Below are 461,373 nucleotides of genomic sequence, written 5' to 3'. Positions count from 1 at the left end.
CGCCCATACGGGATATAGCCGTATGTACGTATACTCCGCGCTGATCATGGCCGGCTTTCTTGGGCTGTACATCGTCATGCGGTTCGTCGGGTCCGCAAGGACGCCGAAGGCCGGCACCGGGGCGTCCGACTGAACGGTCACCCGAACAGCGAAACGATCGGAGCCGCGGCGCAAAGCGTCACGAATGCGGTGCATACCATCGCGATGCCCGCGCAGGCGCCGGCATCGGCGTCGTATTCGAACGCTTTGGCGATCCCTGCCGAATGCGCGGCGGTGCCGAGCAGAATGCCCCGTCCGACGGAGCTGCGGATGCGCATCAGGCGCACGAGCAGAGGACCGACGAGCATGCCCGTCAGGCCCGTCGCCAGCGTGGCGACTGCGGTGATCGTCGGCACCCCTCCGAGCGCGTCGGAGACGGACAGGGCGACCGGCGTCGTCGCCGACTTGGGCGCCAGGCTGTCCGCGATCGGCGCCGCCAAGCCGAACAGGCGGGCGAGCCCGGCGGAGACGGCGACGGCCGCGAGTCCGCCTGCGGTCACGCCCGCGAGGATGGCGCGCGCATGCTTTTTCAGGATGTGCATCTGCTTGCGCAGCGTGACGGCGAGCGAGATCGTCGCCGGACCGATCATCTCTCCGATCCAGTGCGCGCCGCTGTCGAAGGCGTCGCAAGAGGCGCCGCTCAGCAGCAGCGCGCAGATGACGACGGCTGGCGTGACGACGAGCGGCGTCAAATACAGCTTTCGCGCGCGCGCGTACAATCGTTTCGAACAATAGTAGACGAGGACGGTGAACGCCGGCCATACGAGCGCCATCACGATGACGCCTCTTGGCGGCTTGCCTTGCCCGAACGCTCGCCGGTCCAGCCCGCGATCGCCATGACGACGGCCGTGCTCAGCAGAATCGTGGCGAGCATCGCGGGGCCGCTGCGCTCGATCAACGCCTTGTAGCGAACGATCCCGACCGTGGCGGGGACGAAAAAAGAGCAGCATCTGCGCGACGAGCCATTCCGCGCCAAGCTCGATCCAGGCGAGCTTCACGACGTTGAGCTCGAGCAGCGCGAACAGCGCGAGCAGCCCCAGGATGCTGCCTGGAATCGGCAGCCGGAGCGCTTCGGCCGTCAGATCCGATGCGCGGGACAATGCGACGAGAAGGCCGACTTGAAGCGCCGTTTTAACGATCTTATTAACTCTCATCTTTCAATGCTCCTTGTCCTGTGCGTAAAATCAGTATACGTTTGGGGAAATCATAGGTAAAATGAATATTTAGAATAGCAATGATTCCAAATGGCTATGAGAGAGGTGTCATTATGGATATCCGGCATCTGGAGGCCGTCGCGGAAATCGCGAAGCGGGGAAGCTTCACGCTGGCGGCGGACGCGCTTCATATCGCGCAGCCGACGCTCAGCAAGACGGTCATTCAACTGGAGGAGGAGCTCGGCGTGCTGCTGTTCAGCCGGGAAGGCAAGCGGCCGAAGCTGACCGAAGCGGGAGAGGCGGTCCTTCGCTACGGGGGACCGATCCTCTCGCAAATGGACGCGCTGCATCGGGAGCTGGCGGACCTGTCCGAGCTGCGCCAGGGCACGCTTCGGCTCGGTCTGCCCCCGATGGCAGGGTCTCATTTTTTTCCGGCCGTCGTCGGCGAATACAAAAGACAGTATCCGGGCGTCGCGATCCGTCTGTCCGAATCGGGCGCCAATCGATTGGACGGAGATTTGCGCGCCGGCTTGCTGGACGTCGGCGTCCTGCTGACGCCGACCGACGACCGATTTTACGATTCGTTCACCGTCATCGACGATCGCATGCAGGTCGTGCTTCCCGCGGGGCACCGGTTGGCCGACAGGCCGTCGCTCGCGCTGGCCGAGCTGGCTGACGAGCCGTTTGTCCTCTTCCGCGCGGACTTCGCGCTGCACGGACGGATCATGGACGCTTGCCGGACCGCGGGCTACAAGCCGAATATCGTCGCGGAGAGCTCACAGTGGGACTTCATCGGGCAGATGGTTGGGGAAGGGCTCGGCATCGCCCTGCTGCCCGCGACGATCTGCGCCCAGCTCCGTCCGGAGCGCGTGCGGGCCGTCGAGCTGGCGCCGCCCGGACTGCCTTGGCGGCTGGTCATGGCATGGCGGCGGGAAGGCTACCTGCCGCTCGCAGCGAAGGCGTGGATCGCGCTCGCTCGCGAGCTGTTCGCGCGTTCAACGGCATGATTCGCGCCTGTCTGTTCGGTTTATTATTGGAGAAGACGCGATTCCGGCGGCGATGGACGACGTTGCGTATTCGTCGTCGGCGCATGGTATAATCTTAACGAAATTTCGCCCTCCGGCACGCATAGGCAGGCGATTCACTCAGAATGTGGAGGCTCGCGGATGACATCTCCTTTGGACTATGGCATCATCTTCCAGCAGGCCAGCAATTTTTCGATCAACGGCTTTGCCGTCATCTCGGCATCCGACGATAAGCTACTGAAGCTCAATCCGGCATTATGCGATTTGCTGGGCTACCGGGAAGAAGAGCTGATCGAGGTGCCTTTTCCCGATATTACCGATCGCGATCCGAACCGTCCGTCCTTTTACCGGGCGGCTGCCGACAGGTGCAAGGCGCGCGGCGGCCATATGGAGGAGATCGAAAAGCGGCTTCTTCATAAGCAAGGCCGCACCGTTTGGGTGCGCATGCGCCTGTCGTCCGTCAGAGATCCGGACACAGGCGAGGCGATGTATTTGTGCGCGGAGATGCTGGACATCACGAGCTTGAAGACCGAGCGCATTCCCGTCCTGGACAGCCGCCACTTATACATGCTCCTCACCCGCAATTCGCACGATCTCGTATCGGTTAGCTCGCTGGAAGGCGAGCTGCTCTATGTTTCCCCTTCCTGCGTGAACGTGCTCGGCTACACGGCTGAGGAAATGACCAGCAGACAGCGCAAAGAATACTATCATCAGGACGATGCGCGCGAGATGAGCCAGCCCGGCGGGCTTTTCTCGAACGATCGGTTTTTTCTTCGGCGTGTTCGCCGCAAAGACGGCCGTTATCTCTGGTTCGAGGTATGGTCCCAAGTCATCTGGGACGAGACGGAGCAGGCGGACAGGGTGTTGTCCGTCGCGCGCGACGTGAGCGACCGCAAGCAGTACGAGGACAAGCTGGACGAAGCGCAGCGGATCGCCAAGATGGGCACGTACGAGATCGATCTCGCGCGCGACGTCATCACGCTGTCCAAGGGCGCGAAGCGCGTGCTCGGCTTGCCTGAGAGCTTTGAATCGGGCAGCATCGATTCCGCCATGGCGAACGTTCCGGCGGAGGATCGTCGGCGCATCCACAGCCACCTGGACCAAGTGTCCGCCGATACGCTTAAGGATTCGGTCACTTATCGCCTCGTCCTCCCCGACGGTTCGACGCGTTTTCTCGAAGGCACCTGGGAGGTTCTCGACGCCGATGCGGCGCAGCCGACGCGTCTGCTCGGCACGGTGCAGGACATTACCGAGCGCAGGCAATTCGAGCAGCGGCTGCAGGAGAGCGAGCAGCGCTACAAATCGCTTTTCGAGTACAATCAGTCCGCCGTCTATTCGATGAATCTCAAGGGCGAGTATTTGACGGCCAATTCGAACCTTGAAAAGCTGACCGGGTACACGCTTGAGGAATTGATCGGGATGTACTACGGGCCGCTCGTCCCGCCAAGAAACGAGGCGAAAATCGCGCGTCACTTCGCACTGGCCGCGCGCGGCGAAGCGCAGAACTACGAGGTGGCGATTACCCGCAAGGACGGTCGCGAGATCGAGACGAACGTGTCGAATATCCCCATCGTCGTGGACGGCGAGGTCGTCGGCGTATACGGCATCTCGATCGATATCACGGCACGCAAGCGGGCCGAAGAGAAACTTACGGAAAGCGAGAGCCGGTATCGTTGCCTGTTCGACCTCAACAGCACGCCGATTTGCTCCTTCGATACGACGGGCCAATTTACGAAGATCAATCCCGCGATGGAGCAGCTGACCGGGTACGACCAGGATGAGCTTCGCCAGCTGACGTTCGCGCCGCTCACCTATCCGGAAGACCTGGACAAGCTGACCGATCACTTCAAACGGGCGCTGCAAGGCACGCCGCAGACTTACGAAGCGCGCCTGATCCGCAAAGACGGGGACGTCCGCACGCTCAGCATCACGAACGTGCCGATCGTCGTGAACGGCGAGACGGTCGGCTTATACGGCATCGCGACCGACATTACGGAGGCGAAACGGCACACCGAGCGTATTCACAAGCTGAACGAGGAGCATGCCCGCATTTTGAATTCGGTCTCCGAGGGCATCTTCGGCTTGGACGAGGCAGGGAACTTTACATTTATCAATCAGTCCGGCGCGCGTATGCTCGGATTGCGCGAGGACCGGCTGCCCGACGCGTCCGCGCTGCGTTATCTGCTGCAGACCGGCATGGACGGACAAAGCTACTGGGACGACGAGTCCCCTTTGATCGCGGCGCTTCGGGAAGGGCGGGCCTACCATGACAAGGACGCGGTGTTCTGGAAAAGCGACGGCACGAGCTTCTTGGCGGATTATCAAATTTCTCCGGCCTTCGAGGACGGCGTACCCCAAGGCGCCGTCGTCGTTTTCCGGGACGTGACCGGCGAGAAGGAGATCATCGAGGCGAAGGAAAGAGCGGAGAGCGCGGATCGCGCCAAGTCGGAATTCCTGTCGGTCATGAGCCACGAGCTGCGGACGCCGATGAACGGCGTCATCGGCATGACGGGCCTGCTCCTCGATACCGAGCTGACGGACGAACAGCGAAGCTATGCCGAGGTCATCGGCCGAAGCGGCGAGTCGTTGATGCATATCCTGAACGAGATCCTGGACTTTAGCAAGATCGAAGCGGGCAAGCTCGTGCTGAACTACGAGCCGATCTCGGTGCGGGATACGGCGGGCGAAGCGATCGAGCTGTTCAAGGCCCAGGCAGCGGACAAAAAGCTCGAGCTGGGGCTCCGGTTCGAAGGGGACGTGCCCGAACTGATGTACGGCGATCCCGTTCGTCTGCGACAGGTGCTCATCAACTTGATGAGCAATGCGGTCAAGTTTACGGAGACGGGTTCGGTGCGCCTGTACGTTCGGGCGATGCCGACGAGGAACAAGGAAGCGATGCTGGTCGAATTCGCGGTGCAGGACACCGGGATCGGCATTCCGAAAGACAAGCAGAACATGCTGTTCCAGGCGTTCTCCCAGCTGCATTCGGGCACCAATCGCAAATATGGCGGAACCGGTCTCGGGCTGTCCATCTGCAAAAAGCTGGTCGAGCTCATGGGCGGCACGATCGGGTTCGATACGATCGAGGGCCAGGGCTCGACCTTCCGGTTCACGCTGTCCTCGCATGCGCAGCCCGAGCATGCGGCCGCTGTCGAATCGGTGGACGGCACGCATGCGCCGGACCGGCCGGACGCGGCGAAAGGGCAAGACGAGCCGCGCTTCGGGCCGATGCGGATTCTGGTGGCGGAGGATCATGCGGTAAACCAGCAGATCATCCGGGCCATGCTGAACAAGCTCGGCTACGAGCCGACGATCGCTTCGGACGGTCAAGCCGCGGTCAACGCGGCGATCGCGCAGCCGTTCGATCTGGTGCTGATGGACGTGCAGATGCCGGCGTTGAACGGTCTGCAGGCGGCGACGAAGCTGAAGGAACTGCTGCCGGAGCGACGGCGCCCGATCATCGTCGCGCTGACGGCGTTCGCGCGCCAGGAGGACCGGGCGGCTTGCCTGGCCGCGGGCATGAACGACTTCCTGAGCAAGCCGACCCGCCCGGCCGAGGTTCAGGAGCTGCTGTCCAAATGGTCGGCGCACATTCGGGCGAAACGCTCGCTTCGCGGATAATAGAAGGAGGAAGAAAGCATGGCGTTCGGGGTCAAGCGCGAGGAGCTCGAAGCGTGGAAGCGGCGCGTGGCCCAAGGCGAGATCGCCTTTTTTAACGCATTATTGGTTCGAGCCCCGGTTTCCCGGCATCAAGACGATTACGAAGGTGGGCTGCGCGGATCTGCGCAAGCTGGCGCTCTGGTGCGAACGGCACGGCCTGAACCCGGCATACATTCACGCGCGCCGGCCCTTCCCGCATTTCGACCTGATCGGCGACAAGCAGCCCGAGATTTTGCGTCTGGAGGGGCAGTGGGAGCAGCTCGCGCGATTCGGCATGACCTGAATGCGGAAAAATTTGCCCAATGCAAGCTTTTGGCGGAGGCTCGTGATCGATCGGAACTGCGGATAGCCGCGGCTTGCAAGTCAGCCAGGGGGGGGAATCGGACACGGGAGCTGTTATTTCTTAAAAACCGGTCCCAATCGCCATCGTTTCGGACTGGGGGGACGTTATTCATCCGAATCGAGGCCAAAAAAAGGCCAACAATCCCGCAATAGCGGCGCCTGGGTCCGCGAGTAGGCGGCTAATCGCGAGAAGAACGAGCATAACGGCTCCTCGGTCCGCCAGTTGCGCGGTTTCCGCCTATACGCTTCCGATTCGTCTCCGATAAAAAAAGTCTCGCAATCCCTAAAGGACGGCGAGACTTTTTTTATTTGAGATTCGTTCTAGTGCGAGGATTCCTTTTCGTTCGACCAGCCAAGCTTCTCGAAAAGCTTGAACAACAGGCTCATCGCGATCGCGACGACGGTGGCGAGCGCCATGCCCGAAAGCGAAAAGTCGCCGGCCGTAATCTTGACGCCGGAAAGTCCGGTGACGAGCACGATCGTCGTAAGGAACAGGTTGACCGGCTTGCTGTAGTCGATCTTCGATTCGACGAGCATCCGCAGCCCCGAGGCGGCGATGACGCCGAACAGCAGCAGCGACACGCCGCCCATGACCGCTTCGGGAATGGCCGCGATCAACGCGGACAGCTTGCCGAAAAAGGAGAGAACGATCGCGATGACGGCCGCGCCGCCGATGACGAACGTCGAGTATACGCGCGTGATGGCGAGTACGCCGATATTTTCCCCATACGTCGTATTGGTCGTCGAGCCGGCGAAGGCGGACAGGATCGTCGAGATGCCGTTGCTCAGCATCGAGCGGTGCAGGCCCGGATCCTTGGACAGGTCCTTGCCGACGATATTGCCGGTGACGATCAAGTGGCCGATATGCTCGACGACGACGACGAGCGCGGCCGGCACGATCGCGAGCATGGCCGACCACTCGAAGGAAGGCGCCGTAAAAGCAGGCGATGCCAGCCAGCCGGCGCTCTTCACGCCGGAGAAGTTCGTCAGTCCGAGCGTCCAGGAGAGGACGTAGCCCGCGACGATGCCGAACAGGATCGGGATGATCTTCATGAAGCCGCGGAACAGCACGGAGCCGAGGACGGTGACGAGCAGCGTGAACGCGCTGACGCCGATGACGGTGCCGTCCGGCGACCAGTCCGCGCTGCCCGGCTTCGGGATCCAGCCGGCCATGCCGGCCGCGACCGGGATCAGCTCCAGGCCGATGACCGCGACGATCGCGCCCATGGCGGCCGGCGGGAAGACGACGTCGATCCAGCGCGTGCCGGCGAACTGGACGATCAGGGCGACGGCGACGAAGACGACGCCTGCCGCGAGGAATCCGCCTAGCGCAGCCGCATAGCCGTCGCCGTGATCGGCATAGGTGCCGATGACCGCGCCGGCCGGCGCGATAAAGGCAAAGCTGGAACCGAGGTAGGCGGGTATCTTGCCCTGGCAGATGAAAATGTACAGCAGCGTGCCGATCCCGTTCATCAATAAGCAGATGGCGGGGTCGACGCCGAGCAAGTTCGGCACGAGCACCGTGGAGCCGAACATGGCGAACAGATGCTGCAGGCTGAGCATGAGGCTCTGGCCCAGCGGAGGCCGTTCGTGAATGCCGATTTCTTGCCTCGTCACTTGTTGCTAACCTCCAATAGGATGCGAGATAGGTATAATTCCTTTGTCGATTCTATACAGTTCATTCCGTTTTGACAAGCGCGGTTTCGACATTTTCGTCAATCGTCGTCGGCCATTCGCTTCCGCGTTCGCCGCATGCTTCATATCCTGTTTCGAGAAGGGCGATAAGCATTCGGAAGAGAGGAGCTTTTGCGATGGTCATTTCGGGGAAAAACGGGGATATAAGCGCGTGCCGTGAAGCAGGGTCCGGGGCCCGAAGACATGAACGAAGCCGCCCGCTTTTGCTGCGACAAGCGCGCTGCGGCCGGCGGCGCGCCGCTTCGTGCCGTTCCGGACATCGAACGCAGGCGATTCGCAGCGCGGCAGGCGCGCTTCGGCTGTCCGCGCGCGCCATGCTGCCTTTTTACCGGCAGATTGCGGCAAGCGGCCGATTCGCGAAACGATGGTCGCAAAGCGTCGTCGCGCTGCGGCTGGACGACATGAAGCGGCAGTTGGGGCAGGCGTCGCCGCTGGCCGGTCGCCTTGAGCAAGGACTCGGCACCAACGGTATCGGCTATTTCATCGATTACCCTTCGCCGGGAACGCAGGATGTGTATGCGACAGGCATTACGATTCCGCCGGGCAGCGTTCAATTTTACTTCGCGCCCGGCGCGCACCGCGCGGTCGCGGCAGCGCTGCTGCCGTTCTGCGGCGCGCTGTCGAGGAGCCGCGGCTATGCCTTCGCGCTCGCCTCGGCGATGGCACGGGGCGACCGGCGCGCAGTCTCGGCCCTCGTCCGCAGCCGCGTGCGCGCAGGGGAGCTCCGGGCGGTCGACGGCGCGCCGGGATATCTGGCCCTCGATTTCAAGCCGGACGGCTCGAAGTACGTCTACCGAAACTTGTTTTTCCGCGAGGGCTTGTGATCTAATTAGGACGTAAACTTTATCCCATACCCATTGCGCAAGGAGCCATACACTCATGACGGTAAGATTCGGATTGGTCGGCACGAATTGGATCACGGACAGGCTGCTCGCGGCGGCCAAGGAAGCCGATGGCTTCGAAGCGACCGCGGTATGCTCGCGCTCGCTGGAGCGGGCGCGGGCCTATGCCGGGCAGCACGGCATCGCGCACGCCTTCGACGATATGGACGCGATGGCGTCAAGCGGCCTGATCGACGCCGTGTATATCGCGACGCCCAACGTTTATCACGCGGAACAGGCGATCTCGTTCATGCGCCGCGGCATACACGTGCTCTGCGAAAAGCCGGTCGCTTCGAACGGCGCCGAAGCGCGCCATATGGTGGAGGAGGCGCAAAGACGCGGCGTGCTGCTCATGGAAGCGATGAAGCCGACGTTCATGCCGAGCTTCGAGGCGATCGGGCGGGCGCTGCCCTCGATCGGCAAAGTAAGGCGTTATGTCGGCAACTACGGGCAATATTCCTCGCGCTACGACGCTTACCGCGCGGGCACGGTGCTGAATGCGTTTAACCCGTCGTTGTCGAACGGGGCTTTAATGGATCTGGGCGTCTACTGCCTCTATCCGGCGATCTATTGGTTCGGCAAACCGCTTGAGGTAAAGGCGAGCGGCGTCATGCTCGAATCCGGCGCTGACGGCGAAGGCAGCGTGGTGCTCCGGTATGCGGACATGGAAGCGGTGGCGATGTACTCCAAGATCACCAATTCGTATGCGCCGAGCGAGATCCAGGGAGAAGAGGGCTGCATCCTAATCGATCAGATCAGCCAGCCGGAGCGCGTGCGCGTCAGATACCGGGACGGGCGGGAGGAGGCGCTGTCCGCGCCGCAATCCGAGCATACGATGGTATACGAGCTGCAGGAATTCGTGAACCTCGTTCGGGAGGGCAGGACGGAATCCGAGATCAATACGCACGAGCGGATGATCGCGGTGCTCGACGTCATGGACGAGGCGAGACGGCAGATCGGCATCGTTTATCCGGCGGATTCGTTCGCATAAGACGCCGCTTCTCGTTGCGACATCAAAAGCATCCGGCAATGGACGGACGAAGCAAAAAAGACCGCGCAGTGGCGGTCTTTTTGCGTTTGAAAGCGATCGAGAGCGGAAAAGATGCCGGCGCTAGCTTGCCCGCGTAGCTTCAGCGAGTCCGGAGCGCTCCAGCAGCCGGCGGCTGTCCTCGTTTAAACCGACGATATGCACCGATTTGCCGTACTGCTCATACTTGTCGACGGTCTTGGCGATCGCGGTGACGGCCGAATGGTCCCAGACGTGAGAGGCCGAGAAGTCGATCGTTACCTTCGCGGGATCTTCCTTGTAATCGAACAGGTTGACGAAATGGTTCATCGTGCCGAAAAAGAGCTGACCGGAAATCCGATACACTTTGCGATCGTCTTTTGTCGTATCCGCGAGCGCCTTGATCCGGGCGGAGCGCCAGCCGAAGTAAACGGCGCTAAGCACGACGCCCGCGAGCACGCCGAGCGCGAGATTGGACGTTGCGACGACGATGCCGACGGTGACGACCATGATCAGCGCGTCGCTGCGCGGAATCCGGGCAAGCGTCGCGAGCGAGCGCCAGTCGAACGTGCCGATCGACACCATGATCATGACGCCGACGAGCGCGGCCATCGGGATCACGCGAACGACGTCGCCCAGTACGAGGATCAGGAACAGCAGGAAGACGCCGGCCACGAACGTCGAGAGCCGCGAGCGCCCGCCGGATTTGACGTTGATGACCGTCTGCCCGATCATGGCGCAGCCGGCCATGCCGCCGAACAAGCCCGACACGACGTTGGCGATGCCTTGACCGCGAACCTCCCGGTTTTTGTCGCTCTTCGTCTCGGTCATCTCGTCCACGATCGTCGCGGTCATAAGGGACTCCGTCAAGCCGACGACGGCGAGCGCGAGCGAGATGGGCACGATGCGCCAGATCGCAGCGAAGGTGAATTCGATGTCCGGAAAGTGGAAAAACGGCAGCTTCTGCGTAATCGGACCCATATCGCCGACCGTCCGCAGGTCGAGACCGAGGCCGACCGACACGGCCGTCATGACGACGATGGCCACGAGGGCGGACGGAACGGCTTTGGTCAGCAGCGGGAACAAGTAGATGATGGCGAGCGTGCCCGCCACCATCGCGTACATCTGCCAGTTAGCGCCTTCGAAGTTCGGGAGCTGCGCCATGAAGATTATGATGGCGAGCGCGTTCACGAAGCCTGTCACGACGGAATGGGGGATGAAGGTAATGAACCTTCCGAACCGCAGCAGTCCCATGACGAATTGAATGACGCCGGTCAGCAGCGCGGCCGCATAAATATATTCGATGCCGTATTTGGCGACGATCGGTCCCATCAGGGAGGCCATCGCGCCTGTCGCGGCGGAGATCATGCCGGGACGGCCGCCTGCGATCGAGATCGTCACGGCGATGCAGAACGACGCGTACAAGCCGACCATCGGGTCGACGCCGGCCAGGATGGAGAAGGCGATCGCTTCCGGAATAAGCGCAAATGCGACCGTCAACCCGGACAGCATGTCTCTGCGCGCGTTGAAGAACCAGTGGCTTTTCAATTTTTGCAACAACAAAAAAAACTCCTTTCGATGATAAACGAAAGCGCCGGGATCGTGAGAAAAGGCCGTACCGATCAAGGTGCGTTCCGCTCTGCAGGGATGATTCGCGTTAGAGGCTTTCCACGCTCGGAAAAGCCGGGGCCGATTGTCGTCCGGTCCATTATACCTGCTGCCGGCCTTTTTTGAACACCCTGGGGCGATGTCTTCGGCGAGGGATTGCGGTTATAATACGAGAAGCGAAAGTGAGGGAGGGAAGGGCATGAAAATCGTTTTCGTGCGGCATGGGCAGAGCGAATACAATCTGGAAAACCGGTTTACGGGCTGGACCGATTCGGATCTGTCGGAGCAGGGATTGAAGGAAGCGCGGCAGGCGGGGCGCGTCCTGCGGGCGAACGGCTACGCCTTCGACGCCGCCTTCTCGTCGGTGCTGACGCGGGCGATCCGGACGATGGGCCTCATTCTGGACGAGCTGGACCAGCTCTGGATTCCGGTCTCGAAGAGCTGGCGGCTCAACGAACGGCACTACGGCGCGCTGCAGGGGCTTAACAAAGCGGAGACGGCGGATCGCTACGGGGCCGACCAGGTGCTGCTCTGGCGCAGGTCCGTGAGCGAGCGGCCGCCGGCGCTCGAGCGGGACGACGAACGGTACGCGGGCGACGATCCCAGGTACGGGAACATCGACGGCGAAGTGCCGTTGACGGAAAATCTGGACGACACGGCGGATCGCGTGCTCGTCTACTGGAACAAACGCATATTGCCCGAGCTGTCGGCGGGACGCAAGCTGCTGCTCTGCGCGCACGGCAATACGCTGCGGGCGCTGATCCGGTACCTCGACGACCTGCCCGAGGACGGCGTCGTCAATCTGAACATTCCGACGGCGATCCCGCTCGTCTACGAGTTCGGCGACGACATGAAACCCGTCAAGCACTACTATCTTGGCGAAGACGGGCCGCTGCCGCCCGGCGAGATCCCGCGCAAAATCTCGCCCGACCCGGCGCAGGATATGCCGGCGAAGGGCGAGGGTCATCACGAGCGGTTCTAAGGCAGCCGATAGACGGCAAACGGGTTGCCGTGCCGGAAATCGTCGCTGATCCGGTCGAGCCGCTCCAGCGTCTCCTCCGACAGCTGCAGCGCGCCCGCGGCCAGATTGGCCCGAAGCTGCTCCGGCCTAGTCGCGCCGGCGATGACCGTGGCGACGGCGGGACGAGCGAGCAGCCAGGCGATCGCCAGCACGGCAGGCTGAACGCCGAGCGTCTCGGCCAGCGCGGCGACCTGCCGGCCGAGCTCGTCCGCACGGCCGCCCAGGAACCGGCGGAACGACGGATCGGTGTCGGCCCGCGAGCCTTCCGGCGCCGCGCCTACCGGGGCGGAGGCGTACTTCCCCGTCAAAATGCCGCCGGCGAGCGGGAAGTACGGGATGAGCCCGACCCCTTGATCGAGGCACATCGGGATGAGCTCGGCCTCGGGCGTGCGATCGGCGAGCGAATAGCTCGCCTGCGTGCAGACGAAGCGCTCGAACCCGCGCCGCTCGCTGATGCCGAGCGCCTTCATGAGCTCCCAGGCCGCGTAGTTGGACGCGCCGATATAGCGCACCTTGCCCGACGAGACGAAGTCGTCCAGCGCGCGCAGCGTCTCCTCCAGCGGCGTCGCCGGATCGAACGTATGGATCTGGTACAGGTCCACGTAGTCCGTGTTGAGCCGCCTCAGGCTGCCTTCAAGTTCCCGCTGAAGATGGAAGCGGGAAGAGCCTTTGTCGTTCGGACCTTGTCCCGTCGGCAGTCCGGCCTTGGTCGCCAGCACCGCTTCGTGCCGCCTGCCCGCCAGCGCCTCCCCCGATGATCGCCTCCGACTGCGTGCCCGCGTAAATGTTGGCCGTGTCCAGCATATTGACGCCGCTGTCCAGCGCCTCGTGAACGATGCGGATCGACGTCTCCCGATCGGAACGCTTGCCGAACGCGTTGGTGCCGAGTCCGATCGACGATACGCGAAGTCCGCTCCGGCCCAGTGGACGATAGTGCATAGAAATTACCTCCCCGATTTTCGATCAAACGCTCAGCGATACCTGATTGTCTCATGGCGAAGCCGGATGATCAACCGCACGGCCATCCGGTCGTCAAGCGCTCCGTCACAGTCCGCCAGCCAATGCGGGTTCCCGAATGGGTCGCGAGGCACGGATTTTTTTGCGTCTTTATTATGTTACAATCAATGCTTGAACGCGGGGCCGCGCATGGCGCGCAGGCTGCATGGAGGATATGGGACATGGCAGGGAAATATTACGTCGTCTGGGAAGGCGGGGCGCCGGGCATTTACGATTCGTGGCCGGCCTGCCAGGCGCAAGTATCCGGACGCAAGGACGCGAAGTATAAATCTTACGGCAGCAAGCCGGAAGCGGAGCGGGCTTATCGCGAAGGCTGGAAAAAACATTGGGGCCAAGGCGGCGGTAAAAGCGCCTCGGGCGTATCGTCCGGTTCGTCCGCCGGAACGCAAGAAAAGCTGCCGTTATCGCCGGATCAGGCCGCCGGCGAGATCGACTTCGACAGCGTCTCTGTCGACGTCGGCACGCGCGGCAACCCCGGTCCGGTCGAATACAGGGGCGTCGATACGCGGACGGGCGACGTGCTGTTTTCGGTCGGACCGATCGAAAAAAGGAACGAACAACCTGGGCGAATTTCTGGCCATCGTCCACGCGCTCGCCTATTTGAAGCAGCGGGGAAGCGCAAAGACGGTCTACAGCGACTCGCGCACGGCGCTTAAATGGCTGAAGCAAAAGGAAGTCGTGACGACGCTGCCCCGGGACGATTCGACCTTCGAGATCTGGGCGCTCGTCGACCGCGCGCTTAGCTGGCTGCGCGTCAATTCGTATCCGAACAAGGTGCTCAAATGGGAGACGGAGCGATGGGGAGAGGTCAGGGCGGATTACGGACGAAAAGGCTGAGGAGCCGGCCGGCAACTTCGGCTTCGGAACCGGTCGATTTGCGGCAAGCCGCACGATCGGGACGGCGCTTGACGGTCGATCCATTCGGGCGCGTGGATACAAAAAAAGGCCTTCCGCTGCAGAATCGCTCTGCGGATGGCCTTTTGTCTTGTTTCAGACGCTGATGCGAAGTCCCTGAAGCTGGGAGATGCCCTGACGGATGAGATGCTGCTTGCGCTTGGGGACGGGGAGCATATGGTTCAAAGCCGGGCCGTCGCCGAAGTATACGGCATTGTCCGTTACATAAGTGATCTTGGCTACGTTGACGTAGCAGTCGGAGGAGATTCGGACGAATAGCGCGTCTCTCGTCAAAGCTTCCGCCTGCTCGGCCGTCATTCGTTTTTTTTATCGTATAGTTGCGGCCGTGACAGCAAATTTGCCCTTGGGCGCCGATGCGGAAGAAATAGCAATCGTTCCGCGGTTCGAACTGATCGTACAAATTCATCGCTGCATCCATCTTTTCGTTTCCCCCTGTCGTCGAAAGTTTGGGTGGTAGCGCTTTCATTATAACGCATGGTACTTTGTCTTGGCTAGCGTTATTTTGTGAAATCGCACATGTTTTTTTTGGATTAATTCACGTCGGCTCGGCAGGAATCTTAAGTTCGACGGCGATGAAACGCATAAATGTCGAAGGCTGCCGCATGATGGCGAAGCGTTGCGACGGCGGCAGTCAACGCTTTAAGGCGGGACTTGGCCGGAAGGAAAGGCGAGCCGCATGTGTTATACTGGAAAACGATCGACGCCGGACAGGAGCGAACGAAAAATGGACGATTTGCGTTACCCGATCGGCAAGTTTACTTATGAAGGCGATATCTCTCCCGACGTGCGCAGGCAGTGGATGCAGGAGATCGCGGCGTTGCCTGAGCTGCTGTCCGAAGCGGTGCGCGGACTTGACGACGCGCAGCTGGACACGCCGTATCGCCAAGGTGGATGGAAGGTTCGCCAGGTCGTGCATCATATCGGAGACAGCCACATGAACAGCCTCACACGGTTTAAGCTGGCGCTTACCGAGGACACGCCGACGATCAAGCCCTACGAGGAGCAGCTGTGGGCGGAGCTATCCGACTCCCGCGACCTGCCGGTCGCGCCTTCGCTTGCGCTGATCTCGGCCGTGCACGTGCGTTGGGCCGCGCTGCTCGGTTCGCTCACGGACGAGCAGTTCGCCCGCGCGTTCTACCACCCGGGAAGCGGAGAGACGACGCGCCTCGATCGCTGTCTTGGCATGTACGCATGGCACGGCAAGCATCATACGGCGCATATTGAACGCCTAAGAGAGCGCATGGGCTGGTAATCCCTAAGCGAGCTCAGGTCCGACGACGGACCGCAAGAAGACGGACAAGCCCGGTCCCTCAAGGGAGCGGGTTTGTTCGCGTGCCCCTGATTCGGGTAAAATGATAACTTGAGGCGCAAATACGACCGGCTGCGGATCGCCCACGGCGGCTGCGGCACGCTCGAATCGGACAAGGAGCGCGCAACATGGGAAGCGACTGGCTGTTTGCATTGCTGGATATGATCCTCATCAACATCGTCCTGAGCGGCGACAACGCGGTCGTCATCGCGATGGCTAGCAAAAATTTGGACCCTGCGCACCAGCGAAAAGCGATCTTTTGGGGGACGTTCGGCGCGGTAGGACTTCGAATCGTGCTGACGTTCGCCGCCGTGACGCTGCTTCGGATTCCGCTGGTACAGGCTTGCGGCGGCCTGCTGCTGCTGTTTATCGCGTGGAAGCTGCTGAACGAAGATTCGCACGAAGAACAGATCGAGGCGAAGACGACGCTCGGCGGCGCGATCCGGACGATCGTCATCGCGGATCTCGTCATGAGCCTCGACAACGTCGTCGCCGTCGCAGGCGCGGCGCACGGCAATTTCACGCTAATCGTCATCGGTCTAGCGATCAGCGTACCGCTGATCATCTGGTGCAGCCAGTTCCTGACCAAGCTGATGACGCGGTTTCCGCCGCTCGTCTGGATCGGAGCCGGCTTGCTCGGTTACTCCGCGGGCGAGATGCTGGCGGGCGATCCGTGGATCGGCGACTATCTGGACGAGGCTGCGCCCGCGCTGCCTGAAATTTTGCCGATCGCGCTGGGCGTCCTTTTTCTGGCTTACGGCGCCATGTCGTTTTGGCGCGCGCGAAGGGTCTGGCGGCACAAACATTGATTACGAGCTTGGCGAACACGTTTAAGGGAGACAGATGAAGATGGCCATCGATCAAAGCAGCATGCGGGAATGGGGCAAGATGCTGCTCACATACAAGTTCGCGCTTGACGAAGTCAGCACGAAGCTGAACATTTTGAACGAGGAATTGCACTTCATTCAGAACTACAATCCGATCGAGCATATGAAAACGCGCATCAAGTCTCCCGAGAGCATTCGGGACAAGCTGATCCGCAAGGGACTGGCGGTGACGATCGACAACGCGGTGAACCATATCCGCGATATATCGGGCATTCGCGTCATCTGCTCTTTTTCCACCGACATTTATCGAATGTACGAAATGATCAGCAAGCAGCAGGACGTCACCGTGCTCGAAGTCAAAGATTACGTGGCCCATCCGAAGCCGAACGGCTATCAGAGCCTGCACCTGATCATCCTCGTGCCGGTGTTCCTGACCGACCGGATGGAGCAGGTGCCCGTCGAGATCCAGATCCGCACGATCGCCATGGATTTCTGGGCAAGCCTCGAGCACAAGATTTATTACAAGTTCAACGCGCAGGTGCCGCACGAGATCGGCCTGCAGCTGAAGGATACGGCGGACTTGATCAATTCGCTGGACAAGCGCATGTTCGCGCTGAACGAAGAAGTAAAACAATACCGTACGGACGAATAGCCAGAAGCCAGTACGAGCAAGCCGCGCAAAACTGCGTAGCTGTAAAGCGTCGCCGTCAAGGTCGCCATGAATGAAGCGAACGCCAACAGTCCGGTCCCCTGCCGCAGGGACCGGACTGTTGGCGTTCGGGGCGTTAATCCGCGCGGGAGACGTCGGTCATGAGGCGTCCGGCGATCTCGTCGAACCGCGCCAGCAGCCGCTGCTTGACGGGCGGCTCCGCGAACGACGCCAGCAGCGCGGCGCGCATCAGCCCTGCCAGCTCGGCGGGCGTGAATCCGAAGCGCGACGCGATCGTCTCGCATTCTCGCGTCATATCGGTTCCCGAGACGGTCGGATTGTCCGTGTTGACGGTGACGTACAGACCGGCATCGTAATAGGCGCGGATCGGGTAATCGTCCCAGTCCGCTACCGCTCGCGTCTGAATGTTGCTCGTCGGGCACATTTCCAGCGGAATGCGTCTCTCCCGAATCCAGTCGAGCAGTCCGGGGTCTTCCCGCAGCCGGATGCCATGGCCGATGCGCATCGCGCCCAGCCCTTCCACGGCCTCGCGAATATTGAAAGGGCCGGCCGCTTCGCCCGCATGAATCGTGATCGGGATGCCGGCCTCGCGCGCCGCGGCGAAGGTGCCCCGGAACTTTTCCGCGGGATGCGAGGCCTCGTCGCCGGCCAAATCGACGGCCGCGACGCCCTGGCCGCGCAGGGCGACGGCGGCCTGTATAACCGGGAGATTGATCCGGTCGTCGTGGTGCCGCATGCAGATGACGATGAGACGGGCGACGATGCCGCAGGCCATTTCACCGCGCTTCAGTCCGTCGAGCACGGCGGCGATGGCATCTTCCGGCGTCAAGCCTTCGCTCGTATGCAGCGCGGGCGCGAAGCGGACTTCGATGTAAAGGCAATTGCGAGTGGCCGCCTGCTCGACCGTCTCTTTCGCAACGCGCTTAAGCGCGGGGGCGTCTTGCAGCAGCGGAAGCACGAAACTGAATTTTTCCAAATAAGTAGTCAGACTGTCGCAGCCCGCGTCGACCTGCATGTAGGGCAGCAGATCCTCCGCGTTGTCCGCGGGCAGCGGGTAGGCGCGATCCGCCGCCAGCGCGAGCAGCGTGGAGGGCTTCACGCATCCGTCCAGATGCAGGTGCAAATCCGCTTTGGGCAGCGCTTCGAGCCAGTTGTCCATCCCGATCCCCTCCTCGTTGAATTCGCAAATCTCTTTTCGGCTTTAAGGCGTTTTGTCGTTTGCGCGCGTCAGCTTGGCGTAAACCGCGTCCGCATACTGCTCGTATGCGTCCTGTTGCGTCCAGCCCCGCTCGTTCATCATAAGCCGATAGCGAAGACGCTTTTCGGTCAGCTCGCCTTTCAGTTTTTCCGACCGCTCCGGATCCCGGCACGCTTCGAGCAAATCGGATAGCGATACGAGATCTTTGCGGATCTGCAGCTCTTCGGGAAGGGCGCCGGCGTTTTTGAGCAGCTTGTAAGACAGTCGCAGTTCCTCGGGCACGCCAGCGAGATCGTCATCGGGGAGGGGCTTGCCGTGCCCGGGCAGCCCCTCGAGCTGTCCCGATTTTTCGGCATCGCGTATTTTTTGCTCGGCAATGGAGACAATCCAATTCATCTGCTCACCGGCCTTCGCTTGTGATATTATACATTGTATCACGGGTTAAACGTTTGATTGAAGAACGGCTCGCCGGAATTTTCGAGACTTTGTTAATTTAGTTGACATTCGCATGCGTTTAAAAACGTAAATGCCAAGCGGATTAAAGTGTTTTATCCAACATTTGCGGCTTTTCAGCAAAAAATTCAACCGGGTTCACAAATCCGACGTACGGGTAAAAGGTATTTTCAATTGGGTCTGGCGTTTGTGTGACTAATGAGTTATAAAAGATAACAGGACATTCGTTCAAATCGAATTGCAAAAAGGTTCAAAAAGGGTGGTCGGACGTTGAACGTATATATGAACCATGACGGCGGCGGCGACGACTTCGTCGCGCTGCTCCTGCTGCTCCGCATGCCGGACATTCAATTGACGGGCGTCTCGGTCATCGGCGCAGACGGCTATCTTGAGCCTTCCGTACAAGCGAGCCGCAAGATTATCGACCGGTTCGGCGGGGCGCCGCGGGCGGGTCTCGACGTATCCCGATCGAATTCGCGCGGCAAAAATCCGTTCCCCGCGGCATGGCGGATCATGTCTTATTATGTTGACGCCTTCCCGATTCTAAACGAAGCGGAGGCCGTTCTGACGCCGATCTCGGACAAGCCGGCGCATGTTCACCTGATCGACGCCGTGCGTCGGGCCGAAGGCAAGACGACGCTCGTATTCACGGGACCGCTCACGGATCTTGCCCGCGCGCTGGGCGATGCCCCGGATATCGAAGCGCGAATCGACCGCGTCGTCTGGATGGGCGGTACGTTCTTGCCGAAGGGCAACGTCGAAGAGCCCGAGCACGACGGCACGGCCGAGTGGAACGCGTTCTGGGATCCCGAAGGGACCGCGCGCGTATGGGAGAGCGGACTACGGATCGACATGGTCGCGCTGGAGAGCACGAACCAGGTGCCGCTCACGCTCGCCGCAAGAGACGCCTGGGCCAAGCTTCGCAAGCACGAGGCGATCGACTTCGTCGGCCAGTGCTACGCGCTCGTTCCGCCGCTCATTTTCCATGCGACCAATTCGACTTATTATTTATGGGACGTGCTGACCGCCGCTTATGTGGGCAAGCCGGATCTGGTCAAAGTCAAGACGGTGAACAGCATCGTCAGAACCGACGGCGCGGCGCAGGGAAGGACGGAGCTGTCGGACGGAGGCAGGCCGGTCAACCTGATCTACGACGTCGACCGCGACGGATTTTTCGCTTACATGACCGAGTTGCTGAAGCAACGCTAATTTATGGCTACCGCGGTTCGCGGCCTCCATTCGCCGGCTCGTACAGCGGTCCCTGGGGTCCCGCGCCGTAGATGCAAATACAAGTTCAAGAGACGGGGAGAGAATCAAGCATGAAGAAAAGCACGATGAAGCCGCTTAGCCTGATGCTCGTCGCCATGATGGCGATGCTGCTGGTGCTGTCCGGCTGCGGAAGCAAGAACAACAATAGCGGAGCGGGGTCGAGCGCCAGCGCATCGGCTTCCGAATCCGCCAGCCCGAGCGCTTCGGCCAGCGCGTCCGCGTCGCCTTCGGCTTCCCCTTCGGCTTCCCCTTCGGCGTCCGCCAGCGAATCCGCGGCTCCGGCCGACGGCAAGGGCAAGAAGATCGGCATGGTTACCGACCTCGGCGGCGTCAACGACAAGTCGTTTAACCAGCAAGCCTGGGAAGCCCTGCAGAAAATCGCTACGGATACGGGCGCCGAGACGAAGTATCAAGAGAGCAAAAAAGGACAGCGACTACATTCCGCTTCTGACGAAGTTCGTCAAAGACGGCTACGACCTGACCTGGGGCATCGGCTTCCTGTTCGCGGACGCGGCTACGACCGTCGCCAAAGCGAACCCCGAGTCCAAGCTCGCCCTGATCGACACAACGCCGACAGAAGCGTTGAACAACGTCGAATCCGTCCTGTTCAAGGAAAACGAAGGCTCCTACCTCGTCGGCGTCGTCGCAGGCTTGACGACCAAGACGAACAAGATCGGATTCGTCGGCGGCATGGAGCTGCCGGTCATCAAGAAGTTCGAAGCGGGCTTCAAAGCGGGCGTTGCGGCCGTCAATCCGGACGCGAAGATCGATGTGAACTATGTCGGCGACTTCAGCAAGCCGGACCAAGGCAAGCTGGCTGCGGCCACGATGTACGACGGCGGCGCGGACATCATCTTCCACGCTGCGGGCGGCTCCGGCAACGGCGTCTTCAACGAAGCGAAGGATCGCTTCAAGGCCGGCAAAAAGGTATGGGTCATCGGCGTCGACAAAGACCAATCGATCGAGTTCGGCAACGACGTGACGCTGACTTCGATGGTCAAGAAGGTCGACGAAGCCGTTTACCGCGTCTCCAACGACCTGCTCGCCGGCAACTTCCACGGCGGCCAGACGGTCGAGCTCGGACTTAAAGAAGGCGGCGTAGGCCTGCCTGTCGAAAATCCGAACGTCTCCAAGGAAATTCTCGACAAGGTCGAGGATTACAAGAACAAGATCATCAGCGGAGAAATCACGGTTCCGACGGAATAATTCCGGCGCTGCACGGAATCTCCGCAAGGGCAAGGCCGCTTTCGCGAGCCTTGTCCTTTCTTCCGTTTTAACGCTTTTGATATGGGGACAGGAGCTGATATCAGATGGGGCAAGCGGTACCGGTGGTCGAGCTTAGAGGCATCACGAAGCGTTTTCCCGGCATCGTCGCGAACGACGCGATCAGCCTGGAGCTTCGCAAGGGCGAGATTCACGCGCTGCTCGGGGAGAACGGCGCCGGCAAGTCGACGCTGATGAGCATATTATTCGGCCTGTATCAGCCTGACGAGGGCGAGATCCGCGTGAACGGCAAGCCGCAGGCGATCGACGGTCCCGGCAAAGCGATCGAGCTCGGCATCGGCATGGTCCATCAGCACTTCAAGCTGGTCCAGCCGTTCACGGTCGCCGAGAACATCGTGCTCGGCATCGAGCCTTCCAAGGGCCTGTCCATCAACTACAGGCAGGCGAACGCCAAGGTCAAGGAGCTGTCCGAACGCTACGGACTGATGGTCGACCCGACGGTGAAGGTCGAGAATATAACGGTCGGCATGCAGCAGCGCGTCGAGATCTTGAAGACGCTCTACCGCGGCGCGGAAATCCTCATTTTCGACGAACCGACGGCCGTATTGACCGTTCAGGAGATACACGAGCTGATGCAAATTTTGAAGCGGCTCGCAAGCGAAGGCAAGTCCATTATTTTGATCACGCACAAACTCAAAGAGATCATGGAAGTATCCGACCGCGTCACGATCATCCGCAGAGGCAAGGTCGTCGGCACGGTGAATACGTCCGAGACGAACGAGAGCGAGCTTGCCGAGAAGATGGTCGGGCGGCGCGTGTCGCTCGACAAACCGAAGGAAGCCGCCAAGACGGGCGAGATCGTGCTCGAGCTGTCGGGCGTTACGGTCGCGGGCGCAGACAAAGGAAAGCCGGTCGTCGACGGCGTATCCTTCAACATCCGGGCGGGCGAGATCGTCGGCATCGCGGGTGTCGACGGCAACGGGCAGCATGAGCTCGTGGAAGCGCTAACGGGTTTGCGGAGCTTGCAGAGCGGCGGCATCCGGCTGAACGGCAGAGATATCGCGCGCGATTCGATCAAGGACCGCATCAAGGCCGGGATGGCGAACATTCCCGAGGACCGCCAGAAGCACGGGCTCGTGCTCGACTTCAGCGTCAGCGAAAACTTAATCCTGGGATCGCCCGAGCAAGACCGGTTTTTCAAAGGCGGCTTCCTGAACAAATCCGAAATCGACCGGCACGCCTCGAAGCTGATCGAAGCTTACGACGTGCGGACGCCGGATATTCATAACAAGACGCGTTCGCTCTCCGGCGGCAATCAGCAGAAGGCGATCATCGCGCGCGAGATGGAGCGCGATCCGCAGCTGCTCATCGCCGTTCAGCCGACGCGGGGGCTCGATATCGGGGCGATCTCGTTCGTCCATGACCGGCTCCTGCAGGCGAGGGCCGAAGGCAAGGCCGTTCTGCTGATCTCCTACGAGCTGGACGAGCTTCACCGGCTGTCGGACCGCATTCAGGTCATTTTCGACGGCCGGATCATGGGCGAGGTCGATCCGCTGAAAGCCGGAGACGACGAGATCGGGCTGATGATGGCGGGCAAAATGCAGGCTGGCAAAGGAGCGTCGGCATGAACAAAGCGGCTGAAATTTTCAATAAACCTTCCACCTATATTCCGTTTATCGCGATCGTGCTCGGGCTGCTTTGCGGCGGGATCGTCATGTGGATCGGCGGCTACAATCCGTTCGAAGCCTACGGCGCGCTCTGGAAGACGGTATTCGGCACCAAATACGACTTCGGCGAGACGATCGTCGCCATCACGCCGATCTTGTTCACGGGCCTTGCGGTCGGCTTCGCCTTCCGTGCCGGCATCTTCAACATCGGCGCGGACGGCCAGTACATCATCGGCATGACGGCCGCGACGTTTATCGGTCTCAAGGTGCACTTGCCCGCGTTCATTCACGCGCCGCTCGCGTTGCTCGTCGGCATGCTGTGCGGCGCGCTGTGGGGCGCGCTCGTCGGCTGGCTGAAGGCGTATCGCGGCGTAAACGAGGTCATCTCGGCCATTATGTTGAACTGGATCGCGCTGTACCTGTCCAACTACATTCTCCGCGATTTTCTGGTCAAAAAAGGGCGAGCAGAAGACGCCGAACATCGACGAGACCGCCTCTTTGTCCATCGGCTGGCTCCAGAAATTCATGGAGGGCGCGCGTATGGACTGGGGCATCTGGGTCGGCCTGCTCTGCGTCGTCATTTTTTTACGTGCTGCTGTGGCGCACGAAGCAGGGCTTCGAGCTGCGCGCCGTCGGTCACAATGCCGATGCGGCGAAGTCCGCAGGCATCAACATCAAGGCGAGCTTCATCAAGACGATGATGATCTCGGGCGCGTTCGCCGGACTCGGCGGCGTCTTCTCGGTGCTCGGCGTATTCCACTATCAGGTCGTGCAGGCTGCGTCCGCGGGATACGGCTTCGACGGCATCGCCGTCGCGCTGCTCGGCGGCAACCATCCGATCGGCATTCTGCTCGGCGCGATCCTGTTCGGCGGACTGACCTACGGTTCGGCGGGCATGAACTTCGAAGCCGACGTGCCGTCCGAGATCGTTCGAATCGTCATCGGCAGCATTATCTTCTTCGTCGCCTCCCACGGCTTGATCCGCACCGTGATCCAGCCGATGTTCAAAAAAGCGCAAAGCGCGCGAACGGAAAGGGGCTGACATGAATGGGAACGTTGGCTGATCTCATCAATTCCACGCTTGTCTTTTCCGTCGCGCTCATCTTCGCAGCGCTTGGGGGCGTGTTCAGCGAGCGCTCTGGCGTGTTCAACATCGGTCTCGAAGGCATGATGACCGCCGGCGCGTTCGGCGCCGCGATCGCGAGCTACTATATGGAGACGGACGGCGGCGCGACGACTTCCTCGCCATGGGTCGGACTGATCGCGGGCGTCTTTTGCGGGTTCGTATTCGCCCTGCTGCACGCCTATGCGACCGTATCGCTCAAAGCCGATCAGACGATCGTGGGCGTCGTCATCAATATTTTGGCCGTCGCCGTTACGTTATATCTCGTCAAGATCATTTTCGACGGCGCAGGCGACACCTCGCAGCTGCAGAACGTATTCGCCAAGTGGCCGATCCCGCTGCTGTCCGACATTCCGTTTGTTGGTAGAGCTTTTTTCAACAGCTATCCGACCACGTATATCGCCTACATCCTGGTGCCGCTCAGCTCGTACATGCTGTTCAGGACGCCGTTCGGGCTGCGGCTGCGGTCGGTCGGCGAGCATCCGGGCGCGGCGGATACGGTGGGAATCAACGTTACCAAGTACCGCTATATCGGCGTGCTGATCAGCGGCGCGCTGGCGGGTCTGGGCGGCGCGACGATCACGCTCACGACGACGAGCAACTTTTCGCACAGCACGATCTCGGGCCAGGGCTTCATCGCCATCGCTGCGCTCATCTTCGGACGCTGGAACCCTTATGGCGTTTTCGGCGCCGCCTTTTTCTTCGGGATGGCGCAGGCGCTGCGGAACTTCCTGACCCGCTTCGAATTTTCGCAGTCGATCCCGACCGAGTTCCTGTATATGCTGCCGTACATTCTGACCTTGATCGTGCTGGCGGGCGCGGTCGGCAAGTCGGTTCGCGGACCGGCGGCGGCCGGAGAGGCGTACGACCCGTCGAAGCGTTAGCTGTCTCAGACGGCTTCAAGCCGCTCGTATCCTTTCGGATCGGGCGGCTTTTTTTTGTCGGCCGAAGCCAATATCAGTTATAATCGGCAATAGCGTCTTCAACCATTTTCGAATCGAAGCTAGGAGCGTTTACGCCAATGATCAATCGCAAAGTTACGCCTTCGGAGAGCGGCAAGCGTCTGCACCGTTTTCTCCGCAATCTGTTGCCGAACATCCCGCTAGGCCAGATCTACAAAATGATCGATTCCGGCAAGGTTCGGGTGAACGGCAAACGCAAAAAGCAGGACTACGAACTGGCTGCCGGCGACGAGTTGGCGATCTATATGGAAGACGAACAATACAAGGAAGCTTCCATCGGGCAGCAAAAGACGAAATACGTGGGCGTCAACGCCGATATTCACGTCGTCTACGAGGACGATCAGCTGCTCGTCGCGCTGAAGCCCGCCGGTATGCTCACGCATCCGGATCAAACGGATCAACGGGATACGCTGATCAATCGGGTGCATGCCTACTTGTACCGCAATGGGGAGCTGGACAGCCCGATGTTCATGCCTGCGACGGCCAACCGGCTCGATCGCAACACGAGCGGGCTCGTGCTCGTCGGCAAGACGGCCGGGATGCTGCACCAGCTCAATCAATGGATTCAGAAGCACGAGCTTCAGAAATATTACGTGACGATCGTCGAAGGCAGGCTTGAGGGCGAAGGCGAGCTCACGGACGAGCTCGTGCGCGACGAGAAGCGCAACCGCACGCGGGTCGCTGCCGGCGGTGCGGACGAAAAGCGGCTGTCCGCGACGACGAGATACCGGGCGATATCCCAAGGGGACGGATACAGTCTGGTCGAAATCGAACTCGTCAGCGGGCGGACGCATCAAATCCGCACGCACCTCCAGAGCATCGGGCATCCGCTGCTCGGCGACGTGAAGTACGGCGGTAAAATTTACGCAGGCATCAATCATCAGCTGCTGCACGCCTGGCGCGTCATACTGCCGGACGGTCGCGAATTCCGCGCGCCGGCGCCGCCTATCTTGAAGCGAACGGCGGACAAGCTGCGGCTCGAGGGGATCTGATCCGATGGACGAGCGAGAGCTGCTGACGCTCGTTAAGGCGGACGAGACGATGATGTCGGCGCTGCAAGCGGCGCGTGAGCTGAACCTGCCAGACTGGTGGATCGCCGCGGGCTTCGTTCGAAGCAAGGTATGGGACGTTCTGTCCGGCATGTCCGCGCGTACGCGGCTGCCGGACATAGACGTGATTTACTTCGACGCCGGCGACCCGGACGAGGCGACCGAAAAACGGTACGAGACCGAGCTTCGCTTGCGAATGCCGGACATGCCCTGGTCGGTCAAAAATCAGGCGCGTATGCATGCGGTTAGCGGCCGAGCGCCTTACCGGTCATCGCTGGACGCCGTCGCGAACTACCCGGAGACCGCTACTGCGCTCGCCTTGTCGCTCGACGCGGACGGCCAGCCCGTCCTTGGCGCGCCGCACGGGCTGGCCGATGTCGTCGCCATGTTGGTCGCGCCAACGCCCGCGTTCGCTGCGAATCCGGCACTCTACGACATTTTCGAGCGTAGAATCGAGGCCAAGCGTTGGGATCGGATTTGGCCAAGCGTCAGTTATGCGAGGTGACACGGTCGGTGCTGCTCCTCATCAATCGATTATAGCGACAACGGCAGACATGGATGTGGCTATCGCGCAAAAGTGCTCGATCGACAGCCGTCGCTGTTCGTCGTTCCGTCTATCGCGCAAAAGTGCACCATTTTTACTCGATTAGTCCTGGTTCTTGCATGAAGCGGCGATCTATCGTGCACTTTTGCGCGATATACCGCCAAAAGCCCACAAACCAGTCTTGAATGATGCACTTTTGCACGATAGCAGCAGGCAGGAGCGGGGTTGTTCCTGATGAGGAACAACCGGGTGCCTTCCGCGCGCGAGAGGGCGACAAATTTCCCGGTCAGGAACGCCCCGAGGACATTTGCTCAGGAGAAGGCAGTATTGTTCCTGATGAGGAACAAACGGCGCCGTTTGCGCGGGAGCGCCCGGTATTGTTCCTGATGAGGAAGACCGTCGCCGTTTGTATGTGAGAGTCAAGCTTTGTTCCTAAACAGGAACAACCAGGCGTCCTGTGTTATCGAGAGATCGGCATGGTTCTGACAACCCGCGCTTAATCTCATGGGGCGCGCGAGCTTTGCGAGATAACCGGGTCGGCGCGCGCCAATCGAAAAAGAAGCCGTCTCCCCAGTCCCAACGGACATGCGGCGACGGCTTCTTTGCGGGTTAAAACAGAAACTTGTCCGGATCGGCGCCGAAGCGATGATCGCGGTTCAGGTCGTCGATGAGCGCCATCTCGTCCGCGCTCAGCTCGAAGTCGAACACGTTCGCGTTCTCCGCGATCCGCGCCGGCGTCACCGACTTCGGAATCGTGACGACGCCATGCTGGATATCCCAGCGGAGCACGACCTGCGCCGGCGTTTTGCCGTGCTTCGCGCCGATCGAACGCAGCGACTCGTGATCGAGGTTGCCCTGCATAAGCGGGCTCCAAGCTTCCAGCTGGATCCGGTTCTCCCGGCAATAGCCGAGCAGTTCGCGCTGGGCGAGCAGCGGGTGGTATTCGACCTGGTTGACCATCGGGACGAGATCGCTGTGCTTCCTGAGCTCCTCCAGATGACGGATGTTGAAGTTGCTGACGCCGACGGCTTTTACCCGTCCGTCCGCATACAGCTTCTCGAACGCGCGCCAGGTGTCGACGAATTTGTCGGTGCCCGGCCAATGGATGAGCAGCAGGTCGACGTCGTCGAGACCGAGCCGGCCAAGCGAAGCGTCGTAGGCGGCCAGCGCCTTGTCGTAGCCCTGGTCGTCGTTCCAAACCTTCGTCGTGACGAACAATTCAGAACGCGGCACGCCGCTTTCGCGGATCGCCTGCCCGACGCCCGTCTCGTTTTTGTAAATCGCGGCCGTATCGACGCTGCGATAGCCCGCGTCGAGCGCGGCCCGCACGGCGGAGACGACCTGCGCGTCGTTGTCCATTTTCCAGACGCCGAGTCCCAGCCAGGGCATGCGGACGCCATTATGCAGCACGGTGCAGGATTGAAGAGAGTTGGTCATCGTAGATAGCCTCCTGTCAAGTAGGGATCGTTCGTATATTCCGGCTTGAAGCTCGTTCGGCTTCAGATCAGCAGGTCCAGCCATTCTTCCAGCGTGACCGCGCCGAAGTAGAAGGTCAGGTCCACGCCTTCGAACGCGGCCGCGAGCGACTCCCGATCGTAGCGCAGCCCTTGAAGCATCTCGGTCACGTCGGCGATCTCGCCCCGGCCGAAGAAGTCGCCGTACACGGCCGCTTCCGCGATGCGGCCTTCCTGCACGTTCATGCGGATGTCGAACGTGCCGGCTGTCAGCCGCTTGCGCTGTTGGACGTTGAACGCCGGCGATAGCCCGTAATTCCAGTCCCAGCTGCGATAGCGCTCGTCGGCAAGCATGCGGACGGCTTCCCAATCCGCTTCGGTAAGCCGAAGCTGCGGAATCTCGGACGCGCCTTCGAAAATCGACGAAAGGATGCGGCTCCTGAACTGCCCGATCGTCATCGGTTCCGTCAAAAACTCCGAAATATTGGCGACGCGCGCGCGGATGGACTTGGTTGCCTTGGACTCGAACTTGAGCGGATTCGGCTTCAGCGCGGCGGTCACATCCTCCATGCGGGAATCGAACAGCAGCGTGCCGTGGGAGAACATCCTTCCCCCCGTAGCGAACATCGCGTTGCCGGATATTTTGCGCTCGCCGACTTGTATGTCGTTGCGGCCGGACAGCTCCGCTTCGACGCCCATGCGGCGCAGCGCCTTGACGACCGGCTCCGTGAACTTCCGGAAGTTGTGAAACGAGTTGCCGTCGTCCCGGGTAATGAAGCTGAAGTTCAAGTTGCCGAGATCGTGATAGACGGCGCCTCCGCCCGACAGCCTGCGGACGACGTCGATGCCGTGCGCTTCGGTGTAAGCCGAATTCACCTCTTCTGCGGTATTCTGGTTTTTGCCGATGATGATGGAAGGCCTGTTAATGTAAAAAAAGCAGGATCGGCTCGTCGCCCGACAGCTTGCGAAGGGCGTACTCCTCGAGAGCCAGATTAAGGGCGGGATCGTTGCCTCCGCCGTTGTCGATAAAAAGCAATGCCGTCTGCCTCCCGTCGAATGAGCGTCTTCTCTATTTTATGCCATTTGAGACTTGCGGACAAACCCGCTTTGGTTCATATTGAATTCATAATTGAAGGATACGGTAGGGGTATCCGTTTGTTCAGAAGCACCAAACCTTGGAACCGGGAGAGGATGACGTCCATGTTAAAGCTGTTCAGACTGCTCGCGCCGTACAGGGCTCTCGTCGTCCTTGTCATGGCGCTGATCCTGCTGCAGTCGCTGTCCGAGCTGTATCTGCCGACCTTGATGGCGGATATCGTCGACGAGGGCATCGTCAAGCGCGGCGGAGACACCGCTTATATCCTGCGCATCGGCGGCTTCATGCTCGCCGTGGCGCTCGCAGGCACAGGCGTATCGATACTGGCGAGCTACTATTCTTCGCGTATCTCGGCGGGCTTCGGGCGGCTCGTCCGCGGCCGCGTATTCACGCGCGTCGAACAGTATTCGCTGCAGGAGTTCGACAAGATCGGCACCGCATCGCTGATCACCCGCACGACCAACGACATCAACCAGGTGCAGCAGGTGCTCATGATGATGCTGCGGATGATGGTCATGGCGCCGATGATGAGCATCGGCGGCATCATCATGGCCGTATCCAAGGATGCCCGGCTGTCGCTCGTGCTCGTCGTAGCCGTGCCCGTGCTCGTGCTGACGATCGTCCTGGTCGCGCGCAAGGGCATTCCGTTGTTCAGAGTCATCCAGAAAAAGCTCGACAAGCTGAACCTCGTGCTGCGCGAAGGGCTGACGGGCATCCGCGTCATCCGTTCATTCGGACGGATCGGCCACGAGCAGGCGCGATTCGTCGAAGCGAACCGCGACCTGACCGAGACTTCGGTCAAGGTCAACCAGATCATGGCCGTGCTTTGGCCGCTCATGATGCTGATCATGAACTTCTCGAGCGTCGCGATCATCTGGTTCGGCGGTCTCCGGGTCAGCCACGGCCACATGGAGGTCGGGGACCTGATGGCGTTCCTCCAATACGCGATGCAAATCATGTTTTCGATGCTCATGCTGTCGATGATGTTCGTGATGGTGCCGCGCGCTTCGGCTTCGGCCGTCCGCATCAACGAGGTGCTGGAGATGTCGCCCGTCGTCAACGACGCGCCGCATGTGCGCGCCGGCCGCGCGGAGCTGCGCGGCGTCGTCGAGTTCGACGATGTCACGTTCAGCTATCCCGGCGCGGAGCAGCCGGCGCTGAAAAACGTCAGCTTCCGGGCGGAGCCGGGCGAAGTGACCGCGATCATCGGCGGCACGGGCTCCGGCAAGTCGACGCTCGTCAATCTGATCCCCCGGTTCTACGATGTGGATTCGGGCAGCATCCGGATCGGCGGGACCGACGTTCGGGAGCGTCCGCAAGCGGAGCTTCGATCCCTGATCGGACTCGTGCCCCAGAAGGCGGTACTCTTCACCGGGTCGATCGCGGACAACATCCGCTACGGCAAAGAAGACGCGACCGACGAGGAGCTTAGACACGCCGCTGAGGTCGCCCAGGCGGCCGAATTCATATCGGGCATGGAAGGCGGGTTCGCCGCGCACATCGCGCAGGGCGGCACCAACGTCTCCGGCGGTCAGAAGCAGCGCCTCTCCATCGCCCGCGCGCTCGTGCGGCGGCCGGACATTTATATTTTCGACGACAGCTTCTCGGCGCTCGACTTCAAGACGGACGCGAAGCTCCGGGCCGCGCTGAAGGGCGAGACGACCGAGGCGACCGTTCTGATCGTCGCGCAGCGCGTCAGCACGGTCATGGATGCGGACCGGATCATCGTGCTGGACGATGGCAAGATCGCCGCCGCAGGCACGCACAGGGAGCTGCTGCAATCGAGCGAGATTTACAAGGAAATCGTTTCTTCGCAGCTGTCGGAGGAGGAGATCGCATGAGTCAGCAACAAGGAGCGGGAAGAGCGGCGCCTCCGCGACAAGGCGGCGGGCCGGGCGGACCGGGCCCTTTCGGCGGACATCCGGGCGGAAGACCGGGCATGCCGGTGCAGAAGGCGAAGGATTTCAAAGGCACGTTTCGCAGACTCGTCGGCTATTTGATGCCTTTTCGATTCACGTTGATTACGGTGTTCGCGGCGGCGATCGTCAGTACGATTTTTTCCATTCTGAGTCCGAAGATCCTCGGTCATGCGACGACCAAGCTTTTTGCGGGCATCATGGGAAAAATGAACGGCGATCCGAACGCGAAGATCGACTGGCACGGCATCGAGATGATCATCTTTTGGCTGATCGGGCTGTATATTTTAAGCGCCGTCTTCAGCTATATTCAACAGTATCTCATGGCCGGCGTCGCCCAGCGCACCGTCTACAAGCTTCGCAACGACGTTAACGAGAAACTCGCGCGGCTGCCGCTCAAGTTTTTCGACTCGCGCACGCACGGCGAGATCTTGAGCCGCGTCGTCAACGACGTGGACAATATCAGCAATACGCTGCAGCAGAGCTTGACCCAGCTTATCACGTCTGTCGTCACGATCGTCGGCGTCATCGTCATGATGCTGACGATCAGCCCGCTGCTGACGCTCATCGTGCTTCTGACGCTGCCGCTCAGCTTTCTGGTCATCAAGGCCATCGCCGGCAAGTCGCAGGGCTACTTCATAAGCCAGCAAAAAAATCTTGGCGAGCTGAACGGCCACGTCGAAGAGATGTACACCGGCCATCAGGTCGTCAAGGCATATGGCCACGAAAAGAAGGCGGTCGAAAAGTTCGACGCGATCAACGACCGGCTGTACGACGCCGGCTGGCGCGCGCAGTTCGTCTCCGGCATCATGATGCCGCTCATGAGCTTCATCGGGAACATCGGGTACGTCGCGATCAGCGTCGTGGGCGGCGTGCTCGTCACGCGGCAGTCGATCAATATCGGCGACATTCAGGCTTTTATTCAATACGCGCGCCAATTCACCATGCCGATCACCCAGACCGCGAACATCGCCAACATCATCCAGTCGACGATCGCGTCGGCGGAGCGGGTGTTCGAGCTGCTTGACGAGAGCGAGGAGAAGCCCGAAGAGAGCAAGGAGCTCGATCCCGCTCACGTCGTGGGACACGTCTCCTTCAAGCATGTGGATTTCAGCTACAAGGACGACGCGCCGCTTATCGCGGACATGAACATCGACGTGAAGGCCGGACAAACCGTGGCGATCGTCGGTCCGACCGGCGCGGGCAAGACGACGCTCGTCAACCTGCTCATGCGTTTCTACGAGGTGAACGGCGGCACGATCACGGTCGACGGAACCGACATCGCCAAGCTGAAGCGCGGCAACCTTCGCAGCCTGTTCGGCATGGTGCTGCAGGATACTTGGCTGTTCGGCGGCACGATCCGCGACAACATCGCGTACGGCCGGGCCGGCGCGACCGAAGCCGAGGTGGTGGATGCCGCGAAGGCGGCGTTCGCTGACCATTTCATCCGCACGCTGCCTGAAGGCTACGATACCGTTCTGAACGAGGAAGCCTCGAACCTGTCGCAAGGGCAAAAGCAGCTGCTCACGATCGCCCGCGCCATTTTGGCCGATCCCGCGATTCTGATCCTCGACGAAGCGACGAGCAGCGTCGACACGCGTACCGAAGCCAACATCCAGACGGCGATGAACCGGCTCATGCAAGGACGCACGAGCTTCGTCATCGCGCACCGGCTGTCGACGATCCGGGAAGCCGATTTGATTCTCGTCATGAACAAGGGCACCGTGATCGAACAGGGAACGCACGAGGCGTTGCTTGCCAGCGGCGGTTTTTACGCCGACCTATACAATAGCCAATTTTCAGGCGGCAAATTTGCGGAAGACGCGAGCTGACGGGAAGTTTTATCCAAATTTCAGATTTTGTTCATGATCCATTCATTTGCCCGTGATACCTTGCTCATAGGACATGGGAGGAGTTGTTGGGCGAATGAACAATAAATGGACGATGCTCGCGGGGGTGGCGTTAACGGTTGCATTGCTGGCAGGGTGCGGCTCCAAAGCCGACGATAGCGGGGCTGCTGCGCCTGCGCAGGCGGCTGCCGGCGATCAGTCCGGCGGCGCAACCGCTGGCGATCAGGCTGCGGCCGGTCAAGGCGGCGGCTTCGGCGGCATGCAGGCGATGGGGACGCTCGGCAAGATCAAGCGCGTAAGCGGCAATACGATCACGATCTACAAGTCCTCGTTCCAGTCAGGCCAAGGCGGGGGACGTATGGGCGGCAATCGCCAAGGCGGCGGACAAAACGAGGGCGACGGTGCTGCGCCGAACGGAGACGCGCAGCAGCCGAGCGGCGATCCGCCGCAGCAGGGCGCTGACGGTCAAGCCGGCGGTCAGGCGGGACAAGGCAGGCAAGGCGGACAGGGAGGACAGCGTCCGGATATGGCGAACATGTTCACGGAAGAAACCGAGGATATTACCGTCACGGACGCGACGAAAATTTTCAAAACCGAGATGGCGGACGGCCAGCGAACCGAGACCGAGATCGCGATCGGAGATCTGAAGGCGGACGACGTCATCACCGTGACGCTGAAGGAGGGGACGCAAGAGGCCGAATCGATCCGCCTCGGCGGATTCGGAGGCGGCTTTGGCGGCGGCATGCGAGGCGGCCAGGGGCAGAGCCAAGGCCAAGGACAAGCGCAAACGAACGGACAGCAGGCTCCGGCCGGCGGCTGATCGAGGTTTTGTATTCGATATTTACGGACCGCATCTCTGTGCGCTGCGACAGAGATGCGGTTTATTTGCGTTTATTTAAGTTTATTTATGTCGCATTCCTAACTTTAACTTGTCCGATGATGGTGATAAACTGAGAACATTGACGTTTTGAATTGTATGGGGAGAGTGGTTATTCATGAAAAAATTGCTTGAGGAGCTGTCCCGCGAAAAAATCGTGGCGATCATTCGGGGCATCGATGAAGCGAACGGCGACCGGACGGCGAAGGCGCTCGCGGACGGCGGAATCGTATTTCTGGAGGTCACGCTTAATACGGACGGCGCGCTTGGGATGATCTCCCGTTTTCGCGAAGGGTACGCGGGCAAGCTCCGGATCGGCGCGGGGACGGTGCTGGACATCGGACAGGCGAAGGAAGCGGTGGCGGCGGGAGCCGAGTACCTGATCTCTCCTAACCTGGACGAAGAGATCGTCTATTACGGCGCCGAGAACGGAATCGAAGTTTGGCCGGGCACGATGACGCCGACCGAGATCGTCAAGGCGTACAAGGCCGGCGCGTCGGCCGTCAAAGTTTTTCCGTTCGCATCGCTCGGAGCCGCCTATTTGAAGGAGATTCGGGCGCCGCTGAACCATATTCCGATGATCGCTACCGGCGGCGTCAATCTGGGCAACATACAATCGGTGTTCGATGCCGGCGCCGTGGCCGTCGGGCTGGGCGGCAACCTCGTCGACAAGCAGCTGATCGCCGAAGGCCGGTTCGAGGAGCTGACGGCGCGCGCCCGCGCGTTCGCCGAAGCCGTACGCGAAGGAGCGGGAGCTTGAGCGCGAATTGGGCGGACGTCGTCACGATCGGCGAGAGCATGGTGCTTATGCAGCCGATCCACGACGGGCCGCTGGCTTACGCGCCTCTCTTCACGCGTTCCGTCGCCGGCGCGGAATCGAACGTGGCGATCGGCTTGGCGCGCATGGGGCTTAAGGTGCGCTGGATCAGCCGCCTTGGCAAAGATCCGTTCGGCGATCTGATCTTGTCGACGCTGGCGGGCGAAGGCGTGGATACGAGTCTGGCCGAACGTGACGACAGCCATCCGACGGCGATTTATTTCAAAGAATTCAAAGGCTACGGCGACCCTAACGTCTATTACTACCGCAAAGGCTCGGCGGCCAGCATGCTGACGCAGGAGCATATCCGTCCGGAATGGTTCGCGAACGCCGGCCATTTGCACGTGACGGGTATCACGCCGGCGCTCAGCCACGGCGCCGAAAACGCCATTCGCGCGGCGATGATCGCCGCCCGCGGCGAAGGATTGTCCGTGTCGTTCGATCCGAATCTGCGGCGCAAGCTGTGGTCCGAAGAAAAGGCGCGCCAGACGCTCCTGTCGCTCATCCCGCTTTGCGACGTGTTCATGCCGGGACTCGAAGAGGCCGAGTTTCTGCTCGGGTCCAAGAGCGAAGCCGAATACGGCGCCGACTTCATGGGCATGGGGCCGAAGATCGTCGTGCTGAAGCTGGGCGAGCAGGGCTCCGTCGCCTTCTCCGCCCAGGCCGCCGTCATGGCGGAGCCGCACGTCGTGAAGCGCGTCGTCGATACGGTCGGCGCAGGGGACGCCTTCGCCTCGGGCTTCCTGTCCGCATGGCTGGAGAACGAGCGGCAAAGCGACAGCTCCGATCTCAAGTCGGCACTCGAGCGCGCCAATCTGTCCGGCGCGCTGGCGACGCAGTTCAAAGGCGACTGGGAGGGCTTGCCGCGTCGCGAGGAGATGCTGCGTTTGCTTAGCGGCGGCAGCGAAGTGACGCGTTAAAAGCGCGTTTCCCTCACTGGCGATGCGCGCGAATTAAAATGCACGACATCGACATCGACATCGACATCGACATCGGCATCGGCATCGGCATCGTTATCTGTCCGCAAAGCGCATCGCGGCATGCCTTACGATGCGCGACATCGCCAATCTTTTCAAATCGCAGAACCGGCTTCATCTCCATTTACGCGGTATCCCCAAGCTCCAGGCTATGCAGCCTGATCGGCGGGATACCGCGTTTTATTTGTACAGCTGCCTGAACTTGTCCGGCGGCAGCCCGGTTTTGCGCCTGAACGTGGCGACGAAGTGGCTCGTATCGCGGAAGCCCGCGAGCGTCGCGACCCGCGCGACCTTCTCCTGGGGCCGGCCGATCAGCATCTCCTTCGCCTTGCGGATCCTCAGATCGATGAAGTACTCGTAGGGAGACTGGCCGAACGCTCGCCGGAACAGTTCGTTCATCGTGCTCGGGGGCATGCCGAGCACGGCTCGCATGTCGGCCAGGCCGGCATCGGGATCGGCATAGCGCAGATCCATCCATTCGATGAGCGGCCGCAGCCGCTCCGAGGCGCGTTCGACGGAATCCTGTCTGCCCGATCGGCCGTGACGCCGCATGGTGAGCAGGAAACGATAGGCGTCCGCGGACGCCTCCAGGCCGAAGGGATCGTCGTCGGCCTCGATGCGATCCAGCATTCGCTCCAGGTAACCTTCCAGAGGAGATTCCTTTTCCCAACGAACCGGCACGGGCTCGATAAGGCCGAGCGCGATGAGCATCGCGGCTGCCGCTGTTCCGCCGAACGTCAAGTAAGCCGTCTCCCAAGCCTCCGCTGCAGGCTCGTACATATGCGCCGTTTCCGGCGGCACCAGGATGCCCGATCCGGCCGGCAGGCTGTATTTGCGTCCATCGACGACAAAAATGCCTTCGCCGCTCAACGTTTGCAGCCAGTGGTAATAGGGATAACCGGTCGCGCGGGCGATTTTCCCTTCCTCGCGCACCGTTCCGATCGTCTCGACGAACAAAGGGAGGTGGCCCGTCTGCCCGGGCGGTATCGCGAATCTTCTGTAAGTTTGCATATGATCGCACATCCTGTTGATTTCTTATATCGAATCGGGAGATGATTATATTTTGCCGGACCCCGGAGTGGGATAAGATGAAGATATAATTATATGATAAAAGGAGTGCGCGCGCATGATCAACGATAAACTGCCGAAAATCTGGTATGGCGGAGACTACAATCCGGAACAATGGGACGCGCAGACGTGGGCCGAAGACGATCGGATGTTCAAGCTTGCCGGCATCGACGTCGCGACCGTCAACGTATTTTCCTGGGCATTGATTCAGCCGGACGAAGACACCTACGACTTCGCGTGGCTGGACGAGACGATAGACCGTCTCTATCGCAACGGCGTGTACGTCTGTCTGGCGACGGGCACGGGCGCGCATCCCGCCTGGATGGCCCGCAAGTATCCGGAGGTGACCCGGGTCGACTATCATGGCCGCAAGCGGAAGTTCGGCGGACGGCACAACTCCAATCCGAACAGTCCGGTCTACCGCCGTTTCGCCAAAGCGCTTGCGGGCAAGCTCGCGGAGCGCTACAAAGATCATCCTGCCGTACTGATCTGGCATATTTCCAACGAATACGGCGGCTACGATTACAGCGAGCAGTCCGAAGCGGCTTTCCGGACGTGGCTGCAGGCGCGCTACGGCACCCTTGACGCCCTTAACAAAGCCTGGAACACCCGGTTTTGGGGGCATACGTTTTACGATTGGGAAGAGATCGTGCTGCCGAATGCGCTGAGCGAGGAGTGGGACGGCAACCGGACGAATTTCCAGGGCATTTCCCTCGATTTCCGCCGCTTCATGTCCGACAGCTTGCTCGAATGCTATCGCATCGAATACGACGAGATCAAGAAGCATACGCCGCATCTGCCGATCACGACCAACTTGATGGGCTTGTATCCGGAGCTGGATTATTTTAAATGGGCGCCGTACCTCGATGTCATTTCCTGGGACAACTATCCTTCGCTCGATACGCCGGTCAGCCTGACCGCCATGACGCACGACCTGATGCGCGGATTGCGGCAAGGGCAGCCGTTCATGCTGATGGAGCAAACGCCGAGCCAGCAGAACTGGCAGCCGGTCAACTCGCTGAAGCGTCCCGGCGTCATGCGGCTATGGAGCTATCAGGCTGTCGCGCGCGGCGCGGATACCGTCATGTTTTTCCAGCTTCGCCGTTCGGTCGGGGCCTGCGAGAAGTATCACGGCGCCGTCATCGAGCACGTCGGGCACGAGCATACCCGCGTCTTCCGCGAATGCGCAGAGCTGGGCGCGGAGCTCGGCCGTCTCGGCGACAAGCTGCTCGATGCCAGAAGCGGCGCGCGCGTGGCGATCTTGTTCGACTGGGAAAACCGTTGGGCGCTCGATCTGTCTAGCGGACCGACCGTGCATCTGAAATACGTCGACGAAGTGCACAAATATTACGATGCCTTGTTCAAGCAGCACATCCCTGTCGATATGATCGGGGTAGAGGACGATCTTGGCGCGTACGACATCGTCATCGCTCCGGTGCTTTATATGGTCAAGCCGGGCTTCGCGCAGCGGGCCGAAGCGTTTACGGCGGCCGGCGGCACGTTCGTGACGACGTTTTTCAGCGGCATCGTGAATGAAAACGACATCGTCACGGTCGGCGGCTATCCGGGGGGAGCTTCGCAAGCTGCTCGGCATCTGGGCGGAAGAGATCGACGCGCTGTTCCCGGACACGAAAAACGCGATCGTCGTCAAGGACGCCGGGCAAGGCCGCTTGTCGGGCAGTTACGAATGCGGAATATTGTGCGACTTGATCCATGCCGAGAGCGCGCAGGTCGTCGCCGAATACGGCCGCGACTTTTATGCGGGCATGCCTTCCGTAACGGTGAATCGCTTCGGAGAGGGGGGAGGCCTGGTACGTTGCGACGAGTCCCGAAGCCTCCTTCCTCGAGGATTTGCTCGGGCAGCTGTGCGAGGATAAAGGGATTCTGCCGCTCGTCAGCGCGCCGGCGGGCGTAGAGTCGGCCGTGCGCGTCAAGGGCGACGATCGCTTCCTGTTCCTGTTGAACCACAATCCGGAGCCTGCCGTCGTCAAGTTCGACGTGAACGGCACCGAACTGCTGACCGGCGCCGACGCGCCAGGGCGTGTAGAAGTGCCCGGTCGCGGCGTCATGATCGTAGCCGGGAAAAGCTGAGCGGAGATTGGGCGCATAAACGGCGAGGCGAATAAATAGATTCGCTCGGCGGCATGCTAACCTCGACAGGAGGTGGAAGACATGACGGATCGTGAACAGGTCGTGGGCGTTCGCAAAAACGGCGATGGCGACATCGTGGAGCTGAAGCTGTCTTCGGGCCAAGTGGTAGGCTACAAGGAAGCGCAGCAGATGGCCAAAAACGATCAGATCGAAAACGTCAACGTTTTCCGCGGCCGCGACGGCGACGAGCATCTGCGCTCGAACCCGGACGGACGGGAAGACAACAATCTGGATAACCTGCCCGAATTCTAAGGAATGCCGGGTCGATCCGGAGCGCCGCCATGCCGCTGATTCAGCGGCTCGGGCGGCGTTTTCGTGTTCGGCTAGGAGTTTGTACATGTACATACAAGTGTTGAAAAAGAGCCTGGAATTCGGTAAGATGGAAAAGTAAAGGTACGTACAAGTAGGGTTGTTCTCGAATTCATTCGTTTTTATCCAAGGAGGTTGCGTCATGCTTCAAGTGAAGCCTTATGCGTTTTGGTTTATTACCGGCAGCCAGCATCTGTACGGTCCGGAGACGCTGGAAGAAGTAGCCGCGCACTCCCGCGAGATCGCGGAAGCGCTGTCGGCCCGCGTTTCGTATCCGATCCTGTTCAAGCCCGTCGTGACGACGCCGGAGGAGATTCGCCGCGTGCTGAACGAAGCGAACGCGGACGAGGATTGCGCGGGCGTCATCACGTGGATGCATACGTTCTCTCCGGCGAAAATGTGGATCGCGGGTTTGACGGAACTGCGCAAGCCGCTGCTGCATCTGCATACGCAGTATAACCGCGACATTCCCTGGGATTCGATCGACATGGACTTCATGAATACGAATCAAGCCGCGCATGGGGACCGCGAATACGGCTTTATCGGCGCGCGGCTCGGCATCGCCCGCAAGGTCGTCGTCGGCCATTGGACGAGCGGAGACGTTCATGCCCGCGTCGGCGCCTGGCAGCGCACGTCCGTCGCCTGGAACGAGAGCAAGCGGCTTAAGGTCGTCCGCTTCGGCGACAATATGCGGCAGGTCGCGGTGACCGAAGGCGATAAGGTCGAAGCGCAGATCAAGTTCGGCTGGTCGGTCAATACGCATGGCGTGGGCGACCTCGTTCAATACGTCAACAAGGTGACCGACGCCGAAGTCGAAGCGCTTCTCGGCGTCTACGCCGAGCGCTACGAGATCGTCGAGGCGGGCCGCTCCGCCGGACCCGTGCGCGATGCGATCGCTTATCAGGCGCGCCTGGAGATCGCGATGAAGCGATTTTTGGATGAAGGCGGCTTCACGGCGTTTACGACGACGTTCGAGGATCTGCACGGTCTCGAGCAACTGCCGGGTTTGGCCGTGCAGCGCTTGATGGAGCAAGGCTACGGCTTCGCCGGCGAAGGAGACTGGAAAACGGCGGCGCTTACGCGTCTGATGAAAATCATCGCGGACGGCAAAGACACTTCCTTCATGGAGGATTACACGTACCATTTCGAGCCGGGCAACGAGCTCGTGCTGGGCGCCCATATGCTGGAGGTATGCCCGACGCTCGCTGCTTCGAAGCCCCGCATCGAAGTTCATCCGCTCGGCATCGGCGGCAAAGCCGACCCGGCGCGCATCGTCTTCGACGGCAAGGGCGGCAAGGCGCTGAACGCTTCGATCGTGGATCTGGGAACGCGTTTCCGCCTGATCGTCAACGAAGTTAACGGGGTTCCTGTCGAACGCGAGATGCCGAAGCTTCCCGTCGCCCGCGTCCTGTGGAAGCCGGAACCGTCGTTGTCGGCTGGCGCGGAGGCGTGGATTTTGGCCGGCGGCGCGCATCATACCGTATATTCGTTCGCGGTGACGACGGAGCAACTGCTGGACTTCGCGGAGCTGGCGGGCATAGAGACGATCGTCATCGACGCGTCGACGAACGCAAGGCAGCTCAAGAACGAGCTTCGGTTCGGGCAGGCGGCCTGGGGCCGCTAATCCCGATCATCCAACTGCGCGATCAGAACCGTCGGGCCCTTTGAAGGCCGGCGGTTTTTTCGATGTGCGAGAAAGCTATAAAATCGACAGGTAACATTGTACAGCGCCTTACGCCCCCTCTCGTATCGTTGCGCGAGGCGAAAAAAGAGGATAGCGCTGGATGACGCAAACTTTTTAACCGATTGGACGAGCCGAGGCGGAGATGCCTGCCCTTCCTTGCAGGCATTCGCAGGTCATCCCTCGCGCAGGCAGATTGCGAAAAGGAGCGGCGGCGTCCCATTGCCCCCGCTGGCTTCACTTTCTCACCTTACGATAAGGTTAGGCGGCAATCTAAAAAAGGAGATACAATGAGAACTGCGGAATTAACCGAAGACAAGCCGAGCGAAGATGCCGGACTTAGATGGACTCAGATGACGCTATTTCGTAAATAACGGTACAATTGCGATCATTTCGGACTGGAGAGTCGTTATTTACCCGAGTTCAGGCTAAAAAAAGGTCGCCAACCCCGCAATAGAAGCTACTGGGTCCGCGAACGCGCCGCCAAGCGCGATAGAAAAAAATAAGGGCTCCTCAGTCCGTCCGCTGCGCACCATTGCGCTAACAAAGGTTGGTGGTTCTTGTTCACGAATCGGACAAATATCAGACACGAATTCGACACGGTTCGGCGCATGAATGTCACCGAATGGACAAGAGGATGCGGATGGTCGAAGTCGAATTTTGTCTTATAGTCTTTTTTAGACAGAATGACGGAGGCTTCGACATGAACAAACGGATGGGGATCGTCGCGAAAATGGTCGTCGGGATCACTTTGGTGTCCGGCATTACTTATGCGACCAGCGCGTTCGTGCTGCTGGAAATGAAGGGGACTTTTGATTTTTTTGCCGTTTTGGGTATTCGTTCTTCTGACGCTTGCGCTCGGCGTTTTTTTGGACCGGGTTGTTCGGCTTCTTCGCGGCGAAGTGGCTGCTGCGTCCGCTGCTGTCGCTGACGGCGGGCGCGCAGGAGGCGGAGCGGGGAAATCTCGGCGTCCGCGTGCATGCAGGCGGATCCGGCGACGAACTGGCGCAGCTCGGGGCGGCTTTCCAGGGCATGCTCGACAGGCTGAAGACGATCACGGGCGGCATCCTGGACAATTCGGCGCAGACGGACCAGCATGCCGCGGAGCTGCAGGACGCCATCTCCCAAGCCGCGTTTCAGATCGAAGAGATGTCCCGCCATGCCGAGCGGATCACCGAAGGCACGGAGCGGCAATTCGCCTCCGCCGAGGCGATGCAGGCGTCGGCCGAACGGCTGTCCGAAGCCGCCAGGATCGCCGACGAGAGCGCCGCGGCGGCGAAAGAAAAGACCGAGCGCATGAACGCCACGGTCGTGCGGAGCGAAGCGGTATTCAGCTCGATGGTGTCCGGCATGGATCACCTCGCCGAGCAGAATCGCGCCGCGCTCGCGATCGTACACCGTCTGCGCGACAACGCCGACAAGATCGGCGCGATATCGAACGTCGTCGGCGACTTCGCCGAGCAGACGAACCTGCTCGCGCTTAACGCATCGATCGAGGCGGCGAGAGCGGGCGAGGAAGGCAGAGGCTTCGTCGTCGTCGCCCAGGCCGTCAAGACGCTGGCGGGGCAGAGCGCGAGCGCGGTTAAGGACATACGGCAGCTGATCGCGCAGATCCAGGCCGAGGTCGGCGCTTGCGTCGAACATATCCGGCTTCAAGCCCGGGTGGCGGAGCGCGAATCCGAGCAAGGCAAGGCTTCCGCCGAAGCGTTCGGCGCCGTGGCCAGGGAAGCCGCCGAGGTCGGCGCCATCGTCGAGCGGATCGCGAGCCGGATGTCGGAGCAAGCCGAGCAGGCGTGCCGGACGCTCGGCGAAGCCCGCCGGGTGGCCGAGGCGGCGGGCGAGATTCGCGGCGGCGCCGAGCGGGTGTCTTCCGCGTCGCAGGAGCAGACGGCGGTGATGGAGGAGATCGCCGCCTCGTCCGAGTCGCTGCGGGCGAAGTCGCTGACGCTCAAGGAAAAGGCCTCCTTCTTTAATCGATAGGCGAAAAGCGATATGCGATGGTCGAAACAAGCTTCTTCCTTGGCCTCCCCCCTGCCGATCCTTTGGATGGGACTGACGCGGGAGGTTATTTTATTGCCCGTTTCGGAAAAATTTTTGGAAAAGACGGATGAAAAGGCAGGGATATTCCTCTATAATAAACGTAATAACGTTTAATTATGTGAGGAATATTGACAAAAAAATGACGCGATTGGCGATTCCGCCGCCTCGTCCGCCAAGGAGGTTCCGATATGACGACCGGTACGCCATCGGTATCGCAGCATGATCTGTATTTGTACAACAACGGAGAATTGTTTCGCGCTTATCGCGCTTTCGGCGCGCATCCTTGCGAACGGGAAGGCGCACGCGGCACGAGATTCGCCGTATGGGCCCCGCACGCCCGCGAAGTCAGGCTGGCCGGCGATTTTAACGGCTGGCGAGGCGAAGCGCACCCGCTCGCGCCTTCCGGCACGACCGGGGTCTGGCAGGCTTTTTTTCCGGACATCGCCGAAGGGGCGGCATACAAGTACGAGATCGTGGACGCCGCCGGACGAAGCTTCCTCAAGTCCGATCCCTTCGCGTTTTTTTCGGAGCTTCGCCCGGGGACCGCTTCCATCGTGGCGAATTTGGATAATTATTCGTGGGAAGATCATTTTTGGCAGGAGAGGAGGGGCCGAAGCAAGCCTTACGAAAGGCCGATGCTCATCTACGAGGTCCATCTGGGCTCCTGGCGAATCGACGGCCCCGAGCAATTCTGGACGTACGAGCGGCTCGCGGGCGAACTCGTCGATTATGTCGCGGACAACGGATATACGCATATCGAGATTTTGCCGCTCACCGAGCACCCGTTCGACCGATCCTGGGGCTACCAGACGACCGGCTACTATTCGGCGACCAGCAGATACGGACATCCCGACGGACTCAAAAAGCTCGTGGACCGGTGTCACCAACGCGGGATCGGGGTGCTTCTGGATTGGGTGCCCGGCCATTTCTGCAAGGACGATCACGGACTTCGCCGCTTCGACGGGGAGCCGCTCTACGAGCCGGGCGATTGGCGGGTCGCCGAGAAGCCGCTTTGGGGCACGCTGGCGTTCGACTTCGGACGGCCGGAGGTTCAGAGCTTCCTGATCTCGAACGCGCTCTTCTGGATGGACGTGTATCATATCGACGGTATCCGCGTGGATGCCGTAGCCAGCATGATCGACCTTAATTTCGACAAGCCGCCCGAGATGCACACGAAAAACAAGCGCGGCGGCGCCGAAAACCTCGACGCGCTCGCCTGGATCCGCAAGCTGAACGAGGTCGTGTTCCGTTATTATCCGAACGCGCTCGTCATCGCCGAGGATTCCTCGGCCTGGCCGGGCGTGACGGCTCCCGTATACCTGGGCGGGCTGGGGTTTAATTACAAATGGAACATGGGCTGGATGAACGATATGCTGAAGTATATGGAAACCGAGCCGGCGCATCGGCCCCATGTGCACAATCTTGCGACCTTCTCGATGATGTACGCTTACGCCGAAAACTACGTTCTGCCGCTGTCCCACGACGAAGTCGTGCACGGCAAGCGGTCGCTGCTGAACAAAATGCCTGGCGCTTACGAGGAGAAATTTGCGAACTTAAGGCTTTTCTACGGCTACTGGATGACCCATCCGGGCAAAAAGCTGCTGTTCATGGGCGGCGAGTTCGGGCAGTACGACGAGTGGAAGGACCTGGGCGAGCTCGATTGGCCTGTGCTCCGATACCCGCTGCACGATTCGATGCGGCGATTCACGCGCGATCTCGGGTCCGTGTACCGGAACGAGGCCGCGCTGTGGGAGCAGGATCACTCGCCCGACGGTTTTAATTGGATCGATGCGGATAATGCCGCTCAAAGCGTGCTTTCCTATATCCGGTACGGAAAAAAAGAAAAACGCATCTCGTGGCCGTCTGCAACTTTTCGGCTGCCGCGCATCCGGTTTTTCGCCTGGGCGTGCCGTCGGGCGCGTCATACCGTCTGGCGCTGAACAGCGACGCCGCCGACTACGGCGGCTCCGGCGCGGCGATGCCCCGCAGGTTCAAGGCGGAGCGAAGTCCGCTGCACGGCCAGCCCTTCAGCATGGAGGTCGTACTGCCTCCGCTGACGTTCCTGCTCTTCGAGCCGGATGCGTCCGTGGAGGACTAGCAAGTCTGGCACATTCTCAAGGAGAGCGGGGAGAGCAGGATGCATAAAAGCGAATGCATTGCCATGCTGTTGGCGGGCGGCGAAGGCCGCCGGCTCGGCGTATTGACCAAGGACCTTGCGAAGCCCGCCGTGCACTTCGGCGGCAAGTACAGAATCATCGATTTTACGCTCAGCAACTGCGTGAACTCAGGGATCGATACGGTGGGCGTCCTGACCCAATACCAGCCGCTCGTGCTTAATCGATATCTCGGCATCGGCAGCCCGTGGGGGCTCGACCGCAGAGGCGGCGGGATGCACGTCCTGCCGCCGTACGTCCGCTCCAAAGGCGGCACGTGGTACAAAGGAACGGCGAACGCGATCTACCAGAACATGGGCTTCATCGAAGGCTACGATCCCGAGTACGTGCTGATCATTTCCGGCGATCACATCTACAAAATGGACTACGACGAATTGCTCGAGTCTCACAAGCGCAATCGCGCCGACGCGACGATCGCGGTCATCACCGTGCCGTGGGCCGAGGCGAGCCGATTCGGCATTCTGAGCGTGGACGAGGACGACAGGGTGGTCGAATTCGCGGAAAAACCGAAGCAGCCGAATAGCAACCTCGCGTCGATGGGCGTCTATATTTTCTCTTGGAAGGTACTGAAGGAGGCGCTGATTCGCGACGAGGCGACGCAAGGCTCTTCGAACGACTTCGGCAAGGATATCATTCCGACGCTGCTCGAGGACGGCGCGCGCCTGTTCACCCATCGCTTCGACGGCTACTGGAAGGACGTCGGGACGATCGATTCGCTCTGGGAGGCCAATATGGATCTGCTGGAAGACGAACCTGCGCTTAACCTGAACGACCGTTCCTGGCGCATCTATTCCGTCAATCCGAACATGCCGGCGCACTACCTGTCGCCGACGTCGAGCGTCCAGAGCTCGCTCATCAACGAGGGCTGCGTCGTCGAAGGCACCGTCAACCGATCGGTGCTGTTCCAGTGCGTCACCGTCGGCGAAGGCAGCTTCATCGAGGATTCGGTCATCATGCCGAACGCGAAGATCGGCAAAAACGCGCGGATCGTGCGCGCGATCGTCGGCGACGGCGCCTTCGTCGGCGACGGCTGCGTCATCGGGAGCGCGGACGCCGCCGAGATCGCGGTCGTCGGCAGCGGCGACCGCATCGAAGCCGAAGCCAAACTCGAGGAGGCGAAGTCCTGATGAAACTGCCGCTTATGGGCGTCATCAATTTGATTCACGAGACCGAGGATATGGGCCCGCTTACGAGCGCCCGCTGCCTCGCCACGGTGCCTTTCGGCGCCCGCTACCGTTTGATCGACTTCGTTCTGTCCTCCATGGTCAATTCGGGCATGAACAAAGTCGCCGTGTTCGCCCATACCAAGTACCGCTCGCTGATGGATCATTTGGGCTCGGGCAGCAACTGGGATCTGCACAGCAAGCAGAGCGGCCTGTTCGTCCTGCCGCCGTCCATTGAGGACCAGTCCGATTTCGGCAAGGGCGACCTGTATCAATTTTACCGGCACCGGGATTACTTCGCGCGCAGCCCGCTCGAATACGTCGTCGTCGCGCGCAGCCATATGGTATGCAACATCGACTTCGCCAAGGTTCTCGACCAGCACCGCGCCCGCGGCTCGGACATCACGGTCGTATGCAAGGAATGGCCCGAAGCGGCTACGGGTCTGACGCGCAAGGCGAAGCTGGACGCCGACGGCCGGATCGTCGACATGCAGGATCACTTTGGCAGGCTCGCGAGCGACGTCGTCTCGATGGAAATGTACGTCCTGCGCAAGGAGCTGCTGCTCGACCTCGTCGACACGTCGCTCGCGCAGGGCAAAGACCACTTCGTCCGGCACGCCGTCATGCCGCGGCTCGGCGAGCTGAAGGTCGACGCTTACATGCACGAAGGTTTCCTGGGCGTCGTGAACAACATCCCCTCCTATTACAAGCACAGCCTCGAGCTGCTCGATCCGAACGTGTGGAACGAGCTGTTCTTCGAGCCCGGTCCGATCTTCACCAAGGTGAAGGACGAGCCGCCGACGCGCTATCGCGCCGGCTCCTCGGTGACCGGCTCGCTTATCGCCAACGGCTGCGATATCGAAGGTCGCGTGGAAGGCAGCATTCTGTTCCGCGGCGTCAAGGTGCACAAGGATGCGGTCGTGCGCAATTCGATCGTCATGCAGAACGGCGTTATCGGCGAGCATGGGCTGCTGTCGAACTGCATTCTGGACAAGGAAGTGGAGATCCGCAGCGACCAGCAGCTGATGGGCGCTTCCGATCTGCCATATATCGCGCTGAAGCGCAAAATCATCTAAATCGGAGGTGTTCCATGAACGTTTGGTTCGTGGCGTCCGAGGGCGTCCCTCTCGTCAAGACGGGGGGGGCTCGCGGACGTCATCGGGGCGCTGCCCAAGGCGCTCGGCGGTCGCGGCATCGACGTGACCGTCGTCCTCCCCAAATACGGGAGCATACCCGAAGCTTATCTGGAAAACGCGACGTTCAAGGGCTATTACTATATCACGATGGGATGGCGCAGAGAATATTGCGGCTTGTTCGAGGTTAAGGCCGACGGCGTGCGTTTCCTTTTTGATCGACAACGAGTTCTACTTCAGGCGCGAATCGCCGTACGGGTACGGCGACGACGCGGAGCGTTTCGTTTTTTTCAGCTTTGCGGCCGTTGAAGCGATGCTGCGGGAGCCGTCGCTGCCCGACGTCGTGCATTGCCACGACTGGCAGACCGGACTCGTGCCGTTTCTGCTCCGCACCAGGTACGCCTACGAGCCGGCCGTGCAGCGCGTGCGGACGGTGTTTACGATTCACAATTTGCAGTATCAGGGCGTCTTTTCGCGCGAGCTGCTGCAGGATCTGCTCTCCGTCGGCGACGACGCCTTTACGGGCGACGGACTTGAATTTTACGGCGCGGCGAGCTGCATGAAGGCGGGGCTTCGCTTCGCGGACAAGCTGACGACCGTCAGCCCGTCCTATGCGCTGGAGATTCAGACGGCCGAATACGGTGAAAAGCTCGACGGCGTCCTCCGCCAGCGGGCGGGCGATCTGGTCGGCATTCTGAACGGCATCGACACGCAATCGTACGATTCGATGACCGATCCTGCGCTGCACGTACGGTACAGGGATTCGCTGGCCAAAAAAAGGCAGAACAAACCGGCGCTGCAGCGGGAGCTCGGGCTCGCCGAGGACCCCGACGCGCCTTTGATCGGCGTCGTCTCGCGGATGGTCGGGCAAAAAGGCTTCGACCTGATACTGGACAGCCTTCCCGCCTTGATGGACGAAGGCGCCCAGCTCGCCGTGCTCGGGTCGGGCGATCCGCACTTCGAGCATATGCTCGGCGAGGCGATTAACCGGTATCCGGGGCGGCTCGCGGTCTGGTTCGGCTTCAACGAAGGGCTTGCGAGACGAATCTACGCTTCGTCCGACCTGTTCCTGATGCCCTCCCGCTTTGAACCTTGCGGCCTGAGCCAGCTCATCTCGCTGCGCTACCGGACCGTGCCGATCGTGCGGGAGACGGGCGGGCTCAAGGATACGGTAGAGCCGTTCAACGAATTCGCCGGCACAGGCACGGGCTTCACCTTCGGTCCTGCCAGCGCGCACGATCTGATCTATACCGTGCGGCGCGCGCTCCGGTTTTACCGGGAAGAGCCCGAAGCGTGGAAGCGGATCGTCACGAACGGCGCGAAGCGGGACTATGGGTGGGGTAGCTCGGCCAAGCAATACGAACTATTATATAGAGAACTCGTTAAATAGAGGGCGGTCCGCAGCGAAGGCGGCCCAATAGGAGAGGGGAATGCTGGCATGGCCCGACATCTCGTAATCGGCAACGGCAAGATGCTCATGAACCTGGACGATCATTGCTTCATCCGCGATCTTTATTTCCCGTTCGTGGGTCAGCTCAACCATATCGGCGGTCAGCAATGCCGGTTCGGCATCTGGTGCAACGGCGCTTTCGTCTGGCTGGACGATCCTTCCTGGCGCATCGAGCTCGGCTACATCGAAAATTCGCTCGTCACGAACGTGATCGCAAGACACGACGGACTCGGCCTCGAGCTGTACGTCAACGACGGGATTCACCAGCGGGAGAGCATCTACATGAAGCGCGTCGTCGTTCGCAATTTGACGGGGGAACCGAAGGACGTGCGCGTGTTCTTCCATCAGGATCTGATGATCGACGGCAACGAGGTCGGCGACACGGCGGCTTACTATCCGATGAATCGTACCGTGTTCCATTACAAGCGTTCCTCCTACTTCATGTTCAACGGCCGCTCCCAAACCGGGGGCATCTACCAGTTCACGACCGGCATCAAGCGATTCCACTCGGCCGAAGGAACCTGGCGCGACGCCGAGGACGGCGAACTGATGGGCAACGCGATCGCCCAAGGCTCCGTGGACAGCACGATCAGCTTCAGGGTGGAGCTGCAGGGCGGCGCCGAGAGTTCCCTGTATTACTGGATGTCCGTCGGCAGCGATCTGGAGGAAGTCAAACGCCTCGACCAGTATGTGCTGGAGAGCGATCCGGAGAAGCTGCTGAGCCGCATCGTCATCTATTGGAACCATTGGCTGACGAAGGTCGGCACGCAGTACCAGTTCGGCGATCTGCCGCCCGAAGTCGTGCGCCTGTTCAAGCACAGCCTGCTCATCGTGCGCACGCAGATCGACGAACGCGGCGCCATCATGGCCGCCAACGATACCGATATTCTGCAATACAACCGCGACCACTACAGCTACATGTGGCCGCGCGACGGCGCATTGATCGCTGACGCGATGTCGCTGGCCGGTTATCACGGCACGGTCGCGCCGTTTTTCCACTTCTGCAATGACGCGCTTGCGCCCGAAGGCTACTTATATCATAAGTACAACCCGGACGGCACGGTCGGCTCCAGCTGGCATCCGTACGTCGTGCACGGCATTCCCCGGCTGCCGATCCAGGAGGACGAGACGGCCCTCGTTCTATTCGCGCTCTGGAAGGATTACGAACGGCACGGCGAGATCGAGCTGCCCCAGTCGCTCTATCCGAGCCTCGTGCGCAAGGCTGCATCTTTCTTGTGCGACTACATCGAGCCTTCGCTCGGCCTGCCGCTGCCGAGCTACGATCTGTGGGAGGAGCGCTACGGCATCTGGACGTACACCGCGTCCTCCGTCTACGGCGGCTTGATGGGAGCCGCGTACTTCGCCGATCTGTTCGGAGATTACGAGCGCAGCGACCGTTACCGCAACGTGGCGGAGCGAATCAAGCTCGGCATGCTGACGCATCTGTGGGACGAAGCGTCGGGCAGATTCGCGCGGGGGCTCGCGCTTCGGGACGGCAAATGGGAAAAGGATATGACGCTCGAGAGCAGCGTGTTCGGTCTGTTCGAGTTCGGCGTTCTGCCCGCGGACGACGACCGCGTCGTCCGCACGATGCATGCGATCCAGCAAGGTCTGTCGATCAAGACGGACATCGGCGGCATCGCCAGGTACACGAACGATTACTATTTTCAGCAATCCGACGATCTGGAGCGCGTGCCCGGCAACCCTTGGATCATTTGCACGCTGTGGGTCGCATATTTCCAGATCGAGACCGCGACCAGCCTGGCGGATCTCGAGGCGCCGCGCGTCACTTTAGAGAAAATCGTCCGTTCGACGCTCGAGGGCGGCAACATGCCGGAGCAGATCCATCCGACGCAAGGGACGCCGCTTTCGGTGGCGCCGCTCACTTGGTCGCATGCGACCTACATCAAGACCGTGTGCCTTTACGTTCGCAAGCACGAGGAGCTCGCGTCGAGCGCTGCGAAGGGGAGCGCCGTGTAAGGCGCTTCGGCGAGTTCGCTAGAAAGATCGACTGCCATCCTCCGACGCCGGGGGATGGCTTTTTCGTTTTTGACCGAAAACGAAACTTTTTCCGGCCGTTCGGTGTAAATAGGTAAGTGACGAAGCGCGAAAGGAGTGCCATATTCATGATTCGAACCCAACCTCGTCCTTCTGCCGAGCCATTGATTACGCCTGCCTTCTTGATTCTTTGCGGGACTTCGCTGCTTTGTCTATTCATGCTTGTCGTCAGGGAAGCGCAGGTCGGCGACGCGCGCTATCGGTTCCTGCTCTGGAATCTTTTCCTGGCCTGGCTTCCGCTGCTTGTGTCGATGGCCGCGGCTGGCGCCGATCGCGCGCTGACGAAGATGCCGGCCGCGCGCGGCGGACTGCTGCTCGTTTTGGGCGTCGGCTGGCTGCTGCTTTACCCGAACGCGCCGTACTTGACGACCGATTTGATCCATCTGATCATGAATCCGGCCTATAGCTGGCGTCAGTCCACCGAATCTCTGATACTCTGGTACGATCTGATCGTCTTTTTTCTTTTCGCCTGGTGCGGATTGCTGCTCGGTTACCTGTCGATGCGGCAGTTCCATCGTCTCGTCTCCGGGCATCTCGGCAATTCGGCGGGATGGCTGTTCATCGTAGCCGTCTCGTTTCTCGGCGGCTTCGGCGTCTACTTGGGGAGAGTCATCCGGCTCAACAGCTGGGACGTCGTCTTCAGTCCGTTCAGACTGGCCAACAGCGTCATCGGCGGCATCAATTCGAACGGCGCGATCTTGACGATCTTGTTCGGCATGCTTATCCTGATCGTTTACTTGTCGCTTTACGGACTCGGCATGCATCGCGGGTACGGGCGAGACGGCGTTGCCGGGGACGGGGCCGGCAGGTTATCATAGTACATAGTTACAGTTGCTCGAGTCTAGGAGGCGGAATTCATGAGTTTCTTCAAAAAGTTAACGGAGACAGTCAGCAAAGGGGTCAGCACCGCCACGGAGAAGGCCCAGCAGACCGTTGAGATCACCAAGCTTCACTCGCAAATCGCGGGCAAGCGCAAGGAGATCGAACGTCAATATAACGATATCGGCGAAGCTGTATATAAGGCTTATCTTGCCGGCGATCTGTCCAGGGCGGAGACCGAGGTGATCCCGGCCTGCCAGTCGATTGCGGACAAGGACCGCGAGATCGGCGCTTTGGAGGATCGGATTCGCGAGCTGCGCAATGAAAAGGAATGCGAGTGCGGTCAGCGCGTCCCGTTCCAGACTCGATTTTGTCCGGCTTGCGGCAAGCCGTTCCCGGAGCCGGCGCCCGTTCCGGCGGCGGAAGCGCCCGACGGCGGCGAGCTGTCCGTATTGTCCGAGGATGCGGAGCCGGTTCGCGCGTCGGCGATCGATATTTATCCGGAGGCCGAATCCGGCGAAGAAGCTTGGGCCGCAAGCCGCTCCGTGCCCGAAGACGAGCCTGCGGCGAACGAGCCCGAGCCGGCGCCGGTCCTGCCGGTCGTTCACGTTTGTACGGCTTGCGGGGCCGAAATGCCGGAGGAAGCGAGATTTTGCCAGGATTGCGGCAATCCGATGTATCCTTGACAGGAATGAAATGGCGATCTGGGGTCGAGAGGCTGTCTTAGCGGCGCGTGCCGTTAAGACGGCTTTTTTTTTTATGAATATCGCCATGCACGTACTGCCTTCGACGCGCATGCAAAAATAGAACTGCCGATTTGGAAGTTCTTAGGGGGTTGTAGAGTCAGCATTCATTAAGCCAATTTGGTGACGGAAAAGCCGCTTTCTTCAAGCTGTTTAATCATTTGAGACTGCTTGCGAAGCTGACGTTCAGCGCGATGCCGATCCAGGTAATCGGGTCCCAACTCTTGATACGGACGGCGATGAAGCAGGAGGTGATAGACGATTCGAAGCAAAGTATGGCCCAGCGCAACCAACGCTTTCTTCTTGCCCAGTCGTTTTACCCACGACCAATAACGGGCAGAAAGCCTTGTATTTCGTGTCATCGAGGCCGCCCAAGCACATTCGCAAAGGATCGCTTTTAGTTGACTGTTTCCGGACCTTGCCCGCTGCCGTTTTTTTTACCCGCACTCTCGTGATTGCCCGGACTCATACCTGCCCAAGCTGCCAGACTGTGGTCGCTTTTGAATTGACTCATGTCCGTTCCGATTTCGGCCAAGATCACGGCCGCCGCGTTTTCGTTGATTCCCGGTACGGTCAGCAGCAGGTTGAAGCTCTCCTCTTTGTCTTTGGTGTAGTTGCGAATATGCGTTTCCATCTGAGCGATGGAGGACTCGATGTATTGCAAATGCTCCCAGGACATACGGATCATGCTGCGATGGTGAGCGCGAAGGCGGCTGTTAAGCGATTGAAGCAGCTTGGGAGATTTATGCCTTAGCGCACCCTTCATGTGCGTCTCCAGAAAATCCATCGTGATGACCTCGTGATCCACAATCTTCTGGAGCAACAGGCGGCCGGAAACGCCGAAGATGTCGGACATGTGCGAGGTCAGCTTCACATTGGCATCCTGCAGCAGCTTGTGAATGCGGTTTTTCTCCGCTGTCGCTTCCTGGACCAACTTCTTGCGGTATCGTGTCAGATCACGCAATTCGCGAATATCGACCGGGGGGGACGAAGCTGTTCTCGATCAAACCGCAGCGAAGCAGCTTGGCAATCCATTCAGCATCCTTGATGTCGGTCTTACGGCCGGGTAGATTCTTGATATGATGTGCATTGGCAAGCAGCAGATCGAAATCGAAGGATTCCAGCACGTTCCAAACGGGCTTCCAGTACACGCCGGTACTTTCCATGGCGACCTGACTACAACCTTGTTCCGACAGCCACTCGCCAAGGGCCAGCAGTTCGTCGGTCATCGTGCCAAACGTGCGAATTTCGCACTTGGGCTTTTGGTCAAGCGGACCGGACAGCACACAAGCGACGACGGATTCCTGGTGCACGTCCAGTCCAGCACAACGCTCTAGAATGGCTTCAAGCATACCCATGCGCTCCTTTCCATCATGAAAACCAGGAAGACAACCTGAAACGTGAAAATTTTTTATCCGGACTCGCAGTCCAATAGCCTGTGCTTCGAAGGTTGTCCATTCAGTTTTGTGTTCGGGGTAAGATCCACCGCAAAAAAACCACGAACTTGACCTGGTCAACTTCAGTATCTTAGAAATCACTAAAAAAAGGCTACGATGAGATATTCATCATAGCCTGTGACCCGGCAGGATCATGAATGTTTTGTGTGGCGCGCCTAGCCAAGCTAGGCACAACTAGCCGGTGCAAGTCCGGTCGAGGTAAGAGCCAAGTCGCCTCGTAGCTGACGGGCAACTGGTGGAGAGATCCTAAGGTTGAAGCCCCGTGACAAAGTAACTCCTTGGAGTGCGAGCAAATCGACAGGCCGTAACATGAAGTGAATCCTGCCGCACCGTCAAAAAAGACCCGAAAGGGACAAGAGAGAGCCGAGCCCCGGACACATGGGCGAAGGCCATGGAACGCGTGAAGCCCTTGGAAGCGCAGCGCGGAAGAACTCTCCGGTGTACGGGGAACGGCATGCCGAGAAAGTTGTGTCTGGAACTAGGGAGACCCTCCCCCCCGCACGAAATTTTTTTTTCGTAAGGAGCAGACCTATAAGCCCGAAAGGCGAAGTGGCGAGCTGCGGGAAGGGAGTCGGAGGGGGCCATAGTACCGATGAAGTGAGGACAACAAAACCTCATGGAGGGAAGGGCCCCTGCTTTGTTCATGTACTTGGAGGAGGTAAGAGTCAGTGAATGCAGCTCAACCTGCTAACGACACCAAAGTAAAAGCTCGACAACTCCAACAAGCACTAAGCCTTGCAGCCAAGGAAAATCCGCGGCGGCGATTTCATGCGTTATACGACAAGGTGCACCGCAGCGACATCCTATGGGAAGCATGGAAGAGGGTCAAAGGAAACGGCGGAAGCGGTGGGGTAGATGGAATGACCATCGACCACATCGTGAAAGTCATCGGCGAAGAACGATTTGTGGACGAAATCCAGACGACGCTCAGGAAAGGGGAATATCGCCCACTACCGGCAAGACGCAAGGAGATTCCGAAAGCGGACGGCAAGATGCGGCCGCTGGGCATTCCGGCGATCCGGGACAGAGTCGTGCAAATGGCGACGAAAATCGTGGTGGAGCCCATCTTCGAAGCCGACTTCAAAGACTGCTCGTACGGATTCAGACCCAAGCGCAGCCAGCATGGGGCGATTCGGCATATCCGCCGAGCGGTGAAGAAAGGCGTCTACTGGGTGGTCGACATCGATATTCGCGGCTACTTTGACAACATTGCCCATGACAAACTGATGCAACTGGTGGAGCAGCGGATCAGTGACCGAAGGGTGCTGAAGCTGATTCGGCAGTGGCTGAAAGCAGGTTTCGTGAAGGATGATCAGTTTCACGAAACCGACTTGGGAAGTCCGCAGGGGGGGCGTCATCTCCCCGTTACTTTCAAATCTGTATCTGAACTACCTGGATACCATCTGGGAGAAGAAGTTCGCAGAGACGGGAACGATGGTGAGATACGCCGATGATCTGGTGATCCTGTGCAGAACCAAGGAACAAGCGCTAAGAGCGATTGACGTGCTCAAGGCGGTATTCGGAAAGCTGGAAGTCGAGATGAACAGGGAAAAGTCGAAGCTCATCAACCTGTGGGACGACAAACAGGGATTCGATTTTCTGGGGATGCATCACCGGAAAATACCGAAGAAGCTGAAAGGGAACAAAACGGTGTCTATCCTCCGCAGTTACCCGTCCAAGAAGGCCATGAAGAGCATGAGACAGAAGGTGAAAGAAGCGACCGAGCCGAGAAACCGCCTGTACTGGACGATGAACCAGATGGTGGCGGAACTGAACCCCAAGATTCAGGGGTGGAAGAACTACTACGGGCTTGATTCCTTTGCCGCCCCGTTCCTAAACAAAATCGACTGGTACATCCGAAAACGCCTCACGCTGTTCTGGAACAAGAAGCGCAACCGTCGTAAGAAACACGCGAAGTCCAAGCAAGCCGCCATGGCGGCACAGTTAGCAGGACTAAAGAAACTCGCCAGCTAAAGAAAGTACCGTAACGCTGAAGGACGAAGAACATCGGAAAGCCGGATGAGGGAAAACCTCACGTCCGGTTTGATGCAGGGGGGAGCTGGAAAAGTAAAAGGAGGGCTTGCGCCCTCCGATGAAATTTCAGTTCTCTACTCTACGAATTAAAAATTAAGGAAATTATTTAGGGTATTTTGTGTTAATAAAAATAACATATTATTAAGATATTCATAAAATAGTAATCAAAATAATGAAAACAAGCAGACAATTCATATTATATGTTATAAAATATAACACAAAGAAGCAGGTGTATGAATTCGAAGAAAAACCGTTCTGGCAAAGGAGGGGAGCGATATGGCGGCAATGTCTCATAAAGACGCCAATCCCGATAACAGGCCGACCCGCGTCAGCTTTCCGATCACCGAACCCAAGGAAGAGCTGTCGTCGGCAATGGCAGAAGAACGCGCGGCTCCGAACCGACTGCAGGCCGACGATTATAATCAGTTGGCCGATCTGCGGTCGACGATCGGCAGGGTTTCGCGTTTGCTGTTGGAGGGCGGCAGTCTCCAGCAGGCGCTGGACGCGATCGAAGAAACGCTGGGCAATCCGATCGCCGTGCTCAGAAGCCGTGATGGCGAGTGGCGGTCGCGCGGGCTCGGCGCGCCTGACGCTGCGCCGCTCGTTGCTGAGGCCGCGGCTTACGTGAGGCGCGAAGGGGAGCGATCGTCGGCCTCCGGCTTTGTCGGCACTGACGACGGAAGAAGCGTATACATCCATTGGATCGCGAATCGCCTGACGAATCCGACCGCTATCGCGCTCTTCGAGCTCAACCGTTCGGTCACGGCTTTGGACATGCTGATGCTGACGCGTCTGTCGGCGTTTTTGGATTTGGAGATGGCCAATATCGATGCGGTGAGAGAGGTTGAAGGAAAATACCTCGAGCTTTTTTTGCAAGACTGGCTGGCGGGTAAAATCGTCTCCGAAAGGGATTGGACGGCGCGAGCGGAGGTGTGCGGATGCGAGTTGAACCGGGCCGGCCCGCTGTCCGTCGCGGTGGTCGGCCTGGCGGAAGCCGGGAGCGATGAAGCGGACGGCAAGGCTGCGGATCTGGCCCGCCGGCTCCGGACAGGGGGGCGGCGGCCGGGAAGCGAGCTGCTCGCGGCGGCTTATGGCGGCGAGCTCGTCCTGATTTTGTCCGACGGCGGCGAAAGAGACCGGGACGAAACGAGCGCGGAAGCGCAGCTTCGGGGGCTGCTCGGCGAGCTTCGCGGGGGAGCTCGCATTGCCGGCGCTCAGGCTGTTCGTCGGCCGCCCGGTCGAAACGCCGGAGCTGCTGCCGACCAGTCTGTCGCAAGCGAAAAGGGCGAAGCAGGTCGCAGAAGTTTGCGGTCTGGCGGGCGAAGTCGTTTCCTACGATAACCTTGGCGTATACGCGCTGCTCTACTTGATCCCGGGCGGCGAAGAGCGCGAGCAATTTTTGCGCCGTTATATGGCACCGCTGCAGCAGGCGGACCGCAAGGGCGGCGGCCGGCTGGCGGAGACGCTGGAAATGTTTTTCAAATGCAACGGCAATATCAAGCTGACGTCCGAGAAGCTGTATGCGCATTACAATACGATCGTCTATCGGCTCGACAAAATCCAGAATATTCTGGGCGTGTCGCTCGACGATCCCGAAGACAGGCTCCAGCTCCAGCTGTCGCTGAAGCTCGGACAGATATCGCCAGGCAGCTAATGAACGTCGCGGTGCCGCAGCCTATAACGGCGCTTATGAACGTTCAAAAGCCTCCGGCCGCAGCGAATGCGGACCGGAGGCTTTTTTACGCTATCTAATCTGGCGCGGCTTCGCCGCAAGTCGATTAGAAAATGCCGGCTTTAAGAATGATGACGAGCAGTACGTAGAGTACCAGCGCGAACGCTGCACCTGCCATGGCGCCGCCGCCGTGTCCGCAACCTGCGCCTGCTACTGCGTATCCCATAGTAACAACCTCCCGATATGGTTTATGTGATGAGCGATCACACAGTCATCATATGCGGAGGACGGCGGGCGGCTTGTGCGTTCGCCCGTTTACGAAGGCAACGCATTATTTATTATCGGCTTCGGCTTGGGCCTGTGGCTGGATACCCGGGATCCGATTGCGGATATTGACGATCCGCGTCTCGGCGGTCTCGGGACCGCCGCAGCCGATGCGGACGTGGGATGCGGCAGAGACGCCGGTAACGTCCACGATGCCGATCTCGATCGGCGCGCAGGCGGAAAAAAAGAATGCGGACGTTCCCGAAGGGGGAGGCGCCGCCGGAAGCGGCCTGGCGAACAGCGCGTAAAATTCAAAGCGAAATTCGTCGCTGCCGAATGTCGCGAGGGACCGCTGAACCGCCAATACGCGGGAATTCAGCTTCGCGCCGTCCCGATTGTCCCCGATCTCGAGGACGCCGGCATTGGAGATGGTGTTGACGTCAACGAATCCGACGGCGGATACGCGGCTTCTCATCGGTTATTCTCCTTCCTCGGGCAGCGCCGGCAGCGGCGCCAGCGGACCGACGATCACGGACTCCGGCGGCGTATCGAAATAGGAGTAGAGCGTCATGCTCTGCGTATCGCCGATCAGGAGCGACGAAGAGCTCGACACGCCAAGAATGCGAATGGATCCGATCCGAACGGGTTCGTTGTATACGTTCATTTGGTCGAACGTCGCCATGTCAGCTTCTCCTTTGTCCGGCGGCTTCGGCGGCTCGTCTGCGCACATAGCTGTCGAATGCGGTCAGGATATCCTTTTTCACCTTATCCATCACGCTTTGCCGCCACGCCGCGAGCTCCCGATCTCCGGCTTTCTCGGGCAGGGGCATCGTCCGCGCATAATACTGGATTCTCGCCCCTAGCTGCGCCTTCACGTCCTCCGTCACGGCGCGCAGCTCCGAAGGCTGGAAGTCGAGACCGTTCTGGGCCGCGAGCGCGGACAGATTCGCCGGCGCTTCTCCGTTCATAAATTCGGCCCCTTCGCTGAGCAGACCCGGGATTTGCGGCTCGGGCCCTTCCTGGCCGACTGCGGGCGTCTGCCACATTCCGGGCGTAGGCACGTCGAACGCGTCGACGCCCGATTGGCCGTTCGGGCTGAGACCGATATTCAGCGTGCCGTCGAGTCTGCTGACCTTGAGCTGGTCGAAATGATATTCGACGTGTACGGGCGGCTTGCGCTGCAGGTCCTCGACACGGGTTTGCAGCTCCGCGATTTGGGCTTGCATCTGCGTCTGCTGTTGCGTCAGCGTCGCGATCTGCTGCTCATAGCTTCCGATCCGGTCGGTTGCCGCTTGCATTTGAGCTTCGAGCGTCTGCAGCCGTTTGGCGATCTCGTCGCACACCTGTCCTTGAGAGGGATAGTACCACACGGCGTTCATGATCGATTCCTCCTTTGGGGTGCAGGATACGAGAGCGGAGCCGAGGCGATTCGGCGGCCGATCAGGTCGGATTCGGCAAAGGAACGAGCGCCAGCGGCGAATCGGCGTTCGCGACGGTCTCTTCCGTCAGCTGGGCGGCAGGCTCGGTGAATCCGCCGGTATTGTAAAGCTGGGATAGCGATTGTATATTTCCGGCGCTGCCGATTTGCAAGACGGATGAATTGGAAACGGCGTCGACGCGCAGTTGCCCGATCGCGATGTGCTGATAAATGGTCAAGGACATTTAGACGACCCCCGAGTTGCCGCCGACTTGCGCTTCCGAAGAGTCGGCAAGATCTTGATCGTTCGTATTGGTCGAGCTGATGCTATTCGTTCTTGGAAAGTCTCCGGTAACGAAGGAGCCTGCGCCTGCGAACGTTTTTGTCGTGCTCGTAGGCGTGATCTGCAAACAGTCGCCGAATTGAACGACGCCGCTGGAGCCGATGCTGACGATTTTGACAGCTCCTACGATGCTGGGCATGCGGCAACGACTCCCTTTTGAATGGTCATGTCGTATTGTATGAAGGCAGGAGCCCAGATGTTCCCGTTCGCAGGGTTTCCGCACGCCCTCGCCCAGGCCCGCATAAGCTGATGTTGATTGACAAACGTCGGTGCGCCGCGCCGCGCGCGATGGCCGCAGCAACGTTTTACCTGGGAGGGAGGGCGCAATCCATGTCATTTTTCGATGAAGGGCCGCTTCCCGATTGGCGCGCGATCCGCCAACTGCTCGGCAAGGATCTGCCGTGGGACTTGGTCAAGCAATGGGAACATCAAGATCATTCGTGGCTTAACGATTATATACGAAAGCTCGGATTCGGCAATTCGGGGGAAAAGACGGCCGCTTCCGCGGGCGTCGGGCCTGAAGCCTACGTCACAGCCAGTCCGCAAATGGAGGCGCGAAAGGAGCAAAAGCGCGTCGTTGCGACGATCAAGCCGCCGCCGGGCACGGACCGCGGCGCCATCCGCATGTACGCGACGGCCGACAGGCTGCGCGTATCCGGCCTGCCCGGCGAGGCGACCGCTTCGCTGAAGCTGCCCTGCCTCGTCTTGCCTAAGACGGGAAGGGTGGTCTGGAAAAACGGGAAATGGGTCGTCGTATTCAGTCGCAAGCCGCCCAGGCAAGGCGAAGTCGAGCTGTTTATCGGAGAATGAGCGCGGCAAGCGTGTTCAATCGTACCTGAATTCGCTATAATGCTAGCATCGGCACTTTTGCGAATACCGCGAGGGTGCGTTAAGAAACAGGGAGGACACGCGCTTGGAACTGGTCGACGTATCTGAAGTTTCCGCTGGATTGTTTATCGTTGGCGTCATTTTCATTTTGTTGGTCGGGGGGGTTGCTCAGCATGGGCATACTCCGTTTTTTTCAGTTGAAAAGGGGACAAGGCTGGACCTATATGATCGGCTCGATCGTTTCGCTCGCTGCGTTCATTTTTGTCGTCAACGAGTGGTTCGCCTAGGAAGTTCCCGATTTGACTCGGGCTGCGGGCTTTCTGCATGATGGGGATACGCTTTATTTGTGAAAGGGGACGGGACCGATGAGGAAAGCCGCCGTGGCGGCGATGCGGCTGCCGATCGTGTTTTACCGCCGGTTTATCTCGCCGCTCAAGCCGCCCACCTGCCGGTTCGCGCCGACCTGCTCGGCATACGCGCTCGAAGCGATCGAGGTGCACGGACCGCTCAAGGGCGCGGGCTTGGCCGCGGTGCGCATCTGCAAATGCCATCCTTTCCATCCCGGCGGCTTCGACCCGGTCCCGTCGCCTAAAGGCAAGCGGGCGGGCGGGCATCCGTCCGCTTGACACGGCCCCCCGCTCTGCGTTATATTTTGGCCAACACAACCGTATACCGATCCGATGAAGCGATGAGTACAAAGTTCGCGATCTATCTCAGAGAGCCGGGGACGCTGCGAGCCGGCATAGATCGACTTTGGAAGATGGTCCTGGAGGATTCGTGCTCGAGCGCCGCTGCCGCCGCAGGCCGTCGACGAGAGCATGACGCGCGTTCCGGCGTTAACGGAGCTGCCGGTCCGAAGACGACCGGCGCGAATGAGCCTTCGCGGCGCGCAAGCGGCGGAGGGAATTTGGGTGGTACCACGTGAGCGCAGACTCTCGTCCCATGACGGACGGGAGTCTTTTTTGCGTTTTCCGGCCGAGATCTGCGCCACAATCCCTACAGGAGCTGAAGAAGATGAACGAAGCGGGCAAAACCTTTTATATTACGACGCCGATCTACTACCCGAGCGACAAGCTGCATATCGGGCATGCCTACACGACCGTCGCCGGCGACGCTATTTCCCGATACAAGCGCCTCCGCGGCTTCGAGGTGCGGTATTTGACCGGCACGGACGAGCACGGCCAGAAAATCGAACGCAAGGCGCAGGACGCGGGCAAGACGCCGCAGCAATTCGTCGACGACATCGTCGTGGGCATCAAGGAGCTGTGGAAAAAGCTCGAGATATCGAACGACGACTTCATCCGGACGACCGAGCCGCGCCATACGCGGGTCGTGGAGGACATTTTCGAGAAGCTGCTGGCTAAGGGCGACATTTATAAAGGGGAGTACGAAGGCTGGTACAGCATCCCCGACGAGACGTTTTACACCGAGACGCAGTTGGTCGACGTCGTCAAGGACGAACAGGGCAACGTTATCGGCGGCAAAAGCCCCGACAGCGGACACCCCGTGGAGCTGGTCAAGGAAGAATCCTACTTTTTCAAAATGAGCAACTACGTGGATCGGCTGCTCGCGCATTACGAGGCGCATCCCGACTTCATCCAGCCCGAGTCGCGCAAGACCGAGATGATCAACAACTTCATCAAGCCGGGTCTCGAGGATCTGGCGGTGTCCCGGACGACCTACAATTGGGGCATTCCGGTCCGCTCCGATCCGAAGCATGTCATCTACGTCTGGATCGACGCGCTCTGCAACTATATTACGGCGCTCGGCTACGGCACGCCTGACGACGCGCTCATGGGCAAGTTCTGGCCGGCGGACGTGCATCTGATGAGCAAGGAGATCGTTCGCTTCCATACGATCTACTGGCCGATCATGCTGATGGCGCTCGAACTGCCGCTGCCGAAAAAGGTGTTCGCGCACGGCTGGCTGCTCATGAAGGACGGCAAAATGTCCAAGTCCAAGGGCAACGTGGTGGACCCGGTCAAGCTGATCGACCGCTACGGTCTCGATCCCGTCCGCTACTACCTGCTGCGCGAGGTGCCGTTTGGCTCCGACGGCACGTTCACGCCCGAGAACTTCGCGGAGCGACTGAACTACGACCTGGCCAACGATCTGGGCAATCTGCTCAGCCGCACCGTCGCCATGATCGGCAAGTACTTCGACGGCGTCGTGCCGGAGGCTGCCGGCTCGACGGCGTTCGACGCGGACCTGGAATCCGCGGCGGCGGCGGCGGTGCGCAAGACCGAGGAAGCGGTCGAAGCGATGGAATTTTCCGTGGCGCTTACGGCGATTTGGACGCTCGTCAGCCGGACGAACAAGTATATCGACGAGACGCAGCCGTGGGTGCTCGCCAAGGACGAGGCCGACCGCGGCGCATTGGCTTCGGTCATGGCCCATTTGGCGGAGAGCCTGCGCATCGTATCAATCATGCTGCAGCCGTTCATGACGCATGCGCCGGCCCGCATATGGGCCCAGCTCGGCATCGCCGAGGGCCGGGCGACCGCTTGGGACAGCATCGGCGCTTGGAGCTCGCTCGCGACCGGCGCGAAGGTGGAAAAGGGCGATGCGTTGTTCCCGCGGCTCGACCTCGAAAGCGAGGTCGCCTGGATCGTGGACATGATGGGCGGCGGCGCCAAAACGGAAGCGACGCAGGAAAAGCAGACGTCAAGCGCGCCTGCCGATGGCGGGCGAGAGGAGCCGAAGCGCGACGCCAAGGAAGAAATATCCATCGACGACTTCGCCAAGATCGAGCTGCGCGTCGCGCAAGTCACCGCTTGCGAGCCGATCCCCAAGGCCGACAAGCTGCTGAAGCTTCAGCTCGACCTCGGCGGCGAATCGCGTCAGGTCGTATCCGGCATCGCCCAGCACTACAAGCCCGACGAGCTTGTCGGCGCAAAGGTCATCTGCGTCGCCAACCTGAAGCCGGTCAAGCTGCGCGGCGAGTGGTCCCACGGCATGATTCTGGCGGCGTCGGAGGGCGGACGATTAACGCTCGCGTCCGTGCCGGAAGACATGCCTAACGGCGCGCTGGTCAAATAATATCGGATAAAAAAACCTGCGAATTCCCGCATTTCGCAGGTTTTTTTGTTTTAAATGGACGTTAGTTTCAGGTATAGTAGTACTAATAGATTAGCGGCATCGAGGAGGAGCAATTCGTGTACAGCGTCCCGGAGCGAAGGAGAAAAATATCCATTCGGACCAAGATTCTGTTCGGCAACGTTATCGTGATGGTCTTTTTGGGCATCGCGATCGTCGCCCTGACCGTACGGATCGCGTCCTTGCAAAATGAAGTGGAATTCATCAGCACGCATGACATCCAGGTGCACGAGACGGTCGACCAGATTCAAAAAGACGTGCTGGACATGGAGACCGGGATGAGAGGGTATGTCATCAGCGGCGACGAAGCCTACCTGGAGCCTTACAACACGGGCAAGGCCAGGTGGGAAGCGGATCTGAACGCCTTGTCGGCGCTCGTCATCGACAATCCCGCGCAGCTGCGCAACCTGGACAGCATCAAATCGAACATTCAGTCCTGGACGGATACGGCGAGCGAGAACGCGATCGGGTTCAAACGAAGCGGAGATACGGAGAGCCTCGACCGTTTTTTTCGGGAGAAAACAGGCAAGACGAAGACGGACGCGCTCCGGCAGCAACTGCAAAGCTTTAAGGATACGGAAATGAGCCTGACGAACCAGCGGGTGACGGATCTTAAACAAAGAAACGCCTCTTTGATCTTTTTCCTCTATCTTCTCTGGCTGTTCGTGGCCATCATCGCGATCGCCATCGCTTGGTTCATCTCCGGCTCCGTCATCAAGACGATCCGCAAGGTCAGTACGACGATCCGGCAGATCGCCTCGCAGGACGGGAATCTGGACAAACGGATCGAGATCAACACCCGGGACGAGATGATGGAACTTGGGGACTCGACCAATGCCCTGCTGGATTCGATCGAGCGCCAGAATCTCCGCAAGGACCAGATCGCGGAGATCGCCACGCTGCTTCAGGAGCAAAACGATATCAATGCCGTCGGCCGGCTGTTCATGAATCAGATGGTCCGCGTTTTCGATATTCCGTTCGGCGTCTTGTACGTTCGCGATCAGGCGAACCATCTCGTCAAAAACGCCGCATATGCGGAAGCATCCGAAAACTTCGGCCGCAAGGAGTTCCAGTTGGGCGAAGGGTTGGTCGGTCAATGCGCGGCAGGATCGCGTACGATGATCGTCAATCAGATTCCGGACGGGTACGTGAACATTCAATCCGGCATCGGCCAATCCGCGCCCAAACAGATCGTCCTGCTGCCGGTATCGTTCGAAAAATCCGTCGTCGGCGTGCTGGAGGTCGGCGCGTTCAAGCCTTTCAAAAAGGCGGATATCGAACTGCTCGAACAGCTCGCGGGCATGTTGGGCGTGACGATCCAGTCCGTGAAGAGCCGCATGGAGATGGAGCAGCTGTATACGGAGGCCCAAGCGGCGAACGAAGAGCTTCAGGTCCAATCCGAAGAGCTCAACGCCCAGTCGCTCGAGCTGCTTACGATGAACGACGAGCTTAAGCGCAGCTCCAACTTTAAAAGCGAATTTCTCGCGAACATGTCGCACGAGCTGCGTACGCCGCTCAACAGCATGCTGATCTTGTCCCAGATGCTGGCCGAGAACCGGCACGGCCATCTGAACGAGGACGATATCAGCTACGTCAATACCATCTACAGCGCCGGCAACGATCTGCTGAATCTGATCAACGATATCCTCGACCTGTCCAAGGTAGAGGCAGGCAAGCTCGACATCGAGATGGGCAACATCGTTCTGGCGGATCTGCAGCTCACGATCCAGAACAACTTCCAGGAAGTCGCCGCCAAGAAAAAACTGGACTTCGCCGTCCGGATCGCGCCGGAAACGCCGGCATGGCTCGAAACCGACGGATTCCGGCTTCAGCAGATCTTGAAAAACTTGCTGTCCAACGCATTTAAGTTTACCGAAGCCGGCAAAGTCGATCTGACGATCGGCGTCCAAGCGAACAATTCCTGGGGACAGCAGGAGGTCGCGTTCACCGTCACGGACACGGGCAGAGGCATCGCCAGAGACAAGCTGAGCCTGATCTTCGAGGCGTTCACCCAGGCGGACAGCGGGACGGCCCGCAAGTACGGGGGGACCGGTCTTGGACTAACCATCTCGTCTTCGCTCGCGAATATGCTCGGCGGACGAATCGAGGTCCAGAGCGAAGAAGGCAAGGGGAGCGAATTCACCTTGTATTTGCCGGCGCAGCGTTCGCTCGGCGAATTGGACGATGCGGTCGCATCGAGGCAGTTGGCGACTTCCGGCTCGTCGCTGTCCGCCGCCGATCCGGTGTCCATCGCCGTATCCGAGATGCCGCTGAGCACCGCGGAGCTGAAGGGACGCAACGTCCTGCTGGTCGACGACGACGCACGCAACCTGTTCGCGCTGTCCCATGTGCTCGAATCGCTCGAGATGACGTTCACGATCGCCCACGACGGCATCGAGTGTATGGAGCGGCTGCGCGTCGGCGACACTTACGATTGTATTCTGATGGACATTATGATGCCGGATATGGACGGCTTCCAGGCGATTCGCGAGATCCGCCATACGCTTCGGCTTCACACGCCGATCATCGCGGTAACGGCCAAGGCGATGAAGGAAGACCGGGACAAATGCCTGGAGGCCGGAGCGAACGCTTATATCAGCAAGCCGGTTCAGGTGCAGCAGCTCATATCCATCATGGTCGCTCAGATGAAGGTAGAAGCTTGAGGAGGTGGGGCCGGTTTTCCGGCCCCACCTTCATATCCGTAAGGAGGTACCTATGAGTCAGCTGAACATCGGAATCGCATTTGCGGGGGGACTCGCTTCGTTCATTTCTCCTTGCTGCCTTCCGTTATATCCGTCGTACTTGTCCTACATAACCGGTATATCGGTCACGCGCTTGAAGACCGAGTCCAGCAAAGAAATACGCGCCAAGACGATGGCGCACACGTTCTTTTTCATTTTGGGTTTTTCTGCCGTATTCTTTACCCTTAGCTACACGGCCAACACCTTTGCCTACACGTTTCGGGAATACCAAGACTTGATCCGTCAGATCTCGGCGATTTTGATCGTGCTGATGGGCTTGTTTTTGCTGGGCGTCTTTCAGCCGCAGTTGCTGCTCAAGGAGCGCAAGATGAACGTTGGCTGGCGTCCGGCCGGCTATATCGGCTCCTTTATTTTCGGAATCGGCTTTTCCGCCGGCTGGTCTCCGTGCGTAGGTCCGATTCTCACGGCGATATTGGCTTTGGCTGCCAGCGAGCCGGGGACTTGGGCAAGCATGACCGCGGCCTATTCGTTAGGATTCGGCGTACCTTTTTTCGTACTCGCTTTTTTTCATCGGATCGGCCAGATGGATCTTGAAATATTCCGACAAGCTGATGAAAATCGGCGGCGCGCTCATGATATTGATGGGCATTCTCCTGTTTACCGATCGCATGACCGAGATTACGATTTGGCTGAACCGGATTACGCCGGATTGGCTATTGTTCTAAGGTGCTTCTTGAAGTGCTTTTACGTGAAGTATTCGATTTTGGCGCTTGGAAAAGCTTCGAAGATGCGTTCGGTAATGAAAACGCGCAGCGCATCGGCCTGTTCGTCGGGATAAACGTATTTATGTTGACCCCAGCGTCCCCATTTCTTTTTCCGCTTCGCTTCGTCCATTTCAAGCTTTGTTTTGGGATAACGCTTTTCGATCGTCGTCTTGGCCGTTTTCGTAAAGCGGTGCTGGATCAGCTCGAAGGTCAAGTCCCGACCGGCATCGGACGGCAGCGCGGCCGCCAGGCGGTCCAGCAATTCGGCGTAGCCCTTTTCCCAGCCGTCGAACCATATGATCGGAGCGATAATGAAGCCCAGCGGGTAACCTGCGCTTGCGATTTTTCCGGCTGCCTCGATGCGTTCGGCGAACCGCGATGTGGCGGGCTCGAAGCTTCGGATGACATAATCGGCGTTAATGCTGAACCGAACGCGCGTATGGCCGCCATGCGCGATGCCGAGCAGGGAGTCGACGTGGTGGAATTTGGATACGAATCTCAATCGGCCGAGCGGCTGCTTGGCCATAAAGGCGATCGTCTCGGCGAGGGAGCCGGTAATATGCTCGAGACCGAGCGGATCCGAGGTACAAGCCGCTTCGAAGCGCGTGATTTCGGGATTGCGTGCGTCGATATAAGCCTTGGCGGCAGCCAGGATCTCCTCGATATTGACATATACGCGAATGTACGGCTTCGCGCCGAGCGTCGTTTGCAGGTAGCAATAATGGCAGTGTCCCATGCAGCCCGTCGCAAGCGGTATGGCATACTCGGCCGAAGGCTTCGACGTATCGAATTTAAGCGTTTTGCGCAGGCCGACGACAAGCGTTCTTTTCGCGATTTTGTATTGCTCCGTCTCGGTCTCTCCGGGAAGATTCGTGATCCGGTTGTGCGAAGTGGTCATCCTGTGGGGAATGCCTTCCCGCAGCGCCCAATCGCGAATTCGAATGCCCATCGGATAGTTGAGCGCCTCGGGCTCGAAGAAGACGAGCTCGGGTACGAACGGCTTGGTCGATACGGATTTGCGCGTAAGTTCGGTGACGCCTACGCTCATCGTTCACTCGCCCCCTTTGTTTCTGTAGTATGCTTCGGCCGAAGACGGCGGACACGGCTTAACTTTTGGATATCGATCCGTTCAGGTTAAAGCGGTAGCTTGCCCTCGTCGAACGCGCGTTGTATGATACAAAGAGTTATTAACCGTCGGGAAAGGGGACAGTTCGGTGCCGACGCCAAGCATGGAAGATTATCTCGAACGCATTTACAGGCTGATCGACGAGAAGGGATACGCCCGCGTATCCGATATCGCCGAAGGACTTGAAGTGCACCCCTCGTCCGTGACCAAGATGATTCAGAAGCTGGACAAGGATCAATATTTGATTTACGAAAAGTACAGAGGGTTGATCCTCACGAGCAAAGGGAAAAAAATCGGAAAGCGGCTCGTCGACCGGCATCATTTGCTCGAATCCTTCCTGAGCGTGATCGGCGTGCAGCATGAAAATATTTACCGCGACGTGGAAGGAATCGAGCATCATTTGAGTTGGGATTCCATTACCTGCATCGAAACGCTGGTCGAATATTTTAATCGTGACGATGCGCGCCGCTCGGAATTGATGCGCATCCGCGCCGAATTGGATACGGAATAAGGGGGAGAGGACGCGTACGCGTCCTCTTTTGCTTGCCGGTCGAAAACAGGAGGGATCACATCGAGGAATCGTACGCAGCTTCGGGTCTGCGCTTCAGTAAGGCCGCATAAGCTTGCAGTAATCGGCTTATATGCGGACGGAGGCAGCCTCATGAACCTGAAGATGATCAATGCGGTTTTCGAAGGCGGCGGGGTCAAGGGGATCTCGCTCGCGGGCGCCGTGCGGGCTGCGGAGCTGAACGGTTACGGCTTCCATCAAGTGGCCGGCACTTCCGCCGGAAGCATCGTGGCTGCGCTGATCGCAGCCGGGTACAATGCGTCGGAAATGAAAGCGATCATCGATGGCACGCCGTTCTCGGATTTTTTGAAGCGGGCGCCTGTTTTTAACGTCAAACTGATCGGCCCGGCCGCTCGCCTGCTGATTTTTAAAGGTCTGTACAGCGGCGACGCGCTCGAAGCTTGGGCCGAGAAGCTGCTGGCGGCACGCGGGATAAGGACGTTCGGAGACCTGCCTCCGGGCCGTCTGCGCATCGTCGCTTCGGATATTACGAACGGCAAACTGCTCGTTTTGCCGGACGACATCGCCGATTACGGGATGAATCCACGGGAACTGGGCGTGGCTCAGGCGATTCGCATGAGCGTGAGCATTCCTTATTTTTTCGATCCGGTCATCGTGCGCGGCCCATCCGCTTACCGGCCTTTCAAACGCGCCAAGCGACATGAAAAAAAGCCTGATCGCGCACGGTTCCTATGTCGTTGACGGCGGGCTGCTCAGCAATTTTCCGTTATGGTTGTTCGAAGAGCCCGAGGCAAAGGGACCGCTGCTGCCCGTGGTCGGATTTCAAATGGTCGGCAGGCCGAATCCGAAAGGACACCGGATCACCGGTCCGTTCACGATGTTCTATGCCATGTTCGAAACGATGCTGAGCGCCCACGACGAGCGTTATATCGAAAAAAACAATCGCGTGCGGACGATTAAAATTCCGACGCTCGGCGTACGTACGACGGATTTTCATTTGTCCGAAGCGCAAAGCGAGAGCTTGTATACGTCGGGTTTAAGCGCGGGTACCGCGTTTTTTTAATCTGTACGATTACAGAACCGGAATGTGCCCCCCCGACCTGCCGGGCATACGTCCGAATCCGAACCCTGCGCCAAGTCCGGCCAAAGTTCGATTCGGGTATGCCAAGCCCATCGAGCATCCAAATAAAAAAGGATTGAGGCGGTAGCCTCAATCCTTTTGCGCGTCGGACGCCGGAGCGTTTCTTTAATGATAGGTCGGCGGCTCGTCGTCGCGTCCTTTGCTGCCTTCGATGACCCGGAAAGGCGAGGGACCGCGTCGCGGTTTGGCTCCGGCATCCTTGGCCTGCTGACGCTTTTTGCTTTGCGCGGCCGCGCGCTGGTAATCGGACCGGGCCGTACCGCCGCGAGCCCAGCGATTCGGCGGGAATTTGTACAAGATCCAGACGATCGCGACGAGAACGACGGGGATGATAAGCGCCTGGCCGCCGTTCAGGATAGAGGACGCGATCCCGATGGCGATGAGCGCCAGAAATACGGCGAACCAAGTTGGCATTCGGTTGCGTTTGCGCATGGAGCGTCCCTCCCGTTGCATTTGATTTATACGGGCCGTATCTCCCGGTCGAGCTCCCGCATGCGATTAAACGATGCGATCGATACCGCGACCTGGTCGTCGTTCGGTTCCTTGGTGGTCAGCAGTTGAAGCCACAGCCCGGGATAACCGAGGATGCGCAGCCCCGGAATGTCGCGAGCCGCGTTCGTCCAGCGAAGCACCTCGTAAGAGATGCCGATGACGACCGGAAGCAGGGCGATCCGGATCCATACGCGCTCCCATATCGTATCCCAATGGAAGATCGGGAACGAGTACAGGATAACGCCGACGATGACCGTAAACACGAGAAAGCTGCTGCCGCAGCGATAGTGCAGGCGAGTGAAGCGTTGAACGTTTTCGACCGTCAGTTCGACGCCGGCTTCGTAAGCGCTGATCACCTTGTGCTCGGCGCCGTGATACTGGAACAGTCGCTTGATCAACGGCGTCTTGGAAATAAACCAGAGATAAAAGAGCAAAAGCGCGATCTTGATGACGCCTTCCAACAGGTTATGCAGGATCATGCTGTTAAATACGTTTTCGAACAGAAAGCCTTCGAGCAGCGCAGGCACGGTCGTAAAGACGAGCTTGCCGAAAACGAACGACAAAACGCCTACGACGGCCACGCCGAGCACCATGGACAGGCTCCATTTTTCTTTTTCCTTCGGCTTCTCCGCCGCGTCCGGCTGCGTCTCGTCTTCCGCGTACGCCTCGGCCGAGAAGTTCAAGTGCTGCGAGCCTTTGGCCGAAGACTCGACGATGCCGACGATGCCACGGATAAAAGGAATCCGCTTCAGCACCGCGAGCGCCCGGCTCTGCTGCTGTTTGCGGGGGGACTTCGAAAAATGCGATCTCCTGATTCTTGCGCCGCACCGCGGTCACGTGGACGTTCCGTCCGGCGAACATGACGCCTTCGATCACGGCTTGTCCTCCGTATATGGAGGTCGGTTGTTCTGCCAAACCATTCACCATCTCTCGACGAATCTCTTGAAGCTGGAAGCTTCGGGTACCCTCTTATTTTACAGGATAAGGGCGAGCAAAGCTACAGCCTCCGGCCGCGCGGCGATTAGCGCACGCGCACGCGGCCCATACTATGCCGATCGGGGGGATATTCGGAAAGGGTGAATCGAAAAGATGGAACAAACGGAAAACAAAAGCGCTTCGACGGGAAAAACGAAGTACCCTGCGGTCTATTGCTTGACGCTCGGCCTGTTCGCCGGTCTCATCTGGGGCTCGCTACGGTGGCTGTCGGTCGCGTTGAACCTCACCAAAGTGCCGCAAGCCTTTTTTGATCGATCCCTTCATGAAGCGGGAGCGCCTGGATACGGTCGGCTGGCACTGCGTCGGGCTGGCGCTGTTTGTCGTCATGTCGATCGTCGCCGCATATTTATACTGGCTCATATTGGGCAAGCTTCGCGGTCCTTGGCCGGGTTTGTTTTACGGCGCAGTTTGGTGGGTGCTGCTCTTTTTCTGGATCGGGCCTGCGACCGGCGCCATTCCCGCTTACAAAGAGATCGGTCTTGGCAGCATGTTTACGGAATGCGCAGTCTACGTGCTATGGGGGCTCTTTATCGGATATTCGTTCGCCTTCGAATTTCACAACGAATCCGCGCGCGAGCCGAAGCAGGCGAACGGGCAGGAAAACGGCCGCGCCGGCGATCCGGAGCCTGCGTGAACGAGTGCTTATCGCTGGGCGAGGCGTATAGCACCGCCGTGGATCGTTATGTTACAATGACTGATGAATTTATAGCGGAAATCAAGGAAGGAGTGCCGGAATTGCCCAGTATCCTGGTTCTGAACGGACCGAACCTGAACATGCTCGGCGTCAGAGAGCCGGGCGTGTACGGGACCGCCACGCTGCCCGAGATCGAGCGGAACCTGACGGAGACCGCCGAGCGCGAAGGCGCTTCTCTTTTCTTTTATCAATCGAATCACGAGGGCGGGCTGCTGGACGAGATGCATGCCGCGTTCGGCCGGCACGACGGCATTTTGATCAATCCCGGCGCCTATACGCATACGAGCATCGCGCTTCGCGACGGCATCGCAGCCGTCGGACTGCCTACCGTCGAAGTTCACTTGTCGAACATCCATAAGCGCGAGTCTTTCCGGCATACGTCGATGCTCGCGCCGGTGTGCGTCGGCCAGATCGCCGGTTTCGGCGCATACGGCTACGAGCTTGGCCTGCTTGCGCTGCTGCGTCACTTGCGGCAGCCGGCTCGCTCGTAAATGGCAAGCAGAGAAAGGAGACGCGATCGATGACCGAAGCTAGAATCGCAAGATTGAGAGGCGAGATGGCGGGACTCGGCGGCGACGCCATGCTGGTGACCAGCGGACACAACCGGCGATATTTGACGGGGTTCACGGGCACGGCGGGCGTCGTGCTGGTGACGGCCAAGGCCGCCGTGCTGTTCACCGATTTCCGCTATACGGAGCAAGCGAACGTCCAAGCCTCCGGCGTCGAAGTCGCGGAGCATCCGCCGGCGGGCTATTATGATCGCGTCGCGGAGCGGTTGCGCGAAGCGGGCGTCCGGCGTCTGCTATTCGAGGACGCTACGGTGAGCTATGCCGCCTATGCGCTTCTTAAGGAGCGGCTGGCGCCGGTTGAACTCGTGCCTGCCGGCAAGGCGCTCGAGAAGCTTCGGGCCGTCAAGGATGAGGCGGAGCTTGCCGTCCTCCAAGAGGCCGCGGATATCGCCGACCGGACCTTTTCGCATATTCTCGGTTTTCTGAAGCCCGGCGCGAAAGAGTCGGACATCGCGCTGGAGATGGAGTTTTATATGAGGAAGCTCGGCGCCTCGGGCACGTCGTTCGATACGATCGTCGCTTCGGGCGAGCGCTCCGCGATGCCGCACGGGGTGGCGAGCGACCGGGTGATCGGGCCAGGCGAATTCGTCACGCTGGATTTTGGCGCATCCTACAAAGGCTACTGCTCGGACTTGACCCGCACGGTCGTCGTCGGTCCGGCGACGGACCGTCACAAGGAGATCTACGGCATCGTGCTCGAAGCCCAACTGCACGCGCTCGCGCATCTGAAGCCGGGATTGACCGGACGGGAAGGCGACGCCTTGACGAGAGATATCATCACGCGGTATGGTTATGGAGATCAATACGGCCATAGCACCGGTCACGGGATCGGTCTCGATATTCACGAGGAGCCGCGGCTCAGCTATTCGGCGCCGGATACGATTTTACTCCCGGGTCATGTCGTCACGGTCGAGCCGGGTATTTACGTACCGGGCTTCGGCGGCGTACGGATCGAAGACGACGTCGTTCTGACGGATGACGGGATTAAAATACTTACGCGTTCCCCGAAGGAACTGATCGTTCTGGAATAGGGAGCCACGTTCCTACAGGAGGGAATTTAGCAGTGATTTCCGTTAACGATTTTAAGACAGGCCTTACCATTGAAGTGGACAACGATCTGTGCACCGTTATCGACTTCCAGCACGTCAAGCCGGGCAAAGGCGCCGCGTTCGTACGCTCCAAGCTGAAGAATCTGCGCAACGGCAACGTCATCGAAAAAACGTTCCGTGCCGGCGAGAACGTCGTTCGCGCCCATATCGAGAACCGCGCCGTGCAGTACCTGTACAACTCCGGCAGCGAGTACACGTTCATGGACAACGAGACCTACGACCAGTTCAACCTGGACAAGAAGCAGCTCGAGTGGGAAGTCAACTTCCTGAAGGAAAACATGACGGTTAACATCACGAGCTACCAGGGCGAGATTCTCGGCATCAACCTGCCGAACAACGTCGACCTGAAGGTCGTGGAGACCGAGCCGGGCATCAAGGGCAATACGGCGACCGGCGCCACGAAGAACGCGAAGCTCGAGACCGGGCTCAACGTTCAAGTGCCGCTTTTCATTAACGAGGGCGACGTGCTCCTCATCAATACGACCGAAGGCAAATATATTTCCCGCGCCTAAGCTTCGTCGAATCCTCCGCGTCCTTCCAGGGCCCGGAGGATTTTTTTTTCGTTTCTGGGCCGTCGGCCTTATGCTATAATATATTGCTGTATGCAATGTGAAGATGAGGAGTGGAACCGCGTTGTCCTTAATCGTGATGAAATTCGGCGGCAGCTCCGTCGGGACCACGGAGCGGATGCAGCGCGTGGCCCGGCGGATTATCGACAAAAAGCTGCAGGGCCATCGCGTCGTCGTCGTCGTGTCCGCCATGGGCGATACGACCGACGATCTGATCGACAAGTCCAAGGAATTAACCGACAATCCCCCCGGCACGGGAGATGGATATGCTGCTGACGACCGGCGAGCAGATCTCCGTCGCGCTGCTCGCGATGACGATTCATAAACTCGGCCACGATGCCAAGTCGTTCACGGGCTGGCAAGCCGGCATCGTGACGGAAGCGATGCACGGAAAGGCAAGAATATCCGACATTACGCCGACCCGACTGCTGGCGGCGCTGGACGGCGGCGCGATTGCGATCGTCGCCGGCTTCCAGGGCATGACCGAAGACGGCGAGATTACGACGCTCGGCCGCGGCGGCTCCGATACGACGGCTGTCGCGCTCGCGGCCGCGATCAAAGCGGACGTGTGCGAAATATACACCGACGTGGACGGCATCTATTCGACCGATCCCCGCGTCGTGAAAAACGCGCGCAAGCTGGACGTCATTTCGTACGACGAGATGCTCGAGCTTGCCCATCTTGGCGCAGCGGTGCTGCACCCCCGCGCGGTCGAATATGCGAAGCACTACAACGTTCGTCTCGTGGTGCGTTCGAGCTTTACCCAGAATGAAGGAACGCTCGTGAGGGAGGAAGCGGCAATGGAACAAGGCGTCGTCGTAAGCGGCATCGCTTTTGATAAAAATGTAGCCCGCATCAGTATCGTCGGGGTGGCGGATATTCCGGGGGTATTGGCGAAAATTTTCGGCGCGCTCGCCGAAGAGTCGATCGACGTCGACATCATCGTACAAAGCGGCATTTCGAACGGCAAGGCGGACTTTTCCTTTACCGTATCATTGGCCGACCGGGCGCGCGCGCTCGGCGTGATCGAGCGCGTTCGCGGCGAAGTTCCTTACGACGAGGCGACCTTCGAAGAAAACCTCGTCAAAGTGTCCATCGTCGGCGCCGGCATGGTATCGAATCCAGGCGTCGCCGCCAAAATGTTCGACGTGATCTCGCGAGCCGGCGTAAGCATCAAGATGGTCAGCACGTCCGAGATCAAATGCTCCTGCGTCATCGCGGCCGAGCCGCTGCAAGAAGTCGTTCGCGCGCTTCATACCGCATACGGACTGGATACGGCGGACGCGGCGTTCGTCGGCGGGCCTCAAGATCGGCGCTAATACGGTTGTCAAGCATCTTTTAACGTTTTAAGTTTATATTGGATATTTCTAGCGCTTTTGCTAAGTTTATTTTAGCAAAGGTCCCTGCCTCCTTCCGACCCTATGGAGGTCATACCTGTCGAATTACAAGTATTTTTGTCGTCGGCGGTATATCGATCCTAAGGAGGAAGAACAAATGAACGAGCAGGTATTGGACGCCATTTTGGTAGAGTTGAAGGGAATGTCCCAGCGGTTTGACGGCATCGACAGTCGGCTGGATGGAATGGATCGACGATTCGATGCCATCGACCAGCGATTGGACGGCATCGATCAACGGCTGGAGGGCATGGATCGGCGATTCGATGTCATCGAAACGACGCTGAACCAAGTGGCGACCGCCGTCATAGACACGAACGAGCGCTTGACGAAGGTCATGGACGTTCAGGAGGAGCAAGCCATCGCCATCGATTCGCTTCAGACCGAGCAGTCAAGGCAAGGAAAGGCGATCGAAGCGCTCGCGTTCCGCGTGCTGGAGCACGATACAGAGATCAGAGCGTTAAAAAGAGCAAAGTAACCGAACGTTTAGCAGGCTCGTCCGATACCGGACGGGTCTTTTTTTTTGCGAATCTCTTATATTTCCATCATCTTGGCAAGTTGTCCGACTTCGTCGCATAGCGTATACCACGGCCATGATTCGAGTTGGCGAAAGGAGGTGAGAGCGGCTTGGATAAATCCGTATTCAGCATGGCGCTGCTCCGGATTTTGTCCGGAAGCATCGAATTGACGGCCGCATTGGTCATGCTGAAGCTCAACGACGTCACCAAGGCGCTAAGCGTGAACGCCATGCTGGCGCTGGTCGGTCCGCTGATTTTGATCTCCACGACGACGATCGGTCTGGTCGGCATGTCGGACAAGCTTTCTCCCGTCAAACTCGTCTGGATCGGCGCAGGCGTCGCATGCTTGCTGATCGGCATTCTCAAGAAATAAGCGGCTTGAACGTTCCAATCTATCAACGGAAAAAAGAGACTTCCCACGCATAAAAGAGAAGCGTCCAAGCATATGCATGAAGAGAGAAGGACAACTTGTGCAAGACGGAAAGGGGGGAGGAAGCTTGTCGCTGCCGTTGCTGGAATTGTTCCCGGCCGGTCTGCGCGGACGGCTCGAAAAGCTGCCGCAGACGCTGCTGCTGTCGCTCGAGGAGATTCGCGTCAGGGAAGGCCGGCCGCTCGAGATCGGCTTCGGGGGCGGCTCGGCATTCGTTTGTCCGCAAGGGAAAGCCGTGACGGACAGCGCGGACGCCTACCGCCCGACCCGCGAAGATTGCAGGGCATTGCTGGAACGCGTAACGAATCACTCGCTGTACGCGGTTGAGGAGGAGCTGAGGCGCGGCTACGTAACCGTCGCCGGCGGCCACCGGATCGGCCTGGCGGGCCGCACGGTGCTCGAGGGCGGACATGTTCGCCATCTGCGGGACGTCGCGAGCTTCAATATTCGGATCGCGAGGGCGCGAACCGGCTGCGCGGCGAGCCTGCTGCCCGAGCTGCTGGACCCGGTCGCGCGCACCGTCAAGCATACATTGATCGTATCCGCGCCGCAGCAGGGCAAGACGACGCTGCTTCGAGATCTGGCCCGCGCGATCAGCGCCGGGCAGTGGTATCACCCACAGGCGCAGCGCTGGGGCGGTCGCAAGGTCGGCGTCGTGGACGAGCGCTCGGAGATCGCGGCCTGCGACCGCGGCGTGCCCGCGTTCGACCTCGGTCCGCGCACCGACGTGCTCGACGCCTGTCCGAAGGCCGAAGGGCTCATGATGCTCGTTCGCTCGATGTCGCCCGAGGTCGTCGTGGCCGACGAGATCGGCCGGCCGGAGGACGCTTACGCGCTCAAGGAGGCGCTTCATGCCGGCGTACGTGTCGTAGCGACCGCGCACGCCCTTGATTTGCGCGACGTCTTCGCCAGGCCCGTGCTGGCGGAGCTCGCCTCCGAAGGCATGTTCGGCGCCTACGTCCTGCTGTCCCGCTCGGGCGGCGTCGTGAGGCATCGCGTCGTAGGCGCCGACGAGGCGGAGGCGGAGGCGCGCAAGTCGTCGGGCTGCCGGTCCGTGCCGGTCATCCGGTCGCCGAACGCGGACGGGGTGCGCCATGCTTAAGCTGGCTGGCGCTGCGCTCGTCCTGTTCGCGGGCACGATGATCGGCTTCATGCAGGCCGCGAAGTTCGCGCAGCGGCCGCGGCAGATCAGGCAGCTGATCCATGCGCTTCAGCGGCTGGACACCGAGATCGGCTACGGCCAAACGCCGCTGCCGGAGGCGCTGGCCCGGATTGCGGCCGCGCTGACGGCGCCCGTGTCGACCTTGTTCGCCGAGGCGTCGGCGAAGCTTGCTTCAGGCAACGGAGAGACGGTGTCGGTCTGCTGGGAGCAAGCGTTCAAGGCTGGCTGGCAAGCTACCTCGATGCGCCCGCCGGAGCGGGATACGATGCTGCGGCTCGGCGAGACGCTCGGCGGAAGCGGGGCGGAAGATCAGTTGAAGCACCTGAAACTGGCGATGCATCAGCTTCAGGCGGAAGAACAGGCGGCGCGCGACGACCAGCAGAAATACGAGAAGCTGTGCCGAAGTTTGGGAGTGCTCACGGCCGCCCTGGTCGTCATTCTCATGATGTAGTAGGGGGCCGTAATCATGAATATCGACGTGAGCACGATTTTCCAGATCGCGGGCATCGGGATCATCGTCGCGATGATTCATACCGTGCTGAAGCAGATGAACAAGGAAGACATGGCGCACTGGGTCACGGTCATCGGATTCGTCGTCGTACTGTTCATGGTCGTCCGGCTGCTGAACGATCTGTTCCAGGAGATCAAGACGATCTTCCTGTTCCAATAGGCGGTCGCTTATGGATATTTTGCAGATCGTCGGGATCGGGTTGTTGACGGCCGTTCTGATCCTCGTCATTCGCGAACAGAAGCCGATGTTCGCCTTTCTGCTGGCAACCTTTTTCGGCATCGCGGTGTTTCTCGCGCTGATCGGCAAGATCGGCGGCGTCGTCTCGATGATCGAGGAGCTTGCCGACCGTTCGGGCATCCAGTCCGTGTACCTCAAGACGATGCTCAAGATCATCGGCATTGCTTACATCGCCGAGTTCGGCGCCCAGATCGTCCGCGACGCGGGCCTCGACAGCATCGCTTCGAAGATCGAATTCGCGGGGAAAATGCTGATCCTCGTCATGGCGGTGCCGATCATCAGCATCATCATCGAGACGGTGCTCGGACTGCTGCCGGCGGGGGGAGGAGCCTAGAGATGAGTCGACCCGGACTGCTCGAGCGACGGACGGGGTGGCTCCCGTTCGCGCTGCTCATGTGCGCGCTGCTGCTCTCGTTCTGGCCGCGCCCGGCCGCAGCGGCGGGAGACGCCGATCGCCGCGGTGCGGAAGGCGCGCCCCGGACGGAGGCCGTCATCGCGCCGGATCCGGACGGTACGTACGGCACTTACGGCACCGAACCGGGAAGGCTTTCCGGCGAGCTGGCCGAATCGCAGGCAGAGGATCTCAGCTTGGGGCAGATCGAGCAGTTTTGGAACAAGCTCAAAAACGACTACGGCGGCTTTTTTCCGGAAGGCGAAGCGCCTTCGCTGAAGGCGCTCATGTTCCCGAAGGAAGGCGAAGGCTGGAGCGTCAAAGACGTGCTGCTCGCGCTGGCGCGTTTTTTCCTCCACGAGGTGTTGTACAGCGGCAAGCTGATCGTCACGATCGTCCTGCTGGCCATCTTCACGATGCTTCTGGAGACGATGCAGAGCGCTTTCGAGCGTCAGGCCGTCAGCCAGGTCGCCTATGCCGTCGCGTATATGGTCCTGCTGATCATCGCAGTGAACAGCTTTCGCACGGGAGCCGGCTACGCGGCGGACGCGATCGCCGGAATGGTTCAGTTCATGCTGGCGATGGTGCCGCTGCTGCTAACGCTGCTCGCCAGTACAGGCGGCGTGACGACGGTCGCCGTCCTGCATCCGGTCATCGTGTTCATGGTTCATTCGATCGGCACCGTTATCCATCTGGTCGTGTTTCCGCTCTTGTTTTTCTCGGCGGTCCTGCATCTGGCCAGCACGGTATCGGAGCGTTTCAAGGTAACGCAGTTGGCCAATCTGCTTCGCACGGCAGCCGTCGGCCTTCTCGGCGCGATGCTCACCTTGTTTCTCGGCGTGCTGTCCATTCAGGGCGCCACCGGGGCGATCGCGGACGGCGTCGCGCTCCGGACGGCGAAGTTCGTCACGGGGAACTTCGTACCGGTCGTCGGACGCATGTTTTCCGACGCAAGCCGATACCGTGCTATCGGCAAGCTTGTTGGTCAAAAACGCGGTGGGCCTCGCGGGCGTCGTCATCCTGATCTTCTTGTGCGCCTTCCCGGCGGTCAAAATATTGACGCTGGCATTGATTTACCGGTTGTCCGCGGCGGTGCTCCAGCCGCTCGGCGACACGCCGATCGTGCAGTGCCTCCAGGTTATCGGTAAAACGCTCGTATACGTTTTCGCCGCGCTCGCTTCGGTCGGCCTGATGTTTTTCCTGGCGGTGACGATCGTGCTCACGGCGGGCAATGCGTCCATTCTGATGAGATGAGCCGGACGGCGGTTCGGAAGGGAGGGCGAGCGTCTTGATGGAAGCGCTCGGCGGCTGGCTCCGCCAGGTCGTGGCCGCTGTGCTGTTGGCCGCGCTGATCGATCTGCTGCTTCCGAACCGGACGATGCAGCGCTACGTGCGGCTCGTGGCCGGACTGTTCATTTTGCTGACGCTGGCAGGACCGCTGCTCTCCTGGATCAAGGGAGACATGGAAGCCAAGCTCACAGCCGGCATCGAATGGGCGGAGCGGGAGCCGGCAGGCGGCGATGACGGCAGCCAGCTCGAAGCCATCTTGGCTGAAGCGAAGCGGATCGGAGCGGGCAGGGACGAACAAGCGGCCAAGCTTGCCGTCGCGGGTCTCGAGGCCGGGATCAAGACGGTCGTTGAACAAGAGGAAGGCGTCGTAGTCGAGGCGGTCGAAGTAACGGCGACTCCGGCTGCGGACGGCGCCTTGACGGTGGAGCGCGTTAAGGTTCGGCTCGCCGATTCCAACACCGTCATTGCGGCGGAAAGCGACGAGCCGATCGCCGAAGTGGATCCCGTCTCCCCGGTCGTCGTCGACATCGATATCGGTGCGGATACCGACAAGGGCGAAGGCGGCGACCGGGCGGTACCCGCGGCAGCGCAGAACGCTGCGGGTCAAGCGGACGACGGTCGCGAAGGGCGAATCGCCGCGCTTGTGGCCGGACGGTTCGGAATCGGCACATCCAAAGTCGACGTATACGGCGCTTCGGGCGGATGACGGGAGGGAGCGGAAAATATGGCCAAGTGGCTTCACAAGCTGGAAACCTATATCGGAGGCGGGCCGGGCGGACCGAAGCGGGTGAAAACGTTTCGCTGGCTCATCTTGATCGGGCTTGTCGGCGCCGCGCTTATTCTGGCTTCCTCGTTCATCAAAATGAAGCCCGTGACGCCGCCGGACGGAGACGGCGCCGTACCGCCGGGTGACGGAGAGAAGCAGGCGCAGCAGGAGACGTTTCTCGGCGCGGGGGAAGGCAAGGACGACCCCTTCGCGGAGATCGAGACCCAGCTCGATCTCCGGCTCAAGGAAATGCTGGAGAAAATCGCCGGCGTCGGCACGGCCGACGTCATGGTGACGGTCGATTCGACGGAGGAGACGGTCGTACAGCTTAATGAAAAGAAAACCCAGCAAATTACCGACGAAACGGACAAAAACGGCGCAAAGCGACATATCACCGAAGTCACGCAGGACGGACAGGTCGTACTGTACGAGGTGTCGGGCGGCAAATCGCCCATCGTCGTCAAAAAGATCAAGCCGCGGCTGAGGGGCGTGCTGATCGTCGCCAAAGGGGCGGGGAACGCGACCGTCCGCCGAATGATCTCGGAGGCGGTCGCCTCGGGCCTGGACGTGCCGATCCATCGCGTATCGGTCATGCCGCGCACGGCCGAGTAAAAGAGAATGCCGGGCAATTCCATTTCCCAATTCGCAGGAGGTTAAATCCAAATGAACAACAAACGGCAAACGATCTGGCTCGTCTCGATGCTCTCGCTCATGGTCATCCTATCCGCCTATTATCTGTTCACGGAAGACGTCACGCAGCCCGACCGCACGGCGCAGGAGCAGCAGATCGGCACGGACGCGACCGGCGTGACCGGCGAGGCGGCGGACGACGGCATCGAGATCACTTCCGTCGACGGCGCCGGGGGGGCTGAGCGACGAAGGCGCCGCAGCCGCGGGCGGCAGCGACAAGTCGGCTTCGACGGACGGCGGTTCGGCGCCGAGCAAGGATGCGGCCGCCTCGACGGGAGCGCCGGCAGTGGCGGACAAGGGAGCCGCCGCTTCTCCGGAGGCGGGCAAAGACGGCCAATCCGGGGTGTCGCCCGCGGATCAGGAAGTATTGAAGGGCATGAACAATCTTTCCGCACGCGAACAGTTCGACCAGATTCAGCTCGAGCGCGAACGGGCGGCCTCCAAGGCGTACGAAGATCTGGACAAGATCGTCGCCGACAGCTCCAAGACGCAGGAGGAAGCGGCCGCCGCGGTCGAAGAGCAAGGCCGCATCACCGCGACCGAAGAGCGCATCGCCAGCCTGCAGGACAAACTGGTGTCCGACTACGAGAACGCCGTCGTCAAGCAAGACGGCGACAAGTTCGAGATTATCGTGCAGGCGGACGCGCTCGACTCGAAGCAGGCGGTCAAGATCGTCAAGCTCGCGACCAAAGAGCTTAGCGTCAAGCCGGACGCCGTATCCGTGCAGTTTATCCAGTAATCCGAACGAAGCGCGCCGGGCAACCGGCCTGGAGCCGGCCGGCGGGCCGGCTCTTTCCATTTCTTTCGATTATGTTATAATGAGTCCGTTATGGGTACGTACAGGCTTTGCTATTCATACGAAGATCGAACCGGGCCGTACCGCGGCCGAGTATGGACGGCGGCTTGCCTTAATTGCCCTTTGAACGAGGGCGGCGAGGCCGCTTGGATTTCATACGGCAAATGAGACAGCCAAGGAGCGTAGGGCGAATATGTTCAAACTTAGCGAAATCAAAGAATTAATCAAACTCGTGGATCAAACCACCGTGCACGAGCTCGAGATCGAAAACGAAGGCGCAAGACTGTCCATCCGCAAGCCGGGACGGACGGAGGTCGTGAACGTGCAGACCGCCGCGCCGGCCCACCATACATACGCACAGGCGGCGCCGGTTCCCGCAGCCGCCGCGCCGGCGCCGGCCGAAGCGCCGCAATCTGCCGGACGCGACTTGTCCGGTCTGCATCAGATCGTGTCGCCGATGGTCGGCACGTTCTACCGGGCGCCGTCGCCGGACGCGCCGTCGTTCGTGAACGAGGGCGACAAGGTCCACGACAAGACGGTCGTGTGCATCCTCGAAGCGATGAAGCTGATGAACCCTCTCGAAGCCGAAGTGAAGGGCGAGATCGTCGAAGTGCTGGCGCAGAACGGCCAGCTCGTCGAGTTCGGGCAGCCGCTGTTCCTCGTCAAACCGGAATAACGCGCGCTTTTTCCGGCCTCCTCCTCGGCGGCCGGAACTACGAAGGGGGGACCTGTGCTTTGAATATCCATAAGATTCTGGTGGCCAACCGGGGCGAGATCGCCGTGCGCATCATCCGCGCTTGCCGCGAGCTCGGCATCTCCACGGTGGCCGTATACTCCGAAGGAGACCGCGAGTCCCTTCACCTGAAGCTCGCGGACGAAGCCTACTGCATCGGTCCGATCGCTTCCAAGGACAGCTATCTGAATCTGACGAACATTATGAGCGTCGCCACGCTTACCGAATGCGACGCGATTCACCCGGGCTACGGGTTCCTTTCCGAAAACGCCGATTTCGCGGACATTTGCGAGACGTGCAATATTGTATTTATCGGACCTTCCGCCGAGGCGATTAGCCGGATGGGCGACAAGTCCGTCGCCAAGCAGACGATGAAGGACGCCGACGTGCCGGTCATTCCGGGCTCCGACGGGCTGGTCGAGGATATCGACGAAGCCGTTCGCGTCGCGAGGGAGATCGGGTATCCGGTCATCATCAAGGCGACGGCGGGGGGCGGCGGCCGCGGCATTCGCCTTGCCGACGACGAGGAGATGCTCGTTCGCGAGATCTCGACCGCTCAGCAGGAAGCGCAAAAAGCGTTCGGCAACTCCGGCGTCTATCTCGAGAAGTATTTGACGGGCATGAAGCATGTCGAGATCCAGATCATCGCCGACAAGCACGGCAACGTTTGCCATCTCGGCGAGCGCGATTGCTCCGTGCAGCGCCGGCGCCAGAAGCTGGTCGAAGAAGCGCCTTGCCCGGTCATGACCCCCCGAACTGCGCGAGCGCATGGGCCAAGCGGCCGTCCGCGCGGCGCGCGCCGTCAACTATTCGGGCGCGGGGACGATCGAGTTCCTGCTCGGCCCGGACGGCAACTTTTACTTCATGGAGATGAACACCCGGATCCAGGTCGAGCATCCCGTCACGGAGCTCATCACGGGCATCGACCTGATCAAGGAAATGATCTCGATTGCCGAAGGCCGCCCGCTCAGCTTCGCGCAAGAAGAGGTTCGCTTCGACGGCTGGAGCATCGAATGCCGCATCAACGCCGAAGATCCGGACCGCAACTTCATGCCTTCTCCGGGCAGGATCGGCTTCTACCTGCCGCCCGGCGGTCCCGGCGTGCGCGTCGATAGCGGCGCTTATCCCGGTTACATGATCTCTCCTCACTACGATTCGATGATCGCGAAGCTTATCGTATGGGGGCCGACGCGGGAAGAAGCGATCGCGAGAGCGCGCAGGGCGCTGGGCGAATTCATGATCGAAGGCGTCAAGACGACGATACCGTTCCATTTGAAGCTTTTGAATCATCCGGTTTTCAACAAAGGCACGTTCGATATCAAGTTCCTCGAGGAGTATGACGTCGACGCGCCTTACCGCGAAGAGGCATAGCGCCTTTGGCCGCCCGCGAGGCGGGGGGGAGTCAGGCTCCCTCTCGGCGCGGGTACGGAGGTTTGTCATAATTCTTGGCCTTTGCTATAGTATTAATAATGAAGGCCTGGCCGACGACAAGACGCGAGGAGGTGGACCAGCGAATGGAAGCATTGGTGTCTGATTACGAGAAAACCGACATGGGGACCATCCAGATCGCGCCCGAAGTCATCGAGATCATCGCGGGACTGGCAACGGTCGAAGTGGAAGGCGTCGCGGGAATGAGCGGCGGCATCTCCTCGGGCATCGCCGAGCTGCTGGGGCGCAAGAATTTGTCCAAAGGCGTCAAGGTGGAAGTGGGTCAAAGAGAAGCGGCGATCGACGTATCGATCATCGTCGAGTACGGCAAGCGGATTACGGATATCGCTTCGGAGGTTCAGCACGGCGTCAAGCGCTCGATCGAGACGATGACCGGATTGAACGTCGTCGAAGTGAACGTCCATGTCCACGACGTGCTGTTCAAGCCTGCTGAAAAGATCGAAGAAGAAGATGCGCAACTGCGCGTGAGATGACGCCGGCGCTGCCGGACATGGCAGTCGTCTCTCTTGGGTTTGCGGGTGACGGCGCCTTGATGGCCTGACCTTACGAGGGAAGGCGCATCGGGCGCTTTTTCGACCATATAGGCGGTTCGGCGTTCAGGATAGGTCCATGACAGGAGGAGTCGGTACGTGTTCAAAGTATGGGACAGGCTGCTGCTATTCATTTATTCCTTGGCGATCGTCGTCGCCGCTGCTTTTGCCGTCGCGGTAGCGCTCGGCGCTTTTTCGATGGAATGGCTGACCGAGGTCGTCCGTCAGACGACCGGCGACTATCGGCCTTTGCAGGTCGGCGTCATCGTGGCGGCGGCCGTTCTGATCCTGATCAGTCTCCGTTTTCTCGTGCTGTCCGTCGGACGTTTGAACACGACGGCTCCGACGATCAACCAGCGAACGGAGCACGGGGATATCCAGATTTCCATCGAGACGGTCGAGAATCTGGCGCTGAAGGCGGCATCCCGCTCGAAGGGCGTGAAGGATCTTCGTGCGCGCGTGCGCATCGCTGAAGCCGGATTGCACATTACGATTCGCGCTTTCGTGGACGGAGAAGGCTCGATTCCGACGTTGTCCGAAGACATGCAGCGCACGGTGTCCCAGCAGATCGAAGAGACGACCGGCATTCCCGTGTCGGATGTGACCGTGTATATCGCCAACGTGACGCAGGCGCCGACGACGTTCAAAAGCCGCGTGGAATAGGGGGCCTTGCCATCCATGTGGAGAATATGGTGGGACAATTACGGCGGCCGTACGCTCGGGGTCGCCGCGGGGATGCTTTGCGGCCTCATCTATTTAATCGCGGGGTTTTGGGATATGCTGTTTTGCGCATTGCTCGTCGCCATCGGTTTTGCCGTCGGCAAGCAGCGGGACGAGCGGCGAGGCCCGCTTTTTCACTGGGGCAGACTGACGGAATGGCTGTCGGACAGGTGGCCCGGCGGACGTAGTTAAGACTTAATTCGGGAGGATTCATGAAGCGCAGATTGGCGAGAGAGATTGCGGTACAAAGCCTGTACCAGATGGAGATGAACGGCGTGTCGGCGCAGGAAGCCGTCGATGCCGTCATGGAGGAAGCGAAGGGCGACAACGAAATGGAGACGGAGGTCGGGGAGCTTGCGGCCGTCGACGGCTTCACGCGCGAGCTCGTGCTTGGCGTGAAGTCGAACCAGGATGCGTTGGACGCCCAGTTGGCGGGATATTTGACCGGCTGGCAGGTCGACAGGCTGTCCAGAGTGGACAGGCAAATTTTAAGATTGGCCGCCTACGAGATGAATCACCGCGAGGATGTCCCCGCCAAAGTCGCGGTCAACGAAGCGATCGAGCTGGCCAAGCACTTCGGCACGGACGAATCCGGCAAATTCGTCAACGGCGTGCTCGGACGGTTGATTCGCGAGCGCGGCCAGACGAATAGCAAAGACGCCGCAGGCGTAGCATCGGAAACAGAAACTGCGGTCGAAGGAGAGGAACAAGCATGAGCGCGCAGATTATAGACGGCAAGCGCATCGCGGCCGAGATTCGCGAGGAGATCAAGCGCGAGACCGAATCCTTTGCGGCCAAAGGCGTACGCCCTGGCCTTGCCGTCGTGCTGGTCGGGGAAGACCCGGCTTCCCAGGTGTACGTACGTAACAAGGCTAAGGCTTGCGAGGAGCTCGGGTTTTACTCCGAGGTGCATCGCCTGTCCGCCGAAACGACGCAGGAGGAGCTGCTGTCGCTGATCGCGCGCCTCAATGCACAGGCGGACATTAACGGTATATTGGTGCAGCTGCCGCTGCCGAAGCATATCGAGGAAAAGGCCGTCATCGACGCGATTGCGGTGGAGAAGGACGTAGACGGCTTCCATCCCGTCAGCGTGGGCAATCTGCTGATTGGCGACGACGCGCTCCAGCCGTGCACGCCTTCCGGCGTCATCGAGCTGCTGAAGCGCACGGGCAACGCGCCCGCGGGCAAGCATGCCGTGGTCATCGGCCGCAGCAATATCGTAGGCAAGCCGGTGTCGATTCTGCTTCTTCGGGAGCACGCGACGGTGACGATCTGTCATTCTCGCACGCCTGACCTGCCTGCGGTCGTTCGCGGCGCGGATATCGTCGTGGCTGCGGTAGGCGTGCCGAAGCTCGTCAAGGGCGACTGGGTGAAGCCGGGCGCAGTCGTCATAGACGTAGGCGTCAATCGCCTGCCCGACGGCAAGCTGTGCGGGGACGTCGATTACGAAGACGTAGCTCCGGTCGCCGGCTGGATTACGCCCGTGCCGGGCGGCGTCGGACCGATGACGATCACGATGCTCATGCTGAACACGCTAAACTCGGCGAAAGCCGCGCACGGCATCGCATAGGACGGGGGCCGAGGCCATGAACGATCAACCGGCCCGCGTCCTCAGCATCCGGGACGTCAACCGCTACATCAAGATGAAGCTCGAGGGAGATCCCAAGCTTCAGGATATTTGGCTGCGCGGCGAGATTTCGAATTTTACTCATCATTCCAGCGGTCATATGTATTTTACGCTGAAGGACGAGAGCGGGCGCCTCAAGAGCATTATGTTCGCGTCTCACAATCAGCGCTTGCCCTTTCGGCCGAAGGACGGCATGAAGGTCATCGCGCGGGGCGGCGTGTCCGTTTACGAACGGGATGGACAGTACCAATTTTACGTGACGGCCATGCAGCCCGACGGCATCGGCAGCCTGTTTCTCGCCTACGAGCAGCTGAAAAAGAAGCTTCACGGGGGAAGGGCTGTTCGACGAGGCGGCCAAGCGGCCGATTCCTAAATATCCGAAGGCCATCGGCATCATTACGTCCCCGACGGGAGCGGCCGTGCGGGATATTATTATTACGCTGCAGCGCAGACATCCTTCCGTGGCGATCATTCTGTATCCGGTATCGGTCCAAGGGACCGGCGCGGCACCCTCGATCGTTAAAGCGATACAGGCGATGAACCGGCTGGCGGAAACGGACGTGCTCATCGTCGGTCGCGGCGGCGGCTCGCTCGAGGAGTTGTGGGCGTTCAACGAGGAAGCGGTCGCGCGCGCCATTCGCGCGTCGGAGATCCCCGTCATCTCGGCCGTCGGTCACGAGACGGATTTTACGATCGCCGACTTCGCGGCGGATCTCAGAGCCGCTACGCCGACGGCCGCCGCGGAGCTGGCCGTGCCTCACATCGCCGAGCTGCAAGAGCGGCTGGGTCACCTGGAACAGCGAATGGCGCGCTCGCTCGGCAACCAGCTCGGCCGCGCGCGCGAACGATATCGTCACGCCGCCAGGTCGCCTTATTTACGCAGCCCAGGCGATCGCTGCTCGCTTCGGCCGAGCGGCTCGATCGGCTGCGGGACAGGCTCGGCTACAAGGCCGGCGCGCTCGCGGATCGCAGCAGGGAGCGTCTGGCCCGATTGACCGGCCGGCTGGCCGCAGCGAGCCCGACCGAGCAGGCGGTATACGCGCGCAAGCGCAAAGAGGTTGCGGAGAAGGCATTGACCGCGGCGATGCGCGGCATTTCGCGGGACGGCCGGAGCGCCTTCGGCTCCGCGCTCCGTCAGCTCGATGCGCTCAGTCCGCTTAAGGTCATGGCCCGCGGGTATAGTCTGGCCTACGATGAAGATGAAAAAAAACTGTTGAGATCCGTTCGCGAAACGAAGGCCGGCGACAGACTCGTCGTGCGGCTGGCGGACGGCAAGCTGTCTTGCAGCGTAGCGGCTGTGCATGGGGAGGCGAACAGGGATGACGAATGAATCGGAAACGGCGCTGTCCTTCGAACAGGCGATGGAGCGGCTTGAGGGCATCGTATCGAAGCTGGAGAGCGGAGACGTGCCGCTTGAGGCGGCGATCGAGCTTTATCAGGAAGGCATGGCGCTGTCGAGGCTGTGCGGCCAGAAGCTGGAGCAGGTGGAGCGCCGGATCGAGATGCTGATGGAAGACGGAGACGGCTTGCAGCGCAGGCCGTTCGCGCCGCAGCAAGGCGAGGCAGGCGGCAAAGGAGAGTAGTCGAAAAGGTGCAGAAGGAAGCTATATCGGACTATCTGGCATCCCGGAAAGCGATGGTCGAGCGAGCGCTCGAGCAGGCGATACCCGGAGATTGGCGGGTCAACGGCAGGCTGAAGGAAGCCGCCATGTATTCGCTGGCCGCAGGCGGCAAGCGCCTTCGGCCGATCTTCGTGCTGGCTGCGGCGGAGGCCGTTCGGGGCGATGAGCAGGCCGCGAGCGTCGCGATGCCGTTCGCCGTCGCCGTGGAAATGGTGCACACGTACTCGCTGATTCACGACGATCTTCCCGCGATGGATAACGACGACTACAGGCGAGGCATTCCGACCAACCACAAGGTTTTCGGCGAGGCGACCGCGATCTTGGCGGGCGACGGACTGCTGACGCACGCCTTTTATGTCGCCTCCGAGGCCGCCGCGCTCGGCGTCTCCGCCGAACGGACGTTGGCCGTCGTCCGCGATCTGGCCCGTCTGGCGGGCTTCCCCGGCATGGTAGGCGGACAGGCCGACGATATGGAAGGCGAGCAAGGGATTACGTCTATCGATCAGCTCGAGCATATCCACTTGCACAAGACGAGCGATCTTATCGCGTTCTCGTTGCGGGCTGGCGGACACGCGGCTGGCGCCAGCGTGCGGCAATTGGACGCGCTCGGTCGCTTCGGCACGAACGTAGGCTTGGCTTTTCAGATCCAGGACGACATCCTCGATATTACGGGCGATCAGGACAAGCTGGGCAAGCCTGTCGGCAGCGACGAGCGCCAAGGCAAGGTCACTTATCCTTTTTTGATCGGACTCGAGGAGAGCCGCAGGCGCGTCGCGGACTTGACGGAGCAAGCGATCTCGGCCGTCCGGTCGGCAGAGCTTGCCGACTGCGGCCGGCTGGAGCAGATCGCGATGCGATTGATTTCCAGAGAACATTAACCTGCGGTTCGGGCTTCGGATCAGCACAAAGAAGCATTTTCGATCGGCTTCCGTCAAACCGGGAACCGAGGCGAGGATGCTTTTTTCGATTGTTTCGCCAATCGGACGAATGGGTAATTGAGCATGGGCAGTGTACGCTGTATTTTGGCGCGCCGTCTTTTTTGTACATACTTGATTTGAAAAGTGCGATGATGGCTTTGACACCGGACGGGTTGCAGACTCGTATGCAATGGGAGGGATTAGGGGAACCGGGTGAGTTTTTAAACGGCCATTATGCTATAATACGTTTAGACTAAAATCGACGAATCGTGATGCGTTGACTCAATTCAACATAGCAATCGTTTGTGGAAAGCGGGGAATTCCTATTGCTGCTCGACAGCATCCATAGTCCAACCGACCTGAAGCGGCTGTCCATGTCAGAGCTTCCTCAGTTGGCCCAAGAGATCAGACAATTTCTAATTGAAAAGCTGTCCGCGACCGGCGGACACCTGGCGCCCAACCTCGGCGTCGTCGAGTTGACGCTGGCGATGCATTACCTGTACGACAGCCCGTCCGACAAGTTTTTATTCGACGTGGGTCATCAGGCATATGTCCACAAGATGCTGACCGGACGCATGGACCGGTTCGACACGCTTCGCCAGAAGGACGGACTGTGCGGCTTCGTCAAGCGCACGGAAAGCGAGCACGACGTCTGGGAGGCCGGCCATAGCAGCACATCCTTGTCCGGCGCGATGGGCATGGCGCTCGCACGCGATATGCAAGGGCGCGCCAACAAGGTGATCGCGGTCATCGGCGACGGCGCGCTTACCGGGGGGATGGCGCTCGAGGCGCTCAACCATATCGGCCATGAAAAGCGGAAGCTTACCGTCGTTCTGAACGACAACGAGATGTCGATCGCGCCCAACGTTGGCGCCCTGCACAATTACCTGGGCAAGGTTCGCAGCGACAAGACCTACCGCAAAGCGAAGGACGAGTTCGAGTGGCTGCTGCGAAAGGTGCCGGCGATCGGCGGCAAGCTCGCGAAGACGGCCGAGCGGCTCAAGGACAGCCTGAAGTATCTGGTCGTGCCGGGCATGCTCTTCGAGGAGTTCGGCCTCAAGTATCTCGGACCGGTCGACGGCCACGATACCGAAAAGCTGATCGAGGCTTTCCGCCAGGCGGACAAATGCGAAGGCCCCGTCCTTATCCACATCCTGACGGTCAAGGGCAAGGGATATTCTCCGGCGGAAGCGGACTCCCACAAGTGGCACGGAATCACCGGCTCCTACAAGATCGAGTCCGGCCAGGTGCTTAAGCCCGTCGGCCCGCCGATGTATACCGAGGTGTTCGGCAATACGCTGATCGAGCTGGCCGAAAAGGACGAACGGATCGTCGCGATCACGCCCGCGATGCCTGGGGGCTCCGGCTTGCTCGGCTTCGCGCAGCGATTCCCGGGGCGCATGTTCGACGTCGGTATCGCGGAGCAGCACGCGGCCACGATGTCCGCTGCGCTCGCGATGGAGGGCATGAAGCCGGTTTACGCGGTTTATTCGACCTTCTTGCAGCGCGCGTACGATCAGGTGGTTCACGATATTTGCCGGCACAACGCCAACGTGATCTTCGCCATCGACCGCGCCGGCTTCGTCGGCGGCGACGGCGAGACGCACCAAGGGGTATACGATATCGCTTATCTTCGTCACATTCCGAACCTTGTCCTGATGATGCCGAAGGACGAAAACGAGCTTCGCCGCATGATGGCGACGGCGGTCGCTTACGACGAAGGCCCGATCGCGATCCGCTACCCGCGGGAGCAAGGAAGAGGCGTGGCGATGGACGAGCAACTCGCGCCGATCCCGATCGGATCTTGGGAGGTCGTTAGGGAAGGCGACTACGCGGCGATCCTCGCGATCGGCCCGATGGTTCAAGTGGCCGAAGAAGCGGCGGAGTTGCTGAAGCGCGAAGGCTTAAGCGTTCGCGTCGTCAATGCGCGCTTCGTCAAGCCGCTCGACGAGGCCATGCTCGCGCAGCTCGCCAAGGACCGCCTGCCGATGCTCGTGCTCGAAGAGACCGCGGTGTCGGGGGGGCTCGGCAGCGCGATTCTCGAACACTACGCCCAGCATGGTCTGCAGCCGACCGTACAGCTCGCGGGCATTCCGGACCGCTTCATCGAGCATGCGACGATCAAGGAGCAGCGCGCCGAAGTCGGCTTGACCGCGGAAGAGGTCGTCAAGCACCTTCGCTCGTTCGCGCTGCTCAAGCGTCAGCGGCAGACGGCGAATTAAGGCGATGTCGACGATCCCCAAGGAGCGAATCGACACGCTGCTCGTCGAACAAGGCTTTTTCGAGAGCCGTTCGAAGGCACAGTCTGCCATTATGGCCGGACTTGTCCTCGTCGGCACCGAGCAAGTGGATAAGCCGGGAACCAAGATTCCGCGCGAGTCGGCATTGACCGTCAAAGGCGCCGTCCACCCTTACGTGAGCCGCGGCGGCCTCAAGCTGGAAAAGGCCATTCGCGAATTCGGCATCGATTTGAAGGATACGGTCATGATCGATATCGGCGCTTCGACCGGCGGGTTCACGGACTGCGCCCTGCAGCATGGCGCTTCGTTCGTTTACGCGATCGACGTCGGCTACAACCAGCTCGACTGGAGCCTGCGGCAAAATCCGCGGGTTTGCGTGATGGAGCGCTGCAATTTCAGACACATGACGTCCGATCAATTGACGGGGCCGTCGCCGGCTTTCGCTTCGATCGACGTGTCCTTTATTTCCCTAAAGCTCATATTGCCCGCGTTGCGCCCGCTGCTTGAACCCGGAGCCGGCATCGTGGCGCTCGTCAAGCCTCAATTCGAGGCCGGACGCGACCAGGTTGGCAAGTCCGGCGTCGTTCGCGATCCGGTTGTCCATCTCGGCGTGCTGCGCGAAGTGTTGTCGGCGGCCGGGACGCTGGGCTTCGCGCTGCGCGGCCTGACGTATTCCCCGATTACCGGCGGCGAGGGGGAATATCGAATTTCTCGCGTATTGGCAGGTGCAAGATCCTTCGTTCGGTCCGACCGGCGAACAGCCGCCGGACGGCGACTACGACGACAGCCTGCTTGTGAGCGTCGTCGAAGAAGCGTCGGCCAGGTTCAAGAGTCGTTCATAACGGCATTGATGACGTTCCGTCGATTCAGAAGAGATATCCGGCATCGGCAATCGGTCCGGGCCGTCAGGCCGTCAGGCCGCGAGACGACCGAGCGATTCCGCGTCCGCCGAAGCACGGCCGGCCGGTTGGCGCGCAAGCGCCGACCGCACCGGTTTTTTTGCTTGCTCCAAAAGAGGAAACCCTGCAAGCCGCCGCGAATGAAACAGGAAGCGGAGGAGGCGGGACGATGGCTCGGTTCGGAGACGGTCTCATATTTGCAGCCGCGGTAGCGGCGATTATATGGTGGGTCTGGCGCAGGTTCAGGCATTGGCTGCACGAGCCGCCCAGCTCCCGTCTGCGCAGGCTGGCGCGGGACGGCGCGCCCGACGACGAAGACGAAGCGGCGGCACTGTTGCGCGAACATGGTTACGAGGCGCTCTCCGGCAAGCATCGGATTCCTTTAGGCGTTTCGGTCGACGACGGGCCGTACGAAGCGACACGCTTGTATTTCGACTACATTGCTTCCAAGGAAGAGCGTTACTATCTCGTTAAGCTCGAACGGCCCAGACAGCCGATGGATTGGACGGCGAGCGGGATTCGGGAGCGGCTGCTCGTGTATGCGCTATTGTTTCCCGAATGCGAAGGCGTGATCGTCGCGGATATGCGCGACAGGACGCTCCGAACGGTAAGATTCAAAATAGAGGAGGGCAAAGAATGAAAGGTCAGCGACAAAGGAAAATTCGCGAACTGATCGGCGCGAGCGATATCGAGACGCAGGAAGACCTGGTTGAAGCCCTCCGCGCCCAGAGCTTTAACGTGACGCAAGCGACCGTCTCCCGGGATATCAAGGAGCTGCAGCTCATCAAGGTACCGCTCGGGGACGGCAGATATAAATACGCGATCGCGCAGGATCAACGTTTCAATCCTACGATGAAGCTGAAGCGGGCGATGATGGACCACTTTATTCATGCGGAAGCCGCCGAAAATCTGGTCGTCTTAAAGTGTCTGCCCGGTACGGCCGGCACGATCGCCTCGCTGCTGGACGGCATGGATTGGCCCGAGATCGTCGGGACGATCGGGGGAGACGATACGACCTTGCTCATTTGCCGCACGAAGCCGCAGGGAGAAGAGATCGTCAACCGCATATTGGACATTATTCGTTAAAAGCCTGACGATCTGCGCAGGCTGGGGAGGATGAGCGGCATATGCTGCAAGAGCTGTCTATTCGCCACTTGGCGGTCATCGAAAACATTCGGGTATCGTTCAGGCGAGGGTTCGAGGTGCTGACAGGCGAGACCGGGGCGGGCAAATCGATCATTATCGATGCGCTGGGTCTCATCGCGGGCGGACGCGGGTCCGCCGAGATGATCCGCCACGGCTGCGACAAAGCGGAGATCGAAGCGGTATTCGATCTTGATCCTGCGCATCCTGTATGGGGCGTGCTCGACCGCCACGGGGTGAACGCAGATCCGCACGAAGCGCTGCTCGTGCGGCGCGAGCTGCAGGCGCAAGGCAAATCGTCCGCGCGCGTAAACGGGCAGCATGTGACGCTGACGATGCTGCGCGAGATCGGCGAAAATCTTGTGAATATCCACGGACAGCACGAGCATCAATCGCTGCTCCGAACCGATCGCCACCTGGAATGGCTCGACTCCTTTGCCGGAGATGCCGTCGCCGAACTCAAATCCGAATACCAGAACCGGTACAGGGAGTACGCGACGGTCAGCCGCGAACGACGAGAGCTTGACGAGCTCACCCGCCAGCAGATGCAGATGCTCGATTTGTATCGCTATCAGCTCGAGGAAATCGCCGAGGCTCGCCTGAAGCCGGGCGAAGACGAGTCGCTCGCCGACGAAAGGCGCAAGCTCGCGCACGCCGAGAAGCTGGCGGAGTCCGCGACCGAAGCTTACGACTTGCTTTACGGCAACAAGGGGCTAAGCATTATGTCCAAAGCCATCGCGAAGCTCGAGGACATCGTCAAGGTCGATCCGGCCAAACTGGGACCTTTAGTCGAACAGCTGCAGTCGGCTTATTATGCCGCCGAAGACGTCGCTTATCAGCTGCGCGATTACAAGGAAAGCATCGAATTCAATCCGGAACGGCTTTCCGAAATCGAGACGCGGATGGATCTTCTGTTCGGACTTCGCCGCAAGTACGGCGAGAGCGTGGAGGACATCCTGCACTATTATGCCCGAATTCAGGAAGATACGCAGCGGCTCGAAAATCGCGACGAACTCCTCAAGGAGCTCAACGAACGAGAAGTGCGGCTCGAAGCCGAGCTCAGAGCCTTAGCCGGGCGTCTCGGCGCGATCCGCAGGGAAACCGCCGCGCTGCTCGCTTCGGAGATCGAGCAGGAGCTTAAGGGGCTGCAGATGGAGCGTGCGGCTTTCGAGGTAAGGTTGTTGAGCACCGAGCATTTGACGCCTACCGGAACGGATGCGGCGGAATTCTTGCTCTCCACCAATCCGGGCGAGCCCCCGAAGCCGCTCGCGCGGATCGCTTCGGGAGGCGAAATGTCCCGGGTCATGCTTGCTTTAAAGGCGATTTTTGCCCGAATCGATCAGATCCCGGTCCTCGTTTTCGACGAAGTGGATACGGGCGTCAGCGGCCGCGCGGCCCAATCCGTCGCCGACAAGCTGTCCAGGCTGGCGGCGCACTGCCAGGTGTTCTGCATTACCCATCTGCCGCAGGTGGCCTGCATGGCGGACGACCAATTCGAGATTGCCAAGCGCGTCACCGACGACGGCCGGACGTCGACCCGCGTGCGGATGCTGAACGCCGACGAACGCGTTGAGGAGCTCGCCCGCATGCTGGGCGGCGTGGAAGTCACAGATCGGACCCGCCATCACGCGCAAGAAATGTTAACGCTGGCGGAAGCTCAAAAATCGCGTCAGGACGCGTAAATTCGTGATCCAAGGAAGGTTTTCGGCAACATAAAAGGGGGAGGCCGCGGTTACCTTATAGTTACGTCGCCGGGCAGTGTCACGGTTCGCCGGTGTAGTCTGTAGGGAAGTGGTGAGAACTTGAACGGGAAGTCCTCCTGGCGTCGCGTTTTTGGTCTATTCCTAGCGCTTATTCTAGGATTTGCCGTCTGTTCCGCACCGATGCGTCATTATGCCGCATTCCCGAATGAGCTTCGGTTGTTCGAGGGACAAGACAAGCATCTTCATTACGCGATGCCCGTGCATGCGCAGGGATCGCTGGATTCGAACGTAGCTGAAGTCAACGGCTCGGCAAGCGCGAACGTGCGGATCGATCTCAATCATCCGGTGTCCATTCATTCCAAGCGCAGCGGTCAGACAGAACTGAAGCTGAAGCTATTCGGCCGAATTCCGTTCAAAACCGTCAAGCTGCAGGTCGTTCCGGATCTCAAAGTCATTCCCGGCGGCCAAACTATCGGCGTGAAGGTCAAATCGGCGGGCATCATGGTGGTCGGCCACCATCTCGTTCAAACGGGCGAACAGTCGCGGGTTTCGCCGGGCGAAGAAGCCAAACTGCGCATGGGCGACCTGATCGTTTCGATTAACGGAGAACCGGTTAACGACGTCAAGCGCGTCGCTCCGTTCGCGAAGCAGGCAGGAACGTCGGGGCAGCCGCTCCAACTGGTCGTTCAGCGCGGCAAATCCCAATTTCGAACGACGCTTAAGCCGGTTTACGACCACGAGGACAAAGCATGGCGCATCGGCCTCTATATCCGCGATTCCGCGGCCGGTGTCGGCACGTTGACCTTCTACGCGCCGGATCAGGGCGTATATGGCGCTCTGGGCCATGTCATTACCGATATGGATACGCAAACGCCGATCACGGTAGGCAGCGGGCAAATTTTGCAGTCGAACGTCACGTCGATCGCCAAAAGCGAAAACGGAGATCCGGGCGAGAAGCGGGCGGAGTTCGTACCCGGCAGCAAAACCCTAGGCAACGTGGAACGCAACACGCCGTTCGGCATATTCGGCCAAATGGGAGAAATGCCGGGGCATGCGTATCAGGCCGAGCCCGTGCCGGTCGCCTTTGCCGAAGAAGTGAAGGAAGGTCCGGCGGAGATCTGGACGGTCGTCGGCGGACAGAAGGTCGAGCGCTTCAAGATCGAGATCGTGCACGTGTCTAGACAGTCTTCCCCGGCGACGAAGGGGATGGTCATTCGCGTTACCGATCCGGACCTGATCAAGCGGACCGGCGGGATCGTTCAAGGCATGAGCGGCAGCCCCATTTTGCAAGACGGTAAGCTGGTCGGCGCAGTCACGCATGTATTCGTGAACGATCCGGCATCGGGGTACGGCTGCTATATCGAGTGGATGCTTCAGGATGCGGGCATTATGCTGAAGCCCGGCCAAACGAAATCCAAGGCGGTTTGACGCCTTGGATTTTTGGCTTTACCTTGGCTTTCCTTTACGACAACGCTTTGTCGAAAAAAAACGAAATAGATCGTCAAATGACGTAAATTCTTTATTATATGTTATGCGGATAAAAAAAATAAAGAAAAAAATTACGACAAGAAGGAATTGCAATCGCTTTGTCGAATTCGGATAAGCAGGGAACGGTGAGCGTTTCTAACATTATCTTAAGCTTGTGAGGGAGGATACAACATTGCCGCGGATTGAAGTATTTCTTGCAGACGATAACCGAGAATTCACCAACCTGCTGTCCGAGTACATCGAAGAGCAGGAGGACATGACCGTCATCGGCGTGGCGTACAACGGAGAAGAGGTCATCCGTCAGCTGGAAGAAACCCGGAATATTCCGGATGTGATGATTCTGGATATTATTATGCCTCACCTGGACGGGCTCGGCGTGTTGGAGAAGCTGCGGGACATGAACCTGTCCCCGATGCCGAAGATCATTATGCTCACCGCGTTCGGACAGGAGAACATCACACAACGCGCGGTACAGCTGGGCGCCTCCTATTATATTTTGAAGCCCTTCGACATGGATGTGCTCGCAAACCGGATTCGCCAACTGGCGGGCACGCCTTCGCAGATCCCGGTATCCGTTTCTTCGTCGGCAAGCTCTTCCTTCAGCGGGGGCTCGCGGTCGAATATCGTGCCGATCGGCAAGCCGAAAAACCTGGACGCCAACATCACCAGCATCATTCACGAGATCGGCGTGCCTGCGCACATCAAAGGCTACCAGTATCTGCGCGAAGCCATTACGATGGTGTACAACAACATCGAAATTCTCGGCGCGATCACGAAAACGCTGTATCCGGCCATCGCCGAAAAGTTCAAGACCACGCCTAGCCGCGTCGAACGCGCCATCCGACACGCCATCGAAGTCGCCTGGACGCGCGGCAACATCGACAGCATCAGCCATCTGTTCGGCTACACGATCAATATCGCCAAGTCGAAGCCGACCAACTCCGAGTTCATCGCGATGGTCGCGGACAAGCTGCGGATCGAGCACAAGGTCAGCTAGCAAAGGCAGCGCAATAGAGCGAATCGAATGGTTCGCGTTGTTCGGGAAACGCCGCTTCATCGTCGGATGCTTGCTGCCGACGTTGATGCGGCGTTTTTTTTATGATCGACAGTGTTGGTATACGATGGTAAGATAGGCCTGTTGTGTCCATTTAGTGAACGCGAGCCTTGAGCAGAACTGGGGGAAACAAGTTGAACAATGCGATACAAAGACGAATCGCCGATCTGGAGCAGTATCTGCCGGCGTTGACCGCGGAGCCCGATCTCGACGCATTTTGGAACGAAACGCTGGCTTTCGCGAAAGACAAGCCGCTTAACGGCACGCGGCAGCTGACGGAAACGCCGCTCGGCGGCATGGAAGCCTATCGGGTGGAATACGAAGGATTTGACAGCACGCGCATTCACGGCTGGTTCATTTTGCCGAAAAACCGTTCCGCCGATGCCAAGCTTCCTTGCGTCGTGCTTTACCACGGCTATACCGGCAGCAAAGGATATCCCGAAGACTTCGCGCAATATGCGATGATGGGGATCGCCGCCTTTGCCGTAGACGTACGCGGACAGGGCGGAGATACGGGCAATCTGCTCGCGCAGCGGCACGGGATGACGCGCGGATGGCTGACGCAAAACATTTTGAATAAAAACGAATGTTACTACAAGGCGATCTCGCTTGACGCGTTGAAGGCGCTCGAGTGGGCGGCAGCCCAGCCGGAAGTCGATGCCGGCCGCATATGCGCGATGGGCGGCAGCCAGGGCGGCGGTCTCGCGCTGCTGGCGGCGGCAATGTCCGAAGTGCCGTCGATCGCCGTCGCCCACATTCCGAACATGTGTCACATGGATTTCGGCATTTTAAACTCCTCAAGCTCGCTGACGGAAGCCGCCGATTTTCTGAACCGCTTTCCGGACAAGCTTGACGACGTGCTGCGTACGCTCAGCTACTTCGACATGATCAATCTGGCGCATCGCATCCGCATTCCGGTGCTCGTCTCCGTCGGATTGAAGGATCCCGTCACGATGCCGGAGACGATATACGCAGCCTACAACCGGATCGAATCGGACAAGCGGATCGAGGTTTACCCGTTCCAGGGACATGCGGTCGGCGGCGATCAGAACCGGAAGGCGCTCGAGTTTATGCGTACGCGCTTCAATTTTTAGCTGGCTTTAAGGTAACTTGTCCATAATTTGATATAGTGGATGAATGATCCGTTCAAACTTAAGGAGGATAAATAGAAATGAGCGATTTGGAAAAGGACCCGAACAACCCGGTTCGAGAGAACGGCGCGTCGGACGAAAATAACGAAAGAACGTTCGCGGATGCGAACGATCCGGCGACCGGACCGGTCGGACCTGTCGCGTTCGACAAAGAAGACATTGCGCCGGAAGCCGAAGTTCCGTCGGAACCGGCGTCTAACACGACTGCGGCATCGGGTGCTAAAGCTTCGGTCATCGTTCCCTGGGTCGTCGCCGTCATCGCCGTCATCGCGCTTGCGGTCGTCCTGATTCGCCAGAACGACGGCGGAGGGGGCAATCTGAAGGGCGCGGTCGGCACGCTGAACGGGAAAGACATTACGAAGTCCGAATTTTATACGGTCATGTACGATCAAGTCGGCAAGGACCAGGCAGGCTCCATGCTCGACAACTACATGACGCTGAAACTGATCGACAGCGAAGCCGAAAAAGCCGGATTGACCGAAGCGGACGCCGAGGCTGCGGTGGCGCAGGAAGTCGTCAAGATCAAGCAGCAGTATAACTTCGCGACGGACGCCGACTTCGAGAACGCGCTGTCGTCGAGCGGCACGACGCTCGAAGCTTACAAGAAAAACCAGATTTTGCCGCAGGTCGAGCTTCGCGCGATTTTCGAGAAGAAGCTTGCGCCGAAGGAAGAGGATCTCAAAGCGTATTACGACGCCAACAAAGCGACCTTCGACACGGCCGAACAGGTTCGTGCATCGCACATCCTGCTGGCGACCAAAGCCGAAGCCGAAGCCGTACTCAAGCAGTTGAAGGGCGGCGCCGACTTCGCGACGGTCGCCAAGGAAAAGTCGACCGACACCGGCTCCCAGGCAAACGGCGGCGATCTTGGCTTCTTCGGCAAAGGCGTCATGAACGAACAGTTCGAGACGGCCGCCTTCAAGCTGAAGAAAAACGAAATGAGCGGCGTCGTCGAGTCGCCGAACGGCTTCCACATCATCCTCGTCACGGATCGCAAGGAAGCGGTGACGTCTACCTACGATTCGGCCAAGGAAAAGGTCAAGTCCGCGTATCTGGACGAAAAGGTGAACGAAGGCGCATCCGAATGGATCAAAACTGCCAAAAAAGATGCAGGCTACGAAAATCTGTTGACGAAGGCGGAAGAGCCGGCCGCATCTGCGGGGGCTTCCCCTGCAGCGTCTGCAGCCGCGTCGCCTTCCGCCAGCGCCGGCGAATAAACGCTTCAAACAGGAACGGCCTGCCGCCGCTTTCTCTTCGGAGAAGGCGGCGGTTTTTCATTTCGTCGTACAATCGTTAAAACCGTTGAAATTAATAATGATATTCATTATCATTAAGAAACGAGCATTCCCCTTGTCTCATCCGAAGCTGGCGGGGTATGCTGGTCACATCGCGTTTCGTCAATCGACAACGCAGACGCACAGAAGCGGGTCCGACGTACGCGACCGCTTCCGCATGGGAGGAGCCTGGACTTGATTCGCCGTTTTATGTCTTTTTTACAAGCCGTACAAAGGTCTGTTTTATCTCGACTTCTGCTGTGCCATTTTTGCCGCGCTGCTGGAGCTCGGATTCCCGCTGGCGCTGAACCAGGTCGTCGACAAGCTGCTGCCGGGCAAGGATTGGGAGCTGATCCTTTGGGCTTGCGGAGGCCTGCTCGCCGTCTACGTGCTGAACGCCTTCATGCAGTTCGTCGTAACGTACTGGGGGCATATGCTCGGCATCAACATTGAGACCGACATGCGCCGCAACCTGTTCGCGCATCTCCAGAAGCTTTCGTTCAAGTTTTACGACAATACGAAAACCGGGCATCTCATGTCCCGCATGTCCACCGATTTGATGGACATCGGCGAAGTCGCCCACCACGGACCGGAGGATGTGTTCATCGCCGTCATGACGCTGGCCGGCGCGTTCGGTCTCATGCTGTACATCCATCCGGGGATGGCGATTATCACCTTTGTCACCGTACCCGTGTTGATCGTGCTGTCGATCTACTTTAACGGCAAAATGACGGGCGCCATGAACAAAATGTTCGGCAGCATGGGCGAGTACAATGCCAGGGTCGAGGACAATATCGGCGGCATTCGCGTGGTACAGGCGTTCGCCAACGAGGCCCACGAGATGTCGTTGTTCAGCGTCAACAATCAAATGTTCCGCAAGGCGAAGCTGCTCGGCTACAAGATTCTTGCGCGCAGCTCGACGGCAAGCTATATGCTGATGCGGCTCGTATCGCTGATCGTATTGGTCGCGGGCGCCTGGTACGTGATTCGGGGCGAGCTTAAGTACGGCGAATTTCTGGCGTTTATTTTGCTGACCAACGTCCTGTTCAGGCCGATCGAGAAAATCAACGCGGTCATCGAGCTTTATCCGAAGGGAATCGCCGGCTTCAAACGTTATGTCGAGCTCATGGATACCGAGCCCGACGTGTCGGACGCGGAAGATGCGATCGAAGTCGACAAACTGACCGGCGACATTCGTTATCGGGACGTATCGTTCGGCTACGAGTCGCATACGAAGGCGCTGAACGGCATCGATCTGTCCATCCGGGCGGGCGAGACCGTCGCGTTCGTCGGGCCTTCGGGCGCGGGGAAAACGACGCTGTGCAGTTTGCTGCCGCGCTTTTACGAGGTGTCGGGCGGCGCCATCACGATCGACGGCATCGACATTCGCCGGATGAAGCTCGCTTCGCTGCGGCGTCAGATCGGCGTCGTGCAACAGGATGTCTTTCTGTTCGCCGGAACGATGAGAGAAAATATCGCCTACGGCAAGCTGGGAGCGTCTGAAGAGGAGCTATGGACGGCCGCGCGCAGAGCGAAGCTGGAAGATTTCATTCGCGCGCAGCCGCTCGGCCTGGATACGGTCATCGGCGAGCGAGGCGTGAAGCTGTCAGGCGGACAGAAGCAGAGACTCGCGATCGCGCGCATGTTTTTGAAAAATCCGCCGATTCTCATTTTGGACGAAGCGACCTCGGCGCTCGATACGGAGACCGAAGCCGCGATCCAGCAATCGCTTGCGGAGCTGTCCGCGGGCCGTACGACGCTTATCATCGCGCACCGGCTCGCGACGATCAAGGATGCCGACCGCATCGTCGTCGTTACCGAGGACGGCATCGCGGAGCAAGGCAGGCACGAGGAGCTCGTACGGACAGGCGGCATCTACAGTCGTCTGCACCAGGCGCAGTTCAGCGCGGCGCGCTAGCCGCTTAACGTTACAGTCGAGGCAGGTATTGCATTTATGGCTACGCATTCGAACGGGGAGGCGACGCAGGCTTCGGCGAAGAAGCCGCGAACAAGACCCCTGGCAGCGTCCGTTATCTTGATCGGCGGCTTGGCGCTGCTCGCATTCAGCATGGCATTATCGATCTCGATCGGGGCCAAGGCCATCGGCTTGTCCGCCGTTTGGGACGCCATTTGGCATTTTAACCGCGATCTGACGGATCATCAGATCATTCGCTCGCTTCGGATGCCCCGAACGCTCGCTTGCGCGCTCACCGGAGCAGCGTTCGCGGTCGCGGGCGCCGTCATGCAGGGCATGACGCGCAATCCGCTGGCCGATCCCGGGCTGCTCGGAATCAACGCGGGCGCCGGCTTCATGCTGGCGATCTGCTTTGCTTTTATTCCCCACCTGCTGTTCGGCCAGCTCATCTGGATGTCGTTCGCCGGCGCTGCCGGCGCCACGGCGCTGATCTACGGGCTCGGCAGCCTGTCCAGGGGCGGGCTCACGCCGGTCCGGCTGGCGCTCGCAGGCTCGGCCGTATCGGCGCTGCTGCTCGCGATCAGCGAAGGCATCGCTTTGAAGTACCGGATTGGCCAAAGCCTGGACTTCTGGTTGTTCGGCGGCGCCGCCGGCGTGCGCTGGGCGCAGGTGGACGTCATCCTGTGGTGGATCGGCGGCGGGCTGCTCGCGGCCATGTTGCTGGCGCGTTATATCACGCTGTTAAGCCTGGGCGACGAGACGGCCGCGGGCATCGGGGTGCGGGTCGGGTGGATCAAGCTGATCGGGGCCGTCGTCGTCCTGATTCTGGCCGGCGCATCGGTGTCGGTCGTCGGCTTCGTCAGCTTTATCGGCCTGATGGTGCCGCATATTACCCGCTATCTCGTCGGCGTCAGCTACCGGTGGATCGTGCCGTGCTCGGCGATATTAGGCGCGCTGTTGTTCGTCCTCGCCGATCTCGGCGCGAGAATGGTGCGTCCCGGCTCGGAGACGCCGGTGGGCGCGCTTATCGCCATCCTTGGCGTTCCGTTCCTTCTGTATCTGGCCAGGCGCGAAGGGAGGGAGCTGTAATGGCAGCGAAGTCGATATACGCGGCCTCGGACACGAAGCGCAGGGCGAAGGCCTGGTCTGCGGTCGTCGGCCTGGCGCTGCTCGTCGTCGTCGTGTTCGTCGTCAGCATGAATACCGGCTTTATTCGGCTCAGTCCGCTGGATGTCGGCAGGACGCTGCTCGGCTACGGGACGGACAAGCAGTCGCTCATTTTGTTCCAGTTCCGGCTGCCCCGCATCGTCATCTCGGTGCTCGTCGGCGCCGGCTTCGCGCTGGCCGGCTGTATCTTGCAGGGCATTACGCGCAATCCGCTGGCCGATCCCGGTCTTATCGGCGTCAACGCGGGCGCGAGCTTGATGGTCATCCTGTTCGTCGCCCTGCGCCCTTCCATCGGCGCCTCTCCGCCCTATACGCTGCCGTTTCTGGCGTTTTTCGGCGCGGCGGCGGCGGGCGCGGCGGTCTACTTCCTCGCTTACAAAAAAGTCGGACGGCATCTCCGTGCTCCGCCTCGTGCTCGTGGGCATCGCGGTGCAGGCGGGCATCAGCGCGGCGATCATCGTCCTGACGCAGCGTCTCAACCCGGAGCAATATCAGTTCGCCGCGACCTGGCTCGCAGGCAGCCTGTGGGGCGCCAACTGGAAGTTCGTCCTGACGCTGCTGCCGTGGATGGCGGTGCTGATCCCGTTCGTCATGTCCAAGGCCCGGACGCTGAACGTGCTCAGCCTGGGCGACCAGCTGTCCGTGGGACTGGGGGCCAGACTGCAGCGCGAGCGGCTGCTATTGCTCCTCGCGGCGGTCGCGCTGGCGGGCAGCTTGCGTCGCGGTCGGCGGCGCGATCAGCTTCATCGGGCTGATCGGTCCGCATCTCGCCAGGCGCCTCGTCGGCTCGAAGCACGAGATTTTGCTGGCCGCATCGGCGTTGTCCGGCAGCGTGCTGCTGATCGCGGCCGATACGATCAGCCGCGTCTCCGACACCCCGACGGGCATCATCGTCGCGATCATCGGCGCGCCGTATTTTATTTATTTGCTGGCGAGGGCCAGGTAATAGCACGACGTACGTCCATGCTATCGCTTAGGTCCGTCAACAATAGAAAGGAGCCGCCCCAATCGTCAATTTCATGACGATCGGGGCGGCTCCTTTCTGCTTACTAAGACAATTTTAAAGCGCGATGACGATGCGGTTGTCGCCTGCCAAGCGGCGAACCTTCAGTCCGAGCCCGTCCGCCTTGGACGCCTCGCCGCCGGAGACGGCGCGGACCGCTTCGATCCCGCGCAGCTGGATCGACCAGTCGGCGGTATCGGCGGCTGCGCCGGAAGCCGTCGCCGAGATCGTGCCGCCGCTGCGCTCGACCGTGACGGTAAGCCGAACGGCACCGTCTTCGCCGACGATATCGGCCGAGGCCGACGTGCCGTCGCCGAGCTCGAACAGGTGAAGCGTCACGCCGTCCGTATAGTCGTAGTCGGGACGATCTTCGGTTGCGCCGACCGCGATCAGCGATCCTTCGCGGGCGTACAGCGGCAGACTCATGTAATCGTATGTCTCGCGATGCCACGACCCGCCCTCGACGACTTCGCCGGACAGGAAGTGTGTCCATCTGCCTTTCGGCAGGTAATAGGCCGATTCGCCTTCGCTGTTGAAGATCGGCGAGACGAGCAGGGCGTCGCCGAGCATGAACTGGCGATCCAGGTAGTCGCATGCCGGGTCCTCGCCGAACTCGAGCAGCATCGCCCGCATCATCGGAAGACCGAAGCGGCTGGACGCGGCCGCCTGGGCGAACAGGTAAGGCATGAGGCTCGCCTTCAGCTTGGTGAAGCGGCGGAGCACGTCGACCGCTTCTTCGTCGAACAGCCATGGCACCCGGTAGGAGGTGCTGCCGTGCAGCCGGCTGTGGCTGGACAGCAGTCCGAAGGCGACCCAGCGCTTGTACAGGTCGGGCGTCGCGCTCTGCTCGAAGCCGCCGATGTCGTGGCTCCAGAAGCCGAAACCCGAGAGACCGAGCGACAGGCCGCCGCGCAGGCTTTCCGCCATCGATTCGAACGTCGCCTCGCAATCCCCGCCCCAGTGCACCGGGAACTGCTGGCCGCCCGCCGTCGCCGAGCGGGCGAACAGCGCCGCTTCCCCGCGGCCCTTTTTCTCCTCGAGCACGTCGAATACGACTTTGTTGTACAGCTGCGTGTAATAGTTGTGCATCTGCTCGGGATCGGAACCGTCGAAATAGACGACGTCCTCGGTCGGGATTCGCTCGCCGAAGTCGGTCTTGAAGCAATCGACGCCCATATCGACGAGCGCGCGCAGCTTGTCGCCGAACCAGCGGCAGGCGTCCGGATTCGTGAAGTCCACGATGCCCATGCCGTACTGCCACAGGTCCGTCTGCCAGACGCTGCCGTCCTTCCGCTTGAGCAGATAGCCGTTCGCCATGCCTTCGTCGAACAGCTTGGAGCGCTGCGCGATATAAGAGTTGATCCAGACGCAAATCTTGAGCCCCTTTGCCTTCAGGCGATCGAGCATGCCCTTCGGATCAGGGAATACGCGCTCGTCCCATTCGAAGTCGCACCACTGGTACTCCTTCATCCAGAAGCAGTCGAAGTGAAAAACGGACAGCGGGAGATCGCGCTGCGCCATGCCGTCAACGAAGCTGTTCACGGTCTCTTCGTCGTAATTCGTGGTGAACGACGTCGTCAGCCACAAGCCGAACGTCCAGGAAGGAGGGAGCGCGGGCTTGCCGGTGAGCGACGTATAGTTGGCCAGCACGTCCTTCAACGATTCGCCGCCGACGATCATGTACTCGAGTTGTTCGCCTTGCACGCTGAACTGCGTTTTGGATACTTTCTCCGATGCAACCTCGAACGAGACGAGTTCGGGATGATTGACGAACACGCCGTAGCCGCGGTTCGTTACGTAGAACGGCACGTTTTTGTAAGCTTGCTCGGAAGCCGTACCGCCGTCCTGGTTCCAGATATCGACGCTTTGGCCGTTTTTGACGAAAGCGGAGAAGCGTTCGCCGAGTCCGTATACCGTCTCGCCGACGGCCAGATCGAGCTGCTCGCGAAAATAGTGGACGCCGTCCGCGCCTTTGACGAAGCCGGTCTGACGGAATCCGCTCCCGGTCAGCTTGCGGTCCTTGTACGTATACGTAATGCGGAGCGGATGCGCCTTCGAGACCATGACGCTCGTATCGCCGCTGGTCAACGTAACGCGGTCATCGCCGTCCTCGATCGACACGTCGGCGCCCGCTTCGCCGCCGACGAGCGGGAACGAGCCCGGCGTCAATCTTCGGCGCCCTTTATGATGATACAGCTTCACGCGTATGACGTCGGGAATCGGAGAATCGAATTCGAGCGTCGTGAGCGCCTCGTTCAGCGTATTGCCGCGATGCTCCAGATGTCGGTGCGGCGCGAATACGGTCAGTTTGTTCGGCGCGATGTCGATGCTGTGAACCTCGTAAGGCGTCAATACTTCGAAGCCTTCGCGGGTCATCCAATAGCCGTTGCTGAATTTCATACAATCGAACCTCCTGTTGGGGTGCCAAGTAAACGCTCTCTATAATTAACATAATACCGATTGATTTATCGATTTTCTTGCAATATTATGCTTATAAATAACACGATTATGAGACGAGAGGTTTTATGTGGACAATAAATTGTTAAAAGAGGACCGCCGCCACGGCACGCCGGGCTTCCCGGTCGGCTTCTATCAGCAGGCGCGCACGCCTCAAGAAGGCATTCTCGATTTTCATTGGCATGAGGAGATCGAGTTTCTAAGGGTGACGTCCGGCCGCGCCATTTTCCAGATCGGATTGTCCGCTTACGAAGTGTCCGCAGGAGAGGCTTTGTTCATACCCGGCGGCTTGCTGCACGGCGGATATCCGCTCGACGCTTCGGACTGTGCGTACGAAGCGCTCGTGTGCGATCTCGGCTGGCTGGACGGAGGCCCCGACGACGCGATTTCCGCGCGCTACCTGCGTCCGCTGCAGCGCGGGCGTTCGGGACCGCCGCATCATTGGACGCGGGATACGCCCTGGGGCAAGTCGGCGGTCGCGAGGATCGCCGAGCTGCAAGCGCTCGAGCATGCCGCCGAACCGGCCAGAGAGCTGAGGGTTAAAGCCGGCTTGCTGAATCTGATCGCGGACCTGATCGACGCGGGCCAATGGCAACCGCGATCGCAAGCGGACGAAGGCGAGAGCCATGCGGCGGAACGGTTGAAAGAGGCGTTGGTTTACATGGAGACGAATTTCGCGCGCAAGCTGAGCCTGCGGGAGCTGGCCGGCGTGGCGGGCATGAGCGAGGGGCACTTCAGCCGCATGTTCAAGGCGTATATGCGCAGGACGCCGGTCGAATATCTCAACCGGTACCGAATCCGATATGCGGCCGGAAGGCTGTCCGCGTCCGATTCGACGATCTCCGAGGTGGCGCTGGAGGCGGGGTTCGATAACTTCAGCTATTTTATCAAGCTGTTCCGCGGCATATACGGCTGTACGCCGAGCGCTTACCGGACGGCCGGCGTGCCGGACAGGGGACTGTCCGCGTCGTCGCGGGAGTCGCGGGATATGAAAAAAGGAATAGCGCCGCGAAGACGCCATTCCTTTTTTAAAGCCTTTTATTGGCCGCCAGACTTGCTGCCGTCGCGCGGAGGCCGCGGCGGACGCTTGGCGCGAAAGCGCGGCGACACGTAATTGTGCTTGCGATCGCGGAAAAAAATCCAGCCGCCGATGAAGCCGACGCCGGCGAGAAAGAGGACGAATCCAAGCAAAAATCGCCATAGGTCAAAATGGGGATCGGGCAGGCTCACGTTCCCGAACTGCGCGAAATAATCGAACAAGGCGTCCTTCATCAGCAGGAAGCCGTATGCGGCGGCGATGCCGGGCACGACGAGCATGAGAATGGCGATCAAGCGCGAGATGACGAGCTTCAACGGTCATGTCCACCTTCCTGTTCTATGCTCTAATGATAGCGATTTATCGAGAATATGTCTATTGTAAATGAGAACGTAAAACGCAAGCGTCTCGGGTATCGTTCGGCTTTAACAAAAATGGTTGTAACTGGGCCGATCGGAATGCGCTGCCGCCGCGAACTTTTTTGTTGCGTCTCGAGACGTTATAATGGTAGGGTCGGCAGAATTCAGGAATGCCTCGTATTTTTCGACGACGCCAGGCTCTATATACATATTTCATGCGTCTCCAAAGCCTAATAGCCTAATTTTCCGGAGGAACACTCATGCCAATCGAAGTCGATGTCGCTATTCTTGGCGGCGGTCCCGGCGGGTATACCGCCGCCGTGCGCGCCGCCCAGGCCGGACGAAGCGTGGCCATAATCGAAAAGGACAAGCTAGGCGGCACCTGCCTGCATCGCGGCTGCATCCCGAGCAAGGCGCTGCTTCGCAGCGCCGAAGTGTACGCTACCGTCCGGGACGCGGAAGCTTACGGCATCCGGCTGGCCGGCGCGCAGGACGCAAGCGTGGACTGGAGCGCCGTCATGAACCGCAAGGATGGCGTCGTGGCCCAGCTTCACAAAGGCGTAGAAGCGCTCATGAAGCAAAATCGCATTCAGGTCATTAAAGGCGCTGGCCGTCTGACCGGCCCGTCGATCTTCTCGCCGCGCGGCGGCGCCATCGCCGTCGAGCTCGAGGACGGCGAGTCCGAGACCGTCGTGCCCCGCCACCTCATCCTGGCGACGGGTTCGCGACCGCGCAGAATCGAAGGACTGCCGTACGACGGAACGAACGTCGTGACGAGCGACGAAGCGCTCTCCTGGGCGTCGCTCCCGGCCAGCGCGATCATCGTAGGGGGCGGCGTCATCGGGATCGAATGGGCTTCGATGCTCGGAGACTTCGGCACGGCGGTCACGCTCGTCGAGACGGCGGATCGCCTGCTGCCCGGCGAAGACAAGGATATCTCGACGGAGCTGGCGCGCCAGCTTGAGAAGCGAGGCGTAAAGCTGCTTCTGGGCGCGAAGCTGGACGCTTCGTCCTGCACGGTGTCGGAGGGACGCGTATCGGCAACGATCGGAACGGCCGCCGGCGGCGCCGAGACGCTAGCGGCGGCGCGCATGCTCGTATCCGTCGGCCGCGTCGGCAACGTCGACAACCTCGGCTTCGAAAATACGGACGTCAAGGCGAGCGGGGGCTTCGTGTCGGTCAATCCGGCGACGCTGCAGACCGGAGAGCCGCACATCTACGCCGTCGGCGACGTCATCGGCGGCGTCCAGCTGGCGCACGCGGCGATGCACGAGGCGGAAGTCGCGGTCGCCCATATCCTCGGGCAGCCGATCGCCCGCACGCCCGACCGGGACGTGCCCCGGGCCATCTACAGCCGGCCGGAGGCGGCCGCCATCGGCTGGACCGAAGCGGCGGCCAAGGCCGCGGGCTTCGAGACGCGCGCGGTGAAGCTGCCGATGCGCATCTTCGGCAAGGCGCTCGTGCACGGCGAGCCCGAAGGCTTCGCGAAGGCGATCGCGGACCGCAAGACCGGCGACCTGCTCGGCGTCCATATCGTCGGTCCCCGCGCGACCGATCTGATCGCCGAAGCCTCGCTCGCGAAGCTGCTCGACGCGGTGCCGTGGGAGATCGGCCGCGCCATTCATCCGCATCCGACGTTGTCCGAAGCGATGCAGGAAGTGATGCAGGCCGTCTCCGGCTCCGCGGCGCACGGTTCATAAGGGAAGCAGCGCCCGGCTTTTGCCGCCGGCGCTTCGCGCATGCGGTTTCGCCAGCGACTCAGGCGAGACCGTTTTGCGTTAGACGGCCGAAGTCGATGCGCACGCTTGAGCGGATCGCGACCGAGGCGAGGCGATTAGCCCGACACCTCCGCCCGCGGTTTCTTTTTCGAACGTACCGCTGTATAATAGGTTCTAGGTTCAAGTATTAAGACCAGGTTATAGCACTAACGACAACTTCTAAAAACGAATCCGAAAACGAAAAGCCGGGAGGGACGCTTCATGACCCAGAAAGGCAGCGTAGAACGACAAGCGCGGCATATCGCGCTGGGCTTGACGGACGAGCGGGCCGTCGCCATGTACGAGACGATGATGCTCGCGCGCAAATTCGACGAGCGCGGCCAGGTGCTGCAGCGCGCCGGGAAGGTGAACTTCCACATATCGGGCATTACGCAGGAGCCGTCGCAGGTGGCGATGGGCTTTGCCATGGACCGCGACAAAGACTGGTTTCTCCCTTATTACCGCGACTACGGCCTGGTGCTGTCGGTCGGCATGACCGTCAAAGAGCTGATGCTGGCGCTTTACGGCAAGGGCGAAGACCCGAACAGCGCCGGACGCCAGATGTCCGCGCACTTCGGCTGCCGCAGGCTGCGCATCGCGACGGGCTCGAGTCCGGTTACGACGCAGGTGCCGCACGCGGTCGGCTTCGCGCTCGCCTCGAAAATTCGCGGCGAATCGTCCGTCGCGATCGTGTCGTTCGGCGAGGGCTCGAGCAACCAGGGCGATTTTCACGAAGGCTGCAACTTCGCGGGCGTGCAGAAGCTGCCCGTCATCTTCGTCTGCGAGAACAACGGGTACGCGATCTCGGTGCCGCTGTCCAAGCAGACGGCCGGCCGCATCAGCGACCGCGCGCTCGGCTACGGCTTCCCCGGCATCCGGGTCGACGGCCACGATCCGCTTGAGGTGTACCGCGTCTTCCGCGAGGCGCACGAGCGCGCGCTGGCCGGCGAAGGACCGACGCTGGTGGAGATTATGACGTACCGCGTGACGCCGCACTCGACGTCGGACAACGACATGGCCTACCGCACGAAGGAAGAGGTCGACGCGAACCGGGCGAAGGACGCGCTGCCGGCATTCCGCGCGTATCTGGAGCAGCTCGGGCTATGGTCGGAAGATCGGGAGCAGGCGCTTCAGCAGCGCATCCGCAAGGAACTCGACGAGGCGACGGCCTATGCCGAGCAAGCGCCGTACCAGTCGGCGGAGGACGCCTTCCGCTACGTGTACGCCGAAGACGACGGGGAGGTGCGCTAACGCATGCCGGTAATCGAATATATCGACGCCATCCGATTGGCGATGAAGGAAGAGATGGAACGGGACGACAGCGTGTTCGTGCTGGGCGAGGACGTCGGTCTAAAAGGCGGCGTTTTCGGTACGACCCGGGGACTGCAGCAGCAGTTCGGCGAGGATCGGGCCATCGACACGCCGCTGGCGGAATCCGCGATCGCCGGCGTCGCGATCGGCGCCGCGATGGCGGGCATGAGGCCGATCGCCGAGATGCAGTACTCCGACTTCATGTTTCCGGCGGCCAACCAGATCATCAGCGAGGCGGCGAAGATCCGCTATCGTTCGAACAACGACTGGAGCTGCCCCGTCGTCATCCGCGCGCCGATCGGCGGCGGCGTGTTCGGCGGCCTGTACCATTCGCAGTGCACCGAATCGGTGTTTTTCGGCACGCCGGGCCTCAAGATCGTCGCGCCCGCGACCGCCTATGACGCCAAGGGCCTGCTCATCGCCGCGATTCGCGACCCGGATCCCGTCCTTTTTTTCGAAAATAAAAAATGCTACCGTCTCGTTAGCGACGAGGTGCCCGAGGGCGAATACACGGTACCGATCGGCAAGGCGAACGTGCTGCGCGAGGGCAGCGACATCACGGTGATCAGCTACAGCATGCCGCTCCATTTTGCGATGCAAGCCGCCGAGGAGCTGTCGCGCGAGGAAGGCATCGAGGCGCACATTCTCGACCTGCGCACGATCCAGCCGCTCGATCGCGAGGGCATCCTCGAAGCGGCCGCGCGTACCGGCAAGGTGCTGATCGTTCACGAGGACAACAAGACCGGCGGCGTCGGCGGCGAAGTCGCCGCGATCATCGCCGAGGAGATGCTCTACGACCTCGACGCTCCCATCCGCCGTCTTTGCGGTCCCGACGCGCCTGCCATGCCTTACAATCCGGTTGGCGAAAAGCAATTCATGCTGAACAAGGAAAAGCTGAAGGCGGCCATGCTGGAGCTGGCGCGATACTAGAACCGTCACGGGAAGGAGCTGATCGGACTTGAGCAAAAAGATTACCGAAATCATCATGCCGAAGCTGGCGGAATCGCTGGAGACGGCGACCGTCGACCGTTGGTTGAAAAAGCCGGGCGACTACGTCGAAATGTACGAGCCCCTCTGCGAGCTGATCACGGAAAAGGTGAGCGCAGAGCTGCCGTCGACGGCCCGGGGCGTGCTGGTCAAGGTGCTGGCAGGCGACGGGGAGACGGTTAACGTCGGCAGCGCGATCTGCCTGATCGAGGAAGAGGAAGCCGACGCCTATGCGGAAATTCCGGGCGGCGCGCTTGCGGCCGGCCTCCAGCCGACCGACGAGGCGGTGCGCGCGGCGGAACGCGAGGCGAACGCCGTTCCGACGGCGCCGGGACCGGCTTCGGCGCCTGCCGCTGCGGCCGCGGGTCAGGAGATGCGCCAGCGCTATTCCCCGGCCGTGCTGAAGCTGGCCGCCGAGCACGGCATCGATCTTGCCCGCTTGGCCGGCTCCGGCATGGGCGGTCGCATTACGCGCGCCGACGTGCTGGCGGCCGCCGCTGCCGGCGGCTCGGCCGGCGCGCAGCCGAAGGCGGCTGCGGCCGCGCCCGCCGCAGCCGTGCAGCAGGCCGCTCCGCAGGCTGCGCCGGCGCCGTCGGCCGCGACGGCATCCGCGAGCGCGGCGTCTTCGTCCTCGAAGCCGATCGAACCGATGGATCCCCGCGTGCAGGTGCGATCGGGCGGACTCCACTTGTCCGAATCGCCGCGCATTCCGACGATCGAGATCGAGGGCCACGAAGTGCCCGGCCGCGGCGAATATTTCATCGACGTCACCCCGATCCGCAATACGATCGCGACGCGCATGCGCCAAAGCGTGACCGAGATTCCGCACGCCTGGACGATGATCGAGGTGGACGTGACCAATCTCGTCGTGCTTCGCAGCAAGCTGAAGGACGAATTCAAACGGACGGAAGGCATCAACCTGACGTACATGCCGTTCCTCGTCAAGGCCGCCGTCGGCGCGATCAAGGATTATCCGATCATGAATTCGGTGTGGGCGACGGACAAGATCATCGTCAAGCGCGACATCAACATGGCGCTGGCGGTCGGAACCGAGGATTCGGTCGTGACCCCGGTCATCAAGAACGCCGACCAGAAAAACATCGCCGGCATCGCGCACGAGATCGACGATCTGGCGAACCGCGCGCGTCACGGCAAGCTGAAGCTCGAGCATATGCAGGGCGGCACGTTCACGGTCAACAACACGGGCTCGTTCGGTTCGATCCTGTCGCAGCCGATCATCAACTATCCGCAGGCCGCGATCCTGACGTTCGAATCGATCGTCAAGCGCCCCGTCGTCATCAACGACATGATCGGCGTGCGTTCGATGGTTAATTTGTGCCTGTCGCTCGACCACCGCATCCTGGACGGCGTCATTTGCGGACGGTTCCTGCAGCGGGTGAAGGAGAATCTGGAGAGCTACAGCCTGGACACCAAGCTATATTGATAAGTGGCTTCTTCCGAACGGCGAGAGGTCGCCCGCAGGCGCGCAAGGCGCGGCCGCGGGCGGCCTTTTGCCGCAGCCGTGACCCGCTTCCCCGCGGTTTGCGGGCGCTTCGGGCTTGCGCTACAATAGGGAGGTTAACGGGAGGCGAGATGGACATGGGCATGCTGGACACGGCCAAGCTGGGCCGTATCGAGTACGGAGAAGCGTGGGACTTGCAAAAGGCGCTGATTCGGGACATCGGCGCGGGGGAGCGCGAGGATACGCTGCTGCTGCTGGAGCATCCGCCGACCTATACGATCGGCACGGACCGTCATCCCGAGCATCTGCTGATGTCGCCGGACGAGCTTAAGCGACGGGGCATCTCGGTATTCGAGATCGACCGCGGCGGAGATATTACGTATCACGGCCCGGGGCAGCTCGTCGGATATCCGCTGCTTTACTTGGACGCCGAGGGGCTTGATCTGCACAAGTACTTGCGCGATCTCGAAGAATCGCTGATTCGGCTGCTCGCGGAGTTCGGACTCGTCGGCGGCAGGAAGCCCGAATATACGGGCGTCTGGATCGGCGACCGCAAGGTGGCCGCGATCGGCGTCAAATTCAACCGCGCGCGCGCAAGACGCGGCTTCGTGACGAGCCACGGCTTCGCCTTCAACGTGAAGCGGGGCGTAGAGCAAGAGGGGTTCGGCGGCATCGTGCCGTGCGGCATCCAGGAATACGGGGTCACCTCGCTCGAAGCCGAGACGGGCCTTACGCTTGAGGTTGAAGAGATCGCGGAGCGGGTGCTCCCGCATTTCCGGGACGTATTCGGTTACGGGAGCTTGCGGACCGTCACTGAAGCAGCGATCCGATCGACAGCAGCACGGTAGAAGCGATCATGGCGATCAGCATGACGTATACGACGATTTTAAACCAGCGCGTGTTGTTCATCGGAACCATCCTTTGCGGCAAAATAAGAATTGAAAAAGCATCATTGTTATTTTAACCGATTTGACGCACGCTTACGAGGAGGATCCGCATGGTCAAAAAAGAACGGCTGATCGAAGAATTCATGGAATTAGTGCAGATCGACAGCGAAACGAAGCATGAACAAGCGATTCGCAAGGCGCTTATCGCGAAGTTCGAGGCGCTCGGCCTTACGGTGGAGGAGGACGACGTCGCGGAAAAAATCGGCCACGGCTCTGGCAACCTGTTCGCCTGGCTGCCGGCGTCGCCGGGGTCCGAGTCCGCGCCCGTGCTGCTGTTCACCTCGCATATGGATACGGTCGCGCCGGGACTTGGCATCCAGCCCAGGCTGGACGCCGACGGCTACATCCGCAGCGACGGCACGACGATCCTCGGCGCCGACGACAAAGCCGGACTCGCCGCGATCTTCGAAGCGCTCCGCGTGCTGAAGGAGACCGGCGCTTCGCACGGGGCCGTTCAGTTCGTCATCACCGTCGGCGAAGAGTCCGGCCTGCTCGGCTCCCGCGCGATGGACGGTTCGCGTCTTAAGGCGAAGTTCGGCTTCGCGCTCGACTCCAACGGCAAGGTCGGGGAGATCGCGGCGGCGGCGATCACGAATTCGCGTCAGTACATCACGATTCAGGGCAAGGCCGCGCATGCCGGCGTCAATCCGGAGGACGGCATCAGCGCCATCCAGGTCGCCTCCAAAGCGGTCTCGAAAATGAAGCTTGGACGAATCGACAAAGAGACGACCGCGAACATCGGACGTTTCGAGGGCGGCGGGGAAGTGAACGTCGTCGTCGACAAAATCAAGATTTATGCCGAAGTGCGCAGCCGTTCGAACGAGAAGCTCGAAGCGCAGGCCGAGTTGATGCGCCAGGCGGTGGCGAGCGCTTGCGAAGAGACGGGCGCCTCGTTCGAATTCGTCAGCGAAGTCATCTACCCGGCCTACAGCTATACCGAAGCGGACGAAGTCATCCAGATCGCGAGCGCCGCGATCCGCGGCATCGGCCTCGCGCCCAGCCTGTTCGCCTCCGGCGGCGGCTCCGATGCCAACATGTTTAACGGCAACGGCGTGCCGACCGTCAACCTGGCCGTCGGCTACGAGGACATTCATACGACGAAGGAACGGATCAAGGCCGACGACATCGTGAAGGTGACGGAACTCGTCCTTGCGATCGTCGAAGAAGCGAAGCGTCATTGATTCAAGCGCAAACGATACAAGAAGCCGGATCTCCCGGCGGCTCGCGCCGCCGGGAGATCCGGCTTTTTTAAACTTTGTCCGTCATAGCGCACATCATTCATCGAGTGAAAAGCATTCATGGGGCTATCGCGATAAGTACGCGATCGATAGCCGCCCCTCCGCCCATGGTGCGAAGCAGATCGGTCACCGGGACGGGAGGAGGGGCGCAATCGCCTCGGCGAACCAATCCGGCTGTTTTCGTTTGCGGCTGTCCTGCGTCAATACCGCGACGAGCTCGGCCCGGGGAACGACAAAGATATACTGACCGCCGAATCCGCGCGCGTAATAGTAAGGGACCGATCCCGGCGGCATATGCGGAAGGGAAGCCGACAAACCGCCGGTGTCGCCGATGGCGAAGGGGGACGCGGGGCTGTCAGCGACCGCACGGCCGGGGTCATCCGAGCTAACATCCCAGGGCTCAACGTTCGTCTCGCGCTTGTCGGGGGGAATCGCCCGGCTCGTAGGACCCGCACCACCAGTGCCAGGCGTAAGCGCCGTCATAGGGCGGACTGGCTCTTACGACGGGCGCTACGGCGACTTCGGCGAGCGCGGAGGAATAGAGCCGATGTCCTTCCCAGCTGCCGCGCCGCAACTGAAGCTGACCCAGCTTGAGCAGGTCCGCGGGACGCAGACGAAGTCCGAAGCCGCCCGTATGGAAGCCCTGCGGATCTGTCTCCCAATCGTAGGCCTCGATGCCGAGCGGGCCGAACAGCGAGCGTTCAGCGAACGCCGCGACGGTCATGCCCGTCGCCTGGGACAGAATCGCGGACAAAAGCTGCGAGACGCCCGAATTGTACGTCATTTTTCGCCCAGGCGGTTCGGAGAGCGGCTGTGCCAGGACATGACTAACCCAATCGGGCGTGCGCGTCATGCGCGGAAAGCTGTTCAGGCCTCCGAACTCCTGCCATCGGATGCCGGACGTCATCGTCAGCAGGTGCAGCAGCGTCATTTCCCTTTTTCGCGTATCCGGATCCCGGGCCAACTGCGGAAAAAACATGGAGACGGGCGCGTCGCCGGGGGCAGGCAGCAGTCCGCGATCGATCGCGATGCAGAGCAGCATGGACAGGACGCTTTTCGTGCAGGAATTGATCTTGGCCGGCGCAAGCGCCCTGTCGGGCTCGCGGTAGTGCTCGAAAACAAGCCGGTCCTGCCGGCTGACCAGACAGCTGTTGAGCGAATACGGCGCGATCGCCGCACGTAATATGTCCAAATCCAAAGGCGACCACCTCGCGCGTCTTGCTTTCGCTCTATTCTACCCGATTTCGCCTCATTAGATATGGCTTTAACGTCAGACATGCCTTTAACGTCAAATTCAAACTCGCTCCGAATGAGGGGCGTCGAAGCTGAGAAAATAATCCTTTTACCCGACAATCGAAGCGCCTGGGGAAGCTTCCGGATCATAGGCTTCCTTCGCTTCGGCCTGTCTCCGGTACCGCGCATTGCCTACCGAAAGCGCCACGATCGCGCCCGCGATCATGACGAACAGGGACAGAATAAAGCCATGCGAGATCGCATCTCCGATCGCCCCGCGCATGAAAGCGAGCAGATCCGCGGGCAAGCGGGAAGCGCCTTTGATGACGGTCTCGGGATTGGCGAGCGTGCCGGCTTGGTCGGAAGGGATGCTGAACTTGGCGATCGCTTCGCGCGAGCTGTCCTTCAGGCTCGCATTGACGAGCACGGCCATGACGGATGCGCCGATGACGCCGCCGATATTGCGCCAGAAGCCGACGACCGAAGAAGAAATGCCGATATATCGCGGGTGAACGGACATCGCGACCGCGCTCTGGCCCAGGCTCATGAGCGGGCCGATCACCCCGAGGCCGAGCAGGATCATAATGGCGATGACCTGCCAATAGGCCATGTCGGGAGAAAGGTTCATGAGGAGGACGGCCGCCACGACGCCGAGCGCCATGTTGACGAACAGCACCGTTCGAAAACGAAGCCGGGCGACGAAAAATCCGGAGACGATCGCGCCGGCGATCAGGGAAGCCATCATCGGCGTCAGAATGCCGTTGGAGTTGGCTTTGCCGAGGACGGCCGTCGCGTACAGCGGAAGATAGGCGATGGCGGAAAACATGATGACGCCTTGGCAGAAGCAGAGCAGGCTGACGCCGAGCACGAGCCGGTTTTTGAAAATGGTTAAAGGGAGCACGGGCTCCTCCGCCTTAAGCTCCACGGCGACGAACGACGCGCCCGCGATCGCGCCGAGCGCGAACAAGCCGAGGATCTGCCAGGATCCCCAGGCATAATCTTTGCCTCCGAGCTCGAGCGCCATAAGCGCGGAGACCGTGGCGCAGACGAGCAAGAGCGCGCCCCAGTAGTCGATGCGCGGCTTTTTTTCCGCTCTCGATTCGCGCAGCGAGAAGACCAAGATAAGCATCGAGGCGATGCCGATCGGCACGTTCACGTAAAAACACCAGCGCCAGCTCATCTGCTCGGAGATCAACGTGCCGAGCTGCGGGCCCGCCACGGAGGACAGGCCGAATACGGCGCCCATCACGCCGGACAGCTTCGCGGCCTGCTTCGGATCGGCGAACAGGGTGAAGATGATCGAAAAGGAAATCGGGAACACCGAGCCGGAGCCGACGCCCTGGACGACGCGAAACCAGATCAGCTGGTCGATCGTCTGCGCCATGCCGCAAAGCGCGGAGCCGAGAAGAAACAAGCCGATGCCGATCAAATAAAATCGTTTGCGTCCGAACATGTCGGACAACTTGCCGAAAATGAGCATCGTACTTGTGGAAGCGAGCATGTAGGCGGTAAATACCCAGGACACTTTTTCGAAACCGCCGATATTTTCGATCACCTTGTTCATGCTGGCGGATACGATCGTATTGTCCAGCGAGGCCATCAACAAGCCGAGCGCCATCGATAAAACGATCAGTCCCGTTTTTTTGGATACGGTTGACATGGCCGGCCATTCTCCTCTCTTCAGTCGGGATTAAGCTTCGGGCGTCCGGCCTCAGGCGTCAGAGCCCGTCAATCGCTTGAGCGTCTCGCGCAGCGTTTGCGATTTGGAAGCATTCAACTCGATGCCGATATCCAGGCACAACGTTTTCGATGCCGGCATGCCTTCGGCCCAGTCCGCCTTCATCTGCTGCAATTGACCTGCGGCCGCCGCCGCCTTGCGGATCTCGTCGCGAATCCAGTCGGCGAGCGTCTCTTCGTCCGAATACTCCCCCGAAGAACATCCGAACGAGGAAGTCGGAGCGATAGCTGTCCTTCTCGACGGGGGAATGCAAATAATGCTCGAATTGCGTCTTGCCCTCCGCGGTCAGCGAGTACACGTTTTTGTTCGGACGCGCTTCCTGCACGACGCTCTCCTTGGCGATATAGCCCATCGCCTCCATCTTCGCGAGCGTCGGATAGATCGTCCCGAAGCTGGCGTCGAAAAAAACGAGAGCGGCATCTCAAGCTTTTGCTTGATCTCGTAGCCGGATAGCGGACCTCGGTGCAGCAGGCCTAAGATGACGTCTTGGCTGTTCATGCGGCGAATCTTCCTTTCCCGAATCTTATGTTGGCATGGTCATTATATCGATCCGATATATATCGTGTCAATATAATAAAAAACAGGAACAAGTCGCTTGGCAGCGATTTGTCCCTGTTTTCTTGCGCCGGGGAGGGCTTATCCCTTTCGCTCAATGAAGCAGGTCCGTTGATCGAAGGGGATGAGACCCGTCCGGCACCCGGAGATGCCTATTGACCCGCGCCGCCTCCGCTTAGGAGCGCGACCTGATTTCCTGGCGCATAAACGCGACGTACGCGGCGGCGAACGAGACGGTCGTCTCCGCGACGATCGCCACGACCTGCGGCCATACGAGCAGCAAACTCTGGCCGAACGAGAGCGGCGCGTTGATGGCCAGATAGGCTTGATCCTGGGTGATGAACGGATTGAGCGTCCGCGTGTCAGGCAGCATCAGCGTGGAGGCCGCTTCCTGGAACAAATAGGCCGGCGACAGCCGCGAGAGCATCATCATCCAATCCTGATGGCGGATGACGGTGCCGGCGGCGGCCGTGTCGGCAGGCGACGTCGCGTTGCCTACGAGGCTGACGATCATGCCGTAGAAGACAAGGAAAAAAAATCCACAGCGCGATGCCGCACAGCGCCGAGGTCGCCGCCTGGCGGAACCGGACGGAAAACAGCAGCGACAGATTCAGCCACAAGCCGACGTACACGACCGTGATCAGCAGCATGACGACGACGCGCCAGAATTCCTCCGGCGTCGGCGGATAGCCGATCGTGAACAGCCCCATGCCCATGACGAGGAAGCCCAGGGAAAAGACGACGACCGCGATAAGCAGCAGCCCGGAGACGAACTTGGCGTTCAGAAAGTCGTCTCTGTACAAGGGTTGGGACAGCAGTCTGCTGAGCGTCCCCTTGTTGCGCTCGGTGTTGACGGAATCGAAGCCGAGCGCGATGCCGATCAGCGGCGCCAGGAAGGACAAGAAGGTCAGGAAGCCCGGCAGCGAGCCGTCCGTTTCGGTGAACATTTTCAGAAATAGAAAGCTGGAGCTCCCTTCGCCCGACGCGGCGCTCGCCGATTGCCCGTCCTTCAAGGCGGAGACGGACGCATACAGCGAGCCGGCGCAGGCCAGAACGACGATGGCGAGCAGGATGACGAACCGCCAGCTGCGAATATGATCGCCGAATTCCTTACGGACCATGACCCAGAAAGGGGGAGGGACCGCGGCTCGCGGCGACCGTCGTCCGCCTTTCCCTTGAACCGGCAAACGCGGGCTTCAGCCTGTCAATGAAGTTGGCCAACGGAGTTCCCTCCTTCGAAATAACGATGATAGATTTCGTCGAGCCCGTAACGGAGCGGGCGCAGGCCGAGGAGCGAGGCTCCGCTGCTCACGACCGCGGCGGCAAGCTCTGCGGCGATGTCGTCCGTGCCGGTGACGCGAACGGTCGCGAAGCCGCCCGACCGGTCCGACGCCCTCAGCGCATCCGTCTCTTGCAGGTCGACGGCGGTTACGCGCGCAAGGCCGCGCAGCGCGGATGCCAGCGCATCGGACCAGCCGCCGACGTCCAGCTCGACGGCATAGGACGAGCTGCCGTCCAGCAGCTGCGACAACGCGGCAAGGTCGCCGGACGCGATGAGCCGGCCGCCGACGAAGAGGCCGACGCGGTCGCAAATTTGCTGCACCTGGTGGAGGTGATGCGAGGACAGCAGCACGGTCAGCCCTTCGTCGCGGCTGAGCTCCCGAATGAGCGCGAGCAGCTCCCGTACCCCTTCGGGGTCGATGCCGAGCGTCGGCTCGTCGAGGATGACGACTTCGGGCCGCTTGATCAGCACGTCCGCGAGACCGAGCCGCTGCCGCATGCCCCTTGAATAGGCGCCCGTTTTTTTGCCGGATGCGTCGCCGAGTCCCACTTTGTCCAGCAGCTCGATCGCCCGTCGCCGCGCTTCGGCTTCCGGCACCCGGTTCAGCATGGCCGTATACATCAAGTTGTCTAGACCGGTCCGATCCTCGTAGAAGCCGATATCGTCTGGCATGTAGCCGACTCTGCGCTTCACCTCGATCGGATTGCGCGTGGCGTCGATGCCGCATACGCTCGCTTGACCGCTCGTGGGCTCGGCGAGCCCGAGCATCATGAGGATCGTCGTCGTTTTTCCCGCGCCGTTCGGACCGAGCAGGCCGAAGATTTCCCCCCCGGCGGATGGTCAGATCCAGCCCGGACACGGCGGTGAATTCGCCGTAGCGCTTGGTCAATCGGCTAAGCGCGATTACCGTATCCTCCATGGCTCAGCGCCTCCCGTACTTGCGGAACAGCCAGTAGACGCCGCCCAGCACGGCCACGATGATGAGCACGCCGATCCAGCCCCATAGCACCGAGGTTTTCACCGTTACGCGGATCGCGGCGTCGGCCGACTTTTCGGCGGCCTGCGCGGTCAGGCCGACGACATAGTCGCCCGACAGCGATTTGTCCGAGCTGCGGATCGTGGCCGTGACGGGCACCGACTCGCCCGCCTTGATGGACGGTATCGTCTTCGGTTCGAACGTGACCTCCCAATCGGTCGGCGCGGTGTTCGTAAGGCTGACGTTAGTCAGCTCGGCGGTTCCCGTGTTTTTCACGGACAGCTCGAGCGTCCGTTTGCCGCCGGCCGTGACGTTCGCGCTGAGCACCTGGTTGCTCGTCGAAAGGTCGATGCCGTAGGTGCCCGTGATGACCGCTTCCATCGTGACGTCCGCGGCGGTGCTGCTGTTGGAGGCATGAACGGGAATTTTGTACGTTTGCGCTTCGGCTTTTTCGGAAGGCGTCAGCGTCAGCGTGATCGAGGAGGTTGCGTTCGGCTCGATGTCGACGGCCGTCACGTTGTTGCCGCCCGAGCTGAACCGCGCGTCCCAGCCGGCCGGCGGCTCGGCGGTCAGCGCGTACTGCTGCTTGCTGGCGGTCCGGTTGGCTAGCGTCAAATTATACGTGAAGGTGGAATCGCTGTGGCCTTCCATGTTCGGCTGCTCGGCGCTGAGCTCGGTCTTGTAGGTGCCCTGCTCGGTTACGTTGATCTTGAGCGTCAGGCTGCCGAAGGCGCCCGCGTTCAGTTGAAGCGCGTAGGTGCCTTTGGCGACCTCGAACGGCACGAGCACGCTAAGCGACGCCGTCTGCGTCTCGCGCGGCTTGACCGCGACTTCGGAGATCGGATGGCCGCCCGCCGTCAGATCGGTTTTCCAATCCTTGGAGGGGGGCCGTAAAGCTGAGCGCAGCCGTCTGAATGGCGTCGCCGTCGTTGATCAGGTCGATATCGTACGTGATCGATTCGCCCGGGGCGGCCGACAGGCTGACATAAGGCGTGTACAGCTTGGCGGTTCCCGCGGCGGAAGCGGGCGCGGACAGTCCTAGTACGCCCAGCGCCATCAACAGTGTCATCGCGATGCTTGCCCATTTTCCCAATCTTGGCTTGAACATGACTTTCAAGACCTCCCGGCGATATGTTTTTTTCACCTGGTGTACGCGGGAGAGGTCGCTGCGGATTTAGCGTTCGGCCGGTTTTTTTACATAAAAAAAACGCTTAAAACAAGCTTAAAATCAGATAAAAAACGCATTTGCACCGTACGCGAACGGGCCTTGATCTGCTATGAATATAGTAAATCGGTTTGTCGACGGAGGGGAGCAAGGGACATGAACGGGACTTCGGCGGAGACCGTCCTGGAGATGGCCGAATGGCTGAAAAAATGGAGGAAGGGGATCCGCGGGCCTTCGAAAAGCTGTACGAACAGGCCGTACCCTGCCTCTTGCCGCTGGCCTGCCATATGCTCGGGGACCGGATGGAGGCGGAGGACGTCGTTCACGACGTGCTGCTCGGCGTGATTCGTAGCCCGGGCCGCTACGACCCCTCGCGCGGCTCCGCGCAAGCATGGCTCGCCGTGCAGGTGAAGAGCAGATGCCTCGACCGGCTGCGCAAGCGCAATCGGACGGTGCTGCGCGGCGAGAGCGAAGAGGCGCCCGCCGTCTACGCGCCAGCCGCGCAGCCGGAGACGGAGGTGCTGGCGCGCATGGAGCGCGAAGCGGTTCGCAGCGCGCTGCGCCAGCTTCCGGGCGTGCAGCGCGAGGCGCTGGCGGCCGCGTACTTCACGCCGCGCAGCCATAAAGAACTGGCAGATGCGTGGCAGGTGCCGCTCGGCACGGTCAAATCCCGCGTTCGCTACGGCTTGGGACACCTGCGCAAAGCGCTCGACCGCATGGGCTGGGGCGCCGGGGAAGGGGGCGACGGCCATGCGTGAGCGATCTTGCGGCGTTCCCGAGGAGCGCTGGATCGACCTGCTGGGCGGCCGGCTATACGAACGGGAAGTTAAGGCGCTTATCGCGCATAAGGCCGAATGCCGCGAATGCCGCGATACGCACGCGCAGTGGGCAAAGCTGCTGGGCGGCGGGCTTAGCGCCGCGGGGCTGCCAGTCAGGCAGGCCGGACCGTGTCAGGTGGCTACGCAAGCGGATGCCGCAGCGCAATCCGGCGCTGCGCAGGTGCTGTCCGCAAGGCGGCGACGCAGCTTGCTGCTGCACGCGGGCGTCTACGCTTTTGCCAGGCGCGCGGGGCGCGCGTTGGTTGCGACTGCGAAGCGGCCGGCGCGTGCCGCGGCTTGCGGACTTGGCGTTGCCGTCGCCGCCTTGCTTCTGCTGCTGCACCCGCTGGCAAGCAAGAGCGGAAGGCATGCGGGGAGCGAACTGAGCCCCGCGGGATATGCGCGCCTGCATGAGCCGGAAGGCGCGACGGTCATCGGCGAACCGGACACGGTCGTCTACAAATACGGAGAGAATGGTCGCTCGGGGACGGCGATCGGATTGCCCGGAGGGGCCAAAGAAACGCTCTGGCTGAACGCCCGCACGCATGAGCTTTTTTTTGCTGATGGAAGGGTTGCTCCCTTCGGCCCGCACCGACGTTCAAGCATGGGCGAGGTCAGGCGAGACGAACGCCAGTCTGGGCCTGCTGCGCTTTCACGACAGCCGCGCGCATCTGTATGCCTCGAACGTCCGCCCCGAGGCGTGGGAATGCGTGCTGCTCACCATCGAGCCCAAAGGCGGCAGTCCGATGCCGACCAGGCCCGAGACCGTATCGATTCCGCTTCGCGAGGCGACGCAATGAGACATGGGAATCGGACGAACGATCAGATGCCGTAATCAGATTCTGCTCGCCAATACCCGTCGAAGGGCCTCATCGACGCTCGGCGTCAAGCTTGCTCGCGGCCGCGCGCCGGACGGCGAACGAAGACGCCGCTTGCCGCAAAGGCGGCGAGCGAGAGCGCGAGACTGACCGATGCGAAAACGCCGATCGGCACATAACCGCCGAGCTGGACGTACAGCAGGCCGGCAACCCAAGCGCCGAGCGTATTCGCGCCGTTCATGGTGGCGTTGGCGAGACTTGATATCGTGCCGCGCAGCGCGGCGTCGAGCGACGTGAGCGCGCCCATGACGATCGGGAAAAGAATGCCGAGCAGGACGAATATGATCACGTAGCAAACGGTCGCCAGGGATAGATGCGGGAGCCGGGGCAAGAGCATGTACAGCGCGACCAGCAGCGTCATGCCCGCGTACACCGTGCCCGCCGCGCCGAAGCGGCGGGAAGCAGACGCGCTCACCGTGCTCCCGAGCATATTGCCCAGCCCTAGGAACAGCATGGCGATGCCGATTTGGCCGACCGACAGGCCGAAGCGGTCGGACAACCATTTGCCGGCGAAGGCGAACGCAGTGCCTCCGCCGAGGTGCAAGAGCAGGTAGGCGGCAAATCCGCCGCGGGCCTTGGCGCTGCGAATCAACGGCCGATAGCGGGTTGATATGGCGATGCGCCTGACCGACTCCACAGGCTTGATGTCCGGCAGCTGCCAGAAAACGAAGCCGGCCAGCGCAAGCGAAGCAATGCCGATCGTCCAGAAAGGAACCGGCCATCCGCCGGACGCGAGCCAGCTGCCGATCGGCACGCCGAACGCCTGGGAAGCGGCGAGTCCGGCATAGGCGACGCCCATCGTCTTGGCGATCTTGGACGGGGGCATGACGGAGGGAATGGAGGCCCAGATTTGCGGTGCCGTGAAAGCGGCGCTGATGCCGGCCGCCAGCCGGAACAAGCACATTGTCCAGAAGCTGTCGGCGTATCCGCAGAGGAACGTTGACGCGGAGAAGGCGATCAGGCCGCATAGCAGGACGGTCCGCCGATTCCAGCCGTCGGACAGGGGACCGGCGATCAGGGCGAAGAAGGCGGAGCCCAGCGTATAGGCGCCGAGCATCCAGCCCGCCCATTCGGTCCGGACCCCGAATGCGGCCTGCAGCTCGGGCAGCAGGGGCGAGATGAGGAACGTATCCGTTCCGATCATGAACATGACGAGAAAAAAGAGCAGGGCATACTTGAACATCGGTCGATCACTCCCGGGAATAGGTTGCTTGCGGTTCCCATCATAAGTCATAATGGTGACAGCATTTGTCATGAACCCGGCAAGCTTTTCATAGGCGAGGAGGATCGTCCGATGCCCAAATCCAAGCGGCTGATGGAGCTGATGATGACCGTCAACCGCAAGCGGCGGTTCAAGGTACAGGAGCTGGCGGACGAATTCGGCGTGTCGAAGCGAACGATTTTAAGGGATCTGCAGGAACTAGGCGAGCTCGGCGTGCCGCTTTATTCGGAGGTCGGTCCGCATGGCGGCTACCAGGTCGTCCGGGAGCGCGTGCTGCCGCCGATCGCCTTTACCGAAGAAGAGGCCGTGGCGATGTTTTTCGCGGTGCATGCGCTGCGTCATTACGGTTCGCTGCCATTCCAAGCCGAGTCGGCTTCTGCATTGAACAAATTTTATCTCCATATGCCGGGCGACGTCAGAGACCGGATCGACGGCATGAAGCATCGGGTCGACTTCGTGACGCCCGCGCGCAGCGGCGATGCGCCCTGCCTCTCCGCGCTGCTCGATGCGGCCGTTCGTCAGCAGGTGCTGTCGATCGTCTATATGTCCGGGGGCAAAGAAAAGCGCGACAGGCGTATACAACCTGTCGGCATTTATGCGAACAACGGGCTTTGGTACTGCAAGGCTTACTGTTTTCTCCGCGAGGGCTTCCGCGTCTTCCGCTGCGATCGGATTCGGGAGGCCGTGCCCGACCCGGCGGGGACGCAGCCGCGCGACCTGGGAAATGCGGCGCTTGGCCGGCCGCAGGTTGCCGAGCCGATCGCGCCTGTCAGGCTGCGCGCCGTGCTGACCCGGGCCGGCGTAAGGCGCTGCGAAGCCGAACTTTGGCTCGCGCCGATGCTCGATGCAAGGGAGGACGGCAGCGGCGCCATCGACCGGGACATCCCCTCGAGCGACCTTCCTTTTTATGCCGACTTTTTTGCCGGCTTGGGCCGGGAGGCGGCCGTCGAAGCGCCCGAGGCGCTGCGGGAAGCGATCCGCGGCAAGCTTGCGGACTTGCTAGAACGGTACAAGTAACGTATCTGTCACGTTACGCCGCGCGCCGTTATCGTTTTCCGCTCGTCCCAGCGAGACGCGGCGCGGGAGGCGCCATCTCCGTCAGCAAATCCTTCAGGCGGGCGTCCCCGCCTTTTTTGGCGTTCGAGAACGCGAAGCGCGCGTTTGATCTCCCAAGCTTTTCCCGTCCACCGGATACGGTCCGGCTCCGCGTATCGTTTTAGCATCATATTTCCCCCCTTCGGCATGCGGGCCGCAGGCACTCGCCGCGATCTTGCATTTGGCCGGACAAGCCTATATGGTTGATCTATGCGCCGGAGATCCGGCAGATGACATTTATTTGATTGAGGAGCAGGGGGCCGAAAAAGATGAGCGTCGAACATCAAGGCGGGGGCGGCGGCAAGCACCCGTTTTACGAAGAAACCCTATCGACGGACAAACGGTTCGAAGGGAAGATCATTTCGTTGCAGCTGGACACCGTCCGCCTGCCGGGAGGCGGCACGGCGACGCGCGAGATCGTGAGGCATCCGGGCGCCGTCGCCGTCATCGCGGTGCACGAGGGCAAGCTGCTGGTCGTCGACCAGTTCCGCAAGCCGCTCGAGCGCATGCAGGTGGAGATCCCGGCCGGCAAGCTGGATGCGGGCGAAGCGCCGGAAGCCGCGGCGATCCGCGAGCTCGAGGAGGAGACGGGCTATCGCGCGAGAAGCATCCGGTTCGTACGGTCGTTCGCGACGTCGCCCGGCTTCGCCGACGAGCTGATCCATCTGTATTTTACCGACGACCTCGAAGCGGGAGAGATGAAGCCGGACGAGGACGAGTTTTTGAACGGCGAGGCGCTGACGCCCGAGCAGGCGGACGAATATATCGCGAGCGGCCGCATCTGCGACGCCAAGACGCTGATCGGCGTGCTCGTCTGGCGCCACTGGCGGCAAACGGGAGAATTCGGAGCGTGAGCGGACTGCGTCCGTGCTTTGCGGACATGCACGTGCATATCGGCAGCAGCGGGGACGGGCGCCCGGTAAAAATAAGCGCGAGCCGCGGACTTACGTTCCAGGCGATCGCGGAGGAAGCGTCCGAGCGGAAAGGGATCTCCCTGCTCGGCGTCATCGACTGCCATTCGCCGGCGGTGCAGGCCGACATCGACGGCCTGCTGGCGTCAGGCGAGATGGCGGAGGCGACGGGCGGCGGCATTCGTTATCGGGATACGGTCATCGTGCCGGGGGCGGAGATCGAAGTCCGCGAGCCGGGCTGGGGCGGCGGCCCCTATCACTTGCTGGCGTATTTGCCTACGCTTGCCGCCATGAAGGAATGGACGGATTGGATGTCGCCGCGCATGAAAAACGTGGCGCTCAGCTCGCAGCGCATCCGCGCGACGGGACGCGAGCTGCAGCGGGAGCTGCTCGACCGGGGCGGCTTGCTCGTGCCCGCCCACGTGTTCACGCCTCACCGCGGCCTGCTCGGCTGTTCGGCGGATCGCCTGTCCGACAGGCTCGATCCGGACGGCATCGCGGCGGTCGAGCTCGGCCTCAGCGCGGACAGCGCGATGGCCGGCCGGCTGTCGCTGCTGGATCGTTATCCGGTGCTGACGAACTCCGACGCCCATTCGACGGGCATGATCGGCCGCGAATGCAACGAGCTGCTCATCGGCGAGCCCTCTTTCGACGAGTTCGCCATGGCGCTGCGCGGACAAGACGGCAGACGGGTGACCGCGAACCTCGGTCTGCATCCGAAGCTGGGCAAGTATCATGCCAGCTATTGCCCCTCCTGCCGTTCCCCCGCTGCCTGACGGCGAGGCAGGCGACATCTGCCCGTCCTGCGGCAGCGCGCGCCTCATAACCGGCGTCGACGCGCGCATTTCGCGTCTCGCGGACCGGGAGGCGCCGCTTTGGCCGCCCGGCCGGCCGCCTTACCGGCATCAGGTGCCGCTCAGCTTTTTCCCGGGCGTCGGACCCAAGATGAGAGAGCGGTTGCTCCGCGAAGTTGGCACGGAGATGGATGTCCTGCACCGGATCGGCCGGGACCGGATCGCGGACGCGGCCGGCGATCGGATCGCGGCGGCGATCCTTGACGCGCGCGCCGGACTTCTTGCGCTGACCGCCGGGAGCGGAGGGACTTACGGCCGCATCGGCGGTCGCGAGGAGACCGGGATGGACGATCGCGCATAACGGCCTCGATTGCGGCATACGTATAGGCGTTGGAACAAGCCTGTGCGGCGGGAGGCGATCGACCGATGAGTCGCGGCAAGATGGGGAAGCCGCTTGGCGGCAAGTTGAACCTGTATTTGTTCGTCGGCGTGCTGATCGCCGTCGGGGCGGTTTTCGGGGCGCTCGTCGTGAACGCGCTGTCGCTCGAGCAGCAGCAGAGCCTGTCGGACGAGCTCGGCGCGTATCTCGGCGGGACGGCAGCCGGCGCCGAGGCGCCGATCGACGTGTTTCGCGATCGTCTCTTTTTTTCATTTAAAATGGCTGGGGCTGATCTGGTTTCTGGGCATTTCCGTCGTCGGCAGCCCATTCGTGCTGGCGCTCGATTTTTTAAAAGGCGTGCTGATCGGCTTCGCGGTCGGTTTGACCGTTCGGCACCTGGCTTGGAAGGGCGTGGTCGTTTCCTTAGCCGTCGTAGCCCCTCAAAATTTGGTCATCCTGCCCGCGCTTGCGATCGCGAGCGTTTCCGCGATCCGTTTTGCCTATTATGTCGGACGCGAGCGGCTCTTCCTCGGCAGAGGCAATCTGCTGCCGCCTTTGGCATCGCATACGGGCACGTCCGCAGCGCTTTTTTATTGTGCTCGGCATTGCGTCGATGTGGGAAGCGTTCGTCGTGCCGCACCTCGTAGCCGGTCTGTCGGGATGGCTGTGACGCGATCCGCGAAGCGGAATTTGCCGGATCCAGGCATACGCCGCAGGCGCGGGTTTGACTTCCTGAAGAAGCTCCCCCCTATAATGAAATCAAGTGTGTTTTGGGGCGGAGGGGGAAGGACATGGAAGCCCGTATTGACAAAGTGAAGCAGCAGCTGCAATCGCAGGGCTACAAGCTGACCCCCGCAGCGGGAGGCTACGGTCCGGGTACTTTTGGAAAACGAAGAGGACCACCTGAGCGCCGAAGACGTTTTTATGCTCGTGAAGGACAAAGCGCCGGAGATCGGCCTTGCCACGGTGTACCGTACGCTCGAATTGCTCAGCGAGATGCATATCGTCGAGAAGATGAACTTCGGAGACGGCGTCGCGCGCTACGATCTTCGCACCGATTCGAACAAGCACCATCATCATCATTTGATCTGCGTGCAGTGCGGCACGATGACCGAGATCCTGGAGGACTGGCTCACGCCCCTCGAAGAGCGGCTGGAGCGGGAATACGGCTTCAACGTGCTGGATCACCGTCTCGATTTCCAGGGCATTTGCGCCAAGTGCCAGGCGAAGAACGAAGCTGCGTCGAAGAGCGCCGAAGAAGCGGCGGCATCCGGCATTTGACGAATAGACGAACAGAGATTTCATGCGAAATAGCAAACGCGAAGCCCCGGCAGACTGCTGCCGGGGCTTCGCGCCATGACTTTGGAATTCAGAGCAGGTCGCGGATTCTGCCTTCGATTTTCTCGGGCGTATCCGTCGGCGCGTAGCGCTTGACGACCTTGCCGTCGCGCCCGATGAGGAACTTGGTGAAGTTCCATTTGATTTTTCTCGTGCCCAGCAATCCCGGCGCTTCGCGCGTCAGGTGCTTGAACAGTGGGTGCGCGTCCTTGCCCTTGACGTCGACCTTGGCGTAAAGCGGAAAGTTCACGCCGTGATTCAGCTCGCACGCCTCCGCGATCGCCTCGCCGTCCAGCGGCTCCTGGTTCGCGAATTGATTGCTCGGGAATCCGAGCACGGCGAAGCCCTCGTCCTTGTATTTGTCGTACAGCTTCTGCAAGCCCTTGAACTGAGGGGCAAAGCCGCACTTGGTCGCCGTATTCACGATCAGCAATACCTGGCCCTTGTATTCGGACAGCGGATGCGCGGCGCCGCGGGCGTCGGACACTTCAATATCGTAGATCGACATTTGAATTCCTCCTCTGTTTTTTTTCGCTCTGATTTGGGTTCTTTCTTTAATCTCGTCAAATTAAATTGTATGCAATTAAAATAAAAAGTCAAGCGTTTGACATCGGACCTCGCGAAATATAGAATTGGGTTTGATTCGATTGCAGGCAATTTAATTGTGCGATCTGAAATTGTTCGGCAACAGTCAACGAACAGAGAGGAGAGGAGGTTCCATGTCTTACGAAGAAGCGTTAAAGCTGGAGAATCAAACGTGCTTTGCCGTCTACGCCTGCGCCAAGGAGATCACGAGGCTGTATCAGCCCGTGCTCAGGGAGCTGGGCTTGACCTATACGCAGTATATCGCGATGCTCGCGCTGTGGGAGCGGGACGCCGTCAGCGTGAAGGAGCTTGGCGAGCGGCTGTACCTCGATTCGGGCACGCTGACGCCGCTTCTTAAGAAGCTCGAGGCGCAGGGCCTGCTCACCCGAGCGCGGGACGCGGGGGATGAACGGCAACTGCTGATCCGTTTATCGGAGGCGGGCAGGGCGCTGCGGGAAAAGGCGCTTGAGGTGCCGGAAAAAGTGTTTTGCCAGTCGGGCGTGAATATCGAGATGCTGCTCAAAATCCGCAGTCAAATGGGCGAGCTGATGACCGCGCTGCAGCCGGTCGCGGCCGCCGATCAGAGAGGGGATTAAACCATGTCCGTATACGAATTCAAGGCGCCATCCATCCGCGGAGATCAAGTCGATCTGTCGGAATATCGGGGCAAAGTGCTCGTCATCGCCAACACGGCCAGCAAGTGCGGCCTGACGCCGCAATACGAAGGTCTGCAGGCGCTTTACGAAAAATATAAAGATCAAGGCCTGGTCGTTCTGGGCTTTCCGTGCAACCAGTTCGCGGAGCAGGAGCCCGGTACGGAGGCCGAGGTAGAGAGCTTTTGCAAGCTGAACTACGGCGTGACGTTCCCGCTGTTCGCCAAGGCCGACGTGAACGGCGACGAGGCTTTGCCGCTGTTCAAATATTTGAAGGGCGAGACGGGCGGAGCCGATATCGCTTGGAACTTCACGAAGTTCGTCATCGACCGCGATGGCCGCGTCGCGAAGCGTTTCGAGCCGAAGGAAACGCCGGAGACGATGGCTGCGGACATCGAGTCGCTGCTTTAAGCCGATCGGCGCAATAAATCCCAAAAATCCCCACGCCGCAATTGAAGGCGTGGGGATTTTTTGGAAATAATAGAAAGCATAAAATCGACAGGTAGCGCCCTTCGGCGCCTCTTGGCCAGGAATGCGCCGCAGCGCGGTTGCGATCAGGTAACATTGAATAGCGCCTTGAGCCCCCTCTCGTATCGTCGCGCGAGGCGAGAAAGGGGAGCACGCTGGATCACGCAGGCTTTTAGCCGATTGGACGAGCCGAGAAGGAAATGCCTGCCATCCTCTGCCGGCATTCGTGGGTCAACCCTCGCGCGGGCAGATGCCGAACAGGAGCGGCGGCGTCCCATCGCCCCTGCTGGCTTCGCAAGCTAACCTTGCTGTGACAATGGGCGACATGGTACGCGTGAGATGCGAATGAGATTTGGGCGGGAGCAACGGAAGGCAAGCCGAACGAAGATACCGGACTCAGATGACGCTATTGTCTACAAAACGGCGCAATTGCGATCCTTTCGGACTGAAGGGGCGTTATTCGCTCAGATCAAGGCTACAATAGCTCTCCAAACCCGAGATAAAGGCTCCTGGGTCCGCGAGCGGACCGCAAGTCGCGATAGGAACAAAAATAAGGGCTCCTCAGTCCGTCCGCTGAGCGACACCGCGCAAACAAAGGCCGCAAGCGGCTTTTCTAACGCCTGAGGGCTGTCTCGCCGCGTTGCTTTGCGGTGCGCTTATGCGCGACTTTCAGCTCAGCGTCAAGGCCGGCTGCGCTTGTTGCGCGCGCCGCTTCCGCCGCCGGCGCGACCTGCGTGCTTCGCGCCGAGCGCGGCAGCGGCGGGCGCCACCTGGAGCAGGCCGGCGCCGACCGCCCTGCGGCCGCCGGGCAGCGGTTTGGCGGCCGCGACGAGCTTGCGCGAGATGCATGCGGCGGTCGCGCGAGGCGCCAGCGAGCGCAGCAGCGCCGCGCCGCCGGCGGCATGCGGCGAGGACATCGACGTGCCGCTCATGCGAACGTAGCCGCCGCCTGGCGCGGTCGACAGAATGTTGACGCCGGGCGCGGCCAGCGCGATCCCTTTTCCGCGGCTCGAGAACGTCGCGACGCGGTTGCCTCTGGTCGTGGCCGCGATGCCGAGCACGCCGGGATATCTCGCCGGCGCGTCGATACGCGCATTGCGGGGACCGTCGTTGCCGACGGACGCGGTCATGACGATGCCTTTGCGTCTTGCGCGGGCGACGGCTTCGCGCAGCACGCGGCTTTCTCCCGACAAGCCGAAGCTCATGTTAATGACGTCCATGCGGTTTTTGACGCACCAGTCGATGCCTTCGGCAATGTCGGAGACGAAGCCGACGCCGAATCGGTCGAGCGCTTTGACCGCAAATAGCCTAACCTTCGGCGCCGCGCCGTAAATCCGTCTGCGCCCGGTCGCCGCGGCGATGCCCGCGACATGGGTGCCGTGTCCGTTGTCGTCCTTGAACGATCCGCCGTCGATCGTATTGACCCCTCCGGCGACCGTGAGGTCTGCATTCGGTCCAATGCCGGTATCGACGACGGCGAGCTTCGCGCATCCGCCCTTCGTCCGCTTCCAAACCGGAGGCGCCTCGATGCGTGCGATGTTCCAGGGGATCTTGGCGGGATCGATGCGGCATTCGTCTTTTAATCGCGCTGCTCGGCCTCGGCCGGAACGAACCGACCGGACATGTGCCTTGACGTGCCGGTCCCTCTCGATATAAGCAACGCTCGGGTGGCGCTTTAAAGCCGTCCAGTCGACGCCCCGCGGCGCCACGCAGCTGATCATGCGGCAGCGCCGCACGGTTTTAACGGGACGGATGCCCGCCGCTTTCAATTGCTTTATGCAGTCGTCGTAGCCCTGCTTGCTCTTGAGCACGATGATATTTCTCGCCGTCCGATTCGACTTGCGGCCCGCTTTTAACTGCCGGGCAATCTTGCGGATCGTCTCCTTCATGACCATCGCTCCCCGGATCGGCATTGCCGCCTTTATCGTACGCGAGCAGTTTACGGCCGGCGGGGGCGATTGGTGCAGCGGCCGGGTCGTTGGCCCGGTCATGATCTGACCCGTACGCACATACGGTGATTGTAGATAGGGACGAGCGAATCGGGGAGGTAGCCGTATGGAGCGATCGATCGGAAAATGGTGGGACCGTCTGCAATTTACGCTGCTCTTTTTGACGCTGACCGTGGTCGCCCACTACGCGTACGGCTGGCTGCAAACCGCGTTGTCGCCGCTGGATCCGTACCGCGTGCCGGAGGGACGCGCCGAAAAGGTATTCGGCGCGGACGGCACGAACGCGGGTCCGGCGTCCCAGGCGGACCGGCTTCGGCTCTTTTACTGGCTGGGCGAATAGCGGTACGGGGAGGAATCGCGGCTGCCGGCGTGGAATTAACCGTTAAAGGCAAATGAGGAAGGAATATACGACCCCATGAACCAAGACATCCATCCGTTTCTGTCTTACCTGAAGTCGACGAGACATCTGGCCGCCAACTCGCTGGACGGTTACCGGCGCGATCTTGAGGATCTCGCGCGCGAGCTGCAGGCGCATCACGATATCGTTCGCACGGCGGATATCAAGCCCTTTCACCTATCGTCTTATATGAACCGGCTGAAGGAGCAGGGGAGAACGAACGCCACGATTTCGCGCAGAATCGTTTCCTTCAAAGCCTTTTTTCAGTTTGCGCTCGAGACCGGCCTGACGGCAGCCAATCCCGCGCTGCGGCTCTCCGCGCCAAAGGCCGAACGACGCTCCCCCGCGCGCGCTGTCCTTATCCGACGTCGAACGGCTGCTGGAGGCGCCGGATCTCGCCGACGAGGCGGGCGTACGGGACCGCGCGATGCTGGAGACGCTGTACGCGACGGGAATGCGCGTCACCGAGCTGACGAACCTCAACGTGTCGGACGTGCGGACGGATCTGCGGCTGTTGGCCTGCCGCGGAACGGGCGGACGGGAACGAATGATCCCGATCAGTTCCATGTGCCGCGATTGGATGCTAAAATACTTGCAGGAAGCCAGGCCGAGGCTGCTGCGCGACGGAGCCGTTGAAAATGCTTTGTTCATCAACCATCTGGGCGGCCGAATGACCAGGCAAGGCTTCTGGAAGCTTATCAAGAAACACGCGGCTTCGGCCGGCGTCAGCACCGAGGTGACGCCGCATACGCTCCGGCATTCCTTCGCGTACCATCTCGTCGACAACGGCGCCGATCTTCGTTCGGTCCAGGAGATGCTCGGGCACGCGGATTTGACGGCGACGCAGGTGTACCAGCCTTCCAGCAAGGCTAAGCTTAGAGACGTGTACGACAGCTTTCATCCCCGCGATCGCGGCGGGCGGGACGAAGCGGAAAAATGAGCGGTTCACGGATACGAGGGAGGACGACAGCATGCCGTTTAAAAGAATAGCCGTCATCGTGCTCGACAGCGTCGGCATCGGCGAGCTTCCCGACGCGGCCGAATACGGGGACGCGGGCGCCCATACATTGGGCCATATCGCGTCCGGGCCAACAGGTCTTTCGCTGCCGAATTTGAGGCGGCTCGGCCTCGGCAATATCGCTCCGTTGGGCGAATGGCAGCCGGTTGAAGCCCCGGCGGCGTACTTCGGCAAAATGGCGGAGGTATCGGCCGGCAAAGACACGATGACCGGTCATTGGGAGCTCATGGGCCTTAAGGTAGAAAAGCCGTTTCGGACGTTTCCGAACGGGTTTCCGAGAGGGCTGATCGAGGCGTTCGAGAAGGAGACGGGACGCAGCGTCATCGGCAACAAGCCCGCATCGGGCACGGAAATTTTGGACGAGCTCGGCGCGGAGCAAATGCGCAGCGGATCGTGGATCGTATACACGTCGGCGGACAGCGTGTTCCAGATCGCCGCGCACGAGGACGTCATCCCGCTCGAAGAGCTGTACGAAGCCTGCCGGATCGCCCGGCGGCTGACCAACAAAGACGAATATTCCGTCGGACGGGTCATCGCCAGGCCTTTCGTCGGCAAGCCGGGCAGCTTCCAGCGCACGCCGAACCGGCACGATTATGCCGTCAAGCCGCCGGAGCCCACCGTGCTGAGCGCCCTCAAAAAGGCGGGCAAGCAGGTGATCGCCGTAGGCAAGATCAACGATATTTTTTGCGGGGAAGGCATCGTCAAGGCGATTCCGACCAAAAGCAATCGGGAAGGCGTCGATTCGACGATTCGCCAGCTTGAGGGCGACTTTGAAGGATTGCTGTTCACGAATCTGGTCGACTTCGATTCCTTGTACGGGCACCGGCGCGACGTAGACGGTTACGCCCGCGCGCTCGAAGCGTTCGACGAAGCCCTGCCCGGGTTGCTCGAGCGGCTAGGCCCCGACGACCTGCTCGTTATTACCGCCGACCATGGCAACGATCCCGTTCATGCGGGTACCGACCACACGCGAGAATACGTGCCGCTCCTTGCGTACGGTCCTTCGCTCCGGCAGCCCGGCGATTTGGGCACGCTTTCGACCTACGCCGATCTTGCGGCCACGATCGCCGACAATTTCGGCGTGCCGAAGACGGCGCACGGGACCAGCTTTCTCGACAAGCTGATTTAGCTTACACTCAACCGGAAAAGGAGCGAAATCCATTGAACTATCCTACCATTCAAATTATCGAAGAAGCTGCGGCCTACATCGCGGAGCGCACGAACTTGCGGCCGGAGGTCGGTCTTATTCTCGGATCCGGCCTTGGCGTCATCGGCGACGATATGGAGCAGGCTGTGACGATTCCCTACGCGGATATTCCGCACTTCCCGGTATCGACGGTCGAAGGACACGCGGGAGAGCTCGTCGTAGGCAGGCTCCAAGGGCGCCCCGTCGCGCTGATGCGCGGCCGTTTCCATATGTACGAAGGTTATGAGCCCGAGCGCACGGCGCTTCCCGTTCGCGTCATGAAGCTGCTCGGCATCAAGACGCTGTTCGTGACGAACGCGGCCGGCGGCGTTAATTTATCGTACGAGCCGGGCAATCTGATGATCATTTCCGATCATCTTAACTTGACGGGGCGCAATCCCCTCGTCGGTCCGAACGACAACGCCCTCGGCGTCCGTTTCCCGGATATGTCCGACGCGTATACTCGCAGATTGCGCCAGATCGCCAAGGAGACGGCTGCCGAACTCGGCATTCCTGTGCGAGAAGGAGTTTACGCAGGACTGCTCGGCCCGAACTACGAGACGCCGGCGGAGATCCGCATGCTGCGGGCCGTCGGCGCCGACGCCGTCGGCATGTCCACCGTATCGGAGGTGCTCGTCGCCCGGCACTCCGGTCTCGAAGTGATCGGCATTTCCTGCATCAGCAACATGGCGGCCGGCATTCTCGATCAGCCGCTGTCCCACGAAGAAGTGATGGAGACGACGGAACGCGTCAAGCAGCAATTTATTCGATTGGTTCTGGCGCTTTTACCCAAACTTTAACTTGTGCCACGAGCTTTAATTCGAAGGCAAACATGCGAAGGAGGTCGCTGCGACGATGAGAGCCGTAGACATCATACGCAAAAAACGGTTCGGCGGCGAACTGACCGAGAGCGAGATCGGCTTTTTGATCGCGGGCCTCGTAAACGGAACGATACCCGATTACCAAATCTCCGCGTGGGCCATGGCCGTCTGCTACATGGGCATGACGGATAAGGAAACGGCCGCTTTGACGATGGCCATGGCCAACTCGGGCGATACCGTGGACCTGTCGCCGATCGCTGGGATCAAGGTGGACAAGCACAGCACGGGCGGCGTGGGCGACAAAACGACGCTGATCGTCGCGCCGCTCGTCGCGGCCTGCGGCGTGCCGGTGGCCAAAATGAGCGGCAGAGGGCTCGGCCATACGGGCGGCACGATCGACAAGCTCGAATCGATACCGGGCTTTCGAACGGAGCTCGTTCGCGACGATTTTTTCGCGCAGGTCGACGGCATCGGCGTCGCGGTCATCGGACAAAGCGGCAATATCGCGCCTGCCGACAAGAAGCTGTACGCCCTGCGGGACGTGACAGCCACGGTCGAATCCATCCCGCTCATCGCGAGCTCGGTCATGAGCAAAAAAATCGCGGCCGGCGCGGACGCGATTTTGCTGGACGTCAAAACCGGGGACGGCGCGTTCATGAAGACGCCGGAGGACGCCGCCAAGCTGGCTTCGGCCATGGTTGCGATCGGCAGCCAGGTCGGCCGTCGTACCGTGGCTGTCATTAGCGACATGGATCAGCCGCTCGGCCGCACGATCGGCAATGCCCTCGAAGTCCGCGAGGCGGTCGAAGTGCTGCGCGGCGAAGGTCCCGAGGACCTGCGAGAAGTGTCGCTCGTGCTCGCCAGTCACATGCTTGTGCTCGGCGGCGTCGCCGAAGATACGGAATCCGCAAGAAAACGCCTTGAAACAGCCATCTCCTCCGGAGAGGCGCTGCGGAAGTTCGCCGCCTTCGTGGCGGCGCAGGGAGGCGATCCCGGCATCGTCGACGATTTGTCGCGACTCCCCCCAAGCCCCCCTTCGTTTGCCCGTAACTTCCGTGAAGGAGGGGGGTCGTGCTGGGAATCGAGGCCGAAGCCGTCGGCTTGGCCGCCATGACGCTAGGCGCCGGCCGCGCGGCCAAGGACGACGCGATCGACTACGCGGTCGGCATCGAGCTAGCGGCCAAGCCGGGCGATTTCGTGCGCGAAGGCGACTTGCTCGCCCTGCTCTACGTTCGCGCCGACGACGAGCGGGCGGTTAGCTCCGCCGAAGCCGTACGCACCGCCTATCGGCTTGGCGCGGAGCGAGGCCCGGATAGACCGCTGCTTCACGGGATCGTGCAATAAAAAACAAAGCGTATCACGAAACACGTTTTCGACCCTTTCGTCTCGAAAGGGTTTTTTGTGTTGAATAATTTATGGTATAAAATGGAATTCGGATATGGAACAACAACCTCCGACGCGTTTCCGGGCTTATACCGTTCGCTCAGCAGAAGTTTTAAAAGGTCTTGACAACCCATTTATATCCATAATAAAATAGGAACATAAGTTCGTATTTGTTTGAGGGGCGAAAACCAAATGTCGATTTCTTTTCCGGCAGGACCCTGGGAATCATGGACGGAAGAGCAATGCATAGAGGCGCTTCGTCAGGCCCGCTGGCCCGACGGCTTTCGCTGTCCTGTTTGTCAATATCCGCATTGCTCCGTTATTCGGACTCGCAGACATCCGCTCTATGTTTGTTCGTCCTGCCGCCACCAGACTTCGGTTACGGCAGGCACGGCGATGCACGGTACGCGTACGCCGTTGCGCCATTGGTTCAGGGCCATGCAGTGGCTCGGGGACGAATCGACGTCGGTGGAGCTTGCCAGGATTTTAGGCGTGACGTACAAAACCGCCTGGTTGATCGGACAGAAGCTGAGAGACGCATTGACTTTGGAGGCCGATGCCAAGAAACTTTCCGGCGACGTTGCAGTGACGGGAGGCGTATACGGATGGCGTTGTTATTCGAGTCTGATACCGGAGCCGACGGATCAACCGATCGTGATCGGCGCAGAGATGAATGGCGAGTCCGTTCTGTTCGTCAAGCTTGTTCAAATGGATCTTCGTTTAGCGGGCAATTCGCGTTTGTTGACCCGATACGTATACGATGTTTATTCCGAGCTGCATGTCCAAACGGCGTTTAAAATGGTGAAAACCTTCCCCCTATCGCGGGATGCGCAGCCTGAAGCCTCTATCGGCCGTCTTAATGCACGCCATGAATTGGTTCGACCATACGCTTCAAGGTCTTGGACCGAAGCATTTGCAGGCTTATTTGAATCATCAATCGTTCGTTCATAATTTCTCCCACAGCCGAATGCGAATGCAGAGCCATATCTTGCGTTTGTCGAGTTCTGTTCGATCGATTACCTATAAAGAATTGACGCGGAAGAAGTTTGGTTATGCGTATGACCGCCGCGCGGCTTAAAGTCTGATACCGTACGTGTATTGACGGACTTATCGTGCATGATTTTGAGCAAACGATCATTTCAAGCGGAACGGCCTTCGTTCTCTCGCACAGTTATACTGCCCGGCAAAAAAAGTCGATACTTTTTGTGAATTTTCTTCGCGTATCCCCTAACAATCAAGCGCAAACGCGTGCCAACATTGAGCGAAGGGGATAAGCCTTGAAACGTATCGCAGAGTCGTCTTCCAAATGCATCTTGTTCCGCGTCTTTAGAATTCGCCCCACAACTTGGAATATGATGCAGATGCTGCGGGCACACTAGGTCTCAAGACGAATCCAGGACGGCGACTTGGCCGACCCGGCAGGAGGGACATCATTCTTGAGCCACCAGCAACTTAAACTTCACAGACGTCCTTGGGCAAAGGCACTGACGCTTAGTCTCGCGGCTTCGCTGCTGATCCCCGCATCGGCTTGGGCGAAGGAAAGCGCCGCACCGCCATCCGGCGGTCCTCAGACGGACCTGGCCGCCAACGCCCGATCGGCCGTGTTGATGGATGCCGACAGCGGCACCGTCGTCTACGAGAAGAACAGCCACTCGGCATTGCCGCCGGCGAGCATCACCAAGATTATGACGATGCTGCTCGTGATGGAGGCGATCGACGACGATCGGCTCAAGCTGACGGATCAGGTGTCGACCAGCGAATACGCCGCTTCGATGGGCGGGTCGCAAATTTTTCTGGAGCCCGGAGAGCAAATGACGGTCAACGACATGCTGAAGGGCGTGGCGATGGCTTCCGGCAATGATGCTTCGGTGGCGCTTGCCGAAAAGCTGGCGGGCAGCGAGGAAGAGTTCGTCAAGATGATGAACAAACGCGCGGAAGAGCTTGGCATGAAGGACACGAGATTCGCGAACTGCAACGGGCTTCCGGCTGCGGGGCACGTATCGTCCGCGCACGATATCGCGGTCATGTCGAGAGAGCTCCTGAAGCATCCGGAGATCACCAAGTACACCGGAGCCTATCAGGACTATCTTCGCAAAGACAAGGAAAAACCGTTTTGGCTCGTCAACACGAATAAGCTGGTGCGCTTTTATCCAGGCGCGGACGGGCTGAAAACCGGGTTTACAAGCGAAGCGAAATTTTGCTTGTCGGCGACCGCAAAGCGGGACAATCTCCGCATGATCGTCGTGGTGATGGGAGAGCCCAACACGAAAACGCGCAATGCGGAAGTCTCGAAGCTGCTGGATTATGCGTTTTCGCAATATTCGAACGTGCAGATCTATAAAGCCGGGGATGCGATTGGCAAGCTAAAAATCGAAAAAGGCGAATCCGCTGAGCTGCCCTTGACGGCGAAGCATTCGTACAGCGTGCTTGTGCGCAAAGGCGAGGGCGGCAAGGAGATCCGTCACGAGCTGGCGCTGCAGGATAAAGTTACGGCGCCGATAAAGGCGGGTCAGCAGGTCGGGAAGCTGATCGTGTATCGGGGCAACGAGGTGCTCGCGGAGTTCCCGATCGAAGCGCCCGAGCATGTAGACAAGGCGGGCTATTGGACACTGCTCAAACGTTCCGCCGGCAAACTGTTTTTAGGCGGGAAATGAACGGACGCAAGGCGGCGGGACGAAAAATCGTCTCCGCTGCTTTGCGTATTTTGTCGCCTTTTCGAAGGCTTCTTCTAGTTTTGTCGGAGGGCAGGAATGAGGAAGCGATTCGTAGAAAGGTATGCATCTACCATAAACTTGAAGGCGCATGAGAGGAGAATCGTAAAATGAGCTTGCAGGTGGAACTGGAGCAGCAGCGCAACGTGCTCATCGTTCGCTTGAGAGGGGAATTGGACCATCATACGGCGGATATCGTTCGCTTCAAGATGGAGGATGCGATACTGCGCGGCAGGTGCGACCACGTCGTGCTTAGCCTGAGGGACCTGCAATTCATGGACAGCTCGGGACTCGGCGTCGTACTGGGGCGCTACAAGCTCGTGAAAGGGCGCGGCGGCCGCATGGTCGTCTGCGATGCGCACGACAACGTCAAACGGCTGTTCGAGCTGTCCGGCTTGTTCAAGATTCTATCTTTCTATGACAATGAACGTTCGGCGCTGGCCGGTCTGGAGGTCGTATCATGAGCATCGACAACCATATGAAACTCTCCTTTGCCGCAAGGTCGGAAAACGAAGCCTTCGCGCGAGTCGCTGTCGCGGCTTTTGTGTCGCAGCTCGATCCGACGCTGGAACAGATCAACGATATCAAAACGGTCGTATCCGAGGCGGTCACCAATTCCATTATTCACGGCTACGACAACGATCCTTCCGGAATCGTTCATCTCGAGGTCGAGATCGCGGGAGATACGATCTCGATCCTGATTCGCGACGAAGGGCGGGGCATCGAAGATCTCGATATCGCGCGTCAACCGTTGTTCACGTCGAGACCCGAGCTCGAGCGCTCGGGCATGGGCTTCACGATCATGGAAAACTTCATGGACGAATTCGAAGCGACGAGCGCGCCTCGGCAAGGGACGAGCCTCAGGATGAAGAAGCGCATCGAGTCCAAAAAAAGCATTGTTCAACTAATACCGCGGCAGGGGTTGGGGGCATGGATATCGAATGGAAGCGATCTTCGCCGCCGGGTTATCTTGAAGATGCGGAGGTCAAAAGGCTCATCGCGCTAAGTCAATCGGGCGACAGTTCGGCCCGCGACACGTTGGTGTCGAGCAACATCAGGCTCGTCTGGTCCGTCGTGCAGCGTTTTGCCGGTCGCGGCTACGATCCTGACGATTTGTTCCAGATCGGTTGCATCGGGCTGCTGAAGTCGGTGGACAAGTTCGATCTCTCTTACGAGGTCAAATTTTCTACTTATGCGGTGCCGATGATCATCGGCGAGATTCAAAGATTTTTGAGAGACGACGGAACGCTCAAGGTCAGTCGGTCTCTCAAGGAAATGGCGGGCAAGGTGCGAAAGACGAAGGACGAGCTGTCCAAGGTGCTCGGCAGGCAGCCGACGATCGGCGAGGTCGCCGAACGTCTCGGCGTCACGCCCGAAGAAATCGTGTTCGCCCAGGAAGCCAATAAGCCGCCGACTTCGATTCACGAGACGGTTTTCGAAAATGACGGCGACCCCATCACGCTGATGGACCAAATCTCCGACGACGCGCAGGAAAAGTGGTTCGACAAGCTCGCGCTGACGCAAGCCATCCAAGCGCTGTCGGAAAGAGAGCGGTTGATCGTTTACCTGCGGTATTTCCGAGATCAGACGCAGTCGGAGGTCGCCGGACGGCTCGGCATCTCGCAAGTGCAGGTGAGCAGGCTGGAGAAAAAATATTGCAAAGCATCAAGGAGCAAATCGCCCAATAAACGCGCGATTCCATACGCGCGAGGAGTGCAAGAGACAAGACCGTACGCCCTTTTTAGCGGGGGGCGCGGTCTTTTTTTTGCTTTGGGAGCGGATGGGATGACAGGCCTTGCTTCATACTACATGGAAACGATCGCTGGAGGTGCGGCGGTTGAAAGCCGGTATCGTATATTTACGTTTGCGAAGACGCGTCGACGTGCTGCCCGGCGCCGTCATCAAGCTTGGCGATATTGCGTCGATCGAGACCGATCGCCGTTATGCCGATCGCATTCGCGATTTGACCGTCTGGAAGATGCGTCCGGATGACGGGAACCTGCTGATGATCGACATGCTCCAAATCGTACGGCTGATCCGTCGCTTCGACCCCGAACTCACGGTCGAAACGTTCGGAGAGCCGCATGTGCTGCTTGAAATGACGCAAAGCGGAAAGGTAAAACCGAGATACGCGCTCCTCGTCGCCGCTTGGCTTGCTGCTTTTTTTTCGGTTCGGGCATGGCCATCATGAACTTCCATGCGGACGTGGATATGCCGGTCGTCCAACGGCGAATCATCGAATTGCTGACGGGTCGCCCGGATCGCCATGCCTGGTTGTTCGAAATTCCGTATTCGATCGGCGTCGGACTGGGCATGCTCATCTTTTTTAACCGCGTCTTCCGCAAAAGGCTGAACGACGAACCGAACCCGTTGGAGGTGGAGATGTTCATGTACCAGGAAAACGTGAACCACTACGTCATCACGGAAGAGTACGCAAAAGCCCGGGAGAGGGAGGCGGGACCGGATGCGTGAGCTTGGCGGCGAAGCGCTCGTGGCGATCGTCGGCCTGTCCGGCGGGTTCGCGGTCGGAAGCGCGTTCGTCGCGCTGCTCATCGTACTGGATCTCGTGCCTGAGACTCGTTCAACTGACGCGGGCGTACCGGCGTTCGGCGATTTTCGAGTCTGCGCTGATCTTCGGCGTCATCGGGTTCAACTGCGCGGACCAATTCGACTGGCGGCTGTCGCTCGGAGAAGGATGGCTGCTCGCGCCGGCTGTTTTCCAGGGCATCTTCGTCGGCATGCTGGCTGCCGCGCTAACCGAGGTGCTGAACGTCATACCGATCGTCGCCAAGCGGCTGAAGCTCGGGCCTTATCTGTTCGCATTGCTGATCGCGATGGTGCTGGGCAAGGTCGCGGGCTCGCTGGCGGATTGGCTGTTGTTCCAACCGATGCATGAATGACAGGAGGGGCAAGCTGGGATGGATATGACCGAACACGGCAGCATGGAGCTCAGCAAGGAGGGCGCGGCTCGCCCGGATCAGCCCGCGGATGAAACGCCGCCGATTCGGCCGTTGATTCCGACGGATCCGGACAAGAAGAAACGCACGGGCAAGGAGAAGTTCGCACGGCATGACGATGAACGACACGATAAGCGGACGCGGCGATCCGCGGACGCCAAAAATACGGAAGTTATGATCCCGGCCGATATCGACGAATGGCTGGAAAAGGTCAAGCAGGCGCTCGGGATGTCGGCCTCCTTCGACGTCCAGATCAGAGAAATGACTTTCAGCGGACAGCGCACGGGACTGTTGTTTTTGAGCAGCTTCGCGAAGGACACCGCGCTGACCGAATTGTTGAAGCGTTTATCCTATCTGTCTCCGGACAGCGTCGGACACGACGCCTTGGAGAGCTTTCTGAAATATTACATGCCCTCCATTCAGATCCGCGAAGTCGACTCGTTTGCGCAAATGGTGGACGACGTGCTCGTGGGCAATGCCGCTTTTTTACGTGGACGGCGAGCAGCGTGCGCTGCTCATGGACGTCCGGCAGTATCCGGGACGCCAGCCGGATCAGCCCGAGCTCGAAAAAGTCGTTCGGGGCAGCAAAGACGGCTTCACCGAGAGCTTGTTGACCAACGTCGGATTGATTCGCCGCCGTCTGCGGGATCCGAAGCTGCGCTTCGAAATTACGAAGGTCGGCGAGCGCACGAAGACGGACGTCGCGATCGTGTACATCGACGACGTGGCCGATACGAAGCTCGTCGAATCGGTGCGGGACAAGATCAAAGCGGTCAAAATCGACGGCATTCCGCTAGCGGACAAACAGCTTGAAGAAATCACGGTCAAGACGGGCTGGAATCCTTTTCCGCTCGTCCGCTACTCCGAAAGGCCGGATGTCGTCGCCTCTCATTTGCTGGAGGGCAGCGTGACCGTCCTCGTGGACACCTCGCCCAGCGTGATGATGCTTCCGACCACTTATTTCGACTTGATCCAGCATGCCGAGGAGAACCGGCAAAGCCCCTTTATCGGAACGTATTTGCGGTGGATCCGGTTCTTCGGCCTACTGGCGTCCATGTTTCTTATGCCGTTGTGGTACATGTACGCGGAGTCGCCGCAGCTGCGTCCGTCGTGGCTCTGGTTTCTCGGCGCGGACAAGACCGGCGACCTGCCGCTCATCGTCCAGTTCCTTCTGGTCGAGATCGGCGTCGACCTGATGCGGCTCGCGGCCGTTCATACGCCGACGCCGCTCGTCACCGCGATGTCGCTCGTATCGGCGATTCTGATCGGGGACATCGCCGTCAAGACGGGGCTTTTTTATCAACGAAGTCATCTTGTACATGGCGGTGGCCGCGATCGGGACCTTTGCCACGCCCAGCTATGAGCTTGGACTGGCCAACCGAATCGTCCGACTGGTACTGTTGTTCGCCGTGTTCCTGTTTCAACTGCCGGGGTTTGTCGCCGGCTCGGCGATGATGCTCGTCGCCCTGGTCATGATCCGGTCGTACAACACGCCCTATATGTGGCCGTTCATTCCTTTTAACGGTCCGGCGCTGTTAAACGTGCTATTGCGCAGGCCGCTGCCGAAGATCAAAATGCGACCGTCGATATACAGGCCGAAGCAAAGCGGCAAACAGCCTTCGGAATGAGGCGCGCGGCGCCGGCGCGAAGGAATGCAAATGATGCGCCAATTCCTCCATTTCCCCGAATCGTATCCTGGGATATACTCAGATTATCGCGTATAAAGACGGGGCAGCGCCCTGTCCAATCGTACGCCGCGATCGAATTCCAGTCCGAAAAGGGGAAATCATACATGTACTTTCACGGTACCAGCCGCATCAACGACAAGGGACATCTCGAGATCGGGGGCGTCGATGCGCTCGACCTGGCCGCGAAGTTCGGCACGCCGCTGTACGTCGTGGACGAGGCGCTCGTTCGCCAGCGCGCCCGCGAGTACGTCGAAGCGTTCAAGGCGACGGGGCTGAAGTTCCAGGTCGCTTACGCATCGAAGGCTTTTTGCGTCATGGCCATGTGCCGCGTCGCCGAAGAAGAGGGCATGAGTCTCGACGTCGTCTCCGACGGCGAGCTGTATACGGCGCTGCAGGCGGGATTCCCGGCGGAGCGCATCCACTTCCACGGCAACAACAAGACGCCGGACGAGATCGAGATGGCGCTGAACGCCGGCATCGGCTGCTTTGTCGTCGACAACTTCACCGAGCTCGCGCTTTTGAACGCCATCGCCGCGGAGCGCGGCCAGAAGGTCAACATTCTGCTTCGCGTGACGCCGGGCGTCGAGGCGCACACCCACGACTACATCTCCACCGGTCAGCAGGACTCCAAGTTCGGCTTCGATATCGGCAACGGCACGGCGCTTCGCGCCGTCGAAGAGGCGCTCCGTCAGCCGCAGCTTAACCTGCTCGGCGTGCACTCGCATATCGGCTCGCAAATTTTCGAGGTCGAAGGTTTCCGCATGGCAGTCGAAAAAGTCGCCGCTTTCTCCCTCGAAGTGCGCGCCAAGCTGGACAAGACGTTTACCGTCATCAACCTGGGCGGCGGCTTCGGCATCCGTTACGTCGAAGGCGACGCGCCTCTGCCTGTGGCGACCTACGTCGAGGCGATCACGGGCGCGATCATCGCTTCGTTCACGGCCGCGGACTACCCGCTTCCCGAGATCTGGGTCGAACCGGGCCGCAGCATCGTCGGCGATGCGGGCACGACGCTGTATACCGTCGGCACGAGCAAGGATATTCCCGGCGTCCGCAAGTATATCGCCGTCGACGGCGGCATGACGGACAATCCGCGTCCGGCGCTTTACGAATCCAAGTACGAAGCGGTGCTCGCCAACCGTCCCGAAGACGAAGCGACCGAGCTCGTATCGGTCGCGGGCAAGTGCTGCGAGAGCGGCGACATGCTCATCTGGGACCTCAAGCTGCCCGCGGTGCAGTCCGGCGACGTGCTCGCTGTGTTCTGCACGGGCGCTTACAACTATGCGATGGCGAGCAATTACAACCGCATTCGCCGTCCCGCGGTCGTCTTCGTGAAGGACGGACAAGCAGACCTTGTCGTCGCGCGCGAATCGTTCGAGGATATCGCCCGCAACGATCTGCTGCCCGAACGCCTCCGCAAGGAAACGGTTCGAGGCTGATAGAGACCGAGGTTCGCGCACCGGTATCGCGAGCCTGCGACCAAGGCCGCCGCTCGCGACGGCCTTTTTCCTTTTTCTCAAAATGTAGTATGATGGGACAAGTCAAAAACAGCGAATGAGAAGGAGCGTTGATCTGCAATGTCCAAGCAAGCCACCATCAAACTGGCCAACGGCAACGAGGTCGTCATCGAACTGTTCGACAAGGACGCCCCGAATACGGTCGCCAACTTCGAGAAGCTGGCCAACACGGGCTTCTATAATAACCTGAGCTTTCATCGCGTCATTCCGGGCTTCGTCGCCCAGGGCGGATGCCCCAACGGCAACGGCACGGGCGGTCCGGGCTACGAGATCGACTGCGAGATCAACCCGAACAAGCATGAGCGCGGCGCGCTAGCGATGGCTCACCGCGGCAAGAACACGGGCGGCAGCCAGTTTTATATCGTTTACGCGCCGCAGCCGCACCTGGACGGCGTCCACACCGTTTTCGGCAAGGTCGTGTCCGGCATGGAGCACGTCGATGCGCTGCGCGGCGGCGATAAGTTCGAGTCGATTTCCGTTGCCGAGTAACTTTTTATGGAGACCCGCTCCTGCAGCGGGTCTTTTTTTTTGCGTTCGGCCTGCGATCATAAGCTGCCGATGAAAATCCTTGCTTTTTTTTCAATGATGGTGCTAACATGCCTATAAATCGTTCATTCCGATTTTGCGAGTCGGATATAGCTTGTCATACAGATCACTGCAGACGATGCGAGGTTCGACGAACGATTTTTGATGCTTACCTTCGGGGCGGGGTGCAATTCCCCACCGGCGGTGATCGGCCTCCTTGCGATACGATCGAGAGGACAGCCGTCAGTCCGTGACCCGCAGTAGCGCCTTTCATTCCGATGACGGCGCGAGGCGGTGGATCCGGTGAGAATCCGGGACCGACAGTGACAGTCTGGATGGGAGAAGGAAGCGCAGCACGGCCGAATGCGTTTATGAAGCTGGAAGTGCGGCAGGAGATGCAGGTAATCGTGGTCAGCGACGGTTGTGTTTGTGCTGCATTTCACAATCGATGCGACGATTTTTTGCATTTCAAGCCGGACGACTTCTTTATACATGCCGCTGGTCTATTTGATGCTGTGCGACTATTCGACCCGGGGGGAGGCTCTCCGGGTTTTTTTGCGTCATCAAGCAAGCTGCCGAGCCGGTTATGAAAATGAGAACGTCGTGCGACGAATCGTCGCGCGAGACCGTGTCATCCCGGGCGGCGCGAAGAAGGAGGATAGCGGATGTTCACGGGACTCATTGAAGAAGTCGGCAAGCTGCAGCGGATCGAGAGCCGCGGCGAAGCGCTGGTGGTGACGGTGTCCGCGCGCAAGGTGCTGGAGGACGTGAAGCTCGGCGACAGCATCGCCGTGAACGGCGTATGCCTGACGGTCGTCGCCTTCAACGGCAGCGGCTTCGGTGCGGACGTCATGCCGGAGACGTACCGGCACACCAATCTCAAGCATCTAAAGCCTGGCGAACCCGTCAATCTCGAACGGGCGATGCTCGCCGGCGGCCGCTTCGGCGGCCATATCGTGCAAGGGCATGTAGACGGCACGGCGGTGATCGTGTCACGGACGCATGAAGCGAACGCCGTCGTATTCAGGCTTCGGCCCGAACAGGCGCATCTGCTGCGGCTCGTCTTGCCGCAGGGCTCGATCACGCTGGACGGCATCAGCCTGACCGTCGTCGATGCGGACCGGACGTCCGGGACGCTGGCCGTCTCGATCATTCCGCATACGTTGGCGGAGACGGCGCTCGCGCATAAGCAGCCCGGCGCTTCGGTCAACGTAGAAAACGACATTTTGGGCAAATATATCGATCATCTGCTGCATGAGAGACACGGAGGTCCGGTGCCCGCACCGCAGGCCGCATACGCCTCCGGGCTCACGGAAGCGAAGCTGAGAGAGTTCGGCTTCTGACTTGGACGGCACAAGGGGGAAAAGGGAAATGGAATTCGGAACTTTCGATACGATCGAGTCGGCGCTGGCGGATTTGAAGCAGGGCAAAATGGTGCTCGTCGTGGACGACGAAGACCGGGAAAACGAAGGCGATCTCATCGCGCTCGCCGAAATGGCGACGCCTGAAGTGATCAACTTCATGATCACGAAAGCGCGCGGGCTCGTCTGCGCGCCGATCACGCAGGAACGGGCGGAGCAGCTCGAGCTGCCGCCTATGGTAAGCCACAACACGGATTATCACGGCACCGCGTTCACGGTGTCGGTCGACCATGTCTCGACGACGACGGGCATTTCCGCTTATGAACGGGCCATGACCGTGAAGGGCCTAATCGATCCGGAGGCCAAGCCGGGCGATTTTCGCAAGCCGGGGCATATTTTTCCGCTGATCGCGAAAAAAGGCGGCGTGCTGCGCCGTTCCGGGCATACGGAAGCCGCGATCGACCTCGCCATATTGTGCGATTCCGCTCCGGCAGCCGTCATCTGCGAGGTCATCAAGGAAGACGGGACGATGGCGCGGCTGCCCGATCTGCAGCTTTTCGCCAAGGAGCACGACCTGAAGCTGATCTCGATCCAAGAGCTGATTCGCTACCGCAACGACAAGGAAAAGCTCGTGAAGCGCGAGGTTTCCGTCCGCATGCCGACCGACTTCGGCGATTTCGATATGGTCGCCTACACGAACGAGGTAGACAACAAGGAACACGTCGCCCTCGTCAAAGGCGTCATCGACGACAGCGAGCCCGTGCTGCTGCGGGTGCACTCGGAATGCCTGACCGGCGATATCTTCCATTCGCACCGCTGCGATTGCGGTCCGCAGCTTGAGGCCGCGATGCGACAGATCGCACGAGAAGGGCGCGGCATTCTCCTCTACATGCGGCAGGAAGGCCGCGGCATCGGATTGCTCAACAAACTTCGCGCCTACCAGCTCCAAGAAGAGGGATTGGACACGGTCGAGGCGAATATAAAATTGGGGTTCGCGCCGGATCTCCGGGACTACGGCATCGGCGCGCAAATTCTCAAGGATCTCGGCGTCCGGCGCATCCGGCTCCTGACGAACAATCCGCGCAAGGTCCGCGGCCTCGAAGGCTACGGCCTGGAAATCGTGGAGCGCGTGCCGATCCAGATGAACGAGAACGAGGACAACAAATCGTATCTTCGGACGAAGCGTTCCAAGCTGGGTCACCTGCTCTCGTTCGCCGAGGACCAAGTGGAACCGCTCGCCCCGATGCCGACGATCGAACAAAACGAACAGACCGGCCTTGCGCCGAAGAGAGGATGAAAGTATATGGCATTCGTATATGAAGGCAATCTCATCTCCCAGGGGTTAAAATACGGCGTCGTCGTAGGGCGCTTCAACGAGTTTATCTCTTCCAAGCTGCTGAGCGGCGCGCTCGACGCGTTCAAGCGCCACGGCGCGGAGGATCACGAGGTCGAGGTCGCCTGGGTGCCGGGCGCATTCGAGATTCCGCTGATCGCGCAAAAAATGGCCGAGAGCGGGAAGTATGACGCGGTCATCACGCTCGGCGCCGTCATCCGCGGCTCGACGCCGCATTTCGATTATGTGTGCAACGAAGCCGCCAAGGGCGTCGCCGCGGTCGGACTGAAGACGGGCGTCCCGACGGTATTTGGCGTGCTGACCGTCGACAGCATCGAGCAAGCGATCGAACGCGCAGGCACCAAAGCGGGCAACAAGGGCTGGGAAGCGGCGGCGACGGCGATCGAAATGGCCAACCTGACCCGGGCGCTGCAAGGCTGATCGCTCGGTCCCGAAGGCCGGAAGCCGATGAAGGCGGCGTGGCGATACGCCGTCTTCGACGCTGTCCGGGGCATCGCTTGAACGCTGGGAAGGGTGATTGAACATCGGCACGACCGTGTTATACAAGCTTGAATCGTTCGAAGGCCCGCTCGATCTGCTGCTCCATCTGATCGACAAAGCGGAGATCGCCATCGAAGATATCTCGATCAGCGACATTACCGATCAATATATGTCCTATCTCGAGGCGATGACCGAGCTGGAGCTGGACGTGACGAGCGAATTTCTCGTGATGGCCGCCACGCTGCTGTCGATGAAAAGCAGGCAACTGCTGCCCAAGCCGCCGGTTACGGACGAGCCTTGGCTGACGGAATCCGACGACTTCGGCGAGGATCCGCGCGAGGAGCTCATCCGCAAGCTGATCGAATACCGCAAATACAAGGCGATCGCCGGCCAGCTGCGCGAGCACGAGCTCGAACGCAGCCTGGTTTTCACGCGCGAGCCTTACGACCTGTCGCCGTTCGAGCCTTCCGTGAAGCGCAATCCGGTCGAAGGGCTGCACGTCGACGATTTGGTCCGCGCGTTTCGCAAGGCGCTGAGGCGGGCGGCCGGCAGAAACCGGATATCGGCCATTCAACGGGACGAGATCTCCGTGAAGGATCGAATCCGCGACATCATGTCGGTGCTCAAATCGCGCGGCGAAGCCGGACAAGCGAAGGTGATGTTTTCCCAGCTCATCGGCGATTCGCCGGTGCGCGAGGAGATCGTAGCCACGTTTTTGGCTGTGCTGGAGCTTATGAAGCGTCGCTGGGTCAGCTGCCACCAGAGCGGACTGTTCGACGAGATCGTGCTGACGTGGACGGGAAGGGAGGCCGACGACGATGGATTATTCGACCTTGAAATCGGTACTTGAAGGGCTGCTGTTCGTCGCGGGAGAAGACGGGCTCACGAAAAAACGATCGCGGAAATCGTCGAGGTGGACGGCGACGTCGTCACCGACATCGTCAAAGATCTTCAGAAAGATCTTACCCGGCGCAAACGCGGCATACGCATCGCGGAAATCGCGGGCACGTACCGGCTCACGACCGCGCCCGAGCATACGGCTTACTTCGAAAAGCTCGCCTATTCGCCGGCGCGCACGCCGCTCTCGCAGGCGGCGCTCGAGACGCTGTCCATCGTCGCTTACCGCCAACCGATCACGCGCGTCGAGATCGAAGAGATCCGGGGCGTCAAGGCCGAGAGACCCCTGCAGACGCTGGTCGCCAAAGATTTGATCGAAGAGGTCGGCCGCGCGGAGCAGATCGGCCGTCCGATCCTGTACGGCACGACCAAAGCGTTTCTCGACTACTTCGGCTTGTCGGGCATCGAAGATCTGCCCGATCCCGTCGTCTCGGCCGATGCGGACGAAGACATGGAGGAGCGCACGCGGATGCTGTTCGAGCGCATCGAAGGCCGACAGTTGTCGCTCGACGACCTGGATCGCGCGCTGCTTGAAGGATTGCCGTCCGACGAAGACGACGAAGCGCCGACGGCGGATCGAATCCGCGCGGACGAAGACGATGAGGAAGCGCGTACGACGGCGCCTGCGCCGAAGTCCGACGACTGGGAATTCTAAACGTACGATGCGCATGATCCCATGCGCCAAGGCCATACTATCCCCATGCGAAAGGCGGGGAGCGTATGGTTTTTTGGTATTGGGCCGCGGCGGCATGTCTCCTGTCCGCCGTCGTCGCCGCATGCTCGTCCTTCGTCCGCTTCCGGATCAGGTATTCCCGCAGCGGCAAGCTGGACCAGCTCATCGTGATCGTGCACGCCCTGTTCGGACTGTTCCGGATTCACGTCGAAGTCCCAACGATCCAAATTTCGAAAACCGGACTGTCCTATCATGTGAAGGAGCAGACGGAAGCGACGGGCGCGGGGCAAACGGCTCCCAAGACGGGGAAGCGGCTGATCAATCTGAGAGGCTTGCAAAGACTAAGGCTCGCCGTGAGGGAAATGCTCGTCTCCGTGCGGGAGCTGAAGGGCTGGATGTTCGACGGGCTTCGGAAAATCGAATGCACGCGCTATCGGATGGATATCCGGATCGGGACGGGAGACGCGGCATCGACCGCGGTAGCGACGGGGCTCTGCTGGACGTTCATGGGCATCGCGACCGGCGCGCTGGACCGCTTCTTCCGGCTGAAAACGCGTCCGCACGGCCAGGTGAAGCCCGTTTACGCCGGCGTCGAATTGTCTGTCGTCTGGGAAGCGGATTTTCGCATACGGGCTGGTGCCGTTCTCGCGCACGCGCTGAGGCTGCTGCCGCGTCTGCATTACGGTTCCGCGCTTCGCAAAGCATACCGGGATTGGCGTTCGGTGCCGACGCAAGCGACCCGGACGTAGTGGAACGCTGCATGGTTTGGACGCGAAACCAGGTTTCCGGATTACATATTCCGCGCCGGCGAAGGTTAACCTATAGCTGGCGGAAGGCTTCATTTATCCGAATGCCGCGCAGCATAACGCATAGGAGGCGAGCAAGCGCATGTCCGAACATCCGATTCAGGGCTTGATGCAGACCGCAATGGAAAACATCAAGGAAATGGTCGACGTCAACACGATCGTCGGCGAGCCCGTTCAGACGCCGGACGGAAGCGTCATCCTGCCGATCAGCAAAGTCGGCTTCGGATTCGCGGCCGGCGGCTCCGAATTTCAGGGCATGGACGAGCAAGGCAAGCGCAAGCAAGGTCAAAATCAGCAGGAAGGCGGCCACAACGCAAGCGTGCAAATGCCGTTCGGCGGCGGCAGCGGGGGCGGCGTATCGATCAGTCCGATCGCGTTTCTCGTCGTCGGCGCGCAAGGCGTCAAGGTCGTGCCGCTTGACAATCAGACGCATCTGTTCGAACGGCTGATCGATGCCGCGCCGACATGGGTCGACAAGCTGCAGCGCATGTTCCGCGGCGAAAAGGACGAGCTGATCGAGGATCGCCGCATCGCACCGATGCCGACCGATCCCGATCGCAACTCGCACTGAGCCCCCTGCGCGCGCGCAAGCGGCGAAAATGAGCGCAAGGCTTGCCCGAACCGGGCGTCCGCCTTGCGCTTCTTTCTATGCGAACAAGCATTGGGGCGGCCGCATAAGCGCGGACATGCCCGCATACAATGGAGAGACGGTTGGCAGACAAGCAAGCCCGCAGGGAGGAAACCGTTGATGCAAGCTCAAACGAAAATTCGCGGCCGCTCGCGCCTCAGGACGATCGCGACCGTGGCGACAGCCGCGCTGACTTTGTTCCTAACGCCGAATCTGTCGACGGCAGCCGCTTCATTGGCAGCGATGAACGGCGCGCTGCCATCGCCTGCCGTGCCGGCGCAGTCGGAGCCCGGCAAGCCCGCGACCCATGCGAAGGCTGCCGCGCTGATCGACGTGACGAGCGGCCGGCTGCTCTACAGCAGCCGCGGCGACGAGCCGATGCTGATCGCGAGCACGACCAAGATCATGACCGCGATCATCGCGATCGAGCGCGGCGATCTGGACGGCATCGTGACGGTCAGCAGCCGGGCGGCGGGCAAGGAAGGTTCGTCGATCTATTTGAAGGTCGGCGAAAAAATGAAGCTGAAGGACATGCTGTACGGGCTTATGCTGCGTTCGGGCAACGACGCCGCGACGGCGATCGCCGAGCATGTCGGCGGCTCGCAGGACGGCTTCGTGTTTTTAATGAATGCCAAAGCCGAGGAGATCGGCATGACGAACAGCCGCTTCGCCAATCCGAGCGGACTGGATCAAAAAAGGCCATTACGCCAGCGCGAACGATATGGCGAAGCTCGCGGCCTACGCGCTGCACGACCCGACCTTCAGGGAGATCGTCGGCACGAAGGTGAAGACGGCGCCGAATCCAGGCGAGGATTGGGATTATAAATGGGTCAACAAAAATAAAATGCTTCAATTATACGAAGGCGCTGACGGCGTCAAGACGGGTTATACGAAGCAGGCGCTGCGAACGCTCGTCAGCTCCGCGACGCGGGGCGGCAGGCAGCTGGCGGCCGTGACGCTGAACGACGGGAACGACTGGAACGACCATGCCAAGCTGCTCGACTACGGCTTTGCCGCGTACCGGACGGAGCAACTGGTCGCCAAGGGCGACGCGGTGCTCGATTATCCGTTCGCAGCCGCATCGACGCTGTGTTATCCGTTCGCGGCAGGCGAGCGGGAAAAGGTCGATCGGCGCGTCGATCTGTATGGCCCCGATACGACCGATTACAAGCTCGGCTACCGGGGGAAGGCTGACGTATCGGTTAAACGGAGCGCCGATCGGCGCCGTCGAGCTGCTGCCGCTTACGCCGTCGCCGTAAGCGACAACCCTCATGAAGGAGGCGGTCTTATGGTCAACTGGATCTGGCTCGGGATGATCGGGCTCAGCGTCCTCTTCGGCGCTGTCAACGGCCGCGTCCAGCAGGTGACCGAAGCCGCTTTTTCAGGCGCGCAGACGGGCGTCACCGTATGCTTCGGCTTGATCAGCATTCTCGTATTCTGGATGGGACTGATGAAAATCGCCGAAGCTTCCGGCATCGTGCGGCGCTTGTCGCTGCTGATGGCGCCCGTCGTACGTTGGTTGTTCCCCGACGTGCCGAAGGATCATCCCGCGCTCGGCTACATATTGTCCAACATGAGCGCCAACCTGCTCGGGCTCGGCAATGCCGCCACCCCGATGGGCATCCGCGCCATGCAGGAGCTCCAGAAGCTCAATTCGAATCCGGCGGTGGCGACGCCGGCGATGTGCACGCTGCTGGCGCTCAACACGGCGAGCATCACGATCGTGCCGACGACGCTGATCGCGATCCGCATGAACTTCGGCTCGGCGCACCCTGCCGATATCATCGGACCGACGTTGCTCGCGACGGCCATCTCGACCGGAGCCGCCATCTTAGCCGATCGCTGGTACCGCCGCCGTGAAAAGCGCGGGGCGCCGCCGGTGCAACCGCCGTCGACAGCGGCGCCGGGCCGTCATGCGGCCGGGCCGCCGGCATCGTTTTAGCGCGTCAAGTTTCCAGATTCGAGGGAGAAAGGAGCGTTCGCTATGGTTGCCGCCTTGCACGCGCTCTCCGCCTGGGCGATCCCCATGTTTATCGTCCTGATCCCGCTCGTCGCCGCATTCCGCAAGGTGCCTGTGTACGAAACGTTCGTCGACGGCGCCAAGGACGGCTTCCAGACGGCCGTCGCCATCATTCCCCACCTCGTCGGCATGATGACCGCCATCAGCATGTTTCGCGCCTCCGGCGCGATGGATTTGCTGATCGGCTGGATCGCCCCTTTGTTCAGTTCGCTCGGCATCCCCGCCGAAGTGCTTCCGCTCGGGCTGCTTCGTCCGATTACGGGCGCGGGCTCGCTCGCTTTTGCGACCGACCTCATCAAAACCTACGGTCCGGACTCTTTGATCGGCCGGATCGCTTCCGTCGTCCAGGGCAGCACCGACACGACGCTGTACGTCGTAACGGTGTACTTCGGCGCCGTCGGCATCCGCAACGCCCGGTACGCGCTCAAGGTCGGCCTGTTTTCCGACGCGGTCGGCTTTTTCGCGGCCGTGTTCGCATGCTGGCTCCTTTTTTTAACGCGCCCTCCTTCAGGATTCTCCGCCCAAGTTGTGCAATTCCCGCCATCGGAGTATGATGGGGGGTGAGGTGAACCATCAGTGGAAGAACGATTGCAGAAAATACTCGCGAACGCAGGCGTCGCATCCAGACGCAAATGCGAGGAGCTCATCGCGGCCGGCAAGGTGACGGTTAACGGCGAAGTGGTCAAGGCGCTCGGCGTCAAGGCCGATCCGGTCAAGGACGCGATCGCGGTGAACGGAAAAAAGATCAAATCCGAGAGCAAGCTTTACTTGCTGTTCAATAAGCCCAAAGGCGTCATCACGAGCATGCACGACGAAAAGGGCCGCACGGTCGTGACCGACTTTCTTAAAGGGGTCAAGGAACGCGTCTACCCCGTCGGCAGGCTCGACTACGATACCGAGGGTCTGCTGTTGCTAACGAACGACGGCGAACTCGCCAACCTGCTCACCCATCCGAGACATCACGTGGCGAAGACGTACCTGGCGACCGTCGAGCGGGTGCCGCACGGCGACGCGCTGGACAAGCTCCAGAAGGGGATCAAGCTTGAGGACGGCATGACGGCGCCTGCCGAGATCGAATATCACGACGTCGATCCGGAAAGCAACCAAGCGACGATCTCGATCACGATCCGCGAAGGGCGCAACCGCCAGGTGAGGCGGATGTTCGAGGCGATCCATCATCCGGTCATCCGGCTGAAGCGGGTATCGTTCGGCGGACTCACGCTGGACAACCTGCAGCGCGGCAAATACCGCAAGCTGTCGGAGGCCGAGGTCCAGTCGCTGCGCGACGCCGCGAAAAAAGCGGAACGCGGAGGGTAAGGCGGCACTTCAAGCGCGGGACACAAACATGTCATCGCGTGTCACACAATGTTCAAAACCGGAGCTCCGGGCGCCTGCCTGCGAATCCGGTATTTTCGCTATAATGGAACAAAAGACGCCGGTGGTGACAAAGTGAAGCGTTATCGCAAACCGATTCAATACATCATCCTGGCCGTCGTGCTGCTTGTCGGCGGATACGCGATCGGCCAGTCATTTCTGACGCCCAATAAAGCGCTTAAACCCGGAAGCGCTGCGCCCGCGTTCGATTTGCTCGGCCTCGACGGCCAGACGCACAGTCTCGAATCGTACCGGGGCAAGCCGCTCGTGGTCAACTTCTGGGGCACGTTCTGCCCGCCGTGCCGCAATGAGATGCCGGCGCTTCAAGCCCAGTACGACAAATGGAAGGCGCAGGGCGTCCAGCTGGTCGGCATCAATCTGAGCGAGGACCGCGTCAGCGTCGGCAGCTTCCTCAGGTCTTACGATATCGATTTTCCCGTTCTGCTCGACAAAAACAAAAAGACCGAACGCAAATACGGCCTGAAGCAGTATCCGACCACTTTTTTTATTTCGGCCGACGGCAAGATTCAGGATATCGTCATCGGCGGTCCGATGAGCGAGGAGACGATCGAATCCCGCATCGCGCTGCTGCTCGGCAAGGATTAGGGCTCTGACAGGAGGCAGCAAGAGTTGATACAGAATACCAAATGCGAGTGCGGTCACCAGAATCCGACGGGGACCGTGCTCTGCGAATCCTGCGGCAAGCCGCTGGTGGACGACCTTCCGCTGGATTCGCCGCTGGAGATGCGCTACGACGGCGCGGCCAGGCGTTCGCAGAAGCAGAATCCGGACGTCATCGACCGCGTCTGGAACTTCTTTTCGTCGGTCAAGATCGCCATCTGGCTCATCATTCTCACCTTGGTCGGCGCGGCGATCGGCACGATTTACCCGCAAGAGAGCACTTTTATCAACCTCGACGATCCGGCCGCGTTTTACAAAGAAACGTATGGCACATGGGGCGCGATCTACCAGACGTTAGGCTTGTCCCGCACGTACGAATCCTGGTGGTTCATCGGCCTGCTCGTCATGATCGGCACATCGCTCGTCGTCTGCAGCCTGGACCGCGTGCTGCCGCTCTACAAGGCGCTGTCCAAACAGCAGGTTCGCAAGCATCTGACGTTCCTCTCCCGCCAGCAGACCGTGCTCGAGACCGATATTCCCGGAGACGCCGAAAAGTGGATCGCGGACTTCGGGGCACAGCTGAAGCGCAAGCGCTATCGCGTATGGACCGAGGGCACCGCGCTGCTCGCCGAGAAAAATCGGTTCAGCCGCTGGGGGCCTTACATCAACCACATCGGATTGATTCTTTTCCTGCTGGCGGTGCTCGGCCGAAGCGTACCGGCCTGGCATATGGATCAATACGTGAGCATCGACGAGCATCAGGTCAAGCAGATTCCCGGTACGAACTATTATGTCGGCAACGACAAATTCACCGTCGACTACTACAAGGACGAAGAGCTGCCCGAGCAATTGAAGGGAACGCTCCGCGCCAAGTTGTACCAGACGCAGGCGACGCTTTATGCGTGTACGCAATACTGCGACGACGACCCGCTGCACGATCCCGTGCTGGAGAAGGTCCAATCGCACGACATCGAAGTGAATTCGCCGCTCGAATACAAGGGACTGAAGCTGTACCAATACAACTTCGAGCAAAAGATCCGGCTCATCGAAGTCAAGCCGATGCTGCTCGATGCCCAGGGCGACCAATCCTACGGGCCGTTCGACCTGAAAATGAACGACCCCGCGGAAAAATCGCAGGCTGGTCCGTATACGCTGACGCTGAACGACGTCTATCCCGACTTCGGTCTCGACGAGGAAGGCCGTCCGATGACCAAGTCCCGAGACTTCAACAATCCCGCTTTCGTCTTTCGGATCACCGGCCCGGATCTCGACGAAAAGGGAGAGCTGTACATCTACTTCCCGATGCCGAGCGCGGCCGACAAAGGCGTTCAACAGCAGATCAACGACAGCTTTAAAAAGCTCGGGAGCAATACGGGCCGCTTCAATTTCGAGGTCGGCAAAATGGAAAACGTGACGTTTTCGCAGTATACGACTTTTCTGAACGTTCGGGTCGACCGGGCGATGCCATACGTATGGGTAGGAGCGGCGATCTCGATGATCGGCCTCGTGATGGGCTTCTACTGGCATCACAGGCGTATCTGGCTGCGCATCGACGAGGGCAAGCTCACGCTTGGCGCGCATACGAACAAAAATACGTACGGCATTCGAAGCGAAACGGCGTCGGCGCTCGCCAAATGCGGCATCGTCGTCGATCCGAAGGCGCTCGATAACAGGAGGAATTCACGTTGAACTGGCTTGATATCAGCAGCACCGCATTCCAGGCCGCCTTTTACCTTTACTGCGCGTCGTTCATTTGTTATGCGATCGCGGTGGGCGGCAAGCGCTGGAGCAACCGCAAGCCCGAGGACCACAATCGCCGCTGGGGCCGCTTTGGCTTCATTCTGGCGGTTGCCGGCTGGGCGTGCCACCTGACCTTCTTTTTTACGCGCTGGAAAGGCGGCGGCCATATCCCGACGAGCAATATGTACGAGTTCATGACGTTTCTGGCGATGGCCATCGTCTTCGCCTTCATCATCGTGCACCTGATCTACCGCAACAACCTGCTCGGCGCGTTCGCCATCCCGCTCGTCGTCATCATTATCGCGTATGCGGCCGTGTTCCCGTCGGAAGTGCAGCCGCTTATCCCAGCGCTCAATAACTACTGGCTGAAGATTCACGTGACGACGGCCGCTACGGGCGAAGCGTTCTTCGCGGTCGGCTTCGCCGCCGCGCTCGTGCAGCTGCTCCGCGTCATCGACTTCGCGCGTACCGACAAAGCGGGCCGCCGCGAGCAGAAATGGGTGGAGTTCGTCCTGTTTTTCATGGTGGTGATCATTGGCTTCCTCGTGTCCGTGTTCGCCTTCCGCGGCGGCGGCTATGAAGCCAAGTTCCAGCAGGAGAAAGTGAGCATCGACCAGCAAGGCGTCCAGCAAAGCGTCACGCAAACGGTCGAATACGGCCTGCCGCCGATCGTGGCGCCGTACAATAGCGAAAAGCTGTCCATGCAGCCTTACCTCGGCATCAAAGATCCGCTGTTCGAAGCGCCGTCGTGGATGAACGGCGTCAATGCGGGCCGCAAGCTGAATACCGTCATCTGGTCGCTGCTGTCGGGCGCGGTCCTGTACGGCCTCCTGCGGCTGATCGCGCGCAAGCCGATCGCCGCCGTCATCCATCCGCATCTGTCCGATATCGATCCGGAGGATCTCGACGAGATCAGTTACCGGGCGATCGCGATCGGGTTCCCGATATTTACGCTCGGCGCGCTCATCTTCGCCATGATCTGGGCGCAGATCGCCTGGTCGAGATTCTGGGGCTGGGATCCGAAGGAAGTATGGGCGCTTATCACCTGGCTGTTCTACAGCGCTTATCTGCATCTGCGGCTGTCGAGAGGCTGGCAGGGCACCCGATCCGCATGGCTTGCGGTCATCGGCTTTATCGTGGTGTTGTTCACGCTGATCGGCGTCAACCTCGTCATCGCGGGCCTGCATTCCTACGCCGGCGTTTAACCGTTATAATAAGACAAGCGGATTTTAGTGAAGAAAGGGGCCGAACCCTATCATGAACGCCGGCAATCGCATATTGGTCGTGGACGACGAGGAGCGCATCCGTCGCCTGCTGCGCATGTATTTGGAAAAAGAAGGCTATGTGATCGAGGAAGCCGAAGACGGAGAGACGGCGCTGAAGCTGGCGCTTCAGGAAGAATACGACTTGATCGTACTCGACTTGATGCTGCCCGGCATCGACGGCATGGAGGTTTGCGCGCGCTTGCGTCAATCCAAGGCGACGCCGGTCATCATGTTGACGGCCAAGGGCGAGGAAGTGAACCGCGTCCAGGGCTTTGAAGCAGGCGCAGACGATTACGTCGTCAAGCCGTTCAGCCCGCGCGAAGTGATCTTCCGCATCAAGGCGATTTTGCGGAGATCTTCCGCGACGGCATTTTTGTCCAAAGAGCTGAACACGAGCAACAACATCGTCTTCCCGCATCTGGTCATCGAGCATGACGCGCACCGCGTCACCGCAGGCGGACAGGAAGTGAACCTGACGCCGAAGGAGTACGAGCTGCTGCACTATTTGGCAAGCTCGCCGGATAAAGTGTTCTCCCGCGAAGATTTGCTTAAGGACGTCTGGAACTATGACTTCTTCGGAGATCTGCGTACGGTCGACACGCATGTCAAGCGGCTCCGCGAAAAGCTGAACCGCGTCTCGACCGAAGCCGCCGCGATGATCACGACCGTATGGGGCGTCGGCTACAAACTCGAGGTGGCGAAATAAGCGATGGCGATCTGGAGAACCGTAGTCGGCAAGCTGTGGCTGACGATCATCCTGCTGGTCGCCGTCGTCATCTCGACCGTCGGCCTCTTCCTTCTGAAGATCGTCGACGTGACGGTCAGCGCGGACTCGCTCGCCGAGATCAAGCATCTGTTCATTTATTCGGGCGCCGTAGGCTTCTTGCTTACGACGTTCTTCGCGTTTTTTTTGCTCACGAAAATCACGCAGCCGCTTCGGGAGATGAAGCAGGCCGCGAACCGGGTGGCGCAGGGCGAGTATTCGACGCGCCTCGTCGTGCGCTCGTGGGATGAGATCGGCGAGCTCGCCAACAGCTTCAATCAGATGGCCTCCGAGCTCAATACGCTCATTCGCGATATCCAACACGAGCGCGATCAGCTTGACGGCGTGCTGCGCAGCATGAGCGACGCGGTTCTGCTGTTCGACGCCAACGGCAGGGTCAAGCTGACCAATCCGGAGGGACAGCATCTGCTCGATATTTGGCGCGACCTGAAATGGGAAGACGATGGCGAGGCGAACGAGCGGGAGACCGTGCCGGATCCGCTGCGCGACATTTACGATACGCTTATCGCCAAAGGGACGACCCATACCGGCAAAATCCACGTGCAAAGCGGCGTATGGTCGGTCGTCATGACTCCGGTCGCATCCGGCGAAGGTAGCGCGGGCGGCGTAGTTGCGGTACTGCGCGACGTCACGGAGGAATTCAGAGTCGACAAGATGCGCAAAGACTTCGTGGCCAACGTGTCGCATGAGATCCGCACGCCGGTCGCGATGGTGCAGGGCTACAGCGAGGCGCTGCTCGACGATATCGCGCAGACGCCGGAGGAACGGCACGAATTGGTGCAGGTCATCCACGACGAGTCGCTGCGCATGGGCAGGCTGGTCAAGGATCTGCTCGACCTTGCCCGCCTGGAAGCGGGATATTTGGACATGACGATGCAGGAAGTCGACGTAAATGCGCTGCTGCAGCGCGTGCACCGGAAGTTTTCCGCGCTTGCGAAGGAACGGGGCATCGAACTGGTCCGGTCGGGCGAAGACAGCGGGCTGCTGCTGCGGCGCGCCGATCCCGACCGGTTGGAGCAGGTGCTGACGAATCTGCTCGACAATGCGCTGCGTCACACGTCGTCCGGCGCCTCCATTACGCTCGGCGCGTGCATGAAGACAAGCGACAAAGGCGTAAGGCAGATCGAGATCGTCGTCAAGGACGAAGGCGAAGGCATCCCGACAGAGGACCTCCCCCTACATCTTCGAGCGCTTCTACAAGGCCGACAAGGCGCGCAAACGCGATTCCAAGGTGGGAACGGGACTTGGCCTCGCGATCGTACGCAATCTCGTCGAGGCGCACGAAGGCGCCATACGCGTGTCCAGCGCGCTTGGCGAAGGAACCGAGTTTAAGCTGCTGCTGCCGGCAGGTTAAGAAAGAGGAAATCAAGAAAAACCAGTGAAAAGGCACGTCCTGACGGTCTTTTGCAGCAATCTCGTGTAAAATCTGCGGACGAGCCACTCTCCTCCGACTACCTGGCATGTACGACAAATCGCGACAAACGCTCAGGAGCGGTCCGGCTGAGCGGTTCGAGGGCACGACAACGCCGATCAAATAACGGTTGAAAAGCAGTTATTTCCCATGATCGCGACGTCCTTGGGCAAATAAGTGTTGAACACTTATTCCCTCGAAGTCGGGATCAGCGCGCCGATTAATTGCTTTTCAACTTTTCAACACTTGTCTCCAGCCTTTCAACCAAGTCAAAATCATATTCGTTGCGCTCTACCTCCAAAAGCAGCTCCGCGCATCTCATAAGTGTTGCTTTTATATGTTTTGAATCGTGAATCAAGGACCGTTTTCCGGTTTACGGAAAAAACGGTGCCTTACAAACGATATTTTCAAGGCGTATTCGCATAAGTGGTCGACCGAAAACAAAAGAGAAGACCGCCAAGCGAAAGCGCCTGGCGGTCTTCTCTTTTTGTCGTGAGAAGCTTTATATAAGCTGAATTTCCTTCGCCGAGTTGAGGTCGGGCAGTTCTTCCAGCTGGGACAGCACGTTCTTCGGAACCGCTTTGTCGACGCCGAGCACCATGATCGCGGCGCCGCCGACGATCTTGCGCCCGACCTGCATCGTCGCGATGTTGACGTCGTTCGTGCCGAGCAGCGTGCCGACGCGTCCGATGATACCCGGCTTGTCGTGGTGGGAGATCAGCAACAGGTGGCCCTGCGATTCGACGTCGACCGGATACTTGTCGATCTGCGTGATGCGCGGACCGAAGCCGTTAAGCAGGGCGCCGGCGGCGGAACGTTCTTCACGACCGGTCTTGAGCGTGACCGTCACCAGGTTGGTGAAGCCCTTGGCAGCCTGGGACTTGGTGGTAACGATGTTCACTTCGCGCATCTTGGCCAGGTGCATGGCATTGACCGCGTTCACCTGGTCCGAGCCGAGATGATGCGCAAGCACGCCTTGAACGACTTGGCGCGTCAGAGGCTGCGTATCCACGTCGGCCAGCTCGCCCGCATAGGACACGCTGATTTCCTTGACCGGACCTTCGGTAATTTGCGCCGCAAAGCTTCCGAGCTTTCGCGCGAGCGTGAAGAAGGGCTCAAGCTTCGCGAGCAGGTCGCCGGGTACAGGGGGGCATGTTGACGGCGTTTTTGTAAGGCTCGTTCCGCAAAATGTGCAGCAGCTGCTCGGAAACGTCGATCGCGACATTCTCCTGCGCTTCGACCGTCGAAGCGCCGAGATGGGGGGTGACGATCACCTTCGGATGCTTCAGGAACGGATGGTCGGCCGCGGGCGGCTCTTCCTCGAACACGTCGAAAGCGGCGCCGGCAACGCGTCCGGCATCGATCGCCTCGATCAGCGCCTGTTCGTCGATGATGCCGCCGCGCGCGCAGTTGACGATGCGAACGCCGGGCTTAATGACCTCGAACTGGGCTTTGCCGATCATATGGCGAGTTTCCGGCGTCAGCGGCGTGTGGACGGTGATGAAGTCGGCTCCGCGCACGACATCGTCGACGGTAGCCAGCGTCACGCCCAGCTTGTCTGCGCGTTCTTCGGTCAGGAACGGATCGTAGCCGAGCACCTTCATGCCGAACGCCTTGGCGCGGGCTGCGACCTCGCTGCCGATGCGGCCCATGCCGAGTACGCCAAGCGTCTTGTTGCGAAGCTCGACGCCGACGAACGACTTGCGGTCCCATTCGCCGCCGATCGTCTTGGCATAGGCTTGAGGAATGTGGCGGGCGAGCGCCATCATCATCGCGAACGTATGCTCGCAGGTCGTGATCGTATTGCCGTCCGGCGCGTTGATGACGACGATGCCGCGCTTCGTGGCGGCGTCCAGGTCGATATTGTCAACGCCGACGCCAGCGCGGCCGATGACCTTAAGCGATTTGCCGGCGGTCATGATCCGTTCGGTGACGCGCGTCTGGCTGCGCACGAGCAGCGCGTCGTATTCGCCGATGATGGCGACGAGTTCGTCTTCGGACAATCCGGTTTTCTTATCGATGGAAATGTCGCTTGCCTCGACGAGGAGCGAGATGCCGAGATCGCTGATCGGATCCGATACCAACACTTTAAACATAGTAATCCCCCCTGTACTACGAAGTGATGAATATATAGAAAACACCCTAAAACCCCCGCGGCCCTACCGGACCAACAGCGTTTTGAGGGTGATCTCGTAAAAGCGGCGATTCTTATTGTAAAGCAACGCGCCTTGAAAATGCAATGGAAAATGTGGAACAATCCGCGCCCGTTCGACGTAATATTACGTGTCCGAGGAGAAGAAGGGCAGGAGCGGCACGAGCTCCTTCGCGTAATACCTGGATTTAAGGGACAAATAGTCCCCGCTGCGAATCGCGTCCGTGCTGTTCAGCATATCTACGATCGAACGGATCGTTTTTTGCTTCATTTTGGCGGCCTGGCCCGAAATGATGAATTGATCGATCCTTGCGGTCAAATCCTGCGGGAGGTAATCGTACTCGGCCCGGTTCAGGAACATATACTGCGCGGACACCGAATTTTTGACCAGCAGCGGGAGCTTCGACCATTCCGAATTCGCCAGCACGTTCGGCAGCTCGTACGCGTCGGGCATGGACAGATTGACCGTGGAGCCCCATTTGAGCATCGAATCGTAATATTGGCTTTGCGCAAGCAGACCGAGCCGGACCGCTTCCGTAAAATACGCGTTTTTGGAGACGCGCGCGAGCGCCTCCGCCGCCGAGCCTTCGTTGGCTTGCGCCGCGAGCTGACCGAAGCTGCTCTCGTACAGCTTCAGGCTTTTCAAATAATTGTTCTGCGCGTTCATGAGGCCGGGCGTCAGGCTGGACACGGTCGTCACTTTGGACTCGTTGTACTTGCTCGCCGCCAGCTTCGCCAGCTCCTTCAGCGAAGAGGCGCGATCTACCGTATCGTCGGTCTGCCAGCGGATGCGGGCGGAGGACCACTCGGCCATCCATTCCCGATGCGGCTGAAATACGTTATGATAGAAGGATACGAGATCCTGCTGGGCATACGCTTTGGGAGATTCGGACGCTTTGGACGCCTGGGCGCCGGCCGGCTTCGCATACAGCGCTTCCGTGCGGTCGGTGCCGACTTTGACGCCGCTGAAGAAGGCGGCGATCGCGACGATCAGAAAAAACAAAAAGCCCAGGGCGAAGATCAGGTCCGTTCGTGAGAGACGTTTTTCCATTGCAGACTCCTCGTGTAGATCGACATGAATAGATTAAGTATAAGGAAATGATTAGCATCCGTACATAACAAAAATTTACATCAGACGAGGTAACATGCCTAAATTCGACATTAAAAACATTAAATTAAGAAAAGTGACCGTTGACGAGCTCAGCGACAAGATGCTGCTGGTCAATCTGTATGCTACGCAGGCGCTTACTTTCATTATCGGATTGGCTTGGGCGTTTTTACAGGGGCAGAATATATTGGAAACCTTCCGATTTCAAAGCTTGAGTTCGTTTGTGTACTGGGGGGCCGGGCTGGCCGCGCTCGTCGTCGCGTTCGACATCGGCATATCCAGATGGATTCCCGACGAAGCGAAGGACGACGGAGGCGTCAACGAACGAATCTTCCGCAACCGGCCGCTGTGGCATATCGCGCTCATATGCGCGGTCGTCAGCGTTTGCGAGGAATTGTTGTTCCGGGGAGCGATCCAGCACGCGATCGGTCCGTACTGGACGAGCATCATTTTCGCCGCGATACACGTCAGGTACCTTCGCCATTGGATTCCGACCGGCATGGTATTCGCCATCAGCTACGGCCTCGGATGGCTGATGTCGTACACGGGGACGATTTGGGCGCCCATTTTAACGCACTTTTTAGTCGATCTTACGATGGGGATCATTATAAGGTACCGGAGGGAAGAGGAGTAATGAGCGAGGAGCGTCTTCCGACAGCATGGGACAAATACTTAGAAGCCAAGCGACATGCGCTGTCGCCGGTCGAAAAGGAAGCCGCCGTCCAAGAGCCCGCGTCGATCGAGCAGCTTGAACTTGCGATCGCGGAAGCCGCGGCCGCTTCGGGATTGCCGGAGACAGGCATGCCTCCCCGGGCGATCGTTCATCCGTCGATCCGCAAAAGCTACAGCAAATGGTTTTACCGCTTGCTGCTCGTCCTTTTCTCGGCATTGGTCGGCTTTTTGCTCTGGTGGGGATACGAACATTATTCAACGGTTTGAACATCGAAACGACGTAAAATTCGAAACGACGCAAACATCGAAGCGACGCCTCCGAATTCGCGCGAGCGGATCCGTAAGCGTCGCTTCGTCGCGTTACGAGTTTGTCCGGATCGCCGAAGGATCGACGAACGTGTAGCCTTTGCCCTCCAGCGTGGTCAGCAGTCGATCGAGCGCGTCAGCCGTCCAGGACAGCTCGTGCATCAAAATGTTGCTGCCCGCATGGAGCTGTTCCGTTACGTTATCGATGATGGCTTTCGTTTTGTCTTTTATTTTCGTGCCGGACATCGTCCAATCCAGAGAACCGTTCGACCAGGTCATAAAGAGAAGGCCGTTGTCGGCCGCAATCTTATGTACATCGTCGTTCGCGGAGGCGTTGGGAGGCCGGAAAAAGACGGGGCGCTTGCCGATCGTCGATTCGACGATGTCCTGCGTTTTCCCGATCTGCGCTTTGATCGAAGCGGCATTCTCTTTGCCGAGCTGGATGTGATCGTACGAATGATTGCCGACCGTATGTCCGCGATCGTCGATTTCCTTAAGCAATTCGGGATGCGCCTTGACGCGATAGCCGTTGACGAAAAAAATGGCCTTGGCATGGTGCTTATCCAAAATGTCGAGAATCGGCTTCAGCGTTTTTTCGTCCTTGGGGCCGTCATCGAACGTGAGCAGCACGACCTTGGCCTCGTTCGCGGATTTGTCGATCGGAACGATATCGTAATTTTTGTTCATTTTGTACGTTTTGGATGCGGATGGCGGCGCGGTAGGCGACGTCGAAGGCGCAGGCGACGGGGACGGCGTCGGAGAAGCGGTTGCGGAAGGCGCAGCCGAAGACGAAGGCGCGGCGGGCGACGACGTGGACATGGCGGTAGGTGCGGCCGCGGAGGGAGACGACTGCTCGTTCCCGTTGCCGCCGCAGGCGGACAAAGCGACGGCCAGCACGCCGGCGGCGTACCAGCCCTTGGCGATATTAGGCATGTGCATGACTTCCTTTCTGCTGAGCTGAAGCTTTCATCGATTGTACCATACCCGTCGGCCCCGGCGTCCAATCTTCTTCCTGAATTTAAGCGGGATGACGAAGACGGCAGAAGCCAAACTAAGCGTGGATTCGCCGCACGCTTTTTTTGGCGGTCAAAAATACGTGAAGAGGAGGCGACAGCATGAAAATGTCTGCGTTCGTCATGGGCGGTATCGTGGGGGCGGCATTGACTGTCGCGATTCGCCGCAGCCCGAAATGGTCCGTCGCTGCCGGCATGCTCGGTCGCGAGCTCAAAAACCGCTCCTTCGGCATGAAAGAAGGCGCGCTGGGCAAAATGTTCGACATGCGTTTTAACGCCAATCATTCTGAACGCAGAGACGATTCGGATCGCGAAGGGTTCATGCAGCCGGCTTCCAAAAAAATCCGGCTCCGACAGTCTCGGGGAGCTCGCCGGCATCGTCGCGAAGGATCCGGGCGTCCGCGAAGACGTCAACGAGATTCTTGCGGAGAGCGGACAGCATCGCATCTGATCGGCCAGCGGCGTCGCGGCTAACTTCCTTTTCGGAAGGTGCCTGACGCCGTTTCTTTTTGCCCGTACCGGCCGTAAACGCGCAAAAAGTCGCGTCCGCGGTTCGTGCCATACTTAAAAATTGTGGGTTTTGGCTAGTGCAATTCGAGGGTAGAAGTGATAACATATGTTAAAGCACAAAATACACACGTATCGCCTGCCGCGTCATACGCTGTTAACACCCATCGTGTGCAGAAGGGAGGATCCTGTCATGAGGATGGAGCGGCTTAGCCAAGACAAGATTAGGATTTTCCTTACCTTTGACGATCTATCGGAACGCGGGATCCAGAAGGAAGACATGTGGCGGGAAATTCCGAAGGTACACGAGCTATTCAGCGAAATGATGGATCAGGCTTACAGCGAGCTTGGCTTCGACGCTTCCGGGCCGCTGGCGGTCGAGGTGTTCGCGATGCCCGCGCAAGGCATGGTCGTCATCGTCACGAGAGGCAAAATGGAGAGGGATTCCGAGGCGGGCGCCGAGGAAGAGCTCGACGAAGAAGTGTACGAAATGGAAGTCACGCTTGAACAAAGCGAAGCCATTATATATCGGTTCCGGGACATCGAAGACGCCATCGGCGCCGCCAAGATGCTGAAGTCCCAGATCACGGACGAAGGCCGGATGTACAAATATCAGAATCATTGGATTTTGTGCTTCGATCCTTCCTCCGGCGAAAACGCGAACGACAACGCGCTGATCGCGATTCTTGCGGAATACGGGGACGCGACTTCCGTCACGCCGGCCGTGCTTGAAGAATACGGTCAGCTGGTTATTCCGGCCCATGCCGTGCAAGTGCTGACGGAGCATTTCGCCTGAATCGGCGCTCTCAGACGGACATGCTGCATTAAAACGGCGATCGTTTTTAATGCGGCTGTCCTTTTTTTGCGCTTGCGACACCCTTATGAACGCCTATGCCCTATGAAAGGAGGGGATTCGCCGTGCTGATCTTCTCCGTGATGGCCGCGGCTATCGCGCCCGGTCTCGCCTTGCTCGCCTATTTCTACTGGAAGGACCGCTACGATACCGAGCCGCTGTCGATGGTATCCAAAATGTTCGTGACCGGCGCGCTCATCGTGCTCCCGATCATGATCGTGCAGCGCGGACTGCTGATCTGGTTCGGCGAATCGCCATTCGCCTTCTCGTTCGTCATATCGGCCGGCGTCGAGGAATTTTTCAAATGGTTCGTGTTATACCATATCGTCTTCAACCACACCGAGTTCGACGAGCCTTACGACGGCATCGTGTACGCAACGGCGGTGTCGCTGGGGTTCGCCACGATCGAGAACGTGTTGTACGCGTTCGCCGAGCCGGCCACGTTCGGATCGCTGCTCGTTCGCGCGCTGCTGCCTGTATCCGGACATGCGCTGTTCGGCGTCGTCATGGGTTATTTCATGGGCAAGGCGAAGTTTTCGACAGGCAAACAAGCCCGCTTGTTCCATTCGATGGCTTTCGTGCTGCCCGTCGGCTGGCATGGCATATACGATTTTCTGATGCAGTCGCTCCCCAAGACCTGGATGTGGATCATCGTGCCATTTATGCTCCTGCTATGGCTGCGCGGCATTCGCTACGTCCAAAACGCCAACGATGTGTCGCCTTTCAGGCTCGTGCATCGCGAAGAAGGCGGTTAAGGCGTCCGGATTGTGGCTATAATGGTTTCGAATAGAGGCGAGAGCGAGGGAAACCATTGAACGGCGCGCGCGTCAAAGTGACGATCAGGTGCAGGTCCTGCGGCGACAAGTTCGTATTAAGAGGCAAGCGCGAACGCGGGAAGGTCGATACAGGATTCAGACAGTGCGTCTGCGGCAACGCTGACCGGTTCGACATCGAAGAAACGCATGCATAAAGCCGGCTCCTCATACCCAAACTAACGGCAATCCGTAGTCTGGGAATGAAAGGGGCCGTTTTTCATGTACAAACGTTTGAGCGCAGTCATGTTTCCGCTTTGCGCGCTGCTGTTCGCAGGGGCCGTTTTTTGGGGATACCAGGAGCATCAGGAGAAAAACGCGGTGCTGATCAAGGCGGAAAACCAATACCAGCGCGCCTTCCACGATTTGACGAATCATATGGGGAGCTTGCAGGAGCAGCTCGGCAAGACGCTTGCGGTCAACAGCGCCTCCTATCGGATGCAGCGCAAGGGTCTGGTGAACGTCTGGCGGCTGACGAGCCAGGCGCAAAACGAAGTGAACCAGCTCCCTCTCGCGCTGTTGCCTTTCAATCAGGCGGAAAACTTTTTGGCCCGCATTTCCGATTTCGCTTACCGGACATCGGTCAGGGACTTGACGAAGGAGCCGCTGTCCGAGAAAGAAACGCAGACGATGCAGTCCCTTTACGCGAAAGCGGCCGACATTAACAAAGAGCTGGGCAAAGTCCAGGACGCGGTCCTGTCCGACCATTTAAGGTGGATGGACGTCGAAGTCGCGATCGCCAGCGCCGACCAGACGGCCGACAACTCGATTATCGACGGCTTCAAGACCGTAGACAAGAAGGTGTCCGCCTATCCGGAGAACGACTGGGGACCTTCGTCCGCCTCCCAGCATATTCAGCGCGCGCGCGCCAACGTCTCCGGACCGAGGATCACCGCGGAGGAAGCGCGCCGCAATGCGCTCGATTTTCTGGGCATCTCCGCGCAAGCCGCCGGCCGCCAGATCCACATCGCCGAAAACGGGGCCAAAACCGATCATCCGACGTATACGGCTACGGTCAGCGCGGACAAGGGCGCATCCAAGTCCGAGAAGTCGCGTATCGTCATGGACTTTACGGCCAAGGGCGGCAAGCTGCTCTGGTACATGAATCCGCGCGTCGTCAAAAGCCGGAGCCTGAGCGTGGGGGCCGCAAAAGAAAAAGCGATCGCGTTTTTGAAAGACAAGGGTTATCCCTCCATGACGCCGGTCACGTACGACGAATACGATCATGTCGCCGTCTTTACGTTCGTGGCCGAGCAAAACGGCGTATTGATCTACCCGGACAAAGTGACGGTGCGCATCGCGCTGGACAACGGAGAGGCCGTCGGTCTCCAGGCGGCCGATCATGTGTACCGCGAAGCCGGCATCGCCGTCGGCCAAGCGACCGTCGACGAAGCCAAAGCGAAGTCCGCGCTTCATCCGAAGCTTGAGGTGAGCGGCCATCGTCTGGCCGTCATCGAGAACGACGAGGACAAAGAGGTGCTGTGCCATGAATATACGGGCAAAATCAACGGCTCGCAATATCGCATATTCGTGAATGCCGGCACGGGCATCGAAGAGAAGGTGGAGCAGATTCCCGATTCGGCAAGAGCCATTTTGTAACCTCGTTGCCTGAACCGCCGGACCGGAATCCGGTCCGGCGGATTTCTATATTTTGACCGTCAAGCATCTGCCGCCGGACAAGCGATCGTGCTATAATGCAAAGGATAATGCGAACCGAGTGCGAAGTTCGCGTCATTCGGCATTATACAGCAGTCGCAAGGAGGTGCAGCGTGCTTCCCAAGATAGGTCAAATGCTCTACATTCAGCCCCATGCGGCGACGAACGACGGCGAGGCCCCCGGCATGCTCAGATCGCGCGTCACGGACGCGGACGACCGCTATTTGTATGTCGATATCCCGATGGACGAACAAACGCGCAGACTGCATCGTACCCAGCCCGGAGACGAGCTCAGGCTTACATACTTTACGTCCGAGGGCGTCAAGCACCAGTTCGTCGCCCATGTTCATTCGATTCGCCGCGAAGCCGTCAGCCAACTCGTCGTTCCGAAGCCTGACCCCGATCAAATTACGAGAGAACAGCGCAGAAGCTTCCTTCGGGTCGAGGCGCAGCTCGAGATCGCCGTCCGGCTCGGGGAGAAGCTGCGTTTTACGGCGCTTACGGACGATGTCGGCGGCGGCGGGGTGTCGTTCAGATGCGACCGCAAGTGGCCGATTACGCCGAACGTCAAAGCGAGCTGCTGGCTGCTGCTGAACTATAGATCCGGCGCGGTCTCGCATGCGCAGTTCGAAGCCGAGATCGTTCGGATCGTGCCCGTCGAACCGCATCACAACCTGGTCATGATGCGGTTCCAGGACATCCAGGATACCGATCAGCAGAAGATCATCCGTTACTGCTTCGAAAAGCAGCTCGAACGAAGGAAGGATTAAGCGAAAGCGGGGCGATGGCGCGATGAGCGGCAATAGACGCCGTCGGGAAACGGAGGCGGGGCAGGCGGCGGAACGCTTCGACGGATTCCTGCGCGCGGCGGTTCTCGTCGGCGCCGTCTTGCTCGTTGTCGCGCAGCTGCTCCTGCGCGTACCCGAGATCAGGGCGTGGATCGTCCCGGGCGAACGCGCCGAAGGAATACGCTACGAAGCCGGATAGACGCTTGTCCGTCCGGCTTGCTTTTTTTGCATCTGAATATAGGCTGTGGTATAATTTGTTCATTCGTGTGCAGGCGGTCGCCGGCTGGTTTTAAGCTTATGCAGGCGTTGCCGAACAGCTTCGTCTCCGCCTTGGCGCAGGCCGATGGACCTCCTGTCTTATCGACCGGATGCATCAACGTTTGTGCGCGCTAGGAGGCTTGTTGCGACTTCATGAATGAACGTTATCCGCACCGCATCAACATCGCGATCGACGGACCGGCCGGAGCGGGCAAGAGCACGGTCGCCAGGCTGGTCGCAAGTACGCTTCGATACGTATACGTGGACACCGGCGCCATGTACCGCGCCGTCACCTATGTCGCGATCGCTCGCGGCATTCGTCCGAACGACGAGGAAGGTCTTGCGTCGCTCGCGACGGGACTGGACATCTCGCTCCTTCCCGGCGAAGAAGGCCAGATCGTATTGGCGGACGGAGACGACGTCACAGGGCAGATCCGCACGCGAGAGGTCACGGCTTCCGTTTCTCTCGTTTCCGCGAATGCCGGCGTGCGGTCGCGCATGTCCGAGCTTCAGCGCCTGATGGCTGCCGCCAAAGGCGTCGTCATGGACGGCCGCGACATCGGGACTCACGTGCTTCCGGACGCCGAGCTCAAGGTGTTTTTGACCGCGTCTCCGAGGGAACGCGCGACGCGCAGGTTTTTGGAGCTCGGGGATAAGCCCGGCGTGACGCTCGATCAGCTCGAAGAAGAGATCGCATTGCGGGACCGGATGGACAGCGAGCGCGATATCGCGCCGTTGCGCCAAGCCCCGGACGCCTTGCTGATCGATTCGACGGGGCGTTCGATCGCCGAGATCGTGGACGAGATCGTATCGCTCGGCCTCGCGGCCGCGCAAACGGTCGGCGCAAGGGAGAATTGACCGATGCTTTACCGATTTGCGAGAATGCTGCTCAGAGTCCTGTTCAAGCTTCTATATCGCTTTGAAGCGATCGGCGCGGGTCGGATTCCCGCCGAGGGCGGCGTGATCCTGGCGAGCAACCATACGAGCCTCCTCGATCCGATCGCGCTCGGGATCGGCGTCGAACGCAAGGTTCACTATATGGCCAAGGCGGAACTGTTCAACATTCCCGGCTTCGGCGCGATGATCACGAACCTTGGCGCGTTTCCGGTCAAGCGCGGCGGCGTCAGCAAGGAGGCGATCCGTACGGCGATCGGCATTCTGCGCGAGGGCAAGGTGATGGGGATCTTCCCCGAAGGGACGCGCAAGGACGTCGGCCTCATGGGCAAGCGCGGCGCGATGAGCATGGCGCTTCGCGCGGGATCGGCCGTGGTGCCCGTTGCGCTTGTCGGCAGCTATCGTCCTTTTACTAAAATGAAGGCCGTGTACGGCGCGCCGCTCGATATGGAGAAGCTGGCGGGAGACGGTTCGCCGGAGGCGCAGGAAGCCGCCACCGAGCTGATGATGTCGAAGATCAAAGAAATGCTGGTCACTGGCAAGCCCGCGCAATAATTTAATTCTTCCGGCGCATACTACGGTCGTTCGTCCTATTTTTATACTTAAGTGATTTAAACCCCGCGTTGCGGGTTTAAATAAAGTTGTGGTAGAACTGAGGAGGTTATTTCCATGTCTGAAGAAATCAATGTCCAGGAATCCGCCGCGCAGGAGCCTGTCGCTGCCGACAATGCCGCAGAGACGGTTACGCAAGACGCGCTGGAGAACGTCGTATCGCTGAAGAAGGGCGATACGGTGAAGGGAACCATCGTTAAAATCGAAGACAACCAAGCTTATGTAAGCCTTGGATATAAATACGACGGTGTCATCCCGCTCCGCGAGCTCTCCAACGTCAATTTGGAGAATGCTTCCGATGCCGTGCAAATCGGTCAGGAAGTCGAAGCCAAGGTCGTCAGCATCAACGACGAAAAGGCCAGCCTCGTCCTCTCCAAGCGTCAAATCGACGGCGCGAAGGCATGGGATGATCTCCAAAGCAAATTCGACAGCGGCGAAGCATTCGAAGTTACGGTCGCCGACGTCGTCAAGGGCGGTCTTGTCGCCGACGTAGGCGCTCGCGGTTTTATCCCCGCGTCGATGGTCGCGCGCACGTTCGTCGAAGACTTTTCCGACTACAAGGGCCGCACCCTTCGCGTCAAGGTGAAGGAAATCGACCGCGAAAACAATAAAGTGATTCTATCGGCCAAGGAAGTGCTCGAAGCCGAGTACGAAGCGCAAAAGCAAACGGTCATGGCTGCCTTGCAGCCGGGTCAAGTGCTCGAAGGTACGGTTCAACGCCTGACTCCGTTCGGCGCGTTCGTCGACATCGGCGGCGTAGACGGCTTGGTTCACGTATCCGAGATCGCCTGGACGCACGTCGCGCATCCGGCCGACGTCGTCTCCGAAGGCCAAAAGGTTAACGTCAAGGTGCTGAGCGTCGACTCGTCGATCGGCAAGATCAAGCTGAGCATCAAGGCCGCTCAACCGGGTCCTTGGGAATCGGTCAACGGCAAATTCAATGCCGGCGATATCGTGACGGGCGTCGTGAAGCGTCTCGTGAGCTTCGGCGCATTCGTCGAGATCGCGCCTGGCGTCGAAGGCCTCGTGCACATCTCCCAGATCGCGCACCGCCACGTCGCTACGCCTCATGAAGTGCTGAAGGAAGGTCAGGAAGTTCAAGCGAAAATTTTGGACTTCAACCCGGCCGAGAAACGCGTATCGCTCTCCATCAAAGAGACCGAAGAAGCGCCTGCTCAACCTGAGCGCGCGCCGCGCGAATCGAGAGGCAGACGCGAAGAAGCGAACATCCCGGCTCCGGAGAGCATGAGCTTTACGCTTGCCGAGAAGTTCGGCGACAAGCTGAGCAAGTTCAAGTAAGTTCGATCTATAAGAACGCTAGGCGCTGCAGGAGTATCCTGCAGCGCTTTTTTTGCGTCCCGTCGCTTATATTTTTAAGACGTTCAAGCTGCGCATACTAACGCATGGAACGGGATTCTATGCGAGGAGGGGAAAGGCATGATTACGGCAAAATGGCTGGCCGGCCACCACGAACTGATCGGCGTAACGCTTGGAACGCTTTTTGGTTTTCTGGCTCGGGTGTTCATGCTTCGCAGCGATTACAGGCAGTATCCGGCCTATCCGCACGGCAAAATCATTCACCTCGCGCTGGGGTTGATCGCCGGCGCGCTCGGCGCGGTCGCCGTTCCTGCGCTCATGAGCAAAGATTATACGGCGATTACGTTTTTGTCGCTCGCTGCACAGCAGTTCAGGGAAGTGCGCAACATGGAACGGGGGACGCTGACCGCGATCGATCACCAGGAGCTCGTGCCCAGGGGCGCCACCTATATCGAAGGCATTGCCGTCGTTTTCGAAGGACGCAATTATTTGTCGATCGCGACTGCCCTGCTCGTCAGCTTCGCGGCGACGATTTTCGACTGGATCTGGGGCGTGCCGCTCGGCATCGTTTGCATCGCGATCGTATGGAGGTTCATGAAAGGAAAAACGATCAAAGACATCGCGGAGGTATCGTTCGCCCCGGTCATCGCGGAAAACGCAAGCGTCTCGGTCGGAACGATCTATATGATGAACGTGGGGCTCGAAGCCGATCTTGCCCTCGTACGCAAGCAGGCAATCGGCTTCTTGCTCTCGCCCGTGAGCGACGACGCCAAAGTTACGCTCTCCAACCTGGGGCTCAGGCAGGCGATTCTCCACGATTTGTCGACAAGGCTCGGCGTATATCGGGACGACGGCGAACCGGCGCTTATGCCCATCGCGAAGCTCGACCTGGAGACAGGGGCGCTCGGCGTGCTGCTGCTTCCAAGGGAACAAGACAAGCAGAAAGCGCTCAAAGCGATGCGCGACGTGCCGCTGCTCGAATCGGCCGTCCGCAGACCGACGAAGGCGAACAAAACGAAGGGAGAACCGGCCCATGGCTAAGATCGTCATGTTCCTCACGACGGACCCGGCGAATGTATCGGAAGGCTCGGCCGCACTGATCGCGAAGTCGGAGGAAGAGCTGCAAAACTTGACGAATTTGCTGGAAAAAATTTTGGACTGCGCCGCGCACAAACTGAAGGAGGGCCTGTATATGATCGTCGACAGGCACTAAAAAGATCGCGCAGAAGAGCGCCGGCGCAGGTACCGTTAGCCAAGGCGGGGTATTTTTGTTATGATACTCTTTGTATGATTCAGAGCAATCCTTTAAGGAGTGAAAGCATGGCAAGACCTGTCATTGCCATCGTGGGACGACCCAACGTAGGGAAGTCGACGATTTTTAATCGCATAATCGGTGACCGCCTGGCCATCGTCGAAGATAAGCCGGGCATTACGCGCGACCGCATTTACGGCACCGGCGAATGGAGCGGCCGCAGCTTCAGCGTGATCGATACGGGCGGCATCGAGATCGACGGCGAAGACGGCATGCTGCGCCTGGTGCGGATGCAGGCCGAGCTCGCGATCGAAGAAGCCGATCTAATCGTGTTCATGGCCGACGCCAAGTCCGGCGTCACGAACGCGGACGAGGAAGTCGCGCAAATTTTGTTCCGTTCGGGCAAGCCGGTCGTCGTTGCCGTGAACAAGGTGGACAACCTTCAGCGGATGGACGATATTTACGAGTTTTACAGCCTCGGCTTCGGCGATCCCATCGCGCTGTCCGGCTCGCACGGCATCGGCATCGGAGACCTGCTGGAAGCTTGCGTGGATCGTCTGCCCGCCGGCGAAGATCAGGAATACGACGACGACGTTATCAAGGTCGCCCTGATCGGGCGCCCGAACGTCGGCAAGTCCTCGCTCGTGAACGCCATTCTGGGCGAGGAGCGCGTCATCGTCAGCGAGATCGCGGGCACGACCCGCGACGCGATCGATACGCCGTTCGCCAAGGACGACCAGCGCTACGTCTTGATCGATACCGCGGGCATGCGCAAGCGGGGCAAGGTTTACGAGACGACCGAGAAATACAGCGTCATGCGTTCGATGAAGGCGATCGAGCGCGCGGACGTCGTGCTCGTCGTCATTAACGGCGAAGAGGGGATCATCGAGCAGGACAAGCACATTGCCGGATACGCGCACGAAATGGGCAAGGCGTCCGTCTTCGTCGTCAACAAGTGGGACGTCGTCGATAAAGACGATAAGACGATGCAACACTTTACCAATTCGATCCGCGATCACTTCCTCTTCATGTCGTATGCGCCGATCGTATTTCTGTCCGCGCTGACGAAGTCGAGGCTGCATCGGCTGCTGCCCGTCATCGACCGCGTCGCCGAGCAGCATGCGATGCGGGTGCCCACGCACCTGCTTAACGACATCGTCGCGGACGCGGTGGCGATCACCCCGCCGCCGACCGACAAGGGTCGGAGGCTGCGCGTGAACTATGCCACGCAAGTATCGGTCAAGCCGCCGACGATTCTTATTTTCGTGAACGATCCGGAACTGATGCATTTCTCGTACGAGCGATATTTGGAAAACAAGATTCGGGCCGCGTTCGACTTCGAGGGCACGCCGCTGCGCCTCTTTACACGTCGCAAGTCCGATCAGGAATAGGAGAGAACCGTTTTGCTGCCAGCCGTCATCGCCGTTGTCGTCAGTTATTTGCTCGGTTCCGTCTCCTTCAGCATTTTATTCGCCCGCTGGCTCCGCAAGATCGATATCCGCCAGCACGGAAGCGGCAATGCCGGCGCGACGAATACGCTTCGCGTGCTCGGCAAAGGGCCGGCGATCGCCGTGTTTCTGCTGGACATCGCCAAAGGACTCGTCGCCGTCGCCGTCGGCCAGGCGATCGCGGGCGAGCAAGGATCCTGGCTCGCGGTCGCTTGCGGCCTGGCTTCGATCGCCGGTCACAACTGGCCGCTTTATTTCCGCTTCAAAGGCGGGAAGGGAATCGCGACGACCGTCGGCGCGCTCATCTATCTGGCGCCGCTGCCGGTCGTCGCCGCGGGCGTCGTTGCGATCGTCCTTATCGTCATTACCCGATACGTTTCGCTAGGATCGATGGTGTTCGCCGCGCTCGTGCCGGTCATACTCGGCTTGGCCGGCGAGATCGGCCCCGTTTTTTGGGGCGCGCTCGTGCTGGCGCTGCTTGCCATCCTCCGCCACCGCAAAAACATCGTCAAGCTGATGAACGGCACCGAGAACAAAATCGGCGCCAAAAAGAAGGAGGATTCGCATGGCATCTAGCCAAGTTACCGTCCTGGTAGCCGGCAGCTGGGGCACGGCGCTGGCTTGCGTGCTCGCGGACAACGGTCACCAAGTGACAGTATGGACGCGCGGCGCCGCCCAAGCGGCAGAGATCAACGAATCCCGTACGAATCGGAAGTACTTGAAGGAGGCCGAGCTGCCGAAGACGCTGCGCGCGACGATGGACATGGCCGAGGCGTGCCGCGATGCGGACGCCGTCGTGTTCGTGGCGCCGTCGTCGGCCATGCGCGAGGTGGCGAAGGCGGCCATGCCGCATCTCAAACCGGAGGCGCTCATCGTCCATGCGACCAAAGGCTTCGAGACGGGCAGCTTAAAACGGATGTCCCAGGTGCTCTCCGAGGAGCTGGGACGCCCCGAAGGCTCCATCGTCGTGCTGTCCGGGCCGAGCCATGCCGAAGAGGTCGTTCTCCGCTTGCCGACGACCGTCGTCGTTGCCGCGAGCGAGCTGGGTCAAGCGGAAGCCGCCCAGGACCTGTTTATCAACGACGCCTATTTCCGCGTTTACACGAACCCCGATTATATCGGCGCCGAGACCGCCGGCGCCATCAAGAACATCATCGGCCTCGGCGCGGGACTGTCGGACGGTCTCGGCTTCGGCGTCAACGCCAAATCCGCGCTCGTCACCCGCGGTCTGGCCGAGATCGGACGTCTGGGTTCGGCCATGGGCGCCCATATGCTCACCTTTGCCGGTCTTGCGGGCGTCGGCGACTTGATCGCGACGTGCACGAGCAGGCACAGCCGGAACTATCGCGCGGGCGAGCTGCTGGCGCAGGGGCTCGGCCACGAGGAGGTTCAAGAGCGAATCGGGATGGTCGTAGAGGGCGTCCGTACGACGCAGGCTGCGTCCAAGCTCGCGGTCCAGTACGGCGTCGAAATGCCGATCACGGCACAGCTTCACGCCGTGCTGTTCGAAGGCAAGCCTCCGCTGCAAGCGGTCGAAGCGCTCATGGGAAGAGTGCGCACGCACGAGATCGAAGAGACCGTTCTTTTTAACCGTACATAACGAGCCTTGCAAGCTATACGCAATTGTCTGCGAGCCCGCCCACACCGCCTTCCCCCGTACCTCATAGGATACAAAGCATGAGCTGCGGAGGAGGGGGAAGCATGGACAAGAAGATTTCCAAGGATGTTCTGAACTCGGTAAGCAAGAAGACGGGCAAGCCCGTATCGGAAGCTTCGCTCAAAAAAATCGCGCAAAAGGTGTCCCCGGACATCATGCAGAACGAAGCGCAAATCCGTCAGCTGATCAAGCAGGTATCGAGCGCGGCGGGCGTGCCGGTGTCGGAAGACACGATCAAGGAGATCGTAGGCGCCGTAAAAAAAGAGCGGATTTAACATCGGCAATCTCGAAGGACTCATGAAAATGATGCTCAAAAAATAAGGACCGAACCCGCAAGAGCCCCTTTCCTTTCAAAGGAAGCGGGGCTTTTGCGGCGTTTGGCGCATCTGCTCTCGCGGCGTCGGACTGGCGAAGCATCCCATTCATTGAATTCGCGCAATCGGGCAACCTGAAGCAGAAACAATTCACAACCTATGGCCGGAAGGGGATGCTAACTGCCATGATAACGGACGCGAACGTCCGCGACCACTTTCTGACAGCCGTCAGACAGCGTCGGAGCTTTTACGGCATCAACGACGAAGCGATCGTTCCGGACGAGCGAATCGAGGAGATCATCATGGAAGCGGTGAAGCATACGCCGTCTTCGTTCAACTCCCAGAGCGCCAGAGTCGTGCTGCTGTTGAAAAAGGAGCACAGAAAGTTTTGGAATATCACGGCGGAGACGCTTCGCAAAGTCGTCGCCGATCCCGAGCAATTCAAGGCGACGCAGGACAAAATGAACGCGTTCGCCGCAGGCTACGGCACCGTGCTGTTTTTCGAGGATCAGACGGTCATCGAGGATCTGCAGCGGCAATTCGCATCGTACAAAGACAATTTTCCGAAATGGTCGGCGCATTCCTCCGGCATGCATCAGTTCGTCGTGTGGACGGCGCTCGAGACCGAAGGGTACGGCGCTTCCTTGCAGCATTACAATCCGCTCGTCGACGAAGAGGTGAAGCGAACGTGGGGGCTGCCGGACAGCTGGCTGCTCATTGCGCAGATGCCGTTCGGCAAACCGGTCGCGCAGCCGGGGGAGAAAACGTACAAGCCGCTCGACGAAAGAGTCAAGATTTTCAAATAGCAACGACAGTCCGCCAAGGCCAAGCCATGGCGGTTTTGTTCATTTTTGCCGGCATACGCGATTGTCGACCGATATTGTGGTATAATATGTTCCGTTTTATAGCATCGAAAATCGGTCGATCGCGTCCAGGCGCGCAACGACCATCGTCATACATATAGCTGCAGGGTAAGGGAAGGGACTGTTTGCGCGCAATGGATCCGATGATGAAAATGTGGGTGTCGTTCGTCGGCATCGGACTGATGGTGCTGTCTGCGGTGCTGATCATGCTCGCGAGGGCAAAAACGAAGGGCGCGCTGCGCTTCGCCATTTCTTTTGTCTCTTTTGTCATGCTGCTCGTGGGCATGGTATGCGGACTTATATCGATCGTTTGACAACGAAGAATCGGGCCGGAGGATTGGCGATGCTGACATTAAAAGGTAGGACGATCGAAAGGCAAACCGAGCCGCGCGTCGGCGCTACGCTGCTCGAGCTTGCGCTCGCGGCCGGTGCCGATTGGCAGTTCAACTGTTCGAGAGGGACTTGCGCGCGCTGCCGTTGCCTCGTCACGGAAGGCGGCGAGCACCTGGCGGAATCGACCGATGCCGAATGGGACCGCCTCGGTCCGGACGAGCTGGACGCGGGATATCGGCTCGGCTGCCAGGCGCGCGTCGCGAACGCCGGCGGCGCGATCTCCGCCGTCAATCGGACGTACTTCTAAGGAGCTGACGACCATGCCGATCGTAGGAGCGGGAGAGGGCATCCTGCAAGCGCTGTCTGCGTTTGCGGCATCGACGGAAGGCTGCGGCGCGCGATGGCTCGTCGGCGGCAGCGCCGGTCTCGCGCTTCGCGGAGCGCGGCTTGCCGCGGCGCCAAGAGACTTGGACATTTATGCGGACGCGGCCTCGGTCGCCGCTTTGCATGATCGGGTCGCCGGGTGGGTCGTAGAGACGCCGGCGTGGGACGAGACGGGGCGATACCGGTCGCTGCTGTCCCGCTACCGGTACGGCGGCGTCGCGATCGAGCTTGTCGGCGACTTCGAGATTCGAGCGCCCGGCTCTCGATATCGGACGGAAGTCGACGCTTTCCTTTACGATCATGGCGACGATTGGACGCCCGCGGGAAGCGCCCGACCGATCCGTCTGATGCCGCTTGGACACGAACTGATATTTAACCTGCTCCGCGAACGCCGGGACCGGGCGACCGAGGCCGCAAGACTGCTCCGGGAAGATCGTGGGGACCAACTGCTTGCGCTTCGGCGGCTTGCCGCGAGGCAATCGCTGTCCGAACGCATCATGGACGAGCTGGCGCGGCTGACGGACCCGAAGCAGGAGGAGGGCGCGCAAGATGGGCGATAAAGGCGGCTGCGAGGTCGAATTCGGACCGGAAGGGCAGGTCGCGAGCGTCTGGTCAGGCACGACGCTGCTCGAAGCGGCGAGGCGGGCGAGGGCGCCGGTGCGCACGCGGTGCGGCGGCGTGGCGGGCTGCCTCATGTGCAAGGTGGAGGTGCCGCCGGCGTATGCGGACGCCCTCGCGCCGCCGACGGAGGCCGAGCGGCGCAAGCTCGGGCCGCTGCTGGAGCAAGGCGTCAGGCTGTCCTGCCAGGCGCGGGTCCGTCGCTCGATTCGGGTCGAGGTTCCCGAGGACCCGCTTAAAGCGGCCGTCCGGCGGCAGCTCGAGCGACAGCGCTCGGACGATCTCTGGTAAACGAAAAGCCGATACAGAAGGCGAACACGGGGGGGCTTTTAGATTTGAACAGATCGCAATGGATCATTAACGCACGGTTGGCGGCCAAGCGCGCAGCGATGCTCGCGGTCGCGCTGGCGCTGCTGCCGCTGGCAGGCTGCCTGTATCCGGACGAATACACGCCTTCGAATCAGTTGTCCGCCAAAGAAGCGGTGAACGCCGTCCAGGCCGCGGTGGACAGCTACCGCAAGGATACGGGGCTGCTGCCGATCGAGAATGCGTCGGAGGGAACGCCGCAATACGAGAAGTTCCGACTGGATTTTGCCAAGCTGAAGCGGATGGGCTACGTAACGGATATTCCGAAGGAAGCTTTCGAGAGCGGAGGCTCGAACCAATTTCTCATCATCGACGAGGAAAAAGATCCGAAAGTGAAGCTTCTGGATGTTGCGGTCTATCAGGCGATCGGCACGGTCCAGTCGAAGGTGAACGCTTACGTGCTCAAGCATAAAGGGAAACAGCCCGTATCGGACGAGCGTTATCCGGACTTTCGCGCCATCGATTACAAGGCGCTCGGCATCGATGATCCAGCGATACGCAGTATGTATACGGGCCGGGTGCTTGAACTCATGATCGACCCGGGCAGCACCGTTTATGCGGATTACGGCATCGACATCGTCAAAGCGCTGGAAAAGTCCGAGACCAAGCCGGACGGGTCCGACGATTTACGCGCGCTGCTGGCGGACGAATCGTTTTACGTGCCCGTCAAATCGCCGATATACCGGTTAGCCGGCGGAGAGCCGCGGGCATTTCTCAAATAGGCGTCGGCAGCCTTGATGTCAAGCCGAACCGTTCCGCCGGCGGAACGGTTTTTTTTGTTGCTTCTTCGGACATAGGCGACCTTTTCCCGACATAAGATCATTTGGATGAGCGAACGGCGGGCGGGGCGCTTTAAAAATTAATACCCGTCGTCATATTCGCGGGCATGGCACATACAATGATACTAGTCCAAGTTCATGTACGAGTCCGTCGCGCTGACGGAACCGCAGGCTTCGCGATTACGAAGGGGGAGGGAATCTAAGTGGAAAAAGTGGATATTTTCAAAGATATCGCCGAGCGTACGGGCGGCGACATCTACCTCGGGGTCGTCGGCGCCGTCCGGACAGGCAAATCGACCTTTATCAAACGATTCGTGGAAACGGTCGTGCTGCCGAACATCGCACATGAAGCGGATCGCGTCAGGGCGGTCGACGAGCTGCCGCAGAGCGCGGCGGGTCGTACGATCATGACGACGGAGCCCAAGTTCGTGCCGAACAACGCCGTACAGATCAAGGTGGGCGAGGGCCTCGAGGTCAACGTCCGGCTTGTGGACTGCGTCGGCTACGCAGTCGAGGGCGCCAAAGGCTACGAGGACGAGAACGGTCCTCGCATGATTACGACGCCTTGGTTCGAGGAAGCGATTCCTTTCCAGGAAGCGGCCGAGATCGGCACGCGCAAGGTCATCCAGGAGCATTCGACGCTGGGCGTCGTCGTGACGACCGACGGCACGATCGCGGAAATTCCGCGCAGCTCGTACGTCGAGGCGGAGGAGCGCGTCATCGCAGAGCTTAAGGAGGTTGGCAAGCCGTTCGTGCTGATCGTCAACTCGACGAGGCCGAAGAGCGAGGAAGCGCTGGCGCTTCGCGCGGAGCTTGCCGCCAAGTACGATATTCCCGCCATCACGCTGAGCGTGGCGTCGATGGGAGAAGACGAAGTGCTCGGCGTTTTGCGCGAGGTGCTTTACGAGTTCCCCCGTTCACGAAGTCAACGTCAACCTGCCGAGCTGGGTCATGGTGCTGCAGGAGCAGCACTGGCTGCGTTCGAGCTATGAAAATTCGGTTCGCGACACCGTCCGCGACATTCGCAGGCTGCGCGATGTAGACCGGGTCGTCTCGCAATTCCTCGAGTACGACTTCGTCGATCGCGCCGGCCTGAGCGGGCTTAATATGGGGCAAGGCGTCGCGGAGATCGACCTGTACGCACCGGACGAATTGTACGACCGCATCCTCCAGGAAGTCGTCGGCACGGAAATTCGCGGCAAAGACCATCTGCTCCAGCTGATGCAGGAATTCTCTCACGCCAAGCGGGAGTACGACCGATTCGCGGAGGCGCTCGAGATGGTGAAGACGACCGGCTACGGTATCGCCGCGCCGACGCTGGCGGAGATGCAGCTCGACGAGCCGGAGCTGATCAGGCAGGGCTCGCGCTTCGGCGTACGGCTCAAGGCGACGGCGCCTTCGATCCACCTCATCCGCGTCGACGTGGAGTCCGAGTTCGCGCCGATCATCGGCACGGAAAAACAGAGCGAGGAGCTCGTGCGCTACCTCATGCAGGACTTCGAGAAGGATCCGATCAAGATCTGGGATTCCGACATCTTCGGTCGCTCGCTGCATTCGATCGTGCGGGAAGGCATCCAGGGCAAGATCGCCATGATGCCGGACAATGCCCGCTACAAGCTTCAGGAAACGCTCGGCCGGATTATCAACGAAGGCTCGGGCGGACTTATCGCCATTATCCTTTAAATGCAAAAAGCCCGCGCGCCGGTTAAGGCGCGCGGGCTTTTTGCATGGCGAGGATCCAACCCGTTCGGGTTTTGACAGATTCTTATTTTATTCTTGTTAAATCGACATCGTTCGCCTAAAATAGATTCTTGTGTATGTTTTCGCATAAGTGTCATTAATAATCTTAAATACCAATTGACATACTTGGAAATAGTCCTTATATTAATTTATCAGAAGGATCTAATAGATTAGGGAGGCCATTCTAGTGAAAAAGCAATTTCGTTTTGGGACCTGGCTCGCGCTGACGTTGGCGCTTGTGCTGCTCCTGGCCGCTTGCGGCAACAAAAACAACAACAACGCGGCGTCCGGCGGCTCGGCGTCGGCATCGCCGTCCGCATCCGTATCGGCATCGCCTTCCGCTTCCGAGGCGGGCGGAGAAGCCGACGCGCTGAAGGGCAAGAAGATCGCGCTTATCATGCGCCTTAACACGGGCACCTTTTCCGCCCAATACGTCGACGGCGTCAAAAAAGCAAGTCGAAAAATTCGGCGGCAAATTGACGGTCATTCCTTCCGACAACAAGCTCGACGTCATGGCGACGAACCTCGATGCCGCCGTCACCCAGAAGTACGACGGCATTCTGATCGATCACGGCGACGCAAGCGCGTTGACCGGCGGCGTCGACAAGGCGATCGCGGCGGGCATTCCGGTCGTGGCGTTCGACTCCGGCCTCACCAACGCCGGCGTCACGAGCATCGCGCAGAACGACCAGAAGATGGCCGAGCAGACGCTTGCGGCGCTCGCGAAGGATTCGGGCGGCAAGGGCAGCATCGTGAAAATCTGGGTCGCCGGCTTCCCGCCGATGGAGTCCCGCCAGATCGCCTACAAGGCATTCCTGGACGCCAACCCGGACATTAAGGAACTCACGTCCTACGGCACCGCGGACGGCGCGCAGCTGGACGCGCAGACGAAGACCGAAGCGATTCTCAAGCAATATCCGGAAAAGGGCAGCATCACCGCCATCTGGGCGGCCTGGGATGAATTCGCCAAAGGCGCCGCGAACGCCGTCAAGCAAGCCGGACGCGACGAGATCAAGATTTACGGCATCGACCTGAGCGACGAGGATCTCGCGCTCATCCAGGATCCGACGAGCCCTTGGGTCGCTTCGGCGGCCGTCGATCCGTCTTCGATCGGTCAAGTCCAAGTCCGTTACCTGTACCAGAAGCTCCATGGCGACGACACGCCGCCGACGGTTCAGCTTGACTCCGTATACGTAAGCCGCGACGCGCTGCCAACGGACAAAAAAAGTAACGACCGCCGATCTGTCCCAATACGTGGACGGATGGGGCGAGAGCGACACCGGCAATACGGAATACCTCAAGGCGCTTGAGCAATCCGTCGGCGCCAAGTAAAATAAGTCATGGACGAGGACGGCGCGGGATTCTGACCGCGCCGTCCTGTATTGCGATCGGAAGGAAATGCGCGAGGGGGGGAGCGGCTATGAGCGTCGCCTTACAATTAGCGATGAACGATATTTCGAAGTCGTTCGCCGGCGTCAGCGCGCTCGGCGGCGTCGATTTTACGCTGCGGCCGGGAGAAGTGCACGCGCTGCTCGGCGCGAACGGCGCCGGCAAAAGCACGCTGATGAAAATCCTGTCGGGCGCTTACGCGGCGGACGGGGGCACGATCCGGATCGGAGCTCGCGAGCTGTCGATCGCCTCCCCGGCGGACGCCAAGGCGGAGGGCATTCACTGCGTCTACCAGGAAGTCGATACTTCGCTCGTGCCGCATCTCACCGTAGCCGAGAACATGATGCTCGACCGGATCGCCGCCGGCAAGGGTTCGATGTGGATGAACTGGTCCGCGATCGGCCGGGAAGCGGAGGCGGTGCTCGCCCGGATCGGATCGCGCATCCCGGTTACGCGGAGGGCAGACGAGCTTACGCTGGCGGAAAAGCAGATCGTGCTGATCGCCAGGCTTCTCGTGCAGGAGGCGAAGTTCGTCATTCTCGACGAGCCCACGGCCCCGCTTAGTCTGGAGGAGGCGGACCGCCTGTTCGGCATTATGGACGAGCTGAAAAAACAGGGCATCGGCATCGTATTCATTTCCCACAGGCTGCCCGAAGTCAAACAGGTCAGCGACCGGATCACGGTCATGCGCGACGGCAAGGTCGTGCTGTCCGAACCGGCCGGGGCGGTGGAACCGGGCGACATCGTCCGCGCGATGCTCGGCCGCAGCTTCGAAGAGGAATATCCGAAGGCGGCCGTGCCGATCGGCGAGACGCTGCTCGAGGTCGAGGACATCGCCGCGGGACACCGCGTGCGAGGCGTGAGCCTGAACGTTCGCCGCGGCGAGATCGTCGCCGTCGTCGGCCTCGTCGGCGCGGGCAAGACGGAGCTGTCGCGGCTGCTGTTCGGAGCGGATCCCGCCGATCGTGGCGCGGTCAAGGTCGGGGGCGGAACGGCGAACATCGCATCGCCTGCGGACGCGCTCCGCTCGGGCATCGCGCTCGTGCCGGAGGAACGCCGCAAAGAGGGCATCCTCGTCGGTTCCTCGGTCCTTCATAACTTGAGCCTGCCGATTCTGAAGCAGCTCAGCGGCGCGCTCGGCTTTCTCTCAAGACTGTCTGAACGCCGGCACGCGGAAGGCACGATCGGAAGGCTAGGCATCCGCACGGCTTCGACGGGCCAACTCGTCGGCTATTTAAGCGGCGGTAACCAGCAAAAAGTCGCGATCGGCAAATGGATGTCGACCGACGCCGAAGTGTTTATGTTCGACGAGCCGACCAAAGGCGTGGACATCGGGGCGAAACGCGACATTTTCCGCATCATCGGCGAGCTGGCGGCGGCGGGCAAGGGCGTTCTTTACTTGACCTGCGAATTCGCAGAGGCGCTGGGGCTCGCGGACCGCATCCTCGTCATGTGCGACGGCGCCATCGTCAAGCAGTTCGACCGCGGCGGCGTCACCATGGAAGAGCTTCTTTATTACGCGAGCGCAGGCAAGGAGGATATGGCGTGAACAATCGGTTGCTGCAGTTTTCTTACAAATACGGCGCGCTTATTTTTATCGGGCTCGTCATCTTGTTTTTTTCGCTTCGCAACGAGTACTTCTTCACGTATTCGAATCTCGTGGACATTTTGCGTTCGATCTCGATTCTCACCTTCGTGGCGATCGGCGTGACGATCTCGCTTACGGTCGACGGCTTCGACTTGTCCGTCGGCTCGACGGTGTCCCTGACGACGGTCGCGACGGCGACGATGATGATCTGGTACGAGCTGCCGCTGGCGGTCGTGCTGATCGTGCCGCTGCTCATCGGCGCCGTCGTGGGCCTGCTCAACGCCTTCCTGATCGTCAAGGTCCGGATTCCCGACCTGCTCGCCACCCTGGCGGTCATGTACATCGTGAGCGGCATCCACAAGACTTATACGAAGGGGTATTCGATCTACAACAATATGCAGTTCCAGGACGGCACCAAAGCGCCCGGCGTCATGAATCCCGATTTTCTGTGGATCGGCCAAGGCAAGCTGCTCGGCGTACCGTTCCCGGTCATCCTGATGGTTCTGGCGGTGATCGGCGCGCACGTGTTCATGAAGTACACGCGTTTCGGCCGCCGGACGACAATGACCGGCGGCAACGAGGAAGCCGCGCGCTTGTCCGGCGTCCGCGTGCGCCGCGTCCGCGCCTGGGCGTACGTCGCTTCGGGCGTCTTCGCCGCCATCGGCGGAATCCTGTATACCGCGCGCGTCGGCTCCGGGCAGATCGACGCAGGCGCGCCGATGCTGATGGACGCAGTCGCGGCAGTATTCGTGGGCTACTCCGTATTCGGCGCCGGGCGCCCGAACATTATCGGGACTTTCGTCGGGGCCGTTTTGACGGGCATTCTGATCAACGGCTTGACGATGCTGCACGTCCAGTATTACACGACCGACATCATAAAAGGGGCCGTGCTGGTGCTTGCGCTGACCGTCACGTTCGTGCATTTAAGCCGCCGCAGGGCGTAAATGTGAGGCTCGCGCCGCTTGCCGCTTGCGGCGCCGCCGTTTTCATGTGTATAATTTTCGTTGAAACGGATAAACAGATACTACGCCAGTTGTCCGTATGGGAGGTGAATGCATTGAACAAGACCGAACTGATCGCGAAAGTTTCCGAGCTTGCCGACCTTTCCAAGAAGGACGCGACCTCCGCGGTGGACGCCGTTTTCGACGTCATCTCCGAAGCGCTCCAATCCGGCGACAAGGTACAGCTCGTCGGCTTCGGCAACTTCGAAGTCCGCGAACGCTCCGCCCGCAAAGGCCGGAACCCGCAGACAGGCGACGAGATCGAGATTCCGGCAGGCAAGATCCCCGCGTTCAAGCCGGGGAAGGCGCTCAAGGACGGAATTAAATAATAAGACCTAAGCGTCGGCGCTAGCGATACATACCGCGTGCCGGTTACGCTGCGCACGGGAAAGCCATCTTAGCCTGAATCCAGGGCGAAGATGGCTTTTTCTATGCGCGCGCGTTCCTCGCGCGAGCGATTCATATTTTGCGATAAAGCGATTTACACGCATCGACACGAATGTTAGTATTTTATCAGAATAGGTATTGAGGTGGATTTTGTAAAATAATATCTTCCAGCAGTGGATGATTTTATCGTTTTATAGTATTTTAGATAAAAGGGGCTCAAAGCCAATGCATTATGCACCATTCGTAATCGGAGCCGCCATCGAATGCTTTGGCGTATTTCTGGTCATGTTTTCCCTTTTTCGATTTCGTCTCAACAGGAAGGCTTTCATCACCGTATCGATCGTTGCGTTCATGATGAGCCAGGTTTCCTACTTCACGCGATTGAATCCCGAGACGGTGAACCTTTCGACATATATACAGTTTTTTCTATACATCATGATTTTGTGGATATTGTTCAGGGTCCCGATTTTTTATTCGATCATCATGAATTTCGCGGGCCTGTCGCTCCTTATCGTCGTCCAGGGCATCACGATTCTCGCGTTGGGCCAATACAACTCCATATCCGTCGAGACGATCAAGGACGACGAGGCCATCAGCGTTTCCGCGCAGCTGCTCACGTTCATTCTCATGTTCGTCGTCGCGCGGATCATCAAGCGTTTCAATTGGGGGTTCGACTTCGTGCCGACCTCTCGCAGACACGATTTGGAATTCAAAGGCACCAACGCGACTTTGATCGCGGTCATCATTTCGGCGATCGTCGCTTTTATGGTGCTGGCGTACGTATTCCGCAACGAGTTCGAAGATTACGTCGTTTATGCGAGTCTCGTATTCATATTGACCTTGCCGCCGTTTCTTTATATCGCGTTAAGGAAGGATAATGAGGATGCTGCGTAAATATTCGGAAGGACTCAACTTCAGGATGACCGAAGCCGGCGTTCAGGCGCCTTCGGCGGACGTCATCGAGTACGCGCTGAAAATTATCGTCAATACGGTGTTTATCGCGACGGCGACGCTCGTGCTCGGTCTGGTGACGGGCGAGCCGGCGGCGACGCTGGCGGTGATCGTATCTTTTGCCGTGCTGCGGCTCGCGACGGGGGGGCTATCACCTTCACTCGAACGTCGGTTGCATCGTCGGCTCTACGATCGTTCTGACATGGATTCCTCATATCCATTTTTCCGACGCCTGGTCGCTCGGGCTCACGATTTTCGCTTTCGCGATGGTCGCGATTTTTGCGCCTTCCAACTTCGACAAGTACGCTTGGATCAAGCCGAGGCACTATCCGATCCTCAAGGCGATCGGGCTTGCGATCGTCGCTTCGAACTTGTGGATTCGTTCCGACCTGCTCGCCTTGACGTTTGCGGTTCAGACGCTGCTGCTCCCCTTTAAGGAAGGAGGTGAGGAAAAATGAAAAAACGCGCATACAGCGTGGTAGGGTCCCTGCTTGTTGCCGTCGCTTCCTTGTTCGCATTTACGGGCTGCTACGTCTTCCTGAACAAACCTACAATGCCGAAGGAGCTCCGCAGATGAGTAAATTGATTCCGGTTTCCATTCGTCGCGGCAAAGAGGTTGAAGTGATCGAGATTCCGCTCGAAGATGTGCTGTTCCAGTTCATCGAGAACGGGGTTATCAAGTTTCAAACGGCGTACGGCGTTTTCAGCCATCTGAGCTCTCTTGAAGAATTCGACCGCTATTTATCCGGCGAAGGCTTCCGAAAAGTCGAGCGCGGCTATTTGGTGCAAACGGACAAAATCCAGCGGTACGACGGAGATCTCGGTCGCGTGTTTTTTGAAGGCGGCATCAGCGCGCCGGTATCCCGGGCCCATCACAAGGACCTGGTTTCCTTCCTGCGGGAAGGTTCCGAGGCGCCTGCTTACCGATTGAATCTCAAGCCTTTCAAAGCTTAAGAGCAATGGCCGGCGGCATCCGAACGCCGCCGGCTGCTTCGGAACGGTTGCTTTCAAATTTATTGGTCGAACGATGGCGTTAAGCTTGCAAGCGCAGCATATCGCATGCTATAATCACATACGTTCGCTATTATTCCGGGACGTAGCACAGTCTGGTAGCGCGCACCCTTGGGGTGGGTGAGGTCGTGGGTTCGAATCCCGCCGTTCCGACCATTACATAAGTGAACAAGGACTGCTTCCCGCGGCTATACCCGGGGAGCCGTTTTTATTAGTAGAAGCGCATTCTGATTTTGAATCTTTCAGCTAGCGATCACAAGGGAGGCAGGCCGATATGGAGCTACCGAACCAAGCGGATTATATCGTCGTCAAGGCCAAAGAGAGCGGCGTGAACGTGATCGGATTGACGCGCGGACAGGACACGCGATTCCATCACACGGAGAAGCTGGACAAAGGCGAAGTTCTGATCGCTCAATTTACGGATCATACTTCCGCCATCAAGATCCGCGGCAAAGCGACGGTCTTGACCAAGTACGGCATCGTCGAGACGGACAACTAAAAGCATGTCTCGAAGAGCAGGCATAGCCTGCCCTTTTTTATTTATACAATGGAAGGAGCGAAGGCCGGGAAGGTCACGGGAGGGATAACGATGCGTCATTGGTGGAGCGGGTTCGCGCTGATTGCCGCGGGCGTTTGCGTCATCGTGCTGCTTAGCCTGATCCAGCCTGCGCGAACGGATCGTTCCCGATCGGGCCAAGAAGGGCTGTTCGCTCCGATTCGCAGCGAGCGGCTCGTGGACGAAGGCATCGTCGACCTCATCGACCCGTTGCCGCTGGCCAATGCGCTCAGCCGCGTCAGATGGGAGCCCGGCATCTTGAACGTGGATCTCAAGGTCTCGCCCGGCGCAGGCGGCAAGGAATCGATTGCGGGGGGATATTTACGAATTGTCCAGGGCTTCGTTCGAACGCGTGAACAATGTCAGGCGGTTGTTGATCCGTATTTATTCGACCGAAGGGGAGCGCAGGGTATTGCTCGCTTCGGCCGATCTCAAGGCTTCGGACTGGACGGCGCTGAACGCATCCATTTTGTCCGAAGGCGCCCAGGATGACAAGCTTCGCCTGAACTGGACCGCGGCCGGGCGATCCTGGCTCGCAAATTTAGCATTTTCATGAACGGTTGACGCGTCTCATGCGGCGCGCAAACGGTTATGTTATAATTAATCAATTAAAAAAGCGACGACACCCGCGTTTTGCAACTCCGGAGGCTGAACATGACACGAAAACCGATCGCGCAATTAGCCCGCAAATATACAGAATACGATATGATCGCCAGGCATACGGACCTGCCCGAGTTCCCGGAAGGACGCGTTCGTCTGCTTCAAGCCGTGCTTGCGGACCTGCAGGAGCTGGGCGGGCAGGCTGAGCTGTATCCGCTCGCGACCTCGTTGGTTCAGTTGGGGCTCGACACGCACGATCTCGTCGAGAACGAGGAGAGCGGCGCGAAGGCGCAAACGAAGCAAATGCGAGCCCGGCAGATGAAGGTGCTGGCAGGCGACTATTTCAGCGGTCGCTTTTATCATCTGCTATCGCAGGCCGGTCAGATCGAGACGGTCAAGCGGCTGAGCGAAGCGGTATGCGAAGTGAATCGGATCAAAATGTCGTTGTACGGCAAAATGAAGCAGATGCGCGTGAACGCGGAAGAATACGTCAGCTACGGTTCAGCGATCCGTGGCGTTCTTTTCATGTCGTTCGGCCATCTGATGAGCGGCATGTACGCCAAGCTTTGGCCCGAGCTCGTCGAACGCTTTTCGAGGTGCGAGCTGCTGCTTCAAGAGCTGCTGCGTCTTCAGCGTCCGGATGAATTGAGTGGGAGCTGGGGCGTTTGGCATGTGATGGGCGAAGGCAGCGCCGAAGACCGGAGAGCGCTCGAGGAGCGGTCGGACGATCACGGCCTGCTGCGCCAGCTGATGGACAAGTACGGCGTGGCGGACAAGCTGGTTGCGCTGCTCAGGCAGTCGGCGGGACAGCTTCAGGCGATGCTGCCCAAGCTTCCGTCCGACAAGCTGGCGGCGGAGCTGGCGAATTTAATCGAACCGTTTCTGCACGGACCGGCGTGGGTGCCGGCCGCGGCGATCAAGGAGTTGGGATGACCAGAATGGATGCGAAGTCCAAGCAGAATCACGTTCATTCCGTCTTCGAGAGCATCGCGCCGAAGTACGATATGATGAACGACATTATCAGCTTCCGCCGCCACAAGGCTTGGCGGAAGTTCACCATGCGCAAGATGAACGTTAAGAGCGGCGGGACCTCGCTGGATCTGTGCTGCGGCACGTGCGATTGGACGATCGCGCTGGCGGAGGCGAGCGGCACAGGCCGAACCGTCGGCCTGGACTTCAGTGCCGGCATGCTGGCGGTAGGCAAGGAGAAGGTCAAGCAAAAAGGGCTGGACAACCAAATCGAACTCGTGCAGGGCAATGCGATGGAGCTTCCCTTTGCGGACAATACGTTCGATTACGTCACGATCGGCTTCGGATTGCGCAACGTGCCGGATTACGCCAGAGTGCTCGCCGAGATGCGACGCGTCGTCAAGCCTGGCGGCCAGGTCGTCTGCCTCGAGATGTCCAAGCCTGGCTGGCAGCCTTTTAAAGCCATCTACTATTTTTACTTCAAAAAGCTGATGCCCCTGCTCGGCAAGCTCGTGGCGCGCAAGTACGACCAGTACCGCTGGCTGCCAGAGTCGCTGGCCGATTTTCCCGACCTGCCGAGGCTTGCCGAGATGTTCGGAGAGGCGGGCCTGCAGGAAGTGCGCGCGTATCCGCTGGCCGGCGGCGTAGCCGCGCTGCATATGGGGAAGAAAGGGAATGAACGGGCATGATTCGGAAGTTAAAGATTTTCCTTGAAATGATTAAGTTCGAACATACGATATTCGCGCTTCCGTTCGCCTATGTCGGCACGATTCTCGGTTCCGTCACCGTCAACCGCGAGCTGCCCTCCTGGGCGCAGTGCGGGTGGATCCTGCTCGCCATGGTCGGCGCTCGGACGGCCGCGATGAGTCTGAACCGCATCATCGACAAAGCCATAGACGCGCGCAATCCGCGAACGGCCGGCCGGGCGATCCCCGCGGGATTGCTGAAGTCATCCGAGGCGGTGCTGTTCGTCGTCGTATCTTTCGCGTTGCTGTTCTGGGCGGCTTCGCAGCTCAATCCGCTGGCGCTCAAACTGATGCCGATCGCGGTATTCATGACGGTCATTTATTCCTACACCAAACGCTTCACCTGGGCTTGCCATCTGGTGCTCGGACTGACGCTCGGACTCGCGCCGCTCGGCGGCTGGGTCGCCGTTACCGGGACGATCACATGGCCGGCCGTCGTGCTGTTCGCGGCGGTCGCGCTTTGGTCTACCGGCTTCGATATTATATACGCCTGCCAGGACGTCGACTTCGACCGCAAAGAAGGCCTGTATTCGTACCCGGCGCGCTTCGGCATCGCCACGGCCTTGACGACGGCCAGAATCATGCATGTCGTCACGCTCGCCGGTTTCGTTTTGCTGCTCGCGATGACGGACCTCAGCTGGTGGTATTTGGCCGGTACGCTGGTTGCGGCCGTGCTGCTGTATTACGAGCATCAGCTCGTCAAGCCGAACGATTTGAGCAAGCTGAACGCCGCTTTCTTTACGATGAACGGCGTGCTCAGCACGGTACTGTTCGTATTCACCTTTATCGATCTCGTGCTGGTGCGCGCATGGTGAGGCGCGGAGAACGTCCTCGCCGCTGGACGGTCGGCATTACCGGCGCGAGCGGCGCCGTATACGGCATCAGCTTGTGCAGGGAGCTGCTTCAAGCGGGCATCGACGTCCATCTGGTCATTTCCGAAGCCGGGTGGCGCGTGCTCAAGGAGGAGCTGGGCTGGAACGCAGCCAAGCGCGCCGCTTCCGTGGCCGATGCCTTTTCCGGAATCGAAGGCGGCGAACTGGTCTATTATCCGCCAGGCGACATCGGCGCGGCGATCGCGAGCGGTTCGTTCCGCAGCGAGGGGATGGTCGTCGTACCTTGCTCGATGGGGACGCTGTCCGCGATCGCTCACGGCAGCTCGGATAACCTGATGACGCGGGCGGCCGACGTCACGATGAAGGAAGGCCGTCCGCTGCTGCTGGTGCCGCGCGAGACGCCCCTGAACGCCGTGCATTTGGAAAACATGTTGAAGCTGGCGCGCATCGGCGTGCGCATCATTCCGGCGATGCCCGCCTTTTACCAGGGGCCGCAATCGCTGAAAGACGTCGTCAGGTTCATGACCGGCAAGATCATGGACGTCATGGGTCTGGATCATCATTTATTCAGCAGATGGGGCGAAAGCAATGAATCGTGACCGAACGGAGCCGATCCGGATCGGCAGAATCGACTATACGAACGTTTGGCCGATCTTTCATCACTTTGAGCCGGCGCGCCTCCGGTGCGCGCCGGAGCTGGTGCGGGCGATGCCCGCCGAGCTCAACCGCCGGCTGCGCGAAGGCGAGATCGACATGGCCGGCATTTCTTCGTTCGCTTACGGCCTCAACAGCGAAGACTACGTGCTGCTTCCGAATCTGTCGGTGAGCGCCCGCGGCCCGGTGCAGTCGATCCTGCTGTTCCTGAAGTCGCCGCTCGAAAAGGTGCTGGACGGCGGCAGGATCGCCATGACGACCACTTCCGCGACCTCGGTGAACCTCTTGAAAATTTTGATGGAAAAATTCCACGGGGGACATCCGGTGTACGAATCCGCCGAACCGGATCTCGAAGCGATGCTGAAGCAAGCGGACGCCGCGCTGCTTATCGGCGATCACGCCATTCGGGCCTCCTGGAAAAGCCGGGGGTACGAGGTTGTCGATTTGTCGGACAGCTGGTATCGGTTTACCGGCATGTGGATGACGTTCGCGGTATGGGCGGTCAGGCGCGAGGCTGCGGCCGCGAAGCCTGCGGACATCATGGAGATCTACGAGGCGCTGGTCGCTTCGAAGCGGATATCGTACGGCGACATGCGACCGGTGATCGCGCACGCGCTGCGCACCGTCGGCGGGACCGAGGCTTATTGGGAAGGCTATTTCGGCGGACTGAACCATGATTTCGGCGCGGGTCAACGCGAAGGGCTATCCCTGTTTTTCAAATATGCGCGCGAGCTCGGCTATATGGACAAGGATGTCTCGATCGAAGAATGGCGCTCGGCCGGTCCGGTCGCGGCGCCGGCGGCACCACCACAATGAACCGAAGGTGACTATATGAAGTTGATGCAGCTCTACGCTTCACTCAAATCCGATCTGCAGGCGATCGAGGACGCGCTGGCGAGCAGCGTCGCCAGCGACCTGCCGCTGCTGAACGATTCTGCGCTGCACCTGCTCAAGGCGGGCGGCAAGCGGCTGCGTCCGGTTTTCGTGCTGCTGTCGGGCAAGTTCGGCGAATATTCGCTCGATCAGCTCAAGCGGGTCGCCGTGCCGCTCGAGCTCATTCATATGGCGTCGCTCGTGCACGACGACGTGATCGACGACGCGGATACGCGCCGCGGACAGCCGACGGTCAAGGCAAAGTGGGACAACCGCATCGCGATGTTTACCGGCGATTACCTGCACGGCAAATCGCTCGTCATCGCGACGGAGCTCGCGCATCCGCGCATCCATCAGATTTTGTCCGGGGCGATCGTCCAGATGTGTATCGGCGAGATGGAGCAGATTCGCGATTTTTTCAACACGGAGCAGAGCGTCCGCAATTATTTGCTCCGCATTCGCCGCAAGACGGCGCTGCTCATCGCCATTAGCTGCCAGCTCGGCGCGATGGCGGCGGGCGCGCCGAAAAAGCAGTGCGACATCCTGTACCGGTACGGCTACAACGTCGGCATGCTTTTTCAAATCACGGACGACCTGCTCGATCTGTGCGGCACGGAAAAAGCGATCGGCAAGCCGCCGGGCAGCGATCTGCGTCAAGGGAACATTACGCTGCCCGTACTCTTTGCGCTGCAGGAGCCGGCGCTTCGGGACAAGCTGCTGGGCGAGATCGCCCGCATTCAGGCCGCGGGCGGCAATGCCGACTCGAGCGCGGCGGTCAAGCTCGTGCGGGGCAGCGCGGGCATCCGGCAGGCCGAAGCGCTGGCGGAACGATACATGGCCAAGGCGCTCAAGCTGCTTGAAGGCTTGCCTGCCATCCCCGCGCGCAAAAATTTGTCCGATATCGCGAGATTTGTGGCGCAAAGAAGCTATTAATCGACACGGTTGTGGTAAAATGGTGGAAATGCCGCGGAGGCGCCGGACAGGCCTTTCGTATGACAGGGGGTTGAACGATGGAACGCACGTATCTCATGGTAAAGCCTGACGGCATCGAGCGCGGATTGATCGGGGAGATCGTCGGCCGATTCGAGCGCAAGGGATTGAAGCTCATCGCCGCCAAGCTTATGCGGGTAACGCCGGAGCTGGCCGAACGCCATTACGCGGAACACAAAGGCAAGGATTTCTACGACCGGCTCATTGCTTTTATCACCGCCGGTCCCGTGTTCGCCATGGTATGGGAGGGAGACGACGCCGTCGCCGCAGCCCGGCACTTGATCGGCAAGACGAGCGGGATCGAGGCGGCGCCGGGCACGATTCGCGGAGATTACGCGATACATACGAATTACAACTTGATTCACGGCTCGGATTCGCACGACAGCGCGGTTCGCGAGATCGGCATCTTTTTTTGCCGAAGATGAACTGCTCGACTACGAAAAAGTCATTCAGGTGTGGATCTAGCGACTAGGCAAGGGTTACGAACCGACGGGGAGCATGGGCATGAGCGAACATTCAGCGCGGATGACGCCGGAGGACGAGGATTTCGCCAACTTCATCGCGAACGTCCGCAAGGCGACTTCCATCGATCTCTCGCAGTACAAAGAAACGCAAATGCGCAGGCGGCTGACGACGCTGCGCGTCAAGAACGGATTTGCCGATTTTCATTCCTACTTTAAAGCCATTATGGACGAGCCGCGTCTCCGCAATGAATTTTTGGACCGCATGACGATCAACGTCTCCGAATTTTGGCGCAACCCGAACCGCTGGACCATGCTCATGGACCGCTTCCTGCCGGACATGATCAAGCGTTCGCCGAAGCTCAAAGTGTGGAGCGCCGCATGCTCGACGGGCGAAGAGCCTTATACGATCGCGATGATTCTCGACCGGCTCGGCGCCCTGGGGCAGGCGACGCTGCTCGCGACCGACATCGACGACGGCGTGCTCGCCAAAGCCAAGACCGGCGTCTATCCGGAACGCTCGATTCGGGAAGTGCCCAAAGACATGGCGGAGATTTATTTAAAAGGCGGCGGAGACGTCTTCCAGATCGACGAACGTCTGAAGCGCGCCGTCCGATTCCAGAAGCAGAACCTGCTGTTCGATACGTTCCAGGACGGGTTCGACCTGATCGTCTGCCGCAACGTCATGATTTATTTCACCGAGGAAGCGAAGCAGCAGTTGTACGAAAAGTTCGCCAAAGCGCTGAAGCCGGGCGGCATCCTCTTCGTCGGGAGCACCGAACAGATCTTCTCCCCCGGCCAATACGGACTCGAGACGGCCGATACGTTTTTCTATCGCCGCATCGTATGAAGCGGCCTCCGCTGCGCGATACTAGGAGCGATCCTGAGGCAGCGGAGGGTGTCATGGACAAGCGCAAAGCGATCGAAGCCTACCGAAGCGGGCTCGTCACGGCGCAGGAATGCGCGCAAATACTGGGGCTCGAGCATCCGTCGCTGCTCGGTCTGGTGCCGGAAGCCGTACAAGCCCGTCTATCGGCGATGGATGATGCCGTCCCCGGCGAAGGCAGCCGGGATTTGGCCGGCTCCCGCGACTGAAGCGGCGTCGAGTGCCGCCGTACCTTGTTCCGGTCCGTCCGTATGGGCGGGCTCTTTTCTTGTCAAAAGCTTTAACGCTGTACTATAATAAACGAAAGTATTCGGGTTGCCGCAAGACTCGGGGAGGAACTCACTTGACACTACGTTACTTAACCGCGGGCGAGACGCACGGTCCGCAGCTTACCGCTATTATCGAAGGCTTGCCAAGCAATCTTGAGCTGGATTTCGAAGCGCTTAACTTCCAGCTTCAGCGCAGACAAAAGGGACACGGACGCGGTCGGCGGATGCAGATCGAACAGGATACGGCCCAGATCGTGGGCGGCGTGCGCCATGGCCGCACGACCGGCGCCCCGGTCGCGCTCGTCGTCGCCAACAACGACTGGAAGCACTGGACCTCCGTCATGAACGTGGAACCGATCGAAGGGGGCGACGAGGCCAAGCGCCGCGTGCATCGCCCGCGTCCGGGCCATGCCGACCTGAACGGCGGCATCAAGTACGAGCAGAAGGACCTTCGCAACATTTTGGAGCGTTCCAGCGCGAGGGAGACGGCCGCGAGAGTGGCGGTCGGCGCCGTCGCCAGGCAGCTGCTGGCCGATTTCGGCATTCGCGTGGCCGGCCATGTCGTCTCGATCGGCGGCATCAAGGCGCCGCCGCTTCCCGCGGACATCGGCGTGGACGAGCTGATCGAGCGCACGGAGGCTTCCTCCGTTCGCGTCATCGACGCGGAGACGGAGCAGCGCATGATCGAGCTGATCGACAAGACGAAGGCGGACGGAGATTCCATCGGCGGCGTCGTCGAGTGCATCGTGACGGGATTGCCGATCGGTCTCGGCAGCCACGTGCAATGGGACCGCAAGCTCGACGGCCGGATCGCGCAGGCGGTCGTGTCGATCAACGCCTTTAAGGGCGTCGAGATCGGCATCGGCTTCGAGGCGGCGGACCGTCCGGGCTCGCAGGTTCACGACGAGATTTTGTATACCGAGGAGAAGGGCTATCACCGGGCGAGCAATCGTCTTGGCGGCTTCGAGGGCGGCATGACGAACGGCGAGCCGATCGTCGTGCGCGGGGTCATGAAGCCGATCCCCACGTTGTACAAGCCGCTCAAGAGCGTCGATATCGATACGCGCGAGCCTTTTACGGCCCAGGTCGAGCGTTCGGACGCCTGCGCGGTGCCGGCGGCGAGCGTCGTGATGGAGAACGTCGTCGTCTGGGAAGTCGCCAAGGCGTTTCTTGAAAAGTTCGGCGGAGATTCGATGGAAGAGATCCGCGCGAACTACGACAATTATATGAAGCAGACGAGGGACTACTAAATGGCTGCGGCAGGAGAAATCCGCGAGCTGACCGTCGATCTCGGCGATCGCTCGTATCCGATTTACATCGGGTCCGGCCTGCATGCGAAGTCGGGCGAGTATTTCAAGCGGCTGGGCTTGCCTGCAGGCTCGCCGCTGCTGCTCGTCACAGACGCGTCCGTCCATGGCTTGTACGCGGATCGGATCAAGCAATCGCTCCAGGACGCAGGGTACCAAGTCGCCGTGTCCGTCGTGCCTTCCGGCGAATCGTCCAAGTCGCTCACGCAGCTTGACGCGCTCGTCGCCGATGCCCTGACGGGCGGTCTCGACCGCAAATCGACGGTCGTCGCGCTCGGCGGCGGCGTCGTAGGCGACCTGGCCGGCTTTCTCGCCGCCGTCTACATGCGCGGCGTCCGCTTCGTGCAGATGCCGACGACGATCCTCGCGCACGACAGCAGCGTCGGCGGCAAGACGGCTGTCAACCACAGCCTCGCGAAGAACATTATCGGCGCCTTTCACCAGCCCGAAGCGGTACTGTACGATCTGGACGCGCTCGTCAGCCTGCCTATGCGTGAGGTGCGTTCCGGCCTGTCCGAGGTGATCAAGCACGGCCTGATCTGGGACGCCGCGTTCGTCGATTGGTGCGAGGAGAACGCGGAGCGGCTGCTTGCGCTCGACCCCGATGCGCTCGGATATGCGCTGTACGAAGGCTGCAAGGTCAAGTCGATCGTCGTCTCCAGGGACGAGCGGGAGAATGACCTGCGCGCGATACTTAATCTCGGCCATACGATTGGGCATGCGCTCGAGGCGGCGGCCGGGTACGGGGAGCTGCTGCACGGCGAAGCGATCGCGATCGGCATGGTCGGCTCGGCCCGGCTCGCCGCGCGGTTCGGCTACGGAGACGATATCGCGATCCGCACGGAAGCGATTTTCCGCAAATTCGGATTGCCGGTTCGCATTCCGGCGCATCTCGCCGCGGACGAGATCATGAAGGCGATGCAGCACGACAAGAAGTTCAGCGAAGGCAGCATGGTATTCGTCGTGCCGACGTCGATCGGCAGCGTCGAGATCAGGCGCGACGTGAGCGCGTCATGGGTGAGAGAGATCGTCGAAGGGTTGACAGAGGAGGCTTGAAGCGCATGAGCATGAGAGGCATTCGAGGCGCCATTACGGTGGACGCCAATGAAGCGGCGCCTATATTAGAAGCGACGATCGAGCTGCTGGGCGCGATCGTCGAAGAGAACGGCACGCGTCCCGAAGACATTTGCAGCGTGTTCATCACGGTGACGCCGGATCTGGACGCGACGTTCCCCGCGAGCGCGATTCGCAGAATGGCGGGCTGGGAGCTGGTGCCGTTGATGTGCTCGGTCGAGATTCCCGTCAAGGGCGGACTCGAACGCTGCATTCGGCTGATGGTGCACGTGAATACGGAGGCGACGCAGGCCGAGATTCGCCACGTCTACCTCGGCGAAGCGGTCAAGCTCCGGCCGGATCTGTCGTCCGCCCGTTGACGCCCGCCCGCCGGCGATGCTATAGTAGACACATTACTTGGCGCAGAACCGTCGGCCGGAGGGACGATGACTTACGCGCGGGTGAGACGAGCAGAGATGAGATGAGCGGAGCGGCCGAGTACGGTTCCTTGCGGAGCGCGAAGTCGGCATGGGCGGCGAACGGACCGGCGCGAATGGCCGGGCGATTGCGCGTCTGCATGATCCCTTATCTATGAGATCGCCTCTGCGTTTGCGGAGGCGATTTTTTCGTTTTTGATGGCTCGTGTTTCAAGCGCCGGCCGACAGCGTCCGGCGCATCGGCGGGGCCGCATCGGGTGCGGTCCCGGAGAGGGGGAGATACAAGAGATGGAACAGCAGCGCGGGAAAGAGCTTCAGGAGGTTATCCGGCTGTCGGCCGCCTATAATGTGATTCCGGTCGTCAGAAGATTGATGGCGGACACGGAGACGCCGATTCGCGTTTTCCAGCAGCTCGGCCAGGGGAGCCGCGCCTTTTTGCTCGAGAGCGTGGAGGGCGGCATCAAGTGGGCGAGGTATTCGTTTATCGGCACGGATCCGTTCATGGTGCTGCGGCTGAAAAAAAACAACGTATCGATCGAGCAAGGGGGACGCGAGGAAACGTACGAAACGACGGATCCGCTGAAGCTGCTGCGCGAGCGACTCCGGGGCTATCGCAGTCCCGCGCTGCCTGAGCTCCCGCCGTTTACGGGCGGCGCGATCGGATTTTTCGGCTACGACCTGCTGCAATATTACGAACGCCGGCTGCCCGCCCATCGCGAGGACGACCTGAACATGGACGACATGCACTTCATGTTCTGCGACCGCATCGTCGCGTTCGACCACTTCAAACAGCAGGTGCTCGTCATCGGCAACGTGCATGTGCCGGACGGCGCAACCGAAGAAGCGATCGAGCGCGAATACGCGAGGGTATCCGCCAGCATGGACGAGACGATCGACCGCATGCGCCAGCCGCTGCCGCCTTCGGCGCCCGCCGTCGGCACGCCGCCCGTCGATCCCGATCTCGGGGACGTTCGCTCCAATCTGACCAAGGCGCAGTTCATCGCGAACGTGAACCAGGCCAAGGAATACATTCGGGCGGGCGACATTTTCCAGGTCGTGCTCTCCCAGCGCTTCCACATCGAGACCGAGGTCGATCCGCTGCAGGTGTACCGGATGTTGCGGACGATGAACCCGTCTCCGTACATGTACATGCTGAAGCTGGGCGACGAGGTGATCGTGGGCGCTTCGCCCGAGCTGCTCGTCAAGGTCGACGGCGACCGCGTCGAGACCCGGCCGATCGCCGGCACGCGTCCGCGGGGCCGCACGGACGAAGAGGACGCCGCGCTCGCCCGGGAGCTGCTGGCGGACGAGAAGGAACGCGCGGAGCATGTCATGCTCGTCGATCTGGGCCGCAACGACCTGGGCCGCGTCTCCGAATTCGGCACGGTGCGCTGCGATTCGTACATGGAGATCGAGCGTTACTCCCACGTCATGCACATCGTATCCAACGTCACGGGCAAGCTGGCCAAGGACAAGACGTTTTTCGATGCGTTCCTGTCGTGCCTGCCGGCGGGCACCGTGTCCGGCGCGCCGAAGCTGCGGGCGATGGAGATCGTCTCCGAGCTGGAGCGGGAGGCGCGCGGCGCTTACGCTGGCGCGATCGGCTACTTCGGCTTCTCCGGCAATATGGATACGTGCATTACGATCCGCACGATCGTGTTCAAGGGCGGCAAAGCTTACGTGCAAGCCGGCGCGGGCATCGTCTGGGATTCCGTGCCCGAGAGCGAGTACGAGGAGACGGTCAACAAAGCCAAAGGCTGCCTCAAGGCGATTCGCGCGGCGGAAGCGATGTTCCCGCAGGCGGCGAAGCCCAAGCAAGGCAGGCTGATCGTCATGGCGGGCGACCGCAGCACGAATCTGGACTACGATTGATCGGCTCCGTACTTAAACTTGGGAGGGTATGACGATGACGGTAATAGACGCGAATATTACGATGCCGCAAGCGATGGCGAAGCTGATGGCGGGCCACGATCTGCTCAAGGAAGAGGCGCATGGCGTGATGAGCCTCATCATGCGGGGAGAAGCGACGCCCGCTCAGATCGGCGCGGCGATGGTCGCGCTCCGGCTCAAGGGCGAGAGCATCGAGGAAATTACCGGCTTCGCGGAGGCGCTGCGGGATTTCGGCAACAAGGTGGCGGCGCCTCACGACGATTTGCTGGACACTTGCGGCACGGGCGGTTCGGGCATCCATAAATTCAACATTTCCACCTCGTCGGCGATCGTCGCCGCGGCGGCCGGCGCGAGAGTCGCGAAGCACGGCAACCGCGCGATGAGCGGCAAAGCGGGCAGCGCGGACGTGCTCGAGGCGCTCGGCGTCAACATCCAGCTGACGGCGGAGCAAGCTGCCGCTTGCTTGCGCGATACGGGCATCACGTTCATGTTCGCCCAGCTGTACCATCCGGCGCTGAAGCACGCTGCGGGCCCTCGCAAAGAGCTTGGCATTCGCACGATTTTTAATATGCTCGGACCGCTCGCGAATCCCGCCGGCGCAGATCGTCAGCTGATGGGCCTGTACGACAGGACCAAGACCGACGTGGTCGCAGCCGTGCTCGGCCGGCTCGGGCTGAAGCGCGCGATGGTCGTTGGCAGCCATGACGGACTCGACGAGATCAGCCTGTCCGCGCCGACGCAGGTGTCCGAGCTGAAGGACGGCGTCGTCACGACGTACGACATCACGCCGGAAGACCTGGGGCTTGCGACGCTGCCGCTCGGCGCACTGATCGGCGGCGACGCGACCGAGAACGCCGAGATCGTGCGCCGCATTCTGGCCGGGGAGCGCGGCGCCTACCGCGACGTCGTGCTGGCGAACGCCGGCGCGTGCATCTATGTCGCCGGACGGGCGGACAGCCTCGCCGGCGGCGTCAAGCTTGCGGCGGAGACGATCGACTCGGGGGCGGCGGCGGCGAAGCTGTCGCAGTGGATCAAGCGGACGGAGGAGCTCGGACATGTTTCTTGAACGGATCGTAGCGACAAAAAAAGAAGAAGCGGCGGCGCTGAAGGCGTCGATGAACTTGAACGCGGCGGAGCGCGAGATCGCCGGCCTGCCGGCATGTCTGGGCTTCGAAGCCGCGCTTCAGGCGGGCCGGCGCCGCCGGCCCGTGGGCCTCATCGCCGAGGTGAAGAAGGCAAGCCCGTCCAAGGGGCTCATCCGGCCGGACTTCCATCCGGTTCAGCTTGCTAAAGCCTACGAGGCCGCAGGCGCGGATTGCATCTCGGTGCTGACCGACGTGCAGTATTTTCAAGGCAGCAACGATTATTTGCGCGGCGTCCGCGAGGGCGTGAACGTTCCGCTGCTCCGCAAGGACTTCACGATCGACGAGCGGCAGATCTACGAAGCGCGTCTGATCGGCGCCGACGCGATCCTGCTCATCGCGGCCATCCTGGACAAGCGCCAGCTGGACGCGTATCATCGGCTTGCGCGGGATATCGGGCTGGACGTGCTTGTCGAAGTTCACAACCGTCCGGAGCTCGAAGCGGTGCTCGAAGTCGGGCGCGCGACGCTCATCGGCGTCAACAATCGCAACCTGCACACGTTCGAGACCGATCTCTCGGTGACCGAGCAGCTGATCGCGCTTATGCCGGAGGGCGTCACGGCGGTCAGCGAGAGCGCGATCGCTTCGACGGAAGACATCGCGTTCGTCGAAAAGGCAGGCGCGCAAGCAGTGCTCGTCGGCGAACACTTCATGCGGCAGCCGGACGTCGGCGCCGCGATCGAAGGCTTGCTCGGCCCGGTCGTTAAGACGGGAGCCGCAGGATGAGCGGTTCAAGCGAAATGGACCTGACACTGCCGGGGGCGGCAGCTCCGTCCGCGCGTCCGGCGGTAAAAATCTGCGGTATCATGCGGGCCGAGACGCTGAAGTCGATGGACGGCATGCCCGTCGAATATATCGGCTTCATCTTCGCGCCGAAAAGCCGGCGCTACGTGGCGCCGGAGCTGGCGGGAGAGCTGATCCGCGCGTCGCGCGAATCCCGAATGGCGGGCGGCCGGCCGCCGCTCGCCGTCGGCGTGTTCGTCGACCCGTCGCTCGAAACGCTTGAGGCCACGCTCACAGCAGCGCCCCTGGACGTCGTGCAGCTGCACGGCAAAGGCGAAACGCCGGATTTTTGCAGAGAGGTTGCCCGCCGGTTTAAAGTTGAAGTATGGCGCGCGCTGTCCGCCGGCGGCGAAGAACAAGCATCGGACGGGTCGGCGGACGACGCCGAAGTCCCCGATGCCGGACCCGCGCGGCTCGCCGCATACGCCGGCGCCGTATCCGCGGTGCTGATCGATACCGCGGGCGGCGGCACGGGACGCGCTTTTCCATGGGAAGTCATTCCGGCTTACGAACGAGCGGCCTCGGAGACCGGCATTCGACTGTTCGTCGCGGGCGGCCTCGATCCGGACAACGTAATTGAATTGCTGTCGGCCTACAAGCCCGACGGCGTCGATATATCGAGCGGCGTCGAGACGGACGGCGTCAAGGACGCGACCAAAATCGCCGCATTCGCGGAAAGGGTGAAGCAGCAATCATGACCACGACACAAGTGCCGGATACGTACGGCAGATTCGGCAGCTTCGGCGGACGCTACGTTCCAGAGACGCTGATGAACGCGCTGTACGAGCTGGAGGAAGCTTACAACCGTTATAAGGACGATCCCGATTTTCTGGCGGAGGTTCGTTATTTGCTCAAGCAATATTCGGGCCGGCCGACGCCGCTGTATTATGCGGAACGCCTCACCGAGCATCTCGGCGGCGCGAAGATCTACCTAAAGCGGGAGGATCTGAACCATACCGGCGCCCACAAGATCAACAACACGATCGGGCAGGCGGTGCTCGCGAAGCGGATGGGCAAAAAGAAAATCATCGCCGAAACGGGCGCCGGCCAGCACGGCGTCGCTTCCGCGACGGTCGCGGCGCTGCTCGGCCTCGAATGCAAGGTGTTCATGGGCGAGGAGGACACGAAGCGCCAGGCGCTGAACGTATTCCGCATGAAGCTGCTCGGCGCGGAGGTCGTGCCCGTCACCTCCGGCACCCGCACGCTGAAAGATGCCTGCAACGAGACGCTGCGTTATTGGGTCAGCCACGTCGACGATACGTACTACATTCTCGGTTCGGTCACGGGTCCGCATCCTTACCCGATGATGGTGCGGGACTTCCAGCGCGTCATCGGTCTTGAGACGAAGGACCAGATTATCGAAGCGGAAGGCCGGCTGCCCGACGTCATCGTCGCGGCGGTCGGCGGCGGCAGCAATGCGATGGGCATTTTCCACCCGTTCGTGGGAGATACGTCCGTCCGCTTGATCGGCGTCGAAGCGGCCGGCCGCGGCGTCGATACGGATAAGCACGCAGCGACGATGACCAAGGGAACGCCCGGCGTTTTCCAAGGCTCGATGAGCTACGTCCTTCAGGACGAAGGCGGGCAGGTACAGGAGGCGCATTCGATCTCGGCGGGTCTCGATTACCCGGGCATCGGTCCCGAGCACGCCTACCTGAAGGACATCAAGCGCGCAGAATACGTGCCGATCACGGACGCGGAGGCGCTCGACGCGCTTCAGTTGCTCTCTCGCAAGGAGGGCATTATCCCTGCGCTCGAGTCGGCGCATGCCGTGGCGCATACGTTGAAGCTGGCGCCGACGCTGCCGAAGGATCAGACGATCGTCATCAATCTGTCCGGGCGCGGGGATAAGGACGTCGAGTCGATCATCGGATATTTGGGAGGGGATCTGCCATGAGCACGGTCACTGCGAACGCTATCGATACCGTATTCGCGGAGCTTGGCGCAAAGGGAGAGACGGCGCTCATTCCCTTTTTGACAATGGGCGATCCCGACCTCGATACGTCGGTCAAGCTGATCGCCGCAGCCGAAGCGGCAGGCGCGCATATGATCGAGCTCGGCGTGCCGTATTCGGACCCGCTGGCCGACGGACCGGTCATCCAGCGCGCTTCCGAGCGGGCGCTGCGCCACCGGATCTCGCTGACCGACTGCATCGGCGTCGCGTCCAAGGCGCGCGCCGCCGGCGTGCGGATGCCTTTCATCTTGTTCACTTACTTTAACCCTGCGCTGCAGCTCGGACTCGAGCGGTTTTTCGCCTTGCTGCAGGAGCACGGCTTCAGCGGCGTCATCATTCCCGACTTGCCGCTCGAGGAGGACGCGGAGGTGCGCGGAATCGCGGAGCGGACGGGCGTCCACCTCATTCCGCTCGTTGCGCCGACGTCCGAAGCGCGCGTCGAGCGAATCGCTTCGCAGGCGAAGGGCTTCGTCTACTGCGTGTCCTCGCTCGGCGTGACCGGCGTTCGCGCCGATTTCCACGCGGGCATCGACCAATTTCTGGCGACGGTCCGCCGCGCGTCCAGCGTGCCGATCTGCGTCGGCTTCGGCATCTCCTCGCGCGAGCAGGCCGAGCGGTTCGCAGGCGTGGCCGACGGCGTCATCGTCGGCAGCGCGATCGTGCGCCAGGTCGAGACGTCGCTGCCGCCGGAAGCGCTCGCGGATGCGGAGCGGACGAAGGCGGGACTGGCCGAAGTTCAGGCGTTTATCGCGGACTTGAAGCCGCGCAAATCCGAGACGGCTTAACCGGGAGGCGAGCGGGCGTCAGCGCCTTGCCGGCAGCCCGCGGCAACGGATATTAGGCAAATAGGGCGCTTGTTTGAACGGCCTAGGTTTGCTTAAATGCTTTGCATCTGTACAGCGACATAGAGATATGTCACAATAGAGGCACGTTGTTCTTGGGACGGAGCGGACAATCGCTCCGTCCTTTATGATGAAGCCAGGGAGGAACATATCCGATGCAGCCCAAACCGAATATCGTCGATTTGCCCGTCTATCAGCCCGGCAAGCCGATTGAAGCAGTAAAGCGCGAGCTTGGCCTCGACGAGGTCATCAAGCTGGCTTCCAACGAAAATCCGTTCGGCAGCTCCCCCGAAGGCGGCGGAGGCGATTCGCCGCGAGCTCGATCAAATCAGCATTTATCCCGACGGCGCGGCCGTCGAGCTGACGAACGCGATCGCGAAGCGCACGGGCGTTAACGCCGACCAGATCATTTTCGGCGCCGGCTCCGACGAAATTATACTGATGATCGCACGCGCCTATTTGCAGCCGGGCGACGAGACGGTGATGGCCGTCGAGACGTTCCCGCAGTACAAGCACAATGTGACGATCGAAAACGGCGTCAGCGTCGAAGTGCCGCTCAAGGACGGCAAGCACGACCTGCCGGCGATGCTGGCTAAAGTGAACGACAAGACGAAGATCGTCTGGATTTGCAATCCGAACAATCCGACGGGCACGATCGTCAGCGACGAGGAGCTCACCGCATTCCTCGACCAGGTGCCGGACCGCGTCCTTGTCGTGTTGGACGAGGCTTATTGCGAATATGTGGAGGACCCGTCCTATTCGGATGGCCTGGCGCTGCTGAAGCGCTATCCGAATCTGATTTTGCTGCGCACGTTTTCGAAGATTTACGGGCTGGCGTCGCTTCGCATCGGCTACGGCATCGGAGCCCCGAGCCTGATCCGGTCGATCAACCAGGTGCGTGAGCCGTTCAACACGTCCAGATTCGGCCAGGCTGCCGCGCTGGCATCGCTGAACGACGACGAATTTTTAGACAAGTGCCGCACGGCGAACCGCGAGGGCCTTGCCTTTCTTCGCGCAGCGTTCGACAGGCTCGGGCTCGATTACTTCCCCCGCGCACGGCAACTTTATTATGGTCGACGTGAAGCGTCCTTCTCTTGAGGTGTTCGAGGCGCTGCTTCGCAAGGGCGTCATCATCCGGGCCGGTCAGCGCGGCTATCCGACGCGCATCCGCATTACGGTAGGCAGCGCCGAGCAAAATGCGAAGGTCGCGGAAGCGCTTGAAGCCGTTTTGCAGGAAAACGGGGTGCAGGCGTAAGGTATGATCGAAGGCAAAGCCGTTCACGAAAAGTCGCAATCGATACCTAACGAAAAGCCATCGCTCCGGATCGCCATCTTCGGCGTCGGATTGATCGGCGGCTCGCTGGCGCTGTGCTGGAAGGGCAAGCCGGGGCTTACCGTCGTCGGCCATTCGGTGAACGCGGCATCGGTGGACAAGTATTTGGCGCTTGGCGTCGTTGATGAGGCGACGACGTCGATGGAAGAGGCGGCGGCCGGCGCGGACGTCATCGTACTGTGCGTCCCGGTAGGGATGCTCGACGACTATTTGCAGCGTCTGTCCGAGCTGCCGCTGAAGCCCGGATGCATCATCACGGACGTCGGCAGCACGAAGGCTTCCGTCGTGAACTACGCGGAGAGCCTGAAGCTCAGCGGCGCCGTGTTCATCGGCGGCCACCCGATGGCCGGTTCGGAGCGCTCCGGCGTCGAAGCCGCCACCCCGGACTTGTACGAAAATGCGTTCTATGTGCTGACGCCCTCCAAGGGCACGCCGCCGGAGGCGATCGAACGGCTCGAGGAGCTGCTGCGCTGGACGCGCGCCAACATCGTCAAGATCGAGGCGGGTCTGCACGACGACATCGTCGGCGCGATCAGCCATCTGCCGCATATTATCGCGGTCGCGCTGGTCAACCAGATCGCGGGCTACAACGAATCGAACGACTTGTACCGGCGTCTGGCCGCAGGCGGATTCCGCGACATTACGCGAATCGCTTCCAGCGATCCGTACATATGGCGCGATATTTTGCTCGGCAACCGCGACGTGCTGCTGAAGCTTCTGGCCGACTGGCGCGGAGAGATCGCGGCGTTCGAACGGCTGCTCGAGGAGCGGGAAGGCGCGGGCATCGTCGAACGGTTCAGCGACGCCGGCCGATTCCGCGACAATTTGCCCGAGCGGCGCAAGGGCATGATCACTTCGCTGCACGAGTGCTACGTCGACGTGCCCGATCAGCCGGGCATCGTCGGCCGGATCGCGACGGAGCTCGGGCAGGCCCGCATCAACCTGAGCAACCTGCACATTATCGAGAGCAGGGAAGACGTGCCCGGCGTGCTGCGCCTGTCTTTCCGCCACGGCGAAGATCTCGAACGCGCGGTAGAGCTTCTTCGGGCGCTTCAATACTCGGTTTATTTTTAACATTTAACGACGACGCGTTCTGAACAAAAAAACAAGGCTGTTCCCGGTCGCTTGCGTCGACGAAGAACAGCCTTTTTTTTATTTCAGTATTCTGCTGGACGAGGGACTGAAGAAATTCCGTATAATGGCTTAACCGTCAAGCAACGTCATTTGTTCTTCCATGTATCGATTGCCCTGGGCAGCGTTCTTAGGACTCGCGTTCTCGATGCGCAGAAGGTCTTCTTTCGAGAGGACGATATCCGCAGCAGCGGCGTTTTCCTCCAAATACTTGATTCGCTTCGTACCTGGAATCGGCAGCGCTCCATTGGCGATCGTCCAGGCGATGGCCAGTTGAGACGGCGAACAGTTTTTCTCTATCGCGATCTCCTTGATCTTATCGACGATCTCTACGTTCTTGCGGAAGTTCTCTCCCTGGAACCGAGGCATCCATCTGCGAAGATCGTCGGCAGCCAAATCCTCGAACGTACGAAGTTCGCCGGAGATAAAGCCTCTGCTGAGCGGACTGTATGCAACATGCGTGATCCCCAGTTCTCTGGCAACCGGTAGAATCTCATCTTCGATGTCGCGGCTCCATAACGAATATTCGCTCTCCAACGCGGAAATCGGATGCACGGCATGTGCCCGGCGAAGGGTGGAGGCAGAAGCTTCGGACAGACCCAGTGCCCGGACTTTACCCTCTTTGACCAGATCGGCCATTGCCCCGACAGTCTCTTCGATCGGAACTTGAGGATCGACCCGATGCTGGTAATACAGATCGATATAATCTGTCTTTAAGCGGCGCAGGCTGGCTTCCACAGCCTTTTTCACGTATTTAGGACGGCCGCTGAGGCTCTCGTAATTGGGAGTGTAAGCGAACTTGGTCGCAATAACGGCTTGCTCGCGACGGCCCTCGATTGCTTTTCCAAGCAGCGCTTCGTTGTGACCGTTCCCGTAAACGTCGGCTGTATCGAACATCGTGACGCCTAGATCCAGAGCGCGCCGGATCGTCTTTATCGAAAGTTCATCGTTCGTCTCGCCGTACATGCCCGGAGACATGCCCATAATGCCAAGACCGATCGCAGATAACGTAATGTCGCTATTGCCCAAAACGCTTTGTTTCATGCTTACATCCCTCATTCTCGTTTAGTTGGCTGGTTGTGTCGGTCTTCCATTTGATTCAACAATCTGCTCTCGGAAGGAAGCCTTCCTTCCTCAATTTCTTCGTAGATAGCAAGCTTGTTATTGACGGCATCAAGGGCTTCAGCCAGTTCGTTCTGACGTCGGAACAATTCTTCTTTATACTGATTTAAGATCGCTTTTCTCTGCGGAATGGTGGCATCGCCGTCTAATGCGAGGTTTACCATCTGCTTCAACAAGGAAATTTTCATCCCTGTGGCTCGAAAACACGTCATTAAACGGATCCAGTCCAGGTGATCCTGCTCGAACAGACGATTGCCGTGCCGATCTCGCTTAATGTAAGGAAGCAATCCCTCCTTCTCATAAAACCGAATGGTATGCGCCGGGCAACCGAGCCGTTCCGATGCCTCTTTGATCGTAAATGACATTTGGACACTCTCCCTTTTTTTGAAAGGCCGGCCAGGTCTAGCTAAGCTTAAGGCTTAAAGCACACTTTAAGGCAAGCGTAATTTTAATACAATCGATATAGAGAGACGACGGGGAGGAATCGGCGTGGAAGCTGTTAAGCTAACCGATACATACACAGTAGATAATTGCGGCAGAAAGGAATTTTACGGCACGTATTATTCATCCGAAGTTTTAAGTGAAGGCAAGGACGGCCAAGCTCCGAAATTGGTTCAAAATCATGGAGCATCCGACGAAGAAATCCGGAATATGGAACAATGGTTGAAATCCTTAAGATACATCGTTCATGGCGGCGATATTTCTGTTGGCTGCACGGAAGAACAAATCGAAGCGGCTGAAGGGAGGCTAGGCGTTTCATTGCCGGCCGAATTGCGCACATTTTATCGTATTGCAGGCAACGATCCATTGCTGACGACCGACGGAAATTCGAAGAAGAAGGACCGTTACTTGCCGCTTGACGAGCTTCATGTTTCGGATGGAAATATCGTCTACCGGATGAGAAAAAAAGAGCTTTTTGCGTTATCGACGGATAGGAGACAAATCATGTTCATGGACGATGGAGCATGGTACTGGGAACCCCATATGGAATCTTTCTGTGAAAACGTCATGATAACGGCTGCGATCTTTGCCATCAGTCATTTGAAGCATTCCGCTAAAGGTCGATTAAAGGGCAAGTTGGTATCCTCGTTGCAAGCGAGAAAGCTTGCGGAACAACAGTTTAGCGATTTTTTCCGGGCATTGGACACGTATTATCATCCGTTTTGCGCGCTTTTTTTATAACGAAAGCGAGCGCAGATTAGGCTGGTTCCGCTCCAACGGCATGATGGCCGATATTCTGATCGGGACGCAAACGATAAAAGAAATCGAAGATTTTGGGGAAATGCACGGAAATATCAAATTCAAATATAATGGATAATCCTATTGCGCGTCTGCTCGGCGATAAAAAATGAAAACGCTTATTGACAGATTGAAAACGGATACATATAATAAAAGTACAGTATGGTTTCTCTCCACTCCTATCCTAATCCTGAATGCTTCATGCATTCGGCACCGCCCTTCGTGGCGGTGTTTTTTTTTGCCGTTTTTAGGTCGACCGGGCGCGATCGAATACTGAGTTTTTCTGTTTTGGTTGTTGTTCCGGGTTGAATCGTACCAATATTGAGAAATTTTTAAGGGGAATTTAATTCTTTAAGCAGACTTCCTATGATACAATGACGATAGCTTATGTAAAAAACTGGGGATGCCATATCTTTTTTTGGCTGCAATCGCAACTTTACGTCCGAATGCCGGTATAACGCTATACAGGCGGAAGACGTCCCCCCCGGAAGGTGGAGGTCGCGTTAAAATGATGACCGATTCTCAACTGATTCGGGAAATCAAGGAAGGCAACACGGAATTGTATTCCGAGTTGATGGCCAAGTATCAGAAGAAGATTTTATCTTTTATTTATCATATGCTGCGAGGCGCCAAGCTGGAGATGATGGCCGAGGACTTATGTTCGGAAACTTTTTACAAAGCTTTCCGGAGTCTGCATTCGTTTCGCGAAGTCGACGCTTCGTTCTCCACCTGGCTGTATACGATATCGCGCAATACGGTGCTGAGCGAGCTTCGCAAGCAAAAGGCGGCGCATTTGTCGCTTGACGACACGACGTACGTGCCGCTCGCGCCTTACGAGGCGGCGCCTGAGCAGACGCTGCTCCGCAACGAAAAAGTGGCGCTGGTGCGCGAAGCGATCAACAATCTGCCGGAAAAGCAGCGGTCCGCGCTGGTACTAAGAGAGTACGAAGGGCTCGATTACCAGGAGATCGCAGGCATACTCGGGCAGACGGTGAGCGCGGTCAAGTCGCTGCTTTTTCGCGCGAGAGCCAGCGTGAAGATTCAATTGGAAAAGTATTTTCACGAGCCCGAGCCGGCCTTGATGAAGGTTTACGAGGAGTTGAAGTCAAGATGACCCTGACGTGCGGACACGTTCAGCAGCAGATGGAAGCGTATTGGGACCTCGAAGAGGGCGACCCGTTGCGGCGCGAGGTTGACGCCCACGTGGCAGGTTGCCCGTCGTGCGCTGCCGAGTTCCGATGGTGGGAGGAAAGCGCGGCGCTGATCCGCGAAGTCGCGCTCGAGGAGTCCGAATCGGTTCCCGCGCAGGCAGTCCAGGCGGTTAACGCCAGCGTCATGAGCCGTATTTATGCGGAGGACGGCTGGCTGCTGCCGCCGGCGCGCAGGGCTTACACGTTCACCGGGCCGTTCCGCCGGAGGGTCGTCACGATCGTCGCCTGCCTGCTCGCGTTATGCGGCAGCGGCATTCTGCTCACGCTGTACGACCGGATGCACGCGGATCGCGCGCAATCGGCGAGCATCATGGATGCGGCCGGCACGGGCGATATGCACGGCGCGCTGCAGATCGACATGCCCGTATCCCGCATGAGCGACCCGTTCGTATTGAATTCGTCGCCGGCGATGCCGGGGTATTGGATCGTGATGTCGGTGCTCGGCATATTGGCCGCGCTGTTGATCGTAAACTGGTATTCGAGGTTGAAAAAGGTATGAGCGGCAGAATGAAATTGGGATTGGTCAGGCACGGCGTTACCGCTTGGAATGTCGCGGGCCGGATTCAAGGCGCGACGGACATTCCGCTAAGCGCGGAGGGCGAACGGCAGGCGCTGCTGCTGGCGGACAGGCTGCGCCGGGAACCGGCGACGTGGGACGGCGTCGTCAGCAGCGATCTCATGCGCGCGAGACGAACGGCCGAATTGATGGCGGAGCGGCTGATGTTGCCGCTCTTGAGCGATGCGCAGCTTCGCGAACGCAGCTTCGGCGAAGCGGAGGGCACGACGGAGGACGAACGCGTGGCGCGTTGGGGGACTGATTGGCGGGGGCGCGTACCCGGCCAGGAGTCCGATGCGCAAGTGAGAGCCAGAGGTCTGGCATTCGTCGAGGCGTTCACCTCGAGCCATCCGGGCGAGAGTTGGCTTGTCGTGACGCACGGCAGCTTTTTGGCGCAGCTGCTGCAGGCGCTGGACAGCGGCCTGGTCGACAGCCGGATCGCCAACTTGTCGTTGACGATTATGGAGCGCGAGGGCGGCGATTGGGTGCCCACGCTTCACAATTGTACGGCGCATCTGGCCTGACGCAAGCGAAGTTCATATCGATATTCGTTCGTTAACCCCTTGCTAGATTCCGATAAAAGACTTGCGTTTCAAGCGTGCCGGGGAAGATGCCGGCGCAAGCCTGCAACGCATCGTTGGAAGCCGACCGGCTCAAGCCGGTCGGTTTTTTGCATGCGCCGCGATGAACCCGATTACGTTTAAATGCGCGCCAACGCGACGATACTGCTCCTATCAGCGGTTTTAGGAGGGATCCCCGATGAATCTGGCGGACATGCTCAGCTATGCGGACATCGCGCAGTTGTCCGGCATCGCGGAAGTCTATCAATGCGAGTGCAGCAGTCATTCCAAAAACGAGCTGATTCAATCGATCCTGAGCGCCGTGCAGCGGCGCGAGGTGCTGGCGCGGCGCGTCGAAGAGATGAGCGTTGGCGATCTCCGGTTTTTGAACTCCCTGCTATTCGAAAAAAGGGCTTCTTACAGTCTGGAGGACTTGACGGCAAGAGCCGCGCTTGCGGCGGATCATGCCCCTGCGCAGGCCGGCGAGACCGGGCAGCGGGCGCAGAGCGGCGCATCCAAAACGAACGGCGCCGCCGCCGACAAGGGCATCGGCGCAAAAAAAACGCCGGCGGGCGGGCGGAAAAAAGCCAAGCAGCCGGCGGAACCGGCAAGCCCGGCTGACGAACGAAGAAGCGCGATCGCACGGTTCAAACGTTACGGCTGGCTGTTCGGGGGCATCACGCAGCAGACACGGTATTTGTTCCATGTACCGGAGGACGTGAAAAAAAGGCTGTGCGACGCGATCGAAGCGCAGTTCCGCGGCGGCGTCGAATTCCGGGACGAACCTCCTGCGTATCGCGACGAGCGGGGCCTGATGGCCAAAGACCTGGAGCGGATGCTCAAGTTCGTCAGAGATCACGACATGCCGCTCACCGCAGAGGGCTACCTGTATAAGCGGCAGCTGCAGCAGCTGCTCGACGTGTTCTCGGTGATGGAGCAAGCGCCGGCGAAAACCGCGTTCCGCTTCGGGTACGGCCGGCGGTTCAAAGAATACCCGGAACGCTTCTCTTTGCTCTACGACTATGCCTATTGCTGCGGCTTGCTCCTTGAACAGGAAGGCGAGCTCAGGCTTTCGGACCGCGGGCGGGAGATGGCGGATGGAAAGGAAACCTGCGATCCTGCGGATTTGTACCGGTTCTGGCTGCGGCTCTATAAGCTGCCGGTGCCGAATTTGCAGGCGTTGGCGCAGTGGATCATGCGGCTGTCCAGGCACGCGTGGGTCACCGTCGATTCGCTGGGCGCCACGCTGCTCCCGCTCGTGAAGCCCTACTATTACGATTCGGAAAAAAGCGTGTTCGAGCAGCGTACGTTGGCGATGATGCTTCACCTCGGGCTGCTGAGGCTCGGGGAGACGGCGGAGGGAGAGGCGGTCGTGACGATGACGCCGCAGGGCGTCCTGCTCGTGGCCGGGAGCGAGATCGGATTCGAAGACGCGCTGCCGTGGTCGTACGGCGTGATGTGAACGCGGTCCAGATGCAGCGGCGGAGCGCGCCTGGGCGGACGAGAAGGTCGTTTTACGTTTGGAAGTCGTATCAGTTACCGTGCGGCAGCGACCGCAAATAAGCGCGAGGCACTCGTTTTGCACCGATTGCCTCGCGAAAGATCAGGAGGGCAACCGATGGACATTAGAATCGCATACGAGACGATGCTCGGCCTCGCGGCCGAAATGACGCTTGACGAGGCGCTGCGCAAATTCCGCAAGGAGCAGCTGTACGGCGAGATCGACCACGCGCTCGAAGAAGGAGATTCCGAATCGTTCCTGCGGTTGACCGAAGAGCTCAAAGCCATTTTGCATTAAGACGGCCGCACCGCAATGAGGCAGACTCGCCCGCGCCGAGGGACGAGTCTGTTTTTGCTGAACCGGAACGGAGACAAAAAATGGCTTGCAAGCGCGTCCGATTCGGGTAGGATAAAGGAAGCATGCGCAAAGGATGGGAGTCGAAACGATGAAATTCAGCGAGTTTGACGAAAACAATTGGGGCGACCTGCAGCCGTACCTGGACACGGCGCTGCTGCCCGTGACCGGCTTGCTTGGCGGCGAGGCGCCTCCGGCGGCGGCCGAGCTCGTCGGCTCGGCGGGAGACTGGCTTGCGCCGCTCGAATCGGCGTTCAGGGGGGAGGACGGTCACCTATCCCGCACATCACTACATAGGGCCCGGCGACGAAGCGTCGCTCGACGCGCTCTGCGGCCGAATCAAGGCGGGGGGGATTCAAATTCGTCGTCGTCGTGTCGGGCAAGCCGGGCTGGGACGAGACGCGAGTGCCATCGGCGGATCTGTTCGCGAGTCCGGCGGACGAAGAAGGCGCGCCGGATCCGGAAGCGCTGCGGCGGCGCGTGTCGGACATGTGGAAGCGTTCGGCAACGGCCTGACGGGAGACGGCTTCGCTGCCTGTATAGGATCGATGGAACGGGGCATAACAAAAGCATGTTCGCCTGCGGTTAAATGTGACAAAATGACAACATTTTAGTTCGCGTAATTCCGAGATGTGTCCAAATCGGGAACAGGTATTCTTGACGCTCTTTGACACGTGGGATATTATAGGTATGTCCTTGTGAACAAAAGGTGAAAGTCCGTATCGGACGCGATTTTGGTGGGCAAAGGGGGTAGAAAAAATGGACCACAACAAGCAGCACGAAACCTCGCATAAGCCGATCAAGCGCAACGAAATGACAAGACGTCAATTTCTATCTTATACGCTCGGCGGAGCTACTGCATTCATGGCGGGCGGCGCGATCATCCCGATGCTGCGCTTCGCCGTAGACCCGCTTTTGCAGAAGAAGGCTGAGACCGCTTTCGTCAAGGCGATCGAGGAGAAGGACGTGACCAAGGAGCCGAAGAGCATCGACTTCAAGGTTCACCAGGTCGACGGGTGGTACGAGAGCGACCCGAAGCTCCAGGCTTTCGTAGCGAAGGACGACAGCGGCAAGATTTTCGCGCTGTCCCCGGTGTGCAAGCACTTGGGCTGCACGATCAGCTGGAGCGGCGACGAAGCGCCGAATCTGTATCACTGCCCTTGCCACGGTGCAAGATATACGAAAGACGGCAAAAATCTCAAGGTGGCGCCGAAGCCGCTTGACGAATATCAAGTCAAGGTCGAGAACGGCTGGGTATATCTCGGACCGCTGGAATCGAACACACGGGTATAGAAGGAGGGCGTCTCGTCCATGTTTAAAGGCATGTATAACTGGATTGACGAACGTCTCGACGTTACGCCGATGTGGAGAGATATCGCGGACCATGAGGTGCCTGAGCACGTTAACCCGGCTCACCATTTCTCCGCGTTCGTATATTGCTTCGGCGGACTGACGTTCTTTATTACCGTCATCCAGATCCTTTCGGGGATGTTTCTTACGATGTATTACGTGCCGGATATCATCAACGCGTATTACAGCGTCGACTATCTGCAGCACCAAGTCGCCTTCGGCGTAATCGTCCGGGGCATGCACCACTGGGGCGCGAGCCTCGTTATCGTCATGATGTTCCTACATACGCTTCGGGTCTTCTTTACCGGCTCCTACAAGGCGCCGCGCGAGATGAACTGGGTCGTGGGAATGCTTATTTTCTTCGTCATGCTGGGACTCGGTTTCACCGGTTACCTGCTTCCGTGGGACAACAAAGCATACTTTGCAACCAAGGTAGGCATGGAGATTGCGGGTTCGGTCCCGTGGATCGGCGGATATATCAAGGAGTTGCTGGCCGGCGGTACGATCGTCGGCGCGCAGACGCTGACTCGATTCTTCGCGATTCACGTGTTTTTCCTGCCCGGCGTGCTGCTCACGCTGCTTGCCGCACACTTCTTCATGATTCGCAAACAGGGCATCTCCGGGCCGCTGTAAGAGAGAGGAGTGGCAAGCATTGGCACATGGTAAAGGCAATTCGAACGAGAAGATCGTATTCGTAGGCGACTCGCGCATTCGCAAGCCGCATCCGGACAAGCCGGCGCCGCCGGACTACACGGCGTTCCCAGGCAAGTCCGAGGCGTTTATTCCGAACTTCCTGCTGAAGGAATGGATGGCGGGCGTCGTCGTGCTTGTCGGCTTCCTGACGCTGACGATCGCGGAGCCCGCTCCGCTCGGTTATCCGGCGAACCCGCTCAACGGCGCGTTTATTCCGATGCCGGACTGGTACTTCCTTTTCATTTATCAGCTACTGAAGTATCCGTACACTTCCGAGAACTACATCGTCCTCGGAACGATCGGCATCCCGGCGATCATGTTCGGCGCGCTGTTCCTCGCTCCGTTCCTCGATACGGGCAAGGAACGCCGCTTCTATCGGCGGCCGATCGCCTCTGCGCTCATGTTCGTCACGTTGATCGCAAGCGTATATCTGACCTGGGTGTCGTGGCATCACTACACCAAGGAGCTTGAAGCGAACGGCACCATCCCCGAGCATATCGAGCGGGAGATGAAGTCCGAAGAGCAAATCGCCGAAGGCAAGGGCCGCTTCATTTACGGCAAGGAAAAAGTGCCGGCTTTGGTCGCGCCTGAGGACGAAGCGTTCTCGGTCACGATGAAGGCGCAGTGCATCGCTTGCCACGGTACCGAGCTCCAAGGGCAAGTCGGTCCGATGCTGGCGGGGATCGGCGACACGCTTAGCCACGATGAGATCAAAGAGATCGTCACCAACGGCAAGGGCGATGGCATGCCATCCTTCAAGGGCACGCTGTCCGACGAAGAGATCGACAAGGTCGCGACCTGGCTGGCGAAGCAGAAGGTTGCCGCGGAATAAGACATACGATCAAAGGGCCTGACCGGGACGGTCAGGCCCTTTCGATATATTTGAGATGGCCGAGGTGCTTGGATGGATCCGAACGTTTTGCTGTCGCGCCGATTTTTGACGCAAAATTGGATGATGACGCTGCTTATGATCTTTTATGTATTCGGAACGGTTTACGGTTATTACTGGTACAAAAATCAGCTGGTCGAAACGATGCGGACCCAGCCCGCCTGGCAGCTTCCTTTCGTGCCGGACAGCCCGACGGCTTCGCTTTTTTTTTACGTTGGCGGCGTTATGGCTGTGGCTGTCTCCTTTCGGAAAGGGACAAAGCAAAATGGCAAGCGGCGTAAGGGGCGTCGTCGAGGCGCTGGCGGTCGTCACTTCGATTAAATACGGCGTGTGGGCGACGGTCATTATTTTTGCGAGCGCCGCCTATGGCAGCCCGATCGTCTGGCAGGACTGGATGCTGATCGTATCCCATCTATCGATGGCGGTATGCGCCGTTTTGTACGGTCGCTTTTTTCTGTACGGCATGGTTGCGGTAGGGCTTGCGGCCGCTTGGACGCTGCTTAACGATATCGTCGATTACAGCTTCGGCGTGTATCCGAGCCTGCCGCAGTCGCTCGACGAGCGTCTGGTCGGCGTCGCGATATTCACCTTTGCGCTGACGGTGTTCAGCGTCGGCGCAGCCGCGATCGTATCGCAGGCGAACCGGCGCGCGGACAGTGCGAGCGCGGTTCGAGGCGAGGTCTAAAGCCGGACATCCCTTCATAGCTTGTATTGGAGGGATGTCCATGTCGACGATCGGTGTACGCATACGTATGTCGCGCCGCGTGATAGCGGCTGCGGTATTGATCTTGTGGCTGGAAGCCTTGCTGGGCGGCCAGGCCGTCGCCGCAGCGGACGGGCCCCCGCGGGATCCCGTCGATGCGTTCCGCTTGGCGGCGGAGCGCGTCTATAGATCCGTCAGCGACGGCGAACCGCTCGATGTGCTGCGCAACGTGACGCGAGCCGAACAGGCGTTAAAGGCGGTACCGTCCGCAAGCTTGCCCGCGCCGCAAAGCGCGGCTGCGCTTGCTGCGGCGATGGAAAGGATGCGGCGAGCGGTGTCCGCGCTGTCCCCGGATGCGGCAGAGGTATATGCCGCATCCGCCTCGCTAAGGCTTGCCGCGGACGCGGTGTGTTCGCGGGGGCAAGGGCTGTGGCTCGAATATCGCAGACTATTGCGCGAAGATGCAGACGCGCTGCGAACCGCGATCGCGAACGCGGAAGGCAGAACGGGGCAGGAGGCCGTGGAGCGGCTTCGGTCGCTTAGCGGCCACTATGGCCTTATTCGGGCTGCCGCCGTCGCCGCCGGAAGGGCGGATCAAGCCGAACGCGCGGACGCCGTCATCCGCTATGCGGGCAGAGTCCTCTCCGCCGCCTCGCCGGATCCGTCGCTGACGGCGGAGCTCGCGCCCCGGATCGGCGCGGCGGTAGAGGCGCTGTACCCGCCGTCCGCCGAAGCTCCCGCATCGGGGCCGCTCTCGACGGCGCCGCCGGCCGGCTTTTTCTCGGCGATCGGCGCGTTTATTTTGACGGCGCTGACCTATTCCGGCTGGCGAAAATACCGCGGGGAACAGCGGAAAAAAATAAGAAAAACGCTATTCCTCCTTGAAGCCTTCGCCCAACACGTCGTGCACGTCGGCAATGACGATAAAAGCCTGTCTGTCGTGCTGACGGACGAGGCTTTTTTAATTTGCGCACTTCAAAGCGGCTGACGACGCAATAGACGGCCATCCGCGCTTCGCCCGAATAGGCGCCGACCGCGTTCAGGAGCGTGACCCCGCGTTCGAGCTCGCTCGTAATTTGCGCGGCCAGCTTCTCGGGCTCCCGGCACAATATCGTAAACGCTTTGGCCGCATAAGCGCCCTCCTGCACGAAGTCGATGACGCGCGCCGAGATAAACACGCTGACAAGCGTATAGAGCACCTTTTCTTTCGGAATGAAGATGAGCGACGTGCCGAGAATGACGACATCCATGAGCAAAATGAACTGACCCATGCTGATCCCGCCGCGGCGGTTGGCGATCCGCGCGATAATATCGACGCCGCCCGTCGTGCCGCCGGAATAGAAGACGAGTCCGAGACCCGCGCCCAGCGTCACGCCCGCATAGAGCACCACAAGAATAAAGTCCTGCTGCGTCGTAAAAGGCGTCAGCCAGCCTCGATCGACCATCGCCTGCCAAAGCCATAAAAACAAGGACAGCGAAACCGTGCCGCCGAACGTATAGATCATCGCCCGGAAGCCGAGCTTGCGCCAGCCGAGCCAAAATAACGGCAGGTTGAGTAGGAGCGTCGTCAGCGAAGCGGGTAAGCCTGTCGCGTAAAGCAGCAGAATGCCGATGCCTGTCACGCCGCCCTCCATGAGCCGGTTCGGCACGATAAAATAAACGATCCCGAATCCGTAAAGCGCGGTGCCGAGCAGCAAAATGCTCCATGTACGGACCGAAGCCCACAGCTTTTGCCGAGTCATGCGCACAACCTCCATGCTGAAATTCATTTGATTTTTGCAGACATCTTACGCTAACATAAGAAGAAACCGTTGGAAAGGACCGTACACGTGGCTGAATCCAAAATCGCGGACCTTGTTCTCGCCGAACGATACCTGTCGGACATACAGCGAGACGTCGACGCCTATATTTCGCAGTTCAAGGAAGGTTACTTCTCTCCGCTGGCGATGCTGGCCAGATTGACCGAAGAAGCTGGCGAGCTGGCGCGGGAAGTCAATCACAAATACGGCGAAAAGCCGAAAAAGGCGGACGAGGCCGACAATTCCATCGAGATGGAGCTCGGCGACGTCCTGTTCATCGTCCTCTGCTTCGCAAACCGGGAAGGGATCGATCTCACCCGGGCCATCGAACGCGTCCTTCACAAGTTCGGCACGCGCGACGCGGACAGATGGACGAAGAAGCACACGGATACCCCGTAGATACATATGCTGTATCATCCCCAATTCGAGGAGGATGGTACATGTGACGGACGGGGAAATTTGCTTGCGCCGCGCTTACGAAGCCATCCTGGCCTCGGACTTCGAAGCGGCGGTCGTTTGGTTCAGGCGTGCGGTCGAGCGGGAGCCGGACAATGCCTCTTACTATTATAAAGGCTCCATCAGCCTCGCGAGGAGCGGGAAGCTCGACTTGGCGCTCGATTATGCGCGAAACGCCGTGCGGCTCGCGCCCGGCGAGGCCGACTACCGTCTGCATCTCAGACTGGTCGAAGGGCGTCAGCTCGCCCGGCAGGCCAAGGCGCTGCTGGCAAAGCCGCAGCCCGAGCCGAACACGGCGATCGAGCTTTTGCAGGAAGCGGTCGAGCTCGATCCGCTCGACGCGGGCGCTTATTTGCTGCTCGGCATCGCCTGCAGGCTTGCCGGCGAATACGACCGTGCGATCGAAGCGCTGCGAACCGCCAAGGAGATGAATCCGATGATGCTTGAGGCGGGCAGGCTGCTCCGGGAGACGAAGATGGAGCGCGCGAGGCGCTGGCGGCTCATTTATACCTATTATACTAGACGAAGGAACAGGTGATCGCGGATGTCGCAGCAAATCAAAGTCGCCGTAGCCGGCGCAGCGGGAAGAATGGGGCGCGAAGTCGTCAAAACGGTGCTGGAGGACCCGACGCTCGCGCTGGTGGCCGCCATCGGCCGGTCCGCGTCCGGCGAGGATGCGGGCCGGCTCGTCGGGCTGCCCGAAGCGGGCGTCGCATTGACCGACAATCTGGAGAGAGCGCTTCGCGACAGCCGTCCGGACGTGCTCGTGGACTTTACGAATCCGAAGTCCGCGATGCCCAATACGATGACCGCGGTCAAGCTCGGCGTCAGGCCTGTCGTCGGGACGACCGGATTCACGCAGGAGCAGATGGACGAGATCGACCGCGAATGCCGCGAACGCGGCATCGGCTGCCTGATCGCCCCGAATTTTTCGATCGGCGCCTTGTTGATGATGAAGTTCGCCGCCGAAGCGGCCAAATATATGCCGCATGTCGAGATCATCGAATACCACGGCGATCAAAAACTGGACGCGCCGTCCGGCACCTCGATTAAGACCGCGGAGCGGATCGTCGAGACGCGGCGCGAGCTGCGACAGGGCAATCCGAACGAAGAAGAGGTCATCGAAGGGGCGCGCGGCGGTTATTTCGGCGGCTTTCGGATACATAGCGTGCGGCTTCCGGGCGTATTCGCCCAGCAGGAGGTCATCTTCGGCGGCCATGGCCAGACGCTCAAGATCCGGCACGACAGCTACGACCGCGCGGGCTATATGCCCGGCGTGGCGACGGCCGTCAAGAAGATCGTGGACGTAACCGGATTGGTATACGGCTTCGAACATTTGCTCGACTGACTAACGAACGACACACTTAATATCCCGCTCCCGGGAGAGGAGACGCGGTTTAACGATGCTGAATATCGCACTGATCGCTCACGATCGCAAAAAAAGAAGAAATGGTCAACTTCGCCATCGCCTACGAGCACGTATTCAAGCCGCACAAGCTGTACGCGACAGGCACGACAGGCGCCCGGATCATGGAAAATACGTCGCTTAACGTGCACCGCTTCGCGTCGGGGCCGCTTGGCGGCGACCAGCAAATCGGCGCGATGGTCGCGACCAACGAGATGGACCTCATTATATTTCTTCGGGATCCGCTTATGGCCCAGCCGCACGAGCCGGACATCATCGCGCTGCTGCGTCTGTCCGACGTCCAGGGCATACCGGTGGCGACCAACGTCGCGACGGCGGAACTGCTGGTCAAATGTCTCGAGCGCGGGGACTTCGCCTGGCGCGAGCTCGTCCACAAGTACAAGCCGGGGATCGACGAATGAGCGACGCCGCGCAGCTTGACTTGCTCGTATTCGCGGCGCATCCGGACGACGCGGAGATCGGGATGGGCGGCACGATCGCCAAGGCAACGCGTGCGGGAAGCCGCGTCGGCCTTTACGATTTGACCTTCGCCGAGATGTCGTCCAACGGCGATCCGAAGACGCGACAGCGGGAGGCCGCCAGGGCAAGCGAGCTGTTGGGACTTGCCGTCAGGGGCAATCTCGGGCTGCCCGACCGCGGGTTGAAGGCGGGCTCGGAGCAGGTGGACAAGCTGGTCGAGGTCATTCGCCGGCATCGTCCGCGCATCGTGTTCGCGCCGTACTTCGAGGATAGGCATCCGGACCATACGGCATGCAGCCGGCTGGCCGAAGAAGCGGTATTCAACGCGAAGCTGCGCCGCTACAGGCCCGAATGGGACGCCTGGACGCCGGATGCTTTTTGTTACTATTTCATCAACGATATGCATACGCCCCAGCTGGTCGTCGATATTACAGAATACCAGGCGGTCAAAATGGAAGCGCTGGCCGCTTACCGGTCTCAATTCGCTCCGATGGAGGAGACGAAGGACTGGGTGCCTACGCCGCTCACGGCGGGCTATCTGGACCATGTAACCGCGCGGGACCGGCTGTTCGGCGCGCCTCATCGCGTCGCCTATGCCGAAGGCTTCATTTCCAAAGGACCGCTGAAGCTGGATATGTTTTAACTTCGCCGGTTCCCCAGTCCGATGATTGGCCGACGAAAGCATCACGAACGCCGGCGGCTCCCTTTGCACGGATACCTCGTTGTTAGACATTCATGCGAGGGCAAGCCCGCCGCTCACCCTCTGGAAGAAGGGATTCGCATTGAACAGACCGCTTAAGATCGGCATTACTTGCTATCCTTCGCTCGGCGGTTCCGGCGTCGTGGCCACCGAGCTGGGCAAGCTGCTGGCCGAGAAGGGACACGAGATTCATTTCATTACGCAGAGCATGCCTTTTCGCTTAGGCAAGTTTCAGCGCAACATCTATTATCACGAGGTGGAGGTGTCGGACTATTACGTGTTCCGATACCCGCCGTACGACCTGTCGCTCGCGAGCAAAATGCACCAGGTCGCGAAGCTGCAGGAGCTCGATCTGCTGCACGTCCACTACGCGGTGCCGCATGCCATCTGCGCCTTCCTGGCCAAGCAGATGTCCGGCGGCAAGCTTAAGATCGTCACGACGCTGCACGGCACGGACATCACGGTGCTTGCGCAAGACGAGACGCTCAAGGACATCATCCGGCTCGGCATCGGGGAGAGCGACGCGGTCACGGCCGTCAGCCGCGACCTGATCTGCGAGACGCAGGAGCTGCTCGACATTCGGACGCCGATCGAACTGACGTACAATTTCGTCGACAAACGCGTGTATTATCCGCGCGAAGTGTCGGAGATGCGCAAGGATTTTGCGGAGCCCCACGAAAAGGTGCTCATGCACATTTCCAACTTCCGTCCGGTAAAGCGAACGGCGGATGTGGTGGATATTTTCGCGAAGGTCAACGCGGAGCTGCCCGCCAAGCTGCTACTCGTCGGCGAAGGTCCGGATCTGCCGAAGATCCAGTCGAAAATCCGGTCGATGGGACTCGAACACCGCGTCCACTATCTCGGCAAGCAGGACGACGTCGCCGAGGTGCTGTCGCTGGCCGATCTCGTGCTGCTTCCTTCCGAAAAGGAAAGCTTCGGCCTCGTCGCGCTCGAAGCGATGGCCTGCGGCGTACCGACGATCGGCTCGACCGCCGGCGGCATTCCCGAACTCGTCGTGAGCGGGGAGACCGGTTTTCTTGCCCCGATCGGCCATACGTCCGAGATGGCGGCGCACGCCGTGCGGCTGCTATCGGACGAAGCGTTGTACGCGCAGTTCAGGGAAGCTTGCCTGATAAGATCGCGCACGCAATTTTGCAACGATCTGATAACCGCGCAGTACGAAAAAAATCTATTATAACGTGCTGGGCATGCCCGCCCCGATCACCGAACCGGTCTGCGAACGCCGCTGACCGGCGTCGGCTTCGCCGGACGGCGAAGCCCGGCCGGGGAAGAGGGGGGCGAGAGGCATGATGCGTTACGAAGGGGCGCAATGGGAAGCGGGGCTCGAGGTGCTCCATGCTTTAAACGAAGCGGGCGGCGAGGCTTATTTCGTCGGCGGCTGCGTCCGAGACGCCTTGCTCGGGATCGAAGCGAGCGATATCGATATCGCGGCTTCGGCCGATCCCGGCGAGGTGCTCCGCTTGTTTCCGGACGCGCTGCCGACGGGCCTCAAGCACGGCACGGTGACGGTTCGCCGTTCCGGCTTTTTTTTTTGAAGTGACGACGTTTCGCCAGGAAGCCGGCTACAGCGACGGCCGACGGCCGGACGACGTCTTTTTCGTGCGAGACGTTCGGGAAGATCTGGCGCGGCGCGATTTTACGATCAATGCCATGGCCGCGGGCGCCGACGGGAAGATCGTCGATCCGTTCGGCGGCATGGACGACTTGCAGGCGCGCAGACTTCGCGCAGTCGGGGAGCCGGCCCGGCGGTTCGACGAGGACGCGCTGCGGATCGTCCGCTGCGTGCGTTTTGCGGCGCGATACGGTCTCGCCATCGACGCGCCGACCTGGGCGGGCGTGCTCGCATGCCGTGACAAGCTTCGGCTCGTCGCGATGGAGCGTATCGGCGCGGAGCTGGACAAGATGATGGCCGCCGGCGATCCGGGACGCGCTTTCGGGCTGCTGCTGGCGGCGTCGCTGCCGGAGCGCTTTAAGCTGCCGCTGCCTGAGGGCTGGCTGGCGCAGTTGCGGCGCATCGAGGCGTCGTCGGCCGGCGCCGGGGAAACGACGACCCGGACGGCAAGCTCATCTCGGTCAGGGCTATCCCGGTATCTCCCCGAAACCGCGGATGCCGATCTGCGCTGGGCGGCGCTGATTCTCGCAGGCGCGGCTGCGCCCGAGGAAGCGGAAGCGGTCATGAAGCGGCTACACTTCGCGGGGAAAAGAATCAGGCGAATCAGCGACATCGTTCGCTTGCATTTAAGCATTGCCGCTTTAACGGATCCGGCGGATTGGCGCGGCGGCTGGACGATCGGCGTGCTGGACCGCGGTCTCGAGGCCGCGGCGGATTGGCGGACGCTATTCGGTGCGCAGGCGCTCCGCGCAGCGTTCGACGTGCCGGCCGAGCTGCATGCGGCGGCGGCCGGCTGGACGGCTGACATGCCGGCGGTCAGGATCGCGGATCTTGCGATCAGGGGCGACGAGCTTGCTTCTGCCGCGGACAATCCTCCGGGCCCCTGGATCGCAATCGCGCTGCGGAGGCTGCTCGAACAGGTCGCGCTGGGTGAGTTGGACAACGATAAAGAAACGCTGAAGAGCGCTTTTCTGAACGCGCACCGGAAACGTTTAAAGTAAAAGCGCCGTAACCGCCTTGCGCGGACGAGGCCGTAAACCGGAAATGGATGGCAAGTCGTACCGCGCGCGCAGGAAGGCCGCGGATCCGAATGCAGCAGTCGCCAACGGATAGAAAAGGTGCGGCATGTTACGACGCCGGGCCTCGGCAGTCCGAACAGAAAGGGGAGCAACCATGGAACAATCTCAGCTGTTGACGCTGCTTGAAGAAAAACGGGACTTGTTCGTCTCCGGCGAGGAAATCAGCCGGCTGCTCGGCGTGAGCCGAACCGCCGTCTGGAAGCAGATCCGCAAGCTCGAGGCCGAAGGCTTCGCGATCGAAGCCGTGCCGCGCAAAGGCTACCGTCTGACCGGCAGGCCTTCCCGCCTGAATGCCGCGGAGCTTCAGAGCAAGCTCGGGACGACGGCGTTCGGCAGGCACTTGCACATTCGCGAAGTCGTCGCTTCCACGCAGGACGTGCTGCGCGAGCTCGCGGAGAAAGGCGCGCCGGAAGGCACGCTCGTCATCGCCGAACGCCAGGACAACGGGCGGGGGCGAATGGGCCGTTCATGGGTGTCGCCGCCCGGACGCGGCGTGTCGATGAGCCTGCTGCTGCGCCCCGACGTTCCGCTGCAGCTGGCGCCGCAGCTTACGCTGCTCGCCGCGGTCGCCCTCTGCAGGAGTTTGGGCCGGGAGACCGGCCTGCAGATCGGAATCAAGTGGCCGAACGACCTGCTCGTGGACGGCCGCAAGATCAGCGGCATTTTGCTGGAGTCCGCTACCGAAGACGAGCGGCTCCGCTATGTCGCCGTCGGCCTGGGCATCGCGGTGAACCTGGACCCGGGCGATTATCCGGAGGCGCTCCTCGCGCGCGCGGTGTCTCTTAAAATGGCGGCCGGACGCGCCTTCGACAGGGCGGCGCTGATCGCCGCCGCGCTGCTCGAATTCGAACAGCTATACGCTTTGTATAAGGAACAAGGCTTCGAGCCGATCCGCATCCTGTGGGAGACCTATTCGGTCACGTTGAACCGGACCGTCTCCTTGAACGCGGGTCATGGATTTTTCGAAGGCGTGCCGCGCGGCTTGGACGACAGCGGAGGACTTCGCGTCGAACTGCCGGACGGCGGCTTCCGCACGATCTATTCGGCGGAGATCGGCGACGCTGCGCCGCTGCCGAACGCCAAGGGCTAGAAGGGTCGTAGACGGCGCCGCATGGGCGAACCGCACCGTTTACGCGCGGAGTCCGCTCTGTTATAATATAGCTCTCGGGCGGTATCATGACGAACCGCACCGGGAGACATGCTAACCAATGACGCGCTTTGCCTGAAGAACCGAATACCCGTGATGATTCGCGGCGGATTCTGCTCTGAGCCCAAGGGACCGAGACAGAAGGACGTGAAGCGTTCCTGCTGAATGGACACCTTCTTTGCTCATGGGCAAACGAAGGTTTTTTTTGCGCGCTCGGATGGCTGGCCGCCCACAGAAGGGAGCCCGAACGTATGAGTCAACCGTTAACGCCGCCAAAATTAAAATCGATGAAAGCCCAAGGCTCGCCGATCGCCATGGTGACCGCCTACGATTACCCGTCCGCAAGACTGGCCGAGGAGGCCGGCGTAGATGTCATTCTCGTCGGAGACTCGCTCGGCAACGTCGTGCTCGGCTACGAGACGACCGTCCCGGTCACGCTCGAGGATATGATCTACCATACGAGAGCCGTCGTCCGTGGCGCTCCCAGTACGATGATCGTGACGGACATGCCGTTCGCGACGTACCGCGGGAGCAAGGAGCGGACCCTCCGCAACGCCGCGCGGCTCATGCAGGAGGGCGGCGCCCACGCGGTCAAGCTCGAAGGCGGAGCGGAGCTTGCCGACGAGATCGCGCTGCTCGTGTCCGCAGGCATTCCCGTGATCGGGCATTTGGGACTCACCCCCCCAATCGGTGCTGCAGATCGGGGGCTACAAGGTGCAAGGCCGCGACGAATCCGAAGCCGCGCGGCTGCTGGCCGACGCGAAGGCGCTCGAGCAGGCCGGCGCCGCCGCCGTCGTGCTCGAGCTGGTCGTCGAGCCCGCCGCAGCGGCGGTATCGCGCGCGCTGTCGATTCCGACGATCGGCATTGGCGCCGGACGCGGGTGCGACGGGCAAGTGCTCGTCTACCACGACCTCATCCGGTACGGCTCGGGCATCCGCGACAAACGTTTCGTAAAAGCCTACGCGGACGTCGGCGAGACGATTCGCGGCGCCGTTTCCCAATACGTTAACGAAGTGAAAACCGGCCGGTTCCCGGAAGAAAGCCATGCGTTCCCGATGCAGGTACAGACCACGGAAGCGCCGACCACCAAACTGTACGGAGGCGAAGCCCAATGACGGCAACTTTGACATCGACGCCCCTGGTCGTCCGCACGATCCCGGAAATGCGCGAAGCGATCCGCACCCATCGGGCGGCGGCAGGCGCGACCGCTTCCGTCGGCTTCGTGCCGACGATGGGCTTTTTGCACGACGGCCATGCGAGCCTGATCGGCAGATCCGCCCGGGAAAACGGGCTGACCGTGCTCAGCATTTTCGTCAATCCGCTGCAGTTCGGTCCGAACGAAGATTTCGAACGTTATCCGCGGGACGAAGCGAGAGACCTTGAAGTAGCCGCCCGCGCCGGCGCGGACATCGTCTTTATGCCGAGCGTCGCCGAGATGTATCCGACGCCGGCCGCGACGCAGATCGCCGTCTCCGGCGTCACGGAGCGCCTGTGCGGGGCGAGCCGGCCCGGACACTTCGACGGCGTCGGCATCGTCGTGACGAAGCTGCTGAACATCGTGCAGCCCGATCGCGCGTACTTCGGCTTGAAGGACGCTCAGCAGGTCGCCGTCATCGAACGGATGGTCGCCGATCTCAATCAACCGGTCGAGATCGTGCCCTGCCCGATCGTTCGGGAATCGGACGGCCTGGCCATGAGCTCGCGCAATGTATACTTGTCGGAAGACGAACGGCGCGAAGCGCTCGTCATCTCCCGCACGCTGGCCAACGTTCCCGCATGGATCGGTGCGGGCAAGGACGCCGCGCAATTGACGGCCGCCGTGAAGGATGGCATTTCGGCATCGCCTTTGGCCGATATCGACTACGTCGAAACGCTGACCTATCCCGGGCTGCAGCCGCCCGCCCCCGAGGCGCCGCTCTCCGCCTCCGGCGAGCGGATCATCGTCGCGGCGGCGGTCCGGTTCGGACGCACGCGCCTTATCGACAATATTCTGATCACCACTCCGGAGGCCTGAGACGCTATGATGAGACAAATGATGAAGTCCAAGCTTCATAGGGCGACGGTGACCGAAGCCAACCTGAATTATGTCGGCAGCATTACGATCGACGAAGATCTGTTGGATCTGGTCGATATTTTGCCGGATGAAAAGGTGCAAATCGTAAACAACAACAACGGCGCGAGGTTCGAAACCTATACGATTCCCGGACCGCGGGGCTCCGGCGTCGTCTGCCTGAACGGCGCCGCGGCGCGGCTCGTGCAGCCGGGAGACAAGGTAATCATTATCGCTTATGGCTACATGGAAAACGAAGAAGCGAAACGGCACAAGCCGAAGGTCGCCATATTGGACGAAGGCAACCGCGTCGTTCAAATGATGGCGCAGGAACCTCATTCGACCGTCGTCTGAAGCGTATGAAAGGCCTCCGGCAAACGCAGAATGAGCATTACAATTCGTCTGCGACTGGGGGCCTTCATCCGTGATTCAGCCTTTTTTCTCCGCCATGAACGACGTGTTGGACGAGATGATCGAACGCTATCCGAATTCGACGCCGGACGAAAAGTTGGCGCTGGAAGAGCAATGGAACGTGTTAAAATCGATGAGTGATGATATCATTGAGTCATGGCTCGCGCTCGAGGAAAAAATGGGCGATTACAGGCGCCGCCGCCAGGCGGACGATGCGGGTGGCTGCAAGGCCAAGCCCGCGGTCGCCGCGATGCCCGCCGAATGGCCCGTTCCGTTCGTGAAAGGCCAAGGATACTTCAAGCTGCACATGTTCCGCGAGTGCGCATGCCAGTTCGAGCAGCTGCTCTCCCGGCACGCGGAATGGTCGCTTGCGCGGCTGTACCTCGCGATGAGCAGAATGCATCTCGGCGAATTCGCCGAAGCGCACCGTCATTTTCAACTCGTCGCGGGGACGGCCGACGAGCCCAGACTTCAGGCGATCGCCTTCAACGCGATGGGCTGCGTGCAGGCGGTACAAGCGAATTTGGCGCAGGCCCAGCACTTTTTTCGGAAAGCGATGGAGCTCGATCCCGGCTTCGCGGACGCGAAGCACAATTTGGACGCTTGTCTTTGCGATTCGGACAGCGTACAGCTCTCCTTCGGCAGCGCCGAACTGACGGCGCTCGCGCCTATCTAATCTCGACAGGCCGCGACGAAGGCGAAGTGCAAGAAAGGAAGTCAATTCATGAAATTCGCGGTACTCGACTTCGAGACGACGGGAACGTCGTCCCAGCACGATGAAATCATCCAAATCGGCATCGCGGTCGTGGACGACACGGGCGCGGTGTCTTCCGTATATCAATCGCTCGTGAAGCCGTCGCGTTCGATCCCGGCTTTCATTACGACCTTGACGGGAATCGGGGACGCGGACGTCGCCGGCGCGCCCGCCATCGAAGATGCGGTTGCCGAAATGGTGCCGCTGCTTTCGGATGCCGTGCTCGTCGCGCACAACGCCGGCTTCGACGCCGCCTTTTTGCAGGCCGCTCTCGACAAGAGCGGTTATTTGCCGTTTTCGGGCAGGGTGCTGGACACGGTCGATCTGGCGAGGCTGGTCTTTCCGTTTTTGCCTTCGTACCGGCTGACGGCGATCACGCACGGGCTCGGCATCGCGCACGACCGGCCGCACCAGGCCGACAGCGACGCGCTCGCCACCGCCGAAGTGCTGACGGCCTGCATCGGCAGGCTAAGGTCGCTGCCGACGCTCACGCTCGAACGGCTCTGCGAGCTGACGGACGGCGAGCGCAGCGACCTCGGCTGGCTTCTGTCGTCGCTTCGCGCGGAGCGGGACACGACTTGGTTCGAAGAGCCGGACGGCTACCAGTACTACCGCCAGTTCGCGATGCGGATCGCCGACTGGACGGACGACGACGAAGGCCGCGAGGCGCAGCGGCTTCAAGCCGAGCGCGAGCTGGCGGACATGCCGTTCGAATCGTATCTCGACGCCGTCGAAGGTCGCATGAAGACGCTGTTTCCGGGCTACGAGCCCAGAGAAGGACAGCGCATCATGTACGACGAGGTGCACGGGGCGTTGAGCGAAGACGCCCACCTGCTGGTCGAAGCAGGCACCGGAACGGGCAAGTCGCTCGGCTATTTGCTGCCCTCCCTTTATTATGGATTAAAAGAAAATAAAAAAAATCGTCGTGACGACGCATACGATCCAGCTGCAGGAGCAGCTGCGACAACGCGACCTTCCGCTGCTGCAGGACGTGCTCCCGGTGCCGTTCAAGGCGGCGGTGTTCAAAGGAAGAAGCAACTATATGTGCCTCCGCAAGTTCGAGCAGCAGATGCAGACGCCGGCGTTCGCGCTGTCGCGGGAGGAAGCCGTGGCGCGCGGGCAGCTCGCCGTCTGGCTGTCGGAGACCGAGCGGGGAGAAGCGGAGGAGCTGAACCTCGGCAGCCGCGCCAAGGAGGAGTGGAACGCCGTCGCGAGCGACGCGGATTCCTGCTTGAACCGGCAGTGTCCGTGGTTCCGCAAATGCTTCTATCATCGCGCGCGGCAGGATGCGCTCAAGGCGGATCTGGTCATTACGAATCATGCCATGGTATTCACCGACATGCGCGCGGAGCATCGGCTCCTTCCCGCATACGACCGGCTCATCGTCGACGAGGCCCATCATATGGAAGAGGTGGCGAGCAATCATCTCGGGCGCAGGATCGGATACGGCGCGCTTCCTGCCGCCTTGGCGAGACTCGCGAAGGACGCCCGGACGGGACAGCTGCCGAGCCTGATCTCCCAGCTGACAGGCACGGCCGAGAGCGCGAGCGGCACTTGGGCGGAGAAGCTGGAGGAGCTGCTGCCGCGCGTGCAGGAGCTGCGGGAATCATGGGAACAATGGACGGACAGGCTCTACGCCCTGTTGGCGTCCGGCGCGGCCGCGGACGAGACGGGCGGTCTGAGCTACCGGCTGAAGCCCGATGCCATGCCGAGGGATTGGGAATCGATCCGCGTAGACGGGGACAACGTCGTGCTGCGCCTTTCCGACCTCGTGCGGCCGCTGGAGAGACTGCTCGCGGAGATTCGGGACCGAAGCGAGGATCTCGCCCTGCAGAGCCTCTTGACCGACATGAACGGCTCGGTGAAGGAGCTGTCGACCGTGCGCGGCGACCTGCAATCGTTCGTTTCGATGTCCGAGACGGAGTGCGTCTATTGGATCGAAGGGCATACCCAATACAAGAGCCGTTCTTTATGGATGTATATCGTGCCGGCGGACGTCAGCGGCCTGCTGAAGGAAGGCTTGTTCGGACAAAAGGACAGCATCGTTCTGACGTCGGCGACGCTGACGGTGGACAAGTCGTTCCAATATGTCAAGGAGCAGCTCGGCCTGGACGAAGCGGAGCAGCAGGGCAAACTGCGAACCGCGCAGCTTCCTTCGCCATTTAACTACCGGCAGCAAGCGCTGCTGCTCATTCCCAGGGACTTCCCGTCGATCAAAGGCCGGGACGGCGAAGCCGCGTTTTTGCAGGCGCTCACGACCTCGCTGGCCGAGGTCGCGACCGAGACCCGGGGCCGCATGCTCGTGCTGTTCACCTCGCACAAGATGCTGAAGTCGGTATACGAGCCGCTCAAGTCCGCGCTAGCCCCGGTCGACATTCAAGTGCTCGGGCAGGGGATGGACGGCAGCAAGCCGCAGCCGGCTGACGAGCCAGTTCATGGAGCAGCCTCGCTCGGTACTGCTCGGTACGAGCAGCTTCTGGGAGGGCGTGGATCTGCCGGGAGACGCGCTGACCTGTCTTGCGATCGTCCGGTTGCCTTTCCAGCCGCCGAACCATCCGGTCACGGAGGCCAAGAGCGAACGCCTGACCGCGCAGCGCAAAAACCCGTTCATGAAGCTGTCGCTGCCCCAGGCGGTCATCAAGTTCAAGCAAGGTTTCGGCCGGCTCGTGCGCACCGCTTCGGACAAGGGCATCGTCGTCCTGTACGACACGCGCGTCATCGACACGAGCTACGGCAAATACTTTTTGTATTCGCTGCCCGGACCCAAGATGGAGCATCTGCCGCTGGCGGGCCTCGTGCCGCGCGTGCGCGAATGGCTGCATCCGTCCGAGCCCGCTTCCGCCGAAACCGCCGCGGATGCCGAGCGTCCGCATGCGTCGCCGCCGGCGGTCGGCGCGCCGGCCGCGCGGCCGGGCAAGCAATCGACCGTACCGGCCGCCGAAGCCGATGCTTCCCGGTACGAGCCCGAGCAGGCTCCGGCACAGGCGAAGCCAAAGCGGGCGAGAGCGAAAAAATCGAAGCAGGAAACCGACGCAACGGAAGGAGAAGTCTCCAGTTGAAGCAAATCAAAATATCTGAAGCGGTCGTCAGACGCCTTCCGATCTATCTGCGCTACTTGAACGAGCTCAGCATCAGCGACGTCCAGACCGTGTCTTCGCAGGACCTGGGAGACAAGCTCGATCTCAATCCCGCCCAAATCCGCAAGGATCTCGCCTACTTCGGCGAATTCGGCCGGAAAGGCGTCGGCTACAACGTCGGATATCTGATCGAGAAGATCCGCCATATTCTGAACCTCGACCGTCCGATTCACGTGGCGCTCGTTGGCGCGGGCAATCTCGGGAGAGCGCTGTGCAACTACAACATGTACCTGAAAGACAATATGAAAATCGTCTCGGTATTCGACGACGACCCCGCCAAAAAAGGGGTGGCGATCGGCCATTTGACCGTCAACCCGATTCAGATGCTGCCGGACGAGGTGAAGGACAAGGACATCTCGATCGGCATCATCACCGTGCCGGCCAGCGAGGCGCAAAAAAGTCGCTGACCGCTTCGTGGAAGCGGGCATCCGGGCGATATTGAACTTCGCGCCGACGGTGCTCAAAATACCGGCTGGCATCCGCATTCACCACGCGGACTTCACGAGCGACCTGCTGAGCCTGGCCTATTATATGGATCACGATTCGGATTCGGACGGCGCGCAACAGCCCGTCCCGACCGACGATGCAGAAGGAGCGGAACAATGAAACGTTGGCTGATCGAGAACGGTATTTTCGCGGAGCCGTCCGCGGAACGGCAAATTTTCGAAGGGTGGCTCAGCGTCGTGGACGGTTATATCGCCGCTTCCGGCGAGGGCGCGGCGCCGCCTGAGGTGCGCGACGGCGCCGAGGAGATCGTAAACGGCAAAGGGCTGCTGTTCATGCCGGGATTGATCAACACGCACGGTCATGCCGCGATGTCGCTGCTGCGCGGGCTGGCGGACGATCTCGTGCTGCAGGATTGGCTGGAGAATCATATGTGGCCGATGGAAGCGAAATTTACGGGAGACGACGTCTACTGGGGCACGTCCCTCGCGGCGGCGGAGATGATATTGAGCGGGACGACGACGTTCGTCGATATGTACGACCACATGGACAAGGTCGCCGAAGTCGCCGTCCAAGCGGGTCTTCGGGCAACGCTGACGCGCGGCGTCATCGGTCTTTGTCCGCCCGACGTCCAGACGGCGAAGCTGAACGACGCCATTCAGTTCGCCAAGACCTGGCAAGGCGCGGCGGACGGCCGCATTCAGGTGATGATGTCCCCGCATTCGCCGTATACGTGTCCGCCCGACTATATCGAACGGATCGTCGCGGCCGCCCACGAATTGAACTTGCCGCTTCATACGCATATGTCCGAGACCGCGGCGGAAGTGGCGCTGAACGTGAACCAATACGGCGCGCGTCCGGTCGAGCACCTGGACAAGCTCGGACTGTTCTCCCGGCCTTCGCTCGTCGCCCATGCCGTACATCTGAACGACGAGGAGATCGCGCTGCTCGCCGAGCGCCGCGTCGCCGTCTCGCACAACCCGGTCAGCAATCTGAAGCTGGCCAGCGGGGTGGCGAGAGTGCCCGAGCTGCTTCGCGCCGGCGTGACGGTCTCGCTCGGCACGGACAGCGCGGCGAGCAACAATAATCTCGACCTGTTCGAAGAGATACGTCTTGCTGCCTTGCTGCACAAGGGCGTATCGGGCGATCCCACGGCCGTTCCGGCTGGCGAGGCGCTGCGCATGGGCACGCTTTACGGCGCCCGTTCGATCGGGCTAGGAGACGTGACCGGCAGCCTGCGTCCCGGCTTCAAAGCGGATATTACCGCCGTCTCGATCGACAAGCCGCATTTTATGCCGCGCACCGATTATATTTCCCACCTCGTGTATTCGGCCAGCGGCGCGGACGTCGCGCATGTATGGGTCGACGGCCGCCGCATCATGCGCGATCGCGAGCTGCTGACGCTTGACGTCGAGCGCATCCGCCACGAAGCGCAGCGCTGCTTCGAGAGGCTGCGGGGATGACGCCGAGCCGCATCGCCGAACGAAGGCGCCAGTCGGTATGGACGGGCTGGCGGCTGACGCTCATCGCGCTCGGCTTCCTCGTCTTTCTCGCTGTCGTATTCGTCGTTTACATTCGAAGCGCGGATGCCGAATACCGCGGCGAGGAGCGGGCCGCGGCGGCAAAGGCCAAGCAGGAAGCGGGGCTGACCGGAATCGACAAGGTGTCCAAGCATGTATGGGACGATTCGATCTGGGTCGTCGAAGGCAAGGATGCCGCCGGCACGGCTTGGTTCGTATGGCTTCGCGAGGACGGCGCGGTCAAGGAGAAAGCTTCGGACGGCTACGGCGAAGACAGCATCCGCAGCCGATTCAATGCCGAGCATCCGGGCAAAAAGATCGTGCGTCTGCTGCCCGGGTGGTTTTCGGGACAGCCCGCCTGGGAGCTGCGTTATACGGACGATCCAGGCACGAAGCGGCAAGCGATCGTTTTTTATTCCTTCAAGGACGGGAGCCAGCTGAGGACGTATAATTTGGTTTCATAGTTCGGTTGCCGTACAAATCTCGTCGGCATCCGATTGCATCGCCGACCTGCGCCTTTGCTGCGCAGGTCTTTTTTTGCGATCGTTCCAGTAACTGGGGATCGGGAATCGAGGGGGGGATCCGCATATCGCAAACGGCAGTTATGTATGTACGTCGTTATGCTGTCGTCTTTTCGCGAGCAACCTACCATTTACCCCGCGCGCAAATATTTGACACAACTTTTTTAAGCGATGATATATATTTAGTCTATCAAATTATGATATACTAGCTGATGTATTGTTGATGCAGAGGACGTTGCGAACGATTTTACAACAGATTAAAGGAGGCCAATGCCTAAATGAAATTGCGAATCCTGCCTATAGCGACGACGGCCGTTATATCCGCGGCGCTGTTGTTCGGCGGTTGGTTTGCTTATCGTCATTATGGCGTGGAGCAGCCGCTCGACCGCGCTGCGGCGAACGTACCGGGCGTCGAATCGGCCAGCTCGGACATGAACGCGGACGGCGTCACGATCAAGGTCAAGCTTAGCGACACCGCTGATCTTGCCGATGTATATAGAACGGTGAAGGAAGAGGGCGCCCGCGCGATCGGCTCGAAGAGCCTGACGCTCGTCGCCGAGAATCCCGATAACGAAGCGCTTGAAAAAGTGTGGCGTTCGGCGCTGTTCGACGTCGCCCAGGCGATGGACCGCAAAGAATATACCGCGATCCGCGACGCGATGGCCAAGCTGCAGTCGCAGACGCCGGGGCTTAGCGCATCCACGGAGATCGACGAAGAAAACGTATATATCAGCCTGCGTCTCTCCGGCAGCGCCAAGTACGTGATTCTTCCTCGCCAGGGCGAGCAGATGGGGGTGTGGCCGAATGCGTAACTGGAGATCCTACGGTAAAGAGATGGCGATCGGCTTCGTGCCCGTGTTTATCGCGTTCATGATCTTCGTCGGCGTGCCCGCGCTTCCGCTGCTGCTTGGCGCAGGGCTCGTCGGCGGTCTGTTGTTCATGGCCAAATCGCGCAGCGGCATGGCGTTCGGCGGCGCGGCGCGCAAGGGTCCGTCGCGTCCGCCCGCGTATTTGACCTTCGAGGATATCGGCGGGCAGGAGCAGGCGAAGCGCGAGCTCGTCGAGGCGCTCGACTTTCTCGTACAGCGCGAGCGCATCGCGAAGCTCGGCATACGTCCGTTGAAGGGCATTCTGCTTACCGGCCCTCCGGGAACGGGCAAGACGCTGCTGGCCAAAGCTGCGGCGAAGCATACGAATTCGGCGTTCGTGGCGGCGTCCGGCAGCGAGTTCGTCGAGATGTACGTCGGCGTGGGCGCCGGCCGCATCCGCGACATTTTCCGTCAGGCGCGCACGCTGGCCGCCAAGCAGAAGCGCGACAGCGCGATCATCTTCATCGACGAGATCGATGCGATCGGCGGCAAGCGCGACGGCAGCCAGAACAAAGAGTACGACCAGACGCTCAACCAGCTGTTGACCGAAATGGACGGCATTCAAGGCGACGAGTCGGTCCGCGTGCTGATCATCGCCGCGACCAACCGCAAAGAGCTGCTGGATAACGCGCTCACCCGCCCCGGCCGATTCGACAGGCACATCCAGGTCGATATGCCGGACCGGCACGGCCGCGAGCACATTCTTCGCCTGCACGCCAGGAACAAACCGCTGTCCGAAGAGGTGTCCTTGGACAAGGTTGCCGAGGAAACGTTCGGCTTCTCGGGGGCGCAGCTCGAGAGCGTCATGAACGAAGCCGCGATCTACGCGATGCGCGAGGAGAGCGAAGTGCTGCGTCCCGCGCATCTGGCCCAGGCGATCGACAAAGTCATGATGGGCGAGCGGATGGACCGCGAGACGACGAGCGAGGAGCGGGAGCGCGTCGCGCTTCACGAGCTGGGCCATGCGATCGTCGCCGAGAGCGTGCGGCCGGGCAGCGTCGCGCAGGTGTCGCTCACGCCGCGCGGGCAAGCGCTCGGGTACGTGCGGCATCATCCGCGCAAGGACAGCTATCTGTACACGAAGACGTATCTCGAGGCGCAGATCCAGATCGCGCTCGGCGGCGCGGTTGCCGAAGAGCTGCATTACGGCGGCCGCAGCACCGGTTCGCGCGGCGACTTCGACCAGGCGACCAACATCGTCAAAACATTGATCGAGTCGGGCATGACGGATCTCGGGATCATCCATCCCGAGGCGCTTACCGCCGAGCAGTGGTCCAAGGAAAACGGCCGAATTCTGGACGCCTTGACGGATGCGACCCGCAAGCTGCTGTCCGGTCAAATGGATACTTTTGCGAAGCTGCTCGACATTTTGATCCGCGAAGAGACGTTGTCGGGCGAGGAGCTGCGCGCGCATTTGAACGCCGCTGCCGCCTGATCCAATCGAAGAGGCCGTTCCGCTTAGCCGAGCAAGGCTGCGGGACGGCCTCGTTTATGTTGACGGCGCTGGTTCCTGCAAAAAGTTGCCTGCAACGCATAGGAGCGACAGGAAATGACCGAACCAAATAATTGTGGTAACATAATAATTTGAACCGGAAGTCATTTGTCTTCGTCCAATAATGAGGTGGTTGTTTGCAGAACTCCGACGCCAATTTCGAATATCTAAAATACATGAGCGATTCCGACGACAAAAAAACGGTGCTCCACGAACTGATGACCGCTTACGGCAAAGAGGTGTGGAACTTCGCCTACAGCCTGACGCGCAAGTGGGATGTGGCGGACGACGTTACGCAGGACGTTTTCGTCAAGGTTTTCAAAAACCTGGACACGTTCCGGAGCGACTCGTCCATCCGCACCTGGCTCCTGACGATCACGCGCAACACGGTGATCGATCACCAGCGCTCCGCTTTCGTCCGGCGCGTGTCGCTGACGGACTGGAGTCTGGAGACGGGGGAGCGGCGTTCCGTCGAGGACGATGTCATCGAACAGTACGCCGTCAACGAGCTCTGGAAGCAGGTGCTCAAGCTGCCGGTCAAATCCCGCGAGGTACTTATCCTGTACGCCCACCATCAGCTGTCGCTGAAGGAGATCGCGGACGTGCTGGGCGTGACCGAGGGAACCGTCAAGTCGCGGATGTTTCACGCTCGTCGCAAAATCGCGAAAATGAAGGAGCGCAACGGCCATGGAACCGAATGATAAAGACCTCAAGCAGCAGCTATCGCGCGGCCCGCTCATCAAACACGGTTTCGACGCGCGTCTCGTCGCCCGCATCGAAGAGGCGATCGAGCGTCCCGACCGGCGACGCCACCCGCTCCTTCGGTTCGGCTGGCACGGCGCGGGTCTCGCGGCGATGGCCGTACTGCTTTTATTCGCAGGCCTGTGGCATTGGTCGTTCGGCTCGGGCGGACCGGCCGGCACGATCAACCTGCAGCGGGCCGGACAGACCGCCGGCACCGACGCGCCGTTATTCGCCGACGCCGACGCCGAACTGCATTCCGCCCTGCTGCTCGGCCTTCGCGCGGATCCGAAGAGCGAGGACGGCAGCGTCGTCAGCAGCTACCGCACGCTTTTTATCGCGCCGGAGGACGGGCAGTTCGAGCTGTCGGCCCAGGGCGACGGCATCGTCATGCCGTACGGCCAGAACTTTTGGAAGATCGAAGCGGTATCTTCCGATGCGGGCAGTCCAGCTCCGGCCCAGAAGCTGATCGCCTACCCGGTGACCGGCAAGGAAGCGGCCAAGACCGACGTGGGCGCGCTTCGCGAGACGTCCGCTGCGCCGCTGGCCGAACGGCTGCTGTTCGTCGGCAACAAATACGTCTCGGTCGAACAAAATCCGTCCGATGCCCCCCAACCGCGTTTACCGATGGGTGAAGGACATGGATCAACTGGCGGCCGGCGCCCAGCGCAGGGTGTTCGAGCCCGAATCGGAGCCGCACGTCTCGCTGGAAGAAGCGATGAAAACGGCGGAAACCGCCACCGAGACGCCGGTCGCGCAAAAAAGATCCGGCCGCATCCGAGCAGCGCACCGAGCAATGGTCCATTATCCGACGCACCGGCAGTTGGGTCGCGGCGGCGGCCGATACGGCCGGTCAGCCTTTCGCGCCGCTCGCGAACAGGACGCTGGCCGAGCTGCCCACGCCGCTTCCCGAATCGATCAACAAGTTCGACACGCTTTATCCGACCTGGTCGCAGATTCTTGAGATCGAACCGGGCGCCAAGGACGCGTTTTCGTCGCCTAACGAGGACATGCTCGTTATCGTCCTGGACGACGAGCTCGTCGTTTACCCTTACCATTTGCAGGGTGGAGACCAGGACCCGCTCCGTATTCCGCTTCGTTCGAACGAATCGCTGATCATGGCCCAATGGGCCAAAGAAGACAAATACCTGGACAGCTGGAAAAAACAGCTCGCTACGGTGCTGGACGACGATTCGATTGCATCAAGCGTGAAATAGCTGCCTCATCAAAGGCTGCAATTCGTCGCCGCTGCGGGAATTGCAGTTTTATTTTGCAACGATACTTTACTGTATTAACGCGGTGATGTATTATATGGCTAATTCGACATAAAGGAGCTGACCTTCAACGTGGAAAACCGTCAATCGTTTTCACGACAAGCCTTTCACTTGCCCGGTGTCCGCGCCGCGTCCGGCCCGTCCCCCCGCGCCGCGCTCGCAGGCATGCAGCCTTACGCGCCCGGACGCTCGATCTCGGATATCCGGGCGGAATTCGGACTCGAGCGTGTGGTCAAGCTGGCATCCAACGAAAATCCGCTCGGTCCGTCGCCGCTGGCGCTTCAAGCCGTACGAGACGCGCTGCCCGACATGCACCGGTATCCCGACGACCGCGCCGTGCCGCTTCGAAGCAGGCTGGCGGAGAAGTTATCTTTGCAAGCTTGCCAGTTCATCGTAGCGAACGGCGCCGACGAGCTCATCACGCTGATCTGCGAAGCTTATCTCGAGCCGGGCGACCGGATCGCGACGTTCGCGCCGACGTTCAGCGAGTATGGCTTCGGCGCCCGGCTCATGAACGCGGAAATTGTCGCGGTGCCGCTCGCGGATTCGTTCGCGCTGCGGGCGGACGACCTGCTCGCCGCGGTGGACGCCCGCACGAAGCTCGTTTTCGTCTGCTCGCCGAACAATCCGACCGGCACGTACTTGCCGAAGGCGGAGCTTGAATACCTGCTCTCCCGATTGCCGAACGGATGCCTGCTCGTGCTGGACGCCGCTTACTCGCATTTCGCGGACGCGCAGGATTATGCGGACGGATTCGAGCTGCTGCGGGCGGGAGCCCGGCTCGTCGTGCTGCAAACCTTTTCCAAAGCCTACGGGCTTGCGGGCATCCGGGCGGGCTTCGCCGCGGGTCCGGCTGACGTCGTCGCACATTTGCTCGCCGTCAAAGAACCTTTTAACGTGAACGCGCTCGCCCAAGTCGCTGCCAGAGCGGCGCTGGACGACGAGGCTCACCTGAAGGCGACATTGCGCACGAACGCCGTTGGACGAGACCGCTTGCGCGAAGGCCTCGATCGTCTTGGCGTGCGGTCCGTCAAGTCGCAGTCCAACTTTATGCTCGCACACTTCGGCGCAAGGGCGTCATTTGTTTACGAGCAGTTGCTTCGACGGGGCGTCATCGTTCGCGACGCTGCGGGTTGGGGGCTGCCCGAATGGCTGCGCGTCTCGGTCGGGACCGCGGAGGAGATCGACCTGCTGCTCGCTTGCCTGACCGATGTTTTGCGATCGGCGGATTAGGCGCGCGGCGAGCCTAAAAGCGCCGTTCGATCGGCCAAACCGGTCTTCCGGGGCATCCTGGCGGCGTCCATTCGCGCTTGTCACAGTCCCGACGCAAAACCGACGCAAACCATTCCCGGATTCCGCGGTCGTCGTCGGTTTATGTCGGTCGGCGGGTATGTTAATATGGGAAAGTCAGGTTGGATGCAGAACGTGCAACCGGGAAGGGGAACGGCGTATGTTTCGGACGATCGGCGTAGTAGGAGCGGGGACGATGGGCCAGAGCATCGCGGAGATGCTGGCCGCCAAAGGGCTGGACGTGCATATGACCGACAGCTCCGGTTCGCGCCTGAAGCAGGCGCAGGCCGCGCTCGAGAAAAACTTGGACCGTCAGATCGAGCGCTGGGCCATTACCCAAGCGGAGAAAAAATTGATATTGAACCGGATCCACGCCGAACCTTCGCTCGAGCATCTGGCCGAGTGCGACTTGATCATCGAGACGATCAGCGAAGACCTGGAAAGCAAAAAAACGGTGTTTCAGCAACTGGACGACATAATTCCCGAGGACCGCGTGCTGGCGAGCAATACATCGACGCTCAGCCTCACCGAGCTGGCCAGCGTGACCAGGCATCCCGAGCGGGTGATCGGCATGCACTTCGTTTATCCGGCGTTCCGGATCGACGTCGTGGAGATCGTCCGGGGCTTGCAGACGTCGGACGACACGTTCGAGCGGACGAAGGAGTTCATCGAGCGCGACCTGTCCAAAAAAAGGCGTCATGGTTTTCGAATCTCCCGGCTTCGTCACGACGCGGCTCATCTGCCTGCTCATTAACGAATCGCTGAACGTGCTGCAGGAAGGCGTAGCCTCGCCGGAGGATATCGACGCCGCGATGCGCATCGGCTATCAGTTTCAATACGGACCGCTCGAGATGGCGGACCGGTTCGGCCTGGACTCGGTATGGGCGGCGCTCGACCGCATGTTCAGGGAGTACGGCGAGCTCAAGTACCGGCCGTCGATCCTGTTGAAGAAGAAGGTGCGCGCAGGCCAGCTCGGCGTGAAGACGGGACAGGGCTTCTTCAAGTATACGAAGGACGGTGAGCGCCAGCCATGAACGTGCTAGTCATCAACGCGGGGAGCTCCTCGCTGAAGTACCAGCTGTACGATATGAAGACGGAAAACGTGCTCGCCAAAGGCCGCGTGGAACGAATCGGCATGGAGTCGTCGATTTTGACGCACGAAGTCGAGGGGCAGCCGGAGGTGCGCGAGGTGAGCGAAATACTCGAGCATACGACGGCCGTGCGCAAGGTGCTCGACATGCTGACCCACAGGCGCTTCGGCGTGCTTCGCAACATCGACGAGGTCCAGGCCGTCGGCCACCGGATCGTCCACGGGGGAGAGACGTTCAGCGAATCGGTGCTCATCGACGCGGACGTGAAGCTGGAGGTTCGCAAGCTGTTCGACCTGGCCCCCCTTGCACAACCCGGCCCATATGATGGGCATTCTCGCCGTGGAGACGAACCTGCCGAACGTTCCGCAGGCGGTCGTATTCGATACGGCCTTTCATCAGACGATGCCCAAGACCTCTTACTTGTACGCGATTCCGATGGTGCTCTACCGCAAGCATCAGATCCGGCGATACGGCTTCCACGGCACATCGCACGATTACGTGAGCAAGCGGGCCGCCGAGTATTTGGGCAAACCGTTGGAGGAGCTCAAAATCGTCAGTTGCCATATCGGCAACGGCGCGAGCTGCACGGCGATCCTTGGCGGCAAGTCGTTCGATACGAGCATGGGCATGACGCCGCTCGAAGGGCTCATGATGGGGACGCGCAGCGGGGATCTGGATCCCGCGATCGTCCCTTATGCGATGAACAAGGAGGAGCTGACGCTGTCGGAGGTCAACTCCATGCTGAACAAACACAGCGGCTTGATCGCGATCTCCGGCATCAGCAGCGACATGCGCGAGGTCGTGCAGGCGATGAACGAAGGCAGCGAGCCTGCGCGGACCGCGTTCGAGATGTACGTCTACCGGATCCGCAAGTACGTCGGCGCCTATGCGGCCGCGATGAACGGCATCGATGTGCTGCTGTTCACCGCGGGCGTCGGCGAGAATTCGGACGTGCTGCGCAAGGCGGTCTGCGAAGGGCTGACCTTCCTCGGCATCGAGCTCGACGAAGCGCGCAACCGCGTCCGATCCGGCGATTCCCGGCGCATCTCGACGGACGCCTCCAGGGTCGAGGTGCTCGTCGTGCCGACGAACGAAGAGCTGCTCATCGCGCGCGACACGTACAGGCTCGTCAGGACGTCCAAGGAGGCGGCAGCCGATGAATGAAGCCGGCGGCACGGCGGCCATCCTGGCCGAAGCGTACATGGACGGCGCGGTCAGCATTCCGTACGCGCTGCTCCGCGTCTATCGGATGCTGGGGCTGACCGACACCGACTGCATGCTGCTCATCCAGGTCGTCGCCTTCAGACAGCTGGAGCAAAACGATTTTCCGACGATGGAGCAGCTGCAGCAGCGGCTCGGCGCGTCTGGCGCGGTCATCGGCGAATCGCTTCAAAAGCTCATTCGCCGCGGCTTGATCGCGATCGACGAGGTGAGCGACCCGGCGAGCGGCATCAGAGCGGAGCGCTACAACCTGGCCGGCTTGTACCAGGCGATCGCCCAGCTGCTTGCATCGGGCGAGGCGCCCGTTCGGGCCGCCGGCTCGCAGGCGTCGTCGGTCGCGCAGGGAGCCGCGGACTTCGCGGGCGGGGACAGATTCGCGCGGGAGGACGGTCCGGATGCCGAGACGGTGAGCCTGTTCGCCGTATTCGAGCGGGAGTTCGGACGCCCGATCTCGCCGATGGAAGCGGAGACGATCGCCGGCTGGCTCGACCAGGACAAGTACGCGGAAGAATTGATCTTGTTCGCGCTTAAGGAATCGGTGTTCGCGGGCAAGCTCTCTTTTCGGTACATGGACAGAATATTGCTTGAATGGAGCCGCAATCGGGTCCGCAGCGTAGAAGACGCCAGGGCGCACGCCCAGCGCTTCCGTACCGGACGCTGAAGGCTGAACGGCCTTTCGGCCAGATGACATGAAGGAGCATGCGACGATGGAAAAGCCGCTATATCAAAAACTGTATTACAAAACCGGGCGAGCGCTCGTATACGGGGCGCCGGAGGGCTTCGACCTAGGCGTCGACGCCGAGACCGAAGCGGAGGGAAGATTCGACTTCGTGCTCGTGTTCGTCAAAAACACCGAAGACGCGCTGAAGACGCTGCCGAAAATCATTCCGCTGCTGCAGCCGGACGCCGTCTGCTGGATCTCTTACCCGAAGCAATCCGCCAAGGTGCAGACCGATCTGAACCGCGATCTGCTGTGGCGGATCATGGAGACCCGCACCGATTACCGCGTGGTCAGCAATGTCGCGATCGACGCCGTCTGGTCGGCGCTCCGCTTCCGCCACGTCAGCAAGGTCAAATCCGCGAAGCCCTGAATCTCATCGATCCCGACCCGAGACGCAAATCCGTTTTTTTCGGTTAAGTTTTCGGACCGAGCCGCGTACATATAGGTATAAGCGGCTAGGCCGGCGACAGGAACTGAGAGGAGCGGATCGATTTGGACATTTTGGGCGAACTGCAGGTCATTCTTCCGGTTCTGTTCTGCGCAGTACTCGGCATCATCGCGATCTTCGGCGTCCGTAGCATCGGAGAGTGGAGCCGCAACAACAAGCAGCCGCTGCTGTCCGTCGCTTCCCGCGTCGTCTCCAAGCGTTCGCTCGTCCATTACCGCCATCATCACGACGACGGTATCTCGCATCACCAGTCGGATACGTACTATTACGCGACGTTCGAACTCGCGGACGGCGCCCGCATCGAATTCAAGCTGAGCGGCGGCGAGTACGGACTGCTGGCGGAGCAGGATGCCGGCATGCTGACGTATCAAGGGTCGCGTTTCTATGGCTTCGAGCGGGAAAAAGACAGGGGCTTGCGGCTCGTGGGCAGATCTTGAGCGACTTCATTCGTTAAAAAAAGCCCGTTCTTCCGTCGAGGAAGGCGGGCTTTTGCATTTTCTGCTTGTGAAACGACGGGGAACGGCTCAGCGCTTCAGCAGCGCCATCCGGTAGACGTATTCGAACAAAAATTCGAACGCCTCCAAATGCTTGCGGGCCTCGAACGCGTCGCGGCCCCACGCGTAAATGCCGTGCTTGCGCAGCAAAATGCCGGGAATTCGTCTGTCCAGACGTTCCTTGACCTCCGGCACGATGCGCGGAATGTCGGCAAAGTTGGAGACGATCGGCACGTCGATGACGGCTTCCTCGTCCCAAATGTTGAAGGCTTTGATCAGCTCGACGCCTTCGACGGGGACGGCGCGGCGCTCCCAGAAGAGGTCGGACACGATGCTGTTGTATACGGAGTGAATGTGGAAAATGGCGCCGCAGCCCGTCTGCCGATAAATCTCGCAATGAATCAGCGTTTCGGCCGAGGGCTTCAGCCCCGTAGCCTCGATGGGCTTGCCTGTCTGATCGACGAGCAGAAAGTCCTCCGGCGTCGATGCGGCTTTGTCCTTCCCGCTTGCCGTCACGGCGAACGCGAAGCGGTCCGGCTCGAAGCCGCCTACCCGCATCGACAGATTGCCGCTCGTGCCGGGGAACCAGCCGCGGGCGGCGAAGTCCGATTTGACCGCGTCCAGCTCGCGGTAGACCCGCTGCTTGTCCTCAAGTAATAGATCGCTCATACGTTTACCAATCTCCTTCATCCAGATGTCTGACGACGTCGTGGAACGTCTCGAACGGAACGTGCGGAAGACCGAGCTCGACGCAGCGCTCCGTCAGGTGGGAGCGGGAGAACACAAGGTCGGCCAGCTTCGCCCCCGCAAAGTCCGTCACGCTGTCGCCGATTAGAATCCGCGTATACCGGTCCTTCGGGAAGCGCCGGATGACCGTCGTCTTGCACATGCCGCAGTCGTTGTCGCATTCGTCGTCGCAGGCGTGCGGCCACAGAATCTCGATGCGGTCTCCCTCGAAGCTGCTGCCGTTGCAATAAATGTGATCGAGCGGAATGTCGAACGGCGCCAGCATCGGATAGACGAAAAAGTCGATGCCGCCGCTCGTCACGTAAAACTCGACGCCGTTCGCTTTACACCAGTCGAGCAGCGATTGAAAGCCGGGCCGGATGCCGGCGGTGGACAGGATATAGTCCGTGATCTCCTGCTTGCGGGCGGAAGGGATCAAGGCGAACATCTCGCCGACGCCCTGGCGCACGGACTTGCGCAGCGCGACGATGTCGTCGACGATCGGCCGCCAGCCGGGCGGGTCGAACTGCTTCATGACGGCGACGATGTTGTCGCTGAGCGTGATCGTGCCGTCGAAGTCGCAGAACAGCACCGGCGGCTTGTTGAAGACGCGCTTGCTCACGGCCGGCGCACCCCCCCAGCGCTCGATCGCGAGCTTCAGCTGCTCGCGGCCGCCGCCGGCGGACGCATAGGCTTCGAGGTCCTCGCCGGCAAGCACGGCGTCGATCGCCTGGCGGAACGCTTGTCCGCCCGCGGCCGCGCCCAGCGGGTGTCCGTGGACGCCGCCGCCTGCGTTGACGACGACATCGCGTCCGAAGTCGTGGACGATGAGCGGGACGAGGCCGGGGTGGATGCCTGCGGACGGTACCGGCAGGACGGCCTTCTGGGGCAGCGCCGCGTTCACCAGCGCATCCTGAACCGCAAGGTTCTCGGCCTTCGGCATAACGACGGAGCCGTAAGGCGAAGGGAAGAGGGACAGATCCGCGCCGGACATGCGGATGAGCGTCCCGAGCAGAACGGACGCGGAGATGCCGTGATGCGGCGACGGATAGTAGGCGCCGGCCATCGCCGGATGCGCCGCGATCGGCACGCTGACGGCGGGGTCGGCTGCGAGCTCGGCGAGCGCGTCGAAGCCGTAGGCCAGCACGTTGAACAGCAGGCCGTTCACGCCTGCGTCGATGGCGCGCAGCGCGTTTTCGCGCAGCTTGGACGTCGGTCCAGTCAGGTTGGCGAAGTAGATCAGCTTCTGTCCGGTGACGCTTTCCGCCTCGCGGGCGGCGGACATGCAGGCTTCGACGCGGCGCTCGAGCGGCGTGAGCGGATTTTCGAACAAAATCTCGTCGTCCTTGATCAGATCGACGCCGCCGAGCGCCTGTTGGAGGAACTGCTCGCGAAGGCCCTCCAGGTCGTAGCCGATGACGGATTTGAAAATACTCATGAGAAGCGGGCGGTCGTGGACGCCGAGATAGTCCCGGACGCCCGCAAGTCCCAGCTTGGGACCGGGGAAGGCGGACAGGAATTCAGCCGACGGCGCGAGACCGGTCAGCTTGATGCGGCCGTCCATCGACAGCTTGCCGAACACGGTCACGAGCAGCGCGGGGATGTCCCTGCTGAAGTTGACGTCGGGATATTCGATCGTAATGTCGGCGTAGCGCTCGCCCGGTCCGGCGCCCGCCGGCTCATACGTCTCGACGGAGACGACGCGGCCCAGATGCTTTTCCATTTTTTGCTTCGCGACTTCCGGCAGCTCGGTCCAGCTTCCGACCGTCAGGCCGACGGCGATGCCTTCCGCCTTTTTGGCGAAGTCCGCCTTGTCGTCGAACAGGCGATAGGTCGCCTGGCTTTTGTTGGCGCTCATTTGGCATTACCTTCTTTCTGTTAAAACTTTGTGTTAAAAATCGATGGCGTCTGGGGTAGCGCAGCGCAGACCCCATGGCGGGGGCGTAAAGCGAAGGTCAGCCTTGCAGCGCCTCTTCGGCGATCGCGCGTCCCAGTTCGCCGGCACGCTCCGCGCAGCGGCGCATGGCTGCCTCGAACGCCTCGTCGACGCCATGCCGCTGCAGCGTCTCGATCGCCGCTTGAGTCGTGCCGTTCGGCGAAGTGACTTTGCGGCGCAGCTCCGACGGCTGCTCGCCGGTCAGCCGGACCATATCCGCCGCGCCGCGCACCGTCTGCACGGTCAGCTCGCGCGCCGCTTCGGGCGTCAAGCCCTGCGCGACGCCGGAGGCGATCATCGCCTCCATTACGAAGTAAATGTAGGCCGGTCCGCTGCCCGATACGGCGGTCACCGCCTCCAGCAAGCGCTCCTCGACGACTTGCGCGATCCCCACCGCGCCGAACATATCGAGCGCAAGACGCTGCGCATCGTCGCCCAGGCCCTCGGAAAAGGAGATGCCGGTCGCGCCAAGGCCGATGCTGCTCGACGTATTGGGCATCGTGCGTACGACGGGCTGCTTCTCGCTCGTCAATCCGCGGATCGTATCGATCGACAAGCCCGCGATGACGGACACGAGCAGCTGCTCCGCGCGCAGCGCCGGCGCGAGCGCCTCAAGCGCCGATGCGGCGTCCTTCGGCTTCATGGCCAGCACGATGACGTCCGCGGTGAGCAGCGCATCTTGTCTTGCGGCCTCGCTGTCCGCCGCAAGGACGCCGTAGCGCGCGCGAAGCTCGGCCAGCCGCCCGGCGTTCGAGCGGTTGAACACCGTGATGTTGCCGGCCGGCGCGGCGCCGGTGTCCACGAGTCCGCGGACGATGGCCTCCGCCATCGAGCCGGCGCCGTAAAAGCATATTTTAGAATGAGCGAGCGTACCTGTCGTTTCATGCATCGCTGTTCGTCTCCCGTCATGTAATTAACGTCCTTAACGTTTAAGGGCGCGAATGATTATCCGCGCGTTTGTCCGTTGCCCCAAATGCGATACTTGGTCGAAGTCAGGGCGGGCAGACCCATCGGCCCACGCGCGTGAAGCTTCTGCGTGCTGATGCCGATCTCCGCGCCGAAGCCGAACTCGAAGCCGTCCGTAAACCGGGTAGAGGCGTTGTGGTAGACGGCCGCCGCGTCGACCTCTTGCAGGAAGCGGTCGGCGTTCGCCCGGTCTTCGGTCACGATGCATTCGGAATGCTTCGTGCCGAACCGCGCGATATGCGCCAGCGCCTCGTCGAGACCGCCGACGACGCGAACGTTCAATATATAGTCGTTGTACTCGGTCGCGTAATCTTCGTCCGTCGCTTCGAGCGCCCAGACAACGCGGGACCTGGCCGCAGCATCCGCGCGCAGCTCGACGCTTGCCCGGCGGAAGCTCTCCGCCAGCCGCTCGAGGTGTCGGCCCGCGAAGTCCGCGTGGACGAGCAGCGTCTCCATCGAGTTGCAGACGGAGGGACGCTGCACCTTGGCGTTCAACGCGATCGCTTCGGCCATCTCGTAGTCGGCCGTAGCGTCTACGTACGTGTGGCAGATGCCGGCGCCGGTCTCGATGACCGGCACGGTCGCGTTTTCGACGACGTTGCGGATGAGCGAGGCGCCCCCGCGCGGAATGATAACGTCGAGCAGGCCGTTCAGCTTCAGCATTTCGTTGGCCGAAGCGCGGCTCGCGTCCTCGACGAGCTGCAGCGCGTCCTCGGGCACAGCGCTTTGGCGCAGCGCGCCGCGCAGGGCGGCCACGATGCGCTTGTTCGACTCGAGGGCGGCGGACCCGCCGCGAAGCACGACCGCATTACCCGTCTTCAGGCACAGTCCGGCGGCGTCCACGGTGACGTTAGGCCTCGCTTCATAAATGATGCCCACGACGCCGATCGGTACGCGGTACTGCTCGATATGCAGGCCGTTCGGCCGATCGAACTCGGCGATCTTCTCGCCGACCGGATCGGGCAGGGCGATGACCTCGCGCAGCCCCTGCGCGATCGCCTCGATGCGCTTGCCGTCGAGGCGCAGCCGGTCGAGGAGGGACTCGGACGTGCCGCCGGCGCGTCCGCGTTCGATATCGATGTCGTTGCCTGCGATAATGTCGTCGCGGCTTGCGACGAGCGCATCCGCCATCAGGGCGAGCGCTTCGTTTTTTTTGCGCCGTCGTCAGATTGTTAAGCGCAGCCGTCGCGGTACCGGCCGCGATCGCTTTGTTTCTCGCTTCGCTCATGATCCCTTCGCCTCCTTGGGCACGTAAGTGGTGACCCATTCGTCTCTGTGTATGATCTCGATGCGTCCGACCTCTACGCGTCGGGCGGCTTCTTCGCTCGACAGCCCGGCCACCGCAGTAACCTGCCAGGCGTCGTAATTCGATACGCCCCGGCCCAGCGTCCGTCCGCCGCCTACAACCTCGACCACGTCGCCGGGGTGGAATTCGCCTTCGACGTGCGTGACGCCGGCGGGCAGCAGGCTGCGCCCGCCGTTCAGCAGCGCAGCTTCGGCGCCCGGGTCGACGAAGACGCGCCCCTGGGGCACCGACAAAAAGCCGATCCACTGCTTTTTCGCAGGCAGCGAGTGGAGCGATGCCGCGAAGTACGTGCCTTTGCCGCGTCCTTCGACGGCAGCAATCAGATCGCCGGCCTCGGTCGAGCGTCCGACGAACGTCGGCACGCCGCCGCCCATGGCGATCCGCGCCGCTTCGATCTTGGAGCGCATGCCGCCCGTGCCGACCGACGATCCGGCGCCGCCCGCGATCCGGTACAGCTCCTCCGAAATGACCTCGACGCGGTCGATGCGAACGGCGGAGGCGTCCTTGCGCGGGTCCGCCGTGAAAAGTCCCTCGATGTCCGTCAAAATATAGAGGCCGGACGCCTTCACAAGGTTCGCGACGAGGGCGGAGAGGGAGTCGTTTTCCCCGAACTTGATCTCGTCTACGGCGACGGTGTCGTTCTCGTTGATGATCGGCACGACCCCTTGGCGCAGCAGCTCCTCGATCGTGCGCTGCGCGTTTAACGCGCGCTGGCGCTGGCTGAAGTCGGGGCGCGTGAGCAGGATTTGCGCGGCCGCGATTCCGTATGGCGCGAACGCTTCCTGATAGGCTTGCATGAGCAGCGCCTGGCCGACGGCGGCGGCGGCCTGTTTTTCGTGAACGAGCTTCGGCCTTGTCTCGTACCCGACCGTGCGGTAGCCGGCCGCGATGGCGCCGGAACTGACAAGCAAGGTCTGAACGCCCTGGCGATGCAGCGCTGCGATCTCGGCGGCAAAGTAGCCGAAGCTGTCCCGGTTAAGCCCCCCCGGCTTCGCCGGCGAGCGAGCTGCTGCCGATCTTGACGACGATGCGACGCATCTTGACCGCTTCCTTTCGTTTGCAAAATAGAACCTCGATGACAATCGCGCAGAAGCGCAAACAAAAAAGGCCCCCGTCCTGTTCAAAGGACGAGAGCCTGGCTCCCGCGGTACCACCTTCGTTGACGCTCCTTGCCGCGAGGCGAAGAACGTCCGCTTGAACGCCCGGTAACGGCGGGCTTCGTCCGGCTCTTCGCCGGCCGCTCGGGGATGGGGGGAAGGCGTGCGACCGCGCAAATTCTTCCAGCCCATGGAATTTGCTCTCTGTTCGGCGCGAATGTCCTTCGGTTCCCGTCGTCGCGTTTAAAAATAAGGACGGAGGCGCCGCCTTGGCTGGCGATGCCGATTGGTTTAAGAATAGCACGGCCCCGCCGGCTTGTAAAGAAAGCGAACGCCCGCCAGGCGCGCCGGCTTTAGCGGAACAAGCCGAGCCGTCCGATGCGGCCGGCGGCTTCGCGGAGCCGCTCCTCCGGAGCCAGCAGTCCGAGGCGTACATACCCTTCGCCGTGCGTGCCGAAGCCGATGCCCGGCGCGACGACGATGTCCGCTTCCTCAAGCAGAAGATTGGCGAAGGATGCGGAGTCGTATCCTTCGGGCACGGGCAGCCAGCAGAAAAAGGAACCGTCCGGCTTGGGCGCGTGCCAGCCGTGCGACGCCAAGGCGTCGTAAAGCGCGTTGCGCCGGCGCTCGTAGACGGAGACGAGATCGGCCACCGCCCGCTGCGGGCCGCTCAGCGCCAGCGCGGCCGCTTCCTGGATGCCGCCGAACAGGCTGCAATAGTAGTGATCCTGGATCAGGTTGAGCAGCTCGACGATCTTGCGGTTGCCGAGCGCGAACCCGACGCGCCAGCCGGCCATATTGTACGTTTTGGACAACGTATAAAATTCGACGCCGACCTCCTTGGCGCCCGGCGTCTCGAGGAAGCTCACGGGCCGGCGGCCGTCGAACCCGATCGCTCCGTAAGCGAAGTCGCTTGCCACGACGACGCCGTTCTTCTCTGCGAAGCGAACGGTGTCCGCGTAAAATTCGGGCGTCGCTACGGCGGAGGTCGGATTGTTCGGATAGTTGAGGAACATCAGCTTCGCGCGGGCAAGATCCTCGGCCGGTATCGCCTCGTAGTCGGGGAGGAAGCCGTTTTTCGCGAGCAGCGGCATTTGGCTCATCCGCGCGCCTGCGAGCGCCACGCCGGACCAATAGTCGGGATAGCCGGGGTCGGGTACGAGACAGACGTCGCCGGGGTTGAGCAGGCACTGGCTGATTTCTACGAGGCCGGTCTTGCCGCCGAACAGGATCGCGACCTCGGTCGCGGGATCAAGGTCGACGCCGTAATCTTCCTTATATCGCTTCGCGACGGCTTCCTTCAAAAACGGGAATCCGCGGAACGGCGGATATTTGTGGTACAGCGGATTTTCCGCCGCTTCCTTCAGTTTGTCGACGATATGCGAAGGGGTGGGCAGGTCCGGATTGCCCTGGCCGAGGTTGATGACGTCGCGTCCGGTCGCGGCGCGGGCGTTCGCCTTGCCGACGAGCGCGGCGAAAAATTGCTCGGGCAGTCCGGCCATGCGGTCCGCGGGTTGAATGGAGATGGACATGTTGCAGCTTCACGCTCCGTTGCTTTCATTGAAGTGCTTTTCAAAAGGCAATAGGTTGAATATACGGTCTACGGAAAACAATAGCACAAGGCGTCAAGTAGGACAATCGGAAAAGGGGGGAGATGCCGCGTCTTGTCGGTGTGCCGCGAATCGGTTACGATGAGGCTACTTGCAGGCTCGGGCGCGCCTTGAGCCGCTCTAGCAAAGGAGCGACCTAACGATGAACAACAAGCTGAAGCTGGCTCTCATTCAAATGGATATCCGCGCCGGACAACCGGACGACAACTTCGAACGCTTGGCGGCGCTGCTCGAGCGCGCGGCGGGCGAAGGAGACAAGCCCGACGTCATCGTCGTGCCCGAGATGTGGAATACCGGGTACGAGCTCGCGCGCATTCGGGAGATTGCCGATGCGGAGGGCGCGCGGACGATCGAATTTATTTCCGCGTTCTGCCGCAAGCGCGGCGTCAACGTCGTGGCGGGATCGGTCGCGGCCAGCCGCGCCTCGCTAGGCGGCGGGGTCGCCAATACGCTGTTCGCCTTCGATCGCGAAGGCCGCACGATCGCGGAGTACGCCAAGATCCATCTGTTCAAGCTGATGGACGAGCATCTCCATCTCGAAGCGGGGCAGCGGCCCGGACGGTTCGAGCTCGAAGGGGTACCGGCGGGCGCGATGATCTGCTACGACATCCGCTTTCCCGAGCTTGCGCGCAAGCTCGCGCTGGACGGCGCGAAGGTGCTGTTCGTGCCGGCCGAATGGCCGCATCCGCGCCTGCATCACTGGCGTACGCTGCTCCAGGCGCGCGCCATCGAGAACCAGATGTACGTCGTCGCCTGCAATCGCAGCGGCGCGAGCGGAGAGACGCGGTTTTTCGGACATTCGATGGTCGTGGACCCCTGGGGCGAGATCGTCGCCGAAGCGGGCGAGGCGGAGACGATCCTGCGCGCGGACATCGATCTGTCGCTGACGGACGAGGTTCGGGGGGAGGATTCCCGTATTCGAGGACCGCAGGCCTTCGCTTTATTAAACGGCGTCGACTATGCGTCTCACGACGGATCGAGCTTCCGCATCGTTTCCCGGAACGTCGCGATGAACGCCTCGGCCGCGTTGGACAAATATCTGCCTTTGCGGTAGGCGATGACCAGCGTCCGCGTCGGCCTTCCCTTCAGCGGCAGGTAGACCGGCTGCAAGCCGTCGTGCTCCCGGCGGGTGATCATCTGCGGGACGAAGGCGATGCCCATGCCGGCCGCGACGAGCGACTGCACCGTCTCGATATTCGTGCTCTCCACGGCGACGCTCGGATCGAAGCCGGCCTGGCGGCATAGGCCGACCGCGATCGCGCGGAAGCCCTGTCCCTTTTTCAGCATGACGAAAGCCTCGTTCGCAAGCGCGCCGACGTCCGCTTCGGCCGCGCCTGCCGCCGCCAAGGGGTGGTCGCGGGGGACGGCCAGGCAGATCTCTTCCTCGAGAATCGGATCGTACGCAAGCGCCGGTTCGACCAAAGGGAGCGTGAGCAGACTGACGTCCGTGCCGCCGCTCGCGGTCAGCGACTCCAGCGTGGCCGACGCTTCCTCGACGAGCGCGATCTCGATGTCGGGGTACGCCTCGCGGAACGCGGGCAGCACATGCGGCAAAATATGCGAGCCCGTGATCGGCAGCGTGCCGACGACGACGCGTCCTTTGCGCAGATCGGCGATATCTTCCATTTCCCGCCGCAGCTGCTCGGTCATATCGACGATCCGCTGCGCCTTTTCGACGAAAACCGTTCCGGCGTGGGTCAACTCGACGCTGTTGGTCGTGCGCTTGAACAGCAGCACGCCGAGCTCCTTTTCGAGCTTGGACAGCTGCTGGCTGAGCGACGGCTGCGCGATATGCAGCTTTTCGGCGGCGCGCGAGAAGTTCCGCTCGGCGGCGATCTGAATGACGTATTGCAGCAATCTGAATTCCATGGGCGCTTCTCCTTATTCGGCTGAACTATCAACTTTATAGATATTATATCTTGGAACAATGATAGAACCAATGTTATTATAGAATCATTCTAGACGAGGATATTTACACGGGGTGAATTTAAAATGAGCAAACAAACGATGTTCGAGAAAATTTGGAACAATCACGTGATTCATTCGGAAGCGGGCAAGCCCAGCATTTTGTATATCGATCTGCACCTCGTTCACGAGGTTACGTCCCCGCAGGCGTTCGAAGGCCTTCGCATGACCGGCCGCAAGGTTCGTCGTCCCGACCTGACGTTCGCGACGATGGACCACAACGTGCCGACCAAGGATCGCTTCAACATTTCCGATCCGATCTCCAAGCAGCAGATCGACACGCTCACGGCCAACGCGAATGAGTTCGGCGTCAAGCTGTACGATCTGAACACGATCGACCAGGGCGTCGTTCACGTCATGGGCCCCGAGCTCGGCCTGACGCACCCGGGCAAGACGATCGTGTGCGGCGACAGCCATACCTCGACGCACGGCGCGTTCGGCGCGCTGGCGTTCGGCATCGGCACGAGCGAGGTCGAGCACGTGCTCGCGACGCAGTGCCTGCAGCAATCGAAGGCGAAGACGATGAAGGTCAACTTCATCGGCAAGCGTCCGGCCGGCATCACGGCGAAGGATCTCATCCTCGGCCTGATCGCCAAGTACGGCACCGACTTCGCGACCGGCTACGTCATCGAGTACACCGGCGAAGCGATCACGGGGCTGACGATGGAAGAGCGCATGACCGTCTGCAACATGTCCATCGAAGGCGGCGCGCGCGCCGGCCTGATCGCGCCGGACGAGACGACGTTCAATTACTTGCGCGGCCGCGAATACGCGCCGCAGGGCGACGACTTCGACCGCGCCGTCGAGCAATGGAAGGCGCTGGCGACGGACGAAGGCGCCGTCTACGACGCCGAAGTCGACCTTGACGTCGCTTCGCTCGTGCCGCAAGTCACCTGGGGCACGAGCCCGGGCATGGGCACCGGCATCACGTCGATCGTGCCGTATCCGGAGCAGCTGCCGACCGAGAACGAACGCAAAGCCGCCGAAAAGGCGCTCGAATACATGGATCTGGCGCCGGGCACCCCGATGTCGGAGATTCCGATCGACTACGTGTTCATCGGCTCCTGCACGAACGGCCGGATCGAGGATCTGCGCGCCGCGGCTTCCGTAGCCAAGGGCCATAGCGTGAGCCCGAACGTCACCGCCATCGTCGTGCCGGGTTCCGGCCGCGTCAAGATCCAGGCGGAAAAAGAAGGCCTGGACAAGATTTTCACCGCCGCCGGATTCGAATGGCGCGAAGCGGGCTGCTCGATGTGCCTCGCGATGAACCCCGACGTCCTGCAGCCCGGACAGCGCTGCGCGTCGACGTCCAACCGCAACTTCGAAGGCCGTCAGGGCCGCGGCGGACGCACGCATCTCGTGTCGCCGGAGATGGCTGCCGCAGCGGCGATCAAGGGCAAGTTCACAGACGTCCGCAATTGGGAATTCAAGTCCGAAGTGACGGCTTAAGAGGGGAGACATACGCATATGCAACCATTTATCAAATCCACGGGTCTCGTCGCGCCGGTCGACCGCGTGAACGTCGATACCGACGCCATTATCCCTAAGCAATTCCTGAAGCGCATCGAGCGCAGCGGCTTCGGCCAGTTCCTGTTCTTCGAATGGAGATTCGACGAGCAGGGGGCCGTCATCCCCGAGTTCAACCTGAACAAGCCGCGCTACCAGGGCTCCACCGTCCTGCTGTCGCGCGCCAACTTCGGCTGCGGGTCCTCGCGCGAGCACGCGCCTTGGGCGATTCTCGACTACGGCTTCAACGTCGTTATCGCACCGTCCTTCGCGGACATTTTCTACAACAACTGCTTCAAGAACGGCATCCTGCCGATCAAGCTGAGCGAGGAGCAGGTCGACGACCTGTTCAAGCGCACCGAGGCGAACGAGGGCTACAAGCTGACCGTTGACCTGGAGAACAAGGTCATCGCCGACGATCAAGGCCTGCGCATCCCGTTCGAGCTCGACGAGCACCGCCGCCAATTCCTGCTTCAGGGGCTGGACGACATCGGCCTTACGCTGCAGCATGCGGACGAGATCGCAGCATACGAGGCGAAGAACGAAAAGAGACTGGCGAACGTATTTTAATCGCCGATCTTGCAAGCAATATGGGTCTTCTTTCCCGGGTCGACACTTTTCGGGAAGGAAGGCCTTTTTTTCCGCTTTTACTCGCAACTTTTGACATTGCCCGGCGTCTAAATTAGGGTGGACAAGCCAAAAAAGCGCCCCTTCCGATAGAAAGGTCTGCTTAGGACTTTTTTTAGCGGAAGCGCCGCTTTTGGAACGGCCCAATCATTGACACCGAGGTGAAGCATGAGGTACTGGATTTCCCTGATGTTTGTCGTATCGATGCTGCTAACGGCCGCCGGTCTCGCTTCAGCGTCGACCGTCACGCCCCAGTTGATTCTGGACGGCGTCGTACTGACGCCGAAGGAGCCGCCCGCCCTGATCGACAGCCGCGTCATGCTGCCGATTCGCACCGTCACGGAGAACCTGGGGTTCACCGTCAAGTTCGACAACGCGACCAAGACGGTCACGGTGACGAACGGCAATTCGGTCATCGCCATGACCGTAGGCAGCAAAAAAGGCGACCATCAACGGCATCGAGAGCGTGCTCGAGGCGGCGCCCATCATCAAGCAGACGACGCCCCAGACGGCCACGACGATGGTACCGCTCATCTTCGTGAAGGACAATTTCGGCGCGGATATCGTATGGGACAACAAGACGAAGTCCGCGTTTATTTACACGTCGAAGTCGGACGCGGGCGGGACTTCCGGCGGTACGAACGGCGGCGCAGGGGGCGGCGATTCCACGTCCGGCGGCGGCATGATCGGCGTCGTCGACGAGGAGCCGCCCGCGACGGACGGCTCGACCGGCGGGGGCCACGGCTCGGCTGACCCGGGCAGCGGCTCGATCGGCACCGATCCGTATACGAGCCTGGCCTCCATTCACGGCATTCGCTTCGAGAACGATACGGTCATCCTCAGCTACGAAGGGACGATCGAACCCGTCGTCACTTCGCTGACGGGCCCGGACCGAATCGTCGTCGACGTTCCCAAGTCCGACTTCGCTTCGGACTTCGGACAGAATCTGGTCGTGAACGGCGCGACGGCGAAGAGCGGTACATACCCGGTAGCCGGACACCCCGTGCTTACGCAGGTTCGCTATTCGCTGTTCCAGAGCAACCCGAACGCGCTTCGCTTCGTGCTTGATCTAAGCACCGCTTACGGTTACGAGGTTCAAAACGACGCCTCGGCAGGCGAACTCAAGATTAGGCTGAGCGCGGACGCGGTGCCGCCGGTTACCGAAGCGCCGCAAGACAAGGTCTATACGGTCGTGCTCGACGCCGGCCATGGCGGATCGGACTCCGGGGCGATCGGCGTGAGCGGCAAGTACGAGAAAAACTTCAATCTGGCCGTCATTCTGAAGGTGCAGGCGCTGCTCGCGACGGACCCTCGGATCAAGCTCGTCATGACCCGGTCCGGGGATACGTTCCCGTCGCTTAGCGACAGGTACAATTTGGCGAATTCGCTGAATGCCGACCTGTTCCTGTCCGTACACGCGAACAGCAATACGAAGAGCACGGTCAGCGGTACCGAGGTCTACTACACGCGCGCTGAAAGCCTCGCCTTCGCCAATGTCGTCAAGCAATACGCGACGCCGGCTACGGGGCTTGCCGATCGCGGCGTCATCCAGAAGAGTCTCGCCGTTACGCGGGAGACGAAGATGCCCGCCGTGCTGTTCGAAGCAGGTTATCTATCGAACGCGGCGGAAGAAAAGAAGCTGTTTACCGAAGACTTTCAGAACCGCACGGCCGCAGGCCTCGCCGCGGCGGTCAAAGCTTACCTTAAATTAGCGTAACGTCCGGCGAATCCGGTCTAGCGCACGATCGGGGAGATCACACGATGTCGCTTAAACCACGAAACTGGCTATTATCCATTCTCATGATCGCGTTGGTCTGGACCGGCGCGGCTGTCGCTGGCCCGGCGCAGAACGCTTCCGCGGCCTCCAAGACGCCGTTCACGGACGTCGTGGCCGGCCACTGGGCGGAAAAGCATATCGCCAAGCTGGCGCTTCAAGGCCTGATCGCGGGCAAGGGCGCGAATCTCTTCGCGCCGAACGACAGCGTCAAGAGACAGGACGCGGTCATCATCGCGATTCGCTTTCTCGGCCTCGAGCAGAAGGCGCTGGACTCCGGCGTAGCGGCTTTTCCGAGTACGTTCAGCGTCAGCGCTTATGCCAATCTGTACGTCAGCTATGCGTTGAAGGAAGGGCTGCTCGACCGCACCGAAGAGTTCGCGCTCGCCGAAGCGCAGCCCAAGGTCAATTGGGGAGAGGCGCCTGCGACGCGCGAATGGATCGCGCGCCTGCTCGTTCGCACGATCGGCGAGAAGGCGGCCGCTGGTACGACCGCCTTCGCCGATAACGCCTCGATCGACAAAGACCTGGTCGGCTACGTCAAGGCCGCCGTCGATCTGGATCTCGTGAAGGGACTCAGCGGCAATACGTTCGCGCCCAAGGGCGTCGTAACCCGCGCGACGGCGGCGACGCTGTTCAGCCGCGCGGAAGCGGCGAAGCAGGTCGCATATCCGAAGCAAACGTCCGGCATGCTGCTTGCCGCCGACGCGAGCGCCGTCACCGTGCTGCAGGCGAACGGGACGGCGACCGCGTACGCCGTCGGCGCGGGCACGCTCTATTCGCGTCTCGACAGCGAAGCGTTGACGGCGCAGGACGCGCTTAAAGTTTACGGCACGGTCAACGTCATCGCCGCAGCGGACGGCTCCGCGGCTTACGTCGAGCAGGCGAGCGACACGCCGATGGTCAAGACGGTTCAGGGCAAGCTCGTCGTCGTGAGCGCGTCGAAGTCTGCCATCACGCTGCTTAGCGGGGAGGACGTTCAGTCTTATTCGTACGATCCGGCCCGGATGCCGGCCGTGACGGACGCGGAGAACAACAAGGTTGCGCTTGCCGATCTGCCGGAAAACGCGGATCTTACGCTGACGATCGATACGTACACGCAATCCGGCAAAGTCATCGCGGTCAAGACCGGACAATCGGCCGTCTCGCGGTCAGGCACCGGCACGGTGCTGAGCGTCGACGCGGCGGGGCGCAAGCTCCAGGTCAAGGACAACGCCTCTTCGATCGCCGATACGCGGGCGCTCGACCCCAACGCGGTACTGCGTACGGTCAGCGGCGTGCCGGCCGCGATCGGCGACATCAAGGTCGGCGACACGGTCGCCTACGAGATCAAAGGCGGGCTTTATACGGCGGTGACGGTCACGAAGAGCGCCGTCGCGGCGAGCGCGACGGGCACGCTGTTCAAGATCGATACGGCGGCGCAGACGATCCAGTACAGGGTCGGCGGCGCGAGCGACATCATCGGCAAGGAATACGTCGCCGGCGTTGCGGTCAAAATCTCCGGACTGAACGGCGCGACGCTTGCGGATTTGTACCCGGGGGACGCGGTCACGCTGACGCTGAACGCGGAGGGCAAGGTTACCGCGGTCGAAGCGACGGGGCGGAGCGTCCAGGTTCAGAACGGACTGGTCGTATCGTCCTACGATTTCGATGCGAAGGTGCTCATCTTGAAGGATGCGGCAGGAAACGTAAAAACCTTTACGCTCGGCGCCGGCGTGAGGTACGATCTGAACGGCACGACGATCTCGGCGGACGCCGGCACGAGCATGCTCTATAAAGGCCGCAAAGTGGACATCGGCTATTCGGGCAGCAACATCGTGTCCATCTCTTTCGTCGCCCAGTACAAGGGGACGGTGACGTCGAACAATACGACGACGAAGACGCTCCAGCTTCTGCTGGACAACAACTCGAACGTGACGGTACCTTACACCTCTCCGACCGTCGAGATTTTCGGACAGACGAACCGTACCTACGCGGACATCAAGACGGGCGACAAGATCGTCGCGCTGCTCGACGGCGGGCAGAACTATGCGGTTGCGCTGCAGGTCGTGAAGACCGTTCAATTCGATGTCGTGTCGGTCGACGCGGCCGCGGCCAAGCTAAAGGCCAAGGCAACCGACGGCTCGGTCGCCGAGTGGACGGTGGGAACGGGCTTCTCGCTTCAGGACGCGAGCGGCAACGCCGCGCAGCTGTCCGGCCTGGTCCCGGGCACGCTGTTGAACGTGACGCTGCAGGGCGCGACGCCGACGCTCGCCAAGATCGTGCCGTCGACGTTCGGACGCGTCGTCGCGATCGATACGGCCGCGGGCACGATCGACCTTCGCACCGGCACCGGCGCCGCCGTGAAGCAGACGGTCGGCGCGACGCCGCTCGTCGTTCGCAATGGCGTATCGTCCAACACGCTGTCCGCGGTCCAGCTGGACGATCGCATCGAGCTCCGCAAGGACGAGAACGACCGCACGATTCTGAACGTCGTGACGCCGGTCAGCAAAACCTATTGGCGCACGGACAAGACGACGAACACCTTCTATTATCAGAAGGAATCGCTGAGCGACGACAACTACTCGGTCGCGCTGTCGCCGCAAGTTTACATTCACCAGGGCGACACGCTTATCACGACCGACAGCCTGAACTTCGGCGATCCGATCAACGTCTACGTCCTGCGCGGCAAGGCGATCGAAATCGTAAAGCCTTAAAGCTTCGTTTTATCGCGCCATCCTCGCTGCACGAACGACGGCTCCGCTCACAAGCGGGGCCGTTTTTCTTGTCGAATCGCCGCACTTCCGCTACACTGAAAGTTAATGCTTAAACAGGGAAACAAGGCATGGGAGATGGATGCACGCGATGAATAAAACGAAGATGCGATATATTTTGGACGAGATCGCCAAAATGTTTCCGGACGCGCACTGCGAGCTGAACCACCGCAACCCGTTCGAGCTGACGATCGCCGTGCTGCTGTCTGCGCAGTGTACGGACGAGACGGTGAATCGCGTCACGGCGACGCTGTTCGAGAAATATAATAAGCCGCAGGATTACTTGGACGTTCCGCTCGAGGAGCTTGAAAACGATATTCGGCGCATCGGCCTGTTCCGCAACAAGGCGGCCAACATTCAAAAGCTTAGCCGAATCTTGATCGACAAATACGACGGCGAAGTACCGGCCAGCCACGAGGGATTGACCGAGCTGCCCGGCGTCGGACGGAAGACGGCCAACGTCGTCATGTCCAACGCCTTCGACGTGCCCGCCATCGCTGTCGATACGCATGTCGAGCGGGTGTCCAAGCGGCTCGCCGTCGCGAAGCCGGACGATTCCGTCCTTGAGGTCGAAAAGAAATTGATGAAGCTCGTGCCGCGCGAAGAATGGACGCTGACGCATCACCGTCTTATTTTCTTCGGTCGCTATCATTGCAAGGCGCAAAATCCGAAATGCGACGTTTGCCCGCTGCTCGACGTTTGTCCGGAGGGCAAGCGAAGAATGAAGCCTGCGGCCGCACGCAAGCGGGGGGGGAGCAGTATCATGACGGCGGGGAAAATGGAAACCGTGACGGAAAGACCCGTCGCGTCGAAGCACGACAAAATGAGCGGCTATAGCGACGCGCTGCGGCGCATGTCCCGGGCCGCCGCCGAAGCGGGCGACGCCTCGACAGGCGTCAAGCTGGATGAACTGGCGGGCAAGCTGGCGCTGGACATCGCGACGCTGGCGTTTTGCGGACACTTCTCCGCGGGCAAGTCGACGCTCGTGAACGGATTGTGCGGCGCGCAGCTGCTGCCTTCGTCGCCGATCCCGACGAGCGCGAACGTCGTCACGATCGCGAACGGCGAGCCGGCGGTAAAGGTCGAGTTCGTCGGCAAGGACGGCTCGGTGAAGGAAATACCGGACGTGTCCGTCGAGCGGCTCGGCGATTTGGCCGTGGACGGCGAGGGCGTATCGGCGATCGACGTCCGTTATCCGATCCCGCTGCTCGGCGATTCGCTTGCGCTCGTCGATACGCCGGGAGTCGACAGCACCGACGGTGCGCATCGCGCGGCGACGGAGTCCGCGCTGCATCTGGCCGACGTCGTATTTTACGTGACGGATTACAATCACGTATTGTCCGACGTCAACTTCCGCTTTCTCCGGATGCTGCATCAATGGGGGGAAGCCGACGTACTTGATCGTGAACCAGATCGACAAGCACCGGGAGCGCGAAGTAAGCTTCGAAGCGTTCCGCGAGGGACTCGAGAGCGCGCTCGAGGCTTGGCGCATCGAGCTCGCGGGCCTGTTGTTCCTGTCGATGCGCTCGCCCGATCATCCGCTGTCGCAGATGGGCGAGCTGCTGCGCGTCATCGAGGCGCTGAAGGGCGAAAAGGAGAAGCTGCTGATCCACAGCGCGGACCGGTCGGCGCGGCATTTGGCCGGCGCGTTCAAGGAAGGGCTGCTGCAGCGCGAGACGCAAGCTGCGCGAGAGGCTTCTCGCGCAAGCGGGCGGAGAGAGCGGCCTCGCGGAGCTGGCGCAGCTGCGCGAGGCGCTGACCGCCGAAATGGAATCGGCGAGGACGGCGGGCGAGCGGCAGCTGGACGGCTTGAAGCGCGAGCTCGATCAGCTGCTGGGCAACGCCGGACTCACGCCTGCGGAGACGCGCGAAAAGGCGCGGGCCGTGCTGGAGAGCCGGCAGGCGGGCTTCAAGGTCGGCTGGCTCGGCAGCGCGGCCAAGACCGAAGCGGAGCGGGAGCGCAGGCTCGCCGAGCTCGCGGCGGACTTCGCCGCGCAGGCGGAGGCGAACCTGCACGTTCACGTGCGGGCGATGCTGCGCCGCGAAGCCCGCGATGCCGGCCTCGGCGATGCGGCCTGGGAGGCGGCGCTCGAAGCCGACTTCACGGCGCCGGGCGCCGTGTGGCTCGCGTCGCTCGTCAAGCCGGGAGCGGGGGCCGGCGGCGATGCGACGCTTCAGTATGCGTCCGAGCTCGGATCCGAGTGGAAAAAGAAGGTGCGCAAAACGGCGCTCGGTCGCTTCGAGGCAATCGTCGCGAGCCGGCAGCCGGAGCGCGACGCGGCGGTCGCGACGCTCGCAAGCTCGCTCGGCGAGCTGAGCGAAAGGCAAGCCGCCGCGGACCGTCTTCGCGCGCTTGACGCGGAGGCGGACGATGCCGCGCGCAGGCTGGTCGGGATGCTTCCGGAGGCGGGCGCGGCCGACATCGCCGAGCTGAACCTGCCGGCGCCCGCGCCGCTCGGCGCGCAGACCGCGTCCAGGCCGCTGCCGGCGGACGCGGCGCCGGCCGTCAGCCTGTCGATCGCCGGAGGCGAGACATCGGCGGATGAGGCGGCCCGGGCCGGAGAGCGCGAATCTTACGGCGCTTCGGCAAGCGCAGCGGATATGCTCGAGCGGGGCGCAGCGCTGCTGGCGCCGTTCCCCGAGCTCGCGCGGCACCGCGAATCGCTGTCCGCCAAGGCGGCGCAGCTGCGGGACAGCCGATTCACGATCGCGCTGTTCGGCGCCTTCAGCGCGGGCAAGTCGTCCTTCGCCAACGCGCTCGTCGGGCAGCCCGCGCTTCCCGTGTCGCCGAATCCGACGACGGCGACGATCAACCGGATCGTTGCGCCCGGCGCGGACGCGCCGCATGGCACGGCCCGCATCTACATGAAGGAAGCGGACGATATGCGGAGCGACCTCGCGCATTCGCTCGCGCGCCTGGGCGTTCGCGAGCGCGACATCGAAGCCGCGGACGGCCCGGCGGAGCTGTTCGCCCTGGCGGCGCGCATGTCGCCCGACGACATCCATCCGCGCGGACGGCCGCACCTGGCCTTCCTGCGCGCGGCGGCCCGCGGCTGGGAGCGCTACGGCCCGCTGCTCGGCACTTCGTTCACGGCGGAAGGAGCCGATTACCGCCGCTACGTGGCGGACGAAGAAGCGTCCTGCTTCGTCGCTTCGGCCGACCTTCACGTCGACTCGCCGCTCACGCGAAGCGGGGCGGTGCTGGTCGATACGCCTGGCGCGGATTCGATCAACGCCCGCCATACGGGCGTCGCCTTCGAGTACATTAAAAATGCGGACGCGGTGCTGTTCGTCACGTATTACAACCATGCCTTCACCGAAGCGGACCGAAGCTTCCTGCACCAGCTTGGCAGCGTCAAGGACGCCTTCGAGCTCGACAAAATGTTTTTCGTGCTGAATGCCGCGGACCTCGCCGCCTCGGCCGAAGAACTGGCGGGCGTCGCCGCGCACGTCGAATCGCAGCTGCTGAAGCACGGGATCCGGCAGCCCCGCATTTATCCCGTCTCGAGCCTGTACGGCCTCGAAGCCAAACTGGCGGGCGACGCTGCGGGACGCAGGCAGTCCGGCCTGGCCGACTTCGAGGCGGCCTTCCGCCGATTCGCCGACGAGGAGCTCGGCAGCCTGGCGCTCGCTTCCGCGCGCAAGCAGCTGACGCGCATCGGCGCGCGCATCGACGGCCTGCTCGGCGCCGCGAGCGAGGATGCTGCGAGCCGCCAGGCGTCCGCCGCAGCCATGCTTCAGGCTGCCGAATCGCTTCGGGCAGCCTGGATGGCCGGGCCGCCCGAAGCGGCCGTTCAGCCGCTCGTCGAAGAGCTGGGCGAGCAGCTTTATCATTTGCGCCGCAGGGTGCAATACCGTTTCGGCGAGCACTTCATGACCGCGTTCCACCCGTCCGTGCTTCAAGACGACGGACGCGACCTGCGCAAGCTGATCTTATCGTGCTGGCTGGATTTGAAGCGCGGCGTCGGCGAGGACCTGCAGCAGGAGCTGCGGTCCGCAGGCCTGCGCATGGAGACGGCGCTCGGCCGCGTCGTCGGCCGGCAGGTCGAGGACGGGATCGCGAGAGCGGGTCTTGGCGGCTTCGAGACCGATTCGCCCGCGGCGCCTTCGCTCGGCCTTCCGGTGCCGGAGCCCTTCGGCGCCGGACCGGATTGGGACGGACGCAAGCTCTGGCAGGCGTTCCGGAGCCCGAAGCACTTTTTCGAGCGCGAGGGCGCCGCCGCGTTGAAAAACGAGGCCGAGGCCGCGCTGTTCCAGGCGGCGGACGCCTGGCTCGCCGGCATTCGGGAAGACTGGGCGAGCCGAATCGCGGCCGCCTTCGAAAGCGAACTTCAGGAAGTCGCGGTCCGTCTTTCGGCAGAACTGGCGGCCTACGCCGAGGGCGTAAGGCGCGCGCTCGAGACGCCAGGTTCGGACGACGCCTTGCGGCGTTTGCAAAGCGAATGGGAAGGCTTGAAATCGGGCATTTAAGACGATTTTTAGCCAGCTTATAATCTTCGCATATCGGCCCTTCTCGCATCGCCACGCGATGCGGGAGGGGCCTTTGCTTGCATATGCTCCGGATTCCCCCGTTTTACTGCTGCATATCGGGATGTAAGGGCTTAAACAGGATGATTTAAGAGATAGCGGTCCCCTTGCCATGCTTAATCGCTCTCGCACGTACTCAGCGTTTCTCCTTCCGGCATACGGCGTTTGAACGGTTGTGACAATCCTGTTACACTTCCGTGGGGATGCTCACAGGGGAGGACTGTCGCTTGGATATTTTCAAAGGCCTCAAGCAATTTTTCTGGCCGGACAAAGGTTTTTTGATGGGCTCGGTGCTCGGACTCGCCATCGCTACGGCGATCGGTCTCGTGTATCCGCTGCTCCTCAGGGCGTTGATCGACGACGTGATCACGCCGAAGAAGTTCGACGGCATCATGGGGCTCGCGCTGCTTGCGGTCGCGCTGATCGTCGTCAAAGCCGCATTTCAGTACGTGCACGGCTTTTGCGGGGGACGGCTGGGCAACAGGCTCGCTTACCGCATGCGCAACGCCAGCTACGACAAGCTTCAGAAACTATCGTTTTCGTTTTACGACCAAGCAAGGACAGGCGACCTGATGTCGCGTCTGACCGCCGACATCGAAGGCATCCGCAACTTCGTCGGGTTCGGCTTCGCCCAGTTGCTCAACACGCTGTTTCTGGTCGTGTTCGGGTTCGGCATGATGTTTTACATCGACTGGACGATGGGCCTTATGACGCTTGCGATCATCCCGGTTATCGGCTATTTCGCCATCCGCTTCGAGCTTCAGATCCATCCGGTCTTCCGCGCCATTCGTATCGCGATCAGCAAGCTTACGATCAGCGTCCAGGAGAACATCATGGGCGTAAGAACCGTCAAGTCTTACGACAGCGCGGAGCACGAATACAAGAAGTTCGACGAAGGCAACAGCCAATACAAACAAAACAATCTTTCCATCGCCGCGGTATGGGCGACCTATTTTCCGATCATCGAATTCGTAGCCAGCTTCAGCATCGCCCTCCTGCTGCTCGCGGGAGGCTGGCGCGTCATCCACCACCATATGAGCCTCGGCGATCTCGTATCGCTGAACAGCATGCTCGGCATGATCGTCGCGCCGCTATGGACGCTGGGTTTCCAAATTAACAACTATACGATGTCCAAGGCTTCGGGAGAACGGCTGCTCGAGCTGCTCAACCGCCATGTCGACGTGCAGCCGCCGGCGCACCCGCATTTGCCGAAGCCTGGCGTCACGGGTCTCATTCGATACAACGACGTGAATTTCCGCTATCCGAATCACGAGCACCAGCCTTCCGCGCTCGTCGATTTCGACCTGACCGCAGGCCCCGGCTCGGTCATCGGCCTCCTGGGCGGCACGGGCTCGGGCAAATCGACCGTCGTTCAGCTGCTGCTGCGGGCTTACGACGTGACGAGCGGGTCGATCACGCTCGACGGCACCGACATTCGCCAGCTCGATTTGAACGCGCTGCGCAGCCGGACCGCGATCGTGTTCCAGGAGTCCTTCCTGTTCTCGACGACGATCCGGGAGAACATCAGCTACGGCTGTGCCGAAGCGACGCCGGAGCAGATCGAGGAGGCCGCCAAGCTGGCGGACGCGCACGGATTTATCATGGAGCTGCCGGGCGGCTACGATACGATCGTGGGGGAACGCGGCATGGGCTTGTCCGGCGGACAGAAGCAGCGGATCGCGCTTGCCCGCGCCTTCCTGATCCGTCCGCAAGTGCTCATTCTCGACGATTCCACGAGCGCGCTCGACATGGAGACGGAGCACCGCATTCAGCTGGCCCTGCGACAGGTGATGGAAGGGCGGACGGTGTTTATCATCGCCCACCGGATCTCCTCGCTACGCCATGCCGACGAGATTCTCGTACTGGATAAAGGGCATGTCGTTCAGCGCGGCAGGCACGAGGAACTGGTGCGGCTGCCGGGTCTGTACCGGGAGACGTACCGCACGCAATACGCGGACCGGCCGGACGAACTCGGCGAAGACGCCGCCGGCGGCAGGAGGGTGAGCGGATGAGCAGGCAGTTTCAATACCAGGACGACGTCCTGATCGAAAAGTCGTTCAACTGGAAGCAGATGGGCAGGCTTTTCGACTACTTAAAGCCTTACAAGGGCGCGGTGACGCGCGTCGTGTTCGTCATGCTGGTGTTCGGCATGCTGACGCGGCTCGCGGTGCCTTATCTGATCAGTCTGGCGATCGACAAAGTCATCGATCCGGACGGCGGCAGCGGCAGCATGGGCTACCTGTCGATCGTATTCGGCGTGATGGCCGCCATGTACGGCCTTCGCTGGTGGGCGCAAAACTATACGATCCGGCATACGAACGACATCGGGCAGCACGTTATTTACGACCTGCGGTCGGCGTTGTTCAAGCACGTGCAGACGCTCTCGTTTCGCTTTTTCGACAAGCGCCCGGCGGGCTCCGTCCTCGTGCGGATCACGAACGACGTCAACGCGCTGCAGGAACTGCTGTCCAACGGCGTCGTGAACTCGGTGATCGACATCGCCCAGCTTGCGGGCATCGTCGTCATCCTGCTCGTGCTTCAGCCGAAGCTGGCGCTGGCCGTCATGATTACCGTCCCTTTGCTGATCCTCGTGTCTTCCTCGCTTCGCAAGCGAACGCGGATGGCCTGGCAGACCGTGCGCATCAAGCAATCCCGGATCAACTCGCATCTGAACGAGGCGATCCAGGGCATGCGGGTCACGCAAGCGTTCGCGCAGGAGAAGGAGAATCAGCGCTTCTTCGAAAACCTGAACGGCAGCAGCATTCGCTCGTGGAATCTCGCGTCCTCGCTCAATCAGCTGTTCGGACCCGTGATCGAGGTCACCTCCGCGGTCGGGACGCTGATCTTGCTGCTGTACGGCACGCATCTCATCCAGCAGGACGAATTGACCGTCGGGGTGCTCGTCGCGTTCATCACGTACGTCAGCAACTTCTGGGAGCCGATCAACCGTCTCGGACAGATGTACTCCCAACTGCTCATCTCGATGTCTTCGGCGGAGCGGATCTTCGAGTATATGGACGAGAAACCGATCGTCGCCGAAAAGGAGGACGCGAAGCCGATGCCGGACGTTCGCGGACGCGTCCAGTTCGACCATGTCGTTTTCGGCTACGATCCGGATCGCCTGGCGCTGAAGGACGTCAGCTTCGACATCAAACCTGGCATGACGGTCGCGCTCGTCGGCCATACCGGTTCGGGCAAGAGCACGATCGTGAACCTGCTCTGCCGCTTTTACGACGTCACTTCGGGACGCGTGCTCATCGACGGCATGGACGTCCGCGACGCCACGCTGGACAGCCTCCGAAGGCAGATCGGCATCGTCATGCAAGATACGTTCATCTTCTCCGGCTCGATTCGGGACAACATCCGCTACGGCCGGCCGGACGCGACGAACGCCGAGGTCGAAGCCGCCGCGCGTTCGGTGCGCGCGCACGAGTTCATCGTCAAGCTGCCGGACGGCTACGATACCCAGGTCCAGGAGCGCGGAACGGCGCTGTCGATGGGACAGCGGCAGCTCCTGTCGTTCGCCCGGGCGCTGCTGGCTGACCCGCGCATTCTGATCATGGACGAGGCGACCGCCAGCATCGATACCGAGACCGAAGTGCGCATACAGGAGGCGCTGGGCACGCTGCTGGAGCACCGCACGTCTTTTATCGTCGCCCACCGGCTGTCGACGATCCGCCATGCGGACCTGATCCTCGTGCTCGATCACGGCGTCATCGTGGATCGGGGAACGCACGACGAGCTCATGCGCAGGCCGGGGCATTACCGCAATCTGATCGAAGCGCAGTACCGGTTTTTGTCTGCTTAGCGACAGTAGCAACAGCGCTCCCGCCCGGGAATCGGGCGGGAGCTTTTTCAGGTGAGCGCGCTTTCGGAATACCTGCGTTCTCGGCAATCAACGATGTAGATGTGCAGGCGCTTCGGCAATAGAACGACGCGGGCGACGATAGAAGGGCTCAGGCCGAATCGCGTGCCGATTTGAAAAAGCGGTCCCGATTCGGTAAATTGAGGGAAACGGAAAAACCGCCGAAAGCCGCAGGAAGCTTAGGCGTTTTAGGAGAGGAGGGGGGCGGCGTGAGAAGAAAAAAGATCGGCTATGGCCGATATTGGGAACGGCATGCCTGCTGTGCACGGCGCTGCTGCTGCTGGGATTCGGCTGGGCGCTGAAGGATACGTGGGCGCCGTCCTCCGGATTGGCGCTCCCTTCGCCGACGCAGGCGCCGCAGCAGCAGAGCGGCGAATGGGCGAGCCTGCCGGAGATCAAGGCGATCGCGATCGGCGATTCGCTCACGCGCGGCGTCGGCGACGTCGCGGGCAAAGGCTACGTGGCGGACAGTCTTGCGCAGCTCTCCAAGTCGATGGGCAAGCCGGCGAAGCTAAGCGGCAACCTCGCGGTGAGCGGCCTCGAGGCAGCCGGGCTGGACGAAATGCTGGACGGCAAAGCGATGCGGGATGCGGTGGCCGGCGCGGACCTCGTGCTGCTCACGATCGGAGGCAACGATCTGTTCCGCTCCTCGCAGCAAACGGGCGGATCGATCTCGGAAGGCGGCGGCATCGATCCCGAGCTGGCGAAGCGACGGCTGCCGGACACGTTGGCACGGCTCGAAGCCGTCTTTACGAAGCTTCGCGCGATCAATCCGTCCGTAAAAATCGCTTATATCGCGTTGTACAATCCTTTTTTACGAGCTTGCGCAGCTGCGGGCGCCGATCGCGTCCATTTTAACGGAATGGAACGGCTATGCAGCCAAACTGGCCGAAGCGGACGGCAACATCGTCGTCGTGCCGACGGTCGATTTGTTCAAGTCGCAGTCAGCGCGCTACTTGTCCTCGGACCATTTCCACCCGAACGGAGCGGGTTATGCCCGCATCGCGCTTCGCGTGGCGCAGGCCATTGATTGACGGAAAGGAGGCGACGGGATGCAGACGAATTTGACGGCAGGCAACATTAGCGCGATAAACGCAAATCCGTCCGGAACCGAACGGGAACGCGAAACTCGCGCCCGGCAAGAGCCGCCCGTGCTCTCCGTGGAGCATCTGTCCAAGACGATTCGGGGCCGCAAGATCATCGACGATATTTCCTTCGACGTCCGCGCAGGGGAGATCTACGGCTTCCTCGGTCCCAACGGCTCGGGCAAAACGACGACGATCCGCATGCTCGTCGATCTCATCAAGCCCACGTCGGGCCGCGTGCTCGTCTGCGGCGAGGACGTGAACAAGCATCCGGAGCGGGCGCTTCGGCACGTCGGCTGCATCGTGGAAAATCCGGAAATGTACGGCTACCTGACCGGCTGGGAAAATCTCGATCTGTTCGCCCGCATGCAGGAAGGCATCGGCGAGGCGCGAATCGAGGAGGTGGCGCGCATCGTGAGGCTCGACGAACGCATCCACGACAAGGTCAAGACGTATTCGCTCGGCATGCGGCAGCGTCTCGGCATTGCGCAGGCGCTGCTCGGCGCGCCCAAGCTGCTCATTCTGGACGAGCCGACCAACGGTCTCGACCCGAAGGGCATCAAGGAGCTGCGGGCGTTTATCGCCGAGCTCGCCGCCGAAGGGATGAGCGTGTTCGTGTCCAGCCATTTGCTGAGCGAAATCCAGCTGCTGTGCGACCGCGTAGCGATCATCGACGGCGGAAGCGTGATCGCGGTAGGCGATGTAGGCGAGATGATCGCCCAGGCGGAAGCGCACACGTTGTGGCTGTTCGAAAATCCGGAGGCGGGTCGGCGGCTGTTGGCGGACGATCCGCGCGTCGACGTCGCGGATCGGGATCGCGCGCTGCTGGACGAGTCCGTCCTGCTCGCGCTTCCTGGCGCCGTGCCGACCCGCGTGCGCCAGAAAGACATTCCGGACGTCGTCGCCCGCTGCGCGGCGGCCGGCGTCGGCGTGCTTGCGGTGCAGCGCGTCGTGCCGACGCTCGAGTCCTTATTTCTGACGTTGACGGGAGGCGAGCGCGATGGGCAGGGATCTTGAGCTGATCCGCAACGAAACGATCAAAGTGTGGAAAAAAAAGCGGTTTGCCGTGATCGTACTTATTTTGCTCGCGCTCGTGCCGATATTCGTGTACGCGCAAATGAAAATCGCGCAAAGCAGCCAGGGCAAGTACGCGGACTGGCGGGCGGAGCTGCGGCAGCGCATCGCCGACAATACGAACGCGCTCACGAGCGACCGGATTCCCGAGGAGTGGAAAAAGTGGCGGGTCGCGCTCGTGCAGCAAGCTGCAGTATTACCTCGACCGGGACGTCAATCCGAACACGCCGAACGCGGTGCGTTTCACCAATACGTTTCTGCAAAACGCCGTCGGCCTGTTCATACCGCTTATGGTGCTCGCCGTCGCGTCGGATATCGTCTCCTCCGAACGCGCGGGCGGCACGATCAAGATGCTGCTCACCCGGCCGGTCCGGCGATGGCGAATTCTGGCCGCCAAGCTGGTCACGCTCACGATGTACGTCTCGTTGATCCTCGTGACGACGGCAGCCGTAAGCTTTCTTGTATCGGGACTCGTCTTCGGCTACGGCGGCTGGCGCGAGCCGGTATTCGTCGGCTTCAGGCTAAACGGCTCGGACATGGATACGACGGGCGTCCATGCGATCGCGCAGGGGAGCTACATGCTGATGCAGCTCGGCCTCGTGTGGTTTTCCGCGATGACGGTAGCGGTCATCGCTTTTATGGTGTCGGTGCTCGTCCGCAGCACGGCCGCGAGCCTCGTCACGATGATGGCCGCCGTCATCTCGGGCTCGATCCTCGCGAACATGGCTTCGTCCTGGCACAGCGCCAAATATTTGTTTAACGTCAATCTCGACCTGTCCGTCTATTTGCAGGGCTCCCCCGCCGCCGATCGAAGGGATGACGCTCGGTTTTTCCCTGGTCGTGCTGGCCATCTGGTCGCTGGCTGCGATCGCGGTATCGTTCGCGGTATTCACGAGACAGGATATCCTGGCTTAACGTTTGGTTGTCATTCCCATTTGTCAAGGGAAATTGGGATTTTTAAGCGTGTGTTCGACATCGTTCTCGTCCATGTTATAATCGCTACAAGGACGGTGGGCCATGATGAGCGACGAATTGTTGATGCAGATCGCGGAGAAGCTTGGAGATGTTGTGAGTCGGCTAGATCGGATGGAAAGCAAGCAGGACCAATTCGAGCAGAAGATGGATCAGATGGACCTCCGATTGGCACGCGTCGAGCAAAAGGTGGATCAGGTCGAACTGCGGTTGGACCGCGTCGAGCAGAAGGTGGATCAGGTCGAACTGCGATTGGATCGCGTCGATCGGAAGGTTGACCGTATCGATACGAAGCTCGACGCCGCCTTCGAGCAAGTCGCCAAGAACACCGAGCACGAAGCCGCGTTCAACGATCTTGCTTCCACGGTGGCGGAGCACGCGACGGATATCCGGCTGCTCAAAAAAATCGTCGTTGCCAGTTAACGCGAGTCGGGTTACACTCTAAACGTCATCATACATGACCGTTTCTGCATCGCGCAGGCGGTTATTTTTATTTGCGGGGCATCATTACATTACGGACGCCTTGTGCATTTTCTGCCTTTTAGCTTAAAATGAACGGAAGGCGCGTCCTCGACGGACGCTAGAAGCAGCAAGGGGGGATCATTCGTGACCGAACAAACAGACCTGTATGCGGAGAGCGCGGCGCAGGCGGGTACGACATACGGAGCGGACGACATACAGGTGCTCGAAGGGCTGACCGCAGTCCGCAAGCGGCCCGGCATGTACATCGGCAGCACGACCTCTTCGGGCTTGCACCATCTCGTCTGGGAGATCGTGGACAACGCGGTCGACGAGCATCTGGCCAAGCATTGCTCGCGGATCGACGTGACCATTCACGGCGACAACTCCGTTACCGTGCAGGACAACGGGCGCGGCATACCGACCGGCCTTCACAAGACTGGCGTGCCGACGCCGCAGGTCGTCTTTACGATTTTGCACGCAGGAGGCAAGTTCGGCGGCGGCGGCTACAAGAAGTCGGGCGGCCTGCACGGCGTAGGCGCCTCCGTCACGAATGCGTTGTCGGAATGGCTCGAGGTCGAGATTTATCGCGAAGGCAAGACGCATCGGATGCGCTTCGAGACCTGGATCGACAAGACCGGCAAAGAGCGAGTAGGCGAGCCCGTCACGGGCCTCGAGCTGCTCGGCAATACGAACAAGACCGGCACGAAGGTGACGTTCAAGCCGGATCCGAAGGTATTTCACGGCAATGTCTCGATTAATTACGATACGCTGTCGGAACGCCTGCAAGAGATTGCGTTCCTGAATTCGGGCCTCAAGGTGACGGTCAAGGACCAGCGCTCGGGCAAAGAGGACGTGTTCCACTACGAGGGCGGCGCCAAGCAGTTCGTGCAGTTTTTGAACGAGGAAAAGACGGTCCTCCACGACGTCGTCCACTTCACCGCGGAGCGCGACGAGATCGAAGTCGAGGTGGCGCTGCAGTACAACGACGGCTACACCGAGACGATCGCCTCGTTCGTCAACGCCATTCCGACGCGGGGCGGCGGCACGCACGAGACGGGCTTCAAGACGGCGTATACGCGCGTCATGAACGAATACGCCCGCAAGATCGGCCAGCTCAAGGAAAAGGAAAAGAACCTCGAAGGCAGCGATCTGCGCGAAGGCATGATGGCCGTCATCAACATCAAGATGTCCGACGTCGAATTCGTCGGCCAGACCAAGGATCAGCTCGGCAGCGCCTCGGCGCGCAGCGCGGTCGACGCCGTCGTCGCGGAGAAGATGGCCGTGTTTCTCGAGGAGAATCCGCAGGTCGGCCAGCAGCTCGTCCGCAAGTCGGTGCAGGCATCCAAGGCGCGCGAAGCGGCGCGCAAGGCGCGCGAGGAGATTCGAAGCGGCAAGAAGCGCAGCGAGAGCGCGAGCCTCGGCGGCAAGCTGTCTCCAGCCCAATCCAAGGACTATACCCGCAACGAGTTGTTCATCGTCGAGGGCGACTCGGCCGGCGGTTCGGCCAAGCAGGGACGGGATTCCAAATATCAGGCGATCCTGCCGCTCAAGGGCAAGCCGATGAACCCGGAGAAAGCCAAGCTGATCGATATCCTCAAGAACGAGGAGTACAAGGCGATCATCGCGGCGACGGGCGCCGGCGTCGGACCCGAATTCGACGTCGAGGAATGCAACTATTCCAAGATCATCATCATGACGGATGCCGATACGGACGGCGCGCATATCCAGGTGCTGCTCCTGACGTTTTTCTATCGGTACATGAAGCCGCTCATCGACGCCGGCAAGGTGTTCATCGCCCAGCCGCCGCTGTACAAGCTCACGCGCAAGTCCGGCAAGCTCGAGACCGTCCGGTATGCCTGGACCGACGAGCAGCTGCAGAACTATCTCAAGGAAATCGGCAAAGGCGCCGAGCTGCAGCGGTACAAGGGACTCGGAGAGATGAACCCCGAGCAGCTGTGGGAGACGACGATGAATCCGGAGTCGCGCACGCTGCTGCAGGTGCAGATCGAGGACGCCGCGAAGGCGGAGCGCCGCGTGTCCACGCTGATGGGCGACAAGGTCGATCCGCGCAAGCGCTGGATCATCGACAACGTCGACTTCACGGAATACGAGGAATAAGAACGGAGAGACTTTTATGAGCTTGCTCGAGAACTTCTTGCCCGCGTTTCTGGAGGAGGTCGTTGGCGACCGCTTCGGACGCTATTCCAAATACATTATTCAAGACCGTGCGATTCCCGACGTAAGGGACGGCCTAAAGCCGGTGCAGCGCCGGATTTTGTACGCGATGTTCGACTCCGGCAATACGCCGGACAAACCGTACCGCAAATCGGCGAAGACGGTCGGCGACGTCATGGGCAACTATCACCCGCACGGCGACTCGTCGATCTACGAGGGCATGGTGCGCATGGCGCAGCCTTGGAAGATGGGGCATACGCTCGTCGACGGCCACGGCAACTGGGGCTCGATGGACGACGATCCGCCGGCGGCCATGCGTTATACCGAGGCGCGTCTGTCTGCGATCGCGATGGAGCTGCTGCGGGATATCGACAAACGCACCGTCCTTTTCAAGGACAACTTCGACAATACGACCAAGGAGCCGGTCGTGCTGCCCGCGCGGTATCCGAACCTGCTCGTCAACGGCGTCAGCGGCATCTCCTCCGGCTTCGCCACCGAGATTCCGCCGCACAACCTGCGCGAGGTCATCGACGCTTGCACCGCGCTTATCGACAATCCCGATATGACGGTCGCCGATCTGATGCAGATCATGCGCGGACCGGACTTTCCGACCGGCGGCCGCATCATGGGCGAGGACGGCATCCGCGAAGCTTACGAGACCGGCAAAGGGCGCATTTACGTACGGTCCAAGACGGCGATCGAGGACATGCGCGGCGGCAAGCAGCAGATCGTCGTGACCGAGATTCCGTATCAGGTCGTCAAGTCCAAGCTCGTGAACAGCATCGACCAGCTTCGGCTGGAAAAGAAGGTCGAAGGCATCGCCGAGGTTCGCGACGAGAGCGGAAGAGCCGGCATGCGCATCGTGATCGAACTTAAGAAGGACGCGGACGCCGAGGGCATTCTCGCCTATCTGCTCAAAAAAAACCGACCTGCAGGTCGCTTACAATTTCAACATGGTCGCCATCGTCAACAAGGCGCCGCGCCAGCTCGGCGTCAAAGCGATGCTGGACGCGTACGTCGCGCACCAGCGCGAGGTCGTCACGCACCGTACGCAGTACGATCTCGAAAAGGCGGAAGACCGCGCCCACGTGCTCGAAGGACTCGTCAAAGCATTAAACCTGCTCGACGCCGTCATCGAGACGATCAAGGCATCCAAAAACCGCCAGGACGCGCAAAACAATCTGGTCGCGAAGTTCGATTTTTCCGAACGCCAGGCCGACGCGATTCTGACGCTGCAGCTGTATCGGCTGACCAATCTGGAGATCAACTCGCTCCAAAAAAGAACATGCCGAAACGATGAAAAAAATCAATCAGCTTCGCGGCATATTGAACAATCCGAAAAAGCTGATGGGCGTCATCAAGGACGAGCTCGGCGAGATCCGGGGCAAGTTCGGCATCGACCGCCGCTCCGTCATCCAAGGCGAGGTCGAGGAACTCAAGGTCAACCTCGAAGTGACCGTGCCGGCCGAGGAGGTGCTCGTGACGCTCTCGCGCCACGGCTACGTGAAGCGCACGAGCATGCTGTCGTTCACGCGGTCCGGCGGCGATCTGGGCAGCACGGGACTAAGGGAAGGCGACCACCTGCGCTGGAGCCTGCAGCTCAACACGCTGGATTCGCTGCTGCTGTTCACGCAGAAGGGCATGTACTACCAGTTGCCCGTGCATCAGATCTCCGAGTTCAAGTGGAAGGAAAACGGAACGGCGATCGTCAACCTGATCGCCCTGCCGAAGGACGACCGGATCATGGCCGTCATCCCGGTCAAGGCCGGCGAGTGGAAGACGCTCGCCGATCTGGGCGAGCAGGGCCCCGCGCTCGTGTTCGTGACCAAGCGCGGCCAGGTCAAGCGCACGCTCATGGCCGAATACGCGACCAACCGTAGCGCGGCGATCGCGGCCGTCAAGGTCGCGGACGGGGACGAGGTCCGTTCGGCGTTCCGCAGCGATACGCCGCAGGAGATTCTGCTCGTGACGGAACAAGGGCTCAGCATCCGGATCCAGGAAGCGGACGTGAGCCTGCAGGGCCGCGTAGCGGGCGGGGTGCGAGGCATCCAGCTGCGCGAGGGCGATGCCGTTACCGACGGGCTCCACGTATCTGGCGACGAAGGCGAGATACTCGTGATCTCGGATTACGGATTTGCCAAGCGCTCGCTGCTGCTCGACTATCCGCCGCAAGGCCGTGGAGGCAAAGGCATCCAGACGTTCGAGATCAAGGAAGGCAAGCGCGTGCGTCCGAACGGCACGCGTCTCGTCTCCGCCTATTACGTCAAGGACGACGCGGGCATCGTGACGGCGACGGCCGGCGGCACGTACGGCGAGTTCCGCTCCGACAGCACGCCGCTCGAGGATCGCAGAGGCACCGGCAAAATCGTAGGCGCGATCGATCGGAACGATCCGCTGGCGGAGACGTTCCTCAAGCCCCTGCCGCCGCAGATGCAATAAAGCGCAGATCCCGGTCATTCCCGTGAGTGACGAGTTAGCCGGTAAAACCGTGCACTGCGGCACCAAGCTGACGGCGATGGCGAGCGAACCCAAAAAAGAAGCACCGGTCCGGTTCTCGGACGGTGCTTCTTTTTTCGCGCTGCCTCAATCGAACGGGCCGTCCTGCGGATCGTAACGGTCGATCCACTTCAGCATCATTTCCAACACGAACCAGAGGGGGACCGGCTCGGTCAGCCGGTTCAGCCACCCCGGATCATCTATAATACCGGCTTCGCGCGCCATGATGCCGATCATTCTAATGCGTTCGTCCTCTACAGCCATGAAGACCTCTCCTTCTTTTCAACCGCGCGCAGGCGGCCGAATACCGCCAACTGTCAGCATTATATGTCATAGGCTGTCGTCCCGTACCACAACGTGCGGATTTATGACGTAAATCATTAATGCGCTTAATCTATCTTTCGACATCGGGTTTGCATATAATTAAAGGAGTAGAGTTTCGTCGGCATCAATTCGAAGAGGAGAGGTGATCCAAAGGTGGAACCGGCTGCAGAGTTCGTGAAAAGCTGGATGAAGCTTTCGAAGGATTGGCAATCGCAGATGGAGGCGGAAATGTCCCCCCACCTGACCGGAGGACAGCTTCAAGTATTGGAGCTGCTGCAGGCGAACGAACCGATGAAGCCCTCCGAGCTGCTGCCGCATCTGGAGACGACCCCGGCGGCGGTGACGACGCTGCTCGACCGAATGGAACGCAATGGCCTCGTCAAGCGCACGCGTGACGAGAGCGATCGCCGAATCGTGTGGATCAGCACGACCGACTTCGGCCATACCGAGCGCGAACGCGGTCTTCGCATCCGCAGCGACATCGTGAACCGCTCGCTCGACCGGCTATCGGCCCACAACCGCCAGCTGCTCGTTTATTTGATCGGCAAGGTGTCGGGCACAAGAGACAAGAAGCGAGCCGCGTCCGGCGAAGAAGCGACCGCCATTCAAGCGACCTCCTGAGGTCGATGAAGGGCATGGAGCATGAATTAACGCGAACGCTTTTTTTAGAATATTGCATTTTTCAAGCCGAGACTTCGGCTTGTTTTTTTTGTTCGAAACGGGTCATGCAAGCGTCATGCGAAAGCTTATCGATACGCGGAATCGCGATACGCTATTTTGCCGTACGCAGAAGCTCGCAGCCTGATTATTTTTCCAATTAAGTGGGTAATAGAAAAAGTTAAAGCGCCATATATCCAATTTTGGCGTATCATTAAAAAGTACAGTCCATCATCCGAATTGCGAGGTTAACGATGCTCAAGATCACGGAAGCCTACGTCGACAGTTTGGCGCCGAACGCAGGCGCGATTAAAAACGGCAGAGATCTGGTCAAAAAAAACAGCTTTCCGGTACTGAACGAAAGCCCGGATGCGACGTTGCTCTTCGGAGAATGCAAGGGCAGCGGCAAAGAGCCCTACCGATGCTCTGTCGATTTCGTCAACGAGGCGAGTCCGGTATTTCGATGTTCATGCCCGAGCAGACAATTTCCGTGCAAGCATGCGCTCGGATTGCTCTATGCGCGCGCGATGGGGAGCGACTTCGCGTCGGCGGATATTCCGGCCGACATCGCAGACAAAAGAGACAAGGCGGAGAAGCGCGAAGAGAAAAAGAAGGACGCGGCGGATTCCGAAGGGAAGGCGCCTGCGGCGAAGCGCAAAGTAAACAAGTCCGCGCTCGTCAAAAAAAATCGCCAGCCAGCTCGAAGGACTTCGTTTGCTTGAAAAGCTCGTCCAGCAGATCGTTCAGTCGGGTCTCGGCAGCGTGGACAAAAAGACGGTCCGGATGATCGAAGAACAGGCCAAGCAGCTCGGCAACAATTATATCCCCGGCGTGCAGGCCAAGCTTAGGGAGTTCGTACATACGATGCAGACGGAAGGAGCGCGCGAAGCGGTTTACTCGCGGGCGATGGAGCAGCTGCTGTTTTTGCATTCGCTGGCCAAGAAGGGCGTCTCCTACTTGACCAAAAAGAATGGAAGATCCGGAACTGCCGATGGAGACGGATTCATCCTTGGAGGAGCAGCTCGGCCATGCCTGGCAGCTTGCGGAGCTTCGCGAATACGGCCGCGCAAGGCCGAATGCCGAGCTGCTTCAGCTCTCCTTTTTGTCATACTCGGATGCGGCCCGCGGCGAGTTCGTCGATGCGGGCTGGTGGGCCGACCTTGACGACGGCGCGATACGCAGCACGCGGCACTTGCGTCCCTTCCGGGCTGCCCGGGCGCTCAAGGAAGAAGATACCGTGCATGCGGTCGTTCGTACGGAGACGCTGTACGTCTATCCGGGCGAGGTCAATGCCAGAGTGCGTTGGGAATCGTCGACGCAGCGGGATGCGGAAGAGGGGGACTTCTCCAAGGTCAAGGCAACGGCAGCCTCGTCCTACGCGGACGTCGTCAAGCAGGTCAAAAACATCATTAAAAATCCGCTGGCGGATAAAACGCCCGTCCTGCTCGTCGCTTATCGGTCGATCGACAGAACATCGGACGGACTTTGCCTACGCGATGCGCAGGGAAGGCTGCTGCCGATCATGGACAGAATGCCGAACGGCAGAGAGACCGCTTCCTTGATTGAATGGCTCGGCGAAAAGGATCTGAGCGATCAAGCGGCGCTCGTCATGTTCAGTCACGGGCTGGACGACAACCGTCTGAGCGTGCAGTTGATGAGCATCGTCACGGACAACCGAATCATTCGGCTCCTTTACTAGAGGTGAAACGGACATGAGCATAGACATTTTATTCGAATTGCAGCATGAGGCGCGCCGCTTGTTTATCGCGGGCAGCGCCATGGCGGCCAACGATCTGCGGATCAACAAGCTCCTGCCCGGGCTTAAAAAGCTGGGCGAAACCGCCCCGGTGTTCGGTCGGCTGGCGACCGCGGCGGAAGAGCTGCTCGCCGCAAGCAGGGAAGACAGCGCCGCGAAGCTGCTGGAGCTGTCGACGCTGCTCGTCGCGGTTCTTTATACGCAGGGCAAGACGGATGCGAACGGGGAGCCGCAACCGGTCCGGGGCGCGGGAATCGCTCTCGCGACGAACATCCCTTACCGCAAGCTCCATCCGTTTATCGAAGCGCTGACGACCAAGGGACAAGGCCGGCTGGAGCAAATCCGCACGGCCTACGAAGACGGCAGCTTCCTGGATTTGCGCGCGCTGCCTGCGGTTTGCGCGGCGCTCGAGGACAGCTATTCCGAAATCGCCGATTTTGCGCAAGAAAAGCTGATACCCGCCTTTGGCGCAAACGCCGTCCCCGTGCTGCAAAGCCGGCTAGACCTGCAAGGCGGAAAAGGCGACGGTCGCAGGCTTCTGCTCCTGCACCGGCAGCTTGGCGCCGCGATGCTTGAGCTCGTCGCGGAGGGCGCATCGTCAGGATCGCCCGAGGTCAAGGTGGCGGCGATTTCGATATTAGGCGCCTATCCCGAGCAGGAGCCGCTGCTGCTGGCGCTAAGCCGCGATAAACGGAAGGACGTTCGCGCTGCCGCATTCGCATCGCTCGCGAGGATCGGTACGGGTCCGGCGCTGGACCGATTGTACGAAGCCGCCGTCACCAAGGATGGGGAGCTGGTCGTCGAGCCGATCAGACGTTGCGGTTCGCCGCAACTGCTGGGGCGTCTGATCCAGTATGGCGAGCAAGCGTTGAAGCAGTATTCAGACGGCGAAGCCAAACAAAAAACGGAAGCTGCCGGGCAGCTGCTGATCGTTCTGCAATCCCTGGATGGAGCGGGCAAGAAGATGGCGTCCGTTGCTTTTCCGTTCGTGCAAAAGCTCCTGACAACGCCTGCGTACATCGTCCCCGAGACGGAAAGCGCGCAGGAAGCGGCCGCCGAACTGCTGCTCGAGATGGCGCTTCCCGAAGCGGACCGGCTCGCCATCCAGCTCGGGAACGGCGGCCAAAGCCCGTTCGTCCGATACGGCTTCCGGGCGGCGTTTCGCACGTTATCCCCCCGCCGAGCTGTACGATCTTTATGCCGGCCGTTTGACCGGCGCGAAGTCCAGGGCAGCCAAGGAGCTGCTCGCCGCCGTGCGCGAAGTCGTATACAGCGACGGCAGCGATGATGACGAGGAAAGGTATGGCGAACCGGCCGTGCGCGACGGAGCCTGGGATTCGCGATGGTTACCGTTATGGATCAAGCTCGATCAGCCGGCGCTCGTATGCATGTTCGCCCTGCGGGCGGACAAAGCGATCGTCGCCTATTTGACGGGCAAGCTGCGGGAAGCCAAATGGGGCGGCAAGGACGTCTTCGATATGTTGGCGACGTTGTTCCGGATCGGGGACAAGGAAGCGCCGGAGCGCTTCATGGAGCTGCTCGAACGGGAAGCCGCGAGAAATATGTATTATATGCACGTTCAACTGCGGCGGATCGTCGCCAGCATGCCCAAATCGTATGCGCCGCGCCTGCGCGCGTTCGGGGAGCAGTTAACGTACGAATCGCTGCGAAGCGAGTGGATGACGCTGATCGAAGAGATCGAACAAGCGCCGGATACGGCCGAAGAGGAGAACGGAAGGGGTTTATGGGGATGGCTCAAAAGCAAGATGTCCTGAGATTGCCGGCGGAGCGATTGTATGCGGAGGAACTTGAAGCGCTCAAGGAGGCGGACAAGGAGGCCAAACCCGCGGGGTGGCAGCTGTCTCCCAAATCCGTCCTCACGTTCATAACGGGCGGACAGGCGGGCGCCAGAACGATCGCGCCAAAATATATCGGGAACAAACGACTGGTCGAGATGGCGATCGCGACCCTGCTCACCGACCGGGCGCTGCTGCTGATCGGGGAGCCCGGCACCGCCAAGTCCTGGCTGTCGGAAAATCTGGCCGCGGCGATTCACGGCGATTCGTCCAAGGTCATACAGGGAACGGCGGGCACCACCGAGGAGCATGTCCGTTATTCCTGGAACTATGCGATGCTTCTTGCGCAAGGACCGTCGGATCAGGCGCTCGTCCGCAGCCCGATTTTCCGCGCGATGGAATGCGGCGGCATCGCCCGCTTCGAAGAAATCTCCCGCTGCGCCTCCGAGGTGCAGGACGCACTGATCTCCATTTTGTCGGAAAAGACGATCGCGATTCCCGAGTTGAACCGGGAGGCGGCGGCCGAGCGCGGCTTTTCGATCATCGCGACGGCCAATACGCGCGACCGCGGGGTGAACGAGATGTCGGCGGCGCTTAAGCGCCGCTTCAATATCGTCGTGCTGCCCGCGCCGTCGAGCCTCGAAACGGAGATCGACATCGTGCGCAGGCGCGTAAGCGAGATCTCGTCGAACTACGAGCTCAGGGCGGCGCAGCCGGACGACGATACGATTACAAAGGTCGTTACGATTTTCCGGGAGCTGCGGAGCGGGACGACGCTCGAGGGCAAGGAGAAAGTGAAGCCGCCGACGGGCGTCATCTCTACGGCGGAGGCGATCTCGCTGCTGACCGGCAGCATGGCGCTGGCGGGCAGCTTCGGTGACGGCAAGATCAGCGACGAGGACGTGGCCGCAGGCTTGCAGGGCGCGATCGTAAAGGATGAGGAGAAAGATCGTCTCGCCTGGAAGGAGTATTTGGAAAACGTCATGAAAAAGCGCGGCGCCTCCTGGCGGAGCCTGTACGGCGCCTGTTCGGAGATGAACCGGTGAACGGGGCTCGGGAACCGCATTTTTTCGGCATACGGCATCTGTCGCCGGCCGGTTCTTATCATTTGCTCGCGCTGCTGGACGAGGTGAGGCCTACGGCGGTGCTGATCGAAGGTCCGAGCGACGCCGGCGCTCTGGCCAGCCAGCTCGTCGCCCGCGGCGTCGTGCCCCCGGTCGCGCTGCTTGCCTATACGGTCCAATTGCCCGTACGGACGCTGCTGTACCCTTTCGCCGAATATTCGCCCGAATACCAAGCGCTGCGGTGGGCCGAACGGAACGGCAGCCAGGCTGAATTCATCGATCTGCCGACCGGCGTGTCGCTGGCGCTGAACGCGCTTCGTCACGAACGGTCGGCGGAGGGCGACCCGCTCCAAGCGACCGACGAAGGAGGCGGGATCGAATCTTCTTCGACCGCGCATACCGCCGACGGCATGCCGAACGAACCGGAAGCGGGTGCCGCGCAGAAAGACTTCTACGCGCGCGTCGCCGAGCGCTCGGGCGAACCCGATTTCGAGTCGTACTGGGAGCGAAATTTCGAGCATCGGCTTCGTCACGGCGCATACCGGCAGTCGATTTCGCGATTTTCCGAAGAAATGAGGGCATGGACGGCAGGCGAAGAAAGGCGACGCGCTCCGCATGAAGCGGCATACAACGAGATCAGGGAAGCCTACATGCGGCGCAAAATCAGCGATACGCTGGTCGGCGGACACGATCCCGGCCGGGTCGTCGTTCTGACGGGCGCCTACCATACATCGGCGCTGGCAGCGTCGCTGCCGGCGATGACCGACGACGAGCTTGCGCTTTTGCCGCGCGTGCCGACCAAAATGACGCTCATGCCGTATTCCTATTACAAGCTCTCCTCGCATTCGGGCTACGGCGCGGGCAACGCTGCGCCCGCTTATTTCGAACTGATGTGGCGATGCATGCGGCAGCGCGAGCTGGATCGCCTTCAGGCCTTGTACTTATCTTCCGTCGCGGCGAGATTGCGGGAGGGGGGGCACGTACCGTTCGACGGCTTCGGTCATCGAAGGCGTGCGGCTGGCCGGCGCGCTGTCCTCGATGCATGACGGCGAGCTGCCGGCCTGGAAGGATTTGCGGGACGCGGCCACGATCCTGTTCGGGCACGGCGAGCTGTCCGTCGTCGCCGAAGCGCTGGCGAGAACGGATATCGGCACGGCGATCGGCAGCTTGCCGGAGGGCGTCAGCCAGACGCCGATTCAGGACGATCTGAACCGCGAGCTATCCAGGCTGAAGCTGGGCAAATACAAGACGCTGGTCGCGACCGACCTGGAGCTCGATCTTCGCGAGAACCGCAGCGTCAAGTCCGCGGAATCCGCTTTTCTCGACCTCCATCGATCCGTCCTTTTCCACCGTCTGGCGCTGCTCGGCATTCGCTTCGCCCGCAAGCAGCATCGGCGCCAGGCGGATGCGACCTGGGCCGAGCATTGGGTGCTGCAATGGTCGCCCGAAGCGGAGATCGAGATCGTCGAAGCGACGATCAAAGGCGAAACGGTGGAAATGGCGGCGGCTTACGCGATCCACGAGCAATTGCTCGCCTGCGAAGATATCGCGGACGCTGCGAGGCTCATCCGGCAGGCGGGCGAATGCGGCCTGCCGCAAGTCGCGGGCCAGGCGGTGGCGGCGCTGCAGCGGCTAGCCGTCGATGCGGGCAGCTTCGCGCAAATCGCGCAAACGCAGCGCGAGCTGTCGGTGCTTATCCAATACGGGTCGGTACGGCGCATCGATACCGAGCCGCTGCTCCCGATTTTGCGTCAGCTGTTTTTGCGCGGCTGCTTGATGCTGCTGGACGCTTCGGGCTGCAACGACGACGCGGCGACGGAGATGATGGCGGCCGTGGGCGCCGTGAACGCGGTCGCGCAGGAGCATTACGCGGAGGTCGACGAGCCGCTCTGGCTGGAGAAGCTTAAAGCGCTTGCCGTCCGAGACGACCGCAATCCGAGGCTGTCCGGCTACGCGTTTTCCATTTTGCTCGAGCGAAACGAAGCGGGCGAAGAGACGTTTTCGAGCGAGGTCGCCCGCCGGTTGTCGCCGGGCATGGAAGTCGATCTCGGCGCCGGCTGGTTTGAAGGCTTGTCGATGCGCAATCGTTACGCGCTGCTGTCGCGCGACTACTTATGGCGACATCTGGATGATTATATCGGCGGACTGGAGCCCGAACCGTTCAAGCGCTCGCTCGTCTATCTCCGGCGCGCTTTCGGCGCCTTCGAGCCGCGGGAGAAGGCGGCGATCGCCGAACTGCTCGGCGAGATCTGGGGGACGGGGGCCGAGCAGTCCGGCGAAGCATTGCAGCGTCCGCTTGACGAGGAAGAAAAGGAGCGATTGGATGAGATTAACGAATTCGACTTCGGGGACCTGTAGCCGATGACGTCGATGGACGCGGAACAAACGAAACGGTGGCGACTCATCTTGGGCGCCGCGGCGGAGGAAAAGCTGGCGGCCGCAGGCGGCTCGGCGGGTGCCGGCGCCCGCCTGGACGAAGAAAGCCTGTTGATGGACGAAGCGCTTGCCGCCATCTATGACGGAACGTCCGGCGGAGCCGACGGTTCCGGGCCGGGTGCCGGCGCGGCCGGAGGCGGTTCGAAAACGGCCGGCTTGGGCGCTTCCGCGCCAAGGCTGGCGAAGTGGCTCGGCGACGTTCGGTCTTTTTTTTCCGTCGGACATCGTCTCGGTCATTCAAGCGGACGCCGTGCATCGCAAAGGACTGACCAAGCTGCTGTTCGAGCCCGAGCTGCTCGCCAAGGTGAAGCCGGACATCGGGATGGTGGCGACGCTCATGTCGCTGCGCGGCCAAATACCCGAGCGCACGAAGGAGACGGCGCGGACGCTCGTGCGCGAGGTCGTGGACGAGATCGTCAGGCGGCTCGCCCAGGAGTTGACCCGCGCGGTGACCGGATCGCTGAACAAAAGGCGCCATTCCCCGCTGCCCTCGCTGACGGGACTCGATTGGGACAAGACGATCCGCAGCAATCTGAAGCATTACGACGTCGAACGGCGACTGCTCATTCCCGAAAAAGTTTACTTTTTCGACCGTGCGCGCAAAAGCAAGGAATGGACGGTCATCCTCGATATCGACCAAAGCGGCTCGATGGCGAATTCGGTCATCTATGCGTCGATCGCGGGATCCATCTTCGCCAGCATGCCCGCGCTCGAGACGCGCGTCGTCGCGTTCGACACCGAAGTCGTCGATCTGAGCGAGGCGTGCGCGAACGATCCCGTCGATCTGCTGTTCGGCATTCAGCTCGGCGGCGGAACCGACATCAACAAATCGGTCGCCTACTGCGAATCGTTCGTGACAGAGCCGAAAAAAACGTTGTTTTTGCTCATCTCGGATCTGTACGAGGGCGGCAACCGGACGGAGATGATCCGCAGGCTGCGCGACCTGCACGAATCGGGCGTGCGGACGATGTGCCTGCTCGCGCTATCGGACGACGGCGCGCCGGCCTACGACGAGGAAGTCGCCCGCAAGCTCGCCCAGCTCGGGATCCCTTGCTTCGGCTTGCTCCCCGGACAAACTGCCGGAGCTGATCGAAGGAGCGCTGAAAGGGATTGACCTGCTCCAGCTGGCCGACCGTGTGAAGCAAGCGAAAAGCTGAAGGCGTTCTCGGCGCCGGAATCAGTCCGCTGCTGCGAATCGGGACGGCGCCGACCGGGCGCCGTCTTTATCGCGCGGACGGGGGATCGTTTTTCGGGGCCGTGCACGTTGACGCCGGACTTGTTACAATGGAAGGAAAAGGACGGCGTCAAAAAAGGAGCATCGAACGACGATGGCGAAAAAGTACGAAAATGCCGACGGTTCTTCAAACATCAAATCGTTTTCGGAGCTGCGGCAGTGGCAGAAGGAACGCCGATCGAAAAAGAAAGACCTGTCTTTTGTCGTGTCCCGCGCAGATCCCGAAATCGCCTTGCTGAGCGCGAACCGCACCGAACCGACCGTGACGTTCGTCGGTCATTCGACCTTTCTCGTTCAGCTCGGCGGACTCAATATCGTCACGGACCCCGTTTGGGCTTCGCGGATGGGCTTCGCACCGAGGCTGGCGCCTCCGGGATTGCCGATCGAAGCGCTGCCGCCGATCGACGTCGTCGTCCTGTCCCATGCCCATTACGACCATCTTCATTTAGGCAGCCTGCGACGCTTGCCCGGCGATTTTGTCGCGCTCGTGCCTGTCGGGTTGGCCGGATGGTTCAGACGCAAGGGCTTCGAGCGCGTCGAAGAGCTCTCCTGGTGGTCCGAGACGCGCGTCGGCAACGTGACGTTCGGCTTCGTGCCGGCCAGGCATTGGACGCGGCGAACGCCGTGGGATACCAATTCTTCGCATTGGGGCGGCTGGGTGATGCGCCACGATTCTGACGGTTTGTATTTCGCCGGCGACAGCGGCTACGACGATACCTTCCGCCGGATCGGCAAGAAGTACGGAGACATTCGCGTGGCGCTGATTCCGATCGGGGCTTACGAACCGGAATGGTTCATGGGAGGCTCGCATATGACGCCCGAGGAAGCAGTACAAACGTTCGAGGACATCGGCGCGCGTTATTTCGTGCCGATGCACTACGGCGCATTCCGATTGGCCGACGATACGCCCAAGGAAGCGCTGGACCGTTTGAATGCCGAGTGGGAACGGCGGGGACTTCCGCCAGACAGGCTGTGGACGCTGGAGCACGGTCGAACGAAGCTGTGGCCTGCCGAGGAGTCCAGCCGATAAAAAAGAAGAAACCGCACCTGGCCGCAGCGCAGGAGCGGTTTTTTTGTTCATTTCGTTTATTCGTTGCTTTCCCACCGGCCGTAAATGCCGCACGGAAGCGTCAACCCGCTGCGCGTAATCGGCAGGCCGATCTCGCCGCAATCGATCTTGCCTCCGTGACGGCGGCCGATCGACATGTGCAGCAGATTGTGGAGCACGGTCGGCGACAGGCCGGTCGTGTAGGAGTTGACGAGCACGAACAGCGGGTTGTCGGAGAGGATGCTCTTGCACTCTTCGAGAAACGGGTACAGGCTGTCCTCGAGCTTCCAGGTCTCGCCCCCGGGACCGCGGCCGTAGGAGGGAGGATCCATGATGATGGCATCGTACTGCTTGCCCCGGCGCTGCTCGCGCTGCACGAATTTGAATACGTCGTCCGTAATGTAGCGGACGGGCGCGGATTCAAGTCCGGAGAGCGCCGCGTTTTCCTTGGCCCACTGGACCATGCCCTTGGCTGCGTCGACGTGGCACACTTCGGCGCCTGCCGCGGCAGCCGCGACGGTCGCCCCGCCGGTATACGCGAACAGATTGAGCACGCGAATCGGTCTGCCCGCCTCCTTGATCCGCTTCATCATCCAGCTCCAGTTGACGGCCTGCTCGGGAAATAGGCCCGTGTGCTTGAAGCTGGTCGGCTTGATGTGAAAGCGCAGCGGGCCGTAAGAGATCGTCCAGCGTTCGGGCAGCTGCTTGTTGAATTGCCACTGGCCGCCCCCGGACGAGCTGCGGAAATAGTGGCCGTCCGGCCGCTGCCAGTCGGCGGATTCCTTGGCGAGCGGCCAAATGATCTGCGGGTCGGGACGTCTCAGGATCACGTCGCCCCAGCGCTCCAGCTTGTCGCCCGCGCCGGTATCGATGAGCTCGTAGTCTTGCCAGTCGGTTGCCATTCTCATGTGCCGTTTAAACTTCCTTTACTGTTCATATTAAACGTTCAGCGCGCACCCTGAAGCGATTCGCACGCCGTCAAGAAGCGATATCCGAATCCGCGCACCGTATGAATATACACCGGATTCGACGGGTCGGGCTCGATTTTTTTTGCGGAGATTGCTGATATGCACCATCAGCGTCCGGGTGTCGCCCATGCTGTCCGTATGCCAGACGAGCCGGTATAGTTCGTTCATCGCGAAAATCCGGTTGGGCTGACGCGCGAGCACGCACAGCAGCTCGAACTCCTTGGCAGACAGCGCGACCTGCTCGCCGTCCCGCCTGACCTCGAACCGTTCGGGATCGATCTCGAGGCTGCCGAACGCCATCATGCTCTCCCGATCTTCCGCTTGGGACCGCTCGCGCTGGCGCCTTCGCCGAATATGGGCCTGCACGCGCGCGACGAGCTGCCTCGGACTGAACGGCTTCGTAATATAGTCGTCGCCGCCCTCGGCGAGCCCCAGAACGATGTCCGCGTCCTCGCTCTTGCAGCTGAGGAAGAGGATCGGCGCATCCGCGCAGCCGCCCTCGCGCAGCCGCCTGCATACTTCGATGCCGTCCATGTCGCCCAGCGATACGTCCAGGATGACAAGATCCGGCCGCAGCGCGTCCGCGATCCGCAGCGCGTCCTGCCCGCACGCGGCGGCATGAACCGCGAAGCCTTCTCTAGTCAGGAACAACCCGATCAGTTCGGTGATCTCGCGCTCGTCGTCGACGACGAGAACGGTGCCAATCGGTTTGCTCAAGGTAATTCCCTCCCATGCCATGTCAACGTTCGACTGTACCTTATTATACTTAAAGCGTTGACGCATAAGCAATGCGCGTTTACGATGAGGACAGCGTTTCATTAACGGGAGCGATCGGAAATGCGTGCGATTCAAACAAGGCGGAGACGGGGCGCGCTGCTTGTCTTCGTCTTCGTCATGGCGCTTGCGGGCGTCTCGGGCGGCTTCGCCCTCAGCGAGAGCGGACATCGGGGCCAGCCGGCGTCCATAAACGGCGTCCTCGATCTGAACGGCTATTCGTTCAAAAAAGGACGGGACCCTGCCGCTGGAAGGAGAATGGCGCTTTGCTTGGCGCTCGCTCCGACAAGGGGCCGATTACGAACGGACGATTCGCGTCCCGGCCATTTGGAACGGGGTGCCGGACGGGCAAGGCGGTCGGCTGCCGAACCGAGGCTACGGCACGTACCGCCTGGAGCTGCGCCATCTGCCGTCCGATTCCGGCATGCTCGGCATCCGTCTGCCGAACCTGTCGACAGCCTACGCGCTTTACGTCGACGGCGAGCTCGTCGGCTCGAAGGGCGTGCCCGGCGACGCCAAGGCGTCGACGACGCCTTACCAGATGCCGGACACCGTGTTTTTTCAGCCCTCCGGCGATTCGGTCGCGCTAGAGCTGGAATTGGCGAATTTCCATCATCGGACAGGAGGCATCCGCAGCGCGCTTATCCTGGGCACGCCAGATCAGGTGAAAGGGATCGCTTTCAGACACGAAGCCAGGGAGTTCGTCGTGATGGGCTGCCTGCTGATGATCGGCATCTATCATATCGGGCTGTACGCGCTTCGCAGAAAAGAGCTGGACAATCTATGGTTCGCCCTGCTCTGCATCTGCGTTGCGCTTCGGATGAGCGTCATCGGGGAAGGGTTGCTGCCGAGGCTCGTCCCGGAACTGACTTGGACGGCGGCGGGGCGGCTCGAATACAGCTTTTTCGTGCTGAGCGCGTTCTGCGGATTCGCCTATTTTCGCCGATCGTACAGCAAGGAGATCACGCGCCGGTGGACGATCGCCGCATGCGCGGCGGCGGTCGTCTTGCTGGCGTTGACCTGGGGACTGCCGCTGCTCGCGTCGAGCTCGCTTATCCTTCTCTATCAGGCGTACGTCATCGTCCTGAGCGCCGCATCGCTGTACCTGATCGTCGTGGCGCTTATCCGGGGGCGGGAAGGCGCCGCCCTTTCCCTGATCGGCGTGGCCGGTCTCGTGGGCACGGTGCTCAGCGACATCATTTTTTACAATGGCTGGTGGCGCGCGCCGGACATGGTTCCGTTCGGGCTGCTCTTTCTCGTCGTCATGAATGCCTTCCTGATCTCGCTTCGATTCTCGCGGACGTTCGCCAAAGCCGAAAAGCTGTCGGCCGAGCTTCGCAAATGGAACGACCAGCTTGAAGAACGCATCGCGGAACGGACGGAAGCCCTTCACGCCGCGGAGCAGTCGCGAAGGCGGCTCGTCAGCAACATTTCCCACGACCTTCGCACCCCGATGACGCTGATCCAAGGATATCTCGAGGCGCTGCGGGACGGCGTCATCGCCGATGCGGAGCAGCGGGAGGCGGTCATCGGCGCCATGCTGAAAAAGGCGGAAGGACTGAACGAGCTGGTCGGGGATTTGTTCGACCTGTCCATGCTGGAGGCGCGGCAGGCGCAAATGACCTACGAGCTCGTGCGGCTGCCCGACTGGCTCGATCGCCTCGCGGACAACTATCGCATGGAAATGCGCACCAAAGGCATCGCATTCGATTGCCGGATCGTTGAACCGGCAATCGAGAACGCCTGCCTGGAGCTCGACGAGCGGCGGATGGACCGGGTGATGTCCAATTTGATCTACAACGCCATTCAGGCGACGCCTGGCGGCGGCGAGATTCGCATCGAAGCGCAGCGAGGCGCAAGGCCTTTCGAGGCGGAGATCGCGGTGCTCGACAACGGCGCTGGCCTGTTGCCGGAAGATTTGCCGAAGCTATTCGAGCGATTTTACAAAAACGACAAAGCCAGGAATTATTCGTCCGGCGGCGGCGGTCTGGGCCTTGCGATCGCGCGGGAGATCGTGGAGACGCACGGCGGCCGCATCGAGGCGCGCATCCGCCCGGAAGGCGGAAGCGCCTTTATCGTCTCGCTGCCGATCGTCCGACGAATGAACGGGGAGGAGAAGCAATGACATTGACGAACGCGCAAAAAAAGAACGATCATCATCGCGGCCGTTTTGGCGGTGCTGCTGTTCGCGACGATCACGTCCTTAAGGGTGGGCGGTTATGCCGCGTGGGACGAAGCGGCTGCGGACGCGGCATCGAACGCCCGCGCGGCGGGATGGACAAGCTTGTGGCGAACGATGAACGACATGGGCTCTACGACGATCGTCGCGGCGATTACGCTATTGTCCGCGGCATGCTGGTGGCTGCTGCGCTCCCGGAAGATCGGCGTCTCGTTCGTAGGCGTCGTATTGGCCGCATACGTCCTCCAAGCGGCGCTTAAATCCGCATTCGGCTTTGAACGTCCGGACGGTGCCTGGGGCATCGCCCATGACGGCTTCGGCTATCCGAGCGGCAACGCGACGATCGCGGCCGCGCTCTACGGCTGGTGGCTCCTGCTGGGATGGCTCGCTTTGCGCGGACGCGTCGGGCGAATCGTCGTCGTCGCGATCGCGATCGCGCTTATTGCGGCGACGGGCTGGAGCCGGATTTACTTCAGCGTCCACTATCTGTCGGACGTATGCGCCGGTTTTTGCGTCGGCGGCCTTTGCGCGCTTTGCGCCGCTACGATTTGCTTTTGGCGACGGACCTGACGGATTTCTTGCGCTCGCCTTCGACGATGCCGAGCAGAAGGCCGATCGATTGCTTGCGCTGTTCCTGGTCCATGGACTTGAACAGCTCGAGAATCTTGTGCTCCTGCGGCTCGGTCGGATGTTCCGGGCGCTTGACGCCGGCGCCGCCGATGATGTAATCGAGCGAGACGTTAAAGTAATGCGCCAGCTTGATGAGCGTTTCGTATACGGGATGGCGGTTGTTGATTTCATAATGACTGTAAGCGGATCTCGTAATGCCGACCTGACGCGCCACTTCCTCTTGGGACAGGTGGCGTTCGAGGCGAAGCTGCCGAAGGCGATCTCCCATGCTCATAGCGCGTAGCTCCTTGATATATTAAGTGGACTATTTGTTTATAACTGTATGATACAAAATGTATCATGTCAAGCGTTTTCATTCAAACGCGGCGATTTCTTTTATGGGAACCTTCAGTTATAATAGTTTAGAATCATTATAATCTGCAAGGCGTTATTACGTCCTGCGGACGAAGGGGGCAATCCCGATGGCGACGTTCGAAGACCAACTTATTAAAATAAACAAGCAGCTGCTCAGCAAAGGCTACAAGCTGACCTCGCAGCGCGAGGCGACGGTGCGCGTGCTGCTCGAATACGAACAGGATCACCTCAGCGCGGAGGAAGTGTTCATGCTCGTGCGGGAAGTGCATCCGGATATCGGTCTTGCGACCGTTTATCGCACCCTGGAGCTTTTGACCGAGCTTCACATCGTCGAAAAAATGAACTTCGGCGACGGCGTCGCCCGGTTCGATCTGCGGAGCGACGAGAGCGCGCATATGCATCACCATTTGATCTGCACCGTCTGCGGGCGGCTGAAGGAAATCAAGGAAGATTGGCTTGGAGAGCTCGAACAGCGTCTTGCGAGGGAATACGGCTTTCAAGTGACCGATCATCGTCTTGAATTCACGGGCACCTACGCGAGCTGCCAGCGCGAAGGATGCAAAAAGGCGAGCAAAGCCGTCTCCTGAAGGCGAGCGACCGAAGTCGTCTATACGAACGAATACAGCCCTCGCGGGCGAAGCGGCAGCTTCGGCCAGGCAAGGGCTGTTTTCCGTTATGCAGCTGTGTCCCGATGACGGCGCATTCAAAAGCAGCGGCATTGGCCTAACTGTTATTCGATCGGTTACAATAGAGAAGAATTCATTTCGAGGAGGAGATTCGCTAGTGAAATTCAGTCAACTGGGAAAATCGGGCCTTAAGGTCAGCAAGCTGTGCCTCGGAACGATGAATTTCGGGGTGGACACGGACGAGAAGGACGCGTTCCGAATGATGGACGCCGCGCTCGACGCTGGCATCAACTTCTTCGATACGGCGAATGTTTACGGTTGGGGCGAAAATGCGGGCCGCACCGAGGAGATTATCGGACGCTGGTTCGCGCAGGGCGGAGGACGGAGAGAGCGCGTCGTGCTCGCGACCAAGTTCTATGGCGATATGAGCGACGCGCATGACGGTCCCAACGGCGAAGCGGGCTTGTCGTCTTACAAGCTGCGCCGCCATCTCGAAGGCTCGCTGCGCCGCCTGCAGACGGATCATATCGAGCTTTACCAGATGCATCACGTCGACCGCAACGTCTCTTGGGACGAGCTGTGGGAGGCTTTCCGCATCGCGCAATACCAGGGCAAGATCGGTTACGTGGGCTCGAGCAACTTCGCCGGACGCGACCTGGTCAAGGCCCAGTACGAGGCCAAGTCGAAGGGCATGCTCGGGCTCGTATCCGAGCAGCACAAGTACAGCCTGATCACGCGCCTGCCCGAGCTCGAAGTGCTGCCGGCCGCGCACGAGCACGGCATCGGCGTCATCGCCTGGAGTCCTTTGGACGGCGGGCTGCTGAGCGGTCACGCGCTCAATCCGGCGCCGGGCTCGAAGCGGGCCAGCGACCAGACGCGCGTAGAGAAGTATCGTCCGCAGCTCGAAGCGTTCGCCAAGCTCGCCGCGGAGCTCGGCGAATCCGAAGCGAATCTGGCACTGGCCTGGACGCTGGCGCATCCCGCGATGACCGCGCCGATCATCGGGCCTCGCACGATGGAGCAGCTCGAAGGCGCGCTGCGCGTCGTCGACATCGCGCTTGACGAGGCGACGCTGAAGCGCCTGGACGAGATCTTCCCGGGACCCGGCGAAGCGCCGCGCGCCTACGCCTGGTAATCGGCATAAACGGATGGAAGCCGCTCGCGACCGCGAGCGGCTTTTTGGCGAAGCGGAAAGGACAAGTTTCACCCATGCCCGGTTTATAGATTGCTTGCATCCGACCGCTGTGCCCGGGGCGGCAGCGCTTTGCGATATTCGCCCGGCGTAACGCCCGAGCAGCGCTTGAACATACGGATAAAAGAGTTGACGTTCTGATAGCCGACATAACCGGCCACATCCGCAATGCGTAGCTCCAGATTCGTGAGAAGCGCTTTGGCTCTGTTGATTCTGAGCTCGTTCAGATGATCGCTGAAGTTGATTCCGACTTTCTCCTTGAAATACCCCGACAAGTAACCCGGCGTGAGATTGAGCTTGTCTGCGATGGCATCGAGATTGATATCCTCGCAGTAATGGTTCTCCATATAATCGAGGACGAAGGAGGCGATCGGATCCTTCGTTACGCTCTTTTCGGCGATGGCGGCCAGGGCCGGGCGAATCAACTCCCGGAACCAGTCTTGATAGTGCTTCACGTTATACAATCGGCCAATTTTCTCGATATCGAGCAGCATTTCCGTCCGCGCGCGGATGTTCAGCTTCGCGAGCGTTATCTCTACTTGATCCGCCGCCCCCCTTGCAAATGCCTGATATTCGCTCACGGCCGCATCTTTTCGTTTCAGTACATCGAGCTGCCGGTCGATCCACTCGAAAACGGCATTTTCGTTGCCGTTCATAAGCAGCGTATGCAGGTCCTCTCCGGCTGTCAGCTTCAGGCGGGATGCGTTCGGCAGCGACGCCCTCGGACCTGTGATGATCTGGGTATCTCCGTTTAATTTTCGTTCGCTCAGCAGCTCGTCCAATTGACCGTAGGCTTCTGTAAATGAAGTGTGAGCCGGATAAACAGGGCTGACGGCTATCGTCAAGTATAAGTAATCGTCCGCATGCAGCAACTGCTTCAAGGTCTCAAGCGTATGCAGGAGGTCGCTTTGGGAGTCAGGATCGAAAATGATCGACATTAAGCGATTCTGCTCGATCGGCAGCGTAACGCCATCTCTTGGTGAAAAAAAGGTTGTGAATGAGCTTGCGGAGCATCAACATCTCGCTTTCGTAGGCCCGTTCCGGATTTTTGAACACAATTTCATATAGAACGGCGGCAAAAGGTCTGTCCGATTGAACGAGCTGTTCGATATCGGCGAGATTCGGCGCCATCGGTATATTTTTCACCTTGTTGGTATAAGCGTACTGCTGAACGAGCGTGTTTTTGCGGTCGAGATCGGTGCGTATCCGTTCGTTGGTCTGCAGGATGCTGCTCATCCGGTCGCTCAGGATGGCATACTCCCGGATGTTGCTGATCGGCTCCGCTGCGGAGGACTTGCGTTCGAGCATGGCGATGAGCCGGCGAAGCGGATGGTTAAGCCGCAGGCTGAACAGGACGGAGGTGACGATGGCGACCGCGACGGCGGCGGACAGCAGAGAGACGAGCAGCACGTTCAGCCTCATCATCTCGGCGGCGATGCTGGCGATCGGAACGACGCGCTCATAAGTGAAGCCGGTGTCCGCCCCTTTTTTTATAGAAATAAAAGAAGTTGCCGTTCCGTTCATGATACGTATCGTGCTGCAGCGGCAAGGGGGAACGCATGTCGTCGGAGGGAGAGGAAGCAAACAGCATCGTTCCTTCCCGATCCCAGATCGAAAAAGTCGAATCGCCCGATTGGCCGTAGGCGGCATACAACCGCTGCGGATTCACCAGAAGGAGCCCGTAGACGTCTCCATACGATGCGGCCTTGAACAAGATCGGCATCAAGGGACCCTTCGGACGCGTTTGACCCATCGTATGCTCCTGAAATTCGGACACCGGCAATACTTGCATAAAGGTGCTGCCGGCCGTTGACTGTGCCCAATATTCGGGCGGGTAATCCTTGCTTGCGTAATACCTGCCGAACATGTCTGCGATGCTGCTGGTGCCTTCCTTTTCCAGCACGAAGCCGGCCTTTCGAAAGATAAGGATGAAGTTATCCAAATGAAGGAACGGATTCGTGTACAAGGCGGCCAGATTCTCTTTGACTTCGGGGATGATGTCATAGCGTTTGTTATCTTTAACGCGGTTAAGAATTTCGAGATTGACGGTCCATCTGTCGGAGCGCATCAGGGAGATCAGCATCGTCTGCGTCATCCGAAACTGATTCTCGTAGCTGTCGACGGTCTGCTTCATGCCGAGCTCGTTGTAGCGGACGATCTCTTTGTACAGCTTGCGGCTCAGATAGAGGTATGCGAACAGATTGCAGGAAGCGAGCAGCACGATCACGCACAGGAAGCTGACCATCAGCTTGACGAACAGCGTGTTAAAAGCGAGCTTGAGCCCGGCACGTTTGATCATCTTCGAATTCCCCCCTTCGGTAAGCAGCCTCGATATCTCGGTATTTGCCTTTCGATAACCTCATCATACCGATTTAAATCTGACAGCAACAATATGCATTTTTACTTTTTTGTATTCAGTTCCTCCGCTTTCCGCAATCGTGACGATCGGCAGGAATACGTGGAGATATATTTACCTGAACAAAGCGGGATATGATGCGAATACACCGATCCCAGTCACCATGGCTGCTTCCGGACTTTTAACTGACAGAAGGGGAAATGCGTATGGCTCAAGCAAGCGCGACGACACGACCGATCGGAAAGGAGAAGCCGATACGCGAGCCGAAGGCGTCCAGGTTCAAGAGGCTCTGGCAGAACAACAAATATTTATGGCTGCTCTTTCTGCCCTGTCTGATCTATTATCTCGTGTTCCGCTATGCGCCCATGTTCGGGCTGGTGATTACGTTCAAAAACTATAATCTGTTCAAAGGGATCTGGGCCAGCGATTGGGTCGGCCTCAAGTATTACCGATTGTTTTTGAACAATCCGGATTTTTGGCCGCTGATGAAAAACACGTTTCTTCTTGGCCTGTACAGGCTGATCTTTGGCTTTCCCGCGCCGATTGTACTTGCGCTGCTGCTGAACGAGCTGAGAAAAGCGGCGGTCAAGCGGTTCGTGCAGACGGTCAGTTACCTGCCTCATTTTATTTCCAACGTTATCGTCGCGAGTATGGTCATCATGTTCCTGTCGCCGACCGGCGGGCTTGTCAACAACCTGCTGACGGGTCTCGGTTTCGAGCCGATCAATTTTATGAACAAGCCGGAGATGTTCAGGGGGGATCTACGTGCTCTCGGAAATCTGGCAGCATATCGGCTGGGAAACGATCATCTATCTGGCGGCGCTCACCGCAGTGGATCCCCAACTGTACGAAGCGGCCAGTATCGACGGCGCCAGCCGTATGCGCAAAATGTGGCATGTCACGCTTCCCGGCATTTCCTCGGCGCTCGTCATCACGCTCATTTTGAATATTGGCCAGGTGCTGGAGATCGGCTTCGAAAAGGTGTACTTGATGCAGAATCCGGCCATCTACGATACGGCCGATATTATCAGCACTTACGTTTACCGGATCGGACTGGTGCAGGGCAACTTCAGTTACGGTTCGGCGATCGATCTTTTCATGGGCATCATCAGTTTGATCTTCATCTATGGCGCTAACTGGATCAGTCGGCGCGTCAGCGAGACCAGCTTATGGTGAGAGGAGCCGATGTATGATTAACTCGCAACGGCCGGGCATTTTCCCGATCGTCAGCGCCGTCGTTTTGACGATCGTCGTCGTCGTGACGCTGTATCCGTTCGTTCATATGCTTGCCGTCTCGTTCAGCGGCGACATCTACGTCATGCAGAACGAAATTACCGTTTGGCCGAAAGGCTTTAACGTCAAAATGTACGAGCTAGTGCTCGGAGACCCCAAGATCTGGACCGCATTTCAAAATACGATCGTCTATACGGCGCTCGGAACCGCCATCTCGCTGGCGCTCACTTCGATGGGGGCTTACGCGCTGTCGCGGACGCAGATGGCATTTCGAAAATCGTTAACGATGTTAATCGTTTTTACGATGTTTTTCGGCGGAGGCATGATTCCGACTTATCTGGTCGTTCGGTCCCTTGGGCTTGTGGACACGATCTGGGGCATGGTGCTTCCCGGCGCGGTCAGCACCTGGAACCTCATTCTGATGCGCACCTTTTTTCCGGCATCCCCAAGGAGCTGGAGGAGTCAGGCCGTCTGGACGGCCTGAACGACATCGGCATTTTCCTGCGGATTATGGTACCGCTGTCAACCGCGTCGTTTGCCACCATTGCGCTTTTCTACGCAGTAGGTTTATGGAACAACTTTCAACTGCCGCTCCTGTACTTGCGTACGCCGGACACGTTCCCGCTGCAAGTGCTGCTGCGCAACCTCATCCTCGCCGGTACCGCAAGCTCGGGCGATGTGACGCGAATAGGAGGTGATAACCTCATCGTCGAAGAATCCTTGAAGTACGCCACGATTATGGTGTCTACGCTTCCGATCCTGGTGGTGTACCCTTTCGTGCAAAAGTACTTCGTCAAAGGGGCCATGATCGGAGCGATCAAGGGCTGAACTGGATCGGACGGGAAGCGCGATCCGGTCTATACGAAAGGTTCCCGGAAGGGATTCAAACTGATGCTGCTGCACATACGAACGCTTAGGAGCTGAACGAATTTGTCAAACGTCTTCAAAAAAGTCCGCTATTCTGTTGGCGAGCGCCGCCGTGACGGCAACGATGCTTGCTGCCTGTGCAAGTAACGATTCGAAAGACGGCGGCGCGTCAGCAGGCGCAAGCGCCTCGGCTTCCTCCGCAGGCGGGGAAGCGCCGGACAAGCCAAGCTTGAAATTGACGGCGCTGCTCGACAACAACCCCACCTTTCCCTATTCGAAGGATTGGCCGATCTGGCAATGGATCAAGGAGAAAACGGGCGTCACGTTGGAGGTGCAAACCCCATCGGGCAATTTGGGGGAATCGCTGAACCTGGCTGTCGCCTCCAAGGAAATGCCCGACCTCATGTATATGCCCAATCGCGAGGAGTCGAACAAGTTCGGTCAGCAGGGTGCGCTTGTGGATATTTTGACGTATATCGACGATATGCCGAATCTGAAGGCCTGGATGGAGAAGTATCCGGAAGAAGCGAAGGCGGCATTGTCGGCGGACGGAAAAATGTACATGTTCCCGAATCAAGGCTTCGGCGAGACGAACCGTACGATCTGGATGTATCGAAAAGACGTGTTCGACAAGGAAGGACTTAAAGCCCCTTCGACCTTCGACGAGCTGTACGAAACGCTGAAAACGCTGAAAGCCAAGTACCCGGACTCCTACCCGCTGACGCTCCGCTACGGCGAAAACCAGGACGAGATGCTGGCGAATATGACGGTGGACTTCGAGACCGGCGAAGACGGCTATTACGACTTCGACAAGCAGGAGTGGCGATTCGGTCCCACGGAGGCTAATTACAAATCGATGGTTGCGATGTGGAAAAAGTTTTATGACGACGGGCTTATTCCGCCGGATTTCCTGTCGCTTCAGACGAAGCAATGGCAAGACATGCTGTCCACCGGCAAATCGTTCATCACGATCGATTACATCAGCCGCATCGACTTCTTCAACAAGGCCATGCAGAAGGAGAATCCGGCCTACAACATGCAGTTCATGTCGCCGCCGGCCGGCATAGCCGGGGGCAAGCAGCACAATCCGTATCTCCATTATCTCGAGAGCGGGCTGACGGTTGCTTCTACCTCCAAGCACATTAAAGACATGATGAAATATATGGATTTCTTCTACTCGGAGGAAGGACGAACGCTTGTCAGCTGGGGAAAAGAAGGCGAAACGTACGAAAAAGACGGCGACAAGCTTAAATTCAAGCCGGAATACACGGACATCATCGAGCTGCGCAAGGCGACCGGGCTGAAGACGAGCGGCACTTATACATGGATCGATTTCGATTCGGATCTATCGCTATCGTCCGATGATCTCAAATATGCGTTCAAGGAAGCGGCCAAATACGATCCGCCTGCCATGCAGCCGCGTCCCGCCCTCACGGAACAAGAGACGGAGATCGTCGCCTTGACCGGCCAGGCGGTCACCAAGCATCGGGACGAGAGCATCGCCAAGTTCGTCACCGGATCGAGAAGCTTGGACGAATGGGATCAGTACGTGAAGGAAATGAACAACCTCGGCGTCGACAAGCTGCTCGATACGTACAGAGAAGCTTACAAGCGGGTTCAAAGCATCAAACTGGACACCAAGTAAACGGAAAGTCGACGTTGACACGGGAGGGAAGGAATGTGGATGAGGAAGGGGCTTCGGGCATGACGGACATTCGAGCGTTGTCGCCGGGGGAAATGGCGCAAGCGATCCGCGGTTCCGACGCCGTTTTCCGGGATGCGGAGCAAACTTCGATGGGGCTCGCTTTTTCATCCGTTTTTTCGGCGGCTTTGTCGCAATCGCTCGGCGCCTTTGAAGACGGCAGGCTCGTGTCGTTCATGGGGCTAGTCCCCGGCACCTTGCGCATTGGGGCCGCCCATGTGCCGATATTCTCGATCGGTTCGGTATTCACAGGGCCGGACGATCGCGGCCGCGGTCATGCCGGCCGCCTGCTGCAGGCGGCGAAGTCGCATGTTCGGGCGTCCGGCGGTGCGCTTATCTTGGTCTCGGGCACCCGCTCGTTGTATTTGCGCAATCAATGCCATTCTTACGGCGAGACAACGCGCTTTGCGATCGGGCCGGTTCAGGGGGAGGAGCTGCTGGGAACCCATGCCGGCATCGCGGTTCGCGAGCTGTCGCGGACCGACTGGCTCCACTTGCACGCGCTCGCTGCTTCGCGCCATGTCGCCTACGCGCAGACCGTGCGCGAGCTGGCGGAGCTGATCGCCAGCGAAGCGTATGCGAGCTGCTTCAAGCTGCGGCATCGCACGCTTGTCGCGACCGAAGGCGACCGCATTGCCGCGTTCGCCGTGTTGGCGATGCCGGACGAGCGCGGCAGCGAGCAGGAGCCGTTCGCAGTCGAATGGGCAGGCGAAGCCGGCGCGCTGGCCGCCTTATTCGGTCATGCCGTCGTCGCATACGGATTGCCGCGGCTGGACGTGCCGGTCGCCTGGCACGAGACCGGGCTGCTGCAGGCGCTCTCGGGCGTGCCGTCCGCCAAGGACCGCAATCTCGGCACGGTCCATATCGCCGACGCGGAGCGGCTGTTCGAATCGCTGGCGCCTTACTGGCATGCAGCCGCGGCGAGCGATGTACCTCGCATCCGCACGCTGGCGCATCACCGGTATGCGCTGGCAGCGCCCGATGGCGGGACGTTCGAGCTGGATGCCGAGACGCTCGTCTCGCTGATGTTCGATCCCGTGCCGGCGCAGCCTGCGGCGCTCGAAGCGCGGGCTGCGATGCCAGGACTGTTCCCCGTGCCGCTGCCTTACGCCGGAGGGCTGAACTTCGTCTAAGCTGAGCCATCGCCTATGTCGGGCAAGTATACCCAAGCGAACGAAAAGGAGCTGAGCGTCATGTTTAAGGTTCTGAAACCGTACACGGTTCTGCTGACAATCGCGATCCTGACGACCGCGATATTATCCGCCTGCGGAATGAAGGAGGATAAGTCGGTGCAGGCTGGCGCAAGCGGCATTTTTATCCGCGTGAATCAGGTCGGGTACAGTCCGGGCGCGAGTAAAATAGGCACGGTCTTATCGAGTACGAATTTGAGCGGCGTCCGATACGATGTGTTCAATTCAAGCAATACTTCGGTATTGAACGGCACCATCTCCAACGCCAGCAAAGGGAGCTGGGGAGATGCGGGCGGCGCTAATATTCCTTATTCCTATGCTTTGGATTTCAGCTCGCTGAATACGGTCGGCAGCGGCTATTATATTAAAATCAACACTTACAAATCTCCGGCCTTTAATATCGACCCTGCGGTATACAGCAGCCTTGCCGACCTGTCCATGAAGTTTTTCAAGGTGCAGCGATGCGGCGATACGAATCCGGACGGTCATCTGGTATGCCATGTCCCGGGATCGAATTCATCCGTGGACGGCAAGCCAGACGGCGCGTCCGGCACGAAAGACTTCACCGGCGGCTGGCACGATGCTTCGGATTATATCAAATTCATGAGCACCATCGGTCATGTCGCGGATGTGATGCTGACCACCTATGTCCATCATCCGGAAGTTTTTCCCGAGCCCGGCAGCATCAACGGCGTACTGACGGAAGCCAAGGTCGGTCTCGATTTTATCCGGAAGATGTGGGACAACACGAACCAGATGCTGTACATGGAAGTCGCGGACGGATTGGACCATGACGTGGACAATGACGACCTGGATTCGCGCAGCAAGACCTGGCCGCAGAACGACAACACCATCTACGGCGCGGCGCGCCCGGTGCACCCGTCTCCTGCAGGTACGGGCGCCAATCTGGCCGGCAAGGCAGCCGCCGCACTGGCGCTGGGCGCCAAAATCTGGGGAGATCCGAACGGACCCAGCTATAACGCCGCATTGTCCAGCAGCTATCTGACCGCCGCCCAGCAGATCTACACCTGGGGCAAGACAAGGACGGGGATCGCAGGGGACGCTGACGAATTTTACGTGGATACGGATTATAAAGACGATATGGCCTGGGCGGCAGCCGAGCTCTACCGGGCGACAGGAACGGCCTCATACTTGACGGAGGCTAAAGCGTACAGCGACAGCGCGGGGGAATGGTACAACAAAAGCGATACGAGCCTCAACTGGTCGAGGGCCTATCATTGGGCCAACTATGAGATCGCGTCCCTGGACCCGACCTATAAAAATACGGCTGCCGGCCGTATCAACAACCATTTAAACTTAAAGAAGAACTACGCGAACGGACAATTCTGGAATACGAGCAGCGATCCCAAATGGGGAACGTACGAAGCGATGAGCAACAATGCGGTTGAAGCGATGATGTATCAGGAGTTGACCGGCAATACCACGTATGCCGCGCTGGCTCAGCAGCAAATCGATTTTATGCTGGGCAAAAACCCCTGGGGCGTAAGCATGCTGAACGGGGCGGGCACGACCTGGTTTAAAAATCCTCGCCATCGCGTCACGACCTTGAACCGGATGACCAATCCGAACTATCAGCTTCGCGGATCCTGGAGCGAGGGCTTCGAGACCAGCGCGCAATATGCCGTCGATCAGCAGGACCCCTTGCTGGCGGGCCAGGAAGACCCTGCTATCGTGCAGTTCAATGACAATCGAATGATCTGGCACGACAACCGCAGAGACTATGCCACGAATGAAGTGACCATATCGGGCAATGCGGCGGGCATGGCGATGGTGGCGTTCATGGGCGGCGGCGCAGCGTCTTCCGCGCCTGGCGTGCCTACGGGGTTGACGGCGACCGCGGCCGGTTCGGCTCAGATCAACGTGACCTGGAATACCGCATCCGGAGCCACGGGCTACGATCTTGAAGTGGATGGAGCTGTCGTGAGCAGCGTCGCATCTCCCTACGCGCACACCGGCTTGTCGACAGGATCGACGCATACCTATAAAGTGCGCGCTAAAAACAGCGCAGGCACAAGCGCATGGAGCGCTGCGACGAGCGCCGCCACGTCTTCGAGCGCTTCGACCGACTACGCGACGAACGGCGACGCCTACGTCAGAGACGGCACCTATGCGACGACAAACTATGGAACCGCATCGACGATCGATCTAAAAGGAGATCCGGATGCGGGCTATAACCGGAAAGGGTTCGTCAAATTCGATCTCACCGGACGCTCCGGCACATCCGTTGCTTCCGCGCTCCTGAAGGTGTACGTTAACGCCGCCTCCGCATCGACGCCTGTCAAGGTATACGGACTTGCAGGCAACGACAGCTGGATCGAATCGGGCACTGGCGGGATCACCTGGAACAATCAGCCCAGCAGTACGAACGCGGTACTGATCGGTACGCTTAATGTATCGGCGGCAGGCTGGTACACGATCGATGCCTCAAGTTATGTGAACAGCCAGTTTGGCGGAGACAAAAAAAGCGACCTTCAAGCTGCAGGTCGAGAACAGCAACGGCGCAAGCATCAGCTTGAACAGCAAAGAAAACACAGCCAATAAACCGGTGTTGACCGTGAACTAAGCTTTTGTCCGCAGCAACGCAAAGGACCGTCAGGGAGCGAACTTGTCCCTGACTTTTTTTTATGGAATAGGAGTATAAAAGGGTATACTTGATCGACAAAAATCGATGAATTATGATGAATTGCGCCAACATTTGGGTGTAATATGGTTCGATTCCACGTATAATGGGTAAAAGCGCGGCCTTATTGCGGCGCAAGATTTGTCAGGGAGGCCCTTCATGATGCATACCCACGGATCCTACGATCTCTCTCTCGTCTTGCTCTCCTATCTGATCGCCGTGCTCGCTTCATACACGACACTCGATCTCGCCGGTCGCATCGGCAAAGCGAGATCCGGCAACAGAACGCTCTGGATCGGCTTCAGCTCGGCTATTATGGGCATGGGCATCTGGTCGATGCACTTCGTCGGCATGCTGGCTCTGCGCTTGCCGATGGTCGTCAAATACGACGGCACGCTCGTTTTCATATCCGCCGCCGCCGCGATCGCCGGCTGCTTCGCCGCGCTCCAGCTCGCGGCCAAGCCTCAATTGGGCTACCGCCGGCTGTTGCTGGCCGGCGTTTTTCTTGCCGCGGGCATTTGCGCGATGCACTATATCGGCATGGACGCCATGAAAATGCAAATTATCTATTCGCCGCTGATCGTGACACTGTCCGTCGTCATCGCGCTGCTGGCTTCGGTCGCCGCGCTTTGGCTCGCGTTCGTCTATCACCGCCAGCGGCAGCGGTACGCGGTCCGCAAGAAGCTGGCGAGCGGACTGATCATGGGCGCTGCAGTGGCCGGCATGCACTATACGGGCATGAGCGCTGCCGCATTCGAGATGGATCATTCCGCGATGCATGGCAGCATGGGCATGTTTTCGAACCAGCGGGTAATGGCGTACGGCGTCGTCGTCGGCACGCTGCTGACGCTCGGCTTGTCGCTGGCGGGCATCGTCATCGCCAAACGGTTCGCGGCCAAGCAGCGGCGTATCGAAGAGAGCCAGAATTGGTACAAGGCGATCTACGACAGCATGACCGACGGCATCATCACGCTCGATCTCGAACTGAAAATCACAGGACTCAATCCGTCGGCGGAACGCATCGTGGGAGCGGCGCAATCCGCGCTGATCGGCATGCCGCTGCAGGAATTTTTGCGCTTGGCGGTCTCCGAACGTTCCAGGGATCTGGAGCAGATATTGGCCCTGGTCCATGAAGGCAAGCACCAGCAGTACGAATCGACAGTCGTGAACGCCAAGGGAGAACGATTGAGCCTCCGAGTCTCGATCGCGACCGTCCGCTCGGGCGACGGGGCCGTCGGGATGTACATGAAGCTGCGGGACATTACGGAGGACAAGTCCAAGGAAGAGCATATTCGGAAAATGGCGTACGAGGACGATCTGACGGGGTTGCCGAATCGCCGCATGTGGCAGGAACGACTGGCCGCGATCGCGTCCGAGCTGGGCAAAAGCGACAGCTGCTTCGCCGTCATGGTGCTCGATATCGATCGTTTCAAGCTGATCAACGATTCGCTCGGCCATCAATACGGCGACCAATTTCTGAAGGACGTGTCGGAACGGATCTTGCAGGCGCTCGAGGGGAGCGGCGCCGAGCTCGCGCGCCTGGGCGGCGACGAGTTCGCGATTCTCGTCATGAACGCGTGCAGCAGAGAGGAGCTCTCGGCGCTTGCGGAGGAGATCGTGCATCAGATCCAGCGCCCTTACCCGCTGCACCACCAGGACTACTACGTGACGGCGAGCATCGGCATCGCCGTCTGCCCGGAGCATGGCGAAGAGCCTGACCAGCTTCTACGGCATGCGGACCTGGCCATGTACGAGATCAAAAAGCAGGGGAAGAACGGATTCCGTTTCTACCAGCCCGAGCTCAACGACAAGCTGAACGAGAAGCTCGAACTCGAGCGCGACTTCAGACAGGCGCTGCCGCGCAACGAGCTCGAGCTCTTTTACCAGCCCCAGGTGCGTTCTTCGGACGGCGTGATGATCGGCGTGGAGGCGCTCGTCCGCTGGAATCATCCCCGCAAGGGCATGATCTCTCCTGGCGTCTTCATACCCCTTGCGGAGGAGATCGCGCTTGTCGGCCCGCTGGGCGATTGGGTGCTGCGCGAGGCATGCCGCCAGATGCGCGAATGGCATTTGGCCGGCGGGCCGCTCGTTCCGGTGTCGGTCAACCTGTCCTCGCAGCAATTTTATCAATCGAATCTGGACGAGCACATCGCGAATATCCTGTCCGAGTCGGGGCTCGAACCTCAGTATCTCGATCTGGAGATTACCGAGAGCATGATGATGGACGTGGAAGTGTCGACGGCCATCTTGAACCGGCTCAGCGCGCTCGGCGTCCGCATCAGCCTGGACGATTTCGGAACGGGGTACAGCTCGCTCAGCTACCTGAAGCATTTTCCGATCCACAAGCTCAAGATCGACCGATCCTTCATCCGGGACATCACCGTCAGCGAGAGCGACCGGGCGATCGTCGCGACGATCATCTCGATGGCCGAGCATCTGAAGCTCGACATTATCGCGGAGGGTATCGAGACCAAGGAACAGCTCGATATCTTGCGCGAGCAATCGTGCAGGGAGATTCAAGGCTACTACTTCAGCAAGCCGATTCCGGCGGGCGAGATCGAACGTACCTTTTTCGAGCCGCTCCGCGAAGGCAAGCTAAGAGCTTGACGCATAAGACAGAAGGGCCGGCGGTCAATGACCGCCGGCCCTTCCTTTATCGTCCGCTACTCTTCGATGACGTCCGCGAATATTTCTTCAAGTTCTTCGTCCGCCACCATCGTGATGGATGAAGGGTAGACGCGCCGATCGTACTCGGTCAGCATATATCGAACGATCGATTCCTTAAGATTGGCTTCCACCAGGTAGCGGCTTCGTCCTTCGACCCACACCTCGGCGGTGAAGCCTTGCTCGTCGTCCCACGAGAGCTCGACTTCAACGGCGGTGACAGGCACCTGCTGCCGCTCTGCCGTATGCAGGCATACGGCGTTTACGATCTCGTCCGTCGTCAGCCGCATGTCGGATTACCAGCGGCGATGGGAATCGTTCGGTCCTTGCGGCTGATGCTGTCTGCGACGGCGCAAGGAATTCACGATGCCCATGATCAGGACGACGACGAAGAAGATGGCGGCGAGATTGATGAGCAGGCCGAGGATATCGCCGAAGAAACCCATGCCGCCAAACATGCCGCCGAACAGCATGCCGGCGATGCCGCCGATCATCAGACCTTTCATAAAGCTGCCGCCGCTCATGAATCCGCGCTTTTGCGTCGTTGCGCCGGCCCCCGCCGTCGTTCCTGGTTTCTTGGTCGTGCTGCTGGATACGTTGTCCTGCGCCTTGGCCGGCGTCTTGGTGTAAGAACGCTTGCTGGAGCTGAACCCCTTGCGCGCCGCGTCCGCTGCGTCCGCCGGAATGACGACGGCCGCCGTGAAGGCGAACAGCGTGAACACGAGCAACATTTTTTCCACATACGCTGCGATTCCTCCTGTGTATATGAGATGCGTTCGGTAATACGGCGAAAAACGCGCGCGGTTTCATTTTTTCGCGTTTTTTCGTATGCTAGTTGCTAACGGAAGCCTTATGGATGGAAGGAGCGCGCAATCGCCATGATGTCATTATTCCCGATTCCCGATGCGTTCGTACATTATTTGGCGGAATATCACGGAACCCGCGATTATTTCGAGTGTCACGAGATAATGGAGGAATATTGGAAGCAAAAAAAAGAAGCCGCCTATGAAGGCAGCTGGCTGGTGCTGATTCGGATCGCCGTCATGCAGTACCATGCGCGCAGGGGCAACGGCAGCGGTGCTTTGAAGCTGCTCGCGAAAGCCGATTCGGAGCTCGATACGGAGCGTATGGACGAGCTGGGCCTCGACGGCCGCCAATTAAAGCGAATGCTTGGCCTAAGAAAGGCGCGATGGGCCGATGCGAGCGGCGTCGCGTACGACGACTTCAACTTGCCGATCGTCGACCGCGATCTGCTAGACGCCGCCGTTCGCAAGAGCGAGGCGCTCGGCGCGGCCTGGTTGTCCCCCGGAGACCGGGCGGAGGAGCGCGTCGTCCATCGCCACCTCGCGAGAGATCGGACCGACGTCGTCCAGGCGAGGGAGGCCGCGATTCGCAGCCGGCAGCGCGATCGAACCCTCGGCAATGCCGATTAGTCGATCAGCGCGCTGACGTCGTTCTGCGCCGACAGGTAGGCGTAACCGTCCGTGACGAGCTCGAGCTCGCCGGTCACCGGATCGATGATCAATCCGTGAACCGGCGTTCCCGGCGGCAGCAAAGGGTGGTTGCGAACGATGTCGACGCTGTTTTCCACGCTGCTCTTGACGTTCTCGAAGCCGGTCAGCCAGCGGTTGAAGTCGACGCCGGAGTTGTGCAGCATGCGGATCGTGTCCTGACGAATGCCGCGCTTCATCATGTGGCCGACGACGACCTTCGGATCGATCCCCGTCATGCCGCAGTCCTTGTGGCCGATGATCATGACTTCGTCGCCCTTCAGCTCGTAGAGCGCGACGATGACGCTTCGCATAATGTTGCCGAACGGCGCGGTGATGATGGCCCCCGCGTTTTTAATGATCTTGGCGTCGCCGTTGCGGATGTTAAGCGCCTTGGGGAGCAGCTCCGTCAGACGCGTATCCATGCAAGTGACGACGACGAGTCGCCGGTCCTGCGCGTTGTTGTTCGCGTACTTTTCGAATTCTTTGTTCGCGACGAATTCGCGGTTGTGGCTAAGTACCTCTTCCAATTTGGACATTGTAGTTGGCTCCTATCAGCGAGAATGAGTGCTTGCGGACGTTCGTAGATCGACCGTGCCCAGCGCGTTCGTGTAGATCTGGCCGTCGCTGGAAAGTTTGAAGCTGCGGTTCGCGCCGTCGTAGGAGACGCGCAGCGCATCGTCGAAATAAACCGCGTGGCGCGGCTCGTACCAGACCTCGACCGGCTCGCTGTCCGCCCGCAGGTCGCCTTCGGCAGGCGCGTCGACCGCCCATAAGAACGGCACCCCGTTGACGGCGCAGCCGCAGCCCTCGTTGTCCGATACCAGCTTCCAGACGCGGACCGGCGGGTCGAACTTCGCTTGCAGCGCGGCGGCCGCCTCGCGCGTCCATTCGATTCTCATCGCTCATCGCTCCCTTTGGCTAGCGTTATTAGACCGTTATGTTGATTATAGAGATCGGGGCAGGTATGATCAAGGGGTCTGCTATTCAATCGGAAATGGAAGGATGAGATCGGAATGAGCGAAAATGCCGCAGCGAAGCATTCGGCGATCGCCCGGTTTCGTGCGCTGACGACCCAGATCAAGCATTACGAGGAGCTGCTCGGCGTCGTCTACTGGGACATGCGGACCGGCGCGCCGCGCAAGGGCATCGCCCAGCGCTCGGAGGCCGTCGGCACGCTGTCCTCGGAGATGTTCAGGCTGTCCACGTCGGCGGAGATGGGCGAGCTGCTCGACGCGCTTGACGGCGGGGCTTCGGAAGGCGAACTGACCGACGTCGACCGCAAGCTGATTAAGGAAACGCGCAAGGAATACGAGCGGAATCTTAAAATTCCGCCGGAGCTGTACCGCGAATACGTCGTGCTGACATCCCAGGCCGAGACCGAATGGGAAGAGGCGAAGGCCAAGAGCGACTTCCAAGGCTTCCTTCCCTATTTAAAGCGAATCATCGACTATAATCGCCGATTCATCGCCCTGTGGGGCGTGAAGGGCACGCCGTACGACACGCTCCTGGACATGTACGAGCCGGGCACGACGACGGCGGATCTGGACCGGCTGTTCGGCGAGCTGCGCGAGCGACTCGTGCCGCTCGCGGCGGACATCGCGCGGCGCGGAGACAAGCCGGATACGGCGTTTTTGAGGGGCACGTTCGACAAGGCTGCGCAAAAGCGCTTTAGCCTGTATACGCTCGGCCAGATGGGCTACGACTTCGACGCGGGCAGGCTCGACGAGAGCGTGCATCCGTTCGCGACCGGGCTCAGCACCGGCGACGTCCGGATCACGACGCGTTATCTGGAGGACGACCTGACGAGCGCGCTGTTCGGCACGATTCACGAATGCGGCCATGCCTTGTACGAACAGAACGTGGATCCGAAGCTGAACGGCACGCCGCTTTGCGGCGGCACCTCGATGGGCATTCACGAATCTCAGTCGCGCCTGTGGGAAAATATGATCGGACGCAGCCGCGGCTTCTGGCAACGCTATTTGCCGGAGCTCAAAAAAGGAATTTCCCGTCCAGCTCGAAGGCGTGGAGGCGGAGGCGTTCTACCGCGGCATTAACGTCGTCGAGCCTTCGCTTATCCGTATCGAGGCGGACGAATTGACGTACAACCTCCATATCATGATTCGTTATGAGATCGAGAAGATGCTGTTCAACGAAGACCTCGATCCCGAACGGCTCGAAGAAGTGTGGAATGCGAAGTATAAAGAGGCGCTCGGCATCGAGCCTGCGAACGCGGGCGAAGGCGTCCTGCAGGACGTTCACTGGTCGGGCGGCATGTTCGGCTACTTCCCTTCGTATTCGCTCGGCAATATGTACGCCGCGCAAATGCTGAAGACGGCCGAGCGGGAGCTGCCGACGCTGCGCGAGGACATCGCGTCCGGCCACCTGCTGCCGCTCAAGGAATGGCTCACGGAGAAGGTGTACCGCCACGGCAAGATGCTCGAACCGCGCGAGATCATCGAGCGGATCACCGGAGAAGCGCTGCGGTCGGATTATTTGTGCGATTACTTGGAAGAGAAATACAAAGAAATCTACCGGCTTCGTTAACGAAGAACGTTTCGGCCGAAGGGATGAACGGGTTTTCCGTTCATCCCTTTTTGGCGTGCGCGCTTATGCGCGGACTGCGTATGAGGCGGCCTTGCGATACTCGGCGGGCGGCAGGCCGTGGCGATCGGAGAAGACGCGGGTGAAATAATGCACGGACTGGTACCCCGTTACATCTGCGACTTCCTTGACGCTGCAGATCGTCGTCTTGAGCAGGCCTTCCGCAGTGCGCATTCGTTCCTCGGTGACGTAGTCCACGAGCGATTGGCCGAGCTCTTCCTTGAAGATGCGGGACAGATGGCGCGCGGATATGTTCAAATAAGCCGACACCTCCTCCAGGCGAAGCGAGCTCGCAAGGTTGTCGCGAATATAGCGCTTGGCCAGCTGGACGAGATGCGTGCGGGAGCGGGTAGTCGATCTCGACTTGACTGCTGGCGCTTCGTCCCGCCTGCCGAACGTTCCCGGAAAGGACCGAAGCAGCATCGCGCACATGATTTTGGTTTGCGTCTCGTCATCCTCACGGTGCAGCAGGACATGCCGATACAGCGCCCGCCACAGCAGCGCGGTCACGCCTTCCGGATCGACGACGACCGGCGAGCGGCAACCGAGCATTTCGTCCTCATACTGCCTTGACTCGGGCGACGTCTGCGCCGCGACGACTTCGAAGGCGACAAAAAAACAGCTGCAGGCCGGTACGGCTGCGAATTTGGTGCCAATGCCCGGGCAGCGAAGCGAAGAGGGAGCCGCTTTCCAACTTGTAAGTGATCTCGTCGTCCTCGTATTCGCCATCGCCGTCCAGCACGTAGCAAATTTCATAAAAAGAATGTCGGTGGACGGGATTGTCGTAATGCTGCCAAACGAGTCCCCAATTGTAAATTCGGAAGGCGACGGCATCGCTGTCCTCTTCGCCCAATCTTCGGTTGTAGTCGTTCAAAATCCGGGTCGCGAATATAAAGTTGTCTTCCGTCACCCAAATCACCTCATGGCGCGATTTTGCAAACGAGCGTCCGTCTGCTGCAAATACAAGGCGGTTTAAAATTTCCTATACTGATCGTATTCCAAGCGTTTACATCGAAGGAGGAGATTTTAAATGAATAAGCTGATTAAAGCAGACGACGTACAATTTTACAAGGATAACGGGTATTTGCTCGTCCGCGGCGTATTCTCGCCCGCGGAAGTGGAAGAGATGCGAAACGCCGTGACCGGCATCATCGATCGCGCCGCCAAGTCGAAATTCGACGGCAACGCGACCTGGCAAGGGGACTATTTGCCGCCGGAGGAATTGAAGAAGCTCGTACTCAAAGGCTTTCACGACGTCCATTATCACGACGCCTCGTTCACCCGCGCAGCCGTGCATCCGAACATGACGGCCGTCTTGTCGCAGCTCATCGGACCGAACGTCCAGCTTCACCACAGCAAGATGCTGGTTAAGCCGCCCGAGAAAGGCGCCGCCTTCCCGCTGCATCAGGACACGCCATATTTCCCGCATGCCGACCATACGATGCTCGCGGCCAGCGTCCATCTCGACGACTCGGACATGGAAAACGGCTGCCTGTGCGTCATCCCGGGCTCCCACAAGCAAGGGCTGCTGCCGCACGTCGGGCGCTACTATCTGGACCATCGGGAATATCCGCTCTCCGCGGCGACGCCTTGTCCGGCAGCTGCGGGCGACGTGCTGTTCTTCAACTATTTGACGATCCACGGCTCCGACGTGAACCGCAGTACGCGCAACCGGCGCAACGTCCTGTTCCAGTATCGCGATCCGATGGACCTGCCGACCGAAGACGTGCACGTGAACTGGGGGCAGGGGCTCATGGTTTGCGGGGAAAATCCGGTCTATAAGGCTTATCAGCCGGAGTATCAATTAAAATAGCGCATCTGTATCAGGGGTGTCGGATGCGACTCGATAAGAAAGCGATTCATCGGACCTGAAGCCGTTAAATGCGGCGGAGGGTCTGTTTTTATGCGCATAAAAAAAGGTAGGATGGAGGGATCAAGAACCTGCGCGAGCATCGGAGGAAACAGGCATGAACGTGACGAACGGGGCGAGCGCGCTCAAACGCGTTGTCGGCTTGCGCACCTTGAAGACGGCGCTGGCTACGGTAGCGGCGATCTACGTCGCGATGCTGCTGCACGTGGACAACCCGCAGGCAGCGGGCATTCTCGCCATTTTGGGCGTCGATACGACCCGGTGGCGCGGCATTATGACGGTATACGCGCGATTCACGGCGTCCGTCATCGGATTGGCCGTCGCATCGGCCGTGTTCCTGCTGGCGGGCTTCCACGTCTGGACGCTCGCGCTGTACATACTGATCGCGTTCCCGCTCCTCACGCGCATTAAGATGAAGGAAGGCATCGTGACCGGGGCGGTCATCGTCTTCCATCTTTTCCACAACGGGGTCGTATCCTGGCATACGATCGGCACGGAACTGGCGCTGCTCGCGATCGGACTCGGTTCGGCGACGGCGTTCAACCTCGCCTATATGCCGAAGCAGCGCAAGTCGCTCGAGTCGCTGCGCCGGACGACCGAGGATATGTTCGTCGCGACGCTCGGCGAGCTGGCCAAGTTTCTGCGCGACCCCGCGACCGTATGGAACGGCGACGAGCTGCTCCGGGCGGAAGCCGCGATCGAGGAAGGCCTGCAGGCCGCGAAGCGCTCGCAGGAAAACAGGCTCAGCCGGCAGGACGAGCCTTGGCTTCTCTACTTCGGCATGCGGCGCGAGCAGCTCGACATGATCCAGCTCATGATGGAAAACATCGCGTTCGTCTCGTCGAGCGTGCCGCAATCCGAAGCGATCGCGTCGCTGCTCGACCGGCTGACCCGGGACGTGCGTTCGGAATTTTACGAGGGGAAGACCGAACGCGAGCTGGACGCGCTCGAGCGTGAATTCAAGGCGATGCCGCTGCCTGCGACGCGGGAGGAGTTCGAGATCCGGGCGGCGCTGCTGCATCTTTGCAGGGAGCTTCGCCGGTATTTGACCGTCGGCAGAAGAGGCAAAATGCGCAGGTCTTCATGAACAAGGACCGGCATACAATCATAGAGACGAAGCGTCAATGCAAGGATACGTTTTTGTCACTCTAGACGAATGTCCTGCATAGACTTTAATTGAATTGATTGTATGGAGGAGGTCATTGCATGACGCTCGCGGATAAACGGCTGCAGCGAAGGGAAATCATCACGAAGGCAGTCTGCGGCAAAGGCCGCAAATTCTCGACGATTACCCATTCGGTCACGCCGCCGCACCATCCCACCAGCATTCTAGGGGCATGGATCATCAATCACCAGTACGAAGCGGTTCGTTCGGGTGACGGCATCGAGGTGGTCGGGTCTTACGATATCAACATCTGGTATTCGTACGACAAGAACTCCCAGACCGACGTCGCCAAGGAGACGGTCTCGTATTCCGAGCTCGTGCCGCTCTCGTATGTAGACCCCCCGCCACCGGAGCTCCACGGAAGAGGTGTCTGCGGATGCGACGCAGGAACCGAACTGCGTGGAAGCTTTGATCGGCGGAGGCGGTACTTCCGTGCTTATTCGCGTGGAGCGCGAATACGCGGTCGAGATGGTCGCGGAGACCAAAGTTTGCGTGGTCGTGGATCCGAACTATTTCGAAGACGGCAAGGACGCGGACTTTGCGATGGACGACGGCGATTACGAAGACCTCGACGCCGACCTGCTTGAAGACGATCTGTAAGCGGCCCGCCGCGGCCGATACTTATGTCTATGCAGAAGCGATGGAAGTGTCGAGGGCGGATGCCTGCTTCGTTCGGTAAAATCGCTTTGTCGTCGGCCAAATCGCGCGGAACGCTTGGGTCTAGGCCCGTACGCGAAGCCGCCTGCGGTTCCGGCGCCGGGGCAGGGACAGAATCAGGGAAGGGTCATCCGGCTTCGACGTACAACCGTCGGCGGGACGGCCCTTCCCGTGTTGTTCGGGGGGGATGGCGGTGAGACAATCCGGCTTGAATCGCGGCCTGGGGACGGCAAGCGCCTTCGGCGCCGGTTCGCGGACAGCGTACGAGAAGCGCGGTGAGATCGGACAGGCGGCGCCCGGGACGGTCTGGATCGAAGGAGAAGGAGCGGTGTGCGAGCTGCTTGCGTCGGCAGGCTTCAAGCGGCCTGGCGCCAACGTCCGTCCGGGTCCTTCGGACGTCGTCGTACGCTTGTCGGGCGAAAAGGCGAGCGGCGTGCCGGCGGGCTCGGCGTCCGCAGGCGGACATGCCGGAGTTTGGACCTGGAACGCGATGGCCGCAGAAGTCGGATCGCTGCCGGCGGCGGAGCTCGACCGGCGGCTCGCGCGGGAGGGACTGGCGTCGGCGATCCGAAAAAGCGGGAGCGTCGCCGGTTACGCAGGCTGGCGCCCTGGAGACGGCGCGCCGGGAACGCTTCGGTCGCCGTCGCGTTCGTTCGTCGTCACCGTATTCGGCCTGGAGGCGCCGATCGTTCGTCCGGAGCCGGGCGCGCATATCGCCGGGCGCGAGCTCGCGCGCCGGTTGGCGAGAGCTTCCGCGCGCGCGATCTATGCCCTCGGTCTCGAGCTCGGCACGGTGACCTGGCAGGTGGACGGGGCCGGTCGGCGGGGCGTTATCGTCGGCCTGGAAGCGGCCATCCCCGAACCCGACGAGGCGGGGGCGCGCAGCCTGTCCGAGGCGGCCGCGGCGTTCGCGGCCCGTTGGACGGAGGAGGCGGAAGTTGGAGAGCCGGAGGCGCTCATCGGGGCGGATCCGGAATTCGTCATGCTTACGGACGCCGGCACGATCGTGCCGGCGTCCCGGTATTTCGGTCCGGGGGGAGCGCGCCGGCAGCGACTCGGTCGTCGTGCGGGGCGTGCAGCGCTGGCCGCTCGCCGAGCTAAGGCCGCAGCCGTCTCGGGAGCCCGCCGTCCTGGCGGAGCGGATCCGGCGGCTGCTGCTGGACGCGTCCGCGCGAACGGCGGGCGCGAAGCTGCGCTGGCGCGCGGGCGCGGCGCCGGTCAAGGGATTGCCGCTTGGCGGACACCTGCATTTCAGCGGCGTCGCCCTGACGGCGGAGCGTCTGCGGGCGCTCGACAACGCGCTCGCGCTGCCGCTGCGGCTGCTCGAGCCGGACGGCGCCGGACGCCGCCGTCCGCGCTACGGCGCGCTCGGCGACTTCCGGACGAAGTCGCACGGCGGCTTCGAATACCGGACGCCGCCGAGCTGGCTCGTGTCTCCGCGGCTCGCGCTCGGCGTATTGTCGCTGGCGAAGCTGGCCGCGGAGCATGCCCGCGAACTGGCAGGATGCCGCCCGCTGGACGACGACGCGCTGCGCGACGCCTTCTACGAAGGACGCCTGGCGCCGCTGCGGCGGGCGGCCGCGTCGGTGCGCGGGGCGCTCGAAGCGCTGCCGGCTTACGCGAGATACGGCGAAGCGACCGGATATCTGTTCGATGCGATCGAAGCGGGCAAGGTATGGAACGAAAGCGCCGATATCCGGCGCGGTTGGCGGATTCCGGAGTGACGACGGGGAAGCGGATGGTTCCATCGCGGAGCTTGCAGCAGCGGGACTGCAGAAGCGGACGGCGGAATAGCGGAAAGTGTAGTCGCGGAAGGTGCTGTAGCGAAAAGTGCAGCAGCGAAGAATACAGCAGCGGAAAGTGCAGCAGCGGAAAGTGCAGCAGCGGAAAGTGCAGCAGCGGAAAGTGCTGTAGCGAAAAGTGCAGCAGCGAAGAATACAGCAGCGGAAAGTGTAGCAGCGAAAAGTGCTGTAGCGGAAGGCGGAATAGCGGAAGGCGGCTAGCGGCATACGCGAAGCCGCTTTTTCGTGGACTTTCACGCGGGCTTGTGGTATGCCGTACAAATTCCGATGCTTGACGGGTCGGAAAGCTGCATTTAAAGTCAATTTCAGAATTCATTTGGTGATGGAGCCAAGCATGAGGCCAATGTTGGGGAAGTCCTTTTTTTTTGAGGTTAAGCGGCTGGTTTTGCTTCGCGGATGCGCTTGTTTAATTTATCTATTGCAAGTTTGCATACATTGTATGTGAGACAACTTAAGTCCATATCTACGAATGCACGTCTTTTAAGCTTTCGCGTCGTGCCTAATTCCAGATAAAGTTTTAAATAGGCAAAGACACGCTCAACCGCGGTCCGCTGTTTAAATAATTGATGGAACTTTTCACTGCCTCGCCCAGGTGCAGTATATCTACGAACATCCTCTTTTACTTGTTTTTTTATCACCTTTTGGCAGCCGTCGGCTTGAAACGGACAGGCTGCGCATTCTTTGGGTGCTACAAATTTAACAGTATCCCGAGTCGCATCATAGCTATCGTAGCGGTACGAATGACCTTGTTTGCACGTTGGGCGCAAGTGCTTATCTACACCATCCGGCAGTTTGGTGCGATGAACAAGCGGAATAAGCGAACATGCACCTACATCTCTAACTTGCTGGTAAACGGGCTCGCTATCGTAACCTTTGTCGCCTAACACGTACTTAGGCTGGAGTGTTGGGAACCGCTCTTTTAATCGTTTAAGCAGCACGATCGCCGGACGTTGGTCGTTTACATGAGCCGAGCAGTTTACGCCAGTCACAATATACTGACTCTGGCAATCCACTAACAAATTGAGCTTGTAGCCGTACCAATATTTTACGCGTCCGCTTCCGCGGGGATCGCCTTTTGCTCCTACACTTGGATAGGTCGGCATGTCCGCGATGAGTTCCTCGTAGCTGCAAGACAACATCCCCGCAACTTCCTTTTCGAAGTGTGTTAACGAAGCTTCATAGGCCTCGACTTGCGCACGCCACGCGGCCTCCTCGGCTTTGGGGACGCGCCCGCGTTTGACACGCTTGGGTTTCTCGGGCTTGGGGGCTGGCTGCGGGACATGGCTGACGGCGTCCAGAAAAGCAGGCTCTTCGCTGTCTTCTACCTCCTTGGGGAGAATGGACGGGGCCGGTTTAGACGCGTCAATTTTGGGGTTTCGGTCAAAGGCTTCCACATGCGAAGAGTCCACCGCCATGCTTTCACCTTTCAGGAAGCCTTCTGTAATCGCTGCATCCACCGTAATATCGATGACCTCATGCAGGATACCGGACTGCTGAAGTTTGGTGAAAAGCCTGGAATAGGCGGCTTGGCTCGGTACCCGATCAGAGCCTGTAAAGTGACAGCGCAATCTGAATTCTGCACTGCTTTTCAGACGGTTGACCAGGTCCTTGATGAAGCGAATATGCTCGATTTTGCAAAGGATAAGCGAAAAGATCATCGCTCTGGTGTTCAAGCTTTCGGGCCGACCACGTCGTTTGAAGCTACTGATGGCGTACAAGATTTTCGCAATAGGAACTTCTTCCAAAATGAGGTCGTCTTTTGACGCCGGGGACATTTTTAGAAGGGTCTCAAAGGAAAAGAGCTCTTCCTGTCGAATTGGTATCGTAGGAGTACTTCCTTTCTTTCTCGTTTTGGGTGGCTAACCTTAATTTCGAGAATGTGGGGAGGTACTCCTCTTTGGTGCGCCAAAAAAAGTCAGTCGTAGCAAGGGGTTTGAATTATGAAATTGACTTTTTATACATGTATTTTCTGCCGACCCGGCGCTGCTTGATGAAATACCTGCAAATGTGCAGGTAAATTCTACGCGCAGGCCGTGAGCCATTTTGATGGAGGAAAATACCTGTACATTTGCATCTTTTCTTCTCCACTGGGGCGATATCGTCGAAATAGATGTATATTTGAAGGAATTTCGCAATAACACGATGTGGTCGACGATTGGCCGGCCGGTGGAACAATTGTCGCACGAGCCGACGATAGGCGTTCCGCGCGGAGCTTTTAGAATATCCGCCAATCTAATGAGACTGTCAAGTGGGTTTTGGATCTTCCCTGACCGTTTTTACTCCGTACTCCAGCGTACGCACGGCTCTAGTTTATGCCAGTTTCCCAGCCGACCACGACGAACCTCGCAAAGCTTGGTATAATAGATGGATGAGTTCAGAGCGATAACTGGAGGATGCTATGGCCGGCTATACCCCGATGATGCAGCAGTATTTGTCCGTGAAGGAAGAGGCGAAGGACGCGCTATTGTTCTTCCGTCTCGGCGATTTCTATGAAATGTTTTTCGATGACGCGATTACGGCGTCCCGCGAGCTCGAGATTACGCTGACGGGCAGAGGGGCGGGGCAGGAAGAGCGCATTCCGATGTGCGGCGTTCCTTATCACGCCGCGGAAGGTTACATAGCGAGGCTGGTGGACAAAGGCTACAAGGTCGCGATCTGCGAGCAGGTGGAGGATCCGAAGGCTGCCAAAGGCGTCGTGCGGCGCGAGATCGTGCGCATCGTCACGCCGGGCACGGTCATGGAGACGAAGTCGCTGGCGGGCGGCGCGAACAACTTTATCGTCGGCGCAGCCGAACAGGGCGGCCGCTTCGGGCTTGCCGCGTGCGATCTGACGACCGGGGAGATGTACGTGACTTCGTTTGCCGCATCCGCCGAATCCGTTAAAAACGAGCTGAACGTTTACCGGCCGGCGGAAGCGGTCGGCGACGAGCGGGCGCTTGCCATACTGGCAGAGGCGTCCCGGTCGTCCGGCAGAGCGTTGGTCGCGACGGTGAGGTCGCAGACCGGGGAACCGGACGAGCGGCTGGCCGCGCAATTCCCCGAGGAGCGGTGGGACAGGCACGAGGCGGTAAGAAAGCTTGCGGTCGCCCGCCTCGCGGAATATCTCGGCGAGACGCAGAAGCGTTCGCTCGCCCACTTGCGCGCGGTCAAGAGCTACGATCCGCAGCAGTTCATGGCGCTCGACGCCTTCACGCGGCGCAACCTCGAGCTGACCGAGACGGTGCGCGACCGCGCCCGGAAGGGCTCGCTGCTGTGGCTGCTCGATCGCACGCGCACGGCGATGGGCGCGCGCCAGCTGAAGCGTTGGATCGACCAACCGCTGCTCGACAAGACGGCGGCGGACGAGCGTCTCGACGCGGTCGAGGCGCTGCACGGCAACTGGATGCTGCGCGAGGATTTGCGCGCCGCGCTGTCGGAGATCTACGACCTGGAGCGGCTGGTCGGGCGGATCGCCTACGGCACGGCCAACGCGCGCGACCTGAACGCGCTCGGGGCGTCGCTCTCGCGCATTCCGGCGCTGAAGGACATTTGCGCGGAGCTCGGCTCCGGGCCGCTGTCCGCGATGGCGCAATCGCTCGACGCCTGCGAGGATTTGGCGCTGGCGATCGCCGACGCCATCGCGGCGGAGCCGCCGGTGTCGGTGCGGGAGGGCGGACTGATCCGCCCCGGCTTTCACGAGCGGCTGGACGAGCTGCGCGAAGCGAGCAAGAACGGCAAGACCTGGATCGCGGAGCTGGAGCGGCAGGAACGCGAGGCGACGGGCATCAAGTCGCTGAAGATCGGCTTCAACAAAGTGTTCGGCTACTATCTGGAGGTGACGCGGGCCAATCTCGGCACGCTGCCCGAAGGCCGCTACGAGCGCAAGCAGACGCTGGCCAACGCCGAACGCTACGTTACGCCGGAGCTGAAGGAGAAGGAAGCGCTCATCCTCGAGGCCGAGGAGCGCATGGTGGACCTGGAGTACGAGCTGTTCGCCGCCCTGCGCGACGAGATCGCCCTCCATATCCCCAGGCTGCAGCGGTTGGCCGAGCGCGTCGCGAGTCTGGACGTCCTGCAGTCGCTGGCAGAGGTGAGCGCGGAGCGGCGTTATGTGCGGCCGACCTGGAGCGACGGCTACGACCTGAACGTGACGGGCGGCAGGCATCCCGTCGTCGAAGCCGTCACCGAGGGGAGCGCCTTCATCTCGAACGACGCCGCGCTCACGCGCGCAGGCGGTCCGATCCTGCTCATCACCGGACCGAACATGGCGGGCAAGAGCACGTACATGCGGCAGGTCGCGATGATTTGCATCATGGCCCAGATCGGCTGCTTCGTGCCGGCGGCGCGCGCCGAGCTGCCGATGGTCGACCGCATCTTCACCCGGATCGGCGCAGCCGACGATCTCGTCGGCGGACAAAGCACGTTCATGGTCGAGATGAAAGACATCCAGATCATGACCGAGCAGGCGACGGAACGAAGCCTGGTCATCATCGACGAGCTCGGACGCGGCACGTCCACGGACGAAGGGATGGCGATCGCCCAAGCCGTCATCGAATACGTGCACGACCGGATCGGGTGCAAGGCGCTCGTCTCGACGCATTATCACGAGCTGGCCCATCTGGAGGAGACGCTCGTCGGATTGCGCAACGGCTGCATGGCCGTCAAAGAAAGCGCGGACGGCGTCACCTTCCTTCGCAAGCTCGTCGCCGGGGCCGCCGATTCGAGCTACGGCATTTACTGCGCGCAGCTTGCCGGCTTGCCCGATTCGATCGTGCAGCGCGCTTACGGCTTGCTCGAAGCCGCAGGGGCGGCGCCGAACCCGACGGAAGCCGGGCAAGCCATAAGCGCCGCTTCGCCCGCATCTTCGCAGTCTTACGCGTCAACGCCTTCGCCGACGCCGGATGCGCCGCAGCCGGCAGCCGTGCGCGAACTTGCCCCGGGTCGCTTGCCGGACGGCGTGCAGCAGCTGTCCATGTTCGAGGAAGCGGCGGCCGCCGCCGACGCGAAGTCCGCGAAGGCGCGGACGACGGAGGCGGACAAGCTGCTCGACAAGATGCGCAAGCTCGACGTCATGCGCATGACGCCGCTGCAGGCGCTGGAATGGCTGAACGACGCGCGCAATCAACTGATCGGAAAAGGGGACTGAATTTGAGGAAACAAAAAAGGAAAGGCGGGCATGCTGATCAAGGCGGCGCTATGCTTGACGCTGTCCGTTCTGTGGCTGCCGGCCGTCGCGGGCGCCGCTACCCAGGACCAGGTCAACGAAGTGCGCAAGCTGCTGGAAGAATACCACATCAGCAAGCCGACGGACGACAAGCTGAGCGAATCCGAAATCGACTCGATGATCGATTCGCTCGGCGATCCGTACACCCAATATTTTTCGCCTGAAGAGCTGCAAAGCTTTTCCAATGCGATCAACCAGTCGTTCGTCGGCATCGGCATCGTCATGTCGCAGGACGACGGGATCACATATCTCGAGGACGTCGTGCCGGACAGCCCCGCCTTCAAGGCAGGCCTCTTGCCCGGCGACGCCCTCGTCTCGATCGACGGCGAGCCGACCGCCGGCAAGACGATCGACGCGATCCAGGTCTTGGCCGCCGGCAAAGCGGGCACCACCGTCAACGTCGGCGTCAAGCGGGGAACGATCAAGCTGCAGTTTCTCGTCGCGCGGACGGCGATGCAGCTGCCGGTCGCCACGTCGCGCCTCATGGGCAACGGCGTCGGTTATCTTCGCTTGGACTCGTTCTCGGCGGACGCCGCGGCCAAGTTCAAATCCCAGCTGCTGTCGCTCGAAGGACAGGGGATGGCGTCCCTTGTCGTCGATCTTCGCGGCAACGGCGGCGGTTACGTGGACCAGGCCCAGCAGATCGGCGCGCTTTTCGTCGCGGACGGCATTTTGGCTCACGTGGCCGATCGCAACGGCAAGGACACGCCGATCGAGCTGCACGGAGAGAAGCGCGATTATCCCGTTTATATACTCGTCGACGGCGGAAGCGCAAGCGCGACGGAGCTGTTGTCCGGCGCGCTCCAGGAATACGGCGTCGCGAAGCTGGTCGGCTCGAAAACGTACGGTAAAGGCGTCATCCAACAGCTTATTCCCGTCGCATCCGGCGGGACGCTCAAAGTGACCGTGCAGGAGTACAAGACGCCTGGCGGAAAAAAAGTGGACAAGGTCGGTCTGACGCCGGACGTCGCCGTCGCGGGCGGCCTGCAGCAGCTGCTGAAGGCTTACCGGCTTGCCGGAGGCGGGGACGTCCGGCTCACCGTCGGGCGAGGCGCGCTCGTGGTGAACGGGATTCGCTCGCCGGACGCCGGCTCCGTCGTCAAGAAAAACGGCGTCTGGTACGTCAGCTCGAGGCTGGGTGCCATCGCGACCGAGTCGACGCTGAGCTACGACGCCAAAAACCGTCAGATCGTGCTGGCGAAGGACGGGACGACGCATCGGCTTGCCGCCTCGGACGCCCACGTCATCGTTAAGAACGGCGTCAGCTACGTCGACGTCCGCCTGCTGTCCAAATGGTTCAGCAACTTGACCTGGGCGGCGGCGGGCGACGGCACGGTCAGGCTTTACGAATCGGCGGCCTGACGCCGAAGGCGCCAGGAAGGAGGGACGAATATGGGAATCATCATTCAGCTGGACGAGCATCTATCGAACCAGATCGCGGCGGGCGAAGTCGTGGAGCGTCCGGCTTCCGTGCTGAAGGAACTGATCGAGAACGCGGTGGACGCCGGCGCGAAGCATGTCGACATCACCGCCGAAGAGGGCGGCTTGTCGCTCATTCGGGTCGTGGACGACGGCGCGGGCATTCAGGCGGACGACCTGCTCGTCGCCTTCCAGCGACACGCGACGAGCAAGATCGCCAGCAATCGCGACCTGTTCCAGATCTCGACGCTCGGCTTTCGGGGCGAGGCGCTGCCGAGCATCGCGTCCGTCGCCAAGGTGCGCTGCCTGAGCGCCTCCGAATCCGGGGGGCCTCGGCCGGCTGCTCGAGATCGAAGGCGGCACCGTCAAGCGCCACGAGGACGCAGCTTCGCCGAAGGGCACGGACATGTCCGTCAAGGAGCTCTTTTACAACACGCCCGCGCGCCTCAAATACATGCGTACGATCCAGACCGAGCTGTCGCATCTGTCCGACGTCGTATACCGGCAGGCGCTCGCGCGACCCGACGTCGCGTTCGCGTTTTCCCACAACGGCTCCGCGCTGCTTCGGACGCCGGGCAACGGCGACCTGAGACAGGTCGTCGCCGCCATCTACGGTTCGGGCCCCGCGAAGGCGATGCTCGAAGTGCAGGCGGACGGTCCCGACTTTTCGCTGTCCGGGCTGACCGCGATGCCGATCGAGACCCGCGCGAGCCGATCCGCGGTGACGATCATCGTCAACGGCCGGTTCGTGCGCAGCCCGGCCGTCATGCAGCCGCTGCTTCAGGCGTATCATACGCTGCTGCCGATCAATCGCTATCCGCTGTCCGTGCTTCATCTGCGCATGCATCCGTCGCTGCTGGACGTGAACGTTCACCCTGCCAAGCTCGAGGTGAGGTTCAGCAAAGAAACCGAGCTGCGCGCGTTCGTCGAGGCGGCCGTCAAAGAGGCGCTCGAAGCCTATGCCTATATTCCGTCCGGCACGGCCGTGCGCAAGCCGAAGCCCGAGACCTGGCAGCAGGAGCAGATCCGGTTTCAGCTTCCGCCGCCGGTCCAGCCGGCGCGTACGTCGATGGAGGACGGACAGCGCGCGAATAACGAGCAGCAGGCGGCCAGCCTTCGGGAGGCTGCGCCAAGCGCCGAATCGGCCGAAGCAGCCAAAATATCCGAAGCATCCGAGCCCATGCCCCGGCGGTCTCCGGCGGACCGGGTGCCAGGTCAGACGCCCGCCTCTTCCGGTGAGACGGATTCAAAATCAACCGATTGGGGGAAAGAAAACGGGACGCCGCCGCCGTCCGGCCTTCATATACCGCGCCTTTCGGCGGAACTTCCGCGGGCGGCGCGCGGGACGCTGTCCGCGAAGCGCGTCCTTCCGGCGGCGGCTACGCCGCGCCGGCGCGCGATCCCTGGAGCGCCGGAACCAGGGCCCAGGAGACGGGCAAGGTTCCGGATCAAGTGTGGCGGGCGGCGTTCGGCGCAGCGGCCGCGGAGACGAAGCCCGAATTCCCGGAGCTCTACTGGATCGGCCAGCTGCACGGTACGTACATCGTCGCCCAAAACGACGGCGGCCTCTATCTGATCGATCAGCATGCCGCCCACGAGCGCATCCATTATGAGATCTATTACGAGAAATTCGGCGATCCGGCCGCCGCGAGCCAGGAGCTGCTCCTCCCGGTCACGCTGTCCTTCGCGCCGGACGAATACGCGGCCATCCGCGGCAAGCTGCCGTGGTTCGAGCTGGCGGGCGTATATCTCGAGGACTTCGGGGGCAATACCTTTATCGTGCGGGCGGTCCCGCACTGGCTTCCCGAAGGGGACGAAGCCGACATCGTGCGGGAGATGGCCGAGTGGATTCTGAAGGAGCGGGGCATCGATCTGCACAAGATCCGCGAGAAAGCCGCGATCCTTTGCTCCTGCAAAGCATCGATCAAGGCCAACCAGGCGCTGACGCGCGAAGCCGGCGAGACGCTGCTGCGCCGGCTCGCCGCCTGCAAGCAGCCGTATACGTGTCCGCACGGCCGGCCCATCGTCGTCAGCTTCACGACGTACGAGCTCGAGAAAATGTTCAAGCGGGTGATGTCTTGATCGTGACGACCGCCGAAAAGCCGGACGCGTCGCTGATCGACTACGCCAGGGGGGCTGGCGGACGAACTCGGCTGCCGTTTCGCCGAGCGGCGCCGCGAAACGCTGGCGGGCCTCGCCCGCAAATACGCCGAAGCCGCCGACGGGATCCTGGTCGCCGGGCCGAAAGGTTTGCGGTACGCCGCTGACGGTGCGGAGCCGCTCTTCTACCATCCGAGCATGGCGCAGATCAGAGTGAAGCGTCTGCTCGAGGGCGAAGGCGACGCGCTCGTCGAAGCGTCGGGCGTGAGGCGGGGCGACGTCGTCGTCGACTGCACCGCGGGCCTAGGCGCAGACGCGCTCGTCCTGTCCTTCGCCGCGGGCGAAGGCGGCAGCGTGACGGCCGTCGAGGCATCGCGCATTTTGTACGTCGTCGTCAGAGAAGGCATGAAGGCGTACCGCAGCGGCATGTCCGAACTCGACGAGGCGATGCGCAGGGTCAACGTGCTGCATGGCGAGCACTTGCAGGCGCTGCGCGGCATGCATGACCGCAGCGCGGACATCGTCTATTTCGACCCGATGTTCGCGAAGCCCGTCCTCGGTTCGGCCTCCTTGAGACCGCTACGGGCCTATGCGGAGGATCGGTCCCTCGCCGCCGAAGCGATCGCGGAGGCGCGGCGGGTTGCCCGCCGCGCCGTCGTGCTGAAGGACCACAGGACGAGCGGCGAATTCGAACGGCACGGATTCCGGCGGGTCCGGACTTCCTATTCGGCCGTGGACTATGGAGTGATCGCGTTTCAATGACAAACAACAAGCCCCCGTTGATCGCGCTCGTCGGGCCGACGGCCGTAGGCAAGACGGCGGCGAGCCTCGCGATCGCCAAGACGTTCGGTTGCGAGATTATCAGCGGCGATTCGATGCAGGTATACAGAGGGATGGATATCGGCACGGCCAAGCTGCCGCTTGCGGAGCGCGAGGGCGTGCCGCACCATCTGATCGACATCAAGGATCCGGCCGAACCGTTCTCGGCGGCGGACTTCCAGGCGGCCTGCGGAGAGGCGATCCGGGACATTCAGAGCCGCGGAAGCATTCCCTTCATCGTCGGCGGCACGGGACTGTACGTCGAGTCGGTCTGCTACGGGTTCGGGTTCCAGCCTTCGGGCAGCGATCCCGCCTTCCGCGCCGCGATGCAGGCGATCGCAGATTCGCAAGGGAGCGAAGAGCTGCACGCGAAGCTGGCCGCGGTCGATCCGGCTTCCGCGGCGAAGCTCCATCCGAACGACGTGCGGCGCGTCATCCGCGCGCTGGAGATTCAGCGGGCGACGGGACGACCGGCATCGGAGCAGCTCGGCGAAGCGCGCGGAGACCGCAAGGAGTCGCCTTACAACCTCGCGCTGATCGGTCTTCATATGGACCGGGCCAAGCTTTATTCCCGCATCGACGCGCGGGTCGAGGACATGCTCGCGCAAGGCCTTGAGGAAGAGGTGCGGAGCTTGCTGGCGGCAGGCCTGTCCGCTTCTTCCGTTTCCATGCAAGCGCTCGGCTACAAGGAGATGGTCGCCTACCTCGAAGGTCGTTCGTCTTACGACGAAGCGGTATCGATGCTCAAGCGGGACACGCGGCATTTCGCGAAACGGCAGCTCTCGTGGTTTCGCCACATGCAGGACCTGGTTTGGATCGATACGGACGGCGCAGCAAAAATCTCCGATCTTTATCCAACGATCTATGCTATAATAGCAGGAAAGTTAAAATGAGCTTTGAATATAATCTTACACATGAAATCAATGGCGATGGGGGATACCGGTAATGAACAAGTCCATAAACATCCAGGATACGTTTCTGAATCAATTGCGCAAGGATAGCGTGCCCGTCACCGTTTACTTGACTAACGGCTTTCAGATTCGCGGCGTCGTCCGCGCCTTCGACAACTTCACGATCGTCATCGACAGCGACGGCCGGCAGCAGATGGTGTACAAGCATGCCATCAGCACGTTCATGCCGCAGCGCAACATATCCTTGCAGCAGCAGGACAGCGGGGCCAACGCCTGACGCTACCGCGCGAAGCTCCGAACGAAACCTTTCACCCCCCCGTCAGCGTCTAATTGAATAGCCAGGCCACAGGGCAACCCAACACTTGGGTTGTTCTTCTTTTTGAGCGGGTATGGTATAGACAGAGAAAACGTACTGTGAAAAGGGGAGAAAAACCATTGGCTCAGTCCGCACCAAAACAATCCCGCAGCGGGAAAGGCGCCAGGCCGCCCCGCAAAAGCGGAGGCCGCAAAGTCGCTCTTATCTGGATCATCTGCTTCGCCGTGCTGGCCGTGCTGGCGGCGGCGGTCGCGTATCTGCTCGTCATCTTGAACGGCGAACGCATCTTGTCGGCCAATCTTAACAAGCTCGATCTCGACCGCTCGACGATCGTCGCCGATGCGAACGGCACCCAAATCGCCAAAATCTCGATTGCGGGCGGCAACCGCGAATACGTGCAATACAAGGATATTCCGCAAGCCGTGCGCGATGCGTTCGTGGCGGTCGAGGATAAACGGTTTTACGAGCACGGCGGCGTCGACCTGTTCGGCATCGGACGGGCGCTCGCCAAGGACGTCGTCGCCCGCAGCATGGTCGAAGGCGCCAGCACGATTACCCAGCAGCTCGCCCGGAACCTGTTCCTGAACGCGGACAAGACGTGGTTCCGCAAAGGCACGGAGGCGTCGATCGCCCTTGCGCTCGAGCGGCACAAGACGAAGGAAGAAATTCTTGAGCTGTACTTGAACCGGATCTATTTCGGCAACGGACAATACGGCATCAAGACGGCCGCGAAGTTTTACTTCGGCGTCGGCGATCTCGATCAACTGAAGACGTGGCAGATCGCTACGCTGGCCGCGATTCCGAAAGGTCCGAGCATATACAATCCCTACAAGCACCCGGACAACTCGATGGAGCGCCGCGCAGTCGTTCTGCGCCTGATGACGGATCAAGGTCTCATAACGGAGCAACAGAGAGCGGAAGCCGCGGCGATCGTCTACAAGCCGACGATGGCGATGACGAGCACGAGCAAGTTCGCCAGCTACACGGACTTTGCGATCGACGAAGCGCTGGAGAAGCTGAACTTGACGGAGGAAGAGCTGCTGTCGGGCGGCTATACGATTTACACGACGATCGATACGGCCGCCCAAAGCGCGATGGAGAGCGAATTTTCCAAGGACGCCAACTTCGAGAAAAGCGAGGACGACACGCCGATCCAGGGCGCGATGGTCATCATGGACCAGCACGACGGATCGCTAAAGGCGATGGTCGGCGGCCGCGATTACCAAAAGAGCGGCTTGAACCGCGTGGAAAGCAGACGCCAGCCGGGCTCCTCTTTCAAGCCGATCGTCTCGTACGGCCCGGCGCTCGAGACGGGCGATTATACGCCCGATTCGACGCTCCGGGACGACAAGATCTGTTACGGCAACGGGACGTACTGTCCGACGGACTCGAACGGGAAGAAGTACATCGGCGCCGTCTCGATGAAGGAAGCGATCCGCGAATCGCGCAATCAGCCCGCCGTCTGGCTGCTGAACGAGATCGGCCTGTCCACGGGCGTCAAGTTCGCAGGCAAGCTCGGCATCGAACTCGGCGACGAAGACAAGCACAACCTCGCCATCGCGCTCGGCGGATTGACGAACGGCGTGACCCCGGTCCAGATGGTCCGCGCCTACGGGACGTTCGCCAACGGCGGACAGCTGCAGGATGCGCACGCCGTGCTCAAGATTACCGATGCTTCCGGCAAGTCCGTATATACCTTCAAGGCGCCTGGCGACAACCAGGTGATCAAGCCGATGACCGCCTACTACGTGACCGAGATCATGAAAGGCGTCGTCAGCGGCGGCACGGGCACGAAGGCGCAGATCGGCGGCCGGACCGTCGCAGGCAAGACCGGCACGACGCAGCTCGGGCTCAAGGGCGCGAGCTCAAGCGGCAATCGCGACGTCTGGTTCGTCGGCTACACGCCTGAGTATACGGCGGCCGTCTGGATGGGCTACGACAAGACCGACAAAGACCATTACGTTAAAAAAAGCAGCGGCCAAGCTGCGGCCTTGTTCTCCAAGGTCATGAAGAAGGCGCTGGAAGGCAAGCCGAAGCAGTCGTTTCCCGTGCCGGATCAGGCGCAGGAGCAGCCGACCCCGACGCCTACCGCGGATCAGGCGATCACGGATTTGACCGGCGCGTATGATTCCGAGCAGGTTTCCGTGTCTTTGAATTGGACCGCAGTGCCGGGCGACGAGATCACGTACAAGATCTATCGCCAAGCAAGCGGCGAAAGTGCGTTCAAGCTGCTCGTCGAGTCGGTTACGCCGTCGGCCGAAGATCTGTCCATCCTGCCGGATACGACGTACACGTATTACGTGAAACCGTACGACCCGAGCACCGGCAAGGAGGGCGCCGAATCGAATCGCGTCGCCGTCGAGGTGACGAGCGAGCTGGAACCGACGCCGACGCCTACCCCGACGCCGACGCCGGACGCGCAGACTCAGCCGCCTTCTGAAGGTACGGAAGGTCCGGATGAAGGCAACCAGGGCGAGCCTACGCCGGAAGGCGGACAACCGACGCCGACGGAGACGTCGACGCCTTCCGCTATGCCGACGCCGACGCCTTCCGGTCAGCCGACGGAGTCGACTGGGCCGGTCGCCCGCGCGACAGCTTCGCCGGACGCACTGCCGACGAATACGACGGCGGGCGAACAAAAGGGCAAAAAAGGATAAAAAAGAACAAGAACGATACCGAGGTATCGGCCGGCGCGGCGACCGATGCCGCGGATCCGGTCGCTCCTTAGCCGGTACGACGAAGCACAGCAGAGACAGGCGCGAACGCGCTTGTCTTTTTTTCGTTTATTGTACAAAATAGGTTCATTGCGGAGAGAGAAAAAAGGCAGGAGGAAACAAGCGCGTGGAATGCAAAGCGATTACCGAACAAAGCGAGCTGAAGCAAGCCCTCGCCGTACGAATGGAAGTTTTCGTGCAGGAGCAAGGCGTTTCGCCCGAAGAGGAGGTCGACGAATACGACGCGTCTCCGTCCGCTTGCAGGCACTTTTTTAGTGACGGAAGGCGGCAGAGCCGTCGCCGCGGCTCGCTGGAAGACTTATGAACCCGGCGTGGCGAAGCTGCAGCGGATCGCCGTCAGGCGCCTTTACCGCGGCCGTTCGATCGGACGACTGATCGTGTCGGCCATGGAGCGGGATGCGGCGGCTTGCGGGTTCGCGCGCGTCATTTTGGACGCGCAGTGCAGCGCGGAGCCGTTCTACGCGAAGCTGGGTTACGCCACGATCTCGGCGGAGCCCTTTTACGACGCGGGCATTCTCCATGTCAGGATGAGCAAGGCGCTGCGTTAATTTTTCAAAAGGTCGGTACGCAACAGACGCTTGCCATGGCGAATCGAGCTAAACTGGTTCAAGAAGGCAAGTTGTGGTAAGCTTTGTGTAAACCTGATTATCGTGAACGAGAGAGGATTTATGAAGCGAAAATTTTCCGACCGGGCCAACTGGCGCCGCATCTTGAAAAAAAATTATGCATGCATTCCCATGGACGAGCCTTATTTCCGCGGGTTTGTGACGCTGTACCGGATTCAAGACCTGCGCGATCCGCTCTGGAAGGAGTACAACGGCAAGCGAATGTGCCTGGCGGACAAAGGGTATCTTTGGACGCAGCATTACCCGCGCGGCGAGCATTTCGTCGTGACGACGATGTTCGACCATCGCGGCCAGGTCGTGCAGTGGTACATCGATATTTGCAAGACGCAGGGCTTGACCGATCAGCAGGTTCCATGGTTCGACGACCTGTATCTCGACATCGTCGTACTCCCGACCGGCGAGACGTTGCTGCTGGACGAGGACGAGCTCGAAGAGGCGCTCGACGACGGGCATATTACGCCGCGCGATTCGGCGATGGCCCACCGGACGGCGCAGCGGCTGCTGTCTCTTATCCGTCAGAAGAAGTTCCCTTACTTCGATATGAGCCTGAAGCACCGCAAGCTTTTTCTGGAGCGTCTCGGCTGGGAGGGCGGCAATCCGTGAAGAGGGCGGCGAATGGCGCGCCGTTCGCGGCCGCGCCGGTCTTTCGGCCGCGCCGCAAGCGTCTTCGGGCGGTCGTCTATGTGATAAGCGCCGGCTTGCTGGCGCTTTTTGTTTGGTGCGGCGGTCTATTTTTCGTCATCGGGCGATTTGGCGGCGAACCGGCCGACGGGCTGCCGGCAACATCTGACGTCGGCATCGTGCTTGGCGCGTCCCTGTGGGACAACAAGCCGAGCCCGGGCTTGCGCGAGCGTCTGGATCAAGCATTGTCGCTTTATAAAGCGAACGTCTTTCGCCGATTGATCGTCACCGGCGGATTGGACGCCGGAGGCGCCGTGTTGACCGAAGCGGAAGGCATGCGCGATTATTTGCGGGAGCGTGGCGTTCCCGCTTCCGCGATCGTTATCGAACCGAGGGCGACCAGCACGTACGAAAACCTGAAATATTCGAAGGCGATCATGGATGCGCAAGGGTGGCGTACCGCGGTAATCGTCACCCACCAGTACCATGGCGCCAGGTCGCTCGACATTGCCGAAGCGCTCGGGTACGAGCGGCCACAGGTAAGCGTGACGGACTCGAAGGTGATGAACATGGCTTACCATCGGACGCGCGAAGTGCTGGCCTACACCAAGTGGCTGCTTCAGAAGTGGCTTTGATCCCGTGACGTCTGCATGATGGCTGCAAGGTCCGAATAGACTCATAGTGCGGCGTTCGCGCCGACTTTTTCGTCTGCGGGGTGTGCCAGTCATGAATGCAAGAGCGCAGGGCGAGCGGGATAGCGCCGCCGCGGCGAGACCCGCCAGGCAGATCAACGTCGTGCTCCGCAGTCAGGACGCCGCTTCCGGCGCCGCCGCATCCGGCTCAGAGGCGCTGGCTGCCGGCCGCGGCCTGCCGTCCTCGGGTCCCTGGGCTTTGTGGCAGCAGGAGCTGGAGCGCATGGTCGGACTCGACAACGTCAAGGAGCTCGTTTACGAGATATACGCGCTGCTTCAGATTGCCCAGTACCGAGGCGATGCGGGGCTTCATAGCCAGGCGCACGTATACCATATGATTTTCAGAGGCAATCCGGGCACGGGCAAGACGACGGTCGCCAGACTGCTCGCCAAACTCTTCCAGAGTATGGGCTTGCTCTCCAAAGGTCATCTGGTCGAGGTCGAACGCGCGGACCTGGTCGGCGAATATATCGGACATACCGCGCAGAAGACGCGGGACCTTGTGAAAAAGGCGCTCGGCGGCGTCCTGTTCGTCGACGAGGCCTATTCGCTTGCCCGGGGCGGAGAAAAGGACTTCGGCAAAGAAGCGATCGATACGCTCGTCAAGGCGATGGAAGACCATCGCAATCAGTTCGTGCTCATTTTGGCGGGGTACCCGCTGGAGATCGACATGTTCATGATGACGAACCCGGGATTGCCGTCCCGATTTCCGATTCAGATGGATTTTCCCGACTTCACCGTCGACCAGCTGCTTCAGATTGCCGAGGGAATGGCCCGGGAGCGCGACTATGTGCTCATGCCGCAAGCCGTCGCCAAGCTCAAGCAGAACGTGCTTCAGGAAAAAGAGGCGGCCGGGCATCCGTTCAGCAACGCCCGATATGTGCGCAATATGCTCGAACGCGCCATTCGCAACCAGGCGGTGCGTCTTCTTCAGCAATACCCGTCCGCATCGCCTTCCAGGCAGGAGCTGGTCGGCATTCGACCGGAGGATCTGAAGCCGCTGCCCGCGGCGGGGACGCAGGCGGGACCGGCGTTCGGCTGGGGCTTTAATTAACGTGCCTAGCGCTTCGTATTGCGGGTATAGTATAGGATGACGATTCCAAGCATGGGAGGCAGCCGATAAAGATGAAGCCTAATTCTTACGATACCGGTGCCGATCAAGGCGAGCGCGCGCTACTCGTTAGTTTGGTGACCGACGCCGTTCGTCAATCTGGCGCCGATCCGGCGCATTCGATGGATGAACTCGCGAACTTGGCCGACACGGCGGGCGTCGAAGTCGTCGGCCGAATGATGCAGAATCGGGACGTACCGGATACGCGATGGTTCGTCGGCAAGGGCAAAGCGCAGGAGCTCAAGGATAAAATCGCCGAAGAAGGGGCGACGACGGCAATCTTCGATCAGGAGCTGTCCGGCGTTCAGGTTCGCAATCTCGAGGAGGAGCTGGACGTCAAGATTATCGATCGCACCCAGCTCATCCTCGACATTTTCGCCGGCAGAGCGAAGACGCGAGAGGGCATTTTGCAGGTCGAGCTGGCACAGCTGTCGTACCTGCTGCCTAGACTGTCCGGACAGGGCAAAAATCTGTCACGGCTCGGCGGCGGCATCGGGACGCGGGGGCCGGGCGAGACGAAGCTCGAGACCGACCGCCGCCATATTCGCAACCGAATCTCCGAGCTGAAGCGTCAGCTCGAGGGCGTAACCGCGCACCGCAAGCTCCATCGCGAACGGCGCAAAAAGAACGGCGTCGTCCAGGTCGCGCTCGTCGGCTACACGAACGCCGGAAAATCGACGCTGCTGCGCCAGCTCACGAGCGCCGACGTGCTCGCGGAAAACAAGCTGTTCGCGACGCTCGATCCGACTTCCCGGGCGCTCGCGCTGCCCAGCGGCAAGGAAGTACTGCTCACCGATACGGTCGGCTTCATCCAGAACCTGCCGCACGATCTCGTGGCGGCGTTCCGGGCGACGCTCGAAGAGGTCAACGAGGCGGACCTGCTGCTGCATGTCGTGGACGCCTCTTCCCCGATGCGGGACCGGCAGCGCGCCGTCGTGGACGAAGTGCTGTCGGAGCTCGGGGCCGGCGGCCAGCCGACGCTGCTCGTGTACAACAAAATCGACGAATGTCCGCCGGCGGCGATCGGACTGCTCGCCGGCGGACCGGACGCGATGCGCGTCAGCGCGTTCAGCGCGCGGGATATGGAGACGCTTCTGCGCCGAATCGAGGACAAGCTGCTCGGCGACGTCCGAACGCTGTCGCTGCCCGCGGAACGCGGCGAGCTGGCCGCGCTTGCCTATCGGGTCGGCGAGGTGCTGGAGCAAGGCACGGACGAGGATCGTCTTTTACTTAAGCTTCGCATCAATCCGGCGGACCTGGAGAAGTTCGGAAGGCCGCTCGAAAATTATTTCGTAGAAAACGAAAACATGAATTCGGTCTGATCGAAAACGCAAACCGGTTCGGAAATGGGAGCAGGGAAACATGAAAGCTAACGAAGGCAACGACGATCAGCTATCCGAGCTGGAATGGCGGCGGCTGGCCGACAAAGCGGAGACGCTGGCGGCCGGTCGGTTCGCGGAGACGGACCGCGTAGCGGAACGGAACAACTGGAAGGTCATCCGTGCCTTCCGCAAACATAAAGTGAGCGATTACCATTTCGCTTCGTCGACGGGCTACGGCTACAACGACAGAGGACGCGAAGTGCTGGATCTCGTGTACGCGGACGTTTTCGGAGCGGAGGCCGCACTGGTGCGGCCTCATTTCGCGTCGGGCACGCATACGATATCGACGGCGTTGTTCGGCGTGCTGCGCCCGGGCGACGAGCTGCTCTTCGTGACCGGCGAGCCATACGACACGCTGCGCAAAGTCGTAGGCAAACCGGGAGACGGCATCGGCTCGCTGGCCGATTGGGGCATCGGCGCCAAGTCGATCCCGCTGCTGGCGGACGGCGGCGTAGACTTCGAAGCGGTCGCAGCGGCGGTCACGCCGCGCACGCGCGTGTTTGCGATCCAGCGATCCCGGGGCTACGAGTGGCGGTCTTCCTTTACGATCGACCGGATCGCGGAAATGGTGCGGCGATTGCGGCAGATCAAGCCCGACGCCGTCATTTTCGCCGACAACTGCTACGGCGAATTCACGGAGGAGCGGGAGCCCTGCGAGGTCGGCGTCGACCTGATCGCCGGCTCGCTCATTAAAAATCCGGGCGGCGGACTCGCCGCCAGCGGCGGCTATATCGCGGGCAAGCAGGAGCTCGTCGAACAGGCGGCCTTCCGCATGACCGCGCCGGGCATCGGCGCCGAAGTCGGCGCGATGCTCGGCACGACGCGGTCGATCTACCAGGGATTGTTCCTCGCGCCGCTGCTCGTCTCGCAGGCGGTTCGAGGCAGCATCTTCGCCGCGGCCGTGTTCGCGGAGCTCGGCTTCGAGACGAAGCCCGGCTGGGACGAGCCCCGTACCGACCTCATTCAAGCGATCGCCTTCGGTTCGGAGGCGCCGCTCGTCGCCTTCGTTCAAGCGGTGCAACGCGCGGCCGCGGTGGACGCCCATGTCGTCCCCGAGCCGTGGGACATGCCCGGCTACGAGCATCCGGTCATTATGGCGGCTGGAACCTTCATTCAAGGCGGGAGTCTGGAGCTGTCCGCGGACGCGCCGATTCGCGAGCCCTACATCGCCTATATGCAGGGCGGCTTGACCTATGCGCACGTCAAGCTGGCGGTGCGGGAAGCCTGGGAGACGCTGCGGGCTCGCGGCATGCTGGACGGGATGTCAGTTCGGCGAGATCAATAGCCGGGCCAGCCTTGCTGCCACGTATGCTCATTGGAATTAAACCTTACATTCCTTGACACGTTTTGCGGCCCGGGCTACAATGGAAGTGGTTGCAAAATTCCGCGCCGAGATGGAAGGTTGATACGATATGGCTGGCGACGAAATACGCAGAAATATGGCGCTGTTCCCGATTGGCATTGTCATGAAGCTGACCGATCTGACCGCCCGGCAAATACGATACTACGAACAACATGAATTGATTCAACCTGCCCGAACGGCGGGTAATCAGCGTCTGTTCTCGTTCAACGACGTCGAACGTCTGCTCGAGATCAAGGCGCTGATCGAGAAGGGCGTCAACATCGCAGGCATCAAGCAGGTGATGAATCCGGTCGGCGAGAGCGCGGACGACGCGACGATCATCAACGAGTTTTCCGAGGTCAAGCGCCGCGAGATGACCGAATCCCAGCTTCACCGCATGCTCAAGCAGCAGATCATGTCCGGCAACAAGCGTCCGGGCCAAGTATCGCTCATTCAAGGAGAGCTGTCCCGGTTTTACAAGAACAAGTAGCATGGTAGAAGCACGACACACAACGACCAATTCTAGGAGGCTGTCATGAGCTACTCGCGCGAGGATATCATTCGGATCGCCAAGGAAGAAAACGTTCGCTTCATCCGCCTTCAGTTTACCGATCTGATGGGCATCATCAAAAACGTGGAAATTCCCGTAAGCCAGCTCCCGAAAGCGTTGGACAACAAAATGATGTTCGACGGTTCCTCCATCGAAGGCTATGTACGGATCGAAGAATCCGACATGTACCTCTATCCGGACCTCGATACCTGGGTCGTCTTCCCTTGGGTGACGGAAGACCGCGTCGCGCGACTGATCTGCGACATCTATATGCCTGACGGTACGCCGTTCGCAGGCGATCCGCGCGGCATTTTAAAGCGTGCGCTTGAAGAGGCGGAGGAGCTTGGCTATACGTCGTTCAACGTCGGACCGGAACCCGAGTTTTTCCTTTTCCAGACCGACGAAAAGGGCAATCCGACGACCGAGCTCAACGACCAGGGCGGCTATTTCGATCTCGCCCCGACCGATCTCGGCGAGAATTGCCGCCGCGACATCGTGCTCATGCTCGAGGAGATGGGCTTCGAGATCGAAGCCTCTCACCACGAGGTCGCGCCCGGCCAGCATGAGATCGACTTCAAATACGCCCACGCCATCAAGGCGGCCGATCAGATTCAGACGTTCAAGCTCGTCGTCAAGACGATCGCGCGCAAGCACGGCCTGCACGCGACGTTCATGCCGAAGCCGCTGTACGGCATGAACGGCTCGGGCATGCACTGCCATCAATCGCTGTTCAAAGGCTCGGAAAACGCATTCTACGACGCGAACGATCGTCTGGGCCTCAGCACGGTGGCGCGCCACTACATGGCCGGCATTTTGCAGCATGCGCGGGGCATGGCCGCCATTACGAACCCGACCGTCAATTCGTTCAAGCGTCTCGTACCCGGCTACGAAGCGCCTTGCTATGTCGCCTGGTCGGCGAGCAATCGCAGCCCGATGATCCGCATCCCGGCATCGCGCGGACTTAGCACGCGCGTCGAAGTGCGCAATCCGGATCCGGCAGCCAACCCGTACTTGGCGCTCGCGGTCATGCTGAAGGCGGGACTCGACGGCATTCGCAACAAAACCGCGCTTCCGGCGCCTGTCGACCGCAACATCTACGTCATGAGCGACGAGGAGCGAATCGACGCCGGCATCCCGAGCCTGCCGCTTAACCTGCGCGAAGCGCTCTCCGAGATGCTGCGCGACGAAGTGGTTTGCGAAGCGCTCGGCGATCACGCGCTCACGCATTTCTACGAGATGAAGGAAATCGAATACGACATTTATCGCACCCAGGTTCACCAATGGGAGCGGGATCAATATTTGACGACCTATTGACAGGATAGTGCCAACCGAGCACTTCAGCCGATCTTTTACGAGATCGGCTTTTTATCTTTTCATTGCCCGGGAGCTTGGGTCGTAACGGCTAAGAAGGCTGGCAGGAGAGTTCTATCTTGAGAAGCCGGCAAAAAATGATGCGTTTGATCGTCGAGATCACGGCCTATACGCAACAGATCTACGAGTAAACGAAGGAACGATGACAAATGCGAAGACACGGCATCCGCCTTGCAGCGGGTGCCGTGTCTTTGTCAAGTAACTTAAGGTTGATTAACGAATGCTGCGGATTAAACCGATGACCTTGCCCAAAATGCTCACGTTGTTCAATCGCAGCGGCTCCATCGTGCTGTTCTCCGGCTGCAGACGGATGTGGTCGCGCTCCTTGTAGAACGTCTTGACCGTCGCCTCGTCCTCTTCGGTCATGGCGACGACGATATCGCCGTTCGTAGCGGTCTGCTGCTGGCGCACGATGACATAGTCGCCGCTGTGGATGCCGGCGTCGATCATGCTGTCCCCTCTGACCGAAAGCATGAATACCGTCTGCTCGCCGACCATCTGCGCGGGAAGCGGGAAATACTCCTCGATGTTCTCCGTCGCGGTGATCGGCACGCCCGCCGTGACCTTGCCGACGAGCGGAACGGAACGAACGGACTGCGCGAATTGGACGACCGGATCTTGTTCGCCGTCCGTAATCTCGATCGCGCGCGGTTTGGTCGGATCGCGGCGAATGAGGCCTTTCTTTTCAAGACGGTCGAGATGGCCGTGCACGGTAGAGCTCGACGCGAGCCCTACGGCTTCGCCGATCTCGCGCACGGAAGGGGGATAGCCCTTGTCCTTCACTTCGTTCTTAATAAATTCCAATATGGCGGATTGACGGTTGGACATCTTAGACACCACGAAGCCCTCCTACTGGCTGCAAAATTCATATGACAAATTATAACACAGAACCGGAGTTCGTACAAACATTCGTTCTTAGGGAACTTGTGTTCGCAAAACGCTTGACTCAAACATATGTTCGTGATAATCTCGTATCAGAACAAACGTTTGGGGTGGATGACATGGTACAAGTACAATTGCTCGGTTCGGAATCGCTGAAGTCGAATGAATTTACATATACGAACGGGAAGAGAGCGGCAGGCCGGGACACGCTAGCCGCCTCGCGAACCAAGCGCGCTACGGCGCGAATGATTCAATCTTTCGCTTCCTTCAAAGGACTGCGTCTGATTTTAATCCCGCTGCTCGCATTATTGATTTACGCAGGACTGTCCATGATGAGCGCGTCCGCCGAGCCCGAATCCGTGCGTCCGGCCGCGGCTTCCGAAGCGACCGTGACCGTCGACAGCGGTGATACCCTGTGGTCGATTGCCGAAGCTGTCAAGCCTGAAGGCATGAAGACGGTAGCCGCCGTTCACTTGATTATGAAGCGCAACGGGTTGACCTCATCGTCCATCGTCTCCGGCCAACGTTTGGTTCTCCCGGTCAAGCTTTCCGATTTGCGCGAGCGACAATGAAAAGGCTCATTTAATGGGTTCGCTATAGCATCTAATCTTGAATATGCGATGTTAATCGGCCGATGCAGATCGGCCTTTTTGCTTTACCCTCGCCTTGACATTCCCCTTGCGATATTGTCAAATGAGAAGAGGCAACGCGGGAGGTGACCCTATGGAATTCGACAAGCTGATCGCTCGAATCAACGAGTTGGCACATAAACACAAAACGACCGGATTAACCGAAGAAGAGTCCGTCGAGCGGCAGAAGCTGCGTCAGGTATATTTGGACAACTTCAAGCGTAATTTTAGGCAGCAGCTCGATCAGATCGAATGGACGGACGAACCTCCGGCGGATTCGATCAAGCATTGACGCGGCCAAGCCGCCGACATCGAATGCGAATATCGGTCTTCGTTGATCGAACGGTCTAATCCATGCGGCATCGGGGCAGAGGCCGGCCTAACCGCCGGCTTTGCCTATACATAGGAGGGTTTGCAGTGTCACGTTCATGGGAACGCGCCGTACAGCGCAATACGAAGGAAATCAACAAACGCCGCAAAAAAGAGGGTAAACAGGGTTTCTCCGCGCCCGCTGCCCAGATCGACCGTTTTAAAGGGCGGAGCTTTATTATGCCGTTTACGCTCGTGTTATTGATCGTGTTTTATATTTTGCTGTTCCAGCCATGGTCCGCGGACTTCAAGCAGAGCGCGGGCATGTTTTGGGCGACGGTCGGCTGTTACGTGCTCCTCGCCGTTTTCTATTTCCTGCGGAGGCCGTATTTGTCCGTCGCGAAGGACAGGCTGGAGACGCGCAAATTCGCGGGCTACAAGACGCTTAAGCCGCTTGAGGTGCGGAAAATCGTTCAGATGCCCGGCTATATCGTCATCGAGCCGGTCAAGGGCGGAAACTGGGTATTCTCCAAGCTGATGAACCGGTACCCGCTGGACGCGATGTCCGTGCGTCTCAAGGCGTATGCGAGCCAGCATCAGATCGAATGGGAGACGCGCGCCAAATAAAAAGGATTTAACTTAAATAAAGAACGATTGCATACGGGAGAGATGGACGGGAATGAAGATTCAGGCGGTTATGTTCGATTTGGACGATACGCTGCTATGGGACGACCGCAGCGTGAAGCAAGCTTTTGAAGCGACCTGCGAGCTGGCGTCGAAGGAAGCCGGCATCGATCCGTCTGCTTTGGAAGAAGCCGTACGACGCGAAGCGCGCGCGCTTTACGAGACTTACGAGACGTATTCTTTCACGCAAATGATCGGGATCAACCCCTTTGAAGGGCTGTGGGGAAACTTCAAGGCCGGAGACCATCCGATGTTCAGAAGGATGGAGGCTATCGTGCCCGATTACCGGCGGGAAGCCTGGACGCGCGGACTCAAGGCGCTCGGCGTGGACGATCCGGCGCTCGGCGCCAGGCTTGCGGAGCAATTCCCGGCCCATCGCCGCAAGCTGCCGCTTGCCTACGAGGAGACGTTCGAGGTGCTGGACGCGCTCAAGGGGGAAGTACAAGCTGCTGCTATTGACGAACGGGTCTCCCGATCTGCAGGAGGAGAAGCTCGCGATGACGCCAGAGCTTATCCCTTACTTCGACGAGATCGTCATCTCGGGGCAGTTCGGAGAAGGCAAGCCGTCGCCGAGACTGTTCGCGCATGCGCTCGAACGCCTCGGTCTTGAGGCGAGCGATAGCGTCATGGTCGGCGACAAGCTCACGACCGACATCAAGGGCGCCAACGGCGTCGGGATGATCTCGATCTGGATCAACCGGCACGGCGCCGTGCGCGGCGACGAGATCGTGCCGAGCTACGAGATCGCAAGCCTCGCCGAACTGGAGCCGCTGCTGAACAAGCTGGCCGCGGTATGACAAAAACGCCGTATCCCCGGGAATGGGATACGGCGCTTTTTTTATTCCGATAGAAACGAATTACTTGACGAACGCAGGGTCCTCGTAAGGATGCGCGATCCAGCCTTCGGTCTCGATGAACAGGCGGACGGCGACGACCTTCTTGGACTCGGTGAGCGTAAAGAAGTGAACGCTGCCTTCCGGTACGGAGATTACGTCGCCGGCGCTCAGGATAACGTCGAAGTATCCGGTCGCTTCGTCGCCGCGGATGATGAAGATGCCTTCGCCCGCCGTGATCGCCCGGACTTCGTCCTCGGTATGCGTATGGATCTGCTCGAACTTCTTCAGCAGCTCTTCGATGTTCGGCGTAGACTCGGACAATACGACGATGTCCCAGGTCTTGTAGCCGCGGCGGCCGGCCAGGTCGCGAATCTCGGCGTCGAAGGTCGACAGAATCTCGGCTTTGTCCTCGGCGCTCAGGTCGAAGTTCTCTTGCAGACGCTCAGGCAGCTTGGACGGGTTCCAGTGCTCGTAAAGCACGCCTTGCTTGTCGAGAAAGGACCTGACGTTGTCTTCGCCTTCGATCAGTTCGTTCGTATTGCGGACGCGAACTTTTGCCATTCTTTATTCCTTCTTTCCCACTATGAATTTAAGTATTTGTTGATTAAATTATAATCGCTGCCATGCCTTTTGTCGACATATCCAACCTGATCTTTTCGTGAATAAAACATTCTGCTACTATAGAGGTTAATGATTTTACCTATGAAGTTACCCGGAAAAGGATGATACGTCTAAATATGACTTTAACCGATAAGAAAGCCCCTTTGCAAGAGCAACTGAAGAAGCGGATTCTCATTCTCGACGGCGCGATGGGCACGATGATCCAGCAGGCGAACCTGACGGCGGAAGATTTCGGAGGCGAGGAGCTCGAGGGCTGCAACGAAATGCTCGTGCTGACCCGTCCCGACGTCATTCGCGACATTCACGAACAGTATCTCGCGGCGGGATCCGACATCATCGAGACGAATACGTTCGGCTCGACGTCCGTCGTGCTGGCCGAATACGACATCCCTGAAAAAGCGAGAGAGATCAATCTGGCCGCGGCGAAGCTCGCCCGCGAAGCTTGCGACAAGTATTCGACGCCGGACAAGCCGCGTTATGCGGCCGGCGCGCTGGGTCCGACGACCAAGACGCTGTCGGTCACGGGCGGCGTGACGTTCGATCAGCTTGTCGAGGATTACCGCGAACAGGTCGTCGCGCTCATGGAAGGCGGCGTGGACGCCATTCTGATCGAGACTTGCCAGGACACGCTTAACGTCAAGGCGGCGAGTATCGGCGTCCGGGCGGCTTTCGAGCGGATGGGACGGACGCTGCCGATCATGATCAGCGGCACGATCGAGCCGATGGGCACGACGCTGGCCGGGCAGAACATCGAATCGTTTTACGTCTCGCTGGAGCACTTGAATCCGGTCTCGTTCGGACTGAATTGCGCGACGGGGCCCGAGTTCATGCGCGATCATATCCGTACGCTATCCGCGATCGCAAAGTCCGGGGTGAGCTGCTACCCGAATGCCGGTCTGCCGGACGAGAACGGACATTATCACGAATCGCCCGAATCGCTGGCGCGCAAACTGCGCGCCTTCGCCGAACAGGGCTGGATCAACATCGCGGGCGGCTGCTGCGGGACGACGCCGGCTCACATCAAGGCGATCTCGGAGGCGATGACGGGCGTCGCGCCGCGCGCACAGAACGGGGAGCATCCGCCTGCCGTATCCGGTATCGAGACCGTCTACATCGAGAGCGAAAACCGTCCTTACATGGTAGGCGAGCGTACGAATGTGCTCGGTTCCCGCAAGTTCAAGCGGCTCATCGCGGAAGGCAAGTACGAGGAAGCGTCGGAGATCGCGCGCGCCCAGGTGAAGAGCGGCGCGCATGTCATCGACGTCTGCCTCCAGGACCCCGATCGCGACGAGACCGAGGACATGAAGAAGTTTCTCGACTTCGTCACGAAAAAGGTCAAGGCGCCGCTCATGGTCGACACGACCGATCCGGCCGTCATCGACATGTCGCTGAAGTATATCCAGGGCAAAACATTAATTAACTCCATTAATCTTGAGGACGGCGAGGAGAAATTCGAAAAGGTCGTGCCGATTCTTCACAAATACGGCGCGGCCGTCGTCGTTGGCACGATCGACGAGCGCGGACAGGCGATCACCCGGGAAGACAAGCTCGAGGTGGCGATCCGTTCGCACGACCTGCTGGTGAACAAGTACGGCTTGCAGGCCGAGGATCTCATTTTCGACGCGCTTGTCTTTCCCGTCGGGACCGGGGACGAACAGTATATCGGCTCCGCCAAGGAGACGATCGAAGGTATCCGGCTCATCAAGGAACGGCTGCCGAAGTGCCAGACAATTCTTGGCGTCAGCAACATCTCGTTCGGGCTTCCCGAAGCGGGCCGCGAGGTGCTGAACTCCGTGTTCCTCTACGAGTGCACGAAGGCCGGGCTCGACTACGCGATCGTCAACACGGAAAAGCTCGAGCGCTACGCGTCCATCCCCGAGCACGAACGCCGTCTCGCCGAGGAGCTGCTCTACAACACGAACGACGAGACGCTTGCCGAATTCGTCGCCGCTTTCCGGGACAAGAAGGTGGAGAAAAAGGTCAAGGCCGAAAACCTGCCGCTCGAGGACCGTCTCGCCGGCTATGTCGTCGAAGGCAGCAAGGAAGGCCTGCACGCCGATCTCGACGAAGCGCTGACGAAGTACGCGCCGCTCGACATCATCAACGGTCCGCTTATGGCAGGCATGTCCGAGGTCGGGCGCCTGTTCAACAACAACGAGCTGATCGTCGCGGAGGTGCTGCAGAGCGCGGAGGTCATGAAGGCGTCGGTGGCGCATCTGGAGCCGCACATGGAAAAAGCCGACTCGGCCGTGAAGGGTAAGATCATGCTTGCGACAGTCAAGGGCGACGTTCACGATATCGGCAAAAATCTCGTCGAGATCATTTTATCGAACAACGGCTACAAGATCGTCAACCTCGGCATCAAGGTGCCGCCGGATCAGCTGATCGCCGCTTACCGCGAAGAGAAGCCGGACGCGATCGGGCTGTCGGGCCTGCTCGTCAAGAGCGCCCAGCAGATGGTGCTGACCGCGCAGGACTTGAAAAGCGCAGGCATCGACGCCCCGATCCTCGTCGGCGGCGCGGCGCTGACGCGCAAGTTCACGAAGACGCGGATCGCGCCCGAATACGACGGCGTCGTGCTGTACGCCAAGGATGCGATGGACGGCCTCGACATCGCCAACAAGCTGAGCGATCCCGCGCAGCGCGCCGCGATCGAGCAAGAGCACCGGACCGCGCTCGCCACGCTCGAGCGCGAGGAGGAGAAGCCTGCGATGCCCGCGCCGACGCGCGCCCGCAGCGCCAGCGTGTCGCCGGACGCGCCCGCGTTCGCGCCGCCGGACTACGATCGCCACGTGCTGCGCGATTATCCGCTCGCGCACGTGCTGCCTTACGTGAACCTGCAAATGCTGATGGGTCACCATCTCGGTCTCAAAGGCAACGTCGAGGAGCTGCTCAAGGCGGGGGACGAGCGCACGACGCAAGCTGAAAGAGACGATCGACGGCATTATGGCCGACGCGCAGACGAACGGCTGGCTGAAGCCGCAGGCGATGTACCGCTTTTTCCCGGCGCAGGGAGACGGCAACGACATTTTGATTTACGATCCGGCAGATCGCAAGACGGTGATCAAGAAGTTCACGTTTCCGCGGCAGGCGGTGGAGCCGTTCCTGTGTCTGGCGGACTTCCTGAAGCCCGTGGACAGCGGCATCATGGATACGGTAGGCTTCCTCGTCGTGACGGCGGGCAACGGTACGCGCGAGCAGGCCGAGAAGTGGAAGGAGAGCGGCGACTACCTGCGCTCGCATGCGCTGCTCGCGACCGCGCTCGAGGTGGCTGAAGGCATGGCGGAGCGGGTGCACCAGATCATGCGCGACAACTGGGGCTTCCCGGACCCGGCCGACATGACGATGAAGCAGCGGTTCGGCGCCAGGTACCAGGGTATCCGCGTGTCGTTCGGCTATCCGGCTTGCCCGGATCTCGAAGATCAGGGTCCGCTGTTCGAACTGATGAAGCCGGAGGACATCGGCGTTCAGCTGACGGAAGGCTTCATGATGGAGCCGGAAGCGTCGGTGTCCGCGATGGTGTTCGCGCATCCGGACGCCAGGTACTTTAACGTGGATAAGGCGTGAGGCATTAACGATACAGGCTGCACAGAAGGCCGTCCTTTCGCGCAAGCGACCGGGCGGCTCTTTGCCGCGCCCGCAAAGGCGGGAAATGAAGATGATCATTTCCCCGGAAAGCGCAGGATGCGACAATGAGTAACGCCAATCGCCCGTTCGATCGCCGGTTTTTCGACCGCACTCAGCTGATGGCGCTTTCATTCGACAGTATTATCGCAATTGCGCGACAATTCAAATAAATAAATGCTGTTTCCACGCTCCGGTCATTTCCCGATCGCACGAGACCGGACATGTAATTCTCGCATCGACGATCAAGCCGTTGCCGTACGAACGTACATTCTGTACAATGAAGAATACAGAATGCAACGATACGGATTAAGAATGGAGCGATGCGGCATGAACCCTTTGACGGGAAAAGCGGCGACGATGGAGGAATGGCTGGCGCATTTGAAGCTGAACCGGGAGATCATGGAAAACGTGACCTACTGGCATACGCAGGCTGCCCGACCCGCGCGAACCGCGCCCTTTCCGCCCGAGCTCGATCCGAGGCTGTCCGGCGCGCTCGGCGCAAGGGGCGTCGCATCGCTTTACACCCATCAATCGGCCGCTTTCGAAGCGGTCCGCGCAGGCCGCCACGTCGTGACCGTCACGCCGACGGCGTCGGGCAAGACGCTCTGCTACAATCTGCCGGTGCTGCAGCGGCTGTTGACCGATCCGAGCGCGAGGGCGCTTTATTTGTTCCCGACGAAGGCGCTCGCCCAGGACCAGGTGGCCGAGCTGCAGGAGCTGGCCGACGCGATGGACGTCGACATCAAGACGCATACGTACGACGGCGATACGCCGCCGACCGTCCGACAGGTCATTCGCAACGCCGGCCATATCGTCGTGACGAACCCGGATATGCTCCATTCGGCCATCCTGCCGCATCATACGAAGTGGGTCAAGCTGTTCGAAAATTTGAAATACATCGTCATCGACGAGCTGCACGCCTATCGCGGCGTCTTCGGCAGCCATGTGGCCAACGTCATTCGCAGACTGAAGCGGATTTGCCGTTTTTACGGCAGCGCGCCGCAGTTTTTGTGCGCGTCCGCGACGATCGCCAATCCCCCGCGAGCACGCCGAGCGGCTCATCGAGGAGCCGTTCGCGCTCGTCGACGACAACGGCGCGCCGGCCGGGGAGAAGCACCTCGTTTTTTACAATCCGCCCGTCGTCAACCGGCAGCTCGGCATTCGCCGATCGAGCGTGCTGGAGTCGCAGAAGCTGGCGGCGCTGCTGCTTAGAAGCGGCATTCAGACGATCGTGTTCGCGCGCAGCCGGGTCCGCGTCGAGATCTTGCTCACCTACCTTCAGGAGCTGACTAAGCGGGAGTTCGGGCCCAAATCGATTCGCGGCTACCGGGGCGGCTACTTGCCGAAGCTGCGGCGGGAGATCGAGAAGGGGCTCCGCAGCGGCGAGATTCGCGGCGTCGTCAGCACGAACGCGCTTGAGCTCGGCATCGACATCGGCCAACTGCAAGCCTGCGTGCTGAACGGGTATCCCGGCTCGATCGCAAGCACCTGGCAGCAGTCCGGACGGGCGGGACGGCGGCACGGCAGCTCGGTGACGTTTCTCGTCGCCAGCAGCAATCCGCTCGACCAGTACCTGATCCAGCATCCGGATTATTTTCTCGGACGTCCGCCGGAGGAAGCGCGCATCCACCCGGACAATCTGCTTATTTTGCTCGACCACATCAAGTGCGCCGCCTATGAATTGCCGTTCGAGGCGGGAGATACGTTCGGCGGGGAGAAGCTCGTCGACCTGCTCGAGTTTCTCGCGGAGGAGAAGGTGCTCCACGAAAATGCAGGCCGCTGGTACTGGATGGAGCAGGCGTTCCCGGCGCACGGCATCTCGCTGCGCTCCGCGGCGCAGGAGAACTTCGTCATCATCGACATGACGGAGGGCCATCGCGTGCTCGGCGAGGTCGACCGCTTCGGCGCGCCGACGCTCATCCACGAGGAAGCGATCTATTTGCACGAGGGCGTCCAATACCAGGTCGAGAAGCTTGATTATCCGGAAAAAAAAGCTTATGTGCGCGAAGTGAACGTGGACTACTTCACGGATGCGAGTCTTGCGGTCGAGCTGAAGGTGTTGCACGTGGACAAGGAGCGCGAATCGCCGGGCGGGGCCATCGTTCGGCAATACGGCGAGCTGATGGTGACGGCCAAGCCGACGATTTTCAAAAAAGATGCGGCTTCGGACGCACGAGAACATCGGTTCCGGTCCGATCCACCTGCCGGAAGAGGAGCTGCACACGAGCGGCTACTGGTTCTCCTTTTCCGAGGAGGCCGCAGCGGCCCGCAGCGCGAACGATATGCAGTCCGCCCTGCTCGGGCTCGCCAACGTGCTCGTCCATCTGGCGCCGCTGCATCTGATGTGCGATCCGATGGACATCTGCGTCGTGCCGCAGGTGAAGGCCGTGCACACGAAGCAGCCGACGATCTACTTTTACGACAGGTATCCGGGCGGCATCGGCCTCAGTCAGCGCTTGTACGAGAAGCACGACGAGCTGCTCGCCGAAGCCGGGCGGCTCATCGAAGGATGCGGCTGCCTGAGCGGCTGTCCCGCCTGCGTCGGACCGATCGAGGAAGTCGGACTGCTCGGCAAAGACCTGGCGCTCGGGCTGCTGCAAAGAACGGCAGGTGCGGCAGGATGAGCAGCCTTCGCGACCGGTTGACCCGGCTGCGAGCCCATTCGGCTTCGGCCAGGACGACGGAAGAAGCGTTGTCCCCGGGCGCTGCGGCCGAGCCGGCAGGCTCGGAGGACGCCACGGCTGCAAAGGGATGCGATCGGGCGGAAGCTGTCCGGGCGGGCGATCGGGCCGGCATCCATGCGTCCGACGGCAGCGAGGGCGCTGGAACCGGATCAGGATCCGGAGAGAAAGGCGGACCTTTTCGCGGACTTCATCCCGCGCTAACCGCGCTTAACGTCGAGGAGATTGCCGGCGAGTTCGGCCGCTTTTTGCGCCGCCGCGCGGTATATCCGCTCGAGCATCGGCACGGGCATTACGTGCTGACCGAGCTGATGTCCTGCGCCGTTAAGCTGAAGCCGATCGCGGCGCGGCAGAACAGGAAGCGAGGCCGTCAAGCGGCGGACGTTTCATCCGAATCGCCGGACATCGAAGCGCAGCGGCTGCTCTTTCTCGACACCGAGACGACGGGACTCGGCGTCGGCACGGGCAATTTGCCATTTATGATCGGGTTCGGGTACGCGGACGGCGCCGCGGGGACGTTTACGGTGGAGCAGCTGCTCATCCGGCATCCGGGCGAGGAGCGGGCGATGCTGGCTTATCTGCTCGGCAAGTTCGCCGGCGTCACGCACCTGGTCACTTATAACGGCAGGTCTTTCGACTGGCCGGTGCTGACGAGCCGCTTCGTGCTGAACGGCTGGCGGCCGAGCGGCGTGGAGCCGGGACATCTCGACTTTTTGCACCCCTCCCGCGCACTATGGAAAAACACGCTGCCGTCCTGCCGGCTGAGCCGGATCGAGGAAGATCGGCTCGGCATCTTGCGCGGCGAGGACGTGCCCGGTTCGCTCGCGCCGGAACTGTACATGAAATATTTGAGCGACGGCGACGCCTCCCATCTCCGGGGCGTCTACATTCACAACGAGCGGGATATTTTGACGCTCGCCAGCCTGGCCGTCCATTTCGGCGGCGTGCTCGAGGGACGGCTCGGCGCCGATTGGGCGCTGCCCAAGGAGCCCGAGGAGCTGTTTCGGACGGCTGCCTGGCTCGCCGAGCACGGGGGAGAGCGGCACGCTGAGCGTCTGTTCGCGGCACTGTGCGCGGAAGGCACGCCCGGCGGCCGTTGGCTGCTGCCGGCCGCCGCGCGCCTGAAGCGGCTCGGCCGGCACGAAGAGGCGGCCGAGCTGTGGGAACGGGCCGCGAGCCTCGCCGAATCGCGGCTGCTGCCTTCCGCGGAAGCGCATATCGAGCTGTCGATGCATTACGAGCACCGCCGTAGGGAGCCGGCCGCGGCGCTCGAATACGCGTCGCGCGCGCTTGAGCTCCTGCAGCGACGGACGACGCTTAGGCAGAGCGACCGCGCGCGGGCGGAGCTCGACGCGATCAGGCACCGGATGGCGCGGCTTCGACGCAAGCTCGAGGCGGCAGGAAGGCCCGGTTGATTTTTGCCGCGCCCGGCTGTCGCTTCTTTTCATGTCGAATGGTTGCAGAGTACTCCACAAAAGGGTATTGTGATTCATATAAATGCTGGCAGCAAATGAAAGCGCAAGACAGCGTCGAAGGAGCTAAACATCCATGTCGCAACCAATCGCGCCGCTTCGCGAAGAACGCTTCGTCAGGCGGCCGAAGGCGGTGCTGCTCGACCTCGACGGCACGCTGTACAGAGGAGAGACGCCGATCGAAGGCGCTTCGGCGCTCGTCGAGGCGCTCGAAAGCGCGGGCATCGCCTGCTGGTACTTAACGAACAATTCGACGCGCACGCCGGAGCAGGTGGCGGCGCATCTGCGCGGCTTCGGCATCCCGGCCGGGGCCGGACGCGTCATTACGTCCGCGGCCGCCGCAGCGCATTACGCCAAGCAGCGCCATCCGGACGCGATCGCGTTCGTCATCGGCGAGCACGGACTTCGCAGCGCGCTCGCCGAGGCGGGCATCGCGATGCCGGACGAATCAGAGCTTGCCGCCGGCGCGAAGGTGGACCTTGTCGTGCAGGGACTGGATCGCGGCCTGAACTACGGTCAGTTGACGGCGGCGCTCGGTTATTTGCTGTCGGGCGCCGACTATCTGCTGACCAATCCGGATCGCCGGCTGCCCGTCGGCGCCGGCTTCCTGCCCGGCGCGGGGAGTCTGGCGGCCCTGCTGGAGACGGCCAGCGACGTCGCGCCCGTCGTCATCGGCAAGCCGTCCGGCATAATGATGCGGTACGCGCTGGACTTGGCCGGCGTCGAAGCTTCGGAGGCCTGGGTCGTCGGCGACAACCCGCATACCGATCTCGCCGCCGGTCTTGCGGCCGGCTGTCCGACGGTGCTCGTCCTGACCGGCGTATGCGGGCCGGACGATTGGCGCGAGCGCTGCGAACGCGCGGGCGCGATGCCGGATGCGGTGTGCGCGGGACCGGCGGAAGTGGGCGAGCTCGCTGCGAGGTCCGGGAACGGCTGACTGGCCGTTCGTTACATACGATCGATGAGAATTCGGAAACGAAAATGACAAGAAGGAAGATAGACGATAGGGAGCCATCCGCAGGATGGCCGAAGAAGGGATGAACGATCATGCCGGAATGGCCGGAAATGGACACCTACCGAAGATTGCTGTCTCCGCTCGTATGCGGGCAGATGATCCGGGAGGTCGTCGTGAACCGAGAGAAGACGATAGGCGAACCTCCCGAGGCGTTTACCGACGCACTGAAGGGCAAGCGAATTTTGTTCGTCGAACGGCGCGGCAAACACCTGCTCTTTCATCTGGACGACGGGAGCCGGCTGCTGCTGCATTTAATGCTCGGCGGCTGGATGTTCTACGGCCAGCACGGACCGAAGAGCGACGACCATTATCAAGTCATCCTCACGCTGGACGACGGCAACCGGCTGTTTTTCGCGGGCTTGCGGCTCGGATTTCTCCATCGGCTTAGCGCGAAGGCGGTGCTGGAGCGGCTGCACGACCTTGGGCCGGATCCGATGGACCCGCGTCTGACCGAAGCCGCTTTCGCCGCCCGGCTGAAGAAGCGAAGAGGGCGGCTCAAGCCCGTATTGACCGATCAGAAGTTCCTGGCCGGCATCGGCAACTGCTATTCGGACGAGATCTGCTTCGACGCGATGATCCACCCGGCATCGCCAATCTCGGCGCTGAAGGAGGAGCAGATTTCGGCGCTGTACGCGTCCATGCGCAAGGTGCTCAAGCAAGCGGCCGACGGCGGCGGATACATGGAGCATCCGTTGACGGCGGCGGACCAGACGACGGGCGGATTTTTGGACAAGCTGCTCGTTTACGATCGAGGCGGCGAGCCATGCCCCCGCACGGGAGACGACATCGTGCTGGAAACGCTGGCGGGACGAAAAATGTTTTATTGTCCGGCTTGCCAGAAGGAAGCCTAGCATGCCGGCCGTAGGCAGCCATGTCAGCACGCGGCGCGGCTTCTACGAGGCGGCCCGCGCCGCGAGCCGCATGGGCGGCGACGCCTTCCAATACTTTCCGTCGAATCCGCGCACGCTGTTTTCCAAGCCGGTCGACGAGGGGGGACGCTTCCCGCTGCGCGGCGTTTTGCAAAGAAGAAAACATTAGCTCGCTCGGCCATTCCGCCTACGCGATCAATCCGGCTGCGACTGGCGACGCGGCTGCGCAGATGGAGCGGTGCGTGTTGGGCGACCTTGCGATCGCCGAGGCTTGCGGATCGATCGGCACGGTCATTCACTTCGGCGTCATCCGCGGCGACGACCCGCTGCAAGGCTACCGCGACATGATCGCCTGGCTCGACCGGACGCTGGACCGCTGGCAAGGCAAGGCGAAGCTGCTGCTCGAGAACCAGGCCGGCAACCACGGCGACGCCGGCAAGACGCCGGAGGAAATGGTTCAGATTCGCTCCCTTTCCGCCTATCCGGACAAGATCGGCTTTTGCCTGGACACCTGCCATTTGTTTGCCAGCGGCGAATGGAACGGCGCCGATTGGGCCGATTTTCTGAAGCGCGGCTCGAAGCTTAGGTTTTGGGAGCATCTCGCCGCCGTTCATTTGAACGACTCGCGTTATCCCTCGGGTTCGCGCAGAGACCGCCATGCGCCGATCGGAGAAGGCCATATCGGCGACGCGAGTTTTCGCGAGCTGCTCGCTTCGACGGAGATTCGCCGGGTGCCTATCGTCATGGAGACGCCGCCGGAAGCGGACGGCACGCACGAAAAGCAGATCGCCCGCGTCCGCAAGCTGATGAGCGAGGAGGACGATTAACGTGATTAACGTTTATTTGGACGACGTACGGCCTTGCCCGGCGGGCTTTGTGGCGGCGCGCACGGCCGAGGAATGCCTGCTGCTCCTTCGCGAATACGAAGTGAACGTTTTGTCGCTCGATTACGAGCTCGGATACGGTCAGCCCAGCGGCTTCGCCGTCGTTGCCGGACTCATCGCGGCCGGTACGCATCCGAGAGAGGTTTACGTGCATTCCTCCAGCATGATGGGCCGCGCCCAGATGGTCAAAGGTTTGCGCGATGCCGGCATCGCCGGCTTGATCGTGCACGACGGACCGATGCCGCCGGCGGTGCTGGAAGCGGCTGCGTCAAGCGCCGCCGGATCGGGGAAGGACGAAGCGCCGTGAACGAATGGGAAGCCAGAAAGTGGCGGCAGGAGATTGAGGCGTCCGAAGGCGCGCTTGCGCTTTTTGTCTATACGCCGCTGTGCGGCACCTGCGCGCTCGCAAGACGTATGCTGGAAGTCGCCGAAGCGTCGCTTGCGGACGTTCGAATCGCGTCGGCCAACATCAACCTGATGCCCGGACTCGCGGAGGCATTTCAGATCGAGAGCGTTCCCTGTCTGCTGCTGCGGGAGTCGGGCGGTTCATGGAATAAGGTATACCGGTTCGGATCGGTCGTGGAGGTCAGGGCGCGGCTCGCCGAATCGTTCAGGGGAGAGGAAGAAAAACATGATCGAACTTAAAAATATCGTTTGGCGTCGCGAGGAACGGGAGATTCTGCGCGGCGTCGATCTGTCTGTCAAGGCCGGAGAACGCTGGGTGCTTCTCGGCCGCAACGGGTGCGGCAAATCCACGCTTTTGGAGATGATTACGGGCTATTTGTTTCCGACGAGCGGCACGGTTGACATCCTCGGCAATCGCTTCGGGCGCGTAGACGTGCGCGAGGTGCGCAAAAAAAATCGGGAACATCGGCCCGTCGCTCATCGAAAAGCTCATTCCCCGCGATCCTGTCTGGGAGATCGTCGTCGGCGGCATGAACGCCTACTTGCGCATTTACGAAGAAATCTCCGACGATATCAAGGACAAAGCGCTGGCCGAGCTCGATCGCGTCGGCCTTGCCGCGCTGTCCGAGCAGCCGTTCGGGACGCTGTCCCAGGGCGAACGCAAAAAAGCGCTGCTGGCGCGTACGATGATGGCCGATCCGCAGCTGCTCATCATGGACGAGCCTTGCGCCGGACTCGATCTGTTCGAACGGGAAAAGTTTTTGGCTTCGCTCGAAACGCTGTCAAGGCGCGTCGACGGTATGTTATACGTGACCCATCATATCGAAGAGATCGTGCCCTTGTTCACGCACGTGGCGCTCATGGCCGAGGGAAGGATCATCGCGGCCGGTCCCAAGCGCGAGGTGCTGACGGCCGAGCTGCTGCGCGACGCCTACGACGTGCCGGTCAACGTGCGCTGGTCCCAGGACAGACCATGGATTACGGTTGAAAAGGAGGGGTAGCGTGTCGGCATTCATCGGAACGAGCAACCCCGGATTCGCCCCGTTTGCGATGGAGGAGCTTCGCAGACGCTGGCCGGACGTCTCTCTGTCCGGCCTCGCGCCGGGCGAGACGTTCAAATTCGTCGTATCGGGCGCGGACGATCGCGAGCTCGCCGTCCAGCTTCGCAAGGACGAGCCGATCTTTTTGCGCCATCTGTTCCCGGTGCGGGAGGAGCTGGAAATACCGCAGCAGGCGGAGGAGGTCGCGTCGGCGCTCGTCCGCTTCGCGGGCTCGCTGGCCGATGAGGTCAAAGACGCCAAGGTCGCGGTTCAGGTGCGCAAGTCCCAGGACAGCCCGTTTCCCTTTTCTTCCGCCGAAGCGCGCGATCTGATGGTGCCGGCGCTGCTTGAGGCGGGCGCGGAAACGGTGTCTCGCGGCGCCAAGCGGATCGTGTCGGTGTACGCGGCGAAGCGCACCCTTTATCTTGGCTTGTCCGCCCCCGCGGACAATCTGTCCGACTGGCCGGGCGGCGCCGTGCGGTTCCGCCGCGAGGAAGGACTCATCTCGCGCGCGGCATTCAAGCTGCTCGAAGCGGAGCAGACGTTCGACCTGCCGTTCGAACGGTTCACGAACGCGCTCGATCTCGGGGCGGCGCCCGGCGGCTGGACGTCCGTGCTGCTGGAGCGCGGACTTCGCGTGACTGCGGTCGATCCCGCGGAGATGGACGAATCGCTGGCCGGGCAGCCGAGACTGCGGCATCTGCGCCAGAATGCGGCCGACCTGAACTTCGCTCCGGGAACGTTCGACCTGCTTGTCTGCGACATGAGCTGGGATCCGCATCATACGGCCCGGATCGTGAAGCAGCTGGCGCCGGCGCTGTCGGCTGGCGCATCCGTCATCGTCACGCTGAAGCTGATGTACAAAAAGCCGATGCAGACGATCGCGGATCTGCTCGGTTCCTATGAAGAATCGTTCGACATCCGCAGGGTCAAGCAGCTGTTCCACAATCGGGACGAAGCGACGGTCTGGATGCGCAAGTAGCGGCGCTGTTGCTGCGGTCCTTTGCGAAGTCGGACGCAGGCAGAATCGGGTCTTTCCCTTTCGCGCTTCAGCTGTTACAATGGATGCAAGATGAACGATACTTGCACGGGAAAGCATCCCGCGCCGAACCGAATCCCTCCGGGGGAAAAGGTTTTGGCGCGGTTTTTTGTTTTCATGGCGCTTTTTTGTGCATCCTTTGTGCAGCAATCGCAGCGGGAGGAACGTCTATGAACAGGGAAGAACGCAAGCCTCTGCCGACGCTTGCGGCCGGACAGCTCGTGTCGAACCGGTACAGAATCGCGGGCGGGCTGGGCCGGGGCGGGATGGCGCGCGTTTACTTGGCCGAGGACATGAAGCTGGGCGGACGGCTGCTCGCGCTCAAGCTGACGCGGACGTACGACGGCGCCGAACGGTTTATCGACGAAGCGAGACTGCTCAGCGCCCTTCGCCATCCCGGCCTGCCGGAGATCTTCGATTACGAGCCGCCGGACGAACAAGGGCTTGCCCTGATCGTCATGAGCTATGTCGAGGGCGAGACGCTCGCCGAACGGATGCGGAGGCACGGGATGCGGCTGCCGTTCGCCAAGGCGCTAAGATACTTGCTCCAGCTGGCGCGGACGTTGCAGTATTTGCATGCGCAGCGGCCGCTTGTCGTCTTCCGGGACATCAAGCCGGCCAACGTCATGATCGACGGCAGGGACGACGCGATTCTGATCGACTTCGGCATCGCCAGAGAGTTCAAGCCGGGCGCCGCGAAGGATACGCTGATGCTCGGCACGCCGGCCTTCGCCGCGCCGGAGCAGCTTCGCGGCGAGCAGAGCGACGCCAGAACCGATCTGTACGGCTTAGGCGCCCTGGCCTATTACTTGATGACGGGCGGCGGCTTTTACGGTCGCGCCGGTTCGGCCTGCAGGCCGGCCTGGCAGCGCGACGTGCCGCCCGGATTCGTCGCTTCCGTGGAGCGATTGCTTTCCGAGCGGCCCGCAGACAGGCCGGACAGCGCAGCCGACGTCGTACGCGACTGGCAGCGATACGCTCTTGACGTTGAAGCTATCGGGCAGGGCGGGCCCATCCCGAAGTCGGCCGTCCGGCCGGCGCGATCGGAGCTTGGGGCGCCGTTCGGCCGCCTAGGCAGCGGTATCCGAATCGCGGCGATCTTGTCCGCCTATCCGGGCGCGGGCGCGACCTTCGCGGCGCGCTTGCTGTCCGACCGTCTGAATCGGCTCGGCATCCCGCACGCGCTGGCGGAATGTCCCGGCGTCGAGCCCGAGCTCTACCGCTGGCTGGACGGCGCGCGTCGCATGCCGGGCCGCGCGGTGTTCGCGGATCCGTCGGGCGCCGGAGCCGTATCTCCCGCATGGCGGGACGGACAAGCCGATTATTATCCGCTTCATCCGGACGCTGCGCCCGAAGGCGCGCCTGCGCCGGGCTTCGCCGCCTGGCTGGTCGGGATCGGCGCGCCGGTCGTCCTGCTCGACGTATCAAGCGCCTGGCAGGATGCAAGGGTGTCGGACTGGCTCGCGTCGCATGCCGATGCGGTATACGCGGTGGCGGATCCGCTGCCGGTCAAGTGGACGGAGCGCAGGCAGCGGGACTGCGCGGAGCTGCTCGCGGCATCGGCGCGCGCCGGCGCGGACACGGGGTGGATCGCGAACCGGGACGCCGACTTCGCCGGACGCGGCGAATGGCTGCGCCTGTTCCCGGAGCGGCCCAAGCTCGCGGTCCCGCACTTGGCGCCGGGCGAGGCCGCCTCCTGGCTGTGGCGGGGCGGCAGCGTGGCGTTGCCGAAGCGCGCGGCGGCCGATGCGGACGCTTTTTGCGCGCGTCTGCTCCGGTAAAGCCGCCGCCGACGCGGCCGATCAATCTTCGCTACGCCAAGCGGGGGCCAGCGTCTTTCAGGAATGTATGGTTCATCCATTCGATCTCGCCAAGTGGTCATGGTACAATAGATGTCAGCGGATTCAGACGATTTTCGCGAGATTCCGAAGTACGTACAGACAGAGGTGGACGATCATGAGCGAACGGATATTGATTATAGAGGACGAAGACGGCATCGCCCGCATACTCGAGCTCGAGCTGAAGCACGAAGGCTACGAGGTCGGCCGCGCGGCCGACGGCCGCACGGGCCTGGAGATGGCGCTTAGCGGCGAGTGGGATCTGCTGCTGCTGGACGTGATGCTCCCCGGGCTGAACGGCGTCGAGGTGCTGCGCCGGTTCAGGCAGAACGACAATGCGGTGCCGGTCATCTTGCTGACGGCCAGGGATACCGTTCCTGACAAGGTCAGCGGTTTCGAGCACGGCGCCAACGATTACGTGACCAAGCCCTTCGCGATGGAGGAGCTGCTCGCGCGCGTGCGGAACCTGCTGCGCATATTCAAGGCCTCCCGCGAGGGCGAGAGCGAAGACGCGCTCAAGATCGGGGACCTGACGATCGAGCTCATCACGCGCAAGGTATTCCGCAAGGATCACGGCATCGACCTGACCCCCCCCGCGAGTTCGAGCTGCTTCTTTATTTGGCGCGGCACAAGGGAACGGAGAAGACGCGGGACGAGATTTTGTCCGACGTGTGGGGCTACGAATATATCGGAGATACGAACGTCGTCGACGTATACATCCGTTATTTGCGCCAAAAGATGGACAAGGGATACCGTCATAAGCTGCTTCACACCGTTCGCGGCGTCGGCTATATGCTCAAGGAGCCCGAAGTATGACGCTAAGGCTTCGCTTCACGCTTTTCACCGTATTTTGGTTGATTTTTATTTTGATTTTGTACAATGTGTTCGTTTATTACTTCGTCATCAAGGTGACGACGCGCGGCGAGCTGCAATTGCTCTCGAGCAAAGCCGATCTCGTAATGGAGACGCTCCGCAAAAACGAGATGGCGGGCATCGACGACGCGGCGCTGCTGAAGGACATGTACAACGTCAACGAGATGATGCGCATCGTCACGCCGGATTCGCGCGTGGTGAATTCGGTCGGCGTGGACAAGCAGCTGCTCGCCCTGCCCAAGGAAGTCCGGACGATGTCGCACTCGGACACGATCAAGGTGGACGGACACCGGGTGCTCACCTGGTCCGTGCCGATCTACGACAACCACAGGCTGATCGGGCAGATCGACAGCGCGCGGTATTTGACCGCGCTCGACGGCTATTTGCAGATTTTGCTCGGCGCGCTTAGCGTCACGAGCGTCGGCGCGATCATATTCGCCATTCTCGGGACGTACTGGTTCACCTCCAGGCTGACGGGACCGATCGGGCAGATGGTCCAGACGATGCGGGAGATCGACCGGAGCGGCAAGCTCCAGCGGGTGAAAATGGGACGCGAGGAATCGGTCGAGCTGCAGCAGCTGATTCGCGCGTTCAACCAGATGATCGACCGGCTGGACCGAACGATCGAGCGGCAAAAGCAGTTCGTGGCGGACGCCTCGCACGAGCTGAAGACCCCGCTGACCGTCATCGGCAGCTACGCGGACATGCTCAAGCGCTGGGGCCGGGACGACGTGACCGTTCGGGACGAGGCGATCGAGGCGATCGCGCGAGAGACGGAGCGTCTCAAGAAGCTGACGCTCTCGATGCTGACGCTGGCGGAGGCGGAGCAGGACGACTGGCTAAGCAAGAGCCGTTTCGACATCGTGGCCATCGTCAATGATCTGTCCGGCGTGCTGAGGGCGACCTTTCTTCGGCATGTGCGGGTGCATGCCGGCTCCGGCACGGTACAGATGGTCGGGGACAAGGACAAGATCCGGCAGATGATTCTGATCTTCCTGGACAACGCGATCAAGTACAGCAAAGAACCGATCGACGTTCGCATCCGTTCGGAGAAAAATACGGTTCGCATCGAAGTGACCGACTACGGCATCGGCATATCGGAGAACGAGATTCCTTATCTATTCGAGCGGTTTTACCGCGTGGACGAGGCGCGGCATCGCGCGACCGGCGGCAGCGGCCTGGGGCTGTCCATCGCCAAACGGATCATCGATCTGCACGGCGGTACGGTCGAAGTTTTCAGCAAGCCCGGCAGCGGCACGACGATCGCGATCGCGCTGCCTTACAAGTGAATGCCGGTCATGCCGAGGCTTGCCGAATCGCGCGAAAAAGCCTTCGTCGCGCCGCCGCTGGCGGGGACGAAGGCTTTTGATCTGAGCGCGAAGCGCGTGCTGTTAAAGTACGCGCCTAGCGGTCTTGTAATGGGACTTCCAGTAGGAGGCGCTCAGGCTGGTGACCGTGACGCCCGGCTTGCCGTACGTATGAAGGATTTTGTTGTTGCCGATATAGACGGCGACATGTCCGATTTTGGAGCTGTTGCTGGATTTGAAGAAGACGAGGTCGCCTTTTTTTAGCTGGGCTTTGGCCACCGTCTTGCCCTTGGTCGCCTGCGCGCTGGAGACGCGCGGGAGCTTGACCCCGTATTTGCCGAAAATATACTGCGTGAAGCTGGAGCAGTCGAACACTTTGGTCGAGCCCGAAGGCGCGCCAAGGCGGTATTTGACGCCTAAATATTGTTTGCCGAGCGTAATGATCTTGTCGGCTTTGGCGGTCTTCGATGCGGCCGCGGCCGCTCTGGGTGCTGAAACGAATAACGTACCGGAAACGGCAATGGCGACGCAAAGTCCCAGGCTGGCGAATTTGCGGATCGTGCGGCTGCGAATATTGGCGCTCATGTTGTGTGGCGATCCTCCGTCCGAATGGTGCGGCTCGCTAGGGCCTATTTGTTTGACCCAACTATAACAGATGCCAAACAACCTATAATTTCCCAAAAAAGAACAAGAGTCGCATATTAAAGCGGTTGCCGTCGATTTCTTAGAACGAAATGAGAATTCTCTCATTCGCGCAACCCGTTTGCGCGCAATCGCGCGCCAGATATAATGAGTGGTAAGAAAGCGAGGGATGCAATCGATGAAAATGAGAGTTTCGGCCGTTCAGTTCGCATTGAAGGACGTTGGGAGCGCGGAGGCGTGGAGCGCCCAGGTTAAGCACTATGTGCGCAATGCGGCGGAATACGGCTCGCAGTTCGTGCTGTTCCCCGAGTTTATCACGACGCCGCTGCTCGGCATCGGGGAGGAGGCGGGCGGCGCGGGCCGTCCGATCGCCACGCTCCCCCGATTACACGGAGCTGTATACGAGCCTGTTCTCCGGCCTCGCGCGGCAGTACGGCATGTATTTGTTCGCGGGGACGCACGTGACAAAGCGCGGGGACGCCCTCCGCAATACGGCGTTCCTGTTCAAGCCGGACGGCACCTGGCATACGCAGGACAAGCTTCATATTACGCCGACGGAGGTCGAATCCTGGAACGTGCAGCCCGGCGACGGCGTCGAGGTGATCGACACGCCTTACGGCAAGGTCGGTCTGCTCACTTGCTACGACATCGAATTTCCGGAGATCGTGCGCATGGTGCGCGCCAAGGGCGCGAACGTTATATTTTGCCCGTCCTGCACGGACGACCGGCACGGTTTTCATCGGGTACGGTACTGCTGCCATGCCAGAACGGTCGAGAATCAGATTTACGTCGTGACGACGGGAACGGTCGGCTCGCTTACAAACGTCGACTTCATGCGCGCGAATTATGGGCAGGCCGCCGTTATCGCGCCGAACGACATTCCGTTTCCGCCGGGCGGCATCCTGAGCGAAGGGGATACGAACGCGGATATGCTGATCACGGCGGATCTCGATCTGTCCCTGCTGGACCAGGTCCGCGAAGCGGGCTCCGTCACGACCTGGCGCGACCGCAGAGTCGATCTGTATACGGATTGGCAGTAGGAAGGGAGAATCGACTTGCGCAAAACGATGATCGTGTCGGACGGGAGCCGCACGGCCGAGGCGCTGATCCGACGCTATGCGCGTGAAGACTTCAGGGCGCTGATCGAGGTGCAAGCGGAGAGCTTCCCGCCGCCGTACCCGTCCGAATTGTGGTGGAACGAAGCGCAGCTCGAGGCGCATGTGACGCGATTCCCCGCCGGCGCGCTTTGCGTCGTCGTAGACGGAATAATCGCAGGGTCCATGACGGCGCTCAGGCGCACGCTCGCGGACGGCGACGGACACAGCTGGGCCGATGCGACGGACGAGGGCTACATCCGCAACCATGAGCCGGACGGGGATACGCTTTATGTCGTCGATCTTTGCGTGAGGCCGGCCTACCGCTCGCTCGGTCTCGGCAAATGGCTCATCCAGTCGATGCACGAGACGGCCGTTCATCTCGGGTGCCGCAGGCTGCTAAGCGGCGGACGGATGCCAGGCTATCACAAGCACGCGGATCGACTGACGCCGGAGCAGTATCTGGCGGAAGTGACGGCGGGACGGCTTCGCGATCCGGTCGTATCCTTCCTGATCCGTTGCGGACGCATGCCGGTCGGCATCGCGCGCGGCTACCTCGACGACGACGAATCCCTCGGCAACGCGGCGCTTATGGAGTGGCGCAACCCGTTTTTTTTATAGTTAATGGAGACTGCATATACATGACGCACCTTCCCGCCGGAGGGTGTTTTTTTTCGTCCCACCAAGGTGCTGCCTACGGAAAACAAAAGAGCCGCAGCGATCCTTCCAAGCCGCTTGTGCCTCCCACGGAAAGCACATGAGGCGCATCGCACCGCACAAGACGCAAGTGTTGCCCACGGAAAGCACATGAGGCGCAGCGAACCTTCCAAGCCGCCAAGTGCTGCCCATGGAAAGCACATGAGGCGCAGTGAACCTTCCAAGCCGTCAAGTGCTGCCCACGGAAAGCACATGAGGCGCATCGCACCGCACAAGCCGCAAGTGCTGCCCATGGAAAGGACATGAGGCGCAGTGAACCTTCCAAGCCGCAAGTGCTGCCCACGGAAAGCACATGAGGCGCAGTGAACCTTCCAAGCCGTCAAGTGCTGCCCACGGAAAGCACATGAGGCGCATCGCACCGCACAAGCCGCCATGTGCTGTCCATGGAAAGCACATGAGGCGCAGTGAACCTTCCAAGCCGTCAAGTGCTGCCCACGGAAAGCACATGAGGCGCAGCGAACCTTCCAAGCCGCCAAGTGTTGCCCTCAAAAAGCGCATGAGCCGCATCAAGCTGCCATATACTCGTAATTTACATGCGCAAGATTGCAACAAAATCCGAAAATCCTTCAAGCCGCCCCGGCGCGAAAATCACTATCATAGGGAAAGATGACTCGGGGCCGCTATATCTCGCGTCTACATGAAGGATTGAACGGAGGTAACCGATCCATGAACGACGACCCGAAGCCGCCGAAGGGGCTTGCCAGTCTGGAGCGATTCGACCTGCTGCCCCTGCTGCGGGACGGCGTGCAGGCGCGCTATGAAGGGAGCATCGACAAGCAAGGCTTCAATGCGGATTGGGATTGGCTGCTGTACAAGGACGGCGCAGAATTCGTCATCTTCGACGTCGACGGTCCGGGCTGCATTTACAATTTCGTGCAGCACCGGTATCCGGACAGTCCCGAGCCGACGTTTCGTTTTTACTTCGACGGCGAAGCCGAGCCCAGATTCGAGCTGAAGCATGCCGAATTCGGCGCCAAAGCGCCGTTCGTCAAGCCCCTCGCGGACGCCTATCTCGGACCGGAGGAAGGCGGGCGCGGCCCGATCCGCGTCGTGCGCAGCTTCGTGCCGATGCCGTATGCGCGTTCGTGCAAGATCACGACGGACATCCGGTTGAAGGGCGCGAACAAAGGCGACGGCGGATGGGGACATGTCGTCTATCACGCGTACGCCGAGGCCGACGAAGGGCTCGCGACGTTTACCGGAAACGAATCGTACGAACGCGTCCGGGAACTATGGTCGCGCGTCGGCGAAGATCCGAAGCCGGATCTTCCGTCGGACGCGACCGTCCGGCGCGAGCTTTCGATAGCGCCGGGCGACGCTGTCGTCGTTTTCGAGGCGAAGGGAGCGGGCTGCATCGTCTCCATGCTGGCACGGACGCCGGGGATCGGCGCGAACGAGCTTTGGATCCGCGCGACGTGGGACGGGCATGGGGCGCCGGACGTTTACAGTCCGCTCGGCGCATTTTTCGGCAACGAGCTCGGCTTTAACGCGATCGGCGTACTCTCCCACGGCACGCGCACGGACGGGATCTCTTACAACTATTTCCCGATGCCGTTCTGGCGCGGCGCGCGGGTCGAGCTCGTCAACAAGAGCGATAAAACGATCCGCGTCCCCGAATGGGACATCCGCTGCACGTTCGAAGCTTCCGCGCTCGCGCAATATCGGGAAGGCCGCGCAGGCTATTTCCGCTCCTCGTCGTACCGCGAATCCAGAGCAACGCTAGGCTCGGATGCCGTCATCGGGGAAATCGCGGGTAACGGGCATATGGTGGCCGCGCAAGTCACCGCGTTTGCCCGCAAGCCCGGCACGGTTAGCTGCGAAGGCGACGTCCGCGTGTACATCGACGGTATCGCCACGCCGCAGATCGAGAGCGACGGCTCGGAAAGCTATGTTTGCTACGGCTGGGGGTTCCCGACGCCGCCGCAGACGAATCCGTCGAGCGGGTACGACGGGCTGCCGGACAATCCGTGGTCGATGGTGCGGTTGTGCGCTGGCGATTGCTATCCATTCCGGGAGCGTCTCGTTTTCGGCATCGAGTCGGGCGATTATAACAACCAGTATTTGCGGCATTCGGGCATATTGTTCTACTACGGCGTCGATGCGCCCGGCATGCGACTTACCGACGAGCTGGACGTCGGCGACCGCGGCTCCGAGGAAGCGCATGGCTACGCGTCGATCGGAGGGCGCGGCAGCTACACGGTCGAGAGCGGCTACGAGGACGGCACGCATCGAAGGTTGGCGGATACGGGCAGGGAAACCGAAGGCAGCAGCGAATTCACCGTCGCGATCGATCCGCGCAACGCGGGCGTCAGGGTTCGCCGCAGATCCGACCAGATTACGGGACGTCAGCGCGCGCACGTCTACGTCGACGGGGAGCGCGTCGAGGCGCGCAGCTGGTACTTCGCGGATCGCAATCCGTACAAGCGCTGGCTGGAGGACGAATTCGACATTCCGGCCAAATACACGTCCGGAAAGACCGATATTACGATCCGGCTCGTCTTCGAGCAAGAGGGCGAAAACAGAGTTTGGAACGAATTTTATTATTGGATCTATTCACTCGTCTAAAGGGACCTTCAGGCCCGCGCGGCATGCGCGGGCTTGTTTGCCGTTGGCCGCGGAAGCAAGCAAATCGTAAAATCGTTCAACCTCCGGACGCTTCCTTCGGCTTATGATGTAAGAACGCGAACGTCTTCGCGCCGCTTCCCGCCGGCTTGCCCGCGGAATGCGAATCGGTTATATTCGAGGTCGTACGAGGGATAGCCGCATGAACGGAGGATGCCGCGATGTACAAGGTGATGATCGTCGAGGACGAGATGCTCGTCCGCGTCGGACTTAGGAGCTCCGTCGACTGGAGCAAATACGGCATGGAGGTCGCGGCCGACCTGCCCGACGGTCAGGCGGCATGGGACTACTACCTTAAAGAAAAACCCGACATCGTCATTACCGATATTCGGATGCCGCGGATGGACGGCATGGAGCTGATCGGAAAAATCCGCGAGGCCGACAAGGAGACGCGCATCGTCGTACTCTCCTGTCTCGAGGAGTTCGATCTGGCGCGCCGTGCCATGTCGCTAGGCGTCTCGCACTATATATTGAAGCTCACGATGACCGAAGCGGAAATCGGGGGCGTGCTCGAGGACGTGCGCGGCAGCCTGGAAGAGCAGGGCGCGCGGAGCCAGCCGGCCGACGGCAAGCCGCATCCGTCCAACCTTGACCTCGTGAAGGAAAAGATGCTCAAGGATTTTCTTTTCTACAACATTTTCACCGCCGACGAATTCGAGCGCTTCGTCGTCCGGCACGGCTTGCGTCTCCAGCCGGTCCGGCTGGTCGCCTGCAAGATGGAGCTCGACCGCTTCGCGCGAATCCAGGAGAAGTTCAAGGACGAGCATGGGCATTTGATCAAGATGACGCTGCTCAACATGCTCGGGGAGATCGCGTCGGCCGCGCGACGGGGGGGAAGCGTTCTGCATCGACGACAAGCATTACCTGATATTGCTGTCGTTCGAGGACATGCCGTCCGAGCAGGCCATCCAGCAGGAAACGCATGCGATGCTCGGCCGCATCCAGGAAGCGATCTCGACGTATTTCAGCGCGTCGGCTTCCTTCGGCGTGAGCGGCATTCGGAGCGGCTACAAAAACCTGCCTGCGCTGTATGCCGACGCGGGCAAGGCGCTGAGACGCAAATTTCTGAGCGATATCGGTCAGCTTCACCGTCCCGGCCAGCTTGCGGACTTGTCCGGCGCGCGCTCCCGCATCGCGCGTCTGCGCGAAGCCGAGCCGCTGCGCGCGCTGCTGTCGCCGATCAAACAGAAGGAATACGAGTCCTATCTCCAATCGATCGAAGCGTCCTTGACCGAGGACAGAAAAGCGATCGAAGCGCAGCTCTTCCATTTTCTTCAATGGGTGGGCACGAGTCTTTACGACGACGGTCAAAACGAAAAAACGCTGCTCATGAACGTCACGGGACAGCTCGAGGCGGCGGATACGCTCGTCGAGATGCTCGATTGCGTATCGGTTTATTTCGCCGAGATCGTCGAGGAAACGCGCAACCGCCTTCATATGAGCAGCGATATCACGAAGGCGATTCAATACATCAAGCGGCATTACAAGGAAAACATCAGCCTGCAGGCCGTCGCCGACCACGTGAACCTCAGCTTCAGTTACTTGAGCTTTTTGTTTAAAAAAGGAGCTGCAGATTACGTTCATCGATTATTTGAACCGATACCGGATCGAACGCGCGAAGGAGCTGATGGCCGCGACGCAGATGAAGTCGTACGACATCGCGGTCGAAGTGGGCTTTTCGCCGGAATATACGTACTTCAGCAAGGTGTTTAAAAAAAGTGACGGGCTTAAACCCCAACGATTACCGCAGGCAGCGGACGAACGGCCAGGCGGCCTCCGAATGAAGCTGCCGCACGCCTTCCGCAGCCTTCGTTCGCAGCTCATCCTGTCGTATATGCTCATCAGCGTGCTCGTGCTTTCCGCCGGTACGTACTACGTTTATACGTTTATGCTCGGCCAGATCCGGACGCAAAACGAACGGCTTGCTGCTTCAACAGTTCCAGCAGGTCGATCACAACGTTCACGGCGTCGTCAGCGAGGTGGATCGGCTGTCCAACCTGTTCTGGGTCGACGAGCAGATTCAATACTTGCTACAGACGATATCGGACAAGGCGAACGTCGACTTCGTGAACTATCAGAACCTGCTGCAAAACCGGATCGAGACGTTTATTTTTAACTACACGTACATTCACTCCATCTATTTGACCGCCGAGCGCCAGGGCGTCGTCGGCGGCAACGCGGTGCAGACGCTCGTGCAGACGGAGGAAGAGTGGGTGCGTCTTTTTTTCAAATCGGACGCCTACCTGAGATCCCAGCGCGATTTTCCCAAGCTGATCGTGCAGGGCAACGTGAAGGAGTCCTATTACAACCCGTACAAAACCGGACCGAACGATGCGACGCTCGTCAGCATGCTGCGCGGCGTGCGCAGCATTTACGAGCCGAGGACGAGCGGCACGCTGATCTTCAACATCGACGAGCGGTATCTGGCGTCCGTCTATGCCTCCGATCTGAAGCCCGAGGACGGGGAAATGTATATCGTGGACAAGGACGGCGTCGTCGTCTCGAGCAGCAGCAAAGAAAAGATCGGAACGATCAGTCCGTTCGTGCCGCAAAAAAGAAGGAGCGCCGGCATACGGCAGCCGCGACGAGAAAAACGGGCGCGTGCAGACGGTCTATTACAAGCTGCAGGACGCCGACTGGTACATCATCAAGGAGGTCCCGCTCAAGCTGTACACGGACCAGATCTACAAGATGCAGCGCGTCGTCGCCCTCTTTTTTTATTTTCAGCCTGCTCATCATGTTCGCGCTCTCCTATTTGTGGCTGCGCAAGATCATGAACCCGCTGCAGGTGCTCTCGGGCAAGATGAAGGATATGAGCCGCGGCGAGCTCGGCGTCACCTTCGACCGCGTGCCGGACAACGAGCTCGGGACGGTGATCCGGCGGTTCAACGAGATGTCGCTCAGCATCGTGGAGCTGATCGACAAAAACAACAGCATGCAGGAGCAGAAGCGGGAGACGGAGATCGAATCGCTGCAATATCAGATCAATCCGCATTTTCTGTACAATACGCTGAACATGGTGCGCTGGATGGCGAACATGAAGAAGACCGACGATATCGAACGAAGCATCGTGGCGCTCGGCAACCTGCTCCGCCCGGTGTTCTCGAGCAAGGATCCGATGTGCGAGCTGCGGGACGAGCTGGCTTACTTGACGCATTATATCGGCATTATCAACATGCGGTTCAACGACAGCGTCCTGTTCGACATCGACGTCGACGAGACGACCGCTTCGTGCCTCGTACCCCGGTTCATCCTGCAGCCGCTCGTCGAAAATTCGATCGCGTCCGGGCAGCGCGAGGAGGAGCAGGAGATTTTCATATCGATTCACGCCAAGTCGGACGACGGCGAGCTGCGGATCGTCGTCAGCGATTCGGGCACCGGCGTTCCGCAGAACCTGCTCGAGGAGCTGAACCGCAGGTTCGAAACGGGCGAGGCGTATGAATCGGCGGGCGGCGGCAGCGGCATCGGGCTGCGCAACGTGAACAAGCGGATCCGCCTTTACTTCGGCGATCAATACGGCCTGCGGTTCGTTCCGCGCGACAAGGGTGCGGAGGTCGTCGTACGCATGCCGTCGCTGCAAGCGGACAAACGCGATCAAGAACAGCAATAAACGAGGAAATGAAGCCCCCGTCTCCGCGACGGGGGGCTTTGACGTGCGGGGGCGACTTGAACGGCGTTTGAAATCGTTCAACCGGCGCTTTCGCAGCGCTGGATGATTTTTCAAGCGGATCGCGAGATCGTTCATTCGAACCTTTGTTCGAAGCGCTTATGGTAGGAGGGACGGGAGGCCGATCGGCGCCCGCGGGCTTGCATCGCGTATCGGAGGTGAGCGGCCAGAACGAATTGTAAGCGGTTACCGAATCCAAACCCTTGATGAAGGAGAGATCCAGAGGATGATGATCAGGAAATCGAGGTTCGGCGCGCTTGGGGTCGCGACGCTGCTGCTGTCCGCCCTGCTGCCGGCCGGCGCGGGATCGGGAAGCGGCGTCGCGGCGGCGACGGCGGCCGAGAACGTTACAATCAGCATCGATACGGACAACGTCGTGAACGAAGACTTTCTCGGCGTCGGCGTCAACGTCATGCCGCTCGCGCGCATGCCGAAGTCGGCAAGCTACGGCTACGACGGACCGGAATGGGAGATCGACAAGAAGCGGATCGGCACGATCAAGCCGAAGGTCGCGAGGCTTTGGTTCCAGGTCGATTGGGTGGAAAAAGAAAAGGGCGTCTACGACTTCGACAGCGAGGAAATGGAGGCGGTGTATCCGTACTTGGACGCGCTCAAGGCAGCGGGCACCGAGATCGAACTCAACTTCGGCTGGAAAAACGGGGAGGAGATCCACGATTGGTTCGGCCTGCCGGGCGTCGATCCTTGGACGAGCGCGCCGGCGGACGTCGACGACTTCGCCGAATCGGCATCGAACACGCTCCAGGAACTTATCGACGAGCGCGGCTACGTCAATATCAAATATCTGACGTTCTACAACGAGCCGAACGGCAGCTGGGACTTCGAGACGGGCGGCGACAAGGCGAACCAGCAACAGTACTATGCCAACATCGTCACGAAGGTGAGCCAGCGGCTCGCCGCGGACGGCTTGCGGGACCGGATCGGCATCTGGGCGCCGGAGGAGACGAGCGCGACGGACTGGACGACCGCGCTGCATGCGCTGGCGGACGCGCATATCGACGGCTACAGCTTCCACATGTACGGCGCGTCGTACGAAAGTCTGGGCGCCGAGATCGCGGCCCGAAAGGCGGCGGTCGGACCGAAGAAGGTTCAGATGACGGAGTTCGGCTGGTCGGCGGACGACGCCAGCGGCTGGAACTCCGGATTCGCCAACTACGTCATTCGCGGCGCGAACGAAGGGCTTCAATCGGCGCTCGTCTGGCAGCTGAACGGCGTCTGGAGCACCGACCCGCTCGGCGACGTCAACGGCAATTATACGATGTGGGATTCGGCCGTGCAGGGCCTGACGGCGAAGCGGACGTATTATTCGGCCGGACTGCTGAACCGGTACGTGCCCGCCCACAGCGACGTCGTCGACGTACAGTCGAGCTCGCCGAACGTTCGAGCGACCGCCTTCAAGACGGACGGCGGCGACTACGCGATACTCGTCGAGAGCAAGGCGGGCGCGCCGAAGGATATGACGTTCGACTTCGGCGGCGCATCGATCGGCAAGACGTTCGTGAAGCACGCGTACAGCGACGCGGTCGCAAGAGACGGCAACGCGATTCTTCCGCCGGCTTCCGGCAGCTTTGCCGCGACGGATTCTTTCCGCGACGCCCATGTCGGCGCCGACTACAACTTCGCGATTTATACGACCGAAGCTTCGCAGACGCAGGTCGCGCTGACGCCGGTCGAAGCGAAGGTGACGGGCGGCGATACGCTTCAGCTATCCGCGGAAGTCGTCGACAATACGGACGGCGTAACCTGGAGCGTCGTCGGGACGGGCAACGGCACGATCGACGCGAACGGCCTGTATACGGCGCCGGACGTGGATACGGAACGCCAGGTGGCGATCAAGGCGGTCAGCCAGGCCGATCCGGACGGCTATAACATCGCCAGCATTACGGTGACGCCGCGATCCGTGCCGACGCGCGTCGATGCGCCAGAGCTGAGCCTGCCTTACGGCGTATACGATTCGTCGGAGGCGGTGACGATCACGACGGGAACCCCGGGCGCGGAGATTCGGTATACGCTCGACGGCAGCGCGCCGACAGCGGCTTCGCCGCTCTACGAGCGGCCGGTCATTCTAAAGACGTCCACGACGCAGCTGTTCAAGGCCCGCGCCTTCAAAGACGGTCTGGATCCGTCCGGCACGACGTCCGCGTTTTACCGCGTGCTCGACGTCAGCGTCGCGCCGGACGGCTATCAGTTTTGCGCTTACGAGGGCGGAGCATGCTACTTCGAAGGCGAAGGCATCGTCGCCTACGGCGCGGACGGCCTGTTCAACTACAAGATCGCGACGGACGGATCGGACTGCACGGCCGCCGTCTTCGGCGACCCGAACCCGGGCGCGGCCAAGCGCTGCTACTACAGCGCGGACGTACCGGAAGAATTGCCTCTCGTTACGTTTTACAATGCGGGCTTTGAAAAGCCGGCGGTCGCGAGCTACCGGAACGGGCCGTTCACGAACGGCTGGGTGTTCAGCGACCATACGGGCGTGCACAGCAATACGAGCGCGTTCGCGCCGCCGCCCGCGCCGCAAGGGGTGCAAAGCATGTACCTGAAAACCGACGGCGGCATCGACGGCAGCTTCTACCAGGAGATCAACTTCAAGCCCGGCGAATACCAGGTTTCCTTCAAAGCCGCCAACCGGACGAGCTTCGGCGGGCAGCAGACGTTTGACGTCTACTTCGACGAAGAATTGATCGGCAGCTTCGCGCCTTCGGGCTCGTACACGACGTTCCGCACCGACAGCTTCGAGACCGCAGGCGGCAAGCATACGATCAAGTTCCAGGCCACCTCGCATACGGGCGACAATACCGCCTTTATCGACGCGGTCGAGATCGGCCTGCCGAAGCCGCCGGAGCCGGCCGCATTGCTCAACGCCGGCTTCGAATCGCCTGCGGTCACGGCGACGAGCGGCGTGAAGGCGGGCGCCTTCGCGGACGGCTGGTCGTTTAACAACCGCGCCGGCATTCAGAAGAACGGCTCGGCGTTCGGCGCGAAGGACGCGCCCGAAGGCGTTCAGACCGCGCTGATTCAGACCAACGGCGGACTTGCGGGCGAGATCAAGCAGACGCTCGGCTTCCCCCGCGGGACGTTACAAGCTGTCGTTCCAGGCGGCGCGGCGCGGCTTCGGCGGCCAGCAAAGCTTCAACGTATACTACGACAATACCGTCATCGGCTCCTATTCGCCGACCTCGCAGGACTTCAAGGCCTTCAAGACCGGCGGCTTCGAGGTGGCGACGACCGGCAGCCATACGATCAAGTTCGCCGCGACGACGACGAGCGGCGACAACACGGCGTTTATCGACGACGTCAGGCTGATCCTGATCGAGGAAGTCGCGAATCAGACCGCGCTCGCAAGCAAGAAGAGCGAGATCGTCGCGGAAAGTCTGCAGGCGGCCGACTTCACGGACGCAACCTGGGCGGCGCTGCAAAGCGCGCTGACGGCGGCGAACGCCGTTCTCTCGGATGCGTACGCGACGCAAGCCGAGACGGATGCGGCCTTGGCCGCGTTGACGGCGGCGCGCGAAGGGCTGGCGGCGTTCGTGCCGGCGCTCGCGAACGGCGGCTTCGAGTCGCCGGCCGTCACGAGCTACCGGGTCGGGCCCATGACGTACGACTGGATGTTTAACGGCCTCTCCGGCGTACAGAAGAACGGCTCCGTGTTCGGCGCGCCGGCGGCGCCGGAGGGAACGCAGACGGCGCTGATCACGTCCAAAAACGGCTCGCAAGGCGAGCTGTCGCAGACGATCCGCTTCGCGGAGGGCGCTTACAAGGTCGCGTTCCAGGCGGCCCGCCGGGATTTCGGCGGACAGGTCGCTTTCGACGTCTATTACGACACGACGCTGCTCGCTTCTTTCTCCCCGTCGAACAAGACGGCCTTCGCGGCCTTCGAGACGCCGATTTTTACCGCAGCCGCGGGCAATCATACGATACGCTTCGTCACGACGAACGCATCGGGCGACAATACGGCGTTTTTGGACGGCATCGTCGTGCAGCAGGCCATGCCGCCGGCGGACCGGACGCAGCTGCAGGTCAAGTATGATGCGATTGCGGCCGAGGGCTTGAACGAAGCCGCCTATACGGCAGGCAGCTGGTCCGCGCTGCAGACGGCTCTAAACTCGGCGGCCGCGGCGCTCGCCGACGAGGCGTCGACGCAGAAGCAAGTCGATGCCGCGCTGTCCGCGCTGACGGCGGCGCGGGCGGGCCTCGTCGCCGAACCGCCGGCTGCCGCCAAACCCGGCGTACCGGTGCTGTCGAGCGACAACGGCTACGACACCGGATTGCTCGACGGCGATTATAAAATTTCGATGAACCTCTGGTATGGCGAAAACGCAACGATTTTTAAGCTGTACGAGAACGACATGCTGATCGATACGCAGCGGCTCGCAAGCGCTTCTCCGGCCGCGCAAACGGCATTTACATCAATCTCGGGGAGGGCCGACGGCACCTATCTTTACCGGGCCGAGCTGATCAATGCGAAAGGGGCGACGTCGAGCGAAGTCCTGACCGTTACCGTCAAAGACGCGAAACCGGGCAAGCCGGTCCTGTCCGCGAACAATTGGGACGGCGACGGGAGCTACGACGTGGCGATGAACCTGTGGTGGGGAACGAACGGAAGCGCGTATCGGTTGTTCGAAAACGGCGTGCTGATCGATACGAAGCCGTTAACCCCGGGTACGCCGTCAGCCCAAGCTGCGACGACGGCGGTCTCGGGCAGAACGCCAGGCACCTATGAGTACCGCGCCGAGCTGGCGAACGCGGCCGGCGCGACGACAAGCGATACGCTGATCGTGCAAGTGACGAAGTAGGTCATGATAAGCAAGTGATCAGATTATTTAAACGAGCCGCTTTGGCGCGCCGGCAAAACCGGAGGCCAAGGCGGCTTTTTTACGTTCCGAATCCAGCCTCGGGCTCCCGCGCTTTTGTTCAACCTGCCGCAAAATCGTTCAATCCGCCCGCCCGCATGCCTCTATATATTTCAACGAGATCGAGAGATCCTTCATTCGACACGGTTCCAAAGCCTCCTATAATGAGGACATCGAAAGAGAGAGACTACAGGAGCAAAGGAGAACCGCTATGGAAACCACGACTGCGAGCCAGGCCGGCAAAAAGCGGCGCTTCAAATCGAGCCACCGGCGAAAGGACGGGTACAAACTGCTGCTTGCGGCGCTGCCGTTCGTCCTCATCGCCTTCGCCTTCAGCTACGTGCCGCTGTTCGGCTGGATTTACGCCTTTTTCGACTACCACCCCGGCATCCCGTTGTCCAAGACGCCATTTTCCGGTCTCGACCGGTTCCGGGAGATGTTCAGCGATCCCCGGATGGGGCCCGTGCTGATGAATACGCTGGCGCTGAGCTTCCTGTCGATTCTGACCGCGCCGATTCCGATGCTGTTCGCCATTATGGTATCCGAGGTGCGCAGCGGCTGGTTCAAGCGACTCGTGCAGACCGTGTCCACGCTGCCGCACTATATCAGCTGGATCATCGTCTACGCGCTTGCGTTCAGCATGTTCAGCACGGAAGGGGCGGTCAACGCGTTTCTGATGAAACTCGGACTCGGCGGCGCGCCGGTCGACGTGCTCGGCAACTACGAACGCGTGTGGACGGTGCAGACGCTGCTCCTCCTGTGGAAATCGGTCGGCTGGAGCGCGATCATCTATCTCGCCGCCATCGTCAGCATCGACAGCGAGCAGTACGACGCCGCCAAGGTCGACGGCGCGGGCAGACGGCGCACGATCTGGCACATTACGCTGCCGAGCATCATGCCGACGTTTATCGTGCTGCTGCTGCTCTCCATCAGCAATCTGCTGTCCGCCGGCTTCGAGCAATATCTCGTATTCAGCAACGTGATGGTCGCGGATCGCATCGAGGTGCTCGACCTGTACGTTTACCGGCTGGGTCTGGTCACCGGCGACTACTCGTATTCGACCGCCGTCGGGATGTTCAAGTCGATCATCAGCATCGTGCTGCTGTTCACCGTCAACCTGCTGTCCAAAAAATTCCGCGGCCAAGGCATCGTCTGACCGTCTCCCCCGGAAAGGAGCTTTCCCATGAATTCGACTACCGCATCCAAGCCGGCGGCCGTCGCTTCGAAGCCGGAGCGGCGCAAGCGGCCGATCGACTACAAGGACTGGACGTTCAACTTTTTCAACTACTTGATTCTCGCGCTGCTCGTGCTTGCCACCATTTATCCCTTTTACTACATCTTCATCTATTCGATCAGCGACTCGATCCAGGCGCAGAAGGGCGTCACCTTCTGGCCGGCGGGCTTCTCCCTGGAGGCTTACCAGACCACGGTGAAGCTGCCGGGCATTATGGACGCCGCCATCGTATCGCTGTCGCGGACGGTCGTCGGCACGCTCATTACCGTTTTCTGCTGCTCGTTCTTCGCCTATTTGATCACGAAGGAAGAGCTGCCTTTTCGCAAAGCGATCTACCGGTTCGTCCTCGTCACGATGTACTTCAACGCCGGCTTTATTCCCTGGTACCTGACGATGAAAACGTACGGGCTGCAAAACAGCTTTCTGCTGTACGTGCTGCCGACAGCCTTGGCGGGCTTCAACGTCATCCTGATCAAGACGTTTATCGAACAGCTGCCGGCTTCGCTCGAGGAATCGGCCAAGATCGACGGCGCGGGTTACTTCAAGATTTATACGAGCATCATCTTCCCGCTGTCGATGCCGATCATCGCGACGATCGCCGTGTTCGCCGCCGTCGGCCAGTGGAATACGTGGTTCGATAACTACTTCCTTGTCGAAAGTCCGAAATTGCAAACGCTTCAGCTCGTGCTCTACAACTTCCTGAACCAATCGAGCAACCTGTCCAACGCGACGACCGAGCAGCTCAACCGCGGCGATCTCGTCCGCACGCTGACGCCGCAGTCGATCCGCATGGCCATCACCATGCTCGTGACGCTGCCGATCGTGCTCGTCTACCCGATGCTGCAGCGCTATTTCGTCAAAGGGATCATGATGGGCGCGGTCAAAGGTTGACCGGTCGGCGCATACGTCCGATTTTTATCCGACAAGCTTGGATTATCCGGCGTTATCGCCGATAATTATAAATCTCGACAACTCATAGGAGGGTTACAATGAGAAAGAAAGCTACCCTTAAGCTGGGGGCCATGATGCTGGCGACGACTTCGCTGCTGCTGTCCGCCTGTTCCGGCGGCAACAACGGCAACAACGCTTCGCCGTCCGCGACGGCTCCGGCAAGCGCAGGCGCAAGCTCGGCCGCGGCCAGCCCGAGCGCTTCGAGCGAAGCCCCCCAAGGACCTGGTCACGCTCCGCGTGCTGGTCATGGAGCCGGGCACCAAGTGGAACAAGTACAACGAAAGCCCGGTCGCCAAAGCGATCGCCGACAAGATCGGCGTCAAGATCGAGTACGTCGAGGCAGACGAAAATAAATTCAACGTCATGCTCGCCAGCGGCGACCTGCCCGATATCGTCCGCTCGGACGTCAACAAATACCAGAAGCAGCTGATCGAAGGCAACCTGGTCGTCCCGATGGACGATCTGCTCGCCGAGCACGGCAAGGACATTACCGCGAACATTCCGACCGTCGTGGAGTTCAGCAAGAAAAACTGGAGCAACGGCACGGGCAAGCTCTACTTCCTGCCGCCGCAGGTTCAGGCGAAGTCGGGCAAATTCGTTCGTCCGATCACGATCGGCCCGACGATTCGCTGGGACTGGTACAAGGAGGTCGGCGCGCCTGAAGTCAAGACGATGGACGACCTGCTGAACGTCGTCGATCAGATCGTGCAGAAGCATCCGAAGACCGACGACGGCAAAAAAGGTGTACGGCGTCTCGATGTGGCAGGACTGGGGCCTGTGGCCGTATACGATTCCGCCGATCATTTTCACCAACATCGCCGGCGTGACGAGCGACTTGACGATGCACGAGACCGGCAGCACCAAGTTTATCAGCACGCTGACCGACGAGACGTCCAACTTCTGGACCGCGATGAAGTTCTACTTCGACGCCAACCAGCGCGGCCTGCTCGATCCGGACAGCCTGACGATGAAAAACAACGATTATATGGCCAAAGCGACCTCCGGCCAAATCGTCGTCGGACCGGCGACCTGGGCGATGGGCGACTTCAACGCGCAGCATACGAACGACGGCAAGGGCTTCATCGTCATCCCGGCGGGCAAGTACGCCTGGACGGGCGAGATTCGCCCGCTCGGCTGGCAGGACAAATCGTACAGCATCTCCAAGAGCTCCAAAAATCCGGAGAAGGCGATGGAGTTCCTGAACTACATTTATTCCTACGAAGGCGCGAGAACGATGTACAGCGGCGTCGAAGGCCAGAACTGGAACCTGACGGACGGCAAGCCGACGCTGACCGAGGATTCGCTGGCGCTCAAGGCGACGGGCGGCATTCCGCTCGAGTCGTCCGGCATGTCGCTCGACCTGAACATCATCGGCCTCGGCGGCGACGTCGCCAATCCGCAGGACGGCCAGCCGCTCAACCTGTTCAATACCGAAGAGGCGCTCGTCAAGGCCGCGACGCCGCTCGAAAAAGACTTTGCGCAGCATTACGGCGCATCGTATTCCGGCGAAGTATTCGGCAAGCTCATCAAGGAAGGCAAGCTCGTGTCCGCCACGACCTGGATGGACAATATGAGCGAAGATCAAGTGCTTAAGGAAAATACGGTGCCGGGCGTCACGCTGACGGACGACTGGAAAAAGAAAGAGGCTTCGCTCAAGGAGCTCGCCACGCGTCAAGCCGCCAAGATCATTTTGGCGAAGGACGAGGCAGCCTACAACAAAGCGAAAGCCGAAGCGCTCGACGCCTTCAAGAAAGCGGGCGCCGACGACTTCACGAAATACTACAACGACGAAGTCCAAAGATTGAGAGCGGAGCACGGCCTGCAATAAAGGCCGCCGCCGCGGCTTAGCCGCCTGGACAGGGGAGCCGGAGCCGAGGAGGCTTCGGCTCCCTTAGGTTTGGCGGCGATTCGGGAGAGGTTTGGCAGGTCGAAAAGCCTGCATTTTTACAGGAATTTTCTTTCGGAACCGCGGCACGAGATGAAAGCCTGCAAATATACAGGTACATTCGAATCACAAACCGAAAATGGGGCCGACGAAGGAAAATAAATGCGCATTTGCAGGCATTGTGCTTAAAAGGGCCGGCATCGGCTGAAAGAGATGTATAATTGCAGGCTTTACGGCTAGAGCGCACCGCGAGCGACGGACGTGGGGCCAATCGGAGCAGTGGACGGATGCGTTGTAGAAATGAAACGGATAGGAAGTGCGGCTGCATGACAGAACGATATTTGGACGATGTGCAAGACGAGGCGTACCGCAAATCTTCGCTATACGGAGACGCGGCCTGCGAAGCGGAAGCGTCACTGCCCGCGCGAAAGACGGCTGCCCTGCTGGTCGGCGGCTACGGTGACGGAGAAAACGGGAACGTCGTTCGTGGGGCGGAGCGCCTGTCCTTGTCCGGCAACTGGCGCATGCAGGACAGCGAGCCCGTTGACCCGGGCGATCCTGCGCCGAATACCGGCTGGTTCGGACGCAAGGCGAAGACAAGCAGGGGCATGACGGAAAAATGGTACGCGCGCGGCTTCGATCGAAGCGGCTGGCGCGAGGTGACGGTGCCGACGACGGTGCAGCGCGCGCTCGTCGGGCTCGGCGAGCTGGCCGATCCGTATTGGGATACGAATACGATCGACGAGCTGGAGACGCACGGCGAGCCGAAGGAGACGCCGCTTTGGTTCCGAAGGACGCGCGCGGAACGCAGCGACTGGTGGTTCGCGCGTACCTTCGAGGCGCCGGCCGAGTGGCGGGGACGCCGTCTCGCGCTGCGGTTCGACGGGATCGACTATTCGGGCACCATGTTCTTGAACGGGATATCGCTTGGCCATCATGCGGGCATGTTCGGCGGTCCCGAGCTCGACGTGACGTGGCTCGTCGACTTCGACGGTCCCAACGAACTGGTCGTCCGCATCGATCAGGCGCCGCAATCGTGGAACGGCCTCCTGAAAGGAAGCCCCGGATTTGGCTGGCATTACGGGCATTTGATCTCGCTCGGCATCTGGAAGGACGTATGGCTCGCAGCCGAATCCGACGTCGCGGTCTGCGAGCCGTATATCGTCACGCGGTCCATCGGGCCGGATGGCGCCGTGCTGGAGATCTCGTACAGCGTTGACAGCGCGCTGACCGAGTCTGTCCCGCTGATGGTTGAAGGTGAAATTCGGCTGCTGACGGATGAACCGGAAAAGGTTCATGCCGTTAAATTTCTATGCAAGCTCGAAGCGCCGTACGGTCGCAGCCGATATGTCGCCGAGGTGACGCTGCGCGAAGCGTCCCTTTGGTGGCCGGCCGGATACGGCGGGCAGTCGCTTTATCGCTTGAAGCTTGACGTCAAGCTCGCCGGTTCGGCGGTCGTGGACGATCCCGGACCCCGGACGGAGAAGGATCGCAAAGGAGATAGCTCCTGCGCCGCGATCTCGTTCGCCGGCACGGAGACGACGTTCGGCGTGCGCACGGTCGAGATGCGCGCGGCGCCGGGCGCGCGGCCGGAAGCCGATTACCGCTGGCAGTTCGTCGTCAACGGCGTGCCGATGTTCATCAAAGGCGCCAACTGGTGCTGGCCGGACCCGATGCTGGCGCAGCGCGAAGAGCTGTACGCGCGGCTGATCGGCTTGGCGCGACGCGGAAATGTACAGATGCTTCGCGCCTGGGGCGGGGGCATCGTCGAGGAGGACGTCTTTTACCGGCTATGCGACGAAGCGGGCATCCTGGTTTATCAGGAGTTCCCGCTATGCTGGGGGCCGATGGACGCGCCGCATACCGATCTGGGCGTGCTGGACAGGCAGGCGACGCGTTCGGTCAAACGGCTTCGCAATCATCCGTCGCTCGTCATGTGGGGCGGGGGCAACGAAAACGGCGAGCATGGCGGCACGGACGAGGCGCTGCATCTGGTCGGCCGCCGCTGCCGCGGCCTTGATCCGTCGAGGCCGTTCCACCGCACCGATCCGTGGGGCGGCAGCGCGCACAATTGGAACGTGTACCACGGCGGGGAACCGCTCGACGCGGCGACGCTGGCGATGCCGTCCGTTTTTTACGGAGAATACGGGGTGCCGAGCATGCCGGCGCGTTCAAGCTGCGTTCGGTTCGTGCCCGAGGAAGCGCTGGCCGCCTGGCCGCCGACGGAGGAGAGCCGCGGCTGGCTGGCGCATTTCCACCAATTTTCGCTGAAGGACGTCATCAAGGTCATGCGCTACGGCGCATACGGGCCGATCCGGGACTGGGAGACGTATATCGCCTACTCCCAGGCCGCGCAGGGCGAGTCGATCCGTTTCGTCGCGGACATTCAGCGCGCCGGGGCGGCCGATGGGAAAACCGGGTTCTGGTATTACAAATTCACGGATTTGTTTCCGGGGCATTCCTGGGGCGTCGTCGATTTTTACGGTACCCCCCAAGCTGTCCTACTATCTGGCGAAACGGGCGTGCAGTCCGCGCTCCGCATTCGCGACCTTCGACCGGATCGACGGCTGGCAAGCGGGCGAGACGTTCGAGGCGGCGCTCCACGCCGCCAACGATACCGGCGAGGCGCTGCGCGGCGCGGCAGCGATCGCGACCGTGTACGACAGCGGGTTAAGCGAGCTTTGGACCGATCGACGCGACGTCGAGCTTGAGGCGAACGACAGGGTGAAGCTGGGCCGGATCGTTGTCGCGCTTCCCGGCGAGGCCGAGCGGGTGACGCCGTTTTTGCTGGCGGTGAGGCTTCAGGATCACTCTGGCGCCGTCATCTCCGATCAGTGGTACGAGTTCAATGCGCAGCCGAAAACGAAGGAACTGATCGCGTTCGAGCAGGCGCATCTGCATGACGGCAACGAATATCCGGGGGCGGTCGCGGAGCAGGCGTTCGCGCTGTACGCAGGGCTGCCGGATGCGCCGCTGAGACATCTGCCGCGGACGTCGCTGGCGCTGTCGGTCGAACGTTCGGCCGGCGGCGGGCGCATCCGCGTCCGCAACACGGGGCTCTTACCCGCGATCCGCGTTACGTTCGGCGGATTTCCGCCCAACTGGGACTGCTACCTATCCGACAACGAGATCGGGCTGCGTCCCGGCGAGGAACGGCACATTTGCTTTGAAGCCCCGGAAGGGACGGCGCTTGAGGGGCTGACGGCGAGCGCGTGGAACGCGCCGGTGGTTGCGTCCGAAGATAGGTTGGGCGAGCAAACGCCTTATTTTTCAAATGGACTCAGCCTGGGAGGACTCAGCCATGACTAATCTAACAACCCGAGGCGCGTTCGCAACGGCGGCATGGATCGCCGCCCCCGTGACCGATCATCTCGCATGGGACGAATACGCGATCGAACTTAGCGTCGTTCTGGAAGCCGGCACGCTGGCGCTCTTGTTCGGCGTTCGGTCCGAAAACCGCTGCAGCGGCTTCGCGCTGGACGCGGCTTCCGGCAGCGCGTCGCTGTTTGCGGTCGCGGACGGCGAACGGCGGGAGCTGGCGCGCGCGGAAGCGCCCGAGCTCGCGAACGCGCCGGCTTCCTTGCAAATCAGGCTCGAGCGGAAGGCGGAGGAAGCGACCTTGATCGTCGGCGGGCGCACGGTTTTATCCGCGCGCGAAGCCGGTCGCGAGCCCGGCACGATCGGTTTTCGCACCGCCAGCGGGAGCGCCGCCGTCTGCCGGGATCTGCGCGTTTTCGCGCCGGACGGACGCGCCGTGTACGTGAACCGGTTCTACGATCCCGCCGCGATCCAGTTCGGCGGCGGACGCATCGACGGCTCGGGCAGCGGTTTGCGGCTGGACGAGAACGTCCTGGCCATTTGCGAGACCCCGATATCGCCCGACAGCCCGCTGTTTCGCAGGGACTTCGAGCTGCCGTCGCCGGTCGTTCGGGCCGAGCTTTGCGTATACGCGCTCGGCTGGTACGAGGTTACCGTCAACGGCGCCAAGCCCGACGCTCGCGTACTGGCGCCCGCGAACTCCCCGTACGACCGCAGGCTGCTGTTCGACGTTTACGACGTGACGGATTCGTTGAAGCGCGGGGCCAACGCCATCGGTCTCTGGCTCGGCAACGGCTACAATATGAATTATTCGCGATGGGGCTGGAAGTGGAAGCGCGGCAAGGCGGTCGTCCTGGCGCTGACGGCGACGCTCGAAGACGGTTCGACGCTGACTTTGGCGACGGATGACAGCTGGCTGACCAAGCCGAGTCCGCTGCTCGCGAACGACATTTACGACGGCGAGACGTTCGACGCCCGGCTGGCGGAGCCGGGCTGGGATCTACCCGGATTTTCGGCCGAAGCTTGGGAACGGGTTGTGCTTGCCGAGCCGCCGGAAGGCGAGCTTGTCCGCGGCGAGCAGCCGCCGGTCCGGCCTTTCGCTCCGCTGCCGCCGGTTCGCGTGCTGCGCCCGCGGGACGGAACCGCCGTATACGACTTCGGGCAAAACATCGCCGGCTGGGCGACCGCTTCGATTCGCGGCGCGGCGGGCTCCCGGATCGCGCTGCGCTACAGCGAGCTCATCGACGGGGAGGGCGCGATCGACCCGTGGACGAACCGCAACGCCAAAGCGACCGATATCTATATTTCAAGCGGCCGTGAAGAACGAGAGACCTACGAGCCCAGATTCACCTATCACGGCTTTCGCTATGTCGAAGTAACGGGCGACGCGGAGCTGTTGGAGCTGCTCGCGGTACCGGTGCACGCGGACGTCGCGGAGGCGGGGGGAATTCAGCTGTTCGGACGAGACGCTTGTCCGAATACAAAGCAACCTTCGCTGGTCCATTCTCAACAACCTGTACAGCATTCCGACCGATTGCTGCCAGCGGGACGAGCGGACGCCGTGTCTCATGGATTCCGCGGTCGTCGAGGAAGCCGCCATCCACAACTTCGGGATGCAGGCGTATTACCGCAAATGGCTCGGCGATATTCGCCACGACAGCGGCAATCCCGACTGGAGCGGGGACAAAGTGACGCTGCCTTGGTACTTGTACCTGTATTACGGCGATCGCGGGACGCTTGAGACGTACTTTCCCGACATGTCCGCCTACGTCGATGCGCTCGCCGCAAAATGGCCTTCCGGCATTGTCGAGGAGGGCTTCGGCGACTGGTGCGTACCTAACGAGGACGGCTGGGAAAATTACTTCAACGAAGTTGCGATCGTAAACTCGTCCTTGTATTGGCGGTTCGCGCGCATCGCCTCCCAGGCGGCGGAGGTTTGCGGCTTTTCGGACGATGCGGCGCGCTTCGCGGCGCTTGCGGATCGGATCGGCGCGGCGTTCGACGCGCGCTTTCACGACGGCAACGGCATTTACGGCAGCGGCTCGCAGACGGCGCAGCTCATGCCGCTCGCGTTCGGCATGGTGCCGGATGGCTTCGTCGGGAAGGCGGTCGAAGGATTGTTGGCCGCGATCGAGAGGAAAGGCCGGCGTCTGGATACCGGCATTTACGGCACGCGCTATTTGATGGACGTGCTCGCGGATCACGGCCATATCGATCTGGCGCTTGCGCTGCTGACGCAGCCGGAATATCCCGGCTTCGGCTATCAGATCGGCCAGGGCGCGACGACGCTTTGGGAGCAGTGGAGCGAAAAGGGCGGCATGCACTCGCACGACCATGCGATGTTCGGCGGCGTCGGCGCGTCCTTTTACACCCGGCTGGGCGGCATAGAGCCGCTCTCGCCCGGCTACGAGACGATCCGGATCCGTCCGCGCGCGCCTGCGAGCCTGGACTGGGTGCGGACCCGGCTAAGGACGGTAAAGGGGGGAGATCGTCTCGGAATGGAGAAAGGAAGGGAACGCCTTTAAGCTTAACGTCGAGGTTCCGGAGGGCGCGACGGCGGCGATCGTGCTGCCGCGGCCCGATCGGGGCGAGACTGCGGTCGATGAGCGCATCGTCGGTCCGGGGCGGCATGCCTTTGTCGTCGCAACCGGAGCCGCGGCGCTAGATTAAACTTTACAAGACGATTCGATTCCTTTACGCTTGAATGCAAGAGCTGGCTATCGCACGGGAAGACGGGGATGCATGCCGCCCCGTCTTTCTTCATTTTAGCCGGATAGGGAGGGGACCGATATGGCGCTGGAATATCGCAAGGTCGAATCGATCGAAGATCCGTACTTTTTGAAAATGCATGAATTGATGGGGCGCGTATTCCCGCCGGAGGAGGTACTGGCGTTCGAGCTGTGGCGGGAGCCGCTGCTGGATCCGACGATCCAGGTGTTCGTCGCCGTGCTGGACGGTGAAGTCGTCGGCGCGACCGAATACCGCTACCGGCCCGAATTCGCCGTGGCGATGACCGACTTTACGATCGTCGGCCGTCCTGGACTCGGCATCGGCCGGTTTTTGCTCGTGCAGCGCGAAGCGCATTTGAAGCGGCTGGAGGCGGAGAGCGGCGTGCCGATGCTCGGCATGCTCGCCGAGATTTACGATCCTGCGCAGCTGGACGAGCGGGAGGCCGCCGGTCCGGTCGGTCCGATGCATCCCGCCGTCAGGCGCGAGGTGCTGTCGCATCTAGGCTTTAAGCGCCTCGATCTCGCGTACGTCCATCCGTCGTGGGATCACGAAGGCAAGGCGGTCGAAGGCCTCGACCTTTGCTTCAAGCCTGCGGACGATGCGGTCGCCAAGCTGCCGACGTCGCTGGCCGCCGGTTTTCTTCGCTGGTATTACGCCGCCCTGCCGAACAAGCCCGAAGCCTGGGAGACGATGGTCGCAAGGCTCGAAGCGCTGGACAGCGTAGAGCTGCTGCCGATCTAGGCTCGGCCGTCCGGCGTTTTGACCCTATCCATCGACGGGAACCTGCTATGGCGTAAATAGGCGATCACAATCGGCACTTGCTTTTCTTGGAATCAAGCGTCCGTATAGCGCGATAGCATCGCCGGGGGGAGCGGGGCGAAGTTGCACGGAACAAACGTGCAACTCCCATGGAATGCGTAACCGGAGCGCGGAGTTACCGGAAAAACCGGTGTAATTCCATGGCGATAAGCGCAAACGGGCGCTAACGTCACCTCCGGACCGCTTCAGGCGGGGCCGATAAGCGCAAAAAGGCGCTAACGTCACCTCCGGACCGCTTCAGGCGGGGCCGGTAAGCGCAAAAAAGGCGCTAACGCGGCGTCCGGACCGCTTCAGGCGGGGCCGATAAGCGCAAAAAAGGCGCTAACGCGGCATCCGGACCGCTTCAGGCGGGGCCGATAAGCGCAAAAAAGGCACTAACTCCGCCTCCGGACCGCTTCAGGCGGGGCCGATAAGCGCAAAAAGACGCTAACTCCGCCTCCGGACCGCTTCAGGCGGGGCCGATAAGTGCAAAAAGACGCTAACTCCGCCTCCGGACCGCTCCAGGCAGGGCCGATAAGTGCAAAAAGGCACTAACGCGGCCTCCGGACCGCTTCAGGCGGGGCCGATAAGCGCAAAAAAGGCACTAACGCGGCATCCGGACCGCTTCAGGCGGGGCCGATAAGTGCAAAAAGGCACTAACTCCGCCTCCGGGACGCTCCAGGCAGGGCCGATAAGCGCAAAAAAGGCGCTAACGCGGCATCCGGACCGCTCCAGGCAGGGCCGATAAGCGCAAAAAAGGCACTAACTCCGCATCCGGGACGCTCCAGGCAGGGCCGATAAGCGCAAAAAAGGCACTAACGGGCGTCCGGGACGCTCCGGACAGTGCCGATCTACCGCATCGGTCGCTTACAACAGCTGAAGTTGCGCATGCTTAGCAAACATCTTGTGATACAATTCAAATCTCAGCCATACCGAAGCTGGATGATGCAGTTTAAAGATAGCATGATGCAGCAAGGTCATTCGGGACCAACGGAAGGAAGGGTAGCGCGTTGTCCGCGACACATCATCAGGATTTGATCGTCAAGGTGCTGGGGAACGGCGATTCCCTGGGCACGCCGCGCGTGTATTGCGAATGCGCGGTATGCGAAGAGGCGCGCGGCGCCGGGCTGAACGTCAGGCGGCGTTCCTCCATATGGCTGCGAACGGCGGACGAAGCGCCGCTGCTCGTCGATTGCGGGCCGGACTGGCGCAATCAGATGGAGCGGCTCGGGGCGAGGCGGGTGGAACGGGCGCTGCTGACGCACGCGCATGTGGACCATATCGGCGGCCTGGCCGAATGGGCGGACGCGTGCCGCTGGCTGGAAATGACGGCCGAGCTGCACGCCCCTGCCGAGGTACTCCAGGACGTCTCCATCCGCTATCCCTGGATCGGCGGACGTCTTCTCCACCGGCCGCTCGAACAGGGCGGCGATCTGGCCTACGGCGGCTGGTCGATTCGCGCATGGAAGGTGAACCACGGCAAAAACGGCTATTCGTACGCGTACCGCTTCGATCACCGGGATGGCGGATCGTTCGCCTACTGTCCCGATTCGATCGATTTGTCGGACGAGCAGAAGGCGCCCCTGCGCGGTTTGTCGCTGCTTATCCTGGGGACGAGCTTCTACGAGGAGCCTTATCCGATGTCGACGCGTTCCCTGTACGACGTCAAGGAAGGACTGCGTTTGACCGAGGAGGTCGGCGCGCCTTCCGTCGTCTTTACGCATCTGTCGCACGATATCGACGTCAGACGCGATTACGGGCTGCCGGCATGGGCGCGCTTCGCCGCCGAAGGAATGGAGCTGCGGGTACCCGCAGCAAAAAGAGGGGTCTAGTCCAAAGCGGCTAGCCCCTCTTTTTTGATGCAGCCTGAACGATAACCCGGCCGGGCTTAAGAAGTCAGGCCCGAGATCGCTTGCGCGGCGGGACGTCTGCCGGCTGCCACTTCGCCGACCGCCTGTCCGAACATGCCGAGCGTCATCATGAACAGATCGATGACATGCAGCGCGTCCGGCTGCGGCAGCTTCTGCGCGGCGCCGACGGCCCACACGTAGCGGTAATACAGCTCCCCGGCGTCGTTCAAGCTGAAGTGGCCGAGCGGGAGCCGGCTGTTGACAGCCATGAGCAGTTCGGTAAGTCCGGCGCGCGCTGCCGAAGCGACGGCGGGCGCGACGACGGTGTAAATTTGCAGCAAGCGAATATCGCCGATATCCTCGTCGCCCAGCGGCACGAACGTAAAAGTCAAAAACCGTTCGCCGTCATCTTCGTCGGCGTCGGGCGAGGCGAGCAGGGCGGGAATCGGCACGTCCGGGGACGGTTCGAGAAGTTGGCACGGCAGGCCGGCTTCCTCCAGCGCCTGCTGCAAAAAGCCGAGCTCCGCCAAGTCGCGCGCATTCGTATAGTTGTCCATTAGCTCACCCTCTCAATCGGAGTACAAACCTGGTTGAAGCGGCCGGCTGCGGCCTTCACAGCCGGGTCAGCGCTGCTTCATGCCATTAACGAGCAGCTCGCGCTGCTTTTCGACGTTGCCGTTCAAGCGGTACAGCTCGGCGGTGGAAACGCCGCTGGCCGAGATGAAGTTTTCGACGCGTTTGTATTGCTTGAGGATGCTCTCGTCGCCCGGGCGGTATTCAGGCAGCGCGGCGACCATTTCCAAGATCAGGTTGCTGTGCTGGATTCGCTTGGCCAACTTGGCGGAAGAAGACTTTTCCGCGTTGAAAACGGCTTTGGTGACGCTCCAGGCGCCCGGCTTGGCGGCGCGGTCGCGGCCCATCTGCTTGACCGTTCGCGCCACCTTCATCGTCGCGCCGGCGCCTCCGGCCGCCGCCTTGAGCGGGATGCCGACCTGCGCGCCGACGCCGGTAAGCGTCGCGATATCGCCGGCGATGTTGGTCATCTCCAGACCGATCTCGATCGTACCGCGAATCTGTCGTTTGCGGTTGATGTACTTCATTTCCTTGGCGAGCTCGTAGTCCACGATATCCTTCAGTTCCTGCGCTTCCTCCGCCGAGGCGGTCGTTCCCAGCGCGGTCAGCTCGTCCTTGCGCTGCTTGAGCTTGGCCGGGTCGGTGCCCGCGTTCGTCGTCCACAGATGTACGCCGCCGAGCGTGCGCTTTTTGCCCGCCGTGACATAATCCTTGTTTTTGCCGCCTGCGCCGTAGGCGGACTTGAACTCCCGCTTGGCCGTCGTCATCTTCATGGCGGATACGGTCGCCTTGACCGCATTGTACGTCTTGATCGTAATGGCAATGCCGCTGATGGCGATGCCGACGGCCGGAATGGCCGCGGCGAGACCCGCGGTACCCATATCCAGTATATCCTTGATCGCCTTGACGGTCTTCAGGACGCCTTGGGCCGCTTGCAGGCTGTTTTCCAGCGCGTCGAGCGTGCCGGCCACCGCTTCGTCCTTGCTGAGACCTTCGTCGCTCATGCCTTTTTTTGAACATGTCGTAGATGCCCTTGACGACGCTGAACGCGCTCTTGATGGCGGCGATCGCCTCTCCGACCGAGCCGGCCCAGTCGCTGACCGCGCCCGCATCGCCGATGTCGCCCGTACCGTGGACGACGCCCGCGTCGTTGATGAGCCCCGAGCCGCTTTCGACCATCTTCGTCCCGGAAGCGGCCGTGTCGATGACGCCTTCCGCCACATCCATCTTGGATTGCTCGGGGTCTTTGATCGCGCCGATCGTTTTTTTCATGGCGATGAGGCCGCCTACGCCGGACATGGCGAATTCGAGCGGATTGGTGCCGACGTCCAGGTGGCTCTTCTGGTTCTCGAGCGCTTCCTTCTGGTCCTCGGCGCCCTCGACGCCCTTCAGGTTGTCGATCGCGTCCTCGAGCTGCTCGGACTTGGTGCCGGGCACGAGGGTGCCCAGCTCTTTGAGACTATCCGCCGTCTCGACGCGTTCTTCCGTTCCTTCCTCCGCCTGGGGATTGGAACCGACCGAGGATAGCGCGGCGCCGGATTGCTGCGCCTTGATGTCGGCCAGCTTGTCGCGCGCGCCGGCGATGCCGCCGAGCGCCTTCACCTTTTCCTTGCGGATGAAGCCGTAATCGGAGCCGAACTTCGCGAGCTTCCAGCCGCCCGTCTTGTCGTAAACCTCGAATACGTCAAGCTCTCCGCGATACTTGATCTTGCCGCCGACCATCGTGCTTTCGTCGACTTCGAACGACTCGCCGCCGCCGGCGTCAAGCTCCTTTTTGAAGCTGCGCAGGTGCGCGCCGGCGAGCGAAGTCTGTTTCGAGGCGTTCGGGGACGGCATCGAAGCGGGAAGCTTGGCCGGATCGGTCAGCAACTGGACCAGGGCGGCGTTGCCGAGGGCGCGCTGGAGCTGCAAAATGCCCGCGGGCGATTGCATGCGCTGCAGCGTCGCGGCGGCCGGAACGGCGGACGACCGCGAGGGAACGGACTTGGCCTGCGCGGCCTGCGAGGATGCGGGTCCCGCGGAGCGGGACGCGGCTTGAAATGAGCTCATGAATGCACGACTCCTTGGCGATGGGCGAGTGGCGATAAAGGATTGAAGCGGCAGCCCCGGTCAGTCCCGGGAAGAAGGGCGGCGGTCACGAATGTTGTATCGGCGTGAAAGGGGCGACATGTTCGGGCAATCCGGGCGTAGGGCGATCGGCCATCCGCTGGATCGTCGGCGCGGCTTGATCCGGCGTAGCCGCCGCGCGCTCGCCAAGCTCGTCCGCTTCTTTTTCAAGCGCGGGGTCGTCGTTCAGGCGCATGCCGCTCTTCAACTGGGCGGTCGGCAGCACGCGCCCTTGCCGCTGCTGAACGACGTGGGCAAGCTCGTGGCCGATGATCTTCTGGCCGCTCTGCGTGTCGGGACTGTACTGGCCGGGCGCGAAATGGATGTCGTTGCCCTGCGCGTAGGCGAGCGCGCCTACGCTCGAAGCCTCCGAGGAGTTGGCGTGGACGTTGACGTTGGAAAAGTCGGCGCCCATCACATTTTCCATCTTGGCCTGGACGTCGAGCGGCAGCGCGCCTGGACGTTCCTCCTTGCGCTGCGCGGGGGGCGGCCGTCTCTTCCGGCGACAGCTCGTCCGCGCGCATCATCTGCAGTACGGCCCGGTTGCCGACGGCCCGCTGCATCGCGAGCATCTGTATCGGCTTGCCCTGCTGCGGCTTGTCGGCTTGCCCGGCGCGGGAGGCGGCGGGCTTGCGGTTGTGGGCGTATAGGCGGCTCAAAGTCGCGACCTCTTTTCCGTTCATAGATTTGTTTTCTATTATAGCTTATATTTTCCCGTATAAATACGATTTCGTTTGCCGTAAACGGCTATTTTTTTTGTCGGATTATGGTATGATACGCGTGAATAAAAACGTCTTGGCATCGCCTGACGGCGGACGGAGGGAAGCCATTGACCGCTAGGAACGACAGAGTGGACGAGGGACCGGGCGCGGACGGGAGCTGCGCGATCGCGCTGGACGAAGGCTTGTCCGCGATCGGGGCGCTTCATCGATTCATGGAATCGACCGGCGAACGCTTGGGCTGGTCGCCGCGAACGGCGCTTCAATTGACGCTCGCCTGCGAGGAATTGCTGACGAATATCGCGACTTACGGCTATCCGGACGGCGGCGAGCCCCGGATACTGCTGACCGTGGCCAAGGTCGCGGGCGGCGCGCGTCTTGTGCTGGAGGACAATGCGGCGGCCTTCGATCCGCTGGCCAAAGCCGACCCCGATCTGACGCAGGACCTGGACAGCCGCCCGATCGGCGGGCTCGGCGTTTATTTCGTCAAGCGGCTGATGGACGAACTCGAATACGAGCGGCTCCCTTCGGGCAACAGACTGACGATGATCAAATACGAATAGACGAGGTGCCAGCGATGGAATTGAAATCAGCGGTAAAGGACGGCGTCGCCGTCCTGTCGATAGAGGGCCGTCTCGACGGACAAAACGCATCGGAGGCCGAAGCGGCGTTCGTTCGCTTGGCCGGCGAAGGTCACACCCGGTACGTGCTGGATTTTTCCGCGCTACAATACATTAGCAGCGCGGGGCTGCGGGTCGTGCTCGTCGCCGCCAAAAAGACGAAGGCGCTCAAAGGGAGCTTGATCTGCGCAGGCATGAGCGAAGCGGTGCGCGAAGTGTTCGAGATGTCGGGACTGCTCGGCATTCTCGAGACGGCGGATACGGCGGCGCAAGCGACGGCGGCGCTCGCGGCCCGCTGACGCAGGGCGCGGCGAACGGCGTTCGCAGGCAATCGAAGGGCCGCGGAAGCGGAGGGGGGATGGAGACGATGGACATGCTGTGGGCGGCGGTTGCCCCGGCGCTGGTCGCGGGAGGACTGGCAGGCGGCGCGGCCGTATATTTGGCATGCCGTTCCCGCGTGCGGCAAGCCCGCACGCTGCTCGATATCAGCCTTCAGCTGAACTCGACGCTAAGACGCGGCGAGCAGATCGAGCTGATTATCGAGCGGGCGAAGACGATATTGCCGGTCGAGGCGGCTTCCGTGCTGCTGCTTGACCGGGACAGCCAGGAGCTGTTTTTCGAGGTCGCCACAGGCGGTAAAGGGGAGGAGGTCAAGCGCATCCGCCTCCCGGTCGGCGAAGGGATCGCGGGACTTGTGGCGCAGACGGGCGACAGCATCGTCGTCAACGATCCGGGCGCCGATCCGCGCTGGTCGAGCCGGGTGGCGAGCGCGACCGGCTTCAAGACGCGCAACCTGCTCACCGTGCCGATCGTCAAAGGCGGCCAGGTGGAGGGCGTCCTGCAGGTCGTCAACAAGCGGGGCCGCCGGCCGTTCACCGATCGCGACCGGCAGCTGCTCGAAGCGGTCGCCCAGCCGATGGCGGTCGCGCTCGAGAACGCCAGGCTGTACGAGCAGCTCGAGGGCTCAATGCACGCGCTGGCCGCGACGACCAAGATCAAGGATCGGCTCGAGAGCGAGCTGCAGATCGCGGGCGGCATACAGATGAGCTTTCTGCCGCGCACGATGCCTTCCGCCCAAGAGCCTTACGACGTTTGCGCGCTGCTCAAGTCGGCCAAGGAAGTCGGAGGCGACTTCTACAATTTTTACAAGATCGACCAGAACCGATTGTTCTTCACGCTTGGCGACGTGTCGGACAAGGGCATCCCGGCGGCGCTGTTCATGGCGGTCGCGCTGACGCTGCTCAAGGGCAAGATGAAGCCCGACCTGTCGCCAGGCGAGCTGCTGCGCATGGTCAACGACGAGCTGGCCGCCGACGATCCGATGCTGTTCGCGACGATCGTGTGCGGCGTGTTCGACGCCGAGACCGGCGAGACGACGCTCAGCGAAGGCGGACACTGCACGCCGTATCTCGTGCGGGCAACGGGCGAGGTGCAGCCGCTTAAGCTCAGAAAAAGCCTTCCGCTTGCGGCGATGCCCGAGTCGAGCTACTACGATACGGTCGTGACGCTGTCCGAAGGCGACCGGCTCGTGCTGTATACGGACGGCATTACCGAGGCCGAAAACGTCTCGCAGGAGCAGTACGGCGGCGGGCGGCTGCAGCGGTTTTTGGGGATGACGCCGGGGATGTCGAGCGCCGAGGTGATCGACGCGCTGCTCATGGACGTGTTCATGTTCGCCGACGGCGCGCCGCAGTCGGACGACATCGCGGTGCTGAGCCTGATGAGGCGATCGTGAAGGAGGGGCGCGATTGAGCGGCATCCGAATGTATAGGAACGGCGCGCAGCTGCTCGAGGACGAGCTGCTGCTGCTGGAGGAAGGCATGCGGTCGCTCCTCGGCCCGTCGGGCGAGGACCCTTTCGCCGACCCGCTGGCCGCGCTGCGGGGCCTCGTCGTGACGCCCGAGGAGCTGCTGCGCGCGGCGCCGGAGGACGAGACGGCTTCCGAGCGTTGGCGCGCCTTCGCCGCCCGGCGGCAAGAGGCGGAGTCGCGAATGGCGGAAAGCGAGCGGCAAGCAGCCGCTTCGGGGAACGCGCTGCCGCTGACGCTTCTGACGGAGCGGCTCGGGCTGTCGCGATGGGAAAGGCGGCTCGTCGTGCTGGCGATCGCCGGAGAATGCAGCCGGCGGTACGAAAAGTGGTTCGGCTACCTGAACGACGACGTGACGCTCAAGGCGGCGACGCCGGATCTGGCGCTGCGGCTGCTGTGCGACTCGGCGGACGAGCGGGCCGAAGGGCGCCGCGCGCTCGCGGGGACGCGGCTGCGCCGCCTGCTGCTCGATGCCGGCGAGGAGGCTCGCGCGCGAACGCCCGGCTTCCGCGAGCCGCTGCGGCTGGATCCGCGCATCGTCAGCTTCGTGTTGGAGGCGGAGCCGCTGGATGCGCGGCTCGACGGTATCGCGAGCCGCTACGGCCCGGACGACGCGGAATTGCCGGCGCTGCCCGCGAACGACGAGGCGTGGCGCGTGCTCGCGCCGCTGGCCGAAGCGCGGGAAGCGCGGGCGCATTCGCACTGGCCGATGGCGCAGCTGTGGGGGCCGGCGGGCGCGGGCAAGCGGCTTCGCGTCCGTCGGCTGGCGGCGGCGCGTGGACAGGCGCTGCTCTGCGCGCAGGTCGAGCGGCTGCCGGCGGAGCCCGCCAAGCTCGCCGCCGCGCTCGCGCAGCTCGTCAGGGAAGCGCTGCTCGGCGGCGCGGCGCTGTGCTTTGCCGAAGGGGAGGGCGCGAAGGCGCCGGACCCGGCGCTGCTTGGCGTATACGGCGATGCCCTCGCCGGCTATGCGGCTTGCGCCGCGCATCCGCTCGTCTGCTGGTGCAGCCGCGAACGGCGTACGCCGCACAGCCTGCCTGCGGCAGAAGGGCGCATGTTCTGGCAGGCGGAGGTCGGCCTGCCGGATGCGGCGCGGCGCGAGACGCTATGGATGGCTTCGGCGTCGGCGGGACGCGAAGGCATCTCCGGGCCGATGCCTCAACGGTACGAGGGAGGCCTGTTCAAAGAGATCGCCGACAAATACCGGCTGTCGCCCGGTCAGACCGAGCAGGCCTGGCGCCAGGCGCGGACGCTCGCCGCAGGGTCAGGACATGCGTGGCCCGCCGCCGCGGAGCTCGAGGAAGCCGCGCGCGGCCAGTTTCGCCACCGGCTGGCGGAGATGGCGGAGCGGATCGTGCCCAAGCGGAGCTGGAGCGACCTGGTGCTTCCGCCGGAGCCGCTCGCGCTGCTGCGCGAGGCTTGCGGGCGATTCGCGCATCGCGGGCGCGTGCTCGAGGAGTGGGGATTCCGCGACAAGCTGCCGTACGGCACCGGACTCCATCTGCTGCTTGCGGGGCCGCCCGGAACGGGGAAGACGATGTCCGCCGAGATCGTCGCCGGCGAGCTCGGACTCGACATGTACCGGATCGACCTGTCCCGCATCGTGAGCAAATACATCGGCGAAACGGAGCAGCGGCTAAGAGAGCTGTTCGCCGAAGCGGAGCAGAGCGGGGCCATCTTGTTTTTCGACGAGGGCGACGCCCTGTTCGGGAAGCGGACCGAAGTCAAAGACGCCCACGATAAATATGCCAACATGGAAGCGGCTTATTTGCTGCAGCGGATCGAGGCGTACGACGGGGTGACGATTCTGGCGACGAACCTGTTGCAAAATATGGACGAAGCGCTTTTGCGGCGGATGAGCGCGGTGATCAAGTTTCCGGCGCCCGACGCCGCGGACCGCGAGCGCATTTTCAAGACGCATCTGCCGCCGTCCGTGCCGACCGGGGACGATCTGGATCTCGCATTTCTGGCCGCAAGACTCGACGTCGCCGGCGGGCATATCAAAAATATCGTGCTGACCGCCGCTTTTTTGGCGGCGGGCGAAGATCGGCCGATCGGCATGCCGCATCTGGTGCGCGCGTCGGCCCAGGAATTGCGCAAGATGGGGAAAATCTGGGTCAAAGACCATTTTGCGCCCTATGACGGCGAAACCGATGCAAGTTTTGGATAGCCACTGTGCGAAAATGCCGATATAATGAATTTATTGGCGAAAAATGTAGCAATCTGCTTTTCGACCAAGGTTATCATTACTATCGCCTGCGAGAGGGGTGTCATCCATCGGCTCCTACACCGCGATCGCGGAGGTCGGTTCCAGCCTGCTGAAGCTGCTTCGCGAACAGCTGTCGCCCGATCCGATCGTCCGTCCCGACTTGATCGGCCTGGCTTCGCCGGCGGACAAAGGAGACCTTAGCTTGTCTCTGTATCTCGTCGGCGTCCGCGAGAGCGGGGGAAGCCAGAAGAAACGCGATGCAGGCGCAGGGCGGCCAGCTCCGCTTTCCGCCGCTGGCGCTGGATCTTACATATCTCATCACCGCGCATTCGGCCGCGGAGCCGCTCGCCCGAACGCTGGACGAGCATCTGATGCTGGGCAAGGTGATGCAGACGCTGTACGACAACGCCGTGCTTCGGGCGCCTTATCTAGAAGGCTCGCTCGCGATGTCCGGCGAGGAACTGCGCATCACGTCGGAGAACATGGATACGGATCAACTGGTCCGGCTGTGGCAGTTCGGCGATCTGCCTTACAAACTGTCGCTCGTCTACCGGGTGGGCCCGATCCTGCTGGAGTCGAACCGCGTGAAGCCGGGACCGCGCGTCGTCGAGCGACGCATCACGCTGCGCGACATCGGCGAAGGAGAGCCGCGATGAGCGCCGCATCGACCTTCGTCTCACGATGCTCCCTGGTCGTATATCCGATCGACGCCTGGACGGGGCGGGCGCTCGCCGGGGCCGACGTGGTCGTGCGGCTGGAGGGACTGCCCCACAAGCCGCTGCGCACGGCGGACGGCGGATTTGCGTTCATGGACGTGCAGGCTGCCGCTTGTAGTTTGACGGTATCCGCGCCGATGCGGCTCGCCTCGCGGAGGGACGTCGATTTGACTGCGCTCCCGGCGCGGTCGCCTGTCGTCGTCGCGCCGCTGCTGCCCGGTTCCAGGCTCGCGGCGCCGCCGGGCGCGACGGGGCTTGCCCTGCTGGCGGTCGGCGCGGACGGCAAACCGGTGCCGGACCTCGATATTTACGCATGGATCGAAGAGGAGAGCTGCGTCCGGGGCAGGCTGGCCGACGAACTGCCGGCCGGCTCGGACAAGCTTCGCTGCGCTTCGGAAGGCGGCCGGCTGCTGCCGGGCGATCACTTCATCCTCATGGAGCGCGGCGGAAAGGCGAAGGAGCGCTGCAGGGCCGGCCCGGACACGGGCCAGCCGGGACTGCTGTCGCTTGAGGCGCCTGCGATGCGGGACTGGCGTCGCGGCGCATTGCTGCTGCCTGCGGCCGAGGCGCGCACCGACCGCGAAGGGGCGGCGACGCTCGCGCTGCGCGGCGCTTATCCGCAGCGGTTCCGCGTTCACGCGGAGCTGGCGCTCGGCAAGAAGCGGACGCGCGCCGAATGGACCGCAAGCGGCGGGACGGTGACCCCGCAAGCGCGCATCGAATGGCCCGCCGGCTGACGGCGGCGCATAAGCGGCCGACCGCTTGAGGAGCGGCGGCCGCGCGGACAATGGGCATGACGATGTCGCGCCCGCGGCGGTTGGCTGCGGGCGCGGCGGCGATTGTTATAGATTATCGAAAGGCCGCGGTCAGGAGGGCGTGCCTCGGACGCCGGAATCGCAATCGGGCTCTATCGATTCGGACCGGCAGCCCGGGCAGCCCGCCTGTACCGCGGCGATCAACCCACCAGCAGAGAGGAGGAACTGGCCGCTTACGGATGCCGCATCAAGGTCGACATCAGGATGCATCCGTGAGGGAGCCGGGGAGTATGGCAGATTATTTGTCGCCTGGGGTATATGTAGAGGAATTCGAGAGCGGGTCCAGACCGCTTGAGGGCGTCAGCACCAGCACGGCCGGTTTTATCGGTCTTGCCCAACGCGGCGCGGTAGAGGGGCTGCCCTTGCTCGTGACCGGTCCCGCCGATTTCCAGCGCGCGTTCGGTTCTTATTTGTCCGAGAGCGCCTTCGGCAGTTATCGTTATTTGGCTTACGCGGTCGAGCAGTTTTTCATGAACGGCGGCTCTCGCTGCTACGTGATGCGGGTAGCGCCTTCCGACGCGAAGCCCGCTACGAACGGCGACCGGTTGGCGGACGCGCTCTCCATCTCCGCCAAAAATCCCGGCGCATGGGGCAATCTCGTCAGCGTATCGCTCGCGCCGGCGAGCAAGGCGAAGACGCAGATTTACGAAGTGACCGACAAGCGCTACCGCGTCAAAAACGCCAACGGCTTTTACGCGGGAGACGTCGTCTCGTTCGCGGCCGGCGGCGAGGTTCAACTTGCCCGCATCGTCAGCGTTCAGGACAATATCGTCGAGCTGGCCGAGCCGCTGGACGGCGACGTCGTCGATACGGCGCTGCTGCCGTCCAAGGTCTTGTCGACGAGCGAATTTACGCTGACCGTCGCGTTCGGCGACGAAGTCGAGATTTTCGAGAAGGTATCGCTGAATCCCGAAGCGCCTTCTTACTTGGACAAGGTGGCCAGCCGCTCCAACCTGGTGGACGTAACCGCGCTCGTCACTTCGACTGCGGCGACCGCGCCCTTCGAGCAGCTGACGGGCGACGCCGAAGGCGTGCTCGAGTTCGTTCTGACGGGCGGCAGCGACGGCACCGTGGGCAATCTTTCCGCCGCCGATTTTATCGGCGAAGACCGCGGACCGGGCCGACGCACGGGCATCCAGTCGTTCATCGACAACGACGTGGTCAGCATCATGGCCATTCCCGGCGTGACCGATCCGAACGTCCAGCTGTCGCTCGTCGCGCACTGCGAGAATCTCGGCAGCCGCTTCGCGATTCTCGACATTCCGCGAGAAAAGACGAAGGTAGCGGACGTGCTTACGCACCGCGACCTGTTCGACTCCAGCTACGCGGCGCTTTACAATCCGTGGCTGTCGGTATTCGATCCGCTCGACAAGCGCAACATTTTCGTGCCGCCGTCCGGCACGATGGCTGGCATCTATTCGCGCTCCGATACGACGCGCGGCGTTCAGAAGGCGCCGGCCAACGAAGTGCTCCGCGGGGTCGTCGGACTCGACGTGCAGTACAACACCGGCGAACAAGACATCCTGAATCCGGCCGGCGTCAACCTGATCCGCTCGTTCACCGGCCAGGGCATTCGCGTATGGGGCGCCCGTACCGCGTCTTCCAATTCGCTATGGAAATACATCAACGTGCGCCGTCTGTTCATTTTCCTGGAAGGTTCGATCAAGGCAGGCACGAACTGGGTCGTATTCGAGCCGAACAACGATCAGCTTTGGGCTCGCGTGCAGCGCACGATCGACGCCTTCCTGACGCGCGTATGGCGAGACGGGGCGCTCGTCGGCTCCAGCCCGTCCGAAGCGTTTTTCATCGATATCGGCCGCTCCACGATGACCCAGGACGATATCGACAACGGACGCCTCATCTGCGTTATCGGCGTCGCGCCGGTCAAGCCGGCCGAGTTCGTCATCTTCCGCATCACGCAGAAGACCGGCTCCGAATAAAGGACGGCAAGTCAGCTTAGCGCCGTCCGCCGGCCGGAGGCGCCGCACGATATTCACGGAAGGGGATACCCATGACAGGAGAACGTACAGATCCGTACCGCAATTTTAGATTCCGCGTTGAGCTCGAAGGCTTGCAGCAAGCCGGCTTCAGCGAAGTGTCGGGCTTCGACGCTTCGTTCGACGTCATCCAGTACCGCGAAGGCAACGAAGTCATCACGCCGCGCAAGCTCCCGGGGCTGGCGCGTTACGGCAATATCAGCCTCAAATGGGGCGCTACCGACTCCCTGGAGCTGTGGGAGTGGATCCAGGACTGCGTCAACGGCACCGTTGAACGCAAGACGGTCACGATCATCGCCATCGACGAGGAAGGCACGGACGTGGCGACCTGGCAGGTCATCGAAGCCTGGCCGGTGCGCTACACCGCGCCGAACTTCAACGGCCAAGGCTCCGAAGCGGCGATCGAGCTGCTCGAACTGGCGCATGAAGGCATGACCCGCACGCAATAATTCATATCCTTAAGCCCCTCGGGGCGGCTGGAGAGCTGACCGGCAGGACGCGATTCGCCTGTCGGCAGCTTCCGGCATTGTTCCGAACGAAGAGGATATCACTCGTTCCGATGCTAGCCTTATGTAGGAGCGTTCGATGAATCTTCGGCAAATCTCTGAAGTAACCGGTTGCCAGAAGCGCAGGTCGCTACGACCGACCCGCATTTCTAGCAGTCCGACGTTACATCCAGACGCCAGCCGGCTTGCGCGGACAGGAAGTCCGCATGGCTGATCGCGATTTTTATTTTCAGATCGGAGGAGCATCATGGCCTTTCAAACCGAATATGAATTCGAGCTTCCCCGCGGGTATGTCGACGATGCCGGCAATTTGCACAAGCGCGGCGTCATGCGGCTGGCGACGGCCGCCGACGAGATTTTGCCCATGCGCGATCCTCGCGTTCAGCAGAATGCCAGCTATTTGACCGTCATCCTGCTCGCGCGCGTCGTGACGCGTCTCGGTGAGCTGAAGCACGTCGATACGAAGGTGATCGAAAAGCTGTTTACGGCAGACCTGTCCTATCTTCAAAATATATACCGTCAGATCAACGACCTTGAAACACCCAAACTGCAAACCGCATGTCCGAAATGCGACCACGAGTTCGAGGTGGAAGTGGATTTTTTGTCCGTAGCGGAGGGCCTCTCGTAACGTATGCCGCTGAGCGGCTGTACGAGGAGGTCGGCTTTATCGCTTATTACTTCCATTGGCCGCACGACGACATCATGAACATGGAGCATCGCGAGCGCAGGCGATGGTGCGACGAGATCTCGAAGATCAACAAGAAGCTGAACGACGAGCCCGATAAAAGCAATCCGTTCGACGTATTCGGCAGGAGGTGACGGGCGTTATGGGGGCAAACGGGAATACCCGCGACGTGCTCGGCAGCTTCCGTTTCGACGTCGAGCTGGACGGAATGCTGGTAGCCGGCTTTTCCGACGTGCAGGGGCTCGAGTCGCAGACGGAATACGAGGAATATCGCGAAGGCGGCGTGAACGGCTATACGCATCGGTTTCCGAAAGGAACGCGTTTCGCCCAGATCGTGCTCCGGCGGGGTTTTTCCTCATCCTCGGCCTTGTGGGACTGGTACGATCAGACCGCCCGCGGCGCGGTCTCGCGCAAGAGCGGATCGATCATTTTATACCGTCAGGACGGAGAAGAGCTTTGCCGTTGGAATTTTTTCGAGGCTTATCCGGTCAAATGGACGGGGCCCTCGCTCGATGCAAGGTCGAGCGACGTCGCGATCGAATCGGTCGAGCTGGTGCATAACGGCATCAAGGCGATATTCTCCAAAAAATAGAAAGGCGGTATGGAATTGCGGCCGTGCCGACCGCAGGCGTTCCGCGCGGAAGGAGGGGGGAGCATGAAGCGATTGACAGAAGGTCTGCGCCGTCCGTCGGCAGCCGGCGCGAAGCCGGGGAACGGCGCCTTCGCCGAAGCGATCAAGCGCAAATACGCGTCGCTTCGCGGTCAGGGGCGATCGTCCCGGCCCGCGCTCGTGTTCCGCGCGGTTCCGACTTCGGCCAAACGCGCGCAAGCGGCGAATGCGCCGCATGAACGCAAGCTGCCCCGCTCCGCTCCGTCTCCATTAATGCCGATCGTCTCACCGATGCGAAGCGAGGTTCGCATCATCGTCAAGGAGCGCGTCGTCGAACGGCAGACCGTCGTCGTACGCGAAGTCGAGCGCATCGTGAGAGAGCAGCGGATCGTAAGGGAGCAGGCGATTCAATCGCCATATATCCCAGCGCATCCCGGAACTGAAGCCGGTCGGCGAGATCGCGGCCTCGAAGCGACGGACGCGGCGCACGGCGCTGATGGCCCCGCTTCGCGGCAGCATCGCATTGACGGAAGCGAACGCAAGGCGCCATACAACAGCAGCCGCGAAAACGAGCGCCAAAATCGCCAATCGGAAACGAGCGCGCGCATCGCGCAGGAGCGCAAGGCGAAGGACGCAGACCGCGAGCGGGGACGACAAGCGCGCCTGCCGAATGCGGACATGCGTGGACGCGGACAACAAGAGGGTCGACCTTATGCTCGCGACCATTCGTCGTCCCTTCAGCCGCTTCGAAAATCCCCGCCGGATCGGCCAGATCCCGAACGAACGGAAACGGGCGACGGGCAGCGCGGCGTCGGAGCGGAGGAACGATCGGCTGGCGGGAGCGCCGTACAGAACCGATCGGGTGCGGACGAGGCGACGCTGTCGCAATCGGAACGCTCGTCTATTCTCAATCCGCGGCAAGAAGTCGGATTAACCGAACCTGAGCGCAGCGGCGTTCAGCCTGCGCTGAAGTTAAACGGCGGCCGTCCCGTCGAAGCGCGTCTTGCCGACTTGAAGCCGGCTTCGGCCGATTCGCTGCGCCAAGGGGCGGCGGTTGAAGCTTCCAAGCCAACCCTTTCGGGGAACGCATCGACCCATCCGCGCGCGAAGCGGCAGGAGGTGCGGGGGTCAGCACAAGCTGGCGCCGATTCCCGGAGATGGCGAGCGCGAGTTCTGCATCGACCTACCATTAACGATGGAAGCTTGCCCGGCACGGAACTTCTAAAGCCGAAGCATATTAAAAAAGGGATCGCATTGTCGGCGCCGGCCATTCGCCAGTTGCTGACACGTCTGGTCGCCGCCCAGGCGGGCAAGGCATTTTCCGCCGTCAGACAATGGACATTGTCTTCTCCGGGATTTGTGCATGCGCGCGTGCGCCGGCAGCGACGCGACGAGGCGAACACTATAGCTCCTCAGGCTAGCGCATTGCGGTCGCATGCGAGCGCAAGCGCGAGGTCGGCGAATGCGAACACCGCGCACGCGGCCCATCCGGCTCCCGGCATCGATAAGGAGAAGGAGACGGAGAATCGTCCCGATACGCAGCCCTCTCTATCGGACGTCCATCGGTCTTCAGAGTCATCGTCTGTCGCCGGTCGGGAGTCGATCACTCCGCAAAACGGCCGTCGAAGCGACCTGCCACGTTCAGTCTCGACGGCGAGCGACTTATCCGGAACGGATGCCGGCACGGCACCTAACGCTGAGGGTGTCGGGCAACGAAACGAAGCTTTTCTTGGCGCCGATCATGCAATTAACGCGGCGGAGGGCTCGCAATCGATAGATGCCGGAAGCGGAGCGACCGGGCCTGATGCGCAAGGCGCGCCGTATTTCACGGGGCATTTAAAGAACGACAACGCCGAGCGCACGCAGCTGGAATCGCGGGGAGAGCCTGGAAGCAAGGCGCCTCATTTCATACAACGGTCGAATGCCAAAGCGCGTATCGACCTTAGATCGCCCAACGGCGGAGCCAGACTCGACGGAGCGACGCGCGAAGATTCGAAGCCAGGCCCTAGCGAGCGCGGCGACATCGATGCCGGGATCAACGAAGAAGCCGACAACCGGGCAATGGACGCGACGACCGATCATCGGGTTAGGCTGAAGACTTTCGGCCAAACGGCGCGCGCGCTGGAAAATGAAGCGGCGGCATCCCAAATGGCGCTTTTGTCTGGCGGCACTGGACTTGACGATGCTAGATTTGAGGAACGAGCAAGCGTATGGCCGCTACGCCTGTCGCTGTCCGCCAGAATCATTGGGAAAGATGCGCTTAAGGGGGAGGCGGAGCCTCGGGTCGGCGTGTTGGTGCACAATGTCGCGCGCCGGGCATTCGTGCCGGGAGCGCCATCGAACCGCTTGAATCGTGCGTACGGCTCCCGATGGCAGCAGCCGGAGGCGAGTGCGCCCGCTTTTCGAACGGACGTTTCGACGGCTGGGAAGGATGCGGACAATGTCCGGCGGTCAGATCATGCCGGTGCCGTGACGCATTCGCGGGAGCCTTCCGCGATTCGCGCTAACGAGCGCGCTGTCGTTTACGAGAATGCCGGCGATCGAACGGCAAGCAGCCGCCGCGGGGACGTCATCGGCGCCCGCCGTCATCAAGCAAATGACGGCATCGAGGGGCGAGCGTCGGATACGATATCGCCTAAGCGGTCACGGCTTTCTCCCCGTTTTTCGGGGCGATTGCCGGCTGAAGCGGCCGTGCGACCATCGAATGCCAGAACGACGACGCTGCCTGGCGGCAGCCGCATCCTTCTAAGGACGGCAGGCAGCCGTGGCTTGGACTTTAACTTAAAAGGCCAAAGTGGCTCGGCCCCCGCGCTGGTGCTTAAACGCCATGCAAAACGGGGACTGCCCGCCGAAGGCCGATCGATCGATGTCAGACGGCAAGGCGGGCCGCAGCGAATGCAAGCGTCTAACGCGCCCAAGACGAACGGCGGCGCTTCGCCAACCAGTCGAAATCCGAGTCCGGAGGAAGCGCGTACGCCGACGGAAAAAGGCGCTGCCGTCCGAGCGTTGCCGGCTAATAGTAAAGGAACGTTGACTGCCGGTACTCCGATGCTCGTTTTAAAGCTCGGCGCAGTCCGCAGCCTGCCGTCCAAACCGCCAAGCGAAGCGCGGACAAGCCTCGAACGTCGCGCACAGACAAGTGCGCCGATAGTCAAAGACCGATCCTTAAGCCACGCCGCCGCAATAGCGATGCGAAACGAAGTCGACCCATCTTGGTCGGGCTCTCGGCTTACGGATCTGCCGACCCGGCGTCGCGGCGGCGGCATGCGAGCCGGCGCGCTGCTTTTTAGAGACGGCATCGAAGAACGCCAGCGCATGCGGACAGGAGTAAGCCGCGAAGCAAGCTTACGCGACAAGCTGCACACGAACGCGATGCCGGCTGAAAAAGCGGGTTCGGCAGCGAGGGTTACGCGCGCGTCGATTTTACCGTCCATTCAGCGGCAATTGCGTAACGCCCCGATGCAACGATCTGCAGCCTTGCGGCCGCGTGCGTTGCATCGCGATCAACCTGGCGAATCTGCGACAGACGTGCCTGCAGCCAGGCTCGTGCTGCGTGATCGGTCGAGGCCGGCTGAACCGCGGCCGGGGGCGTATGCGGCACAAAGCATAGGCTCTTCGCGGAACATTGCAGCGAAGCCAACGATTCAAACCGCCGGCCGATACGCCGAAGATGCCGGCAAACCATCGGTCTTAGATACCGGCAAACCATCGGTCTCAGCTACCGGCAAACCAGCGGTCGAAGCCGCCTACCTTTCGGTAGAACCCGTCTACCTTTCGGCAGAGCCCGCCGGCATTCCGCCGGTGAAAGGGACTGCGCTTCCGCGAGGTCCCGGCGACGTCGAGCTCGGCGCAGCGCCAGCATCTGCGAGCGTCGTCGATGCTCGGCAGGGCGATCGAGGGTCGAACGGCGAACTTGTGAATGCGACGGCGAAGGCTGCACGGGAACTGCGTCCGGCGCAACGAGCGGCGAACATGCAAATCGCGTATGGCAAGGCAAAGAATTGGCAAGTAAGACGGGAGCAAGCGGGTCGGCAAGAAAACGGCTCCGGAAAGTCCGAAGCCGCGACGATCGGAAATAGAACGAGAAATGCTAGGCTCGTATCCAACGCGCCTGTCGCTCAGAAGCATGATCGCAAACGGACGATGCCGGGGGCGTCTGCGGCAAGGACGACGTTCGCGATGCGTTTCCCGAATGCGCAGCGGGTGCTGTCGCCGGGGGGAGCAGAGGGAGCATGCGATACCGCGGATCGCTCTTGCGGCGCGGAGTCATCGTATCGCTTCGCAAGCGTCGTCCGCTGAGCTCGCGTCTCCTCGCTCGATGTCGCTGCAAGGCATGTTGACGCCAGACCGTCCAGGGGCGGGGCCGCCGTTCCATGCGCGTCGGAACGCCGCTCCGCATTCGCCGACTTCCGCTCGTTCGACAAGCGCGAATGGGGCCGCGGGCTCGTCAGGCTCGGTTGTCGCGCAGACGAACCGCGCGGCTTCCGGGAACGCTGCGCGGCCTGCTTCGGCGCTTGCAGCCGCGCTGCGTCTGCGCGGCGAGCAGTCGTCAGGGGCCCCGCTCGCGCAGCCAGGACGCGAGCCTGCCGCAGAACTGCGGCTGCGCGGCGAGCAGTCGTCAGGGGCCCCGCTCGCGCAGCCAGGGCGCGAGCTTGCCGCAGAACTGCGGCTGCGCGGCGAGCAGTCGTCAGGCGCCCCGCTCGCGCAGCCAGGGCGCGAGCCTGCCGCAGAACTGCGGCTGCGCCGCGCGCACCAAGCCGGTGCAGCGGGAGCGCGTCCCGAGCCCGCGCCGGCTGCGGAGCTGGAGCTGCGCCGAACGCCCAAGGCTAGCGCGCCTAATCAGCCGCAGCAGGCGCAGCCCGCCGCGCAGGAGCCTGCGCGGGTCAGCGCCGAGCAGCTTCAGCAGGCGGTGCGCGAGCTGCCGGAGCTCGATCCCGAGCGGCTCGCCGACACGGTGTACACGGCGCTGATGCGCCGGATGAAGTTCGAACAGCGTCTTAGCGGATATTGACGGAGGAATTCACGATGGCCTTGTCCAAAGCCAAAATCGTCATCATCAAGAGCAATTCGCAGGAGACGGTCGACGTGCTGTTCAATCCGGGCGAATATATGCTGCAAGCCGGCAACAGCTATTCGTGGCATGCCGTGCCCGGCCTGCAATCGCCGATCGCCCAGTTCGTAAGCGGCGAGGCGACGACGCTGACGATGGATCTTTTTTTTCGACACGTACGAAAAAGGCACCGACGTGCGCGCGCATACGGCGAAGATCAGCGGGCTGCTGCAGGTCGACAGCGACCTTCATGCGCCGCCCTTGTGCAGGTTCGTGTGGGGCTCGCTCAACTTCAAGGGCGTCGCGGAGAAGGTGTCGCAGCGGTTCACGATGTTTCTCGACACCGGCATTCCGGTGCGGGCGACGCTGAACGTCACGCTGCGCGCGGTGCTCAGCATGACGGAGCAGTACCAGCAGGTGCCGCGCCAGTCCGCCGACCGCACGAAGCAGAAGACGCTGAAGCAGGACGAGCAGCTGTGGATGCTCGCCGCCGAGGAATACGAGGACCCGGGCAGATGGCGGGCCATCGCGGAGGCCAACGGCATCGACAATCCGCGGCGCCTGCCCGCGGGTCGCAAGCTGATCATCCCGAGATTGGAGTGAAGAAGATTGACGGTCAAGTTCGATACGACGACGTACGAGATGTCGCAGCTTGAGAGCAAGTACCGTTCTTTTTTCGCTCCGGCGTTCGAGATTCTCATCGACGGTCAGAACCTTGTGCGGATCGGCGCGGCCGTTCAAGGCCTGCGCGTGACGTCGCGTACCGGCATGTTTTCGGATCACTTCAGCTTCCGCATCTCGAATGCCTTCGATCCGGTCGCCCGGTCGCTTAAGTGGCTCGGCTCGCTGGTGGACGTCGGCAAGTCGATCACGATCAAGATGGGGTATACCGACCGCTTCGAGACGGTTTTTGAAGGCCTTGTGACCGGCGTCGGCGTCGACTATCCGACGGGCGGGCTGCCGGTCGTGAGCGTCAAGGGCATGGACAAATCGATGCTGATGATGCGAAGCAAACAATCGAACCAGTGGAAGGACAAGAAGGCGAGCGACGTCGCCCGTCAGATCGCCTCGAAGTACGGACTGACGCCCGACGTCGACGATACGATGACGCCGATCCCGCGCATCGAGCAGCACCGGGCGAGCGATTTTCACTTTTTTGCACGCGCTGGCGTTCGAAAACGAACGGGACTTCATGGTCGTCGGATCGAAGCTGTACTTTAAAAAGCGCAATCCGTCGGCCGCCGAGGTGCTCACGTTAACGTACGGGAAGAGCTTGCTGAGCTATTCCGCGGAGGTGGACATCTCGAACCAGGTGACGCAGGTCGTCGTACGCGGGATCAATCCGGAGACGCACGAACCGATCGAAGCGAAGTCGAAGGCGGTCGACATTATCGGTACGAACGGTCGCTCCGGCCCGAACATCATGGGCGCGCTCTCTTCCTACTTGATAGAGACCGAATTCATGGAAGATACGACCGTCGCGGCCGCGCAGAAGCTGGCGGATTCGATCATGCACGACAAGGCGATGGAATTGGTGACCGGGGCGGGCACTTGCGTCGGAATTCCCGAGCTTCGCGCCGGCCGGTTCATCAAACTGCAAAACGTCGGTCGCCAGTTCAACCAGCCGATGCTGCTGAACAACGTCGTGCACGCCATCGATACGAACGGTTACGTCACCAGCTTCAACGTGGAGGGGAACGCGATATGATGGGGCAAGATTACTCGGGTTCGCGGCCTAATGCGGGCAGCGTCAACGGCGTCATGGTCGCCACCGTCACGAACAACAGCGATCCGGAGAAGCGCAATCGCGTCAAGCTCAAGTTCGCGGTGCGGGAAAACGATAACGAAACCGACTGGGTGCCGATCGCTTCGCTTATGGGAGGCAACGACCGGGGGACCATGTTCGTTCCGGAGGTAGGGGACGAGGTGCTCGTCGCTTTCGAGATGGGCAGCCTCAAGCTTCCTTACGTCATCGGCAGCCTGTGGACCAAAAACGCCCTGCCGCCTGCCAAGCACGATAAAAACGACATCCGCAAGATCCGGTCCCGCGGCGGGCACGAAATGCTTTTTCAAGATACCGACGGCGACGGCAAGATCACGCTGAAGACCGCCAAAGGCTTTAAAGTCGATATCTCCGAAAAAGAAAACAAAGTCGAGGTGGCGACGAACGACGGCGTTCAATCGGTCGTGCTGACCGGGGGCGGGACGGGCACGGTCGTCGTCAAGTCGTCGGGCGCCAAGATCACGCTCGACAAGAGCGGCAAGATTACGATCGAAGCGCCGAATGCCGTCGAGATCAAGGGTACGCAGATAAAAATCGAGGCTTCGGCCCAGCTCAGCTTGAAAGCATCGGCAAGCATCGATATGAAAAGCGACGGCATCATCAATATCAAGGGCTCGCTCGTCAAGATCAATTAGCAACCCTTCCGGCGATCGCCGGCGATTCCCGGCAAGGAGGAACGGTCATGACCGCTTCATTTCTAGGCAAAGGCTGGCGTTTTCCCGTAGGCGTCGACGCGACGACCGGACGCATGCTCATGTCGGAGGGCGAGGACGATATCGCGGAGGCGATCCGCATCGTGCTCATGACGTCGCGCGGCGAGCGCGTCATGCGTCCCGGCTTCGGCAGCGGTCTGTCGGGATACGCCTTTTCCGGACTCGACGAGACGACGCTGCGTCTGCTGGAGAGCGACGCGCGCGAGGCGATCGTCGTCTGGGAGCCGCGCGTCAAGGACGTGGAGGTGCGCGCCGAGACGGATCCGTCCGAGCCCGGCCGCATCCGGTTGTCCGTGGACTATGTCGTCCGGTCGACGAACAATCTGTTCAACCAGGTATACCCGTTCTATCTCGATGAAGGCACCAAATAACGTGAAAGCGCAGCGGGAGGAAGAAAGGGCATGAAGCCAGATGCAACGGAGAGGACGGGCATGCGCCTGCCTCCCCCCGATCGACGGCAGCGACGTCGCCGCGTTCGCGGAGCGCTTCAGGACGATGGCGCCTCATTACACGCCGGAATGGCGGTTCTCGCCGGACGATCCCGACGCGGGCACCGCCTTGTTTTTCCTGGCGGCGGAGATGCTGGAGGAGAACGTCAAGCGCTTGAACCGCGCGCCGCTGAACAACTTCATAGCCTTCCTCGACCTGCTTGGCGTCAAGCTTCAACCCGCTCGCGCGGCTCGCGCGACGGCCGTTTTTCGATTGGCGGACGGAGCCTACGAGCCCGTTTACGTTCCGCAAGGGACGCAGTTGACGGCCGAAGCGCCCGACGGCGGCGAGGACATCTCGTTCGAGACGGAGCATGCGCTACTCGTGACGCCGGCCAGACTCGTCGAGTGGATCAACGTCCATCCCCAGCGGGACCTTATCGTGCGCGCTTCCGGCGCTTACGAGGACGAGACGGCGGCAGGCGCCGCGCCGGAGATCGCGATATTCGGATCGGAAGGGGACGATCTTCAGCGGCACGAGCTTTATATCCGTCACGACCGGATGTTCGAGCTGAATCATCCGGCGCGGCTGACGCTGTCCTGGTTCAACGCCGCCAAGCGATACGCCGAGCCCGAGCTGGCGCGCGGCTTGGCCGACACGGATTGGCTCGAATGGTCCTGGTACGACGCGTCTGCCGGCGATTGGCGGCTGTTCGACCGGGTGACGAGCGTTCGCAACGAAGTGACGCTTTGGAAGACGTCGCCGGGACGCGTCGGCACAGCCGCCGTCGGTGACACGGAAGGGCGATGGATACGCGCGCGTGTAAAACCCGATCCCGACGGTCTCGCGGTCTCCCCGGCGCTCGCCGGACTGCCGGAGGTCGAACGGCTGTCGCTGCGGGGAGAGCACGATCTGGCGTCGGATTCCGCCGGCATTCCGCCGGCGCTGCTATATTCCGGCGACCTGGAGCTGGATGCCGAAGGCTTTTTCCCGTTCGGGCAGCAGTTTTTCCAGTACTCGTTGTTTCATCTCGCTTGTCCCGAAGCTTTCAGCAAAGAGGGCAGCCGCCTGACGCTGCGGTTCGACGCCCGTTTCGATCCTTGGGAGCTCCGCATGGCGCCCGATCCGGAAGTCCGCTGGCGGATGGTCATGCGTACGGCCGACTTTGCGCGCAAGCCGCCTCAGCGTCTTTTCGTCCGGCGCGTGCTGTGGGAGTATTGGAACGGCGAGAGCTGGATGCGCCTTCCCGGCAGCGGCCGCTACGAGGAACTGTTCGCGGACTTGCCCGAATCGGATGCCCGCAGCTTCGCGCTCGAGCTGGACTGCCCGGACGACTGGGAGCGGACGTTCGTCAACGGCACCTGGGACTGGTGGCTTCGGGTGCGGGTCGCCTCGATGGACACGGTCAATCAGCCGGTCGTCGAGTATATGACGCCGCATCTGTCGCGGATGTCGTTGACATACGCCTATTCCTCCGAAGTCCAGCTTGCACCGGACGGCGCTTATACCCTCAACAACGCGGAATGGACGGACAAGACGGCGCAGCTGCGCCAGGGCGGAGAGGCTTTCCGGCCGTTCGTGCCGATCGATTGCCCTTCGCCGGCCGTATACCTGGGCTTCGATCAGGCGCCGCTGAAGGGACCGATCCGGCTGTCGTTTGAGCTTGTCCGTCAAGTGTCCGCCAGCGATGGCCCGCCCTGGATCGAATGGGAGGCGCTCGTGCGCGACGGCTTGCGGCTTGCTTGGATTCCGCTAAAGGGGATGGACACGACGAACGGGTTCACCGCGTCCGGGGCCTTTCAATTTGCGGGTCCGCCGGGGATGGAGCCCGTCCGACTGTTCGGCGCCGACAGGGTATGGCTGCGCGCGCTGAACCGCGACGGCCGCTTCGGCGTCAAAGGGGCGTCCGTGCCGACGCTGCTTCGCGTCGACCGCAACGCCGTCTCCGTCGTGCAGCGGCGGACGCTGCGGGACGAATATCCCGAGCAGACGAGCGACGGGTGGCAGCTCTCCGCCGCTCCGGTCGTCTCCCAGGAGGTGTGGGTCGAAGAGACGGGCTTCGTGAATGAACAGACGCTGGCCGAGATGGACGAAGACCGCTACGAGGCGCACCGGGACAGCGAAGGACGCCAGACGCGGGTCTGGATTCGCTGGCAGGCGGCAGCGACGCTCGCCGGCTCGCTGCCGCACGATCGTCATTACACGATCGACGAGGCTTCCGGACGGCTGCGCTTCGGCGACGGGAAGAACGGCATGGGCCTTCCGCTCGCGGGTACCGATAAAGTGCGCGTGACGTACCAGGTCACCGAAGGGACGAGGGGCAACGTGCCCGCCCGCGCGATCCGCGGACTGCTGCAGCCGCTCGCCTTCGTCGACAGCGTCGTCAACCCGTCGGCTGCCGTCGGCGGCGGCGACGCGGAGACGCTCGCGCGCGCGATGGAACGCGGTCCGCAGCACGCGCGGCACCGGGGAAGAGCGGTATCCGCTTCCGATATGGAATGGATCGTGCGGGAAGCGGACCCTTCGATCGCGCAGGTCCGCTGTCTGCCGGGAAGGGACGCCCGCCTGCGGCGCGCGCCCGGCAAGGTCGTCGTCGTGGCGCTGCCGCTCGGCGGCCGCGAAGGCGTCGCCTTTTTCCCCGAGATCAAAAAAGAAAATCGAGTCCGCGCTGCGGGACAAGGCCCCCCAATCTGCTGCTGCAGGGCGGTCGGCTGGCGATCATGCCGCCGGCGCTGCTCGAAATATCCGTCAAAGCCGTCGTGCGGACGAGTGCGGCCGACGACATCGTACCGACCGAAACCGCCTGTCTGAAGGCGCTGGAACGGTATCTCGACACGCGCCGCGGACAGATCGGCGGGCGCGGCTGGCAAATCGGGGAGTCGGTCCATGCTTCGGCGCTTTACGGATTGCTTCAATCGGTAAGGACGGTGCTCGAGGTCGAACTGCTTCATATGACCGTCGTCGTCATCGAGCGCGGCGAAGCGCGGGAAGTGTCCGAAGCCGCGCTGCGCGACCTGCCTCACGGCATCGTCGTCTCCGGCACTCATGAGGTGACCGCGAGTATCGGATGAGCGGAGAACGATCGGATTAAATCCGCTGCGCAAGACTAAATGCTTACAAAGGAGGCAAGGCGCCGATGCTGCCCAAGCTGCCGCTTGACGATCGCACGTACGAGAGCATCCTGCAGGAAGCACGCCAAGGGATACAGCGGCGCCTGCCGGAGTGGACCGACGAGAACGCGCACGACCCCGGCATGACGATGCTGGAGCTGTTCGCCTGGATCAGCGAGATGCAGCAGTTTTATTTGAGCCGGGTGCCGGATCGCAACCGCCGCAAGTTTCTTGAACTGCTCGGCGAATCTCCCCCGGCAGGCGACGCAGGCGGCTGCGCTCGCTTCGTTCGGCGGCATCCGGGAGACGGTAAGACTGCCGCGGGGCACGAAGCTGCTCGCCGAGGATCAGACGTTCGAGACCGCGGCGCCGTCGACGCTCAGGCCGCTCGCCGTCGACCGCGTCGTCACGCGCACCGAACGGGAAGCCAGCGACCGTACGGCTTCCAATACGCAGGGAGACGTCGCTTTTTTACGCGTTCGGCGCGGAGGCAAGTGCAGGCAGTCGTCTGTACGTGTCGTTCGACAGGGAGCCGCCGGTCGGGGAGACGATCGAACTGACGATCCTGCTCGCGGAAGAAGGGGCGCAAGGCAGCCAGGACGCCTGGCGCGCGCTGCCTTTCGACGCTTCGGCGGCGGAAGGGTACGCGCCTCCCGCCATCGTGCCGTCCGCGCGCGTCGCCTGGAAGGGCTACGCGTTCGACGAGCAGACCGGCGTTTCCGGATGGCTGCCCCTGGAGACGGTCGGCGACGAGACGCTTCATTTGAGCTTCAGCGGACGCGTCGCGATCCGCTTGAACGCGCCGCTTCGCCCGGTCCTCGTCCACCCGGCGAACGACCGGCCGCGGTGGTGGATCTGCTGCTCGCTCGAAGAGGAAGGCTATGAAGAGCCGCCGCGCATCGACCGGATTTTGCTTCATACGGCGCTTGTCGTTCAGCGCGATACGCTCAGCGAGAAGATCGACTGCGACGTGCCGGAAGAAGGGGAAGTCTCGCTTCCAGCGGACACTTACTTATCGCGGTACGGCCTGCTGCGCGTCCAGGTGCGGGAGCCGGACGGCAATTGGCGGGAGTGGCGGGAGGTGCCGGACACCGAGGCGGCCGGGCCGACAGATCGCGTATATTCGGTGCGCTTGCCTGCCGAAGGCGGAGCGGTCGTCGCTTTCGGAGACGGGACGCGCGGGATGCGTCCGCCGGGCGGGAGCGGCACGGTCCGGCGCATCCATGCGGACAAGACGTTTGCGGAAAAACGCTTCATCGGACGCAGCAACGGCTTGCCGATGCAGCGATTTACCGTCTACGATCTGGCTTGCCGCAGGCGGGAGCACTTCCTGCTTCAGGTCGGCGTCCCCGGCGAACGCGCCGGCGAGTGGCTGTGGGAAGATTGGCTGCCTGTCGAGAACTTCGACCGCTCGGGACCGCTCGATCGCCATTATACGTTCGATCCGGACACCTGCGAGGTTCGCTTCGGCAACGACGAACGCGGCGCGATTCCGGCCGCCTGCGACGAGCCTAATCTATGCCTGGTCGTCTGCGTGATCGGGGGCGGCGAGCGGGGCAATATCAAGCCGAATCTGCTGACCGGCTGGGTGTCGGAGGAGCAGCGGGCATACGGCGTGACCGTGACCAACGCGGGCTACGGCTACGGCGGCGCCGAGCGCGAGAGCGTAGGCGAGTGCATCGCGCGCCTGCAGCGGCGATGGCACGAGCCCTTCCGCGCCGTGACGGACGAAGACTTCGCCGCGCTGGCGAAGTCGACGCCGGGTCTTCGCGTCGCGAGAGTCCATGTGATCGCCGGCTATGCCCCGGGCCGCGCCGATCCGGTGCCGCATGCGGTCACGGTCGTCGCGATGCCCTTTAGCCGCCGGCCGACGCCTGCGCCGAGCCGCGGTTTTTTGCAGACCGTCGCCCGCCATTTGGACGAACGCAGGCTGATCGGGACCGAGGTTCATGTCATCGCGCCCGAATACGTGAAGGTGACCGTACACGCCGTCATCGTGGTCGAACCTCAATTCGCCCATGAGACGAGACGGATCGCAGCCGTTTTGAACGAGCTGCTCAGCCCTTCGGGGAGCCTGAAGTCCGCGTCGGGCTGGCCCTTCGGAAGGCCGGTCTACCGCGGCGACGTCTTCGCCGCGATCAGCCGCGTCGACGGCGTGGCTTATGTGCAGGATCTGTGGCTGGACGGCGAAGGCCGGTATGCGTCCAAAAGCCAGGGCGGGGACGTATTGCTGCCGCCGAACGGTCTCGTCTATTCGGGCGAGCACCGGATCGAGCTGCTCAGCCGAACTCAATTGTAGCGGTCCGATCGGAACCGGAAAGGAGGCGAGCGGATGGACGACGAGGCTTTATATTTTTCGATCAATAGACCAGAGCACTGGAGCCGCCGCGGCCTGGCCGAGAACCTGGACGTCGGCGAAACGGTGCGGCTGCGCAGCGACGCGCGGTACGGCGTGCTCGACACGGCGTCTTTCGGGGAGCTCGAGGGCGTGGGCGCGGTACGCGCGTTCGCCGTCGGCGTGTTCGGCCGTCTGATCCTGCTCGACGAAGCCGGCGACCTGTGGACCTACGACCGGCACAGCCGGCATCACGAGCGGTTGTTCGTTTCGAGGCACGGCTTGTTTTCCGCTTCCGCGATGCTTGCGGCGACCGGGGACACGCTGTTCGTCGCCGATCCGGAGGGCGAACGGACGTTGGCCGCGTATGACGTGAACAGCGGACAGACGCGATGGAGCCGCGCGGGAGACTGGATGGACGGGGTCTATTGCCGGCCGTTGGCGCTTTATGCCGACGGCCGCGGCGTCTATGTCCTCACCTTCGCCGATCAGCCTTCGGAGGAGGAGGAGGAAGAGGAAGGACGGGCGCCGTTGTCCGGCAAGGTGGCCTTGCGCATTTTAAGGCTCGGACTGTCGGGCGGGCTGATCGCGGCGATCGAGGACGATCGCTTCGCGTTGAAGCTGCCCGCGGACGGCGGCAAGCACGGTCAACCGTTTTTGACCGTTTCGCCGCTTGGCGACATGTACGTATACGACAGCCTGGGCCGTGCGCTTTTCGCTTTCTCGGCCGCAGGAGAGCTGCTGACCCGGATGATGCTGCCTCCCCCTTTCGTTCGCCGGTCTTGCCGTCGACTCGAACCGGCAGATTTACGTGGGCGATTCGCGAAGCATGGCGTCCGAAGGCGAGGACGACCGGTTTATTTTGCAGTTCGAGGAGTCGGGCGAGCTGATCGGCAAGGTGGGGGGTTTCCGCGGAAAAGCGGACGCCATACTGATCGACGGCAAAGACCGGATGTATATCCTGAACGGCGAGCAGCAGACGCTCGCGGTGCTCGATTTGCAGCCCCAGACGCTCGCGATGCCGGGCGGCGGCGCGCTCGAAGGCTTTTGGCTTTCTTCGGCGTTCGACAGCGCGGACAGGGAGACGGTTTGGCACAAGTTCACGCTTGCTGCCGACATTCCGGACGGGACGCAGCTTCGCGTGCGATACTTCGCGGACGATACGGGCGTCAGGACGATCGAGGGCAACCTTTGGCGGATCGACGAATGGATCGCGCGTACCGATCTCGGCCCGTCGGATAAGCTGCGAGGCTTGCGCGAATTATGGTCGGAACCGGTCGTCAATCCGGCCGACGCTTTGTTTTTCGGGGCAAAGGGACGCTATTTGTGGTTGCTGATCGAATGGATCGGCAGCGAACGCAGTACGCCGGCGCTCGATCGGTTGCGCGTCTATTTTCCAAGGCAAACGCTGCTCTCGTACTTGCCCGCGGTTTACCAGCAGGAATCGGGCGGACGCGGCTTTCTGGAGCGATATTTGGCCTTGTTCGGTACGTTGTTCGACGAGCTGGAGGAGCGCATCGACGGCATGGCCCGGCAGTTCGACCGGGAGACGGTCGGCGGCGGGCAATTGCGATGGCTGGCTTCCTGGCTCGGTCTCGACGCCAACGAATACTGGAGCGACGATGCCATCCGGCGGCTCATCCGCGCCGCGCCCGAGATGTACCGCTACCGGGGAACGCGACGCGGCATCGAGCGCGCGATCGAGACGATGACCGGGATGAAGCCGATCATCGTCGAACCGGCGCAATACAAGGCGCTGCGCGAACGCGGGGATTGGCGCGCGGTGGTCGACCGGTTGTACGGCGACGATCCATTCACCTTCTCTGTGCTGCTGCATCCGGATCAGGCGCGCAGCGATATGGAGAAGGTGCTGCTCAGGCAACTGGTGGACGACATGAAGCCGGCCCATACGGAGGCGAAGCTCGAATGGCTGCAGCCGTGGATGTATCTGGACCTGCATACGTATCTGGGCGTCAATACGGTGCTGGCGGAGCCGTCGATTTTCACGCTGGGTATGGATCGCTCGATGCCGAACGACACGTTGATCGTGGATGCGAACATGAATCGGCGCCTCGACGCGCACATGCGACTCGGCATGGATTCGGAGATGGAATGACGACAGCGGAGCCGCCGCGCGGACCGATGATGAGGAGGGACTTGACGGATGAGAAAAGCGAGGATGTACCCGTTCGAGCGCAATCGGTATTTTTACGGCAAGCTGCTGACGGTTCGGGACTTCGAGTCGGAGCAGAAGTATTTGAACGACAAGCGCAGGCTTCTGAACCGGCTGCTGTTCGGAAGCGGCGTCGTCGCAGGCATGCAAGTCGTCGCCGTCGACGACAAGACGGTAACGGTGGAGATGGGACTGGCCATCGACTATTCCGGACGGGAGGTCGTCATCCCGTCGCCGGTCACGCTGAAGCTGTCCATGATCGAAGGCTTCACGAACAACGAGTATAAGAAAAACGTTTATTTGTACGTCGCTTACGACGAAAAGGGCCGCGAACCCGTCCATTCCGTCGGCAACTCGTCGATTCGCGGCGAAGAAGTCAGCGAGTACAATCGCGTGCTGGAATCGTACCGGCTGTTCGTCAAGGAGGAAGCGCCCGCCGCGACCAGCTTCGAGCATGTGCGCTTGCTCGAGGACGTCGCCGTGCTTTATCAGGACGCGCACGTGCGCGTCTCGCAGCGCATGCCCAAATACGTCAATCCCGACGACGTCGTCGACGTCACGCTGGTCGTGGAAAAAACGCTGCAGACGGCCAGGGTCGCGGTCAGCTTCGATTACGAGTCCGACGGTTTCGATCCGGTCGGCGGGGACGGCCGGCATGTCGAATTTTTGGAGCCCGGAGACGGTCAGGATACCGAGTATCGGCTGACCTACAGCGTCAAGGTCAAGGATCGTCCGGACACGGTCGCCACGCTCTCTTTGCCGCCGCAGTCGGTGACGCTGACCATCGGCGATCAGCGGGTGCCGATCGATCATGCCGCCGTGCACAAGGTGGACATCATTTCGCAGCCGGTCATGGAACGAATTCTGAAAACCTGGTACGAACGCTCGCTGGATCAGGCGGCCGAGGGGGGCGTCCGATCAGGAACTCTGTCTGGCGAAAATCGGATTGCTTCAGCTTGGATCCACCTATATGATCGAGCAGGTCGAGCGCGTTCCCTTCGGCGAGTACGTGCCGAACGCCTCCCTGCTTCAGCGGCTGTCCCATGCGGACCGGGCAGGCGCGCTTCACCGTTTTTTCGCCGAGTCGAGCGCTTACGACCTCGAATACGACGCGAAGCCGAAGCTTGACGTCCACTACCATCCGGAAAGAAACACGTTCGACTTCAAGCTTGGGATTCCGCGTCCGCAGGCGATTCAAGACGAGATCGCCACGGGGACGATCGAGGTGCCGCTCGAATTGAACGCCAAGACGGGATTGAAGTTTTCTCGCGCGGCAGGCGCAACTATGTAACGGACGAGATCAAGCACGGGCTCGGGGCGGGACAGGTGACGATCCTCGTCGGCCTGGCGCCTCAGGAGACGCTGAAGGCTTCGATCTATTACGGCGTCCAGGACGTGTTCAAGGGGACAGAGTACGAATCAGACGTGCCGAACGTCGATTTTGGCACGATCGTATACCCCGAGCAGGGCAGCTTCCGCATCGGAATGCGCCTTAACGGCTCCGCGGAAGCGGACAGGCTGCACATTCGCTGGTGGGCGTTCAAAAAGCTGCAGGAGGGTGCGGAGGGGACGGGTGAAACGTCTGCCGAGCGGGCCCTCTATCGCGAAGCGGCGCCGGGCAAGGAGTAGGGATTCGCTTATTTCCGCCGTTTGACCATGATCTTTCACCTTAAACAGGTGGAAGCCGGTTAGGAGGCGAGCTATCGTGCGCTATTGTGCGCTAGCTCGCCAAACCCGTCATTCCGGTTTTGAATGATACACGTTTGCAGGTTAGGCTGTCTCACAGGGGGGACGTTGCCCCAGTGCGTAGGCCTATTTAACGATTCAGAAAGCGACCTTACCGATACTATTTTGAATCGTCGCCGATAAAAACGTATCGCCGTCTACAAGGACGGCGATACGTTTTTAATTAACATCGCGGAACGCATGCAAATACGGATCAAATCCCGGCTTCGCTTTGCTAGCCTTATGGCGGGATCGGCGGGAGGTCAAGCAGGAAGAGCGTCGGAAAGTAAGCAGGACGATAGCCTGGAATGTAACGGTTAGGGGAAGCGCATCGGTGCAATAGAGAACTGCGGGCAGCAGTTAGATGTCGGTCAGGCGGGGGCATCGGACCCAGGGAACGGTATTTCTTAAAAGCGGTCATCATTGCGATCGTATCGGACTGGAGGGACGTTATGGATCCGGATCAAGGCAAAAAAAAGGCCTGTCATCCCGCAATAACGGCCGCTGTGTCCGAAGCTTGGCCGCGAATCGCCATAGAAACGAGAATAAGGGCTTCTCGGTCCGTCCGCCATGTGACAGTGCGCCAGCAAAAGGACCGCAGACGTGTTACTACCCTTTCAGAACGTTTAATAGCGGCGGTTATTATTTTCGCGGAGTAGATTTTGGAGGAAGATCGCAACTTCAGGTAGAAGCGATCAGGTAGAAGCGATAATGGTTGAAAAGCAGTTAATTGGCATAATGATCCGTGCTTTGGAGGAAATAAGTGTTCAACCGCAATTATTTTGTTCAGAATCGGATCGAAACGTGCAAATGCGAGAAATTAATTGCGTTACGACACTTATTTGCCAAAGGACGTCGCGAGCACGCGTAATAACTGCGTTTCAACCGTTATTTGATAGGCGGCGCCGTCCAATTGAACGTCTAAGTCGGGCCGATCCGAGCGTTAGTCGCGGGTTGTCATCATGCAAGACGGTCGGGAGAGAAAGGCTGTCCGCAGATTTTACACGAGACTGCTGCATAAGACCGCTGCACAAGACTGCTGCACAAGACCGCCAAAGCGTGCCTCATCCTGTGCGAAAGCGTTCAAGTCAACGTCATGTAAATATCCCCTTGGCACAGGAAAGGGGATCGATCCTGAGCCAAGGGGATAAGGGTGACGAAATAGCCGATATAGCGGATTTAGATCTGGAAAGGGCCTATCGTCAGCCGGACGGGTTTGTCGTTGTTGTAATTGAAGCTATACAGGCAGCCGTTCCATTCATACGCCATCGTATACAGCTTGCCGTTGCTCTCGGTCTTGACGCCTTTGATCGCCGCCTTTTGCAGGCGGTCGAGAAGCGCCGTCATGACGTATTTGTTCCATGTACGTACGAGCGTGACGGCATACGCCTCGGGATTGTCGGGATCGGACTCGAGCTTGAAGCTGAATTGCACGCCGCTGTATACCAATTCGATCGGCGCCGCGAGCGACGACGCATCGGCTGTCGGGTCTTCGCTCACGCCGTCGGTCGCAGGGAGGACGACGTTCGTAACGGCCGCTTTGGCATTCGAGTTCCCGGCAGCTTTGACGATGGAGACGGCGTTTGCGTTAACGATGGCGGTACCCGCGCGGGAAGGGGACAGCGCCGCGATTTTATTCGCCGCGACGGCTGCGTTTGCGCCCGGGACTGCATTTTCTTTGCCGTACGATCCTGAATTCGTCGCGGCTTCCGGCTGTCCGCCGCTTGCTCCGGCGTTGGTCGAGCTGTCTTCGCCGGCTCCGGTGTCTTTACCCGTGCCTGTTGCGGCGTCCGTTCCCGTTCCGGCGCCGCTGTCTTTGCCTGTTCCGGTATCCGCGCCTGTCCCGGCACCTGCGCTTGCGCCCGCGGCTGCGCCGCTTCCGCCGTTGTCCGCGCCCGAACCGGCTCCGCCGCTCGCGCCGGCCGCCGAGCTGCCGCCGCTGCTTTGGCTTGCGCCCGAAGCGGCTCCGCCGCTCCCGGTGCCATTGCCGGTCGTCGCGCCGCCGCTTGCGCCGCCGTTCGCACCTGCCGCCGCGCCGCTGTCGCCGCTCCCGGCGCCGGCCGCCGTGCCGGCGTTGGCGCCTGAGGCCGCTTCTCCAGCGGCACCTGCATCCGTGCCGGCTCCGGCGCCGCCGGTCGTATCGGGCGCTGCGGCCCCTTCGTCGGTGCCGGCGTCTGTCCCGGCATCCGTCCCCGCCGCCGGCGCGTCCGGTGCGCCAAGCTTCTCCTGCAGCGTGGCCGCGGCCATCGCGAGGAAGCCGGCCGGATCCGCTTGTCCCGCGCTGAACAGGCCTTTGTACACGACCGTGCCGTTCGCGTCGAGCAGCGCGCCGAAGCCCTGGTATTGCCCCTCGCGGAACGTGCCCTTGTAGAGCGGCGTGCCGTCCGCGTTAAACGCTTCGCCTTCGCCGTCGCGAAAACCGGCCACGAAGCTGCCGGCATAGATCGCGACGCCTTGCTCGTTCAAGAGCGAGCCGGTTCCCTGGTAGCGGCCCCGTTCGAAGCCGCCCTTATAGATCGGCGCTCCGGAAGCTGCGTACTCGGTTCCTTCGCCGGTCAGCAGTCCGCCCGCGAACACGCCTTCGTACAACAGCTTGCCGCCTTTGTACTGCTTGCCGGCGCCTTCGTAAAGTCCGCCGGCGAAGGCGCCTTCGTAGACGAGCTTGCCGTCGTCGCCGTATAGCTTGCCCGCCCCTTCGTATAATCCTTTGACGAAGGCGCCGGCGTAAAGCGGCTTGTCTTTGGCGGCGTATAGGGTGCCTTCGCCTTCGTACTTCCCGGCGGCGAATCCGCCTTCGTACAGTACGCTGCCGTCCGGCGCATAGAGCGTGCCGGCGCCGTTGTAAGCGTCCGCGGCGAACTCGCCGCGATACAGCAGCGATCCGTCGGCGGCGTAAGCTTCGCCCGAACCCGCCCGCGCGCCTTTTTCGAAGTCGCCGAAATAGATAAGCTTGCCGCCGTCGCCGTAAAGCTTGCCGACGCCGCTGAACTGGCCGCTCGCGAGCGGGCCGGCATAGACGAGGCTTCCGGCGCCGTCCACGATTTTGGCATTGCCGGTGTAGCCCTTCTCCAGCGCGGCCGACGCTTGCATCGAAGGCGTTCGCGAGAACCACCGGTCGACGAACGCCGGCGGATTGATGAAGCCGAAGTAGGCGATCGCAAGGCCGATGAGCACGATCAGCACGATGAGCTTTTTGGCGATATAATAGCTGCCGATCCTCCAATAGTTGTCAAGCGACCGCAGTCCGCTCCCGAGCACGGTTCGCGCCCATTGGATGAGCCATCGGAGCAGGATTTTAGGCAGTTTCGCGGACTGCTTGAGCGGCCGCATGATTTTTCGTTGGATCGGCTTGATAAATGGTTTAAGTATCGTCTCGATCATAATTAGGGCACCTGTATCGTAAATTGGCCTGGCGCGTTGAACTGGATGATGCCGCCGAAGTTGCACATGCACTTGGAAGAATTGTTCAGCGCGGGCATATTGCCGACCATCACGGTCGGCGAGCCCGGCGCCCACGGCGCTGCCGTCACCGGCGTGCAGGGCATCGGGGTCAAGGCGCCGAACGCGGCGGCGGTCGCCGAAGCGACGAGCGGGTTGGCCAGCGAATTGCACATGCCGAACGGCATGATGTTCACGAACGGTTTATTGTCCATAATGTTGGCGATCGGCATGGCGGTCGTCGTCCGGTTGACCGGCAGCACATTGAATACGGAAGGGGCGGCCCCGAACGAACATTGCATCGTCGCTCCGCCGCACACGAGTTGTCCCACGCCTGGTTCACGCTCACTTTTGCGAAATTGGTGGAAGCTGTCAAAGCTATATTTATAGTAACTCAATTCTCGAAATCTGTCATTTTGAGTTATAAGGGGATGAATTAAGGAAGAACTTGTAGTACGATAAAAAATAGATGGAATCATTTTGTACGTTCCGATTGAACGAGAACAGTCGAACACAAAGGCGGGCGCCGATTTTCGATGAAAAAACTTGCATTACTGCTATTGTTGGCTTCGCTAGTCATGTCCGGCTGGTCGGGCTACGCGCTCGCGGAGCGCGGAGACCGGAGCGGGACGCCCTGGAAGACGTCCGAGAGCCTGCGCAATTTATCGCGTGCCGCTCCCGGCGCGGACGGCACGCTTGCCGTAGTGAGCGATTCGAAGCAAAAGATCGATCGACTCGGCGCGGACGGCACGCTCCTTGGACAGATGACCTATGCGGCTTCCGAACGCGGCTTGCGCGTCGACTTCAACGAAGCGGTCGCGGATTCGGACGGCCGCACATACGCGCTGGTGACCGTGCTCGATTCGTACGGCCTCTACGTACAGAGCGAGCGCATCGTCCGTTACGACCGCAGCGGCAGCGGCGGCCAGGTGCTCTACGAGCGCAAAGGGGACGGCAAGAGCAAACGGATCGGACAGATCAAGGGCTTGCAGCTGTCGGGCGGAGCGTTATATTTTTATGAAGCGGTAGCCGACAAGGTTCAGTTGATGCGGATCGCGTTGCCGGATGGCGCGCCGGCGTCCGTCTTTACGTTCACGCTCCCGAAGGATCGCTATTTGTCCGAGATAACGGGTACGGCGCCCGGCCAGATCTACTATACGACGCGCAGGGGCAGCATTTATCAGGTATCCCCGGACGGCGTGAGCGCCAAGCTGTTTCCGGGCAGCGCCCAGTCGATCCATTCCAAAAATTTCCCCCGAGCTGCCGACGCTCCGCGCGGACGGCTCGCTCATGTTCGTCGACCGTCTTGTCAACGCGGTCGCGACGCTGGACCCGCTCGCACCCGATACGACCAAGACGCTGCTGGACGATGCAGAGCTGCAGCGCATCGCGCCCGGCCTGGACAGCTATGAGATTATGGATGTCAAGCAGACGCCTTCGGGCTTTGCCGTCGTACTGAACGACCGCATTTTGCTGCTTTCGGCCGACCTTTCTCCGGCGGGACAGGTCTCTAAGGCGGTCCTCGACAGCCGTACGCTGTGGGATCGGCGCCTGCTGTGGGGCGTTTTCTGGCTCGGTTTGCTGCTGCTTGCGTTTTCGATCCGATTTTTCCATATTCACGTCCTCGAACGGCGCACGTCTCTTTTTCTTAAGCAGGTGCTCGCTACCGTTCCCGCCATTTTAATCGCGATGATCGTCCTTTCAAACTTCATTTACAACAGTTTCTCCGCGCGGATGGAGACGCAGATGCAGCGCGAGCTCGCGCTGCTTGCGCGCAACGGCCAGAATCTGATCGACGGCGACCGGCTCGCGAGACTGCAGTCGCCCTCCGATTATCGCAATGAAGATTACAATGCCATCCGCGCCAAAATGAACTTCCTGTTCGAGGGCGAGAACAGCGAGCAGCGGCAAGGCTTGTACAGCACGCTCTACAAATATGAGGATGGACAGATTTATATCGTCATGGACGACGACGACGGCGTCAACATGTTTAAGCCGTTCGAAAAAAAGCGAGGATAACGAAGCCGTGTTGTCCCAGGGCGTCGTCCGCACGGGCCAGTGGGAGGACGCGGACGGCAAATGGCTGTTCGCCATCGGTCCGGTCTATGACAGCGCAGGCACGATCGTCGGCGTGTACGAGACCGGACGCGATCTTAGCGTGCTTCACCGCGAGAACCGCAAAATTTATAACAACATCATCCAGAATATTTTAATGATAACGGCAGGCCTGGTCGTCCTTGTCGTGATCGTCACGTTCGTGCTGCTGTCGCCGATCCGCAAGCTGAGGCGGAGCGTCATGGCGATGGCCGACGGCGACTGGGACGTCGAGGTCAAGCTGCGCAATCGCGACGAGGTCGGCGATCTCGGCGTGCAGTTCAACCGGATGGCCCGTTACATAAGGCAGCATATTGCCGACATCACGTCGTTCAGCGAAGCGTCGTACCGGTTCGTGCCGCAGCAGTTTTTCCACTCGCTCGGCAAAAAAGGGCATACTCGACATCCGGCTCGGGGACCAGATACAAAAAAACATGGCGGTCATGGTCGCGAACCTGCGCGATTTCCGGCAGCTTTCCAAGACGCTGAGCCCGAAGGAGAATTTCGATTTCATGAATTCGTTTCTCCGCCGCTTCGGACCGATCGTGAGGCAGGAGGACGGTCTCATCAGCAAATATTTGGGCGCGGGCTTCATGGCCCTGTTTCCCGGCTACGCGGAAGAAGCGATCCGGGCGGCCGTGGCGATCCGCCGCGAGCTGTCGGTATACAATCAGCACCGGCGCAGCTCCGGCTACCCGATCGTGGATGTCGGCATCGCGATTCACAAAGGTCCGCTTATGCTCGGCATCATCGGCGAGGAGCGCCGCTGGGAAGGCAATGTCATTTCCGACGACGTGCAGCGCACGACGATGCTCGAGCAGATCTCGGATATCGTAGGCTGTTGCATCATCGTCACGCGCGACTATTATGAGCAGCTGCGGTCGCCGGAGCGGTTCATGCATCGCTCGCTCGGCCGCATCAGGCTGGAGAGCAGCGACGAGGCGATGGAGCTGATCGACGTGTTCGAGGGCGACCCCGAGCAGCAGCGTGCTGCCAAAGAGCGGACGAAGGCGCTCTTCGAGCGCGGGCTGGCGCTCTGCCAGGCCGGCCGATTCTACGACGCCCGCGAGACGTTCGTCGAAGTGATCAAGCAGAATCGGATGGACAGAGCCGCCAAACTCTATTTCTACCTATGCGACGAATATTATCAGAAGGGCGCCGGGGCCGGTTGGAACGGCACGCTTGCCGTCTGACGCGATGTTTGGACCGGGCGGCGCGCAGACCTGCCTGGAAGAGCGATGCCGGAGCCTAGAAGCGGAGGGTCAATATTGGCTATAGTTGAATTGGCCGTGCGCCGGATCGATACGCGGGAAGCCGCGGATGCGGTCGTCGCGTTCCTCGTTTCGCCGCAGGCGTTCGACGACGAGCGTCCGACGCCGGGCGAGGAAGAGCACTTCCGCACGCTTCCTTATTTAGCGCTCGAGGGCAAGACGATCTATTGGTACATGACGGACGGCGCCGGCGAGGTCGTCGCGGTCACGGGCGTCGCCCCGAACGAACAGCGGACGGGCGGCTATACGTGGGACTATCTCGTCGTGCGAAGAGACTATCGGCGCGGAGGCGCCGCGCTGCGCCTCGCGGGCGCCATGCTCGACTATTTGCGCGGTCAAGGCGCGAGATATTTGGTGACCTATACTTGCGATTTGCCGGTATATGCGGGCGTAAGGCGACTGTTCGATCGCCTGGGATTTTCCATGAACGGCCGCCTGCCGGATTATTACTTCGAAGGCGAGGACCGGCTGATCTATTATTTGGATCTGCGAACGTCAGGCCGATCGGAGACGCAACAGTAGAAAGAAGTGACAGTCATGAACATGGCGCAAGCCCTCGGCAGATTGGGCGTTCGTGCGGAGGACCGGCGCAAGCTGCGGTTGATGGCCCCGATTTTTTTTAATATGCGGCATCGCCGAGGCGCTTACTTACAACGGCTTCATTACCTTGTTCAGCCAACGGTTCGGCAGCGAATACTTGCCGTACTTGTACACGGGAGAAGCGTTCATATTGCCGCTCGAGGCGTGGTTCATGAGCTGGCTGGCCATGAAGTTGTCCAAGCCGGCGCTGATGAAAACGATGTACGCCGTCATGACGGCGATATTGCTTGCGGCCTCGGGCGTTCTGGCGGCGCTGAAGCTGGCGGATCTGGACGCGCGCTGGTTTTATCCGGTTTTGTTTCTCGCCTCGAGCTTCGTCGTGCGCCAGCAGACGGTGCTGCTGTGGAGCCTGGCCGTCGACGTATGCCCGACGCAGCAGGCGAAGCGGCTCATGCCGCTGTTCGTCTCGGGCGCGACGCTCGGCGGCGCGGCCGGCGGCCTCCTCACGCAAGCGCTTAGTCCGCTTGGCGCCGAGCTGGTTTACGGCCTCGGCCCATTGCTTCTGATCGCGGCGTCATTCAACTATCGGAGGGCGATCGCGCAATACTTGGTGCCGCTCGCGTTAAAGGCGCAGGCCGCCGAAGAGTCGGGTGCGTCTTCTTTCGATTATATGAAACGCACGTTTCGCTCCCCGTTCCTGCTCGGGGTCATGGGGCTGATGACGCTCATGCCCGCGTTATACTATTTGGCGGAGTTTTTGTTTTTGAATACGGCCCATGCGTCGTATCCGGACGAGCAGCAGTTCGGCCGCATGTTCGGCATCGTATCGACGCTGCTTTTCTTGCTGGCGTTTGCCGTCCAGCTCGTATCGGGCAAGCTCGTCTCCTGGTTCGGCGCGAGCGGCATGCTCGTCGCGATCGCGGCGGCGTACGCGGCGGCGTTCGGCTTGTCCGTACTGTTCCTCGGCAGCGGGGCGGCGGCCGTCACGGCCGCCGCCGGCGCTTACATGCTCACGAACGTGTTGATTTTTTATTCGGCGGAACCTTCCTTCCAGCTGTATTACAAGACGCTGCCGATTCAGCATCGGGACGGATACCGGTATGCGGCGCAGGGGCTGGCTTCCTTTTTCGGCATTTTGCTCGGCGCCGGGCTGCAGTCGCTGCACAAGGCGGCGGGCCTTGGCTTTCCTGCCTTGGCGGCGATCGGCGCGGGCGGGGCTCTGCTGCTCACGGCGCTCGCCTGGACGGTGCGGCGCCTATATATGCGCGAGCTCGTCAAAGGCGTCCAGACGCTCGGGCTGAACGATCTTGAGCTGGTGGACTCTTACCGGGAATTTTTCAGCAATGCGAAAGCGATGGGCGCCGTGCTGGCGATGCTTCGGCACGAACAGGAAGGCGTGAGACAGATCGCCGCCGACATTGTCGGACGGACGCAGGACGAACGATATTTGCCGGAGCTGCTCGATCTGCTTGGCGATGCCAGCCCTGGCGTGCGGACGGCGGCGCTTAGGGCGATGAAGCTGAGCGGCGCCGATCTTCAGGCGCTCGTGCGGATCGGCGCCGTCCTGGAGGACGAGGAGCCCGCCGTGCGGGCGGAGGGCGTCAAACGGATGGCGATGATGAAGCATCTGTCTTCGCAAGCTTTTTTCTTTTTGCGGGTCAAGCTTCTCGATTCGCATCCGGCGGTCGTCGCCGAGGCGGTCAAGGCGATGTATGCGCTGGAGAGCGAATCGAGCTACGAAGCGTGCTTCGAGGCGATCGAGCGTCTGCTCGGGCAGGGCGGAGAGCCCGCCGCCCACGTTTGCGGCGTCGTGGCGGCGCTTCGGCTGACGCGCTTCGAGGGGCAGGTCGAACGATTGCTGCTCGATACGCATCCGTCCGTTCGACTCGCGGCGACGTCTTGCCTGGGCAAGCTCGGCTCGGCGCACGTCGTCCCTCAACTGCTCGAGCGACTGCCGGCTGGCGACCAAGAGCTGCTGCTCGTCACCGAGCGAGCGCTGATCGACATGGGCGACCGGTCGATTCAGCCGCTGCTCGAGGCATTGCCCGGGGCGCACGCGCAGACGTGGCGCGTCGCGGTCGGCGCGCTTGTCGCGCTGCTGCCGGAGACGGACATTCGAGGGAGGCTGACGGACGAGGCGCTGCGGCGAATGGGCGAGCTCGACCATGTTGCCCGTTACGCGTCCGCCTTTCGCCAAGTCGGCAGAGAAGAGCTGGCCGAGCTTGCTGCGCTTCGCTTCGACGGCCAACGCCAACGGGTGCTCGAAGGCGTCTGGTCTTTGCTCGTGCGGCTGACCGACGAGCAGGTCGTCGCTTCGATCCGCCGCGCGCTCGCGGATCCGGACGACGAGACGCGGAGCAGCGGGTTGGAGGTACTCGCCGAAGGCGCGGGAGAACGACGGCTTGCGCAGCGCCTCTCCGTCGTGCTTCAGACCGACTACGAGGAATTGGGGCGGCAGCCGGCGACGATGGAGGAGGCGCGTCTGGCGCTCGCCCATGCTTCAAGCTCGACGGACGATTGGTGGCCGGAGATGGCTGCGGAAGCGGGAAGGGAGCATGATGGCCAAATGGAAGCGCAGGGAGCGCTCGGCAGGCTCGGCAAAGTCATCTATTTGAAAAACGTACCTTTTTTTGCGGATTTGACGCTCGAGGAGCTTGGTTTGATCGCCGGCATCGCGTCGGAGCGCTTGTTCGAGGACGGCGAAGCGCTGCTGCTTCGGGGGGGAGATCAGCGATGCGCTCTATGTGATCGTGCACGGGAACGTGGAATTGACGAGCGTCACCGCGGCCGGCCTCGAGGCGACGCTCGGCGTGCTGGGGGCGGGCGAAGTGTGCGGCGCCACCTCGGCGCTGGACGAATCGGCTTCGACGGTTTCGGCGCACGCGCTGCTGGGCGACGTGCGGGCGCTCGGCTTGCAGCGGGAGGCGCTTACCCGTCTTGTCCGCTTGTATCCGGACATCGGGCTTGGGCTGCTTCGGGCTTCGCTCGCCCGCGTGCGGCTGCTGGAGGAAATGCTGATGCGAATCGATTCGTAAACCAAACTTGTCAGCGGACGTCTCGCCATGCGAGCAAGCGGCAGAGTCGGGCCGCTCGCTCGCATGGCGAGTCAATCTCTGCTGCGAATGACGAGCAACGATCCGCTGCGCAGCGAGATGAGGCCTTCTTCGGCAGTCAGCAGGTTGCTGACGCCGAGCGACATGCCGTGGCGCAGCGTCGCTTCGTTAAGCGGATAAGCGAAGCCCGTCAGCGTGACGCCTGTCACCTCCGGCGTCAACGGGAGCAGGGATACGTAAGGGTAACGTTCGTCCGCGTTCAGCCTGCCCGATTCGGTCAACAGACGGATCTCGTTGTGTTCGTCCACGAGCATGGCCGTCGCGCCGGCTTGCGCGGCGACGGCCAGCAACTGTACGTTAGCAAGGCTGTGGTCGAACCGGGAGCCGAGTCCGCCTGCGATGACGATGTCCCGATAGCCGCGCGCCAGCGCTTCCCGGAGCGCGAGCTCGGTGTCGGACCAGTCCTTGTCCACCGCGTCGAACGCGGCCGTTTCAAGCGCTTCCGCACGGATTCGCGCAAGGGCGTCCGCATCGACCGAGTCGAAGTCGCCGAGCGCCAGATGCGGCGCGATGCCGTTCTGAACGAGATAGTAGGCGCCTTTGTCGGCGCCGATGAGATAGTCGCCGCGCCGGGCAAGGGAGAGGCTCCATGGACCGAGGTTGCCTCCCGTATAGATGACGGCGCGCGGTGCGGATGGTTGGTGAGACAAGGGCTGTTCCTCCTGCCAGTCGATTGCGGTCATAGCCGCATATTCCATATGTATCTATACAGTATAACGGCAGACGCGCCTGGATGCGACGGCAGGTCCGACGGTTTTGGTTCAATTTCTCCGTTGCAGCCGCCACGCGGTAGCCGATAAAATAGATGAGGCGGTTTGCGGGGTCGAATCAAAACAGCGCCGCCTCGAATCGAGAAATGCCCGGGGGTATTCGTTTTGACTTTGGACGTATTTGAATGGTTCAGCATTATCGGCACCATCGCCTTCGCCGTGAGCGGCGCGATCGTCGCGATGGAGGAGCATTACGATATGCTGGGGGTATTCGTGCTCGGACTCGTGACCGCCTTCGGGGGCGGGGTCGTGCGCAATTTGCTTATCGGCGTGCCCGTCACGACGCTTTGGAGCCAAGGCCTTCTGCTCAAGACGGCGGTAATTTCGATCGTGATCGTATTCGTGCTCCCGAACGCGTGGATTTATCATTGGAAAAAAAGCGAAGCGTTTTTCGACGCCATCGGGTTGGCCGCGTTCGCGATTCAAGGCGCGCTGTACGCCGTAGAGGCGGGGCTGCCGGTCAGCGCCGTCATGGTCGCCGCGATGATGACGGGGATCGGCGGCGGCATGATCCGCGATATTATGGCGGGACGCAAGCCGCTCGTGCTCCGCGATGAGATTTACGCGGTATGGGCGCTGCTCGCGGGAATGGCCGTGGGGATCGGGCCGATGCGGGCCGCCTGGGCGCTGCTCGCGCTTTTCGCCGCCACCGTGACGATGCGGATGCTGTCGGTTCATTACAAGTGGCGCCTGCCGCGCAGAAAGCTGCATGCTTACGGCAGCTTCGATGCATCGGCCGCAGAAGAAGGGGAAGGGAATATGAACATGTATCGCGTATTGTTCGTCTGTCTGGGCAACATCTGCCGCTCGCCGATGGCCGAGGCCGTGTTCCGGGACCGGGTAGAGAAGGCGGGGCTCGCGGAATCGATCGAGATCGACTCCTGCGGCACCGGCGATTGGCACTTGGGCAAGCCGCCGCACGAAGGCACGCGCCGAATTTTAGAAGGTCAAGGCATTTCCTACGAAGGCATGGTGGCGCGCGGCATTCGGGCGGAAGACGGGGAGCGTTTCGATCTGCTCGTCGCCATGGACGAGAGCAATGTGAAGGCGATCCGCGAAGCGCTCGGGAACGAGACGAAAGCAGAGGTCGTTCGCTTCCTGTCGTTCGTGCCGGGCTCGCGTCTGGCCGATGTGCCGGACCCTTACTATACCGGGAATTTTGAAGAGACATACGAGTTGATTAGCGAAGCGAGCGAGAGACTGCTTGCACATTTGTTGGAGACCGGCGAAGTGAGCGCGGCCGCAAAGTAAGAGAGTGACTGTACCTTAAAAAAGAATGAAGAAAGCCGAGGCGCATCGTCTCGGCTTCCTTCATTCACTTGAATTTACTGTAAAACTCCTCTTCACTCATCGCGGATTCTTGAAAAGCATTTTTGTACTTCTCGATGTTGCTCACGGCAATCATGCGTCCTTCTTTTAACTGGTAGATAAAGGGTTCGATAATTCCATAGTAATTCGGACCGTCTGCGCCGCTTTACGCGATTGTAAAAATGTATTCCTCGCCTGCAACCAAAGTTGCTCGCAAGGGGGGCTTTCGCATTTCTGTAATTTCCTCCGCCTATTGCGATCTTAATCTCATCTCCAGCGACTAAATCTCCCTTTAACACTTTAGATACGAGGACACGATAGTCTGTTCCCGGGACAACAACCTCTTGATTTTCTTTAGTCGGATCAGACACGTTTCGTCTCAGATTTCGCGGTTCTCCTTTGCAGTCTATTACCTTTCCGGTAATAACGAGAGGCGCATTTGAAATTGCCACTTCAATATTGGTTGCTATAGCTTCATCCTGATCTGTATGCGTTCGGTTATTCAAGTAAGAAAGACCATAGAACAATACTGTAACGAGGACGATCGCAACCAATGCAGTCAAACCCAAGAGTCAATACATAAATCAATTGCGCATTCAAAAAAGGCAGTCGTTGAAGTCATGTGATCCATGACTTCAACGACTGCCTTTTGTTACATATGCGCCTTCGGCCCAAGGAACGCGCCCAGCGCCTCCGGCAGCTCCTTTTGCCAAAATCCCCATTTATGCTCGCCGTCTTTTTCCCGGTAATCGACGTAAGCGCCCTTGTCTTCGAGGATTCGCTTTGCCGCGCGGTTCAGTTCAACGAAGTTGTGTACGCCGCGCTCGGTCTCGTACGCGGTCTCCTGCAGACCGACCGTCATCCAGGCGGATAGCCAGGACAAATCGCCGGCTTCCTTCATTTGCGCGATCGATGCGCCGTAGTACGCCCCGGACAACGACAGGAGACGGTTAAACATGTCCGGGCGCCGCAGGGCGATGGACAAGGAGACGGTAGCCCCGAGCGAGTCGCCGGCAAGCAATCGCGCTTCCGCGGAGGCGCGGGCGGCGAACGTTTTTTCGACGAAGGGAACGAGCTCGCGCAGCCAGAAATTCAAATAAGCTTCGTGCCGTTCGCTGCCGGGCAAATATTCCTCGGTGCGCACCGATTTGTCGACGTCGACGGCCGCGATGATGAACGGTTCCCAGTTCTCTTCGAGAATGAGACCGTGGGAGATCGTGGCGATTCTGCCGAAATTAAAAAAATCTTCTCCGTCCTGGCAATAAACGACCGGATAGCTGAGCCACTCCTGATACCCTGGAGGTAAATAGAAGCGGACGGCGCGTTCGCCGGCTTGGAGGTAATTGCTGGGAATCGTGTGTTTGACGACGGTTCTGCGGACAGGGGAATCGGACATTGGACATCGTTCCTTTCTCGTGACCCGAATCGGGTATGGCAGCGCCCCGGCATGGGCAAAACATAGGAATGTTCGTTGCCGCGCCTGCCATTTTAAGGGCGGCTGTTCGGGATTTGTATTAATGTGTTATACAACATAATTGAAACTGTACTATAAACATATTGCGCTTTCAACGGGGAAGAATTCAATAAATATGCCTTTTTTTACTTTGACCAAACCACTATGGCAGCTATATAATAATTCTATAACAGAAACCCCTCTTCCACAATTCATGACGAGGAGATGTAACGATGAGCAAAGGATCTTTGGATACGCCGGCCAAGCCGGGACAGCAAGCAGCGCATATTGTGCATTCGGAAGACGTCACGCCGCTTCAGGTATTGTCCCCAGAAGGCGAAGTCGTCAACGCGGCAGCGATGCCGAACCTGTCCGACGAGCAATTAAAGGAAATCATGTACCGAATGGTATTTACCCGTACCTGGGACGACCGCGCGGTGAATCTGGGACGTCAAGGACGCCTGGGCTTCTATGCGCCGGTATCCGGCCAGGAAGGCACGATGGTCGGCAGCGAATACGCGCTGACCAAGGAAGATTTCGTCTGCCCGGGCTACCGCGACATGCCGCAGCTCGTCTGGCACGGTCTGCCGCTGTATCAGGCGTTTTTGTATTCGCGCGGCCACCAGCACGGCGGCCAGATTCCCGAAGGCGTCAACGTGCTGATGCCGCAGATCATCATCGGCGCGCAGATTTTGCACGCGACGGGCGTCGCCATGGGTTTCAAGCTGAAGAACGAGAAGCGCGTCGCGATCACGTATACGGGCGACGGCGGCTCCTCCGAGGGCGACTTCTACGAGGGCATGAACTTTGCAGGCTCGTTCAAGCTGCCGGTCATCTACTTCGTGCAAAACAACGGCTATGCCATCACGACGCCGTTCGCCAAGCAGACCGCCGCCCAGTCGATCGCCCACAAGGCGCTCGCCGCCGGCATTCGCGGCGTCAAGATCGACGGCATGGACGTGCTGGCGGTCATCTCCGCCGTGCAGGAAGCCGCCGAGATCGCCCGCGAAGGCGGAGGCGCGACGCTGATCGAAGCCGTCACGTACCGCTTCCGACCGCACTCGATGTCCGACGACGCGACCAAGTACCGCACGAAGGAAGAGGAGCAGGAATGGCTGCTCCGCGATCCGCTCGTACGTTTCGGCAAATATCTTGAATCGAAGGGTCTGTGGTCGGAAGAGGACACGGCTCGCGTCAAGGAAGAAGCCAAGGCGGCGGTGAACGAACACATCAAAAAAGGCCGAGCAGACCGAGAAGATGACGGTCGCGGGGCTGATCGACTCGATGTTCGAGACGACGCCGCCGCACCTCGAAGAGCAAAAAGCCGATTTCTGATCGCTAACCGAGGACGCGCGCGGAATGCCGATGCATCCGGCGCGCCCGACACGGGCCCGCGTTGTGCCGGCCCGCTCAATATATACGGTACAGCCGCATCTATCGCGGCCGTCATCCTCTAGATGGGAGAGAACAACATCCAATGGCGCAAATGAACATGATTGAAGCGATCAAGGACGCGTTGCGCGTCGAACTGAAGCGCGATCCCGGCGTCCTGCTCTTCGGCGAAGACGTCGGCAAAGTCGGCGGCGTCTTCCGCGCGACCGAGGGTTTGCAGGCGGAGTTCGGCGAGCAGCGCGTATTCGATACGCCGCTGGCCGAGTCCGCGATCGGCGGGCTCGCTGTCGGACTTGCCACCCAAGGCTTCCGTCCGATCGCAGAGATTCAATTCGTAGGCTTTATTTATGAGGCGCTCGACCAAATGTTCGTGCAGGCCGCTCGCCTGCGCTACCGTTCCGGCGGACGCTACAACGCGCCGATCGTCTTCCGCACGCCGTTCGGCGGCGGCGTCAAGGCTGCCGAGCTGCACACCGACTCGCTCGAAGGCCTGGCTATCCAGACGCCGGGCATCAAGGTCGTCGTGCCTTCGAACCCGGCGGATGCCAAGGGTCTCATGATCTCCGCGATCCGCGACAACGATCCGGTGTTTTTCATGGAGCACCTGAACTTGTACCGCGCGTTCAAGGACGAGGTGCCTGAAGGCGAGTACACGGTACCCCTCGGCAAGGCGAACGTCGTCCGCGAGGGCAAAGATATTACGATCATCGCCTATGGGTTGATGGTCCACACCGCGATCAAGGCCGCCGACGAGCTCGCCAAGAACGGCGTATCCGCCGAAGTCATCGACCTGCGCACGCTCGTGCCGCTCGATATCGACACGATCGTCGCATCGATCCAGAAGACGAATCGCGCGATCGTCGTTCAAGAAGCGCAGAAGACTTCCGGCGCCGCCGCCGAGATCATCGCGCAGATCAACGAAAAAGCGATTCTTCACCTGGAGGCTCCGGTGCTCCGCGTCGCTGGTCCTGATACGGTGTATCCGTTCGCGCTGATCGAGGATGCCTGGCTGCCGACGCCCGCTCGCATCGTGAAGGCTGCCAACCAAACGCTTCAGTTCTAAAGTGAAGGAGGGAATAGCGCATGGCTAGATTCGAATACCGGTTCCCGGAGCTCGGCGAAGGTCTGCACGAAGGCGAGATCGTCAAAATGCACATCGCCGCCGGACAAGCCGTGACCGACGAAGATATTTTGATGGAAGTGCAGAACGACAAGGCCATCATGGAAGTGCCTTGCCCGGTCAACGGCAAGGTGCTTGAAGTGTTCGGCAAAGACGGCCAGACGATGCGCGTCGGCGAAGTCGTCGCCATCATCGATGCCGAAGGCGAACTGCCCGAGCAAGCGGGCGGCGACCATGGCGCCGAACCTTCCGGCCACAGCGGCGAAGCCGCTTCCGCGCAAGGCGGAGCCGACCTGAAGGGGCAGCCGGCCCAGGCGCCGGCCCAAGAGACGGCAGGAGAGGCGGCGAAGCCAGCCGAAGCCGCGGCACCCGCGCCGGCCGCCAAGGACGCCGCGCTCGTGCTCGCTACGCCGAGCGTGCGCAAGTTCGCCCGCGAGAAGGGCGTTGCCATCGCAGACGTCGCCGGCACCGGCAAGAACGGCCGCATCACCCGCGAGGACGTTGCCGGCTTCGCCGAAGGCGGAGCGCCTGCGAAGAGCGAAGCTTCGTCCGCGGATGCCGCGCCTGCTGCCGCGCAAGCCGCAGCGCCTGCAGCGCGCGCCGCGCAATCCGGCCCTGGCGTCGAAGAACGCGTGCCGTTCAAGGGCATTCGCAAGGCAATCGCGAACGCGATGGTCAAGTCCGTCTACACGGCGCCGCACGTCACGCTGATGGACGAAGTGGACGTCACCGCGCTCGTCGCGCTGCGCAACCGTTCCAAAGCGTTCGCGGAGAAGAAGGGCGTCAAGCTGACTTACCTGCCTTTCATCGTCAAGGCGCTGGTCGCAGCCGTACGCGAGTTCCCGGTCATGAACGCGATGATCGACGAAGCCGCGAACGAGATCGTGTTCAAGAAGTATTACAACATCGGCATCGCCACCGACACGGACAATGGCTTGCTCGTGCCGGTCGTCTTCGACGCCGATCGCAAGAACATCTGGAACATCGCCAAGGAAATCAAGGATCTGGCGACCCGCGGCCGCGACGGCAAGCTGGGCGCGGGCGAGCTGAGAGGCAGCACGATCTCGATCACCAACATCGGTTCGGCCGGCGGCCTGTTCTTCACGCCTGTCATCAACTTCCCTGAATCCGCGATCCTCGGCGTAGGCCGCATCGATCAGAAGCCGGTCATCAAAAACGGCGAGATCGTACCCGCTTCGGTCATGGCGCTCAGCTTGAGCTTCGACCACCGCATCGTCGACGGCGCGACCGCACAACAATTCGTTAACTACATTAAACAGCTGCTTAGCGATCCTGAGCTGCTCGTCATGGAGGTGTAATCGATGGTAGTAGGAGACGCTTCTCTGGACATCGACACATTAGTAATCGGCGCGGGCCCCGGCGGATACGTCGCGGCCATCCGCGCGGCACAGCTCGGCCAGAAGGTTATCATCGCGGACAAGGGCAAGTTCGGCGGCGTATGTCTTAACGTCGGCTGTATTCCGTCCAAGGCGCTGATCAACTCCGCGCACCACTACGAATCGATGCTGCATGCCGAGGACTACGGCCTGTCGGCCGAGAACGTCAAGGTCGACTTCGGCAAAGTGCAAACTTACAAGGATTCCGTCGTTAACAAGATGACGAGCGGCGTCGAGATGCTGCTCAAGGCGAACAAGGTTCAAATGTTCCAGGGCGAAGTCATGTTCATCAACGAAAACGAAGCGCGCCTGTTCAACGACCAGGAGGCGCCTCGCTATCGCTTTAAAAATTGCATCATCGCGACGGGCTCCCGCCCGATCGAGCTGAAGCCCTTCCCGTTCGGCGGACGCATCCTGTCTTCGACCGAGGCGCTGTCGCTGCCTGAAGTGCCGAAGAGCATGGTCATCATCGGCGGCGGCTACATCGGCATCGAGCTCGGCCAGATGTACGCCAAATTCGGCACCGAGATCACGATTCTCGAGGGCGCGGACACGATCATGCCGGGCTTCGACAAGGACATGAGCAACCTCGTCGTCAAGAAGCTGAAGAAAAACAAGGTCGACATCGTCAACGGCGCGCTCGCCAAGGGCGCCGAGCAAAGCGACAAGGACGTCACCGTGACGTACGAAGTCGGCGGCGAACAGAAGACCGTCACCGCGGACTACCTGCTCGTCACCGTCGGACGCCGTCCGAACACCGACGGCGAGCTGGGCCTCGACCTGATCGGCATCAAGACGACCGACCGCGGCCTGATCGAAGTCGACGAGCAATGCCGCACGAACATCAAGCACATTTTCGCGATCGGCGACATCGTGCCGGGCGCAGCGCTGGCTCACAAAGCTTCGTACGAAGCGAAGGTCGCCGCCGAAGCGATCGCGGGCCTGCCGTCCAAGGTCGACTACAAGTGCATTCCCGCCGTCGCGTTTTCCGATCCGGAATGCGCAAGCGTCGGCTACACGGAGAAGGAAGCGAAGGATAAGGGCCTGAACGTCAAGTCGAGCAAGTTCCCGTTCGGCGGCAACGGACGCGCGGTCACGCTGAACGGCGCGGACGGCTTCCTGAAGCTGATCTCCGAAGTCGACACGGGCCTTGTCGTCGGCGCGCAGATCGCCGGCGTCGAAGCGTCCAACATGATCGCCGAGCTGGGTCTCGCGATCGAGATGGGCGCCACGATCGAGGATATCGCCCTGACGATCCACGCTCACCCGACGCTGGGCGAGATTACGATGGACGCGGCAGAGCTCGCGATGGGTCATCCGATCCATACGATCGCGCCAAAAAAATAAGCTTTGCGAACATAAAAGAGGAAAGCGCCGAGTGATTTTTCGGCCGCTTTCCTCTTTTTTCGTTCGGCGTTCGATCGAACGGATCAAACGACCTTTTCCAGCCAAATGTGCTTGAAATCGATCCAACCCTGCGGGCTGAAGCTGGCGCCTCTGACGGAGGGGTGCATCTGCGTGCTCAGGCGGCGATGGTGCAGAAAGACGAGATAGCATTCCTCGCGAAGCCGGTCCTCGATCTCGCGCATGTGGCCGCGGCGCTCCTCTGCGCTGTACGCGGCCAGCGCGCGGTCGATCCGCTCGGAAATCCACTTTTTGAGCTCCGCGTTCAAATAGGCGCTTGTCATGCAGGCCTCGTGCTCGTACATATCGATCTCGCATACTTCGTCCTCGGCGAGGATGATGCCGGATACCGTTAAGTCACCGCTTGCGATGATGTCCGGATCGACCGCTTGCCGCCAGTCGGCCGCGAAAAGATCGACGCGCACGCCGTAGCGTTCGAGCCGCGCCGCGATCCATTTCCCGTCCAGCTCGTATTTTTCGTGCACGAGCAGCCGCAGCGTCTCGCCGTCATAACCGGAAGCGTGCAGCGTCTCGCGAATCTGCGCCTCGCCCGCTGGCTTGGCGATGTACTTCAAGCTGTCTTCCGGCCGAATACAATAGGCGGGCAGCGCGCGTTCGCCGCCGAGATCGGCCTGCATCGCCACCGGATCGAGCATTTGGCGGACGGCGCTGCGGAACGCTTCCCGCTGCTGCCAGCCTGGTTTGTTCGTGTTCCAGGTCAGCATCGTACAGCCGTTGCATAGGCGCGCCAGCGCCTGCCAGTCCATGGCCGGATCCAGGCCGTCGTGCTCGTCCGCGTCGCCCGGCGCGCGCATGACGGAGGGCATCCCGATCGTGGACCGCTCGCGGCAATCCTCGGGCATGATGACGATGTCCACGACGTCGAGAAATGGACGTCCCGAGTAATACGCCGTATTGGCGCTCAGTTCGATCCGATGGGGAGACAGCGTAACGAGCCGGAAGGCGCCGGTCCCGACCGGCAACTGCCAGTAGGCTTCGCCCAAGCCGCGCAGGTCGAGCGGCAGGATGGAGGCCGCGGCAGCGCACAGGAAACGGTCGAAGATGCGATTCGGCTTGGAGAGCGAAAAGCGCACGGTGCGCGGGCCAAGCGCCTCGACCCGCGCCAGGCTTCGCATCATCCAGCTGTTCGGCACGTCCGGCTGTCGTAGCCGTTCGAACGTAAAGACGACGTCGTCGCTCGTCAGCTCGCCACCGTCGTGGAAGCATACGCCTTTTCGCAGGTAAAACGTCCACTCCGTGCCCGCCTGATCGGAGATCCAGGCATGCGCGACGCCCGGCACGATTCGTCCGAGCGTCTCGTCGAAGGTGACGAGACGGTCGTAAATGTGATACATCAGGTGGCCGTCGAACGCGAAGTTCGCGCAGCCGGGATCGAGCGTCTGCACCTGCCTGTAGACGGGAATCCGCAGCGTGTCGCACTCCGGGCGCCCGCCGACGGTCTCCTTTTGATAGCCGAATCTGACGTTCAGCCAATCGATGAACCTGGCCTTGACATCGGTGCCTTCGCCGAAGCGCGAGATCAGCTCGAACGACATCCGGTAGTCGCCGTGCTCCGCCTTGCCCGTGACCAGCCCGAATAAAAAAGGCCTCCTTGTCCGCTTTGAAGGCAATATGGGAGCGATGGCCGCGTCCGCGGCCGGGCAGCCAGCCGATCAGGCCGTCTTCCTCGAGCTTTTTGAGCACGAGCTTGGCGTTGCGGGGCGTACAATACAGCGTCTCGGCGAGTTCCTCCAGCGTGGCCTCGATTGGCTCCTTCAAACCGCGTCCGTTCTCGAAGCGTTCGAATAGCGTCAAATACCGTTCCGCCGTCAGCATTTCCGTCGCCTCCTCGTTGTTTCGCAGCATGTCTCTTATTAAAAGGGGAAATTCATTGAATGCATTATACGCTTTTTATCCTCTTTTGAACAACGCATAATGGAGACAACAAAGACGCGCCGGCGGCAAAGCGGTCATGCGGCGCGCGAAGGAGGAATCCCCATGCTGGATATTCAATACACGCTCGAAAAGCTGGCCGAATACCGGGAGCTCGGTCATTTCGACGCAGACGGACGCATCGACGCGAATTCGCTAGGCGGCAGGCCCGGGCGCATCCGCCAATCGCTGCTTGCGATGGTTGTCGCTTTGATCGGAAGGTAAGACAGCCTTGGCCGGCTGTCTTTTTTTTATCGGGGCGATGCAAGCGCGCCGCGGGCGATCTTGCGCTATAATGTAGAGACACAAACCCCGCGAGTCGCGGCGAATCGAACGGCGCGCTGCATTAGAAAAGAGGAAACGCATACGATGAACGCTCCATCCAGACCGATCTCGGCGTCCCGTTCCGTGCTGACCGAGATGCTCTTTCCAGGCGATACGAATTACCACGGCACGATGTTCGGCGGCACGCTCATGCAGTATATCGACAAGATCGCGACGATCGCCGCGATGCGGCACTGTCATATGCCCGTCGTGACCGTCTCCCAGGACAGCCTCGATTTTCTGTCGCCGATCCGCGTCGGCGAGGCGTTCGAGCTCGAGGCGTGCGTCACCTGGACGCATCGCAGCTCCATGGAGATTTACTGCGTCGTCCGCGCGGAGGATCTGTTCACGGGCGACCGGCGGCTTACCGTTACCGCGTTCAGCACGTTCGTCGCGCTTGGGCCTGACGGCAAGTCCGCGCCCGTGCCCGGCGTATATCCGGAGACCGAGGAGGAGCGGCTGTTGCACGAGAGCGCGCCCGCCCGCTACGAGCAGCGCCAGCTGCGGCGGGGACAGCGGTATTCGTCGACAGATGGACGGGACAAATGATACAATCGGGAAATAACGTTACGATGAAAAGGTGAGACGGCGCTTGCGTAATTATTTGGACCTTTTACAGGATATTTTGGACCATGGCACGAAGAAAGAGGACCGGACGGGCACCGGCACGATCAGCGTATTCGGCAGGCAGCTGCGCTTCGATCTGCAGGACGGCTTTCCCCTCGTCACGACGAAGCGCATCCATTTGAAAAGCGTCGTGCACGAGCTGCTCTGGTTCCTGAGCGGAGAGACGAACATTCGGTACCTCAAGGAAAACGGCGTCTCGATCTGGGACGAATGGGCGGACGGCAACGGCGATCTCGGTCCGGTCTACGGCTCGCAGTGGCGCGCCTGGGAGACGCCGGACGGGCGCACGATCGATCAGATCGCGCAGGTCGTGGACGCCATCAAGCGCAATCCCGAATCGCGCCGTCATATCGTCAGCGCCTGGAACGTCGCGGAGATCGACAAAATGAAGCTGCCGCCGTGCCACTTCGTTTTTCAATTTTACGTCGCCGACGGCAAGCTCTCGTGCATGCTGACGATGCGTTCCGTCGATACGTTCCTCGGATTGCCATTCAATATCGCCTCCTACGCGCTGCTCACCCACATGGTCGCCCAGCAATGCGGCCTCGATGTCGGCGAGTTCATCTGGTCCGGCGGGGACGTTCACATTTACGCGAACCATCTCGAGCAAGTGAAGCTGCAGCTTACGCGCGAGCCTTTGCCGCTGCCCAGGCTTTCCATTTTGCGCAAGCCCGATTCCATTTTCGATTACAAGTTCGAAGATTTCGTGTTCGAGGGCTACGAGCACCATCCGGCGATCAAGGCGCCGGTAGCGGTGTAGGACGTCGCGTCGTTGTCGATAAACAGTCGTTTTTTGGCTGATAGTCGCCGGGAAGCCTCGTATGTTATGATAGTTACACAAATGAACGATAGCAGGGAGGCGGTGGCGCATGTCCGTCACGTTGATCGCCGCCGTCGCGAAGAACGGCGTCATCGGGGCGGATAACGCCCTGCCTTGGCGTCTGAAGGACGAGATGGCCTATTTTAAAGCCCGGACGATGGGCAAGCCCGTATTGATGGGAAGCAAGACGTTCCGCTCGCTGCCGAAGCCGCTGGCCGGGCGGACGAACGTCATTTTGTCCAGGACGATGGCCGAAGCTCCGGAGGGCTGCGTCATCGTCCGCTCCGTAGAGGAGGCGCTCGCGCGCTACGGCGGCGAAGAGCTGATGGTTGCGGGCGGCGCGGACGTTTATGCGCAGCTTGCTGCCGCATGCGGACCGGTTGCTGCTTTCGGAGCTTTCCGAAGCCGTGGAAGGGGACGCCGTATTCCCGCCGTTCGAACGTTCGGATTGGCTGCTTGCGTCCAAAAAGTCGCAGGCGGCGGACGAGCGCAATCCGATCGCCTTCGATATGTGCGTCTACGAGCGCCGCACAGCGGAAAGTGCAAACAATAGAGGGGATAATCCATTCTGATGACACGGGTCGTCAGGTAAGATGGTCTATCATATATAACGGTGCTCTGACCCTGCGGCGAACGCGGCCAGACACGCGAATTACCGACAGATGGAGGAAATGGGATGTCGACGCCTACGGGATTTATGGAATATCAACGCGAGCTGCCAAGCGATCGCGACCCCCTTGAACGGATCAAGGACTGGAACGAGTTCCACCGCATGTTCTCCGAAGAACAGCTGCGCACCCAGGGCGCGCGCTGCATGGACTGCGGCACGCCTTATTGCCATACCGGCATGGAATTGTCCGGAGGCGCTTCGGGCTGCCCGGTCAACAACCTGATACCCGAATGGAACAACCTCATCTACCGCGGACTGTGGAGAGAGGCATACGAACGGCTCGCCAAGACGAACAACTTCCCCGAGTTCACGGGCCGCGTCTGTCCCGCGCCTTGCGAAGGCTCCTGCACCGTCGGCCTCATCGGCGACCCGGTCACGATCAAGACGATCGAACAGGCGATCATCGACCGCGCCTTCGAAGAGGGCTGGGTGGTGCCGCAGCCGCCGAAGCATCGGACCGGCAAGCGCGTCGCCGTCGTCGGCTCCGGACCTGCGGGACTTGCCGCCGCCGCCCAACTGAACAAGGCGGGTCACAGCGTGACGGTGTTCGAGCGCGCCGACCGTGCGGGCGGCTTGCTCACCTACGGCATCCCGACGATGAAGCTCGAGAAGCATATCGTCAAGCGCCGCGTGGACCTGCTCGCCGAAGAGGGCATCGCGTTCGTGACGAACACCGAGATCGGCAAGGACATTTCCGCCAAGCAGCTCGCCGAAGAGTATGACGCGATCGTCCTGTGCGGCGGCGCGACCAAGGCGCGCGGACTCGGTCCCGTCGAAGGCGCCGACCTGAAGGGAATCCATCCCGCGATGGATTATCTGAACGGCACGATCAAGAGCTATCTCGACTCCAACCTTGAGGACGGCAACTATATCTCGGGCAAGGACAAGCATGTCATCGTTATCGGCGGCGGCGACACCGGCACGGACTGCGTCGCGACGGCGCTGCGACACGGCTGCACGAGCGTTTCCCAATTCGGCACGCATGCCAAGGCCCCGCTCACGCGCGACCAGATCAACAACCCCTGGCCGGAGTATCCGAACGTCTACACGCTCGATTACGCGCACGAAGAGGCGAAGGTGCTGTACGGCGAAGATCCGCGCGCGTTTTCCGTATTGACGAAGAAGTTCGTCGGCGACGAAGACGGCAACGTCAAAGAGCTGCACACCGTTCAGATTCGCCGCTACGTCGACGAGACGGGACGCAAGGTGTACGAAGAGATTCCCGGTACCGAGAAAGTTTGGCCGGCTGACCTCGTGCTCGTCGCCGTCGGCTTCGAAGGTCCCGAGTCGACGCTCGTCGAGCAGCTTGGTCTTGAGACGGACCGCAGGACGAACGTAAAGGCCGCTTACGGCAAGTATAAGACGAGCGTCGAAAAGGTGTTCGCGGCAGGCGACATGCGCCGCGGCCAGAGCCTCATCGTATGGGCGATCAACGAGGGCCGCGAGGCTGCGCGCGAAGTCGACCGCTATCTGATGGGTTCGACGATGCTGCCTTAATCAAGACTCGTCGATGGACGCGCAAGCGGATTGATAAATCAGGGTCGCACCCGAGACGTCTTCGAAGCGAAGACGTCGGGTGGCGGCCCTTTGTTGCGGACGGAGGAAAAGGCAATGTTTCGATATGGCGAAGATCGGCCGAAGGAACTCAAATTTACCGGATTCGAAGCGAGCGTCGAACGGCGCGACGCGCAATGGATCGATGCGGAGCTGCGGCTTCGCTTGGACGCGTCGACGCCGCTGCCGGACGATGTTATCGACCTGACGGCGCTAGCCGTGTGCACGCATGCCGGACATCCGATCCAGATCGAGGCGCTCGACGAAGGAATCGACTGCGAATACCAGTTCACGATATTCGAAAAGGAGCAGATCGAACGCTATATTCGCAGCGACGAGATGCAGGCGCGGATCGCGGAAGCCGCGCGGAAGGGCTAGATCGGGGGGCACTGTTCAAGTCTTCGGTTTGGCGCTGCAAGTTCCTTGCGGCGCTTGGCTTTGTCAAGGTTCGCAGGTATGCTAAACTATGAAAAGCATATTCGGAATCGGACAGGCATCTGGCGGACGGAGGGGGGCATGGCGGCGATGACGGAGGACGCATTGTTGACGCCGGGCGACGTGTCGGTCATCAGACGGTACGTCAGGACAAAATACGCGCCGATGCCAGCAAGCCGACAGGCGGAGATCGTCGCCGACGCGGTCGTGCGCACGATCCGCAAGCGGCTGCCGGATTGGCCGGAAGCGCTAAAAGACGAAGCGGCCGGCCGTCTCGTGGCGTCATGCGTCGTTGGCGAGCGGCGCGAGGTGTATCCGCAGGACGTGCTGCGCGTTTGCGCCGATTTGGCGCTCGCGGAGGAAGCGCACGCGGCGAGCCTGCTTAGCTGGCTGAACGAGCGAACGGCGGCCGAATGGACGCTGGAGCGGATCGCTGAGCGGACTGAAAACGGATACGTACTAAAATCCGGTCTTGCAGAAGCAACGCCTTCCGGCAAGCTCCCGTTCGGCAGCGCTACAACGACGCAGCAGGCGCTTGTCGCCGGCGGATCAGGCGCAGCGAACGATGGTTTTGTTTCAGGCGGCGCCTTGCGTTTTGCCCTTGACGAAGGTCAAGCCTGCCACGCGGCTGCCGGCTCTCCAGGCGCGTACCGGCGCTCGCCGGCCGCCATGCGGCCGCTCGTTCTGGCGGCCGTGCTGCTGTTCGCCATGACGGCTACGCTGCATGCATCATTTTCGCAGCAAGGGAGCGAACCGAATCCTACTGCGCGCGAAGCGGTCTTGGATCGCTCCGCCGCGCGGCCGGTCGCCGAGCTAGCCGATGCGTCCGCCAGATTCGCCTATTCGGCATTCGATGCGGCGGCGGTGAAGAACTACCTGTCCGGACGGGATTCGCTTCTCGCCGAGCGGCCTTACTTCGAGGCGATCGTCGAGAGCGCGCGCGAACGCGGCGTCGATCCGCTGCTGCTCTTTGCGGTGGCCGGTCAGGAGCAAGGCTTTGTCCCGAAGTCCGCCAAAAAAAGCGACGCAGATCGCGAACAATCCGTTTAACGTTTTCCATAGCTGGGAGACGTACAATACGAACATTCGCGATTCGTCGGGCATCGCCGCGAAGCTGCTCGCCAAGCTGGTTTCCGGCGTGCCGGACGGGGAAGAGCCGTTTGCCTGGATGAATCGGACCTATGCGGAGGACCCGCATTGGTCGGACGGCGTTCGCGCCATTTACGGCAAACTCGTATCGATCGGAAGGGCGAAGGAGGAGAGCGCTTCATGACGGATCGCGCGCTTTTGGAAAAAGGATTGACGGTTATCGCCTCGTGCATGAGGCGGACCGGCGATATTTGGGAGGCGCATTTTGGCGCGGCGGCGATCGCCGCTTATTTTTTTTATCGCCGAAAATCGTCTGGATGACGGCGTCGCGCGGAAAATCGCGAACGAAGCGAATCGAATGGTGTCCGACCGCCTTGAAACGCCGACAGCATCCATGCCGCCGGATCGCGGTACTTTGGAGACGATGCCCAAGCGCGGCGCAAGCGCCGACGAGCGGACGATCGCGGAGGCGCTGGAGGAGACGATCGACGGCCTGCACTGGGTCGGTCACAACGCGATCTACGCGGCGGCGAGCATGAAGGCGATCCGCGAGTTGGACGGCTGGGGCGAGGCGTCGGAGATGGCGGCGATCGCGGCGCTGATTCGCGCGTTCAAAGGGAAAATTCCGGGACGCTCCTGGATCGGCTATAAGACGTCTGAAGTGAAGGCGCTGACGCTTGGAGAGGAGGAAGGAGGCGCGGGCATCGAAGACGGAGCCGCGCTGTCGCGCGCGATGCTGCGCGAGTTGGCGTCCTTCGAGAACGTCTATAGAGCGGAAGCCCATCACGACCTGATCGGCCATATGCTCACCTTTTCGCATGCGCTCGTCACGCTCGAAGAACTGGGTTATCCGGAATTGTTCAAAAGAGGGCTCGTGCCGCTCTTCAAGCTCGTTCACGTTCTGCGCGCCAGCCGGGAGCTTCGTTCCGGCGCCTCGATTCAACTCAACTCGCCGGTCGACCGGGAGCCGCTGGCGCCGGCGCCAGCGGCGGCTTCGCTGCCGACCGAAGCGGCCTTCTGGGAGCGGGACCGAAGCAAAGCGGCCTGGGATTTTGGACATGCGTTCAAGTTTCCTTACAGCTTCTACCATCTTGCAGCCCGCGCTGGCGGCGCGGACGCCGCGGCATACGATCGATTCAGGCGCATCGTCGGATCCTGACGACGAGACGTCGCGGCCCCCCCGGTCAGCCCTGCGTCAAATAGGCGTCGATCGCGGAAGGAATCTGACGCAGCGAGGACAGCGTGAGAAAGGCGCCGCTCGGCTTCGCGTCCGCGATCGGCAGCACGTTGTAGTCCCATTCAAGCTCCTGCTTCAAATAGATCGCATGGAGGCCGCAGGACAGCGCGGGCAGGACGTCCGTGCGGACCGAATTGCCCACCATCCAGGTCCGGTCGATTCGCAGCTTTTGCGCACGTACGATCTCCTTGAGCGCCTCGACGTTTTTGTGCAGACGAATATAGATGCGGTCGCGAAAATAACGCTGAAGGCCGGCTGCTTCGATCTTGCGCTTCTGAATGTCCGGGTCGCCGCCCGTATATAAATGAAGCCGGTGACCTGCGGCCGCGAGCGATTCGAGCGTCTCGTTCATGTAAGGGTAAGGCTCCGTCTCCTGCTCGAACACGCTTAGGCCCAGCTTCCACAAAAGCGCCTCCTCGTCGGCGGATTCGGTGCGTCCGTGGAGGGCGCTGTAATAGCGATACGTATCGACGAAGGATTGAGGGAAGTGCTCGCTCTTGAAGCCGACGATCTGCACGCCGGCGATGTCGATCTCGCTGTGCTTGGCCAGCGCGGCCTGCTTGGTCAGGCCGAACGGCGCGAACCAGGTGGTCATCAGGTCGGCGAACTGCGCTTGCACGAAATGGAAGTATTTATTGCAATGGATCAGCGTATCGTCCAGGTCGAACAGGATGTTCTGCTGCATCTTTGGTTGCTCCTTCGTTGGCTTGCCGCACAGTAAGTCGCCCCCCCGGGGCGGCGGACATGAATTTATTATGTCTAACCGGAGGACGTTTGTAAATGATCGCGGCGGGCAACCTAAACGTGAAGTCGCGCCGACCCTGTCCCGAACCTATATTGAAGCATTCCATGGAGGTGAGTCGCATATGCCGCCCTATCAAGGTCCTAAAGCGGGAGCGAAGAGCATCACGGCCGGCGGACGCGGAAAAAGCCAGACGACGAAGCTGGACAAAATGTCCCGCCTGCCGCCCAGCTTGAACGGAATCGACAAAAACCTGCCTTAGCGCTTGCGCGCGCGGTCGCGCAGGGACTTGACGCCCCCCGCGCGACCGCGCGTCAAGGTCATGCGTACTTCTCGATCTTCGACTTCAGGTCGCGCTTGATGAAGGCGAGCCGTTGACGCACATAAAAGTCGTAGCTGCCCCCGCTTAACTCGCGGGGGGTTCATCGTATTGCCGCTGTCATTGTCGACGATCACGAGACGGCCGCTGTCGTAAAATTTGAAAGTCAGATCTCGTGACGGCCGGGATCCCCTTGAAGGCTCCAAATAACGGAGATGTTCGCAGTTCTCCACCCATCATCCCACCTTTGACTGGAATAGATAGAACGCATGTTCTTGTTTATAGTATACCAAACGTTTGTTCGTATGGAAAGCCGTTCCGTAAAGAATTACACTAGAAAAAAACGGCAGGAACGAAAGTCAGGGGGCAATCGGACGGGAATGATACATATCATCGGTCTCACGCGCAAGCTGCCGACAGGCAAAAAGGTACTCGACGGCATCCACGGGCATCTGGAGCCGGGCAAGCTGTATGCGGTCGTCGGCGCGAGCGGCAGCGGCAAGTCGATGCTTCTGCGCTGTCTCGGCCTCAAGGAGCCGTGGACGAGCGGGGGAGCTGCGCATCGACGGCAAGGACGCGATCGCCGGCGGCGCGCTGGCCAGGCTTCGCTTAAAGCGCAAAATCGCATACCTCGAACAGAAGGCGCTGATGTACGAGAAAAAGACGGCGCTTAAAAACGTCATCATCGGCGCGGTCGGCCAGGTGTCCTGGTTTCGCCGGATGACCGGGATGGTCAGAAGCGACGACTACATGGACGCCATGGAGACGCTGGAGAACGTCGGCTTGATCGACAGGGCGCACCAGCCCGCCGAGAAGCTGAGCGGCGGCGAACGTCAGCGCGTGGCGATCGCCAGAGCGATCGCGCACGGCGCCGAGGTACTGCTCGCGGACGAGCCGGTGACCGGTCTCGATCCGCATTCGCAGGAGAGCATCATGGGCATGCTGAAGCAGCAGGCGAAGGATAAGAACATGATCGTCGTCGTGGCGCTGCATCGCCTGGAGCTCGCGGAGAAGTTCGCGGACGAGATCTGGGGCCTGCATGACGGCAGGGCGGTGCTGACCGTGCGGGGAAGACGGCTGACGGCGGCCGAAAAGAACCAGATCTCCTGAGACCGTCTTCCCGCACGGCTAGATGCGCCGCCATGCGGCATACGCTTTACGTCTTGCGGCGGTTAAGGTTGATTCGGCGCTTCCGGTTCGCCTTCAGGCGCTTTGGCCGGGCGAATTTGGGAGCGCTCTTTGCGGCTTTTCCAGGCGCTTTCTTTTCTGCGCTTCGACGTCGTCATCTGTAGTCAGCTCCAATCCCGGGCGCTTCGGCCCGCCGGAATTAGCATGGCAAGGTCGGTTGTCGCTTATCCATATGGCAGCGACGGCGCGTTAGGCTGCCCGATCGCCGAGTTCGCCGCCGACGTTCAAGGAGGTTCTCGTCATGTCGAATTCATCGGCCCCTCGGGCCGCGTTAGAACGGTCTTATCCGCTATTGTCGGTGAACGTGGGCGCCGCGCGCGAGGCGGCGTTTAAAGGCAAACCGGCAAAGTCCGGCATCTATAAGGAAAAAGCGCTTGGCGCCGTCACCGTACGTCTTGAAGGACTGTCGGGGGACGAACAGGCGGACACCGTCAATCACGGCGGCCCGGACAAAGCGGTTTGCGCGTATCCGTACCGTCATTATGCGTTTTGGGAAGAGCGGCTCGGCAGTCCGCTGGCGTTCGGCGCATTCGGCGAAAACTTTACGATCGACGAAATCGACGAGTCGGAGGTATGCGTCGGCGACATCTTCAAAATCGGGGAAGTCGCGCTTCAGATCAGCCAGCCGCGCGTCCCTTGCTGGAAGCTCGCGATGAAGTGGGGCGTCGACGAATTGCCGGCGCTGGTCCGGGATACGGGGAAAACCGGCTTTTATTTCCGCGTGCTGACGCCGGGCGAAGTCGAGCCGGGCGAGCTCGTCCTCGTGTCGCGAGATCCCGCCGGCGTCACGGTCGAGGAAGCGAACGCAGTGATGCACCGGGGAAAAGCGGATCGCGCGGGCATGCTGCGCTTGCACGCGGTCGACGCGCTGGCGGATGCCTGGAGGGAGACGCTGACGGCGAGGCTGTCGCGTCTCGCGCAGGCCTGATGCCGGGCAAGCACGCGGGCCGCACGGTCATCGTGACGGGCGCCGCAGGCGGCATCGGCACCCATCTGTCGCGCGCCTATGCCGAGGCGGGCGCATCGGTCGCGCTAAGCGACGCGCCGGGGTCGAACGGCGAAGCGCTTGCCGCGCAATTGGCGGACGAAGGGCGCTCCGCCCGCTTCATCCCGGCCGATCTGACCGACGCCGCGGCTGCCGCAAGCATCGTCGAGCGAACGCTCGCCTGGACGGGGCGCGTCGACGTGCTCGTGCACAACGCGGGCATCGGCGTCTGGAAGTCCCCGCTCGAGCTGTCGCTTGAGGAATGGGACCGCGTCATGAATATCAATCTGCGCGGCGCGTTTCTGTGCGGCCGCGAAGCCGCCAAAGCGATGAAGCGAACGGGCGGCGGCGCCATCGTCAACATCGCGTCGACGCGCGCGCTCCAGTCCGAGCCGAACTCGGAAGCGTACGCGGCGTCCAAGGGCGGCATTTTGGCGCTTACGCACGCGCTTGCCGTATCGCTAGGCCCCGACGGCATCGCCGTGAACGCGATCAGCCCGGGTTGGATCGAGAACGGCGATTATGACGCGCTTCGTCCCGCCGATCACGAGCAGCATCCCGCCGGCCGGGTCGGCAAGCCGTCGGATGTCGTCAAAGCTTGTTTTTATTTGACCGACCCCGAGGGCGGCTTCGTCACGGGGGCGAATCTCGTCGTGGACGGCGGCATGACGCGCAAAATGATTTACGAGCAGTAAGGAACGCCCGTAAAATAACGCGAGAAAATCTTTAATGGCCTTAAAGGTTCGCGGTATAAATCGCTGACGACGAAACGACGATATCATCCGCGGCAGGTGGAGTCGGATGCGTCCGAGCGAAGCCGGGATGCGAGGCGGAAAGCCGGCGAGCGGCCTATCCAACGGCAGGAATTCGCCCCGCGCGACTGCGATGCTGCCGTAGCCGTCGCGATCGCCTCCTTAAGTCGGCCTATTATACCCGGCGCCGGCATCTCTGAAGCGAATTTATGATATAATGTACAGCAATGCGCTTAAGGCTTTTTTTGTCGCTACTAGGGGGGGACTGGCTACAATGGAAAGGCGTTTTGTCATCGAGGCGGTCATGATCGCCATATATGGTCAGCTGCTTCTGCCGAAACGGCCTGTGGAATACCGGATTCCGTATTCGACAGTAATGGAATTGTACGATATGAAGGAGAGCGACGAGCCCGTCATGCCCGACCCGGACGACGACCGTCACGTCAAGGGCAAGATCGGGGGAGATGATCGCGTACTTCGAGGACCCGTTCAATAAAAAAGAAGCTCGAACGCTCGCTGCTCGCCCCGTGGCGCGAGAGCCCGCCGCTGCCGATCAACGACAAGGTGACCCTCGTCGTCGTCAACGCGGCCGAGAACATGCAGTACGGCGAGCTGCTCGACCCGATCGAGACGGAGATCGTGCTGACGTCGCTCCGCGCGCAAAGCCCGATCCTGACCGACCATATCGAATTCCAGGACAAAGTCGTACAGAACGCGATCCCGGTTCAGGTGTTCGACATCGACGATTACGAATTCGCGGTGGAGGAAAACCCGACGCCGACCGAATTCAACCCTTGAGAGCTGCCGGCGGACGCCGGCGGCTCTCGTTGTTGTTCGGGGGACCGGTATGATAGAATGAGGGCGTTCCCAACATCTTCAAGGAGGCTATCATCATGCTCGTGACGACTACCCCCAATGTAGAAGGATACAGAATCGCGTCCTATTACGGACTGGTGAACGGAGAGACGATCATGGGCGCGAATATATTCCGCGACTTCATGGCTTCGATCACGGACGTCGTCGGCGGCAGATCCGGCTCCTACGAGAACAAGCTGAAGCAGGCGCGCGACATCGCCGTCTCGGAAATGATGGAGCAAGCGCGGCGGATGGGCGCCAACGCGATCGTCGGCGTCGACGTCGACTACGAGGTCGTGCGGGAAGGCATGCTGATGGTGGCGGTGAGCGGCACGGCCGTAACCGTCGAAGCTTGATTTAATCCGACCATACACCCACTGACTAATGGAGGTTAACCGCATGCTGTATCGCAAGCTGGGTTCGACCGGTTTGAAAATATCCGCAGTAGGCGTCGGCACCTGGCAATTCGGCGGCGAATGGGGCAGAAGCTACGAACAAAGCGAAGCGGACGCCATTCTAGGAAGAGCGTCCGAGCTCGGCATCAACCTCATCGATACCGCCGAATGCTACGGCGACCACCTGTCCGAATCGCTGATCGGTCCGGCGATCCGCGGACGCCGCTCCGACTGGGTGCTCGCGACGAAGTTCGGGCATCATTTCCACGGCCCGTTCAGCCGGACCGACGTCTACGATCCGCAGGACGTCGTGCGTCAGTTGGAAGCTTCCCTGAAGGCGCTCCAGACCGATTATATCGACCTCTATCAATTCCATTCCGGACCGGACGCCGAGTTCGATCGGGACGGACTATGGGAGGCGCTCGCCCGTCAGGTCGAAGCGGGCAAGATCAGGCATCTGGGCATTTCGATCGGATCGAATCGCAACGTCTATCAGACGTCCAAGGCGAGCGAGGTCGGCGCGCAGGCGATTCAGGTCGTATACAACCGGCTCGATCGCGCGCCGGAGGAAGAGGTATTTCCGTCCTGCGAGGCGCAGGAGCTCGGGGTGCTCGCGCGGGTGCCGCTCGCAAGCGGCTTCCTGAGCGGCAAGTACAAGCCCGGCGCGACGTTCCCGAGCGACGACGTTCGCTCGAAGCGCGATCGCGACGATGCGGACCGGCTGCTTCGCGAAGCGGAGGAGATCAAGCGCACGGAGGTGCCGGAAGGCGTCGACATGGCGTCGTGGGCGCTGGCCTGGTGCCTGCGGCATCCGGCGGTCACCGCCGTTATCCCCGGCTGCAAGGACGTCGCGCAGGTCGAAGCGAACGCGGCGGCCGTCGCGCTGGTCCCTGCGGGGCATCCGCAGGACGCCTAGCCGATCGTTCGATCGGCGGCCTTATATTGGCCGCGCGAATAGAAGCGGCGCCCTGAAGCAAATACTGGGGGGAAACCCAAGAAGGCGGTGCCCCCCATGTGCCAAAGATTTTCGCTTGCCGCGGATTTGCCCGAGCTCACCGAACGTTACCGGATCGATCAGGTCGTCGGTTCGTACAGGCCCAGATACAATGTCGCGCCGACCCAATACGCCGCCGTCATCGTCGAGGAGCGGCGCGAACGCAAGCTCGAGTCGCTGCGTTGGGGCCTCATGCCTTATTGGTCCCGCGACGCCGTCAATGCCGACGGCCCCGGCATCGGCGACCGGCCGATTTTCAAGCGCATGACGAACAAGCAGCGCTGCGTCATCCCCGTCAGCGGATTTTACGGCTGGGAGACGAAGGGGGAGAGCCCGCCAGCCGATCCATTTCGTCCTCAAAGGGCGCGGGACGTTCGCGGTTCCCGGATTTTACGAAGTGTGGCCGCGCGTCGAAGGCGGCGACATCCGCGCGTATACGATGTTGACGACGCCGTCCAACGAGCTGGTCGGTCCGTATTCGAATCGGATGCCGGCCATCCTGGACGATGAAGGCATCGACGCTTGGCTCAATGAGACGAATACGGAATATCGCGGCGTGCTGGGCGCCATCCGCGGGATCTCGGCGGATGAGATGATGATGTACCCGGTCGGGGCTTACGTGAACGAGCGGGAGCGGGAGACGCCGGAATGCGTCGAGCCGATCCGCAACTTCTACTCCGCGATTCGGGAGTAGCATAACGAAAGTGCCAGAGGGCCCTCCGCGCAGCCGCGTCGGAGGGTCGATTCATGTTGCAGGGGAGATGACGCGATGTGCGCGAATCAGACGAAAGATAACGGCGATCGGCCGATACAAGTGTACGTGCTGTCAGGCTATCTCGGAAGCGGCAAGACGACCGTGCTGCAAAAGCTGCTCGAAGGCGCCAAGGCGCGAGATTGGAAGACCGCGGTGCTTATGAACGAAGCGGGCGACGTCAATCTCGACGGCGAGCTGCTGGCGAAGGACGTGCCGATGGCGGAGCTGCTGGGCGGCTGCATCTGCTGCTCGGTCAAGAACGATCTCGGCGTCTCGCTGCTGCAGCTCGCTCGGGAGCATCGGCCGGACGTCATCTGGATCGAGTCCACCGGCGTGGCGCAGCCGCTCGAGATGATGGACGCCGTAACGGAGGTGTCCATGCACGCCAGGCTCGAGCTGCGCGGACTGATTACCGTCGTTGACGCCAGGCACCTGCTCGACCGGCTTCGGCTCGGCGCCGGCAAGACGCTGCGGCTGATGCGGGAGCAGATCCGCGGCGCATCGCTGCTTCTGCTCAGCAAGACGGACCTCGTCGGTCCGGGGGAGGCGGAGGAGGTGCGCGCGCAGCTGCGCGAATGGAATCCTTCCGCCGCGATCGCGGATGCGCTGAAGGGGGGAGACCGGCACGGATCTGATCGCGCTGCTGCCGGGAGCCGTCGGCTTAGAGGTCCGTACTCAAGCCCGCCCTGGTCACGATCACGATCTCCAAGGACACGATCGCGACGGCCAGGGACACGATCACGCGGGACACGATCGCGACGGCCAGGGACACGATCACGCGGGACACGATCGCGACGGCCAGGGACACGATCACGACAACCAGGGTCACCATCACGGCGCTTCGCGAATGCACGACCATGTTCACGTGCTTACGCATTATCCGTCCGGCCCGTTTTCGAGCGAAAAATTCGAGCGCTTCCTGCGCGAGCTCCCGGCATCGGTGTACCGCGCGAAGGGGATCGTTACGTTTACGGATACGGCCGCGCGCTACTTGTTCCAGTTCGCCTACCGGGAATCCGACTTCATGCCGGTCGCGTCCCCTAACCGTAAGCCTTCTCCCGACGTGATCGTTCTGATCGGCGAAGACTTCAGCGCGTCGGACCTGCGCGAGCGGCTTGCCGGCTTGGAAGAGAGAACGGATTAGCGCGTTTGCCGCTGCACATAAACCGGACCGGCACAGGGAAACTTAAGCCGGGAAGGGAGGCTCCGGCAAATGAGGGGATTTGAAGCAGGCCGCCTGTCGGTCATCACGAGTTTGATCTTATCCGTCGGATTGGTCAATCATGTCATTATACTGCCGATCGTGCTCGGGACGGCCGGCAGAGACGCATGGATATCCGTGCTGCTGGCCGGTTCCCTGATGCTGATCCTGCTCCTGCCGTTGGCCGCGGTGCTTCGCGATATGGGACTGCAGCCTTTTTCCGGATGGCTGAAGGAAAAGGGCGGACATTTCTCGCGGGTGCTCATTCTGACGGTCGTCGTCGGCTACTTGCTGCTGGAGGCGATCATTACGACCGTCGACATGCTGACCTGGACCAACAGCACGTACCTGCCCGAGACGCCGCCGATCGTCACCGCGACGGTTTTCGTGCTCCTCTGCGTCGCTGCCGTACTGGTCGGCATGCAGGCGATCGTCTATATGTCTTGTATCGCTCTCCCGGTCGTTACGGCGCTGGGCATCTTCGTCGCATCCGGCAATTCGGATCGCAAGGACTATTCCCAGCTGCTTCCCCTGATGGAGCACGGGGTGGAACCGGTATTAAGGGGGGGCCGTCGTATCCTGCAGCGGGCTGACGGAAATGATATTGTTCGTCCTGCTGCAAATGTACGCCAACAAGCCTTTTCGCGCGATTCATCTGTATGCCACCGGCCTGTTCGTCATTGTGCTGTCCGTCGGCCCGACCATAGCCGCCATTTGCGAATTCGGCGTGTTCGAGTCCAGCAGCATGCGTTTTCCCGCCTTTTCGCAGTGGCGGATATTGAGCGTCGGCCGCTATATCGAGCATCTCGATTTTTTTGCCATCTACCAATGGATCAGCGGTGCGCTCATTCGCATCTCGCTTGCGCTTAGCCTCCTGCTCGAGCTGTCCGGCATTCAAAAGCGCAAGGGCAAATTGATCGCCTTGATCTTCATCGGATTCGCCATGATCGGACTGACCGTCTATCCGTTCGGGGACAACAATCAATACATTTTCTATAAGGCGATCCGGCCGTTTATCTTCGCGCTGCAGATCGGCCTTCTGTTCTACGTATGGGTGCTGGCGCTTCGCAAGCGCGGTGGGAGGGGCGAGCTGCGTGCAAACCGGGCTTGAATGGCTGGACGGCGAGATCGCCGGCTGCGCGGATGTGAACGTCGAAAGGCTGTCGGTTGGAAAGCGGCAGGCCGCGCTCGTATCGGCGACGGGCATGATCGACAACGCCATTTATAAAGACCGGCTGCTGCCCGCCTTGGGCGAATGGCTGGAGGGAAAGAACCTTACCGAAGGCTTTCCCGGCGCGTTTGCGTTGGCCGCATCGAACGACGAAGAGCGTGCGCGCGTCCTGGCGCGGCTGTTCTCCGGCAGCGTGCTGATCGTGAACGACGGGAGGGTGCTCGCCTATCCGATTCCCCGCCAGCCGGAACGCTCGCCGGAAGAATCGTCCTCCGAAATTTCGGTCAAAGGGCCGCGGGACGGCTTCGTCGAGAGCTTGCCAATTAACCGGACGCTGGTGCGCAAGCGATTGAAGTCTTCGGATTTGAAAATCGAGTCGTTCTGCGTCGGTACGGACAGCCAGACGGAAATCAACCTGCTCTATCTGAAATCGGCCGCAAGCCGCTCGCTCGTCGAAGAAGCGCGCAAAAGGATCGGGAAGCTGTCGCCCGATATCGTGGTCGGCTCCGGGCAAGTCGAAGAAATGTTGTCCGACAGGTCGCGGGCGCTTTTTCCCCTCGTCAACTATACCGGCCGGCCGGATTATATCGTCGAGTGCCTGGGACTCGGCCGGATCGCCATCATCGTCGACGGTCTCCCGCTCGTGTATACGGCGCCGACCAACATGTTCGAGCTGCTCAAGTCTCCGGAGGACGTCCACAACTCGTATTATTTCGTGAGCATGGAGCGGCTTGCTTCGCTTGGTCGGCTTGTTCATCACGCTAACGCTGCCGGGATTCTGGGTCGCGGTGTCGACGTTTAACGTCGATCAGATCCCGTTCCCGCTCATGGCGACGATCGTCGTCTCGCGGATCGGCCTTCCGATCTCGACCGCGATCGAGATGTTCCTCATGCTGTTCATGTTCGAGCTGTTCCGCGAAGCGGGCGTACGGCTGCCGAGGGCCGTAGGGCAGACCGTCGCGGTCGTCGGCGGCATTATCGTCGGGGATGCGGCGATCCGGGCGGGGCTTACTTCGCCTACGATGCTCGTCGTCAGCGCGGTGACGTACGTCACCTCGTTCACGCTCGTCAACCAGACGCTGCTCGGTTCCGTCAATCTGCTGCGCTTTGTCGTGCTGCTGTTTTCGACCGCGCTCGGCATGTTCGGATTTTTTATCGGCGTATTTTCGATCTTGCTGTACATGGTGTCGCTCCGCTCGTTCGGAGAACCGTACTTGAAGCCGGCTGCCCCTTACGAAGCGCGGCGCGCGCGCGGAGCGTTCCTCAAATTCCCGTACACCGACCGAAGGAGCAAGGGGAGCCCCAAACGCGGCGGATGAGGAGGTGAGTGCGATGCATGCTGCGATCCGAATACTGGCGCTTGTCATGATGACCGTCGTGCTGACGGCGTGCTGGGATCAGCGCTCGATCCAGGAGACCAGCTATATTACGAGCCTGGGAATCGATTATGACGAAAAGGAGAAACTTTACTCCGTATACGGGACGCTCATCACGATGTCCGACGTCGCCAAGACGGAAGGAGCCAGCGGCAGGGCGTTCCCCTCCTATATCGGGCATGGAGAAGGCGAGTCCACTCAGCTTGCGCTTAAGGCCTTGTATCGCAGCACGCAGCTCCGGCCGTCCCTCGATCATCTCATGACGATCGTCGTCAAGGAAAACGCGCTGTCGCGAATTCCCGACATTTTGGACAGCTTCAACAGAAGCCGAACCGTGCGTTACAACATTTCCATAGCCGCGACGGCAGAGCCGCTCGACGAACTGCTGGCATCCGATACCTTTTTTTAATTCGCCGATGTATACGTTTTTGTACACCCATCGCGTTCACGGTCCCGCCGTGCCCGCCGTTCAGATGTCGAGTTTGCAAACCTTCGTTCGCCAATTCTATGAGAAAAGCCATACGACCATGCTACCGGTTCTCAAATTGGACCGCACCAGCTGGAAGCAAGGGGGAAAATCGAAAAATTACATTTATTTCGATGGCGCGCATGCGCTCGTCGGGCAAAAACAGCGTGCGGCGTTGGGAGAGCCGCTCGTACAGGGGGTAAAATGGTTCCATTCGGATCAGACGGGCGCGTTTTTGGAGGTCAGAGACGACAATGACGAATTCGTAGCCATCTTCGCCGTGACGAGCGGCAAGGCGCGTTTGACCTATGATCGTCAGCGCGGCGAACATGGCGCCTTCAAGGCCGTCGTTTCCATAAAAGC

The 461,373-nt window shown here is 60.8% G+C and carries 403 protein-coding genes, 1 tRNA gene, 85 pseudogenes and 1 riboswitch (2 of these 490 only partly in view); of the genes and pseudogenes, 405 read left to right on the top strand and 84 right to left on the bottom strand.

Annotation, left to right across the window (positions count from 1 at the left end):
* On the top strand, positions 1-133 hold the final stretch of the coding sequence (locus tag OMP40_RS40700) for an MFS transporter (RefSeq protein WP_338131286.1). 410 nt of this gene lie to the left of the window's left edge; 133 of the gene's 543 nt are visible here — the last part of the coding sequence; its start codon lies beyond the left edge, outside the window; the stop codon is at positions 131-133.
* A gap of 4 nt (positions 134-137) precedes the next feature.
* Here the strand turns inward: OMP40_RS40700 and OMP40_RS43220 are convergent, their stop codons facing one another.
* Positions 138-1,193, bottom strand: a complete 1,056-nt coding sequence (locus OMP40_RS43220; protein WP_277537101.1) for an LrgB family protein — start codon at positions 1,191-1,193, stop codon at positions 138-140.
* A 113-nt stretch (positions 1,194-1,306) separates the two neighbouring features.
* Here OMP40_RS43220 and OMP40_RS31220 point away from each other — a divergent pair, with 113 nt between their 5' ends.
* From OMP40_RS31220 to OMP40_RS31210, 3 genes and pseudogenes are all read left to right on the top strand, one after another.
* Complete coding sequence (locus OMP40_RS31220; protein WP_277537099.1) at positions 1,307-2,200, top strand: LysR family transcriptional regulator; 894 nt, start codon at positions 1,307-1,309, stop codon at positions 2,198-2,200.
* A gap of 159 nt (positions 2,201-2,359) precedes the next feature.
* Positions 2,360-5,839, top strand: coding sequence for a PAS domain S-box protein (locus tag OMP40_RS31215; protein WP_277537098.1), 3,480 nt, complete (start codon positions 2,360-2,362; stop codon positions 5,837-5,839).
* An 18-nt stretch (positions 5,840-5,857) separates the two neighbouring features.
* A pseudogene (locus OMP40_RS31210) lies at positions 5,858-6,161 on the top strand (hypothetical protein).
* Positions 6,162-6,541: 380 nt separating this feature from the next.
* Here the strand turns inward: OMP40_RS31210 and uraA are convergent.
* Entirely contained in the window at positions 6,542-7,837 is a 1,296-nt protein-coding gene (gene uraA / locus OMP40_RS31205; RefSeq protein WP_277537096.1) for a uracil permease, read from the bottom strand.
* 281 nt (positions 7,838-8,118) lie between these two features.
* On the opposite strand from uraA, the gene OMP40_RS31200 reads away from it, so the two are divergent.
* Complete coding sequence (locus OMP40_RS31200) at positions 8,119-8,739, top strand: hypothetical protein (protein ID WP_277537095.1); 621 nt, start codon at positions 8,119-8,121, stop codon at positions 8,737-8,739.
* 55 nt (positions 8,740-8,794) lie between these two features.
* Positions 8,795-9,787: a Gfo/Idh/MocA family protein gene (locus tag OMP40_RS31195; protein WP_277537094.1), complete on the top strand. Its 993-nt coding sequence runs from the start codon at positions 8,795-8,797 to the stop codon at positions 9,785-9,787.
* Between the two features lie 120 nt (positions 9,788-9,907).
* On the opposite strand, the gene OMP40_RS31190 is transcribed toward OMP40_RS31195, so the two are convergent.
* Positions 9,908-11,362 (bottom strand): SulP family inorganic anion transporter, encoded by a 1,455-nt coding sequence (locus tag OMP40_RS31190; RefSeq protein WP_277537092.1) that lies wholly within the window; start codon positions 11,360-11,362, stop codon positions 9,908-9,910.
* 247 nt (positions 11,363-11,609) lie between these two features.
* Between OMP40_RS31190 and gpmA the strand changes: the two genes are divergently transcribed.
* Positions 11,610-12,392: a 2,3-diphosphoglycerate-dependent phosphoglycerate mutase gene (gpmA, locus tag OMP40_RS31185; protein WP_277537090.1), complete on the top strand. Its 783-nt coding sequence runs from the start codon at positions 11,610-11,612 to the stop codon at positions 12,390-12,392.
* On the opposite strand, the pseudogene OMP40_RS31180 reads toward gpmA, so the two are convergent.
* Positions 12,389-13,370 (bottom strand): annotated as a pseudogene (locus OMP40_RS31180) (aldo/keto reductase). The gene gpmA and the pseudogene OMP40_RS31180 sit on opposite strands and share 4 nt — an antisense overlap.
* 239 nt (positions 13,371-13,609) lie before the next feature.
* Between OMP40_RS31180 and rnhA the strand changes: the two are divergent.
* Positions 13,610-14,285, top strand: a pseudogene (gene rnhA / locus OMP40_RS31175) (ribonuclease H).
* A 153-nt stretch (positions 14,286-14,438) separates the two neighbouring features.
* On the opposite strand, the gene OMP40_RS31170 reads toward rnhA, so the two are convergent.
* Complete coding sequence (locus OMP40_RS31170; RefSeq protein ID WP_277537088.1) at positions 14,439-14,660, bottom strand: hypothetical protein; 222 nt, start codon at positions 14,658-14,660, stop codon at positions 14,439-14,441.
* 427 nt (positions 14,661-15,087) lie between these two features.
* Between OMP40_RS31170 and OMP40_RS31165 the strand changes: the two genes are divergently transcribed.
* The 3 genes from OMP40_RS31165 to OMP40_RS31155 all read left to right on the top strand — a co-directional run bounded on the left by OMP40_RS31165 (position 15,088) and on the right by OMP40_RS31155 (position 17,151).
* Positions 15,088-15,615: a YfiT family bacillithiol transferase gene (locus OMP40_RS31165; RefSeq protein WP_277537086.1), complete on the top strand. Its 528-nt coding sequence runs from the start codon at positions 15,088-15,090 to the stop codon at positions 15,613-15,615.
* A 185-nt stretch (positions 15,616-15,800) separates the two neighbouring features.
* On the top strand, positions 15,801-16,481 hold the full coding sequence (locus OMP40_RS31160; RefSeq protein ID WP_277537084.1) for a TerC family protein: 681 nt from the start codon (positions 15,801-15,803) through the stop codon (positions 16,479-16,481).
* Between the two features lie 46 nt (positions 16,482-16,527).
* Positions 16,528-17,151 (top strand): GTP pyrophosphokinase, encoded by a 624-nt coding sequence (locus OMP40_RS31155; RefSeq protein ID WP_277538149.1) that lies wholly within the window; start codon positions 16,528-16,530, stop codon positions 17,149-17,151.
* Between the two features lie 133 nt (positions 17,152-17,284).
* Here OMP40_RS31155 and add read toward each other — a convergent pair whose 3' ends face one another.
* Positions 17,285-18,328 (bottom strand): adenosine deaminase, encoded by a 1,044-nt coding sequence (gene add / locus OMP40_RS31150; RefSeq protein WP_277537082.1) that lies wholly within the window; start codon positions 18,326-18,328, stop codon positions 17,285-17,287.
* 42 nt (positions 18,329-18,370) lie between these two features.
* On the bottom strand, positions 18,371-18,763 hold the full coding sequence (locus OMP40_RS31145) for a DnaJ family domain-containing protein (RefSeq protein ID WP_277537080.1): 393 nt from the start codon (positions 18,761-18,763) through the stop codon (positions 18,371-18,373).
* Between the two features lie 339 nt (positions 18,764-19,102).
* Here OMP40_RS31145 and OMP40_RS31140 point away from each other — a divergent pair, with 339 nt between their 5' ends.
* The 7 genes and pseudogenes from OMP40_RS31140 to OMP40_RS31110 all read left to right on the top strand — a co-directional run bounded on the left by OMP40_RS31140 (position 19,103) and on the right by OMP40_RS31110 (position 26,619).
* Entirely contained in the window at positions 19,103-20,029 is a 927-nt protein-coding gene (locus OMP40_RS31140; protein WP_277538147.1) for a nucleoside hydrolase, read from the top strand.
* Positions 20,030-20,154: 125 nt separating this feature from the next.
* Positions 20,155-21,295, top strand: a pseudogene (locus OMP40_RS31135) (BMP family lipoprotein).
* A gap of 104 nt (positions 21,296-21,399) precedes the next feature.
* A complete protein-coding gene (locus OMP40_RS31130) occupies positions 21,400-22,941 on the top strand; it encodes an ABC transporter ATP-binding protein (protein ID WP_277537077.1) in 1,542 nt (513 codons plus the stop codon).
* Positions 22,938-24,022, top strand: a pseudogene (locus OMP40_RS31125) (ABC transporter permease). The gene OMP40_RS31130 and the pseudogene OMP40_RS31125 overlap by 4 nt, the downstream one beginning before the upstream one ends.
* A 5-nt stretch (positions 24,023-24,027) precedes the next feature.
* The gene (locus tag OMP40_RS31120; RefSeq protein WP_277537075.1) at positions 24,028-24,987 is read left to right on the top strand and encodes an ABC transporter permease; all 960 of its coding nucleotides are present in this window, start codon (positions 24,028-24,030) and stop codon (positions 24,985-24,987) included.
* Between the two features lie 137 nt (positions 24,988-25,124).
* The gene (locus OMP40_RS31115) at positions 25,125-26,057 is read left to right on the top strand and encodes an RluA family pseudouridine synthase (protein WP_277537073.1); all 933 of its coding nucleotides are present in this window, start codon (positions 25,125-25,127) and stop codon (positions 26,055-26,057) included.
* Positions 26,058-26,061: 4 nt separating this feature from the next.
* Positions 26,062-26,619, top strand: a complete 558-nt coding sequence (locus OMP40_RS31110) for a nucleotidyltransferase family protein (RefSeq protein WP_277537071.1) — start codon at positions 26,062-26,064, stop codon at positions 26,617-26,619.
* Between the two features lie 648 nt (positions 26,620-27,267).
* On the opposite strand, the gene OMP40_RS31105 is transcribed toward OMP40_RS31110, so the two are convergent.
* Positions 27,268-28,095, bottom strand: coding sequence for an aldo/keto reductase (locus OMP40_RS31105; RefSeq protein WP_277537069.1), 828 nt, complete (start codon positions 28,093-28,095; stop codon positions 27,268-27,270).
* 62 nt (positions 28,096-28,157) lie between these two features.
* Positions 28,158-29,148, bottom strand: a pseudogene (locus OMP40_RS31100) (lipoate--protein ligase).
* A 164-nt stretch (positions 29,149-29,312) separates the two neighbouring features.
* Here OMP40_RS31100 and OMP40_RS31095 point away from each other — a divergent pair.
* The 5 genes from OMP40_RS31095 to OMP40_RS31075 all read left to right on the top strand — a co-directional run bounded on the left by OMP40_RS31095 (position 29,313) and on the right by OMP40_RS31075 (position 35,588).
* A complete protein-coding gene (locus OMP40_RS31095; RefSeq protein WP_277538146.1) occupies positions 29,313-31,049 on the top strand; it encodes an ABC transporter ATP-binding protein in 1,737 nt (578 codons plus the stop codon).
* The gene (locus OMP40_RS31090) at positions 31,046-32,956 is read left to right on the top strand and encodes an ABC transporter ATP-binding protein (RefSeq protein ID WP_277537068.1); all 1,911 of its coding nucleotides are present in this window, start codon (positions 31,046-31,048) and stop codon (positions 32,954-32,956) included. Before OMP40_RS31095 ends, OMP40_RS31090 begins: the two co-directional genes overlap by 4 nt.
* 94 nt (positions 32,957-33,050) lie before the next feature.
* Positions 33,051-33,794, top strand: a complete 744-nt coding sequence (locus OMP40_RS31085) for a hypothetical protein (RefSeq protein WP_277537066.1) — start codon at positions 33,051-33,053, stop codon at positions 33,792-33,794.
* Positions 33,795-33,969: 175 nt separating this feature from the next.
* Positions 33,970-34,611, top strand: a complete 642-nt coding sequence (locus OMP40_RS31080; RefSeq protein ID WP_277537065.1) for a bifunctional 4-hydroxy-2-oxoglutarate aldolase/2-dehydro-3-deoxy-phosphogluconate aldolase — start codon at positions 33,970-33,972, stop codon at positions 34,609-34,611.
* Positions 34,608-35,588: a sugar kinase gene (locus OMP40_RS31075; protein ID WP_277537063.1), complete on the top strand. Its 981-nt coding sequence runs from the start codon at positions 34,608-34,610 to the stop codon at positions 35,586-35,588. The genes OMP40_RS31080 and OMP40_RS31075 overlap by 4 nt, the downstream gene beginning before the upstream one ends.
* 13 nt (positions 35,589-35,601) lie before the next feature.
* Here OMP40_RS31075 and OMP40_RS31070 read toward each other — a convergent pair whose 3' ends face one another.
* Both OMP40_RS31070 and OMP40_RS31065 read right to left on the bottom strand, forming a co-directional pair.
* On the bottom strand, positions 35,602-35,769 hold the full coding sequence (locus tag OMP40_RS31070; protein ID WP_277537059.1) for a hypothetical protein: 168 nt from the start codon (positions 35,767-35,769) through the stop codon (positions 35,602-35,604).
* Between the two features lie 56 nt (positions 35,770-35,825).
* Entirely contained in the window at positions 35,826-36,656 is an 831-nt protein-coding gene (locus tag OMP40_RS31065; RefSeq protein ID WP_277537057.1) for an AraC family transcriptional regulator, read from the bottom strand.
* A 115-nt stretch (positions 36,657-36,771) separates the two neighbouring features.
* Here OMP40_RS31065 and OMP40_RS31060 point away from each other — a divergent pair.
* The 13 genes and pseudogenes from OMP40_RS31060 to OMP40_RS31005 all read left to right on the top strand — a co-directional run bounded on the left by OMP40_RS31060 (position 36,772) and on the right by OMP40_RS31005 (position 52,377).
* Positions 36,772-38,804 (top strand): annotated as a pseudogene (locus OMP40_RS31060) (beta-galactosidase).
* Between the two features lie 81 nt (positions 38,805-38,885).
* Positions 38,886-39,116: a DUF3892 domain-containing protein gene (locus OMP40_RS31055; protein WP_277537055.1), complete on the top strand. Its 231-nt coding sequence runs from the start codon at positions 38,886-38,888 to the stop codon at positions 39,114-39,116.
* Between the two features lie 199 nt (positions 39,117-39,315).
* Positions 39,316-40,797 carry an L-arabinose isomerase gene (gene araA, locus OMP40_RS31050; RefSeq protein WP_277537053.1) on the top strand — a complete coding sequence of 494 codons (1,482 nt, stop codon included), beginning with the start codon at positions 39,316-39,318 and terminating at the stop codon, positions 40,795-40,797.
* 700 nt (positions 40,798-41,497) lie between these two features.
* A complete protein-coding gene (locus tag OMP40_RS31045) occupies positions 41,498-41,785 on the top strand; it encodes a hypothetical protein (RefSeq protein ID WP_277537051.1) in 288 nt (95 codons plus the stop codon).
* Entirely contained in the window at positions 41,734-42,834 is a 1,101-nt protein-coding gene (locus OMP40_RS31040) for a methyl-accepting chemotaxis protein (RefSeq protein ID WP_277537049.1), read from the top strand. The genes OMP40_RS31045 and OMP40_RS31040 overlap by 52 nt, the downstream gene beginning before the upstream one ends.
* A gap of 248 nt (positions 42,835-43,082) precedes the next feature.
* On the top strand, positions 43,083-44,834 hold the full coding sequence (glgB, locus tag OMP40_RS31035) for a 1,4-alpha-glucan branching protein GlgB (RefSeq protein ID WP_338131285.1): 1,752 nt from the start codon (positions 43,083-43,085) through the stop codon (positions 44,832-44,834).
* Complete coding sequence (locus OMP40_RS40695; protein ID WP_338131284.1) at positions 44,750-44,992, top strand: alpha amylase C-terminal domain-containing protein; 243 nt, start codon at positions 44,750-44,752, stop codon at positions 44,990-44,992. The genes glgB and OMP40_RS40695 overlap by 85 nt, the downstream gene beginning before the upstream one ends.
* 39 nt (positions 44,993-45,031) lie before the next feature.
* Entirely contained in the window at positions 45,032-46,195 is a 1,164-nt protein-coding gene (locus OMP40_RS31030; protein ID WP_277537047.1) for a glucose-1-phosphate adenylyltransferase, read from the top strand.
* Entirely contained in the window at positions 46,195-47,307 is a 1,113-nt protein-coding gene (gene glgD / locus OMP40_RS31025; RefSeq protein WP_277537045.1) for a glucose-1-phosphate adenylyltransferase subunit GlgD, read from the top strand. Before OMP40_RS31030 ends, glgD begins: the two co-directional genes overlap by 1 nt.
* A 14-nt stretch (positions 47,308-47,321) precedes the next feature.
* Positions 47,322-48,754 (top strand): annotated as a pseudogene (glgA, locus tag OMP40_RS31020) (glycogen synthase GlgA).
* Between the two features lie 48 nt (positions 48,755-48,802).
* The gene (locus OMP40_RS31015) at positions 48,803-50,794 is read left to right on the top strand and encodes a glycoside hydrolase family 15 protein (protein ID WP_277537043.1); all 1,992 of its coding nucleotides are present in this window, start codon (positions 48,803-48,805) and stop codon (positions 50,792-50,794) included.
* 146 nt (positions 50,795-50,940) lie between these two features.
* Positions 50,941-51,690, top strand: coding sequence for a DUF1361 domain-containing protein (locus OMP40_RS31010; RefSeq protein WP_277537042.1), 750 nt, complete (start codon positions 50,941-50,943; stop codon positions 51,688-51,690).
* Between the two features lie 39 nt (positions 51,691-51,729).
* Positions 51,730-52,377: a zinc ribbon domain-containing protein gene (locus tag OMP40_RS31005; RefSeq protein WP_277537040.1), complete on the top strand. Its 648-nt coding sequence runs from the start codon at positions 51,730-51,732 to the stop codon at positions 52,375-52,377.
* Between the two features lie 167 nt (positions 52,378-52,544).
* Here OMP40_RS31005 and OMP40_RS31000 read toward each other — a convergent pair whose 3' ends face one another.
* The 3 genes from OMP40_RS31000 to OMP40_RS30990 are packed head-to-tail and all read right to left on the bottom strand — an operon-like array spanning position 52,545 to position 53,786.
* Positions 52,545-52,796 carry a hypothetical protein gene (locus OMP40_RS31000; protein ID WP_277528396.1) on the bottom strand — a complete coding sequence of 84 codons (252 nt, stop codon included), beginning with the start codon at positions 52,794-52,796 and terminating at the stop codon, positions 52,545-52,547.
* Between the two features lie 35 nt (positions 52,797-52,831).
* Positions 52,832-53,398 (bottom strand): transposase, encoded by a 567-nt coding sequence (locus OMP40_RS30995; protein WP_277531187.1) that lies wholly within the window; start codon positions 53,396-53,398, stop codon positions 52,832-52,834.
* Positions 53,391-53,786 carry an IS110 family transposase gene (locus tag OMP40_RS30990; RefSeq protein WP_277532978.1) on the bottom strand — a complete coding sequence of 132 codons (396 nt, stop codon included), beginning with the start codon at positions 53,784-53,786 and terminating at the stop codon, positions 53,391-53,393. Before OMP40_RS30990 ends, OMP40_RS30995 begins: the two co-directional genes overlap by 8 nt.
* Before the next feature lie 773 nt (positions 53,787-54,559).
* Between OMP40_RS30990 and OMP40_RS30985 the strand changes: the two genes are divergently transcribed.
* The 4 genes from OMP40_RS30985 to OMP40_RS30970 all read left to right on the top strand — a co-directional run bounded on the left by OMP40_RS30985 (position 54,560) and on the right by OMP40_RS30970 (position 57,579).
* Complete coding sequence (locus tag OMP40_RS30985; RefSeq protein WP_277537039.1) at positions 54,560-55,345, top strand: reverse transcriptase domain-containing protein; 786 nt, start codon at positions 54,560-54,562, stop codon at positions 55,343-55,345.
* Complete coding sequence (locus OMP40_RS30980) at positions 55,326-55,865, top strand: group II intron maturase-specific domain-containing protein (protein ID WP_420872061.1); 540 nt, start codon at positions 55,326-55,328, stop codon at positions 55,863-55,865. The genes OMP40_RS30985 and OMP40_RS30980 overlap by 20 nt, the downstream gene beginning before the upstream one ends.
* 336 nt (positions 55,866-56,201) lie before the next feature.
* Entirely contained in the window at positions 56,202-57,266 is a 1,065-nt protein-coding gene (locus tag OMP40_RS30975; protein ID WP_277537037.1) for a hypothetical protein, read from the top strand.
* 70 nt (positions 57,267-57,336) lie between these two features.
* Positions 57,337-57,579, top strand: a complete 243-nt coding sequence (locus OMP40_RS30970) for a helix-turn-helix domain-containing protein (protein WP_277538142.1) — start codon at positions 57,337-57,339, stop codon at positions 57,577-57,579.
* A gap of 124 nt (positions 57,580-57,703) precedes the next feature.
* Here OMP40_RS30970 and OMP40_RS30965 read toward each other — a convergent pair whose 3' ends face one another.
* From OMP40_RS30965 to OMP40_RS30940, 6 genes are all read right to left on the bottom strand, one after another.
* Positions 57,704-57,823, bottom strand: coding sequence for a sporulation protein YjcZ (locus OMP40_RS30965; RefSeq protein ID WP_277537035.1), 120 nt, complete (start codon positions 57,821-57,823; stop codon positions 57,704-57,706).
* A gap of 105 nt (positions 57,824-57,928) precedes the next feature.
* A complete protein-coding gene (locus OMP40_RS30960; RefSeq protein WP_277537033.1) occupies positions 57,929-58,336 on the bottom strand; it encodes a spore germination protein GerPE in 408 nt (135 codons plus the stop codon).
* Positions 58,337-58,339: 3 nt separating this feature from the next.
* Positions 58,340-58,543, bottom strand: a complete 204-nt coding sequence (locus OMP40_RS30955) for a spore gernimation protein GerPD (protein WP_277537031.1) — start codon at positions 58,541-58,543, stop codon at positions 58,340-58,342.
* A gap of 1 nt (position 58,544) precedes the next feature.
* Positions 58,545-59,240 carry a spore germination protein GerPC gene (gene gerPC, locus OMP40_RS30950; protein WP_277537029.1) on the bottom strand — a complete coding sequence of 232 codons (696 nt, stop codon included), beginning with the start codon at positions 59,238-59,240 and terminating at the stop codon, positions 58,545-58,547.
* Between the two features lie 61 nt (positions 59,241-59,301).
* Positions 59,302-59,523 carry a spore germination protein GerPB gene (locus OMP40_RS30945; protein WP_217592625.1) on the bottom strand — a complete coding sequence of 74 codons (222 nt, stop codon included), beginning with the start codon at positions 59,521-59,523 and terminating at the stop codon, positions 59,302-59,304.
* On the bottom strand, positions 59,524-59,760 hold the full coding sequence (locus OMP40_RS30940; RefSeq protein WP_217592626.1) for a spore germination protein: 237 nt from the start codon (positions 59,758-59,760) through the stop codon (positions 59,524-59,526). It lies immediately after the preceding gene.
* A gap of 191 nt (positions 59,761-59,951) precedes the next feature.
* Between OMP40_RS30940 and OMP40_RS30935 the strand changes: the two genes are divergently transcribed.
* From OMP40_RS30935 to OMP40_RS30915, 5 genes and pseudogenes are all read left to right on the top strand, one after another.
* Positions 59,952-60,431 carry a hypothetical protein gene (locus OMP40_RS30935; RefSeq protein WP_277537025.1) on the top strand — a complete coding sequence of 160 codons (480 nt, stop codon included), beginning with the start codon at positions 59,952-59,954 and terminating at the stop codon, positions 60,429-60,431.
* Between the two features lie 383 nt (positions 60,432-60,814).
* Complete coding sequence (gene yidD / locus OMP40_RS30930; protein WP_277537024.1) at positions 60,815-61,075, top strand: membrane protein insertion efficiency factor YidD; 261 nt, start codon at positions 60,815-60,817, stop codon at positions 61,073-61,075.
* Positions 61,076-61,463: 388 nt separating this feature from the next.
* On the top strand, positions 61,464-63,488 hold the full coding sequence (metG, locus tag OMP40_RS30925) for a methionine--tRNA ligase (protein WP_277537022.1): 2,025 nt from the start codon (positions 61,464-61,466) through the stop codon (positions 63,486-63,488).
* A 116-nt stretch (positions 63,489-63,604) separates the two neighbouring features.
* Positions 63,605-66,208, top strand: a complete 2,604-nt coding sequence (locus tag OMP40_RS30920; protein WP_277537020.1) for a CHASE3 domain-containing protein — start codon at positions 63,605-63,607, stop codon at positions 66,206-66,208.
* A gap of 52 nt (positions 66,209-66,260) precedes the next feature.
* Positions 66,261-66,972: pseudogene (locus OMP40_RS30915) on the top strand (cytochrome c biogenesis CcdA family protein).
* 19 nt (positions 66,973-66,991) lie between these two features.
* On the opposite strand, the gene splB reads toward OMP40_RS30915, so the two are convergent.
* Positions 66,992-68,059: a spore photoproduct lyase gene (splB, locus tag OMP40_RS30910; protein ID WP_277537018.1), complete on the bottom strand. Its 1,068-nt coding sequence runs from the start codon at positions 68,057-68,059 to the stop codon at positions 66,992-66,994.
* Between the two features lie 166 nt (positions 68,060-68,225).
* On the opposite strand from splB, the gene mntR reads away from it, so the two are divergent.
* A complete protein-coding gene (gene mntR, locus OMP40_RS30905; RefSeq protein ID WP_277537016.1) occupies positions 68,226-68,648 on the top strand; it encodes a transcriptional regulator MntR in 423 nt (140 codons plus the stop codon).
* A gap of 162 nt (positions 68,649-68,810) precedes the next feature.
* Positions 68,811-69,729: pseudogene (locus OMP40_RS42525) on the top strand (patatin-like phospholipase family protein).
* A gap of 183 nt (positions 69,730-69,912) precedes the next feature.
* Here the strand turns inward: OMP40_RS42525 and OMP40_RS30895 are convergent.
* Both OMP40_RS30895 and OMP40_RS30890 read right to left on the bottom strand, forming a co-directional pair.
* Positions 69,913-70,239, bottom strand: coding sequence for an SdpI family protein (locus OMP40_RS30895; protein WP_277537015.1), 327 nt, complete (start codon positions 70,237-70,239; stop codon positions 69,913-69,915).
* Between the two features lie 26 nt (positions 70,240-70,265).
* Positions 70,266-71,214: pseudogene (locus OMP40_RS30890) on the bottom strand (DUF1385 domain-containing protein).
* Positions 71,215-71,542: 328 nt separating this feature from the next.
* Between OMP40_RS30890 and OMP40_RS30885 the strand changes: the two are divergent.
* The 14 genes and pseudogenes from OMP40_RS30885 (at position 71,543) to spoIIIAG (ending at position 81,547) form a co-directional block, all read left to right on the top strand.
* The gene (locus tag OMP40_RS30885) at positions 71,543-71,929 is read left to right on the top strand and encodes a YqhR family membrane protein (RefSeq protein WP_277537013.1); all 387 of its coding nucleotides are present in this window, start codon (positions 71,543-71,545) and stop codon (positions 71,927-71,929) included.
* Positions 71,930-72,030: 101 nt separating this feature from the next.
* On the top strand, positions 72,031-72,480 hold the full coding sequence (gene aroQ, locus OMP40_RS30880; protein ID WP_277537011.1) for a type II 3-dehydroquinate dehydratase: 450 nt from the start codon (positions 72,031-72,033) through the stop codon (positions 72,478-72,480).
* A gap of 29 nt (positions 72,481-72,509) precedes the next feature.
* The gene (locus OMP40_RS30875; RefSeq protein WP_277537009.1) at positions 72,510-73,589 is read left to right on the top strand and encodes a M24 family metallopeptidase; all 1,080 of its coding nucleotides are present in this window, start codon (positions 72,510-72,512) and stop codon (positions 73,587-73,589) included.
* Between the two features lie 32 nt (positions 73,590-73,621).
* Entirely contained in the window at positions 73,622-74,179 is a 558-nt protein-coding gene (gene efp, locus OMP40_RS30870; RefSeq protein WP_277537007.1) for an elongation factor P, read from the top strand.
* A 103-nt stretch (positions 74,180-74,282) separates the two neighbouring features.
* Positions 74,283-75,555 (top strand): annotated as a pseudogene (locus OMP40_RS30865) (aspartate kinase).
* 175 nt (positions 75,556-75,730) lie between these two features.
* Complete coding sequence (locus OMP40_RS30860; protein WP_277537006.1) at positions 75,731-76,108, top strand: hypothetical protein; 378 nt, start codon at positions 75,731-75,733, stop codon at positions 76,106-76,108.
* A gap of 149 nt (positions 76,109-76,257) precedes the next feature.
* A complete protein-coding gene (locus OMP40_RS30855; protein ID WP_378119216.1) occupies positions 76,258-76,521 on the top strand; it encodes a YqhV family protein in 264 nt (87 codons plus the stop codon).
* A gap of 124 nt (positions 76,522-76,645) precedes the next feature.
* Complete coding sequence (spoIIIAA, locus tag OMP40_RS30850) at positions 76,646-77,680, top strand: stage III sporulation protein AA (protein WP_277537005.1); 1,035 nt, start codon at positions 76,646-76,648, stop codon at positions 77,678-77,680.
* On the top strand, positions 77,673-78,191 hold the full coding sequence (gene spoIIIAB, locus OMP40_RS30845; protein ID WP_277537003.1) for a stage III sporulation protein SpoIIIAB: 519 nt from the start codon (positions 77,673-77,675) through the stop codon (positions 78,189-78,191). The genes spoIIIAA and spoIIIAB overlap by 8 nt, the downstream gene beginning before the upstream one ends.
* Before the next feature lie 15 nt (positions 78,192-78,206).
* A complete protein-coding gene (gene spoIIIAC, locus OMP40_RS30840) occupies positions 78,207-78,410 on the top strand; it encodes a stage III sporulation protein AC (RefSeq protein ID WP_090113099.1) in 204 nt (67 codons plus the stop codon).
* A gap of 10 nt (positions 78,411-78,420) precedes the next feature.
* Positions 78,421-78,822, top strand: a complete 402-nt coding sequence (gene spoIIIAD, locus OMP40_RS30835) for a stage III sporulation protein AD (protein ID WP_277536999.1) — start codon at positions 78,421-78,423, stop codon at positions 78,820-78,822.
* Between the two features lie 59 nt (positions 78,823-78,881).
* Positions 78,882-80,133, top strand: a pseudogene (gene spoIIIAE / locus OMP40_RS30830) (stage III sporulation protein AE).
* A 37-nt stretch (positions 80,134-80,170) separates the two neighbouring features.
* Positions 80,171-80,875, top strand: coding sequence for a stage III sporulation protein AF (locus OMP40_RS30825; RefSeq protein WP_277538140.1), 705 nt, complete (start codon positions 80,171-80,173; stop codon positions 80,873-80,875).
* 18 nt (positions 80,876-80,893) lie between these two features.
* On the top strand, positions 80,894-81,547 hold the full coding sequence (gene spoIIIAG / locus OMP40_RS30820; protein WP_277536997.1) for a stage III sporulation protein AG: 654 nt from the start codon (positions 80,894-80,896) through the stop codon (positions 81,545-81,547).
* 108 nt (positions 81,548-81,655) lie between these two features.
* Here spoIIIAG and OMP40_RS40680 read toward each other — a convergent pair whose 3' ends face one another.
* Positions 81,656-81,880, bottom strand: a complete 225-nt coding sequence (locus OMP40_RS40680; RefSeq protein WP_338131281.1) for a hypothetical protein — start codon at positions 81,878-81,880, stop codon at positions 81,656-81,658.
* Between the two features lie 31 nt (positions 81,881-81,911).
* Between OMP40_RS40680 and OMP40_RS30810 the strand changes: the two genes are divergently transcribed.
* From OMP40_RS30810 to OMP40_RS30700, 23 genes and pseudogenes are all read left to right on the top strand, one after another.
* Entirely contained in the window at positions 81,912-82,364 is a 453-nt protein-coding gene (locus OMP40_RS30810; protein ID WP_338131280.1) for a SpoIIIAH-like family protein, read from the top strand.
* A 250-nt stretch (positions 82,365-82,614) separates the two neighbouring features.
* The gene (gene accB / locus OMP40_RS30805; RefSeq protein WP_277536996.1) at positions 82,615-83,097 is read left to right on the top strand and encodes an acetyl-CoA carboxylase biotin carboxyl carrier protein; all 483 of its coding nucleotides are present in this window, start codon (positions 82,615-82,617) and stop codon (positions 83,095-83,097) included.
* Positions 83,098-83,156: 59 nt separating this feature from the next.
* Positions 83,157-84,525: pseudogene (accC, locus tag OMP40_RS30800) on the top strand (acetyl-CoA carboxylase biotin carboxylase subunit).
* Positions 84,526-84,668: 143 nt separating this feature from the next.
* Positions 84,669-85,076, top strand: coding sequence for an Asp23/Gls24 family envelope stress response protein (locus tag OMP40_RS30795; protein ID WP_277536995.1), 408 nt, complete (start codon positions 84,669-84,671; stop codon positions 85,074-85,076).
* 156 nt (positions 85,077-85,232) lie between these two features.
* Positions 85,233-85,796 carry an alkaline shock response membrane anchor protein AmaP gene (gene amaP / locus OMP40_RS30790; protein ID WP_277536993.1) on the top strand — a complete coding sequence of 188 codons (564 nt, stop codon included), beginning with the start codon at positions 85,233-85,235 and terminating at the stop codon, positions 85,794-85,796.
* Between the two features lie 15 nt (positions 85,797-85,811).
* Entirely contained in the window at positions 85,812-86,045 is a 234-nt protein-coding gene (locus OMP40_RS30785) for a DUF2273 domain-containing protein (protein WP_277536991.1), read from the top strand.
* 20 nt (positions 86,046-86,065) lie between these two features.
* The gene (gene nusB / locus OMP40_RS30780) at positions 86,066-86,569 is read left to right on the top strand and encodes a transcription antitermination factor NusB (RefSeq protein ID WP_277536990.1); all 504 of its coding nucleotides are present in this window, start codon (positions 86,066-86,068) and stop codon (positions 86,567-86,569) included.
* The gene (gene folD / locus OMP40_RS30775; protein WP_277536989.1) at positions 86,566-87,423 is read left to right on the top strand and encodes a bifunctional methylenetetrahydrofolate dehydrogenase/methenyltetrahydrofolate cyclohydrolase FolD; all 858 of its coding nucleotides are present in this window, start codon (positions 86,566-86,568) and stop codon (positions 87,421-87,423) included. The genes nusB and folD overlap by 4 nt, the downstream gene beginning before the upstream one ends.
* A gap of 16 nt (positions 87,424-87,439) precedes the next feature.
* Positions 87,440-88,810, top strand: a pseudogene (xseA, locus tag OMP40_RS30770) (exodeoxyribonuclease VII large subunit).
* Positions 88,800-89,063 (top strand): exodeoxyribonuclease VII small subunit, encoded by a 264-nt coding sequence (xseB, locus tag OMP40_RS30765; protein WP_277536988.1) that lies wholly within the window; start codon positions 88,800-88,802, stop codon positions 89,061-89,063. Before xseA ends, xseB begins: the two are co-directional and overlap by 11 nt.
* An 8-nt stretch (positions 89,064-89,071) precedes the next feature.
* Positions 89,072-89,980, top strand: a complete 909-nt coding sequence (locus OMP40_RS30760; protein ID WP_277536987.1) for a polyprenyl synthetase family protein — start codon at positions 89,072-89,074, stop codon at positions 89,978-89,980.
* Positions 89,981-90,345: 365 nt separating this feature from the next.
* On the top strand, positions 90,346-92,241 hold the full coding sequence (dxs, locus tag OMP40_RS30755) for a 1-deoxy-D-xylulose-5-phosphate synthase (RefSeq protein ID WP_277536986.1): 1,896 nt from the start codon (positions 90,346-90,348) through the stop codon (positions 92,239-92,241).
* A 4-nt stretch (positions 92,242-92,245) separates the two neighbouring features.
* Positions 92,246-93,101 (top strand): annotated as a pseudogene (locus OMP40_RS30750) (TlyA family RNA methyltransferase).
* A 226-nt stretch (positions 93,102-93,327) separates the two neighbouring features.
* On the top strand, positions 93,328-93,798 hold the full coding sequence (locus OMP40_RS30745) for a hypothetical protein (RefSeq protein ID WP_277536985.1): 471 nt from the start codon (positions 93,328-93,330) through the stop codon (positions 93,796-93,798).
* A complete protein-coding gene (ahrC, locus tag OMP40_RS30740) occupies positions 93,795-94,244 on the top strand; it encodes a transcriptional regulator AhrC/ArgR (protein WP_277536984.1) in 450 nt (149 codons plus the stop codon). The genes OMP40_RS30745 and ahrC overlap by 4 nt, the downstream gene beginning before the upstream one ends.
* A gap of 41 nt (positions 94,245-94,285) precedes the next feature.
* Positions 94,286-95,983: a DNA repair protein RecN gene (recN, locus tag OMP40_RS30735; RefSeq protein ID WP_277536983.1), complete on the top strand. Its 1,698-nt coding sequence runs from the start codon at positions 94,286-94,288 to the stop codon at positions 95,981-95,983.
* Between the two features lie 120 nt (positions 95,984-96,103).
* Positions 96,104-97,432 carry a SpoIVB peptidase gene (spoIVB, locus tag OMP40_RS30730; RefSeq protein WP_277536982.1) on the top strand — a complete coding sequence of 443 codons (1,329 nt, stop codon included), beginning with the start codon at positions 96,104-96,106 and terminating at the stop codon, positions 97,430-97,432.
* 232 nt (positions 97,433-97,664) lie between these two features.
* Entirely contained in the window at positions 97,665-98,489 is an 825-nt protein-coding gene (gene spo0A, locus OMP40_RS30725) for a sporulation transcription factor Spo0A (RefSeq protein ID WP_277536981.1), read from the top strand.
* A 191-nt stretch (positions 98,490-98,680) separates the two neighbouring features.
* On the top strand, positions 98,681-99,640 hold the full coding sequence (locus OMP40_RS30720; protein WP_277536980.1) for an acetylxylan esterase: 960 nt from the start codon (positions 98,681-98,683) through the stop codon (positions 99,638-99,640).
* A 77-nt stretch (positions 99,641-99,717) separates the two neighbouring features.
* Positions 99,718-100,914, top strand: coding sequence for a peptidylprolyl isomerase (locus OMP40_RS30715; RefSeq protein ID WP_277536979.1), 1,197 nt, complete (start codon positions 99,718-99,720; stop codon positions 100,912-100,914).
* Between the two features lie 252 nt (positions 100,915-101,166).
* A pseudogene (locus tag OMP40_RS30710) lies at positions 101,167-102,889 on the top strand (ABC transporter ATP-binding protein).
* A gap of 36 nt (positions 102,890-102,925) precedes the next feature.
* Positions 102,926-103,975 (top strand): FecCD family ABC transporter permease, encoded by a 1,050-nt coding sequence (locus OMP40_RS30705; protein ID WP_277536978.1) that lies wholly within the window; start codon positions 102,926-102,928, stop codon positions 103,973-103,975.
* Positions 103,975-104,999: pseudogene (locus OMP40_RS30700) on the top strand (FecCD family ABC transporter permease). Before OMP40_RS30705 ends, OMP40_RS30700 begins: the two are co-directional and overlap by 1 nt.
* A 114-nt stretch (positions 105,000-105,113) precedes the next feature.
* Here OMP40_RS30700 and yicI read toward each other — a convergent pair.
* Positions 105,114-107,456 carry an alpha-xylosidase gene (gene yicI, locus OMP40_RS30695; protein WP_277536977.1) on the bottom strand — a complete coding sequence of 781 codons (2,343 nt, stop codon included), beginning with the start codon at positions 107,454-107,456 and terminating at the stop codon, positions 105,114-105,116.
* Between the two features lie 127 nt (positions 107,457-107,583).
* On the opposite strand from yicI, the gene OMP40_RS30690 reads away from it, so the two are divergent.
* Positions 107,584-108,627 carry an AraC family transcriptional regulator gene (locus OMP40_RS30690; RefSeq protein ID WP_277536976.1) on the top strand — a complete coding sequence of 348 codons (1,044 nt, stop codon included), beginning with the start codon at positions 107,584-107,586 and terminating at the stop codon, positions 108,625-108,627.
* Here OMP40_RS30690 and OMP40_RS30685 read toward each other — a convergent pair.
* Positions 108,552-108,866: a DUF2627 domain-containing protein gene (locus tag OMP40_RS30685; RefSeq protein ID WP_277536975.1), complete on the bottom strand. Its 315-nt coding sequence runs from the start codon at positions 108,864-108,866 to the stop codon at positions 108,552-108,554. The two genes, OMP40_RS30690 and OMP40_RS30685, sit on opposite strands and share 76 nt — an antisense overlap.
* A 302-nt stretch (positions 108,867-109,168) precedes the next feature.
* On the opposite strand from OMP40_RS30685, the gene lpdA (OMP40_RS30680) reads away from it, so the two are divergent.
* The 5 genes from lpdA (OMP40_RS30680) (at position 109,169) to lipB (ending at position 115,273) form a co-directional block, all read left to right on the top strand.
* On the top strand, positions 109,169-110,608 hold the full coding sequence (gene lpdA, locus OMP40_RS30680) for a dihydrolipoyl dehydrogenase (RefSeq protein ID WP_277536974.1): 1,440 nt from the start codon (positions 109,169-109,171) through the stop codon (positions 110,606-110,608).
* Between the two features lie 279 nt (positions 110,609-110,887).
* Positions 110,888-111,916, top strand: coding sequence for a thiamine pyrophosphate-dependent dehydrogenase E1 component subunit alpha (locus OMP40_RS30675; protein ID WP_277536973.1), 1,029 nt, complete (start codon positions 110,888-110,890; stop codon positions 111,914-111,916).
* Positions 111,917-111,919: 3 nt separating this feature from the next.
* Positions 111,920-112,906: an alpha-ketoacid dehydrogenase subunit beta gene (locus tag OMP40_RS30670; RefSeq protein ID WP_277536972.1), complete on the top strand. Its 987-nt coding sequence runs from the start codon at positions 111,920-111,922 to the stop codon at positions 112,904-112,906.
* A 55-nt stretch (positions 112,907-112,961) separates the two neighbouring features.
* Positions 112,962-114,407 carry a dihydrolipoamide acetyltransferase family protein gene (locus tag OMP40_RS30665; RefSeq protein ID WP_277538137.1) on the top strand — a complete coding sequence of 482 codons (1,446 nt, stop codon included), beginning with the start codon at positions 112,962-112,964 and terminating at the stop codon, positions 114,405-114,407.
* Positions 114,408-114,556: 149 nt separating this feature from the next.
* Positions 114,557-115,273, top strand: coding sequence for a lipoyl(octanoyl) transferase LipB (gene lipB, locus OMP40_RS30660; protein ID WP_420872060.1), 717 nt, complete (start codon positions 114,557-114,559; stop codon positions 115,271-115,273).
* On the opposite strand, the gene prli42 is transcribed toward lipB, so the two are convergent.
* The gene (gene prli42, locus OMP40_RS30655) at positions 115,236-115,334 is read right to left on the bottom strand and encodes a stressosome-associated protein Prli42 (RefSeq protein ID WP_277536970.1); all 99 of its coding nucleotides are present in this window, start codon (positions 115,332-115,334) and stop codon (positions 115,236-115,238) included. The genes lipB and prli42 overlap by 38 nt on opposite strands.
* Before the next feature lie 88 nt (positions 115,335-115,422).
* Between prli42 and OMP40_RS30650 the strand changes: the two genes are divergently transcribed.
* Positions 115,423-116,553, top strand: coding sequence for a M20/M25/M40 family metallo-hydrolase (locus tag OMP40_RS30650; RefSeq protein ID WP_277536969.1), 1,131 nt, complete (start codon positions 115,423-115,425; stop codon positions 116,551-116,553).
* Positions 116,554-117,010: 457 nt separating this feature from the next.
* On the opposite strand, the gene OMP40_RS30645 is transcribed toward OMP40_RS30650, so the two are convergent.
* The 8 genes and pseudogenes from OMP40_RS30645 to OMP40_RS30615 form a co-directional block, all read right to left on the bottom strand.
* A complete protein-coding gene (locus OMP40_RS30645) occupies positions 117,011-117,808 on the bottom strand; it encodes a serine hydrolase domain-containing protein (RefSeq protein WP_277536968.1) in 798 nt (265 codons plus the stop codon).
* Between the two features lie 144 nt (positions 117,809-117,952).
* Positions 117,953-119,503 carry a DHA2 family efflux MFS transporter permease subunit gene (locus OMP40_RS30640; protein ID WP_277536967.1) on the bottom strand — a complete coding sequence of 517 codons (1,551 nt, stop codon included), beginning with the start codon at positions 119,501-119,503 and terminating at the stop codon, positions 117,953-117,955.
* A gap of 58 nt (positions 119,504-119,561) precedes the next feature.
* Entirely contained in the window at positions 119,562-119,933 is a 372-nt protein-coding gene (locus tag OMP40_RS30635) for a hypothetical protein (RefSeq protein ID WP_277536966.1), read from the bottom strand.
* A 378-nt stretch (positions 119,934-120,311) separates the two neighbouring features.
* The gene (locus OMP40_RS40675; protein WP_338131279.1) at positions 120,312-120,509 is read right to left on the bottom strand and encodes a hypothetical protein; all 198 of its coding nucleotides are present in this window, start codon (positions 120,507-120,509) and stop codon (positions 120,312-120,314) included.
* Positions 120,499-121,257, bottom strand: a complete 759-nt coding sequence (locus OMP40_RS30630; protein ID WP_338131278.1) for an ABC transporter permease — start codon at positions 121,255-121,257, stop codon at positions 120,499-120,501. The genes OMP40_RS40675 and OMP40_RS30630 overlap by 11 nt, the downstream gene beginning before the upstream one ends.
* A gap of 83 nt (positions 121,258-121,340) precedes the next feature.
* Positions 121,341-122,337, bottom strand: a pseudogene (locus OMP40_RS30625) (ABC transporter ATP-binding protein).
* A gap of 3 nt (positions 122,338-122,340) precedes the next feature.
* Positions 122,341-123,183, bottom strand: a complete 843-nt coding sequence (locus OMP40_RS30620) for a COG1470 family protein (protein WP_277536965.1) — start codon at positions 123,181-123,183, stop codon at positions 122,341-122,343.
* A 1-nt stretch (position 123,184) separates the two neighbouring features.
* Positions 123,185-123,502 (bottom strand): hypothetical protein, encoded by a 318-nt coding sequence (locus OMP40_RS30615; protein WP_277536964.1) that lies wholly within the window; start codon positions 123,500-123,502, stop codon positions 123,185-123,187.
* A 254-nt stretch (positions 123,503-123,756) separates the two neighbouring features.
* On the opposite strand from OMP40_RS30615, the gene OMP40_RS30610 reads away from it, so the two are divergent.
* Both OMP40_RS30610 and OMP40_RS43215 read left to right on the top strand, forming a co-directional pair.
* Complete coding sequence (locus OMP40_RS30610; protein WP_277536963.1) at positions 123,757-124,317, top strand: RNA polymerase sigma factor; 561 nt, start codon at positions 123,757-123,759, stop codon at positions 124,315-124,317.
* Positions 124,310-125,212, top strand: coding sequence for a hypothetical protein (locus OMP40_RS43215; RefSeq protein ID WP_277536962.1), 903 nt, complete (start codon positions 124,310-124,312; stop codon positions 125,210-125,212). Before OMP40_RS30610 ends, OMP40_RS43215 begins: the two co-directional genes overlap by 8 nt.
* A gap of 50 nt (positions 125,213-125,262) precedes the next feature.
* Here OMP40_RS43215 and OMP40_RS30600 read toward each other — a convergent pair whose 3' ends face one another.
* Positions 125,263-126,438, bottom strand: coding sequence for an MFS transporter (locus OMP40_RS30600; protein ID WP_277536961.1), 1,176 nt, complete (start codon positions 126,436-126,438; stop codon positions 125,263-125,265).
* A gap of 111 nt (positions 126,439-126,549) precedes the next feature.
* On the opposite strand from OMP40_RS30600, the gene OMP40_RS30595 reads away from it, so the two are divergent.
* The 5 genes and pseudogenes from OMP40_RS30595 to fur (OMP40_RS30575) all read left to right on the top strand — a co-directional run bounded on the left by OMP40_RS30595 (position 126,550) and on the right by fur (OMP40_RS30575) (position 130,937).
* Positions 126,550-127,494 carry a helix-turn-helix transcriptional regulator gene (locus OMP40_RS30595; RefSeq protein ID WP_277536960.1) on the top strand — a complete coding sequence of 315 codons (945 nt, stop codon included), beginning with the start codon at positions 126,550-126,552 and terminating at the stop codon, positions 127,492-127,494.
* Positions 127,495-127,841: 347 nt separating this feature from the next.
* A complete protein-coding gene (locus tag OMP40_RS30590) occupies positions 127,842-128,426 on the top strand; it encodes an NUDIX domain-containing protein (protein ID WP_277536959.1) in 585 nt (194 codons plus the stop codon).
* Between the two features lie 26 nt (positions 128,427-128,452).
* A pseudogene (locus OMP40_RS30585) lies at positions 128,453-129,638 on the top strand (endonuclease Q family protein).
* Positions 129,639-129,860: 222 nt separating this feature from the next.
* Positions 129,861-130,472 carry a stage II sporulation protein M gene (locus tag OMP40_RS30580; RefSeq protein ID WP_338131341.1) on the top strand — a complete coding sequence of 204 codons (612 nt, stop codon included), beginning with the start codon at positions 129,861-129,863 and terminating at the stop codon, positions 130,470-130,472.
* Positions 130,448-130,937 (top strand): annotated as a pseudogene (gene fur, locus OMP40_RS30575) (ferric iron uptake transcriptional regulator). Before OMP40_RS30580 ends, fur (OMP40_RS30575) begins: the two are co-directional and overlap by 25 nt.
* A gap of 88 nt (positions 130,938-131,025) precedes the next feature.
* Here fur (OMP40_RS30575) and OMP40_RS30570 read toward each other — a convergent pair.
* On the bottom strand, positions 131,026-131,502 hold the full coding sequence (locus tag OMP40_RS30570; RefSeq protein WP_277536958.1) for a glutathione peroxidase: 477 nt from the start codon (positions 131,500-131,502) through the stop codon (positions 131,026-131,028).
* Positions 131,503-131,713: 211 nt separating this feature from the next.
* Between OMP40_RS30570 and OMP40_RS30565 the strand changes: the two genes are divergently transcribed.
* Both OMP40_RS30565 and OMP40_RS30560 read left to right on the top strand, forming a co-directional pair.
* Positions 131,714-132,175, top strand: a complete 462-nt coding sequence (locus tag OMP40_RS30565; protein ID WP_277536957.1) for a MarR family winged helix-turn-helix transcriptional regulator — start codon at positions 131,714-131,716, stop codon at positions 132,173-132,175.
* Between the two features lie 3 nt (positions 132,176-132,178).
* Positions 132,179-132,643, top strand: a complete 465-nt coding sequence (locus tag OMP40_RS30560; protein WP_277536956.1) for a glutathione peroxidase — start codon at positions 132,179-132,181, stop codon at positions 132,641-132,643.
* Between the two features lie 737 nt (positions 132,644-133,380).
* Here OMP40_RS30560 and OMP40_RS30555 read toward each other — a convergent pair.
* Complete coding sequence (locus tag OMP40_RS30555; RefSeq protein ID WP_277536953.1) at positions 133,381-134,589, bottom strand: S8 family peptidase; 1,209 nt, start codon at positions 134,587-134,589, stop codon at positions 133,381-133,383.
* A 166-nt stretch (positions 134,590-134,755) separates the two neighbouring features.
* On the opposite strand from OMP40_RS30555, the gene OMP40_RS30550 reads away from it, so the two are divergent.
* The 37 genes and pseudogenes from OMP40_RS30550 (at position 134,756) to OMP40_RS30390 (ending at position 164,206) form a co-directional block, all read left to right on the top strand.
* Entirely contained in the window at positions 134,756-134,989 is a 234-nt protein-coding gene (locus tag OMP40_RS30550; RefSeq protein ID WP_277536951.1) for a DUF4227 family protein, read from the top strand.
* A gap of 75 nt (positions 134,990-135,064) precedes the next feature.
* Positions 135,065-135,265: pseudogene (locus OMP40_RS30545) on the top strand (site-specific integrase); the annotation flags it as partial.
* A 79-nt stretch (positions 135,266-135,344) separates the two neighbouring features.
* Positions 135,345-135,986, top strand: coding sequence for a tyrosine-type recombinase/integrase (locus OMP40_RS30540; protein WP_338131340.1), 642 nt, complete (start codon positions 135,345-135,347; stop codon positions 135,984-135,986).
* Between the two features lie 31 nt (positions 135,987-136,017).
* Entirely contained in the window at positions 136,018-137,193 is a 1,176-nt protein-coding gene (locus OMP40_RS30535; protein WP_277536949.1) for a phosphopentomutase, read from the top strand.
* Positions 137,194-137,225: 32 nt separating this feature from the next.
* On the top strand, positions 137,226-138,050 hold the full coding sequence (locus OMP40_RS30530) for a purine-nucleoside phosphorylase (RefSeq protein ID WP_277536947.1): 825 nt from the start codon (positions 137,226-137,228) through the stop codon (positions 138,048-138,050).
* A gap of 55 nt (positions 138,051-138,105) precedes the next feature.
* Complete coding sequence (locus tag OMP40_RS30525) at positions 138,106-139,185, top strand: thymidine phosphorylase (protein ID WP_420872058.1); 1,080 nt, start codon at positions 138,106-138,108, stop codon at positions 139,183-139,185.
* Positions 139,143-139,415, top strand: coding sequence for a hypothetical protein (locus OMP40_RS42515; protein ID WP_420872057.1), 273 nt, complete (start codon positions 139,143-139,145; stop codon positions 139,413-139,415). Before OMP40_RS30525 ends, OMP40_RS42515 begins: the two co-directional genes overlap by 43 nt.
* Before the next feature lie 231 nt (positions 139,416-139,646).
* Positions 139,647-140,405, top strand: coding sequence for an IS1595 family transposase (locus tag OMP40_RS30520; RefSeq protein ID WP_277536945.1), 759 nt, complete (start codon positions 139,647-139,649; stop codon positions 140,403-140,405).
* 485 nt (positions 140,406-140,890) lie between these two features.
* Positions 140,891-142,108, top strand: coding sequence for a D-alanyl-D-alanine carboxypeptidase family protein (locus tag OMP40_RS30515; RefSeq protein WP_277536944.1), 1,218 nt, complete (start codon positions 140,891-140,893; stop codon positions 142,106-142,108).
* 167 nt (positions 142,109-142,275) lie between these two features.
* Positions 142,276-142,629 (top strand): anti-sigma F factor antagonist, encoded by a 354-nt coding sequence (gene spoIIAA, locus OMP40_RS30510; RefSeq protein ID WP_090112966.1) that lies wholly within the window; start codon positions 142,276-142,278, stop codon positions 142,627-142,629.
* Positions 142,626-143,063 (top strand): annotated as a pseudogene (spoIIAB, locus tag OMP40_RS30505) (anti-sigma F factor); the annotation flags it as partial. The gene spoIIAA and the pseudogene spoIIAB, both read left to right, overlap by 4 nt.
* A 32-nt stretch (positions 143,064-143,095) precedes the next feature.
* Positions 143,096-143,853 (top strand): annotated as a pseudogene (gene sigF / locus OMP40_RS30500) (RNA polymerase sporulation sigma factor SigF).
* A 140-nt stretch (positions 143,854-143,993) separates the two neighbouring features.
* On the top strand, positions 143,994-144,356 hold the full coding sequence (locus OMP40_RS40670; protein ID WP_338131339.1) for a stage V sporulation protein AA: 363 nt from the start codon (positions 143,994-143,996) through the stop codon (positions 144,354-144,356).
* Positions 144,353-144,637 carry a hypothetical protein gene (locus OMP40_RS40665; protein ID WP_338131276.1) on the top strand — a complete coding sequence of 95 codons (285 nt, stop codon included), beginning with the start codon at positions 144,353-144,355 and terminating at the stop codon, positions 144,635-144,637. The genes OMP40_RS40670 and OMP40_RS40665 overlap by 4 nt, the downstream gene beginning before the upstream one ends.
* Positions 144,630-145,065 (top strand): annotated as a pseudogene (locus OMP40_RS30490) (stage V sporulation protein AB). Before OMP40_RS40665 ends, OMP40_RS30490 begins: the two are co-directional and overlap by 8 nt.
* A gap of 18 nt (positions 145,066-145,083) precedes the next feature.
* Positions 145,084-145,551: pseudogene (locus OMP40_RS40660) on the top strand (hypothetical protein); the annotation flags it as partial.
* A 13-nt stretch (positions 145,552-145,564) separates the two neighbouring features.
* Complete coding sequence (locus OMP40_RS40655; RefSeq protein ID WP_338131275.1) at positions 145,565-146,485, top strand: spore germination protein; 921 nt, start codon at positions 145,565-145,567, stop codon at positions 146,483-146,485.
* Positions 146,442-146,750, top strand: a complete 309-nt coding sequence (locus OMP40_RS40650) for a spore germination protein (RefSeq protein ID WP_338131274.1) — start codon at positions 146,442-146,444, stop codon at positions 146,748-146,750. The genes OMP40_RS40655 and OMP40_RS40650 overlap by 44 nt, the downstream gene beginning before the upstream one ends.
* A 164-nt stretch (positions 146,751-146,914) precedes the next feature.
* A complete protein-coding gene (lysA, locus tag OMP40_RS30480; RefSeq protein ID WP_277536941.1) occupies positions 146,915-148,246 on the top strand; it encodes a diaminopimelate decarboxylase in 1,332 nt (443 codons plus the stop codon).
* 138 nt (positions 148,247-148,384) lie between these two features.
* Entirely contained in the window at positions 148,385-148,813 is a 429-nt protein-coding gene (locus tag OMP40_RS30475) for a peptidylprolyl isomerase (RefSeq protein WP_277536939.1), read from the top strand.
* Between the two features lie 203 nt (positions 148,814-149,016).
* Positions 149,017-149,200, top strand: a riboswitch (FMN riboswitch).
* A gap of 20 nt (positions 149,201-149,220) precedes the next feature.
* Positions 149,221-149,439: a hypothetical protein gene (locus OMP40_RS30470; RefSeq protein ID WP_277536937.1), complete on the top strand. Its 219-nt coding sequence runs from the start codon at positions 149,221-149,223 to the stop codon at positions 149,437-149,439.
* Positions 149,440-149,514: 75 nt separating this feature from the next.
* Entirely contained in the window at positions 149,515-150,192 is a 678-nt protein-coding gene (ribE, locus tag OMP40_RS30465; RefSeq protein ID WP_277536935.1) for a riboflavin synthase, read from the top strand.
* A gap of 28 nt (positions 150,193-150,220) precedes the next feature.
* A complete protein-coding gene (locus OMP40_RS30460; protein ID WP_277536933.1) occupies positions 150,221-151,507 on the top strand; it encodes a bifunctional 3,4-dihydroxy-2-butanone-4-phosphate synthase/GTP cyclohydrolase II in 1,287 nt (428 codons plus the stop codon).
* 6 nt (positions 151,508-151,513) lie between these two features.
* On the top strand, positions 151,514-151,984 hold the full coding sequence (gene ribH, locus OMP40_RS30455) for a 6,7-dimethyl-8-ribityllumazine synthase (protein ID WP_217592710.1): 471 nt from the start codon (positions 151,514-151,516) through the stop codon (positions 151,982-151,984).
* Positions 151,985-152,081: 97 nt separating this feature from the next.
* On the top strand, positions 152,082-152,894 hold the full coding sequence (locus OMP40_RS30450) for a segregation and condensation protein A (protein ID WP_277536931.1): 813 nt from the start codon (positions 152,082-152,084) through the stop codon (positions 152,892-152,894).
* Positions 152,863-153,596 (top strand): annotated as a pseudogene (gene scpB / locus OMP40_RS30445) (SMC-Scp complex subunit ScpB). The gene OMP40_RS30450 and the pseudogene scpB overlap by 32 nt, the downstream one beginning before the upstream one ends.
* A 65-nt stretch (positions 153,597-153,661) precedes the next feature.
* A complete protein-coding gene (locus tag OMP40_RS30440) occupies positions 153,662-154,363 on the top strand; it encodes a DUF2953 domain-containing protein (protein WP_277536929.1) in 702 nt (233 codons plus the stop codon).
* A gap of 139 nt (positions 154,364-154,502) precedes the next feature.
* Positions 154,503-154,991, top strand: a complete 489-nt coding sequence (gene ytfJ / locus OMP40_RS30435) for a GerW family sporulation protein (RefSeq protein ID WP_277536927.1) — start codon at positions 154,503-154,505, stop codon at positions 154,989-154,991.
* A 300-nt stretch (positions 154,992-155,291) separates the two neighbouring features.
* Positions 155,292-156,307 (top strand): annotated as a pseudogene (locus OMP40_RS30430) (D-alanyl-D-alanine carboxypeptidase family protein).
* 29 nt (positions 156,308-156,336) lie between these two features.
* A complete protein-coding gene (locus OMP40_RS30425) occupies positions 156,337-156,990 on the top strand; it encodes a nucleoside recognition domain-containing protein (RefSeq protein ID WP_277536925.1) in 654 nt (217 codons plus the stop codon).
* Between the two features lie 42 nt (positions 156,991-157,032).
* Positions 157,033-157,632 carry a spore maturation protein gene (locus OMP40_RS30420; protein ID WP_277536922.1) on the top strand — a complete coding sequence of 200 codons (600 nt, stop codon included), beginning with the start codon at positions 157,033-157,035 and terminating at the stop codon, positions 157,630-157,632.
* A gap of 12 nt (positions 157,633-157,644) precedes the next feature.
* On the top strand, positions 157,645-158,385 hold the full coding sequence (locus OMP40_RS30415; RefSeq protein ID WP_277536920.1) for a pseudouridine synthase: 741 nt from the start codon (positions 157,645-157,647) through the stop codon (positions 158,383-158,385).
* Positions 158,386-158,517: 132 nt separating this feature from the next.
* Positions 158,518-159,048 carry a redoxin domain-containing protein gene (locus OMP40_RS30410; protein WP_277536918.1) on the top strand — a complete coding sequence of 177 codons (531 nt, stop codon included), beginning with the start codon at positions 158,518-158,520 and terminating at the stop codon, positions 159,046-159,048.
* Between the two features lie 24 nt (positions 159,049-159,072).
* Complete coding sequence (gene resB, locus OMP40_RS30405; RefSeq protein ID WP_277536916.1) at positions 159,073-160,752, top strand: cytochrome c biogenesis protein ResB; 1,680 nt, start codon at positions 159,073-159,075, stop codon at positions 160,750-160,752.
* Complete coding sequence (ccsA, locus tag OMP40_RS30400; protein WP_277536914.1) at positions 160,749-162,008, top strand: cytochrome c biogenesis protein CcsA; 1,260 nt, start codon at positions 160,749-160,751, stop codon at positions 162,006-162,008. The genes resB and ccsA overlap by 4 nt, the downstream gene beginning before the upstream one ends.
* A gap of 49 nt (positions 162,009-162,057) precedes the next feature.
* Positions 162,058-162,774: a response regulator transcription factor gene (locus OMP40_RS30395; protein WP_277538132.1), complete on the top strand. Its 717-nt coding sequence runs from the start codon at positions 162,058-162,060 to the stop codon at positions 162,772-162,774.
* A 237-nt stretch (positions 162,775-163,011) separates the two neighbouring features.
* Positions 163,012-164,206: pseudogene (locus OMP40_RS30390) on the top strand (sensor histidine kinase).
* Between the two features lie 559 nt (positions 164,207-164,765).
* Here the strand turns inward: OMP40_RS30390 and serA are convergent.
* Positions 164,766-166,359, bottom strand: a pseudogene (gene serA / locus OMP40_RS30380) (phosphoglycerate dehydrogenase).
* A gap of 183 nt (positions 166,360-166,542) precedes the next feature.
* A complete protein-coding gene (locus tag OMP40_RS30375; protein WP_277536910.1) occupies positions 166,543-167,466 on the bottom strand; it encodes a hypothetical protein in 924 nt (307 codons plus the stop codon).
* Positions 167,467-167,560: 94 nt separating this feature from the next.
* On the opposite strand from OMP40_RS30375, the gene OMP40_RS30370 reads away from it, so the two are divergent.
* Positions 167,561-168,157 (top strand): CPBP family intramembrane glutamic endopeptidase, encoded by a 597-nt coding sequence (locus OMP40_RS30370; RefSeq protein WP_277536908.1) that lies wholly within the window; start codon positions 167,561-167,563, stop codon positions 168,155-168,157.
* Positions 168,157-168,462 carry a hypothetical protein gene (locus OMP40_RS30365; RefSeq protein WP_277536906.1) on the top strand — a complete coding sequence of 102 codons (306 nt, stop codon included), beginning with the start codon at positions 168,157-168,159 and terminating at the stop codon, positions 168,460-168,462. Before OMP40_RS30370 ends, OMP40_RS30365 begins: the two co-directional genes overlap by 1 nt.
* 93 nt (positions 168,463-168,555) lie before the next feature.
* Here OMP40_RS30365 and OMP40_RS30360 read toward each other — a convergent pair whose 3' ends face one another.
* Positions 168,556-169,188 (bottom strand): polysaccharide deacetylase family protein, encoded by a 633-nt coding sequence (locus OMP40_RS30360; RefSeq protein WP_338131273.1) that lies wholly within the window; start codon positions 169,186-169,188, stop codon positions 168,556-168,558.
* Here OMP40_RS30360 and OMP40_RS40645 point away from each other — a divergent pair.
* The 55 genes and pseudogenes from OMP40_RS40645 to OMP40_RS30100 all read left to right on the top strand — a co-directional run bounded on the left by OMP40_RS40645 (position 169,181) and on the right by OMP40_RS30100 (position 212,944).
* Positions 169,181-169,462, top strand: a complete 282-nt coding sequence (locus OMP40_RS40645) for a hypothetical protein (protein WP_338131272.1) — start codon at positions 169,181-169,183, stop codon at positions 169,460-169,462. The genes OMP40_RS30360 and OMP40_RS40645 overlap by 8 nt on opposite strands.
* 154 nt (positions 169,463-169,616) lie before the next feature.
* Entirely contained in the window at positions 169,617-169,988 is a 372-nt protein-coding gene (locus OMP40_RS30355; protein ID WP_277536903.1) for a hypothetical protein, read from the top strand.
* 226 nt (positions 169,989-170,214) lie between these two features.
* Positions 170,215-170,817 carry a genetic competence negative regulator gene (locus tag OMP40_RS30350; RefSeq protein ID WP_277536901.1) on the top strand — a complete coding sequence of 201 codons (603 nt, stop codon included), beginning with the start codon at positions 170,215-170,217 and terminating at the stop codon, positions 170,815-170,817.
* A 122-nt stretch (positions 170,818-170,939) separates the two neighbouring features.
* Positions 170,940-171,629, top strand: coding sequence for a glutamic-type intramembrane protease PrsW (prsW, locus tag OMP40_RS30345; RefSeq protein WP_277536899.1), 690 nt, complete (start codon positions 170,940-170,942; stop codon positions 171,627-171,629).
* A gap of 279 nt (positions 171,630-171,908) precedes the next feature.
* Positions 171,909-173,285: a germination protein YpeB gene (ypeB, locus tag OMP40_RS30340; protein ID WP_277536897.1), complete on the top strand. Its 1,377-nt coding sequence runs from the start codon at positions 171,909-171,911 to the stop codon at positions 173,283-173,285.
* Between the two features lie 170 nt (positions 173,286-173,455).
* The gene (locus OMP40_RS30335) at positions 173,456-174,112 is read left to right on the top strand and encodes a flagellar brake protein (RefSeq protein WP_277536895.1); all 657 of its coding nucleotides are present in this window, start codon (positions 173,456-173,458) and stop codon (positions 174,110-174,112) included.
* A 22-nt stretch (positions 174,113-174,134) separates the two neighbouring features.
* The gene (locus OMP40_RS30330; protein ID WP_277536894.1) at positions 174,135-174,329 is read left to right on the top strand and encodes a hypothetical protein; all 195 of its coding nucleotides are present in this window, start codon (positions 174,135-174,137) and stop codon (positions 174,327-174,329) included.
* A 212-nt stretch (positions 174,330-174,541) separates the two neighbouring features.
* Entirely contained in the window at positions 174,542-175,246 is a 705-nt protein-coding gene (gene cmk, locus OMP40_RS30325; protein ID WP_277536893.1) for a (d)CMP kinase, read from the top strand.
* A gap of 3 nt (positions 175,247-175,249) precedes the next feature.
* The gene (locus OMP40_RS30320) at positions 175,250-175,837 is read left to right on the top strand and encodes a lysophospholipid acyltransferase family protein (RefSeq protein ID WP_277536891.1); all 588 of its coding nucleotides are present in this window, start codon (positions 175,250-175,252) and stop codon (positions 175,835-175,837) included.
* 114 nt (positions 175,838-175,951) lie between these two features.
* Positions 175,952-177,193, top strand: coding sequence for a 30S ribosomal protein S1 (rpsA, locus tag OMP40_RS30315; RefSeq protein ID WP_277536889.1), 1,242 nt, complete (start codon positions 175,952-175,954; stop codon positions 177,191-177,193).
* A 138-nt stretch (positions 177,194-177,331) separates the two neighbouring features.
* Positions 177,332-178,252, top strand: a complete 921-nt coding sequence (locus OMP40_RS30310; RefSeq protein WP_277536888.1) for a YIEGIA family protein — start codon at positions 177,332-177,334, stop codon at positions 178,250-178,252.
* Positions 178,245-178,424, top strand: a complete 180-nt coding sequence (locus tag OMP40_RS30305; protein WP_277536886.1) for a capping complex subunit for YIEGIA — start codon at positions 178,245-178,247, stop codon at positions 178,422-178,424. The genes OMP40_RS30310 and OMP40_RS30305 overlap by 8 nt, the downstream gene beginning before the upstream one ends.
* Before the next feature lie 107 nt (positions 178,425-178,531).
* A complete protein-coding gene (gene der / locus OMP40_RS30300) occupies positions 178,532-179,854 on the top strand; it encodes a ribosome biogenesis GTPase Der (RefSeq protein ID WP_277536885.1) in 1,323 nt (440 codons plus the stop codon).
* A 12-nt stretch (positions 179,855-179,866) separates the two neighbouring features.
* Positions 179,867-180,487: a glycerol-3-phosphate 1-O-acyltransferase PlsY gene (plsY, locus tag OMP40_RS30295; protein ID WP_277536884.1), complete on the top strand. Its 621-nt coding sequence runs from the start codon at positions 179,867-179,869 to the stop codon at positions 180,485-180,487.
* Positions 180,477-181,511 (top strand): NAD(P)H-dependent glycerol-3-phosphate dehydrogenase, encoded by a 1,035-nt coding sequence (locus tag OMP40_RS30290; RefSeq protein ID WP_277536883.1) that lies wholly within the window; start codon positions 180,477-180,479, stop codon positions 181,509-181,511. The genes plsY and OMP40_RS30290 overlap by 11 nt, the downstream gene beginning before the upstream one ends.
* Positions 181,512-181,612: 101 nt before the next feature.
* Positions 181,613-181,889, top strand: a pseudogene (locus OMP40_RS30285) (stage VI sporulation protein F).
* Positions 181,890-182,067: 178 nt separating this feature from the next.
* The gene (locus tag OMP40_RS30280; protein ID WP_277536882.1) at positions 182,068-182,688 is read left to right on the top strand and encodes a nitroreductase family protein; all 621 of its coding nucleotides are present in this window, start codon (positions 182,068-182,070) and stop codon (positions 182,686-182,688) included.
* Between the two features lie 191 nt (positions 182,689-182,879).
* Positions 182,880-183,059: a DUF2768 family protein gene (locus tag OMP40_RS30275; protein WP_277538131.1), complete on the top strand. Its 180-nt coding sequence runs from the start codon at positions 182,880-182,882 to the stop codon at positions 183,057-183,059.
* 29 nt (positions 183,060-183,088) lie between these two features.
* On the top strand, positions 183,089-183,385 hold the full coding sequence (locus OMP40_RS30270) for a 2Fe-2S iron-sulfur cluster-binding protein (RefSeq protein ID WP_277536881.1): 297 nt from the start codon (positions 183,089-183,091) through the stop codon (positions 183,383-183,385).
* 13 nt (positions 183,386-183,398) lie between these two features.
* On the top strand, positions 183,399-184,022 hold the full coding sequence (locus OMP40_RS30265; protein ID WP_277536879.1) for a hypothetical protein: 624 nt from the start codon (positions 183,399-183,401) through the stop codon (positions 184,020-184,022).
* The gene (locus OMP40_RS30260; RefSeq protein ID WP_277536877.1) at positions 184,012-184,371 is read left to right on the top strand and encodes a 2Fe-2S iron-sulfur cluster-binding protein; all 360 of its coding nucleotides are present in this window, start codon (positions 184,012-184,014) and stop codon (positions 184,369-184,371) included. Before OMP40_RS30265 ends, OMP40_RS30260 begins: the two co-directional genes overlap by 11 nt.
* A 44-nt stretch (positions 184,372-184,415) precedes the next feature.
* Positions 184,416-185,168: a hypothetical protein gene (locus tag OMP40_RS30255; protein WP_277536876.1), complete on the top strand. Its 753-nt coding sequence runs from the start codon at positions 184,416-184,418 to the stop codon at positions 185,166-185,168.
* Between the two features lie 260 nt (positions 185,169-185,428).
* Positions 185,429-186,908: pseudogene (gene spoIVA, locus OMP40_RS30250) on the top strand (stage IV sporulation protein A).
* A 244-nt stretch (positions 186,909-187,152) separates the two neighbouring features.
* Positions 187,153-188,297: pseudogene (locus OMP40_RS30245) on the top strand (sugar ABC transporter substrate-binding protein).
* 88 nt (positions 188,298-188,385) lie between these two features.
* Positions 188,386-189,903 carry a sugar ABC transporter ATP-binding protein gene (locus OMP40_RS30240; protein ID WP_277536874.1) on the top strand — a complete coding sequence of 506 codons (1,518 nt, stop codon included), beginning with the start codon at positions 188,386-188,388 and terminating at the stop codon, positions 189,901-189,903.
* Entirely contained in the window at positions 189,900-190,886 is a 987-nt protein-coding gene (locus OMP40_RS30235) for an ABC transporter permease (protein WP_277536872.1), read from the top strand. The genes OMP40_RS30240 and OMP40_RS30235 overlap by 4 nt, the downstream gene beginning before the upstream one ends.
* A gap of 113 nt (positions 190,887-190,999) precedes the next feature.
* Positions 191,000-191,272 (top strand): HU family DNA-binding protein, encoded by a 273-nt coding sequence (locus OMP40_RS30230; protein WP_090112863.1) that lies wholly within the window; start codon positions 191,000-191,002, stop codon positions 191,270-191,272.
* Between the two features lie 409 nt (positions 191,273-191,681).
* A complete protein-coding gene (locus OMP40_RS30225; RefSeq protein ID WP_277536871.1) occupies positions 191,682-192,224 on the top strand; it encodes a hypothetical protein in 543 nt (180 codons plus the stop codon).
* Positions 192,208-192,372, top strand: a pseudogene (locus OMP40_RS42510) (hypothetical protein); the annotation flags it as partial. The gene OMP40_RS30225 and the pseudogene OMP40_RS42510, both read left to right, overlap by 17 nt.
* 28 nt (positions 192,373-192,400) lie before the next feature.
* Positions 192,401-192,739, top strand: a complete 339-nt coding sequence (locus tag OMP40_RS30220) for a hypothetical protein (RefSeq protein ID WP_277536870.1) — start codon at positions 192,401-192,403, stop codon at positions 192,737-192,739.
* Positions 192,736-192,858 carry a cyclic lactone autoinducer peptide gene (locus tag OMP40_RS42505; RefSeq protein WP_090112858.1) on the top strand — a complete coding sequence of 41 codons (123 nt, stop codon included), beginning with the start codon at positions 192,736-192,738 and terminating at the stop codon, positions 192,856-192,858. Before OMP40_RS30220 ends, OMP40_RS42505 begins: the two co-directional genes overlap by 4 nt.
* Entirely contained in the window at positions 192,855-193,235 is a 381-nt protein-coding gene (locus OMP40_RS30215) for a LytTR family transcriptional regulator DNA-binding domain-containing protein (protein WP_420872056.1), read from the top strand. Before OMP40_RS42505 ends, OMP40_RS30215 begins: the two co-directional genes overlap by 4 nt.
* Positions 193,236-193,371: 136 nt before the next feature.
* Positions 193,372-193,448 (top strand) — tRNA-Pro (locus tag OMP40_RS30210).
* A gap of 118 nt (positions 193,449-193,566) precedes the next feature.
* The gene (mtrB, locus tag OMP40_RS30205; RefSeq protein ID WP_277536868.1) at positions 193,567-193,791 is read left to right on the top strand and encodes a trp RNA-binding attenuation protein MtrB; all 225 of its coding nucleotides are present in this window, start codon (positions 193,567-193,569) and stop codon (positions 193,789-193,791) included.
* Between the two features lie 90 nt (positions 193,792-193,881).
* A complete protein-coding gene (locus OMP40_RS30200) occupies positions 193,882-194,340 on the top strand; it encodes a hypothetical protein (protein WP_277536867.1) in 459 nt (152 codons plus the stop codon).
* Positions 194,341-194,502: 162 nt separating this feature from the next.
* A complete protein-coding gene (locus tag OMP40_RS30195; RefSeq protein ID WP_277536866.1) occupies positions 194,503-195,381 on the top strand; it encodes a heptaprenyl diphosphate synthase component 1 in 879 nt (292 codons plus the stop codon).
* A 5-nt stretch (positions 195,382-195,386) separates the two neighbouring features.
* Positions 195,387-196,106, top strand: a complete 720-nt coding sequence (locus tag OMP40_RS30190) for a demethylmenaquinone methyltransferase (protein WP_277538129.1) — start codon at positions 195,387-195,389, stop codon at positions 196,104-196,106.
* Positions 196,103-196,978: a UbiA-like polyprenyltransferase gene (locus OMP40_RS30185; protein WP_277536865.1), complete on the top strand. Its 876-nt coding sequence runs from the start codon at positions 196,103-196,105 to the stop codon at positions 196,976-196,978. The genes OMP40_RS30190 and OMP40_RS30185 overlap by 4 nt, the downstream gene beginning before the upstream one ends.
* Positions 196,972-197,595 carry a UbiX family flavin prenyltransferase gene (locus tag OMP40_RS30180; RefSeq protein WP_277536864.1) on the top strand — a complete coding sequence of 208 codons (624 nt, stop codon included), beginning with the start codon at positions 196,972-196,974 and terminating at the stop codon, positions 197,593-197,595. The genes OMP40_RS30185 and OMP40_RS30180 overlap by 7 nt, the downstream gene beginning before the upstream one ends.
* The gene (locus OMP40_RS30175) at positions 197,585-198,466 is read left to right on the top strand and encodes a menaquinone biosynthesis protein (protein WP_277536863.1); all 882 of its coding nucleotides are present in this window, start codon (positions 197,585-197,587) and stop codon (positions 198,464-198,466) included. The genes OMP40_RS30180 and OMP40_RS30175 overlap by 11 nt, the downstream gene beginning before the upstream one ends.
* A 15-nt stretch (positions 198,467-198,481) precedes the next feature.
* Entirely contained in the window at positions 198,482-199,456 is a 975-nt protein-coding gene (locus OMP40_RS30170) for a polyprenyl synthetase family protein (RefSeq protein WP_277536862.1), read from the top strand.
* Positions 199,457-199,533: 77 nt separating this feature from the next.
* Positions 199,534-199,978 (top strand): annotated as a pseudogene (ndk, locus tag OMP40_RS30165) (nucleoside-diphosphate kinase).
* A gap of 33 nt (positions 199,979-200,011) precedes the next feature.
* Positions 200,012-200,824 (top strand): CheR family methyltransferase, encoded by an 813-nt coding sequence (locus OMP40_RS30160; protein WP_420872055.1) that lies wholly within the window; start codon positions 200,012-200,014, stop codon positions 200,822-200,824.
* Between the two features lie 53 nt (positions 200,825-200,877).
* Positions 200,878-201,069 carry a hypothetical protein gene (locus OMP40_RS30155; protein WP_277536860.1) on the top strand — a complete coding sequence of 64 codons (192 nt, stop codon included), beginning with the start codon at positions 200,878-200,880 and terminating at the stop codon, positions 201,067-201,069.
* 134 nt (positions 201,070-201,203) lie between these two features.
* On the top strand, positions 201,204-202,379 hold the full coding sequence (aroC, locus tag OMP40_RS30150; protein ID WP_277536859.1) for a chorismate synthase: 1,176 nt from the start codon (positions 201,204-201,206) through the stop codon (positions 202,377-202,379).
* Complete coding sequence (gene aroB, locus OMP40_RS30145) at positions 202,380-203,492, top strand: 3-dehydroquinate synthase (protein WP_277536858.1); 1,113 nt, start codon at positions 202,380-202,382, stop codon at positions 203,490-203,492.
* A gap of 5 nt (positions 203,493-203,497) precedes the next feature.
* Positions 203,498-203,869: a chorismate mutase gene (gene aroH / locus OMP40_RS30140; protein ID WP_277536857.1), complete on the top strand. Its 372-nt coding sequence runs from the start codon at positions 203,498-203,500 to the stop codon at positions 203,867-203,869.
* Between the two features lie 345 nt (positions 203,870-204,214).
* A complete protein-coding gene (trpE, locus tag OMP40_RS30135) occupies positions 204,215-205,798 on the top strand; it encodes an anthranilate synthase component I (RefSeq protein WP_277536856.1) in 1,584 nt (527 codons plus the stop codon).
* Positions 205,799-205,832: 34 nt separating this feature from the next.
* A complete protein-coding gene (gene trpD / locus OMP40_RS30130; RefSeq protein WP_277536855.1) occupies positions 205,833-206,882 on the top strand; it encodes an anthranilate phosphoribosyltransferase in 1,050 nt (349 codons plus the stop codon).
* Positions 206,872-207,684, top strand: a complete 813-nt coding sequence (trpC, locus tag OMP40_RS30125; RefSeq protein ID WP_277536852.1) for an indole-3-glycerol phosphate synthase TrpC — start codon at positions 206,872-206,874, stop codon at positions 207,682-207,684. The genes trpD and trpC overlap by 11 nt, the downstream gene beginning before the upstream one ends.
* Positions 207,681-208,439, top strand: a complete 759-nt coding sequence (locus OMP40_RS30120) for a phosphoribosylanthranilate isomerase (protein WP_277536850.1) — start codon at positions 207,681-207,683, stop codon at positions 208,437-208,439. Before trpC ends, OMP40_RS30120 begins: the two co-directional genes overlap by 4 nt.
* The gene (gene trpB / locus OMP40_RS30115) at positions 208,436-209,638 is read left to right on the top strand and encodes a tryptophan synthase subunit beta (RefSeq protein WP_277536848.1); all 1,203 of its coding nucleotides are present in this window, start codon (positions 208,436-208,438) and stop codon (positions 209,636-209,638) included. The genes OMP40_RS30120 and trpB overlap by 4 nt, the downstream gene beginning before the upstream one ends.
* Complete coding sequence (trpA, locus tag OMP40_RS30110) at positions 209,635-210,480, top strand: tryptophan synthase subunit alpha (RefSeq protein WP_277536846.1); 846 nt, start codon at positions 209,635-209,637, stop codon at positions 210,478-210,480. Before trpB ends, trpA begins: the two co-directional genes overlap by 4 nt.
* Positions 210,481-210,692: 212 nt before the next feature.
* Positions 210,693-211,792, top strand: a pseudogene (gene hisC, locus OMP40_RS30105) (histidinol-phosphate transaminase).
* 3 nt (positions 211,793-211,795) lie between these two features.
* Entirely contained in the window at positions 211,796-212,944 is a 1,149-nt protein-coding gene (locus tag OMP40_RS30100; protein WP_277536844.1) for a prephenate dehydrogenase, read from the top strand.
* A 129-nt stretch (positions 212,945-213,073) separates the two neighbouring features.
* Here the strand turns inward: OMP40_RS30100 and OMP40_RS30095 are convergent, their stop codons facing one another.
* Complete coding sequence (locus OMP40_RS30095; RefSeq protein ID WP_277536842.1) at positions 213,074-214,045, bottom strand: aldo/keto reductase; 972 nt, start codon at positions 214,043-214,045, stop codon at positions 213,074-213,076.
* Between the two features lie 11 nt (positions 214,046-214,056).
* A complete protein-coding gene (locus OMP40_RS30090) occupies positions 214,057-214,488 on the bottom strand; it encodes a MerR family transcriptional regulator (protein ID WP_277536840.1) in 432 nt (143 codons plus the stop codon).
* 124 nt (positions 214,489-214,612) lie between these two features.
* Here OMP40_RS30090 and OMP40_RS30085 point away from each other — a divergent pair, with 124 nt between their 5' ends.
* The 12 genes and pseudogenes from OMP40_RS30085 to OMP40_RS40630 all read left to right on the top strand — a co-directional run.
* A complete protein-coding gene (locus OMP40_RS30085) occupies positions 214,613-215,305 on the top strand; it encodes an SMI1/KNR4 family protein (RefSeq protein WP_277536839.1) in 693 nt (230 codons plus the stop codon).
* 568 nt (positions 215,306-215,873) lie between these two features.
* Positions 215,874-216,476 carry an RNA polymerase sigma factor gene (locus OMP40_RS30080; RefSeq protein ID WP_277538127.1) on the top strand — a complete coding sequence of 201 codons (603 nt, stop codon included), beginning with the start codon at positions 215,874-215,876 and terminating at the stop codon, positions 216,474-216,476.
* Positions 216,473-217,072: an anti-sigma factor family protein gene (locus OMP40_RS30075; RefSeq protein WP_277536837.1), complete on the top strand. Its 600-nt coding sequence runs from the start codon at positions 216,473-216,475 to the stop codon at positions 217,070-217,072. Before OMP40_RS30080 ends, OMP40_RS30075 begins: the two co-directional genes overlap by 4 nt.
* Positions 217,069-217,653 carry a histidine phosphatase family protein gene (locus OMP40_RS30070; RefSeq protein ID WP_277536835.1) on the top strand — a complete coding sequence of 195 codons (585 nt, stop codon included), beginning with the start codon at positions 217,069-217,071 and terminating at the stop codon, positions 217,651-217,653. Before OMP40_RS30075 ends, OMP40_RS30070 begins: the two co-directional genes overlap by 4 nt.
* 235 nt (positions 217,654-217,888) lie before the next feature.
* A complete protein-coding gene (locus tag OMP40_RS30065) occupies positions 217,889-219,151 on the top strand; it encodes a hypothetical protein (protein WP_277536833.1) in 1,263 nt (420 codons plus the stop codon).
* A gap of 156 nt (positions 219,152-219,307) precedes the next feature.
* Positions 219,308-219,487, top strand: coding sequence for an IDEAL domain-containing protein (locus OMP40_RS30060; RefSeq protein ID WP_217597521.1), 180 nt, complete (start codon positions 219,308-219,310; stop codon positions 219,485-219,487).
* Positions 219,488-220,303: 816 nt separating this feature from the next.
* Positions 220,304-220,837 carry a ubiquinol-cytochrome c reductase iron-sulfur subunit gene (locus OMP40_RS30055; RefSeq protein ID WP_277536832.1) on the top strand — a complete coding sequence of 178 codons (534 nt, stop codon included), beginning with the start codon at positions 220,304-220,306 and terminating at the stop codon, positions 220,835-220,837.
* 18 nt (positions 220,838-220,855) lie between these two features.
* Entirely contained in the window at positions 220,856-221,527 is a 672-nt protein-coding gene (qcrB, locus tag OMP40_RS30050; protein ID WP_090112781.1) for a menaquinol-cytochrome c reductase cytochrome b subunit, read from the top strand.
* Positions 221,528-221,546: 19 nt separating this feature from the next.
* Positions 221,547-222,419, top strand: coding sequence for a menaquinol-cytochrome c reductase cytochrome b/c subunit (locus tag OMP40_RS30045; protein ID WP_277536827.1), 873 nt, complete (start codon positions 221,547-221,549; stop codon positions 222,417-222,419).
* 72 nt (positions 222,420-222,491) lie between these two features.
* Complete coding sequence (locus tag OMP40_RS40640; protein ID WP_338131271.1) at positions 222,492-222,797, top strand: DUF1405 domain-containing protein; 306 nt, start codon at positions 222,492-222,494, stop codon at positions 222,795-222,797.
* Positions 222,742-223,161: a DUF1405 domain-containing protein gene (locus OMP40_RS40635; protein ID WP_338131270.1), complete on the top strand. Its 420-nt coding sequence runs from the start codon at positions 222,742-222,744 to the stop codon at positions 223,159-223,161. The genes OMP40_RS40640 and OMP40_RS40635 overlap by 56 nt, the downstream gene beginning before the upstream one ends.
* A 34-nt stretch (positions 223,162-223,195) precedes the next feature.
* Positions 223,196-223,978, top strand: a pseudogene (locus OMP40_RS40630) (sporulation protein YpjB); the annotation flags it as partial.
* 72 nt (positions 223,979-224,050) lie between these two features.
* On the opposite strand, the pseudogene OMP40_RS40625 reads toward OMP40_RS40630, so the two are convergent.
* Positions 224,051-224,110: pseudogene (locus tag OMP40_RS40625) on the bottom strand (hypothetical protein); the annotation flags it as partial.
* 76 nt (positions 224,111-224,186) lie between these two features.
* A pseudogene (locus OMP40_RS30030) lies at positions 224,187-224,921 on the bottom strand (YitT family protein); the annotation flags it as partial.
* Between the two features lie 87 nt (positions 224,922-225,008).
* Here OMP40_RS30030 and OMP40_RS30025 point away from each other — a divergent pair.
* From OMP40_RS30025 to OMP40_RS29895, 27 genes and pseudogenes are all read left to right on the top strand, one after another.
* Positions 225,009-225,377, top strand: a complete 369-nt coding sequence (locus OMP40_RS30025; protein WP_277536824.1) for a nucleotide pyrophosphohydrolase — start codon at positions 225,009-225,011, stop codon at positions 225,375-225,377.
* Between the two features lie 43 nt (positions 225,378-225,420).
* Positions 225,421-225,972, top strand: coding sequence for a tetratricopeptide repeat protein (locus OMP40_RS30020; protein ID WP_277536821.1), 552 nt, complete (start codon positions 225,421-225,423; stop codon positions 225,970-225,972).
* A gap of 6 nt (positions 225,973-225,978) precedes the next feature.
* The gene (dapB, locus tag OMP40_RS30015; protein ID WP_277536819.1) at positions 225,979-226,782 is read left to right on the top strand and encodes a 4-hydroxy-tetrahydrodipicolinate reductase; all 804 of its coding nucleotides are present in this window, start codon (positions 225,979-225,981) and stop codon (positions 226,780-226,782) included.
* A gap of 55 nt (positions 226,783-226,837) precedes the next feature.
* Positions 226,838-227,261: pseudogene (locus OMP40_RS30010) on the top strand (methylglyoxal synthase).
* Positions 227,258-227,962, top strand: a complete 705-nt coding sequence (gene bshB1 / locus OMP40_RS30005; protein WP_277536817.1) for a bacillithiol biosynthesis deacetylase BshB1 — start codon at positions 227,258-227,260, stop codon at positions 227,960-227,962. The pseudogene OMP40_RS30010 and the gene bshB1 overlap by 4 nt, the downstream one beginning before the upstream one ends.
* 139 nt (positions 227,963-228,101) lie before the next feature.
* Positions 228,102-229,269: pseudogene (gene bshA / locus OMP40_RS30000) on the top strand (N-acetyl-alpha-D-glucosaminyl L-malate synthase BshA).
* Between the two features lie 57 nt (positions 229,270-229,326).
* A complete protein-coding gene (locus tag OMP40_RS29995; protein ID WP_277536815.1) occupies positions 229,327-229,575 on the top strand; it encodes a hypothetical protein in 249 nt (82 codons plus the stop codon).
* A 1-nt stretch (position 229,576) separates the two neighbouring features.
* Complete coding sequence (locus OMP40_RS29990; RefSeq protein ID WP_277536813.1) at positions 229,577-230,653, top strand: tRNA nucleotidyltransferase/poly(A) polymerase family protein; 1,077 nt, start codon at positions 229,577-229,579, stop codon at positions 230,651-230,653.
* A 172-nt stretch (positions 230,654-230,825) separates the two neighbouring features.
* The gene (locus OMP40_RS29985; RefSeq protein ID WP_277536811.1) at positions 230,826-231,821 is read left to right on the top strand and encodes a biotin--[acetyl-CoA-carboxylase] ligase; all 996 of its coding nucleotides are present in this window, start codon (positions 230,826-230,828) and stop codon (positions 231,819-231,821) included.
* 308 nt (positions 231,822-232,129) lie between these two features.
* Positions 232,130-232,994 (top strand): annotated as a pseudogene (gene panB / locus OMP40_RS29980) (3-methyl-2-oxobutanoate hydroxymethyltransferase).
* Positions 232,991-233,893 carry a pantoate--beta-alanine ligase gene (gene panC / locus OMP40_RS29975; RefSeq protein WP_277536808.1) on the top strand — a complete coding sequence of 301 codons (903 nt, stop codon included), beginning with the start codon at positions 232,991-232,993 and terminating at the stop codon, positions 233,891-233,893. The pseudogene panB and the gene panC overlap by 4 nt, the downstream one beginning before the upstream one ends.
* Positions 233,894-233,899: 6 nt before the next feature.
* Positions 233,900-234,283 carry an aspartate 1-decarboxylase gene (gene panD / locus OMP40_RS29970; protein WP_217594994.1) on the top strand — a complete coding sequence of 128 codons (384 nt, stop codon included), beginning with the start codon at positions 233,900-233,902 and terminating at the stop codon, positions 234,281-234,283.
* A 70-nt stretch (positions 234,284-234,353) separates the two neighbouring features.
* Entirely contained in the window at positions 234,354-235,016 is a 663-nt protein-coding gene (locus tag OMP40_RS29965) for a tetratricopeptide repeat protein (RefSeq protein ID WP_277536805.1), read from the top strand.
* A gap of 48 nt (positions 235,017-235,064) precedes the next feature.
* Positions 235,065-237,937, top strand: a pseudogene (gene dinG, locus OMP40_RS29960) (ATP-dependent DNA helicase DinG); the annotation flags it as partial.
* A gap of 212 nt (positions 237,938-238,149) precedes the next feature.
* Positions 238,150-238,837: pseudogene (locus tag OMP40_RS29955) on the top strand (redox-sensing transcriptional repressor Rex).
* Positions 238,834-240,138: an amidohydrolase gene (locus tag OMP40_RS29950; protein ID WP_277536803.1), complete on the top strand. Its 1,305-nt coding sequence runs from the start codon at positions 238,834-238,836 to the stop codon at positions 240,136-240,138. The pseudogene OMP40_RS29955 and the gene OMP40_RS29950 overlap by 4 nt, the downstream one beginning before the upstream one ends.
* On the top strand, positions 240,135-240,659 hold the full coding sequence (locus OMP40_RS29945) for a cell wall elongation regulator TseB-like domain-containing protein (protein ID WP_277536802.1): 525 nt from the start codon (positions 240,135-240,137) through the stop codon (positions 240,657-240,659). Before OMP40_RS29950 ends, OMP40_RS29945 begins: the two co-directional genes overlap by 4 nt.
* Before the next feature lie 335 nt (positions 240,660-240,994).
* Positions 240,995-241,528, top strand: coding sequence for a hypothetical protein (locus tag OMP40_RS29940; RefSeq protein ID WP_277536800.1), 534 nt, complete (start codon positions 240,995-240,997; stop codon positions 241,526-241,528).
* On the top strand, positions 241,521-243,020 hold the full coding sequence (locus OMP40_RS29935; RefSeq protein WP_277536798.1) for an AAA family ATPase: 1,500 nt from the start codon (positions 241,521-241,523) through the stop codon (positions 243,018-243,020). The genes OMP40_RS29940 and OMP40_RS29935 overlap by 8 nt, the downstream gene beginning before the upstream one ends.
* Positions 243,021-243,253: 233 nt before the next feature.
* On the top strand, positions 243,254-243,778 hold the full coding sequence (locus OMP40_RS29930) for an RNA polymerase sigma factor (protein WP_277536795.1): 525 nt from the start codon (positions 243,254-243,256) through the stop codon (positions 243,776-243,778).
* Positions 243,765-244,934, top strand: a complete 1,170-nt coding sequence (locus tag OMP40_RS29925) for a hypothetical protein (protein WP_277536794.1) — start codon at positions 243,765-243,767, stop codon at positions 244,932-244,934. Before OMP40_RS29930 ends, OMP40_RS29925 begins: the two co-directional genes overlap by 14 nt.
* 230 nt (positions 244,935-245,164) lie before the next feature.
* Positions 245,165-246,325 (top strand): histidinol-phosphate transaminase, encoded by a 1,161-nt coding sequence (hisC, locus tag OMP40_RS29920; protein WP_277536793.1) that lies wholly within the window; start codon positions 245,165-245,167, stop codon positions 246,323-246,325.
* 217 nt (positions 246,326-246,542) lie between these two features.
* A pseudogene (locus tag OMP40_RS29915) lies at positions 246,543-247,416 on the top strand (3-hydroxyacyl-CoA dehydrogenase family protein).
* Positions 247,413-248,637: pseudogene (locus OMP40_RS29910) on the top strand (acetate/propionate family kinase). The pseudogenes OMP40_RS29915 and OMP40_RS29910 overlap by 4 nt, the downstream one beginning before the upstream one ends.
* Complete coding sequence (locus OMP40_RS29905; protein ID WP_277536791.1) at positions 248,630-249,355, top strand: DnaD domain protein; 726 nt, start codon at positions 248,630-248,632, stop codon at positions 249,353-249,355. The pseudogene OMP40_RS29910 and the gene OMP40_RS29905 overlap by 8 nt, the downstream one beginning before the upstream one ends.
* A 46-nt stretch (positions 249,356-249,401) precedes the next feature.
* Entirely contained in the window at positions 249,402-249,785 is a 384-nt protein-coding gene (locus OMP40_RS29900; protein WP_277536789.1) for a hypothetical protein, read from the top strand.
* A 122-nt stretch (positions 249,786-249,907) separates the two neighbouring features.
* Positions 249,908-250,300, top strand: a complete 393-nt coding sequence (locus tag OMP40_RS29895) for a DUF2500 domain-containing protein (protein WP_277536785.1) — start codon at positions 249,908-249,910, stop codon at positions 250,298-250,300.
* Positions 250,301-250,387: 87 nt separating this feature from the next.
* Here OMP40_RS29895 and mtnB read toward each other — a convergent pair whose 3' ends face one another.
* The 7 genes and pseudogenes from mtnB to OMP40_RS29860 form a co-directional block, all read right to left on the bottom strand.
* Positions 250,388-251,026, bottom strand: a complete 639-nt coding sequence (mtnB, locus tag OMP40_RS29890; protein ID WP_277536784.1) for a methylthioribulose 1-phosphate dehydratase — start codon at positions 251,024-251,026, stop codon at positions 250,388-250,390.
* 4 nt (positions 251,027-251,030) lie between these two features.
* Entirely contained in the window at positions 251,031-251,675 is a 645-nt protein-coding gene (locus OMP40_RS29885; protein WP_277538125.1) for a 2-hydroxy-3-keto-5-methylthiopentenyl-1-phosphate phosphatase, read from the bottom strand.
* Between the two features lie 42 nt (positions 251,676-251,717).
* A pseudogene (locus OMP40_RS29880) lies at positions 251,718-252,941 on the bottom strand (2,3-diketo-5-methylthiopentyl-1-phosphate enolase); the annotation flags it as partial.
* Between the two features lie 97 nt (positions 252,942-253,038).
* Entirely contained in the window at positions 253,039-253,908 is an 870-nt protein-coding gene (gene proC, locus OMP40_RS29875; protein ID WP_277536783.1) for a pyrroline-5-carboxylate reductase, read from the bottom strand.
* A gap of 56 nt (positions 253,909-253,964) precedes the next feature.
* A pseudogene (locus tag OMP40_RS29870) lies at positions 253,965-255,213 on the bottom strand (glutamate-5-semialdehyde dehydrogenase).
* A pseudogene (gene proB, locus OMP40_RS29865) lies at positions 255,210-256,329 on the bottom strand (glutamate 5-kinase). Before proB ends, OMP40_RS29870 begins: the two co-directional pseudogenes overlap by 4 nt.
* Positions 256,330-256,741: 412 nt before the next feature.
* Positions 256,742-257,920, bottom strand: coding sequence for a pyridoxal phosphate-dependent aminotransferase (locus OMP40_RS29860; RefSeq protein ID WP_277536782.1), 1,179 nt, complete (start codon positions 257,918-257,920; stop codon positions 256,742-256,744).
* Between the two features lie 220 nt (positions 257,921-258,140).
* On the opposite strand from OMP40_RS29860, the pseudogene OMP40_RS29855 reads away from it, so the two are divergent.
* Positions 258,141-258,945: pseudogene (locus tag OMP40_RS29855) on the top strand (carbon-nitrogen family hydrolase).
* A gap of 19 nt (positions 258,946-258,964) precedes the next feature.
* Here OMP40_RS29855 and OMP40_RS29850 read toward each other — a convergent pair.
* Positions 258,965-259,867, bottom strand: coding sequence for a LysR family transcriptional regulator (locus OMP40_RS29850; protein ID WP_277536781.1), 903 nt, complete (start codon positions 259,865-259,867; stop codon positions 258,965-258,967).
* 123 nt (positions 259,868-259,990) lie between these two features.
* Between OMP40_RS29850 and leuC the strand changes: the two genes are divergently transcribed.
* The 19 genes and pseudogenes from leuC (at position 259,991) to OMP40_RS42485 (ending at position 283,222) form a co-directional block, all read left to right on the top strand.
* Positions 259,991-261,412, top strand: coding sequence for a 3-isopropylmalate dehydratase large subunit (leuC, locus tag OMP40_RS29845; RefSeq protein WP_277536780.1), 1,422 nt, complete (start codon positions 259,991-259,993; stop codon positions 261,410-261,412).
* 18 nt (positions 261,413-261,430) lie between these two features.
* Positions 261,431-262,039 (top strand): 3-isopropylmalate dehydratase small subunit, encoded by a 609-nt coding sequence (gene leuD, locus OMP40_RS29840; RefSeq protein ID WP_277536779.1) that lies wholly within the window; start codon positions 261,431-261,433, stop codon positions 262,037-262,039.
* A gap of 225 nt (positions 262,040-262,264) precedes the next feature.
* Positions 262,265-262,525, top strand: a pseudogene (locus OMP40_RS40620) (stalk domain-containing protein); the annotation flags it as partial.
* 37 nt (positions 262,526-262,562) lie between these two features.
* Entirely contained in the window at positions 262,563-263,813 is a 1,251-nt protein-coding gene (locus OMP40_RS29830; protein ID WP_277536778.1) for an N-acetylmuramoyl-L-alanine amidase, read from the top strand.
* 44 nt (positions 263,814-263,857) lie between these two features.
* The gene (locus OMP40_RS29825; RefSeq protein ID WP_277536777.1) at positions 263,858-266,566 is read left to right on the top strand and encodes an S-layer homology domain-containing protein; all 2,709 of its coding nucleotides are present in this window, start codon (positions 263,858-263,860) and stop codon (positions 266,564-266,566) included.
* Between the two features lie 148 nt (positions 266,567-266,714).
* A pseudogene (nth, locus tag OMP40_RS29820) lies at positions 266,715-267,368 on the top strand (endonuclease III); the annotation flags it as partial.
* Positions 267,345-268,382, top strand: coding sequence for a dynamin family protein (locus OMP40_RS29815; RefSeq protein WP_338131338.1), 1,038 nt, complete (start codon positions 267,345-267,347; stop codon positions 268,380-268,382). The pseudogene nth and the gene OMP40_RS29815, both read left to right, overlap by 24 nt.
* A gap of 8 nt (positions 268,383-268,390) precedes the next feature.
* Positions 268,391-271,093, top strand: a complete 2,703-nt coding sequence (locus tag OMP40_RS29810; RefSeq protein WP_277536775.1) for a dynamin family protein — start codon at positions 268,391-268,393, stop codon at positions 271,091-271,093.
* 284 nt (positions 271,094-271,377) lie between these two features.
* Positions 271,378-273,162, top strand: a complete 1,785-nt coding sequence (locus OMP40_RS29805) for an ABC transporter ATP-binding protein (protein WP_277536774.1) — start codon at positions 271,378-271,380, stop codon at positions 273,160-273,162.
* The gene (locus tag OMP40_RS29800; protein ID WP_277536773.1) at positions 273,159-274,958 is read left to right on the top strand and encodes an ABC transporter ATP-binding protein; all 1,800 of its coding nucleotides are present in this window, start codon (positions 273,159-273,161) and stop codon (positions 274,956-274,958) included. The genes OMP40_RS29805 and OMP40_RS29800 overlap by 4 nt, the downstream gene beginning before the upstream one ends.
* A gap of 298 nt (positions 274,959-275,256) precedes the next feature.
* A pseudogene (locus tag OMP40_RS29795) lies at positions 275,257-275,826 on the top strand (GDSL-type esterase/lipase family protein); the annotation flags it as partial.
* Positions 275,807-276,049, top strand: coding sequence for an SGNH/GDSL hydrolase family protein (locus OMP40_RS42500; protein ID WP_420872094.1), 243 nt, complete (start codon positions 275,807-275,809; stop codon positions 276,047-276,049). The pseudogene OMP40_RS29795 and the gene OMP40_RS42500, both read left to right, overlap by 20 nt.
* A gap of 18 nt (positions 276,050-276,067) precedes the next feature.
* Complete coding sequence (locus OMP40_RS29790) at positions 276,068-277,117, top strand: ABC transporter ATP-binding protein (protein ID WP_277536768.1); 1,050 nt, start codon at positions 276,068-276,070, stop codon at positions 277,115-277,117.
* Positions 277,101-278,089 (top strand): annotated as a pseudogene (locus OMP40_RS29785) (ABC transporter permease). The gene OMP40_RS29790 and the pseudogene OMP40_RS29785 overlap by 17 nt, the downstream one beginning before the upstream one ends.
* Before the next feature lie 102 nt (positions 278,090-278,191).
* On the top strand, positions 278,192-278,569 hold the full coding sequence (locus tag OMP40_RS29780) for a hypothetical protein (protein ID WP_277536767.1): 378 nt from the start codon (positions 278,192-278,194) through the stop codon (positions 278,567-278,569).
* A gap of 183 nt (positions 278,570-278,752) precedes the next feature.
* Positions 278,753-280,726, top strand: a complete 1,974-nt coding sequence (gene parE / locus OMP40_RS29775; RefSeq protein ID WP_277536765.1) for a DNA topoisomerase IV subunit B — start codon at positions 278,753-278,755, stop codon at positions 280,724-280,726.
* 16 nt (positions 280,727-280,742) lie between these two features.
* Positions 280,743-281,645 (top strand): annotated as a pseudogene (locus OMP40_RS42495) (DNA gyrase subunit A); the annotation flags it as partial.
* Positions 281,646-281,736: 91 nt separating this feature from the next.
* Positions 281,737-282,063 (top strand): annotated as a pseudogene (locus OMP40_RS42490) (DNA gyrase subunit A); the annotation flags it as partial.
* A 16-nt stretch (positions 282,064-282,079) separates the two neighbouring features.
* Positions 282,080-283,222, top strand: a complete 1,143-nt coding sequence (locus tag OMP40_RS42485; protein ID WP_420872054.1) for a DNA gyrase C-terminal beta-propeller domain-containing protein — start codon at positions 282,080-282,082, stop codon at positions 283,220-283,222.
* Positions 283,223-283,366: 144 nt separating this feature from the next.
* Here the strand turns inward: OMP40_RS42485 and OMP40_RS29765 are convergent, their stop codons facing one another.
* Complete coding sequence (locus OMP40_RS29765) at positions 283,367-283,543, bottom strand: hypothetical protein (RefSeq protein ID WP_277536763.1); 177 nt, start codon at positions 283,541-283,543, stop codon at positions 283,367-283,369.
* Positions 283,544-283,756: 213 nt separating this feature from the next.
* On the opposite strand from OMP40_RS29765, the gene OMP40_RS29760 reads away from it, so the two are divergent.
* Complete coding sequence (locus OMP40_RS29760) at positions 283,757-284,224, top strand: MarR family winged helix-turn-helix transcriptional regulator (protein ID WP_338131269.1); 468 nt, start codon at positions 283,757-283,759, stop codon at positions 284,222-284,224.
* Between the two features lie 290 nt (positions 284,225-284,514).
* The gene (locus OMP40_RS29755) at positions 284,515-284,982 is read left to right on the top strand and encodes an SWIM zinc finger family protein (protein WP_277536761.1); all 468 of its coding nucleotides are present in this window, start codon (positions 284,515-284,517) and stop codon (positions 284,980-284,982) included.
* Here the strand turns inward: OMP40_RS29755 and OMP40_RS29750 are convergent.
* Positions 284,939-285,190, bottom strand: coding sequence for a hypothetical protein (locus tag OMP40_RS29750; protein WP_277536758.1), 252 nt, complete (start codon positions 285,188-285,190; stop codon positions 284,939-284,941). The two genes, OMP40_RS29755 and OMP40_RS29750, sit on opposite strands and share 44 nt — an antisense overlap.
* A gap of 79 nt (positions 285,191-285,269) precedes the next feature.
* Between OMP40_RS29750 and OMP40_RS29745 the strand changes: the two genes are divergently transcribed.
* From OMP40_RS29745 to OMP40_RS29715, 8 genes and pseudogenes are all read left to right on the top strand, one after another.
* Positions 285,270-285,959, top strand: a complete 690-nt coding sequence (locus OMP40_RS29745; protein WP_277536757.1) for a hypothetical protein — start codon at positions 285,270-285,272, stop codon at positions 285,957-285,959.
* A 13-nt stretch (positions 285,960-285,972) separates the two neighbouring features.
* The gene (locus tag OMP40_RS29740; protein ID WP_277536755.1) at positions 285,973-287,304 is read left to right on the top strand and encodes a HEAT repeat domain-containing protein; all 1,332 of its coding nucleotides are present in this window, start codon (positions 285,973-285,975) and stop codon (positions 287,302-287,304) included.
* The gene (locus OMP40_RS29735; protein ID WP_277536753.1) at positions 287,270-287,791 is read left to right on the top strand and encodes a hypothetical protein; all 522 of its coding nucleotides are present in this window, start codon (positions 287,270-287,272) and stop codon (positions 287,789-287,791) included. The genes OMP40_RS29740 and OMP40_RS29735 overlap by 35 nt, the downstream gene beginning before the upstream one ends.
* A complete protein-coding gene (locus tag OMP40_RS29730; protein ID WP_420872053.1) occupies positions 287,767-288,858 on the top strand; it encodes an AAA family ATPase in 1,092 nt (363 codons plus the stop codon). Before OMP40_RS29735 ends, OMP40_RS29730 begins: the two co-directional genes overlap by 25 nt.
* Positions 288,855-289,922, top strand: a complete 1,068-nt coding sequence (locus tag OMP40_RS40615; RefSeq protein WP_338131268.1) for a DUF5682 family protein — start codon at positions 288,855-288,857, stop codon at positions 289,920-289,922. Before OMP40_RS29730 ends, OMP40_RS40615 begins: the two co-directional genes overlap by 4 nt.
* Complete coding sequence (locus OMP40_RS40610) at positions 289,888-291,234, top strand: DUF5682 family protein (protein ID WP_338131267.1); 1,347 nt, start codon at positions 289,888-289,890, stop codon at positions 291,232-291,234. The genes OMP40_RS40615 and OMP40_RS40610 overlap by 35 nt, the downstream gene beginning before the upstream one ends.
* 3 nt (positions 291,235-291,237) lie before the next feature.
* Positions 291,238-292,469: pseudogene (locus tag OMP40_RS29720) on the top strand (VWA domain-containing protein).
* 171 nt (positions 292,470-292,640) lie between these two features.
* Positions 292,641-293,576, top strand: a complete 936-nt coding sequence (locus OMP40_RS29715; RefSeq protein ID WP_277536748.1) for an MBL fold metallo-hydrolase — start codon at positions 292,641-292,643, stop codon at positions 293,574-293,576.
* A gap of 56 nt (positions 293,577-293,632) precedes the next feature.
* Here the strand turns inward: OMP40_RS29715 and OMP40_RS29710 are convergent, their stop codons facing one another.
* Positions 293,633-294,502, bottom strand: a complete 870-nt coding sequence (locus OMP40_RS29710) for a class I SAM-dependent methyltransferase (RefSeq protein ID WP_277536746.1) — start codon at positions 294,500-294,502, stop codon at positions 293,633-293,635.
* 30 nt (positions 294,503-294,532) lie between these two features.
* Positions 294,533-295,279, bottom strand: coding sequence for a response regulator transcription factor (locus OMP40_RS29705; RefSeq protein ID WP_338131266.1), 747 nt, complete (start codon positions 295,277-295,279; stop codon positions 294,533-294,535).
* A gap of 394 nt (positions 295,280-295,673) precedes the next feature.
* On the opposite strand from OMP40_RS29705, the gene OMP40_RS29700 reads away from it, so the two are divergent.
* Together OMP40_RS29700 and OMP40_RS29695 are read left to right on the top strand one after the other, a co-directional pair.
* Complete coding sequence (locus tag OMP40_RS29700) at positions 295,674-297,461, top strand: sensor histidine kinase (RefSeq protein ID WP_277536744.1); 1,788 nt, start codon at positions 295,674-295,676, stop codon at positions 297,459-297,461.
* A gap of 51 nt (positions 297,462-297,512) precedes the next feature.
* A complete protein-coding gene (locus OMP40_RS29695) occupies positions 297,513-298,085 on the top strand; it encodes a phosphatase PAP2 family protein (RefSeq protein ID WP_277536742.1) in 573 nt (190 codons plus the stop codon).
* Here OMP40_RS29695 and OMP40_RS29690 read toward each other — a convergent pair.
* The gene (locus OMP40_RS29690) at positions 298,057-298,419 is read right to left on the bottom strand and encodes a helix-turn-helix domain-containing protein (protein ID WP_277536740.1); all 363 of its coding nucleotides are present in this window, start codon (positions 298,417-298,419) and stop codon (positions 298,057-298,059) included. The genes OMP40_RS29695 and OMP40_RS29690 overlap by 29 nt on opposite strands.
* Positions 298,420-298,606: 187 nt before the next feature.
* Between OMP40_RS29690 and fur (OMP40_RS29685) the strand changes: the two genes are divergently transcribed.
* A complete protein-coding gene (gene fur, locus OMP40_RS29685; RefSeq protein WP_277536739.1) occupies positions 298,607-299,086 on the top strand; it encodes a ferric iron uptake transcriptional regulator in 480 nt (159 codons plus the stop codon).
* A 196-nt stretch (positions 299,087-299,282) separates the two neighbouring features.
* Complete coding sequence (locus OMP40_RS29680) at positions 299,283-300,260, top strand: aldo/keto reductase (protein WP_277536737.1); 978 nt, start codon at positions 299,283-299,285, stop codon at positions 300,258-300,260.
* 83 nt (positions 300,261-300,343) lie between these two features.
* Here the strand turns inward: OMP40_RS29680 and OMP40_RS29675 are convergent, their stop codons facing one another.
* The 3 genes from OMP40_RS29675 to OMP40_RS29665 are packed head-to-tail and all read right to left on the bottom strand — an operon-like array spanning position 300,344 to position 302,616.
* Positions 300,344-301,255 carry a helix-turn-helix domain-containing protein gene (locus tag OMP40_RS29675; RefSeq protein WP_277536735.1) on the bottom strand — a complete coding sequence of 304 codons (912 nt, stop codon included), beginning with the start codon at positions 301,253-301,255 and terminating at the stop codon, positions 300,344-300,346.
* A complete protein-coding gene (locus tag OMP40_RS29670) occupies positions 301,233-301,841 on the bottom strand; it encodes a hypothetical protein (RefSeq protein WP_277536733.1) in 609 nt (202 codons plus the stop codon). Before OMP40_RS29670 ends, OMP40_RS29675 begins: the two co-directional genes overlap by 23 nt.
* Entirely contained in the window at positions 301,777-302,616 is an 840-nt protein-coding gene (locus OMP40_RS29665) for a hypothetical protein (protein ID WP_277536731.1), read from the bottom strand. Before OMP40_RS29665 ends, OMP40_RS29670 begins: the two co-directional genes overlap by 65 nt.
* 263 nt (positions 302,617-302,879) lie before the next feature.
* Between OMP40_RS29665 and OMP40_RS29660 the strand changes: the two are divergent.
* The 6 genes and pseudogenes from OMP40_RS29660 to OMP40_RS29635 all read left to right on the top strand — a co-directional run bounded on the left by OMP40_RS29660 (position 302,880) and on the right by OMP40_RS29635 (position 312,913).
* Positions 302,880-303,849 (top strand): annotated as a pseudogene (locus tag OMP40_RS29660) (ABC transporter permease).
* 13 nt (positions 303,850-303,862) lie between these two features.
* Positions 303,863-304,734: pseudogene (locus OMP40_RS29655) on the top strand (carbohydrate ABC transporter permease).
* Between the two features lie 151 nt (positions 304,735-304,885).
* The gene (locus OMP40_RS29650; protein WP_277536729.1) at positions 304,886-306,418 is read left to right on the top strand and encodes an extracellular solute-binding protein; all 1,533 of its coding nucleotides are present in this window, start codon (positions 304,886-304,888) and stop codon (positions 306,416-306,418) included.
* A 35-nt stretch (positions 306,419-306,453) separates the two neighbouring features.
* Positions 306,454-307,608: a GNAT family N-acetyltransferase gene (locus OMP40_RS29645; protein ID WP_277536727.1), complete on the top strand. Its 1,155-nt coding sequence runs from the start codon at positions 306,454-306,456 to the stop codon at positions 307,606-307,608.
* 60 nt (positions 307,609-307,668) lie between these two features.
* Positions 307,669-310,227 (top strand): glycoside hydrolase family 9 protein, encoded by a 2,559-nt coding sequence (locus tag OMP40_RS29640; protein ID WP_277536724.1) that lies wholly within the window; start codon positions 307,669-307,671, stop codon positions 310,225-310,227.
* A gap of 238 nt (positions 310,228-310,465) precedes the next feature.
* Positions 310,466-312,913 (top strand): bifunctional diguanylate cyclase/phosphodiesterase, encoded by a 2,448-nt coding sequence (locus OMP40_RS29635; protein WP_277536720.1) that lies wholly within the window; start codon positions 310,466-310,468, stop codon positions 312,911-312,913.
* A 56-nt stretch (positions 312,914-312,969) separates the two neighbouring features.
* Here the strand turns inward: OMP40_RS29635 and OMP40_RS29630 are convergent, their stop codons facing one another.
* On the bottom strand, positions 312,970-313,260 hold the full coding sequence (locus tag OMP40_RS29630) for a DUF2653 family protein (RefSeq protein WP_277536718.1): 291 nt from the start codon (positions 313,258-313,260) through the stop codon (positions 312,970-312,972).
* Between the two features lie 6 nt (positions 313,261-313,266).
* Positions 313,267-313,701 (bottom strand): hypothetical protein, encoded by a 435-nt coding sequence (locus OMP40_RS29625; RefSeq protein WP_277538118.1) that lies wholly within the window; start codon positions 313,699-313,701, stop codon positions 313,267-313,269.
* Between the two features lie 147 nt (positions 313,702-313,848).
* Between OMP40_RS29625 and OMP40_RS29620 the strand changes: the two genes are divergently transcribed.
* Positions 313,849-314,403 (top strand): DUF309 domain-containing protein, encoded by a 555-nt coding sequence (locus OMP40_RS29620; protein WP_277536716.1) that lies wholly within the window; start codon positions 313,849-313,851, stop codon positions 314,401-314,403.
* Here OMP40_RS29620 and OMP40_RS29615 read toward each other — a convergent pair.
* Together OMP40_RS29615 and OMP40_RS29610 are read right to left on the bottom strand one after the other, a co-directional pair.
* Positions 314,400-314,999, bottom strand: coding sequence for a beta-class carbonic anhydrase (locus OMP40_RS29615; protein ID WP_277536714.1), 600 nt, complete (start codon positions 314,997-314,999; stop codon positions 314,400-314,402). The genes OMP40_RS29620 and OMP40_RS29615 overlap by 4 nt on opposite strands.
* 15 nt (positions 315,000-315,014) lie before the next feature.
* Entirely contained in the window at positions 315,015-315,362 is a 348-nt protein-coding gene (locus tag OMP40_RS29610; protein ID WP_277536713.1) for an iron-sulfur cluster biosynthesis family protein, read from the bottom strand.
* A 114-nt stretch (positions 315,363-315,476) separates the two neighbouring features.
* On the opposite strand from OMP40_RS29610, the pseudogene OMP40_RS29605 reads away from it, so the two are divergent.
* Positions 315,477-317,007 (top strand): annotated as a pseudogene (locus tag OMP40_RS29605) (carboxypeptidase M32).
* Between the two features lie 63 nt (positions 317,008-317,070).
* On the opposite strand, the gene OMP40_RS29600 reads toward OMP40_RS29605, so the two are convergent.
* Together OMP40_RS29600 and OMP40_RS29595 are read right to left on the bottom strand one after the other, a co-directional pair.
* Entirely contained in the window at positions 317,071-317,616 is a 546-nt protein-coding gene (locus tag OMP40_RS29600) for a helix-turn-helix domain-containing protein (protein ID WP_277536712.1), read from the bottom strand.
* Positions 317,617-317,623: 7 nt separating this feature from the next.
* Complete coding sequence (locus OMP40_RS29595) at positions 317,624-317,974, bottom strand: cupin domain-containing protein (RefSeq protein WP_277536711.1); 351 nt, start codon at positions 317,972-317,974, stop codon at positions 317,624-317,626.
* Positions 317,975-318,103: 129 nt separating this feature from the next.
* On the opposite strand from OMP40_RS29595, the gene OMP40_RS29590 reads away from it, so the two are divergent.
* The 4 genes and pseudogenes from OMP40_RS29590 to OMP40_RS29575 all read left to right on the top strand — a co-directional run bounded on the left by OMP40_RS29590 (position 318,104) and on the right by OMP40_RS29575 (position 322,480).
* Complete coding sequence (locus OMP40_RS29590) at positions 318,104-318,877, top strand: phytanoyl-CoA dioxygenase family protein (protein ID WP_277538116.1); 774 nt, start codon at positions 318,104-318,106, stop codon at positions 318,875-318,877.
* A 154-nt stretch (positions 318,878-319,031) separates the two neighbouring features.
* Positions 319,032-320,021 (top strand): aromatic acid exporter family protein, encoded by a 990-nt coding sequence (locus tag OMP40_RS29585; protein WP_277536710.1) that lies wholly within the window; start codon positions 319,032-319,034, stop codon positions 320,019-320,021.
* Between the two features lie 119 nt (positions 320,022-320,140).
* Positions 320,141-320,699 (top strand): annotated as a pseudogene (locus OMP40_RS29580) (outer spore coat protein CotE).
* A gap of 995 nt (positions 320,700-321,694) precedes the next feature.
* The gene (locus tag OMP40_RS29575) at positions 321,695-322,480 is read left to right on the top strand and encodes a putative amidoligase domain-containing protein (protein ID WP_277536708.1); all 786 of its coding nucleotides are present in this window, start codon (positions 321,695-321,697) and stop codon (positions 322,478-322,480) included.
* A 449-nt stretch (positions 322,481-322,929) separates the two neighbouring features.
* On the opposite strand, the gene OMP40_RS29570 is transcribed toward OMP40_RS29575, so the two are convergent.
* Positions 322,930-324,333 carry a transposase gene (locus tag OMP40_RS29570; protein ID WP_420871864.1) on the bottom strand — a complete coding sequence of 468 codons (1,404 nt, stop codon included), beginning with the start codon at positions 324,331-324,333 and terminating at the stop codon, positions 322,930-322,932.
* A gap of 623 nt (positions 324,334-324,956) precedes the next feature.
* On the opposite strand from OMP40_RS29570, the gene mutS reads away from it, so the two are divergent.
* The 18 genes and pseudogenes from mutS (at position 324,957) to glnA (ending at position 343,699) form a co-directional block, all read left to right on the top strand.
* Complete coding sequence (gene mutS / locus OMP40_RS29565; RefSeq protein ID WP_277536706.1) at positions 324,957-327,683, top strand: DNA mismatch repair protein MutS; 2,727 nt, start codon at positions 324,957-324,959, stop codon at positions 327,681-327,683.
* Positions 327,684-327,713: 30 nt separating this feature from the next.
* A complete protein-coding gene (locus tag OMP40_RS29560) occupies positions 327,714-329,123 on the top strand; it encodes a S41 family peptidase (protein ID WP_277536703.1) in 1,410 nt (469 codons plus the stop codon).
* Between the two features lie 30 nt (positions 329,124-329,153).
* Positions 329,154-329,441 (top strand): annotated as a pseudogene (locus OMP40_RS42480) (ATP-binding protein); the annotation flags it as partial.
* Between the two features lie 79 nt (positions 329,442-329,520).
* Positions 329,521-330,321, top strand: a pseudogene (mutL, locus tag OMP40_RS42475) (DNA mismatch repair endonuclease MutL); the annotation flags it as partial.
* A gap of 311 nt (positions 330,322-330,632) precedes the next feature.
* Positions 330,633-331,262, top strand: coding sequence for a DNA mismatch repair MutL family protein (locus OMP40_RS42470; protein ID WP_420872093.1), 630 nt, complete (start codon positions 330,633-330,635; stop codon positions 331,260-331,262).
* Positions 331,263-331,478: 216 nt separating this feature from the next.
* Positions 331,479-332,042 carry a class I SAM-dependent methyltransferase gene (locus OMP40_RS29550; protein ID WP_277536700.1) on the top strand — a complete coding sequence of 188 codons (564 nt, stop codon included), beginning with the start codon at positions 331,479-331,481 and terminating at the stop codon, positions 332,040-332,042.
* Positions 332,039-332,992, top strand: a complete 954-nt coding sequence (gene miaA / locus OMP40_RS29545) for a tRNA (adenosine(37)-N6)-dimethylallyltransferase MiaA (RefSeq protein ID WP_277536698.1) — start codon at positions 332,039-332,041, stop codon at positions 332,990-332,992. Before OMP40_RS29550 ends, miaA begins: the two co-directional genes overlap by 4 nt.
* A gap of 52 nt (positions 332,993-333,044) precedes the next feature.
* Entirely contained in the window at positions 333,045-333,287 is a 243-nt protein-coding gene (gene hfq, locus OMP40_RS29540) for an RNA chaperone Hfq (protein WP_277536695.1), read from the top strand.
* A 158-nt stretch (positions 333,288-333,445) separates the two neighbouring features.
* Positions 333,446-335,983, top strand: a complete 2,538-nt coding sequence (locus OMP40_RS29535) for a PBP1A family penicillin-binding protein (protein WP_277536693.1) — start codon at positions 333,446-333,448, stop codon at positions 335,981-335,983.
* A gap of 184 nt (positions 335,984-336,167) precedes the next feature.
* Positions 336,168-336,365 (top strand): GNAT family N-acetyltransferase, encoded by a 198-nt coding sequence (locus OMP40_RS40605; protein WP_338131265.1) that lies wholly within the window; start codon positions 336,168-336,170, stop codon positions 336,363-336,365.
* A pseudogene (locus tag OMP40_RS29530) lies at positions 336,295-336,609 on the top strand (GNAT family N-acetyltransferase); the annotation flags it as partial. The gene OMP40_RS40605 and the pseudogene OMP40_RS29530, both read left to right, overlap by 71 nt.
* A 120-nt stretch (positions 336,610-336,729) precedes the next feature.
* The gene (locus tag OMP40_RS29525) at positions 336,730-337,290 is read left to right on the top strand and encodes a ribonuclease FAU-1 family protein (protein ID WP_277536691.1); all 561 of its coding nucleotides are present in this window, start codon (positions 336,730-336,732) and stop codon (positions 337,288-337,290) included.
* Positions 337,287-337,943 (top strand): YdcF family protein, encoded by a 657-nt coding sequence (locus tag OMP40_RS29520; RefSeq protein ID WP_277536688.1) that lies wholly within the window; start codon positions 337,287-337,289, stop codon positions 337,941-337,943. The genes OMP40_RS29525 and OMP40_RS29520 overlap by 4 nt, the downstream gene beginning before the upstream one ends.
* A gap of 91 nt (positions 337,944-338,034) precedes the next feature.
* Positions 338,035-339,054 (top strand): AAA family ATPase, encoded by a 1,020-nt coding sequence (locus OMP40_RS29515; RefSeq protein WP_277536685.1) that lies wholly within the window; start codon positions 338,035-338,037, stop codon positions 339,052-339,054.
* Between the two features lie 71 nt (positions 339,055-339,125).
* A complete protein-coding gene (gene hflX, locus OMP40_RS29510) occupies positions 339,126-340,433 on the top strand; it encodes a GTPase HflX (protein ID WP_277536683.1) in 1,308 nt (435 codons plus the stop codon).
* A 40-nt stretch (positions 340,434-340,473) separates the two neighbouring features.
* Positions 340,474-341,778 carry a methionine gamma-lyase family protein gene (locus tag OMP40_RS29505; protein ID WP_277536681.1) on the top strand — a complete coding sequence of 435 codons (1,305 nt, stop codon included), beginning with the start codon at positions 340,474-340,476 and terminating at the stop codon, positions 341,776-341,778.
* 127 nt (positions 341,779-341,905) lie between these two features.
* Positions 341,906-342,325: a MerR family transcriptional regulator gene (locus OMP40_RS29500; RefSeq protein ID WP_217594330.1), complete on the top strand. Its 420-nt coding sequence runs from the start codon at positions 341,906-341,908 to the stop codon at positions 342,323-342,325.
* Between the two features lie 45 nt (positions 342,326-342,370).
* Complete coding sequence (gene glnA, locus OMP40_RS29495; protein ID WP_277536679.1) at positions 342,371-343,699, top strand: type I glutamate--ammonia ligase; 1,329 nt, start codon at positions 342,371-342,373, stop codon at positions 343,697-343,699.
* 270 nt (positions 343,700-343,969) lie between these two features.
* Here glnA and lexA read toward each other — a convergent pair whose 3' ends face one another.
* Complete coding sequence (gene lexA, locus OMP40_RS29490) at positions 343,970-344,593, bottom strand: transcriptional repressor LexA (protein ID WP_217594333.1); 624 nt, start codon at positions 344,591-344,593, stop codon at positions 343,970-343,972.
* Positions 344,594-344,625: 32 nt separating this feature from the next.
* On the opposite strand from lexA, the gene OMP40_RS29485 reads away from it, so the two are divergent.
* The 4 genes and pseudogenes from OMP40_RS29485 to OMP40_RS29470 all read left to right on the top strand — a co-directional run bounded on the left by OMP40_RS29485 (position 344,626) and on the right by OMP40_RS29470 (position 347,057).
* Complete coding sequence (locus OMP40_RS29485; protein WP_277536677.1) at positions 344,626-345,210, top strand: LysM peptidoglycan-binding domain-containing protein; 585 nt, start codon at positions 344,626-344,628, stop codon at positions 345,208-345,210.
* Between the two features lie 151 nt (positions 345,211-345,361).
* Positions 345,362-345,559: a DUF896 domain-containing protein gene (locus tag OMP40_RS29480; RefSeq protein ID WP_277536675.1), complete on the top strand. Its 198-nt coding sequence runs from the start codon at positions 345,362-345,364 to the stop codon at positions 345,557-345,559.
* Positions 345,560-345,684: 125 nt separating this feature from the next.
* The gene (locus OMP40_RS29475) at positions 345,685-346,203 is read left to right on the top strand and encodes a hypothetical protein (protein ID WP_277536674.1); all 519 of its coding nucleotides are present in this window, start codon (positions 345,685-345,687) and stop codon (positions 346,201-346,203) included.
* A 52-nt stretch (positions 346,204-346,255) separates the two neighbouring features.
* A pseudogene (locus tag OMP40_RS29470) lies at positions 346,256-347,057 on the top strand (HAD family hydrolase).
* Between the two features lie 60 nt (positions 347,058-347,117).
* Here the strand turns inward: OMP40_RS29470 and OMP40_RS29465 are convergent.
* Entirely contained in the window at positions 347,118-347,657 is a 540-nt protein-coding gene (locus OMP40_RS29465) for a cupin domain-containing protein (protein WP_217594338.1), read from the bottom strand.
* A gap of 161 nt (positions 347,658-347,818) precedes the next feature.
* On the opposite strand from OMP40_RS29465, the pseudogene metH reads away from it, so the two are divergent.
* The 15 genes and pseudogenes from metH to OMP40_RS29395 all read left to right on the top strand — a co-directional run.
* Positions 347,819-350,668 (top strand): annotated as a pseudogene (gene metH, locus OMP40_RS29460) (methionine synthase); the annotation flags it as partial.
* Entirely contained in the window at positions 350,664-351,284 is a 621-nt protein-coding gene (locus OMP40_RS29455) for a vitamin B12 dependent-methionine synthase activation domain-containing protein (protein WP_277536672.1), read from the top strand. The pseudogene metH and the gene OMP40_RS29455, both read left to right, overlap by 5 nt.
* Positions 351,285-351,671: 387 nt before the next feature.
* Positions 351,672-353,968 (top strand): annotated as a pseudogene (locus OMP40_RS29450) (DEAD/DEAH box helicase).
* Positions 353,854-355,440: a ribonuclease H-like domain-containing protein gene (locus OMP40_RS29445; RefSeq protein ID WP_338131264.1), complete on the top strand. Its 1,587-nt coding sequence runs from the start codon at positions 353,854-353,856 to the stop codon at positions 355,438-355,440. The pseudogene OMP40_RS29450 and the gene OMP40_RS29445 overlap by 115 nt, the downstream one beginning before the upstream one ends.
* Before the next feature lie 133 nt (positions 355,441-355,573).
* Complete coding sequence (locus tag OMP40_RS29440; protein WP_277536671.1) at positions 355,574-356,434, top strand: HAD-IIA family hydrolase; 861 nt, start codon at positions 355,574-355,576, stop codon at positions 356,432-356,434.
* Between the two features lie 110 nt (positions 356,435-356,544).
* Positions 356,545-357,363 (top strand): bifunctional DNA-formamidopyrimidine glycosylase/DNA-(apurinic or apyrimidinic site) lyase, encoded by an 819-nt coding sequence (gene mutM, locus OMP40_RS29435; RefSeq protein WP_277536670.1) that lies wholly within the window; start codon positions 356,545-356,547, stop codon positions 357,361-357,363.
* A gap of 1 nt (position 357,364) precedes the next feature.
* Positions 357,365-357,550 carry a hypothetical protein gene (locus tag OMP40_RS40600; RefSeq protein WP_338131356.1) on the top strand — a complete coding sequence of 62 codons (186 nt, stop codon included), beginning with the start codon at positions 357,365-357,367 and terminating at the stop codon, positions 357,548-357,550.
* The gene (locus tag OMP40_RS29430) at positions 357,468-358,208 is read left to right on the top strand and encodes a deoxyribonuclease IV (RefSeq protein WP_338131337.1); all 741 of its coding nucleotides are present in this window, start codon (positions 357,468-357,470) and stop codon (positions 358,206-358,208) included. The genes OMP40_RS40600 and OMP40_RS29430 overlap by 83 nt, the downstream gene beginning before the upstream one ends.
* 1 nt (position 358,209) lies before the next feature.
* Positions 358,210-358,572 carry a cyclic-phosphate processing receiver domain-containing protein gene (locus tag OMP40_RS29425; RefSeq protein WP_277536667.1) on the top strand — a complete coding sequence of 121 codons (363 nt, stop codon included), beginning with the start codon at positions 358,210-358,212 and terminating at the stop codon, positions 358,570-358,572.
* Positions 358,569-358,910, top strand: coding sequence for a thioredoxin family protein (locus OMP40_RS29420; protein ID WP_277536665.1), 342 nt, complete (start codon positions 358,569-358,571; stop codon positions 358,908-358,910). The genes OMP40_RS29425 and OMP40_RS29420 overlap by 4 nt, the downstream gene beginning before the upstream one ends.
* Positions 358,897-359,671: pseudogene (locus OMP40_RS29415) on the top strand (ABC transporter ATP-binding protein). Before OMP40_RS29420 ends, OMP40_RS29415 begins: the two are co-directional and overlap by 14 nt.
* A 1-nt stretch (position 359,672) precedes the next feature.
* Positions 359,673-360,692, top strand: coding sequence for an SAM-dependent methyltransferase (locus OMP40_RS29410; protein ID WP_277536664.1), 1,020 nt, complete (start codon positions 359,673-359,675; stop codon positions 360,690-360,692).
* A gap of 227 nt (positions 360,693-360,919) precedes the next feature.
* A complete protein-coding gene (locus OMP40_RS29405; RefSeq protein ID WP_277536662.1) occupies positions 360,920-362,530 on the top strand; it encodes a serine/threonine-protein kinase in 1,611 nt (536 codons plus the stop codon).
* 175 nt (positions 362,531-362,705) lie between these two features.
* Positions 362,706-363,403 (top strand): annotated as a pseudogene (locus OMP40_RS29400) (response regulator transcription factor).
* Positions 363,400-364,749 (top strand): sensor histidine kinase, encoded by a 1,350-nt coding sequence (locus tag OMP40_RS29395; protein WP_277536659.1) that lies wholly within the window; start codon positions 363,400-363,402, stop codon positions 364,747-364,749. Before OMP40_RS29400 ends, OMP40_RS29395 begins: the two are co-directional and overlap by 4 nt.
* 102 nt (positions 364,750-364,851) lie before the next feature.
* Here OMP40_RS29395 and OMP40_RS29390 read toward each other — a convergent pair whose 3' ends face one another.
* Positions 364,852-365,352 (bottom strand): C40 family peptidase, encoded by a 501-nt coding sequence (locus OMP40_RS29390; RefSeq protein ID WP_277536657.1) that lies wholly within the window; start codon positions 365,350-365,352, stop codon positions 364,852-364,854.
* Positions 365,353-365,587: 235 nt separating this feature from the next.
* On the opposite strand from OMP40_RS29390, the pseudogene OMP40_RS29385 reads away from it, so the two are divergent.
* The 3 genes and pseudogenes from OMP40_RS29385 (at position 365,588) to OMP40_RS29375 (ending at position 369,785) form a co-directional block, all read left to right on the top strand.
* Positions 365,588-366,449, top strand: a pseudogene (locus OMP40_RS29385) (carbon-nitrogen hydrolase family protein).
* A 27-nt stretch (positions 366,450-366,476) separates the two neighbouring features.
* On the top strand, positions 366,477-367,124 hold the full coding sequence (locus OMP40_RS29380; protein ID WP_277538112.1) for a GNAT family N-acetyltransferase: 648 nt from the start codon (positions 366,477-366,479) through the stop codon (positions 367,122-367,124).
* A gap of 762 nt (positions 367,125-367,886) precedes the next feature.
* Complete coding sequence (locus OMP40_RS29375) at positions 367,887-369,785, top strand: DUF2961 domain-containing protein (RefSeq protein ID WP_277536655.1); 1,899 nt, start codon at positions 367,887-367,889, stop codon at positions 369,783-369,785.
* Between the two features lie 76 nt (positions 369,786-369,861).
* On the opposite strand, the gene OMP40_RS29370 is transcribed toward OMP40_RS29375, so the two are convergent.
* Positions 369,862-370,086 (bottom strand): hypothetical protein, encoded by a 225-nt coding sequence (locus OMP40_RS29370; protein WP_277538224.1) that lies wholly within the window; start codon positions 370,084-370,086, stop codon positions 369,862-369,864.
* On the opposite strand from OMP40_RS29370, the pseudogene OMP40_RS29365 reads away from it, so the two are divergent.
* Positions 370,004-370,261 (top strand): annotated as a pseudogene (locus OMP40_RS29365) (response regulator); the annotation flags it as partial. The gene OMP40_RS29370 and the pseudogene OMP40_RS29365 sit on opposite strands and share 83 nt — an antisense overlap.
* A 30-nt stretch (positions 370,262-370,291) precedes the next feature.
* On the opposite strand, the gene OMP40_RS29360 reads toward OMP40_RS29365, so the two are convergent.
* The gene (locus OMP40_RS29360; protein WP_277538223.1) at positions 370,292-370,615 is read right to left on the bottom strand and encodes a hypothetical protein; all 324 of its coding nucleotides are present in this window, start codon (positions 370,613-370,615) and stop codon (positions 370,292-370,294) included.
* Between the two features lie 115 nt (positions 370,616-370,730).
* On the opposite strand from OMP40_RS29360, the gene OMP40_RS29355 reads away from it, so the two are divergent.
* The 17 genes and pseudogenes from OMP40_RS29355 to OMP40_RS29280 all read left to right on the top strand — a co-directional run bounded on the left by OMP40_RS29355 (position 370,731) and on the right by OMP40_RS29280 (position 391,128).
* Positions 370,731-371,555 carry a hypothetical protein gene (locus OMP40_RS29355; protein WP_277538222.1) on the top strand — a complete coding sequence of 275 codons (825 nt, stop codon included), beginning with the start codon at positions 370,731-370,733 and terminating at the stop codon, positions 371,553-371,555.
* Positions 371,449-371,958 (top strand): hypothetical protein, encoded by a 510-nt coding sequence (locus OMP40_RS29350; RefSeq protein WP_277538110.1) that lies wholly within the window; start codon positions 371,449-371,451, stop codon positions 371,956-371,958. Before OMP40_RS29355 ends, OMP40_RS29350 begins: the two co-directional genes overlap by 107 nt.
* A 621-nt stretch (positions 371,959-372,579) precedes the next feature.
* Positions 372,580-373,452, top strand: a complete 873-nt coding sequence (locus tag OMP40_RS29345; RefSeq protein ID WP_277536653.1) for a sensor histidine kinase — start codon at positions 372,580-372,582, stop codon at positions 373,450-373,452.
* A 283-nt stretch (positions 373,453-373,735) separates the two neighbouring features.
* Positions 373,736-375,658, top strand: a pseudogene (locus OMP40_RS42465) (chitobiase/beta-hexosaminidase C-terminal domain-containing protein); the annotation flags it as partial.
* 1,087 nt (positions 375,659-376,745) lie between these two features.
* Positions 376,746-376,988: pseudogene (locus OMP40_RS42460) on the top strand (hypothetical protein); the annotation flags it as partial.
* 27 nt (positions 376,989-377,015) lie between these two features.
* Positions 377,016-378,323: an early set domain-containing protein gene (locus tag OMP40_RS40595; protein ID WP_420872092.1), complete on the top strand. Its 1,308-nt coding sequence runs from the start codon at positions 377,016-377,018 to the stop codon at positions 378,321-378,323.
* Positions 378,324-378,591: 268 nt separating this feature from the next.
* Positions 378,592-379,536: an ABC transporter permease gene (locus tag OMP40_RS29325; RefSeq protein WP_277536649.1), complete on the top strand. Its 945-nt coding sequence runs from the start codon at positions 378,592-378,594 to the stop codon at positions 379,534-379,536.
* Positions 379,537-379,563: 27 nt separating this feature from the next.
* On the top strand, positions 379,564-380,505 hold the full coding sequence (locus tag OMP40_RS29320) for a carbohydrate ABC transporter permease (RefSeq protein WP_277536647.1): 942 nt from the start codon (positions 379,564-379,566) through the stop codon (positions 380,503-380,505).
* A 98-nt stretch (positions 380,506-380,603) separates the two neighbouring features.
* A complete protein-coding gene (locus tag OMP40_RS29315; protein ID WP_277536645.1) occupies positions 380,604-380,918 on the top strand; it encodes a hypothetical protein in 315 nt (104 codons plus the stop codon).
* A 389-nt stretch (positions 380,919-381,307) separates the two neighbouring features.
* The gene (locus OMP40_RS29310; protein ID WP_277536644.1) at positions 381,308-382,393 is read left to right on the top strand and encodes an extracellular solute-binding protein; all 1,086 of its coding nucleotides are present in this window, start codon (positions 381,308-381,310) and stop codon (positions 382,391-382,393) included.
* Positions 382,394-382,776: 383 nt separating this feature from the next.
* Positions 382,777-385,161 carry a glycoside hydrolase family 2 protein gene (locus OMP40_RS29305; protein WP_277536642.1) on the top strand — a complete coding sequence of 795 codons (2,385 nt, stop codon included), beginning with the start codon at positions 382,777-382,779 and terminating at the stop codon, positions 385,159-385,161.
* A complete protein-coding gene (locus tag OMP40_RS29300) occupies positions 385,106-385,759 on the top strand; it encodes a hypothetical protein (RefSeq protein WP_277536640.1) in 654 nt (217 codons plus the stop codon). The genes OMP40_RS29305 and OMP40_RS29300 overlap by 56 nt, the downstream gene beginning before the upstream one ends.
* Positions 385,725-387,143: pseudogene (locus OMP40_RS29295) on the top strand (family 78 glycoside hydrolase catalytic domain); the annotation flags it as partial. The gene OMP40_RS29300 and the pseudogene OMP40_RS29295, both read left to right, overlap by 35 nt.
* A 103-nt stretch (positions 387,144-387,246) precedes the next feature.
* The gene (locus OMP40_RS29290; protein WP_277538109.1) at positions 387,247-388,293 is read left to right on the top strand and encodes an alpha-L-rhamnosidase-related protein; all 1,047 of its coding nucleotides are present in this window, start codon (positions 387,247-387,249) and stop codon (positions 388,291-388,293) included.
* Positions 388,256-388,438, top strand: a complete 183-nt coding sequence (locus OMP40_RS42455) for an alpha-L-rhamnosidase C-terminal domain-containing protein (RefSeq protein WP_420872091.1) — start codon at positions 388,256-388,258, stop codon at positions 388,436-388,438. The genes OMP40_RS29290 and OMP40_RS42455 overlap by 38 nt, the downstream gene beginning before the upstream one ends.
* Before the next feature lie 126 nt (positions 388,439-388,564).
* Positions 388,565-389,239, top strand: a complete 675-nt coding sequence (locus tag OMP40_RS29285) for a GNAT family N-acetyltransferase (RefSeq protein WP_277538107.1) — start codon at positions 388,565-388,567, stop codon at positions 389,237-389,239.
* Positions 389,240-390,306: 1,067 nt separating this feature from the next.
* Positions 390,307-391,128: an MBL fold metallo-hydrolase gene (locus tag OMP40_RS29280; protein WP_277536638.1), complete on the top strand. Its 822-nt coding sequence runs from the start codon at positions 390,307-390,309 to the stop codon at positions 391,126-391,128.
* Positions 391,129-391,184: 56 nt separating this feature from the next.
* Here the strand turns inward: OMP40_RS29280 and OMP40_RS29275 are convergent, their stop codons facing one another.
* Both OMP40_RS29275 and OMP40_RS29270 read right to left on the bottom strand, forming a co-directional pair.
* Positions 391,185-391,703, bottom strand: coding sequence for a type III secretion system chaperone family protein (locus OMP40_RS29275; protein WP_277536636.1), 519 nt, complete (start codon positions 391,701-391,703; stop codon positions 391,185-391,187).
* A 66-nt stretch (positions 391,704-391,769) separates the two neighbouring features.
* On the bottom strand, positions 391,770-392,723 hold the full coding sequence (locus tag OMP40_RS29270; RefSeq protein ID WP_277536634.1) for a hypothetical protein: 954 nt from the start codon (positions 392,721-392,723) through the stop codon (positions 391,770-391,772).
* Between OMP40_RS29270 and OMP40_RS29265 the strand changes: the two genes are divergently transcribed.
* Positions 392,722-393,246, top strand: a complete 525-nt coding sequence (locus tag OMP40_RS29265; RefSeq protein ID WP_277536632.1) for a hypothetical protein — start codon at positions 392,722-392,724, stop codon at positions 393,244-393,246. The genes OMP40_RS29270 and OMP40_RS29265 overlap by 2 nt on opposite strands.
* 12 nt (positions 393,247-393,258) lie before the next feature.
* The gene (locus OMP40_RS29260; RefSeq protein WP_277536630.1) at positions 393,259-393,762 is read left to right on the top strand and encodes a hypothetical protein; all 504 of its coding nucleotides are present in this window, start codon (positions 393,259-393,261) and stop codon (positions 393,760-393,762) included.
* A gap of 91 nt (positions 393,763-393,853) precedes the next feature.
* Here the strand turns inward: OMP40_RS29260 and OMP40_RS29255 are convergent, their stop codons facing one another.
* Complete coding sequence (locus tag OMP40_RS29255) at positions 393,854-394,276, bottom strand: eCIS core domain-containing protein (protein WP_277538105.1); 423 nt, start codon at positions 394,274-394,276, stop codon at positions 393,854-393,856.
* 19 nt (positions 394,277-394,295) lie between these two features.
* Here OMP40_RS29255 and OMP40_RS29250 point away from each other — a divergent pair, with 19 nt between their 5' ends.
* The 28 genes and pseudogenes from OMP40_RS29250 to OMP40_RS29120 all read left to right on the top strand — a co-directional run bounded on the left by OMP40_RS29250 (position 394,296) and on the right by OMP40_RS29120 (position 421,728).
* Complete coding sequence (locus OMP40_RS29250; protein WP_277536628.1) at positions 394,296-394,475, top strand: hypothetical protein; 180 nt, start codon at positions 394,296-394,298, stop codon at positions 394,473-394,475.
* Between the two features lie 179 nt (positions 394,476-394,654).
* The gene (locus OMP40_RS29245; protein WP_277536626.1) at positions 394,655-395,107 is read left to right on the top strand and encodes an ATP-binding protein; all 453 of its coding nucleotides are present in this window, start codon (positions 394,655-394,657) and stop codon (positions 395,105-395,107) included.
* 14 nt (positions 395,108-395,121) lie between these two features.
* Positions 395,122-395,463 carry an STAS domain-containing protein gene (locus tag OMP40_RS29240; RefSeq protein WP_277536624.1) on the top strand — a complete coding sequence of 114 codons (342 nt, stop codon included), beginning with the start codon at positions 395,122-395,124 and terminating at the stop codon, positions 395,461-395,463.
* A 68-nt stretch (positions 395,464-395,531) separates the two neighbouring features.
* The gene (locus OMP40_RS29235) at positions 395,532-396,899 is read left to right on the top strand and encodes a PP2C family protein-serine/threonine phosphatase (protein ID WP_277536622.1); all 1,368 of its coding nucleotides are present in this window, start codon (positions 395,532-395,534) and stop codon (positions 396,897-396,899) included.
* 13 nt (positions 396,900-396,912) lie between these two features.
* The gene (locus OMP40_RS29230) at positions 396,913-399,138 is read left to right on the top strand and encodes an AAA family ATPase (RefSeq protein ID WP_277536620.1); all 2,226 of its coding nucleotides are present in this window, start codon (positions 396,913-396,915) and stop codon (positions 399,136-399,138) included.
* Between the two features lie 296 nt (positions 399,139-399,434).
* Positions 399,435-399,833 carry a DUF4255 domain-containing protein gene (locus tag OMP40_RS29225; protein WP_277536618.1) on the top strand — a complete coding sequence of 133 codons (399 nt, stop codon included), beginning with the start codon at positions 399,435-399,437 and terminating at the stop codon, positions 399,831-399,833.
* Entirely contained in the window at positions 399,830-400,630 is an 801-nt protein-coding gene (locus OMP40_RS29220; protein ID WP_277536616.1) for a carboxypeptidase-like regulatory domain-containing protein, read from the top strand. The genes OMP40_RS29225 and OMP40_RS29220 overlap by 4 nt, the downstream gene beginning before the upstream one ends.
* 308 nt (positions 400,631-400,938) lie before the next feature.
* Positions 400,939-402,648, top strand: coding sequence for a phage tail sheath family protein (locus tag OMP40_RS29215; protein WP_277536614.1), 1,710 nt, complete (start codon positions 400,939-400,941; stop codon positions 402,646-402,648).
* Positions 402,649-402,719: 71 nt separating this feature from the next.
* On the top strand, positions 402,720-403,154 hold the full coding sequence (locus OMP40_RS29210) for a phage tail protein (protein WP_090112549.1): 435 nt from the start codon (positions 402,720-402,722) through the stop codon (positions 403,152-403,154).
* 304 nt (positions 403,155-403,458) lie between these two features.
* Complete coding sequence (locus OMP40_RS29205; protein WP_277536612.1) at positions 403,459-403,839, top strand: phage tail assembly protein; 381 nt, start codon at positions 403,459-403,461, stop codon at positions 403,837-403,839.
* The gene (locus OMP40_RS40590; RefSeq protein ID WP_338131263.1) at positions 403,770-404,030 is read left to right on the top strand and encodes a DUF6760 family protein; all 261 of its coding nucleotides are present in this window, start codon (positions 403,770-403,772) and stop codon (positions 404,028-404,030) included. The genes OMP40_RS29205 and OMP40_RS40590 overlap by 70 nt, the downstream gene beginning before the upstream one ends.
* 8 nt (positions 404,031-404,038) lie before the next feature.
* A complete protein-coding gene (locus OMP40_RS29200) occupies positions 404,039-404,488 on the top strand; it encodes a phage tail protein (RefSeq protein WP_277536610.1) in 450 nt (149 codons plus the stop codon).
* Between the two features lie 63 nt (positions 404,489-404,551).
* Complete coding sequence (locus OMP40_RS29195) at positions 404,552-408,805, top strand: hypothetical protein (protein WP_277536608.1); 4,254 nt, start codon at positions 404,552-404,554, stop codon at positions 408,803-408,805.
* Between the two features lie 19 nt (positions 408,806-408,824).
* On the top strand, positions 408,825-409,517 hold the full coding sequence (locus OMP40_RS29190; protein ID WP_277536607.1) for a hypothetical protein: 693 nt from the start codon (positions 408,825-408,827) through the stop codon (positions 409,515-409,517).
* Positions 409,518-409,531: 14 nt separating this feature from the next.
* Positions 409,532-409,669: pseudogene (locus tag OMP40_RS29185) on the top strand (peptidoglycan-binding protein); the annotation flags it as partial.
* Positions 409,670-409,751: 82 nt separating this feature from the next.
* A complete protein-coding gene (locus tag OMP40_RS29180; RefSeq protein WP_277536605.1) occupies positions 409,752-410,159 on the top strand; it encodes a CIS tube protein in 408 nt (135 codons plus the stop codon).
* Between the two features lie 6 nt (positions 410,160-410,165).
* Entirely contained in the window at positions 410,166-410,777 is a 612-nt protein-coding gene (locus tag OMP40_RS29175) for a phage late control D family protein (RefSeq protein ID WP_277536603.1), read from the top strand.
* Entirely contained in the window at positions 410,749-411,264 is a 516-nt protein-coding gene (locus OMP40_RS29170) for a phage late control D family protein (RefSeq protein WP_277536600.1), read from the top strand. Before OMP40_RS29175 ends, OMP40_RS29170 begins: the two co-directional genes overlap by 29 nt.
* The gene (locus OMP40_RS29165; protein WP_277536599.1) at positions 411,261-411,974 is read left to right on the top strand and encodes a phage baseplate assembly protein V; all 714 of its coding nucleotides are present in this window, start codon (positions 411,261-411,263) and stop codon (positions 411,972-411,974) included. The genes OMP40_RS29170 and OMP40_RS29165 overlap by 4 nt, the downstream gene beginning before the upstream one ends.
* 47 nt (positions 411,975-412,021) lie before the next feature.
* The gene (locus OMP40_RS29160; RefSeq protein WP_277536597.1) at positions 412,022-412,423 is read left to right on the top strand and encodes a GPW/gp25 family protein; all 402 of its coding nucleotides are present in this window, start codon (positions 412,022-412,024) and stop codon (positions 412,421-412,423) included.
* Between the two features lie 40 nt (positions 412,424-412,463).
* Entirely contained in the window at positions 412,464-415,292 is a 2,829-nt protein-coding gene (locus OMP40_RS29155) for a baseplate J/gp47 family protein (RefSeq protein ID WP_277536595.1), read from the top strand.
* Positions 415,202-415,552 (top strand): hypothetical protein, encoded by a 351-nt coding sequence (locus OMP40_RS29150; RefSeq protein ID WP_277536593.1) that lies wholly within the window; start codon positions 415,202-415,204, stop codon positions 415,550-415,552. The genes OMP40_RS29155 and OMP40_RS29150 overlap by 91 nt, the downstream gene beginning before the upstream one ends.
* A 65-nt stretch (positions 415,553-415,617) precedes the next feature.
* On the top strand, positions 415,618-416,151 hold the full coding sequence (locus tag OMP40_RS29145; protein WP_277536591.1) for a hypothetical protein: 534 nt from the start codon (positions 415,618-415,620) through the stop codon (positions 416,149-416,151).
* Positions 416,106-417,890, top strand: a complete 1,785-nt coding sequence (locus OMP40_RS29140) for a putative baseplate assembly protein (RefSeq protein ID WP_277536589.1) — start codon at positions 416,106-416,108, stop codon at positions 417,888-417,890. The genes OMP40_RS29145 and OMP40_RS29140 overlap by 46 nt, the downstream gene beginning before the upstream one ends.
* A 33-nt stretch (positions 417,891-417,923) precedes the next feature.
* Positions 417,924-419,168 carry a hypothetical protein gene (locus OMP40_RS29135; RefSeq protein WP_277536587.1) on the top strand — a complete coding sequence of 415 codons (1,245 nt, stop codon included), beginning with the start codon at positions 417,924-417,926 and terminating at the stop codon, positions 419,166-419,168.
* Positions 419,068-420,042, top strand: a complete 975-nt coding sequence (locus OMP40_RS29130; protein ID WP_277538104.1) for a phage tail protein — start codon at positions 419,068-419,070, stop codon at positions 420,040-420,042. The genes OMP40_RS29135 and OMP40_RS29130 overlap by 101 nt, the downstream gene beginning before the upstream one ends.
* A 48-nt stretch (positions 420,043-420,090) precedes the next feature.
* Positions 420,091-421,227, top strand: a complete 1,137-nt coding sequence (locus OMP40_RS29125) for a hypothetical protein (RefSeq protein ID WP_277536585.1) — start codon at positions 420,091-420,093, stop codon at positions 421,225-421,227.
* Between the two features lie 198 nt (positions 421,228-421,425).
* On the top strand, positions 421,426-421,728 hold the full coding sequence (locus tag OMP40_RS29120; protein WP_277536583.1) for a hypothetical protein: 303 nt from the start codon (positions 421,426-421,428) through the stop codon (positions 421,726-421,728).
* Between the two features lie 1,275 nt (positions 421,729-423,003).
* Here the strand turns inward: OMP40_RS29120 and OMP40_RS29115 are convergent.
* Positions 423,004-425,205 (bottom strand): MORN repeat-containing protein, encoded by a 2,202-nt coding sequence (locus OMP40_RS29115; RefSeq protein ID WP_277536581.1) that lies wholly within the window; start codon positions 425,203-425,205, stop codon positions 423,004-423,006.
* Positions 425,206-425,207: 2 nt separating this feature from the next.
* On the bottom strand, positions 425,208-425,582 hold the full coding sequence (locus OMP40_RS29110) for a DUF4280 domain-containing protein (protein ID WP_277538102.1): 375 nt from the start codon (positions 425,580-425,582) through the stop codon (positions 425,208-425,210).
* Positions 425,583-425,798: 216 nt separating this feature from the next.
* Between OMP40_RS29110 and OMP40_RS29105 the strand changes: the two genes are divergently transcribed.
* The 5 genes and pseudogenes from OMP40_RS29105 to OMP40_RS40585 all read left to right on the top strand — a co-directional run.
* A complete protein-coding gene (locus OMP40_RS29105) occupies positions 425,799-426,674 on the top strand; it encodes a hypothetical protein (protein WP_277536579.1) in 876 nt (291 codons plus the stop codon).
* Positions 426,675-427,198: 524 nt separating this feature from the next.
* Positions 427,199-427,606, top strand: a pseudogene (locus tag OMP40_RS42450) (hypothetical protein); the annotation flags it as partial.
* Between the two features lie 184 nt (positions 427,607-427,790).
* Positions 427,791-428,549 carry an adenylate/guanylate cyclase domain-containing protein gene (locus OMP40_RS29095; protein WP_338131261.1) on the top strand — a complete coding sequence of 253 codons (759 nt, stop codon included), beginning with the start codon at positions 427,791-427,793 and terminating at the stop codon, positions 428,547-428,549.
* A gap of 75 nt (positions 428,550-428,624) precedes the next feature.
* Positions 428,625-429,149: a GNAT family N-acetyltransferase gene (locus OMP40_RS29090; protein ID WP_277536577.1), complete on the top strand. Its 525-nt coding sequence runs from the start codon at positions 428,625-428,627 to the stop codon at positions 429,147-429,149.
* Positions 429,150-429,378: 229 nt separating this feature from the next.
* Positions 429,379-431,079, top strand: a pseudogene (locus OMP40_RS40585) (HEAT repeat domain-containing protein); the annotation flags it as partial.
* A gap of 1,194 nt (positions 431,080-432,273) precedes the next feature.
* On the opposite strand, the gene OMP40_RS29080 reads toward OMP40_RS40585, so the two are convergent.
* Positions 432,274-432,963 (bottom strand): thiamine diphosphokinase, encoded by a 690-nt coding sequence (locus tag OMP40_RS29080; protein ID WP_277538098.1) that lies wholly within the window; start codon positions 432,961-432,963, stop codon positions 432,274-432,276.
* A gap of 192 nt (positions 432,964-433,155) precedes the next feature.
* Here OMP40_RS29080 and OMP40_RS29075 point away from each other — a divergent pair.
* Both OMP40_RS29075 and OMP40_RS29070 read left to right on the top strand, forming a co-directional pair.
* A pseudogene (locus OMP40_RS29075) lies at positions 433,156-433,758 on the top strand (trimeric intracellular cation channel family protein); the annotation flags it as partial.
* 51 nt (positions 433,759-433,809) lie between these two features.
* On the top strand, positions 433,810-434,301 hold the full coding sequence (locus OMP40_RS29070; protein ID WP_338131335.1) for a low molecular weight protein-tyrosine-phosphatase: 492 nt from the start codon (positions 433,810-433,812) through the stop codon (positions 434,299-434,301).
* A 709-nt stretch (positions 434,302-435,010) separates the two neighbouring features.
* On the opposite strand, the gene OMP40_RS29065 is transcribed toward OMP40_RS29070, so the two are convergent.
* On the bottom strand, positions 435,011-435,754 hold the full coding sequence (locus tag OMP40_RS29065; RefSeq protein ID WP_277536575.1) for an alpha/beta hydrolase: 744 nt from the start codon (positions 435,752-435,754) through the stop codon (positions 435,011-435,013).
* A gap of 290 nt (positions 435,755-436,044) precedes the next feature.
* Between OMP40_RS29065 and pdhA the strand changes: the two are divergent.
* From pdhA to lpdA (OMP40_RS29045), 4 genes and pseudogenes are all read left to right on the top strand, one after another.
* Positions 436,045-437,146, top strand: a pseudogene (gene pdhA / locus OMP40_RS29060) (pyruvate dehydrogenase (acetyl-transferring) E1 component subunit alpha).
* A gap of 142 nt (positions 437,147-437,288) precedes the next feature.
* Entirely contained in the window at positions 437,289-438,266 is a 978-nt protein-coding gene (locus OMP40_RS29055; protein WP_090112494.1) for an alpha-ketoacid dehydrogenase subunit beta, read from the top strand.
* A 20-nt stretch (positions 438,267-438,286) separates the two neighbouring features.
* Positions 438,287-439,642, top strand: coding sequence for a dihydrolipoamide acetyltransferase family protein (locus tag OMP40_RS29050; RefSeq protein WP_277536566.1), 1,356 nt, complete (start codon positions 438,287-438,289; stop codon positions 439,640-439,642).
* Positions 439,643-439,645: 3 nt separating this feature from the next.
* Positions 439,646-441,067 (top strand): dihydrolipoyl dehydrogenase, encoded by a 1,422-nt coding sequence (gene lpdA, locus OMP40_RS29045; protein ID WP_277536564.1) that lies wholly within the window; start codon positions 439,646-439,648, stop codon positions 441,065-441,067.
* Between the two features lie 83 nt (positions 441,068-441,150).
* Here the strand turns inward: lpdA (OMP40_RS29045) and OMP40_RS29040 are convergent, their stop codons facing one another.
* Entirely contained in the window at positions 441,151-442,755 is a 1,605-nt protein-coding gene (locus OMP40_RS29040; RefSeq protein WP_277536563.1) for an ABC transporter substrate-binding protein, read from the bottom strand.
* Positions 442,756-442,789: 34 nt separating this feature from the next.
* Positions 442,790-442,960 (bottom strand): annotated as a pseudogene (locus OMP40_RS42435) (SgrR family transcriptional regulator); the annotation flags it as partial.
* Between the two features lie 162 nt (positions 442,961-443,122).
* Here OMP40_RS42435 and OMP40_RS29035 point away from each other — a divergent pair.
* From OMP40_RS29035 to OMP40_RS28990, 10 genes and pseudogenes are all read left to right on the top strand, one after another.
* On the top strand, positions 443,123-443,281 hold the full coding sequence (locus OMP40_RS29035) for a hypothetical protein (RefSeq protein WP_277536561.1): 159 nt from the start codon (positions 443,123-443,125) through the stop codon (positions 443,279-443,281).
* A gap of 144 nt (positions 443,282-443,425) precedes the next feature.
* The gene (locus tag OMP40_RS29030; protein ID WP_277536558.1) at positions 443,426-443,929 is read left to right on the top strand and encodes an acyl-CoA thioesterase; all 504 of its coding nucleotides are present in this window, start codon (positions 443,426-443,428) and stop codon (positions 443,927-443,929) included.
* Between the two features lie 43 nt (positions 443,930-443,972).
* Positions 443,973-444,767: a thymidylate synthase gene (gene thyA / locus OMP40_RS29025; protein WP_277536557.1), complete on the top strand. Its 795-nt coding sequence runs from the start codon at positions 443,973-443,975 to the stop codon at positions 444,765-444,767.
* Positions 444,768-444,876: 109 nt separating this feature from the next.
* A pseudogene (locus OMP40_RS29020) lies at positions 444,877-445,137 on the top strand (dihydrofolate reductase); the annotation flags it as partial.
* Positions 445,138-445,177: 40 nt separating this feature from the next.
* Positions 445,178-445,399 carry a dihydrofolate reductase gene (locus OMP40_RS29015; RefSeq protein ID WP_277536556.1) on the top strand — a complete coding sequence of 74 codons (222 nt, stop codon included), beginning with the start codon at positions 445,178-445,180 and terminating at the stop codon, positions 445,397-445,399.
* 104 nt (positions 445,400-445,503) lie between these two features.
* Positions 445,504-446,994, top strand: coding sequence for a glutamate synthase subunit beta (locus OMP40_RS29010; protein WP_277536554.1), 1,491 nt, complete (start codon positions 445,504-445,506; stop codon positions 446,992-446,994).
* Positions 446,995-447,108: 114 nt separating this feature from the next.
* Positions 447,109-447,429 (top strand): hypothetical protein, encoded by a 321-nt coding sequence (locus tag OMP40_RS29005; RefSeq protein ID WP_277536552.1) that lies wholly within the window; start codon positions 447,109-447,111, stop codon positions 447,427-447,429.
* Positions 447,430-447,567: 138 nt separating this feature from the next.
* A complete protein-coding gene (locus OMP40_RS29000) occupies positions 447,568-448,536 on the top strand; it encodes a lysozyme family protein (RefSeq protein WP_277536551.1) in 969 nt (322 codons plus the stop codon).
* Complete coding sequence (locus OMP40_RS28995; protein ID WP_277536549.1) at positions 448,484-448,759, top strand: hypothetical protein; 276 nt, start codon at positions 448,484-448,486, stop codon at positions 448,757-448,759. The genes OMP40_RS29000 and OMP40_RS28995 overlap by 53 nt, the downstream gene beginning before the upstream one ends.
* Before the next feature lie 81 nt (positions 448,760-448,840).
* Positions 448,841-449,734, top strand: coding sequence for a hypothetical protein (locus tag OMP40_RS28990; RefSeq protein ID WP_277536547.1), 894 nt, complete (start codon positions 448,841-448,843; stop codon positions 449,732-449,734).
* Positions 449,735-449,759: 25 nt separating this feature from the next.
* Here the strand turns inward: OMP40_RS28990 and OMP40_RS28985 are convergent, their stop codons facing one another.
* Positions 449,760-450,497 (bottom strand): HAD family hydrolase, encoded by a 738-nt coding sequence (locus OMP40_RS28985; RefSeq protein ID WP_277536545.1) that lies wholly within the window; start codon positions 450,495-450,497, stop codon positions 449,760-449,762.
* A gap of 181 nt (positions 450,498-450,678) precedes the next feature.
* Between OMP40_RS28985 and OMP40_RS28980 the strand changes: the two genes are divergently transcribed.
* The 10 genes and pseudogenes from OMP40_RS28980 to OMP40_RS28935 form a co-directional block, all read left to right on the top strand.
* Positions 450,679-450,816 (top strand): hypothetical protein, encoded by a 138-nt coding sequence (locus tag OMP40_RS28980; RefSeq protein ID WP_217595788.1) that lies wholly within the window; start codon positions 450,679-450,681, stop codon positions 450,814-450,816.
* A gap of 437 nt (positions 450,817-451,253) precedes the next feature.
* Entirely contained in the window at positions 451,254-451,547 is a 294-nt protein-coding gene (locus OMP40_RS40580; protein ID WP_338131260.1) for an ATP-binding cassette domain-containing protein, read from the top strand.
* Entirely contained in the window at positions 451,429-451,983 is a 555-nt protein-coding gene (locus OMP40_RS28975) for an ATP-binding cassette domain-containing protein (RefSeq protein ID WP_338131334.1), read from the top strand. Before OMP40_RS40580 ends, OMP40_RS28975 begins: the two co-directional genes overlap by 119 nt.
* Before the next feature lie 319 nt (positions 451,984-452,302).
* Positions 452,303-452,989 (top strand): MOSC domain-containing protein, encoded by a 687-nt coding sequence (locus OMP40_RS28970; protein WP_277536542.1) that lies wholly within the window; start codon positions 452,303-452,305, stop codon positions 452,987-452,989.
* Positions 452,989-453,741, top strand: coding sequence for an SDR family NAD(P)-dependent oxidoreductase (locus OMP40_RS28965; protein ID WP_277536540.1), 753 nt, complete (start codon positions 452,989-452,991; stop codon positions 453,739-453,741). The genes OMP40_RS28970 and OMP40_RS28965 overlap by 1 nt, the downstream gene beginning before the upstream one ends.
* A 331-nt stretch (positions 453,742-454,072) precedes the next feature.
* Positions 454,073-454,596 (top strand): annotated as a pseudogene (locus OMP40_RS28960) (ADP-heptose synthase).
* A 95-nt stretch (positions 454,597-454,691) separates the two neighbouring features.
* On the top strand, positions 454,692-455,009 hold the full coding sequence (locus tag OMP40_RS28955) for a YbjQ family protein (protein ID WP_277536538.1): 318 nt from the start codon (positions 454,692-454,694) through the stop codon (positions 455,007-455,009).
* 43 nt (positions 455,010-455,052) lie between these two features.
* A complete protein-coding gene (locus tag OMP40_RS28950) occupies positions 455,053-455,964 on the top strand; it encodes an aldo/keto reductase (RefSeq protein WP_277536537.1) in 912 nt (303 codons plus the stop codon).
* A gap of 96 nt (positions 455,965-456,060) precedes the next feature.
* Positions 456,061-456,736: pseudogene (locus tag OMP40_RS42430) on the top strand (SOS response-associated peptidase).
* Positions 456,737-456,811: 75 nt separating this feature from the next.
* Positions 456,812-457,333: pseudogene (locus OMP40_RS28935) on the top strand (CobW family GTP-binding protein); the annotation flags it as partial.
* Positions 457,334-457,457: 124 nt separating this feature from the next.
* Here OMP40_RS28935 and OMP40_RS28930 read toward each other — a convergent pair.
* Complete coding sequence (locus OMP40_RS28930) at positions 457,458-457,673, bottom strand: hypothetical protein (protein ID WP_277538220.1); 216 nt, start codon at positions 457,671-457,673, stop codon at positions 457,458-457,460.
* Here OMP40_RS28930 and OMP40_RS28925 point away from each other — a divergent pair.
* The 7 genes and pseudogenes from OMP40_RS28925 to OMP40_RS28895 all read left to right on the top strand — a co-directional run.
* Positions 457,662-457,940: a CobW C-terminal domain-containing protein gene (locus OMP40_RS28925; protein WP_277536535.1), complete on the top strand. Its 279-nt coding sequence runs from the start codon at positions 457,662-457,664 to the stop codon at positions 457,938-457,940. The genes OMP40_RS28930 and OMP40_RS28925 overlap by 12 nt on opposite strands.
* 69 nt (positions 457,941-458,009) lie before the next feature.
* Positions 458,010-458,552 (top strand): annotated as a pseudogene (locus OMP40_RS28920) (GerAB/ArcD/ProY family transporter); the annotation flags it as partial.
* 43 nt (positions 458,553-458,595) lie between these two features.
* Positions 458,596-459,108, top strand: a complete 513-nt coding sequence (locus OMP40_RS28915; protein ID WP_338131259.1) for a GerAB/ArcD/ProY family transporter — start codon at positions 458,596-458,598, stop codon at positions 459,106-459,108.
* Entirely contained in the window at positions 459,092-459,970 is an 879-nt protein-coding gene (locus OMP40_RS28910; protein ID WP_277536531.1) for a spore germination protein, read from the top strand. The genes OMP40_RS28915 and OMP40_RS28910 overlap by 17 nt, the downstream gene beginning before the upstream one ends.
* A complete protein-coding gene (locus OMP40_RS28905) occupies positions 459,900-460,487 on the top strand; it encodes a spore germination protein (RefSeq protein WP_277536530.1) in 588 nt (195 codons plus the stop codon). Before OMP40_RS28910 ends, OMP40_RS28905 begins: the two co-directional genes overlap by 71 nt.
* 13 nt (positions 460,488-460,500) lie before the next feature.
* Positions 460,501-460,953: a Ger(x)C family spore germination protein gene (locus OMP40_RS28900; RefSeq protein ID WP_277536528.1), complete on the top strand. Its 453-nt coding sequence runs from the start codon at positions 460,501-460,503 to the stop codon at positions 460,951-460,953.
* A gap of 118 nt (positions 460,954-461,071) precedes the next feature.
* On the top strand, positions 461,072-461,373 hold the 5' portion of the coding sequence (locus OMP40_RS28895) for a Ger(x)C family spore germination C-terminal domain-containing protein (RefSeq protein ID WP_277536527.1). The gene runs 262 nt beyond the window's last position; the window shows 302 of its 564 coding nt (coding positions 1-302); the start codon lies at positions 461,072-461,074; its stop codon lies beyond the right edge, outside the window.

Source organism: Cohnella rhizosphaerae, from assembly GCF_029525575.1.
In the GTDB taxonomy this organism is placed as follows: Bacteria; Bacillota; Bacilli; order Paenibacillales; family Paenibacillaceae; genus Cohnella; species Cohnella rhizosphaerae.
This window is presented reverse-complemented; position numbering and strand designations above follow the sequence as displayed.

Excerpts from the sequence above, each read along its gene's own strand:
- OMP40_RS43220 (WP_277537101.1), bottom strand. The coding sequence starts at position 1,193 with ATGAGAGTTAATAAGATCGTTAAAACGGCGCTTCAAGTCGGCCTTCTC.
- OMP40_RS31220 (WP_277537099.1), top strand. The coding sequence starts at position 1,307 with ATGGATATCCGGCATCTGGAGGCCGTCGCGGAAATCGCGAAGCGGGGA.
- OMP40_RS31215 (WP_277537098.1), top strand. The coding sequence starts at position 2,360 with ATGACATCTCCTTTGGACTATGGCATCATCTTCCAGCAGGCCAGCAAT.
- OMP40_RS31195 (WP_277537094.1), top strand. The coding sequence starts at position 8,795 with ATGACGGTAAGATTCGGATTGGTCGGCACGAATTGGATCACGGACAGG.
- gpmA (WP_277537090.1), top strand. The coding sequence starts at position 11,610 with ATGAAAATCGTTTTCGTGCGGCATGGGCAGAGCGAATACAATCTGGAA.
- OMP40_RS31170 (WP_277537088.1), bottom strand. The coding sequence starts at position 14,660 with ATGACGGCCGAGCAGGCGGAAGCTTTGACGAGAGACGCGCTATTCGTC.
- OMP40_RS31165 (WP_277537086.1), top strand. The coding sequence starts at position 15,088 with ATGGACGATTTGCGTTACCCGATCGGCAAGTTTACTTATGAAGGCGAT.
- OMP40_RS31160 (WP_277537084.1), top strand. The coding sequence starts at position 15,801 with ATGGGAAGCGACTGGCTGTTTGCATTGCTGGATATGATCCTCATCAAC.
- add (WP_277537082.1), bottom strand. The coding sequence starts at position 18,328 with ATGGACAACTGGCTCGAAGCGCTGCCCAAAGCGGATTTGCACCTGCAT.
- OMP40_RS31145 (WP_277537080.1), bottom strand. The coding sequence starts at position 18,763 with ATGAATTGGATTGTCTCCATTGCCGAGCAAAAAATACGCGATGCCGAA.
- OMP40_RS31140 (WP_277538147.1), top strand. The coding sequence starts at position 19,103 with ATGAACCATGACGGCGGCGGCGACGACTTCGTCGCGCTGCTCCTGCTG.
- OMP40_RS31130 (WP_277537077.1), top strand. The coding sequence starts at position 21,400 with ATGGGGCAAGCGGTACCGGTGGTCGAGCTTAGAGGCATCACGAAGCGT.
- OMP40_RS31120 (WP_277537075.1), top strand. The coding sequence starts at position 24,028 with ATGGGAACGTTGGCTGATCTCATCAATTCCACGCTTGTCTTTTCCGTC.
- OMP40_RS31115 (WP_277537073.1), top strand. The coding sequence starts at position 25,125 with ATGATCAATCGCAAAGTTACGCCTTCGGAGAGCGGCAAGCGTCTGCAC.
- OMP40_RS31110 (WP_277537071.1), top strand. The coding sequence starts at position 26,062 with ATGGACGAGCGAGAGCTGCTGACGCTCGTTAAGGCGGACGAGACGATG.
- OMP40_RS31105 (WP_277537069.1), bottom strand. The coding sequence starts at position 28,095 with ATGACCAACTCTCTTCAATCCTGCACCGTGCTGCATAATGGCGTCCGC.
- OMP40_RS31095 (WP_277538146.1), top strand. The coding sequence starts at position 29,313 with ATGTTAAAGCTGTTCAGACTGCTCGCGCCGTACAGGGCTCTCGTCGTC.
- OMP40_RS31090 (WP_277537068.1), top strand. The coding sequence starts at position 31,046 with ATGAGTCAGCAACAAGGAGCGGGAAGAGCGGCGCCTCCGCGACAAGGC.
- OMP40_RS31085 (WP_277537066.1), top strand. The coding sequence starts at position 33,051 with ATGAACAATAAATGGACGATGCTCGCGGGGGTGGCGTTAACGGTTGCA.
- OMP40_RS31080 (WP_277537065.1), top strand. The coding sequence starts at position 33,970 with ATGAAAAAATTGCTTGAGGAGCTGTCCCGCGAAAAAATCGTGGCGATC.
- OMP40_RS31070 (WP_277537059.1), bottom strand. The coding sequence starts at position 35,769 with ATGGAGATGAAGCCGGTTCTGCGATTTGAAAAGATTGGCGATGTCGCG.
- OMP40_RS31065 (WP_277537057.1), bottom strand. The coding sequence starts at position 36,656 with ATGCAAACTTACAGAAGATTCGCGATACCGCCCGGGCAGACGGGCCAC.
- OMP40_RS31055 (WP_277537055.1), top strand. The coding sequence starts at position 38,886 with ATGACGGATCGTGAACAGGTCGTGGGCGTTCGCAAAAACGGCGATGGC.
- araA (WP_277537053.1), top strand. The coding sequence starts at position 39,316 with ATGCTTCAAGTGAAGCCTTATGCGTTTTGGTTTATTACCGGCAGCCAG.
- OMP40_RS31045 (WP_277537051.1), top strand. The coding sequence starts at position 41,498 with ATGGTCGAAGTCGAATTTTGTCTTATAGTCTTTTTTAGACAGAATGAC.
- glgB (WP_338131285.1), top strand. The coding sequence starts at position 43,083 with ATGACGACCGGTACGCCATCGGTATCGCAGCATGATCTGTATTTGTAC.
- OMP40_RS31030 (WP_277537047.1), top strand. The coding sequence starts at position 45,032 with ATGCATAAAAGCGAATGCATTGCCATGCTGTTGGCGGGCGGCGAAGGC.
- glgD (WP_277537045.1), top strand. The coding sequence starts at position 46,195 with ATGAAACTGCCGCTTATGGGCGTCATCAATTTGATTCACGAGACCGAG.
- OMP40_RS31015 (WP_277537043.1), top strand. The coding sequence starts at position 48,803 with ATGGCCCGACATCTCGTAATCGGCAACGGCAAGATGCTCATGAACCTG.
- OMP40_RS31010 (WP_277537042.1), top strand. The coding sequence starts at position 50,941 with ATGATTCGAACCCAACCTCGTCCTTCTGCCGAGCCATTGATTACGCCT.
- OMP40_RS31005 (WP_277537040.1), top strand. The coding sequence starts at position 51,730 with ATGAGTTTCTTCAAAAAGTTAACGGAGACAGTCAGCAAAGGGGTCAGC.
- OMP40_RS31000 (WP_277528396.1), bottom strand. The coding sequence starts at position 52,796 with ATGACACGAAATACAAGGCTTTCTGCCCGTTATTGGTCGTGGGTAAAA.
- OMP40_RS30990 (WP_277532978.1), bottom strand. The coding sequence starts at position 53,786 with ATGCTTGAAGCCATTCTAGAGCGTTGTGCTGGACTGGACGTGCACCAG.
- OMP40_RS30980 (WP_420872061.1), top strand. The coding sequence starts at position 55,326 with ATGGTGAGATACGCCGATGATCTGGTGATCCTGTGCAGAACCAAGGAA.
- OMP40_RS30975 (WP_277537037.1), top strand. The coding sequence starts at position 56,202 with ATGGCGGCAATGTCTCATAAAGACGCCAATCCCGATAACAGGCCGACC.
- OMP40_RS30970 (WP_277538142.1), top strand. The coding sequence starts at position 57,337 with ATGGCACCGCTGCAGCAGGCGGACCGCAAGGGCGGCGGCCGGCTGGCG.
- OMP40_RS30965 (WP_277537035.1), bottom strand. The coding sequence starts at position 57,823 with ATGGGATACGCAGTAGCAGGCGCAGGTTGCGGACACGGCGGCGGCGCC.
- OMP40_RS30960 (WP_277537033.1), bottom strand. The coding sequence starts at position 58,336 with ATGAGAAGCCGCGTATCCGCCGTCGGATTCGTTGACGTCAACACCATC.
- OMP40_RS30955 (WP_277537031.1), bottom strand. The coding sequence starts at position 58,543 with ATGGCGACGTTCGACCAAATGAACGTATACAACGAACCCGTTCGGATC.
- gerPC (WP_277537029.1), bottom strand. The coding sequence starts at position 59,240 with ATGAACGCCGTGTGGTACTATCCCTCTCAAGGACAGGTGTGCGACGAG.
- OMP40_RS30945 (WP_217592625.1), bottom strand. The coding sequence starts at position 59,523 with ATGTCCTTGACCATTTATCAGCACATCGCGATCGGGCAACTGCGCGTC.
- OMP40_RS30940 (WP_217592626.1), bottom strand. The coding sequence starts at position 59,760 with ATGCCCAGCATCGTAGGAGCTGTCAAAATCGTCAGCATCGGCTCCAGC.
- OMP40_RS30935 (WP_277537025.1), top strand. The coding sequence starts at position 59,952 with ATGTCATTTTTCGATGAAGGGCCGCTTCCCGATTGGCGCGCGATCCGC.
- yidD (WP_277537024.1), top strand. The coding sequence starts at position 60,815 with ATGAGGAAAGCCGCCGTGGCGGCGATGCGGCTGCCGATCGTGTTTTAC.
- metG (WP_277537022.1), top strand. The coding sequence starts at position 61,464 with ATGAACGAAGCGGGCAAAACCTTTTATATTACGACGCCGATCTACTAC.
- splB (WP_277537018.1), bottom strand. The coding sequence starts at position 68,059 with ATGAGCGTAGGCGTCACCGAACTTACGCGCAAATCCGTATCGACCAAG.
- OMP40_RS30895 (WP_277537015.1), bottom strand. The coding sequence starts at position 70,239 with ATGCGCAAACGCAACCGAATGCCAACTTGGTTCGCCGTATTTCTGGCG.
- OMP40_RS30875 (WP_277537009.1), top strand. The coding sequence starts at position 72,510 with ATGACCGAAGCTAGAATCGCAAGATTGAGAGGCGAGATGGCGGGACTC.
- OMP40_RS30860 (WP_277537006.1), top strand. The coding sequence starts at position 75,731 with ATGAACGAGCAGGTATTGGACGCCATTTTGGTAGAGTTGAAGGGAATG.
- spoIIIAB (WP_277537003.1), top strand. The coding sequence starts at position 77,673 with ATGCTTAAGCTGGCTGGCGCTGCGCTCGTCCTGTTCGCGGGCACGATG.
- spoIIIAC (WP_090113099.1), top strand. The coding sequence starts at position 78,207 with ATGAATATCGACGTGAGCACGATTTTCCAGATCGCGGGCATCGGGATC.
- spoIIIAD (WP_277536999.1), top strand. The coding sequence starts at position 78,421 with ATGGATATTTTGCAGATCGTCGGGATCGGGTTGTTGACGGCCGTTCTG.
- OMP40_RS30825 (WP_277538140.1), top strand. The coding sequence starts at position 80,171 with ATGGAAGCGCTCGGCGGCTGGCTCCGCCAGGTCGTGGCCGCTGTGCTG.
- spoIIIAG (WP_277536997.1), top strand. The coding sequence starts at position 80,894 with ATGGCCAAGTGGCTTCACAAGCTGGAAACCTATATCGGAGGCGGGCCG.
- accB (WP_277536996.1), top strand. The coding sequence starts at position 82,615 with ATGTTCAAACTTAGCGAAATCAAAGAATTAATCAAACTCGTGGATCAA.
- OMP40_RS30795 (WP_277536995.1), top strand. The coding sequence starts at position 84,669 with ATGGAAGCATTGGTGTCTGATTACGAGAAAACCGACATGGGGACCATC.
- OMP40_RS30785 (WP_277536991.1), top strand. The coding sequence starts at position 85,812 with ATGTGGAGAATATGGTGGGACAATTACGGCGGCCGTACGCTCGGGGTC.
- nusB (WP_277536990.1), top strand. The coding sequence starts at position 86,066 with ATGAAGCGCAGATTGGCGAGAGAGATTGCGGTACAAAGCCTGTACCAG.
- folD (WP_277536989.1), top strand. The coding sequence starts at position 86,566 with ATGAGCGCGCAGATTATAGACGGCAAGCGCATCGCGGCCGAGATTCGC.
- xseB (WP_277536988.1), top strand. The coding sequence starts at position 88,800 with ATGACGAATGAATCGGAAACGGCGCTGTCCTTCGAACAGGCGATGGAG.
- OMP40_RS30745 (WP_277536985.1), top strand. The coding sequence starts at position 93,328 with ATGGCTCGGTTCGGAGACGGTCTCATATTTGCAGCCGCGGTAGCGGCG.
- ahrC (WP_277536984.1), top strand. The coding sequence starts at position 93,795 with ATGAAAGGTCAGCGACAAAGGAAAATTCGCGAACTGATCGGCGCGAGC.
- recN (WP_277536983.1), top strand. The coding sequence starts at position 94,286 with ATGCTGCAAGAGCTGTCTATTCGCCACTTGGCGGTCATCGAAAACATT.
- OMP40_RS30715 (WP_277536979.1), top strand. The coding sequence starts at position 99,718 with ATGAGCGATTTGGAAAAGGACCCGAACAACCCGGTTCGAGAGAACGGC.
- OMP40_RS30705 (WP_277536978.1), top strand. The coding sequence starts at position 102,926 with ATGGCTACGCATTCGAACGGGGAGGCGACGCAGGCTTCGGCGAAGAAG.
- yicI (WP_277536977.1), bottom strand. The coding sequence starts at position 107,456 with ATGAAATTCAGCAACGGCTATTGGATGACCCGCGAAGGCTTCGAAGTA.
- lpdA (WP_277536974.1), top strand. The coding sequence starts at position 109,169 with ATGCCAATCGAAGTCGATGTCGCTATTCTTGGCGGCGGTCCCGGCGGG.
- OMP40_RS30675 (WP_277536973.1), top strand. The coding sequence starts at position 110,888 with ATGACCCAGAAAGGCAGCGTAGAACGACAAGCGCGGCATATCGCGCTG.
- OMP40_RS30670 (WP_277536972.1), top strand. The coding sequence starts at position 111,920 with ATGCCGGTAATCGAATATATCGACGCCATCCGATTGGCGATGAAGGAA.
- OMP40_RS30665 (WP_277538137.1), top strand. The coding sequence starts at position 112,962 with ATGCCGAAGCTGGCGGAATCGCTGGAGACGGCGACCGTCGACCGTTGG.
- lipB (WP_420872060.1), top strand. The coding sequence starts at position 114,557 with ATGGACATGGGCATGCTGGACACGGCCAAGCTGGGCCGTATCGAGTAC.
- prli42 (WP_277536970.1), bottom strand. The coding sequence starts at position 115,334 with ATGAACAACACGCGCTGGTTTAAAATCGTCGTATACGTCATGCTGATC.
- OMP40_RS30650 (WP_277536969.1), top strand. The coding sequence starts at position 115,423 with ATGGTCAAAAAAGAACGGCTGATCGAAGAATTCATGGAATTAGTGCAG.
- OMP40_RS30640 (WP_277536967.1), bottom strand. The coding sequence starts at position 119,503 with ATGTCAACCGTATCCAAAAAAACGGGACTGATCGTTTTATCGATGGCG.
- OMP40_RS30635 (WP_277536966.1), bottom strand. The coding sequence starts at position 119,933 with ATGGGCTATATCGCCAAGGAGAGCGTCGTGCAGGAAGCGCGTCCGAAC.
- OMP40_RS40675 (WP_338131279.1), bottom strand. The coding sequence starts at position 120,509 with ATGCTGCCTGACACGCGGACGCTCAATCCGTTCATCACCCAGGATCAA.
- OMP40_RS30630 (WP_338131278.1), bottom strand. The coding sequence starts at position 121,257 with ATGGTCCGTAAGGAATTCGGCGATCATATTCGCAGCTGGCGGTTCGTC.
- OMP40_RS30615 (WP_277536964.1), bottom strand. The coding sequence starts at position 123,502 with ATGTTCAAGCCAAGATTGGGAAAATGGGCAAGCATCGCGATGACACTG.
- OMP40_RS30610 (WP_277536963.1), top strand. The coding sequence starts at position 123,757 with ATGGCTGAAAAAATGGAGGAAGGGGATCCGCGGGCCTTCGAAAAGCTG.
- OMP40_RS43215 (WP_277536962.1), top strand. The coding sequence starts at position 124,310 with ATGCGTGAGCGATCTTGCGGCGTTCCCGAGGAGCGCTGGATCGACCTG.
- OMP40_RS30600 (WP_277536961.1), bottom strand. The coding sequence starts at position 126,438 with ATGTTCAAGTATGCCCTGCTCTTTTTTCTCGTCATGTTCATGATCGGA.
- OMP40_RS30595 (WP_277536960.1), top strand. The coding sequence starts at position 126,550 with ATGCCCAAATCCAAGCGGCTGATGGAGCTGATGATGACCGTCAACCGC.
- OMP40_RS30590 (WP_277536959.1), top strand. The coding sequence starts at position 127,842 with ATGAGCGTCGAACATCAAGGCGGGGGCGGCGGCAAGCACCCGTTTTAC.
- OMP40_RS30570 (WP_277536958.1), bottom strand. The coding sequence starts at position 131,502 with ATGTCGATCTACGATATTGAAGTGTCCGACGCCCGCGGCGCCGCGCAT.
- OMP40_RS30565 (WP_277536957.1), top strand. The coding sequence starts at position 131,714 with ATGTCTTACGAAGAAGCGTTAAAGCTGGAGAATCAAACGTGCTTTGCC.
- OMP40_RS30560 (WP_277536956.1), top strand. The coding sequence starts at position 132,179 with ATGTCCGTATACGAATTCAAGGCGCCATCCATCCGCGGAGATCAAGTC.
- OMP40_RS30555 (WP_277536953.1), bottom strand. The coding sequence starts at position 134,589 with ATGAAGGAGACGATCCGCAAGATTGCCCGGCAGTTAAAAGCGGGCCGC.
- OMP40_RS30550 (WP_277536951.1), top strand. The coding sequence starts at position 134,756 with ATGGAGCGATCGATCGGAAAATGGTGGGACCGTCTGCAATTTACGCTG.
- OMP40_RS30535 (WP_277536949.1), top strand. The coding sequence starts at position 136,018 with ATGCCGTTTAAAAGAATAGCCGTCATCGTGCTCGACAGCGTCGGCATC.
- OMP40_RS30525 (WP_420872058.1), top strand. The coding sequence starts at position 138,106 with ATGAGAGCCGTAGACATCATACGCAAAAAACGGTTCGGCGGCGAACTG.
- OMP40_RS30520 (WP_277536945.1), top strand. The coding sequence starts at position 139,647 with ATGTCGATTTCTTTTCCGGCAGGACCCTGGGAATCATGGACGGAAGAG.
- spoIIAA (WP_090112966.1), top strand. The coding sequence starts at position 142,276 with ATGAGCTTGCAGGTGGAACTGGAGCAGCAGCGCAACGTGCTCATCGTT.
- OMP40_RS40665 (WP_338131276.1), top strand. The coding sequence starts at position 144,353 with ATGAACTTCCATGCGGACGTGGATATGCCGGTCGTCCAACGGCGAATC.
- OMP40_RS40650 (WP_338131274.1), top strand. The coding sequence starts at position 146,442 with ATGGCGGTGGCCGCGATCGGGACCTTTGCCACGCCCAGCTATGAGCTT.
- lysA (WP_277536941.1), top strand. The coding sequence starts at position 146,915 with ATGTACTTTCACGGTACCAGCCGCATCAACGACAAGGGACATCTCGAG.
- OMP40_RS30475 (WP_277536939.1), top strand. The coding sequence starts at position 148,385 with ATGTCCAAGCAAGCCACCATCAAACTGGCCAACGGCAACGAGGTCGTC.
- OMP40_RS30470 (WP_277536937.1), top strand. The coding sequence starts at position 149,221 with ATGAAGCTGGAAGTGCGGCAGGAGATGCAGGTAATCGTGGTCAGCGAC.
- ribE (WP_277536935.1), top strand. The coding sequence starts at position 149,515 with ATGTTCACGGGACTCATTGAAGAAGTCGGCAAGCTGCAGCGGATCGAG.
- OMP40_RS30460 (WP_277536933.1), top strand. The coding sequence starts at position 150,221 with ATGGAATTCGGAACTTTCGATACGATCGAGTCGGCGCTGGCGGATTTG.
- ribH (WP_217592710.1), top strand. The coding sequence starts at position 151,514 with ATGGCATTCGTATATGAAGGCAATCTCATCTCCCAGGGGTTAAAATAC.
- OMP40_RS30440 (WP_277536929.1), top strand. The coding sequence starts at position 153,662 with ATGGTTTTTTGGTATTGGGCCGCGGCGGCATGTCTCCTGTCCGCCGTC.
- ytfJ (WP_277536927.1), top strand. The coding sequence starts at position 154,503 with ATGTCCGAACATCCGATTCAGGGCTTGATGCAGACCGCAATGGAAAAC.
- OMP40_RS30425 (WP_277536925.1), top strand. The coding sequence starts at position 156,337 with ATGGTCAACTGGATCTGGCTCGGGATGATCGGGCTCAGCGTCCTCTTC.
- OMP40_RS30420 (WP_277536922.1), top strand. The coding sequence starts at position 157,033 with ATGGTTGCCGCCTTGCACGCGCTCTCCGCCTGGGCGATCCCCATGTTT.
- OMP40_RS30375 (WP_277536910.1), bottom strand. The coding sequence starts at position 167,466 with ATGGAAAAACGTCTCTCACGAACGGACCTGATCTTCGCCCTGGGCTTT.
- OMP40_RS30370 (WP_277536908.1), top strand. The coding sequence starts at position 167,561 with ATGCCTAAATTCGACATTAAAAACATTAAATTAAGAAAAGTGACCGTT.
- OMP40_RS30365 (WP_277536906.1), top strand. The coding sequence starts at position 168,157 with ATGAGCGAGGAGCGTCTTCCGACAGCATGGGACAAATACTTAGAAGCC.
- OMP40_RS30360 (WP_338131273.1), bottom strand. The coding sequence starts at position 169,188 with ATGAACAAAAATTACGATATCGTTCCGATCGACAAATCCGCGAACGAG.
- OMP40_RS30355 (WP_277536903.1), top strand. The coding sequence starts at position 169,617 with ATGAAAATGTCTGCGTTCGTCATGGGCGGTATCGTGGGGGCGGCATTG.
- OMP40_RS30350 (WP_277536901.1), top strand. The coding sequence starts at position 170,215 with ATGAGGATGGAGCGGCTTAGCCAAGACAAGATTAGGATTTTCCTTACC.
- ypeB (WP_277536897.1), top strand. The coding sequence starts at position 171,909 with ATGTACAAACGTTTGAGCGCAGTCATGTTTCCGCTTTGCGCGCTGCTG.
- OMP40_RS30330 (WP_277536894.1), top strand. The coding sequence starts at position 174,135 with ATGAGCGGCAATAGACGCCGTCGGGAAACGGAGGCGGGGCAGGCGGCG.
- cmk (WP_277536893.1), top strand. The coding sequence starts at position 174,542 with ATGAATGAACGTTATCCGCACCGCATCAACATCGCGATCGACGGACCG.
- OMP40_RS30320 (WP_277536891.1), top strand. The coding sequence starts at position 175,250 with ATGCTTTACCGATTTGCGAGAATGCTGCTCAGAGTCCTGTTCAAGCTT.
- rpsA (WP_277536889.1), top strand. The coding sequence starts at position 175,952 with ATGTCTGAAGAAATCAATGTCCAGGAATCCGCCGCGCAGGAGCCTGTC.
- OMP40_RS30310 (WP_277536888.1), top strand. The coding sequence starts at position 177,332 with ATGATTACGGCAAAATGGCTGGCCGGCCACCACGAACTGATCGGCGTA.
- OMP40_RS30305 (WP_277536886.1), top strand. The coding sequence starts at position 178,245 with ATGGCTAAGATCGTCATGTTCCTCACGACGGACCCGGCGAATGTATCG.
- der (WP_277536885.1), top strand. The coding sequence starts at position 178,532 with ATGGCAAGACCTGTCATTGCCATCGTGGGACGACCCAACGTAGGGAAG.
- OMP40_RS30290 (WP_277536883.1), top strand. The coding sequence starts at position 180,477 with ATGGCATCTAGCCAAGTTACCGTCCTGGTAGCCGGCAGCTGGGGCACG.
- OMP40_RS30280 (WP_277536882.1), top strand. The coding sequence starts at position 182,068 with ATGATAACGGACGCGAACGTCCGCGACCACTTTCTGACAGCCGTCAGA.
- OMP40_RS30275 (WP_277538131.1), top strand. The coding sequence starts at position 182,880 with ATGGATCCGATGATGAAAATGTGGGTGTCGTTCGTCGGCATCGGACTG.
- OMP40_RS30270 (WP_277536881.1), top strand. The coding sequence starts at position 183,089 with ATGCTGACATTAAAAGGTAGGACGATCGAAAGGCAAACCGAGCCGCGC.
- OMP40_RS30265 (WP_277536879.1), top strand. The coding sequence starts at position 183,399 with ATGCCGATCGTAGGAGCGGGAGAGGGCATCCTGCAAGCGCTGTCTGCG.
- OMP40_RS30260 (WP_277536877.1), top strand. The coding sequence starts at position 184,012 with ATGGGCGATAAAGGCGGCTGCGAGGTCGAATTCGGACCGGAAGGGCAG.
- OMP40_RS30240 (WP_277536874.1), top strand. The coding sequence starts at position 188,386 with ATGAGCGTCGCCTTACAATTAGCGATGAACGATATTTCGAAGTCGTTC.
- OMP40_RS30225 (WP_277536871.1), top strand. The coding sequence starts at position 191,682 with ATGATGAGCCAGGTTTCCTACTTCACGCGATTGAATCCCGAGACGGTG.
- OMP40_RS42505 (WP_090112858.1), top strand. The coding sequence starts at position 192,736 with ATGAAAAAACGCGCATACAGCGTGGTAGGGTCCCTGCTTGTTGCCGTC.
- OMP40_RS30215 (WP_420872056.1), top strand. The coding sequence starts at position 192,855 with ATGAGTAAATTGATTCCGGTTTCCATTCGTCGCGGCAAAGAGGTTGAA.
- mtrB (WP_277536868.1), top strand. The coding sequence starts at position 193,567 with ATGGAGCTACCGAACCAAGCGGATTATATCGTCGTCAAGGCCAAAGAG.
- OMP40_RS30200 (WP_277536867.1), top strand. The coding sequence starts at position 193,882 with ATGCGTCATTGGTGGAGCGGGTTCGCGCTGATTGCCGCGGGCGTTTGC.
- OMP40_RS30195 (WP_277536866.1), top strand. The coding sequence starts at position 194,503 with ATGACACGAAAACCGATCGCGCAATTAGCCCGCAAATATACAGAATAC.
- OMP40_RS30190 (WP_277538129.1), top strand. The coding sequence starts at position 195,387 with ATGGATGCGAAGTCCAAGCAGAATCACGTTCATTCCGTCTTCGAGAGC.
- OMP40_RS30185 (WP_277536865.1), top strand. The coding sequence starts at position 196,103 with ATGATTCGGAAGTTAAAGATTTTCCTTGAAATGATTAAGTTCGAACAT.
- OMP40_RS30180 (WP_277536864.1), top strand. The coding sequence starts at position 196,972 with ATGGTGAGGCGCGGAGAACGTCCTCGCCGCTGGACGGTCGGCATTACC.
- OMP40_RS30175 (WP_277536863.1), top strand. The coding sequence starts at position 197,585 with ATGAATCGTGACCGAACGGAGCCGATCCGGATCGGCAGAATCGACTAT.
- OMP40_RS30170 (WP_277536862.1), top strand. The coding sequence starts at position 198,482 with ATGAAGTTGATGCAGCTCTACGCTTCACTCAAATCCGATCTGCAGGCG.
- OMP40_RS30160 (WP_420872055.1), top strand. The coding sequence starts at position 200,012 with ATGGGCATGAGCGAACATTCAGCGCGGATGACGCCGGAGGACGAGGAT.
- OMP40_RS30155 (WP_277536860.1), top strand. The coding sequence starts at position 200,878 with ATGGACAAGCGCAAAGCGATCGAAGCCTACCGAAGCGGGCTCGTCACG.
- aroB (WP_277536858.1), top strand. The coding sequence starts at position 202,380 with ATGGCTGCGGCAGGAGAAATCCGCGAGCTGACCGTCGATCTCGGCGAT.
- aroH (WP_277536857.1), top strand. The coding sequence starts at position 203,498 with ATGAGCATGAGAGGCATTCGAGGCGCCATTACGGTGGACGCCAATGAA.
- trpE (WP_277536856.1), top strand. The coding sequence starts at position 204,215 with ATGGAACAGCAGCGCGGGAAAGAGCTTCAGGAGGTTATCCGGCTGTCG.
- trpD (WP_277536855.1), top strand. The coding sequence starts at position 205,833 with ATGACGGTAATAGACGCGAATATTACGATGCCGCAAGCGATGGCGAAG.
- trpC (WP_277536852.1), top strand. The coding sequence starts at position 206,872 with ATGTTTCTTGAACGGATCGTAGCGACAAAAAAAGAAGAAGCGGCGGCG.
- OMP40_RS30120 (WP_277536850.1), top strand. The coding sequence starts at position 207,681 with ATGAGCGGTTCAAGCGAAATGGACCTGACACTGCCGGGGGCGGCAGCT.
- trpB (WP_277536848.1), top strand. The coding sequence starts at position 208,436 with ATGACCACGACACAAGTGCCGGATACGTACGGCAGATTCGGCAGCTTC.
- trpA (WP_277536846.1), top strand. The coding sequence starts at position 209,635 with ATGAGCACGGTCACTGCGAACGCTATCGATACCGTATTCGCGGAGCTT.
- OMP40_RS30100 (WP_277536844.1), top strand. The coding sequence starts at position 211,796 with ATGATCGAAGGCAAAGCCGTTCACGAAAAGTCGCAATCGATACCTAAC.
- OMP40_RS30095 (WP_277536842.1), bottom strand. The coding sequence starts at position 214,045 with ATGAAACAAAGCGTTTTGGGCAATAGCGACATTACGTTATCTGCGATC.
- OMP40_RS30090 (WP_277536840.1), bottom strand. The coding sequence starts at position 214,488 with ATGTCATTTACGATCAAAGAGGCATCGGAACGGCTCGGTTGCCCGGCG.
- OMP40_RS30080 (WP_277538127.1), top strand. The coding sequence starts at position 215,874 with ATGACCGATTCTCAACTGATTCGGGAAATCAAGGAAGGCAACACGGAA.
- OMP40_RS30075 (WP_277536837.1), top strand. The coding sequence starts at position 216,473 with ATGACCCTGACGTGCGGACACGTTCAGCAGCAGATGGAAGCGTATTGG.
- OMP40_RS30070 (WP_277536835.1), top strand. The coding sequence starts at position 217,069 with ATGAGCGGCAGAATGAAATTGGGATTGGTCAGGCACGGCGTTACCGCT.
- OMP40_RS30065 (WP_277536833.1), top strand. The coding sequence starts at position 217,889 with ATGAATCTGGCGGACATGCTCAGCTATGCGGACATCGCGCAGTTGTCC.
- OMP40_RS30060 (WP_217597521.1), top strand. The coding sequence starts at position 219,308 with ATGGACATTAGAATCGCATACGAGACGATGCTCGGCCTCGCGGCCGAA.
- OMP40_RS30055 (WP_277536832.1), top strand. The coding sequence starts at position 220,304 with ATGGACCACAACAAGCAGCACGAAACCTCGCATAAGCCGATCAAGCGC.
- qcrB (WP_090112781.1), top strand. The coding sequence starts at position 220,856 with ATGTTTAAAGGCATGTATAACTGGATTGACGAACGTCTCGACGTTACG.
- OMP40_RS40640 (WP_338131271.1), top strand. The coding sequence starts at position 222,492 with ATGGATCCGAACGTTTTGCTGTCGCGCCGATTTTTGACGCAAAATTGG.
- OMP40_RS40635 (WP_338131270.1), top strand. The coding sequence starts at position 222,742 with ATGGCAAGCGGCGTAAGGGGCGTCGTCGAGGCGCTGGCGGTCGTCACT.
- dapB (WP_277536819.1), top strand. The coding sequence starts at position 225,979 with ATGTCGCAGCAAATCAAAGTCGCCGTAGCCGGCGCAGCGGGAAGAATG.
- bshB1 (WP_277536817.1), top strand. The coding sequence starts at position 227,258 with ATGAGCGACGCCGCGCAGCTTGACTTGCTCGTATTCGCGGCGCATCCG.
- OMP40_RS29995 (WP_277536815.1), top strand. The coding sequence starts at position 229,327 with ATGATGCGTTACGAAGGGGCGCAATGGGAAGCGGGGCTCGAGGTGCTC.
- OMP40_RS29985 (WP_277536811.1), top strand. The coding sequence starts at position 230,826 with ATGGAACAATCTCAGCTGTTGACGCTGCTTGAAGAAAAACGGGACTTG.
- panC (WP_277536808.1), top strand. The coding sequence starts at position 232,991 with ATGACGGCAACTTTGACATCGACGCCCCTGGTCGTCCGCACGATCCCG.
- panD (WP_217594994.1), top strand. The coding sequence starts at position 233,900 with ATGATGAGACAAATGATGAAGTCCAAGCTTCATAGGGCGACGGTGACC.
- OMP40_RS29950 (WP_277536803.1), top strand. The coding sequence starts at position 238,834 with ATGAAACGTTGGCTGATCGAGAACGGTATTTTCGCGGAGCCGTCCGCG.
- OMP40_RS29945 (WP_277536802.1), top strand. The coding sequence starts at position 240,135 with ATGACGCCGAGCCGCATCGCCGAACGAAGGCGCCAGTCGGTATGGACG.
- OMP40_RS29940 (WP_277536800.1), top strand. The coding sequence starts at position 240,995 with ATGAAATTGCGAATCCTGCCTATAGCGACGACGGCCGTTATATCCGCG.
- OMP40_RS29935 (WP_277536798.1), top strand. The coding sequence starts at position 241,521 with ATGCGTAACTGGAGATCCTACGGTAAAGAGATGGCGATCGGCTTCGTG.
- OMP40_RS29930 (WP_277536795.1), top strand. The coding sequence starts at position 243,254 with ATGAGCGATTCCGACGACAAAAAAACGGTGCTCCACGAACTGATGACC.
- OMP40_RS29925 (WP_277536794.1), top strand. The coding sequence starts at position 243,765 with ATGGAACCGAATGATAAAGACCTCAAGCAGCAGCTATCGCGCGGCCCG.
- OMP40_RS29905 (WP_277536791.1), top strand. The coding sequence starts at position 248,630 with ATGAATGAAGCCGGCGGCACGGCGGCCATCCTGGCCGAAGCGTACATG.
- OMP40_RS29900 (WP_277536789.1), top strand. The coding sequence starts at position 249,402 with ATGGAAAAGCCGCTATATCAAAAACTGTATTACAAAACCGGGCGAGCG.
- mtnB (WP_277536784.1), bottom strand. The coding sequence starts at position 251,026 with ATGAGCGATCTATTACTTGAGGACAAGCAGCGGGTCTACCGCGAGCTG.
- proC (WP_277536783.1), bottom strand. The coding sequence starts at position 253,908 with ATGCATGAAACGACAGGTACGCTCGCTCATTCTAAAATATGCTTTTAC.
- OMP40_RS29860 (WP_277536782.1), bottom strand. The coding sequence starts at position 257,920 with ATGTCCATCTCCATTCAACCCGCGGACCGCATGGCCGGACTGCCCGAG.
- OMP40_RS29850 (WP_277536781.1), bottom strand. The coding sequence starts at position 259,867 with ATGGAATTCAGATTGCTGCAATACGTCATTCAGATCGCCGCCGAGCGG.
- leuC (WP_277536780.1), top strand. The coding sequence starts at position 259,991 with ATGAGCAAACAAACGATGTTCGAGAAAATTTGGAACAATCACGTGATT.
- leuD (WP_277536779.1), top strand. The coding sequence starts at position 261,431 with ATGCAACCATTTATCAAATCCACGGGTCTCGTCGCGCCGGTCGACCGC.
- OMP40_RS29825 (WP_277536777.1), top strand. The coding sequence starts at position 263,858 with ATGTCGCTTAAACCACGAAACTGGCTATTATCCATTCTCATGATCGCG.
- OMP40_RS29815 (WP_338131338.1), top strand. The coding sequence starts at position 267,345 with ATGAAGCCTGCGGCCGCACGCAAGCGGGGGGGGAGCAGTATCATGACG.
- OMP40_RS29810 (WP_277536775.1), top strand. The coding sequence starts at position 268,391 with ATGGAATCGGCGAGGACGGCGGGCGAGCGGCAGCTGGACGGCTTGAAG.
- OMP40_RS29800 (WP_277536773.1), top strand. The coding sequence starts at position 273,159 with ATGAGCAGGCAGTTTCAATACCAGGACGACGTCCTGATCGAAAAGTCG.
- OMP40_RS29790 (WP_277536768.1), top strand. The coding sequence starts at position 276,068 with ATGCAGACGAATTTGACGGCAGGCAACATTAGCGCGATAAACGCAAAT.
- OMP40_RS29780 (WP_277536767.1), top strand. The coding sequence starts at position 278,192 with ATGATGAGCGACGAATTGTTGATGCAGATCGCGGAGAAGCTTGGAGAT.
- OMP40_RS42485 (WP_420872054.1), top strand. The coding sequence starts at position 282,080 with ATGAAAAAAATCAATCAGCTTCGCGGCATATTGAACAATCCGAAAAAG.
- OMP40_RS29765 (WP_277536763.1), bottom strand. The coding sequence starts at position 283,543 with ATGGCTGTAGAGGACGAACGCATTAGAATGATCGGCATCATGGCGCGC.
- OMP40_RS29755 (WP_277536761.1), top strand. The coding sequence starts at position 284,515 with ATGCTCAAGATCACGGAAGCCTACGTCGACAGTTTGGCGCCGAACGCA.
- OMP40_RS29750 (WP_277536758.1), bottom strand. The coding sequence starts at position 285,190 with ATGCAAAAACAGCAGCTGCTCCATCGCCCGCGAGTAAACCGCTTCGCG.
- OMP40_RS29740 (WP_277536755.1), top strand. The coding sequence starts at position 285,973 with ATGAGCATAGACATTTTATTCGAATTGCAGCATGAGGCGCGCCGCTTG.
- OMP40_RS29730 (WP_420872053.1), top strand. The coding sequence starts at position 287,767 with ATGGCTCAAAAGCAAGATGTCCTGAGATTGCCGGCGGAGCGATTGTAT.
- OMP40_RS29715 (WP_277536748.1), top strand. The coding sequence starts at position 292,641 with ATGGCGAAAAAGTACGAAAATGCCGACGGTTCTTCAAACATCAAATCG.
- OMP40_RS29710 (WP_277536746.1), bottom strand. The coding sequence starts at position 294,502 with ATGAGAATGGCAACCGACTGGCAAGACTACGAGCTCATCGATACCGGC.
- OMP40_RS29690 (WP_277536740.1), bottom strand. The coding sequence starts at position 298,419 with ATGAGCATGGGAGATCGCCTTCGGCAGCTTCGCCTCGAACGCCACCTG.
- fur (WP_277536739.1), top strand. The coding sequence starts at position 298,607 with ATGGCGACGTTCGAAGACCAACTTATTAAAATAAACAAGCAGCTGCTC.
- OMP40_RS29675 (WP_277536735.1), bottom strand. The coding sequence starts at position 301,255 with ATGTCGATCATTTTCGATCCTGACTCCCAAAGCGACCTCCTGCATACG.
- OMP40_RS29670 (WP_277536733.1), bottom strand. The coding sequence starts at position 301,841 with ATGAACGGAACGGCAACTTCTTTTATTTCTATAAAAAAAGGGGCGGAC.
- OMP40_RS29665 (WP_277536731.1), bottom strand. The coding sequence starts at position 302,616 with ATGATCAAACGTGCCGGGCTCAAGCTCGCTTTTAACACGCTGTTCGTC.
- OMP40_RS29640 (WP_277536724.1), top strand. The coding sequence starts at position 307,669 with ATGTTTAAGGTTCTGAAACCGTACACGGTTCTGCTGACAATCGCGATC.
- OMP40_RS29635 (WP_277536720.1), top strand. The coding sequence starts at position 310,466 with ATGATGCATACCCACGGATCCTACGATCTCTCTCTCGTCTTGCTCTCC.
- OMP40_RS29630 (WP_277536718.1), bottom strand. The coding sequence starts at position 313,260 with ATGCGGCTGACGACGGACGAGATCGTAAACGCCGTATGCCTGCATACG.
- OMP40_RS29625 (WP_277538118.1), bottom strand. The coding sequence starts at position 313,701 with ATGTTGCTCGTGTTCACGCTGTTCGCCTTCACGGCGGCCGTCGTCATT.
- OMP40_RS29620 (WP_277536716.1), top strand. The coding sequence starts at position 313,849 with ATGATGTCATTATTCCCGATTCCCGATGCGTTCGTACATTATTTGGCG.
- OMP40_RS29615 (WP_277536714.1), bottom strand. The coding sequence starts at position 314,999 with ATGTCCAAATTGGAAGAGGTACTTAGCCACAACCGCGAATTCGTCGCG.
- OMP40_RS29610 (WP_277536713.1), bottom strand. The coding sequence starts at position 315,362 with ATGAGAATCGAATGGACGCGCGAGGCGGCCGCCGCGCTGCAAGCGAAG.
- OMP40_RS29600 (WP_277536712.1), bottom strand. The coding sequence starts at position 317,616 with ATGCTCGGTTGCCGCTCGCCGGTCGTCGTCGATCCGGAAGGCGTGACC.
- OMP40_RS29585 (WP_277536710.1), top strand. The coding sequence starts at position 319,032 with ATGAACGTGACGAACGGGGCGAGCGCGCTCAAACGCGTTGTCGGCTTG.
- OMP40_RS29570 (WP_420871864.1), bottom strand. The coding sequence starts at position 324,333 with ATGTCCCCGGCGTCAAAAGACGACCTCATTTTGGAAGAAGTTCCTATT.
- mutS (WP_277536706.1), top strand. The coding sequence starts at position 324,957 with ATGGCCGGCTATACCCCGATGATGCAGCAGTATTTGTCCGTGAAGGAA.
- OMP40_RS29560 (WP_277536703.1), top strand. The coding sequence starts at position 327,714 with ATGCTGATCAAGGCGGCGCTATGCTTGACGCTGTCCGTTCTGTGGCTG.
- OMP40_RS29550 (WP_277536700.1), top strand. The coding sequence starts at position 331,479 with ATGGCGCAGATCAGAGTGAAGCGTCTGCTCGAGGGCGAAGGCGACGCG.
- miaA (WP_277536698.1), top strand. The coding sequence starts at position 332,039 with ATGACAAACAACAAGCCCCCGTTGATCGCGCTCGTCGGGCCGACGGCC.
- hfq (WP_277536695.1), top strand. The coding sequence starts at position 333,045 with ATGAACAAGTCCATAAACATCCAGGATACGTTTCTGAATCAATTGCGC.
- OMP40_RS29525 (WP_277536691.1), top strand. The coding sequence starts at position 336,730 with ATGAAGCGAAAATTTTCCGACCGGGCCAACTGGCGCCGCATCTTGAAA.
- OMP40_RS29515 (WP_277536685.1), top strand. The coding sequence starts at position 338,035 with ATGAATGCAAGAGCGCAGGGCGAGCGGGATAGCGCCGCCGCGGCGAGA.
- hflX (WP_277536683.1), top strand. The coding sequence starts at position 339,126 with ATGAAGCCTAATTCTTACGATACCGGTGCCGATCAAGGCGAGCGCGCG.
- OMP40_RS29505 (WP_277536681.1), top strand. The coding sequence starts at position 340,474 with ATGAAAGCTAACGAAGGCAACGACGATCAGCTATCCGAGCTGGAATGG.
- OMP40_RS29500 (WP_217594330.1), top strand. The coding sequence starts at position 341,906 with ATGGCTGGCGACGAAATACGCAGAAATATGGCGCTGTTCCCGATTGGC.
- glnA (WP_277536679.1), top strand. The coding sequence starts at position 342,371 with ATGAGCTACTCGCGCGAGGATATCATTCGGATCGCCAAGGAAGAAAAC.
- OMP40_RS29485 (WP_277536677.1), top strand. The coding sequence starts at position 344,626 with ATGACAAATTATAACACAGAACCGGAGTTCGTACAAACATTCGTTCTT.
- OMP40_RS29480 (WP_277536675.1), top strand. The coding sequence starts at position 345,362 with ATGGAATTCGACAAGCTGATCGCTCGAATCAACGAGTTGGCACATAAA.
- OMP40_RS29465 (WP_217594338.1), bottom strand. The coding sequence starts at position 347,657 with ATGGCAAAAGTTCGCGTCCGCAATACGAACGAACTGATCGAAGGCGAA.
- OMP40_RS29455 (WP_277536672.1), top strand. The coding sequence starts at position 350,664 with ATGGCCGACGCGCAGACGAACGGCTGGCTGAAGCCGCAGGCGATGTAC.
- OMP40_RS29445 (WP_338131264.1), top strand. The coding sequence starts at position 353,854 with ATGCGGCTGCCTGAGCGGCTGTCCCGCCTGCGTCGGACCGATCGAGGA.
- OMP40_RS29440 (WP_277536671.1), top strand. The coding sequence starts at position 355,574 with ATGTCGCAACCAATCGCGCCGCTTCGCGAAGAACGCTTCGTCAGGCGG.
- mutM (WP_277536670.1), top strand. The coding sequence starts at position 356,545 with ATGCCGGAATGGCCGGAAATGGACACCTACCGAAGATTGCTGTCTCCG.
- OMP40_RS40600 (WP_338131356.1), top strand. The coding sequence starts at position 357,365 with ATGCCGGCCGTAGGCAGCCATGTCAGCACGCGGCGCGGCTTCTACGAG.
- OMP40_RS29405 (WP_277536662.1), top strand. The coding sequence starts at position 360,920 with ATGAACAGGGAAGAACGCAAGCCTCTGCCGACGCTTGCGGCCGGACAG.
- OMP40_RS29395 (WP_277536659.1), top strand. The coding sequence starts at position 363,400 with ATGACGCTAAGGCTTCGCTTCACGCTTTTCACCGTATTTTGGTTGATT.
- OMP40_RS29390 (WP_277536657.1), bottom strand. The coding sequence starts at position 365,352 with ATGAGCGCCAATATTCGCAGCCGCACGATCCGCAAATTCGCCAGCCTG.
- OMP40_RS29380 (WP_277538112.1), top strand. The coding sequence starts at position 366,477 with ATGATCGTGTCGGACGGGAGCCGCACGGCCGAGGCGCTGATCCGACGC.
- OMP40_RS29375 (WP_277536655.1), top strand. The coding sequence starts at position 367,887 with ATGAACGACGACCCGAAGCCGCCGAAGGGGCTTGCCAGTCTGGAGCGA.
- OMP40_RS29370 (WP_277538224.1), bottom strand. The coding sequence starts at position 370,086 with ATGCCGTATTTGCTCCAGTCGACGGAGCTCCTAAGTCCGACGCGGACG.
- OMP40_RS29360 (WP_277538223.1), bottom strand. The coding sequence starts at position 370,615 with ATGCCCATGCTCGTCCTTGAACTTCTCCTGGATTCGCGCGAAGCGGTC.
- OMP40_RS29355 (WP_277538222.1), top strand. The coding sequence starts at position 370,731 with ATGCCGTCCGAGCAGGCCATCCAGCAGGAAACGCATGCGATGCTCGGC.
- OMP40_RS29345 (WP_277536653.1), top strand. The coding sequence starts at position 372,580 with ATGTTCGCGCTCTCCTATTTGTGGCTGCGCAAGATCATGAACCCGCTG.
- OMP40_RS29325 (WP_277536649.1), top strand. The coding sequence starts at position 378,592 with ATGGAAACCACGACTGCGAGCCAGGCCGGCAAAAAGCGGCGCTTCAAA.
- OMP40_RS29320 (WP_277536647.1), top strand. The coding sequence starts at position 379,564 with ATGAATTCGACTACCGCATCCAAGCCGGCGGCCGTCGCTTCGAAGCCG.
- OMP40_RS29315 (WP_277536645.1), top strand. The coding sequence starts at position 380,604 with ATGAGAAAGAAAGCTACCCTTAAGCTGGGGGCCATGATGCTGGCGACG.
- OMP40_RS29305 (WP_277536642.1), top strand. The coding sequence starts at position 382,777 with ATGACAGAACGATATTTGGACGATGTGCAAGACGAGGCGTACCGCAAA.
- OMP40_RS29275 (WP_277536636.1), bottom strand. The coding sequence starts at position 391,703 with ATGGACAACTATACGAATGCGCGCGACTTGGCGGAGCTCGGCTTTTTG.
- OMP40_RS29265 (WP_277536632.1), top strand. The coding sequence starts at position 392,722 with ATGCCTTTTTTTGAACATGTCGTAGATGCCCTTGACGACGCTGAACGC.
- OMP40_RS29270 (WP_277536634.1), bottom strand. The coding sequence starts at position 392,723 with ATGAGCGACGAAGGTCTCAGCAAGGACGAAGCGGTGGCCGGCACGCTC.
- OMP40_RS29240 (WP_277536624.1), top strand. The coding sequence starts at position 395,122 with ATGGAATTGAAATCAGCGGTAAAGGACGGCGTCGCCGTCCTGTCGATA.
- OMP40_RS29235 (WP_277536622.1), top strand. The coding sequence starts at position 395,532 with ATGGACATGCTGTGGGCGGCGGTTGCCCCGGCGCTGGTCGCGGGAGGA.
- OMP40_RS29225 (WP_277536618.1), top strand. The coding sequence starts at position 399,435 with ATGCAGGCGCAGGGCGGCCAGCTCCGCTTTCCGCCGCTGGCGCTGGAT.
- OMP40_RS29220 (WP_277536616.1), top strand. The coding sequence starts at position 399,830 with ATGAGCGCCGCATCGACCTTCGTCTCACGATGCTCCCTGGTCGTATAT.
- OMP40_RS29215 (WP_277536614.1), top strand. The coding sequence starts at position 400,939 with ATGGCAGATTATTTGTCGCCTGGGGTATATGTAGAGGAATTCGAGAGC.
- OMP40_RS29210 (WP_090112549.1), top strand. The coding sequence starts at position 402,720 with ATGACAGGAGAACGTACAGATCCGTACCGCAATTTTAGATTCCGCGTT.
- OMP40_RS29205 (WP_277536612.1), top strand. The coding sequence starts at position 403,459 with ATGGCCTTTCAAACCGAATATGAATTCGAGCTTCCCCGCGGGTATGTC.
- OMP40_RS40590 (WP_338131263.1), top strand. The coding sequence starts at position 403,770 with ATGTCCGAAATGCGACCACGAGTTCGAGGTGGAAGTGGATTTTTTGTC.
- OMP40_RS29200 (WP_277536610.1), top strand. The coding sequence starts at position 404,039 with ATGGGGGCAAACGGGAATACCCGCGACGTGCTCGGCAGCTTCCGTTTC.
- OMP40_RS29195 (WP_277536608.1), top strand. The coding sequence starts at position 404,552 with ATGAAGCGATTGACAGAAGGTCTGCGCCGTCCGTCGGCAGCCGGCGCG.
- OMP40_RS29190 (WP_277536607.1), top strand. The coding sequence starts at position 408,825 with ATGTCGCTGCAAGGCATGTTGACGCCAGACCGTCCAGGGGCGGGGCCG.
- OMP40_RS29170 (WP_277536600.1), top strand. The coding sequence starts at position 410,749 with ATGGTCGTCGGATCGAAGCTGTACTTTAAAAAGCGCAATCCGTCGGCC.
- OMP40_RS29165 (WP_277536599.1), top strand. The coding sequence starts at position 411,261 with ATGATGGGGCAAGATTACTCGGGTTCGCGGCCTAATGCGGGCAGCGTC.
- OMP40_RS29160 (WP_277536597.1), top strand. The coding sequence starts at position 412,022 with ATGACCGCTTCATTTCTAGGCAAAGGCTGGCGTTTTCCCGTAGGCGTC.
- OMP40_RS29155 (WP_277536595.1), top strand. The coding sequence starts at position 412,464 with ATGCAACGGAGAGGACGGGCATGCGCCTGCCTCCCCCCGATCGACGGC.
- OMP40_RS29150 (WP_277536593.1), top strand. The coding sequence starts at position 415,202 with ATGCCGCCGGCGCTGCTCGAAATATCCGTCAAAGCCGTCGTGCGGACG.
- OMP40_RS29145 (WP_277536591.1), top strand. The coding sequence starts at position 415,618 with ATGCTGCCCAAGCTGCCGCTTGACGATCGCACGTACGAGAGCATCCTG.
- OMP40_RS29135 (WP_277536587.1), top strand. The coding sequence starts at position 417,924 with ATGGACGACGAGGCTTTATATTTTTCGATCAATAGACCAGAGCACTGG.
- OMP40_RS29125 (WP_277536585.1), top strand. The coding sequence starts at position 420,091 with ATGAGAAAAGCGAGGATGTACCCGTTCGAGCGCAATCGGTATTTTTAC.
- OMP40_RS29115 (WP_277536581.1), bottom strand. The coding sequence starts at position 425,205 with ATGATCGAGACGATACTTAAACCATTTATCAAGCCGATCCAACGAAAA.
- OMP40_RS29105 (WP_277536579.1), top strand. The coding sequence starts at position 425,799 with ATGAAAAAACTTGCATTACTGCTATTGTTGGCTTCGCTAGTCATGTCC.
- OMP40_RS29095 (WP_338131261.1), top strand. The coding sequence starts at position 427,791 with ATGGCGGTCATGGTCGCGAACCTGCGCGATTTCCGGCAGCTTTCCAAG.
- OMP40_RS29080 (WP_277538098.1), bottom strand. The coding sequence starts at position 432,963 with ATGACCGCAATCGACTGGCAGGAGGAACAGCCCTTGTCTCACCAACCA.
- OMP40_RS29070 (WP_338131335.1), top strand. The coding sequence starts at position 433,810 with ATGAACATGTATCGCGTATTGTTCGTCTGTCTGGGCAACATCTGCCGC.
- OMP40_RS29065 (WP_277536575.1), bottom strand. The coding sequence starts at position 435,754 with ATGTCCGATTCCCCTGTCCGCAGAACCGTCGTCAAACACACGATTCCC.
- OMP40_RS29055 (WP_090112494.1), top strand. The coding sequence starts at position 437,289 with ATGGCGCAAATGAACATGATTGAAGCGATCAAGGACGCGTTGCGCGTC.
- OMP40_RS29050 (WP_277536566.1), top strand. The coding sequence starts at position 438,287 with ATGGCTAGATTCGAATACCGGTTCCCGGAGCTCGGCGAAGGTCTGCAC.
- lpdA (WP_277536564.1), top strand. The coding sequence starts at position 439,646 with ATGGTAGTAGGAGACGCTTCTCTGGACATCGACACATTAGTAATCGGC.
- OMP40_RS29035 (WP_277536561.1), top strand. The coding sequence starts at position 443,123 with ATGCTGGATATTCAATACACGCTCGAAAAGCTGGCCGAATACCGGGAG.
- OMP40_RS29030 (WP_277536558.1), top strand. The coding sequence starts at position 443,426 with ATGAACGCTCCATCCAGACCGATCTCGGCGTCCCGTTCCGTGCTGACC.
- OMP40_RS29015 (WP_277536556.1), top strand. The coding sequence starts at position 445,178 with ATGCGCAGCTTGCTGCCGCATGCGGACCGGTTGCTGCTTTCGGAGCTT.
- OMP40_RS29010 (WP_277536554.1), top strand. The coding sequence starts at position 445,504 with ATGTCGACGCCTACGGGATTTATGGAATATCAACGCGAGCTGCCAAGC.
- OMP40_RS29005 (WP_277536552.1), top strand. The coding sequence starts at position 447,109 with ATGTTTCGATATGGCGAAGATCGGCCGAAGGAACTCAAATTTACCGGA.
- OMP40_RS29000 (WP_277536551.1), top strand. The coding sequence starts at position 447,568 with ATGGCGGCGATGACGGAGGACGCATTGTTGACGCCGGGCGACGTGTCG.
- OMP40_RS28985 (WP_277536545.1), bottom strand. The coding sequence starts at position 450,497 with ATGCAGCAGAACATCCTGTTCGACCTGGACGATACGCTGATCCATTGC.
- OMP40_RS28980 (WP_217595788.1), top strand. The coding sequence starts at position 450,679 with ATGCCGCCCTATCAAGGTCCTAAAGCGGGAGCGAAGAGCATCACGGCC.
- OMP40_RS40580 (WP_338131260.1), top strand. The coding sequence starts at position 451,254 with ATGATACATATCATCGGTCTCACGCGCAAGCTGCCGACAGGCAAAAAG.
- OMP40_RS28970 (WP_277536542.1), top strand. The coding sequence starts at position 452,303 with ATGTCGAATTCATCGGCCCCTCGGGCCGCGTTAGAACGGTCTTATCCG.
- OMP40_RS28965 (WP_277536540.1), top strand. The coding sequence starts at position 452,989 with ATGCCGGGCAAGCACGCGGGCCGCACGGTCATCGTGACGGGCGCCGCA.
- OMP40_RS28955 (WP_277536538.1), top strand. The coding sequence starts at position 454,692 with ATGCTCGTGACGACTACCCCCAATGTAGAAGGATACAGAATCGCGTCC.
- OMP40_RS28950 (WP_277536537.1), top strand. The coding sequence starts at position 455,053 with ATGCTGTATCGCAAGCTGGGTTCGACCGGTTTGAAAATATCCGCAGTA.
- OMP40_RS28930 (WP_277538220.1), bottom strand. The coding sequence starts at position 457,673 with ATGCGTAAGCACGTGAACATGGTCGTGCATTCGCGAAGCGCCGTGATG.
- OMP40_RS28915 (WP_338131259.1), top strand. The coding sequence starts at position 458,596 with ATGATATTGTTCGTCCTGCTGCAAATGTACGCCAACAAGCCTTTTCGC.
- OMP40_RS28900 (WP_277536528.1), top strand. The coding sequence starts at position 460,501 with ATGCATGCTGCGATCCGAATACTGGCGCTTGTCATGATGACCGTCGTG.